The 447,696-nt window shown below is 72.8% G+C and carries 426 protein-coding genes, 7 tRNA genes, 1 other RNA gene and 1 pseudogene (2 of these 435 only partly in view); 268 read left to right on the plus strand and 167 right to left on the minus strand.

The window, feature by feature from the left end; all coding sequences use genetic code 11:
• From ABIB37_RS11245 to rnpB, 4 genes are all read left to right on the plus strand, one after another.
• Nucleotides 1–362: the 3' end of a Nif3-like dinuclear metal center hexameric protein gene (locus ABIB37_RS11245; RefSeq protein ID WP_354260429.1), read on the plus strand. The gene continues 475 nt to the left of window position 1, outside the view; only the last 362 of its 837 coding nucleotides appear in the window; the start codon falls outside the window, past its left edge; its stop codon occupies nucleotides 360–362.
• On the plus strand, nucleotides 353–1,093 hold the full coding sequence (locus ABIB37_RS11250; protein ID WP_354260431.1) for a zinc ribbon domain-containing protein: 741 nt from the start codon (nucleotides 353–355) through the stop codon (nucleotides 1,091–1,093). Before ABIB37_RS11245 ends, ABIB37_RS11250 begins: the two co-directional genes overlap by 10 nt.
• A gap of 55 nt (nucleotides 1,094–1,148) precedes the next feature.
• Nucleotides 1,149–2,246, plus strand: coding sequence for a GNAT family N-acetyltransferase (locus ABIB37_RS11255; protein ID WP_354260433.1), 1,098 nt, complete (start codon nucleotides 1,149–1,151; stop codon nucleotides 2,244–2,246).
• Nucleotides 2,247–2,275: 29 nt separating this feature from the next.
• Nucleotides 2,276–2,639, plus strand: an RNA gene (gene rnpB, locus ABIB37_RS11260) — RNase P RNA component class A.
• A gap of 82 nt (nucleotides 2,640–2,721) precedes the next feature.
• On the opposite strand, the gene ABIB37_RS11265 is transcribed toward rnpB, so the two are convergent.
• The 5 genes from ABIB37_RS11265 to map form a co-directional block, all read right to left on the minus strand.
• A complete protein-coding gene (locus ABIB37_RS11265) occupies nucleotides 2,722–4,695 on the minus strand; it encodes a PTS fructose transporter subunit IIABC (protein WP_354260435.1) in 1,974 nt (657 codons plus the stop codon).
• Nucleotides 4,695–5,693 carry a 1-phosphofructokinase family hexose kinase gene (locus ABIB37_RS11270; RefSeq protein ID WP_354260437.1) on the minus strand — a complete coding sequence of 333 codons (999 nt, stop codon included), beginning with the start codon at nucleotides 5,691–5,693 and terminating at the stop codon, nucleotides 4,695–4,697. The genes ABIB37_RS11265 and ABIB37_RS11270 overlap by 1 nt, the downstream gene beginning before the upstream one ends.
• Nucleotides 5,690–6,487 carry a DeoR/GlpR family DNA-binding transcription regulator gene (locus ABIB37_RS11275; protein ID WP_354260439.1) on the minus strand — a complete coding sequence of 266 codons (798 nt, stop codon included), beginning with the start codon at nucleotides 6,485–6,487 and terminating at the stop codon, nucleotides 5,690–5,692. The genes ABIB37_RS11270 and ABIB37_RS11275 overlap by 4 nt, the downstream gene beginning before the upstream one ends.
• A 243-nt stretch (nucleotides 6,488–6,730) precedes the next feature.
• Complete coding sequence (gene ppgK, locus ABIB37_RS11280; protein WP_354260440.1) at nucleotides 6,731–7,486, minus strand: polyphosphate--glucose phosphotransferase; 756 nt, start codon at nucleotides 7,484–7,486, stop codon at nucleotides 6,731–6,733.
• Between the two features lie 55 nt (nucleotides 7,487–7,541).
• Entirely contained in the window at nucleotides 7,542–8,411 is an 870-nt protein-coding gene (map, locus tag ABIB37_RS11285) for a type I methionyl aminopeptidase (RefSeq protein WP_354260442.1), read from the minus strand.
• A 101-nt stretch (nucleotides 8,412–8,512) separates the two neighbouring features.
• Between map and ABIB37_RS11290 the strand changes: the two genes are divergently transcribed.
• The 3 genes from ABIB37_RS11290 to ABIB37_RS11300 all read left to right on the plus strand — a co-directional run bounded on the left by ABIB37_RS11290 (nucleotide 8,513) and on the right by ABIB37_RS11300 (nucleotide 11,544).
• The gene (locus ABIB37_RS11290) at nucleotides 8,513–9,406 is read left to right on the plus strand and encodes an SDR family oxidoreductase (protein WP_354260444.1); all 894 of its coding nucleotides are present in this window, start codon (nucleotides 8,513–8,515) and stop codon (nucleotides 9,404–9,406) included.
• Complete coding sequence (locus tag ABIB37_RS11295; protein ID WP_502914047.1) at nucleotides 9,403–11,265, plus strand: glycoside hydrolase family 15 protein; 1,863 nt, start codon at nucleotides 9,403–9,405, stop codon at nucleotides 11,263–11,265. Before ABIB37_RS11290 ends, ABIB37_RS11295 begins: the two co-directional genes overlap by 4 nt.
• A gap of 63 nt (nucleotides 11,266–11,328) precedes the next feature.
• A complete protein-coding gene (locus tag ABIB37_RS11300) occupies nucleotides 11,329–11,544 on the plus strand; it encodes an SPOR domain-containing protein (RefSeq protein WP_123698061.1) in 216 nt (71 codons plus the stop codon).
• 24 nt (nucleotides 11,545–11,568) lie between these two features.
• Here ABIB37_RS11300 and ABIB37_RS11305 read toward each other — a convergent pair whose 3' ends face one another.
• Complete coding sequence (locus ABIB37_RS11305) at nucleotides 11,569–12,096, minus strand: DUF1697 domain-containing protein (protein WP_354260446.1); 528 nt, start codon at nucleotides 12,094–12,096, stop codon at nucleotides 11,569–11,571.
• Nucleotides 12,097–12,102: 6 nt separating this feature from the next.
• Nucleotides 12,103–13,023, minus strand: coding sequence for a 3-methyl-2-oxobutanoate hydroxymethyltransferase (gene panB / locus ABIB37_RS11310; protein WP_354260448.1), 921 nt, complete (start codon nucleotides 13,021–13,023; stop codon nucleotides 12,103–12,105).
• Between the two features lie 66 nt (nucleotides 13,024–13,089).
• Here panB and ABIB37_RS11315 point away from each other — a divergent pair, with 66 nt between their 5' ends.
• The 3 genes from ABIB37_RS11315 (at nucleotide 13,090) to ABIB37_RS11325 (ending at nucleotide 17,682) form a co-directional block, all read left to right on the plus strand.
• The gene (locus ABIB37_RS11315; protein ID WP_123698058.1) at nucleotides 13,090–14,421 is read left to right on the plus strand and encodes a glutamine synthetase family protein; all 1,332 of its coding nucleotides are present in this window, start codon (nucleotides 13,090–13,092) and stop codon (nucleotides 14,419–14,421) included.
• Between the two features lie 3 nt (nucleotides 14,422–14,424).
• Complete coding sequence (locus ABIB37_RS11320; RefSeq protein WP_354260450.1) at nucleotides 14,425–17,331, plus strand: bifunctional [glutamine synthetase] adenylyltransferase/[glutamine synthetase]-adenylyl-L-tyrosine phosphorylase; 2,907 nt, start codon at nucleotides 14,425–14,427, stop codon at nucleotides 17,329–17,331.
• 147 nt (nucleotides 17,332–17,478) lie between these two features.
• Entirely contained in the window at nucleotides 17,479–17,682 is a 204-nt protein-coding gene (locus ABIB37_RS11325) for a zinc-ribbon domain-containing protein (RefSeq protein WP_354260452.1), read from the plus strand.
• A 10-nt stretch (nucleotides 17,683–17,692) separates the two neighbouring features.
• Here the strand turns inward: ABIB37_RS11325 and ABIB37_RS11330 are convergent, their stop codons facing one another.
• The 3 genes from ABIB37_RS11330 to ABIB37_RS11340 form a co-directional block, all read right to left on the minus strand.
• The gene (locus ABIB37_RS11330) at nucleotides 17,693–18,106 is read right to left on the minus strand and encodes a nitroreductase/quinone reductase family protein (protein ID WP_354260454.1); all 414 of its coding nucleotides are present in this window, start codon (nucleotides 18,104–18,106) and stop codon (nucleotides 17,693–17,695) included.
• Between the two features lie 309 nt (nucleotides 18,107–18,415).
• Nucleotides 18,416–19,840 carry a type I glutamate--ammonia ligase gene (gene glnA / locus ABIB37_RS11335; RefSeq protein ID WP_354260456.1) on the minus strand — a complete coding sequence of 475 codons (1,425 nt, stop codon included), beginning with the start codon at nucleotides 19,838–19,840 and terminating at the stop codon, nucleotides 18,416–18,418.
• Between the two features lie 98 nt (nucleotides 19,841–19,938).
• Nucleotides 19,939–20,628, minus strand: a complete 690-nt coding sequence (locus ABIB37_RS11340; RefSeq protein ID WP_354260458.1) for a DUF4191 domain-containing protein — start codon at nucleotides 20,626–20,628, stop codon at nucleotides 19,939–19,941.
• Nucleotides 20,629–20,721: 93 nt separating this feature from the next.
• Here ABIB37_RS11340 and ABIB37_RS11345 point away from each other — a divergent pair, with 93 nt between their 5' ends.
• Nucleotides 20,722–22,080: a serine/threonine-protein kinase gene (locus ABIB37_RS11345; RefSeq protein WP_354260460.1), complete on the plus strand. Its 1,359-nt coding sequence runs from the start codon at nucleotides 20,722–20,724 to the stop codon at nucleotides 22,078–22,080.
• 3 nt (nucleotides 22,081–22,083) lie between these two features.
• Here the strand turns inward: ABIB37_RS11345 and sucB are convergent, their stop codons facing one another.
• The 3 genes from sucB to ABIB37_RS11360 all read right to left on the minus strand — a co-directional run bounded on the left by sucB (nucleotide 22,084) and on the right by ABIB37_RS11360 (nucleotide 27,059).
• Nucleotides 22,084–24,057, minus strand: a complete 1,974-nt coding sequence (gene sucB / locus ABIB37_RS11350; protein ID WP_354260462.1) for a 2-oxoglutarate dehydrogenase, E2 component, dihydrolipoamide succinyltransferase — start codon at nucleotides 24,055–24,057, stop codon at nucleotides 22,084–22,086.
• Nucleotides 24,058–24,082: 25 nt separating this feature from the next.
• Nucleotides 24,083–25,456, minus strand: a complete 1,374-nt coding sequence (lpdA, locus tag ABIB37_RS11355; RefSeq protein WP_354260464.1) for a dihydrolipoyl dehydrogenase — start codon at nucleotides 25,454–25,456, stop codon at nucleotides 24,083–24,085.
• A gap of 154 nt (nucleotides 25,457–25,610) precedes the next feature.
• Entirely contained in the window at nucleotides 25,611–27,059 is a 1,449-nt protein-coding gene (locus tag ABIB37_RS11360; RefSeq protein ID WP_354260466.1) for a leucyl aminopeptidase, read from the minus strand.
• A 59-nt stretch (nucleotides 27,060–27,118) separates the two neighbouring features.
• Here ABIB37_RS11360 and ABIB37_RS11365 point away from each other — a divergent pair, with 59 nt between their 5' ends.
• From ABIB37_RS11365 to ABIB37_RS11390, 6 genes are all read left to right on the plus strand, one after another.
• Nucleotides 27,119–28,039 carry a PAC2 family protein gene (locus ABIB37_RS11365; protein ID WP_354260468.1) on the plus strand — a complete coding sequence of 307 codons (921 nt, stop codon included), beginning with the start codon at nucleotides 27,119–27,121 and terminating at the stop codon, nucleotides 28,037–28,039.
• Nucleotides 28,036–29,364, plus strand: coding sequence for an MFS transporter (locus ABIB37_RS11370; protein WP_354260470.1), 1,329 nt, complete (start codon nucleotides 28,036–28,038; stop codon nucleotides 29,362–29,364). Before ABIB37_RS11365 ends, ABIB37_RS11370 begins: the two co-directional genes overlap by 4 nt.
• Before the next feature lie 161 nt (nucleotides 29,365–29,525).
• Complete coding sequence (locus tag ABIB37_RS11375; RefSeq protein ID WP_354260472.1) at nucleotides 29,526–30,920, plus strand: RNA polymerase sigma factor; 1,395 nt, start codon at nucleotides 29,526–29,528, stop codon at nucleotides 30,918–30,920.
• A 90-nt stretch (nucleotides 30,921–31,010) separates the two neighbouring features.
• Nucleotides 31,011–31,859, plus strand: a complete 849-nt coding sequence (locus tag ABIB37_RS11380) for an amino acid ABC transporter substrate-binding protein (protein WP_354260474.1) — start codon at nucleotides 31,011–31,013, stop codon at nucleotides 31,857–31,859.
• Between the two features lie 76 nt (nucleotides 31,860–31,935).
• Nucleotides 31,936–32,592, plus strand: coding sequence for an amino acid ABC transporter permease (locus ABIB37_RS11385; RefSeq protein WP_354260476.1), 657 nt, complete (start codon nucleotides 31,936–31,938; stop codon nucleotides 32,590–32,592).
• Nucleotides 32,582–33,385, plus strand: coding sequence for an amino acid ABC transporter ATP-binding protein (locus ABIB37_RS11390; protein ID WP_354260478.1), 804 nt, complete (start codon nucleotides 32,582–32,584; stop codon nucleotides 33,383–33,385). The genes ABIB37_RS11385 and ABIB37_RS11390 overlap by 11 nt, the downstream gene beginning before the upstream one ends.
• A 95-nt stretch (nucleotides 33,386–33,480) precedes the next feature.
• Here the strand turns inward: ABIB37_RS11390 and ABIB37_RS11395 are convergent, their stop codons facing one another.
• Nucleotides 33,481–33,717, minus strand: a complete 237-nt coding sequence (locus ABIB37_RS11395) for a DUF7455 domain-containing protein (protein ID WP_245989903.1) — start codon at nucleotides 33,715–33,717, stop codon at nucleotides 33,481–33,483.
• A 188-nt stretch (nucleotides 33,718–33,905) separates the two neighbouring features.
• Here ABIB37_RS11395 and ABIB37_RS11400 point away from each other — a divergent pair, with 188 nt between their 5' ends.
• Both ABIB37_RS11400 and ABIB37_RS11405 read left to right on the plus strand, forming a co-directional pair.
• Nucleotides 33,906–35,999 carry a DNA gyrase/topoisomerase IV subunit B gene (locus ABIB37_RS11400; RefSeq protein WP_502914048.1) on the plus strand — a complete coding sequence of 698 codons (2,094 nt, stop codon included), beginning with the start codon at nucleotides 33,906–33,908 and terminating at the stop codon, nucleotides 35,997–35,999.
• Nucleotides 36,000–36,423: 424 nt separating this feature from the next.
• A complete protein-coding gene (locus ABIB37_RS11405; RefSeq protein ID WP_354260482.1) occupies nucleotides 36,424–37,011 on the plus strand; it encodes a polysaccharide deacetylase family protein in 588 nt (195 codons plus the stop codon).
• Between the two features lie 126 nt (nucleotides 37,012–37,137).
• On the opposite strand, the gene ABIB37_RS11410 is transcribed toward ABIB37_RS11405, so the two are convergent.
• Nucleotides 37,138–39,585: a DNA gyrase/topoisomerase IV subunit A gene (locus ABIB37_RS11410; protein WP_354260484.1), complete on the minus strand. Its 2,448-nt coding sequence runs from the start codon at nucleotides 39,583–39,585 to the stop codon at nucleotides 37,138–37,140.
• 77 nt (nucleotides 39,586–39,662) lie between these two features.
• On the opposite strand from ABIB37_RS11410, the gene ABIB37_RS11415 reads away from it, so the two are divergent.
• Nucleotides 39,663–40,679, plus strand: coding sequence for an alkaline phosphatase family protein (locus ABIB37_RS11415; protein WP_354260486.1), 1,017 nt, complete (start codon nucleotides 39,663–39,665; stop codon nucleotides 40,677–40,679).
• 389 nt (nucleotides 40,680–41,068) lie between these two features.
• Here the strand turns inward: ABIB37_RS11415 and ABIB37_RS11420 are convergent, their stop codons facing one another.
• From ABIB37_RS11420 to sepH, 4 genes are all read right to left on the minus strand, one after another.
• Nucleotides 41,069–42,184: an alcohol dehydrogenase catalytic domain-containing protein gene (locus ABIB37_RS11420; RefSeq protein WP_354260488.1), complete on the minus strand. Its 1,116-nt coding sequence runs from the start codon at nucleotides 42,182–42,184 to the stop codon at nucleotides 41,069–41,071.
• A complete protein-coding gene (locus ABIB37_RS11425) occupies nucleotides 42,184–43,098 on the minus strand; it encodes an NAD(P)-dependent oxidoreductase (RefSeq protein WP_123698036.1) in 915 nt (304 codons plus the stop codon). The genes ABIB37_RS11420 and ABIB37_RS11425 overlap by 1 nt, the downstream gene beginning before the upstream one ends.
• Nucleotides 43,099–43,201: 103 nt before the next feature.
• Entirely contained in the window at nucleotides 43,202–44,569 is a 1,368-nt protein-coding gene (locus tag ABIB37_RS11430) for an MFS transporter (RefSeq protein WP_354260490.1), read from the minus strand.
• A gap of 140 nt (nucleotides 44,570–44,709) precedes the next feature.
• The gene (gene sepH / locus ABIB37_RS11435; RefSeq protein WP_354260492.1) at nucleotides 44,710–45,945 is read right to left on the minus strand and encodes a septation protein SepH; all 1,236 of its coding nucleotides are present in this window, start codon (nucleotides 45,943–45,945) and stop codon (nucleotides 44,710–44,712) included.
• A gap of 226 nt (nucleotides 45,946–46,171) precedes the next feature.
• Here sepH and ABIB37_RS11440 point away from each other — a divergent pair, with 226 nt between their 5' ends.
• Nucleotides 46,172–46,462, plus strand: coding sequence for a DUF4193 domain-containing protein (locus ABIB37_RS11440; protein ID WP_123698033.1), 291 nt, complete (start codon nucleotides 46,172–46,174; stop codon nucleotides 46,460–46,462).
• Between the two features lie 82 nt (nucleotides 46,463–46,544).
• Here ABIB37_RS11440 and ABIB37_RS11445 read toward each other — a convergent pair whose 3' ends face one another.
• Nucleotides 46,545–47,018: a DUF3093 domain-containing protein gene (locus ABIB37_RS11445; RefSeq protein ID WP_354260494.1), complete on the minus strand. Its 474-nt coding sequence runs from the start codon at nucleotides 47,016–47,018 to the stop codon at nucleotides 46,545–46,547.
• 68 nt (nucleotides 47,019–47,086) lie between these two features.
• Between ABIB37_RS11445 and dut the strand changes: the two genes are divergently transcribed.
• From dut to ABIB37_RS11485, 8 genes are all read left to right on the plus strand, one after another.
• Nucleotides 47,087–47,539 carry a dUTP diphosphatase gene (gene dut, locus ABIB37_RS11450; RefSeq protein WP_123698031.1) on the plus strand — a complete coding sequence of 151 codons (453 nt, stop codon included), beginning with the start codon at nucleotides 47,087–47,089 and terminating at the stop codon, nucleotides 47,537–47,539.
• A complete protein-coding gene (locus tag ABIB37_RS11455; protein WP_123698030.1) occupies nucleotides 47,536–48,135 on the plus strand; it encodes a DUF3710 domain-containing protein in 600 nt (199 codons plus the stop codon). Before dut ends, ABIB37_RS11455 begins: the two co-directional genes overlap by 4 nt.
• Nucleotides 48,135–48,911 carry a DUF3159 domain-containing protein gene (locus ABIB37_RS11460; protein ID WP_354260497.1) on the plus strand — a complete coding sequence of 259 codons (777 nt, stop codon included), beginning with the start codon at nucleotides 48,135–48,137 and terminating at the stop codon, nucleotides 48,909–48,911. The genes ABIB37_RS11455 and ABIB37_RS11460 overlap by 1 nt, the downstream gene beginning before the upstream one ends.
• 104 nt (nucleotides 48,912–49,015) lie before the next feature.
• Nucleotides 49,016–51,859 carry an aconitate hydratase gene (locus tag ABIB37_RS11465; protein ID WP_502914049.1) on the plus strand — a complete coding sequence of 948 codons (2,844 nt, stop codon included), beginning with the start codon at nucleotides 49,016–49,018 and terminating at the stop codon, nucleotides 51,857–51,859.
• 72 nt (nucleotides 51,860–51,931) lie between these two features.
• Entirely contained in the window at nucleotides 51,932–53,896 is a 1,965-nt protein-coding gene (gene dxs / locus ABIB37_RS11470; protein WP_354260501.1) for a 1-deoxy-D-xylulose-5-phosphate synthase, read from the plus strand.
• A gap of 64 nt (nucleotides 53,897–53,960) precedes the next feature.
• A complete protein-coding gene (locus tag ABIB37_RS11475; RefSeq protein ID WP_354260503.1) occupies nucleotides 53,961–54,431 on the plus strand; it encodes a hypothetical protein in 471 nt (156 codons plus the stop codon).
• Between the two features lie 63 nt (nucleotides 54,432–54,494).
• Nucleotides 54,495–54,947, plus strand: coding sequence for an alternative ribosome rescue aminoacyl-tRNA hydrolase ArfB (gene arfB / locus ABIB37_RS11480; RefSeq protein WP_502914050.1), 453 nt, complete (start codon nucleotides 54,495–54,497; stop codon nucleotides 54,945–54,947).
• Between the two features lie 75 nt (nucleotides 54,948–55,022).
• Nucleotides 55,023–55,847 carry an ADP-dependent NAD(P)H-hydrate dehydratase gene (locus tag ABIB37_RS11485; protein ID WP_354260505.1) on the plus strand — a complete coding sequence of 275 codons (825 nt, stop codon included), beginning with the start codon at nucleotides 55,023–55,025 and terminating at the stop codon, nucleotides 55,845–55,847.
• 29 nt (nucleotides 55,848–55,876) lie between these two features.
• Here the strand turns inward: ABIB37_RS11485 and ABIB37_RS11490 are convergent, their stop codons facing one another.
• From ABIB37_RS11490 to ABIB37_RS11510, 5 genes are all read right to left on the minus strand, one after another.
• Nucleotides 55,877–57,379: a DUF7059 domain-containing protein gene (locus ABIB37_RS11490; RefSeq protein ID WP_354260507.1), complete on the minus strand. Its 1,503-nt coding sequence runs from the start codon at nucleotides 57,377–57,379 to the stop codon at nucleotides 55,877–55,879.
• A gap of 26 nt (nucleotides 57,380–57,405) precedes the next feature.
• The gene (locus ABIB37_RS11495; RefSeq protein WP_354260509.1) at nucleotides 57,406–59,547 is read right to left on the minus strand and encodes a 3-hydroxyacyl-CoA dehydrogenase NAD-binding domain-containing protein; all 2,142 of its coding nucleotides are present in this window, start codon (nucleotides 59,545–59,547) and stop codon (nucleotides 57,406–57,408) included.
• Entirely contained in the window at nucleotides 59,547–60,752 is a 1,206-nt protein-coding gene (locus tag ABIB37_RS11500; protein WP_354261607.1) for a thiolase family protein, read from the minus strand. The genes ABIB37_RS11495 and ABIB37_RS11500 overlap by 1 nt, the downstream gene beginning before the upstream one ends.
• Nucleotides 60,753–60,826: 74 nt before the next feature.
• Nucleotides 60,827–62,047, minus strand: coding sequence for an HRDC domain-containing protein (locus tag ABIB37_RS11505; RefSeq protein WP_354260511.1), 1,221 nt, complete (start codon nucleotides 62,045–62,047; stop codon nucleotides 60,827–60,829).
• Nucleotides 62,040–62,636 (minus strand): DUF3000 domain-containing protein, encoded by a 597-nt coding sequence (locus ABIB37_RS11510; protein ID WP_123698020.1) that lies wholly within the window; start codon nucleotides 62,634–62,636, stop codon nucleotides 62,040–62,042. Before ABIB37_RS11510 ends, ABIB37_RS11505 begins: the two co-directional genes overlap by 8 nt.
• 22 nt (nucleotides 62,637–62,658) lie before the next feature.
• Here ABIB37_RS11510 and ABIB37_RS11515 point away from each other — a divergent pair, with 22 nt between their 5' ends.
• Entirely contained in the window at nucleotides 62,659–63,870 is a 1,212-nt protein-coding gene (locus ABIB37_RS11515; protein WP_354260513.1) for an alpha/beta hydrolase family protein, read from the plus strand.
• A gap of 9 nt (nucleotides 63,871–63,879) precedes the next feature.
• On the opposite strand, the gene ABIB37_RS11520 is transcribed toward ABIB37_RS11515, so the two are convergent.
• Entirely contained in the window at nucleotides 63,880–64,308 is a 429-nt protein-coding gene (locus ABIB37_RS11520) for a SufE family protein (RefSeq protein ID WP_354260515.1), read from the minus strand.
• Nucleotides 64,305–65,195 carry a sulfurtransferase gene (locus tag ABIB37_RS11525; RefSeq protein WP_354260517.1) on the minus strand — a complete coding sequence of 297 codons (891 nt, stop codon included), beginning with the start codon at nucleotides 65,193–65,195 and terminating at the stop codon, nucleotides 64,305–64,307. The genes ABIB37_RS11520 and ABIB37_RS11525 overlap by 4 nt, the downstream gene beginning before the upstream one ends.
• Before the next feature lie 125 nt (nucleotides 65,196–65,320).
• Here ABIB37_RS11525 and zapE point away from each other — a divergent pair, with 125 nt between their 5' ends.
• A complete protein-coding gene (gene zapE, locus ABIB37_RS11530; protein ID WP_354260519.1) occupies nucleotides 65,321–66,316 on the plus strand; it encodes a cell division protein ZapE in 996 nt (331 codons plus the stop codon).
• A 5-nt stretch (nucleotides 66,317–66,321) separates the two neighbouring features.
• On the opposite strand, the gene ABIB37_RS11535 is transcribed toward zapE, so the two are convergent.
• Nucleotides 66,322–67,521, minus strand: a complete 1,200-nt coding sequence (locus ABIB37_RS11535) for a Na+/H+ antiporter NhaA (RefSeq protein WP_354260522.1) — start codon at nucleotides 67,519–67,521, stop codon at nucleotides 66,322–66,324.
• Between the two features lie 167 nt (nucleotides 67,522–67,688).
• On the opposite strand from ABIB37_RS11535, the gene ABIB37_RS11540 reads away from it, so the two are divergent.
• Nucleotides 67,689–68,921: an ammonium transporter gene (locus tag ABIB37_RS11540; protein ID WP_123698014.1), complete on the plus strand. Its 1,233-nt coding sequence runs from the start codon at nucleotides 67,689–67,691 to the stop codon at nucleotides 68,919–68,921.
• 60 nt (nucleotides 68,922–68,981) lie between these two features.
• Here ABIB37_RS11540 and ABIB37_RS11545 read toward each other — a convergent pair whose 3' ends face one another.
• Nucleotides 68,982–69,659 carry an SDR family NAD(P)-dependent oxidoreductase gene (locus ABIB37_RS11545; protein ID WP_354260524.1) on the minus strand — a complete coding sequence of 226 codons (678 nt, stop codon included), beginning with the start codon at nucleotides 69,657–69,659 and terminating at the stop codon, nucleotides 68,982–68,984.
• 104 nt (nucleotides 69,660–69,763) lie between these two features.
• Between ABIB37_RS11545 and ABIB37_RS11550 the strand changes: the two genes are divergently transcribed.
• Entirely contained in the window at nucleotides 69,764–70,156 is a 393-nt protein-coding gene (locus tag ABIB37_RS11550; RefSeq protein WP_354260526.1) for a four-helix bundle copper-binding protein, read from the plus strand.
• 57 nt (nucleotides 70,157–70,213) lie between these two features.
• Here the strand turns inward: ABIB37_RS11550 and ABIB37_RS11555 are convergent.
• Nucleotides 70,214–70,289: transfer RNA gene (locus ABIB37_RS11555), tRNA-Val, on the minus strand.
• 145 nt (nucleotides 70,290–70,434) lie between these two features.
• Here ABIB37_RS11555 and ABIB37_RS11560 point away from each other — a divergent pair.
• From ABIB37_RS11560 to ABIB37_RS11570, 3 genes are all read left to right on the plus strand, one after another.
• Nucleotides 70,435–70,506: transfer RNA gene (locus ABIB37_RS11560), tRNA-Gly, on the plus strand.
• Between the two features lie 61 nt (nucleotides 70,507–70,567).
• Nucleotides 70,568–70,638 (plus strand) — tRNA-Cys (locus ABIB37_RS11565).
• Nucleotides 70,639–70,652: 14 nt separating this feature from the next.
• Nucleotides 70,653–70,727 (plus strand) — tRNA-Val (locus ABIB37_RS11570).
• A gap of 49 nt (nucleotides 70,728–70,776) precedes the next feature.
• Here the strand turns inward: ABIB37_RS11570 and ABIB37_RS11575 are convergent.
• A complete protein-coding gene (locus ABIB37_RS11575) occupies nucleotides 70,777–71,019 on the minus strand; it encodes a hypothetical protein (protein WP_354260528.1) in 243 nt (80 codons plus the stop codon).
• 105 nt (nucleotides 71,020–71,124) lie between these two features.
• Here ABIB37_RS11575 and ABIB37_RS11580 point away from each other — a divergent pair, with 105 nt between their 5' ends.
• The 9 genes from ABIB37_RS11580 to ruvC all read left to right on the plus strand — a co-directional run bounded on the left by ABIB37_RS11580 (nucleotide 71,125) and on the right by ruvC (nucleotide 79,808).
• Nucleotides 71,125–72,618, plus strand: coding sequence for a protein adenylyltransferase SelO (locus tag ABIB37_RS11580; protein WP_354260530.1), 1,494 nt, complete (start codon nucleotides 71,125–71,127; stop codon nucleotides 72,616–72,618).
• Nucleotides 72,619–72,691: 73 nt separating this feature from the next.
• Complete coding sequence (gene thrS, locus ABIB37_RS11585) at nucleotides 72,692–74,617, plus strand: threonine--tRNA ligase (RefSeq protein ID WP_354261609.1); 1,926 nt, start codon at nucleotides 72,692–72,694, stop codon at nucleotides 74,615–74,617.
• Nucleotides 74,618–74,745: 128 nt separating this feature from the next.
• Complete coding sequence (locus tag ABIB37_RS11590; protein WP_123698591.1) at nucleotides 74,746–75,264, plus strand: HIT family protein; 519 nt, start codon at nucleotides 74,746–74,748, stop codon at nucleotides 75,262–75,264.
• 40 nt (nucleotides 75,265–75,304) lie between these two features.
• The gene (pdxS, locus tag ABIB37_RS11595; protein WP_354260532.1) at nucleotides 75,305–76,195 is read left to right on the plus strand and encodes a pyridoxal 5'-phosphate synthase lyase subunit PdxS; all 891 of its coding nucleotides are present in this window, start codon (nucleotides 75,305–75,307) and stop codon (nucleotides 76,193–76,195) included.
• 2 nt (nucleotides 76,196–76,197) lie between these two features.
• Nucleotides 76,198–76,800, plus strand: coding sequence for a pyridoxal 5'-phosphate synthase glutaminase subunit PdxT (pdxT, locus tag ABIB37_RS11600; RefSeq protein ID WP_354260534.1), 603 nt, complete (start codon nucleotides 76,198–76,200; stop codon nucleotides 76,798–76,800).
• Between the two features lie 51 nt (nucleotides 76,801–76,851).
• On the plus strand, nucleotides 76,852–77,808 hold the full coding sequence (locus ABIB37_RS11605; RefSeq protein WP_354260536.1) for a DMT family transporter: 957 nt from the start codon (nucleotides 76,852–76,854) through the stop codon (nucleotides 77,806–77,808).
• Nucleotides 77,809–77,816: 8 nt separating this feature from the next.
• On the plus strand, nucleotides 77,817–78,431 hold the full coding sequence (locus ABIB37_RS11610; RefSeq protein ID WP_354260538.1) for a hypothetical protein: 615 nt from the start codon (nucleotides 77,817–77,819) through the stop codon (nucleotides 78,429–78,431).
• A 54-nt stretch (nucleotides 78,432–78,485) separates the two neighbouring features.
• Nucleotides 78,486–79,247, plus strand: a complete 762-nt coding sequence (locus tag ABIB37_RS11615) for a YebC/PmpR family DNA-binding transcriptional regulator (protein WP_354260540.1) — start codon at nucleotides 78,486–78,488, stop codon at nucleotides 79,245–79,247.
• Between the two features lie 3 nt (nucleotides 79,248–79,250).
• The gene (gene ruvC, locus ABIB37_RS11620) at nucleotides 79,251–79,808 is read left to right on the plus strand and encodes a crossover junction endodeoxyribonuclease RuvC (RefSeq protein WP_354260542.1); all 558 of its coding nucleotides are present in this window, start codon (nucleotides 79,251–79,253) and stop codon (nucleotides 79,806–79,808) included.
• A gap of 19 nt (nucleotides 79,809–79,827) precedes the next feature.
• Here ruvC and ABIB37_RS11625 read toward each other — a convergent pair whose 3' ends face one another.
• Entirely contained in the window at nucleotides 79,828–80,007 is a 180-nt protein-coding gene (locus ABIB37_RS11625; protein ID WP_123698002.1) for a hypothetical protein, read from the minus strand.
• 104 nt (nucleotides 80,008–80,111) lie between these two features.
• Here ABIB37_RS11625 and ruvA point away from each other — a divergent pair, with 104 nt between their 5' ends.
• The 6 genes from ruvA to ABIB37_RS11655 all read left to right on the plus strand — a co-directional run bounded on the left by ruvA (nucleotide 80,112) and on the right by ABIB37_RS11655 (nucleotide 87,116).
• Nucleotides 80,112–80,705, plus strand: a complete 594-nt coding sequence (gene ruvA, locus ABIB37_RS11630) for a Holliday junction branch migration protein RuvA (protein WP_354260544.1) — start codon at nucleotides 80,112–80,114, stop codon at nucleotides 80,703–80,705.
• Entirely contained in the window at nucleotides 80,702–81,715 is a 1,014-nt protein-coding gene (gene ruvB, locus ABIB37_RS11635) for a Holliday junction branch migration DNA helicase RuvB (protein WP_354260546.1), read from the plus strand. The genes ruvA and ruvB overlap by 4 nt, the downstream gene beginning before the upstream one ends.
• Nucleotides 81,716–81,776: 61 nt before the next feature.
• The gene (yajC, locus tag ABIB37_RS11640) at nucleotides 81,777–82,157 is read left to right on the plus strand and encodes a preprotein translocase subunit YajC (RefSeq protein WP_123697999.1); all 381 of its coding nucleotides are present in this window, start codon (nucleotides 81,777–81,779) and stop codon (nucleotides 82,155–82,157) included.
• 3 nt (nucleotides 82,158–82,160) lie between these two features.
• A complete protein-coding gene (gene secD / locus ABIB37_RS11645) occupies nucleotides 82,161–83,861 on the plus strand; it encodes a protein translocase subunit SecD (RefSeq protein ID WP_354260548.1) in 1,701 nt (566 codons plus the stop codon).
• The gene (gene secF, locus ABIB37_RS11650; protein ID WP_354260550.1) at nucleotides 83,861–84,832 is read left to right on the plus strand and encodes a protein translocase subunit SecF; all 972 of its coding nucleotides are present in this window, start codon (nucleotides 83,861–83,863) and stop codon (nucleotides 84,830–84,832) included. Before secD ends, secF begins: the two co-directional genes overlap by 1 nt.
• A gap of 55 nt (nucleotides 84,833–84,887) precedes the next feature.
• Nucleotides 84,888–87,116 carry a RelA/SpoT family protein gene (locus tag ABIB37_RS11655; protein WP_123697996.1) on the plus strand — a complete coding sequence of 743 codons (2,229 nt, stop codon included), beginning with the start codon at nucleotides 84,888–84,890 and terminating at the stop codon, nucleotides 87,114–87,116.
• A 74-nt stretch (nucleotides 87,117–87,190) separates the two neighbouring features.
• Here ABIB37_RS11655 and ABIB37_RS11660 read toward each other — a convergent pair whose 3' ends face one another.
• The gene (locus ABIB37_RS11660) at nucleotides 87,191–88,813 is read right to left on the minus strand and encodes a DUF349 domain-containing protein (protein ID WP_354260552.1); all 1,623 of its coding nucleotides are present in this window, start codon (nucleotides 88,811–88,813) and stop codon (nucleotides 87,191–87,193) included.
• Between the two features lie 67 nt (nucleotides 88,814–88,880).
• Complete coding sequence (locus ABIB37_RS11665) at nucleotides 88,881–89,636, minus strand: peptidylprolyl isomerase (RefSeq protein ID WP_354260554.1); 756 nt, start codon at nucleotides 89,634–89,636, stop codon at nucleotides 88,881–88,883.
• Between the two features lie 289 nt (nucleotides 89,637–89,925).
• On the opposite strand from ABIB37_RS11665, the gene ABIB37_RS11670 reads away from it, so the two are divergent.
• From ABIB37_RS11670 to pyk, 46 genes are all read left to right on the plus strand, one after another.
• Complete coding sequence (locus ABIB37_RS11670) at nucleotides 89,926–91,245, plus strand: replication-associated recombination protein A (protein ID WP_354260556.1); 1,320 nt, start codon at nucleotides 89,926–89,928, stop codon at nucleotides 91,243–91,245.
• A 125-nt stretch (nucleotides 91,246–91,370) separates the two neighbouring features.
• The gene (gene rpsD, locus ABIB37_RS11675; protein ID WP_123697993.1) at nucleotides 91,371–92,000 is read left to right on the plus strand and encodes a 30S ribosomal protein S4; all 630 of its coding nucleotides are present in this window, start codon (nucleotides 91,371–91,373) and stop codon (nucleotides 91,998–92,000) included.
• Nucleotides 92,001–92,112: 112 nt separating this feature from the next.
• Entirely contained in the window at nucleotides 92,113–92,292 is a 180-nt protein-coding gene (locus ABIB37_RS11680) for a hypothetical protein (RefSeq protein ID WP_123697992.1), read from the plus strand.
• Between the two features lie 121 nt (nucleotides 92,293–92,413).
• Nucleotides 92,414–95,071 (plus strand): alanine--tRNA ligase, encoded by a 2,658-nt coding sequence (gene alaS / locus ABIB37_RS11685; protein ID WP_354260559.1) that lies wholly within the window; start codon nucleotides 92,414–92,416, stop codon nucleotides 95,069–95,071.
• An 11-nt stretch (nucleotides 95,072–95,082) separates the two neighbouring features.
• On the plus strand, nucleotides 95,083–95,583 hold the full coding sequence (gene ruvX, locus ABIB37_RS11690; RefSeq protein ID WP_354260561.1) for a Holliday junction resolvase RuvX: 501 nt from the start codon (nucleotides 95,083–95,085) through the stop codon (nucleotides 95,581–95,583).
• A gap of 1 nt (nucleotide 95,584) precedes the next feature.
• Nucleotides 95,585–96,661, plus strand: coding sequence for an endolytic transglycosylase MltG (gene mltG / locus ABIB37_RS11695; protein WP_354260563.1), 1,077 nt, complete (start codon nucleotides 95,585–95,587; stop codon nucleotides 96,659–96,661).
• Between the two features lies 1 nt (nucleotide 96,662).
• Entirely contained in the window at nucleotides 96,663–97,541 is an 879-nt protein-coding gene (locus tag ABIB37_RS11700; protein WP_354260565.1) for a shikimate dehydrogenase, read from the plus strand.
• A 2-nt stretch (nucleotides 97,542–97,543) separates the two neighbouring features.
• The gene (gene aroC, locus ABIB37_RS11705; RefSeq protein WP_354260567.1) at nucleotides 97,544–98,731 is read left to right on the plus strand and encodes a chorismate synthase; all 1,188 of its coding nucleotides are present in this window, start codon (nucleotides 97,544–97,546) and stop codon (nucleotides 98,729–98,731) included.
• Nucleotides 98,728–99,288, plus strand: a complete 561-nt coding sequence (locus ABIB37_RS11710; RefSeq protein WP_354260569.1) for a shikimate kinase — start codon at nucleotides 98,728–98,730, stop codon at nucleotides 99,286–99,288. Before aroC ends, ABIB37_RS11710 begins: the two co-directional genes overlap by 4 nt.
• A 19-nt stretch (nucleotides 99,289–99,307) precedes the next feature.
• Nucleotides 99,308–100,369, plus strand: coding sequence for a 3-dehydroquinate synthase (gene aroB / locus ABIB37_RS11715; protein WP_354260571.1), 1,062 nt, complete (start codon nucleotides 99,308–99,310; stop codon nucleotides 100,367–100,369).
• Between the two features lie 570 nt (nucleotides 100,370–100,939).
• The gene (locus ABIB37_RS11720; RefSeq protein ID WP_354260573.1) at nucleotides 100,940–101,296 is read left to right on the plus strand and encodes a VOC family protein; all 357 of its coding nucleotides are present in this window, start codon (nucleotides 100,940–100,942) and stop codon (nucleotides 101,294–101,296) included.
• A gap of 48 nt (nucleotides 101,297–101,344) precedes the next feature.
• On the plus strand, nucleotides 101,345–101,779 hold the full coding sequence (gene aroQ / locus ABIB37_RS11725) for a type II 3-dehydroquinate dehydratase (protein WP_354260575.1): 435 nt from the start codon (nucleotides 101,345–101,347) through the stop codon (nucleotides 101,777–101,779).
• A gap of 51 nt (nucleotides 101,780–101,830) precedes the next feature.
• A complete protein-coding gene (efp, locus tag ABIB37_RS11730; RefSeq protein ID WP_123697983.1) occupies nucleotides 101,831–102,391 on the plus strand; it encodes an elongation factor P in 561 nt (186 codons plus the stop codon).
• A 1-nt stretch (nucleotide 102,392) separates the two neighbouring features.
• A complete protein-coding gene (nusB, locus tag ABIB37_RS11735) occupies nucleotides 102,393–102,812 on the plus strand; it encodes a transcription antitermination factor NusB (protein WP_354260577.1) in 420 nt (139 codons plus the stop codon).
• Between the two features lie 77 nt (nucleotides 102,813–102,889).
• The gene (locus ABIB37_RS11740) at nucleotides 102,890–104,116 is read left to right on the plus strand and encodes an FAD-dependent oxidoreductase (protein ID WP_354260579.1); all 1,227 of its coding nucleotides are present in this window, start codon (nucleotides 102,890–102,892) and stop codon (nucleotides 104,114–104,116) included.
• Between the two features lie 57 nt (nucleotides 104,117–104,173).
• Nucleotides 104,174–104,752, plus strand: a complete 579-nt coding sequence (pyrR, locus tag ABIB37_RS11745; RefSeq protein WP_354260581.1) for a bifunctional pyr operon transcriptional regulator/uracil phosphoribosyltransferase PyrR — start codon at nucleotides 104,174–104,176, stop codon at nucleotides 104,750–104,752.
• Nucleotides 104,749–105,741 (plus strand): aspartate carbamoyltransferase catalytic subunit, encoded by a 993-nt coding sequence (locus ABIB37_RS11750; RefSeq protein ID WP_354260583.1) that lies wholly within the window; start codon nucleotides 104,749–104,751, stop codon nucleotides 105,739–105,741. Before pyrR ends, ABIB37_RS11750 begins: the two co-directional genes overlap by 4 nt.
• A complete protein-coding gene (locus tag ABIB37_RS11755; protein ID WP_354260585.1) occupies nucleotides 105,738–107,042 on the plus strand; it encodes a dihydroorotase in 1,305 nt (434 codons plus the stop codon). Before ABIB37_RS11750 ends, ABIB37_RS11755 begins: the two co-directional genes overlap by 4 nt.
• Nucleotides 107,039–107,542 carry a PH-like domain-containing protein gene (locus tag ABIB37_RS11760; protein ID WP_354260587.1) on the plus strand — a complete coding sequence of 168 codons (504 nt, stop codon included), beginning with the start codon at nucleotides 107,039–107,041 and terminating at the stop codon, nucleotides 107,540–107,542. Before ABIB37_RS11755 ends, ABIB37_RS11760 begins: the two co-directional genes overlap by 4 nt.
• Nucleotides 107,539–108,765 (plus strand): glutamine-hydrolyzing carbamoyl-phosphate synthase small subunit, encoded by a 1,227-nt coding sequence (gene carA, locus ABIB37_RS11765; protein WP_354260589.1) that lies wholly within the window; start codon nucleotides 107,539–107,541, stop codon nucleotides 108,763–108,765. The genes ABIB37_RS11760 and carA overlap by 4 nt, the downstream gene beginning before the upstream one ends.
• Nucleotides 108,766–112,050 carry a carbamoyl-phosphate synthase large subunit gene (carB, locus tag ABIB37_RS11770; RefSeq protein ID WP_354260591.1) on the plus strand — a complete coding sequence of 1,095 codons (3,285 nt, stop codon included), beginning with the start codon at nucleotides 108,766–108,768 and terminating at the stop codon, nucleotides 112,048–112,050.
• Nucleotides 112,047–112,856 (plus strand): orotidine-5'-phosphate decarboxylase, encoded by an 810-nt coding sequence (gene pyrF, locus ABIB37_RS11775; RefSeq protein WP_354260593.1) that lies wholly within the window; start codon nucleotides 112,047–112,049, stop codon nucleotides 112,854–112,856. The genes carB and pyrF overlap by 4 nt, the downstream gene beginning before the upstream one ends.
• On the plus strand, nucleotides 112,853–113,773 hold the full coding sequence (gmk, locus tag ABIB37_RS11780) for a guanylate kinase (protein ID WP_354260595.1): 921 nt from the start codon (nucleotides 112,853–112,855) through the stop codon (nucleotides 113,771–113,773). Before pyrF ends, gmk begins: the two co-directional genes overlap by 4 nt.
• A 155-nt stretch (nucleotides 113,774–113,928) precedes the next feature.
• A complete protein-coding gene (locus ABIB37_RS11785; protein ID WP_354260597.1) occupies nucleotides 113,929–114,108 on the plus strand; it encodes a hypothetical protein in 180 nt (59 codons plus the stop codon).
• A 3-nt stretch (nucleotides 114,109–114,111) separates the two neighbouring features.
• A complete protein-coding gene (locus ABIB37_RS11790; RefSeq protein ID WP_354260599.1) occupies nucleotides 114,112–114,297 on the plus strand; it encodes a hypothetical protein in 186 nt (61 codons plus the stop codon).
• A 122-nt stretch (nucleotides 114,298–114,419) separates the two neighbouring features.
• Nucleotides 114,420–114,677: a DNA-directed RNA polymerase subunit omega gene (gene rpoZ / locus ABIB37_RS11795; RefSeq protein WP_123697970.1), complete on the plus strand. Its 258-nt coding sequence runs from the start codon at nucleotides 114,420–114,422 to the stop codon at nucleotides 114,675–114,677.
• Nucleotides 114,677–115,915 (plus strand): bifunctional phosphopantothenoylcysteine decarboxylase/phosphopantothenate--cysteine ligase CoaBC, encoded by a 1,239-nt coding sequence (gene coaBC / locus ABIB37_RS11800; protein ID WP_354260601.1) that lies wholly within the window; start codon nucleotides 114,677–114,679, stop codon nucleotides 115,913–115,915. Before rpoZ ends, coaBC begins: the two co-directional genes overlap by 1 nt.
• A complete protein-coding gene (gene metK, locus ABIB37_RS11805; protein ID WP_123697968.1) occupies nucleotides 115,912–117,099 on the plus strand; it encodes a methionine adenosyltransferase in 1,188 nt (395 codons plus the stop codon). The genes coaBC and metK overlap by 4 nt, the downstream gene beginning before the upstream one ends.
• Before the next feature lie 5 nt (nucleotides 117,100–117,104).
• Nucleotides 117,105–119,072: a primosomal protein N' family DNA-binding protein gene (locus ABIB37_RS11810; RefSeq protein ID WP_354260604.1), complete on the plus strand. Its 1,968-nt coding sequence runs from the start codon at nucleotides 117,105–117,107 to the stop codon at nucleotides 119,070–119,072.
• A 25-nt stretch (nucleotides 119,073–119,097) separates the two neighbouring features.
• Entirely contained in the window at nucleotides 119,098–120,036 is a 939-nt protein-coding gene (locus ABIB37_RS11815; RefSeq protein ID WP_354260606.1) for a methionyl-tRNA formyltransferase, read from the plus strand.
• On the plus strand, nucleotides 120,033–121,373 hold the full coding sequence (locus tag ABIB37_RS11820; protein WP_354260608.1) for an RsmB/NOP family class I SAM-dependent RNA methyltransferase: 1,341 nt from the start codon (nucleotides 120,033–120,035) through the stop codon (nucleotides 121,371–121,373). The genes ABIB37_RS11815 and ABIB37_RS11820 overlap by 4 nt, the downstream gene beginning before the upstream one ends.
• A gap of 574 nt (nucleotides 121,374–121,947) precedes the next feature.
• Nucleotides 121,948–122,619: a ribulose-phosphate 3-epimerase gene (rpe, locus tag ABIB37_RS11825; RefSeq protein ID WP_123697964.1), complete on the plus strand. Its 672-nt coding sequence runs from the start codon at nucleotides 121,948–121,950 to the stop codon at nucleotides 122,617–122,619.
• Complete coding sequence (locus tag ABIB37_RS11830; RefSeq protein WP_123697963.1) at nucleotides 122,616–122,879, plus strand: phosphoribosyl-ATP diphosphatase; 264 nt, start codon at nucleotides 122,616–122,618, stop codon at nucleotides 122,877–122,879. Before rpe ends, ABIB37_RS11830 begins: the two co-directional genes overlap by 4 nt.
• A gap of 37 nt (nucleotides 122,880–122,916) precedes the next feature.
• Nucleotides 122,917–123,756 carry an ATP phosphoribosyltransferase gene (hisG, locus tag ABIB37_RS11835; protein ID WP_354260610.1) on the plus strand — a complete coding sequence of 280 codons (840 nt, stop codon included), beginning with the start codon at nucleotides 122,917–122,919 and terminating at the stop codon, nucleotides 123,754–123,756.
• A 14-nt stretch (nucleotides 123,757–123,770) separates the two neighbouring features.
• On the plus strand, nucleotides 123,771–124,544 hold the full coding sequence (gene hisF, locus ABIB37_RS11840; RefSeq protein ID WP_354260612.1) for an imidazole glycerol phosphate synthase subunit HisF: 774 nt from the start codon (nucleotides 123,771–123,773) through the stop codon (nucleotides 124,542–124,544).
• The gene (gene hisI / locus ABIB37_RS11845) at nucleotides 124,541–124,957 is read left to right on the plus strand and encodes a phosphoribosyl-AMP cyclohydrolase (protein WP_354260614.1); all 417 of its coding nucleotides are present in this window, start codon (nucleotides 124,541–124,543) and stop codon (nucleotides 124,955–124,957) included. Before hisF ends, hisI begins: the two co-directional genes overlap by 4 nt.
• Nucleotides 124,954–126,468, plus strand: coding sequence for a chorismate-binding protein (locus ABIB37_RS11850; protein WP_354260616.1), 1,515 nt, complete (start codon nucleotides 124,954–124,956; stop codon nucleotides 126,466–126,468). The genes hisI and ABIB37_RS11850 overlap by 4 nt, the downstream gene beginning before the upstream one ends.
• Nucleotides 126,465–127,010 (plus strand): Trp biosynthesis-associated membrane protein, encoded by a 546-nt coding sequence (locus ABIB37_RS11855; RefSeq protein WP_354260618.1) that lies wholly within the window; start codon nucleotides 126,465–126,467, stop codon nucleotides 127,008–127,010. The genes ABIB37_RS11850 and ABIB37_RS11855 overlap by 4 nt, the downstream gene beginning before the upstream one ends.
• A 98-nt stretch (nucleotides 127,011–127,108) precedes the next feature.
• Nucleotides 127,109–127,327 carry a DUF6704 family protein gene (locus ABIB37_RS11860; RefSeq protein ID WP_354261611.1) on the plus strand — a complete coding sequence of 73 codons (219 nt, stop codon included), beginning with the start codon at nucleotides 127,109–127,111 and terminating at the stop codon, nucleotides 127,325–127,327.
• Between the two features lie 3 nt (nucleotides 127,328–127,330).
• Entirely contained in the window at nucleotides 127,331–128,119 is a 789-nt protein-coding gene (gene trpC / locus ABIB37_RS11865) for an indole-3-glycerol phosphate synthase TrpC (protein WP_123697958.1), read from the plus strand.
• Nucleotides 128,116–129,339, plus strand: coding sequence for a tryptophan synthase subunit beta (gene trpB / locus ABIB37_RS11870; protein WP_354260620.1), 1,224 nt, complete (start codon nucleotides 128,116–128,118; stop codon nucleotides 129,337–129,339). The genes trpC and trpB overlap by 4 nt, the downstream gene beginning before the upstream one ends.
• On the plus strand, nucleotides 129,336–130,208 hold the full coding sequence (gene trpA, locus ABIB37_RS11875) for a tryptophan synthase subunit alpha (protein ID WP_354260622.1): 873 nt from the start codon (nucleotides 129,336–129,338) through the stop codon (nucleotides 130,206–130,208). Before trpB ends, trpA begins: the two co-directional genes overlap by 4 nt.
• A 251-nt stretch (nucleotides 130,209–130,459) precedes the next feature.
• On the plus strand, nucleotides 130,460–131,377 hold the full coding sequence (gene lgt, locus ABIB37_RS11880) for a prolipoprotein diacylglyceryl transferase (RefSeq protein ID WP_354261613.1): 918 nt from the start codon (nucleotides 130,460–130,462) through the stop codon (nucleotides 131,375–131,377).
• Nucleotides 131,378–131,444: 67 nt separating this feature from the next.
• Entirely contained in the window at nucleotides 131,445–136,007 is a 4,563-nt protein-coding gene (gene gltB / locus ABIB37_RS11885; RefSeq protein ID WP_502914051.1) for a glutamate synthase large subunit, read from the plus strand.
• Complete coding sequence (locus ABIB37_RS11890) at nucleotides 136,000–137,454, plus strand: glutamate synthase subunit beta (protein ID WP_354260624.1); 1,455 nt, start codon at nucleotides 136,000–136,002, stop codon at nucleotides 137,452–137,454. The genes gltB and ABIB37_RS11890 overlap by 8 nt, the downstream gene beginning before the upstream one ends.
• A 112-nt stretch (nucleotides 137,455–137,566) precedes the next feature.
• Nucleotides 137,567–139,060, plus strand: a complete 1,494-nt coding sequence (pyk, locus tag ABIB37_RS11895) for a pyruvate kinase (protein ID WP_354260626.1) — start codon at nucleotides 137,567–137,569, stop codon at nucleotides 139,058–139,060.
• 83 nt (nucleotides 139,061–139,143) lie between these two features.
• Here the strand turns inward: pyk and ABIB37_RS11900 are convergent.
• Nucleotides 139,144–139,225, minus strand: a tRNA-Leu gene (locus ABIB37_RS11900).
• 47 nt (nucleotides 139,226–139,272) lie between these two features.
• Here ABIB37_RS11900 and ABIB37_RS11905 point away from each other — a divergent pair.
• Together ABIB37_RS11905 and ABIB37_RS11910 are read left to right on the plus strand one after the other, a co-directional pair.
• Nucleotides 139,273–139,914 (plus strand): ANTAR domain-containing response regulator, encoded by a 642-nt coding sequence (locus ABIB37_RS11905; protein ID WP_123697953.1) that lies wholly within the window; start codon nucleotides 139,273–139,275, stop codon nucleotides 139,912–139,914.
• Nucleotides 139,915–140,352: 438 nt separating this feature from the next.
• Entirely contained in the window at nucleotides 140,353–141,234 is an 882-nt protein-coding gene (locus tag ABIB37_RS11910; RefSeq protein ID WP_354260628.1) for a hypothetical protein, read from the plus strand.
• A 244-nt stretch (nucleotides 141,235–141,478) separates the two neighbouring features.
• Here the strand turns inward: ABIB37_RS11910 and ABIB37_RS11915 are convergent, their stop codons facing one another.
• Complete coding sequence (locus ABIB37_RS11915; protein WP_123698583.1) at nucleotides 141,479–141,832, minus strand: PaaI family thioesterase; 354 nt, start codon at nucleotides 141,830–141,832, stop codon at nucleotides 141,479–141,481.
• A gap of 149 nt (nucleotides 141,833–141,981) precedes the next feature.
• Here ABIB37_RS11915 and polA point away from each other — a divergent pair, with 149 nt between their 5' ends.
• On the plus strand, nucleotides 141,982–144,603 hold the full coding sequence (gene polA / locus ABIB37_RS11920; protein WP_354260630.1) for a DNA polymerase I: 2,622 nt from the start codon (nucleotides 141,982–141,984) through the stop codon (nucleotides 144,601–144,603).
• A 100-nt stretch (nucleotides 144,604–144,703) separates the two neighbouring features.
• Here the strand turns inward: polA and ABIB37_RS11925 are convergent, their stop codons facing one another.
• Nucleotides 144,704–145,303: a hypothetical protein gene (locus ABIB37_RS11925; RefSeq protein WP_354260632.1), complete on the minus strand. Its 600-nt coding sequence runs from the start codon at nucleotides 145,301–145,303 to the stop codon at nucleotides 144,704–144,706.
• Nucleotides 145,304–145,413: 110 nt separating this feature from the next.
• Nucleotides 145,414–146,064, minus strand: a complete 651-nt coding sequence (locus ABIB37_RS11930; RefSeq protein WP_354260634.1) for a hypothetical protein — start codon at nucleotides 146,062–146,064, stop codon at nucleotides 145,414–145,416.
• Between the two features lie 60 nt (nucleotides 146,065–146,124).
• Between ABIB37_RS11930 and ABIB37_RS11935 the strand changes: the two genes are divergently transcribed.
• The 5 genes from ABIB37_RS11935 to ABIB37_RS11955 all read left to right on the plus strand — a co-directional run bounded on the left by ABIB37_RS11935 (nucleotide 146,125) and on the right by ABIB37_RS11955 (nucleotide 152,385).
• Nucleotides 146,125–147,135, plus strand: a complete 1,011-nt coding sequence (locus ABIB37_RS11935) for an LLM class F420-dependent oxidoreductase (protein WP_354260636.1) — start codon at nucleotides 146,125–146,127, stop codon at nucleotides 147,133–147,135.
• Between the two features lie 30 nt (nucleotides 147,136–147,165).
• Nucleotides 147,166–148,860, plus strand: a complete 1,695-nt coding sequence (locus ABIB37_RS11940) for a DUF885 domain-containing protein (RefSeq protein ID WP_354260638.1) — start codon at nucleotides 147,166–147,168, stop codon at nucleotides 148,858–148,860.
• Nucleotides 148,857–149,312 carry a hypothetical protein gene (locus ABIB37_RS11945; RefSeq protein ID WP_354260640.1) on the plus strand — a complete coding sequence of 152 codons (456 nt, stop codon included), beginning with the start codon at nucleotides 148,857–148,859 and terminating at the stop codon, nucleotides 149,310–149,312. The genes ABIB37_RS11940 and ABIB37_RS11945 overlap by 4 nt, the downstream gene beginning before the upstream one ends.
• Nucleotides 149,313–149,467: 155 nt before the next feature.
• Nucleotides 149,468–150,928 (plus strand): 30S ribosomal protein S1, encoded by a 1,461-nt coding sequence (rpsA, locus tag ABIB37_RS11950; protein WP_123697946.1) that lies wholly within the window; start codon nucleotides 149,468–149,470, stop codon nucleotides 150,926–150,928.
• Nucleotides 150,929–151,005: 77 nt separating this feature from the next.
• Nucleotides 151,006–152,385: a serine hydrolase domain-containing protein gene (locus ABIB37_RS11955; protein ID WP_354260642.1), complete on the plus strand. Its 1,380-nt coding sequence runs from the start codon at nucleotides 151,006–151,008 to the stop codon at nucleotides 152,383–152,385.
• On the opposite strand, the gene ABIB37_RS11960 is transcribed toward ABIB37_RS11955, so the two are convergent.
• Complete coding sequence (locus tag ABIB37_RS11960; RefSeq protein ID WP_354260644.1) at nucleotides 152,382–153,005, minus strand: DUF4126 domain-containing protein; 624 nt, start codon at nucleotides 153,003–153,005, stop codon at nucleotides 152,382–152,384. The two genes, ABIB37_RS11955 and ABIB37_RS11960, sit on opposite strands and share 4 nt — an antisense overlap.
• A 100-nt stretch (nucleotides 153,006–153,105) precedes the next feature.
• On the opposite strand from ABIB37_RS11960, the gene ABIB37_RS11965 reads away from it, so the two are divergent.
• Together ABIB37_RS11965 and ABIB37_RS11970 are read left to right on the plus strand one after the other, a co-directional pair.
• On the plus strand, nucleotides 153,106–154,728 hold the full coding sequence (locus ABIB37_RS11965; protein ID WP_354260646.1) for a sensor histidine kinase: 1,623 nt from the start codon (nucleotides 153,106–153,108) through the stop codon (nucleotides 154,726–154,728).
• Nucleotides 154,725–155,933 (plus strand): diguanylate cyclase domain-containing protein, encoded by a 1,209-nt coding sequence (locus ABIB37_RS11970; RefSeq protein WP_354260648.1) that lies wholly within the window; start codon nucleotides 154,725–154,727, stop codon nucleotides 155,931–155,933. The genes ABIB37_RS11965 and ABIB37_RS11970 overlap by 4 nt, the downstream gene beginning before the upstream one ends.
• Here ABIB37_RS11970 and ABIB37_RS11975 read toward each other — a convergent pair.
• Both ABIB37_RS11975 and ABIB37_RS11980 read right to left on the minus strand, forming a co-directional pair.
• Nucleotides 155,915–156,760, minus strand: a complete 846-nt coding sequence (locus ABIB37_RS11975; RefSeq protein ID WP_354260650.1) for a response regulator transcription factor — start codon at nucleotides 156,758–156,760, stop codon at nucleotides 155,915–155,917. The two genes, ABIB37_RS11970 and ABIB37_RS11975, sit on opposite strands and share 19 nt — an antisense overlap.
• A 94-nt stretch (nucleotides 156,761–156,854) precedes the next feature.
• Nucleotides 156,855–157,355, minus strand: coding sequence for a S24/S26 family peptidase (locus tag ABIB37_RS11980; RefSeq protein ID WP_354260652.1), 501 nt, complete (start codon nucleotides 157,353–157,355; stop codon nucleotides 156,855–156,857).
• A 149-nt stretch (nucleotides 157,356–157,504) separates the two neighbouring features.
• Between ABIB37_RS11980 and coaE the strand changes: the two genes are divergently transcribed.
• Nucleotides 157,505–158,122: a dephospho-CoA kinase gene (coaE, locus tag ABIB37_RS11985; RefSeq protein WP_123697941.1), complete on the plus strand. Its 618-nt coding sequence runs from the start codon at nucleotides 157,505–157,507 to the stop codon at nucleotides 158,120–158,122.
• 9 nt (nucleotides 158,123–158,131) lie between these two features.
• Nucleotides 158,132–160,183: an excinuclease ABC subunit UvrB gene (uvrB, locus tag ABIB37_RS11990; RefSeq protein ID WP_354260655.1), complete on the plus strand. Its 2,052-nt coding sequence runs from the start codon at nucleotides 158,132–158,134 to the stop codon at nucleotides 160,181–160,183.
• 4 nt (nucleotides 160,184–160,187) lie between these two features.
• Here uvrB and ABIB37_RS11995 read toward each other — a convergent pair whose 3' ends face one another.
• Nucleotides 160,188–160,829: a GntR family transcriptional regulator gene (locus ABIB37_RS11995; RefSeq protein WP_354260657.1), complete on the minus strand. Its 642-nt coding sequence runs from the start codon at nucleotides 160,827–160,829 to the stop codon at nucleotides 160,188–160,190.
• 146 nt (nucleotides 160,830–160,975) lie between these two features.
• Between ABIB37_RS11995 and ABIB37_RS12000 the strand changes: the two genes are divergently transcribed.
• The 15 genes from ABIB37_RS12000 to ABIB37_RS12070 all read left to right on the plus strand — a co-directional run bounded on the left by ABIB37_RS12000 (nucleotide 160,976) and on the right by ABIB37_RS12070 (nucleotide 178,369).
• Nucleotides 160,976–162,250, plus strand: coding sequence for an NRAMP family divalent metal transporter (locus ABIB37_RS12000; protein ID WP_354260659.1), 1,275 nt, complete (start codon nucleotides 160,976–160,978; stop codon nucleotides 162,248–162,250).
• 4 nt (nucleotides 162,251–162,254) lie between these two features.
• A complete protein-coding gene (locus tag ABIB37_RS12005) occupies nucleotides 162,255–163,022 on the plus strand; it encodes a LamB/YcsF family protein (protein WP_354260661.1) in 768 nt (255 codons plus the stop codon).
• Nucleotides 163,019–163,822, plus strand: coding sequence for a putative hydro-lyase (locus tag ABIB37_RS12010; protein WP_354260663.1), 804 nt, complete (start codon nucleotides 163,019–163,021; stop codon nucleotides 163,820–163,822). The genes ABIB37_RS12005 and ABIB37_RS12010 overlap by 4 nt, the downstream gene beginning before the upstream one ends.
• 10 nt (nucleotides 163,823–163,832) lie before the next feature.
• Nucleotides 163,833–165,428: a 5-oxoprolinase subunit B/C family protein gene (locus tag ABIB37_RS12015; RefSeq protein ID WP_354260665.1), complete on the plus strand. Its 1,596-nt coding sequence runs from the start codon at nucleotides 163,833–163,835 to the stop codon at nucleotides 165,426–165,428.
• Nucleotides 165,413–167,140 carry an acetyl/propionyl/methylcrotonyl-CoA carboxylase subunit alpha gene (locus ABIB37_RS12020; RefSeq protein ID WP_354260667.1) on the plus strand — a complete coding sequence of 576 codons (1,728 nt, stop codon included), beginning with the start codon at nucleotides 165,413–165,415 and terminating at the stop codon, nucleotides 167,138–167,140. The genes ABIB37_RS12015 and ABIB37_RS12020 overlap by 16 nt, the downstream gene beginning before the upstream one ends.
• A 52-nt stretch (nucleotides 167,141–167,192) precedes the next feature.
• Nucleotides 167,193–170,069: an excinuclease ABC subunit UvrA gene (uvrA, locus tag ABIB37_RS12025; RefSeq protein WP_354260669.1), complete on the plus strand. Its 2,877-nt coding sequence runs from the start codon at nucleotides 167,193–167,195 to the stop codon at nucleotides 170,067–170,069.
• Nucleotides 170,066–171,994: an excinuclease ABC subunit UvrC gene (gene uvrC / locus ABIB37_RS12030; RefSeq protein ID WP_354260671.1), complete on the plus strand. Its 1,929-nt coding sequence runs from the start codon at nucleotides 170,066–170,068 to the stop codon at nucleotides 171,992–171,994. The genes uvrA and uvrC overlap by 4 nt, the downstream gene beginning before the upstream one ends.
• A complete protein-coding gene (gene rapZ / locus ABIB37_RS12035) occupies nucleotides 171,991–172,854 on the plus strand; it encodes an RNase adapter RapZ (RefSeq protein ID WP_354260673.1) in 864 nt (287 codons plus the stop codon). The genes uvrC and rapZ overlap by 4 nt, the downstream gene beginning before the upstream one ends.
• 14 nt (nucleotides 172,855–172,868) lie before the next feature.
• Nucleotides 172,869–173,846, plus strand: coding sequence for a DNA-binding protein WhiA (gene whiA / locus ABIB37_RS12040; protein WP_354260675.1), 978 nt, complete (start codon nucleotides 172,869–172,871; stop codon nucleotides 173,844–173,846).
• A gap of 88 nt (nucleotides 173,847–173,934) precedes the next feature.
• Nucleotides 173,935–174,558, plus strand: coding sequence for a superoxide dismutase (locus tag ABIB37_RS12045; RefSeq protein ID WP_123697931.1), 624 nt, complete (start codon nucleotides 173,935–173,937; stop codon nucleotides 174,556–174,558).
• Between the two features lie 78 nt (nucleotides 174,559–174,636).
• A complete protein-coding gene (gene gap / locus ABIB37_RS12050) occupies nucleotides 174,637–175,644 on the plus strand; it encodes a type I glyceraldehyde-3-phosphate dehydrogenase (RefSeq protein ID WP_354260677.1) in 1,008 nt (335 codons plus the stop codon).
• A 5-nt stretch (nucleotides 175,645–175,649) separates the two neighbouring features.
• Entirely contained in the window at nucleotides 175,650–176,870 is a 1,221-nt protein-coding gene (locus ABIB37_RS12055; protein ID WP_354260679.1) for a phosphoglycerate kinase, read from the plus strand.
• Nucleotides 176,870–177,655 (plus strand): triose-phosphate isomerase, encoded by a 786-nt coding sequence (gene tpiA / locus ABIB37_RS12060; RefSeq protein WP_354260681.1) that lies wholly within the window; start codon nucleotides 176,870–176,872, stop codon nucleotides 177,653–177,655. Before ABIB37_RS12055 ends, tpiA begins: the two co-directional genes overlap by 1 nt.
• A 109-nt stretch (nucleotides 177,656–177,764) precedes the next feature.
• On the plus strand, nucleotides 177,765–178,013 hold the full coding sequence (gene secG, locus ABIB37_RS12065) for a preprotein translocase subunit SecG (protein WP_123697927.1): 249 nt from the start codon (nucleotides 177,765–177,767) through the stop codon (nucleotides 178,011–178,013).
• Nucleotides 178,013–178,369, plus strand: coding sequence for an RNA polymerase-binding protein RbpA (locus ABIB37_RS12070; RefSeq protein WP_123697926.1), 357 nt, complete (start codon nucleotides 178,013–178,015; stop codon nucleotides 178,367–178,369). The genes secG and ABIB37_RS12070 overlap by 1 nt, the downstream gene beginning before the upstream one ends.
• A gap of 573 nt (nucleotides 178,370–178,942) precedes the next feature.
• On the opposite strand, the gene pgl is transcribed toward ABIB37_RS12070, so the two are convergent.
• Genes pgl through tkt form a run of 6 tightly spaced genes read right to left on the minus strand, consistent with a single transcriptional unit; the run spans nucleotide 178,943 to nucleotide 186,992 of the window.
• Entirely contained in the window at nucleotides 178,943–179,638 is a 696-nt protein-coding gene (pgl, locus tag ABIB37_RS12075; RefSeq protein WP_354260684.1) for a 6-phosphogluconolactonase, read from the minus strand.
• Nucleotides 179,638–180,573 carry a glucose-6-phosphate dehydrogenase assembly protein OpcA gene (locus ABIB37_RS12080; RefSeq protein WP_354260686.1) on the minus strand — a complete coding sequence of 312 codons (936 nt, stop codon included), beginning with the start codon at nucleotides 180,571–180,573 and terminating at the stop codon, nucleotides 179,638–179,640. The genes pgl and ABIB37_RS12080 overlap by 1 nt, the downstream gene beginning before the upstream one ends.
• Nucleotides 180,570–182,099, minus strand: coding sequence for a glucose-6-phosphate dehydrogenase (gene zwf, locus ABIB37_RS12085; protein ID WP_354261618.1), 1,530 nt, complete (start codon nucleotides 182,097–182,099; stop codon nucleotides 180,570–180,572). The genes ABIB37_RS12080 and zwf overlap by 4 nt, the downstream gene beginning before the upstream one ends.
• A 53-nt stretch (nucleotides 182,100–182,152) precedes the next feature.
• Nucleotides 182,153–183,748, minus strand: coding sequence for a glucose-6-phosphate isomerase (locus ABIB37_RS12090; protein ID WP_354260688.1), 1,596 nt, complete (start codon nucleotides 183,746–183,748; stop codon nucleotides 182,153–182,155).
• A complete protein-coding gene (gene tal / locus ABIB37_RS12095; RefSeq protein WP_354260690.1) occupies nucleotides 183,745–184,860 on the minus strand; it encodes a transaldolase in 1,116 nt (371 codons plus the stop codon). Before tal ends, ABIB37_RS12090 begins: the two co-directional genes overlap by 4 nt.
• Nucleotides 184,861–184,877: 17 nt before the next feature.
• On the minus strand, nucleotides 184,878–186,992 hold the full coding sequence (gene tkt, locus ABIB37_RS12100; protein WP_354260692.1) for a transketolase: 2,115 nt from the start codon (nucleotides 186,990–186,992) through the stop codon (nucleotides 184,878–184,880).
• A gap of 178 nt (nucleotides 186,993–187,170) precedes the next feature.
• Between tkt and ABIB37_RS12105 the strand changes: the two genes are divergently transcribed.
• Nucleotides 187,171–188,115, plus strand: coding sequence for a heme o synthase (locus ABIB37_RS12105; protein WP_354260694.1), 945 nt, complete (start codon nucleotides 187,171–187,173; stop codon nucleotides 188,113–188,115).
• Nucleotides 188,116–188,285: 170 nt separating this feature from the next.
• On the plus strand, nucleotides 188,286–189,158 hold the full coding sequence (locus tag ABIB37_RS12110) for a hypothetical protein (RefSeq protein WP_354260696.1): 873 nt from the start codon (nucleotides 188,286–188,288) through the stop codon (nucleotides 189,156–189,158).
• On the opposite strand, the gene ABIB37_RS12115 is transcribed toward ABIB37_RS12110, so the two are convergent.
• Together ABIB37_RS12115 and ABIB37_RS12120 are read right to left on the minus strand one after the other, a co-directional pair.
• Nucleotides 189,155–190,129 (minus strand): Ppx/GppA phosphatase family protein, encoded by a 975-nt coding sequence (locus ABIB37_RS12115; RefSeq protein ID WP_354260698.1) that lies wholly within the window; start codon nucleotides 190,127–190,129, stop codon nucleotides 189,155–189,157. The two genes, ABIB37_RS12110 and ABIB37_RS12115, sit on opposite strands and share 4 nt — an antisense overlap.
• Nucleotides 190,130–190,145: 16 nt before the next feature.
• On the minus strand, nucleotides 190,146–191,066 hold the full coding sequence (locus ABIB37_RS12120; protein WP_354260700.1) for a COX15/CtaA family protein: 921 nt from the start codon (nucleotides 191,064–191,066) through the stop codon (nucleotides 190,146–190,148).
• A 183-nt stretch (nucleotides 191,067–191,249) separates the two neighbouring features.
• On the opposite strand from ABIB37_RS12120, the gene sufB reads away from it, so the two are divergent.
• Genes sufB through ABIB37_RS12145 form a run of 5 tightly spaced genes read left to right on the plus strand, consistent with a single transcriptional unit; the run spans nucleotide 191,250 to nucleotide 195,358 of the window.
• Nucleotides 191,250–192,668, plus strand: a complete 1,419-nt coding sequence (sufB, locus tag ABIB37_RS12125) for a Fe-S cluster assembly protein SufB (protein ID WP_123697916.1) — start codon at nucleotides 191,250–191,252, stop codon at nucleotides 192,666–192,668.
• Nucleotides 192,668–193,891, plus strand: a complete 1,224-nt coding sequence (gene sufD / locus ABIB37_RS12130) for a Fe-S cluster assembly protein SufD (RefSeq protein ID WP_354260702.1) — start codon at nucleotides 192,668–192,670, stop codon at nucleotides 193,889–193,891. Before sufB ends, sufD begins: the two co-directional genes overlap by 1 nt.
• Entirely contained in the window at nucleotides 193,888–194,217 is a 330-nt protein-coding gene (locus ABIB37_RS12135) for a non-heme iron oxygenase ferredoxin subunit (RefSeq protein WP_354260704.1), read from the plus strand. The genes sufD and ABIB37_RS12135 overlap by 4 nt, the downstream gene beginning before the upstream one ends.
• Nucleotides 194,218–194,267: 50 nt before the next feature.
• Nucleotides 194,268–195,026 carry a Fe-S cluster assembly ATPase SufC gene (gene sufC / locus ABIB37_RS12140; RefSeq protein WP_354260706.1) on the plus strand — a complete coding sequence of 253 codons (759 nt, stop codon included), beginning with the start codon at nucleotides 194,268–194,270 and terminating at the stop codon, nucleotides 195,024–195,026.
• Entirely contained in the window at nucleotides 195,026–195,358 is a 333-nt protein-coding gene (locus ABIB37_RS12145) for a metal-sulfur cluster assembly factor (protein ID WP_354260708.1), read from the plus strand. The genes sufC and ABIB37_RS12145 overlap by 1 nt, the downstream gene beginning before the upstream one ends.
• A 210-nt stretch (nucleotides 195,359–195,568) precedes the next feature.
• On the opposite strand, the gene ABIB37_RS12150 is transcribed toward ABIB37_RS12145, so the two are convergent.
• Both ABIB37_RS12150 and ABIB37_RS12155 read right to left on the minus strand, forming a co-directional pair.
• Nucleotides 195,569–195,922, minus strand: a complete 354-nt coding sequence (locus tag ABIB37_RS12150; RefSeq protein WP_354260710.1) for a tryptophan synthase subunit alpha — start codon at nucleotides 195,920–195,922, stop codon at nucleotides 195,569–195,571.
• Between the two features lie 7 nt (nucleotides 195,923–195,929).
• Complete coding sequence (locus ABIB37_RS12155) at nucleotides 195,930–197,705, minus strand: DEAD/DEAH box helicase (protein WP_354260712.1); 1,776 nt, start codon at nucleotides 197,703–197,705, stop codon at nucleotides 195,930–195,932.
• Nucleotides 197,706–197,775: 70 nt separating this feature from the next.
• Here ABIB37_RS12155 and ABIB37_RS12160 point away from each other — a divergent pair, with 70 nt between their 5' ends.
• The 6 genes from ABIB37_RS12160 to ABIB37_RS12185 all read left to right on the plus strand — a co-directional run bounded on the left by ABIB37_RS12160 (nucleotide 197,776) and on the right by ABIB37_RS12185 (nucleotide 204,952).
• Nucleotides 197,776–198,924 carry an ROK family transcriptional regulator gene (locus tag ABIB37_RS12160; RefSeq protein ID WP_354260714.1) on the plus strand — a complete coding sequence of 383 codons (1,149 nt, stop codon included), beginning with the start codon at nucleotides 197,776–197,778 and terminating at the stop codon, nucleotides 198,922–198,924.
• Nucleotides 198,925–199,035: 111 nt separating this feature from the next.
• Nucleotides 199,036–200,103 carry a substrate-binding domain-containing protein gene (locus ABIB37_RS12165; protein WP_354260716.1) on the plus strand — a complete coding sequence of 356 codons (1,068 nt, stop codon included), beginning with the start codon at nucleotides 199,036–199,038 and terminating at the stop codon, nucleotides 200,101–200,103.
• Between the two features lie 8 nt (nucleotides 200,104–200,111).
• The gene (locus ABIB37_RS12170) at nucleotides 200,112–201,704 is read left to right on the plus strand and encodes a sugar ABC transporter ATP-binding protein (RefSeq protein WP_354260718.1); all 1,593 of its coding nucleotides are present in this window, start codon (nucleotides 200,112–200,114) and stop codon (nucleotides 201,702–201,704) included.
• On the plus strand, nucleotides 201,701–202,690 hold the full coding sequence (locus ABIB37_RS12175; RefSeq protein ID WP_170165631.1) for an ABC transporter permease: 990 nt from the start codon (nucleotides 201,701–201,703) through the stop codon (nucleotides 202,688–202,690). Before ABIB37_RS12170 ends, ABIB37_RS12175 begins: the two co-directional genes overlap by 4 nt.
• Nucleotides 202,687–203,658, plus strand: coding sequence for an ABC transporter permease (locus tag ABIB37_RS12180; RefSeq protein WP_354260720.1), 972 nt, complete (start codon nucleotides 202,687–202,689; stop codon nucleotides 203,656–203,658). Before ABIB37_RS12175 ends, ABIB37_RS12180 begins: the two co-directional genes overlap by 4 nt.
• A 43-nt stretch (nucleotides 203,659–203,701) precedes the next feature.
• Nucleotides 203,702–204,952, plus strand: a complete 1,251-nt coding sequence (locus ABIB37_RS12185; protein WP_354260722.1) for a Gfo/Idh/MocA family protein — start codon at nucleotides 203,702–203,704, stop codon at nucleotides 204,950–204,952.
• Nucleotides 204,953–205,012: 60 nt separating this feature from the next.
• Here ABIB37_RS12185 and ABIB37_RS12190 read toward each other — a convergent pair whose 3' ends face one another.
• Entirely contained in the window at nucleotides 205,013–205,660 is a 648-nt protein-coding gene (locus tag ABIB37_RS12190; RefSeq protein WP_354260724.1) for a biotin transporter BioY, read from the minus strand.
• 78 nt (nucleotides 205,661–205,738) lie between these two features.
• Between ABIB37_RS12190 and ABIB37_RS12195 the strand changes: the two genes are divergently transcribed.
• The 5 genes from ABIB37_RS12195 (at nucleotide 205,739) to ABIB37_RS12215 (ending at nucleotide 210,623) form a co-directional block, all read left to right on the plus strand.
• Nucleotides 205,739–206,494, plus strand: a complete 756-nt coding sequence (locus tag ABIB37_RS12195; protein WP_354260726.1) for an isocitrate lyase/PEP mutase family protein — start codon at nucleotides 205,739–205,741, stop codon at nucleotides 206,492–206,494.
• 170 nt (nucleotides 206,495–206,664) lie between these two features.
• Entirely contained in the window at nucleotides 206,665–208,227 is a 1,563-nt protein-coding gene (locus ABIB37_RS12200; protein ID WP_456516031.1) for an ABC-F family ATP-binding cassette domain-containing protein, read from the plus strand.
• 21 nt (nucleotides 208,228–208,248) lie between these two features.
• Nucleotides 208,249–208,908 (plus strand): trimeric intracellular cation channel family protein, encoded by a 660-nt coding sequence (locus tag ABIB37_RS12205; protein ID WP_354260730.1) that lies wholly within the window; start codon nucleotides 208,249–208,251, stop codon nucleotides 208,906–208,908.
• A gap of 66 nt (nucleotides 208,909–208,974) precedes the next feature.
• On the plus strand, nucleotides 208,975–209,643 hold the full coding sequence (locus tag ABIB37_RS12210) for a MerR family transcriptional regulator (RefSeq protein ID WP_354260732.1): 669 nt from the start codon (nucleotides 208,975–208,977) through the stop codon (nucleotides 209,641–209,643).
• A complete protein-coding gene (locus ABIB37_RS12215) occupies nucleotides 209,640–210,623 on the plus strand; it encodes a hypothetical protein (RefSeq protein ID WP_354260734.1) in 984 nt (327 codons plus the stop codon). The genes ABIB37_RS12210 and ABIB37_RS12215 overlap by 4 nt, the downstream gene beginning before the upstream one ends.
• Here the strand turns inward: ABIB37_RS12215 and ABIB37_RS12220 are convergent, their stop codons facing one another.
• The 3 genes from ABIB37_RS12220 to ABIB37_RS12230 are packed head-to-tail and all read right to left on the minus strand — an operon-like array spanning nucleotide 210,624 to nucleotide 212,019.
• Complete coding sequence (locus ABIB37_RS12220; RefSeq protein WP_354260736.1) at nucleotides 210,624–211,424, minus strand: SURF1 family cytochrome oxidase biogenesis protein; 801 nt, start codon at nucleotides 211,422–211,424, stop codon at nucleotides 210,624–210,626. It lies immediately after the preceding gene.
• Entirely contained in the window at nucleotides 211,424–211,660 is a 237-nt protein-coding gene (locus tag ABIB37_RS12225; RefSeq protein WP_245989893.1) for a hypothetical protein, read from the minus strand. The genes ABIB37_RS12220 and ABIB37_RS12225 overlap by 1 nt, the downstream gene beginning before the upstream one ends.
• Nucleotides 211,657–212,019 (minus strand): DUF3099 domain-containing protein, encoded by a 363-nt coding sequence (locus ABIB37_RS12230; RefSeq protein ID WP_354260738.1) that lies wholly within the window; start codon nucleotides 212,017–212,019, stop codon nucleotides 211,657–211,659. Before ABIB37_RS12230 ends, ABIB37_RS12225 begins: the two co-directional genes overlap by 4 nt.
• Nucleotides 212,020–212,099: 80 nt before the next feature.
• On the opposite strand from ABIB37_RS12230, the gene fabG reads away from it, so the two are divergent.
• Both fabG and ABIB37_RS12240 read left to right on the plus strand, forming a co-directional pair.
• Entirely contained in the window at nucleotides 212,100–212,807 is a 708-nt protein-coding gene (gene fabG / locus ABIB37_RS12235) for a 3-oxoacyl-ACP reductase FabG (RefSeq protein WP_354260740.1), read from the plus strand.
• 34 nt (nucleotides 212,808–212,841) lie between these two features.
• Nucleotides 212,842–213,234 carry an SRPBCC family protein gene (locus ABIB37_RS12240; RefSeq protein ID WP_354260742.1) on the plus strand — a complete coding sequence of 131 codons (393 nt, stop codon included), beginning with the start codon at nucleotides 212,842–212,844 and terminating at the stop codon, nucleotides 213,232–213,234.
• An 11-nt stretch (nucleotides 213,235–213,245) separates the two neighbouring features.
• Here the strand turns inward: ABIB37_RS12240 and serB are convergent, their stop codons facing one another.
• Both serB and glgC read right to left on the minus strand, forming a co-directional pair.
• A complete protein-coding gene (gene serB, locus ABIB37_RS12245; RefSeq protein ID WP_354260744.1) occupies nucleotides 213,246–213,890 on the minus strand; it encodes a phosphoserine phosphatase SerB in 645 nt (214 codons plus the stop codon).
• Nucleotides 213,887–215,125: a glucose-1-phosphate adenylyltransferase gene (gene glgC / locus ABIB37_RS12250; RefSeq protein ID WP_123697894.1), complete on the minus strand. Its 1,239-nt coding sequence runs from the start codon at nucleotides 215,123–215,125 to the stop codon at nucleotides 213,887–213,889. Before glgC ends, serB begins: the two co-directional genes overlap by 4 nt.
• Before the next feature lie 80 nt (nucleotides 215,126–215,205).
• On the opposite strand from glgC, the gene glgA reads away from it, so the two are divergent.
• The 3 genes from glgA to ABIB37_RS12265 all read left to right on the plus strand — a co-directional run bounded on the left by glgA (nucleotide 215,206) and on the right by ABIB37_RS12265 (nucleotide 217,589).
• Nucleotides 215,206–216,417, plus strand: a complete 1,212-nt coding sequence (gene glgA, locus ABIB37_RS12255; RefSeq protein WP_354260746.1) for a glycogen synthase — start codon at nucleotides 215,206–215,208, stop codon at nucleotides 216,415–216,417.
• Between the two features lie 46 nt (nucleotides 216,418–216,463).
• Nucleotides 216,464–217,249 carry an ABC transporter ATP-binding protein gene (locus tag ABIB37_RS12260; protein WP_354260748.1) on the plus strand — a complete coding sequence of 262 codons (786 nt, stop codon included), beginning with the start codon at nucleotides 216,464–216,466 and terminating at the stop codon, nucleotides 217,247–217,249.
• Nucleotides 217,250–217,340: 91 nt separating this feature from the next.
• A complete protein-coding gene (locus tag ABIB37_RS12265; RefSeq protein ID WP_123697891.1) occupies nucleotides 217,341–217,589 on the plus strand; it encodes a type B 50S ribosomal protein L31 in 249 nt (82 codons plus the stop codon).
• A 929-nt stretch (nucleotides 217,590–218,518) separates the two neighbouring features.
• Here the strand turns inward: ABIB37_RS12265 and ABIB37_RS12270 are convergent.
• Complete coding sequence (locus tag ABIB37_RS12270; RefSeq protein WP_354260750.1) at nucleotides 218,519–219,376, minus strand: exonuclease domain-containing protein; 858 nt, start codon at nucleotides 219,374–219,376, stop codon at nucleotides 218,519–218,521.
• Nucleotides 219,377–219,424: 48 nt separating this feature from the next.
• Here ABIB37_RS12270 and ABIB37_RS12275 point away from each other — a divergent pair, with 48 nt between their 5' ends.
• Together ABIB37_RS12275 and ABIB37_RS12280 are read left to right on the plus strand one after the other, a co-directional pair.
• Nucleotides 219,425–220,360 carry an alpha/beta fold hydrolase gene (locus ABIB37_RS12275; protein WP_354260752.1) on the plus strand — a complete coding sequence of 312 codons (936 nt, stop codon included), beginning with the start codon at nucleotides 219,425–219,427 and terminating at the stop codon, nucleotides 220,358–220,360.
• Between the two features lie 4 nt (nucleotides 220,361–220,364).
• Nucleotides 220,365–221,441 (plus strand): glycosyltransferase family 4 protein, encoded by a 1,077-nt coding sequence (locus ABIB37_RS12280; protein ID WP_354260754.1) that lies wholly within the window; start codon nucleotides 220,365–220,367, stop codon nucleotides 221,439–221,441.
• Nucleotides 221,442–221,676: 235 nt separating this feature from the next.
• Here the strand turns inward: ABIB37_RS12280 and ABIB37_RS12285 are convergent, their stop codons facing one another.
• A complete protein-coding gene (locus ABIB37_RS12285) occupies nucleotides 221,677–222,489 on the minus strand; it encodes a Sir2 family NAD-dependent protein deacetylase (protein WP_354260756.1) in 813 nt (270 codons plus the stop codon).
• Nucleotides 222,490–222,543: 54 nt separating this feature from the next.
• On the opposite strand from ABIB37_RS12285, the gene ABIB37_RS12290 reads away from it, so the two are divergent.
• Complete coding sequence (locus ABIB37_RS12290) at nucleotides 222,544–223,368, plus strand: TrmH family RNA methyltransferase (RefSeq protein WP_354260758.1); 825 nt, start codon at nucleotides 222,544–222,546, stop codon at nucleotides 223,366–223,368.
• The gene (locus ABIB37_RS12295; RefSeq protein WP_354260760.1) at nucleotides 223,365–224,636 is read left to right on the plus strand and encodes a D-alanyl-D-alanine carboxypeptidase family protein; all 1,272 of its coding nucleotides are present in this window, start codon (nucleotides 223,365–223,367) and stop codon (nucleotides 224,634–224,636) included. The genes ABIB37_RS12290 and ABIB37_RS12295 overlap by 4 nt, the downstream gene beginning before the upstream one ends.
• Before the next feature lie 40 nt (nucleotides 224,637–224,676).
• Here ABIB37_RS12295 and ABIB37_RS12300 read toward each other — a convergent pair whose 3' ends face one another.
• Entirely contained in the window at nucleotides 224,677–225,480 is an 804-nt protein-coding gene (locus tag ABIB37_RS12300; protein WP_354260762.1) for an SGNH/GDSL hydrolase family protein, read from the minus strand.
• Nucleotides 225,481–225,584: 104 nt separating this feature from the next.
• Between ABIB37_RS12300 and dinB the strand changes: the two genes are divergently transcribed.
• Genes dinB through ABIB37_RS12315 form a run of 3 tightly spaced genes read left to right on the plus strand, consistent with a single transcriptional unit; the run spans nucleotide 225,585 to nucleotide 228,315 of the window.
• Nucleotides 225,585–226,844, plus strand: coding sequence for a DNA polymerase IV (gene dinB / locus ABIB37_RS12305; RefSeq protein ID WP_354260764.1), 1,260 nt, complete (start codon nucleotides 225,585–225,587; stop codon nucleotides 226,842–226,844).
• 47 nt (nucleotides 226,845–226,891) lie between these two features.
• The gene (locus tag ABIB37_RS12310; protein WP_354260766.1) at nucleotides 226,892–227,440 is read left to right on the plus strand and encodes a dihydrofolate reductase family protein; all 549 of its coding nucleotides are present in this window, start codon (nucleotides 226,892–226,894) and stop codon (nucleotides 227,438–227,440) included.
• Nucleotides 227,437–228,315, plus strand: a complete 879-nt coding sequence (locus ABIB37_RS12315) for an aminoglycoside phosphotransferase family protein (RefSeq protein ID WP_354260768.1) — start codon at nucleotides 227,437–227,439, stop codon at nucleotides 228,313–228,315. Before ABIB37_RS12310 ends, ABIB37_RS12315 begins: the two co-directional genes overlap by 4 nt.
• Nucleotides 228,316–228,330: 15 nt before the next feature.
• Here the strand turns inward: ABIB37_RS12315 and ABIB37_RS12320 are convergent, their stop codons facing one another.
• Together ABIB37_RS12320 and ABIB37_RS12325 are read right to left on the minus strand one after the other, a co-directional pair.
• Nucleotides 228,331–228,573 (minus strand): PspC domain-containing protein, encoded by a 243-nt coding sequence (locus ABIB37_RS12320; RefSeq protein WP_354260770.1) that lies wholly within the window; start codon nucleotides 228,571–228,573, stop codon nucleotides 228,331–228,333.
• A gap of 108 nt (nucleotides 228,574–228,681) precedes the next feature.
• Nucleotides 228,682–228,767: transfer RNA gene (locus ABIB37_RS12325), tRNA-Leu, on the minus strand.
• Nucleotides 228,768–228,919: 152 nt separating this feature from the next.
• Between ABIB37_RS12325 and ABIB37_RS12330 the strand changes: the two genes are divergently transcribed.
• From ABIB37_RS12330 to ABIB37_RS12340, 3 genes are read left to right on the plus strand one after another with little or no spacing between them, the layout of a single operon-like run.
• Entirely contained in the window at nucleotides 228,920–230,212 is a 1,293-nt protein-coding gene (locus tag ABIB37_RS12330) for a M20/M25/M40 family metallo-hydrolase (protein WP_354260772.1), read from the plus strand.
• A gap of 34 nt (nucleotides 230,213–230,246) precedes the next feature.
• Entirely contained in the window at nucleotides 230,247–231,080 is an 834-nt protein-coding gene (locus tag ABIB37_RS12335; RefSeq protein WP_354260774.1) for an undecaprenyl-diphosphate phosphatase, read from the plus strand.
• A 13-nt stretch (nucleotides 231,081–231,093) separates the two neighbouring features.
• Nucleotides 231,094–232,377: a cysteine--1-D-myo-inosityl 2-amino-2-deoxy-alpha-D-glucopyranoside ligase gene (locus ABIB37_RS12340; protein ID WP_354260776.1), complete on the plus strand. Its 1,284-nt coding sequence runs from the start codon at nucleotides 231,094–231,096 to the stop codon at nucleotides 232,375–232,377.
• A gap of 141 nt (nucleotides 232,378–232,518) precedes the next feature.
• Here ABIB37_RS12340 and ABIB37_RS12345 read toward each other — a convergent pair whose 3' ends face one another.
• Nucleotides 232,519–233,457, minus strand: coding sequence for a PAC2 family protein (locus ABIB37_RS12345; RefSeq protein WP_354260778.1), 939 nt, complete (start codon nucleotides 233,455–233,457; stop codon nucleotides 232,519–232,521).
• A 124-nt stretch (nucleotides 233,458–233,581) separates the two neighbouring features.
• Here ABIB37_RS12345 and ABIB37_RS12350 point away from each other — a divergent pair, with 124 nt between their 5' ends.
• The 10 genes from ABIB37_RS12350 (at nucleotide 233,582) to ABIB37_RS12395 (ending at nucleotide 244,153) form a co-directional block, all read left to right on the plus strand.
• Nucleotides 233,582–234,253, plus strand: coding sequence for an HAD family hydrolase (locus ABIB37_RS12350; RefSeq protein WP_354260780.1), 672 nt, complete (start codon nucleotides 233,582–233,584; stop codon nucleotides 234,251–234,253).
• Nucleotides 234,250–235,308 (plus strand): tRNA (adenine-N1)-methyltransferase, encoded by a 1,059-nt coding sequence (locus tag ABIB37_RS12355; protein WP_502914052.1) that lies wholly within the window; start codon nucleotides 234,250–234,252, stop codon nucleotides 235,306–235,308. Before ABIB37_RS12350 ends, ABIB37_RS12355 begins: the two co-directional genes overlap by 4 nt.
• Before the next feature lie 32 nt (nucleotides 235,309–235,340).
• Entirely contained in the window at nucleotides 235,341–236,321 is a 981-nt protein-coding gene (locus ABIB37_RS12360; RefSeq protein WP_354260782.1) for an FKBP-type peptidyl-prolyl cis-trans isomerase, read from the plus strand.
• 10 nt (nucleotides 236,322–236,331) lie between these two features.
• The gene (locus ABIB37_RS12365) at nucleotides 236,332–237,342 is read left to right on the plus strand and encodes a helix-turn-helix transcriptional regulator (RefSeq protein WP_354260784.1); all 1,011 of its coding nucleotides are present in this window, start codon (nucleotides 236,332–236,334) and stop codon (nucleotides 237,340–237,342) included.
• The gene (locus tag ABIB37_RS12370; RefSeq protein WP_354260786.1) at nucleotides 237,339–238,292 is read left to right on the plus strand and encodes a helix-turn-helix transcriptional regulator; all 954 of its coding nucleotides are present in this window, start codon (nucleotides 237,339–237,341) and stop codon (nucleotides 238,290–238,292) included. Before ABIB37_RS12365 ends, ABIB37_RS12370 begins: the two co-directional genes overlap by 4 nt.
• Nucleotides 238,293–238,363: 71 nt before the next feature.
• Nucleotides 238,364–238,576 carry a twin-arginine translocase TatA/TatE family subunit gene (gene tatA, locus ABIB37_RS12375; RefSeq protein WP_354260788.1) on the plus strand — a complete coding sequence of 71 codons (213 nt, stop codon included), beginning with the start codon at nucleotides 238,364–238,366 and terminating at the stop codon, nucleotides 238,574–238,576.
• A gap of 4 nt (nucleotides 238,577–238,580) precedes the next feature.
• Nucleotides 238,581–239,366, plus strand: a complete 786-nt coding sequence (gene tatC / locus ABIB37_RS12380; protein ID WP_354260790.1) for a twin-arginine translocase subunit TatC — start codon at nucleotides 238,581–238,583, stop codon at nucleotides 239,364–239,366.
• Nucleotides 239,363–241,792: a DEAD/DEAH box helicase gene (locus ABIB37_RS12385; RefSeq protein WP_354260791.1), complete on the plus strand. Its 2,430-nt coding sequence runs from the start codon at nucleotides 239,363–239,365 to the stop codon at nucleotides 241,790–241,792. The genes tatC and ABIB37_RS12385 overlap by 4 nt, the downstream gene beginning before the upstream one ends.
• Nucleotides 241,789–243,432 carry an apolipoprotein N-acyltransferase gene (lnt, locus tag ABIB37_RS12390; RefSeq protein ID WP_354260792.1) on the plus strand — a complete coding sequence of 548 codons (1,644 nt, stop codon included), beginning with the start codon at nucleotides 241,789–241,791 and terminating at the stop codon, nucleotides 243,430–243,432. Before ABIB37_RS12385 ends, lnt begins: the two co-directional genes overlap by 4 nt.
• Nucleotides 243,425–244,153 carry a polyprenol monophosphomannose synthase gene (locus tag ABIB37_RS12395; RefSeq protein ID WP_354260794.1) on the plus strand — a complete coding sequence of 243 codons (729 nt, stop codon included), beginning with the start codon at nucleotides 243,425–243,427 and terminating at the stop codon, nucleotides 244,151–244,153. Before lnt ends, ABIB37_RS12395 begins: the two co-directional genes overlap by 8 nt.
• Before the next feature lie 635 nt (nucleotides 244,154–244,788).
• Here the strand turns inward: ABIB37_RS12395 and ABIB37_RS12400 are convergent.
• Genes ABIB37_RS12400 through ABIB37_RS12410 form a run of 3 tightly spaced genes read right to left on the minus strand, consistent with a single transcriptional unit; the run spans nucleotide 244,789 to nucleotide 247,265 of the window.
• A complete protein-coding gene (locus ABIB37_RS12400; protein ID WP_354260796.1) occupies nucleotides 244,789–245,547 on the minus strand; it encodes a glycerophosphodiester phosphodiesterase family protein in 759 nt (252 codons plus the stop codon).
• The gene (locus ABIB37_RS12405; RefSeq protein WP_354260798.1) at nucleotides 245,544–246,791 is read right to left on the minus strand and encodes an SPFH domain-containing protein; all 1,248 of its coding nucleotides are present in this window, start codon (nucleotides 246,789–246,791) and stop codon (nucleotides 245,544–245,546) included. Before ABIB37_RS12405 ends, ABIB37_RS12400 begins: the two co-directional genes overlap by 4 nt.
• Nucleotides 246,792–246,806: 15 nt before the next feature.
• Nucleotides 246,807–247,265 (minus strand): NfeD family protein, encoded by a 459-nt coding sequence (locus tag ABIB37_RS12410; protein ID WP_245989878.1) that lies wholly within the window; start codon nucleotides 247,263–247,265, stop codon nucleotides 246,807–246,809.
• Between the two features lie 109 nt (nucleotides 247,266–247,374).
• Here ABIB37_RS12410 and ABIB37_RS12415 point away from each other — a divergent pair, with 109 nt between their 5' ends.
• Genes ABIB37_RS12415 through ABIB37_RS12425 form a run of 3 tightly spaced genes read left to right on the plus strand, consistent with a single transcriptional unit; the run spans nucleotide 247,375 to nucleotide 250,575 of the window.
• Entirely contained in the window at nucleotides 247,375–248,166 is a 792-nt protein-coding gene (locus tag ABIB37_RS12415; protein ID WP_354260800.1) for an SDR family oxidoreductase, read from the plus strand.
• Nucleotides 248,166–250,175 carry a S9 family peptidase gene (locus ABIB37_RS12420; RefSeq protein ID WP_354260802.1) on the plus strand — a complete coding sequence of 670 codons (2,010 nt, stop codon included), beginning with the start codon at nucleotides 248,166–248,168 and terminating at the stop codon, nucleotides 250,173–250,175. Before ABIB37_RS12415 ends, ABIB37_RS12420 begins: the two co-directional genes overlap by 1 nt.
• 7 nt (nucleotides 250,176–250,182) lie before the next feature.
• Nucleotides 250,183–250,575 (plus strand): VOC family protein, encoded by a 393-nt coding sequence (locus ABIB37_RS12425; RefSeq protein ID WP_354260804.1) that lies wholly within the window; start codon nucleotides 250,183–250,185, stop codon nucleotides 250,573–250,575.
• On the opposite strand, the gene ABIB37_RS12430 is transcribed toward ABIB37_RS12425, so the two are convergent.
• Genes ABIB37_RS12430 through ABIB37_RS12440 form a run of 3 tightly spaced genes read right to left on the minus strand, consistent with a single transcriptional unit; the run spans nucleotide 250,572 to nucleotide 253,690 of the window.
• Nucleotides 250,572–251,627 carry a phosphatase domain-containing protein gene (locus tag ABIB37_RS12430; protein ID WP_354260806.1) on the minus strand — a complete coding sequence of 352 codons (1,056 nt, stop codon included), beginning with the start codon at nucleotides 251,625–251,627 and terminating at the stop codon, nucleotides 250,572–250,574. The genes ABIB37_RS12425 and ABIB37_RS12430 overlap by 4 nt on opposite strands.
• A complete protein-coding gene (locus tag ABIB37_RS12435) occupies nucleotides 251,624–252,541 on the minus strand; it encodes a diacylglycerol/lipid kinase family protein (protein WP_354260808.1) in 918 nt (305 codons plus the stop codon). Before ABIB37_RS12435 ends, ABIB37_RS12430 begins: the two co-directional genes overlap by 4 nt.
• Before the next feature lie 9 nt (nucleotides 252,542–252,550).
• Nucleotides 252,551–253,690: a DNA glycosylase AlkZ-like family protein gene (locus ABIB37_RS12440; protein WP_354260810.1), complete on the minus strand. Its 1,140-nt coding sequence runs from the start codon at nucleotides 253,688–253,690 to the stop codon at nucleotides 252,551–252,553.
• A gap of 83 nt (nucleotides 253,691–253,773) precedes the next feature.
• Here ABIB37_RS12440 and ABIB37_RS12445 point away from each other — a divergent pair, with 83 nt between their 5' ends.
• Nucleotides 253,774–254,832, plus strand: a complete 1,059-nt coding sequence (locus ABIB37_RS12445) for a trans-sulfuration enzyme family protein (RefSeq protein ID WP_354260812.1) — start codon at nucleotides 253,774–253,776, stop codon at nucleotides 254,830–254,832.
• Nucleotides 254,833–254,865: 33 nt separating this feature from the next.
• Here the strand turns inward: ABIB37_RS12445 and ABIB37_RS12450 are convergent, their stop codons facing one another.
• On the minus strand, nucleotides 254,866–255,180 hold the full coding sequence (locus ABIB37_RS12450) for a hypothetical protein (RefSeq protein WP_354260814.1): 315 nt from the start codon (nucleotides 255,178–255,180) through the stop codon (nucleotides 254,866–254,868).
• Between the two features lie 88 nt (nucleotides 255,181–255,268).
• Between ABIB37_RS12450 and ABIB37_RS12455 the strand changes: the two genes are divergently transcribed.
• Entirely contained in the window at nucleotides 255,269–255,817 is a 549-nt protein-coding gene (locus tag ABIB37_RS12455; RefSeq protein WP_354260816.1) for a MarR family winged helix-turn-helix transcriptional regulator, read from the plus strand.
• 17 nt (nucleotides 255,818–255,834) lie between these two features.
• Here the strand turns inward: ABIB37_RS12455 and ABIB37_RS12460 are convergent, their stop codons facing one another.
• Nucleotides 255,835–257,223, minus strand: coding sequence for a M20/M25/M40 family metallo-hydrolase (locus ABIB37_RS12460; protein WP_354260818.1), 1,389 nt, complete (start codon nucleotides 257,221–257,223; stop codon nucleotides 255,835–255,837).
• A gap of 83 nt (nucleotides 257,224–257,306) precedes the next feature.
• Between ABIB37_RS12460 and ABIB37_RS12465 the strand changes: the two genes are divergently transcribed.
• From ABIB37_RS12465 to ABIB37_RS12480, 4 genes are all read left to right on the plus strand, one after another.
• The gene (locus tag ABIB37_RS12465) at nucleotides 257,307–257,807 is read left to right on the plus strand and encodes a GNAT family N-acetyltransferase (RefSeq protein ID WP_354260820.1); all 501 of its coding nucleotides are present in this window, start codon (nucleotides 257,307–257,309) and stop codon (nucleotides 257,805–257,807) included.
• A 265-nt stretch (nucleotides 257,808–258,072) separates the two neighbouring features.
• A complete protein-coding gene (locus ABIB37_RS12470) occupies nucleotides 258,073–258,822 on the plus strand; it encodes a leucine-rich repeat domain-containing protein (RefSeq protein ID WP_354260822.1) in 750 nt (249 codons plus the stop codon).
• Between the two features lie 466 nt (nucleotides 258,823–259,288).
• Nucleotides 259,289–260,098, plus strand: coding sequence for a UbiA family prenyltransferase (locus tag ABIB37_RS12475; protein WP_354260824.1), 810 nt, complete (start codon nucleotides 259,289–259,291; stop codon nucleotides 260,096–260,098).
• A complete protein-coding gene (locus tag ABIB37_RS12480) occupies nucleotides 260,095–261,507 on the plus strand; it encodes a phytoene desaturase family protein (protein ID WP_354260826.1) in 1,413 nt (470 codons plus the stop codon). Before ABIB37_RS12475 ends, ABIB37_RS12480 begins: the two co-directional genes overlap by 4 nt.
• 70 nt (nucleotides 261,508–261,577) lie before the next feature.
• Here the strand turns inward: ABIB37_RS12480 and ABIB37_RS12485 are convergent, their stop codons facing one another.
• Together ABIB37_RS12485 and ABIB37_RS12490 are read right to left on the minus strand one after the other, a co-directional pair.
• A complete protein-coding gene (locus ABIB37_RS12485; protein WP_354260828.1) occupies nucleotides 261,578–261,976 on the minus strand; it encodes a hypothetical protein in 399 nt (132 codons plus the stop codon).
• A 52-nt stretch (nucleotides 261,977–262,028) separates the two neighbouring features.
• Complete coding sequence (locus ABIB37_RS12490; protein ID WP_354260830.1) at nucleotides 262,029–262,997, minus strand: LysR family transcriptional regulator; 969 nt, start codon at nucleotides 262,995–262,997, stop codon at nucleotides 262,029–262,031.
• Between the two features lie 70 nt (nucleotides 262,998–263,067).
• On the opposite strand from ABIB37_RS12490, the gene ABIB37_RS12495 reads away from it, so the two are divergent.
• Nucleotides 263,068–264,816 carry an L-aspartate oxidase gene (locus ABIB37_RS12495; RefSeq protein WP_354260832.1) on the plus strand — a complete coding sequence of 583 codons (1,749 nt, stop codon included), beginning with the start codon at nucleotides 263,068–263,070 and terminating at the stop codon, nucleotides 264,814–264,816.
• Nucleotides 264,817–264,897: 81 nt separating this feature from the next.
• Entirely contained in the window at nucleotides 264,898–265,050 is a 153-nt protein-coding gene (locus tag ABIB37_RS12500; RefSeq protein ID WP_354260834.1) for a hypothetical protein, read from the plus strand.
• A 34-nt stretch (nucleotides 265,051–265,084) separates the two neighbouring features.
• Here the strand turns inward: ABIB37_RS12500 and ABIB37_RS12505 are convergent, their stop codons facing one another.
• The 4 genes from ABIB37_RS12505 to ABIB37_RS12520 form a co-directional block, all read right to left on the minus strand.
• Complete coding sequence (locus ABIB37_RS12505; protein ID WP_354260836.1) at nucleotides 265,085–265,792, minus strand: 4a-hydroxytetrahydrobiopterin dehydratase; 708 nt, start codon at nucleotides 265,790–265,792, stop codon at nucleotides 265,085–265,087.
• 83 nt (nucleotides 265,793–265,875) lie between these two features.
• Nucleotides 265,876–266,382: a COG4315 family predicted lipoprotein gene (locus ABIB37_RS12510; RefSeq protein WP_354260838.1), complete on the minus strand. Its 507-nt coding sequence runs from the start codon at nucleotides 266,380–266,382 to the stop codon at nucleotides 265,876–265,878.
• 67 nt (nucleotides 266,383–266,449) lie between these two features.
• Nucleotides 266,450–267,154, minus strand: coding sequence for a zf-HC2 domain-containing protein (locus ABIB37_RS12515; RefSeq protein WP_354260840.1), 705 nt, complete (start codon nucleotides 267,152–267,154; stop codon nucleotides 266,450–266,452).
• Nucleotides 267,151–267,654 carry a sigma-70 family RNA polymerase sigma factor gene (locus tag ABIB37_RS12520; RefSeq protein WP_354260842.1) on the minus strand — a complete coding sequence of 168 codons (504 nt, stop codon included), beginning with the start codon at nucleotides 267,652–267,654 and terminating at the stop codon, nucleotides 267,151–267,153. The genes ABIB37_RS12515 and ABIB37_RS12520 overlap by 4 nt, the downstream gene beginning before the upstream one ends.
• Nucleotides 267,655–267,742: 88 nt before the next feature.
• Here ABIB37_RS12520 and ABIB37_RS12525 point away from each other — a divergent pair, with 88 nt between their 5' ends.
• Nucleotides 267,743–268,252 (plus strand): DUF2231 domain-containing protein, encoded by a 510-nt coding sequence (locus ABIB37_RS12525; protein ID WP_354260844.1) that lies wholly within the window; start codon nucleotides 267,743–267,745, stop codon nucleotides 268,250–268,252.
• A gap of 7 nt (nucleotides 268,253–268,259) precedes the next feature.
• Here ABIB37_RS12525 and ABIB37_RS12530 read toward each other — a convergent pair whose 3' ends face one another.
• Nucleotides 268,260–268,646 carry a pyridoxamine 5'-phosphate oxidase family protein gene (locus ABIB37_RS12530; protein ID WP_354260846.1) on the minus strand — a complete coding sequence of 129 codons (387 nt, stop codon included), beginning with the start codon at nucleotides 268,644–268,646 and terminating at the stop codon, nucleotides 268,260–268,262.
• 145 nt (nucleotides 268,647–268,791) lie between these two features.
• Between ABIB37_RS12530 and ABIB37_RS12535 the strand changes: the two genes are divergently transcribed.
• The 6 genes from ABIB37_RS12535 to ABIB37_RS12560 all read left to right on the plus strand — a co-directional run bounded on the left by ABIB37_RS12535 (nucleotide 268,792) and on the right by ABIB37_RS12560 (nucleotide 274,559).
• Nucleotides 268,792–269,688 carry an AraC family transcriptional regulator gene (locus ABIB37_RS12535; protein WP_354260848.1) on the plus strand — a complete coding sequence of 299 codons (897 nt, stop codon included), beginning with the start codon at nucleotides 268,792–268,794 and terminating at the stop codon, nucleotides 269,686–269,688.
• 33 nt (nucleotides 269,689–269,721) lie between these two features.
• Nucleotides 269,722–270,627, plus strand: coding sequence for an oxygenase MpaB family protein (locus ABIB37_RS12540; protein WP_354260850.1), 906 nt, complete (start codon nucleotides 269,722–269,724; stop codon nucleotides 270,625–270,627).
• 83 nt (nucleotides 270,628–270,710) lie between these two features.
• Complete coding sequence (locus ABIB37_RS12545) at nucleotides 270,711–271,193, plus strand: cupredoxin domain-containing protein (protein ID WP_354260852.1); 483 nt, start codon at nucleotides 270,711–270,713, stop codon at nucleotides 271,191–271,193.
• A gap of 43 nt (nucleotides 271,194–271,236) precedes the next feature.
• Entirely contained in the window at nucleotides 271,237–271,755 is a 519-nt protein-coding gene (locus ABIB37_RS12550) for a metallophosphoesterase family protein (protein WP_354260854.1), read from the plus strand.
• Nucleotides 271,756–271,826: 71 nt separating this feature from the next.
• A complete protein-coding gene (locus ABIB37_RS12555) occupies nucleotides 271,827–273,242 on the plus strand; it encodes a serine/threonine-protein kinase (RefSeq protein ID WP_354260856.1) in 1,416 nt (471 codons plus the stop codon).
• 114 nt (nucleotides 273,243–273,356) lie between these two features.
• Nucleotides 273,357–274,559, plus strand: a complete 1,203-nt coding sequence (locus ABIB37_RS12560) for a cysteine desulfurase-like protein (RefSeq protein WP_354260858.1) — start codon at nucleotides 273,357–273,359, stop codon at nucleotides 274,557–274,559.
• Here the strand turns inward: ABIB37_RS12560 and ABIB37_RS12565 are convergent.
• From ABIB37_RS12565 to ABIB37_RS12575, 3 genes are all read right to left on the minus strand, one after another.
• Nucleotides 274,556–275,074 carry an ASCH domain-containing protein gene (locus ABIB37_RS12565; protein ID WP_354260860.1) on the minus strand — a complete coding sequence of 173 codons (519 nt, stop codon included), beginning with the start codon at nucleotides 275,072–275,074 and terminating at the stop codon, nucleotides 274,556–274,558. The genes ABIB37_RS12560 and ABIB37_RS12565 overlap by 4 nt on opposite strands.
• A gap of 32 nt (nucleotides 275,075–275,106) precedes the next feature.
• Nucleotides 275,107–275,862: an alpha/beta fold hydrolase gene (locus tag ABIB37_RS12570; RefSeq protein WP_354260862.1), complete on the minus strand. Its 756-nt coding sequence runs from the start codon at nucleotides 275,860–275,862 to the stop codon at nucleotides 275,107–275,109.
• Between the two features lie 91 nt (nucleotides 275,863–275,953).
• Nucleotides 275,954–276,910 carry a manganese catalase family protein gene (locus ABIB37_RS12575; protein ID WP_354260864.1) on the minus strand — a complete coding sequence of 319 codons (957 nt, stop codon included), beginning with the start codon at nucleotides 276,908–276,910 and terminating at the stop codon, nucleotides 275,954–275,956.
• A gap of 124 nt (nucleotides 276,911–277,034) precedes the next feature.
• On the opposite strand from ABIB37_RS12575, the gene ABIB37_RS12580 reads away from it, so the two are divergent.
• A complete protein-coding gene (locus ABIB37_RS12580; protein ID WP_354260866.1) occupies nucleotides 277,035–277,874 on the plus strand; it encodes an SDR family NAD(P)-dependent oxidoreductase in 840 nt (279 codons plus the stop codon).
• Here the strand turns inward: ABIB37_RS12580 and ABIB37_RS12585 are convergent.
• On the minus strand, nucleotides 277,858–278,268 hold the full coding sequence (locus tag ABIB37_RS12585; protein ID WP_354260868.1) for a GNAT family N-acetyltransferase: 411 nt from the start codon (nucleotides 278,266–278,268) through the stop codon (nucleotides 277,858–277,860). The genes ABIB37_RS12580 and ABIB37_RS12585 overlap by 17 nt on opposite strands.
• A gap of 79 nt (nucleotides 278,269–278,347) precedes the next feature.
• Between ABIB37_RS12585 and ABIB37_RS12590 the strand changes: the two genes are divergently transcribed.
• Entirely contained in the window at nucleotides 278,348–278,830 is a 483-nt protein-coding gene (locus ABIB37_RS12590; RefSeq protein WP_354260870.1) for a pyridoxamine 5'-phosphate oxidase family protein, read from the plus strand.
• Between the two features lie 27 nt (nucleotides 278,831–278,857).
• Here ABIB37_RS12590 and ABIB37_RS12595 read toward each other — a convergent pair whose 3' ends face one another.
• Both ABIB37_RS12595 and ABIB37_RS12600 read right to left on the minus strand, forming a co-directional pair.
• Nucleotides 278,858–280,084 carry a hypothetical protein gene (locus ABIB37_RS12595; RefSeq protein ID WP_354260872.1) on the minus strand — a complete coding sequence of 409 codons (1,227 nt, stop codon included), beginning with the start codon at nucleotides 280,082–280,084 and terminating at the stop codon, nucleotides 278,858–278,860.
• A gap of 43 nt (nucleotides 280,085–280,127) precedes the next feature.
• Nucleotides 280,128–281,351: a saccharopine dehydrogenase family protein gene (locus ABIB37_RS12600; RefSeq protein WP_354260874.1), complete on the minus strand. Its 1,224-nt coding sequence runs from the start codon at nucleotides 281,349–281,351 to the stop codon at nucleotides 280,128–280,130.
• 127 nt (nucleotides 281,352–281,478) lie between these two features.
• On the opposite strand from ABIB37_RS12600, the gene ABIB37_RS12605 reads away from it, so the two are divergent.
• Both ABIB37_RS12605 and ABIB37_RS12610 read left to right on the plus strand, forming a co-directional pair.
• On the plus strand, nucleotides 281,479–282,000 hold the full coding sequence (locus ABIB37_RS12605; protein WP_354260876.1) for a hypothetical protein: 522 nt from the start codon (nucleotides 281,479–281,481) through the stop codon (nucleotides 281,998–282,000).
• Entirely contained in the window at nucleotides 281,997–282,782 is a 786-nt protein-coding gene (locus tag ABIB37_RS12610; protein WP_354260878.1) for a thioesterase family protein, read from the plus strand. Before ABIB37_RS12605 ends, ABIB37_RS12610 begins: the two co-directional genes overlap by 4 nt.
• A 15-nt stretch (nucleotides 282,783–282,797) precedes the next feature.
• Here ABIB37_RS12610 and ABIB37_RS12615 read toward each other — a convergent pair whose 3' ends face one another.
• Nucleotides 282,798–283,976, minus strand: coding sequence for a hypothetical protein (locus ABIB37_RS12615; RefSeq protein ID WP_354260880.1), 1,179 nt, complete (start codon nucleotides 283,974–283,976; stop codon nucleotides 282,798–282,800).
• Nucleotides 283,977–284,077: 101 nt separating this feature from the next.
• On the minus strand, nucleotides 284,078–285,022 hold the full coding sequence (locus tag ABIB37_RS12620) for a hypothetical protein (protein ID WP_354260882.1): 945 nt from the start codon (nucleotides 285,020–285,022) through the stop codon (nucleotides 284,078–284,080).
• Nucleotides 285,023–285,099: 77 nt separating this feature from the next.
• Between ABIB37_RS12620 and ABIB37_RS12625 the strand changes: the two genes are divergently transcribed.
• Nucleotides 285,100–285,477 (plus strand): DUF2255 family protein, encoded by a 378-nt coding sequence (locus ABIB37_RS12625; RefSeq protein ID WP_354260884.1) that lies wholly within the window; start codon nucleotides 285,100–285,102, stop codon nucleotides 285,475–285,477.
• Between the two features lie 16 nt (nucleotides 285,478–285,493).
• On the opposite strand, the gene ABIB37_RS12630 is transcribed toward ABIB37_RS12625, so the two are convergent.
• Nucleotides 285,494–286,144: a DsbA family protein gene (locus tag ABIB37_RS12630; RefSeq protein WP_354260886.1), complete on the minus strand. Its 651-nt coding sequence runs from the start codon at nucleotides 286,142–286,144 to the stop codon at nucleotides 285,494–285,496.
• Nucleotides 286,145–286,210: 66 nt separating this feature from the next.
• Here ABIB37_RS12630 and ABIB37_RS12635 point away from each other — a divergent pair, with 66 nt between their 5' ends.
• Both ABIB37_RS12635 and ABIB37_RS12640 read left to right on the plus strand, forming a co-directional pair.
• The gene (locus ABIB37_RS12635) at nucleotides 286,211–286,498 is read left to right on the plus strand and encodes a DUF1905 domain-containing protein (protein ID WP_354260888.1); all 288 of its coding nucleotides are present in this window, start codon (nucleotides 286,211–286,213) and stop codon (nucleotides 286,496–286,498) included.
• Between the two features lie 110 nt (nucleotides 286,499–286,608).
• A complete protein-coding gene (locus ABIB37_RS12640; RefSeq protein WP_354260890.1) occupies nucleotides 286,609–288,768 on the plus strand; it encodes a protealysin inhibitor emfourin in 2,160 nt (719 codons plus the stop codon).
• A gap of 158 nt (nucleotides 288,769–288,926) precedes the next feature.
• Here the strand turns inward: ABIB37_RS12640 and ABIB37_RS12645 are convergent, their stop codons facing one another.
• Nucleotides 288,927–290,621: a thiamine pyrophosphate-binding protein gene (locus ABIB37_RS12645; RefSeq protein ID WP_354260892.1), complete on the minus strand. Its 1,695-nt coding sequence runs from the start codon at nucleotides 290,619–290,621 to the stop codon at nucleotides 288,927–288,929.
• A 133-nt stretch (nucleotides 290,622–290,754) separates the two neighbouring features.
• Nucleotides 290,755–291,963 carry an ATP-binding protein gene (locus tag ABIB37_RS12650; protein WP_354260894.1) on the minus strand — a complete coding sequence of 403 codons (1,209 nt, stop codon included), beginning with the start codon at nucleotides 291,961–291,963 and terminating at the stop codon, nucleotides 290,755–290,757.
• An 89-nt stretch (nucleotides 291,964–292,052) separates the two neighbouring features.
• On the opposite strand from ABIB37_RS12650, the gene ABIB37_RS12655 reads away from it, so the two are divergent.
• Nucleotides 292,053–292,754 (plus strand): lysoplasmalogenase family protein, encoded by a 702-nt coding sequence (locus ABIB37_RS12655; RefSeq protein WP_354260896.1) that lies wholly within the window; start codon nucleotides 292,053–292,055, stop codon nucleotides 292,752–292,754.
• A gap of 69 nt (nucleotides 292,755–292,823) precedes the next feature.
• Nucleotides 292,824–293,591 (plus strand): aspartate/glutamate racemase family protein, encoded by a 768-nt coding sequence (locus tag ABIB37_RS12660; protein ID WP_354260898.1) that lies wholly within the window; start codon nucleotides 292,824–292,826, stop codon nucleotides 293,589–293,591.
• On the opposite strand, the gene ABIB37_RS12665 is transcribed toward ABIB37_RS12660, so the two are convergent.
• Nucleotides 293,575–294,540, minus strand: a complete 966-nt coding sequence (locus tag ABIB37_RS12665; RefSeq protein ID WP_354260900.1) for an AraC family transcriptional regulator — start codon at nucleotides 294,538–294,540, stop codon at nucleotides 293,575–293,577. The genes ABIB37_RS12660 and ABIB37_RS12665 overlap by 17 nt on opposite strands.
• A 344-nt stretch (nucleotides 294,541–294,884) precedes the next feature.
• Here ABIB37_RS12665 and ABIB37_RS12670 point away from each other — a divergent pair, with 344 nt between their 5' ends.
• The gene (locus ABIB37_RS12670) at nucleotides 294,885–295,757 is read left to right on the plus strand and encodes a sensor histidine kinase (protein ID WP_354260902.1); all 873 of its coding nucleotides are present in this window, start codon (nucleotides 294,885–294,887) and stop codon (nucleotides 295,755–295,757) included.
• On the opposite strand, the gene ABIB37_RS12675 is transcribed toward ABIB37_RS12670, so the two are convergent.
• The gene (locus ABIB37_RS12675) at nucleotides 295,650–296,546 is read right to left on the minus strand and encodes a LysR family transcriptional regulator (protein WP_354260904.1); all 897 of its coding nucleotides are present in this window, start codon (nucleotides 296,544–296,546) and stop codon (nucleotides 295,650–295,652) included. The genes ABIB37_RS12670 and ABIB37_RS12675 overlap by 108 nt on opposite strands.
• A 61-nt stretch (nucleotides 296,547–296,607) precedes the next feature.
• Here ABIB37_RS12675 and ABIB37_RS12680 point away from each other — a divergent pair, with 61 nt between their 5' ends.
• Nucleotides 296,608–296,892 (plus strand): GNAT family N-acetyltransferase, encoded by a 285-nt coding sequence (locus tag ABIB37_RS12680; RefSeq protein WP_123697823.1) that lies wholly within the window; start codon nucleotides 296,608–296,610, stop codon nucleotides 296,890–296,892.
• Here the strand turns inward: ABIB37_RS12680 and dhaM are convergent, their stop codons facing one another.
• Genes dhaM through dhaK form a run of 3 tightly spaced genes read right to left on the minus strand, consistent with a single transcriptional unit; the run spans nucleotide 296,893 to nucleotide 299,211 of the window.
• The gene (gene dhaM, locus ABIB37_RS12685) at nucleotides 296,893–297,579 is read right to left on the minus strand and encodes a dihydroxyacetone kinase phosphoryl donor subunit DhaM (RefSeq protein ID WP_354260906.1); all 687 of its coding nucleotides are present in this window, start codon (nucleotides 297,577–297,579) and stop codon (nucleotides 296,893–296,895) included.
• Nucleotides 297,576–298,199 carry a dihydroxyacetone kinase subunit DhaL gene (dhaL, locus tag ABIB37_RS12690; RefSeq protein WP_354260908.1) on the minus strand — a complete coding sequence of 208 codons (624 nt, stop codon included), beginning with the start codon at nucleotides 298,197–298,199 and terminating at the stop codon, nucleotides 297,576–297,578. Before dhaL ends, dhaM begins: the two co-directional genes overlap by 4 nt.
• A gap of 7 nt (nucleotides 298,200–298,206) precedes the next feature.
• Nucleotides 298,207–299,211, minus strand: coding sequence for a dihydroxyacetone kinase subunit DhaK (gene dhaK / locus ABIB37_RS12695; RefSeq protein WP_354260910.1), 1,005 nt, complete (start codon nucleotides 299,209–299,211; stop codon nucleotides 298,207–298,209).
• A gap of 175 nt (nucleotides 299,212–299,386) precedes the next feature.
• Between dhaK and ABIB37_RS12700 the strand changes: the two genes are divergently transcribed.
• Together ABIB37_RS12700 and glpK are read left to right on the plus strand one after the other, a co-directional pair.
• Nucleotides 299,387–300,166 carry an MIP/aquaporin family protein gene (locus ABIB37_RS12700; protein ID WP_354260912.1) on the plus strand — a complete coding sequence of 260 codons (780 nt, stop codon included), beginning with the start codon at nucleotides 299,387–299,389 and terminating at the stop codon, nucleotides 300,164–300,166.
• A gap of 96 nt (nucleotides 300,167–300,262) precedes the next feature.
• Nucleotides 300,263–301,774, plus strand: a complete 1,512-nt coding sequence (gene glpK / locus ABIB37_RS12705; protein ID WP_354260914.1) for a glycerol kinase GlpK — start codon at nucleotides 300,263–300,265, stop codon at nucleotides 301,772–301,774.
• A gap of 93 nt (nucleotides 301,775–301,867) precedes the next feature.
• Here the strand turns inward: glpK and ABIB37_RS12710 are convergent, their stop codons facing one another.
• Together ABIB37_RS12710 and trpD are read right to left on the minus strand one after the other, a co-directional pair.
• Nucleotides 301,868–302,821, minus strand: coding sequence for a hypothetical protein (locus ABIB37_RS12710; RefSeq protein WP_354260916.1), 954 nt, complete (start codon nucleotides 302,819–302,821; stop codon nucleotides 301,868–301,870).
• A 4-nt stretch (nucleotides 302,822–302,825) separates the two neighbouring features.
• The gene (gene trpD / locus ABIB37_RS12715) at nucleotides 302,826–303,878 is read right to left on the minus strand and encodes an anthranilate phosphoribosyltransferase (RefSeq protein ID WP_354260918.1); all 1,053 of its coding nucleotides are present in this window, start codon (nucleotides 303,876–303,878) and stop codon (nucleotides 302,826–302,828) included.
• 78 nt (nucleotides 303,879–303,956) lie between these two features.
• Here trpD and ctaE point away from each other — a divergent pair, with 78 nt between their 5' ends.
• Genes ctaE through ABIB37_RS12740 form a run of 5 tightly spaced genes read left to right on the plus strand, consistent with a single transcriptional unit; the run spans nucleotide 303,957 to nucleotide 309,248 of the window.
• Nucleotides 303,957–304,592 (plus strand): aa3-type cytochrome oxidase subunit III, encoded by a 636-nt coding sequence (gene ctaE, locus ABIB37_RS12720; RefSeq protein WP_502914053.1) that lies wholly within the window; start codon nucleotides 303,957–303,959, stop codon nucleotides 304,590–304,592.
• 13 nt (nucleotides 304,593–304,605) lie between these two features.
• Entirely contained in the window at nucleotides 304,606–305,421 is an 816-nt protein-coding gene (qcrC, locus tag ABIB37_RS12725) for a cytochrome bc1 complex diheme cytochrome c subunit (RefSeq protein WP_123698561.1), read from the plus strand.
• A gap of 32 nt (nucleotides 305,422–305,453) precedes the next feature.
• Entirely contained in the window at nucleotides 305,454–306,569 is a 1,116-nt protein-coding gene (gene qcrA, locus ABIB37_RS12730) for a cytochrome bc1 complex Rieske iron-sulfur subunit (RefSeq protein ID WP_354260920.1), read from the plus strand.
• Nucleotides 306,566–308,155 carry a cytochrome bc1 complex cytochrome b subunit gene (qcrB, locus tag ABIB37_RS12735; protein ID WP_354260922.1) on the plus strand — a complete coding sequence of 530 codons (1,590 nt, stop codon included), beginning with the start codon at nucleotides 306,566–306,568 and terminating at the stop codon, nucleotides 308,153–308,155. Before qcrA ends, qcrB begins: the two co-directional genes overlap by 4 nt.
• A 55-nt stretch (nucleotides 308,156–308,210) precedes the next feature.
• The gene (locus ABIB37_RS12740; RefSeq protein ID WP_354260924.1) at nucleotides 308,211–309,248 is read left to right on the plus strand and encodes an LLM class flavin-dependent oxidoreductase; all 1,038 of its coding nucleotides are present in this window, start codon (nucleotides 308,211–308,213) and stop codon (nucleotides 309,246–309,248) included.
• Between the two features lie 34 nt (nucleotides 309,249–309,282).
• Here ABIB37_RS12740 and ABIB37_RS12745 read toward each other — a convergent pair whose 3' ends face one another.
• The gene (locus tag ABIB37_RS12745; RefSeq protein ID WP_354260926.1) at nucleotides 309,283–310,446 is read right to left on the minus strand and encodes a phosphotransferase family protein; all 1,164 of its coding nucleotides are present in this window, start codon (nucleotides 310,444–310,446) and stop codon (nucleotides 309,283–309,285) included.
• Between the two features lie 60 nt (nucleotides 310,447–310,506).
• Here ABIB37_RS12745 and ABIB37_RS12750 point away from each other — a divergent pair, with 60 nt between their 5' ends.
• Nucleotides 310,507–311,559, plus strand: a complete 1,053-nt coding sequence (locus tag ABIB37_RS12750) for an FUSC family protein (RefSeq protein WP_354260928.1) — start codon at nucleotides 310,507–310,509, stop codon at nucleotides 311,557–311,559.
• Here ABIB37_RS12750 and ABIB37_RS12755 read toward each other — a convergent pair.
• Nucleotides 311,517–312,032 (minus strand): hypothetical protein, encoded by a 516-nt coding sequence (locus ABIB37_RS12755; protein WP_354260930.1) that lies wholly within the window; start codon nucleotides 312,030–312,032, stop codon nucleotides 311,517–311,519. The genes ABIB37_RS12750 and ABIB37_RS12755 overlap by 43 nt on opposite strands.
• A gap of 33 nt (nucleotides 312,033–312,065) precedes the next feature.
• Between ABIB37_RS12755 and ABIB37_RS12760 the strand changes: the two genes are divergently transcribed.
• Nucleotides 312,066–312,527, plus strand: a complete 462-nt coding sequence (locus ABIB37_RS12760) for a phosphohydrolase (RefSeq protein ID WP_354260932.1) — start codon at nucleotides 312,066–312,068, stop codon at nucleotides 312,525–312,527.
• 289 nt (nucleotides 312,528–312,816) lie between these two features.
• On the opposite strand, the gene ABIB37_RS12765 is transcribed toward ABIB37_RS12760, so the two are convergent.
• From ABIB37_RS12765 to ABIB37_RS12780, 4 genes are all read right to left on the minus strand, one after another.
• Nucleotides 312,817–313,884 (minus strand): lipid II:glycine glycyltransferase FemX, encoded by a 1,068-nt coding sequence (locus tag ABIB37_RS12765; protein ID WP_354260934.1) that lies wholly within the window; start codon nucleotides 313,882–313,884, stop codon nucleotides 312,817–312,819.
• Between the two features lie 66 nt (nucleotides 313,885–313,950).
• Entirely contained in the window at nucleotides 313,951–315,003 is a 1,053-nt protein-coding gene (locus ABIB37_RS12770) for a lipid II:glycine glycyltransferase FemX (protein ID WP_354260936.1), read from the minus strand.
• The gene (locus ABIB37_RS12775; RefSeq protein ID WP_354260938.1) at nucleotides 315,000–316,070 is read right to left on the minus strand and encodes a lipid II:glycine glycyltransferase FemX; all 1,071 of its coding nucleotides are present in this window, start codon (nucleotides 316,068–316,070) and stop codon (nucleotides 315,000–315,002) included. The genes ABIB37_RS12770 and ABIB37_RS12775 overlap by 4 nt, the downstream gene beginning before the upstream one ends.
• A gap of 32 nt (nucleotides 316,071–316,102) precedes the next feature.
• Nucleotides 316,103–316,879, minus strand: coding sequence for an EI24 domain-containing protein (locus ABIB37_RS12780; protein WP_354260940.1), 777 nt, complete (start codon nucleotides 316,877–316,879; stop codon nucleotides 316,103–316,105).
• A gap of 66 nt (nucleotides 316,880–316,945) precedes the next feature.
• Here ABIB37_RS12780 and ABIB37_RS12785 point away from each other — a divergent pair, with 66 nt between their 5' ends.
• From ABIB37_RS12785 to metE, 8 genes are all read left to right on the plus strand, one after another.
• Nucleotides 316,946–317,977, plus strand: coding sequence for a DMT family transporter (locus tag ABIB37_RS12785; RefSeq protein ID WP_354260942.1), 1,032 nt, complete (start codon nucleotides 316,946–316,948; stop codon nucleotides 317,975–317,977).
• The gene (locus tag ABIB37_RS12790) at nucleotides 317,940–318,821 is read left to right on the plus strand and encodes an SDR family oxidoreductase (protein WP_354260944.1); all 882 of its coding nucleotides are present in this window, start codon (nucleotides 317,940–317,942) and stop codon (nucleotides 318,819–318,821) included. The genes ABIB37_RS12785 and ABIB37_RS12790 overlap by 38 nt, the downstream gene beginning before the upstream one ends.
• The gene (locus ABIB37_RS12795) at nucleotides 318,821–319,078 is read left to right on the plus strand and encodes a DUF7218 family protein (protein WP_354260946.1); all 258 of its coding nucleotides are present in this window, start codon (nucleotides 318,821–318,823) and stop codon (nucleotides 319,076–319,078) included. The genes ABIB37_RS12790 and ABIB37_RS12795 overlap by 1 nt, the downstream gene beginning before the upstream one ends.
• A gap of 22 nt (nucleotides 319,079–319,100) precedes the next feature.
• Complete coding sequence (locus tag ABIB37_RS12800) at nucleotides 319,101–319,616, plus strand: DUF6328 family protein (protein WP_354260948.1); 516 nt, start codon at nucleotides 319,101–319,103, stop codon at nucleotides 319,614–319,616.
• An 88-nt stretch (nucleotides 319,617–319,704) separates the two neighbouring features.
• The gene (locus tag ABIB37_RS12805) at nucleotides 319,705–320,904 is read left to right on the plus strand and encodes a MalY/PatB family protein (protein ID WP_354260950.1); all 1,200 of its coding nucleotides are present in this window, start codon (nucleotides 319,705–319,707) and stop codon (nucleotides 320,902–320,904) included.
• Nucleotides 320,901–322,244: an O-acetylhomoserine aminocarboxypropyltransferase/cysteine synthase family protein gene (locus ABIB37_RS12810; protein WP_354260952.1), complete on the plus strand. Its 1,344-nt coding sequence runs from the start codon at nucleotides 320,901–320,903 to the stop codon at nucleotides 322,242–322,244. The genes ABIB37_RS12805 and ABIB37_RS12810 overlap by 4 nt, the downstream gene beginning before the upstream one ends.
• Nucleotides 322,241–323,197 carry a methylenetetrahydrofolate reductase gene (locus ABIB37_RS12815; protein ID WP_354260954.1) on the plus strand — a complete coding sequence of 319 codons (957 nt, stop codon included), beginning with the start codon at nucleotides 322,241–322,243 and terminating at the stop codon, nucleotides 323,195–323,197. Before ABIB37_RS12810 ends, ABIB37_RS12815 begins: the two co-directional genes overlap by 4 nt.
• Nucleotides 323,194–325,464: a 5-methyltetrahydropteroyltriglutamate--homocysteine S-methyltransferase gene (gene metE / locus ABIB37_RS12820; RefSeq protein ID WP_354260956.1), complete on the plus strand. Its 2,271-nt coding sequence runs from the start codon at nucleotides 323,194–323,196 to the stop codon at nucleotides 325,462–325,464. The genes ABIB37_RS12815 and metE overlap by 4 nt, the downstream gene beginning before the upstream one ends.
• Nucleotides 325,465–325,548: 84 nt before the next feature.
• Here metE and ABIB37_RS12825 read toward each other — a convergent pair whose 3' ends face one another.
• Nucleotides 325,549–326,442 carry a DUF808 domain-containing protein gene (locus ABIB37_RS12825; RefSeq protein ID WP_354260958.1) on the minus strand — a complete coding sequence of 298 codons (894 nt, stop codon included), beginning with the start codon at nucleotides 326,440–326,442 and terminating at the stop codon, nucleotides 325,549–325,551.
• 184 nt (nucleotides 326,443–326,626) lie between these two features.
• Between ABIB37_RS12825 and ABIB37_RS12830 the strand changes: the two genes are divergently transcribed.
• From ABIB37_RS12830 to ABIB37_RS12875, 10 genes are all read left to right on the plus strand, one after another.
• Nucleotides 326,627–326,839, plus strand: coding sequence for a KTSC domain-containing protein (locus tag ABIB37_RS12830; protein WP_354260960.1), 213 nt, complete (start codon nucleotides 326,627–326,629; stop codon nucleotides 326,837–326,839).
• A 16-nt stretch (nucleotides 326,840–326,855) separates the two neighbouring features.
• Nucleotides 326,856–327,236: a hypothetical protein gene (locus ABIB37_RS12835; RefSeq protein WP_354260962.1), complete on the plus strand. Its 381-nt coding sequence runs from the start codon at nucleotides 326,856–326,858 to the stop codon at nucleotides 327,234–327,236.
• Nucleotides 327,237–327,463: 227 nt separating this feature from the next.
• Complete coding sequence (locus tag ABIB37_RS12840; protein WP_354261624.1) at nucleotides 327,464–329,062, plus strand: TIGR04028 family ABC transporter substrate-binding protein; 1,599 nt, start codon at nucleotides 327,464–327,466, stop codon at nucleotides 329,060–329,062.
• A 5-nt stretch (nucleotides 329,063–329,067) separates the two neighbouring features.
• Nucleotides 329,068–330,000, plus strand: a complete 933-nt coding sequence (locus tag ABIB37_RS12845) for an ABC transporter permease (protein WP_354260964.1) — start codon at nucleotides 329,068–329,070, stop codon at nucleotides 329,998–330,000.
• The gene (locus tag ABIB37_RS12850; RefSeq protein WP_354260966.1) at nucleotides 329,997–330,845 is read left to right on the plus strand and encodes an ABC transporter permease; all 849 of its coding nucleotides are present in this window, start codon (nucleotides 329,997–329,999) and stop codon (nucleotides 330,843–330,845) included. Before ABIB37_RS12845 ends, ABIB37_RS12850 begins: the two co-directional genes overlap by 4 nt.
• Nucleotides 330,842–332,512, plus strand: coding sequence for a dipeptide ABC transporter ATP-binding protein (locus ABIB37_RS12855; protein ID WP_354260968.1), 1,671 nt, complete (start codon nucleotides 330,842–330,844; stop codon nucleotides 332,510–332,512). The genes ABIB37_RS12850 and ABIB37_RS12855 overlap by 4 nt, the downstream gene beginning before the upstream one ends.
• Nucleotides 332,512–333,540, plus strand: coding sequence for an LLM class flavin-dependent oxidoreductase (locus ABIB37_RS12860; protein ID WP_354260970.1), 1,029 nt, complete (start codon nucleotides 332,512–332,514; stop codon nucleotides 333,538–333,540). Before ABIB37_RS12855 ends, ABIB37_RS12860 begins: the two co-directional genes overlap by 1 nt.
• Nucleotides 333,530–334,171, plus strand: coding sequence for a CMD domain protein (locus tag ABIB37_RS12865; RefSeq protein WP_354260972.1), 642 nt, complete (start codon nucleotides 333,530–333,532; stop codon nucleotides 334,169–334,171). Before ABIB37_RS12860 ends, ABIB37_RS12865 begins: the two co-directional genes overlap by 11 nt.
• Nucleotides 334,168–334,782 (plus strand): alkylhydroperoxidase domain protein, encoded by a 615-nt coding sequence (locus tag ABIB37_RS12870; RefSeq protein ID WP_354260974.1) that lies wholly within the window; start codon nucleotides 334,168–334,170, stop codon nucleotides 334,780–334,782. The genes ABIB37_RS12865 and ABIB37_RS12870 overlap by 4 nt, the downstream gene beginning before the upstream one ends.
• Nucleotides 334,782–335,441: a VOC family protein gene (locus ABIB37_RS12875; RefSeq protein WP_354260976.1), complete on the plus strand. Its 660-nt coding sequence runs from the start codon at nucleotides 334,782–334,784 to the stop codon at nucleotides 335,439–335,441. The genes ABIB37_RS12870 and ABIB37_RS12875 overlap by 1 nt, the downstream gene beginning before the upstream one ends.
• 36 nt (nucleotides 335,442–335,477) lie before the next feature.
• Here the strand turns inward: ABIB37_RS12875 and ABIB37_RS12880 are convergent, their stop codons facing one another.
• The 4 genes from ABIB37_RS12880 to ABIB37_RS12895 are packed head-to-tail and all read right to left on the minus strand — an operon-like array spanning nucleotide 335,478 to nucleotide 340,631.
• Nucleotides 335,478–336,323 (minus strand): ATP-binding cassette domain-containing protein, encoded by an 846-nt coding sequence (locus ABIB37_RS12880; RefSeq protein ID WP_354260978.1) that lies wholly within the window; start codon nucleotides 336,321–336,323, stop codon nucleotides 335,478–335,480.
• Nucleotides 336,320–338,110: an ATP-binding cassette domain-containing protein gene (locus ABIB37_RS12885; protein ID WP_354260980.1), complete on the minus strand. Its 1,791-nt coding sequence runs from the start codon at nucleotides 338,108–338,110 to the stop codon at nucleotides 336,320–336,322. The genes ABIB37_RS12880 and ABIB37_RS12885 overlap by 4 nt, the downstream gene beginning before the upstream one ends.
• Nucleotides 338,107–339,048 (minus strand): ABC transporter permease, encoded by a 942-nt coding sequence (locus ABIB37_RS12890; RefSeq protein ID WP_354260982.1) that lies wholly within the window; start codon nucleotides 339,046–339,048, stop codon nucleotides 338,107–338,109. The genes ABIB37_RS12885 and ABIB37_RS12890 overlap by 4 nt, the downstream gene beginning before the upstream one ends.
• Nucleotides 339,049–339,107: 59 nt before the next feature.
• Nucleotides 339,108–340,631, minus strand: a complete 1,524-nt coding sequence (locus ABIB37_RS12895; RefSeq protein WP_354260983.1) for an ABC transporter substrate-binding protein — start codon at nucleotides 340,629–340,631, stop codon at nucleotides 339,108–339,110.
• A gap of 324 nt (nucleotides 340,632–340,955) precedes the next feature.
• Here ABIB37_RS12895 and ABIB37_RS12900 point away from each other — a divergent pair, with 324 nt between their 5' ends.
• Nucleotides 340,956–341,192 (plus strand): dodecin family protein, encoded by a 237-nt coding sequence (locus ABIB37_RS12900; protein ID WP_354260985.1) that lies wholly within the window; start codon nucleotides 340,956–340,958, stop codon nucleotides 341,190–341,192.
• Nucleotides 341,193–341,270: 78 nt separating this feature from the next.
• On the opposite strand, the gene ABIB37_RS12905 is transcribed toward ABIB37_RS12900, so the two are convergent.
• On the minus strand, nucleotides 341,271–342,500 hold the full coding sequence (locus ABIB37_RS12905) for a cobalamin-independent methionine synthase II family protein (RefSeq protein WP_354260987.1): 1,230 nt from the start codon (nucleotides 342,498–342,500) through the stop codon (nucleotides 341,271–341,273).
• Nucleotides 342,501–342,613: 113 nt separating this feature from the next.
• Nucleotides 342,614–343,015, minus strand: a complete 402-nt coding sequence (locus ABIB37_RS12910; RefSeq protein ID WP_354260989.1) for a (R)-mandelonitrile lyase — start codon at nucleotides 343,013–343,015, stop codon at nucleotides 342,614–342,616.
• A 148-nt stretch (nucleotides 343,016–343,163) separates the two neighbouring features.
• Between ABIB37_RS12910 and putP the strand changes: the two genes are divergently transcribed.
• Entirely contained in the window at nucleotides 343,164–344,720 is a 1,557-nt protein-coding gene (gene putP, locus ABIB37_RS12915; RefSeq protein ID WP_354260991.1) for a sodium/proline symporter PutP, read from the plus strand.
• Between the two features lie 100 nt (nucleotides 344,721–344,820).
• On the opposite strand, the gene ABIB37_RS12920 is transcribed toward putP, so the two are convergent.
• From ABIB37_RS12920 to ABIB37_RS12945, 6 genes are read right to left on the minus strand one after another with little or no spacing between them, the layout of a single operon-like run.
• Nucleotides 344,821–345,891, minus strand: a complete 1,071-nt coding sequence (locus ABIB37_RS12920; RefSeq protein ID WP_354260993.1) for an oxidoreductase — start codon at nucleotides 345,889–345,891, stop codon at nucleotides 344,821–344,823.
• Nucleotides 345,888–347,069, minus strand: a complete 1,182-nt coding sequence (locus tag ABIB37_RS12925) for a M20 family metallopeptidase (protein WP_354260995.1) — start codon at nucleotides 347,067–347,069, stop codon at nucleotides 345,888–345,890. Before ABIB37_RS12925 ends, ABIB37_RS12920 begins: the two co-directional genes overlap by 4 nt.
• Nucleotides 347,066–348,073 (minus strand): ketopantoate reductase family protein, encoded by a 1,008-nt coding sequence (locus ABIB37_RS12930; protein ID WP_354260997.1) that lies wholly within the window; start codon nucleotides 348,071–348,073, stop codon nucleotides 347,066–347,068. Before ABIB37_RS12930 ends, ABIB37_RS12925 begins: the two co-directional genes overlap by 4 nt.
• The gene (locus ABIB37_RS12935) at nucleotides 348,070–348,858 is read right to left on the minus strand and encodes an SDR family NAD(P)-dependent oxidoreductase (protein WP_354260999.1); all 789 of its coding nucleotides are present in this window, start codon (nucleotides 348,856–348,858) and stop codon (nucleotides 348,070–348,072) included. Before ABIB37_RS12935 ends, ABIB37_RS12930 begins: the two co-directional genes overlap by 4 nt.
• On the minus strand, nucleotides 348,858–350,171 hold the full coding sequence (locus ABIB37_RS12940; protein WP_354261001.1) for an MFS transporter: 1,314 nt from the start codon (nucleotides 350,169–350,171) through the stop codon (nucleotides 348,858–348,860). The genes ABIB37_RS12935 and ABIB37_RS12940 overlap by 1 nt, the downstream gene beginning before the upstream one ends.
• 26 nt (nucleotides 350,172–350,197) lie before the next feature.
• Entirely contained in the window at nucleotides 350,198–351,097 is a 900-nt protein-coding gene (locus ABIB37_RS12945) for a polysaccharide deacetylase family protein (RefSeq protein ID WP_123697780.1), read from the minus strand.
• A 174-nt stretch (nucleotides 351,098–351,271) separates the two neighbouring features.
• Between ABIB37_RS12945 and ABIB37_RS12950 the strand changes: the two genes are divergently transcribed.
• Nucleotides 351,272–352,312 carry an Lrp/AsnC family transcriptional regulator gene (locus ABIB37_RS12950; protein ID WP_354261003.1) on the plus strand — a complete coding sequence of 347 codons (1,041 nt, stop codon included), beginning with the start codon at nucleotides 351,272–351,274 and terminating at the stop codon, nucleotides 352,310–352,312.
• A 16-nt stretch (nucleotides 352,313–352,328) separates the two neighbouring features.
• Here the strand turns inward: ABIB37_RS12950 and ABIB37_RS12955 are convergent, their stop codons facing one another.
• Entirely contained in the window at nucleotides 352,329–353,639 is a 1,311-nt protein-coding gene (locus ABIB37_RS12955) for an alpha-amylase family glycosyl hydrolase (RefSeq protein ID WP_354261005.1), read from the minus strand.
• Nucleotides 353,640–353,684: 45 nt separating this feature from the next.
• Complete coding sequence (locus tag ABIB37_RS12960) at nucleotides 353,685–354,137, minus strand: nitroreductase/quinone reductase family protein (protein WP_354261007.1); 453 nt, start codon at nucleotides 354,135–354,137, stop codon at nucleotides 353,685–353,687.
• Between the two features lie 147 nt (nucleotides 354,138–354,284).
• On the opposite strand from ABIB37_RS12960, the gene ABIB37_RS12965 reads away from it, so the two are divergent.
• Entirely contained in the window at nucleotides 354,285–354,920 is a 636-nt protein-coding gene (locus tag ABIB37_RS12965; RefSeq protein WP_354261009.1) for a class I SAM-dependent methyltransferase, read from the plus strand.
• A 21-nt stretch (nucleotides 354,921–354,941) separates the two neighbouring features.
• On the opposite strand, the gene ABIB37_RS12970 is transcribed toward ABIB37_RS12965, so the two are convergent.
• Nucleotides 354,942–355,994 carry a zinc-binding dehydrogenase gene (locus ABIB37_RS12970; RefSeq protein ID WP_354261011.1) on the minus strand — a complete coding sequence of 351 codons (1,053 nt, stop codon included), beginning with the start codon at nucleotides 355,992–355,994 and terminating at the stop codon, nucleotides 354,942–354,944.
• Here ABIB37_RS12970 and treS point away from each other — a divergent pair.
• Entirely contained in the window at nucleotides 355,993–358,323 is a 2,331-nt protein-coding gene (gene treS, locus ABIB37_RS12975; protein WP_502914054.1) for a maltose alpha-D-glucosyltransferase, read from the plus strand. The genes ABIB37_RS12970 and treS overlap by 2 nt on opposite strands.
• A 20-nt stretch (nucleotides 358,324–358,343) precedes the next feature.
• Entirely contained in the window at nucleotides 358,344–359,045 is a 702-nt protein-coding gene (locus ABIB37_RS12980) for an RraA family protein (RefSeq protein WP_354261015.1), read from the plus strand.
• A gap of 14 nt (nucleotides 359,046–359,059) precedes the next feature.
• On the opposite strand, the gene ABIB37_RS12985 is transcribed toward ABIB37_RS12980, so the two are convergent.
• Nucleotides 359,060–359,260 (minus strand): hypothetical protein, encoded by a 201-nt coding sequence (locus ABIB37_RS12985; RefSeq protein WP_354261017.1) that lies wholly within the window; start codon nucleotides 359,258–359,260, stop codon nucleotides 359,060–359,062.
• A gap of 70 nt (nucleotides 359,261–359,330) precedes the next feature.
• Complete coding sequence (locus ABIB37_RS12990) at nucleotides 359,331–359,606, minus strand: hypothetical protein (RefSeq protein WP_354261019.1); 276 nt, start codon at nucleotides 359,604–359,606, stop codon at nucleotides 359,331–359,333.
• Between the two features lie 91 nt (nucleotides 359,607–359,697).
• On the opposite strand from ABIB37_RS12990, the gene ABIB37_RS12995 reads away from it, so the two are divergent.
• Complete coding sequence (locus tag ABIB37_RS12995) at nucleotides 359,698–361,113, plus strand: dihydrolipoyl dehydrogenase family protein (protein ID WP_354261021.1); 1,416 nt, start codon at nucleotides 359,698–359,700, stop codon at nucleotides 361,111–361,113.
• A gap of 3 nt (nucleotides 361,114–361,116) precedes the next feature.
• On the opposite strand, the gene ABIB37_RS13000 is transcribed toward ABIB37_RS12995, so the two are convergent.
• The gene (locus tag ABIB37_RS13000; protein WP_354261023.1) at nucleotides 361,117–362,100 is read right to left on the minus strand and encodes an aldo/keto reductase; all 984 of its coding nucleotides are present in this window, start codon (nucleotides 362,098–362,100) and stop codon (nucleotides 361,117–361,119) included.
• A gap of 162 nt (nucleotides 362,101–362,262) precedes the next feature.
• On the opposite strand from ABIB37_RS13000, the gene ABIB37_RS13005 reads away from it, so the two are divergent.
• From ABIB37_RS13005 to ABIB37_RS13025, 5 genes are all read left to right on the plus strand, one after another.
• Complete coding sequence (locus ABIB37_RS13005) at nucleotides 362,263–362,712, plus strand: YciI family protein (RefSeq protein ID WP_354261025.1); 450 nt, start codon at nucleotides 362,263–362,265, stop codon at nucleotides 362,710–362,712.
• 7 nt (nucleotides 362,713–362,719) lie between these two features.
• Entirely contained in the window at nucleotides 362,720–363,991 is a 1,272-nt protein-coding gene (locus ABIB37_RS13010; RefSeq protein WP_354261027.1) for an RNA polymerase sigma factor, read from the plus strand.
• Nucleotides 363,988–364,833, plus strand: coding sequence for an alpha/beta fold hydrolase (locus ABIB37_RS13015; protein ID WP_354261029.1), 846 nt, complete (start codon nucleotides 363,988–363,990; stop codon nucleotides 364,831–364,833). The genes ABIB37_RS13010 and ABIB37_RS13015 overlap by 4 nt, the downstream gene beginning before the upstream one ends.
• A 227-nt stretch (nucleotides 364,834–365,060) precedes the next feature.
• Nucleotides 365,061–365,303, plus strand: coding sequence for a hypothetical protein (locus ABIB37_RS13020; RefSeq protein WP_354261031.1), 243 nt, complete (start codon nucleotides 365,061–365,063; stop codon nucleotides 365,301–365,303).
• A 129-nt stretch (nucleotides 365,304–365,432) separates the two neighbouring features.
• Nucleotides 365,433–365,663 (plus strand): hypothetical protein, encoded by a 231-nt coding sequence (locus tag ABIB37_RS13025; protein WP_354261033.1) that lies wholly within the window; start codon nucleotides 365,433–365,435, stop codon nucleotides 365,661–365,663.
• A gap of 4 nt (nucleotides 365,664–365,667) precedes the next feature.
• Here the strand turns inward: ABIB37_RS13025 and ABIB37_RS13030 are convergent, their stop codons facing one another.
• Nucleotides 365,668–365,838 carry a three-helix bundle dimerization domain-containing protein gene (locus tag ABIB37_RS13030; protein WP_354261035.1) on the minus strand — a complete coding sequence of 57 codons (171 nt, stop codon included), beginning with the start codon at nucleotides 365,836–365,838 and terminating at the stop codon, nucleotides 365,668–365,670.
• A gap of 108 nt (nucleotides 365,839–365,946) precedes the next feature.
• Between ABIB37_RS13030 and ABIB37_RS13035 the strand changes: the two genes are divergently transcribed.
• Nucleotides 365,947–366,132, plus strand: a complete 186-nt coding sequence (locus ABIB37_RS13035) for a hypothetical protein (RefSeq protein ID WP_354261037.1) — start codon at nucleotides 365,947–365,949, stop codon at nucleotides 366,130–366,132.
• On the opposite strand, the gene ABIB37_RS13040 is transcribed toward ABIB37_RS13035, so the two are convergent.
• The 7 genes from ABIB37_RS13040 to ABIB37_RS13070 form a co-directional block, all read right to left on the minus strand.
• Nucleotides 366,125–367,417, minus strand: coding sequence for a D-alanyl-D-alanine carboxypeptidase family protein (locus ABIB37_RS13040; protein WP_354261039.1), 1,293 nt, complete (start codon nucleotides 367,415–367,417; stop codon nucleotides 366,125–366,127). The two genes, ABIB37_RS13035 and ABIB37_RS13040, sit on opposite strands and share 8 nt — an antisense overlap.
• 114 nt (nucleotides 367,418–367,531) lie before the next feature.
• The gene (locus ABIB37_RS13045) at nucleotides 367,532–368,548 is read right to left on the minus strand and encodes a LacI family DNA-binding transcriptional regulator (RefSeq protein WP_354261041.1); all 1,017 of its coding nucleotides are present in this window, start codon (nucleotides 368,546–368,548) and stop codon (nucleotides 367,532–367,534) included.
• 1 nt (nucleotide 368,549) lies between these two features.
• Nucleotides 368,550–370,055, minus strand: a complete 1,506-nt coding sequence (locus ABIB37_RS13050; protein ID WP_354261043.1) for a sugar ABC transporter ATP-binding protein — start codon at nucleotides 370,053–370,055, stop codon at nucleotides 368,550–368,552.
• An 82-nt stretch (nucleotides 370,056–370,137) separates the two neighbouring features.
• Nucleotides 370,138–371,157: an ABC transporter permease subunit gene (locus ABIB37_RS13055; RefSeq protein WP_354261045.1), complete on the minus strand. Its 1,020-nt coding sequence runs from the start codon at nucleotides 371,155–371,157 to the stop codon at nucleotides 370,138–370,140.
• The gene (locus tag ABIB37_RS13060; protein WP_354261047.1) at nucleotides 371,154–372,194 is read right to left on the minus strand and encodes an ABC transporter permease; all 1,041 of its coding nucleotides are present in this window, start codon (nucleotides 372,192–372,194) and stop codon (nucleotides 371,154–371,156) included. Before ABIB37_RS13060 ends, ABIB37_RS13055 begins: the two co-directional genes overlap by 4 nt.
• On the minus strand, nucleotides 372,191–373,726 hold the full coding sequence (locus tag ABIB37_RS13065; protein WP_354261050.1) for a sugar ABC transporter ATP-binding protein: 1,536 nt from the start codon (nucleotides 373,724–373,726) through the stop codon (nucleotides 372,191–372,193). Before ABIB37_RS13065 ends, ABIB37_RS13060 begins: the two co-directional genes overlap by 4 nt.
• 181 nt (nucleotides 373,727–373,907) lie before the next feature.
• A complete protein-coding gene (locus ABIB37_RS13070; RefSeq protein ID WP_354261052.1) occupies nucleotides 373,908–374,897 on the minus strand; it encodes an ABC transporter substrate-binding protein in 990 nt (329 codons plus the stop codon).
• Between the two features lie 241 nt (nucleotides 374,898–375,138).
• Here ABIB37_RS13070 and ABIB37_RS13075 point away from each other — a divergent pair, with 241 nt between their 5' ends.
• Together ABIB37_RS13075 and ABIB37_RS13080 are read left to right on the plus strand one after the other, a co-directional pair.
• Entirely contained in the window at nucleotides 375,139–376,113 is a 975-nt protein-coding gene (locus ABIB37_RS13075; protein ID WP_354261054.1) for an aldose 1-epimerase family protein, read from the plus strand.
• Nucleotides 376,114–376,163: 50 nt separating this feature from the next.
• Entirely contained in the window at nucleotides 376,164–377,768 is a 1,605-nt protein-coding gene (locus tag ABIB37_RS13080) for an FGGY-family carbohydrate kinase (RefSeq protein ID WP_354261056.1), read from the plus strand.
• Nucleotides 377,769–377,793: 25 nt separating this feature from the next.
• Here ABIB37_RS13080 and ABIB37_RS13085 read toward each other — a convergent pair whose 3' ends face one another.
• Nucleotides 377,794–379,206, minus strand: coding sequence for a dihydrolipoyl dehydrogenase family protein (locus tag ABIB37_RS13085; protein WP_354261058.1), 1,413 nt, complete (start codon nucleotides 379,204–379,206; stop codon nucleotides 377,794–377,796).
• Nucleotides 379,207–379,223: 17 nt separating this feature from the next.
• On the minus strand, nucleotides 379,224–379,478 hold the full coding sequence (locus ABIB37_RS13090) for a DUF1272 domain-containing protein (RefSeq protein WP_354261060.1): 255 nt from the start codon (nucleotides 379,476–379,478) through the stop codon (nucleotides 379,224–379,226).
• Between the two features lie 105 nt (nucleotides 379,479–379,583).
• Here ABIB37_RS13090 and ABIB37_RS13095 point away from each other — a divergent pair, with 105 nt between their 5' ends.
• Nucleotides 379,584–379,937, plus strand: a complete 354-nt coding sequence (locus tag ABIB37_RS13095; RefSeq protein ID WP_354261062.1) for a hypothetical protein — start codon at nucleotides 379,584–379,586, stop codon at nucleotides 379,935–379,937.
• 32 nt (nucleotides 379,938–379,969) lie between these two features.
• Here ABIB37_RS13095 and ABIB37_RS13100 read toward each other — a convergent pair whose 3' ends face one another.
• On the minus strand, nucleotides 379,970–380,989 hold the full coding sequence (locus ABIB37_RS13100) for an aldo/keto reductase (RefSeq protein WP_354261064.1): 1,020 nt from the start codon (nucleotides 380,987–380,989) through the stop codon (nucleotides 379,970–379,972).
• Nucleotides 380,990–381,125: 136 nt separating this feature from the next.
• Between ABIB37_RS13100 and ABIB37_RS13105 the strand changes: the two genes are divergently transcribed.
• Together ABIB37_RS13105 and ABIB37_RS13110 are read left to right on the plus strand one after the other, a co-directional pair.
• Entirely contained in the window at nucleotides 381,126–382,016 is an 891-nt protein-coding gene (locus ABIB37_RS13105; protein WP_354261066.1) for a dihydrodipicolinate synthase family protein, read from the plus strand.
• Nucleotides 382,017–382,100: 84 nt separating this feature from the next.
• Nucleotides 382,101–382,289 carry a hypothetical protein gene (locus ABIB37_RS13110; protein ID WP_354261068.1) on the plus strand — a complete coding sequence of 63 codons (189 nt, stop codon included), beginning with the start codon at nucleotides 382,101–382,103 and terminating at the stop codon, nucleotides 382,287–382,289.
• 17 nt (nucleotides 382,290–382,306) lie between these two features.
• On the opposite strand, the gene ABIB37_RS13115 is transcribed toward ABIB37_RS13110, so the two are convergent.
• Nucleotides 382,307–382,768, minus strand: a complete 462-nt coding sequence (locus tag ABIB37_RS13115) for a MarR family winged helix-turn-helix transcriptional regulator (RefSeq protein WP_354261070.1) — start codon at nucleotides 382,766–382,768, stop codon at nucleotides 382,307–382,309.
• Nucleotides 382,769–382,849: 81 nt separating this feature from the next.
• Here ABIB37_RS13115 and ABIB37_RS13120 point away from each other — a divergent pair, with 81 nt between their 5' ends.
• From ABIB37_RS13120 to ABIB37_RS13140, 5 genes are all read left to right on the plus strand, one after another.
• Nucleotides 382,850–383,590: an NYN domain-containing protein gene (locus ABIB37_RS13120; protein ID WP_354261072.1), complete on the plus strand. Its 741-nt coding sequence runs from the start codon at nucleotides 382,850–382,852 to the stop codon at nucleotides 383,588–383,590.
• Nucleotides 383,591–383,598: 8 nt separating this feature from the next.
• Complete coding sequence (locus tag ABIB37_RS13125) at nucleotides 383,599–384,024, plus strand: hypothetical protein (protein WP_354261074.1); 426 nt, start codon at nucleotides 383,599–383,601, stop codon at nucleotides 384,022–384,024.
• A gap of 47 nt (nucleotides 384,025–384,071) precedes the next feature.
• Nucleotides 384,072–384,713, plus strand: coding sequence for an HAD family hydrolase (locus tag ABIB37_RS13130; RefSeq protein WP_354261076.1), 642 nt, complete (start codon nucleotides 384,072–384,074; stop codon nucleotides 384,711–384,713).
• Nucleotides 384,714–384,793: 80 nt separating this feature from the next.
• On the plus strand, nucleotides 384,794–385,615 hold the full coding sequence (gene ppk2, locus ABIB37_RS13135; RefSeq protein ID WP_354261078.1) for a polyphosphate kinase 2: 822 nt from the start codon (nucleotides 384,794–384,796) through the stop codon (nucleotides 385,613–385,615).
• Between the two features lie 106 nt (nucleotides 385,616–385,721).
• Nucleotides 385,722–386,600 (plus strand): helix-turn-helix transcriptional regulator, encoded by an 879-nt coding sequence (locus tag ABIB37_RS13140; protein WP_354261080.1) that lies wholly within the window; start codon nucleotides 385,722–385,724, stop codon nucleotides 386,598–386,600.
• 221 nt (nucleotides 386,601–386,821) lie between these two features.
• On the opposite strand, the gene ABIB37_RS13145 is transcribed toward ABIB37_RS13140, so the two are convergent.
• The 4 genes from ABIB37_RS13145 to ABIB37_RS13160 form a co-directional block, all read right to left on the minus strand.
• Nucleotides 386,822–389,308 carry an alpha-L-rhamnosidase gene (locus ABIB37_RS13145; RefSeq protein WP_354261082.1) on the minus strand — a complete coding sequence of 829 codons (2,487 nt, stop codon included), beginning with the start codon at nucleotides 389,306–389,308 and terminating at the stop codon, nucleotides 386,822–386,824.
• A 214-nt stretch (nucleotides 389,309–389,522) separates the two neighbouring features.
• Nucleotides 389,523–390,530, minus strand: a complete 1,008-nt coding sequence (locus ABIB37_RS13150; RefSeq protein WP_354261084.1) for an SDR family NAD(P)-dependent oxidoreductase — start codon at nucleotides 390,528–390,530, stop codon at nucleotides 389,523–389,525.
• The gene (locus tag ABIB37_RS13155; RefSeq protein ID WP_354261086.1) at nucleotides 390,527–391,870 is read right to left on the minus strand and encodes an MFS transporter; all 1,344 of its coding nucleotides are present in this window, start codon (nucleotides 391,868–391,870) and stop codon (nucleotides 390,527–390,529) included. Before ABIB37_RS13155 ends, ABIB37_RS13150 begins: the two co-directional genes overlap by 4 nt.
• A 42-nt stretch (nucleotides 391,871–391,912) precedes the next feature.
• Nucleotides 391,913–394,453: a glycoside hydrolase family 2 TIM barrel-domain containing protein gene (locus ABIB37_RS13160; protein WP_354261088.1), complete on the minus strand. Its 2,541-nt coding sequence runs from the start codon at nucleotides 394,451–394,453 to the stop codon at nucleotides 391,913–391,915.
• Between the two features lie 115 nt (nucleotides 394,454–394,568).
• Here ABIB37_RS13160 and ABIB37_RS13165 point away from each other — a divergent pair.
• Both ABIB37_RS13165 and ABIB37_RS13170 read left to right on the plus strand, forming a co-directional pair.
• Nucleotides 394,569–394,658 (plus strand): annotated as a pseudogene (locus ABIB37_RS13165) (helix-turn-helix domain-containing protein); the annotation flags it as partial.
• Nucleotides 394,659–394,877: 219 nt separating this feature from the next.
• On the plus strand, nucleotides 394,878–395,531 hold the full coding sequence (locus ABIB37_RS13170; protein ID WP_354261626.1) for a substrate-binding domain-containing protein: 654 nt from the start codon (nucleotides 394,878–394,880) through the stop codon (nucleotides 395,529–395,531).
• A gap of 271 nt (nucleotides 395,532–395,802) precedes the next feature.
• Here the strand turns inward: ABIB37_RS13170 and ABIB37_RS13175 are convergent, their stop codons facing one another.
• Together ABIB37_RS13175 and ABIB37_RS13180 are read right to left on the minus strand one after the other, a co-directional pair.
• On the minus strand, nucleotides 395,803–396,996 hold the full coding sequence (locus tag ABIB37_RS13175; protein WP_354261090.1) for an MFS transporter: 1,194 nt from the start codon (nucleotides 396,994–396,996) through the stop codon (nucleotides 395,803–395,805).
• A 13-nt stretch (nucleotides 396,997–397,009) separates the two neighbouring features.
• Nucleotides 397,010–397,357, minus strand: coding sequence for an ArsR/SmtB family transcription factor (locus ABIB37_RS13180; protein ID WP_354261092.1), 348 nt, complete (start codon nucleotides 397,355–397,357; stop codon nucleotides 397,010–397,012).
• Nucleotides 397,358–397,442: 85 nt separating this feature from the next.
• Here ABIB37_RS13180 and ABIB37_RS13185 point away from each other — a divergent pair, with 85 nt between their 5' ends.
• From ABIB37_RS13185 to ABIB37_RS13215, 7 genes are all read left to right on the plus strand, one after another.
• Nucleotides 397,443–398,741: an NAD(P)-binding domain-containing protein gene (locus ABIB37_RS13185; RefSeq protein ID WP_354261094.1), complete on the plus strand. Its 1,299-nt coding sequence runs from the start codon at nucleotides 397,443–397,445 to the stop codon at nucleotides 398,739–398,741.
• 177 nt (nucleotides 398,742–398,918) lie between these two features.
• Nucleotides 398,919–399,227, plus strand: coding sequence for a hypothetical protein (locus tag ABIB37_RS13190; RefSeq protein WP_354261096.1), 309 nt, complete (start codon nucleotides 398,919–398,921; stop codon nucleotides 399,225–399,227).
• Between the two features lie 232 nt (nucleotides 399,228–399,459).
• Complete coding sequence (gene trxB, locus ABIB37_RS13195) at nucleotides 399,460–400,434, plus strand: thioredoxin-disulfide reductase (protein WP_354261098.1); 975 nt, start codon at nucleotides 399,460–399,462, stop codon at nucleotides 400,432–400,434.
• Complete coding sequence (gene arsB / locus ABIB37_RS13200; protein ID WP_354261100.1) at nucleotides 400,431–401,567, plus strand: ACR3 family arsenite efflux transporter; 1,137 nt, start codon at nucleotides 400,431–400,433, stop codon at nucleotides 401,565–401,567. Before trxB ends, arsB begins: the two co-directional genes overlap by 4 nt.
• A complete protein-coding gene (locus ABIB37_RS13205) occupies nucleotides 401,561–402,544 on the plus strand; it encodes a metalloregulator ArsR/SmtB family transcription factor (RefSeq protein ID WP_502914070.1) in 984 nt (327 codons plus the stop codon). The genes arsB and ABIB37_RS13205 overlap by 7 nt, the downstream gene beginning before the upstream one ends.
• A 108-nt stretch (nucleotides 402,545–402,652) precedes the next feature.
• The gene (locus tag ABIB37_RS13210; protein WP_354261104.1) at nucleotides 402,653–403,063 is read left to right on the plus strand and encodes an arsenate reductase ArsC; all 411 of its coding nucleotides are present in this window, start codon (nucleotides 402,653–402,655) and stop codon (nucleotides 403,061–403,063) included.
• Between the two features lie 2 nt (nucleotides 403,064–403,065).
• Nucleotides 403,066–403,731 carry an arsenate reductase/protein-tyrosine-phosphatase family protein gene (locus ABIB37_RS13215; protein ID WP_354261106.1) on the plus strand — a complete coding sequence of 222 codons (666 nt, stop codon included), beginning with the start codon at nucleotides 403,066–403,068 and terminating at the stop codon, nucleotides 403,729–403,731.
• Between the two features lie 6 nt (nucleotides 403,732–403,737).
• Here the strand turns inward: ABIB37_RS13215 and ABIB37_RS13220 are convergent, their stop codons facing one another.
• The gene (locus ABIB37_RS13220) at nucleotides 403,738–404,121 is read right to left on the minus strand and encodes a hypothetical protein (RefSeq protein ID WP_354261108.1); all 384 of its coding nucleotides are present in this window, start codon (nucleotides 404,119–404,121) and stop codon (nucleotides 403,738–403,740) included.
• A gap of 381 nt (nucleotides 404,122–404,502) precedes the next feature.
• Between ABIB37_RS13220 and ABIB37_RS13225 the strand changes: the two genes are divergently transcribed.
• Complete coding sequence (locus ABIB37_RS13225; protein ID WP_211333856.1) at nucleotides 404,503–406,134, plus strand: ribonuclease J; 1,632 nt, start codon at nucleotides 404,503–404,505, stop codon at nucleotides 406,132–406,134.
• A 41-nt stretch (nucleotides 406,135–406,175) separates the two neighbouring features.
• Here ABIB37_RS13225 and ABIB37_RS13230 read toward each other — a convergent pair whose 3' ends face one another.
• From ABIB37_RS13230 to ABIB37_RS13245, 4 genes are all read right to left on the minus strand, one after another.
• Complete coding sequence (locus ABIB37_RS13230; RefSeq protein WP_354261110.1) at nucleotides 406,176–406,769, minus strand: GNAT family N-acetyltransferase; 594 nt, start codon at nucleotides 406,767–406,769, stop codon at nucleotides 406,176–406,178.
• A 71-nt stretch (nucleotides 406,770–406,840) separates the two neighbouring features.
• A complete protein-coding gene (locus ABIB37_RS13235) occupies nucleotides 406,841–408,814 on the minus strand; it encodes an AfsR/SARP family transcriptional regulator (protein WP_354261112.1) in 1,974 nt (657 codons plus the stop codon).
• A 69-nt stretch (nucleotides 408,815–408,883) separates the two neighbouring features.
• Nucleotides 408,884–410,122, minus strand: a complete 1,239-nt coding sequence (locus ABIB37_RS13240; protein WP_502914071.1) for a vanadium-dependent haloperoxidase — start codon at nucleotides 410,120–410,122, stop codon at nucleotides 408,884–408,886.
• 153 nt (nucleotides 410,123–410,275) lie between these two features.
• On the minus strand, nucleotides 410,276–410,635 hold the full coding sequence (locus tag ABIB37_RS13245; RefSeq protein WP_354261116.1) for a hypothetical protein: 360 nt from the start codon (nucleotides 410,633–410,635) through the stop codon (nucleotides 410,276–410,278).
• A 452-nt stretch (nucleotides 410,636–411,087) separates the two neighbouring features.
• Between ABIB37_RS13245 and ABIB37_RS13250 the strand changes: the two genes are divergently transcribed.
• The 6 genes from ABIB37_RS13250 (at nucleotide 411,088) to ABIB37_RS13275 (ending at nucleotide 418,084) form a co-directional block, all read left to right on the plus strand.
• Nucleotides 411,088–411,756, plus strand: coding sequence for an AfsR/SARP family transcriptional regulator (locus ABIB37_RS13250; RefSeq protein WP_354261118.1), 669 nt, complete (start codon nucleotides 411,088–411,090; stop codon nucleotides 411,754–411,756).
• 228 nt (nucleotides 411,757–411,984) lie between these two features.
• Nucleotides 411,985–414,402 (plus strand): hypothetical protein, encoded by a 2,418-nt coding sequence (locus ABIB37_RS13255; protein WP_354261120.1) that lies wholly within the window; start codon nucleotides 411,985–411,987, stop codon nucleotides 414,400–414,402.
• Nucleotides 414,399–415,664 carry a hypothetical protein gene (locus ABIB37_RS13260; RefSeq protein ID WP_354261122.1) on the plus strand — a complete coding sequence of 422 codons (1,266 nt, stop codon included), beginning with the start codon at nucleotides 414,399–414,401 and terminating at the stop codon, nucleotides 415,662–415,664. The genes ABIB37_RS13255 and ABIB37_RS13260 overlap by 4 nt, the downstream gene beginning before the upstream one ends.
• A gap of 16 nt (nucleotides 415,665–415,680) precedes the next feature.
• On the plus strand, nucleotides 415,681–416,157 hold the full coding sequence (locus ABIB37_RS13265) for a hypothetical protein (RefSeq protein WP_354261124.1): 477 nt from the start codon (nucleotides 415,681–415,683) through the stop codon (nucleotides 416,155–416,157).
• Between the two features lie 10 nt (nucleotides 416,158–416,167).
• Nucleotides 416,168–417,358: a hypothetical protein gene (locus tag ABIB37_RS13270; RefSeq protein ID WP_354261126.1), complete on the plus strand. Its 1,191-nt coding sequence runs from the start codon at nucleotides 416,168–416,170 to the stop codon at nucleotides 417,356–417,358.
• 114 nt (nucleotides 417,359–417,472) lie between these two features.
• Nucleotides 417,473–418,084, plus strand: coding sequence for a hypothetical protein (locus ABIB37_RS13275; protein ID WP_354261128.1), 612 nt, complete (start codon nucleotides 417,473–417,475; stop codon nucleotides 418,082–418,084).
• 464 nt (nucleotides 418,085–418,548) lie between these two features.
• Here the strand turns inward: ABIB37_RS13275 and ABIB37_RS13280 are convergent, their stop codons facing one another.
• A complete protein-coding gene (locus tag ABIB37_RS13280) occupies nucleotides 418,549–418,986 on the minus strand; it encodes a diguanylate cyclase (RefSeq protein WP_354261130.1) in 438 nt (145 codons plus the stop codon).
• A 67-nt stretch (nucleotides 418,987–419,053) separates the two neighbouring features.
• Complete coding sequence (locus ABIB37_RS13285; protein WP_354261132.1) at nucleotides 419,054–420,391, minus strand: hypothetical protein; 1,338 nt, start codon at nucleotides 420,389–420,391, stop codon at nucleotides 419,054–419,056.
• Nucleotides 420,392–420,969: 578 nt separating this feature from the next.
• On the opposite strand from ABIB37_RS13285, the gene ABIB37_RS13290 reads away from it, so the two are divergent.
• A complete protein-coding gene (locus ABIB37_RS13290) occupies nucleotides 420,970–421,197 on the plus strand; it encodes a hypothetical protein (RefSeq protein ID WP_354261134.1) in 228 nt (75 codons plus the stop codon).
• Nucleotides 421,198–421,292: 95 nt separating this feature from the next.
• Here ABIB37_RS13290 and ABIB37_RS13295 read toward each other — a convergent pair.
• Nucleotides 421,293–421,368: transfer RNA gene (locus ABIB37_RS13295), tRNA-Ala, on the minus strand.
• Between the two features lie 81 nt (nucleotides 421,369–421,449).
• Between ABIB37_RS13295 and ABIB37_RS13300 the strand changes: the two genes are divergently transcribed.
• On the plus strand, nucleotides 421,450–422,814 hold the full coding sequence (locus ABIB37_RS13300; RefSeq protein WP_354261136.1) for a TrkH family potassium uptake protein: 1,365 nt from the start codon (nucleotides 421,450–421,452) through the stop codon (nucleotides 422,812–422,814).
• A complete protein-coding gene (locus ABIB37_RS13305; RefSeq protein WP_354261138.1) occupies nucleotides 422,807–423,517 on the plus strand; it encodes a potassium channel family protein in 711 nt (236 codons plus the stop codon). The genes ABIB37_RS13300 and ABIB37_RS13305 overlap by 8 nt, the downstream gene beginning before the upstream one ends.
• A gap of 25 nt (nucleotides 423,518–423,542) precedes the next feature.
• Here the strand turns inward: ABIB37_RS13305 and ABIB37_RS13310 are convergent, their stop codons facing one another.
• The 10 genes from ABIB37_RS13310 to pdhA all read right to left on the minus strand — a co-directional run bounded on the left by ABIB37_RS13310 (nucleotide 423,543) and on the right by pdhA (nucleotide 435,579).
• Nucleotides 423,543–424,193, minus strand: coding sequence for a DUF6226 family protein (locus ABIB37_RS13310; protein ID WP_354261140.1), 651 nt, complete (start codon nucleotides 424,191–424,193; stop codon nucleotides 423,543–423,545).
• A gap of 43 nt (nucleotides 424,194–424,236) precedes the next feature.
• Complete coding sequence (locus ABIB37_RS13315; RefSeq protein WP_354261142.1) at nucleotides 424,237–425,655, minus strand: YibE/F family protein; 1,419 nt, start codon at nucleotides 425,653–425,655, stop codon at nucleotides 424,237–424,239.
• 137 nt (nucleotides 425,656–425,792) lie between these two features.
• Complete coding sequence (locus ABIB37_RS13320) at nucleotides 425,793–426,962, minus strand: acyl-CoA dehydrogenase family protein (RefSeq protein WP_502914072.1); 1,170 nt, start codon at nucleotides 426,960–426,962, stop codon at nucleotides 425,793–425,795.
• Nucleotides 426,963–427,015: 53 nt separating this feature from the next.
• Entirely contained in the window at nucleotides 427,016–427,876 is an 861-nt protein-coding gene (locus tag ABIB37_RS13325; protein ID WP_354261628.1) for an HpcH/HpaI aldolase/citrate lyase family protein, read from the minus strand.
• A gap of 2 nt (nucleotides 427,877–427,878) precedes the next feature.
• On the minus strand, nucleotides 427,879–428,400 hold the full coding sequence (locus tag ABIB37_RS13330) for a MaoC family dehydratase (RefSeq protein ID WP_354261146.1): 522 nt from the start codon (nucleotides 428,398–428,400) through the stop codon (nucleotides 427,879–427,881).
• On the minus strand, nucleotides 428,397–430,409 hold the full coding sequence (locus ABIB37_RS13335) for an acetyl/propionyl/methylcrotonyl-CoA carboxylase subunit alpha (protein ID WP_354261148.1): 2,013 nt from the start codon (nucleotides 430,407–430,409) through the stop codon (nucleotides 428,397–428,399). The genes ABIB37_RS13330 and ABIB37_RS13335 overlap by 4 nt, the downstream gene beginning before the upstream one ends.
• 5 nt (nucleotides 430,410–430,414) lie before the next feature.
• Complete coding sequence (locus ABIB37_RS13340; RefSeq protein WP_502914055.1) at nucleotides 430,415–432,115, minus strand: carboxyl transferase domain-containing protein; 1,701 nt, start codon at nucleotides 432,113–432,115, stop codon at nucleotides 430,415–430,417.
• 4 nt (nucleotides 432,116–432,119) lie between these two features.
• Entirely contained in the window at nucleotides 432,120–433,430 is a 1,311-nt protein-coding gene (locus ABIB37_RS13345) for a dihydrolipoamide acetyltransferase family protein (RefSeq protein ID WP_354261150.1), read from the minus strand.
• Nucleotides 433,427–434,464: an alpha-ketoacid dehydrogenase subunit beta gene (locus tag ABIB37_RS13350; protein WP_354261152.1), complete on the minus strand. Its 1,038-nt coding sequence runs from the start codon at nucleotides 434,462–434,464 to the stop codon at nucleotides 433,427–433,429. Before ABIB37_RS13350 ends, ABIB37_RS13345 begins: the two co-directional genes overlap by 4 nt.
• Nucleotides 434,461–435,579: a pyruvate dehydrogenase (acetyl-transferring) E1 component subunit alpha gene (pdhA, locus tag ABIB37_RS13355; protein ID WP_123697719.1), complete on the minus strand. Its 1,119-nt coding sequence runs from the start codon at nucleotides 435,577–435,579 to the stop codon at nucleotides 434,461–434,463. Before pdhA ends, ABIB37_RS13350 begins: the two co-directional genes overlap by 4 nt.
• Nucleotides 435,580–435,754: 175 nt before the next feature.
• Here pdhA and ABIB37_RS13360 point away from each other — a divergent pair, with 175 nt between their 5' ends.
• Nucleotides 435,755–436,228, plus strand: coding sequence for an Lrp/AsnC family transcriptional regulator (locus ABIB37_RS13360; RefSeq protein ID WP_123697718.1), 474 nt, complete (start codon nucleotides 435,755–435,757; stop codon nucleotides 436,226–436,228).
• 29 nt (nucleotides 436,229–436,257) lie between these two features.
• Here the strand turns inward: ABIB37_RS13360 and ABIB37_RS13365 are convergent, their stop codons facing one another.
• Nucleotides 436,258–436,824, minus strand: coding sequence for a cyclodeaminase/cyclohydrolase family protein (locus ABIB37_RS13365; protein ID WP_354261155.1), 567 nt, complete (start codon nucleotides 436,822–436,824; stop codon nucleotides 436,258–436,260).
• Nucleotides 436,825–436,905: 81 nt separating this feature from the next.
• Here ABIB37_RS13365 and ABIB37_RS13370 point away from each other — a divergent pair, with 81 nt between their 5' ends.
• Both ABIB37_RS13370 and ABIB37_RS13375 read left to right on the plus strand, forming a co-directional pair.
• Nucleotides 436,906–437,787 carry a VOC family protein gene (locus ABIB37_RS13370; protein WP_354261157.1) on the plus strand — a complete coding sequence of 294 codons (882 nt, stop codon included), beginning with the start codon at nucleotides 436,906–436,908 and terminating at the stop codon, nucleotides 437,785–437,787.
• A 575-nt stretch (nucleotides 437,788–438,362) separates the two neighbouring features.
• Complete coding sequence (locus ABIB37_RS13375; protein ID WP_354261159.1) at nucleotides 438,363–438,776, plus strand: hypothetical protein; 414 nt, start codon at nucleotides 438,363–438,365, stop codon at nucleotides 438,774–438,776.
• A gap of 9 nt (nucleotides 438,777–438,785) precedes the next feature.
• Here ABIB37_RS13375 and ABIB37_RS13380 read toward each other — a convergent pair whose 3' ends face one another.
• The 8 genes from ABIB37_RS13380 to ABIB37_RS13415 form a co-directional block, all read right to left on the minus strand.
• Entirely contained in the window at nucleotides 438,786–439,565 is a 780-nt protein-coding gene (locus ABIB37_RS13380; protein ID WP_354261161.1) for an HpcH/HpaI aldolase/citrate lyase family protein, read from the minus strand.
• On the minus strand, nucleotides 439,562–440,749 hold the full coding sequence (locus ABIB37_RS13385) for a CaiB/BaiF CoA transferase family protein (protein WP_354261163.1): 1,188 nt from the start codon (nucleotides 440,747–440,749) through the stop codon (nucleotides 439,562–439,564). Before ABIB37_RS13385 ends, ABIB37_RS13380 begins: the two co-directional genes overlap by 4 nt.
• On the minus strand, nucleotides 440,746–442,755 hold the full coding sequence (locus tag ABIB37_RS13390) for an SUMF1/EgtB/PvdO family nonheme iron enzyme (RefSeq protein ID WP_354261165.1): 2,010 nt from the start codon (nucleotides 442,753–442,755) through the stop codon (nucleotides 440,746–440,748). The genes ABIB37_RS13385 and ABIB37_RS13390 overlap by 4 nt, the downstream gene beginning before the upstream one ends.
• Nucleotides 442,752–444,098, minus strand: a complete 1,347-nt coding sequence (locus tag ABIB37_RS13395; RefSeq protein ID WP_354261167.1) for an ADP-ribosylglycohydrolase family protein — start codon at nucleotides 444,096–444,098, stop codon at nucleotides 442,752–442,754. Before ABIB37_RS13395 ends, ABIB37_RS13390 begins: the two co-directional genes overlap by 4 nt.
• A gap of 11 nt (nucleotides 444,099–444,109) precedes the next feature.
• Entirely contained in the window at nucleotides 444,110–445,261 is a 1,152-nt protein-coding gene (locus ABIB37_RS13400; RefSeq protein ID WP_354261169.1) for an ADP-ribosylglycohydrolase family protein, read from the minus strand.
• Between the two features lie 79 nt (nucleotides 445,262–445,340).
• Nucleotides 445,341–446,639, minus strand: a complete 1,299-nt coding sequence (locus ABIB37_RS13405; protein ID WP_354261171.1) for an ABC transporter substrate-binding protein — start codon at nucleotides 446,637–446,639, stop codon at nucleotides 445,341–445,343.
• Nucleotides 446,640–446,688: 49 nt separating this feature from the next.
• Nucleotides 446,689–447,528, minus strand: coding sequence for a carbohydrate ABC transporter permease (locus ABIB37_RS13410; protein ID WP_354261173.1), 840 nt, complete (start codon nucleotides 447,526–447,528; stop codon nucleotides 446,689–446,691).
• On the minus strand, nucleotides 447,525–447,696 hold the end of the coding sequence (locus ABIB37_RS13415) for a carbohydrate ABC transporter permease (protein WP_354261175.1). Its footprint extends 746 nt past the window's final position; 172 of the gene's 918 nt are visible here — the last part of the coding sequence; the start codon falls outside the window, past its right edge — the gene reads right to left on this strand; it ends in the stop codon at nucleotides 447,525–447,527. The genes ABIB37_RS13410 and ABIB37_RS13415 overlap by 4 nt, the downstream gene beginning before the upstream one ends.

Below are 447,696 nucleotides of genomic sequence, written 5' to 3' on the forward strand. Positions count from 1 at the left end.
TGCTGCCTGCCGTCGCCGGCGGCCTCCGCGCCGTCGGCGACCCCGCCCGGCAGGTGCAGCGCATCGCGATCTGCGGCGGCGCCGGCGACTCGCTGCTGCGCGAGCGCGCCGTCGCGGGTGCCGACGTCTACATCACGAGCGACCTGCGCCACCACCCCGCATCGGATGCGCGCGAGCGCCACGCCGCGGGCGATGGCCCCGCGCTCATCGACGTGTCGCACTGGGCGAGCGAGTCGCTGTGGCTGCGGCCCGCGGCCGAGCAGCTGCGCGCGGCGCTGCCGGGCGTCGAGGTGCTCGTGAGCGACATCAGGACGGACCCATGGGACTTCGCGGTCCCGCAGGAGGAGCACGCATGGCACTGAAGGCGACGAACGGCGATCAGCGGCGGCTGCTGGCGCTGCAGGACGTGGACACCCGCATCGTGCGGCTGCAGGCGAAGGCGAAGGCGCTGCCGCAGACGAAGCGGATCGACGAGCTCGACGCGCTGCTCGCGCGGCTCGACCGCGCCGTGCTCGACCGGCTCGGCGCCCACGACGACGCCACCGCAGAGGTCGCGCGCATCGAGAGCGACGTGCAGCTCGTCGAGGCGCGGCTCAAGCGCGACCAGGAGCGGCTGCAGGTCGTGAAGGACGCGAAGACCGCGACCGCGACCGAGCACGAGATCGCGACGCTCGAGCGGCGCCGCTCGACCCTCGAGGACCTCGAGCTCGAGGCCATGCAGGCGCAGGAGGACGCGGCCGCCGCGCTCGCCGCGGCCCGCGCCGAGGCGGGCGAGGCGCGCGCGGAGCGCGACCGCCTCGCGGCCGAGCGCGCCGAGGTCGCTGCCGGACTCGAGCGCGAGCTCGCCGAGGCGCGCGCCGAGCGCGCCGACCGCACGGTCTCCGTGCCCGCGGACCTCCTCGCCCTCTACGACCGCCAGCGCGAGCGCTACGGCATCGGCGCGACGCTGCTGCAGCACCGCACGTCGGCCGCCTCGGGCGTCGAGCTCAACGCATCCGAGCTGCACCAGATCCGCCAGGCGCCAGACGACGAGGTCATCCTCGACCCGAACTCGTCGGCGATCCTCGTGCGCACGGAGGAGAGCGGGCTGTAGCCCGCCGTCCCGGCCGCCGTAGCATTCCAGCGGGAGCCGCGGAGGGGGTGGCGCGATGCGGGTCGTGGAGGTCGCCGACGACGCGGGGCTCGACGCCTTCGTGCGGCTCGGCCAGGACACCCACGGCGGCATGGCGGTGCCGCTGGCCGAGCGCACGGTGCGCGCGTGGCATCGCGGGAGGCATCCGCACCCGCATCCGATCACGCTGCTGCTCGCGCTCGACGGCGACAGCCCCGTCGGTCGCGCCATCGTGCACCGCGACGATCGGCTCGACGCTCGCCTCGGCACCCGCGCGCTCGTGTTCGGCGCGCTCGAGGCAGCCGGTCCCGCCGTCGTCGACGCCCTGCTCGACGACGTCGAGGGGCGGGCGGCCGCGGCCGGCGCGCACGAGCTGTTCGGCCCGGCGCAGCTGCTGCCGAACCAGTCGGGCGGCGTCATCACCGCGGGCTTCGACGAGCGCGGCTTCCTCGACGCCGCCTGGAACCCGCCGTGGCTGCCCGAGGCGCTGGAAGCGCGCGGCATGCAGCGCTGGTACGAGGCCGACACCTGGATCGTCGACGTCGTCGACGAGGACGGCCCGAGCGTCGCCGAGCTCGACGCCGCCGGCATCCGCATCGACGAGGTGACGCGCTTCGGCCTCGACCGCGGCCTGCGCGCACTGCTGCCGCTGCTCAACGACTCGTTCGCGCTGCTGCCCTACTTCACGCCCTTCTCGCGCGGCGAGCTGCGCACCCAGACGGCTGGCCTGTGGCTGCTGCACGAGCCGGGCCTCTTCCTCATCGCTCGCGACGAGGACGACCATCCCCTCGCCTTCGTCGTCGCGGTGCTCGATGCCTCGCCCGTGCTGCAGCGCTCGGGCGGTCGGATGGGGCCGAGGGAGGCGTGGTCGGTCGCGGCGCGGCGGGCCGAGCTGCGACGGGAGGCGGTGCTCGTCATCCAGGGCGCGCGCCCCGACTCGCAGGGCAAGGGCATCGTCTCGCTGCTCAGCCGCCGGCTGCACGCGAACCTCGCCGAGCTCGGCTGCCGCACCCTGCGCTCGACGCCGGTCGGCCGGCAGAACCCCGGCTCCGCCCGGCAGTTCTCGCGGTTCGGCGGCCGCCCGCTGCACGCGACGACCTACTACCGCAAGCCGCTCGCGCCCGCAGCGCCGTAGCGGCGGCCGCGATATCCTGGGGGCGCGGATCGGTCGGCTAGGCGGTCGCGTCGCGGCACCTCCGGGTGCTGCGCCGAGGAACGTCCGGGCTCCGCAGAGCAGGGCGGTGGATAACGTCCACCCGGGGCAACCCGCGAGAAAGTGCAACAGAGAACAGGTCCACCCGCCTGGGCGCGAGCCCGAGCGGGCCAGGAGTGAAACGGTGGGGCAAGAGCCCACCAGCGTCGCGTGCGAGCGCGGCGGCTAGGCAAACCTCGCCCGGAGCAAGACCAGACAGCGGATCACGGGGCTGCTCGTCCCATCCGCGGGTAGGTCGCTAGAGGGCTGCAGCAATGCATCCCGTAGAGAGATGACCGTCCACGACAGAACCCGGCGTATCGGCCGGCCGGTCCGCCCACAGCACGACCCCCGAGGCCGCGAGGCCTCGGGGGTCGCTGTGCCTGACGAGTGCGTCAGGCGGGTGCAGGCGGATGCGTCAGGCGGCCACGAGCGCGGGCTCGGCCTCCTGCACCGCCGGCGCGCGGCGCGCCCAGCGCTTGAGCGCGATCACCGCGAGCGCCGTGATGACGGTGCCGACCGCGATGGCGATCGTGAACATCAGCAGGTTGCCGATCGCGAAGAACACGAAGAACCCGCCGTGCGGTGCCTGGCTCGTGACGCCGGCGGCCATCGAGATCGCGCCGGTCGCCGCCGAGCCCAGGATCGCCGCGGGGATGACGCGCAGCGGGTCGGTCGCGGCGAACGGGATCGCGCCCTCCGAGATGAACGACGCACCGAGCAGCCACGCGGCCTTGCCGTTCTCCCGCTCGACGGGCGTGAAGAGCCTGCGGTCGAGCGTGCTCGCGAGCGCCATGCCGAGCGGCGGCACCATGCCCGCGGCCATGACCGCCGCCATGATGAGCCACGGCGAGGGGTTCTCGGGGGAGCCGGCACCGAGCCCGGCGACCGCGAAGCCGTAGGCGACCTTGTTGATCGGGCCGCCGAGGTCGAAGGCCATCATCGTGCCGAGCAGCAGCCCGAGCAGCACGGCGCCCGTGCCGGTCAGCGAGCTGAGCCAGGCCGTGAGGCCCGCCATGAGGGCCGCGATGGGGCCGCCGAGCAGCATGACCATGAGTCCGGAGGCGAAGATCGACGCGAGCAGCGGGATGATCACGACCGGCATGAGGCCGCGGAGCCACGAGGGCACCCGCCAGGTGCCGATCCACCAGGCCGCGAGGCCGGCGAGCAGACCGCCGACGAGGCCGCCGATGAAGCCGGCGTCCATGGTGCCGGCAACCGCACCCGCGACGAAGCCGGGTGCGATGCCGGGCCGGTCGGCGATCGCGTAGGCGATGTAGCCGGCGAGCGCCGGCACGAGGAAGCCCATCGAGGCCGCGCCGATCGAGAAGAGCACGGCGCCGAGGTACTGCCCGAGCCCGCCGTCGGGCAGGTTCCACAGCGTGTTCTGGATGATCACGTCGCCCGCGACCTCGGTGATGCGGAAGCCGCCGAGCAGGAAGCCGAGCGCGATGAGCAGACCGCCGCCCGCGACGAACGGGATCATGTAGCTGACGCCGGTGAGGAGCGCGCGCTTCACGGTGCCGCCGAGGTTGCCGGCGGACGGCGCGGGCGTCGCCTCGGCGGAGGTGCTGCCCGCGATGCGCGGCCCGTTCGGGTCGTCGGCGTGGCCGAGGGCCTCCTGGATGAGCGCGTCGGCGGCGTCGATGCCGCGCTTCACGGGCACCTGCACGAACGGCTTGCCGGCGAAGCGGCCCCGCTCGCGCACGTCCACGTCGACCGCGAACACGACCGCGTCCGCGGCCGCGATGACCGCGGGGTCCAGCCGCTTCGTGCCGGCCGATCCCTGCGTCTCGACAGCGATGCGCACGCCGGCGCGCTCGGCGGCGGCCTTGAGCGCATCTGCCGCCATGTAGGTGTGCGCGATGCCGGTCGGGCACGCGGTGACGGCGACGATGCTGCGGGCACCCTCGGCGACCGGCGCGGCGTCCGCCTCGTCGCGGTCGGCGACGACGTCCTCGACGAGCGCGACGACCTCTGCTGGGCTCGAGGCGGAGCGCAGGGCATCGGTGAACCGCTCGTCGATGAGCGACCCCGCGAGCCGCGACAGCACCGCGAGGTGCGTCTCGGCGGCGCCGTCGGGCGCCATGATCATGAAGACGAGGTCGGCGGGGCCGTCGGGTGCGCCGAAGTCGACGGGCGGCTGGAGCCGGGCGAAGGCGAGGCTCGGCTCGCGCACCGCCGCGGACTTGCAGTGGGGGATCGCGATGCCGGCGCCCATGCCGGTGGGCGTGAGCGCTTCGCGGTCGAGCACGGCGGCGGCGAGGCCGTCGCCGTCGACGACGCGGTCGGTGCCCGCGGCACGGGCCGCGAGCGCACGGATCACGGCCTCCTTGTCGGCGCCGAGGTCGGCGTCGAGCACCACGAGCTCGGGGGTGAGGATCTGGGGCATCAGTGCTCCTGTGTGTCAGCGGCGGAGGCCGCGGGGGTGGCGGCGGCGGATGCCGCGGTCGTGGGGGTGCTGATGCCGACGCGTGTCGCGTCGGCGTCGGCAGGCGTGGGGAAGCCGGTGCCCGGCATCGCGGCGGCGGCGGAGCCGTGCGCGACCGCCTGGCGCAGCCGCCCGGCGGCGTCGTCGCCGCGTCGCTCGGCGATGAGCCAGCCGGCGAGGCTCGCGTCGCCGGCGCCGACGGTCGATCGGACGGTCGTGGGCGGCGGGGTCGCGCGCAGCACGTCGTGCGCGTCGGCGAGGATCGCGCCGTCGCCGCCGAGCGTGAGCAGCACGGCGCCGACGCCGCGCCCGACGAGCGCGGCAGCGGCGGTCGCGGCGGCGGCAGGGCCGTCGATCGCGCCGTGCGCGAGGCCGAGCAGCTCCTCGAGCTCCTCGTCGTTGGGCTTGACGAGGTCGATGCCGCCCGCGGTGACCGCCGCGGCGAGCGGCGCGCCCGACGTGTCGACGGCGATGCGGATGCCGGGGCGCGCCTCGCGGGCGGCGAGCACGACGTCGGCGACGAGGCTCGGCGCCGCACCGGTCGGCAGCGAGCCGGCGACGACGAGCCAGTCCGCGTCGACCGCGTGCGTGCGCACGGCGGCCAGCACGGCTGCGATCGCACGTGCGTCGAGGGCGGCGCCCGGCTCGTTGACCTTCGTGGTCGTGCCGTCGGGCTCGGTGAGCGCGAGGTTCGTGCGCACGGGGGCCTCGACGGGCACGTGCACCGCGTCGACGCCGTCGGCTGCGAGCAGCGCGGCGAACGGGTCGTCCTCGCGCGACACGACGATCGCGCGGGACGGCACGCGGGCCGCGGCGAGCACGCGCGTGACGTTGACGCCCTTGCCGGCGGCGACCTCCGAGGCGGCGGCGCTCGTGCGCTGCACGGCACCGCGCTCGAGCCGGGCGCCGAGCTCGACGGTGCGGTCGATGGAGGGGTTGAGCGTGAGCGTGAGGATCATGCGACCTGCACCTCGCAGCCTGCGTCGTCGAGCGCGGCGGCGAGCGCCGCATCCGGGGCTCCGTCGGTGAGCAGCACGTCGAGCTGCTCGAGCGCCGCGAAGCGGCACAGCGACGCCTCACCGAGCTTCGTCGCGTGGGCGAGCACCGCCACCCGGCGGCCCGCCGAGACGATCGCGGTCTTCACGGCAGCCTCGTCCGGGTCGGGGGTGGTCGCGCCGGAGGCGTCGAGCCCGTTCGTGCCCAGCACGACCACGTCGGGCCGGAGCGCCGCGATCGCGAGGACGGTCTGGGCGCCGACCGCGGCGCCGGTGACGGCGCGGATCCGGCCGCCGATCGCGTGCACCTCGATCGACGGATGGGCGGCGAGCAGCTGCGCGATCGCGGGGGAGTGGGTGGCGACGACGAGCCGGGGGCCGCCCGCGCCAGGCCATGTCTCGACCAGCTCGGCGGCGAGCGCGGCGGTGGTCGTGCCGGCGTCGAGCAGCAGGCTCGTGGCGCCGGAAGCGAGCAGCCGCTCGCACGCGAGCCTCGCGATGCGGCGCTTGCCGTCGGTGTTCGTGCTCTGCCGCTCGGCCACCGCGGTCTCGACCAGGCTCGATCGGCTGGCGCTGACGGCTCCGCCGTGCACGCGCCGGGCGACGCCGGCGAGCTCGAGGGCGTCGAGGTCGCGGCGCACGGTCTCGGGCGTGATGCCGAGCTCGCGAGCGAGTCCGGCGACGAGCACGCGGCCGTCGAGCTGGATCCGCGCGGCGATCTGATCGCGGCGCTGGGTTGCGAGCATCGGTGCTTCCACGCCTTCACCGTAGCGCCGCAACGCAGACAAAGCAAGAGATCCAAACACAAACGCAGATCGGACGGCGAGCGCGGCCAGCCAGCCAGTCGCGGTGCGGGCAGCCAGCCGCGGCGCGGCGAAGCGCGAGCGGTCACGCCGAACTTCCCCGAACTCCGGGTTTGCGCCGCCGGAACCCGCAGTTCAGGGAAGTTCGACGGTGAGCGGCCGCTCGAGGCGGAGGGCGGCGGCGAGCGCCGCCCGGGGCTAGACGCCGCGGGCGAGCGCCGCGGCGCCGATGATGCCGGCGTTGTTGCGCAGCTTCGCGGGCACGATGGGCGTGTCGAGCGTGAGGAGCGGCAGGAAGAGCTCCGACGACTTCGAGACGCCGCCGCCGACGACGAAGAGGTCGGGCGAGAAGAGGAACTCGAGGTGCGTGTAGTAGCGCTGCAGGCGCTCGGCCCACGCCTCCCAGCTGAGTTCCTCGCGCTCGCGCGCACGGTTCGAGGCGCGCGACTCCGCGTCGTGGCCGTCGATCTCGAGGTGCCCGAGCTCGGCGTTGGGGATGAGCACCCCGTCGTAGATGAACGCGCCGCCGATGCCCGTGCCGAGCGTCGTCATGATGACAAGGCCGGCCGCGTCCTTCGCGGCGCCGTAGTGGTCCTCGGCGAAGCCGGCCGCATCCGCGTCGTTGACGAAGTGGATGTCGCGGCCGAGCGCCTGCTCGAACAGCCGCTCCGCCTCGAGCCCGATCCACGCCTTCGAGACGTTCGCGGCGCTCATCGTGCGGCCGTGGCGCACGATCGCGGGGAACGTCACCCCGATCGGCGTCCCCTCCGGCGCCTCGAGCCGGTCCACGAGCTCGACGACCGCATCGCGGATCGCGTCGGGCTCGCCGCCCTCGGGCGTCGGCAGCTTGACGCGGTCGCTGAGGAGCTCGCCCGTCTTCACATCGACGAGGGCGGCCTTGACGCCCGTCCCGCCGATGTCGACGCCGACGGCCTGGTGCTTCGACTTGGTCACGGCTCGCATCCTGCCACGGATCCCGCCGTGGAGCGGTCGTCCACGCGCGAGCCGGTCAGGCGGACGGCAGGGTCAGGATCTCGGCGCCGGACTCGCGCACGACGATGGTGTGCTCGAACTGCGCGGTGATGGATCGATCGCGCGTGACGACCGTCCAGTCGTCGTCCCAGCCCTCCCACTCGTGGGTGCCCAACGTCAGCATCGGCTCGATCGTGAACACCATGCCCGGCACGATCTCGGTGTCGTAGCGGTCGGTGTCGTAGTGGGGGATGATCAGCCCGGAGTGGAACGACGTGCCGACGCCGTGGCCCGTGAAGTCGCGCACGACCCCGTAGCCGAAGCGCTTCGCGTACATCTCGATCGCCCGGCCGATGACGTTGACGCGGCGACCCGGCATGGCGGCCCGGATGCCGCGCCGCAGCGCTTCCTCGGTGCGCTCGACGAGCTGCGCGACCTCGGGCGTGGCCTCGCCGACGATGAACGTGCGGTTGGAGTCACCATGCACGCCGTCGAGGTAGGCGGTGATGTCGATGTTCACGATGTCGCCCGGCTCGAGCTCGGTGTCGTCCGGGATCCCGTGGCAGATCACCTCGTTCACGCTCGAGCAGATCGACTTGCGGTAGTCGCGGTAGCCGAGCGTCGAGGGGTAGGCGCCGTGGCCGGTGACGAACTCGTGGCCGATCCGGTCGAGCTCGTCGGTCGTCACCCCCGCCTGCGCGGCGGCGCCGACAGCGGCGATCGCGTCGGCCGCGATCGTGCCGGCGCGGCGGATGCGCTCGATCGTCTCGTCGTCGTACGCGTCGCCGCCGACGTGCTTCGCCGGTGCCGGGCGCCCGACGTACTCGGGCCGTGCGATCGCGGGGTCGACCCGCCGCTCCGGGCCGATGCGGCCGGGGATGAGGTGACCACTCGCGTCCTTCGGCATGCGCTCCATCCTAGGAGGGCGGTGCTCATGCACCTCGCGGGCCGGGTCGACCCTGGACGCGCGCTCAGGGTGCGGATGGGGGACATCCGTAGCCTCGACGCATGGCTGATCAGTACACGTTCACCGACCCGACCGCCCGCTACGCCGACATCGACACGAAGCCCGTCTCGCAGGACGGCCCCGGCCTCGACTCCGGGCTGCGCGACCGCGCCGACCTCGGCGAGGAGAGCTACCGCGGCAGCGGCCGCCTCGAGGGGCGCAAGGCGCTCATCACCGGCGGCGACTCCGGCATCGGCGCCGCCACCGCGATCGCCTTCGCGCGCGAGGGCGCCGACGTCGCGATCTCGTACCTGCCGGAGGAGGAGAGCGACGCGCAGCGCATCGTCGCGCTCATCGAGGAGGCCGGCAGGACCGCCGTCGCGATCCCCGGCGACCTCACCGACCGCGCGTACTGCGCGCAGCTCGTCGCCACGACCGTCGAGCGGCTCGGCGGCCTCGACATCCTCGTCTCGAACGGCGGCAAGCAGCAGTACGTCGACCGCCTCGAGGACCTCACCGACGAGGCGTTCGACGAGACGTTTAAGACCAACGTCTACGCCTTCTTCTGGCTCGCGAAGGATGCCGTGCCGCACATGCCGCCGGGCTCGACGATCATCGCGACCTCGTCCATCCAGGCGTACCAGCCCTCCGAGAACCTCGTCGACTACGCGACGACGAAGGCGGCGATGAACACGATGAGCAAGGCGCTCTCGCAGCAGCTCGCGCCGCGCGGCATCCGCGTCAACGTGGTCGCGCCCGGACCGGTGTGGACGCCGCTGCAGACGGCCGGCGGCCAGCCGACCGACGTGCTGCCGGAGTTCGGCCAGCAGACGCCGCTCGGCCGCGCCGGGCAGCCCGCGGAGCTCGCGCCCGCCTTCGTGTTCCTCGCCTCGGGCGAGTCGAGCTACGTCGTCGGCGAGACGCTCCACGTCAACGGCGGGATGCCCACGCCGTGATCGGGCCGGCCGGGATCGGCACCGCCCTGCGCTGGCGGGGCGGTGCGCCGGTCCCGGCGCCGCTCGACGAGCGCGACGCCGACGGCTACGCCGACCTGCGCACGTATGCGTCGATCGGCGACGGCCGCACGATCGCGCTCGTCGCGCGCGACGGCAGCATCGACTGGCTGCCGCTGCCGGCGGTCGACGCGATGCCCGCCTTCGCCGCGCTGCTCGACGCCGAGCGGGGCGGCAGGGTCGCGCTCGCGCCGCTCGACCCGCACCGCGTCGAGCGGCGCTATCTCGAGGGCGGCAACGTGCTCGAGACCACCTTCACGACCGACGCCGGCGTCGTGCGCATCACCGACTCCCTCAACACCGGCATGGCGGGGCGATTGCCGTGGTGCGAGCTCGCCCGCCGCATCGACGGCGTCGAGGGCGAGGTCGAGCTGCGCGGCGAGATCGCGCCGGGCACGATGCTCGGCACCGCGTCGCCGTGGGCCAGCGAGACCGTGCACGGCACCGTGCTGCGGGTCGGCGGGCTGACGCTCGCCCCGCGCACCCTGCACGCCGCCGACGTCGAGGTCGGCGCGCGCGGCATGGTCGCGCGCTTCCGCACGTCGCCCGGGTCACGGCACCTGCTCGGCTTCGTCGCGACCGACTCCGAGCCGCTGCTGCTGCCGGATCCCGCCGCGATGGACGCGGGCATCGACCGCACGATCGACGCGTGGCGGCGCTGGACGGCGTCGTGCACGTACGACGGGCCGTGGCCCGAGGCGGTGCACCGCAGCGCGCTCGTGCTCAAGCAGCTCATCTACGCGCCGACCGGCGGCATCGCCGCCGCCGCGACCACCTCGCTCCCGGAGTCGCTGACCGTGCGGAAGGGCTGGGACTACCGGTACTCGTGGATCCGCGACACCGCCTACTCGCTCGGCGTGCTGCTGCAGCTCGGCGTCAGCGAGGAGGTCCACGGCGCGATGACCTGGATGCTGCGGCTGCTCAAGGACCACAGCGAGACCGCCGTGCTCCACGGGCTCGACGGCCGTGTGCCGGGCGACGACGTCGACGAGCACGACGTGCACGGCTGGCGCGGCGCGCAGCCGGTCGTGACCGGCAACCGAGCCGCCGGCCAGCTGCAGCTCGGCGTCTACGGCGACATCTTCAGCATCGTCGCGATGTACGTCGACGCCGGGAACGTGCTCGACGCACCCACCGGCCGGCTCCTGACCGAGATCGCCGACCTCGCGGCCGACCGCTGGCGGCGCGTCGACGCCGGCATGTGGGAGCTGCCCGACCACCGGCACTACACGACGTCGAAGCTCGGCTGCTGGCACGCGCTCCAGCAGGCCGCGCACCTCGCCGACATCGGCCAGATCCCCGGCGATGCAGCCCGCTGGCGGTTCGAGGCCGACGCGATCCGCGCGTGGGTCGAGGAGCACTGCTGGTCGGAGGAGCGCGGGGCGTACGTCTGGCACCCGGACACCGACGAGCTCGACGCCTCGATCCTGCTGCACGCGATCAGCGGCTTCGACCGCGGCGACCGGATGCGGCGCACCCTCGACGCGCTCGACGCGGAGCTCGGGCGCGGCCCGCACCTCGTGCGCTGGTCGAGCGCCGAGCGCGAGGAGTCGTCGTTCGTCGCCTGCTCGTTCTGGATGGTCGCCGCCCGAGCGCTGTGCGGACAGGTCGACGAGGCTCGGCAGCGCATGGAGGCGCTGCTCGCTGAGGCACCGAACGACGTCGGCCTGCTCTCGGAGATGCTCGAGCCCGAGACGGGCGCCTTCCTCGGCAACCTCCCGCAGGCGCTCAGCCACCTCGCGCTCGCGCAGGCGGCGATCACGGTGCAGGCCGCGGAGCGCGACGCGGGCGACGGCGGCTGACGCCGAGCGGCCTCCCGACCGGCTCCCTGGAGTCGCAGAGCCGACGTGGCTACGCTCGGCCCCATGAACGCCGCGGAGTACTGGTACAACCTCGAGACGGGCGTCGTCGAGGAGGGCATGGTCTCGCCGGGCTACGACCGGGCAGGGCCGTTCACGTCGCGCGAGGAGGCAGCGCGCGCGCCGGAGATCATCAAGCAGCGCTCGCAGCAGTGGGCGGCGGAGGAGGCAGCCGCCGACTCGTGGGGCAGCGGCGCGAAGCCCCGCGACGACGAGGGGTAGCGCGCCGCCCTGCCGTTGGCCGCTTCAGGCCGCGGCGAGCACCTTGCGGAGCGTGCGCACGTTGCGCGTCGTGGTGGCGTCCTTCCCGGAGCCCTGCGAACGCCCGGCTCGCTCCGACGCCTTCGCGAAGCCGCTCGTGAGCGTGGTGCCCTTGGGGTTCGACCAGTAGAGCACCCCGTCGCCTGCGGCGATGGCCTCGCCGTCGGCGGTCTCGAGCTGCGCGAGCGCATCGATCACGCCGGGCTCGAGCTCGAAGATGACGTACGGCGTGTGCTCGTCGTCCTCGCCGTGCGGGTATGCGTCGACGATCCGCTGCAGCGCGTCGATCCCGATGCCGAGCACGCGGATCCGACGCCCGTAGCGCGCCTCGAGGGCCTCCTCGGCCGTCGTGGCCGCTGCGGCGGCGCTCCCGGCGGTCACGACCGCATTGCCGCTCGCGAGCACGGTCGCGACATCGTCGAGTCCCGCCTCCGCGAGCAGCGCGCGGAGGTCTGCGGAGCGCACGGTGACGCCGCCGACGTTGACGCCGCGGAGCAGCAGGGCGACGCGCACGGCTGGCTACTCGTACTCGTGCTCGCGCGCCGGGTAGGCGCCGGACGACACGTCCTCGCGGAACGACACCGCGGCCTCCTCGAGCGTCTGGGCGAGCTGCGCGTACTGCTTGACGAACTTGGGGATGCGGCCGCTCGTGAAGCCGGCCCAGTCGCTCCAGACCAGCAGCTGCCCGTCGCAGTGCGGGCCGGCGCCGACCGAGATCGTGGGGATCGACAGCGTCTCGGTCACCCGTCGCGCCGACTCCGACGGCACCATCTCGAGCACGACCGCGAAGGCGCCCGCGTCCTCGACCGCGCGCGCGTCGCGCAGCAGCTGCTCGATGCCGGCGTCGCCTCGCGCCTGGATCACGTGCCCGCCGAGCCCGTGCTCCGACTGCGGCGTGTAGCCGATGTGCGCCATGACCGGGATGCCGGCCTCGACGATCCGCCGGATCTGCTCGGCCGAGCGCTCGCCGCCCTCGAGCTTCACGGCGTGCGCGCCCGTCTCCTTCATGAAGCGGATCGCGGTGTGCACAGCCTCTCGCGGGTTCGTCTCGTACGAGCCGAACGGCAGGTCGGCGATGACGAGCGCCCGCTTCGCGGCGCGCGCGACGGCGCGGGTGAGGGGGATGAGCTCGTCGACGGTGACGGGGAGGGTCGTGTCGTAGCCGAAGACCGTGTTGCCGGCCGAGTCGCCGACGAGCAGGAAGTCGATGCCCGCGCGGTCGAAGATGCCCGCCGAGAGGTAGTCGTAGCTCGTGAGCCCGACGATCTTGACGCCGTCGCGCTTCGCCTGCGAGAAGTGGCGCGTGCGCACGCGCTTCGGTCCCGCGGAGCCGCCGCCGTACGGGGCCGCCGCCTCCTGCGCACCCTCGGTCGGCGACTGCGCCGCCGGGGCCTGATCGTCCTGTCCGGAGCCGCGCTGCTGTGAACCACCCTGTGCCATGCCCCGAGCCTAACCTCACGCATCTGCGCGACCACTAGCCTGAAGGGAGGCAGAGAGAGGTACGGGATGGACAAGCAGCGAGACTTCGTGCTGCGCACGATCGAGGAGCGCGGCGTGAAGTTCGTGCGCCTGTGGTTCACGGATGTGCTGGGCACGCTGAAGTCGGTGGCGATCGCCCCGGCCGAGGTGGAGGGCGCCTTCACCGAGGGGCTCGGCATCGACGGCTCGTCGATCGAGGGGCTCTCGCGCTCGTCCGAGGCCGACGTCATCGCGAAGGCCGACCCGTCGACCTTCCAGATCCTCCCGTGGCGCGGCGAGGTCGACCCGACCGCCCGCATGTTCTGCGACATCTCCACCCCGGACGGCCAGCCCGCCGCCGCCGACCCGCGCCACGTGCTCAAGCGCACGCTCGCGAAGGCGGCTGATCGCGGCTTCAGCTTCTACACGCACCCCGAGTGCGAGTTCTACCTGCTCAAGTCGGCCGACGTCGCCAACCCCGAGCCCGTCGACCACGCGGGCTACTTCGACAACGTGCCCGGCGGCACCGCGCACGACTTCCGCCGCGCGAGCGTGCGCATGCTCGAGGACATCGGCATCTCGGTGGAGTTCAGCCACCACGAGGCAGGGCCCGGCCAGAACGAGATCGACCTGCGGTACGCGGATGCGCTCTCCACGGCCGACAACATCATGACCTTCCGCACGGTGGTCAAGGAGGTCGCCCAGTCCGAGGGCGTCTACGCCACCTTCATGCCGAAGCCGTTCGAGGGCCACCCAGGCAGCGGCATGCACACGCACCTCTCGCTCTTCGAGGGCGAGCGCAACGCGTTCTACGACGCATCCGGGCAGTACCGGCTGTCGAAGATCGGCCGGCAGTTCATGGCCGGGCTGCTGCACCACGCGCCCGAGTTCACGGCCGTGACGAACCAGTACGTCAACTCCTACAAGCGCATGTGGTCCGGCGACGAGGCGCCCAGCTTCGTGAGCTGGGGCCACAACAACCGCTCCGCGCTCGTGCGCGTGCCGCTCTCGAAGCCCAACAAGGCGCAGTCGGCCCGCATCGAGTACCGCGGCCTCGACTCGGCGGCGAACCCGTACCTCGCGTTCTCGGTGCTGCTCGCCGCTGGCCTGAAGGGCATCGAGGAGGGCTACGAGCTGCCCGACGAGGCGGTCGACGACATCTGGCAGCTCTCCGACAAGGAGCGCAAGGCGCTCGGCTTCAAGCCGCTGCCCGCGAGCCTCGACCGCGCCATCGGCGCGATGGAGGAGTCGGAGCTCGTCGCCGAGACGCTCGGCGAGCAGGTGTTCTCGTACTTCGTCCGCAACAAGCGCGAGGACTGGCAGCGCTACCGCGCGCAGGTGACGCGCGTCGAGCTCGAGTCGAACCTGCTCACGCTGTAGCCCATGCGCGTCCCGTCTCCCCGGGTGCGGCTCGCCCAGCTCGGCTTCCGGGAGCCGAGCAAGGCGGAGGCGTGCCTGGCGGAGCTGCCGGAGGCGCTGCACGGGCTCGTCGACGAGTGCGCGCGCTCCGCCGACCCCGACACCGCGCTGCAGATGCTCGTGCGGCTCGAGCGCGCCGGCATCGACCTGGGCGACGTGCTCGACGACGCCGAGGCGCGCGCGTCGCTCGTGCGCGTGCTCGGCGGCTCGCTCGGGATCGGGGAGCACCTCGAGCGGCACGCCGAGGACCTCGACGTCGCCGCGCGGCCCGCGGCGCCCGCCGAAGCCGCGACCTACCGCGCGAGCATGCTCGAGGCCGTCGCGGCCGAGGACGGCGCCACGACGATGCCGCGCGACCGCGCGGTCTCAGCGATGCGCGGCCGCTACCGGCGCCACCTCACCGAGCTGGTCGCCTGGGACCTCCGCCTCGACGACCCGGCCGACTTCGTGCACGTCGTCTCCGCGGCGCTCGCCGACCTCGCCGCGGCCGCCCTCGAGGCCGGGCTCGCGATCGCCCGCTCGGCGGCGCGGGAGCGCTTCGGCGCGGACGCCGACCGCGTGCGGCTCGCGATCATCGGCATGGGCAAGGCGGGCGCGCGCGAGCTGAACTACATCAGCGACGTCGACGTCATCTGGGTGCACGAGGCCGACGACCTCGAGGACCCGCGCGCCACGCAGGTCGCGACGCTGCTCGCGCGCGAGACGGCCGCCGCGTGCTCGCAGTTCCAGGCCGCGCCGCCGCTGTGGGAGGTCGACAGCAACCTGCGGCCGGAGGGCAAGGACGGCGCGCTCACCCGCACGCTCGCATCCCACGTCGCCTACTACGACCGCTGGGCGAAGTCGTGGGAGTTCCAGGCGCTGCTCAAGGCGCGGTTCCTCGCCGGCGACGAGGCGCTCGGCGCGGCCTACGAGGCGTCGGTGCGGTCGAAGGTGTGGGAGTCGTCGAGTCGCGAGGGCTTCGTGGAGTCGGTGCAGCGGATGCGCGAGCGCGTCACCGAGCACATCCCCGCCGACGAGGTCGGCCGGCAGCTCAAGCTCGGGCCCGGCGGCCTGCGCGACGTCGAGTTCACGGTGCAGCTGCTGCAGCTCGTCCACGGCGCCGACGACGCGTCGCTGCGGCAGCGCGGCACGCTCGAGGCGCTCGACGCCCTCGCCGCGCGCGGCACGATCGGCCGCGCGGACCGGCTCGAGTTCGGCGCCCACTACCGGTTCCTGCGCGTGCTCGAGCACCGCATCCAGTTCTGGCGCATGCGCCGCACGCACCTCATGCCGCTCGGCGAGGACGACCTGCGCCGGCTCGCGCGCGCCGCGCGGCTCGCCGACGCCGAGGTGCTCGAGCGGCAGTGGCAGGCGACGCGCCGCGCGGTGCGCTCGCTGCACGAGCGGCTCTTCTACCGCCCGCTGCTCGGCGCGATGGCGTCGCTCGGCCACGAGGACGTGCGGCTGAGCCCCGAGCACGCCATGCGGCGCCTGCAGGCGTCCGGCTACGTCGACGGCAAGGGCGCGCTCGCGCACATCGGTGAGCTCACCGCGGGCGTCAGCCGCCGCGCGCAGATCCAGCGCCTGCTGCTGCCGGTGCTGCTCGGCTGGTTCGCCGAGGGCGCCGATCCCGACATGGGCCTGCTCGCCTTCCGCCGGCTGAGCGAGGCGCTGGGGGAGAGCCCCTGGTTCCTGCGGATGCTCCGCGACTCACCCGTCGCAGCGCAGCGCCTCAGCCACCTGCTCTCCTCGTCGCGGCTGATCGCCTCGCTCATGGAGCGCATCCCGGAGGCCGCCTCGTGGCTCGACAGCGACGAGCAGCTGCGGCCCCGCAGCGAGGCGGCGCTGCGCGACGAGACGGCCGCCGTGCTCGCTCGGCACCACGACCCGGATGCCGTGCGGCAGGCGCTGCGCTCGCTGCGCCGCCGCGAGCACCTGCGCATCGCGATGGCGAGTGCGCTGCAGCGCATCGACGAGAGCGCCGTCGGCGCCGCCCTGAGCGGCATGGCCGCTGCGCTCGTCGACGCGGCGATCCGCCTGCACCGGCCGGAGGGGCTCGAGCTCGCGACCATCACGATGGGCCGCACGGGCGGTCGCGAGATCGGCTTCGGCAGCGACATCGACGTGCTGCACGTCGCGCGCGGCGAGGGCGACGCGATCGCGGCGGCGACCGCCGTCATCCGCCGCGTGCAGGAGACGCTCGCCGACCCGACGCTGCCGTTCGAGCTGGATGCGGGGCTGCGGCCCGAGGGCAGGCAGGGTCCGCTCGTGCGGACCATCGAGAGCTACCGCGCCTACTACGAGCGCTGGTCGGAGCCGTGGGAGGCGCAGGCGCTGCTGCGCGCGCGGCCGTTCGCGGGCGACGAGGGGCTCGCGGCGGAGCTCATGGCGGTCATCGACGAGCGCCGGTACCCGCGCGACTTCCCCGCGTCGTCGGTGCGCGAGGTGCGTCGCATCAAGGCGCGCGTCGAGACCGAGCGGCTGCCGCAGAACGCGGATCGCCGGCGCCACCTGAAGCTCGGCGACGGTGCGCTCAGCGACGTCGAGTGGCTCGTGCAGCTGCTGCAGCTGCGCCACGCGGGACGGCTGCCGAGCCTCCGGACGCCGTCGACGCTCGAGGCGCTCGCCGCCGCCGCGCGCGAGGAGCTGCTCTCCGACCGGGATGTCGAGGTGCTGCGGGAGGCGTGGCAGCTCGCGACCCGCATCCGCAACGGGCTCGCGCTCGCCCGCGCGCGCACGATCGACCTGCTGCCGGTCGACCGCGGCGAGCTCGAGGCGGTCGCGCGGCTCGTGGGGATGCCGTCGGGGTCAGCGCGCGACCTCGAGGAGCACTACCTCGCGGCGACCCGGCGCGCACGCCGCGTCTTCGAGCGCCGCTTCTACGAGGACTGACCGCCACGCTCGTCGAGTAGCACCGAAGGCGCGTATCGAGACGACCCACCCCGGCGCTCGTCGAGCACCCCTGTCTTGCCCGTCGAGCAGCACCGAAGGCGCGCATCGAGACGACCCGTTCCCAGCCACCCCGCCTACGCTGGCCCGATGTTCTTCATCTTCGGCTTCGGCGCCAAGCAGCAGGACCTCGGCCCCGGCGAGACCCGCACGTGCATGCGCTGCCACAACACGACGGTCTGGGGCCGCACGCGCGAGTCGAAGCAGTTCACGCTCTTCTTCATCCCCATCGCCCGCTGGGGCCGCCGCGAGTACGAGGTCTGCGGCATCTGCGGCAACGCCGTCGCGATCTGAGCGATCGGCCTCAGGCAGCGGGCTCGTCGGTCAGCGGGTCGAGGCGGAAGACCGCGCATCGCGGAGCAGCCTCGGCGAAGTCGTCCGCGCTCGCGTCAGGGCCGGCTTCGAAGATCTGCGCCGCGATCTTGCGACCCTGGCTGTGCTGGTGCCAGTAGGCCCGCAGCACCGGCCCGCGCTCGTGCGGCTCCATCTCGGTGAAGCGCACCGGCTCGAGGCGCCGGCCGCGCTGGATCGACCCGGCTCCCGCAGCCCGCACGTTCTTCACCCATGACATCCGCCGGCCCGCGACGACGTAGCGATCGCCGTCGAGCGAGACGATCGAGACGGGTGTCGGCCGCGGTTCGCCGCTCGTCCGCCCGGGCACGATCAGGATGTGCGGCGGTCCGATCGCGACACCCGCGTTGTGCAGGAGCAGCATCATGCGGTTGGCGTGCTTGAGCCATGGGGGGAGCTTCGTGTCCTGCGGCACCCGGGTGCGGACCTCTCTCTGCGCCGTGCGACGCGGGTGCAGTCGCGGTCGTCTCATCGGCATCCAGTATGCCGGGCGGACGCCGGCACGACCGACGACCGCGAGCTCGATCGGGCTGAGCGCGGCACCGCGCCCGACTGGCGGCCGGCGCGGCGCTCAGACCGATCGAGCGCACACCCTCTCGGTCGCAGCGCGCACGCAGAGGGGCCGGGTCCCCCCAAGGAACCCGGCCCCCGTCTCTGTGCGCGGTGGCGTCAGACGTCAGACCCCGTAGTAGAGCTCGAACTCGAAGGGGTGCGGACGGAGCGCCATCGGCAGGATCTCGGACTCGCGCTTCATCGCGACCCAGGTGTCGATGAGGTCCTTCGTGAACACGTTGCCCTCGAGCAGGAACTCGTGGTCCTGCTCCAGCGCGACGAGCGCCTCCTCGAGCGTGCCGGGCACCTGGGGGATGTCCTTGGCCTCCTCGGGAGGCAGCTCGTAGAGGTCCTTGTCGACGGGCTCGTGCGGCTCGATGCGGTTCTTGATGCCGTCGAGGCCGGCCATCATCTGCGCCGCGAAGGCGAGGTACGGGTTCGAGGCGCCGTCGGGAGCGCGGAACTCGATGCGCTTCGCCTTGGGGTTCGAGCCCGTGATCGGGATGCGGACGGCCGCGGAGCGGTTGCCGGCCGAGTAGACCAGGTTGACCGGCGCCTCGAAGCCCTTCACGAGGCGGCGGTACGAGTTGATCGACGGGTTCGTGAACGCGAGCACCGCGGGGGCGTGCGCGAGCAGGCCGCCGATGTACCAGCGAGCGAGGTCGGAGAGGTTGCCGTAGCCGTTCTCGTCGAAGAAGAGCGGCTTGCCGTCGAGCCACAGCGACTGGTGCGTGTGCATGCCCGAGCCGTTGTCGCCGAAGAGCGGCTTCGGCATGAACGTGGCCGTCTTGCCCCACTGCTCGGCCGTGTTCTTCACGATGTACTTGAAGGCGAGGATCTCGTCGGCCGCCTTGACCATCGTGTTGAAGCGGTAGTTGATCTCGGCCTGGCCGCCGGTGCCCACCTCGTGGTGGCTGCGCTCGACCTGCAGGCCGATGCCCTCGAGCTTGAGCACGATGTCGTCGCGGAGGTCGGCCTGCTTGTCGACCGGCGAGACGGGGAAGTAGCCGCCCTTGTAGGGCGTCTTGTTGGCAAGGTTGCCGCCCTCCTCGACGCGACCCGAGTTCCAGGCGCCCTCCTCGGAGTCGACCGAGTGGAACGACTGGTTCTGCGTGACCGAGTAGCGCACGTCGTCGAAGACGTAGAACTCCGCCTCGGGGGCGAAGAAGGCGGTGTCGGCGATGCCGGTCGAGGCCAGGTACTGCTCGGCCTTGTGCGCGACCTGCCGCGGGTCGCGGTGGTAGATCTCACCGGTGCGCGGGTTGTAGATGTCGAAGATCATCACGAGCGTCTTGTGCTCGCGGAAGGGGTCGACGTAGGCCGTCGTCACATCCGGGATGAGCTGCATGTCGGACTCGTGGATGTTCGCGAAGCCGCGGATCGACGAGCCGTCGAACAGCTGGCCGACGGTGAAGAACTCCTCGTCGACCGTGGACGCGGGGATGTTGAAGTGCTGCTGCACACCCGGCAGGTCCGTGAAGCGGATGTCGAGGAAGCGCACCTCCTCTGCCTTGATGTAGGCGAGGACCTCGGACGAATCCTTGAACATGGTGCTCCTTGACTTTGGGGGTAGGGCGGATGCCTTGGCATCGACGCTACGCAGGAGCCGTTGCCCGCCCGTGACGCCGATGTTTCGGCGGTGTTACGTCAGCGGGGGCGACCGGGCCGCACGCGGCGCGGATCGATGCCCTTCGGGATGGGCAGGCTCGCCTGGCCGAGGGAGGTGAGGCGGTTCGCGACGGCCATCACCTCGGCGCGGCTGAGCGTGCGCTTGAGGCGCCGCATGGAGCGCGTGAGCTTGCGCAGCTCGAGCTCGGAGTCGGGGCCGATCTCGATGACGTGGATCGGCACGTTCGGCACGATGCGCTTGACCTTGCGCTTCTCCTCGCCGAGCAGGCGCGACAGCCGCTCGCGCGGGCCCTCAGCGATGAGCACGACGCCGGGCTTGCCCACGGCGCGGTAGACGGCGTCCTGCGTGCGCGGGTTGACGCCCACCGGCATCTCGCTCGTCGTCCAGTTGCCGCGCAGGCCGTTCTTCAGCACCGCGCCGACCGCACCGGGGCGACCCTCGATCTGCGCGAACGCGATCTTCTCGGCGCGCCACGTGAGCGTCATCATCATGAGCATCAGGCCGATGAGCACGCCGCTGATGATCCAGAGGATCAGGAAGAGCGTGTCCTGTCGGAAGACGATCGCGAGCACCGTGATGATCACGATGGGGCCGAAGAACGCCGCCAGCAGCAGCGGCAGCGCGAGCCGGTCGTTCCTGCGGGTCATCTGGAAGATGGACCACATCGTCTTGAGCCTGCCGGGCTCCTTCTCGCTGTCGCGTGCCATGACGACAGGATACCGGCGTGCGGGCGCCTCGCTCTCCACAGGCATCGGCCCGAGGCCCGCGCGGACGCGGCCCGCACTGGCAGGGTCCGGGACGTGGACCAGGTGGACGAGACGGCTGCGGCGGATGAGGCGGTCTCCGTCGACGCGGGAGTCTCCGTGGACGGGGCCGAGGAGGAGGACCGACCGACGATCGCCGGCCACCCGCTCGTGCGCCTGCTGCGCCGCACCGCCGAGCGCGAGGTGTGGGTCGCGGCGGATGCGTCGGGCGCGGGTGTCGAGCTGCAGCGCAGCATGCCGGGGGAGGAGGCGCTCCTCGCCCGCGAGGTCGAGGCGCTGCTCCTCGCCGATCACGCGCACCTCGAGCCGATCCTCGACGTCGCCACGGACGCGGGAGTGGTCGTCGTGCGGCCGCTGCTGCCGCGCGACCTGGCCGACTGGCTGCGCGACCGAGGGGCACCCGACCCGGGCGAGGCGGTGACCGCGCTCGCGCCGATCGCGGCGGCCCTCGGTGCGCTGCACGCGGTCGGGGCGACGGCGGGCGCCGTCAGCGCGCACCACGTACGGCTCGACGCCGACGGCGCGCCGCTCCTCACCGGCGAGGGCGCGCGCGTCGAGGCGGCGAAGCCGTCGATCGCCTGGCGCGAGGGCAGCGCCGGGGTCGCGGCGGATGCCGATGCGTGGCGCTCGCTCGCCGAGGCGGTGCTCGCCGGGTGCGGTGAGGCGCTGCCCGACGCCGTCGAGCGTGCGATCGCCGCGCGGGACCTCGCAGCCGCCGGCGCGGCGCTGCTCGAGGCCTGGCCGGCGCTGCCCCTCGCGCTCCAGCCGGACGTCGGCGCAGCGGTCGCCACGACGCAGCGTCGCAGACGCATCCGTGCAGAGGGGCTCGAAGCAGTGTGGGCGCGCGCGGCGGTGCTGCTCGAGCGGGTCGCGGGGCGGATGCGGTGGCCCGGGGGCGGTGTCGTCGGGAGGAGCCTCGCGGCCGTGCGCCCGAGGTTCTGGGCTGTCGCCGTCGGCGGCGTCGCGGCGGTCGCGCTCGCGCTGCTGCTGCCCGCACCGGGCGCGGCGGACGAGGGGAGCCGGGCGGCCGAGCGCAGCGACGCCTCGGCCCGGCCGACCGCCTCGTCGCCCGTCTCGCCGCGGCCGCAGGCGCAGCCGCACGAGCCGGCGATGACGGACGACCCGGTCGCGGGCGCGGCGCTGCTGCTCGCCGAGCGCGAGGCCTGCCTCGCCGTGGGCGACGCGGCATGCCTCGTCGGCCTCCACGAGCCCGACAGCCCGCAGCTCACGGCCGCATCGCCCTGGCGCATGCCTGACGACGGGCGGCTCGAGCTCGTGCAGCGCCTCGGCGACGCGTGGCTGCTGCGGGTCGTCTCGGAACGAGCACCGGCCTCGGTGCTCGTGATGAGCACCGAGGCCGGTTGGACCCTGCGTGACGCCTGGTCGGCGCCCTAGCGGCTAGACCTCGAAGGCGCCCGACTCGAGGCGCGCCTTGACCTGTCCCAGGTAGCGGGCTGCGTCGGCACCGTCGATGATGCGGTGGTCGTACGACAGGGCCAGGTACACCATCGAGCGGATGGCGATCGAGTCCTGCCCGTCGACCGACACGACGACCGGGCGCTTCACGACCGTGCCGACGCCGAGGATGGCGCGCTGCGGCTGGAAGACCACGGGCGTGTCGAACAGCGCGCCGCGCGAGCCCGTGTTCGTCAGCGTGAAGGTGCCGCCGGCGAGCTCGTCCGGGCTCAGCTTGTTGTCGCGGGTCCGCTGCGCGAGGTCTGCGATCTCGGCCGTCAGCTCGCGGATGCTCTTCGAGCTCGCGTCACGGATGACCGGGGTCAGCAGGCCGCGCTCAGTGTCGACCGCCATCGCCAGGTTCTCGGTGGCCGGGTAGGTGATCTCCGCACCGTCGTCCGTCGAGTTGATGAGCGGGTGCGACTTGAGCGCCTGCACGGCGGCCTGCGTGAAGAACGGCAGGAAGGTGAGCTTGCTGCCCGTCTCCTGCTGGAACGCCGCCTTCTTGGCCTCGCGGAGCTGCGCGACCTTCGTCACGTCGACCTCGACGACCGTCGTGAGCTGGGCGAGCGTCTGCATCGACTCGACCGCGCGCTTCGCGACCACCTTGCGGAGGCGAGACATCGGCGCGGTCGTGCCGCGCAGCGGCGAGACCTCGACCTCTGCGGGCGCCTGCGAGGGCGCCGCCTCGGCGGCCGGAGCCTGCGCTGCCGACTCGGCCGCGGCGAGCACGTCCTCCTTGCGGATGCGGCCGCCCACGCCCGTGCCGGTCAGGGACGCCAGGTCGACGCCCTTCTCGTTCGCGAGCTTGCGCACGATCGGCGTGACGTACGGCGAGCCGCCCGTCGGTGCCGCGGGCGCTGCCGGAGCGGCGGCCTGCGCGGGCGCTGCCGGAGCGGCGGCCTGCGCGGGCGCTGCCGGAGCGGCCTTCGGCGCGGGGGCCGCGGGGGCCTTCGGCTGCGAGGGCGCGGCAGGTGCCTGCTTCGGCGCCTCCTGCTTGGGGGCCTCCTGCTTCGGGGCCTCCTCGGCGATGGCCTCCTTGGCGATCTCCTCCTGCTCGACGCCCACCTCTTCGGTGCCGGCACCCGGGATCACGTCGTCCTCGGCGGGGACCGGCTGCGCGCCGGACGCCTGCGCGGGCTGCTGCTCGGAGGGCTCGTCGGCGGCCGGCGCGGGGGCCGACTCGCTGCCGGCGTCGCCGATGCGGGCGATCACGGCGCCGACGTCGACGGTGTCGTCCTCGTTCGCCAGGATCTCGGTGATCGTGCCGGCGACCGGCGACGGCACCTCGGTGTCGACCTTGTCGGTCGACACCTCGACGATGGGCTCGTCGACCTCGACGGTGTCGCCGACGGCCTTGAGCCAGCGCGTGATCGTGCCCTCGGTGACGCTCTCACCGAGCGCGGGGAGCGTGATCTCGGCGCCGCCGCCGGACGGCTTCGTGCCCGCCTCCTGTGTCTCGGTCGGGGAGATCTCGCTCTGGTCGGTGTCCTCCGCCTGCGCGACGGGGTCGGCCTGCCGCTGCGACGCCTGCGCGGCGTCTGCCTGCTGCGACGGCGAGTCCTGCGCCTCGGCGGCCGACTCGTCGTCGGCCTCCTGGTCGGCCTCGCTGTCGGTGCCGGCGGTCGCGGCCTCGGCGGCCGGGGCCTCCTCGGCGGGCGCGTCCTGGGCCGGTGCGTCGCCCGCGTCGCCGATGCGCGCGATGACGGCGCCGACGTCGACGGTGTCGTCCTCGTCGGCGAGGATCTCGGTGAGCGTGCCGGCGACCGGCGACGGCACCTCGGTGTCGACCTTGTCGGTCGAGACCTCGACGATGGGCTCGTCGACGGCGACCTCGTCGCCCACCGCCTTGAGCCAGCGGGTGATCGTGCCCTCGGTGACGCTCTCGCCCAGTGCGGGGAGCTGGATGTCAGTCATGCTTCGTGTCTCCTGTGGCTGTCGATCAGATGGCGTGCAGGGGCGTGCCCGCGAGCTTGAGCATGGTCTCGCCCAGGGCCTCGTGCTGCGTCGGGTGGGCGTGGATCAGCTGCGAGACGTCCTCGGGGTACGCCTCCCAGTTCACGATGAGCTGCGCCTCGCCGATGAGCTCGCCGACGCGGCGGCCGATCATGTGCACGCCGACGACGGGGCCGTCCTTCACGCGCACGGCCTTCACCGAGCCGGTCGTGCCGACGATCTCGCTCTTCGCGTTGCCGCCGAGCGAGTACTCGTAGGTCTCGATCTGATCGTCGCCGTACTGCTCCTTGGCCTTCGCCTCGGTGTAGCCCACGGATGCGACCTCGGGGTCGGAGTAGGTCACCTTCGGGATGTTGACGTCGGCGACCGGGCGCGGCTCGAGGCCGGCGATCTGCTCGGCGGCGAAGATGCCCTGCTGGTAGCCGCGGTGCGCGAGCTGCAGGCCGGGGACGATGTCGCCGACCGCGTAGACGCCCGGCACGGAGGTCTGGAGGCGCTCGTCGACCGTGACGTAGCCGCGGTCGAGCTGCACGCCGGCCTCCTCGTAGCCGAGGTTGGCCGTCACCGGGCCGCGGCCGACGGCCACGAGCAGCAGGTCGGCGTCGATCGTCTCGCCGTTCTCGAGCGACACGTGCACGCCGCTGTCGTCCTGCGTCACGCCCGAGAAGCGGGCGCCGAGCTTGAACTGGATGCCGCGCTTCTTGTAGGCGCGCTCGAACTGCTTCGAGATCGACTCCTCCTCGTTGGGCACGAGGTGGGGGAGGCCCTCGATGATCGTCACCTCGACGCCGAACGAGCGCCAGACGCTCGCGAACTCGACGCCGATGACGCCGCCGCCGAGGATCGCGACGCGCTGCGGGATCCAGTCGAGCTGCAGCGCCTGCTCGCTCGTGATGACGTTGCCGGTGATCTCGAGGCCGGGGAGCGACTTCGGGTACGAGCCCGTCGCGAGCACGATGCTCTTGCCCGTGAGCGTCTCGTCGCCGACCTGCACGGTCGTGGGCGACGCCAGGCGGCCCTCGCCGGCGAAGACCTTGATGCCCTTGGCGCTGATGAGGCCCTGCAGGCCCTTGAACTTCTTGGCGACGATGCCCTCGCGGAACGCGGTCACGCGCTCGATGTCGATGCCCTGCAGCTCCGCCTGCACGCCGGCCTCGCCGGACTCGCGCACGACGTCGGCGACCTCCGCCGAGTGCAGCATCGCCTTCGTGGGGACGCAGCCCTTGTGGAGGCACGTGCCACCCAGCTTGTCCTTCTCGACGATCGCAACGGTCTTGCCGAGCTGCACGGCGCGCAGCGCGACGGCGTAGCCCGCGCTGCCTCCACCCAGGACGACGATGTCAAAGCTCTGATCGGACACGCACTAGCTCCTTATGAGTCTTCGTTGCCGCGCCGGTGGACGTGGCGGTGCAGGGCAGGTCTTGCCCGTCCCAGCCTAGTCGGATGCATCTGCGTGGCGCGGTGCGCGCGGGGCGAGCCCCGTGCGCCCTCGGCGATCACCGGTCGGTGCGCGCCTACTCGGCCTCGCGGGCCATCGTCGCGAGCGTGCGGATGAGGCCGCGCACGGTCACGCCCGTCGCCCCCGACGGCGTGTGGCCGAAGGGCGAGCCGTTGTTCGTGGAGGGGCCGGCGATGTCGAGGTGCGCCCACGGGATGGGCGAGCCGTCGCGCTCGCCGACGAACTCCGCCAGGAAGGCGGCGGCGACGAGCATGCCGCCCGCGCGGTTGCCGACCTTGGCGTTCGCGAGGTCGGCGACCTCCGAGTCGAGCATCCCGAGCATCTCCTCCGGGATCGGCATCGGCCAGACGAGCTCGCCGGCGGCTCGCGACGCAGTGACGACCGCGTCCACGAAGGCGCCGTCGTTGCCCATGATGCCGCTCACCCGGTCGCCGAGCGCGACCTGCTGCGCGCCCGTGAGGGTCGCGACGTCGATGATCGCGTCGGGCTGCGCCTCGCTCGCGAGCACGAGGCCGTCGGCCATGACGAGCCGGCCCTCCGCGTCGGTGTTCGTCACCTCGACCGTCGTGCCGCCGCGCATCGTGATGACGTCGTCGGGGCGGATGGAGGTCGACGAGACGAGGTTCTCGGCGAGGCACAGGTGCGCGGTGACGCGGATCGGCAGGTGGAGCGCGGCCGCGGCAACGGTCACCGCGTAGACCGTCGCGGCACCCGTCATGTCGTACTTCATGTGCTGCATCGAGGCGGCGGGCTTGAGCGAGAGGCCGCCGGAGTCGAACGTGATGCCCTTGCCGACGAGCACGACGTGGCGGGTCGCGCTCTCGGGCGCGTGCTCGACCGTGACGAGGCGGGGCGGGCGGCTCGAGCCCTGCCCGACGCCCAGGATGCCGCCGAAGCCCTCGCGGCGGAGGCGCTCCTCGTCGCGCACGACGACGGTGAGCCCGGCTGCGGGCGCCTCGGCGGCGACGCGGTCGGCGAACTCCACCGGGCTCAGCAGGTTGGGCGGGGTGTTCGCGAGGTCGCGCGTGGTCCAGACGGCCTGCGCGGCGATCGTCGCGTCGGTGACGACCGAGGCGGCCACGTCGGCGGCGCCCGCGACCACGGCGATCTCGCACACCTTGGGCGCCTCGGCGCGCTTGAGGCCCGAGAAGCGGTAGGCGCCGAGCGCGGCCCCCTCGAGCACCGCGAGCACGTCGTCGCTCGAGGTCACCGGCAGGGACAGCGCGATCGACGGCACGTCGCGCAGCGAGCGCACCGCGGCACCCGCGACCTCGCGGAGCCTGATGGGCGACACGTCGTCGCCGAGCCCGGCGAACGCGACCCGGCGGCCGTCGACCACCGCGCGGACGATCTGCTCGCGCTTGCCCGTCACGCCCAGCGCGGCGAGCAGCTCGGCGTCGAAGCCTGGGACCTCTGGTGCGTCGCCGGCGAGCACGCCGTGCACGACGAGCTCGGCGGTCGCGTCGTCGGCGCTGGCGATGATGGAGAGTGCGGGGATCGGCATGGGTCACGAGGATACCGGCGCCCGGCGGGTGCGGCGCCCGGCGTCGCTAGGCTGGACGGGTGTTCGATCCGCGCGACCTCACCCTGGCCCTCGAGGACCTCGAGACGGTGCCGCACGGCCTCGACCTCGTGATCGCGATCCACGGATTCGTGGACGCGGGCGCCGCCGCGGAGGCCGCGGCCGCCGCGATCCTCGACACGCTGCCGCACCGCAGCATCGTCGAGTTCGAGACCGACATCCTCATCGACCACCGGTCGCGCCGTCCGCGCATCCTCTTCAACGAGGACAAGATCGAGGAGTACCTGCCGCACTCGCTCACGCTGCTCGTGGTCGAGGACGACGCGGGCGCCCCCTTCCTGCTGCTCACCGGCCCGGAGCCCGACTGGATGTGGGAGCGGTTCACGGATGCGCTGCTCGAGCTGATGGAGCGGCTCGACGTGGCGTCGACGACGATCATCACCTCGATCGGCATGCCGGTGCCGCACACCCGCCCGCTCGTCTCGACCGTCTCCGGCAACCGCGCGGAGCTCATCGAGCAGTACTCGGCCTGGCGCCCGGTCTCGCAGGTGCCCGCCTCCGTGATCCACCGCATCGAGCACCGGCTGCACGGCGTCGCACCCGTGACGACCTTCACGGTGCTCGTGCCGCACTACGTGGGGGAGTCGGGGTCGGCCGGGCCCGCGCTCGCAGCCCTCGAGGGCGTGACGAGCGCGACGTCGCTCGCGTTCCGCACCGAGGAGCTGCGGCAGGCCGACCGCGAGTTCCAGCAGCTCGTCGCGCAGCAGATGGAGACGAACGAGGAGCTGCAGCGCATCGTCCACTCGCTCGAGGCGCGCTACGACGCCTTCATGGCCCAGTCGTCGGTGCGGTCGCCGCTCACCGACGAGGACGGCTCGCTGCCGAGCGCCGACGAGATCGCCGAGGAGCTCGAGCGCTACCTGCAGCAGCGGCGGCGCCCCGGGGCGGACCCGCTCGGATGAACAGCGCCCGCTCCTGGATCGTCTGGGGGGTCGGCGCGATCGCCTACATGGTCGCGATCCTGCACCGCTCCTCGCTGGGCGTCGCGGGTCCGGCAGCCGCGGAGCGGTTCGAGGTGCAGGCCACGCTGCTGTCGACGCTCGGCGCGGTGCAGGTCGGCGTGTACGCCGCGATGCAGATCCCGGTCGGCGTGCTCGTCGACCGCTACGGCCCGCGCGTCCTGATCGCGAGCGGCGCCGCCGTCATGGTGGGCGGCCAGACGATGGTCGCGCTCGCCGAGGAGCTGCCGCTCGCGATCGCCGGCCGCATCCTGCTCGGCATCGGCGACGCCGCGACCTTCATCTCGGTCATCCGATTGCAATCGGGCTGGTTCCGTGGGCCGATCGTGGCGCAGATGTCCCAGTGGACGGCGACCACGGGCCAGCTGGGACAGCTGCTGTCGGTCGTGCCGTTCGCCTGGCTGCTCCACCAGGTGGGCTGGACGCTCTCGTTCGGCTCGCTCGCGATCGTCGGCGCCGTCGCGCTCGTGCTCGTGCTGCTCATCGTCTTCGACGCCCCGAAGGGCGGGGCACCCGCGACCGGCTCGATCGACGTGCCGGTGGGCTGGTGGCCGCGGCTGCGGAGCGCCATGCGGCAGCCCGGCACGCGGCTCGGCTTCTGGACCCACTTCTCGCTGCTCGGCTCGACGAACGTCTTCCTGCTGCTGTGGGGCTACCCGATGCTCGTCGAGGGGCTCGGCTATGAGCGCGGCCAGGCGGCGGGCCTCATGGCGACGGTCGTCGGCACGGGCATGGTGGTCGGCCCGATCGTCGGGATCGCGACCGCGCGCTTCCCGCTCCGGCGCTCGACGCTCGTGCTCGCGATCGTCGGGCTCGTCGTCGCGACCTGGACCACCGTGCTCGTGTGGCCGGGGCATCCGCCCACCTGGCTCGTGATCGTGCTCGTGGTCGTGCTCGGCATCGCCGGGCCCGGCTCGACGGTCGGCTTCGACTTCGCCCGCACGTTCAACCCGCTGCGCGTGCTCGGCTCGGCGAACGGGGTCGTGAACATCGGCGGCTTCATGGCGTCGTTCGCGCTCATGCCCGCCATCGGCATCATCCTCGACGCCGTGCACTCCGCCCGCGCCGCCGGTGGTGAGGCGGTCGGCGTCTACGACTGGGAGGGCTTCCGCATCGCGCTCGCCTCGCAGCTCGTCGTGCTCGCGATCGGCCTGGTCATGATCGTGCGGACGCGCCGCATCACCCGCTCGCGGATGCGCGAGGAGGGCATCGAGGTCGGCCCGGTGTGGACCGCCATCGCGCGGCGGATGCGGCGTCGCGGCCGCTGATCGCGCCGTCGCCGCGCCCGACCGGCAACCTGGGAATGCGTATGCCATACCCGGCGCTATACTGTCAAGACCGACCCAGTCGAGGTTGTGCTGCCGCACGGACTTGACATGGGTCATTCGACTGCCCCGAAGCCTGGGTGCCTGAGACCTGCGGAGGACGCATGCCAGCCAAGGAAACGACCACGACGACGCGTCGTACCTCGACGAAGGCCGCTGCCGCGACTGACGCCGAGCAGGCCGCCGCGCCCGCGGCGGACGCGACGCCCGCCACGACCCCCGCCAAGAAGGCGCCGGCCGCCAAGACGACCGCGGCGAAGACCACGGCGGCGAAGACCGCTGCGGCCAAGACCACTGCAGCCAAGACCACTGCGGCAAAGGCGCCTGCAGCGGCGAAGGCCACGACCGCGAAGACCGCCGCCGCCAAGACCGCCGCGGCCAAGAAGGCCGCTCCGGCCGCCGCTGCTCCCGCTGCCCGCGGGGGACGCCGCAAGGCCGCCGCCACGACCGAGGAGCCGGAGACCGAGGAGGTCACCGAGGAGGTCGAGGAGGCCGAGGAGGAGGAGGCGGTCCACGTCGAGAAGCTCCCGACCGGCGCCATGCGCCTCTCGGGCGACGACGACGAGCCCGCCGCCACGCAGATCACCGGCGCGACGGCCGACCCGGTCAAGGACTACCTCAAGCAGATCGGCAAGGTCGCGCTGCTGAACGCCGAGCAGGAGGTCGACCTCGCCATGCGCATCGAGGCCGGGCTCTTCGCCGAGGAGAAGCTCTCGATGGAGCCGAACCTCGACTGGCAGATGAAGCGCGACCTCACGCGCATCGCCCGCGACGGCCAGCGCGCCAAGAGCCACCTGCTGGGCGCGAACCTGCGCCTCGTGGTCTCGCTCGCGAAGCGCTACACCGGTCGCGGCATGCAGTTCCTCGACCTCATCCAGGAGGGCAACCTGGGCCTCATCCGTGCCGTCGAGAAGTTCGACTACACGAAGGGCTTCAAGTTCTCGACCTACGCGACGTGGTGGATCCGGCAGGCCATCACCCGCGCCATGGCCGACCAGGCCCGCACCATCCGCATCCCGGTGCACATGGTCGAGGTCATCAACAAGCTCGCCCGCGTGCAGCGCCAGATGCTGCAGGACCTCGGCCGCGAGCCGAGCCCCGAGGAGCTGGCGCGCGAGCTCGACATGACCCCCGAGAAGGTCATCGAGGTGCAGAAGTACGGCCGCGAGCCCATCTCGCTGCACACGCCCCTCGGTGAGGACGGCGACAGCGAGTTCGGCGACCTCATCGAGGACACCGAGGCGGTCGTCCCGGCCGACGCGGTCGGCTTCACGATGCTGCAGCGCCAGCTCGAGTCGCTGCTCGACTCCCTCTCGGAGCGCGAGGCGGGCGTCATCCGCATGCGCTTCGGCCTGGGCGACGGCATGCCGAAGACGCTCGACCAGATCGGTGACACGTTCGGCGTGACGCGCGAGCGCATCCGCCAGATCGAGTCGAAGACGATGGCGAAGCTGCGCCACCCGTCGCGGTCGCAGCAGCTCCGCGACTACCTGGAGTGATCCGTCGCGGATCGTCACGAGGCCGCCCGGGAACACCCGGGCGGCCTCGCTCGTTCTAGGATGGGTCGATACCCCCAAGAAGGAGCGCTCATGCCTCGCCCCCGCACGATCCTGTCCCGGCTCGCCCCCGTCGCGGCCATCGCCGCCGCCTCCGTCGCCCTCGCGGGCTGCTCGACCGGCCAGCCCGCCGCGAGCGGAGAGCCCGCCGCGAGCGGTGAGGCATCGACCGGCCTGACGATCGAGCAGGTGCAGGAGGCCGGCACGCTCGTCGTCGGCACCGAGGGCACGTACTCGCCGTTCTCGTTCCATGAGGGCGGCGCCGGCGAGCTCACCGGCTACGACGTCGAGATCATCACCGCGGTCGCCGAGGAGCTCGGCGTCGAGGTGGAGTTCGTCGAGACGCCGTGGGACGCCATCTTCGCGGCGCTCGACGCGGGCCGAGTCGACGTGATCGCCAACCAGGTCTCGATCACGCCCCAGCGCCTCGAGCGCTACGTCTTCAGCGAGCCCTACACGTACTCGCCGGGCGTGCTCATCGTCGCCGAGGGCAGCGACATCGCGTCGTTCGACGACCTCGCCGGCCGCACGAGCGCGCAGTCGCTCACGAGCAACTGGGCCGAGATCGCCACCGAGGCGGGCGCCGACGTCGAGGAGGTCGAGGGCTTCGCGCAGGCCGCAGAGCTGCTGCGCTCCGGCCGCGTCGACGCGACCATCAACGACCGGCTCACCTACCTCGACTACGTGCAGTCGCAGGGCGGCGAGACCGGCCTCGTCGACATCGCCGAGACCGAGGAGACGAGCGAGAACGCCCTCGCCTTCCGCGCCGGCAGCGAGTCGCTCGTGACGGCCGTCGACGAGGCGCTCGCCACGCTCGCCGAGGACGGCACGCTCGCCGAGATCTCCGAGCGCTACTTCGGCGAGGACGTCTCCCAGCCGTGACGCCCGCACACCGCTCGCGGCCCCGGCGCTCGCCGGGGCCGCGTCGGCGTCCGGCCCGACGCCGTAGGCTCGCGGCGTGAACTGGCAGCTGATCCTCGAGTCGCTCGGGCCGATCGCGATCGGTGCCGTGACGGGCACGATCCCGCTCACGCTCGCCTCGTTCGCGCTCGGCCTCGTGATCGCCGTCGCCCTCGCGCTCGCGCGCATCTCGGGCATCCGCTGGCTCTCCGGGCTCGCGCGCGCCTACATCTCGGCCATCCGCGGCACCCCGCTGCTCGTGCAGCTGTTCGTGATCTTCTACGGCATGCCGCAGATCGGCATCACGCTCGACCCGTGGCCGAGCGCGATCATCGCGCTCTCGATGAACGTCGGCGGGTACGCGGCCGAGATCATCCGCGCCTCGATCCTGTCGATCCCGCGCGGGCAGTGGGAGGCCGCGTCGATGATCGGCATGTCCCGCGGCCAGTCGCTCTGGCGCATCGTGCTGCCGCAGGCGGCGCGCGTGTCGGTGCCGCCGCTGTCGAACACGTTCATCTCGCTCGTGAAGGACACCTCGCTCTGCTCGGTGATCCTCTTCACCGAGCTCTTCCGCGTCGCGCAGCGCATCGCCGCGCCGAGCGGCGAGTTCCTCACGATCTACATCGTCGCCGCCGCCGTCTACTGGGTCATCTGCCTGGTGCTCGCGGCCGGCCAGGACCGACTCGAGAAGAAGCTGGACCGCTATGCCGTCTGACGCGTCCGCCTCGCTGCCCTCCGCCTCGCTGCCCTCTGGCCCGCTGCTCTCGGCGCGCGGCCTCCAGAAGTCGTTCGGCGACAACCACGTGCTGCGCGGCGTCGACCTCGACATCGAGGCCGGCACGGTGCACGCGCTCATCGGCCCCTCGGGCTCCGGCAAGACGACGGTGCTGCGCTCCCTCAACGGGCTCGAGGAGCCGGAGGCAGGGACGCTGCGGATCGGCGAGCTCGAGATCGACCTGTCGCGGCCGCGGTCGCGGCGGGAGCGCGCCGCCCTGCACCGCACCTCCGCGATGGTCTTCCAGCAGCACCACCTGTTCCCGCACCTGACGGTGCTCGGCAACGTGACGATCGGGCCGATCCGCGTGCAGGGGCGCGATCGCGACACGGTGATGGCGGAGGCGCTCGGACTGCTCGAGCGCGTCGGGCTGCGCGAGAAGGCCGACGCGTACCCGTCATCGCTCTCCGGCGGCCAGCAGCAGCGCGTCGGCATCGTGCGGGCGCTCGCGCTGCAGCCGTCGATGCTGCTGTTCGACGAGCCGACGTCGTCGCTCGATCCTGAGCTCGTCGGCGAGGTGCTCGCCGTCATGACCGAGCTCGCGGGCGAGGGCTGGACGATGGCCGTCGTCACGCACGAGCTCGGGTTCGCGCGGGAGGTCGCCGATCAGGTGTCGTTCTTCGACGAGGGCGTCGTGGTCGAGCGCGGGACACCGGACCAGGTGTTCGGCGCGCCCGAGCACGAGCGCACCCGCCGCTTCCTGCAGCGCCTGCAGGGGCCGTTCGGCCGCTGAGACGGCCTGACGCCCGGCGCACGCGGAAGCGGCCCGCCCCTCGTGGGGTCGGGCCGCTTCGCTCGTCTGGGACCGTGCGCGGGCGCGCGCGCCGGTCAGCGCTCCTGGAGCTTGGCCGTCTCGTCGTGCCACACCTTCGCGAGCGGCTGCAGCGCATCGCGGTGCTTCGCTGCGTGGTGCGCGCAGAAGAGCAGCGTGCCGCTCTCCATCGTCGCGCGGACGTACGCCTGGGCTCCGCAGCTGTCGCAGCGATCGAGCCCGCTCAGCGGTGCGCTTGCCTCATCGGCCTCGAGCGTCGTGGTCTGGATGTCGTTCACGGTGCCCTCCCTCATTCGTCCGTCCTCCATCGTGGCATGGACGACCTGCGCACCGGCGTCATTTCGCGGGCGGTTCGCCAGCGGCGCAACCGGGAGCGCGCCGCGTGGCAGCGCGGCCGTCGTGGGACCGCGGACGTAGGCTGGCAGGCGCGGCAGCCATCGGCGGGCCGCGCACGGCTCGATCGTGCGGAGCGCACGCAGGAATGGGGGATCGGTTGGCAGCCGCGGCATCCGACTACTCGGCACGGCACCTGACGGTCCTCGAGGGGCTCGAGGCGGTGCGCAAGCGTCCGGGCATGTACATCGGCTCGACCGACTCGCGCGGCCTCATGCACTGCCTGTGGGAGATCATCGACAACTCGGTCGACGAGGCGCTCGGCGGCCACGGCGACGACATCACGGTCGTGCTGCACGCCGACGGCTCCGTCGAGGTGCGCGACCGCGCGCGCGGCCTGCCGATCGACGTCGAGCCCCGCACCGGCCTCACCGGCGTCGAGGTGATCTTCACGAAGCTGCACGCGGGCGGCAAGTTCGGCGGCGGCGCCTACAAGTCGTCCGGCGGCCTCCACGGCGTCGGCGCATCCGTCGTCAACGCCCTCTCGGAGCGCCTCGACGTCGAGGTGGATCGCGACGGCGCCACCTGGGCGATGTCCTTCCACCGCGGTGAGCCCGGCGAGTTCCTCGACGAGGGCGAGCCGTCGCCCGGCGCGACGTTCCTGCCGTTCACGGATGCGTCGCGGCTGCGCAAGGTGCGCAAGGTCGCGAAGGGCGTCACCGGCACCCGCGTGCGCTACTGGGCCGACCCGCAGGTGTTCACGAAGGGCGCGGAGTTCCTCGCGGACGAGCTGGCCCGCCGCGCGCGCCAGACCGCGTTCCTCGTGCCGGGGCTCGCGATCCAGATCATCGACGACCGCGCCGACGAGCGCGTCGTGCACGACTTCAAGTACGACGGCGGGCTCAGCGAGTTCGCCGAGTACCTCGCGCCCGACCCGGCGCTCACCGCCACCTGGCGGCTCACCGGCGAGGGCGACTTCCAGGAGACCATCCCGGTGCTCGACGAGGAGACCGGTCACATGGTGACCCGCGAGGTCGACCGCACGTGCGAGGTCGACATCGCGCTGCGCTGGGGCACCGGCTACGACACGGTCGTGCAGACCTACGTCAACATCATCTCCACGCCGAAGGGCGGCTCGCACCTCGCGGGCTTCGAGCAGTCGCTGCTCAAGCTGATCCGCGACCAGGTCGCCGCGAACGCGCGCAAGCTGAAGGCCGGCAACGACAGGATCGAGAAGGACGACGCCCTCGCCGGACTCACTGCCGTCGTGACGGTGCGGCTGCCCGAGCCGCAGTTCGAGGGGCAGACGAAGGAGGTGCTCGGCACGCCCGCCGTGCGCCAGATCGTCGCGCAGGTGGTCGCCCGCGAGCTCGGCGCGATCCTGACGTCGTCGAGGCGCGACGAGAAGGCGCAGGCCGGCGCGCTGCTCGAGAAGGTCGTCAACGAGATGAAGGCGCGCATCTCGGCGCGCTCGCTCAAGGAGACCGCGCGCCGCAAGACGGCGCTCGAGTCGTCCTCGCTGCCGGTGAAGCTCGTCGACTGCCGCTCGAACGACGTCGCGCAGACCGAGCTGTTCATCGTCGAGGGCGACAGCGCGCTCGGCACGGCCAAGCCTGCGCGCGACAGCGAGTTCCAGGCGATCCTGCCCATCCGCGGCAAGATCCTCAACGTGCAGAAGGCGTCGATCGCCGACATGCTCTCGAACGCCGAGTGCGCGGCGATCATCCAGTCGATCGGCGCCGGCTCCGGCCGCTCGTTCGACCTCTCGGCCGCCCGCTACGGCAAGATCATCATGCTGTCGGACGCCGACGTCGACGGCGCGCACATCCGCACGCTGCTGCTCACGCTCATCCACCGCTACATGCGCCCGCTCATCGAGGAGGGTCGCGTCTACGCGGCCGTGCCGCCGCTGCACCGCGTGCTCGTCAAGCACCGCGGCAAGCCCGACGAGGCCGTCTACACCTACTCCGACGCCGAGCTGCATCGCACGCTCACGCGGCTGAAGAAGGCCGGCAAGAGCTGGCACGAGCCGCCGCAGCGCTACAAGGGCCTCGGCGAGATGGACGCCGACCAGCTCGCCGAGACGACGATGGACCGCAGCCGTCGCACGCTGCGCCGCGTCACCATCAACGACGCCGAGCGAGCGCTCGAGATCTTCGAGCTGCTCATGGGCAACGAGGTCGCCCCGCGCCGCGAGCTCATCGTCACCTCCCAGGTCGACCGCGAGCGCATCGACGCCTGATCGTGACCCGGCGGGGGTTCCGACGCACGGCGGTCGCGCGCATACTGGCGACATGCGAGCGGCGCGTCGCGTCCTGGCCGGGCTCGCGCTGATCGCGAGCCTGGCGCTCCTCGCCTGCGGCGCCCCGGGGCCGGGCGACGCGACCTCCGCCCCGCCCTCCGCCAGCCCGACATCCTCCGCCGAGCCGCTCCCTGGCCCGACGGGGGCGCCGTCGCCGGATCCCGCGTCCGTCCCGCCGACGACGGGACCGCCGGCCACGGCGGCGCCGCCGGCCGATCCGCCGCCGTCGCCGAACGCCCCGCCGACGCCGCCACCCACGGAGCAGCCGCGTCCCACGCCGGCGCCATCCACGCCGAGCCCGCAGACGGGGCTTCCGACGGCGTGGCGCGGCGTCGATCTCGAGCGGATCCCCGACGGCCGCGCCGTGGTCGCGCTCACCTTCGACGCCGGCAGCTCCGACCGCGGCGTCAGCGCGATCCTCGAGACGCTCGATGAGCAGGACGTGCCTGCCACCTTTTTCGTGACGGGGGCGATCGCCCGCATGTACCCGGAGCGCGTCCGCGAGATCGCCGATGCGGGTCACGCGGTCGGCAACCACAGCGATCGCCACCTCGCGTACGAGAGCCTGCCTGACGACCGCATCCGGGCCGACCTCGCCGCCGCCGAGGCGTCGATCGTCGCCGCGACCGGCGTGCACGCGATGCCGCTCTTCCGCTTCCCCTTCGGCGCCCGCACGGAGCACGACATCCGAGTCGTCAACGACGCGGGCTACCTGCCGATCCGCTGGAGCGTCGACTCGCTGGGGTGGAAGGGCACGAGCGGCGGGCTGAGCGTCGACGAGGTCGTCGACCGCGTCGTCCGCACCGCGGTGCCCGGCCACATCGTGCTCATGCACGTGGGCGCGAACCCCGACGACGGGTCGACGCTCGATGCGAACGCGCTTCCGCGGATCATCCGGGAGCTGCGCGCGCTCGGCTACGGCTTCGTCGGGCTCGGCGACCTCGTCGGCTGACTGCCGCCGACCGCCTCGAGCCGCGACCCCGTTCGCCGAACTTCCCCGAACCGCGGGTTTCAGGCGCGGAAACCCGCAGTTGGGGGAAGTTCGCGCTCGAGGGTCGCGTACTCGCGGCCGGGGCGGTCAGTCGCCGAGGCGGGAGCCGATCGCGCCGATCGCGCCGTCGACCGAGACGCCAGAGCCCGCCCGGGCCGCGCCGCCCGGCGGCAGCTGGCGCTGCGAGCCGTCGGTGCCGACCGCGAGCGGTGACGGGCCGGCCCACGCGAGGGCGAGCCCTGCCTCGCCCTTCAGCAGCCGGTGCGCCTGCACGCCGCCCGTGCCGCGCCCCTTGGGCGGGAACTCGGCGAGGTCGGACACCTTCGCGCGCGGCTCGTCGAGGCCCGCGAGCGTCTCGGCCGGCTCGGTGACCGTCACGACCTCTGCGTCGTCGGCGACGACGCCGGCGAAGCGCACGGCGGCGCCGGCCTTGAGGCCGATGCCCTTCATGCCAGCGGCACCCGGCCCCTGCGGGTTCACCTGGCCCGCGGGGAAGCGCAGCAGCTGCGCGTCGCTCGTGATGAGCACGATCCAGTCGTCGTCGGGCGCCGGCGCGACGCCGATGACGCGGTCGCCGGCCTTGAGCGCGATGACCGGCTCGCGGTCGCGGTCCCGCAGCTCGGTGGGGCGGATGCGCTTCACGGTGCCCTGGGCGGTGGCGACGAGCCAGGGCGCCTCGCTCGCGAGGTCGATGAGCGCGACCGCGTCCTCGCCGCGCTCGAAGGCGCCGAGGTCGCGCACCTTGATGCCGGCGGTCAGGCCGATGGATGCGGGCGGCACCGACGGCAGGTCGGCCGGCGTGAGCCGCAGCACGGCGCCCGAGGAGGTGACGAGCCCGAACGTGCCGCGGGTCGTCGTCGGGACGCTCGAGCGGATCGCGTCGTGGCGGCTGCGGCGCGCGGGCGCGGGGATCGGCTCCTCGCCGTCGACGCGCACGACGCGGCCGGTCGCCGAGAGCAGCACGCGCGTCGGCGCATCCGCGATCTCGAGGCTCGCCGCGACCTTCGCGGCCGACGCGCGGCCGGAGGTGGGCTGGCCGTTCGCCTCGGTCAGCAGCGACCGGCGTGGCGTGCCGAAGCGCTCGGCGACCTCGTCGAGCTCGCGCGCGACGAGCTCGTGCAGGGCGGCCTCCGTGCCGAGGATGCGCTCGAGCTCGGCGATCTGCGCGAGCAGCTCGTCGCGCTCGGCCTCGAGCTCGATGCGGCTGAACTTCGTGAGCCGCCGCAGCCGCAGCTCGAGGATGTACTCGGCCTGCGGCTCCGAGAGGTCGAAGACGTCCTGCAGCCGCGCCCGCGCCTGCTCGCCGTCGTCCGACGAGCGGATGACCTGGATGACCTCGTCGATGTCGAGGATCGCGATGAGCAGGCCCTCGACGAGGTGCAGCCGCTCGCGGCGCTTCCGCAGCCGGAACTCGCTGCGCCGGCGCACGACGCCGACCCGGTGGTCGAGGTAGACGCGCAGCAGGTCCTTGAGGCCGAGCGTCTCTGGCACGCCCTTCACGAGCGCGACGTTGTTGATCGAGAAGCCGTCCTCGAGCGGCGTCTGCCGGTAGAGCTGCTGCAGCACCGCATCCGGGTCGAAGCCGGTCTTGACGCCCACGACGAGGCGGAGGCCGTGCTTGCGGTCGGTGAGGTCCTGCACGTCGGAGAGGCCCTGGAGCTTCTTCGCGAGCACGCCGGCCTTGATCTTGTCGATGACGCGCTCGGGGCCGACGAGGTACGGGAGCTCGGTGAAGACGATCTGCGTCTTGCGGCCGTGCCGCTCGATCGACGCGCGAGCGCGTGTGCGGAAGCTGCCCCTGCCGCTCTCGTACGCCTCGCGCACGCCGTCGAGCCCGACGATGATGCCGCCGCCGGGCAGGTCAGGCCCTGGCACGTGCCGCATGAGGTCGGCGGTGGTCGCCTGCGGGTGGGCGAGCAGGTGCTTCGCCGCCTGGACGACCTCGACGAGGTTGTGGGGCGCCATGTTCGTCGCCATGCCCACCGCGATGCCGCTCGCGCCGTTGACGAGCAGGTTCGGGTAGGAGGCCGGCAGCACGTCGGGCTGCTGGTAGGAGTTGTCGTAGTTGGGGATGAAGTCGACGACGTCCTCGTCGAGCCCCTCGGTGAGCGAGAGACCGGCGGCCGCGAGCCGCGCCTCGGTGTAGCGGGCGGCGGCGGGGCCGTCGTCGAGCGAGCCGAAGTTGCCGTGGCCGTCGACGAGCGGCAGGCGCAGGCTGAAGTCCTGGGCGAGCCGCACGAGCGCGTCGTAGATGGCCGAGTCGCCGTGCGGGTGCAGCTTGCCCATCACGTCGCCGACGACGCGCGCGCACTTGACGTGACCGCGCTCGGGGCGCAGGCCCATCTCCGACATCTGGAACAGGATGCGCCGCTGCACCGGCTTCAGGCCGTCGCGTGCGTCCGGGAGGGCTCGGGCGTAGATGACCGAGTAGGCGTACTCGAGGAACGAGTCCTGCATCTCCGCGGCGACATCGATGTCATCGATGCGCTCGGCGACGGGGATGTCCGAGGGCGGGGGAGGAGGCGAGGCAGTCATAGGCTGACGGAATGCTACCGACGCGAGTGCCCGGATCCCGGAGCCTTGCCGACGTTCTGGCGAGCTCGTCGCTCGCGATGCGCGGCGAGCAGAACCCGCTCGGCCTGCCGAAGGTCGCCGGGGCGGTCGTGCTGCTCGTCGACGGGCTCGGCGCATCGCAGCTCGGGCAGCGCGCCGGCCACGCGCGCACGCTCGCGGGCGCGCCCGGCGGCTCGCTCGACGCCGGCTTCCCCTCCACCACCGCGGTGGCGCTCGCGTCGCTCACGACCGGAGCGCTCGCGGGCGAGCACGGGATCGTCGGCTACGACGCGCTCGTGCCGGGGGCCGGCGTGCGCAACCAGCTGCGCGACTGGGGCGGCCCGATGGACCCGGCGCGCTGGCAGCGACGCCCGACGCTCTTCGAGTCGACACCGTCGATCGCGATCGGCGAGCCGAGGCATGCAGCCGGCGGCTTCACGAACGCCGTGCTGCGCGGTGCCGAGTACCGCGGCGGCCGCACGATGGCCGAGCGCTTCGCGCTCGCCGAGCAGGCGGCGCGGGAGCGGGCGCTCGTCTACCTCTACGTGCCCGAGCTCGACCGGGCCGGCCACGACCGCGGCTGGCAGAGCCCGGCCTGGACCGACGCGCTCGAGGAGGTCGACGGGCTCACGGCGCAGCTCGCCGCCTCGCTGCGGCGCGACGTCGGCCTCATCGTCACGGCCGATCACGGCATGGTCGACGTCGACGCATCCGGGCAGCGGATCGCGCCGCCGGAGCTGCTCGCTGGGCTCGCGCACGTCGCGGGGGAGCCGCGCTGCCTGCAGCTGCACGTCGACGACGACACCGACGCGGATGCGGTGGCCGACGCCTGGCGGGCCTGGCTCGGCGACGGCGCGTGGGTGGCGACCCGGCAGCAGGTCGTCGACGCCGGCTGGCTCGGCGAGGTGCACCCGGAGGTGGCGCCTCGGCTCGGCGACGTGTTCGTCGCGGTGCGGGGCCGCACGGCGATCTACCTCGACGCCGACGACCCGGGCCGGGGCATGGTCGGCCAGCACGGCTCGCTCACGCCCGACGAGCTGCGCGTGCCGCTGCGCCGCTTCGGCGCCTTCGCCTGATCGCTCGGCCCCGGCCGTTGATCCGACGTCCAGGGGCGGGGTACAGGATTGCCCTGCATCCGGGTTCAACGGCCCGGGTCGACCAGCCGGGCTCTGAGCCCGGACAGCTCTGAGGAGAGGAACCCACCATGCGCAGGTGGATCATCACGACCGTCGCCACCGCCCTCGTCGGGTTCATCGCCCGCAAGATCGGCGAGCGCCGCGACCGGAACAGCGGACGGGGCACGTCGCGCCGCCGCTGACCGCACACTGCTCGTGCGGGCGCGCCGGGTGGTCACGACGCGCCGTGCGGCTCGGCCTGCCGCGGCGTGTCGTGACCACCCGGCGGCCCAACTGCGGCGCGTCGTGACCACCTGGCGCACGCCGCGCGCGCCTGGGGCCGCTTCGGGTCAGAAGCGCACGACCTGGCGGATCGCCTTGCCGTCCGCGAGCGTGTCGAGCGCCTCGTTGAGCTCGTCGAGGCCGATCTCGTTCGTCACGAGCGCCTCGACGGGCAGCCTGCCCTCGCGCCACAGCTGTTCGTAGCGGGGGATGTCGCGCGCCGGCACGGCGGAGCCGAGGTACGAGCCGATCACGGTGCGCGCCTCCGCGGTGAACGTCAGCGGCGACAACGACGACCGCGCATCGGCGCGCGGGAGCCCGACGGTCACCGTCGTGCCGCCGGCGGCGGTGAGCGCGAAGGCCGTCTCGAACGCCTTGGGGTGGCCCGCCGCCTCGACCACGACGGCCGCGCGCAGCCCCTGGGCGATGGCGTCGTCGGGGGAGAGCGCGACGTCGGCGCCCAGCTCGAGCGCCGTGTCGAGCTTCGCCGGCACGGCGTCGACGCCGATCACGCGGCCGACCCCGAGCGAGGCCGCCGCGAGCAGCGCCGCCATGCCGACCCCGCCGAGCCCGACGATGACGATGTCGTCGCCCTCGCGCGGCTTCCCCGCGTTGATGACCGCGCCGCCGCCGGTCAGCATGGCGCAGCCGAGCACCGCGGCGACCGCGGGCGGCACATCGGCGCCCACGGGCACGACCGAGCGCCGGTCGAGCACCGCGTGCGTCGCGAAGGCCGAGACACCGAGGTGGTGATGCACGTCCGAGGCCGAGGCGCCCGTGCCCTCGTGCAGCCGTCGCCCGCCGCCGAGCAGCTCGCCGGCGCCGTTCGACGCCGAGCCGCGCTCGCACGGCAGCCTGCCGTCCCTCGCGCACGCGGCGCACTCGCCGCAGCGCGGCAGGAAGGTCGTGACGACGCGGTCGCCGACCGCGACGTCGTCGACGCCGGGGCCGATCGCCTCGACGATGCCCGCGGCCTCGTGGCCGAGCAGCATCGGCACCGGCCGCGGCCGGGCGCCGTCGACGACCGAGAGGTCGCTGTGGCACAGCCCGGCCGCCTCGATGCGGACGAGCAGCTCGCCGGGGCCTGGCGCGTCGAGCTCGAGGTCGACGAGCTCGAGCGGTCGGGACGCGGCGAACGGCCGCTCGGCGCCGATCGAGCGCAGCACCGCGCCGCGGATCCGCATCAGTTGCCGTCCCAGCCCTGCACCGTGCCGTCGGGGCTCGCCTCGCGCACGACGAGCGTGCAGTCCTTGCCGCCGAGCCCGTCGTCGAGCAGCCGCTGCAGCTGATCGCGGATGAGCGTCGCGGCCGGCACGTGCACGCCCGTCTGCTCGGCGCCCGCGACGGCCAGCGTGACGTCCTTGTGGCAGAGCATCGCCGAGAACGACGCGTCGAAGTTGTCGTTGGATGCGGCGCCCGGCACGATCCCGGGCACGGGGTACCAGGTGCGCAGCGCCCAGGAGTCGCCGGACGAGACCCGGGCGACGTCGAAGAACGCCTGCGGGTCGAGCCCGAGCTGCTGGGCGAGCTGCGAGCCCTCCGACATCGCGAGGATCGAGATGCCGAGCATCATGTTGTTCACGAGCTTCGCGGCGATGCCGTGCGTCGCCTCGCCGACCGCGAAGACGTTCCCCGCCATCGGCGTGACGATCTCCTTCGCGTCGGCGACGTCGTCCTCGATGCCGCCGAGCATGAAGGTGAGCGTGCCGGCCTGCGCGCCCTGCGTGCCGCCCGACACCGGTGCGTCGACGAAGCGGAAGCCGCGCGAGCCCGCCTGGCCGTGGCACCACTGAGAGGTCTCGATGTCGACGGTCGACGTGTCGAGGATGAGCGTGCCGGGCGCGGCGTGCGCGAAGACGCCGCCGTCGCTCTCGAGCACCTGCCGCACGTGCTCGCCCTTCGGGAGGCTGAGGATGACGACCTCGGCGCCCTCCACCGCCTCGGCGATCGAGCCGACCGGCGTGATGCCGTGCTCCGCCGCGCCGTCGCGCAGCGCGTCCACGACGTCGTAGCCGCGCACGTCGTGACCCGCGGTGACCAGGTGGGAGGACATCCGGCTGCCCATGTTGCCGAGTCCGATCCAGGCGATTGACGTCATCGTCGATTCCTTCCGTAGGTGTGCTGCAACGCTATCTGCTGGGATGCGGACGGGCGGCGAGGATGCCCCCGCCGCCCGCCCGATCACCGATCGAGATCGATGATCAGAGGGTGCCCTTCTCGGCGAGCAGTCGCTCGCGGTCGATGTCGTCGACGTCGTGGAGCGAGATGCCCTTCGTCTCCTTGAGCGCGAGCACCGCCACGAGGGTGATGACGCACGCGATGACGATGTAGATCGCGACCGGGATGTAGCTGTCGAACTGGCTGAGCAGCGCGGTGGCGATGATCGGGGCGAGCGAGCCCGCGACGATCGAGGTCACCTGGTAGCCGAGCGAGACGCCCGAGTAGCGCATGCGCGTCGGGAACAGCTCGGCCATGATGGCGGGCTGGCCCGCGTACATGAGCGCGTGGAAGAGCAGGCCGAGGATGATCGCCGACAGGATGACGATGTCGCTGCCCGTCTCGAACATCGGGAAGGCGATGAAGCCCCACGTCGCGCCGAGCAGGACGCCGGCGAGGTACATCGGCTTGCGCCCGACCCGGTCGGTGAACCTGCCCACGATCGGCACGAAGATGAAGTGCGCGATGTGCGCGATCGCCATGAGCCCGAGGATGCGGGAGACGTCGTACTCGAGGTAGGTCCGCAGGTAGACGATCGAGAACGTCACCACCAGGTAGTAGAGGACGTTCTCGGCGAAGCGCAGGCCCATGGCCGTCAGCACGCCCTTGGGGTAGCGCTTGAGCACCTCGAGCACGCCGTAGGACTGCGCCTGCGACTGCGCGACCTCGTCGCGGACGGCCTGGTAGATCGGCGCGTCGGTGACCCGCGTGCGGATGTAGTAGCCCACCGCGACGATGACGACGGAGAGCCAGAACGCGACGCGCCAGCCCCAGCCGAGGAACTGGTCGTCGTCGAGCAGCAGCTGCAGCAGGAGCAGCACGACGGTGGCGATGAGGTTGCCGGCAGGCACGGCGGCCTGCGGGAACGACGACCAGAAGCCGCGCTCCTTGTTGGGCGAGTGCTCCGCGACGAGCAGCACGCCGCCGCCCCACTCGCCGCCGACCGCGAAGCCCTGCGCGAAGCGCAGCAGCACGAGCAGTGCGGGTGCCCAGTAGCCGATCTGGTCGAACGTGGGCAGGCAGCCCATGAGGAACGTCGCGACGCCGACCAGGATGATGGCGAACTGCAGCATCTTCTTGCGGCCGTATTTGTCGCCGAAGTGGCCGAAGACGATGCCGCCGAGCGGGCGTGCGATGAAGCCGACCGCGTAGGTCAGGAACGCGCTGATGATGGGGAAGTACGGATCGTCGTTCGCGGGGAACATGATCAGGTTGAAGACGATCGTGGACGCCGTGGCGTACAGGAAGAACTCGTACCACTCGACGACCGTGCCGGCCATGGCGGCGGTGACGACCCGGCCGAGGCCCTTGCGGTCGTTGTCGCGCGTGGTGTCGTGCGCGGATGCTGTCATGCCTACCTCCTTGTAGGTGCACGGGACTGTGCGCGGTGAATCTAACATGACGAATCGTTCAGGTGGCGCGCGGCCCCCGCGACACGCCAGAGGGAGGGCGCCCTGTCGGGCGGCCCTCCCTCTGCGCTGCTGCGGTGCGGCTAGCGGTCGTCGTCCGTGCGGCTGCCGAACACGATCTCGTCCCAGCTCGGCATCGAGGCGCGCGAGCCGCGCTTGCGGCCCCCGACGGGTCCGGTCGCCGCGGCGCGCTGCGGGCGCTGCGCCTCGGGCTCGGACTCTGCCGCCTGCTCGACCTGGGTCGGCTCGGGCTCGAAGCGCACGGGCTCGCTCTCGGCCGTGCGCAGCGCGGCCTCGCGCTCGCTCCGGCGCCGGCGCAGCGCATCGAGCAGCTCCGCCGTGTGGTTGGGCTGCGTCGCGGCTGCCGGTCGGTTGATGGCGGCGGCCTGCACGTTCTCGGGCTGGCTGCCGACCTCGCCGCCGCGACGGCGCAGCCACGGGTTGTCGGCCTTCGTCGGCTCGCGGCGCTCGTCGACCGAGCTCTCGACCGCGGCGGAGGAGGCGACGGCGTCCTCGAGGCCGACGCCGGGCTCGACCGGTGCGGGCGCCGACCGCGTCGCGCCGCGCTGGATGCGGAAGGCATCCGAGTCGAAGCGGCCCGTGTCGGTCGCCGCGCGCTGCGAGATCGGGGGAGCGGGCTCGTCGGCCGGCGACGGCGCGGAGGGTGCTGCCGGTGCCGCCTCGGCCGGCGCGGGTGCGCCCGCCGGGGCGGACGGACGGGACTGCCGGTCGATCGCGCGCAGCCGCGGCACGAGCACGCTCGACGCGTCGCCGGACTGGCTCAGCGAGATCGCCTCCTTGCTGCGCGGGGTGAGCGTGGCCTTCTTCGACTCGTAGCCCCACAGCGCCTCGTGCTGGATGCCCTCGGTCGTGAAGCGCAGGCGCACGGTCCAGGCGCCGCCCTCGGCGTCCTTCCACGACGCCCACGAGCGGTCGGAGGCGCGCAGGTCGTCGAGCCGCTCCTCGATCGCCGCGCCGAAGGTCGTCTCCTGCGCGAGCGGGTCGATGTCGCCCGAGGCGACCGGGATCGACAGCGCGGAGTCGAGCACGTGCGCGCGCTCGGCGAGCACCGGACCCTCGAACCGCTCGATGTAGGCGAGCTCCTCGCCGGTCGACGAGGCGACCTGCTCGGCCGTCATGCCGCCTCGGATGAGGGACTGGATGTCGCGGGGGGTGGCCTTGCGCTCCCGGTGGGGGATCGCGCTCGGCTGCTTCCTGCGCTCGGGCAGTGCTTCGACGGGCACGCTGAAGCGCTCGCCGGAGTCGGACTCGAGGATGAGCACGTCGTCCTCGACGCCGATGACGCTCAGCTGCTGCATGATTCGTCGGTCCTTCCTGGCGGTGTCGGTATCGAGCCAGCATCCCACGCTGCGGGGGCGCCGCGCGGGAATGGAGCGGGCGCGCCGCGTGTTCTGAGTGGGGCACGGACGCATGACGGCGCTGATCGTCCGCGCGCCTCGGAACGGGATATCTGATTTGCCATGCGGTCCCGTTTCGTGCAGACTGTGCGCCGACGCCGCTCCAACCCCAAGCAAGGACACCTTCATGGCCACCGATTACGACGCCCCGCGCAAGACCGACGACACCGAGAACGAGTCGATCGAGGCGCTCAAGGAGCGCGTCCCCGCGAAGAGCGTCTCGACCGACGAGGATGCCGACAACCCGGGCAGCTTCGACCTCTCGGCGGCCGACCTCGCCGACGTCGAGCTCGACGTCGTGGTGCTGCCGGCGCAGGAGGACGAGTTCACCTGCGTCAACTGCTTCCTCGTCAAGCACCGCCTGCAGTTCGACCACGAGACGAAGCTCGGCCCGATCTGCCGCGAGTGCGCCCACTGACCTGACCCGATCGTCGCAACGCCCGTCGCCTGCTGGCGGCGGGCGTCGCTGCGTCCGGGGGCGTGCTGCGCAGGGCTCGGCGCTACGCGGCCGCGGTGCCGCGAGGCGTGCTGCGCGCCGCCTCGATCGCCGCCGCGAGGCGCTGCGGATGCCGCGAGCTCACGACCCACGCGCCGGTCGGATCGCTCGGGTCCTCCACGCTCGCCCGCACGACCGAGCGCGTCCACGGCGAGATGACGTGGTGGTCGGTCGGGTCCCAGCCGCCGCGCATCGCGGCCGTCGCGTCCGCGCCCTCGAGCGCATCCGCCGCGCCCAGGTGCACGACGTCGATCCGCGCCCTTCCTGCGCGCAGCACGCCGCCCTGCACCTCGACGACGGGCGCCGCGAACCACAGGATGCCCAGCACGGCGACGTAGAGCCCGATCGCGACGGCGATCCCGACGTTGATGTCGACCGGCAGGAACACCAGCAGCGCGGCGGGCACGATGAGCAGCAGGAGCAGGGGCATCCACCACGGCGGCCCGAGCCGCTCGCGGTACGAGGGGGCGGAGGTCATGCCTCCATCATCCCGTGCTCGCGGTGCGCGTTTCCGCCCGGCGTCCCGCTCGGCTAGCCTCGACAGCGATGGAGCAGGTAGAAGTCCTCGTCACCGGATCGCCGGTGCCGTCCTACGCGCACCCTGGCGATGCCGGTGCCGACATCCACGCCGCCGAGGCGGTCACGCTCGAGCCCGGCCAGCGGGCGCTCGTCGGCACGGGCGTCGCGATCGCGCTGCCGGACGGCTACGCCGCGTTCGTGCACCCGCGCAGCGGCCTCGCCGCCAAGCACGGCATCACGATCGTGAACGCGCCGGGCACGGTCGACGCGGGGTACCGCGGTGAGATCAAGGTGAACCTGCTCAACACCGGCACCGAACCGCACCGCATCGAGCCCGGGGACCGCATCGCCCAGATCGTCGTGCAGCGCGTCGAGCGCGTGCGCTTCATCGAGGTCGAGCGGCTGCCGGGCTCCGACCGGGGCGAGCGCGGGCACGGATCGACCGGCCGAGGCGCCGTCCAAGAGGGGATCGCACGATGACCGACACCACCGAGGGCCAGGAGCAGCTGCCCGACGACGAGGCGCTCGTCGAGAAGAGCGCGCCGGATGACCGCGCCGAGATCGGCCCGCTCGACGAGTCCGAGGCGCCCGTGCGCCCCTACGTCGACCTCGGCGGGCTGCGCATCGTGCCCCGACCGGGCATGCAGATGCGCCTCGAGGTCGAGGAGAAGTCGAAGCGGATCGTCGCCGTCACGCTCGAGCACGAGGGCTCCACGGTGCAGCTGCAGCCGTTCGCGGCGCCCCGCAGCGAGGGCATCTGGGCGCCCGTGCGCGAGGTGCTGCGCGCGCAGCTCGAGCGCCAGGGCGCGACGGTCGAGGACGCCGACGGCCAGCTCGGCCCCGAGCTGCTCGCGCGCCTGCAGTCCGGCCCCGACGGCGCGCCGCGCGCGGTGCGCATCATCGGCGTCGACGGCCCGCGCTGGATGCTCCAGGGCCTCATCGGCGGCAAGGCAGCGCTCGACGACGACGAGGCCGCGAAGGCGATCGAGCTGTTCCGCTCGACCGTCGTCTGCCGCGGCGTGCAGCCCATGCCGCCGCGCGAGCTCATCCCGCTCTCCGCGCCGAAGACCGTCTGATGGCGGACGAGCCCGGCCGGCCGGCATCGTCCGAGCCGGCGCGCGACGCCGCGAGCGAGCCGGAGCCCTCGTTCTCCGAGCAGGTCGGCGCCGCCATCCGCGGCTCGGCGCTCGGGCACCTCGACCCGAGCGCGCCCCCGTCCGGGAACGCGATGCTCGCCGCGATGGGCGGCGTCCGCGGCCTCGTCGAGTCGCTGCTGCCGGGCATCCTCTTCCTCGTGCTCTACGCCACGACGAAGGACGTCTGGCTCGCCGTGCTCGTGCCGCTCGCCGTCTCTGTCGGCTTCGTCGCCTGGCGCGTGCTGCAGAAGGGCCAGCCGGTGCTCGCGTTCGCGGGGCTCATCGGCGTCGGCATCTCCGCCGCGGTGGCGCTGCTCACCGGTCAGGGCGAGGACAACTTCCTCTGGGGCTTCGCCGTCAACGGCATGCTCATCGCCGTGCTGGTCGTGAGCATGCTGCTGCGCCGCCCGCTCGTCGGCGTCATCGCGGGCTCGCTCACGGGCACGCCCCACGCGTGGCGCACCCAGAGCGCGAAGCGCGCGGTGGCGTGGCGGGCGACCATCCTGTGGCTCGCCGTCATCGCGCTGCGCCTCGTCGTCCAGGTGCCGATGTACTTCGCGGCCGACGCCGGCACACCGGGCGCGGTCGAGCTGCTCGCCGCGACGAAGCTCGCGATGGGGATGCCGCTCTACCTCGCGGCGCTCTGGGTCTCGTGGCTCATGGTGCGCGCCGTCCTGGACACGCCCGCGGATGCGGCGGAGGCCGACGCGCGATAAGATATCTTGACGTCAAGATATCTCGCCCTCAGGCCGACCGGAACGCCGGCACGAGGCATACACTCGAGGCGCAGTCAGCGCATCCCAGAGACCCCTGAGGAGTCATGATGGCGAACCCGAACAGCTTCGGCAGCAAGGACACGCTGTCGGTCGGCGGCACCGATTACACGGTGTACCGGATCGACACGGTGGAGGGCCACGAGCGGCTGCCGTTCAGCCTCAAGGTGCTGCTCGAGAACCTGCTCCGCACCGAGGACGGCGCGAACGTCACGCGCGAGCAGATCCAGGCGCTCGGCTCGTGGGACGCCGACGCCGACCCGAGCGTCGAGATCCAGTTCTCGCCGGCGCGCGTCGTCATGCAGGACTTCACCGGCGTGCCCTGCATCGTCGACCTCGCCACCATGCGCGAGGCCGTCGCCGAGCTGGGCGGCGACCCCAAGAAGATCAACCCGCTCGCGCCCGCGGAGCTCGTCATCGACCACTCGGTGATCGCCGACCTCTTCGGCACGCCCGACGCGTTCGAGCGCAACGTCGAGATCGAGTACCAGCGCAACGGCGAGCGCTACCAGTTCCTCCGCTGGGGCCAGACGGCGTTCGACGACTTCAAGGTCGTCCCGCCGGGCACCGGCATCGTGCACCAGGTGAACATCGAGAACCTCGCCAAGGTCACCTACTCGCGCACCTTCGGCGGCGAGCTCACCGCCTACCCCGACACCGTCGTCGGCACCGACTCGCACACCACGATGGTCAACGGCCTCGGCGTGCTCGGCTGGGGCGTCGGCGGCATCGAGGCAGAGGCGGCCATGCTCGGCCAGCCCGTCTCGATGCTCATCCCGCGGGTCGTCGGCTTCAAGCTCACCGGCGCGATCCCCCCGGCCGTCACGGCGACGGATGTCGTCCTCACGATCACCGACATGCTCCGCAAGCACGGCGTGGTCGGCAAGTTCGTCGAGTTCTACGGCACGGGCGTCGCGTCGGTGCCGCTCGCGAACCGCGCGACGATCGGCAACATGAGCCCGGAGTTCGGCTCCACCGCCGCGATCTTCCCGGTCGACGACGTCACGCTCGACTACCTCCGCTTCACCGGCCGCACCGAGGAGCAGATCGCGCTCGTCGAGGCCTACTCGAAGCAGCAGGGCCTCTGGCACGACCCCGCGGTCGAGCCGACGTTCTCGGAGTACATGGAGCTCGACCTCTCGACGGTCGTGCCGTCGATCGCCGGCCCGAAGCGCCCGCAGGACCGCATCGAGCTGACGAACGCGAAGCAGCAGTTCTCGGCCGACCTCGTGAACTACGCCACGGCGCCCGAGCAGGCACCGGTGCCCGAGAAGGACGTCGTCGACGAGGCCGTGGAGGACACCTTCCCGGCATCCGACCCCGCCTCGTTCTCGGCCGACACCGACGAGGAGCTCGTCGCACCGACGCCCGCCGTGCCGGTGGGCGCGCCGACGCCGTCGCGCATCTCGCAGCCCGTCCAGGTCGAGGTCGACGGCGAGTCGTTCGAGCTCGACCACGGCCACGTGGCGATCGCCGCGATCACGTCGTGCACGAACACGTCGAACCCGTCGGTCATGCTCGCCGCCGGCCTGCTGGCGCGCAACGCCGTCGAGCGGGGCCTGAGCTCGAAGCCGTGGGTCAAGACGACGATGGCGCCCGGTTCCAAGGTCGTCACCGACTACTACGAGAAGGCCGGGCTCTGGGGCGACCTCGAGTCGCTCGGCTTCTACCTCGTCGGCTACGGCTGCACGACGTGCATCGGCAACTCGGGCCCGCTGAAGGAGGAGATCTCGGCGTCGGTGAACGACAACGACCTCGCCGTCACCGCCGTGCTCTCGGGCAACCGCAACTTCGAGGGCCGCATCAACCCCGACGTGAAGATGAACTACCTCGCGTCGCCGCCGCTCGTGATCGCCTACGCGCTCGCCGGCACGATGGACTTCGACTTCGACCACCAGCCGCTCGGCAAGGGCAAGGACGGCCAGGACGTGTTCCTCGCCGACATCTGGCCCTCCGCCGAGGAGGTGCAGGCGACGATCGACTCGTCGATCGACACCGAGATGTTCACGACCCAGTACGCCGCGGTCTTCGACGGCGACGAGCGGTGGCAGAACCTGCCGACGCCCGCGGGCGACGTGTTCGAGTGGGATGCGTCGTCGACGTACGTGCGGAAGCCCCCGTACTTCGACGGCATGACGATGGAGACGACCCCGGTCGCCGACATCACGGGCGCCCGCGTGCTCGCGAAGCTCGGCGACTCGGTCACGACCGACCACATCTCGCCGGCCGGCAGCATCAAGGCCGACAGCCCCGCGGGTCGGTACCTCACGGAGCACGGCGTCGCGCGTCCGGACTTCAACTCCTACGGCTCGCGCCGCGGCAACCACGAGGTCATGATCCGCGGCACGTTCGCGAACATTCGGCTGAAGAACCTGCTGCTCGACGGCGTGGAGGGCGGCTACACGCGCGACTTCACGACCGACGACGGCGCGCAGTCGTTCATCTACGACGCATCCGCGAACTACCAGGCGCAGGGCACCCCGCTCGTCGTGCTCGGCGGCAAGGAGTACGGCTCGGGCTCGAGCCGCGACTGGGCCGCGAAGGGCACGAGCCTGCTGGGCGTCAAGGCGGTCATCGTCGAGTCGTTCGAGCGCATCCACCGCTCCAACCTCATCGGCATGGGCGTCGTCCCGCTGCAGTTCCCCGCCGGTGAGACGTGGGAGTCGCTCGGCCTCGACGGCACCGAGGAGATCTCGATCACGGGCCTGACGCAGCTGAACGAGGGCGTCACCCCGAAGACCGTGCACGTCGTCGCGACCCCGACGGCGCACAGCCCGGAGGGCAAGCAGCCGATCGAGTTCGACGCGGTCGTCCGCATCGACACGCCCGGAGAGGCGGACTACTACCGCAACGGCGGCATCCTCCAGTACGTGCTGCGCTCGCTCGTCTGATCCGACGCGCACAGGAAGGCCCCCTCCCACGGAGGGGGCCTTCCTGGTTGCGGCGACTACGATGGTGGGCCTATGGCGATCCTCGAGCAGATCACGGGTCCGCGCGACCTCGACGGCCTCACCCGCGAGCAGCTGGTCGAGCTCGCGGCGGAGATCCGCGCGTTCCTCATCCGCGAGGTCTCGCGGACCGGCGGGCACCTGGGGCCGAACCTCGGCGTCGTCGAGCTGACGCTCGCGATGCACCGCGTCTTCGACTCGCCCCGCGACGCCTTCGTCTTCGACACCGGGCACCAGTCGTACGTGCACAAGCTGCTCACCGGCCGCCAGGACTTCTCGCGGCTGCGCCAGAAGGGCGGCCTCGCCGGCTACCCCCAGCGCGCCGAGAGCGAGCACGACATCGTCGAGTCGAGCCACGCCTCCTCGTCGCTGTCCTGGGCCGACGGCATCAGCCGCGCCTTCGACATCACCGGCCAGCACGACCGCACGGTCGTCGCGGTGGTCGGCGACGGCGCCCTCACGGGCGGCATGACGTGGGAGGCGCTCAACAACATCTCCGACGACAACCGGCGCCGCCTCGTGATCGTCGTGAACGACAACGGCCGCTCCTACGCGCCGACCATCGGCGGCATGGCGCGCTTCCTCAACGGCGTGCGCACGCAGCGCTCGTACACGAGCCTCCGCGGGACGTCGGAGCGGCTGTTCTCGCGCTTCGGGCACCCGGGCAGGGCCGTCTACCGCGGCGTCCGCGGCGCCACCCACGGCTTCCTCACCCGCTTCGTGAACAACGAGGTGCTCTACTCCAACCTCGACATCAAGTACCTCGGCCCCATCGACGGGCACGACCAGGAGGCGCTCGAGGAGGCGATGCAGCAGGCGCGCGACTTCGGCGCGCCGGTCATCGTGCACGTCATCACGCAGAAGGGGCAGGGCTTCGACCCCGCCATCAACGACGAGGCCGACCAGTTCCACGCGGTCGGGCAGATCGACCCCGAGACGGGGGAGTCGATCGCGAGCGCCGGCCGGCCGTCCTGGACCAGCGTGTTCGCCGACGAGCTCGTCTCGATCGCGCGCGAGGACGACCGGGTGGTCGGCATCACCGCGGCGATGCTGCGCCCGACGGGCCTCGACCGGCTCGCGGCGCTCGACGCCTCGCGCGTGCTCGACGTCGGCATCGCCGAGCAGCACGCCGTGACCACGGCGGCAGGGCTCGCGTTCGGCGGCCTGCACCCGGTGGTCGCGATCTACGCGACCTTCGTGAACCGCGCCTTCGACCAGGTGCTCATGGACGTGGCGCTCCACAAGGCGGGCGTGACGTTCGTGCTCGACCGCGCCGGCGTGACCGGCCCGGACGGCCCGAGCCACCACGGCATGTGGGACCTGGCGCTGCTGCAGTTCGTGCCCGGGATCCGCCTCGCCGCACCGCGCGACGCGCCCCGGCTCGAGGAGGCGCTGCGCGAGGCGGTCGCCGTCGACGACGCGCCCACCGTCATCCGCTACCCGAAGGGCTCGGTGCCCAACCAGCTCGACGCGGTGCGCCGCACCGACGACGGCGTCGACGTGCTGCTCGAGGCGCCGCACCGCGACGTGCTGCTCATCGCCATCGGCGCGTTCGCGCACCTCGCGATGGACGTCGCGCAGCGCGTGCAGGCGCAGGGCATCGGCGTCACCGTCGTCGACCCGCGCTGGGTCGTGCCGGTGCCGGCGTCGATCGTCGAGCTCTCGCGTGACCACCGCATCGTCATCACGCTCGAGGACGGCGTGCGCGTCGGCGGCATCGGCACCCGCGTGCGCCAGGACCTGCGCGCCGCCGGCGTCGACACCCCGGTCGACGAGCTCGGCCTGCCGGATGCGTTCATCGACCACGCCGAGCGCGGCGAGATCCTCGAGGACGCGGGGCTCTCGGCGCAGGCGATCGCGCGCAACATCATCCAGCAGGTGCTCGGCACGGGCCGCGTGCCGATCGCCCGGCCGCTGCCCGGCGAGCAGGAGCTGCGGCTCGAGTCGGATGCCGACATGCAGGAGCCCGCCGCCGACTGACGTCCTCCACAGCCGCGCAGTCCGCTGGAGCGGCCGCGGTGCCGGATGCGGTTCCATGCCGGGCATGGACGAGACGACCGGATCCCAGACCACCGGATCCGAGGCCGCGCGATCGCGGCTCACCGTCGAGCGGCTCCTCGAGCTGGGCGACCTCCCGATCGACGACGACGCCTCGCTGCTCGAGCGTGCGAGGAGCGTGGTCCGCGAGGGCCTCGTGCGGCGGCTGTGGCTGCTGCTGCTCGACGGCGACGGGCTGCTGGTGCCGCGCCTCACGCTCATCGACGACACCCCGATCACCCCGGAGGCCGAGGCGCCCGCGGCGCTCGGCAGGATCCTCGGCGGCATCGCCGAGGCCGGCTGCTCCGTCGCCGTCGTCCTCGAGCGGCCCGGGCCGCCGTGGGCGTCGCCCGACGACTGGGCGTGGCACGACGCGCTGTGCCGCGCCGGGGCGGCCCACGCCGGCACGCTCCGGGCGGTGCTGCTCGCGCACAGCGGCGGTGTCGACCTGCTCGCCGACAGGATCGCCGACGGGTGACCGCGGCATCGGCAGTGCGGCGCTGGCCGTGCGGCCACGGCGGCGCCGTGCGACGCTGGAGGCATGCGCGCTCCGGGATCCGACGACGTGGGCTCCGACCTCGTCGTGACGCCGACGCTGTCGATCCCCGCGTCCGAGCTGCGCTGGCGCTTCTCGCGCTCGTCGGGGCCGGGTGGGCAGCACGTCAACACCTCCGACAGTCGGGTGCAGCTCTCGTGGAGCGTCGCGGGCTCGGCGGCGGTCTCCGAGGAGCAGCGGGCGACGCTCCTCGCCCGCCTCGCCGCCCGGCTCGTCGACGGCGCCGTGACGGTGACGGCGTCGACCGAGCGGTCGCAGCTGCGCAACCGGGCGATCGCGTCGGGCAGGCTCGCGGCGCTGCTGGCCGCGGCGCTCGCGCCCGAGGGGCCTCGGCGCCGCGCCACGACGGCGACCCGGGGCGCGCACCGCCGCAGGCTCGCCGCGAAGCAGCAGCGGTCGGCGACGAAGCAGCAGCGGCGCCGCCCGGACGCGGACTAGCCCAGCCGCCGAGTAGCCCAGCCGCCGATGAGCGCGGCCTCCGACGAGCCCGGCTCGGCTCGGTATCGTGGCGGCATGCTGTGGACCGAGGCCGACACCGCCGCGCGCATCGCGGTGCCCGACGCCTTCGCCGACAAGCACCGTCGCGGTGTGCTGGGGGCGATCGTCGGATCGGAGCGCTACCCGGGTGCGGCCGTGCTCGGCGTCGAGGCCGCGCACCGCACGGGGCTCGGCATGGTGCGGCTCATCGCCCCGCGCCGCGTGGAGGACCTCGTGCTCGCGCGCAGGCCCGAGGTGGTCACGGGCGAGGGCCGCGTCGAGGCGTGGCTGGTCGGGAGCGGCCAGGATGCGCGGCTGCGGTCGCCGTCGCTCGCCGCGACGCTCCACGCCGCGCTCGGCAGCGGCGCACCGATCGTGCTCGACGCGGGCGCCCTCGACCTCGCCGCGCAGGCCGCCGGCGCCGCGGTCGTCACCCCGCACCACGGGGAGCTCGTCCGCATGCTCGCGCATGTCGGCATCGAGACGCACGCCGATGCCGTCCGACGCGCCCCCGCAGAGTGGGCGGGCCGCGCCGCCGAGGCCTACGACGCGGTCGTGCTGCTCAAGGGCGCCGAGAGCCTCGTCGCCGCCCCGGACGGCAGCGTCATCCGGCTGCCGCCCGCCACCCACTGGCTCGCGACCGCCGGCTCCGGCGACGTGCTGGCCGGCATCCTCGGCGCGCTCGTCGCGACGCACGCGGGCGAGGTGCACGCCGACGCCGCGCGGCTCGCCGAGCTCGCGGCCTCCGCGGCCGTCGTGCACGGCCTCGCGGCCGCACGCGCGAGCGGCGGCGGACCGCTCGTCGCCCTCGACGTCGCCGAGGCCGTGCCCGCGACGATCGCGGCGCTGCTCGCCGCCTGACGGGCGCTGCACCGTCCGGCGCCGAGCCGTCAGGCCGCGCGCAGGAAGCCCGTCACCACGAGCTCGCGGACGCGCGGCAGCAGGTCGGCCGCGAGGATCGGCTCGTCGACCTCCAGCAGGCCGGCGATCGCGCCGATGAGCACGCCGAGCGGCAGCTCGCCGTCGCACGCGCCCACGAGTGCGGCGAGCGCGGTGTCGACCGAGAGGGTGCGCCCGAGCGCGCCGCCCTGGCGCAGCTCGATGACGTTCGGGCCCGCGGCGCCCGGCAGCTGGTGGCGCGCCTCCGTCACGTCGGGCGCGCGCTCGAGGCGCTCGAGGGCGAGGGCGCCGTCGTCGAGCCCGGCGAGCCAGGCGGCGGTGTCGAACGCCGCCGCGAGGTGCGCGCCCGCGTGCTCGAGCGTGATCGCCTGCGGCAGCCGCTCGAAGCGGGCGAGGCTCGCGTCGCCGGTCACGGGCAGGCGCAGCGCGAGCCAGCCCATCCCGACGGCCGAGACCCCGCGCGCCTCGAAGTCGTCCAGCCAGGCGTCGAGCAGCGCGTCGTGCGCCTCGTCACGGGGGAGCGTGCCGCCGTCGCGCAGCCACAGCTCGGCGTAGCGCACCGGGTCGAGCGACTCGCGCTCGATGGCCCAGGCGTCGAGCCCGGCCGCCCACCCTCGCACGCGCTCGATGCCCGCGGCGCCTGCGACCGTCTCCCAGTTGCCGAGCAGACGTCCGCCACCGCCCGGCGCGAGGTGCGCTGCGAGGCCGCCGACGACGGCAGCCATGAGCCCGTCGCCGGTCGCGCCGCCGTCGCGGTACTCGTACGCCGGCACGCCCTCGGCGCGCGGGGTGATGACGAAGGGCGGGTTGGAGGCGATCAGGTCGAAGCGCTCGCCCGCCACCGGTGCGAAGAGCGACCCGAGCCGGGTCTCGATGCCGTCGACGCCGTTCAGCCGCGCGTTGAGGCCGGTGAACCAGAGCGCGCGCTCCGAGATGTCGGTCGCCACGACGTGCGGTGCGAGCCGCCGCAGGTGCAGCGCGATGACGCCGCAGCCGGTGCCGAGGTCGAGCGCGCGGTCGACCGGGAGGGGCGGCAGCAGCGACGCGAGCGTGCGGGCGGCGCCGCCGACGCCGAGCACGTGGTCGGGGCGCAGCGGTGCAACGCCCGCGAGCTCGTCGAGGTCGCTCGCGATCCACCACTCGCCCTCGCCGAGCGCGTCGCGGAACGCGTACGGCCGGATGGCGACGAGCGGCGCGACGAGCGGCACCTGCCCGGCGCGGCGCTCGGCGATGCCGAGCGCGACGGCACCGTCGACGCCCATCGCCGGCAGCGCCTCCGCCAACGCGGCCTCCGGCACGGCGTCGCCGAGCACGAACGCGCGCAGCAGGGTCGAGCACGCACCGGGTCGGCGCAGCGCCGCCCGGCGCGCCGGCTCGGCGACCATGCGGGCGAGCGCCGCGTCGGCCTCGTCGCCGACGAGCGCACGGACGCCCCCGCTCGTGAACCCCGCTGCAGCGAGGTCACGGGCGAGGGCGTCGATGGCGGGGTGCATCCCGCCAGTCTGCTGGATCCGGCCGGTCAGGCCTTCGGCCCGGCCACGCGCGGCTCGTGGAACGTGCCGCCGAAGACCCGCTCGGACGCGCCGACCCGGTCGAGGTACGGCGTGATGCCGCCCATGTGGAAGGGCCAGCCGGCGCCGAGGATCATGCAGAGGTCGATGTCCTCCGCGGCCTCGACCACCCCGTCGTCGAGCATCCGCTTGATCTCGTCGGCGAGGCCGTCCTCGATCCGCAGCCGCAGCTCGTCGACCGAGAGCGCCACCGCGCCCGCGGGCGTGTGCTTCGCGACGATCTTGCGGGCCCGCTTGTCGATGCCCTTCGGCTCGCCCTTGCCGTCCTTCTCGAGCAGCACGCCCTCGGCGGCGAGCTCGTGCAGCGCCGGCGACTCGAAGAAGCGATCGGGGAAGGCGCCGTGGTGGGTGTCGAGCACGTGGGCGCCGACCTTGAGCCCGACGAGGTCGAGCAGCACGAACGGGTCCATCGGGAAGCCGAACGCGCGCTGCGCGGCGACGACGTCCTCGAACGACGAGCCCTGCTCGACGGCGTGCATCGCCTCGCCGAGCAGCTTCGCGAGCACCCGGTTCACGACGAAGCCGGGGGTGTCGCGCGTGATGACCGCGTTCTTCTTCAGGTCCTTCGCGACCCGCATCGCGGTCGCGAGGGTCGCGTCATCGGTGGCCGGCGTGTTGACGACCTCGATGAGCGGCATGACGGCGACCGGGTTGAAGAAGTGGAAGCCGACCAGGCGCTCCGGGTGGGCGAGCTTGGCACCGATCTGCTCCACCGAGAGGCTCGACGTGTTCGTCGCCATGACGGCCGTCTCGGAGAGGTGCGGCTCGACCTCGGCGAAGACCTGCTGCTTGACGCCGAGCTCCTCGAAGACGGCCTCGATGACCCAGTCGCAGTCGGCGAAGTCGGCCTTGTCGACCGTGCCGGAGATGAGCGCGGTGAGGCGCTTGCCCTCGTCGTCGGAGATCCGGCCCTTGCCGACGAGCGTGGTGATCTCGGCGCGGATGCCGGCGACGGCCGTGTCGACGCGGGCCTGGTCGAGGTCGGTGATGACGACCGGCACCTGCAGTCGGCGCACGAAGAGCAGCGCGAACTGGCTGGCCATGAGGCCCGCGCCGATGATGCCGACCTTCGTCACCGGCTTCGCGAGCGCCTTGTCGGGCGCGCCCGCCGGGCGCTTCGCCCGCTTCTGCACGAGGTTGAACGCGTAGATCGATGCCGCGAACTGGTCGCCGCCGCTCAGCTCGGCGATCGCGTCGTCCTCGGCGGCGAAGCCGAGCGAGCGGTCGTTCTTCTTCGCCAGCTCGAGCAGGTCGAGGGCGCGGTAGGGCGACTGCGGGACCGTGCCGAGCTTCTTCTCGACCGTCTCGCGCGCGATGCGCAGCGCGATCGGCCACTTGACCGCGCGCTCGATGGTGCCGGGCACGTGCGGGCGGTCGACCTTCTTGCCCCCCAGCACCTCGTCGGCCCAGCGGATCGACGACTCGAGGAACGTGGCAGGGGAGAACATCGCGTCGGCGATGCCGAGCTCGAGCGCCTCGGCCGGCTTCAGCACGCGGTTCTGCTTGAGCGGGTTCTCGATCACGACCTTGAGCGCGCGCTCGATGCCGATGAGGTTCGGCAGGATCGTCGCCCCGCCCCAGCCGGGGACGAGCCCGAGGAAGACCTCGGGCAGGCCCACCGCGGGCGCGGCGGCGTTGATCGTGCGGTAGTCGGCGTTCAGCCCGATCTCGAGCCCGCCGCCGAGCGCGAGGCCGTTGATGAAGACGAACGTCGGCACGGGCGCCTGGTGCAGCAGGCCGAGCACGCGGTGGCCGAGGCGCGGCAGCTCGGCCGCCGTCGCGCGGTCGGGGATGTCGGCCACGTTGCTGAGGTCGACGCCGGCCGCGAGGAAGTAGGGCTTGCCGGTGACCGCGATGGCGTCGATCTCGCCCTTCGCGGCGCGGTCGCGCTGCGCCTCGAGGGTGTCGCCCAGCTCGAAGAGCGTGGCGGGGCCGAGCGTCGACGGGCGCGTGTGGTCGCGGCCGTTGTCGAGCGTGATGAGGGCCATCGTGCGCCCCGAGGGCAGCGCGATGTCGCGCACGTGGCTGTGCGTGATGACCTCGTCGAACTCGGCGGCGGCCAGCAGGGGGAACTCGTCGCGGACGGCCATCAGATGCCCTTCCCGTAGCGCTTGTGGTTGGGGTTCTCCCAGATGACGGTGCCGCCCTGGCCGAGGCCCACGCACATGGCGGTGATGCCGAAGCGCACATCGGGGCGCTGCTCGAACTGGCGCGCGAGCTGCAGCATGAGGCGCACGCCGGACGAGGCGAGCGGGTGGCCGATCGCGATGGCGCCGCCCCACGGGTTGATGCGCGGGTCGTCGTCGTCGATGCCGAAGTGGTCGGTGAAGGCGAGCACCTGCACCGCGAACGCCTCGTTGAGCTCGAAGAGGCCGATGTCCGAGATGTCGAGGCCGGCCTTGCGCAGCGCCTTCTCGGTCGACGGCACCGGGCCGATGCCCATGATGTCGGGGTCGACGCCGGCGAACGCGAACGAGACCATCCGCATCCGGGTCGACAGGCCGAGCTCCTTCGCCGCGGACGATGAGGCGACGATCGACATCGTCGCGCCGTCGTTGAGCCCGGATGCGTTGCCGGCCGTCACGCGGCCGTGGTCGCGGAACGGCGTCTTGAGGGCCGCGAGGCCGTCCATCGTCGTGCCGGGGCGCGGCGCCTCGTCCGCGGTGGCGAGCCCCCAGCCCTCTGCCGTCTGCGTGGCGACCGGCACGAGGTCATGCTGGATGTGCCCGGCCTCGAGCGCGGCGGCGTACTTGTGCTGCGACGCCATCGCGTAGCGGTCGGAGCGCTCCTTCGTCAGGTGCGGGTAGCGGTCGTGGATGCGCTCTGCCGTCTTGCCCATGTTGAGCGCGTCCATCGAGACGAGCTTCTCGGCGACGAAGCGGGGGTTCGGGTCGGCGTCGAGGCCCATCGGGTGGCGGCCCATGTGCTCCACGCCACCGGCGATCGCGACGTCGTAGGCGCCGAAGGCGATGCCGCCCGCGACGGTCGTGACCGCCGTCATGGCGCCGGCGCACATGCGGTCGAGCGCGTAGCCCGGCACAGTGACGGGGAGGCCCGCGAGCATGCCGACGGTGCGGCCGAGCGTGAGGCCCTGGTCGCCCGTCTGCGTCGTCGCGGCGATCGCGACGTCGTCGATGCGGTCGAGCGGCAGGCTCGGGTTCCGCTCGAGCAGACCGGTGAGCGCCTTGACCGCGAGGTCGTCCGCTCGGGTCTGCCAGTACATGCCCTTCTCGCCCGCGCGCCCGAATGGGGTGCGGACGCCGTCCACGAACACGACGTCGTCGTCAGCCACGATGCCTCCTGATTGGGGGTGATTGCGGCATCAGTGTAGGAATGCGCGCCGAGGGCGCGCTCCGCGGTTGCCGCTTCCTACGAGGGGGCGTCGACGGGCTCGGGACCGGCTTGGTCGGCCTCTACAAATGCAGCAGCGATCCTCTGTGCAGTCGCGGCAACCTGCCACGGCCGCGCATCGCGCTCCCGGAGCGCCTCGGCGACCGCCTCGGGCGTCGACTCGACGCGCTCCCACGCGAGCCGGCGGATGGTGTCGGGCGCCAGCAGGTTCTCGGCCGGCATCGACAGCTCCTCCGCCGCGGCCTGCACGGCGGCGCGCGCGTGCTTGAGCCGCACGTCGGCCTCGGGCTTCCGCGAGCGCCAGAAGCGCGGTGGCGGCGGCTCGTCGGACCTCGCCCGCAGCGCGGGAGGATCGTCCGTGGCGCGGCCGGCCTCGATCGCCGCCCACCAGCGGTCGAGCTCGCTGCGGCTCGCGCGGCCGGTGAAGTCCTTGCGCGCCGCGAGCCGGCCCTTCGCGTCGACGTCGGCGAGCGCCGCCGCCAGCAGCGACCGGTCGGGCACGAGCCGGCCGGGCGCGGTGTCGGTCGAGCGTGCGAGCTCGTCGCGGGCGAGCCACAGCTCGCGCGCCACGGCCAGCTGCCGACGGTCGCGGATCGCCTGGATGCCCGAGAGCCGGCGCCACGGCTCGGCGGCCGGCGGCTTGGGCCGGCGCTCGAGCGCGTAGGCGAACTCCTGCGCGGCGAGCTCCTCCTTGCCCTGCCGGGCGAGCTCCTCGGCGAGCGCGTCGCGCGCATCCGGCAGCACCTCGACGTCGAGCGCGGCGTACTCGAGCCAGGAGCGGGGGATCGGCCGGGTCGACCAGTCGGCCGCGCCGTGCTCCTTGCGAAGGCTCAGCCCGACGAGCCGCTCGGTGACCGCGGCGAGGCCGACGCGCTCGAAGCCGGCGAGGCGGGCGCCGAGCTCCGTGTCGAAGAGGGTCGCGGGCTCGAGGCCCACCTCGCGCAGGCACGGCAGGTCCTGGCTCGCGGCGTGGATGATCCACTCCTCGCCGCCGATCGCGTCCTGGAGCGGTGAGAGGTCGTCGATCGTCGTGGGGTCGACGAGCACGGTGCCCGCGCCGCGGCGGTGCAGCTGCACGAGGTACGCCCGCTGCGAATAGCGGAAGCCGCTCGCGCGCTCGGCGTCGACGGCGACCGGCCCGGTGCCGGCCGCGAGCCGGTCGGCTACCTCCCGGAGGGCATCCGCGTCGGCGATGACGTCGAACGGACCCTCCGCGACGGCCTCGCGCAGCTCAGCCACGCGTGCGCCTGTGCGCGTCGAGGCCGGTGGCGCCGGGCTGCACCGGGAGGCCCGCGATGGCGCAGAGCAGATCGGTCCAGGCGGTGAGGTGGGCGCCGAAGTCGTGACCGGTGGGCGTCCAGGATGCGCGCAGCTCGATCTGCGCGCCATCGCCCTGCGCGGCGAGCTCGCCGAAGCCGCTCGAGAGGATCTTCGTCGCGGTGCCCGACTCCGAGTGGTGCTCGGCGCCGCGCTGCTCGAGCGCCTCGAGCAGGTAGGTCCAGGTGACCTCGGCGAGGAACGGGTCGACGCCGATCTCCGGATCCTGCGACGCCTGCGTGAAGCTCACGATGCGGAAGTCGCCGCCCCACGCCTCGGGCTCCTCGGGGTCGTGCATGAGGATGAAGCGGCCGGTGCCGAGGTCGGAGTCGTGCCCGTGGCTCGTCACGCCGACGTCGGCAGCGATCGCGAAGGAGTGCGGCGCGATGCGCCCCGGCGCCGGGATCTCGCGCACCGACAGCTCGGAGCGGAGCTCTGCGCGCCGCAGCTGGTCGACGGCAGCGCGGAACGCCTCGGGTTCGGGGGCGGGGGCTCCACTGCTCGTGTCCACCCGGCAAGACTACGATTCCCCCGTGACCACCCGAGCGAGGCGCGCCGCCACCGCCCCCGCGCCCGCCGCCCGTCGTGCCACCCCCGCCTCCCGTCGCGCCGGCGCGATCGCGCTCGCCGGGGCCGGCGTGCTCGTCGCAGGCGCGGGCCTCGCGATCACGGGCGCCTCGGCGGTGCTCGCCTCGATGCTCGTCACGCCGCCGCGCACGCAGCCCGACGACATCCGGATCCTCGGTGTCGACGCGCGCGGCGTGCGGCTCGGCCGCACCCCGGACACCGGGCTGCCGGGCACCTACGCGCTGTGGGTGGGGGAGCGGCACGCGGTGCTCGGCCCCGTGGTCGCGGAGGACGCGCACAGCGTGACCCGCGCGATCGACGAGCCGGCGCGCGAGCTGCTCGCCGGGGCGACGAGCGCCCGCTGGTCCGGGTACGTGCTGCACCTGCCGCAGGAGGTGACCGACGACGTCGAGCGCGTCGACGTGCCGACCGAGCTGGGGCCCGCGCCGGCCTGGATCATGGGCGACCAGGAGGCGCACACCTGGTGCATCCAGGTGCACGGCCGCGGGGTCACGCGCCGCGAGACCATCCGTGCCGTCCCGGCGTTCCTCGAGCGCGGCATCCCCTGCATGGCCGTCTCGTACCGCAACGACACCGAGGCGCCGCCGAGCCGCGACGGCAAGTTCCGGCTCGGGCTCGACGAGTGGCGCGACGTCGACGACGCGATCGGCGTCGCGGTCGCCCGTGGCGCCCGCCACATCGTGCTCATGGGATGGTCGATGGGCGGGCAGATCGCGCTGCAGGTCGCGCGGCGCTCCCGCCACCGCCGGCGCATCGTGGCGATCGTGCTCGACTCGCCGGTGGTCCGGTGGCAGCCGACCCTGCGCCTGCAGGTCGCGCTGGTGCGGAAGCCGGCATGGCTCGTCGACACCGCGATCGGCCTGCTCGAGTCGCCCGCGGCGCTGCTCTCCGGCAGCCGCAGCCTCGACTTCGACGAGCTCGACAACGTGCTGCACGCGGATGCGCTGACGCAGCCGATCCTGCTGCTCCACTCCGCGGACGACGGCTTCGTGCCGCCGGACGCCTCGCGAGCGCTCGCCGAGGCGCGTCCCGACATCGTCGACTACCACGAGTGGCGCACGGCGCGGCACACGAAGCTCTGGAACCTCGACCGGGCGCGCTACCTGCGCGAGCTGGGCGGCTGGCTCGACGAGCGGGGCGTCGCCGCGTTCGACTGACCGGCGGGCCTAGCGCTCCTGCGCGCGCTCCCGCACCTGGCGCTGGATGCGGCCGAGCATCCCGGCCATGCCCCGCAGCCGCAGCGGCGAGACGACGCGGTCGAGCCCGAGCAGCCGCGGCATGTCGGTCGGCACCGCGAGCGCCTCGTCGGCGCTCGCCCCCTCGAGGCCCTGCGCGAGGATCGACGCGAACCCGCGGGTGGTCGGCGACTCCGCCGGAGCCGTCGCGTGCACGTGCACGCGCTCGTCGACCTCGACGAAGAGGAACACCGGCGACTGGCACTCGGCGACGCGCTCGAGCAGGTCGGGGTGGTCGGCGTAGCGCTGCGGCAGCTCGGGCAGCTCGTCGGCGAACTCGAGCAGCAGCTGCAGCCGGTCGCCCTCCTCCATGGCCTGGAAGTCGTCGACCGTCCGCTGCAGGGCGGGGGTGAGCGTCATCGAGCCGGCACCTCGCCGGGCTCGGCGCCGACGGCGATGGGCACGCCGACGAGCGAGCCCCACTCCGTCCACGAGCCGTCGTAGTTGCGCACGCCCGGCAGGCCGAGCAGGTGGGTGAGCACGAACCAGGTGTGGCTCGAGCGCTCGCCGATGCGGCAGTAGGCGATGACGTCGTCGGCGCCGCGGAGCCCCGCGCCGTCGAGGTAGATCGCCTCGAGCTCGGCGCGCGAGCGGAAGGTGCCGTCCTCGTTCACGGCGCGGCCCCACGGCACGCTCGCCGCTGTGGGGATGTGCCCCGCCCGCAGCGCGCCCTCCTCGGGGTAGGCCGGCGCGGTCGTGCGCTCGCCGGAGTACTCCTCGGGGCTGCGCACGTCGACGAGCGGCCGGCCGAGGTGCGCGAGCACGTCGTCGCGGAACGCGCGCAGCGTGCGGTCGTCGCGCTCGACGACCGGCACGTCGACGGCGGGACGCCTCGCGGGCTCGCGGGTGAGCTCCCGGCCCTCGGCGATCCAGGCGTCCCGGCCGCCGTCCATGATGCGTGTGTGGTCGTGGCCGTACAGGGCGAAGACCCAGAGCGCGTAGGTGGCCCACCAGTTCGCCTTGTCGCCGTAGAAGACGACGGTCGAGTCGCGGCCGATGCCCTTGCGGCGCAGCAGGTCGGCGAACGCCTCCGCCGAGACGTAGTCGCGCTGCACCGGGTCGTTGAGCTCGGTGTGCCAGTCGACCTTGACGGCGCCCGGGATGTGGCCGACCTCGTAGAGCAGCACGTCCTCGTCGGACTCGACGATGACGACGTCCGGATCGTCGAGGTGCGCCGCGACCCACGCCGTGGAGACCAGGCGGTCGGGTGCTGCGTACTCGGCGAAGCGGGGCTCGGACTCGGTCACGGCGTCTCCTTCTCCTGGCTCTCGGCCCAGGGGGTTCGTGTGCCTGACTAGGCTCGGTGAGGGGGAACGCCATCCTCCCACCGAATCTTCCCGCCGGCCCTCCCGGCGCCGCCGAAGGAGCGCCCATGCCAGCACCGATCTCGCTCGTCGAGCGCCGACCGCAGGTGGGCGCGGAGCAGATCGTCGCGAGCCTCGTGCCGCCGCCGCAGTTCGACGGCGCGACGTTCGCGTCGTATCGGCCCGACCCCGCGCATCCGTCGCAGGGTGAGGCGCTGCAGCGGATGCAGGAGCTCGTCGAGGCGTGGACGAAGCCGAAGCGCGGCCTGTTCCGGAAGGCGCCGGAGGTGAAGCCGGGCATCTACCTCGACGGCGGCTTCGGCGTCGGCAAGACGCACCTGCTCGCGTCGCTCTGGAAGGCGATGCCCGGTCCGAAGGTGTTCGGCACGTTCATCGAGTACACCGCGCTCGTCGGCGCGCTCGGCTACGCCGAGACCGTGCAGCAGCTGCAGGGCTCGCGGATCGTCTGCATCGACGAGTTCGAGCTCGACGACCCCGGCGACACGATGGTGATGACGCGCCTGCTCGGCGAGCTCGTCGCGAGCGGCACGAAGCTCGCCGCCACGAGCAACACGCCCCCGAACGCCCTCGGCGACGGCCGCTTCGCCGCTGCCGACTTCCTGCGCGAGATCACCGCGATCGCCGACCGCTTCCAGATCATGCGGATCGACGGCGACGACTACCGCCACCGCGACATCACCGGCCACGCCCCGGTCGTCGCCGACGAGGCCGTCGAGACCGAGCTCGCCACGATCGCGGGGGAGACGGCGCTCGACGACTTCGACGCGCTCATCGCGCACCTCGCCCACGTGCACCCGTCGCGCTACATCGGGCTCGTCGAGGGACTGCGAGGGCTGGGCCTCCGCGGCGTGCGCGTGCTCACCGACCAGAACGACGCGCTGCGCTTCGTCGCGCTCGTCGACCGGCTGTACGACGCGCAGGTCGCCCTGCGGGCGAGCGGCACGAGCCTCGACCAGGTCTTCAGCGAGGAGATGCTGGGCGGCGGCTACCGGAAGAAGTACCTGCGAGCGATCTCGCGGCTCGTCGCGCTCGCGAACGAGTAGCGCGTTCAGACGCCGTCGGTGCGGTGCAGCTGCTCCTCGGCGTTCAGCGCCCGGATCGCGGCCGTCTCCACCGGCGGGTACCTGCGGTTCAGCACCGTGAGGTAGATCGCGCCGAGCACGGCCGCGATGAGCGAGCCGGTGAGCACGCCGAGCGTGCCCTCGACGATGAGCTCCTCCGCAGTGCGGTGCGCGAGCTCGTTCATGAGCAGCGAGACCGTGAAGCCGATGCCGCCGAGCAGGCTGATGCCGATGAGCTCCGTGAAGCGCACCCGCTCGAGTCGCGGCACGCGCAGCGCGGCCTGGCCGAGGAGCCCCGCGGCCGTGATGCCGACGAGCTTGCCGACCGGGAGGGCGACGACGATCGCCCAGAAGACGGGGCTGAGCTCGCTGATCGGCACCTGCGGGATCGCGACCGAGGCCGACGTGAAGGCGAACAGCGGCAGCACGATGCCGTTCGAGAGCGGCTCGAGCTTCTCGCGCGCCGACTCCGCGGGCGCGGGGGAGAGCACGAGGCCGAGGGCGACGCCGGCGATCGTGGCGTGGATGCCGCTCGAGGCGACGAGCCACCAGGTGATGACGCCGACGACGAGCAGCAGGATGCGCAGCAGCCAGCTGCCACGGCGGGTGCGGTAGGCGCGGCCCAGCAGCCAGAAGCCGACGACGCCCACCGCGGCGAGCCCGAGGTGCCCGAGCGAGAGCGACTCGGTGAAGAAGACGGCGATGAAGAGGATGCCGATGAGGTCGTCGATGACCGCGAGCGCGAGCAGCAGCGCCCGGACGTTCGACGGCAGCCGCTTGCCCACGAGCGCGAGCACGCCGAGCGCGAAGGCGATGTCGGTCGCGGTCGGGATGGGCCAGCCCTGGGCGCCGTCGGCGCCGGCGAGGTTGAAGTAGAGGATCGCGGGCACGGCGACGCCGCCGAGCGCGGCGATCGTGGGGACGGCGGCCTTCGACACGCTCGAGAGGTCGCCCTGCGTGAACTCGTAGCGCAGCTCGATCGCGACGACGAAGAAGAAGACGACCAGCAGGCCGTCGGTGACCCAGTGGGCGGCCGAGAGGTCGAGCCCGAAGAAGGTGAAGGGCAGGTGCGCGTGCTTGAGCGCGTCGAGGCCCGGCCCGAGCCCGGTGTTCGCGATCACGAGCCCGAGGATCGCCGCCCCGAGGAGGAGCATCGCCGACACCTGGGGGTTCCGGATCCACGTCATGCCGTCATCCTCCCACCCGGCCAGCACCGCGCCGCGCGGCGAAACGCGCCCGAAACACGGGTGCGCATCCGTAACCGTCGCGAAACGTGAGGACGAGGGCTGGCGAAACGGGCCTGGTGCAACCTCAGCAGTAGTCCCACTTCGGATACCCCCAAGGAGCACCTCTCATGGATGCAGGCAGCATCGCCTTCGGTGTCATCGCGACAGCCCTCGTGCTGTTCATGACGCCCGGGCTCGCGTTCTTCTACGGCGGCCTCGTGCGCGCCAAGAGCGTCATCAGCATGATGATGATGTCGTTCGGCGCCATCGGTCTCGTCGGCACCCTCTGGATCCTCTACGGGTTCAACATGGCTGCGGTCGACTCGCCCTTCGCGTTCTCCGGCAACCCGTTCAGCGACTTCGGCCTCGCGGCGCTCGCCGCCGGTGAGAGCGCGAACACCGACCTCGTCGGCGTCGCCTACGGCTCCACCTTCGCGATCATCACGGTCGCCCTCATCTCCGGCGCCATCGCCGACCGCGCCAAGTTCGGCGCCTGGATGCTCTTCGCCGGCGCCTTCGCCACGCTCGGCTACTTCCCGATCGCCGCGTGGGTCTGGGGCGGCGGCTGGGTGTTCTCGCTCGGCGAGCTGCTCGGCCTCCCGGCCGTCATCGACTACGCGGGCGGCACCGCGGTGCACATCAACGCCGGTGCGGCAGCGCTCGCGCTGACCTTCGTGCTCGGCAAGCGCATCGGCTTCACGAAGGGCGCCCACAAGCCGCACAACGTGCCGTTCGTCATCCTCGGCGCGAGCATCCTCTGGTTCGGCTGGTTCGGCTTCAACGTCGGTGCGGAGTGGCTGAACGGCCTCGGCAACGCCGGCCTCATCACGCTCAACACGCTCGGCGCCACCGCTGCCGCGATCTGCGCCTGGCTGCTCGTCGAGAAGTTCAAGGACGGCAAGCCCACGTCGGTCGGCGCAGCCTCCGGCGCTGTCGCGGGCCTCGTCGCCATCACCCCCGCCTGCGCCAACCTGACGCCCGGCTGGGCGCTGCTGCTCGGCGCCATCGCCGGTGCGGTCTGCGCGCTCGCCGTGGAGCTCAAGTGGAAGCTCGGCTTCGACGACTCGCTCGACGTCGTGGGCATCCACCTCGTCGGCGGCCTCATCGGCACGATCTACCTCGGCTTCTTCGCCACCGACACCGGCCTCTTCCTGGGCGGCGGCGCCGGCCAGCTGGCCGTGCAGGTCATCGCCGCGGTGGGCGTGATGGTCTACGCCTTCGTGATCGCCTTCGTCATCGGCTTCGCGATCGAGAAGACGATCGGCTTCCGCGTCAAGAACGAGGACGAGCTGGCCGGTGTCGACCAGACCGTGCACGGCGAGGACGCGTACGGCTACGAGCTCGAGCGCGAGCGCGTCTGACACGCAGCATGCAGCGAAGGGGGCCGGCGTGAGCCGGCCCCCTTCCGCGTGCGCGGTCGGTCAGAGCGCGACGGCGCCCCGCACCTTGTGGCCGACCGCGATCGACTCGGACGAGATCGCCGAGCGGGGCGAGAGCAGCGGGAGCACCGCGAACGCGACCTGATGGGGTGAGGAGTCGCCCGGCTTGCCCTGGGCCACCTCGGCCTTCGGCGACTCGGTCACCGGGCCGGGGTTCACGACGTTGACGGAGACGCCGGTGCCGGCGAGCTCGTCGGCGAGGCTCTCCGCCGCGATGATGAGGGCGGCGTTCCGCACCGCGCCGGTGATGTTGCCGGTGATGAGCGCGTTCTGGCCGCTCAGGCCGACGATGCGTCCGTAGCCCGCGGCCCGCATGGCCGGGATGACGGCATTCGCGATCCGCAGGAACGTCATCGCCTTGCCCTCGACGGCGGCGGCCACCTGCGCCGGGTCGCCCTGCTTCGCGGGATCGAGCGACTGCGCCGGCGGTGCGGCCGCGATCACGAGCGCGTCGATCCGCCCGTGCTGCTCGAGCACCGCAGCGACGGCGGCGTCGACGGACGCGTCGTCCGCCCCGTCGAGGCGGATCTCGGCGCCGTCGCCGCGCGCCGCGGTGACGACGGTCGCGCCCTCGGCGCGCGCCGCGTCCGCGACCGCGCTGCCGATGAGGCCGGTGCCGCCGACGACGAGGACGACATGGTCGGAGATCTGGAGGTCCATGCCGGCCACGCTAGCGGCGGCACCTCACGGTCGGCGCCGAGGTTTCCGGCGTACGGTCGCCGGCACGATGCGCGGGCAGCCCCGCCCGCCGAGAGGAGGCACGGATGCACGAGGGACACGAGCACGGAGCTCACGAGGACGGCGCCCACGACCACGGAGCCCGAGAGGACGGCGGGCCGCACGTCGGGACGTTCGGCGCGCACGTGGCCGAGCTCGAGGCGTGCGCGGCGGCATGCCGCGACTGCGCGCGCGCCGACCGCGAGGAGGGCATGGACGACTGCGCCGTCATGTGCGAGGCGTGCGCCGACCTCTGCGAGGCGGCAGGGCGCATCCTCGCCCGGGCGACGCTGCCGCAGGAGGCGAGTGCGGCGCTGCTCGCCGCGTGCGCCGCGATGTGCCGCGCCTGCGCGGCCGAGTGCCGGCGGCACGACGCGGAGCACTGCCGTGCGTGTGCCGAGGCGTGCGAGCGCTGCGCCGAGATGTGCGAGGCGGCCTGAGCGGCGGACGGCCGTGGCACACGACGAAGGCCCCGGCAGCTGCCGGGGCCTTCTGGGTGGTGGGCGATACCAGACTCGAACTGATGACCTCTTCGGTGTGAACGAAGCGCGCTACCAACTGCGCCAATCGCCCGTGCCCGCCAGGCGGGACGCATCGATTCTGCCACAGACTGTGCACGGGTGATGACCACGCACGTCTCGATCCGGGCGCCAGGCGGTCGATTTGGAATCACCCTGCGAAGCGGGTTATAGTCATCAGGTGCTCAGCGATGAGCCCCGCGGATGTGGCGCAGTGGTAGCGCATCACCTTGCCAAGGTGAGGGTCGCGAGTTCGAATCTCGTCATCCGCTCGACAGGAATGTCACGACAGCAACGTCATGACAGATGTCACGTGTGAATCTCACACCACCTGGTGGGGTGGCCGAGTGGTGAGGCAGCGGCCTGCAAAGCCGTCTACGCGGGTTCGAATCCCGTCTCCACCTCGAGCATCACCGAAGGGCGATTGGCGCAGCGGTAGCGCGCTTCCCTGACACGGAAGAGGTCACTGGTTCGAACCCAGTATCGCCCACCACGAAGCCCCCGGCACAGCCGGGGGCTTTCTTCGTGCCCGGAGCGGCTCGCTAGCGGGTGCGCGTCCAGGCGCCTTCGACGAGCGCGAACTCGACCCAGCCGCCGCCGGGAGTCCTCCCCGGCAGGCGCACGGAGCTGAGCGCCTTGCTCGCGCGCACCATCGCGGTGTGCACCTCGCGGCGGCCCGCCCAGCGGCGCAGGACGAGCGGATCGGTGCCGCAGGCCGTCAGCTCCGTCAGCACTGCAGCGATGTCGGCGGGGGAGTAGACGGGGTGCTGCGTGGGATGGTCCATCTTCTGAGGGTACGCCTGGGAGCACCGCTCGAGCGGCTCGACTTGCGCCCCCGCGCCGCCTCCCCGCCTGAGGCGACGTCCGGGGTACAGGAGTAGCCTCCCGCCGTGACCACGATCCCGTCCGCGACCGTCGCGCTCGGCGGCAGGTTCGCCGCCGAGCTGCCAGAGCTCGCCGTGCCGTGGCGCGGTGCCGAGGCCGCCGATCCGCGGCTGCTCGTGCTCAACGAGCCGCTCGCCGCCGAGCTCGGCCTCGACCCGGCTGCGCTGCGCACCGAGGACGGACTGCGGCTGCTCACGGGCAGCGCGGTGCCGGACGGCGCGACGCCGGTCGCGCAGGCGTACGCGGGCCACCAGTTCGGCGCGTACTCGCCGCGCCTCGGCGACGGCCGGGCGCTGCTGCTCGGCGAGCTCGAGGGCGACGGCGGCACGCTGCGCGACCTGCACCTCAAGGGCTCCGGGCGCACGCCCTTCGCGCGCGGCGGCGACGGCCTCGCCGCGGTCGGGCCGATGCTGCGCGAGCACGTGATCAGCGAGGCGATGCACGCGCTCGGCATCCCGACCACCCGCTCGCTCGCGGTGGTGGCGACCGGGCGCTTCGTGCGCCGCGACGAGTGGCTGCCGGGCGCGGTGCTCGCCAGGGTCGCGAGCAGCCACCTGCGCGTCGGCACGTTCCAGTACGCCCGGGCGACGGGCGACCTGGGCCTGCTGCGGCGGCTCGCCGACCACGCGATCGCCCGCCACGCTCCCGATGCCGCTGCCGCCGAGCATCCGCACCTCGCGCTGCTGCGCGCCGTGATCGCCGCGCAGGCGTCGCTCGTCGCGCGATGGATGCTCGTGGGCTTCGTGCACGGCGTCATGAACACCGACAACATGACGATCTCGGGCGAGACGATCGACTACGGCCCGTGCGCCTTCATGGAGGGGTACGACCCCGAGACCGTCTTCAGCTCGATCGACGAGCGCGGCCGCTACGCCTACGGCAACCAGCCGGCGATCGCCGAGTGGAACCTCACCCGTCTCGCCGAGGCGATGCTGCCGCTGCTCGACGAGCAGGAGGACCGGGCGGTCGCGATGGCAGTGGAGGCGCTCGACGGGTTCGCGCCGCGCTACCGCGCCGCGTGGTCGAGCGGCATGCGGGCGAAGCTCGGGCTCCCGGCGGGTGTGCACGACGACGCGGCGTCGCTCGTCGTCGACGAGCTGCTCGCGCTCATGGAGTCGGGCAGGGTCGACCTCACGTCGTGCTTCCGCGCGCTCGGGACACTCGCCCGCGGCGGCGTGCCGACCGCTCCCTTCGCCGCTGACATCGTGCCGCTCCGCGACCTCTTCGTGCACCGGGAGGCGTTCGACGCGTGGGCGCAGCGCTGGCTCGCGCTCGGCCCCGACGCCGACGCGATGGACCGCACGAACCCCGTCTACGTGCCGCGCAACCACCTCGTCGAGGAGGCCCTCGCCGCCGCCACCGACGGCGACCTCGCCCCGCTCGAGCGGCTGCTCGACGCGGTGCAGCGGCCCTTCGACGAGCGGCCCGGCCTCGAGCGCTACGCGGCACCGAGCCCGGAGCGGAGCTTCCGCGCCTACCGCACCTACTGCGGCACGTGAGGCACGTCGCCGCGCCTACGATGGAGCAGTGACCACAGGATTCGACCTCTTCACCGACCGTGCCGTCGTCGCCATGCGCGTCGACGGTGAGCTGCAGGATCTCGCGCGCGAGCTGACCGAGACGCAGACGGTCGAGTCGGGGTCGGTCGAGCCGGTCACGATCGACAGCCCCGACGGCCTCGACATCCTGCGCCACTCCGCCGCGCACGTGCTCGCCCAGGCGGTGCAGCGCGTGAACCCGGAGGCGCGGCTGGGCATCGGCCCGCCCGTGCAGGACGGCTTCTACTACGACTTCGACGTCGCCGAGCCCTTCTCGAGCGACGACCTGAAGGCGCTGCAGAAGGAGATGGAGCGGATCGTCAAGGCCGGGCAGCGCTTCGTGCGCCGCGTCGTCACCGACGACGAGGCACGCACCGAGCTCGCCGACGAGCCCTACAAGCTCGAGCTCATCGGGCTCAAGGGCGGCGCGGACAAGGCCGCCGAGGGCGCATCCGTCGAGGTCGGTGCCGGCGAGCTGACGATCTACGACAACGTCGACCCGAAGACCGGCGAGGTCGCCTGGAAGGACCTCTGCCGGGGACCGCACCTGCCCTCGACGCGGCTCATCGGCAACGGCTTCTCCCTCATGCGCGTGGCCGGCGCCTACTGGCGCGGCAAGACCGACCTGCCGCAGCTGCAGCGCATCTACGGCACCGCGTGGCCGTCGAAGGACGAGCTGCGCGCATACCAGCAGCGCCTCGAGGAGGCCGCGAAGCGCGACCACCGCAAGCTCGGGCGCGAGCTCGACCTCTTCTCGTTCCCCGACGAGGTCGGCTCCGGCCTCTCGGTGTGGCACCCGCGCGGCGCGATCGCGCGCGGCGAGATGGAGCAGCACGCGCGCACGCGGCACATCGAGCAGGGCTACAGCTACGTCTACACGCCGCACATCACGAAGCAGGACCTCTTCGCGACCTCCGGGCACCTCGCGACCTACGCCGAGGGCATCTGGCCGCCCATCCACATGGACGAGGAGCGCGACGAGGCGGGCAACGTCACGAAGCAGGGCGTCGACTACTACCTGAAGCCCATGAACTGCCCGATGCACATCCTCATCTACAAGGATCGTGCGCGCAGCTACCGCGACCTGCCGCTGCGGCTCGCCGAGAACGGCACCGTCTACCGCAACGAGCTCTCGGGCGCGCTGCACGGCCTCACCCGCGTGCGCGGCTTCACGCAGGACGACGCGCACCTGTTCGTCACGCCCGAGCAGCTCGAGGAGGAGACCACGAAGGTCCTCGAGTTCGTGCTCTCGCTGCTCAAGGACTTCGGGCTCACCGACTTCCGCCTCGAGCTGTCGATGCGCGACGACGAGAAGGCGAAGTGGATCGGCGACGAGGCGGTCTGGGCGACGGCGACGGATGCGCTCCGCCGCGTCGCGCGCGCGTCCGGCCTCGAGGTCGTCGAGGAGCCCGGCGAGGCCGCGTTCTACGGGCCGAAGATCGACCTCAAGGTGACCGACGCGATCGGCCGCTCCTGGCAGCTCTCGACGGTGCAGCTCGACTTCAACCTGCCCGAGCGCTTCGACCTCGAGTACACCGCCGCCGACGGCTCGAAGCAGCGGCCCATCATGATCCACCGGGCGCTCTTCGGCTCGATCGAGCGGTTCTTCGCGATCCTGCTCGAGCACTACGCCGGCGCGTTCCCGGTCTGGCTCGCGCCCGTGCAGGTCGTCGGCGTGCCGGTCGCGGCCGACTACGCCGACTACCTCGACGACATCGCCGCGCAGCTGCGGTCGAAGGGCGTGCGCGTCGAGATCGACCGCAGCGACGAGCGGATGCAGAAGAAGATCCGCACGCACACGCTCATGAAGGTGCCGTTCCAGCTCATCGCCGGCGGCCAGGACCGCGACGCAGGCAGCGTCTCGTTCCGCTTCCGCGACGGCACCCAGGACAACGGGGTGCCGGTCGACGAGGCCATCCGCCGCATCGTCGAGGCCATCGACACGAAGGCCCACGTGTGACCGACCACGCGCACGACGAGGCGGCGGAGCGCGCTGCGGCGCAGCGCGACACCATGCCGCCGTTCGACCCCGCGGAGGCGCAGGAGCCGCCGCTCGTCGGCGAGCACGCGTGGGGCGCGCCCACGCAGATGTCGAGCGAGCTGCCGGGCGTGCCCGACCACTTCCAGCGGCTCTGGACGCCCTACCGGATGGTCTACATCCAGCAGGGGCAGATGCCCGACGAGGAGGCCTGCCCGTTCTGCCGCGCCCCGGAGCTCACCGATGACCAGGGCCTCATCGTGCACCGCGGCGAGACGTGCTTCGTGCTGCTCAACCTGTTCCCGTACAACACCGGGCACATCATGGTCTGCCCCTACCGGCACGTCGGCATGTACGACCAGGCGACCACCGAGGAGGTCGCCGAGATGGCCGTGCTCACGCAGACGGCCATGCGCGTGCTGTCGCAGGTGACGCGCTGCCAGGGCTTCAACATCGGCCTGAACCAGGGCCGCATCGCCGGCGCCGGGATCGCCGACCACCTCCACCAGCACATCGTGCCGCGCTGGAGCCTCGACTCGAACTTCTTCCCGATCATCGCGAAGACGAAGGCGCTGCCCATCCTGCTGGAGGACATGCGCCGGGACATCCAGGCAGCCTGGCCGGCCTGATGCCCCTCACCACCACCGGCCGGCGATCAGAGAGCACATCATGAGCGAGTCCACCACCGGCTCGGCCCGCGTCAAGCGCGGCCTGGCCGAGATGCTGAAGGGCGGCGTCATCATGGACGTCGTCACCCCCGACCAGGCGCGCATCGCCGAGGATGCCGGCGCCGTCGCCGTCATGGCGCTCGAGCGCGTGCCGGCCGACATCCGCGCGCAGGGCGGCGTCGCCCGCATGTCGGACCCCGACCTCATCGACGCCATCAAGGCAGAGGTCTCGATCCCCGTGATGGCGAAGGCCCGCATCGGCCACTTCGTCGAGGCGCAGGTGCTCGAGGCGCTCGAGGTCGACTACATCGACGAGTCCGAGGTGCTGAGCCCGGCCGACTACGTCAACCACATCGACAAGTGGCCCTTCACGGTGCCGTTCGTGTGCGGCGCGACGAACCTCGGGGAGGCGCTCCGTCGCATCACCGAGGGCGCAGCCATGATCCGCTCGAAGGGCGAGGCCGGCACCGGCGACGTCTCTGAGGCGACGAAGCACATCCGCACGATCACCGGCGAGATCCGGCGGCTGCGCGGGCTCTCGAAGGACGAGCTCTACGTCGCCGCCAAGGAGCTGCAGGCACCGTACGAGCTCGTCGCCGAGGTGGCGGAGCGCGGCGCGCTCCCGGTCGTGCTGTTCACGGCCGGCGGCGTCGCGACCCCCGCGGACGCGGCGCTCATGATGCAGCTCGGCGCCGACGGCGTCTTCGTCGGCTCCGGCATCTTCAAGTCGGGCCAGCCCGAGCGCCGCGCGGCCGCGATCGTGAAGGCGACCGCGGCGTTCGACGACCCGAAGGCGATCGCGGCAGCATCGCGCGGCCTCGGCGAGGCGATGGTCGGCATCAACGTGTCCGACCTCCCCGCGCCGCACCGCCTCGCCGAGCGCGGCTGGTAGCGGTGGTTCGGCCGGCGCCCCGCGTCGGCGTCCTCGCCCTGCAGGGCGACGTGCGCGAGCACGTCGCCGTGCTCGAGGCGCTCGGCGCGGACGTGTCGCTCGTGCGCACGCCGGAGCAGCTCGATGCCGTGGACGGCCTCGTGCTGCCCGGCGGCGAGTCGAGCGTCATCGACAAGCTCTCGCGGCTCTTCGAGGTGCGCGAGCCGATCGTGGCACGGATCGCCGACGGCATGCCTGTCTTCGGCACGTGCGCCGGGCTCATCCTGCTCGCGGACCGCATCCTCGACGGGCTGCCCTCGCAGCTGCCGTTCGGCGGCCTCGACGTCGACGTGCGCCGCAACGCGTTCGGCAGCCAGGTCGACTCGTTCGAGGCGGAGCTCGCCGTGCCGGCGCTGGGGGAGGAGCCCGTGCGGGCGACCTTCATCCGCGCGCCCGCCGTCGAGCGCGTGGGCGACGGCGTCGAGGTGCTCGCGCATGTCGACGGCCGCGTCATCGCCGTCGAGCAGGGCAACCTGCTCGGCACCGCCTTCCACCCGGAGGTGAACGGCGAGCTGCGCTTCCATCGACGGTTCCTCGCGACCGTCGAGCGCGTCAGCGGTGCGTGATCGGATGCCGCATGATCGGATGCTGCGGCGCAGCGGAGAGGGAGCGACGAGATGACCGACGGCACACGCTCGGCGGGCCGCATGGGCCGGATGCCGTGGCAGGTCCTGTGGATCGGGCTCGCCGTCATCTGGGGCTCGTCGTTCCTGCTCATGAAGCTCGGGCTCGAGGCGCTGCACCCCATGCAGATCGCGACGCTCCGCATCGGGATCGCGGCCATCACGCTGCTCGCGCTCGCCGCCGCCACCCGCACCCGACTGCCCCGTGACGGCGGCACCTGGGGCCTCCTCGCGATCTGCTCGTTCTTCCTCACCGCCCTGCCCTTCACGGCGTTCGTGGTGGCGGAGACCCGCATCTCCTCGGGCCTCACGGGCCTCGCGAACGCGTTCTCGCCGGTCGCGACCGTGCTCTTCGCGCTGCTGCTGCTGCCGAGCGACCGGCTGACGCCGCGCAAGCTCCTCTCGGTGCTGCTCGGCTTCGTCGGCGTCGTGCTCATCGCGCAGCCGTGGACGTCGGGGCAGGGGCCCGACCTGCTCGGCATCGCGATCGCGGTGCTCGGCGCGACCTCGTACGGCGTGGGGTGGACGCTCAACCGCCGGCTGCTCGGGCAGCGCGAGGTGCCCGGCCTCGCGCATCCGACCGCGCTCATGGTGACGGGGCTGCCCATGACGCTCGTGGCGCTGCTCGTCTGGGCCGGCGCCGAGGGCTGGTCGCCGGTCGCGACGCACGGCGCGCCCGACGCGCTGCCGCTCGCGCTCGTCGCGGTCGTCCTGCTCGGGGTGATCGGCACGGGCGTCGCCTACGTGCTGCAGTTCGAGGTGGTGCGGGCGGTGGGCCCGACGGTCGCGGCGACCGTCACCTACCTCATCCCGATCGTCGCGGTCTCGCTCGGCGTCGTCGTGCTCGGCGAGGAGGTCGGCCCGTGGCAGCTCGCCGGTGCCGCGATCGTGATCGGCGCGGGCGTGCTCGTGCAGTCGAAGCCGCGGTCCCGCGCCCTGCAGCCTGCTTGAATCGAGCCGTGCAGCTCTACTCCAGCCGTCCAGGGCAGGCCGTCTGGCAGGCCGTCGGCGACCTCGTCGCGATCGGCACGGTCATCGCCGCCGTCTGGCTCTCGCAGCAGGTCGGTGCGGCCATCGCCTCGCTCGGCGGCTTCGGCCAGCAGGTCGCGGCGGCCGGCAGCGGCTTCTCGACGACGCTCGCCGACGCGGGGGAGGCGCTCGCGCAGGTGCCGCTCGTCGGCGAGGGCGTCGCGCAGCCCTTCCGCGACGCCGCCGGCTCGGCGACCGAGCTGGAGGCGGCCGGCTCGGCGCTCACGGATGCCGTCGACATGCTCGCCGGCGCCGTCGCGACCGCGCTCTGGCTGCTGCCGCTGCTGCTCGTGGTGCTCGTCTGGATCGTGCCGCGGCTCCGCTTCGCGACCCGAGCGGGCGCCAGCCGCGCGCTCGCGCAGAGCCGCGAGGGACGCGACCTGCTCGCGATGCGCGCGATCGTCGGGCAGCCGATGGCCGCGGTGCTGCGGGCGGTGCCCGACCCGGTCGCCGCGCTCCGCACCGGCGACGCGGACGCCCTCCGCGCGCTCGCGGCGCTCGAGCTGCGCAGCGCCGGCGTGCGGGAACCCAGCCTCCGTCCGTAGCCCCGGCGCGCACGCGTAGGATGGGACCCTCCCGTCTCGCGATCAGGAAGCAGCATGTCCGGACATTCCAAGTGGGCCACGACGAAGCACAAGAAGGCCGTCATCGACGCCCGCCGCGCCAAGTCGTTCGCGAAGCTCATCAAGAACATCGAGGTCGCCGCGAAGATCGGCGGCGCCGACCTCTCGGGCAACCCGACCCTCGTCGACGCCGTGCAGAAGGCGAAGAAGACGAGCGTCCCGAACGACAACATCGACCGCGCCATCAAGCGTGGCGCCGGGCTCACGGGCGAGTCGATCGACTACACGACGATCATGTACGAGGGCTACGCGCAGAACGGTGTCGCGCTCATGGTCGAGTGCCTGACCGACAACAAGAACCGCGCTGCCGCAGAGGTCCGCACGGCCATGACCCGCAACGGCGGCACGATGGCCGACCCGGGCTCGGTCGCCTACAACTTCAGCCGCAAGGGCGTCGTCTCGGTGACGAAGACCGACGACGTCACCGAGGACGACATCCTGCTCGCCGTGCTCGACGCAGGCGCCGAGGAGGTCACCGATCAGGGCGGCGGCTTCGAGATCCTCTCCGAGCCGAGCGACCTCGTCGCGGTGCGCACCTCGCTGCAGGACGCGGGCATCGACTACGACGCCGCCGACGTCGAGTTCGTGCCGAACCTCAAGGTCGAGGTCGACGCCGAGACCGCCCGCAAGGTCATGCGCCTCATCGATGCGCTCGAGGACAGCGAGGACGTGCAGAACGTCTACGCGAACTACGACCTCACCCCCGAGGTGCAGGCGCAGCTCGACGAGGACGAGTAGCCCGTGCCGGCGTCGGTGCGCGTGCTCGGCGTCGACCCCGGCCTCACGCGCTGCGGCGTCGGCGTCATCGACGTCGAGCGCCGCACCCCGACGCTCGTGCACGTCGAGGTAGTGCGCTCCGAGCCCGACGAGGCGATCGAGCAGCGGCTGCTGCGCATCGGCCGCGGCGTCGAGGCCGCGATCGACGAGCACCGGCCCGACGCGATCGCGCTGGAGCGCGTCTTCGCCCAGGCCAACCTGCGCAGCGTCATGGGCGTCGCGCAGATCTCGGGCATCGTGCTGCGCGCCGCCGCGGAGCGCGGCATCCCGGTGGCGATGCTCACGCCGAGCGAGGTGAAGGCCGCCGTCACCGGCTACGGCGCGGCCGACAAGCAGCAGGTCGCCGAGATGGTGCGACGGCTGCTGCGGCTCGACGCGGCGCCGAGGCCTGCCGACGCGGCGGATGCGCTGGCGATCGCGATCGCAGAGGGCTGGCGCACGCGCGTGCCGCGCGCGAGCACGTCGACGCCCGCGCAGCAGGCGTGGGCGGCAGCCGAGGCGGCTGCCAGGTCGCGGCGCTGAGCGCGCCGCGCGGCGACGATCAGCGGTGGCGGAGTCCGCGACGCCCGATCTCGATCGACACGACGAACGACAGCGTGAACATCAGCAGGCCAGCGATGAAGATGAACGCCTCGATGCCCGGGAAGGCGAACGCATAGCCCATGACGAAGAACGAGGCGACGAGCATCAGGAACAGGACGAGGAACTGGACGTAGCGCATGCGATCTCCGAGTCGGTCGGCGGGCCGGACCAGGCTATCAGCGCGACGCCCGGCCGACGGCGTGCCAGCGGCCCGAGCGCGCCGCCGCCGCCTAGGCTGACGAGGTGATCTCGAGGCTCGACGGAACGGTGCTGTCCGCACGCGGACAGCGGCTCGTCGTCGGCGTCGGCGGCGTCGGCCTCGCCGTGCACGTGACGCCGCAGTGCTCGCTCGCCGCGCGCCCTGGCGCGGGCGTCGCCCTCCACACGCACCTCGTCGTGCGCGAGGACGACCTCGCGCTCTACGGCTTCGAGACCGAGGCGGAGCTCGAGGCGTTCGAGCTGCTCATCGGCGTCACCGGCGTGGGGCCGAAGTCGGCGCTCGGGGTGCTCGCGCACCTCACGCCGGCCGAGCTCGCGCGCGCCATCGACAGCGGTGACGAGCGCGCGTTCAAGGCCGTGAGCGGCATCGGGCCGAAGACGGCGAAGCTGCTCATCCTGCAGCTGAGCGGCAAGCTCGTCGCGCCCGCGGTCGCCCGCGCCGCGACGCCGGATGCGCGCGCGGACGTGCTGACGGCGCTCACCGGCCTCGGCTGGCCCGAGCGCACGGCCGCCGACGCGATCGAGCGCGCCGCGATCGCGGCGCCCGACGCCGCGGGCTCGAGCGGCGCGCTGCTGCGCGCATCGCTCGCGATCCTCGGCCCGGCGGCGCGCCCGTGAACGACCCGCTCATCGACCCCGCGTCGACGCCGGACGAGCTCGCCTTCGAGGGCGCCCTGCGGCCCACGACGCTCACCGACTTCGTCGGGCAGCCGAAGGTGCGCGGGCAGCTCGAGGTGCTGCTGCAGGCCGCGCGCATGCAGGAGCGCGCGCCCGACCACATCCTGCTCGCCGGTCCGCCGGGGCTCGGCAAGACGACGCTCGCGATGATCATCGGGCACGAGACGGGCAGGCCCATCCGCTTCTCGTCCGGCCCCGCGATCCAGCACGCGGGCGACCTCGCGGCGGTGCTGTCGGCGCTCGTGCCCGGCGAGGTGCTGTTCGTCGACGAGATCCACCGCATGGCGCGATCCGCCGAGGAGATGCTCTACCTCGCGATGGAGGACTTCCGGATCGACATCATGGTCGGCAAGGGCGCGGGGGCCGCCTCGATCCCGCTCGAGCTCGCCCCCTTCACGCTCGTCGGCGCGACGACGCGCTCGGGCATGCTGCCCGCGCCGCTGCGCGACCGGTTCGGCTTCACCGCGCACCTGGAGTTCTACGAGACGGCCGACCTCGAGCGGGTGCTGGCCCGGTCGTCGCGCCTCATGGACCTCGACCTCGAGGGCGCGGCCCTCGCAGAGCTCGCCAGCAGGTCGCGCGGCACGCCCCGCATCGCGAACCGGCTGCTGCGTCGCGTGCGCGACTGGCTGCTCGTGCACGCCGGCTCGAGCGACATCGACGGCGTCCGCGCGGCGCTCGAGCTCTACGACGTCGACGAGGCGGGCCTCGACCGCATCGACCGCGCCGTGCTGCACGCGATCGCGCACCGGTTCGGCGGGGGACCGGTGGGGCTGTCGACGCTCGCCGCCGCCGTGGGCGAGGAGGCCGACACGATCGAGTCGGTCGTCGAGCCGTTCCTCGTGCGCGAGGGCCTCATCGGCCGCACGCCGCGCGGCCGGATCGCCACGGCCTCCGGGATGCGCCACGCGCGCGCGCTCGCGCCGGACGACACGCTCGACGGGGTATGATCAGTCCTTGGTCCCGCGCGCAGCCGCGCAGGACGGACACCCCCCGAGAGGCTCCTTCCGAATGCTGTTCCTGCAGACGACGACCACCGCCCAGCAAGGGTTCGCGCTCGACCCGCTGACGATCATCATGCTCGTCGTGCTCGCGGCGATGATCTTCTTCATGTTCCGCAGCAACAAGAAGCGGAAGGCGCAGGCCGAGGACCTCCAGACGAAGATGGTCCCGGGTGCCGAGGTCATGACGAACTTCGGCGTGTTCGGCGAGCTCGTCGCGATCGACGAGGAGCGCAACGAGGCGCACATCGAGATCGCACCGGGCACCGTGATCCGCGTGCACCGCCAGACCCTCGCGCGCGTGGTCGACGACCACGCCGAGGTGACCGAGGCCGCCGACGACCGCACGGACGACCTCGGCGACGCGGACGAGCCGCGCGACCGCGCCTGATCCGTGGCGAAGGCTCGCGCGCGGGGCGGCCGCGCCCTCATCTGGCTGGCGGTGCTGATCGCCGGCCTCATCGGCGTCAACTTCTCGGCGGTCCAGTGGGGTGACGGCGCCTGGACGCCGCAGCTCGCCCTCGACCTGGAGGGCGGCACGCAGATCGTGCTCGAGCCCCAGGTCGCCGAGGGCACCTCGGTCACCCAGGAGCAGCTCGACCAGGCGGTGGCGATCATCCGCCAGCGCGTCGACGCCTCCGGCGTCGCCGAGCCCGAGATCACGACCCAGGGCGGCCGCAACATCGTCGTCGCCCTCGCGGGCGAGCCCGACCAGGCGACCCTGCAGCGCATCCAGGCGAGCGCCAAGATGGAGTTCCGCCCGGTGCTGCAGTCGGCCCCCGCGAACGCGCCCGGCGCGACCCCGACGGCCGAGCCGTCGGAGGAGAGCGAGCCCGCCACGACGCCCGCGAACGCGTGGGACCAGGCGTGGATCACGCCCGCGCTGCAGTCGGAGTTCGACGCCTTCCAGTGCGCCGATGTCGACACGACGGTGCAGGCGCCCGGCGACCAGCCCTACATCACGTGCTCGACCGACGGCAGCGCGCGCTTCATCCTCGGGCCGGTGTCGGTCGAGGGTGCCGACATCGCCGACGCGCAGGTGAGCGCCGCGACGAACAGCCAGGGTCAGGCGACCGGCGGCTGGGGCGTCAACCTCGAGCTCGACGGCGAGGGCCCCGCGGCGTTCGAGGCCGTCACCCGCGCGATCACGCAGCTGCCCGAGCCGCAGAACCAGTTCGCGGTCGTGCTCGACTCGACCGTGCTCATGCCGATCACGTCGAACGCCGTCATCACCGACGGCAACGCGCAGATCACCGGCGGCTTCACGCAGGAGGGCGCGCAGAGCCTCGCCGACCAGCTGCGCTTCGGTGCGCTGCCCATCGGCTTCCAGGTGCAGTCGAACGAGACGATCTCGCCCACGCTCGGCGCGAGCCAGCTGCAGGCGGGCCTGCTCGCCGGCCTCATCGGCCTCATCCTCGTCGTGCTCTACTCGGTGCTGCAGTACCGCGCGCTCGGCCTCGTGGTGATCCTCTCGCTCGCCGTCGCCGGCGTGCTGACGTACCTCGTGGTGACGTTCCTGTCGAGCACCGAGGGCTACCGCCTGTCGCTCGCCGGCATCGCGGGCCTCGTGATCGCGATCGGCATCACGGCCGACTCGTTCATCGTCTACTTCGAGCGCATCCGCGACGAGCTGCGCGAGGGCAAGCACCTGTCGTCCGCGCTCGAGACGGGCTGGAAGCGCGCCTTCCGCACGATCCTGATCTCGGATGCGGTCAGCTTCCTCGCGGCCGTGATCCTCTACCTGCTGTCGGTCGGCAACGTCCGCGGCTTCGCGTTCACGCTCGGCATCACGACCTTCATCGACATCGTCGTGGTCGCGCTCTTCACCCACCCGCTGCTGCGCGTGCTCTCGCGCACGTCGTTCTTCTCGTCGGGGCACCGCTTCAGCGGCCTCGACCCGAACGCGCTCGGCGCGGTCTACCGGGGGCGCGCGAAGTTCCGCGAGCCGGTCGCCGCCGGTCGTGCGGCGCGGTCGTCGAAGGAGGCGCAGAAGCGCCAGACCATCGCCGAGCGCAAGGCATCCGTCGGCGCAGGCGTGGGCGCGGGCACTGGCGCGAGCGTCGCTCCCCGCCCCGGCACCGGCAAGGAGAACTGATGGCATCGCTCACCACGATCGGCAACGAGCTCTACACCGGCGAGCGGTCGATCCCGGTCGTCGCGAAGCGCCGCCTGTGGCTCTCGATCGCCGCCGGGTTCCTGATCCTGCTCGCGCTCGGCACCGTGCTGCGCGGCGGCTTCGTGTTCGGCATCGAGTTCACCGGCGGCAGCGAGTTCCGCGTCACCGGACTCAGCCAGTCGAGCGTCGAGGGTGCTGCGGAGGCCGTCGAGTCGATCGTGCCCGAGTCCGAGGCCCGCGTCGCGACGGTCGGCGCCGACGCCGTGCGCGTCCAGACCGACGTCGTCACCGAGCAGCAGGCGGCCGACATCCGCGCCGCCCTCGCCGAGGCGTACGGCGTCGAGACGGGCGAGGTCGCGTTCTCGTTCGTCGGCCCGTCGTGGGGGCAGGACGTCACGCAGCAGGCGCTGCAGGCGCTCGTGACCTTCCTCGTGCTGGTCTCGATCGTGCTCGCCATCTACTTCCGCACCTGGAAGATGGCGGTCGCTGCGCTCGCGTCGCTCGCCTTCGACCTGCTCGTGACCGCGGGCGTCTACGGCATCATCGGGTTCGAGGTGACGCCCGCCGCGGTGATCGGCTTCCTGACGATCCTCGGCTACTCGCTGTACGACACCGTCGTGGTGTTCGACAAGGTGCGCGAGAACACCGCGCCCGGCGTGAGCGGCGACCTGCTCGACAACATCAACCTCGCCGTCAACCAGACGCTCGTGCGCTCGATCAACACGTCGATCGTGGCCACCCTGCCGATCGCGTCGATCCTCTTCATCGGCGCGCTGCTGCTCGGCGCCGGCACGCTCCGCGACATCTCGCTCGCGCTCTTCATCGGCACGATCGTCGGCACCTGGTCGTCGATCTTCGTCGCCGCGCCCGTGTACGCGTGGCTCCGCCAGGGCGACACCATCGCCCCGGAGGCCGTGAAGCCGCGGACCGAGCGCGGGGCGGTCGTGTGATCGCCGCAGCGTCCTGACCGACCCGGCCTGACCGACCCGAGCGAGAGGAGGCGGCATGAGCGAGACCCAGCCATCCGGTGGCTTCCGCACGCTCCTGCCCTTCCTCTTCTCGCGTTCGCACCGCGCCGGCGCGGTGGACGAGCTCATCCGCACGGTGAAGTCGCAGCATCCGAAGGCCGACACCGGGCTCATCCAGCGCGCGTACATCGTCGCCGAGGAGGCCCACAAGGGCCAGTACCGCAAGTCGGGCGAGCCCTACATCACCCACCCGGTCGCGGTCGCGCAGATCCTCGCCGACCTCGGCATCGGCGCGATCACGGTCGCGGCGGCGCTGCTGCACGACACGGTCGAGGACACGACCTACACGCTCGAGCAGTGCCGGGCCGACTTCGGCGACGAGATCGCGATGCTCGTCGACGGCGTCACGAAGCTCGACAAGCTCAAGTACGGCCAGAGCGCGCAGGCCGAGACGGTGCGCAAGATGGTGGTCGCGATGTCGCAGGACATCCGCGTGCTCGTCATCAAGCTCGCCGACCGGCTGCACAACGCGCGCACCTGGGGCTTCGTGTCGGACGAGTCGGCGCAGCGCAAGGCGCGCGAGACGATCGAGATCTACGCGCCGCTCGCGCACCGGCTCGGTATCCAGACGATCAAGGTCGAGCTCGAGGACCTCTCGTTCGCGGTGCTGCAGCCGAAGGTCTACCTCGAGATCAAGAACCTCGTCGAGGCGCGCGCGCCCGAGCGCGAGCGCTACCTCGACGACGTCGTGGCCGGCCTCACCGAGGACATGAAGGCCGCGAAGATCCGCGGCCGCATCGCCGGTCGGCCGAAGCAGTACTACTCCATCTACAACAAGATGCAGCTGCGCGGCCACGACTTCGCCGACATCTACGACCTCGTCGGCGTGCGCGTCATCGTGCCGAGCGTGCGCGACTGCTACGCGGTGCTCGGCGCGATCCACGCGCGCTGGCAGCCGATGCCCGGTCGCCTCAAGGACTACATCGCGACCCCGAAGTTCAACCTCTACCAGTCGCTGCACACGACGGTGATCGGCCCGCGCGGCCACCACGTCGAGATCCAGATCCGCACCGAGGAGATGCACCGTCGCGCCGAGTACGGCGTCGCGGCGCACTGGAAGTACAAGCAGGGCGGCGGCGCGATGTCGTCGACCGACATGGCGTGGCTCGCGCACATCAACGACTGGCAGGAGGAGACGACCGACCCGGGCGAGTTCCTCGACTCCCTGCGCTTCGAGATCGGCGCGAAGGAGCTCTACGTCTTCACGCCCAAGGGCAAGGTCATCGGCCTGCCCGCAGGCGCGACGCCCGTCGACTTCGCCTACGCGGTGCACACCGAGGTCGGCCACCGCACGATGGGCGCGAAGGTCAACGGCCGGCTCGTGCCGCTCGACACGAGGCTCACCACGGGCGACATCGTCGAGGTGCTGACGTCGAAGAACCCGGATGCCGGGCCCAGCCAGGACTGGCAGGGCTTCGTCACGTCGCCCCGCGCGCGCAGCAAGATCCGCCAGTGGTTCCAGCGCGAGCGCCGCGACGAGGCGGTCGAGGTCGGCAAGGAGGCGATCGCCAAGGCGATGCGCCGACATGACCTGCCGCTGCAGAAGCTCATGGGGCGGGATGCGTTCGCGCAGGTCGCCGCGCAGCTGAAGTACGACGACGTCACCGGCCTCTACGCGGCGGTGGGCGAGGGCCACGTCTCCACGCAGTCGGTGCTCGAGAAGGTCGTCGCCGCGATCCGCGCCGACGAGGGCGGGGCCGACGACGAGCCGCAGGCCGCGCTGCCCACCCGCACGGCCACGCGCGTGTCGACGAGCTCGTCGGGCGTGCTCGTGCGCGGCGCCGACGACATCCTCGTCAAGCTCTCGAAGTGCTGCACGCCCGTGCCCGGCGACGAGATCGTCGGGTTCGTCACGCGCGGCCAGGGCGTGAGCGTGCACCAGCGCTCGTGCCCGAACGTGCAGGGGCTCCTCGCCGAGCCCGAGCGCATGATCGAGGTCGAGTGGGCGCCGACGTCGAAGGGCCTCTTCCTCGTCAACATCCAGGTCGAGGCGCTCGACCGCTCGGGCCTGCTGAGCGACATCACCCGGGTGCTCACCGAGCACCACGTCAACATCCTCTCGGCGAGCGTGCACACCGGCACCGACCGGCTCGCGCTCAGCCGCTTCGCCTTCGAGATGGGCGACGTGACGCACCTCGACCACGTGCTGAACGCGGTCCGCCGCATCGACGGCGTCTACGACGTCTACCGGATCACCACCGGCTGATCCCAGCGGACGACCGACCCACCGACGACGAAGGGGCCCGCGCATCGCGCGGGCCCCTTCGTCGTGGGAGCGGGTCAGCCTGCGGCTGCCACGACCTCGAGCCAGGAGCGCTTCGTCGCGAGCTCGACCTCGAGCTCGGCGCGCTGCTTCGGGTCGGTGGCCGCGGCGATCTCACCCTCGAGCTTCTCGATGGCGTCCTCGAGCTGCCCGGCGAGCCCCTCGGAGCGCGCCTTGCGCTCGGGGTTCGACGACTTCCAGTGCTGCTCGTCGAGCTCGCGCACGTGCGTCTCGATGGCGCGCATGCGGTCCTCGACCTCGCGCAGCGCCTCGCGTGGCACGCGGCCGAGCTCGTCCCAGCGGCGCTGGATGGGCAGCAGCGCCTCGCGGGCGGCGGCGCGGTCCTTGATCTGCAGGATCGGAGCGGCCTCCTCGAGGAGCGCGCGCTTCGCCTCCAGGTTGGCGGTGTACTCCTCGTTCTCGACGGACGACTGCTCGGCCTTCGCCGCGAAGAGGACGTCGCCGGCCTCCTTGAACTGCGCCCAGAGCGCGTCGTCGATCTTGCGGCCGGCGCGGCCGGCGCCCTTCCACTCGTCGAGCAGCGACCGGTAGGCGGGGATGCCGTCGACGCCCTTGGGCGCGAGCGCCTGCGCACGCTCGACGAGCGCCTGCTTGCGGGCGCGGACGTCCTTGTGCGAGGCGTCCAGGTCGGCGAAGAAGCGGCGGCGCGCGCCCTCGAGCGTCGCACGGGCGTCGCGGAAGCGCTTCCAGAGCGCATCCGCCTGGCCCTTCGAGAGGCGGGGGCCGTCCTTCTGCAGGCGCTGCCACTCGGCGAAGAGCTCGTCGACGCGCTGCATCGTCTGCTTCCACTGCACGTTCTCGAGGTCGGCCGAGGCGAGCTGCTCGATCGACTCGACGACGCGCGTGCGCTCGGCGATCGCCGCGTCGACCTCGGCGCGGCTCGCGGCCTGCTGCTTGGCCTCGAGCTGGCCGAGCTCGCCGCGCAGCGCGTCGAGGCGGGTGAGCAGCGACGGGACGTCGCCGACGGCGTTCGCCTCCTGCACGGTCGTGTGCAGGTGCGACGCGGCCTTCGCCACGTCGCGCGCGCTGGCGCCGCCGCGGATGCGCTGCTCGAGCAGGCGCACCTGGCCCTCGAGGTCGGCGAACTTGCGCTCGAAGTACGCGAGCGCCTCCGTGGCCTCGACGTCGGGGAACTGGCCGACCACGCGCCAGCGCTCGCCCTCCTTGACCGCGACGGTGCCGGTCGCGTCGACCCGGCCGAGGCCTCGCTCGATGACGGGCTCGCCCATCTCGGGCTCGGGAGCGGGTGCCGGCTCGGCCTCCGGCGCTGCCTGCTCCGACGTCGCCTCGCCGGGCTGCTCGGACGGCTGCTCGGACAGCTCGACGGGCGCCTCGTCAGCAGCGAGCTCTGCGACGGCCTGCTCGACGGGGATGCCGGTGGCGGCGTCGGCGGCAGCGGTCAGCTCGGCTGCGGAGAGCTCGGCGTCATCGGCCGGGACGTCAGCCTCGGCGGGCTGCGCTGCGGCATCCGGCTCGGCGGGAGCCTCGTCTGCGGGGGCCTCGGGCGCAGCGTCGGCGCTGGCCTCGGCGACCTCGGACGCGCTGGCATCCTCGATCGGGGCGTCCTGCACGGACTCCTCCGAGTTCTCGGAGTCGGTGGGCTGGATGGGCTCGGGCATGGAGGAGTCTCTCGTACGAGGGAACGGGCAGGGAGAGCCTAGCGCGGTGGAGCCGGCGCCGGACCCGCTACTGCAGGACGAAGTCGTCGATCGCGACGGGCTCCGCGGGCGGTCCGTCGGTGACGCCGCCCTCGGTGCCGAGCGAGATCACGTCGGCGGTCAGCTGGTCGAGACCGGAGGTGACGCGGCCGATCACGCTGTACCCGCCGGCGCTGTCGGAGGGGATCGTGGTGTCGCCGTAGACGATGAAGAACTGGTGGCCGTTCGACTCGGCGTTGTTGCCCTGGCGCGCCATGGCGATGGTGCCCTCGGCGTAGACGTCGTCGGCCGGGGCGTTCTCGATCGGGCCGTACATGTAGGAGGGGTCGCCGCCGCCCTGGCCGTCGGTCGAGCCGCACTGCAGCACGCTGAAGCCCTCGCTCGTCGTGAGCCGGTGGCACGTCTTGCCGTCGTAGTAGTCGCCCTGCGTGTCGGCGAGCACCGCGGAGACCGCCTGCGGCGCGGCGGCGCCGTCGAGCTCGACACCGAGCTCGATGCCGTTGATCGTCAGCGCGCCCGTCCACGTGCGGCCCTCGGCGAGCGAGGGGTCGGGCACGGTCGACTCGGCGGCCGTCGTCTCGGTGGGCGAGGGCGGCGCGGTCGCCGCGGGGTCGGCCGGCGGCTGCACGGTCGAGAGCAGCGCGGTGCCGCCCGCGAGCACGACGAGCGCGAGCGCGCCACCGATGATGGAGTCGCGGCGCTGGCGGCGCTGCCGGCGCTGGTGCACCGTCTGCCGTGCGCGATAGTCGCGCACGCGGCGCTCCTGCTCCTGCTTCGTGACCACGGATTCTCCTCGCATGTCTGCCGCGCGCTGCGTGCCACATCCGGGCTGTCGCGCGACCGCGGATCAGGCTACCGCCTCGCGTCGGCGCCTCCGGGCAGCGTGCGCCTCAGTGCGCGGCCCGGTGCGCGCCGAGCGCGAAGCACCCGGACGCGGCCCCGTGCCGCGGACGGCGGCAGGTGGGCGTGCCCGCGCAAGGGGGCCCGGCCGCGCCACCTGTCGAGGGCGGCACCACCCATCGCGGGCAGGACCACCCGCCGGGCCTGTGGGCGGCGCCGCCTAGCATGGAGGCATGGCCAGGGGGACGACAGCGCCGCTCGCGGTGCGCATGCGCCCCACGAGCCTCGACGAGGTCGTCGGGCAGCGGCACCTGCTCGGCCCCGGCTCGCCGCTGCGCCGCCTGGCCGGATCGAGCTCCGCCGCGAGCGGACAGAGCGTCATCCTGTGGGGACCGCCCGGCACCGGCAAGACCACGCTCGCCCAGTCGATCGCGCACTCGTCCGACCGCCGCTTCGTCGAGCTGAGCGCCGTGACCGCCGGCGTGAAGGACGTGCGGCAGGTGATGGAGGAGTCGCTCGCGGAGCGCGACCTCTTCGCACGCTCGACCGTGCTGTTCCTCGACGAGATCCACCGCTTCACCAAGGCGCAGCAGGACGCGCTGCTGCCGGGCGTCGAGCAGGGGTGGGTCACGCTCATCGCCGCGACGACCGAGAACCCGTCGTTCAGCGTCGTGAGCCCGCTGCTGTCGCGCTCGCTGCTGCTCACGCTCGAGCCCCTGGGCGACGACGACATCGCCGAGCTCATCGCGCGCGCCATAGCCGACCCGCGCGGCTTCGACGGGCGCGTCGAGCTCGACGACGACGCCCGGGCGCAGCTCATCCGGCTCTCCTCCGGCGACGCGCGACGAGCGCTCACCGCGCTGGAGGCAGCAGGCGAGCACGCGCTCGAGGCGGCGGGCGATGCCGACGGGCCAGCCCTGATCACGGCGGATGCGGTGGCGAGCGCCGTCGATCGCGCGCTGCTGCGCTACGACCGGCAGGGCGACGAGCACTACGACGTCATCTCGGCGTTCATCAAGTCGGTGCGCGGCTCCGACCCCGACGCGGCGCTCCACTACCTCGCGCGCATGATCGAGGCGGGGGAGGACCCGCGCTTCATCGCCCGCCGCATCATCGTGCTCGCGAGCGAGGACATCGGCATGGCCGATCCGCAGGGGCTCGTCATCGCCACGGCCGCGGCGACCGCGGTGCAGATGATCGGCATGCCGGAGGGGCGCATCCCGCTCGCCGAGGCCGTCGTCTACCTCGCGACGGCACCGAAGTCGAACCGCTCCTACGTCGGCATCGACCGGGCGATCGCCGATGTGCTCGGCGGCGACTTCGGCCGCGTGCCCAACCACCTGCGCGACGCGCACTACGCCGGCGCCAAGCGGCTCGGCCACGGCAAGGGCTACCGCTACGCCCACGACGCGCCGCACGGCGTCGCCACGCAGCAGCACCTGCCCGACCCGCTCATCGGACGCCGCTACTACGAGCCGAGCCAGCACGGGTTCGAGCGCGACATCGCGGCGCGGCTCGAGCGCATCCGCCGGATCCTGGCAGGCGACGCCTGATCTGGTAGCCTGGTCGCTGGTCCACCGGCCGGCATCGCCGCGCCACCCGGGCCCGCCCCCCTCCTTAAGTCCTGGCACTGTGCCGGGACAGCCGCTCGCGCGGCAGCGACTCAGCGAAGGAAGTCATGTCCACGAAGTCCCGTACCCGTTCGAAGACGCGCCTCTCGCGCGCCCTCGGCATCGCCCTCACCCCGAAGGCGGCGCGCTACCTCGAGAAGCGCCCCTACGGCCCCGGCCAGCACGGCCGCACCAAGCGCAAGGCTGACAGCGACTACGCCGTCCGCCTCCGCGAGAAGCAGCGCCTGCGCGCCCAGTACGGCATCCGCGAGGCGCAGCTGCGCACCACGTTCAACGAGGCCCGTCGCCAGTCCGGCCTGACGGGTGAGAACCTCGTCGAGCTGCTCGAGATGCGCCTCGACGCCCTCGTGCTCCGCTCGGGCTTCGCCCGCACGATGTCGCAGGCCCGCCAGATGGTCGTGCACCGCCACATCATGGTCGACGGCCAGCGCGTCGACCGCCCCTCCTTCCGCGTCAAGGAGGGCCAGACGATCCACGTCCACGAGCGCTCGTCCGGCATGGAGCCCTTCCAGGTCGCGGCCGCCGGCGGTCACGCCGGTGTGCTCCCGCCCGTCCCGCCGTACCTCGACGTGCAGCTCGACCGCCTGCAGGCGCGCCTCGTGCGCCGCCCGAAGCGCGCAGAGGTGCCCGTCGTCGCCGAGGTCCAGCTCGTCGTCGAGTACTACGCCGCGCGCTGATCCCAGCGTCGCACGAGAGGGGTCGCCGGAAGGCGACCCCTCTCGTCGTTAGACTGTCGAAGCCCCGGAGCCGACCGGTCCGGGGGAGAGCGTGACACGAGGAGACCCCGCTGTGAAGAAGCTCCTGTTCCTGGCCATCGGCGTCGTCATCGGCGTCTTCGCCGCCCGCCGCATCGAGGAGACCGAGAAGGGCAAGGCGCTGCTCGACAACGTCGACGCCCGCAGCCGCGAGTTCACCGACGCGGTCAAGGACGGCTACCAGGCTCGCGACCGCGAGCTGCGAGGCGAGTGACGAGACCCGTCCCGAGCCCGGGCGCGATGCGCCCGGGCTCGTCATGCCGCCACCCGGCACGCCCCCATCCGTTCCGCCCCCTTCCGTCAGGCCCACAGCGGGCTGGAGAGACCTGACCCCCATGCAGACCGCAGACATCCACAGCCGCTTCCTGAGCTACTTCGAGCGCCGCGACCACCAGATCGTGCCCTCGGCATCGCTCGTGAGCGACGACCCGGCGATCATGTTCACGATCGCCGGCATGGTGCCGTTCATCCCGTACCTCTCGGGCCGGGTGCCCGCGCCGTGGCCGCGCGCCGCGGACGTGCAGAAGTGCATCCGCACGAACGACATCGAGGAGGTCGGCCGCACGCCGCGCCACGGCACGTTCTTCCAGATGGCGGGCAACTGGTCGTTCGGCGACTACTTCAAGCGCGAGGCGATCGGGTACGCGTGGGAGCTGCTCACCGGCTCCGAGGCCGACGGCCACTTCGGGTTCGACCCGCAGCGGCTCTGGGTCACCGTCTTCACGACCGATGACGAGGCAGAGCGCCTCTGGCTCGAGACGACCGACATCTCGGCCTCGCGCATCCAGCGCCTCGGCCTCGAGGACAACTACTGGATGACCGGGCAGCCCGGCCCCGCCGGCCCCGACTCCGAGATCTTCTACGACCTCGGCGCCGAGTACGGCCCCGAGGGCGGTCCGGCGACCGGCAGCGACCGCTACGTCGAGATCTGGAACCTCGTCTTCATGCAGGACGAGATCGCCGACGTGCGCTCGAAGACCGAGTTCACGATCGTGCGCGAGCTGCCGAGCAAGAACATCGACACCGGCATGGGGCTCGAGCGCATCGCCTTCCTCAAGCAGGGCGTGCAGAACATGTACGAGATCGACCAGGTGCGCCCGGTGCTCGACCTCGCGAGCGAGCTCTCCGGCCGCCGCTACGGCGCCGTCCACGAGGACGACGTGCGCATGCGCGTCATCGCCGACCACATCCGCTCATCGCTCATGCTCATGGGCGACGGCGTCACGCCCGGCAACGACGGCCGCGGGTACATCCTGCGCCGGCTCATGCGCCGCTCGATCCGCTCCATGCGGCTGCTCGGCGTGCAGGACGCGACGTTCCCGACGCTGTTCCGCGCGAGCCGCGACGCGATGGTCGCCGCCTACCCCGACCTCGAGCAGTCGTACCCGCGCATCGAGCGGATGGCCGTGGCCGAGGAGGAGACGTTCCGGTCGACCCTCGAGTCCGGCTCGACCGTGCTCGACGTCGCGATCGCCGACGTGCGGAAGGACGCCGGCAACGTCGTGCCCGGCAGGACCGCGTTCCTGCTGCACGACACCTACGGCTTCCCGATCGACCTGACGATGGAGATCGCGGAGGAGGCCGGCCTGCAGGTCGATCGCCCGACGTTCGAGACGCTCATGAGCGAGCAGCGCACGCGCGCCAAGGCCGACGCGAAGTCGCGCCGCCGCCAGCTCGCCGACCTCTCGGTCTACGCCGACCTGCGCGCGAAGGGCGAGACCGCGTTCCTCGGCTACGACGAGCTCGAGGCCGACGGCGAGGTGATCGGCATCATCGTCGACGGCGCGCAGGTGCAGACCGCGGGCGTGGGCCACGAGGCCGAGGTCGTGCTGACCGCCACCTCGCTCTACGCCGAGTCCGGCGGGCAGGACAGCGACCAGGGCCGCCTCGTCGGCCCCGGCTTCGAGGCCGACGTGCTCGACGTGCAGCGCCCCATCTCGGGGCTCGTGAGCCACACCGTGCGCGTCACCTCCGGCGAGATCGCCGTCGGCGACCTCGCGCACGCGGTCGTCGACCCGCTCTACCGCCGCTCCGCGAACCAGGCCCACTCGGCGACGCACGTCGTGCACGCGGCGCTGCGCCAGCTGCTCGGCCCGGATGCGCACCAGTCCGGCTCGTACAACAAGGCCGGCTACATGCGGCTCGACTTCTCCTGGTCCAGCGCGCTCTCGAGCGACATGCGCCAGGAGCTCGAGGGCATCGCCAACACCGCGATCCGCGACGACCTGCCGGTCGAGACGCGCGTCATGCCGATCGACGAGGCGCGCGCGCTCGGCGCGATGGCGCTGTTCGGCGAGAAGTACGGCGACCAGGTGCGCATGGTCGACATCGGCGGCCCCTGGTCGCGCGAGCTGTGCGGCGGCACGCACGTGGCCGCGTCGAGCCAGATCGGGCTCATCTCGATCACGAGCGAGTCGAGCGTCGGCTCGACCAACCGTCGCGTCGAGGCCGCGGTCGGTCCGGACGCGTTCCGGCAGCTCGTCGCGGAGCGCTCGCTCGTCAGCGAGCTCACGTCGATGCTGAAGACGCCCAAGGAGCAGCTGCCCGGCCGCATCCAGGAGCTCGTCGCGTCGCTCAAGACGGCCGAGAAGCGGATCGCGGAGTTCGAGTCGCAGCAGCTCGCCGGCCGCGTGCAGCCGATCGCCGACGCCGCAGAGCGGGTCGGGGCGGTGCGGTTCGCCGCGGTCGACCTCGGCGTGGTCGGGTCGGCCGACGACCTGCGGTCGCTCGCCGCGCAGGTGCGCGAGCGCCTCGGCAGCGAGGCGGCGGTCGTCGCGATCGGCGGCGCGGTCGACGGCAAGCCGGCGATCGTCGTGGCCACGAACCAGGCCGCGCGCGACGGCGGCGTCGTCGCGGGCCCGCTCGCGAAGGCGGCGGCCGGCGCGCTCGGTGGCGGCGGTGGCGGCAAGCCGGACATGGCGCAGGGCGGCGGCCAGGACGCGAGCGCGATGCCCGCGGCGATCGGCGCCGTGCGAGCAGGGCTCGACCGCTGAGCGGCACCGGCATGCGTCGCGGGGTGCGGATCGGCGTCGACGTCGGGCGCGCCCGCGTCGGCGTCGCGCGCTGCGACCGCGACGGCCTGCTCGCGACCCCGGTCGAGACGATCCAGCGCGCATCGACGGACGTCGTCGCACGCCTGCGCGAGATCGCCGAGGAGCTCAACGCGATCGAGGCGGTCGTGGGGCTGCCGATCTCGCTCTCCGGCGGCGACACCCCGAGCACCCAGGATGCGCGCGACATGGCCGCGCTGCTCGCCGCCGCGCTGCCCGTGCGGCTCGTGGACGAGCGGCTCTCGACCGTGACGGCCTCGGCCGGCATGCGCGCGGCCGGCAGGTCGAGCCGGCAGCAGCGCTCGAGCATCGACCAGGCGGCTGCGGTCGTCATCCTGCAGCACGCGCTCGACAGCGAGCGCACCGCCGGGCGGGCGCCCGGCGAGCTGCTGCCCAGCCGCGACGACGCGCAGGGCCACGACGACCGCGGCGAGGCCGCGACCCAGGAGGACTGAGATGGCTGGACGTCGCGCGCGAGAGCGCAAGCAGCGGGTCCGCAGGCGGCTGATCGGCGGCATCATCGCCCTCGTCGTGCTGGTGGGCGTCGGCATCGCGGCGGCGTGGGGCATCCCGCGCATCGCCGACCGCTTCAGCGGCCCCGAGGACTACCCGGGCCCCGGCACCGGCGAGGTCGTCGTGCAGGTGCAGTCGGGCGACAACGGCTACGACGTGGCCGCCACGCTGCTCGAGCAGGACGTCATCGCGAGCGCCGAGGCGTTCACCGACATCCTGGTCGCCGACTCGTCGATCCAGCTGCAGCCGGGCGCGTACCGGCTCATGCAGCAGATGTCGGCGCAGGGCGCGGTCGACGCCCTCATCGACCCCGCGAACAAGGTGGAGCTGCGCGTCACGGTGCCCGAGGGCTACACGCTGCCGCAGGTCTACGAGCGGCTCGAGCGCGACATCGGCATCCCGCAGGCCGAGTTCCTGCAGGCGGCCGGCGACCTCACGCAGTTCGCCCTGCCCGAGAACGCCATCTCGCTCGAGGGCTGGCTGTTCCCCGCGACCTACACGTTCGACGAGGGCGTCACCGCGGTCGACGTGCTGACGACGATGGTCGAGCGGCAGCGGGAGGCGCTCGAGTCCGCGGGCGTCGCGGAGGCCGACCAGGAGCGCGTGCTCATCATGGCGTCGCTCGTGCAGCGCGAGGCGCGGCTGCCGGACGACTTCGGCCGGGTCGCGCGGGTGTTCCAGAACCGCCTCGACGTGAACATGCCGCTGCAGTCCGACGCGACCGTCGCCTACGGCACCGGCAACCTCCACGTCGTCACCACGACGGCCGAGGAGCGCGCGGACGCGAGCAACCCGTACAACACGTACGCGAACCCGGGCCTGCCGGTCGGGCCGATCGGTGCCCCCGGCGACGCGGCCATCCAGGCGGCGCTCGCGCCGACCGAGGGCGCGTGGCTCTACTTCGTGACCGTGAACCCCGAGACCGGCGAGACCGTCTTCTCGGAGACGCTCGCCGAGCACGAGGTCGGCGTCGCGCAGTTCCAGCAGTTCCTGCGCGACAACCCGGGCTGGGGCGGCTGACGTGACGGCGGCCGGTGCGCGCCGGCTCGCCGTCGTCGGCTGGCCGGTCGAGCACTCGCTGTCGCCCGCGCTGCACGGCGCCGCGGCCCGCGAGCTCGGCCTCGACTGGGACTACGGCCGCAGCGCGGTCGAGCCCGGCGGGCTCCCGGCCTTCGTCGGCGCGCTCGGTCCCGAGTGGCTCGGCCTGTCGGTGACGGCGCCGCACAAGGACGCCGCCGCCGAGCTCGCGGACGAGCTCGATCCGCTCGCCCGCGCGACCGGCACGGTCAACACGCTGCTGCTCGGTGCGCCGACCCGCGGCCGGCGCGCGCTGCGGGGGTGGAGCACCGACGTCGGTGGCATCGTGCGGGCGTTCGCGGATGCGGGGCTCGCCCGGGCGGGCTCCGCCGCGATCGTGGGCGCGGGCGCCACGGCCCAGACCGCGCTCGTCGCGCTCGTCTTTATGGGCGTCGAGCGCGTGACCGTCGCGCTCCGCACCCCGGCGAAGGCGCAGCGGCTCCGCGAGCTCGCGGCGTCGCTCGGGGTCGCGCTCGAGGTGCAGGCGCTCGACGCGCCGCTGCCCGTCGTCGACGCGGGCGTCTCGACGCTGCCGGCCGCCGCCGACGCCGTGCCGACCTTCGCCGCACCCCCGACGCGCCTGCTCGACGCCGACTACGCGCGCCCGGCTGGCTCGCGGTACCTCGCGTCGCTGCCGCGCCTGCACGTGATCGACGGGCGCGAGATGCTGCTCGGCCAGGCGGTGCTGCAGGCGCGCATCTTCGCGCAGGGCGACGTCGACGCGCCGCTGCCCGACGAGCCGCGCGTGGTCGCGGCCATGCGCCGGGCGCTCGGTGCGAGCGCGACCGGTCCTCGGGCATCCGGGACTCTGGAAGAATCATGAGCATGCTGCGCTGGCTCACCGCTGGGGAATCCCACGGCCCCGAACTGCTCGCCCTCCTCGAGGGGCTGCCCGCGGGCGTGCCCATCACCGCGGAGCAGATCCAGGCCGACCTGCAGCGCCGCAAGCTCGGCGCCGGTCGCGGCGCCCGGATGAAGTTCGAGCAGGACGCGCTGTCGATCTCCGGCGGCGTGCGCCACGGCAGCACCCAGGGCGGCCCGATCGCGCTGCGCATCGGCAACACCGAGTGGCCGAAGTGGACCGAGGTCATGGGCGCGGCACCGCTCGAGGAGGAGCTCACCGGTGCGCGCGCCGCGAAGCTCACCCGCCCGCGTCCCGGCCACGCCGACCTCGTCGGCATGCAGAAGCACGGCTTCGACGAGGCGCGCCCGGTGCTCGAGCGCGCGAGCGCCCGCGAGACCGCGGCCCGCGTCGCGCTCGGTGCCGTCGCCCGGGCCTTCCTCGGCGAGCTGGGCGTGCGGCTCGTGAGCCACACCCTCTCGATCGGGCCGGTGCGCGTGCCCGACGGTGCCGCGCTGCCCGCGCCCGACGACGTCGACCTCCTCGACGCCGACGAGCTGCGCTGCTTCGACGCCGCGACGAGCGCCGCGATGCTCGCGGAGGTCGAGGATGCCCGCCGCGCCGGCGACACGCTTGGCGGCATCGTCGAGGTGCTCGCCTACGGCCTGCCGCCGGGGCTCGGCTCCTACGTGCACTGGGACCGCAGGCTCGACGGCCGGCTCGCCCAGGCGCTCATGAGCATCCAGGCCATCAAGGGCGTCGAGGTCGGCGACGGCTTCGAGACCACGCGACGCCGGGGGAGCGTCGCGCACGACGAGCTCATCGTCGGCAAGGGCGGCGTGCACCGCGAGACCGGCAGGGCGGGCGGCATCGAGGGCGGCATGACCACCGGCGACCCGCTGCGGGTGCGCGCCGGCATGAAGCCGATCGCGACGGTGCCGCGCGCGCTGCGCACCGTCGACGTGTCCACCGGCGAGGCCGCCCAGGCGCACCACCAGCGCAGCGACGTGTGCGCCGTGCCCGCCGCCGGCGTCGTCGCCGAGGCGATGGTCGCGCTCGTGCTCGCCGACGCGATGGTCGAGAAGTTCGGCGGCGACTCGGTCGCCGAGACGCGCAGGAACCTCGACGCCTATCTCGCCGCGATCCCCGAGCAGCTGCGCACCACCTCGTGACCGCCGACCGGGCGGGCGAGGCCGGCGCCGGTCCGCGCCCGGGCGACGAGGCGGGCACGGTGCCGCCGATCGCGCTCATCGGGCCGATGGCGGCGGGCAAGTCGTCGCTCGGCCGCAAGCTCGCCGCCCGGCTGGGGCGCACCTTCGCCGACACCGACCGGCTCGTCGTGCTCGAGCACGGGCCGATCCCCGAGCTGTTCGCCGCGCACGGCGAGCCCGCCTTCCGTCGCTGGGAGGCGGATGCCGTGCGGCGCGCGCTCGTGCCCGGTTCGGTCGTCGCCCTCGGCGGCGGCGCCGTGCTCGACGAGCACACCCGGGCGCTCCTCGCGCACGCGACGGTCGTGCTCGTCACCGTCGACGAGCAGACCGCCGAGCGGCGCATCAGCGGCGGTGGCCGGCCGCTCGTCGCCGACGGCATCGCGTCGTGGCGGCGCATCGCCGCCGAGCGGGACCCGATCTACCGCGAGCTCGCGGACACCGTCGTCGACTCGTCGAGGACGCCGATGGCCCAGCTGGTCGATCGGCTCGAGGCCTGGCTCGCGGAGCGCGGGCTGTGACACTCCAGAGGGGGAGCGCATGACCACCATCCGCGTCGAGACCGAGGCGCCCTACGACGTCCACGTCGGCAGGGGCATCCTGGTCGACCGCATCCGCGAGTCGCTCGGCGACGCGACGCGGCTGCTCGTCGTGCACCAGCCGGCGATGAGCCGCATCGCGGAGCACCTCAAGGCCGAGCTCGACGTCGAGGTGCTGCTCGCGGAGGTGCCCGATGCGGAGGCGGCGAAGCGCATCGAGGTCGCGCAGTTCCTCTGGCAGATCATGGGGCAGGCGGAGTTCACCCGCACCGACGCGGTGGTCGGGCTCGGCGGCGGCGCGGTCACCGACCTCGCCGGCTTCGTCGCCGCGACGTGGCTGCGCGGCGTGCGCGTGATCCAGGCGCCGACGAGCGTGCTCGGCATCGTCGACGCCGCCGTCGGCGGCAAGACCGGCATCAACACCGAGCAGGGCAAGAACCTCGTCGGGGCGTTCCACCACCCGGCGACGGTCGTCGCCGACCTCGAGCTCGTCGACTCGCTGCCGCGCAACGAGCTGCTGACGGGCTTCGCGGAGGTCGTGAAGGCCGGGTTCATCGCCGACCCGCGGATCCTCGAGCTGCTCGAGGGCTCGCTCGACGCGACGACCGACCCGTCGACGCCGGAGTTCCAGGAGGCGATCGCGCGCGCGATCGAGGTCAAGGCGCGCGTCGTGGCGAACGACTTCCGCGAGCACGGCGAGCGCGAGTTCCTCAACTACGGGCACACGCTCGGCCACGCGATCGAGCACACCGAGCGCTACCGCTGGCGCCACGGCGCGGCCGTCGCGATCGGCATGGTCTTCGCTGCTGAGCTGTCGCGCCTCGCGGGGCGCCTGCCCGAGTCGGTCGTCGATCGGCACCGGGCGGTGCTCGAGTCGCTCGAGCTGCCGACGACATACCCTGTCGGCCGGTGGCAGACGGTGCTCGGCACGATGCGCAAGGACAAGAAGACGCGCGGCTCGATGCTGCGCTTCGTCGTGCTCGACGACGTCGCGCGGCCGCGCATCCTCGAGGGCCCGGACGACAGCCTGCTCTTCATGGCGTATCAGTCGCTCGCCGACTGACCCGCGCCCCGACCGCCGCCTTCCCCGCACGCGGAGTGGTCGCTCCCACGTGTGAGTGGTCACTCCGGCGTGTGAGTGGTCACTCCGACGCGTGAGTGGTCACTCCGACGCGTGAGTGGTCACTCCAGCGCGTGAGGGGTCAGGGACACGCGTGAACGGTCACTTCCGCGCGCCAGTGGTCACTTCCGCGTATGGATGCCCGGTGCCGCATCTGCGATTCCGGTGCGCGGGCGAGCGCGCATCCCGACTGACCACTCAGCGGCGGCAGTGACCAGTCAGCGAAGGAGGTGACCACTCAGGCGCGGGATTGACCACGCAACGGCTGGAGTGACCACTCAACGGCTGGAGTGACCACTCAGCGGTGGGAGTGACCAATCAGGCGCGGGAGTGACCACTCAGCGGTGGGATTGACCACTCAGGGGCGGGAGTGACCGCTCGGCGGCGGGAGTGACCGCTCGGCGGCGGGAGCGACCACTCGGGGGCGGGAGTGACCGCTCAGCGGCGGGGCGGGGGCGAGCGCTGCCACGGGAGGGCTGGCGGCGCGGGCGCGGGCGGTGCAGAATCCCTGCCATGGCACATGGCGACATCACCCATCTCGAGATCCCGGTCACCGACATGGCGCAGGCGACGCGCTTCTACGGCTCCGTGTTCGGCTGGCAGATCACCGAGTCGGAGGGCTACGAGGGCTACCCGATGTGGCAGGCGCCCAACGGCGTCTCCGGCGGCGCGCTCACGGCACGCGAGGACGGCTTCACGCAGCCGCGCTCGGTGATCGAGGTCGACTCGATCGACGAGGCCCTCGCCAAGGTCGAGGAGCTCGGCGGCACCGTCACGCTCCCGAAGGGCGAGGTCTCGCCGACGAGCTGGTGGGCGGTGTTCACCGACCCCGACGGCAACAGCATCGGCCTGTTCGAGGGCGAGATGTAGCGAGCCGCGCGGCACTGCGCGCCGGCGCCCATGCGGCAGGATGGCGGCATGCGCATCCTCGTCCTCAACGGACCCAACCTCGGCCGCCTCGGCACGCGAGAGCCCGACGTCTACGGCACCGCGACGCTCGCCGACATCGCGCCGCTCGTCGCGTCCGCCGGCACCGCGGACGCGCCGATCGAGGCCGACGTGCGGCAGACGGACGACGAGGCCGAGCTCGTCGGCTGGATCCACGAGGCCGTCGACGCGCGCACCCCGGTGATCCTCAACCCGGCGGCCTTCACGCACTACTCCTACGCGCTGCGGGATGCATGCGCGCAGCTGCAGGGCGTGGCGCCGCTCGTCGAGGTGCACATCTCGAACCCGCACGCGCGCGAGGTCTTCCGGCACACGTCCGTCGTCTCCGCCGTCGCGACCGGGGTCATCGCCGGGTTCGGGCTCGACGGCTACCGCCTGGCCGCGTCGGCGATCGCCGCCCGGTAGGATCATCTGTCGGTCCGATGAGGGCCGCGACGATCACGGAACGGAACACGCATGGCAACGACCAACGACATCAAGAACGGCGCGGTGCTCAACCTCGACGGCCAGCTCTGGAGCGTCGTCGAGTTCCAGCACGTCAAGCCCGGCAAGGGCGGCGCCTTCGTGCGCACGAAGCTCCGCAACGCGCGCAGCCAGAAGCTCGTCGACAAGACCTTCAACGCCGGCACGAAGGTGGAGTTCGCCACCGTCGACCGCCGCGACTACCAGTTCCTCTACAACGACGGCACCGACTTCGTGTTCATGGACAACGACACGTACGAGCAGCTGCCCGTCCCGGCCGACATCGTCGGCGACGGCGCGAAGTACCTGCTCGAGAACGGCACCGCCACCATCTCGATGCACGAGGGCGAGGCGCTGCAGGTCGAGCTGCCCGCATCCGTCGTGCTCGAGATCACCTACACCGAGCCGGGCCTGCAGGGCGACCGCTCGAGCGCAGGCACCAAGGCCGCCACGGTCGAGACCGGCGCCGAGATCCAGGTGCCGCTGTTCGTCGAGCAGGGCACGCGGGTCAAGGTCGACACGCGCGACGGCAGCTACCTCGGCCGCATCAGCTGACGTGGGCGAGGAGACTTACCCCGCCCGGCGGAAGGCGCGCAAGCACGCCGTCGAGGTGCTCTACTCCGCGCAGGCGAGGGGCGAGGCACCCGAGACGGTGCTCCGCGACACCGCCGACCGCCTCGGCTGGGCGACCCACGGATGGTTCCCCTTCGCCCGCGAGATCGTCGCGGGCGTCTCGGACGAGCTCGAGGGCGTCGACGAGCTGATCGCCTCGTCGAGCGCGAACTGGCCGATCGACCGCATGCCGCGCACGGATCTGGCGATCCTCCGCGTCGGCGTCTGGGAGCTCGAGCACGAGACCGCGCCCGCGAGCGTCGTGATCTCGGAGGCCGTGCACATCGCCAACGAGCTCTCGACCGAGCGCTCCGGCGCCTTCATCAACGGCGTGCTCGGCAAGATCGCGGCCTCGCGCGCCTAGCGCGCCGTCGTGGCCCGGGGCGGACCCCGCTCCGGGCGGCACTGGCGCGGCGCGCGGCGCGCGACCACGCTGGGGGCGTGAGCGAGCGCCTGGAGACGGACTGCGCCATCGTCGGCGGCGGCCCGGCCGGACTGATGCTGGCCCTGCTGCTCGCCCGGCGCGGCGTGCGCGTCGTCGTGCTCGAGCAGCACGGCGACTTCCTGCGCGACTTCCGCGGCGACACGATCCACCCCTCGACGCAGCAGGTGCTGCACGAGATCGGGCTGCTCGAGCGGTTCCTCGCCCTGCCGCACGCCGACATGCCACAGGTGTCGATGCGCTTCTCGGGACACCGGCTCGTGCTCGCCGACTTCACGCGGCTCCCGACCGCGCGGCGCTGCATCACGTTCATGCCGCAGTGGGACTTCCTCGACCTGCTCGCCGACGCCGGGCGCGCGCTGCCCGGCTTCGACGTGCGGATGCACCACACCGGCCGGGCGCTGCTGCGCGATGCCGGCCGCATCGCGGGTGTGCTCGCCGACGGCCCCGACGGCCCGGTCGAGGTGCGGGCGAGGCTCACGGTGCGCGCCGACGGCCGCGACTCCGCCCTCCGCGACGATGCGGGGCTCGTTCCGGTCGGTCCGCCCAGCGCGATCGACGTGCTCTGGTTCCGGCTGCCGCGGAGCGAGGGGGAGCGGGTGCCGTTCATGCAGATCGGCGACGGCGCGCTGCTCTCGATCGACCGCGGCCACTTCTTCCAGGCGGCGCACATCGTCCGGCGCGGCGCGTGGACGGGCGACGACGCGTCGCTCGTCGCGCTCCGCCGCCGGGTGGCGGCGCTCGAGCCCAGCTTCGCCGAGCGCGTCGCGCGGCTCGGAGCCTCGGACGTGCGCGTGCTGCAGGTGCGCATCGACCGGCTCGAGCGCTGGCATCGCGACGGGCTGCTCGCGATCGGCGACGCGGCGCACGCGATGTCGCCCGCGGGCGGGGTGGGCGTCAACCTCGCGATCCAGGACGCGGTCGCGGCGGCGAACGCGCTCGCACCGGGGCTCGCGAGCGGGCGGCCGACCGAGGCGCTGCTGCAGCGCATCCAGCGGCGGCGTGAGCCGCCCGCCCGCGCGACGCAGGCCTTCCAGCGGCGGCTCGAGACCGTGCTCGTGCGCATCGCGGAGCCGGGCGTGGAGGTGCCGGTGCCGCTGCCGCTCCGGGTCGTGCAGCGGCTGCCGGCGCTCCGGCACGCGATGGGCCGGTTCATCGGCATGGGCCTCCGCCCCGAGCACGTCGACGCCCCCTCGACCCCCGAGCGGCACCCGGCGACGCGGTAGGGTGGAGTCATCAGACAACCTTGAAGCCCGTCCTGTGAGGCGGAGAAGGGAGTCCCCGTGACTGCACCGCGCACCGTGCTCGGCCCCGACGAGATCGCCAGGGCCCTGACGCGCATCGCCCACGAGATCCTCGAGGCGAACCAGGGACCCGACGACCTCGTGCTGCTGGGCATCCCCACCCGCGGCGCCCACCTCGCGCAGCGGCTCGCCGATCGCCTCACCGGCATCACCGGCATCGACTTCTCGGCCCGCGTCGGCGCGCTCGACGTGACGATGCACCGCGACGACCTGCGCGGTCGCCCGACGCGCGCGTCGCAGCCCACGCGCATCCCGCTCGACGGCATCGACGACCGCGTCGTGGTGCTCGTCGACGACGTGCTCTACTCCGGCCGCACGATCCGGGCGGCCCTCGACGCGCTCGCCGACCTCGGCCGGCCGCGCGTCGTGCGGCTCGCGGTGCTCGTCGACCGCGGTCACCGCGAGCTGCCGATCCGCGCCGACTCGGTGGGCAAGAACCTGCCGAGCGCCCGCACCGAGCACGTCTCGATCCTGCTCGAGGAGGTCGACGGCCGCGACGGCGTGACGATCGAGTCCGCGACGGGGTCGATGTCGACCGGCGACGGGGGTGCCGCGTGAAGCACCTGCTGACGGCCGCGATGCCGCGCGAGGAGGCCATCGCGCTGCTCGACCTCGCCGAGGACATGCACCAGATCCAGGACCGCGAGCTCAAGAAGCTCCCGGCGCTGCGCGGCCGCACGGTCGTCAACCTGTTCTTCGAGGACTCCACCCGAACGCGCTCGTCGTTCGAGATCGCCGGCAAGTGGCTCTCGGCCGACGTCATCAACGTCTCGGGCAAGGGCTCGAGCGCGTCGAAGGGCGAGTCGCTCCGCGACACCGGCCTCACGATCGCTGCGATGGGCGTCGACGGCGTGGTCGTGCGCTCCGGCGCCTCCGGCGCGCCCGCGCTGCTCGCCGACTGGATCGGCAAGCCGGTCATCAACGCCGGCGACGGCACCCACGAGCACCCGACGCAGGCGCTCCTCGACGCCTTCGCGCTCCGCCGCCGGATCCACGGTGATGCGGCCCGCGGCAAGGGGCTCGACGGCGTGCGCATCGCGATCGTCGGCGACATCGCTCACTCCCGCGTCGCGCGCTCGAACGCGCTGCTGCTGCCGGCGCTCGGCGCCGAGGTCACGCTCGTCGGACCGGCGGCGTTCCTGCCGGTCCCGGCCGCCGACGGCACCCGGCTCGGGCTCCGCGCCGAGACGAGCCTCGACGCCGTCATCGACGAGCGGCCGGACGCGCTCATGCTGCTGCGCGTGCAGCTCGAGCGGCAGGCAGGGAAGGTGGCGCCGAGCGTCGGCGAGTACATCACCGGCTGGTCGCTCACCGACGAGCGCCTCGCGCGCCTGGGCGACGCCGCGATCATGCACCCCGGGCCCATGAACCGCGGCCTCGAGCTCTCGAGCCGCGCGGCCGACGGCGACGCCTCGACCGTGCTGGCGCAGGTCACCGCCGGCGTCTCGGTGCGGATGGCGGTGCTCTACTCGCTCCTCGCGTCGGACCATCCCGCTGACCACCGACCCGCCGACCACCGACCCGCGAACGACGGAGGCCTCCGATGACGACGCTGCTGCTGAACGCCGCCGTGCTGGGCGGCGAGCGCCGCGACCTCGCGATCGAGGGCGGCGTGCTCGTCGACCCCGCGACCGTCGACCGCGCCACCGCCGAGGTCGTCGACGCCACCGGCCTCGTCGCCCTCCCCGGCCTCGTCGACCTGCACACGCACCTGCGGCAGCCCGGCGGCGAGCAGGCGGAGACCGTCGCGAGCGGCGTGCGCGCGGCAGCAGCCGGCGGCTACACGTGCGTGTTCGCGATGGCGAACACGAACCCGGTCGCCGACACCCCCGCGGTCGTCGAGCAGGTGCACCGCCTCGGCCTGCAGGCCGGCCTCGCGACCGTGCGGCCCATCGGTGCGGTCACCGTCGGCCTCGCGGGCGAGCGGCTCGCCGACATGACGATGCTGGCACAGAGCGCCGCTCGGGTGACCGTCTTCAGCGACGACGGGAAGTGCGTCGCCGACGCCGAGCTCATGCGCCGCGCGCTCGAGCACGCTGCGTCGCTCGGCGGCGTCGTCGCGCAGCACGCGCAGGACCCGCACCTCACGCGCGGCTCGGTCATGCACGAGAGCCCGCTCGCCGCGGAGCTCGGCCTCACCGGCTGGCCCTCGGTCGCCGAGGCGTCGATCGTCGCGCGCGACGCGATGCTCGCCGAGGTCACCGGCGCGCGCCTGCACGTCTGCCACGTCTCGACGGTCGAGACCGTCGAGGTCGTGCGCGCCGCGAAGGCGCGCGGCATCGCGATCACCGCCGAGGTCACGCCGCACCACCTGCTGCTCACCGAGGAGCTCGTGCGCTCCTACGACGGCCGCTTCAAGGTCAACCCGCCGCTGCGGGCCGAGCGCGACGTGCTCGCGCTCCGCGAGGCGCTCGCCGACGGCACGATCGACATCGTCGCGACCGACCACGCACCGCACGCGCCCGAGGCGAAGCAGACGGCGTTCGCGGATGCCGCGTTCGGCATGGTCGGGCTCGAGACCGCGCTCGGCGTGGTGCAGCAGGCGATGGTCGAGACGGGCCTGCTCGACTGGGCCGGCGTCGCGCGCGTCATGTCGACGGCGCCCGCCGCGATCGGCAGCGAGCCCGGCTACGACGCGCCGCTCGAGGTCGGGTCGCCCGCGCACGTCGTGCTCGTCGACCCCGACGCCCGCAGCGTCATCGACGTCGACCGCCTGCACGGCCGCTCCACGAACTCGCCGTTCCTCGGCGTCGAGCTGCCCGGCCGCGTGCTGCACGTGTGGCACGGCGGCACGCGCACGGTCGCGGACGGCCGCGTGGGCGTCGCGACCGAGGGCGCAGACCGATGACCAAGGAGCTCTTCGCGCTGCTGTGCGCCGGGTTCGTGGCCCTGCTCGCCGCCCTCGCCGTGCTCGGCGTGCTCGCGCGCCGGCGCCGGCAGCGCGACATCGAGGCGCCGCAGCCGTGGATCCAGGCGGTCCCGACGCTCGTCGTCGAGGCGCTCTACGTCGCGACCACGCGCGCGGGCGACCCCTACGACCGCATCTTCGCCCACGGCCTCGGCTTCCGCGGCCGCACGCAGCTCGCCATCGACGCGGACGGCGTGCAGCTCGTCGCCGACCGCACCGAGGTGCGCATCCCGGCGGGCCGCATCCGCGCGGTCGAGCGCGCCACCTGGACCATCGACCGCGTGGTCGAGCCGGGCGGGATCATCGTGATCGCGCACCGGCTCGGCACCGACGTCGACACCTACCTCCGCATCATCGGGGACGACCGCGAGGCGTTCGACGCGCTCGCCGGCCTCGCCCCCATCCGCACGCAGACACCTGGGGAAGGAACCACCACATGAGCGCCCCGACGCCCGCAGCCCTCGTCCTCGAGGACGGCACCATCTACCGCGGCACCGCCTACGGCGCCGAGGGCACCGCCCTCGGCGAAGCGGTCTTCGCGACCGGCATGACCGGCTACCAGGAGACCCTCACCGACCCCTCCTACGCCGGGCAGATCGTCGTGCAGACGTCGCCGCACATCGGCAACACCGGCGTGAACGCCGAGGATGCGGAGTCGCGCCGCGCCTGGCCCGCCGGGTACGTCGTGCGCGCCGCCAGCCGCGTGGTGTCGAACTGGCGCTCCGAGGGCAGCCTCGGCGAGCAGCTCGAGCGCGACGGCATCGTCGGCATCGCCGGCGTCGACACGCGGGCGATCACCCGCCGCCTGCGCGACGCGGGCGCCATGCGCGCCGGCGTCTTCTCGGGCGCCGCGCTCGTCGACGACGCCGCGATGGTCGCGGCGGTGCGCGAGAGCCCGCAGATGGCGGGACGCAGCCTCGCGGAGCTCGTCTCGACGACGGAGGCGTACACGCTGCCCGCCGTCGGCGAGTCGCTCGGCACGCTCGCGGTGCTCGACCTCGGCGTGAAGGCGTCGACCCTGCGCTTCCTGCAGGAGGAGGGGTTCGACCTCGTCGTGCTGCCGCAGAGCGCGACCCTCGAGGAGGTGCTCGCGCACCGCCCGATCGCCGCGTTCTACTCGAACGGCCCCGGCGACCCGGCCGCGAGCGACCAGCAGGTCGCGCTCCTGCAGGGACTGCTGCGCGAGGACCTGCCGTTCTTCGGCATCTGCTTCGGCAACCAGCTGCTCGGCCGCGCGCTCGGCTTCGGCACCTACAAGCTGCCCTTCGGCCACCGCGGCATCAACCAGCCGGTGCTCGACACCGCGACGGGCAGGGTCGAGATCACGAGCCAGAACCACGGCTTCGCCGTCGACGCGCCGCTGCACGAGGAGCTCTCGAGCCCGGCGGGCTTCGGCCGCGTCGAGGTGAGCCACTACTCGCTCAACGACCAGGTGGTCGAGGGCCTGCGCGCGCTCGACATCCCCGCCTTCAGCGTCCAGTACCACCCCGAGGCCGCAGCCGGCCCGAACGACGCCCGCCACCTCTTCGCGCGGTTCCGCGAGCTGGTCGTCGCGCACCGCGCCGGTGCCCAGCCGACCGGCGCCGACACCACCACCGACGCCGTCGTGGAGGCCGCGACCGGCCGCACGACCGACGCCACCGACTCGCAGAAGGACGCCTGAATGCCCAAGCGCGACGACATCCGCTCCGTCCTCGTCATCGGCTCCGGGCCGATCGTCATCGGCCAGGCCGCCGAGTTCGACTACTCCGGCACCCAGGCGTGCCGCGTGCTGCGCGAGGAGGGCGTGCGCGTCATCCTGGTGAACTCGAACCCGGCGACGATCATGACCGACCCCGACTTCGCCGACGCCACCTACATCGAGCCCATCACGCCCGAGGTGATCGAGACGATCATCATGAAGGAGCGCCCCGACGCGATCCTGCCGACGCTCGGCGGGCAGACGGCGCTCAACGCGGCGATCGCGCTGCACGAGCAGGGCATCCTCGAGCGCCACGGCGTCGAGCTGATCGGCGCGAAGGTCGACGCCATCCAGCGCGGCGAGGACCGGATGCTGTTCAAGCAGCTCGTGCTCGACGCCGGTGCCGACGTGGCCTCGAGCGTCATCGCGAAGTCCGTCGACGACGCGCTCGCCTTCGCCGGCGAGTTCGGCTACCCGGTCGTCGTGCGCCCGTCCTTCACGATGGGCGGCCTCGGCTCCGGCTTCGCGCACGACGAGGCGGAGCTCCGCCGGTTCGTGGGCGACGGCATCCACTCGTCCACGATCGGCGAGGTGCTGCTCGAGGAGTCGATCCTCGGGTGGAAGGAGTACGAGCTCGAGCTCATGCGCGACACGGCCGACAACACGGTCGTCGTCTGCTCGATCGAGAACGTCGACGCGGTCGGCGTGCACACCGGCGACTCGATCACCGTCGCGCCGGCGCTCACGCTCACGGACCGCGAGTACCAGCGGCTGCGCGACATCGGCATCGACATCATCCGGCGCGTGGGCGTCGATACCGGCGGCTGCAACATCCAGTTCGCCGTCGACCCCGCGACCGGCCGCATCATCGTCATCGAGATGAACCCGCGCGTCTCGCGCTCGTCGGCGCTCGCCTCGAAGGCCACGGGCTTCCCGATCGCCAAGATCGCGGCGAAGCTCGCGCTCGGCTACCGGCTCGACGAGATCCCCAACGACATCACGAAGGTGACGCCCGCGTCGTTCGAGCCCGCGCTCGACTACGTCGTGGTGAAGGTGCCGCGCTTCAACTTCGAGAAGTTCCCGGCGGCGGATGCGACGCTCACGACCACCATGAAGTCGGTCGGCGAGGCCATGGCCATGGGCCGCACCTACGCGCAGGCGCTGCAGAAGGCGCTCCGCTCGCTCGAGAAGCGCGGCTCCTCGTTCCACTGGGAGGGCGAGCCGGGCGACGCCGCGGCGCTCCTCGAGCTGGCGAGCGTGCCGACCGACGGCCGCATCGTGACGCTGCAGCAGGCGCTCCGCGCCGGTGCGACGATCGAGCAGGCGCACGCGGCGACCGGCATCGACCCGTGGTTCCTCGACCAGATGGTGCTCATCAACGAGGTCGCCGACGAGGTGCGCGCCGGGAACGACGCCGGCGAGCTCGACGAGCCGCTGCTGCGGCGCGCGAAGGAGCACGGCTTCTCGGACGCGCAGATCGCGCAGCTGCGCGGCACGACCGAGGCCGAGGTGCGCGAGGCGCGCTGGGCCGCCGACGTGCGGCCGGTCTTCAAGACCGTCGACACGTGCGCGGGGGAGTTCCCCGCCGTGACGCCGTACCACTACTCGAGCTACGACCTCGAGACCGAGGTCGTGCCGTCCGACCGCCGCAAGGTGATCATCCTCGGCTCCGGCCCGAACCGCATCGGTCAGGGGATCGAGTTCGACTACTCGTGCGTGCACGCGTCGTTCGCGCTCGCCGACGCCGGCTTCGAGACGATCATGGTCAACTGCAACCCCGAGACGGTCTCGACCGACTACGACACGAGCGACCGGCTCTACTTCGAGCCGCTCACGCTCGAGGACGTGCTCGAGATCGTGCACGCGGAGCGCGGTGCCGGCGAGCTCGTCGGCGTGATCGTGCAGCTCGGCGGGCAGACGCCGCTCGGGCTCGCGCGCGGCCTCGAGGCCGCGGGTGTGCCGATCCTCGGCACGACTCCGGATGCGATCGACGCGGCCGAGGAGCGCGGGCTGTTCCAGCGCATCCTCGACGACGCCGGCCTCGTCGCGCCGCGCAACGGCACGGCGACGACCGAGGACCAGGCGGTCGCGATCGCCGAGGGCATCGGCTACCCGGTGCTCGTGCGCCCGTCGTTCGTGCTCGGCGGCCGTGGCATGGAGATCATCTACGACACCGCGAGCCTGCACGGGTACTTCGACCGCATCGCCTCGCACGGGATCGTGGGCCCGGACCGGCCGCTGCTCGTCGACCACTTCCTCGACGACGCCGTGGAGATCGACGTCGACGCGATCTACGACGGCGAGGAGCTCTACGTCGGCGGCATCCTCGAGCACATCGAGGAGGCGGGCATCCACTCCGGCGACTCGTCGTGCACGATGCCGCCCGTCGGCCTCGGTCGCGCGCAGCTGCTCGAGATCCGCGACGCCACCCTGCGCATCGCGCAGGGGCTCGACGTGCGCGGACCGATCAACGTGCAGTTCGCGTACGCCGCGGGCGTGCTCCACGTCATCGAGGCGAACCCGCGCGCGAGCCGCACGGTGCCGTTCGTGGCCAAGGCGCTCGGCACCCCGATCGCGAAGGCGAACGCCCGCGTGCTCGCCGGCGCCACGATCGCCGAGCTGCGCGCCGAGGGCATGCTGCCCGAGCAGGACGGCACGATCCTGCCGATCGACGCGCCCGTCGCCGTCAAGGAGGCCGTGCTGCCGTTCCGGCGCTTCCGCACGGCCGAGGGCCACGTCGTCGACTCGCTGCTCGGGCCGGAGATGCGCTCGACCGGCGAGGTGATGGGCATCGACCGCGACTTCCCGACCGCGTTCGCGAAGAGCCAGTCCGCCGCCTACGGCGGGCTGCCGACCTCGGGCACCGTCTTCGTCTCGCTGTCCGACCGCGACAAGCGGCAGGCCGTGCTCCCGGTGCACCGCCTCCAGCAGCTCGGCTTCCGGATCGTCGCGACGATCGGCACCGCCGAGGTGCTCGCGCGCAACGGCATCCGCGTCGAGACGGTGCGCAAGCACTCGGAGGCCGGCGACGAGCCCTCGATCGTCGACCTCATCGATGCCGGCGAGATCGACATCATCATCAACACCCCGACGGGCGGCATCGCCCGCGCCGACGGCTACGAGATCCGCGCGGCGACGGTGGCGGCCGACAAGGCGCTCTTCACGACCGTCTCGCAGCTCGGCGCCGCGGTCGCTGCGATCGAGGCGTCGCGCGAGCCCTACGAGGTGACGAGCCTGCAGGAGTACCACGCGCGGCGGGCCGGATGACGTTCCTCGCGCGCCTGACGGCGTCCGTCGCCGCGCACGGTCCGCTGTGCGTGGGCATCGACCCGCATCCCGGCCTCCTCGACGCGTGGGGCGGGGGAGCGCCGGTCGCGCAGGCCGAGCGCCTCGGCCGCGCGGTCGTCGCCGCTGCCGCGGGCCGGGCGGGCGTCGTCAAGCCGCAGGTCGCGCTCTTCGAGGCGCTCGGGTCGCCCGGCATCGCGGCGCTCGAGCGCGTGCTCGCCGACGCCCGCGACGCGGGGCTCGTGGTGATCGCCGACGCGAAGCGCGGCGACATCGGGTCGACGAACCTCGGCTACGGGGCCGCGTGGCTCGCGCCCGGGTCGCCGCTCGAGGCCGACGCGCTCACCGTCAGCCCGTACCTCGGCGTCGGCGCGCTCGACGGCCTCTTCGACGCCGCGGAGCGCGCGGACAAGGCGCTCATCGTGCTCGCCGCGACCTCGAACCCGGAGGCGGCCGCCGTCCAGCTCGCCCGCCTGCCGGACGGCCGCACGATCGCCGCGGCCGTCGCCGACGCGGTCGCCGAGCGCAGCGCGTCCAGCGGTGCGGGCCACGGCCTCGTGATCGGGGCGACCGTCGACCGCGCCGCCTTCGGGCTCGGTGCGATGGATGCGTCGACCCCGGTGCTCGCGCCCGGGTTCGGCGCGCAGGGCGCCCGGCTCGAGGACCTCCGCGCGCTGTTCCCCGACGACGCGCTCGTGCTCGCGAGCGCCTCCCGCAGCATCCTGCAGGCGGGCCCGGACGGCATCGCCGCCGCGATCGACGCGGCCGCCGCAGCCCTCCCGCGATGACCACGGGCGCCGCGCTGCCCGATCCGGCCGCCGCGGGCCGCGCCGCCATCGAGGCGCGCCGTGCCCGCGCGGCCGTGAAGCGCGCGCTCCGCGCGGGCCAGCGCGGCCCGCGCGACGTCGCGGAGCGCGCCTGGCAGGAGCCGGGCAGCCCCGAGGCGCTGCTGCGCTTCTCGGAGTACGCGTCGAGCCTGCGCGGGTTCGGCCCCGTTCGCGTCGAGCGGCTCATGGCGGGCCTCGGCATCGCGACGGGCAAGCGGCTCGGCGCGCTGGGCAATTTGCAGCGCGAGCGGGTTCGCGGTTGGCTTGACGACGTGGATCCCTCGCGTCGCCCCCGTCTCATCGTGCTCGCCGGGCCGACCGCCGTCGGCAAGGGCACGGTCGCCCAGTACGTGCGCGAGCACTTCCCGCAGATCCGCCAGTCGGTGAGCGCCACGACGCGCGCCGCCCGCCCGGGCGAGATCGACGGCGTGCACTACGCCTTCGTGTCCGACGCCGACTTCGACCGCATGATCGAGGAGCGCGAGTTCCTCGAGTGGGCGACGGTGCACAACCAGTCGCGCTACGGCACCCCGCGCTCGAGCGTGCAGGCCGCGCTCGACGAGGGCAGCTCGGTGCTGCTCGAGATCGACCTGCAGGGCGCCCGGCAGGTGCGCGAGTCGTTCCCGGATGCCGTGCTGCTGTTCCTCGCGCCGCCGTCGTGGGACGAGCTCGTGCGCAGGCTCGTCGGTCGCGGCACCGAGACGGAGTCCGAGCGCGAGCGCCGGCTCGAGACCGCCAAGGTCGAGCTCGCGAGCCAGCCAGAGTTCGACGCCACCATCGTGAACGCCGACGTCGCGGAGGCCGCGCACCAGGTCGTGGAGCGCATCCTCGCCGCCGAGGCCGACGACGGCGCAGCGCGCACCCGCTCCGGCCACTGAGCCCGCCGCGCGGCGGCGGTGACCCCGCGCCTCGTGTGCGCGAGTCGCCCTTGACTTCGCTCGTCTCCTGTGGACAATTGGGGTACAAGCAGTGCTCTCCAGACCTCGGAGCACGCGTCGCCGGCGGATGCCGGCTCGATGCGGAAGAGGACGCCATGGAGAGCTCCACCGTCACCATGTCGCGGCAGCGCGACGATCGGCCGCAGGAGCCGGCGCCGTCGGCGCCCGCGGTGTCGCAGCGCGGCGTGGGCAAGATGCTCGACGAGCGCGCGTACCTCGCCGCGTTCGGGCGCGGGGGAGCGCAGCGCATGGCGATCCCGCTGCACAGGAGCTGAGCCGTGGACTACGCGCTCGACATCCGCGTCCTGGCGATCGTGCTGACGGTCGTGCTGATCGTGCAGATGCTCGCGCTGGCGTGCTGGCTCGTCGGCAAGGGCTGCCGCAAGGCCTTCGCGACCACCCGCCGCGCGCGCGAGGCGCCCGAGCCGCAGCGGCCCGCGGTGCAGGCAGAGCCCATGGTCTGACGCGCATCCGGCGCCTCCCGCCGGAAGCCTCCGCCACGCGGTAGGATGGACTCTTGCGCCCACCGGCGCACGAGCTTCGCGGGCGCGAACCCGCACCCGCCAAGAGTCTGCAGGAGGCACCCATGGCCAAGGGCATCATCAACCCGCCGATCGACGAGCTGCTCGACAAGGTCGACTCGAAGTACCAGCTGGTCATCTTCGCGTCCAAGCGCGCGCGCCAGATCAACGACTACTACACCGACATCCACGAGGGCTCGATGTTCGACAACGTCGGCCCGCTCGTCGACGCGACGATCGAGGACAAGCCGCTCTCGGTCGCGCTCCACGAGATCCACGCCGACAAGCTGAGCCTCACCCACGACGAGGTCACCGAGGCCTGATGCGCGTCGTCGTCGGGATCTCCGGCGGTATCGCCGCATACAAGGCAGCGCTCGCCATCCGCGAGCTCGTGCAGGCTGGGCATGACGTGCACGTCGTGCCGACCGCGTCGGCCCTGCGCTTCATCGGGCGTCCCACGCTCGAGGCGCTGAGCCGGAATCCCGTCTCCGACGAGGTCTTCGACGACGTCGCCGCCGTGCGCCACGTGGCGCTCGGGCAGTCCGCCGACCTGATCGTGGTGCTGCCGGCGACCGCGAACACGCTCGCGAAGCTCGCCACCGGTCTCGCCGACGACCTGCTCGGCACCACCGTCCTCGCCTCGCGCGCGCCGCTCGTGCTCGCCCCGGCGATGCACACCGAGATGTGGGAGCAGCCTGCGACGCAGGCGAACGTGCGCACCCTCACCGAGCGCGGCGTCACGATCGTCGGCCCGGTCGCCGGCGAGCTGACCGGCGGCGACACCGGCCTCGGCCGCATGGCCGAGCCCTCCGAGGTCGTCGCGGCCGCGCTCGCGCGCGTCACAGGCTCCGGTGCCCTCGCCGGCCGCTCGCTCGTCGTCTCGGCCGGCGGCACCCGCGAGCCGATCGACCCCGTGCGCTTCCTCGGCAACCGCTCGAGCGGCGCCATGGGCGTCGCGATCGCCGAGGCCGCACGCGATGCGGGCGCCACCGTCACGCTCGTCGGCGCCAACCTCGACGTGCCGGCGCCTCGCGGCGTCGAGACCGTCGTCGTGGAGACGACCGCGCAGCTGCGCGAGCGGATGCTCGAGCGCGCCGACGCAGACATCGTCGTGATGGCGGCGGCGGTCGCCGACTACCGCGTCGACGATGTCTCCGACGCGAAGCGCACGAAGGAGTCGTGGGGCGAGCGCCCGACGCTGACCCTCGCGCTCAACCCCGACATCCTCGCCGAGCTCGCGCACCGCGAGCGCTCGAGCCTCGTCGTCGGCTTCGCCGCCGAGACCGAGGCCGACGACGACGCGCTCGTGCAGCGCGGCCGCGACAAGCTCGCCCGCAAGGGCGCCGACCTGCTCGTCGTCAACCGCGTCGGCCACGCCGAGGGCTTCGGCCACGTCGACACGCGCGTGCGCGTGCTCGATGGCTCTGGCGTCGTCGCCGACGCGAGAGGCAGCAAGGCGTCAGTGGCCCGCGCGATCATCGACACGGTCGCCGAGCGCATCGCCCAGCGACCCGCGACCGGCATCCCCGCCCCCGCATCCCCATCCGAGGAGCATCAGTGAGCCTGCGGCTGTTCACGTCCGAGTCCGTCACCGAGGGCCACCCCGACAAGATCTCCGACCAGATCTCCGACGCGGTGCTCGACGCCATGCTGACGCAGGACACCGAGGCGCGCGTCGCCGTCGAGACGCTCGTCACCACGGGACTCGTGCACGTTGCCGGTGAGGTGCGCACGACCGGCTACGTCGACATCGCGTCGGTCGCGCGCAAGGTCATCGTCGACATCGGGTACGACTCGAGCGAGGTGTCGTTCGACGGCAACTCGTGCGGCGTCACCGTCTCGATCGGCGAGCAGTCGCCCGAGATCGCCACGGGCGTCGACACGGCGGTCGAGGCGCGCGATGGCTCCGTCGACCCGCTCGACCGCGACGGCGCCGGCGACCAGGGCATCATGTTCGGCTTCGCGACCGACGAGACGCCCACGTACATGCCCGCGACCGCGTGGGCCGCGCACCGGCTCGCCGAGCGGCTCGCCGCCGTGCGCCGCAGCGGCGAGATCCCGTGGCTGCGCCCCGACGGCAAGACGCAGGTGACGATCGGCTACGACGGCTTCCGCCCCGTGAGCGTCGACACGGTGCTCGTCTCGACGCAGCACGCGCCCGGCGTCACCGACGCCGACATCCGCGCCGCCGTCATCGAGCACGTCATCGACCCGGTCGTCGCCCGGCTCGGCCTCGACGCGAGCGGCATGCGCGCGATCGTGAACCCCTCGGGCTCGTTTCTCACCGGCGGCCCGAAGGGCGACGCCGGCCTGACCGGCCGCAAGATCATCGTCGACACCTACGGCGGCGCCGCCCGCCACGGCGGCGGCGCGTTCAGCGGCAAGGACCCGTCGAAGGTCGACCGCTCGGCGGCCTACGCGCTCCGCTGGGTGGCGAAGAACGCCGTCGCCGCGGGCCTCGCGTCGCGCCTCGAGGTGCAGGCCGCGTACGCGATCGGCATGGCGCAGCCCGTGGGCCTCTACGTCGAGACGTTCGGCACCGGCACGGTGGACGACGCGACGATCCAGGCCGCGATCCAGGAGGTCTTCGACCTGCGCCCCGGCGCGATCGTGCGCGACCTCGACCTCCGCAAGCCCAAGTACCGCCAGACCGCTGCCTACGGCCACTTCGGCCGCGAGCTGCCCGACTTCACCTGGGAGCGGCTCGACCGCGTCGACGACCTGCGCGCCGCCGCGGGGCTCTGACCCCCTTGCCCGCGGCGCCGGTGGGCGAGCGGTTCGCCCGGGTCGTCGTCGACTCGCGCCTGCCGCAGCTCGACCGGCTGTTCGAGTACCGCGTGCCGCCGGGGCTCGAGGGCGTCGAGCCCGGCGTGCGGGTGCGCGTGCCGCTGCGCGGCGACCGGATGACCGCGGGCTACGTCGTCGAGGTGGCGGATGCGCGCGCATGGGAGGGCGAGGTCGCCGACATCGAGAAGCTCGTCTCGCCGGTGCCGGTGCTGCGCCCCGAGGTGTGGGCGCTCGCCCGCGCGGTCGCGGATCGCGCCGCGGGCGGCGCGGCCGACGTGCTGCGCGTCGCGATCCCCGGCCGGCAGGCGCGCATCGAGAAGGCCTGGATCGAGTCGCGCACGGGCGACGCCGCGCCGCCGCCTCCCATGCCCGAGCTGCCGGAGGCCGCCGCGGTGCTGCCCGGGCTCGTCGAGGCGCGCCGCCGCATCGCCCTCGAGTGCGCGGGCGGCGTCGCCGCGGTCGAGACCGCCGAGGGCACCGCCTGGATCGGGCGCTGGGCGATCGCGCTCGCGGCGCTCGCGCGGCAGGCGCTCGAGCGCGGCGAGCAGGCGATCCTCGTGGTGCCCGACCACCGCGAGCAGCGCCAGCTGCGGCTCGCGCTCGAGGCCGCGGTCGGCGTCGAGCGCGTCGTCGAGCTCGACGCCCGGCAGAAGAACCCGGAGCGCTACCGCGGCTTCCTGCGCTGCATCGACGGCGAGCCCGTGGCGATCATCGGTCCGCGATCGGCCGTCTACGCGCCGGCCGCGCGCCTCGGCCTGCTCGCGGTCTGGGAGGACGGCGACCCGCTGCTCGCCGAGCCGCTCTCGCCCTGGGTGCACGCGCGCGACGCCGCGCTCGTGCGGCAGGGGCAGTCGGGCTGCGCGCTCGTCATCGCCGGGCACGCGCGCTCGACCGACGCGGAGCGGCTCGTCGAGCTCGGCCACCTCGAGCACGAGCGGCTGGGCGCGCAGCGCGTGCGCGTGCTGCCGGCAGCCCTCGCCGACGACGGCAGGCGCGTGCCGGCCTCGGCCTTCGCCGCGGCGCGCGATGCGCTGACGTCGAAGCCGGTGCTCGTGCAGGTCGGCCGCCCGGGCCACGCGCCGGGCCTGCGCTGCGCGGACTGCGGCGCCCGCGGTCGCTGCACCGCCTGCGGCGGGCCGCTCGGCCAGCGCTCCCGCGGCGCCGCCCCCGCGTGCCGGCTCTGCGGGCGGCTCGCCGCGGGCTGGCGATGTCCCTCATGCGACGGCCAGCGGCTCGTGCCCGTCGGTCGCGGCTCCAGCCGCATCGCGGAGGAGCTCGGTCGCGCGTTCCCCGGCGTGCCGGTGGTCGTCGCAGACGGCGAGCACGAGCGGCTCACGGTCGACGCGCGTCCGCGCATCGTCGTCGCGACGCGCGGGGCCGAGCCGATCGCCGACGGCGGCTACGGCGCCGTCGTGCTGCTCGACGGCGACGCGCTCCTCGCGCACGAGGGCCTGCGGGTCGCGGAGGAGGCCGTGCGGCAGTGGGCCGCGGCACGCGCGCTCGCGGCGGAGGGCGCGACGGTCGTGCTCGCCGGTGTCGTCGGGCCCGCAGCCGCGGCGCTGACGGGCGACACGACCGTGCCCTTCGCGAAGGCCGAGCTCGCCGAGCGGCGGCAGCTGCGCTTCCCGCCCGCGGTGCGCACCGCATCCGTCGTCGGCACGCCCGACGCGGTCGCCGAGGCGCTCGAGGCGCTCGAGGGGAGCGAGCACCTCGATGTGCTCGGACCCGTCGCGGTCGCGAGCGACGACCGCGCACGGCCCGGCGACGAGGTGCAGCGCGCGATCGTGCGATTCGCCTACGGCGACGGCCCGCGCGTCGCGGGCATCGTGCGCGCTCGCGTGCTCACCGCGGCGTCGCGGCCGAGGCGACCGGGCGCGCCCGCGAGGCTCCGCATCCGGTTGGATGATCCTGAGCCCTTCGACGGGCTCTGAGCCCCCAGCACCTCCGAGAGGAACCATGCGCATCGTCTTCGCCGGCAGCCCCGCCGCCGCCGTCCCGAGCCTCGAGGCGCTCGCGCGCGCCCACGAGGTCGTCGCCGTCGTCACGAGGGCGGCCTCGCCGCAGGGGCGCAAGCGCATCCTCACGCCGACACCCGTCGCGGAGGCCGCGGCGGCGCTCGGCATCCCCGTGCTGGAGGCGAACCGGCTCGACGCCGATGCGACGGCGGCGATCACGGCGCTCGAGCCGGAGCTCGCCGTCGTGGTCGCCTACGGCGGCCTCGTGCGCGAGCCGCTGCTCTCGGCACCGCCGCACGGCTGGATCAACCTGCACTTCTCGCTGCTGCCCGACTACCGCGGCGCCGCGCCCGTGCAGCGCGCGCTCATCGACGGCCGCGGCACCACGGGCGTGAGCGTCTTCCGGCTCGTCGCCGAGCTCGACGCCGGCCCCGTCGTGCGGATGCGCGAGGCGGCGATCCCGGAGGGCGCGACCGCCGGGGCGCTGCTCGAGCAGCTCGCGGAGCTCGGGGCCCACGAGCTCGTCGCCGCGGTCGACGGGATCGCGGACGGCTCCGCGACGTTCGAGCCGCAGACCGGTGCGCCGACCTTCGCGCCCAAGCTCGCGCTCGCCGACGGGGCGCTCGACCTCACCGCGGCGGCGCCGGCCGTGCTCGCCCGCTGGCGGGGCGTGACGCCCGAGCCTGGCGCGCACGCGACCGTGCTCGACGAGCGCGGCGAGGGCGAGCGCGTGAAGCTGCTCGCGCTCGCCCGCTCGGGCACCGAGCCGATCGCGCCCGGGCACGCGCTCCTCGCCGGCCGCACGGCGGTCGTGGGGACCGGCAGCGCGCCGCTCGAGCTCATCGAGGTGCAGCCCGCCGGCAAGCGGCCCATGTCGGGCGCCGACTGGCTGCGCGGCCGTGGCGGCAGCGCCACCTTCGAGCTCGGAGCCGTGGCATGAGCGGCGCGAGCGCACGCGAGGTCGCGCGCGACGTGGTGCTCGCCGTCGCCCGCGACGACGCCTACGCCAACCTGCTGCTGCCCGCGCGCATCCGGGAGGCCGGGCTGACCCCCGCCGACGCCGGCTTCGCGACCGAGCTCGCCTACGGCACGCTGCGCTGGCAGGGGCAGCACGATGCGCTCATCGCCGATGCGGCCGGCCGGTCGCTCGATGCGATCGACCCGACGACGCTCGCGACCCTCCGCATCGGCTCGCACCAGCTGAGCCGCATGCGCACGCCCGTGCACGCGGCGGTGCACGAGACGGTCGCGCTGCTGGGATCGCACCGGGGGAGGGCCGGCTTCGCGAACGCGGTGCTGCGCCGGCTCTCGGAGGTGCCGGCCGAGGAGCGGCTCGCGCGCCTCACCGCGGACGCCTCGGACGACGACCGGCTCGCGCTCGAGACCGCGCACCCGGCATGGGTGCTGCGGGCCCTGCGACGCACGCTCGACCGCGAGGGCGCCGCCGACGAGCTGGGCGCGCTGCTCGCGGCCGACAACGACCCGCCCGCCGTGCAGCTCGTCGCGCTGCCGGGCATCGCCGACCCGGATGCCGTCGACGGCGCCGAGACGGCGAGCCCGATCGGCCGCGTCGCGCCTCCGGGAGACCCGGCACGGCTGCCGCAGGTGGCTGACGGCAGCTGGCGCGTGCAGGACGCGGGCTCGCAGCTCGCGGCGCTCGCCCTGACGCGCGCTCGGCCGGTGCAGGCGGGGGAGCGGTGGCTCGACCTCTGCGCGGGGCCTGGCGGCAAGGCGGCGCTCATGGCGGCAGAGGCCGCGGCGGCCGGCGCCACCCTCGAGGCGAACGAGCTGCTGCCGCACCGCGCGCGGCTCGTGCGCGAGGCCGTGCGCGGCATCCAGCCCCGTCCCGACGTCGTGACCGGCGACGGCCGGCGCTACGGGCGCGGCGAGACGGCGGGCGCGTTCGACCGCGTGCTGCTCGACGCACCCTGCACGGGGCTCGGCGCGCTGCGCCGCCGCCCGGAGGCGCGCTGGCGCAAGCAGCCGACCGACGTGCCGGAGCTCGCGGCGCTGCAGGTCGAGCTGCTCGAGGCCGCGGCGCGTGCCGTCGCGCCGGGCGGCCTCGTCGCCTACGTCACGTGCTCGCCGCACCTCGCCGAGACCCGCGCGGTCGTCGATCGCGCGGCGTCGCTCGGCCTCGTGCCCGTCGACACCCGTGCCGTCGTGCGCGAGCTGTCACCCGGCATCGAGCTCGGCGAGACCGGTGACGCGGTGCAGCTGTGGCCGCACCGGAATGGCACCGACGCGATGTTCGTGCAGCTGCTGACGACGGGGTAGGTGCCGCGGGGGTTCGAGGTCCTGCTGGCGGGGGTTGCAAGACGCAGGGATGACCGAGCGCGCCCAGCGATTCGCCCCGCTGGAGCGCGAGCGCCCAGAAGTTGCACGGATCTGCGGGTGCGGAAGGCCCGGACCCGCAGATCGGTACCACTTTCGGGTGCGCGCGGTACGCGAGCGTGCGCAGCGCACGCCTCGCGTGGATCAGGCCGAAATGGGCACCGATGTGTCGTTCGAACCCCGCCTGAAGCGGCACATCGGTACCCCCTCCACCGAACCGCCGCGGGGCGACCCAGAGATTGCACCGATCTGCGGTTCCGCCCCCTCCAGAGCAACACATCCGTGCAATCCGTCGACGGAACCGCCTGCGAGACGACCACCGAGCGCCCGACCCGGCCGCCCCGCTCCCGTCCCGGCCTTCCCACCCCGACTGAAGCACGACGACCACCGCAGCTCCCGACCATCCCGGAATCGCCACCGCACGCTCCGAGCACCCCGACAACGCCCACCAGCGTCCCCGACCACCCCCGCACGCCCCTCGACCGCCCCCGCCCGCCCCCGCGGCTAGGCTGGACCCATGGTCAGGATCCACCCCAGCATCCTGTCGGCCGACTTCGTGAACCTCGAGCGCGACCTCGAGAAGATCGCGACGGCCGACGGCGTGCACGTCGACATCATGGATGCGCACTTCGTCCCGAACCTCACGTTCGGGCTGCCGATGGTGCAGCGCATCGCCGAGGTCACGCGCCTGCCGCTCGACGTGCACCTGATGATCGACGACCCCGACACGTGGGCCCACCAGTACGCGATCGACGGCGTCGACTCCGTCACGTTCCACGCTGAGGCCACCCGCGACGCCGTCGCGATCGCGCGCGAGCTGCGCGCTCGCGGCACGCGCTCCGCGATCGCCGTCAAGCCCGGCACGCACATCGACCGGGTGCTCGAGCACCTGCCCGAGTTCGACATGGTGCTCGTCATGACCGTCGAGCCCGGCTTCGGCGGCCAGGCCTTCATGGCCGACATGATGCCCAAGCTGCGGCAGCTCCGCGACCGCGCCGACGAGCTCGGCATCGAGCTCGCGCTGCAGGTCGACGGCGGCATCACCGACGACACGCTGCCCATCGCTGCGGCCGCGGGCGCCGACGTCTTCGTCGCCGGTTCCGCGGTGTACGGCCACGCCGATCCGGCCGCGCGCATCGACGCGCTGCGGGAGGCGGGCATGCTCCAGCCCGGTAGCCTGGAGCGGTGAAGACCTTCGACGAGCTGTACGGGGAGCTCGAGCGCACCCTCGCCGAGCGCCGTGAGGGATCCGGCACCGTCGCGGCCGTCGACGCCGGCGTGCACGAGATCGGCAAGAAGATCGTCGAGGAGGCCGCCGAGGTCTGGATGGCGGCGGAGCACGAGACCGACGAGGACGCGGCGCTCGAGATCTCGCAGCTGCTGTACCACCTGCAGGTGCTCATGCTGGCGAAGGGCATCACCCTGCAGGACGTCTACCGACATCTCTGACGCGCATCCCCACACCCGTCAGAGACCTGAGGAAGCCATGCTGAAGATCGCCGTGCCCAACAAGGGCTCGCTCGCCGAGACGGCCGCCTGGATGCTCGAGGAGGCCGGCTACCGCGGCCGCCGCGACGCGAAGGAGCTCATCTCCGTCGACGCGCGCAACGAGGTCGAGTTCTTCTACCTCCGCCCCCGCGACATCGCCACCTACGTCGGCTCCGGTGCGCTCGACGTCGGCATCACCGGCCGCGACCTGCTGCTCGACTCGGGCTCGCCCGCGACCGAGGTGCAGGGGCTCGGCTTCGCGCGCTCGACGTTCCGCTTCGCCGGTCAGGCCGGCCGCTTCGGGTCGGTGCAGGACCTCGCCGGCGCCCGAGTGGCGTCGTCGTACACCGTGCTCGTCGAGCAGCACCTCGCGTCGCTCGGCGTCGAGGCGACGCTCGTGCGCCTCGACGGCGCCGTCGAGTCCGCGGTGCGGCTCGGTGTCGCGGATGCCGTCGCCGACGTCGTCGAGACCGGCGCAACGCTGCGCGCCCAGGGCCTCGAGGTCTTCGGCGACCCGATCCTGTCGAGCGAGGCGGTGCTCATCACGAGCGGCCGCGACGCGCCGGGCCTCGCGACCCTCAAGCGCAGGCTCGACGGCGTGATCGTCGCACGCGACTTCGTGCTCGTCGACTACGACATCGAGCGCTCGCGCCTCGACGCCGCGATCCGCGTCGCCTCCGGCTTCGAGAGCGCGACCGTGAGCCCCCTCCACGACCCCGAGTGGGCGGCCGTGCGCGTGATGGTGCGCCGCGCCGAGACGAACGCGATCATGGACGCGCTCGCCGACGTGGGCGCGCGCGCGATCATCGTGACGCGCATCCACGCCGCGCGCATCTGATGCCGGCGCAGCTGATGACCGCCACGTCGACGCTCGCCACCCGGGTCATCCCGTGCCTCGACGTGGCGCACGGCCGCGTCGTCAAGGGCGTGCAGTTCCAGGGCCTCACCGACCAGGGCGACCCGGTCGAGCTCGCCGCGCGGTACGCCGCGCAGGGGGCGGATGAGCTGACGTTCCTCGACGTGAAGGCGACGGTCGACGACGCGGGCACGATGCTCGACGTCGTCGAGCGCACCGCCGAGCAGATCTTCATCCCGCTCACAGTCGGCGGCGGCGTGCGCAGCCGCGACGACGTCGCGCGGCTGCTCGCGCACGGCGCCGACAAGGTGGGCGTCAACTCCGCCGCGATCCGCGACCCAGAGCTCATCGACCGCATCGTCGCCGACTTCGGTTCGCAGGTGCTCGTCCTGTCGCTCGACGTGCGCCGCTCGTCGTCGCAGCCCTCCGGCTTCGAGGTCACGACGCACGGCGGCAGCCGGGGTGCGGGCCTCGACGCGCTCGCGTGGGCGAGCGAGGGCGTCGCGCGCGGCGTCGGCGAGCTGCTCGTCAACTCGATCGACGCCGACGGCACGAAGGAGGGCTTCGACCTCGAGCTGCTCGCCGCGGTGCGCGCGGTCGCGACCACGCCGGTGATCGCCTCCGGCGGCGCCGGTGGCCCCGCGCACTTCGCCCCGGCCGTCGCCGCGGGCGCCGACGCGGTGCTCGCCGCGAGCATCTTCCACAGCGGCCAGTGCACGATCGGCGAGGTCAAGGCCGCGATGCGCGAGGCAGGGGTGACGGTCCGATGAGCGACGTCCCCACGACACCGGCGATCGCGGACGGCCGGCTGCCGGCCCTCAAGCTCGACGCCGACGGCCTCGTCGCCGCCGTCATCCAGGACGACGCCACCGGCGACGTGCTCATGGTCGGCTACATGGACGAGGAGGCGCTGCGGCGCACCGCGACCGAGGGGCGCGTCACGTTCTGGTCGCGGTCGCGCCAGGAGTACTGGCGCAAGGGCGACACCTCCGGCAACATTCAGGTGCCGCGCTCGATCGCGCTCGACTGCGACGGCGACGCGCTGCTCGTCCGCGTCGACCAGACCGGCCCCGCGTGCCACACCGGCGCGCGCTCGTGCTTCTTCACGCCGGTGCCGATGCAGACCGTGCCCACGCAGACCGGCCAGGCGGCCGCGCCGCGCACCGATCGGGACGACGCGTGACGACCACCGATCGCGCCGCCTTCGACGCGCTGCTGCCGCACCACCGCGTGGTGCCGGTGGTGCGCGAGGTGTTCCTCGACGCCGAGACGCCCGTCGGCGTCTACCGCCGCGTCGCCGCGGGCCGCGCGGGCACCTTCCTGCTCGAGTCTGCCCAGCAGGGCGTCTGGAGCCGCTACTCGTTCGTGGGCGTCGCATCCTTCGGGCAGCTCACCGCCGACCGCGGCGAGGTGCGCTGGCGCTCCGAGACGGTCACGACGGAGCGGCTGCTCGGCGACGACGCCCCGAGCACCGGGCTCGACACCATCGAGCACGTGCTGCACCGCTGGGCGACGCCGCGCATCGACGGCCTGCCGCGGCTCACGAGCGGCCTCGTCGGCCACATCGGCTGGGAGGCGGTGCGCGAGCTCGAGCGGCTCCCCGACGCGCCGCCGCGCGAGGTCGACGTGCCCGCGATCGCGATGTCGCTCGTGGCCACGCTCGTCGTGCTCGACCACCGCACTGGTGCCGCGCACCTCGTGGCGAACGTGCTGCACGACGGCGTCGACGACGCGGATGCGCTGTGGCACGACGCGCAGTCGCGGCTCGACGCGCTCGAGGCCGAGCTCGCCCGACCGGAGGTCGGCTCGCTCGCCGTGCTCGACCGCGATGCCGCGCCCGAGCCCAGCGCGCGTGTGAGCGCCGAGGAGTTCCGCGCGATGGTGGGCACCTCGAAGCAGCACATCGTCGACGGTGACGTCTTCCAGGTCGTGCTCTCGGCGCGCTTCGACCTCGAGACCGACGCCGACCCGCTCGAGGTCTACCGCGTGCTGCGCATGCTCAACCCCTCGCCGTACCTCTACCTGCTCTCGCTCGAGGACGCCGCGGGCGCCCCCTACGCAGTGGTCGGGTCGAGCCCCGAGGCGCTCGTGACGGTGCACGACGGCGCTGCCACGATGCATCCGATCGCCGGCAGCCGCCCGCGCGGCGCCGATGCGGTCGCCGACCGCGCGCTCTCCGACGAGCTGCTCGCCGATCCCAAGGAGCGCAGCGAGCACGTCATGCTCGTCGACCTCGCCCGCAACGACCTCGCGAAGGTGTGCGTGCCCGGCACGGTGGCCGTCACCGAGCTCATGGCGATCGAGCGCTTCAGCCACATCATGCACATCGTCTCGACCGTCGAGGGCCGGATGCGGGACGACGCGACCGCCGTCGACGCGTTCCGCGCGACCTTCCCGGCGGGCACGCTCTCGGGCGCGCCGAAGCCGCGCGCGCTCGCCATCATCGACGAGCTCGAGCCCGCGCAGCGCGGAGTGTACGGCGGCGTCGTCGGCTGGCTCGACCTCGCCGGCGACGCGGATCTCGCGATCGCCATCCGCACCGTGACGATGCGCGACGGCGTCGCGCACGTGCAGTCGGGCGCCGGGCTCGTCGCCGACAGCGACCCGGAGACCGAGCTGCAGGAGGTGCGCAGCAAGGCAGCTGCGCCGCTGCGCGCGGTCGCCGTCGCATCCTCGATGCGCCGAGGCGCATGAGCGCGCGCGTCGCGGCCGTGCTGGGGCTGCTGCTCGCCGGCGCGATGGGACTGCTCGCCGCCACGCAGACGTGGGGGAGCGCGACGCTGCTCGACGGCCGCGTGCTCGCGGTCGCCGGGCAGGACGTCGCGGGCGCGATGACGACGCTGTCGCTCGCGACCGTCGCGCTCGCGCTCGTGCTGCCGATCGCCGGGAAGGTGTGGCGGCTCGTGCTCGGCGCGCTCGCGCTGCTGCTCGGCGCGCTGCTCGCCGTCCACGCCGGCGGCGCGCAGGCCGGCGTCGCGGGCGCGCTCACCACGCTGGTCGCCGACGCGACCGGGCTCGCCGGCACCGCCCAGCAGGCGGAGCTCACGGCGACCGCGACGACGGCGTGGCCGCTCGTCGGCATCGCCGCAGGCATCGTCGCCGCCGCCGTCGGCGTCTGGGTCCTCATCACGGCGCGTCGCTGGCCCGCGCGCGCACGCCGAGCCGCCCGCTACGAGCGCAGCGGCTCCGGCCTCGCCTGGGATGTCATGGACGACGGCGACGACCCGACTCGGTAGACTGGGGAGGTGGCGCGCCAGCGCGCCGGAGGATCGACCCGAGGAGCATCGTGAGCGCACGCACCGGCATCACCGAGCAGCACGCAGCTGAGCTGAGCATGACCGAGCAGGACGAGTCGTTCGGCGACCCGGGCCACGGCCACTCGCGCGCAGCCTGGGCCAGCGTGCTCGTGATGATCGTCGCCTTCACGCTCGGCACCCTCTTCTTCTTCCTCGACATGCCGCTGCTCGTGTGGGCGAGCGCCGGCCTGCTCGTCGTCGGCATCATCCTCTGGCCGATCCTGAACCGCGCCGGCTTCGGCCCGCAGGGCCACTAGGCCGTGCTCGACGCGCTCACCGCGGGCGCGCTCGAGGACGCTGCGCGGCGCCGGGCCGCGCTGCCCGCCGACCGCCTGGAGTCGATCGCGCTCCAGACGCCGACGCCCCTCGATGCCGCCGCCATCCTCGGCACGCCCAAGCCCGACTCCGACGGCCCGCACATCATCGCCGAGGTGAAGCGCGCGAGCCCGTCGAAGGGCGCGCTCGCCGACATCCCCGAGCCCGCCTCGCTCGCTGCGCGCTACCAGGCGGGTGGCGCGACCGCCATCAGCGTGCTCACCGAGGAGCGCCGGTTCCTCGGCTCGCTCGACGACCTGCGCGCGGTGCGCGCCGCGGTGTCGGTGCCGGTGCTGCGCAAGGACTTCATCGCCGACGAGTACCAGCTGCTCGAGGCGAGGGCGTTCGGCGCCGACCTCGCGCTGCTCATCGTCGCCTCGCTCGAGCCCGCCCGGCTCGCCGAGCTGCACCGCTTCGCGACGCAGCTGGGCCTGTCCGTGCTCGTCGAGGTCCATGACGAGCACGAGATCGACGCGGCGCTCGAGGCCGGCGCCCGGATCCTCGGCGTCAACACGCGCGACCTCAAGACCTTCACCATGCACCCCGAGCGCTTCGCGGAGCTCCGCGCGCGCATCCCCGACGGCGTCGTCGCCGTGGCGGAGTCGGGTGTGCAGAGCGCGGCCGACGTCGCGCGGTACCGGCGCGACGGCGCCGACGCCGTGCTCGTCGGCGAAGCCCTCGTCACCGACGGCGACCCCGAGTCGCGCGTCGCAGAGTTCGGGAGAGCAGCATGACCGAAGCACCGGCAGCCTCGCTGCGCGACCACCACGGCCCCTGGTTCGGCGGGTACGGCGGCGTCTTCATGCCCGAGCCGCTCATGGCCGCGATCGACGAGCTCGCCGCGTGCTACGAGGCGTGCAAGGTCGACCCGGAGTTCCAGGCCGAGTTCGCGCGCCTCTCGCGCGACTACACCGGCCGGCCCTCGATGCTCACCGAGGCGAGCCGCCTCAGCGAGCAGGCGGGAGCGCGCATCCTGCTGAAGCGCGAGGACCTCAACCACACCGGCAGCCACAAGATCAACAACGTGCTCGGGCAGGCCCTCGTCGCGCAGCGGCTCGGCAAGACGCGCCTCATCGCCGAGACCGGCGCCGGCCAGCACGGCGTCGCGACCGCGACCGCGGCGGCGCTGTTCGGCATGGAGTGCGTCGTCTACATGGGCGAGGTCGACACCGAGCGCCAGGCGCTCAACGTCGCGAGGATGCGCCTGCTCGGCGCCGAGGTCGTGCCGGTCACGAGCGGCTCCCGCACCCTCAAGGACGCCATCAACGAGGGCCTCCGCGACTGGGTCGCGAACGTCGACTCGACCCACTACCTCATGGGCACCGTGGCGGGCCCGCACCCGTTCCCCGAGATGGTGCGCGACTTCCACCGCGCCATCGGTGAGGAGGCGCGCGAGCAGACCATCGCGATGACCGGCGGCCTGCCGGATGCCGTGCTCGCGTGCGTGGGCGGCGGCTCGAACGCGATGGGCATCTTCCACGCGTTCCTCGACGACGCCGACGTGCGGCTCATCGGCCTCGAGGCGGCCGGCGACGGCGCCGACACGGAGCGCCACGCGCTGTCGATCGAGCGCGGCGAGCCCGGGCTGCTGCACGGCATGCGCACGTACCTCCTGCAGGACGGCGAGGGCCAGACCCTCGAGTCGCACTCGATCTCCGCGGGCCTCGACTACCCGGGCGTCGGCCCGGAGCACGCGTGGCTGCACGACATCGGCCGCGCCGAGTACCAGCCGGTGAGCGACGCGGAGGCCATGGAGGCGTTCCTCGCGCTCACGCGCGCCGAGGGCATCATCCCCGCCATCGAGTCGGCGCACGCGATCGCGGGTGCGATGCGGCTCGCGCGCGAGCAGCCCGGCTCGACCCTGCTCGTCTCGCTCTCGGGCCGCGGCGACAAGGACGTGGCGACCGCGGGCCGCTGGTTCGACGTGCTCGACGAGGACGCGAGGCAGCAGTGACCGCGCGCATCACGACCGAGGACGCCATCCGCGCGAGCGGCGGGCGCGCCCTGATCGGCTACCTCCCGGTCGGCTTCCCCGACCTCGCCACCAGCATCGAGGCGGCCGTCGCGATCGCCGAGGCGGGCTGCACGGCGATCGAGCTCGGCGTGCCGTACTCCGATCCCGGCATGGACGGCCCCGTCATCCAGGCGGCGACCCAGTCGACGCTCGAGCGGGGCTTCCGGCTCGAGGAGGTCTTCGAGGCCGTCGCCGCCATCACCGCTCGCACGAGCGCGCCGGTGCTCGTCATGACCTACTGGAACCCGGTGCTGCGCTACGGCGTGGACCGGTTCGCCGAGCAGCTCGCCGCGGCAGGCGGCGCCGGACTCATCACCCCGGACCTCACGCCCGAGAACGCCGCCGAGTGGCTGGCCGCAGCCGAGCGCCACGACCTCGACCGGGTCTTCCTCGCCGCGCCGTCGTCGTCGGACGCGCGCATCGACCGGGCAGTCGAGGCCTCGCGCGGCTTCGTGTACACGGTCTCGACCATGGGCACGACCGGCGCCCGCACCGACGTCGACGACGCCGCGCGGGCGCTCGCCGACCGCATCGCCGCACGCGCGGCCGCGGCCGGCACCACGGCGCTGCGCTGCGTCGGCCTCGGCATCTCCACCGCCGACCAGGTGCGCGACGTGCTCACCTACGCCGACGGCGCGATCGTCGGCTCCGCGCTCGTCCGCGCGCTCGGCGCCGGGGGCGTGCCCGCCGTCCGCGAGCTCGCCGCGTCCCTCGCCGCCGGTACACTCGACGGCGGCCCGGCCGACGCCGCGGCCACCGCACCGTCGAGCACCGCCTCGTCCAGCCGACAGAAGGACGCCTCCGCGTGACCACCGTCTTCCAGAGCATCCCGAGCCCGAGCCCCGAGTGGCAGCAGGTGCCGCTCGGCGCGTGGCTCGACGCCATCGGCGTGCTGCCGCTCGTGCAGGGCTCGGTGCTCCGCGCCGTGCTCTTCGGCGTCGTGCTCGGCCTCGTCATCGCCGTCGTCGCGCTGCTCGTGCGCGCGCTCACCAGCGGCCTCTCGAAGCGCGATGCCGCGTGGACGCTCATCGGCGCGCTCGCGACCGGCATCATCCTCGCGATGTTCCTGCGCATCGTCGGTCCGACCTGGGGCATCCAGACCTACGCGCTCTGCATCCTCGCCGGCATCGTCGTCGCGACGCTGCTCACCGGATGGCGCCTGCGCCAGCGCGGCGTCGAGGCCGGCTACGTCGTCGACATCGCCGTCTGGGCCGTGGTGCTCGGCATCGTCGCCGCCCGCATCTTCCACGTCGCGACGCACCCGGACGACTACTTCGGCGCGGGCCGCGACCCGATGACCGCCCTGTACATCTGGGAGGGCGGCATCGCGATCTTCGGCGCCCTCATCGGCGGCGCGCTCGGCGTGTGGCTCGGCTGCCGGCAGACCGGCGTGCGCTTCACGACCTTCGCCGACGCGCTCGCCCCCGGCCTGCTGCTCGCCCAGGCATTCGGCCGGCTCGGCAACTGGTTCAACCACGAGCTCTTCGGTCAGCCGACCGGCCTGCCGTGGGGCCTCGAGATCGAGGCGTCGAACCAGGCGTTCCCGGTCGGACTGCCCGCCGACACGCTCTTCCACCCCACGTTCGCGTACGAGATCCTCTGGAACGTGCTCGGCGCCGCGGTGCTGCTGTGGCTCGACCGCAAGCGCGACGTGCAGTGGGGCCGCCTCGTCGCGCTCTACCTCGTCTGGTACGGCCTGGGCCGCTCCGTGTTCGAGACGATCCGCCTCGACCCGTCCGAGCTGTTCCTCGGCATCCGCACGAACGTGTGGATGGCGTTCCTCGCGATCGCGCTCGGCGTGGTCGTCTGGATCGTGCAGACCCGCCGCCACCCCGGCCTCGAGCCGTCGCCCTGGCAGCCCGGGCGCGAGCCCGGTGCCGAGGAGGGCGTAGACTCAGATGTCTACACCGAGCTCCCGGAGTCCCGCACCCAGGACGACGCCGAGCCCGCCGCTCATCCCGCGGCCGCCACGAGATAGTCACGCGCCTTCCGGCGCGCCGCGGGCCGACGGCGTCCCGCTCCCACAGCGAGAGCAGAGGAGCACGATGCGAGCATCCAGCGAGCGTCCGAACCCCGCCGCCCCCATCCGGGGCGCGGCGATGCCCCCCGCGACCGGCATGTACGACCCGCGTCACGAGCGGGACTCGTGCGGCCTCGCGATGGTGGCCACCACCCGCGGCACCGCGGGCCACGACATCGTCGCGCTCGCGCTCGACGCGCTGCGCAACCTCGAGCACCGCGGCGCGGTCGGCTCCGACGCCGGCACCGGCGACGGCGCCGGCATCCTCACGCAGATGCCCGACGCGTTCCTGCGCGCGGTGGTCGGCTTCGAGCTGCCCGCCGCCGGCGCCTACGCCGCGGGGCTCGCGTTCCTGCCGCTCGACGCCGCCGAGCGCGCCGCCGCGCGCGCCCGGATCGAGGAGATCGCCGGCCAGGAGCGCCTGCGCGTGCTCGGCTGGCGCGAGGTGCCGATCGCGCCCGACGCGCTCGGCAAGCTCGCGCGCGGCGCCATGCCCGCGATCGAGCAGCTCTTCGTCAGCGCCGCCGGCTCGCCGGTCGCCGGCATCGAGCTCGACCGGCTCGCCTGGCGGCTGCGCAAGCGCATCGAGCGCGAGGTCGGCGAGTACCTGCCGTCGCTGTCGAGCCGCACCATCACCTACAAGGGCATGGTGACGACGCTCCAGCTCGAGCCGTTCTACCCCGACCTCTCGGACCCGCGCTTCGAGACGAAGCTCGCGATCGTCCACTCGCGCTACTCCACGAACACGTTCCCGTCCTGGCCGCTCGCGCAGCCGATGCGCATGATCGCGCACAACGGCGAGATCAACACCGTCGAGGGCAACCGCAACTGGATGCGCGCCCGGGAGTCGCAGCTCGCGAGCGAGCTGCTCGGCGACCTGCGCCCGCTCAAGCCGATCGTCACGCCCGGCATGAGCGACTCCGCGTCGTTCGACGAGGTGCTCGAGCTGCTGACCCTCGCGGGCCGCTCGCTGCCTCACGCGATCATGATGATGGTCCCGCAGGCGTGGGAGAACCAGCCCGACATGCCGCAGGACCTGCGCGACTTCGCCGAGTACCACTCGCTGCTCATGGAGCCGTGGGACGGCCCGGCCGCGATCAGCTTCACCGACGGCTCGATCGTCGGCGCGACGCTCGACCGCAACGGCCTGCGCCCGGGGCGCTGGCTCGAGACCTCGGACGGCCTCGTCGTGCTCGCGAGCGAGACCGGCGTGCTGCCGATCGACCCGAGCCGCGTCGTCCGCCGCGGCCGCCTGCAGCCCGGCAGGCTCTTCCTCGTCGACACGGAGGCCGGCAGGCTCGTGCCCGACGAGGAGGTCAAGCGCGAGCTCGCCGCCATGGAGCCGTGGGGGGAGTGGCTCGAGTCGAGCCGCATCCACCTCGCCGACCTGCCGGACCGCGAGCACGTCGCGCACACCGCCGCGTCGGTCGTGCGCCGCCAGCGCACCTTCGGCTACACCGAGGAGGAGGTGCGGATCCTCATCGCCCCGATGGCGAAGACCGGCGCCGAGCCGCTCGGCGCGATGGGCTCCGACACTCCGATCGCGGCGCTGTCCGACCGCCCGCGACTGCTGTTCGACTACTTCAAGCAGGCGTTCGCCCAGGTGACGAACCCGCCGCTCGACTCGCTGCGCGAGTCGATCGTCACGAGCATGACGATGGGCATCGGCCCGGTGCGCAACCTGCTCACGGCCACGCCGTCGCACGCGAGCCAGATCATCGTCGACTTCCCGGTGATCGACAACGACCAGCTCGCGAAGATCCGCTCGATCGACCGCACGCCCGGCTCGCGCCGCACCGTCGTCGTCAAGGGGCTCTACCGGGTCGAGGACGGGCCGGAGGCCATGGAGCGACGCATCGACGCGATGTGCCGCGAGGTCGACGAGGCGATCGCCGAGGGCGCCCAGTTCGTCATCCTCTCCGACCGCGACTCGACCGACCAGCTCGCGCCCATCCCGACGCTGCTCATGACGAGCGCGGTGCACCACCACCTCATCAAGGCATCCACGCGGATGCGCGTCGGCATCGTCGTCGAGGCCGGCGACGTGCGCGAGGTGCACCACGTCGCGCTGCTCATCGGCTACGGCGCGAGCGCCGTGAACCCGTACCTCGCGATGGAGACGGCCGAGCAGCTCGCGCTCTCGGGCCAGCTGGGCGCCGACGTCGACACCGCCGTTCGCAACGTCATCAAGGGGCTCGGCAAGGGCGTCACGAAGATCATGTCGAAGATGGGCATCTCGACCGTCGGCGCCTACGGCGGCGCGCAGGCGTTCGAGGCCATCGGGCTCTCGCGCGACGTCGTCGACCGCTACTTCACGGGCACGCACTCGCCGCTCGGCGGCGTGGGCCTCGACGTGATCGCCGAGGAGAACCGCCTCCGCCACCGCTCCGCCTACCCGGACGAGCGGGCGCCGATCGCGCACGAGCGGCTCACGACCGGCGGCGAGTACCAGTGGCGCCGCGACGGCGCCCCGCACCTGTTCAACCCCGAGACCGTCTTCAAGCTGCAGCACTCGACGCGCACCGGTCGCTACGACGTGTTCCGCGAGTACACCCGCATGGTCGACGACCAGGCGGAGGAGCTCAAGACGCTCCGCGGCTTGCTGCGGCTGCGCGAGAGCGCGACGCCCGTGCCGCTCGACGAGGTCGAGTCGGTCGCGTCGATCGTCAAGCGCTTCTCGACCGGCGCGATGAGCTACGGCTCGATCTCGCAGGAGGCGCACGAGACGCTCGCGATCGCCATGAACCGGCTGGGCGCGAAGTCCAACACCGGTGAGGGCGGCGAGGACGTCGACCGGCTGCTCGACCCCGAGCGCCGCAGCGCGATCAAGCAGGTGGCGTCCGGCCGCTTCGGCGTGACGAGCATGTACCTCACGCACGCCGACGACATCCAGATCAAGATGGCGCAGGGCGCGAAGCCCGGTGAGGGCGGCCAGCTGCCGCCGCAGAAGGTGTACCCGTGGGTCGCTCGCACGCGGCACGCGACCGCCGGCGTCGGCCTCATCTCGCCGCCGCCGCACCACGACATCTACTCGATCGAGGACCTCAAGCAGCTGATCTTCGACCTCAAGCGGTCGAACCCGGCCGCGCGGGTGCACGTGAAGCTCGTCTCGCAGTCCGGCATCGGCGCGGTCGCCGCGGGCGTCGCGAAGGCGAAGGCCGACGTCGTGCTCGTCTCCGGCCACGACGGCGGCACGGGCGCGAGCCCGCTGAACTCGCTGAAGCACGCGGGCACGCCGTGGGAGATCGGCCTCGCCGAGACGCAGCACACGCTCATGGTCAACGGCCTGCGGGAGCGCGTGAGCGTGCAGGTCGACGGCCAGCTGAAGACCGGCCGCGACGTCATCGTCGGCGCGCTGCTCGGCGCGGAGGAGTTCGGCTTCGCCACGGCGCCGCTCGTCGTCTCCGGCTGCATCATGATGCGCGTCTGCCACCTCGACACCTGCCCGGTGGGCGTGGCGACGCAGAACCCCGTGCTGCGGCAGCGCTTCACCGGCAAGCCGGAGTTCGTCGTCCAGTTCTTCGAGTTCATCGCCCAGGAGGTGCGCGAGCTGCTCGCGTCGCTCGGCCTCCGCAGCCTCGACGAGGCGATCGGCCGCGGCGACCTGCTCGAGGTCGACCACGCCGTCGCGCACTGGAAGGCCGACGGGCTCGACCTCGCACCCGTGCTCGCGCAGCCGCAGGGCGCGCTCGGCGCGCCGCGCCGCACGACCGAGCAGGACCACGAGCTCGAGCAGCAACTCGACACCCGACTGCTCGAGCCGCTGCGACGCGCGCTCGAGGCGGGGGAGCGGCTCGTGCTCGACCTCGAGATCGCCAACACCGACCGCGCGGTCGGCACGATGCTCGGCAACGCGGTGACGCTGCACGCCGGTGCGGAGGGCCTCGAGCCCGGCACCGTCGACCTGACGCTCCGCGGCTCGGCGGGCCAGTCGCTCGGCGCCTTCGTGCCGCGCGGCATCGCGCTGCGCCTGCACGGCGACGCGAACGACTACGTCGGCAAGGGCCTCTCCGGCGGCCTCGTGACCGTGCAGCCCGCGGAGGGCGCGGCGCTCGTCGCCGAGGAGAACGTCATCGCCGGCAACGTCATCGGCTACGGCGCGACGAGCGGCGAGCTCTACCTGCGCGGCATCGTCGGCGAGCGCTTCCTCGTGCGCAACTCCGGCGCGACGGCGGTCTGCGAGGGCGTGGGCGACCACGCGCTCGAGTACATGACCGGCGGCATCGCCGTGATCCTCGGCTCGACCGGGCGCAACATCGGTGCCGGCATGTCGGGCGGCATCGCCTACGTGCTCGACCTCGACGAGCGCCTGCTCAACCAGGACGCGTGGCACCAGGGCGAGCTCCGCGTCGAGCAGCTCGACGAGGAGGACGAGATCGAGCTGCGCGCGATCCTGGCGCGCCACGTCGAGCTGACCGGCTCGACCGTCGCGGAGGCCCTGCTCGAGCGCGGCCTGCAGCGCGTCTCGAAGCTCGTGCCGCGCGACTGGGCGATGGTGCGATCCATCCGCCTCGACGCGGAGCGGCAGGGCGTCGACCCCGATTCGGACAACATCTGGCGGCAGATCCTGGAGGTGACCGGTGGCTGATCCTCGTGGATTCCTGAAGGTGACGGAGCGAGAGCTCCCGAAGAAGCGCCCGGTGCCCGTGCGCATCCTCGACTGGCGCGAGATCGGCGAGCCCGGCGACAAGGCCGTGCTCCGCCGGCAGGCGGGCCGCTGCATGGACTGCGGCGTGCCCTTCTGCCACCAGGGCTGCCCGCTCGGCAACCTGATCCCGGAGTGGAACGACCTCACCTGGCGCAGCGAGGGCAGGGCGGCGAGCGACCGCCTGCACGCGACGAACAACTTCCCGGAGCTGACCGGCAGGCTCTGCCCGGCGCCGTGCGAGTCGTCGTGCGTGCTCGGCATCAACCAGCCGGCCGTGACGATCAAGTCGATCGAGCAGTCGATCGCCGACGAGGCGTTCGCGAACGGCTGGACCGAGCCGCACCCCCCGGCCCGCCTCACCGGCAAGACGGTCGCCGTGGTCGGCTCCGGCCCCGCAGGGCTCGCGGCCGCCCAGCAGCTCACGCGCGCCGGCCACACGGTCGCCGTGTACGAGCGCGACGACCGCATCGGCGGCCTGCTGCGCTACGGCATCCCCGACTTCAAGCTCGAGAAGCGGCAGCTCGACGCCCGCCTCGCGCAGATGACCGCCGAGGGCACCCGCTTCCGCGCGGGCGTCGAGATCGGCCGCGACCTCACGTGGGAGCAGCTGCGCGCCCGCTTCGACGCCGTGGTGATCGCGACCGGCGCGCCCGTCGCGCGCGAGCTCGAGATCCCCGGCCGCTCGCTCGACGGCGTGCACCTCGCGATGGACTACCTCGTGCAGCAGAACCGCGCGGTCGCGGGCACGACGCCGGAGCACCAGATCACCGCGGCCGGCAAGCACGTCGTCGTCCTCGGCGGCGGCGACACCGGCGCCGACTGCATCGGCACCGCGCACCGCCAGGGCGCGGTCTCGGTCACGAACCTCGCGATCGGCGTGCAGCCGCCGTCGGAGCGCCCGGAGCACCAGCCCTGGCCCGTGCACCCGGCGATCTTCGAGGTGCAGTCGAGCCACGAGGAGGGCGGCGAGCGCAACTACCTCGTCTCGACCGTCGAGTTCCTCGCGAACAAGGCCGGCGAGGTGCGCGCGCTGCTCGTCGCCGACACCGAGATCGTCGACGGCGTGCGCCGCCCGAAGCCCGGCACCGAGCGCGAGATCCCTGCCGACCTCGTGCTGCTCGCGCTCGGCTTCACCGGCGCGGACGCCTCGATCGGCGAGGCGCTCGACGTCCCGTTCCAGCGCGGCGTGCCCGAGCGGCGCCCCGACTTCGCGACGGACGCGCCCGGCGTGTTCGTGGCGGGCGACGCCGGTCGCGGCGCCTCGCTCATCGTGTGGGCGATCGCCGAGGGCCGCGCCGCGGCCGCAGCGGTCGACGCCTACCTCGAGGGCTCGACCGAGCTGCCGGCCCCCGTGCGCGCCACGGACCGGCCCTTCGCCGCGGTCTGACGCCACGCCGCTCCTACCGAGCCGCGCACGTCGGCAGCGGACGCCTCCCTCTGGAAGGATGGGGGCGTCCGCGCCGAACACCCAGGCGGCGCGAAAACGGAAAGAGAACCCGATGAGACGAGCCAAGATCGTCGCGACGTGGGGGCCCGCCCTCGCCGGCTACGAGCACACGAAGGCCGCGATCGCGGCCGGCGTGAACGTCGCGCGCATGAACCTCAGCCATGGAGACCGCAGCGTGCACGAGGAGGTGTACGCGAACATCCGCCGCGCCTCTGACGAGCTGCACATGCCGGTCGGCATCCTGGTCGACCTGCAGGGCCCGAAGATCCGCCTCGGCAAGATCCCCGGAGGCCCGTTCGAGCTGGTCGAGGGCGAGCGCTTCACGATCACCACCGACGAGGTCGAGGGCGACGGCCAGCGCGCCGGCACGACCTTCAAGGGCCTGCCGGCCGATGTCAAGCCCGGCGACCCGCTGCTGATCGACGACGGCCGCATCACCCTGCGCGCGCTCGAGGTCACCGAGACCGACGTGATCACCGAGGTGGTCGTCGGCGGCCCGGTGAGCTCGAACAAGGGCATCAACCTGCCCGGCGTCGCCGTGAACGTGCCGGCGCTCAGCGAGAAGGACGAGTCCGACCTGCGGTGGGCGCTCGACCTCGGCGCCGACATCATCGCGCTCTCGTTCGTGCGCGACGCCTCCGACATCGTGCGCGTGCACGAGATCATGGCGGAGGAGGGCAGGAAGCTGCCCGTCGTCGCGAAGATCGAGAAGCCGCAGGCGGTCGACAACCTCGCCGACATCATCGACGCGTTCGACGCGATCATGGTCGCCCGCGGCGACCTCGGCGTCGAGCTGCCGCTCGAGCAGGTGCCGCTCGTGCAGAAGCGCGCGGTCGAGCTCGCCCGCCGCTGGGCGAAGCCCGTCATCGTCGCCACGCAGGTGCTCGAGTCGATGATCGAGAACTCGCGCCCCACCCGCGCCGAGGCGAGCGACTGCGCCAACGCGATCCTCGACGGCGCGGACGCCGTGATGCTCTCGGGCGAGACGAGCGTCGGCAAGCACGCGATCACGACAATCGAGACGATGGCGCGCATCGTCTCCGCAGCGGAGGAGATGGGCCTCGGCCGCATCCCGCCGCTCGGCACGAAGCCGCGCACCCAGGGCGGCGCCGTGACGCTCGCCGCGATGGAGGTCGCGAGCTTCGTCGAGGCGAAGGCGATCGTCGTCTTCACCGAGTCCGGTGACTCCGCGCGCCGCATGTCGCGGCTGCGGCCCGCGATCCCGATGTTCGGCTTCACGCCCGACCCCGAGATCGAGTGCCGGATGCAGATGATCTGGGGCATGAACACCCGGCTGGTCGACCGCGTCACGCACACCGACGAGATGATCGCCCAGGTCGACGACGTGCTCATCGGCGAGGGCCTCGTGGCCGTCGGCGAGAAGGTGGTCGTCATCTCCGGCATGCCCCCCGGCACGTCCGGCTCGACGAACGACCTGCGCATCCACCGCGTCGGCGACGTGCACGCCGAGGCCGTGCCGGCCTACCACGGCCTGCGCCGCATCCAGGTGCCGCACCCCTCGGCGCCGCACCCCGCCGAGGGGTAGCAGGCGGACCGTCGGGCTGCTGCTCGACCTCGCATCGAAGGGCTCGAGCCGGCTGACGCTGGCTTGAGCCCTTCGATGTCACGTGCCGGTGGTGGGACTCGAACCCACACTCCTCGCGGAAGCGCAGTTTGAGTGCGCCGCGTCTGCCGATTCCGCCACACCGGCTCTCGTCGAGGCGGAGCCCGCCTCGACCGAACACTAGGCTAGTGCTCATGACCGACGACCTCTTCGCCGAGCCCGAGCTCGGGTCCGCACCTGCTGAGACGCCCTCCACCTCGCGCACCGTGCTCGTCGCCGAGGACGAGTCGCTCATCCGCCTCGACATCGTCGAGACGCTCCAGGCCGCCGGCTTCGACGTGATCGGCGAGGCGGGCGACGGCGAGCGCGCGGTCGAGCTCGCGAAGGAGCTGAAGCCCGACCTCATCGTCATGGACGTGAAGATGCCGAAGATGGACGGCATCACCGCGGCCGAGCGCATCAGCGCCGAGAAGATCGCGCCCGTCGTGCTGCTCACGGCCTTCAGCCAGAAGGAGCTCGTCGAGCGCGCCGGCGAGGCCGGGGCGCTTGCCTACGTCGTGAAGCCGTTCACGCAGAACGACCTGCTGCCGGCGATCGAGATCGCGCTGGCCCGCTGGGACCAGATCCGCACGCTCGAGAGCGAGGTCGCCGACCTCGCCGACCGCTTCGAGACGCGCAAGCTCGTCGACCGCGCGAAGGGCCTGCTCAACCAGCGCATGGGCCTCGCGGAGCCCGAGGCGTTCCGCTGGATCCAGAAGGCGTCGATGGACCGCCGCCTCACGATGGCCGAGGTCGCGCAGGCCGTCATCGAGCAGCTCGGCGCCCCCAAGAAGTAGCCCGCCGCGTCCTCCCCGACCGCGAGTGGTCGCGCCCGCGCGTGAGTGGTCATTCCCGCGCGTGAGTGGTCATTCCCGCGCGTGAGTGGTCATTCCCGCCCGTGAGTGGTCATTCCCGTGCGTGAGTGGTCATTCCCCCGCGTGAGTGGTCATTCCCGCCCGTGAGCGGTCACTCCCGTCCGTGAGTGGTCATCCCCGCGCGTCAGTGGTCATCCCCGCGCATGAGTGGTCACTCCCACCCGTGAGCGGTCATCCCCGCCTGCGAGTGGTCACGCTCGCCGGTGAGGGTCGTCACCGTGCGCGAGCCGCTTGCGATCGGTCGTTCCCATGCCCGCGGTCATCAGCGCGCTGGGTGGGCATCCGCTGAGCACCGCGTCTCTCCACAGCCGGGACCGCAATCGCCCGCCGGGCTGCAGCGCTGCAGGCATCATCCTCCGCATGGAGAGTCCGCACGGCTTCACGATCCGGCAAGGCCTGGAGCGGGGCTACACCGCAGCCGAGCTGCGCTCGATGGCGTTCATGAGACCGGCCCGCGGCGCCCGCATCACCGCGGCCGTCGGCGACGAGGCGCGAGCCCTGCTCGAGGCAGTTCGCGTGCTCGCGCGGCAGGACAGCTTCTTCTGCCACACGACCGCTGCGCGCATCCATGGCATGCCGCTGCCGTCGCGGTTCGAGCGGGAGGCCAGAGTCCACCTCGCATCTCCGACTGGCGGCTCCCGCATGCGACGGCCCGGCGTCGTCGGCCACCGCCTCAAGTCTGCGGTGGAGGATGTCGACGGGCTGCGGGTGGAAGCGAGAGCCGACACGTTCGTGCACCTGGCCACAATGCTGAGCCTCGAGGAGCTGGTCGCGGTCGGGGACTGGCTGGTGTCGACGAAGCGGCGTGATCCGCTCACGGTCCAGGACTTGACGGATGCGCTGCGGCGCTACGAGGGAGCCCGTGGGCTCAACCTGGCTCGGCGAGCGCTGGCGCTCGTCTGCGTCGGGTCGGAATCGCCGCGCGAATCCCTGCTGCGCCTCCTGATCATCGGCGCGCTGCCCGCGCCGGTGCTCCAGCATGAGGTGTTCGACGCGACGGGCATGTTCGTCGCGCGGCTCGACCTCAGCTGGCCCCGCCTGAAGCTGGGCGTGGAGTACGACGGCGAGCATCACACGGATCCTGCCCAGCAGGAGCGCGATCGCATCCGCCGTGAGAAGCTGCGGGCGTTGGGCTGGCACATCATCGTGGTCACGAAGGACGATCTGCTCGACGGCGGACAGCAGCTCCTGCGGGGGATCGTGGCCGCGTACGCGCGCTCCTCCTCCTGGAGCGCTGCTTGAGCGATCTCCCTCAGGCCGCGTATGGACGCGTGAGGTCGTGACCTCTCGCGCTCGGCAGTGACCGCTCGCGCTCGGCAGTGACCGCTCGAGCTCCGGAGTGACCGCTCAGGCTCTGGTTTGACCGCTCAGGCTCCGGAGTGACCGCTCAGGCTCCGGAGTGACCGCTCAGGCTCCGGAGTGACCACTCAGATTCGGGAGTGAACACTCAGGCTCCGGAGTGACCGCTCGTACGGGAAGGAGCGGGCTAGGCGCTCGGGTGGCGCTTGATGAAGTTCGTGATGCGGAGGGTCGAGGCGCGGTTGCCGTCGTCGTCGGTGCAGACGATCTCGTGCACCGTCATCGAGCGCCCGAGGTGCACCGCCTTGCACTCCGCGTTGACCCAGCCGCTCGTGATCGAGCGCGTGTGGGTCGCGTTGATGTCGACGCCCACGGCGTAGCCGCCCTCGCCCGCGTGGATGTTCGCGCTGATCGAGCCGAGGCTCTCGGCGATGACGCAGTACGCGCCGCCGTGCACGAAGCCGGCCGGCTGCCGGTTGCCGTCGACCGGCATCCGCGCGATCGAGTGCTCGGCCGAGAGCTTCACGAACTCGATGCCCATCCGCGCCGAGAGCTCGCCGCCGGGCACCTCGCCCTGCGCATCGAGCACCGCTTGCGTCTGGGCGTCGAGCTGGGTCACGTGGGCTCCCGGAGGTGGTGTCGGATGCGGCGGCTAGGCTGGCCACCGTGTCGGACACGAAGCCTACCCTCATGGTCATCGATGGCCATTCCCTCGCGTTCCGGGCGTTCTTCGCCCTGCCGCTCGAGAACTTCGTCAACTCGGAGGGGCAGCACACCAACGCCATCCACGGGTTCCTGTCGATGCTCCTCAAGCTGCTGCTGGACCACAAGCCGACGCACCTCGCGGTCGCCTTCGACATCTCGCGCTTCTCGTTCCGCACCCGCGAGTACGCCGAGTACAAGGGCACCCGCGACGAGACGCCCAAGGAGTTCAAGGGCCAGGTGCCGCTCCTCGAGGAGGCGCTGCACGCGATGGGTGTGCGCACCATCTCGAAGGAGGACTACGAGGCCGACGACATCCTCGCGACCCTCTCGGTCGAGGGCCGCAAGGCGGGCATGGACGTCTTCGTCGTCTCCGGCGACCGCGACACGATCCAGCTCGTCAACGACGACGTCACGCTGCTCTACCCGTCGGTGCGGGGCGTCTCCGAGCTCAAGCACTACACGCCCGAGACGGTGCGCGAGCGCTACGGCATCGAGCCCGAGCAGTACCCCGAGATCGCCGCCCTGGTCGGCGAGACGAGCGACAACCTCACCGGCATCGACAAGGTCGGCGAGAAGACGGCCGTCAAGTGGATCACGCAGTACGGCACCGTCGAGAACCTGCTCGCGCACGCCGACGAGATCAAGGGCGTGGTCGGCAACAACCTGCGCGAGCAGCGCGAGCGCGCCGAGCGCAACCGCCGGCTCAACAAGCTGCTCACCGACGTCGAGCTCGGCGTGACGCCCGACGAGCTCACGCGCGGGCAGGTCGACGAGGCGAAGCTGCGCGAGGTCTTCCAGCGCCTGCAGTTCCGCACGCTGCTCGACCGCGTGCTCAAGCAGGAGGGCAGCGGCGAGGCCGTCGCCGCGCTCGAGCCGGAGGTGCAGGCGCCCGCCGTGCAGAAGCTCGTCGACGAGGAGCTCGACCTGTGGCTGTCGCGGGCGAAGGGGACGGTCGCCGTCTCGATCGCCCACGACGGCGTCGGCGGCATCGCCGGATTCGGCGTCGCGACCGAGGGCGCGAGCGCCTACGTGCCCTACAAGGCGGGCACCGGTGACTACGACGGATTCGCCGCCTGGCTCGCGTCCGACGCCCCGAAGGCGCTCCACGACGTCAAGGCGTCGAAGAAGGCGCTCGAGCGCGCCGGCCTCGCGCTCGGCGGCGCAGCGCACGACACGCGCGTCGCCGCATGGCTGCAGACGCCGACCGCGCCCCCGAAGACCTTCGAGCTCGACTGGCAGACCGAGGCGCTGCTCGGCGCGACGCTGCCGGCGCCCGACCCGAACCAGCTCGTGCCCGAGATCGAGCCCGAGGAGCTCGGCACGGTCGCGTGGCTCACCGGTGAGCTCGCCCGAGCCCAGCGGCCGCGGCTCGACCCCGGCACGCTCGGCGTGCTCGACGACATCGAGCTGCCGCTCATGCCCGCGCTCATCCGGATGGAGCAGCAGGGCGTGCACATGGACCGCGACGTGCTGCAGCGCATCCTCGACCAGATGCGCGAGCAGGCGGCCGGCCACGCCGAGGCCGCGTACGGCGTGATCGGGCGCGAGGTGAACCTCGGCAGCCCCAAGCAGCTGCAGAGCGTGCTCTTCGAAGAGCTCGACATGCCGAAGACGCGGGCGACGAAGACGGGCTACTCGACCGACGCGCAGTCGCTCGCCGACCTGCAGGAGACGAACCCGCACCCGTTCCTCGGGCTGCTGCTGCAGCACCGCGAGACGACGAAGCTCGCGCAGATCATCGAGTCGCTGCTCAAGGCGATCCACGACGACGGGCGCATCCGCACCCGCTACGACCAGACCGGCTCCGCGTCCGGCCGCCTCTCGTCGAACGACCCGAACCTGCAGAACATCCCGGTGCGCACCGAGGTGAGCCGCGAGATCCGCTCCGCGTTCGTGCACGGCCCCGAGTTCGAGACGATGCTCACCGCCGACTACTCGCAGATCGAGATGCGCATCATGGCGCACCTCTCGGGCGACGAGGGCCTCATCGAGGCGTTCCTCTCGGGCGAGGATCTGCACCGCTTCGTCGGCTCGCGCATCTTCGGCGTCGACCCGAGCGAGGTCACGGCGCTCCAGCGCGTGAAGGTCAAGGCGATGAGCTACGGCCTCGCGTACGGCTTGAGCGCGTTCGGGCTCTCGAAGCAGCTGCGCATCACGCAGGCCGAGGCGAAGCAGCTCATGCTCGACTACTTCCAGCGCTTCGGCGGCATCCGCGACTACCTGCGCGGCGTCGTGATGCAGGCGAAGGACGACGGCTACACGACGACCATCTTCGGCCGCCGCCGCCCGTTCCCCGACCTCACGTCGTCGAACCGCGTGCTGCGCGAGAACGCCGAGCGGCAGGCGCTGAACTCGCCGATCCAGGGCTCGGCGGCCGACATCATCAAGCGGGCGATGATCGCGATCGACCGGCGCATCATCGACGAGGGCCTCGGCTCGCGCATGCTCCTGCAGGTGCACGACGAGCTCGTGTTCGAGGTCGCGACAGGGGAGCGCGAGGCCCTCGAGGCGATCGTGCGCGCCGAGATGGGCGGCGCCGCCGACCTGTCGGTGCCGCTCGAGGTGCAGGTCGGGGTCGGCCCGAACTGGGACGCCGCCGCGCACTGAGCTGCGCCGCAGGCGCCCCTCGTGCACCCGGCGGCCCCTCGTCCACCCGGCGGCCCCTCGTGCACCCGGCGCGCGCCGCGGCGCTCGGACGCCTCGTGCGTCAGGCCCGCCGGTCGCGCCGGAACGCGAGCGCGGTGCCCAGCATCCCGGTCAGCAGCAGCCCAGCGGCGAGCAGGATCGCCCACGCGCCCCGCGCCGTCGTCGCAGCGACAGCGGGGCCATCCGCGAGCGGCACCGCGGCGGCGAAGCCGGCGGCGAGGAGCACCGCCAGCACGAGGCACGGGATGCGCGCCGCACGCGGGCCGATCGTGCCGAGACCGAACCCGCCCAGCACCAGCGCGGCCGGCACGGCGATCGCGCCCCCGCCGATCCCGGTCGTCACGAGCGCGGTGAGCGCGCCCGGCTCCAGCATCGTCAGCGCGGTGAACGCGAAGGGGGCGAAGCCGAGCAGCCACGCGCGCCCTCGCGCGCGGCGCGCGTGCGCGACGCCGATGCACGCGCCCGCGATCGCGCCCGGCAGCAGGATGGCGATGAGCGTCCACCACGTGAACGACGACCCCGGGCCCGCGATCGTCACCATGTACGCCCGCAGCGCGGCGGCCCACGTGAGACCGACCAGCGCGCCGATGGCCGCAGCCGCGGCGGGATGCGCGGCGTGCGGCGCGCTCGCCGGCATGGGCTCCACCACCGCATCGCGCATGTCGGCCTCCGCGAGCCGCCATCAGGGCGCCGCTCGGCGCCATCGTCCTCCCGGATCCGCGACCGGTCAACGGGGCAGCGCGGCTGCCGTCCTCGGCGTCGGCCGTCCGCTCAGCGCGGCAGGGCCACCGGCACGCCGCGGTGCTGCGCGTGCTCGGCGATCGCGAGCGCGACGGATGCGAAGCGCTCCGGCCCGACGGGGAGCGTGAGGTCGTGCCAGCGGTCGCTGCCGTCGTGCAGCAGCACGCGCACCGAGCGCCGGCCGTCGCGCAGCCCGGACGAGCGGCCGGCGGTGCGGTCGAGCCCGCCCCGCACCGCGACGGCCATCCTGTGGCCGGGGTCGAGCTGCGCGACGCGGTTCGTGGGCGGCGGCGTGGGGCCGTCCGCGCGCACCTCGATGCTCGCGACCTGCTGCCACGCGACCCGCTCGCCCTCGGCGCCCGCGATGCCGGCGTCGTCGAGCAGCAGCAGCGGTCGTGGCGATCGCGCCCATCGCCGGATCCGGCGGAGCACGCCGAGCGCGGTGAGCGCGACCGCGGCGCCGAGCAGCGCGAACAGCGCGCCGAACCCCGTGCCGAGCACCGCCTCCGGCCTGCCCGGGTACTGCTGCTGGCTCGCGACCACCGTCCAGACGCCGAACGCGGTCACCCCGACGAACAGCGCCCCGGCGACCGCGAGCCCGAGCTGCTGCCGACCGGCGCGCCCCTCCTCGTAGGCCACCGCAGCGGGCCGGAGCGGGGGGAGGGGGCGATCGGGCGGCATGCGCCGAGGATGCCGCATGCCGCTGGACGTCACCGGCGGGAGCCGCCGTAGGCTTGCGGGATGACCACAGACGCACTCCGATTCGGCCTCTTCGTCCCGCAGGGCTGGCGCCTCGACCTCGTCGGCATCGACCCCGCCGAGCAGTGGGGGCGGATGCTCGACGTCGCCCGGCGCGCCGACGCCGGCGCGTGGGACTCCATCTGGGTCTACGACCACTTCCACACGACACCGCAGCCGACCGATGAGGCGACGCACGAGGCGTGGACGCTCATGGCCGCGCTCGCCGCGAGCACGTCGCGCGTGCGACTCGGCCAGATGTGCACGTGCATGGGCTACCGCAACCCGGCGCTGCTCGCGAAGATCGCCGCGACCGTCGACCTCATCTCGGGCGGTCGGCTCGAGTTCGGCATCGGCGCCGGCTGGTACGAGCACGAGTGGCGCGCGTACGGCTACGGCTTCCCCGGCGTCGGCGACCGCATCTCGGCGCTCCGCGACGGCGTGCAGATCATCCAGCGGCTCTGGGCGGAGGGCGAGGCGACGCTCGAGTCGCAGACGTTCACGGTCGACGGCGCCATCTGCCGGCCGCAGCCGCTGCAGCGCGGCCGCGACGGCCGCCCCCGCATCCCCACCTGGATCGCCGGCGGCGGCGAGCAGCGCACGCTCCGCTACGCGGCGAAGTGGGCGGATGCCACCAACTTCGGCGGCAGCCCCGAGCAGTTCGCGCGCAAGCGCGACGTGCTGCTCGGCCACCTCGAGAAGGAGGGCCGCGACCCGGCGGAGGTGCGGCTGACGTCGAACCTCAACATCGTCGTGCGCGAGACCGAGGCCGAGGCGCGCCGCGTCGTCGACGAGGTGAACGCCCGGGCCGACTCGGCGATGCCGGCCGAGCACGCCGGCACCGGCTTCTCGACCCGCGGCGCCGTCGTCGGCACGCCGCAGCAGGTCGTCGACCACGTCGGCGCGCTGCGCGAGGCGGGGCTCGGCACGCTCATCGCCTACATGCCGGAGGTCGCGTTCGAGCAGGACGGCATCGAGCTGTTCGAGCGCGACGTGATGGCCGCGCTCGCGTAGATCCGGCCTCCGCGCCCCTAGGCTGTCGCCATGACTGACGCGAACGTCGGCGCCCCCTCGCGCCCGCAGACCGACATCGACCGCATCGCCGAGGACTACGTCCACCGGGCGGCGGCCCTCAACCCCGAGATCAACGTCTACGTCGGCCTCGAGGGCGACAAGGCCGGCTTCGGCGACTACTCCCCGGAGGGCCGCGCCGCCGGTGCAGCCCTCGCGCGCGAGACGCTCGCGAGCCTCGCGGCCGTCGAGCCCGCCGACGACATCGACTGGGTCACGAAGACCGACCTGTCGCGCGAGCTGCAGCTCGACCTCGACGTCGAGGCCTCCGGCTGGGGCGACCGCGACCTCAACAACCTCGCGAGCCCCGCCACAGGGATCCGCGACATCTTCGACCTCATGCCGACCGGCACCGAGGACGACTGGGCGACCGTCGCCGAGCGCATGCGCAACGTGCCGGCTGCGATCGACGGCTACATCGCGTCGCTGCGCAACGGCATCGCGACCGGCAGCACGCCCGCCGGCCGCCAGATCGAGAACGTCCTCGAGCAGTTCGCCGACTACCAGCCGGGCACGGGCTTCTTCCACGAGCTCGCCCAGTCGGCGAAGGCGGGCGACGGCGAGCTGCCCGAGTCGCTGCGCGGCGACCTCGCCGACGCGGCCGCCGTCGCCACCGAGGCGCACGACCGGCTCGCGACCTTCCTGCGCGGCGAGCTCGCCGCCTCCGCGAACCCGGTCGACGCGGTCGGCCGCGAGTTCTACTCGCTCATGTCGCGCCGCTTCCTGGGCGCCGACGTCGACCTCGACGAGACCTACGCGTGGGGCATCGAGGAGCTCGAGCGGATGCGCGACGAGCAGGAGGCGATCGCCCGCGAGATCAAGCCCGGCGCCACCGTGCAGGAGGCCATCGCCCACCTCGACGGCGACGCCAGCCGCAAGCTGCACGGCACCGACGCGCTCAAGGCGTGGATGCAGGAGACGAGCGACCGCGCGATCGAGGAGCTCGGCCGCACGCACTTCGACATCGCCGAGCCGATCCGCGCCCTCGAGTGCATGATCGCGCCGACGCAGACCGGCGGCATCTACTACACCGGCCCGGCCGACGACTTCTCGCGACCCGGCCGCATGTGGTGGTCGGTGCCCGAGGGCGTCACCGAGTTCGACACCTGGCGCGAGCTGACGACCGTCTACCACGAGGGCGTCCCCGGCCACCACCTGCAGATCGCCCAGGCGACCTACAACCGCGGGCAGCTCAACCTCTGGCGCCGCGCGTTCGCCGGCACGTCGGGGCACGCCGAGGGCTGGGCGCTCTACGCCGAGCGCCTCATGCAGTCGCTCGGCTACCTCGACGACCCGGCCGACCGCCTCGGCATGCTCGACGGCCAGCGGATGCGGGCGGCGCGCGTCGTGCTCGACATCGGCGTGCACCTTGGCAAGCCGCGCCTCGACGGCACGGGGGAGTGGGACTTCGACTACGCGTTCGACTTCATGAAGTCGAACGTGAACATGAACGAGCCCTTCGTGCGCTTCGAGGTGAACCGCTACTTCGGCTGGCCGGGGCAGGCGCCGTCCTACAAGATCGGTCAGCGCATCTTCGAGCAGATCCGGGATGCGGCGAAGGAGGCGGAGGGCGACGCGTTCGACCTGAAGTCGTTCCACTCCCGCGTGCTGAACATCGGCGGCGTCGGCCTCGACACGCTGCGCGGCGCCGTGCTCCGCGGGGCGTGACCGCGCTCGAGGTCGCCTCGGGCATGCGCGAGCCGGTCGAGCACTTCGACCAGCTCGCGCTGCTCGAGCGGGCGGCGCTCGGCGCCCACGCCGGCGAGCCGATCGCGGTGTGCGACCGCGCCCATGCCGAATCGCTGCGGCTGCGCGCGGAGGAGCCGGGACCGGCGCCCCGCGTGGGCCTCTGGCGGCGCCGGGCGGCCGAGCGCGAGCACGAGGCGAGCGTCGACGCGTGGCACGAGGCGCTCGATGCCCTCGAGGCCGAGACCGAGGCGGCGCTGGCCCGCTGGCGGTCGAGCTGCGCGCCCGGGCTCGTCGAGGCAGCGACCGCCGATCGCGACGCCGCCATCCGGTCGCTCGCCGAGCGAGACCTGTTCGACCGCACGCTCGCGGAGGGCTCGTGCGCCGAGCCGCTCGGCACGATGATGGTGCGCTCGGCGCTCGCGCACGACTGACGCGTCCCGGCGAGCCGGGGCCTCGCTTGTCGACCTGTGCGAACGCCGTGTAGAGTTGCCGGGTCACTCGTGTGGTGACGATCCCAATCCGAAGCGCTGGATGGGCATCCGCATGCCCATCGGCCCGAGACCACCAACAAGGCACCTTGAACTCTATGACCACTGCAACGACCACGGCTCCCAAGCAGGTCGCTGTGAACGACATCGGCTCGGCCGATGACTTCATGGCCGCCGTTGAGAAGACCCTGAAGTTCTTCAACGACGGCGACCTCATCGAGGGCACCGTCGTCAAGATCGACCGCGATGAGGTCCTTCTCGACGTCGGCTACAAGACCGAGGGCGTCATCCCCTCGCGCGAGCTCTCCATCAAGCACGACGTCGACCCGACGGAGGTCGTCGAGGTCGGCGACACCGTCGAGGCGCTCGTCCTCCAGAAGGAGGACAAGGAGGGTCGTCTGATCCTCTCCAAGAAGCGCGCGCAGTACGAGCGCGCCTGGGGCGACGTCGAGCGCATCAAGGACGAGGACGGCGTCGTCACCGGCACGGTCATCGAGGTGGTCAAGGGCGGTCTCATCGTCGACATCGGCCTCCGCGGCTTCCTGCCGGCCTCGCTCATCGAGCTGCGTCGCGTCCGCGACCTCACGCCGTACCTCGGCCAGGAGATCGAGGCGAAGATCCTCGAGCTCGACAAGAACCGCAACAACGTCGTGCTCTCGCGCCGTGCGCTGCTCGAGGAGACCCAGTCGGCCTCGCGCGGCCAGTTCCTGCAGTCGCTCCAGAAGGGCCAGGTCCGCAAGGGCGTCGTCTCGTCGATCGTCAACTTCGGTGCGTTCGTCGACCTGGGCGGCGTGGACGGCCTCGTGCACGTCTCCGAGCTCTCGTGGAAGCACATCGAGCACGCGTCGGAGGTCGTCGAGGTCGGCCAGGAGGTCACCGTCGAGATCCTCACGGTCGAGCTCGACCGCGAGCGCGTCTCGCTGTCGCTCAAGGCGACGCAGGAGGACCCGTGGCAGATCTTCGCGCGCACCCACGCCATCGGCCAGGTCGCGCCGGGCAAGGTCACGAAGCTCGTCACGTTCGGTGCCTTCGTCCGCGTCGCGGACGGCATCGAGGGCCTCGTGCACATCTCGGAGCTGTCGTCGAAGCACGTCGAGACGGCTGACCAGGTCGTCGCGGTCAACGACGAGGTCTTCGTCAAGATCATCGACATCGACCTCGAGCGCCGCCGCATCTCGCTCTCGCTCAAGCAGGCGAACGAGGGCGTCGACCCCGACGGCACCGACTTCGACCCCGCGCTCTACGGCATGCTCGCCGAGTACGACGAGCAGGGCAACTACAAGTTCCCGGAGGGCTTCGACCCCGAGACGAACGAGTGGAAGGAAGGCTTCGACGAGCAGCGCGAGGCCTGGGAGGCCGAGTACGCCGCAGCGCAGACGCGCTGGGAGGCGCACAAGGCGCAGGTCGCCGCGGCCCGCGACGCCGACGTGCACTCGAACGACGTGCCCTCGGGCGCATCGTCGTTCGGCGGCTCCTCCGAGGAGTCCGGCGCCGGCACGCTCGCCGACGACGAGGCCCTCGCCGCCCTCCGCGAGAAGCTCACCGGCTCGGCCGAGTAAGCACCGCACCACGACAGCGGGCCGCACCTCCGGGTGCGGCCCGCTTCGCGTTGCGGTGAGCATGGCAGGATCGGAGCATGCCTGCGTCTCCGTCGCTCCTGCACGCCCTCGACTACGCGGACCGCTGGCTCGCCTACCGCCGCTGGCGGCTGCGGATCCCCGGCGTGCAGGTCGCGGTGCGGATCGGCGGCGAGCTCGTGCTGGAGCGCGCGCACGGCGTCGCCGACGCGTCGACGGGGGAGGCCCTCACGCCCGCGCACCGGTTCCGCATCGCCTCGCACTCGAAGGCGCTCGCCGCGATCGCCACGATGCGGCTGGTCGACGACGGCAGGCTCCGGCTCGACGACGAGGCGCAGCTGCACGTGCCGGCGCTGCGCGGCACCGACGCCGGCGCGCTGCTGCTGCGCGAGCTGCTCTCGCACGGCGGCGGCGCGGTCCGCGACGGCGACGACGTCGCCTTCTGGCACCTCGAGGGCGACTTCCCCGACGCCGACCGTCTGCTCGGGATCGCCCGCGCCGGCGTCTCACGCGTGCCGGCGTCCACCGAGTTCAAGTACTCGAACATCGGCTTCGGGCTGCTCGGCCTCGTGATCGAGGCCGTCACCGGCCTGTCGTACGCCGATGCGATCCAGGCGCTGCTCGTCGAGCCGCTCGCGCTCGGCGCCACGAGCGCCGACCTCGGCACGGGCAGCGGACCGCTCGTCGCGGGCCACTCCGCGCTGCACTCGCACGAGGGCCGGGCCGTGCTCGGCAGCCCCTCGACCGGGGCGCTCGCCGCCGCGACCGGCGCCGTCGCGACCGCGGCGGAGCTCACCGACCTGCTCCGCACCGTCGCCGACGACGACGACCGGCTGCTGGACGCCGCGAGCCGGCGGCGGATGCGGCAGCAGCTCTGGACGACCACCGGACGCGACGGCGGCAGCGCGGGCTACGGCCTCGGGATGATGCTGCGCACGATCGACGGCCGCACGTGGGCGGGCCACGGCGGCGCCTGGACCGGGCAGGCGACGCGCACGCTCGTCGACGCCGAGCGCGACGTGGTGGTGACCGTGCTGACGAACGCGATCGATGGCCCCGCCGAGGAGCTGGCCGTCGGCGTCGCGCGCATCGTCGGGACGGCGCTCGACGCATCCTCGGCCTCCGACGGCGAGCTCGAGCTCGCCCGCTCGTTCGAGGGCGCGTTCGCGAGCATCTGGGGCCGCGTCGACGTCGTCGAGCTCGGCGGCCGGCTGCTCGCGATCGCGCCGACCGCGCCGGACCCGCTGCAGGCGGTGGACGTGCTCACGCCCGAGGGCGACGACCGCGTCCGCATCGCGGCCGCGACGGGCATGGGCTCGGGTCACGAGCACGCGATCGCCGAGCGCGACGACGCCGGCCGCGTCGTCCGCTGGCGCGGCGCGTGGCGCATCGATGCCGTCGCGCCCGTGCCCGCGGACGCGACGGCCGGTCCCGCCTAGGGCTCCGCCGGCAGCTCGGTCGCCGGTCGCAGCTCCGCGCTGCGACGGCGCCTCGCCCTGCGCCAGAGCGACCACCCGAGCACGCCGAGCAGCGCGAGCGCGACGAGCACGAGCACCGGCGCCACGATCGCGAGCAGCGAGAGCCCGATCGCGCCGACGTCCTCGATCGTCGAGACCACCGGCGCCGCCGTGCCAGCGGTCGCCACGTTCGCGGCCGGGCGCGTGAGCGACTTCACCGTGTGCACGCCGAGCGCGATCACCGCGCCGACCACGATCGGCACCCACTGGTTCGAGGCGAAGAACGCGGCCGGATCGGTGACGGCGACGGTGGAGGCCGTCGACGACGAGCCGAAGGCGAGGCCGCCCGCGGTCGGGCGCACGATCGACTGCAGCAGGTCGTTCACGCTGTCGACGGCGGGGATCTTGTCGGCCACCACCTCGACCACGAGCAGCACCGCGACGATGCCGAGCACCCAGCCGTTCGACAGCCATGCCCAGCCGTCGGGCAGCTGCATGGCATCCGGGAAGAAGCGGTTCGCGAGGCCGACGACGAGCAGCGGGATGTACGCGTTCATGCCCGCGGCCGCGGCGAGGCCCGTGCCTGTCAGGAACTCCAGCACGACGCCTCCCGTCCGCGGCCGTCGTGGCCGCCTGCGGCGATCGTAGCCGCGCGTGCCGAGCGTGCGCCGCGAACGGCCGCGCGCGCGGTACCGTCGTCCCATGGACGCGGCCGTGACGGTGAGTCGCACCGACGCGGTGCGCCCAGACCGCACTCGAGAGCGCGTCACCGCGGTCAACCAGCTGCTGCTGGCCGCCGCGTGCCTCGTGGCCTGCGGGCTCGTCGTCGTCGTGGGCGAGCTCGCCGCAGGCGACGTGCTCTTCGTCGGCATGCTGCTGCTGTTCGGCCTGACGGTGCTCGCCCTCGTCGTGCCGTGGAACCGCGTGCATCCGATCTGGGTCGGCGTCGTGCCGACCGGCGACCTGCTCGCCATCTTCCTGCTGCAGATCGGCGACCCGGACTCCGAGCTGTGGCTGCTGTGGATGGTGCCCGCGACGTGGCTCGCGACCGTCGGCGGCTGGCGCGGCCTCGTCGTCGGCGCGGGCGGCTCGTCGCTGCTGTTCTGGGCCGCGAGCATCATGCTCGAGCAGGAGGTCGACCCGGTGCACACGTACCTCGGGCCGCTCGTGCTCACAGCCGGGTCGATCGTGGCGTTCGTCGCCGCCCGGCGCGCGGCGGCGCAGCGCACGCTGCTCGACGAGCAGGCGACGTACCTCGACCACGCGGTCGAGCGCGCCAGGCGCCAGGAGGACGCGGTGAGCGAGGTGCTCGACGCCGTCGACTTCGGCGTCGTGCGGATCGGCGCGGACGGCTCCGTCTCGGTCGAGAACGACGCCCACCTGCGCCTCAACGCGTTCGACGACACGGCGGAGCTGTACGACGCCGACGGCGTGACGCCCGTCGAGCCCGGGCAGTCGCCCGCGGCACGAGCCCGGCGCGGCGAGGTGTTCGAGAACGTGCTGTGCTGGCAGGGGCCTCCCGGCGACAGCCGCCGTGCGCTGCAGTCGACCGTCCGTCGGCTCGTCGACGTCGACGGCGCCGACGTCGGCGCGATCCTCATCACGCGCGACGTCACCGCCGAGCAGCTCGCTGGCCAGATGCGCGACGAGCTCGTCGCCTCGGTCTCGCACGAGCTGCGCACGCCGCTCACGAGCGTGCTCGGGCACCTCGACCTCGCGCTCGACGGCGGCGACGTCGGCCCGCACGCCCGCCGCAGCCTCGAGATCGCCGAGCGCAACGCCTCCCGGCTGCTCGTCATCATCGGCGACGTGCTCGCGGCGACCGGCGACGGCCCTGGACGCTTCGACGTCCGCCTCGTCCGGGAGGACATCGCCCGCGTCGTGCAGGCGTCCGCCGAGGCGATGGAGCCGCGCGCGGCAGCGCGCAACATCCGCATCGACACGACCGGGATCGAGTCGGTCGAGGCCGACATCGACCCGATCCGCATCCGCCAGGTCGTCGACAACCTCGTCGGCAACGCGGTCAACTACCACACGGGTGACGGCCTCATCGAGGTCGGCGTGACCTCCGACGACAAGCACGCGTGGCTCGTCGTGCGTGACGACGGGCCCGGCATCGCCGAGGAGGCGCTGCCGCGGCTGTTCGAGCGCCGCTACCGCGCCGCGCCTGCTGGCAACATGGCCCCCGGGAACGGGCTCGGGCTCGCCATCAGCCGCGACCTCGTGCGCGCGCACGGCGGCGAGATCACCGTCCAGAGCGAGCCGGGCGGCGGGGCGACGTTCGTCGTCCGACTGCCGCTCATCCGGCGAGGAGCCGCAGCATGACCCTCGACGTCCCCACGATCCAGTTCCTCACCGCCATCGTCATGCATGTCGCCGGCGGCGTGTTCGTGCTCGAGACGATGCTGCGGAAGGACGACCGCGCCGGCCGGGTGTGGGCGCTCGGCTTCATCGGCGGCATGATCGCGACGGAGGCCTACATCGTGCGCGCGGTGAGCACCGACGCGTGGTGGCTCGTGGCGATCGGCAACGCCGCGTGGGTGGCCGCGCTCGGCCTGCTGTGGCTCGGCTGCCGGGTGTTCAACGGGCATCGCCTGCGACGGTCGGCGGTGGCCGTCATCGCCGCCTCAGCCGCGACCGTGGTCGTGGTGCTGCTCGAGACGCCGACCGAGGGCTGGTCGGCCTCGCCGCTCGTCTTCGGGGCGAACGCGCTGTTCTCGGCGCTGACGGCCTCCGAGGCCACGCGTGGCGCGATGCGCCGCACGCGCACGGCGCTCGGGCTCAGCGTGACGCTCGGGCTGGCCGCCGCCTTCCAGCTCACGCGGAGCCTCACCGCGCTCGCGCTCGGCACCGAGCACCCGGTGTTCCAGACCTGGCTCTCGGACGGCCTGGTCGGCATCGTCACCATCTCGCTCATCGTGATCGTGGTCGTGCTCACCTCGGTGCTGCGCGCCGAGCAGGTGCGCCTGCGCGGGACCGAGGACTCCACGCTCATGGCGATCGCGCCCGACGGGGTGCTGCTCGAGCCGTCGTTCGTCCGCGTGCTCGGCGGCCGGCTCATGCGCGCCAACCGACGGGCCGAGCTCTTCGCGGTGCTCGTGGTGAAGATCGACGCGCTGTCGCGCATCTCGACGGCGTTCGGCGCCGACGAGGCGGAGCACGTGCGCCAGGCCGCCAGGGCGGCCGTGCGGCGGCTGTCGCCGACGACGGCGGCGATGGGCACCGACGACGAGGGCAAGCTGCTGCTCGCGTTCCAGCCCAAGTCGCCCGCCGAGGCGCGGCAGCTCGCCGCGCGCATGCACCGCGCGATGCTCGACCAGCTGCGCACCGCCGGCGTGCCCGTCATCCCGCCGATCGGCATGGGGCTCAGCGTGACGAGCACGAGCGGGTACGACCGCGAGACGCTCCTCGACGCCGCGAGGGCGGCGGCGCGGCGCGCCATCGCGAGCGACGACGTGACGGTGGTGGTCGCCGGTGAGGACGACGACGCCGACAGCGCGGCGCGCGGCGATCAGGCGGTGCGGCGGTAGCCCACTCCGCGCACGGTCTCGATCCAGCGCGGCTCGGAGGGCGACTCGCCCAGCTTGCGGCGCAGGTTGGCGACGTGCACCTCGATGGCGCGCGCGTCGTGCTCGCTCAGGTAGTGGTCGGGCTCGCCGCGCTCCCCGCGCAGCATGCCGGCGAGCTGCAGCTTGCTCACGACGCGCCGGCCGGAGCCCAGCAGCATCCGCAGGATGTCGAACTCGCTGCGCGTCAGCTCGACCTCGGCGCCCTCGAGCTCCACGACGCGAGCGCCGGGCTCGAGGCGCAGGCCGCGGTGCTCGAGCGGGGCGGCGTCGGAGTCCTCGTCGAGCCACGGCGTCGAGCCGGGGGCCGTCGTGCTGGGGGCCGCCGTGCTGACCGGCGCGGTCGACAGCGAGACGGACTCGGGCGCGGATGCCGGCACGGCGGCCTGCTGGTGCGCGGCGGAGGGGTGCGAGGAGGCGAGCGAGCGCGGTCGCCGCATCATCGCCTCGATCCTGGCGCGCAGCTCGCGCGGCCGGAACGGCTTGACGATGTAGTCGTCGGCACCGGTCTGCAGGCCGACGAGCGTGTCGATCTCGTCGCCGCGCGCCGTGATCATCACGAGGTACGCGGTGCTGATGCTGCGGATCTGCCGAGCGGTCTCGAAGCCGTCGATCCCGGGCATGTTGACGTCGACGGTCACCACGATCGGGTCGTGCTCGCGCACGAGCTCGACGCCGGTCGCGCCGTCGGCTGCCGTGTAGACGGCGAAGCCGCCCTGCGTCAGGACCTGCGCCAGCAGCTCCCGGATGTCCTCGCCATCCTCGATGACGACCGCGACGTCCTCGTGCATCACAACCCCACGTTCCCCACCGCGTGACACGGCGTATTGGGGGAGATCGTACCGTCGTCCGGCGACGTCGAGCGCATCTGCGGCCGCGCGGGCCTCACGCGGCCTTCGTCGAGCGCGCCCGCGGGGCGCCCCAGAGCAGCGCGGCGACGACGAGCAGGCCGAACGCGGAGAGCAGCGGCAGCCCCAGTCGCGGCTCGAGCACGGCCCTCGCGACACCGCCGACGACCGGCACCCGGAGGGTCGGCTCCCACACCTGGGCGCCGACGATGTGCTCCGCGGCGATGCCCGGGCCACCGTCGGTGCGCGCGAGGATCGACCACTGCCCGTCGGGCAGCCGCGTGATCTCGAGCACGCGCTCGGTGACGAGCTGCGGCGCGCCCTCGGTGGGCAGGCTGATCACGTCGCCCGCCCGCAGCCCCTCGGTCGCGACGGGCGTCGAGATGACGAGGTCCCCGGTCAGGAAGGCGGGCCGCATGGCGTCGGAGCCGATCACCGAGGTGTGCGCGACGCCCGCGAGCGCAGCGCCCCACAGCGCGGCGGTCACGCCGGCGGCGATGCCGCTCAGCAGGAGCAGGGCGATGGCGATGCGTCGCATGGCGACCACGGCCCCTCCCATCCATCGGCGCGCGCCGCGGCGTCGAAGCGCGCTGCGGCGAGGCTACGACCGGCGCCTCAGCGCCCGGGGATGCCGCGCCCAAGGGGCGCGCGGGACTCGCTCAGGACATGCCGTGCAAGACTCGACGCATGCCCCTCGTCGCGCTCACCGGCGGCATCGCGTCCGGCAAGTCCACCATCTCCGCTCGCCTCGCAGAGCGAGGCGCCGTCGTCATCGACGCCGACGCGGTGGTGCGCGAGCTGCAGCAGCCGGGCATGCCCGTGCTGCGAGCGATCGCGGCCGAGTTCGGCGACCACCTGCTGCTGCCCGACGGCTCGCTCGACCGCGCGGCCCTCGGCGCCGTCGTGTTCGCCGACGACCGCGCCCGGCGCCGCCTCAACGCCATCGTGCATCCCGCGGTCTCCGCCGAGTCCGGCCGCCGGTTCGCGGCAGCGCTCGCGGCGGACCCCGGCGCGGTCGTGGTCTACGACGTGCCGCTGCTCGTCGAGGCGCGGCCCGACGACCCGTGGGACCTCGTGGTCGTCGCGCACGCCCCCGAGGATGTGCGCGTGCGGCGGCTCGTCGAGCTGCGGGGGATGACCGAGCAGGATGCCCGCGCGCGCGTCGCGTCGCAGGCGAGCGACGAGCGCAGGCTCGCGATCGCCGACGTCGTCATCGAGACGGACGGCGAGCTCTCGGCGACGCTCGCGCAGGCGGACGCGCTGTGGGAGCGGCTCTCGAGCGGCCGTGTGGGTGGGCGCTCGTAGGCTGGACCCATGGAACCGACCCGTGCCGTCCGGCCGTTCGAGGTCATCAGCGAGTACACCCCCTCTGGCGACCAGCCGAAGGCGATCCGCGAGCTGACCGAGGCGCTCGGCCGTGGTGAGACCGACGTGGTGCTGCTCGGCGCGACCGGCACGGGCAAGAGCGCGACGACCGCCTGGCTCGTCGAGCAGGTGCAGCGGCCCACGCTCGTGCTCGCCCACAACAAGACGCTCGCCGCGCAGCTCGCGAACGAGTTCCGCGAGCTGCTGCCCAACAACGCCGTCGAGTACTTCGTCTCGTACTACGACTACTACCAGCCAGAGGCGTACATCCCGCAGACCGACACCTTCATCGAGAAGGACTCGTCGCTCAACGCCGAGGTCGAGCGGCTGCGGCACTCGGCGACGAACGCGCTGCTCTCGCGCCGAGACGTCATCGTCGTCTCGACCGTCTCGTGCATCTACGGCCTCGGCACCCCAGAGGAGTACCTCGAGGCGATGGTCGCGCTCCAGGTCGGCATGCGGATCGACCGCCAGGCGCTGCTCCGCCGCTTCGTCGCGATGCAGTACCAGCGCAACGACGTGGCCTTCACGCGCGGCACGTTCCGCGTGCGCGGCGACACGATCGAGATCATCCCGATGTACGAGGAGCACGCGATCCGGATCGAGCTCTTCGGCGACGAGATCGAGGCGCTGTCCACGCTGCACCCGCTCACCGGCGAGATCATCGAGACACACGAGTCGGTCTCGATCTTCCCCGGCAGCCACTACGTGGCGGGCAACGAGCGCATGCAGAAGGCGATGGACCGCATCCGCGACGAGCTCGACGAGCGGCTCAAGGTGCTCGAGCGGGAGAGCCGGCTGCTCGAGGCGCAGCGGCTGCGCATGCGCACCACCTTCGACCTCGAGATGATGGAGCAGATCGGCTTCTGCTCCGGCATCGAGAACTACTCGCGCCACATCGATGGGCGCGAGGCAGGTGAGCCGCCGCACTGCCTGCTCGACTACTTCGCCGACGACTTCCTCGTCGTCATCGACGAGTCGCACGTCACCGTGCCGCAGATCGGCGCGATGTACGAGGGCGACGCGAGCCGCAAGCGCTCGCTGGTCGAGCACGGCTTCCGGCTGCCGAGCGCGCTCGACAACCGGCCGCTGAAGTTCGACGAGTTCCTCGAGCGGACGCCGCAGAAGGTCTACCTCTCGGCGACGCCGGGCAAGTACGAGATGGGGCTCGCCGACACGGTGGTCGAGCAGATCATCCGCCCGACCGGCCTCGTCGATCCGAAGCTCGTCGTGAAGCCGACGAAGGGGCAGATCGACGACCTGCTCGAGGAGATCCGGGTGCGCGCGGAGCGCGACGAGCGCGTGCTCGTCACCACGCTCACGAAGAAGATGGCCGAGGAGCTGACGGAGTACTTCACCGAGGCGGGCGTGCGGGTGCGCTACCTGCACTCCGACGTCGACACGCTCCGCCGCGTCGAGCTGCTGACGCAGCTGCGCCAGGGGCTGTTCGACGTGCTCGTCGGCATCAACCTGCTGCGCGAGGGCCTCGACCTGCCAGAGGTGTCGCTCGTGTCGATCCTCGACGCCGACAAGGAGGGCTTCCTGCGCTCCTCGACGTCGCTCATCCAGACGATCGGCCGCGCGGCCCGCAACGTCTCGGGCGAGGTGCACATGTACGCCGACCGGATCACCGACTCGATGCGCCTGGCGATCGACGAGACCGACCGGCGACGCGCGGTGCAGGTCGCCTACAACCTCGAGCACGGCATCGACCCGACGCCGCTCCGCCGCCGCATCGCCGACATCACCGACGTGCTCAACCGCGAGCAGGCCGACACCGACGACCTGCTGCAGGGCACGCGCCGCGGGGCTCCCACGCCCCGGCTCGCTCGGGACCGCTCGGCGATGGACGGGCCCACGCAGCTCGAGTCGATCATCGCCGACCTGTCGGCGCAGATGACCGAGGCGGCGGGCGAGCTGAAGTTCGAGCTCGCGGCGCGCATCCGCGACGAGCTGCACGACCTCAAGCGCGACCTGCGGCAGATGCGCGCGGCCAGCTAGCGGGCTACGCGCGCCCCATCCGCGCGTACGCGCCCAGCACGCGGCGCTCGGACTCCGTGAGGTAGCGCTCGAGCTCGTCCGCGGCTGCCTCCGGGCCGTCGCCGACGAGCGCCTCGAGCACCGCGCGGTTGCGCGCGACGAACGGGCGGTGCAGCGACTCCGGGTCGTCGATGGCGAGGAACGCGAGCCGCAGCTCGGCCGCGAGGTGCCCGTGCGACCGCTCGAGCCGAGGGCTGTCCGAGAGCGCCATGAGGGCGCGGTGGAAGGCCATGTTCGCGGTGCCGACGGTCGCCCAGTCGCCCAGCTCGAGCGCCGCCTCGGCGCGCTCGAGCGCGGCGCGCATGTCGGCGACGCCCGGGTGCAGGGCTGAGGCGCCGCGCAGCACGCCGCACTCGAGGAGGCGCCGGGCGCGGTAGATGTCGACGACGTCGGCGGTGCTGGGGGAGGCAACGGAGACGCCGCGATGCGGCACGTGCTCGACGAGCCCGTGCTGCGCGAGCACGCGGAAGGCCTCGCGGAGGGTGTTGCGCGAGACGTCGAGCCGGGCGGCGACCGAGGCCTCCGACAGCCGCGCGCCGGGCGCGAACTCGCCGGCGATGATCTGCTCGCGCAGGGCATCCGCCAGCGTCGTCGAGGGCTCGGTCATGCCTCGAGCGTAGGGCCGAGCGCAACACGACCGAAACACGGCGGACGCACATTGTTCAACAATCGATGCGATTCTGCTCTACAGTGATGGGACTCCAGGTCGCGCGGCCCGCGCACCGGAGCCCACCGATGGAGATGGGGACGGCGATGCCCGACGCACAGCACACCACCGAGCCGGACGCCGGCGCGAAGGCGAAGGCGTTCGCCAAGAGCCGCAGGGGACCGATCCTCGGCGCGATCTTCCTCATGGCCACGTCCGCGATCGGGCCGGGCTTCATCACCCAGACCGCGACCTTCACGGCGTCGCTCGGCGCCGCGTTCGCGTTCGCGATCCTCATCTCGGTGCTCATCGACTTCGCCGTGCAGATGAACATCTGGCGCATGATCACGGTCTCGGGCAAGCGCGCCGGCGACCTCGCGAACGACGCCGTGCCGTACTCGGGCCACGTGCTCGCCGTGCTCATCGTCATCGGCGGCCTCGCCTTCAACATCGGCAACATCGCGGGCGGCGGCCTCGGCCTCAACGCCCTGCTCGGCATCGACCCGAAGCTCGGCGGCCTGCTCACGGGCCTCCTCGCGATCGGCATCTTCCTGTTCAAGAAGGCCGGACGCGCGGTCGACATCGTCGTCATGGTGCTCGGCGTCGCGATGATCCTCATGACGGTGTTCGTCGCGATCGCATCGCAGCCGCCGGTCGGCGACGCGCTCCGCCAGACGTTCCTGCCCGACACCCTCAACTTCGCGAGCATCACCACGATCGTCGGCGGCACGGTCGGCGGCTACATCACCTACGCCGGCGCGCACCGCTACCTGGAGTCGGGCCTCGTCGGCCCCGACCACATCAAGGGCGTGCACCGCGCGTCGATGCAGGGCATCCTCGTCACCGGCATCATGCGCTACGTGCTGTTCCTGGCGATCCTCGGCGTCGTCGCCTCTGGTGTCGTGCTCGACGTCTCCGGCCAGGCGGCGAACCCCGCAGCGCAGGCGTTCGGCGTCGTGCTCGGCGACGCGGGCATCCGCATCTTCGGCTTCATCTTCTGGGCCGCGGCGCTCACGTCGGTGATCGGCGCCGCCTACACGTCGGCGACCTTCCTGTCGGTGTTCGCGAAGCGGCTCGCGGGCGGCTGGCCGCTGCAGCTCGCGACCGTCGCGTTCATCCTCGTGTCGCTCGCCGTCTACGCCTTCATCGGCACCGCCCCCGCTGCGCTGCTCGTCTTCGTCGGCGGCTTCAACGGCCTGATCCTGCCGATCGGCCTCGCGATCTTCATGTACATCGGCTGGTTCCGCCAGCACGACGTGCTCGGCGGCTACCGCTACCCGCGCTGGCTGCTCATCGTCGGCACGCTCGCGACGCTGCTGAGCCTCTACATGGGCGCCGTCTCGATCGGACCGATCTTCGCCCTCCTCGGCGTGGGAGCCTGACCGCATGAGCACCATCGACCTGAACTCCGACCTCGGCGAGAACGTGCCGGACCGCATCGTCGGCGACGACGAGGCGATGCTGCGGGTGGTGACGAGCGCGAACGTGTCGTGCGGCTTCCACGCCGGCAGCCCCGAGGGGATCCGGGCCACGCTCGAGGCCGCCGTCGCGAACGGCGTGACGATCGGCGCGCATCCCGGCTACCGCGACTACGAGGGGTTCGGGAGGCTCGCGATGGACGTCGACTCCGCGACGCTGCAGGCGCACGTCGAGTACCAGCTCGGCGCCCTGCAGGCGCTCGCCGGCGCTGTCGGCGGCACCGTGGCCTACGTCAAGCCCCACGGCGCGCTCTACAACACGATCGCCCGCGACGAGCGGCAGGCGAAGGACGTCGTCGCGGCCATCCGCGCCGTCGACCCGTCGCTCGTGCTGCTCGGCCTCGCGGGGGGCGTCGTGCTCGAGGTCGCCGAGCGCGCGGGCCTCCGCACCGCAGCCGAGGCGTTCGCCGACCGCGCCTACACCCCCGAGGGGCTGCTCGTCTCGCGCACGGAGCCCGGCTCGGTGCTGCACGATCCGGCCCTCGTCGCGGCCAGGATGGTGCGGCTCGCGCAGGAGGGCGTGCTCGAGGCGGTCGACGGCAGCGACGTCGCGGTGCGCGCCGAGTCGATCTGCGTGCACGGCGACAGCGCCGGCGCCATCGCGATGGCCGAGGCGACGCGCGCTGCGCTCGAGGACGCCGGCGTGACGATCGCGCCGTTCGCGGTGGCTCGATGAGCGCCGCCGCCGCGACCGCCGCGCAGCTCGCGCAGGCGCGCGAGGCGCGCGCCGCCTACCGGGCGGGAGCCGTCGCGCCGACGAGCGGGATCGCGCACGGGCTCGTGCAGGCCAACCTCATCGCCGTGCCCGCGGACTGGGCGTTCGAGACGCTGCTGTTCGCGCAGCGCAACCCGAAGCCGATGCCGGTGCTCGAGGTGCTCGAGGCGGGACGCGTCGAGTCGCGGCTCGCCCCCGGCAGCGACGTGCGCACCGACATCCCCGCCTACCGGGTGTGGCGCGACGGCCAGCTCGCGGACGAGACGACGGATGCGTCCGCCGCGTGGGAGGAGCACCCGGACCTCGTCGCGTTCCTGATCGGCTGCTCGTTCACGTTCGAGGCGGGGCTCGTCGACGACGGCATCCCCATCCGCCATCGCGAGCACGACCGCAACGTGCCGATGTACCGCACGAGCACGGCCTGCGCACCGGCCGGCCGGCTGCACGGGGAGCTCGTGGTCTCGATGCGGCCGATCCCCGCGAGCCGCGTCGCCGACGCCGTCACGATCTCCGGCAGGTTCCCCGCCGTCCACGGCGCGCCCGTGCACATCGGCGACCCAGGATCGCTCGGCATCGCCGACCTCGGCGCTCCGGAGTTCGGCGACCCGCCCGTCATGCAGGAGGGCGACGTCCCGGTGTTCTGGGCGTGCGGCGTGACCCCGCAGGCCGCGATCATGGCGTCGCGGCCGCCCTTCGCGGTCACGCACGCGCCCGGCCACATGTTCGTCACCGACGTGCCGGACGCGGCGTACGCCCTATGAGGGAGCTCCCGTGACCGCCCACGCACGGCGGGTGCTGCCCGCCGCCGACACCGCGCTGCTGCTCGAGGCGGCCGACCTCGACGAGGCGATGCGGCTGCTGCCCGCGCTCCAGGACGCCGAGCTGCCGGGCGTCACCGAGCTCGTCCCGGCGGCGCGCACGGTGCTCGTGCGCTTCGACCCGTCGCTCGTCGCCGCCGACGCCCTCGCGGCGCTCCTCCTCGCGGTCGAGCCGGCGGGCGCGGCCGCCGCGAACGGCGACGCCGTGACGATCCCCGTGCGGTACGACGGGCAGGACCTCGCCGAGGTCGCGCAGCTGCTCGGGATCGGCGCCGACGAGGTCGTCGCCCGGCACCAGGCGGCGACCTGGACCGTCGCCTTCACGGGCTACGCGCCGGGCTTCGGCTACCTCGTGGGCGACGACCCGCTGTTCGACGTGCCGCGGCGCGCATCGCCGCGCACCCGCATCCCTGCCGGCTCCGTGGGGCTCGCCGGCCGCTTCTCGGGCGTCTACCCGCGCGAGAGCCCCGGGGGCTGGCAGCTCATCGGGCGCACCGACGCCCCGATGTGGGACCTCTCGCGGCCGCAGCCGGCGCTGCTCGCGCCCGGCGCGACCGTGCGCTTCGAGCGCGTCGAGCGCGAGCTCGTCACCGCGGCGCCCGTGGCGCGCGAGCCGGTCACCGCCGCCCACGCCGTCGAGGTCGTGCGCCCCGGGCTGCAGCTGCTCGTGCAGGACCTCGGCAGGCCAGGCCTCGCGGCGCAGGGCGTCGCCGCCTCGGGCACCGCCGACCGCCGCGCGCTCCGCGAGGCGAATCGCGCCGTCGGGAATGCCGCCGACGAGGCGGGGCTCGAGCTGGCCGGCGGCGGCGCGACCCTGCGCTTCCGCGGCCCGGCGGTCGTCGCCCTCACCGGCGCCCTCGTGGACGCCGCCGTGCACGGCGAGGCGGGCACGCAGCCGGTCGAGCCCGGCCGCCCCGTGGCGCTGGACGACGGCGACGAGCTGCGCGTCGGCGCCGTCCGCGACGGGCTGCGGTCGCTCGTCGCGGTGCGCGGCGGCATCGGGCTCGAGCCGGTGCTCGGCAGCCTCGCGACCGACACGCTCGCGCACCTCGGCCCCGCACCGCTCGCCGCCGGCGACGTGCTGCCGCTCCGCGGCCCGGCCGCCGCCACCCGGGCCGTCGAGCGCACCCGCGCGCCGCGCCTGCCGCTGCCGACCGCGGGGGAGGAGGTCGAGCTCCGCATCGTGCTCGGCCCGCGCACCGAGTGGTTCACCGACGCCGCGCTCGACGCGCTCGTCGGGCAGCCGTGGACCGTGACGCCGCGCTCCGACCGCGTCGGCGTGCGGCTCGACGGCGCGACCCCGCTCGAGCGCGCGAGGGAGGGCGAGCTCGACAGCGAGGGCGCCGTGACCGGTGCCATCCAGGTGCCGCCCGACGGGCAGCCCGTGCTCTTCCTGCCCGACCACCCGCTCACCGGCGGCTATCCGATCATCGGCGCGGTCGTCGACCGCGACCTCGACCTGGCAGGCCAGCTGCCGCCGGGCGCCCGCATCCGCTTCCGCATCGCGGAGCCGACCCCCACCAGGAGGACGTCGTGGACAAGATCCTGATCGCCAACCGCGGCGAGATCGCCGTGCGCATCGCCCGCGCGTGCGCCGAGGGCGGCTACCGCTCCGTCGCCGTGTACGCCGACCAGGACATCGACGCGATGCACGTGCGGCACGCCGACGAGGCTGTCGCGCTCGGCGGCACGACCGCTGCGGAGACGTACCTGAGCGCGGACGCGCTGCTCGCGGCAGCGCGCGCGACCGGAGCCGACGCGGTCCACCCGGGCTACGGCTTCCTCTCAGAGAGCGCCGCCTTCGCGCGCGCCGTCGAGGAGGCCGGCCTGACCTGGATCGGCCCCACCCCCGCGAGCATCGAGGCGCTCGGCGACAAGGTCACGGCACGGCGCATCGCGCAGGAGGCGGGCGCACCGCTCGCGGCGGGCACCGACCGGCCGCTCGCCGACGCCGACGAGGCCGTCGCGTTCGCCCGCGAGCACGGGCTGCCGGTCGTCGTGAAGGCCGCGTTCGGCGGCGGCGGCCGCGGGCTCAAGGTCGCCCGCACGATCGAGGAGGTGCCCGACGCGTTCGACTCCGCCACCCGTGAGGCCGTCGCGGCGTTCGGGCGCGGCGAGTGCTTCATCGAGCGCTTCCTCGAGCGCCCCCGCCACGTCGAGGCGCAGGTGCTCGGCGACGGCCGGGGCGGCGTCGTGGTCGTCGGCGATCGCGACTGCTCGCTGCAGCGCCGCAGCCAGAAGCTCGTCGAGGAGGCGCCCGCGCCCGGCCTGACCGACGAGCAGCGCGCGCGCATCCACGAGTCGTCGCGCGCGATCTGCGCGGCCGTCGACTACCGCGGGGCCGGCACGGTCGAGTTCCTGCTCGGCGCCGACGGCACGATCTCGTTCCTCGAGGTCAACACGCGGCTGCAGGTCGAGCACCCCGTCACGGAGGCGGTCACCGGCATCGACCTCGTGCGCGAGCAGCTCCGGATCGCCGAGGGGCACGGCCCCTCGATCACCGAGACGCCCGCGCCCTCGGGGCACGCGGTCGAGCTGCGGCTGAACGCCGAGGACCCGGGCAGGGGCTTCCTCCCGAGCCCAGGCCGCATCACGGCGCTGCGCGTGCCCGCAGGACCGGGCGTGCGGTGGGACGCCGGCGTCGAGGCGGGCGACGCGGTCGAGGCCGCGTTCGACTCGCTCGCCGCGAAGCTCATCGTGCACGCGGCCGACCGGGATGCGGCGCTCGTCCGCATGCGGCGCGCGCTCGGCGAGCTCGAGGTCACCGGGATCGCGACCGTCGCGCCGTTCGCGCGCGCGGTGCTCGACGAGCCCGACTTCTCGACCGACGGCTTCGCCGTCTCGACGCAGTGGATCGAGGCGGAGCTCATGCCGCGGCTCGAGCCGCAGCTGCGCCCCGCGCCCGCCGCCGGCGCCGCGCTCCGGCGCGTGCCGATCGAGGTCGACGGCCGCCGCGTCGTGCTCGGCCTGCCGGACGCGCTGCTCGCGGCCGCCGCCGGAGCGACCGTCGGCGCACCCGCCGCGGCGCCGGTCGACGACGAGGCGCTGCCGTCGCCCGTGCCGGGCACGGTCGTCACCTGGCTCGTCGACGACGGCGCCACGGTCACCGAAGGCGAGGAGGTCGTCGTGCTCGACGCGATGAAGATGGAGACGCGGGTCGCCGCCCACCGCGCCGGCACGCTCGAGCACGTCGTCGCGCAGGGCGCGAGCGTCGCCGTCGACGAGCCGCTCGCGCGGGTCGTCGAGCGGTCGATCCGCTGAGCCGATGGCGAACGCGGGCCCGCGTGTCAGTGGCCGCTCGTAGACTCGACAGGTGACATCCACGATCTCGAACAGCGCAGAGCTGCACGTCCGCGGCGCCCGCGAGCACAACCTCAAGGACGTCGACCTGCGCATCCCGCGCGACTCCCTCGTGGTGTTCACGGGCCTGTCCGGATCGGGCAAGTCGTCGCTCGCGTTCGACACGATCTTCGCCGAGGGCCAGCGCCGCTACGTCGAGTCGCTCTCCGCCTACGCGCGCCAGTTCCTCGGCCAGGTCGACCGACCCGACGTCGACTTCATCGAGGGCCTGAGCCCCGCCGTCTCGATCGACCAGAAGTCGACGAACCGCAACCCGCGCTCGACGGTCGGCACCATCACCGAGGTGCACGACTACATGCGCCTGCTGTGGGCGCGCATCGGCGTGCCCCACTGCCCGGTGTGCGGCGAGCGCATCCAGCGCCAGACGGTGCAGCAGATCGCCGACGAGCTCATGGAGCTGCCCGAGCGCACGCGCTTCCAGATCCTCGCGCCCGTCGTGCAGCAGAAGAAGGGCGAGTTCGCCGACCTGCTGCGCAACCTCGTGGCGACCGGCTACTCGCGCGCCATCATCGACGGCGAGCTCGTGCAGCTCGCTGAGGCGCCGGCGCTCAAGAAGCAGCTCAAGCACGACATCTCCGTCGTCGTCGACCGCCTGGTCGCCGAGCCCGGCATGCTCTCGCGCCTCACCGACTCGCTCGAGACCGCCCTGCGGCTCGCCGACGGGCTCGTGACGATCGACTACGTCGACCTCGACGACGACGCCGAGGACCGCCGCCGCATCTTCAGCGAGAAGCTCTCCTGCCCGAACCGGCACCCCGTCGCGCTCACCGAGATCGAGCCGCGCACGTTCTCGTTCAACGCCCCGTTCGGCGCGTGCCCCGAGTGCAACGGCATCGGCACCCGCATGGCGGCCGACCCCGACCTCGTGATCGCCGACGAGGCGCTCTCGATCCGCGAGGGGGCGCTGCTGCCCTGGACGCAGTCGGGCAAGGGCCTCTACACCTACTTCGAGCGGCTGCTCACGGGCCTCGCGAGCGAGCTGCAGTTCTCGCTCGACACCCCGTGGCAGGACCTCGACCCGGATGCGCGCAAGGTCGTGCTGTACGGCACCGACGGCAACGTCATGGTGCAGTGGCGCAACCGCTACGGCCGCCAGCTGAAGTACGCGTCCGGCTACGAGGGCGTCATGCCCTACATCCAGCGCAAGCACGCGGAGGCCGACAGCGACTGGGTGCGCTCGAAGCACGGCGAGTTCCTGCGCGAGGTGCCGTGCCCCGAGTGCGGCGGCGCGCGCCTGCGCCCCGAGGTGCTCAGCGTGCTCGTGCACGGCAGCTCGATCGCCCACGTCTCCGACCTGAGCCTCGACGCCGCGCACGCCTTCATGCGCGACCTGGAGCTCGACGAGCGCGAGTCGACGATCGCCGCCGCCGTGCTGCGCGAGATCCGCGCCCGGCTCGACTTCCTCATCCGCGTCGGCCTCGGCTACCTGTCGCTCTCGCGCGCGGCCGCGACGCTCTCGGGCGGCGAGGCGCAGCGCATCCGGCTCGCGACGCAGATCGGCGCGGGCCTCACCGGCGTGCTCTACGTGCTCGACGAGCCGTCGATCGGCCTCCACCAGCGCGACAACCGCAAGCTCATCGGCACCCTCGAGGCGCTCCGCGACCTCGGCAACACGCTCATCGTCGTCGAGCATGACGAGGACACCATCCGCACCGCCGACTGGGTCGTCGACATCGGCCCGGGCGCGGGGGAGCGCGGCGGCGAGGTCGTGCACTCCGGCAGCTACGAGTCGCTGCTCGAGCACCCGACGTCGCTCACCGGCGCCTACCTCTCGGGCCGCGAGACGATCCCGACGCCGTCGCAGCGCCGGCCGATCGACCCCGAGCGGATGCTGCGGGTCGAGGGCGCGCGCGCCAACAACCTGCAGAACGTGACCGTCGACTTCCCGCTCGGCGTCTTCGTCGCGGTGACCGGCGTCTCGGGCTCCGGCAAGTCGACGCTCGTCAACGACATCCTGCACAAGGTGCTCGCCAACGCGCTCAACGGCGCCCGGCAGGTGCCGGCGAAGCACACGCGCGTCACCGGGCTCCACCACCTCGACAAGGTCATCCACGTCGACCAGGGGCCGATCGGGCGCACCCCGCGCTCGAACCCGGCCACCTACACCGGCGTGTTCGACAAGATCCGCAACCTGTTCGCCGACACGGCCGAGGCGAAGGCGCGCGGCTACCTCGCGGGGCGCTTCTCGTTCAACGTCAAGGGCGGCCGCTGCGAGGCGTGCCAGGGCGACGGCACGCTCAAGATCGAGATGAACTTCCTGCCCGACGTCTACGTCGAGTGCGAGGTGTGCCACGGCGCGCGCTACAACCGCGACACGCTCTCGGTGCACTACAAGGGCAAGTCGATCGCCGAGGTGCTGCAGATGCCGATCGAGGAGGCCGCGGAGTTCTTCGCGCCCATCTCGTCGATCCACCGCTACCTCAAGACGCTCGTCGACGTCGGCCTCGGCTACGTGCGGCTCGGGCAGTCCGCCACGACGCTCTCGGGCGGCGAGGCGCAGCGCGTGAAGCTCGCGACCGAGCTCCAGCGCCGCACGTCGGGCCGCGCGATCTACGTGCTCGACGAGCCCACCACGGGTCTGCACTTCGACGACGTGCGCAAGCTGCTCGAGGTGCTCGACGGGCTCGTCGAGAAGGGCAACACCGTGCTGACGATCGAGCACTCGCTCGACGTCATCAAGTCGGCCGACTGGGTGATCGACCTCGGCCCCGAGGGCGGCTCCGGCGGCGGCACGATCGTCGCGACCGGCACGCCCGAGGAGCTCGCGGAGGTGCCAGAGAGCTACACCGGCAGCTTCCTCAAGGAGATGCTGGGCGCGGGAGTCCGATGAGCGCGGGGCGCACCTCGCGCACGGTGCCGTACAAGCCCGCGCCGGGCACCATCCCGACCGCGCCGGGCGTGTACCGCTTCCGCGACGAGCACGAGCGCGTGCTCTACGTCGGCAAGGCGAAGAACCTGCGCCAGCGGCTCTCGAACTACTTCCAGCCGCTCGAGGCGCTGCACGAGCGCACCCGCAGGATGGTGCTCACCGCGGTGCGCGTCGAGTGGACGATCGTCGCGAGCGAGTTCGAGGCGCTGCAGCTCGAGTTCACCTGGATCAAGGAGTACGAGCCGCCGTTCAACGTGCAGTTCCGGGACGACAAGTCGTACCCGTACCTGGCGGTGACGATGGGCGACGACGTGCCCCGCGCGCTCATCACGCGCAATCGCGGCATCCGCGGCGCGCGCTACTTCGGCCCGTACACGAAGGTCTGGGCCATCCGCGAGACGCTCGACCTGCTGCTCAAGGCGTTCCCGATGCGCTCGTGCAGCCAGTCGATCTACGACCGCGCCGAGCGCACCGGCAGGCCGTGCCTGCTCGGCGACATCGGCAAGTGCTCGGCGCCGTGCGTCGGCCGGGTCACGCTCGCCGAGCACCGCGCGACCGCGAACGACCTCGTCGGCTTCATGAACGGCGGCGACCAGGACTTCGTCGACCGCGTGCGCGACGAGATGCAGCGCGCGAGCGCCCGGCTCGAGTTCGAGCGCGCCGCGCGCCTGCGCGACCAGCTCGTCGCGCTCGAGTCGGTGCTCGAGCGCACGAGCGTCGTGCTGTCGGACCGCGTCGACGCCGACGTGCTCGGGCTCGTGCACGACGAGCTGAGCGCGGCCGTGCACCTGTTCGTCGTGCGCGGCGGCCGCATCCGCGGCACGAAGTCGTGGGTCGTCGACACCGAGATCGACCTGACCGAGGGCGAGCTCGCGACCCAGGTGCTGCGCATCGCCTACGACGGCGGCGACCCGCCCGCGCGGGAGGTGCTGCTGCCCAAGCAGCCCGACAGCGTCGCCGAGGTGGAGGCGTGGCTGACCGACCGGCGCGCCGACCACGGCCTGAGCGGTCGCGTCGCGGTGCGGGTGCCGCAGCGGGGCGAGAAGCGGCGCCTCGCCGACTCCGCCGCGGTGAACGCCGCGCACGCGCTGCAGGTCTCGCGCACGAAGCGCACGAGCGACTACGTCACCCGCTCGCAGGCGCTCGCCGACCTGCAGGAGGCGCTCGGCATGGCGGAGGCGCCGCTGCGCATCGAGTGCTTCGACGTCTCGCACCTCGGCGGCACCGGCGTGGTCGCCTCGATGGTCGTGTTCGAGGACGGGCTGCCGCGCAAGGACCAGTACCGGCGCTTCGCGATCGCGCAGACGACCGACGACACCGACTCGATCTACCAGGTGATGACGCGCAGGGCGCGCTACCTCGTCGACGGCGACCCCGACGACACCGGCTCGCGCTTCGCGTACGCGCCGCAGCTGCTGCTCGTCGACGGCGGCCGGCCGCAGGTGCAGGCCGCGAAGCGCGCGCTCGACGAGGCGGGGGTGCGCGGCGTCGCGCTCGCCGGCATCGCGAAGCGGCTCGAGGAGCTGTGGCTGCCCGGCGAGGAGTTCCCGGTCATCCTGCCGCGCTCGAGCGAGGCGCTCTACCTCGTGCAGCGGCTGCGCGACGAGGCCCACCGGGTGGCGATCGGCTACCAGCGGCAGAAGCGCTCGAGCGCGATCGAGTCGCAGCTGAGCGGCATCCCGGGCCTCGGCCCGAACCGCGTGCGCGCGCTGCTCAAGCACTTCGGGTCCGCGAAGCGCGTGCGCGAGGCGAGCCCGGAGCAGCTGCGCGAGGTCGCCGGCGTCGGCCCGGCGCTCGCCCTGACCATCGCACGGGCCCTGGCTGGCGACGCGAGCGGTGCCGATACGATGGAGGGAGCAGCCCAGCGACAGGAACCGGAAGCGTGAACGCCAGAGAGATCGTCATCATCACCGGCATGTCCGGCGCAGGGCGGACGACCGTCGCGAACGCGCTCGAGGACCTCGGCTGGTTCGTGGTCGACAACCTCCCGCCCACCATGCTGAAGGCGCTCGTGCGCACCGCCGCGACCGGCGCCTCGACCGAGCCGAAGCTCGCGATCGTCGTCGACGTGCGCGGTGGCGCCCTCTTCGACGACGCGAAGCGCTTCGTCGAGATGCTGCGCGCCGAGCAGACCGTGCGCGTGCTGTTCCTCGAGGCGAGCGACGCCGAGCTCGTGCGCCGCTACGAGCAGGTGCGCAGGCCGCACCCGCTGCAGGGCGACGGCACGATCCTCGACGGCATCCGCACCGAGCGCACGCGCCTCGAGCCGCTGCGCGGCATGGCCGACGAGCTGCTCGACACGACCGGCCTCAACCCGCACCAGCTGACGCGGCGCGTGGGTGAGCGCTTCGCGCCCGGCGGCGAGCTCGAGGTGACCCTCACCGTGATGAGCTTCGGCTTCAAGTACGGGCTGCCCGTCGACGCCGACCTGATCGCCGACATGCGCTTCCTGCCGAACCCGTTCTGGATGCCCGAGCTGCGCGGCCACGACGGCACCGAGTCGGTCGTCTCCGAGTACGTGCTGCACCAGCAGGGGGCGACGGAGTTCGCGGACCGCTACCTCGAGGCGCTCGCGCCCGTGCTCGAGGGGTTCGCGCGCGAGAACAAGCTGCACGCCGTGCTCGGCGTGGGCTGCACCGGCGGCAAGCACCGCTCGGTCGCGATGGCCGAGCACCTGGCGAAGCGCCTCTCCGGCCGGCCGGGGCTGCGGGTCGCCGTGAAGCATCGAGACCTGGGGCGCGAATGACGAGAGGAGCCGGCGTGACACTGACCGACGACGTCAAGGAGGAGCTCGCGCGCGTGCGCGTGACGCGACCCCAGACGAAGGCGGCGGAGGTCGCGACGCTGCTGCGCTTCGCCGGCGGGCTGCACGTGATCTCGAGCCGCGTGGCCGTCGAGAGCGAGCTCGACTCCGCCGCGGTCGCGCGCCGGCTCGCCAAGAGCATCCTCGAGCTGTACGGCGTGCGCGCGGAGATCGCGAAGATCTCGTCGTCGTCGAACCGCACGTCGGGCGCCTACCTCGTGCGCGTGATCGCCGAGGGCGAGACGCTCGCCCGCCAGACCGGTCTCATGGACGCGCGACGCCGCCCGGTGCGCGGGCTGCCGAACAAGGTGACCACCGGCTCGCTCGAGGACCTCGCCGGCATCTGGCGCGGCGCGTTCCTCGCGCAGGGCACGCTCTCCGACCCGGGTCGCTCCGCCGCGCTCGAGGTCGCCTGCCCCGGCAACGAGGCCGCGATGGCGCTCGTGGGTGCGGCCGGCCGCCTCGGCGTGCCCGCGAAGTCGCGCGAGGTGCGCGGCGCGCACCGCGTGGTGATCCGCGAGGGCGAGCCGATCTCGCGCATGCTCACGACGATGGGCGCGCACGAGACGGTGCAGGCGTGGGCGGAGCTGCGCCAGCGCCGCGAGGTGCGCGCGACGGCGAACCGGCTCGTCAACTTCGACGACGCGAACCTGCGCCGCAGCGCGCAGGCGGCCGTCGCGGCGTGCGCGCGCATCGAGCGCGCGCTCGAGATCCTCGGCGACGAGGTGCCGGACCACCTGTCCTACGCGGGCAGGCTGCGGCTCGAGCACCGCGATGCGAGCCTCGACGAGCTCGGCCACCTCGCGAGCCCGACGATGACGAAGGACGCGGTCGCGGGGCGCATCCGCCGCCTGCTCGCGATGGCCGACCGCGCCGCCCAGGATCGCGGCATCCCCGACACCGAGGCAGCAGTCCCCGACGACATCGACGACTGACTCCGCGCCCAGCCCGCGGCATCGCGGCGGTGGCTAGGATCGGAACGACCCACCGGTGCGCCCGGCGCGCCAGAGAGGAGAGCCAGCCATGGCCGTCTACACCCTTCCGGAGCTGCCGTACGACTACGCGGCGCTCGAGCCCCACATCTCCGCGAAGATCATGGAGCTCCACCACGACAAGCACCACAAGACGTACGTCGACGGCGCGAACACCGCGCTCGAGAAGCTCGAGGCCGCGCGCGACGCGGACGACTTCGGCGCCGTCAACAAGCTCGAGAAGGACCTCGCGTTCCACCTCGGCGGGCACACGAACCACACCGTCTTCTGGAACAACCTGTCGGGCGACGGCGGCGGTGAGCCCGAGGGCGAGCTGCAGGCCGCGATCGGCGAGTTCTTCGGCGGCTTCGGCAAGTTCCAGAGCCACTTCAGCCAGAACGCCACGGCCATCCAGGGCTCCGGCTGGTCCGTGCTCGCCTGGGACTCGGTCGGCTCGCGGCTGAACATCTTCCAGCTGTTCGACCAGCAGGGCAACATCCCGGTCGGCACGCACCCCATCCTCATGCTCGACATGTGGGAGCACGCCTTCTACCTCGACTACCTCAACGTCAAGGCGGACTACGTCAAGGCGTTCTGGAACATCGTCAACTGGCAGGATGCGCAGGCCCGCTTCGACGCGGCCAAGGCCCAGACCTCCGGCCTCATCCTCCGCTGACCCCCATCGTCACCACGTGACCGGGGCCCCGGGCACCGCCCGGGGCCCTTCCCACCCCGACAGTCAGGAACCCCTCCCATGACTCTGAAGGTCGCCATCAACGGCTTCGGCCGCATCGGCCGCAACTTCGTCCGCGCAGCGCTTGCCCAGGGCGCTGACATCGACGTCGTCGCGGTCAACGATCTCACCGACAACAAGACCCTCGCCCACCTGCTCAAGTACGACTCGGTCGCCGGCGTCCTCGGCGCCGAGGTGGTCGCCGACGAGGGCTCGATCCGGGTCGGCGACGACCAGTTCCGCGGCTTCGCCGAGCGCGACCCCTCGAAGCTCCCGTGGGGCGACCTCGACGTCGACGTCGTGATCGAGTCGACCGGCCGCTTCACGAAGGTGGAGGACGCCTCGGCGCACCTCACCGCCGGCGCGAAGAAGGTCATCCTCTCGGCACCCGCGAAGGGCCCGGCCCCCACGTTCGTGATGGGCGTGAACCACGACCAGTACGACCCCGAGAACGACCACGTCATCTCGAACGCGTCGTGCACGACGAACTGCCTCGCGCCGCTCGCCAAGGTCTTCCACGAGTCGTTCGGCATCGAGCGCGGCCTCATGACCACGATCCACGCCTACACGGCCGACCAGAACCTCCAGGACGGCCCGCACGAGGACCTGCGCCGCGCCCGCGCTGCCGCGCTGTCGATCATCCCGACCTCGACCGGCGCCGCGAAGGCCATCGGCCTCGTGCTCCCGGAGCTCAACGGCCTGCTCGACGGCTACGCGCTGCGCGTGCCGGTCCCGACCGGCTCGATCACCGACCTGACGGTGCAGACGCGCGACGGCCTCACGGTCGACGAGATCAACGCGGCCTACCGCGCCGCGGCAGAGTCGGGTCCGCTCAAGGGCTACCTGCAGTACACCGACGAGCCGATCGTCTCGTCGGACATCGTCGGCAACCCGTTCTCGTCGATCTACGACTCCGGCCTCACCAAGGTGATGGGCGACCAGGTCAAGATCTCGAGCTGGTACGACAACGAGTGGGGCTACTCCTGCCGCCTGGTCGACCTCGCGGCACTCGTGGGCTCGAAGCTCTGATCCCCATGGCGATCCGCACGCTCGACTCCCTCGGCGACCTCTCGGGCCGCACCGTCCTGATCCGCTGCGACTTCAACGTGCCGCTGCAGGACGGCGAGATCACCGACGAGGGCCGCATCGTCGCGTCGCTGCCCACCCTTCGTGCCCTGCTCCAGCAGGGCGCGAAGGTGGTGGCGATGTCGCACCTCGGCCGCCCCAAGGGCGCGCCGGAGGCGAAGTACTCGCTCGCCCCCGTCGCCCGACGGCTCGGCGAGCTGCTCGACGCGGAGGTCGCGTTCGCGGCCGACACGGTGGGGGAGGACGCTCACCGCGTGCGGATCGCCCTGCAGGACGGGCAGCTCGCGCTGCTCGAGAACCTGCGCTTCGACCCCCGCGAGACGAGCGACGACGCAGCGGAGCGCGCCTCGTTCGCCGCGGAGCTCGCCGCGGGGGCTGACGCGTTCGTCTCGGACGGCTTCGGCGTCGTCCACCGAGCCCAGGCGAGCGTCGTCGAGATCGCCCAGGTGCTCCCGAGCGCCGCCGGCCTGCTCGTCGAGCGAGAGCTCACGGTGCTGTCGCGGCTCACCGAGACCCCGGAGCGCCCGTACGCGGTCGTGCTCGGCGGCTCGAAGGTGAGCGACAAGCTCGGCGTCATCGAGCACCTGCTGCCGCGCGTCGACCGGCTGCTCATCGGCGGCGGCATGCTCTTCACGTTCCTCAAGGCGCAGGGGCACGAGGTCGCCTCGAGCCTGCTCGAGGCCGACCAGCTCGATCGCGTGCGGGGCTACCTCGCGCAGGCCGAGGAGCTGGGCGTCGAGCTGCTGCTGCCGACCGACGTGGTCGTCGCGGCCGCGTTCGCCGCGGATGCCGAGCACGAGACGGTCGCGGCCGACGCGATCGCGGGCTCGCGCTTCGGCGACGCCGGCATCGGCCTCGACATCGGTCCCGACTCGGCCGCCGCCTTCGCGGAGGCCATCCGAGGTGCGCGCACGGTCTTCTGGAACGGCCCGATGGGCGTGTTCGAGATGGAGGCCTTCGCGGCCGGTACCAAGGCCATCGCGCAGGCGCTCACCGAGGTCGACGGCCTGGCCGTCGTCGGCGGTGGCGACTCCGCCGCGGCCGTGCGCCAGCTCGGCTTCGACGACAGCGCGTTCGGGCACATCTCGACCGGCGGCGGCGCGAGCCTCGAGTTCCTCGAGGGCGCGGCGCTGCCGGGACTGGAAGCACTGGGTTGGGAAGGACGATGATGGCGAACCGCATCCCGCTGATCGCGGGCAACTGGAAGCTGCACCAGGACCACCTGCAGGCGATCGCGCTCGTGCAGAAGCTCGCGTGGACGCTGCAGGACGCGAAGCACGACCACGCGGCGGTCGAGGTCGCGGTGTTCCCGCCGTTCACCGACCTCCGCAGCGTGCAGACGCTCATCTCCGCGGAGCGCTTCGAGCTCCGCTTCGGCGCGCAGGACGTGTCGGAGCACGACTCGGGCGCGCACACCGGCGAGGTGTCGGCCGCGATGCTCGCGAAGCTCGAGTGCTCGTACGCGATCGTCGGCCACTCCGAGCGCCGGCAGCACCACGGCGAGACCGACGCGATCGTGGGCCGCAAGGCCGCCGCCGCGCTCCGCCACGGCGTGACCCCGGTCATCTGCGTCGGCGAGACTGCGGAGGACCTCGAGCAGCACGGCGCCTCGGCGGTGCCCGTCCAGCAGCTGCGCGACGTGCTCGCCGAGCTGCCCGCGACCGGCGACATCGTCGTCGCGTACGAGCCCGTCTGGGCGATCGGCTCCGGCCAGGCCGCCACGGCCGAGCAGGCGCAGCAGGTGTGCCAGGCGCTCCGGCAGGCGATCGCGGAGGTCCGCGGCGACGAGGCGGCAGCCGCGACCCGCATCCTCTACGGCGGCAGCGTGAAGTCGGGCAACATCGCCGGCTTCATGCGCGAGCCCGACGTCGACGGCGCGCTCGTCGGCGGCGCGAGCCTCGACGCGGCGGAGTTCGCCGCGATCAGCCGGTTCCAGCAGCACGTCGGCACCTGATCGGCTCGCGCCGGAATCGGGCGGCCGGGCATCGCTGCGGTAGGATGCTCGTTGGACTTCTCGTGGACCCGCAGCCGATGCGGGTGCCGCGCATCCGGAAAGAGGGCTAGTGGAGATTCTCCAGATCATCATGCAGGTGATCCTCGGCGTCACATCCGTGCTGCTGACGCTGTTCATCCTGCTGCACAAGGGGCGCGGCGGCGGCCTGTCCGACATGTTCGGCGGCGGCGTCGGCTCGTCGCTCGGCTCGTCGGGCGTCGCTGAGCGCAACCTCAACACGATCACGGTCGTCGTGAGCCTCGCGTGGCTCTCGTCGATCGTCGTGCTCGGCCTCATCACCAAGTTCGCGGGCATCTGATGGCGTCCGGCGGCAGTGCGATCCGTGGCTCCCGCGTCGGCGCGGGCCCCATGGGCGAGCAGGACCGAGGCTTCCACGCCGAGCGCGTGGCCATCTCCTACTGGGACGCGATGGGCAACGAGACGGTGCGCTACTTCGCGGCCGACCTCCCCGAGGACGAGATCCCCGAGGTGATCGACTCCCCGTCGACCGGCCTGCCCGCCGGTCGCGACAAGGAGAACCCGCCCCAGGTGGCGAAGAACGAGCCGTACAAGACGCACCTCGCGTACGTGAAGGAGCGCCGCACCCCCGAGGAGGCGGTCTCGCTCCTCGACGAGGCGCTGCAGAAGCTGCGCTCGTCGGAAGGCCGTGGCTGACGCACGACCCGAACGCCGAAGCGGCCGCCCTCTCACGAGGGCGGCCGCTTCGCGTCTGTCGGGGCACGGCGCAGGCGAGTGGTCAGTCCCGCGCGTGAGTGGTCAGTCCCGCGCGTGAGTGGTCGATCCCGCGCGTGAGTGGTCGATCCCGCGTGTGAGTGGTCGATCCCGCGTGTGAGTGGTCGATCCCGCGTGTGAGTGGTCGATCCCGCGTGTGAGTGGTCACCGACGTTGCCGGCTTGCCTTGGATGCTGTGCGTGCATCCCGTATCCGGGACGTCAGCGGCAGGTGCGGAAGGTGGGTGCGTCACGGCATCCTGTGAACCCGTTCCTGCTCGGATGTGCGACTGATGTACGGAGTGACCACTCACCTGCGGGAGTGAGCACTCAGCTGCGGGAGTGACCACTCACCCGCGGGAGTGACCACTCACCCGCGGGAGTGACCACTCACCTGCGGGAGTGACCACTCACCTGCGGGAGTGACCACTCACCCGCGGGAGTGACCACTCACCTGCGGGAGTGACCACTCACCTGCGGGAGTGACCACTCATCCGCAGAGGAGCGCCCTGGGCCGCTACAGGCGGGCGGCCGCGTCCTCGTCGAGCAGCATGAGCGTCTCGAGCCGGCCGTGCACGGCGCCGGCCGGCGCCTCGTCGGCGCTCGCGCCGCTCGAGGCGAGCGCGACGGCGTCGGCCTTGTCGGCGCCGGCGACGATGAGCCAGACCCGGTCGGAGGCGTTGATCGCCTCGAGCGTGAAGCTGAGCCGCTCGGGCGGCGGCTTGGGGGAGTCGCGCACCGCGATCACCCGGCTGCCGGTGTCGCGCACGCCCGGCAGCCCGGGGAAGAGCGACGCGACGTGCGCGTCGGGCCCCATGCCGAGCAGCGTCAGGTCGATGGCGCCCACGCCGGCGAGCAGCTCGGTGGCCGCCGCGGCCGCGGCGTCGAGCGACGCGCCGTCGGCAGCCGGCAGCTCGAGCACGCTGCCCGCGGGGATCGGCACCCGGTCGAGCAGCGCCTCCCGCGCCTGGCGCGCGTTGCGGTCGGGCGAGCCTGCCTCGACGAAGCGCTCGTCGCTCCAGGTGACGACGACGTGCTCCCAGTCGATGTCGCGGTCGGCGAGCGCGCTGAGCAGCTCGATGCCGACGCTGCCGCCGGTGAGCGCGATGACGGCGCCGCCGCGCTCGGCGATCAGCTCGGCGATCAGCGCCGTCAGGCGATCGGCCGTCGCGGCGACGAGCGCCGCGCGGTCGCCCTCGACGATGGCGCGCATCAGCGGCCCTCGAGGGTCGAGACGAGCACCTGGCGGTACATGTCGTCGGCGTCGAGCTTGCGCAGCTCCTCCGCGAGCTGATCCTCGAGCCCCCGCGTCGAGAGCGCGACGTGGTGCGACGGCTGCCCCGGCTGCTCGAGCACGCCGACGGAGTCGCGCACGCGCGTGAGCGACGAGTCGCCGGTCTCGCGGCGCAGCTCGACCGCGTGCAGGCCGCTCGAGCCCACCGGGGTGTCGCCCGCCTCCACCTTCTCGACCTCGATGCCGAGCCGCAGCTCGAGCCACGCGGCCATGAGGTGCACGCTCGGGTTCGAGAGGTCGCCCGAGACGAGCCCGGAGCGCACCGCCTCGTACGGCGGCTGGTCGAGCAGCGCGGCCAGGTGACCCCGCCAGTTCGTCAGGCGCGTCCACGCGAGGTCGGTGTCGCCGGGTGCGTAGCAGGCGGCGAGCGACAGGATCGCGCCGCGCGGATCCTTCTGCTTGCCGGAGTCGGTGATGCGCCGCTGGGCGATCTGCCCCAGCTGCGCGCCCGAGGGGCGGTCGGGCATGAACGACGGCCACCAGGCGACGACCGGCGCATCCGGCAGCAGCAGGCCCTGCACGATGCCGAGCAGGTGCGAGCCGAGCTCGCCGTAGCACTGCAGCAGCACGACCTCGCTCGCGCCCGCGTCGGCGCCGACCCGCAGCTCCGCGTCGAGGCGCGGCTCCTCCTTGGCGCTCACCCGGTCGGGGTTGCGCGAGACGACGATGACGCGCATCGGGTGCTCGCGCGAGGCCGCGTTCGCGGCGCGGATCGCCTCCTCCTCGGCGCCGATCTGCGTGTGCACGACGAGCGTGAGCACGCGTCCGAGGGCGACCACGCCGCCCTCGTCGCGGATCTCGAGCATGCGCCGCTGCACCTCGGCGGTGGTGGTGCGAGAGAGTCGGATGATCACGGTCGCCTCCAGTGCCTGCCGTCGTGCCCGAGCAGCGCATTCGCGCTCTGCGGCCCCCAGGAGCCGGGCTGGTACTGCTCGATCGGGCCGCCCTCCGCCTCCCAGTGCTCCTCGATCGGGTCGAGGATCTTCCAGGAGAGCTCGACCTCCTCGTGGCGCGGGAAGAGCGGCGGGTCGCCGAGCAGCACGTCGAGGATGAGGCGCTCGTAGGCCTCCGGGCTCTCCTCGGTGAACGCGTGGCCGTAGCCGAAGTCCATCGTCACGTCGCGCACGTGCATCCCCGGGCCCGGCACCTTCGAGCCGAACCGCATCGACACGCCCTCGTCGGGCTGCACGCGGATCACGAGCGCGTTCTCGCCCATCGTGCGCATGTCGGAGGCGTCGAAGAGGTACTGCGAGGCGCGCTTGAAGACGATCGCGATCTCGGTCACCCTGCGGCCGAGGCGCTTGCCCGCGCGCAGGTAGAAGGGCACGCCCGCCCAGCGGCGCGTGTCGACCTCGAGCTTGATCGCCGCATACGTCTCGGTGGCGGAGTCGGGACGCATGCCCTCCTCCTGCAGGAAGCCCTTGACGTGCGCGCCGCCGTGCCAACCGGCGTCGTACTGCCCGCGGGCCGTCGACGCCTCGAGGGGGAGGGGCACGCGCGCGGCGCGCAGCACCTTCTCCTTCTCGACGCGCAGGTCGCGCGCGTCGAACGAGACCGGCTCCTCCATCGCGGTGAGCGCGAAGAGCTGCAGCAGGTGGTTCTGGATGACGTCGCGCGCGGCGCCGATGCCGTCGTAGTACCCGGCGCGGCCGCCGACGCCGATGTCCTCGGCCATCGTGATCTGCACGTGGTCGATGTGGTTGGCGTTCCAGATCGGCTCCCACAGCGCGTTGGCGAACCGCAGCGCGAGGATGTTCTGGACCGTCTCCTTGCCGAGGTAGTGGTCGATGCGGAAGACGCTGTCGGCGGGGAACACCGACTCGACGACCGCGTTGAGCTCGCGGGCGGAGGCGAGGTCGTGGCCGAAGGGCTTCTCGATCACGACGCGGCGCCAGCGGCCGTCCTCCGACTCGGCGAGCCCCGAGCGCTTCAGCTGCTGGGTCACGAGCGGGAAGGCGTTGGGCGGGATCGAGAGGTAGAAGGCGTGGTTGCCCATCGTGCCGCGCGTCTCGTCGAGCTCGGCGAGCACGTCGGCCAGCCGGTCGAAGGCGTCGTCGTCGTCGAAGTCGCCCTCGACGAAGCGGATGCCCTCGGCGAGCTGCCGCCAGGCGGCCTCGCGGAAGGGCGTGCGGGCGTGCTGCTGCACGGCCTCGCGCACGACCTCGGCGAACTGCTCGTGCGTCCAGTCGCGGCGGCCGAAGCCGACGAGCCCGAAGCCGGGCGGCAGGAGGCCGCGGTTCGACAGGTCGTAGACGGCCGGCAGCAGCTTCTTGCGCGCGAGGTCGCCGGTGACGCCGAAGAACGTCATGGCGTTCGGGCCGGGGATGCGCGTGAGGCGGTGGTCGGAGGCGTCGCGCAGCGGGTTGCGGCCCGCGGCGATGCTCGCGCCGGGAGCGACCGGGGCCGCCACGGCGGCCCCGGTCGTCACGTCGGTCATCGTCCGGTGAGGGCGAGGAGCCGGTCGAGGCCCTCGTCGAGGTCGTCGAGCGTCAGCGTCAGCACGGGCCGGCCGTGCTCGGCGAGCACGCTCGCGTCGCCGGAGGCCTGCGCCTGGATGAGCTGCCCGAAGGTGAACGGCCGGCCGGGGATCTCGAGGTCCTCGTGCGGCTGGCCGAGCAGCTGCAGGAAGACGCCGTTCGGCGTGCCGCCCTTGTGGTACTGCCCGGTCGAGTGCAGGAAGCGCGGGCCCCAGCCGAACGTCACCGGGCGACCGGTGCGGGCGGCGAACGCCGCGCGCAGCCGCTCGAAGCGGGGCTGGCCGATGCGGTCGAGGTAGGCGTGCACCGCGAGGTATCCGCCGTCGCCGAGCTGCGCGAGCAGCGCGTCGACGGATGCCTCGAGCGAGTCGAGCGCGACGTCCTGCGTGCCGCGGATCTCGATGCCGGCGTCCACGGCCACGGGCTCCGCGGCGGGGGCGAGGTCGTCGAGCAGGCCGCGCGCCGCGATCTTCGCCGACTCGACGTCGGGCTGGTCGAACGGGTTGATGCCGAGCAGGCGGCCCGCGACGGCGGTCGCGAACTCCCACACGAGCAGCTGCGCGCCGAGCGTGCCGGCCACCTCCACCTCGCCGTGCGCGACCTCGCGGGCCTCGCGCGCGGAGCCGACGAGCCGCACGATTTGGAGGTCGGGGACGTCCGCCGCGAGCTCCGGGGCATCCTTCTCGAGCACGACCGGCAGCACGCCGACCCCGTCCTTGCCGGTCGACTCGGCGATGAGCTGCTCGGCCCATTCCCCGAGGCCGACGATGTGCGTGCCGTCGGTGACGATGCCGAGCTTGTCGCGCAGCGGCCGGGTGCCGGCGATCGCGGCCGCGAGCATGAGCCCGGGGTTGTCGTCGGCGTCCTCGCTGATCTCGGGCAGGGCGGCGATCGCCTCGTCGAGCAGCTCGCGCACGTCGACGCCCGCGAGCCCGGAGGGCACGATGCCGAAGGCGGTGAGCGCCGAGTAGCGGCCGCCCACGTTGGGGTCGGCGTTGAAGACCCGGTAGCCGGCGGCGCGTGCGTCGCCGTCGAGCGGCGAGCCCGGGTCGGTGACGACGATGATGCGCTCGACGGGGTCGATGCCCGCCTCGCGGTAGGCGGCCTCGAACGCGCGGCGCTGGCTGTCGGTCTCGAGCGTCGAGCCCGACTTCGACGAGACGACGAGCGCCGTCCGCTGCAGGCCGTCGCGCAGCGCGCGGCGCACCTGGTCGGGCTCGGTCGAGTCGAGCACCGTGAGGTTCACGCCCTCGGTGCGCGTGATGACCTCGGGCGCGAGCGACGAGCCGCCCATGCCGGCGAGCGCGATGCGGTCGACGCCGCGGAGGCGCAGCTGCTTGCGCAGCGCCTCGATGTCGTCGACGAGCCCGCGGGTCTCGGTGGCGGCCTCGACCCAGCCGAGCCGGATCGACGCCTCGGCCTCCGCGGCCTCGCCCCAGAGGGTGGCGTCGCCCGCGACCAGGCGGCCAGCGACGCCGTCGGCGACGAGCTGCGGCACGACCCGCTCGATCGCCTCGTGCGCGGCACCGGACGCGGTGATCGTGAAGGTCATCGCTCCGCTCCCGCCTGGTCGAGGTGGCCCTGCACGGTCTCGACGAGCTCGGCCCACGAGGCGTCGAACTTGTCGAGCCCCTCGGTCTCGAGCAGCTCGACGACCTCGACGTACGAGACGCCGAGCGCGTCGAGCGCGTCGAGCACCGCGTTGGACTCGTCGGCGGTGCCGGTGACGGTGTCGCCGGTGACGCGGCCGTGGTCGGCGAGCGCCTCGAGCGTCTTCTCGGGCATCGTGTTGACCGTCTGCGGCGCGACGAGCTCGGTGACGTAGAGCGTGTCGGGCAGCGACGGGTCCTTGACGCCGGTCGACGCCCACAGCGGCCGCTGCGTGTTGGCGCCGGCCTCGAGCAGCGTCAGCGCGCGCTCGGTCGCGAAGGTCTCCTGCCACGCGCGGTACGCGAGGCGGGCGTTCGCGAGCCCGGCCTTGCCCTTGAGCGCGGTCGCCTCGTCGGTGCCGATCGCGTCGAGCCGCTTGTCGATCTCGGCGTCGACGCGCGACACGAAGAAGGATGCGACGGAGTGGATCTTCGACAGGTCGAGACCCGCCTGCTGCGCGCGCTCGAGACCCGTGAGGTAGGCGTTCATCACGTCGCGGTAGCGGTCGAGCGAGAAGATCAGCGTGACGTTGACGCTGATGCCCGCGCCGATCGTCGCGGCGATCGCCTCGAGGCCCTGCTGGGTCGCGGGGATCTTGATGAGCACGTTCTCGCGGCCGACCCGCTCGTGGAGCATCGCGGCCTGCGCGATCGTGCCATCGGTGTCACGCGCGAGGCCGGGCTCGACCTCGATCGAGACGCGGCCGTCGCGGCCGTTCGTCGCCCGGTAGACGGGCTCGAACAGGTCGCACGCGTCGGCGACGTCCTTCGTCGTGAGCGCGGTGATGACCTGGTCGACGGTCGCGCCCTCGCCGGCGAGCTCGACGACCGCGGCCTCGTACGAGTCGCCGGCGGCGATCGCGTTGGCGAAGATCGTCGGGTTCGTCGTGACGCCCACGACGTTGCGCTCCTCGATGAGGGCGGCGAGCGAGCCGCTCGTGAGCCGCTCGCTCGAGAGGTCGTCGAGCCAGATGCTGACGCCGGCGTCGCTGAGTGCCTTCGTGTTCTCGTTCATGGTGCCTCCTCGCCCGCTCAGCGGGCAGCTTCGATGGATGCGCGAGCAGCCTCGACCACGGCCTCGACCGTGAAGCCGAACTCGCGGAAGAGCGTCTGCCAGTCGGCGCTCGCGCCGAAGTGGTCGATGCCGATGGTGCGGCCGGCGTCGCCGACGATGCCGTGCCAGGTGAGCGCGGATCCCGCCTCGACCGAGACGCGAGCGCGCACGGCCGCGGGCAGCACCGACTCGCGGTACTCGGCCGGCTGCTCGGCGAACCACTCGAGCGAGGGCGCCGCGACGACGCGGGCGGCGACGCCGTCCGCCTGCAGCTGCTCGCGGGCGGCGAGGGCGAGCTGCACCTCGGAGCCGGTCGCGATGAGCAGCACCTCGGGGGTGCCGCCGGTCGCCTCGGCCAGCACGTAGGCGCCCTTGGCGACGTTCGACGCGTGCGCGAGGGTGTCGCCCTCGGCCGCGCCGTCGCCGCGCTCGAGCACCGGCAGGTTCTGGCGCGTGAGCGCGATGCCGACCGGCTGGTCGCGGCGCTCGAGGATCGTCTTCCACGCCCAGGCGGTCTCGTTCGCGTCCGACGGGCGGACGACCTCGAAGCCGGGGATGGCGCGGAGCGTCGCGAGCTGCTCGATCGGCTGGTGCGTCGGGCCGTCCTCGCCGAGCGCGACGGAGTCGTGCGTCCAGACGTGGATCGGGTGCACGCCCATCAGCGCGGCGAGGCGCAGCGCGGGGCGCTGGTAGTCGCTGAAGATGAGGAAGGTGCCGCCGTAGGGGCGGGTCGGGCCGTGCAGCACGATGCCGTTGAGGATCGATGCCATCGCGTGCTCGCGGATGCCGAAGTGCAGCGTGCGGCCGGCGGCGGAGGCGTTCGGCCAGGCCTTCGTCGCGTGCTGCGAGGGCGCGAAGGAGCCCTTGCCCTCGAGCGTCGTGTTGTTCGACTCGGCGAGGTCGGCGGAGCCGCCCCACAGCTCGGGGATGACGTCGGCGAGCGCGTTGAGCACCTTGCCGGACGCCGCGCGGGTCGACACCTCGGTGCCGGCCTCGAAGACCGGGAGCGCGTCCTCGACGCCCTCGGGCAGCGCGCCCGAGAGCAGGCGGTCGAGCAGCGCCTTCTTGTCGGCGTTGGCCTCGGCCCACGCGTCGAAGCGCTGCTGCCACGCGCTGCGGGCAGCCGCGGCGCGCTCGGCGGCGTTGCCGCGCGTGTACTCGAGCACGGCGTCGTCGACCTGGAACGACTGCTCGGGGTCGAAGCCGAGCACCTCCTTGAGCGCCGCGACCTCCTCGCCGCCGAGCTTCGAGCCGTGGATCTTGCCGGTGCCCTGCTTCTTGGGGGCGGGCCAGCCGATGATGGTCTTGAGGATGATGAGGCTCGGCTTCGCGGTCTCGGCCTGCGCCTGCGCGATCGCGTCGTGCAGCGCCTCGACGTCCTCGACGTACTCGGGGGAGGTGGGGTCGTCGCCCTGGCGCCACGACACCTCGAGCACCTGCCAGCCGTAGGCCTCGTAGCGGCCCTTGACGTCCTCGGTGAAGGCGATGTTGACGTCGTCCTCGATCGAGATGGCGTTGGAGTCGTAGATCGCGATGAGGCGGCCGAGCTCCTGGTGGCCCGCGAGGGAGCCCGCCTCGCTCGTGACGCCCTCCTGCAGGTCGCCGTCGCCGGCGATGACGTAGGTGTAGTGGTCGAACGGGCTCTCGCCGTCGGGCGTCGACGGGTCGAGGAGCTCGCGCTCGAAGCGCTGCGCGTAGGCGAAGCCGACGGCGGACGCGAGGCCCTGGCCGAGCGGGCCGGTCGTGATCTCGACACCCTTGGTGTGGCCGTACTCCGGGTGGCCGGGGGTGAGCGAGCCCCAGGTGCGGAGCGACTCGAGGTCACCCTTCTCGAGGCCCGAGCCGGTCAGGTAGAGCTGGATGTACTGCGTCAGCGACGAGTGGCCGACGGAGAGGATGAAGCGGTCGCGGCCCAGCCAGCGGTCGTCGGCCGGGTCGCGGTCCATCACCTTCTGGAACAGCAGGTGCGCGACCGGCGCGAGGCTCATCGCCGTACCGGGGTGTCCGTTGCCGACCTTCTCGACGGCGTCCGCCGCGAGGACTCGGGCCGTGTCGACGGCCTGCTGGTCGGTGGTGGTCCATTCGAATGCCAAGGAGGCTCCTTCATCTGGCGGCACGGAGCCGCTTGCGGGGCGGACGATTGCGACGCCCCCAGCATAGTGAGGGAGCGCATCCCGCCCCGGCGCGAATCCCGCAGTGTGACGCTGCGCGTCCGATAGGATGGAGGGGCCTCCGGGCCCCCCACACGCTCAGTCGAACGGATACCGCTGCATGTCGAACGCCACCTCGCACGGCGTCGAGAGGCCGCAGGTCGCGGGGGAGCGGGAGCGCTCGCGCGTCGCGGTGAAGGCCGAGGCGTACGTCGCCCTGACGAAGCCGCGGGTCATCGAGCTGCTGCTCGTCACCGCGCTGCCGACGATGTTCCTCGCGGCGGGCGGCGTGCCCCCGATCGGCGCGCTGCTCGCGACGCTGCTCGGCGGCTTCCTGAGCGCCGGCAGCGCGAACGCGTTCAACATGATCCTCGACCGCGACATCGACCGCGTCATGCACCGCACGCAGCGCCGGCCGCTCGTCACCGGCACCCTGTCGGTGACCGAGGCGCGCGTGTTCGCGTGGACGCTCGCAGTCGTCTCGACGCTCGTGCTCGGCCTCTTCGCCAACTGGCTCGCCGCAGCGCTGTCGGTCGCCGCGATCGCCTTCTACGTGCTCATCTACACGATGCTGCTGAAGCGCCGCACCGAGCAGAACATCGTCTGGGGCGGCATCGCCGGATGCTTCCCGGTCGTGATCGGCTGGGCAGGCGTCACCGGCTCGCTCGACTGGCCCGCGTGGATCCTCTTCACGCTCGTCTTCCTCTGGACGCCCGCGCACTACTGGCCGCTGTCGATGAAGTACCGCGACGACTACCAGGCGGCCGACGTGCCGATGCTCGCGGTCGTGCGCGGCAAGCCGATGGTCGGCATCCAGGTGATCCTCTACGCGTGGGCGTCGCTCGCCTGCACGCTGCTGCTGATCCCGGTCGCGGGCATGGGCCTGCTCTACTCCGGCATCGCGGTGGTGGCGGGCGCGTGGTTCGTCGCCGAGGCGCACGGGCTCTACAGCCGCGCGATCCGCGGCGAGCGCGAGGTGCGCGCGATGCGCGTCTTCCACGCCTCGAACACGTACCTGACGCTCATCTTCCTCGCGGTCGGCATCGACCCGCTGCTGCCCTTCTAGCGTCCGGACCGCGCCCGATGGCGTGACGCCGATCGGCCTGAGCGCCGAGGCGGGCGACATGCGGCGTCGGCGTCTGGCTCAGCCCGATCGGGCTCGCGCCGATGCAGCGGCTGGCGGCGCATCGCGAGGCGGCGTACCGTGCCAGCTGACCGATACCGGATCGAGCAGCCATGGCGCTGATGCTGGTGTGCGGCGCACTGCTCGCCGTCGGCGTCGCCTTCACCCTGCTGTGGAGCGACGAGCGCCTCCTCGCGCCCGACGGCCGGCTGGCGCCCACGGCACCGGGTGTCGGGCCGGCAGGGGCGTCGGCACGGGTGGCGGCCCTCCGTCTGTACGCCTGGTGGGCGTCGGTCCTGACGGTGGCGGGGGTGGCGACCGGCATCCTGATCGCTGGGGCGGGCGGGCGCCTCGCGATGCGGCTGCTGGCCGTCACCTCGCCGCAGTCGACCGGCCGGCTGACCGAGGGCGACGCGACCATCGGCCGGATCACGCTGGAGGGCACGGTCGCGCTGCTCGTCTTCGGCGCGCTGCCGCTCGCCCTCGGCTCCGCCGCGCTCTACCTGCTGGTGGCGCCATGGCTCCCGGCAGGACGAGCGGCCGGCCCCGTCTTCGGCGGGCTGCTGCTCGTGACGATCGCGCCGTTCGCAGACCCGCTGCGAGCGGACAACATCGACTTCGGCCGGCTCGGTCCCGGCTGGCTGTCGGTGCTCGTGCTCGGGGGCCTGACGGTGCTCCAGGGCGCCGCGGTCGCCGCGTGCGCGGGCCGGCTGAGCCGGAGCCTGCCGCTGCTGTCGCGGAGCAGCCTGCCGGCAGCGGTCCCACCGATCGTGCTCGCGCTCCTGCTCGTGCCGCTCGGCCTCCTGCTCGCCGCCGCCGCCGCGGTCGTCGCGCTGCTCCCACGCCTCCTGCCGTGGCTGCTGACGATGCGCGCGTCGCGGCCGGCCGTCGTCGTCGGCCGCGCCCTGCTCGCGGTCGCGGTGCTCGTGGCGCTGCCGAGCTGCATCGCGGCGGTCACGTCGATCGTCACCGCTTCGCCGCGCTAGACGCGGTCGAGCATCTGCAGCAGGCGGCCCTCGCGGAGCGCCCAGGGGCTCACGTCGAGCTCGCGCACGCCGAACGCGCGCATCGCCTCCGAGAGCACGATGCCGCCGGCGACGATCTGGAACGTGCGGTCGGGCGTGATGCCCGGCAGCGCGGCGCGCGACTTCGCGTCCATGCGTGCGAGCCGCGGCACCCAGTCGTCGAGCTGCGCGCGCGTGAGCACGGCGCGATCGGCGTCGCCGACGCCCGGCAGCAGGTTGCCCGCGAGCCGGGCGAGCGAGCGGATGGTCTTCGACGAGCCGATCACGTGGTCGGGCCGCCCGAAGGGCTTGACCTGCGCGACGGCGTCGTCGAGCACCGCCTTCGCGTAGATGCGCAGCGCGCGCTGGTCGGCGGCGCTCGGCGGATCGGCGTGGAAGAAGCCGACGGTGCTGCGGCCTGCGCCGAGCGGCACCGAGATCGCCACGTCGGGCTCCTCGTCGATGCCCGAGGCGATCTCGAGCGAGCCGCCGCCGATGTCGAGCAGCAGGATGCGGCCGGCCGACCAGCCGAACCAGCGCCGGACGGCGAGGAACGTGAGCCGCGCCTCGTCGGCGCCCGAGAGGATGTCGAGCGTCACCTGCGCCTCGCGCTCGATGCGCGCGACGACCTCCTCGCCGTTCGCCGCCTCGCGCAGGGCGCTCGTCGCCATCACGACGAAGTCGTCGAGCTGCTCGCTGCGCGCGATCGCGGTGCACTCGCCGATCGCGGCCAGCAGCGCCGCGACGCCCTCGTCGCTGATCGAGCCGTCGTCCTGCAGGTAGCGCATGAGCCGCAGCGTGAGCTTGTGCGAGCGCTGCGGGATGGGCCTGCCACCCAGGCGCACGTCGACGATGAGCAGGTGCACGGTGTTCGAGCCGATGTCGAGCACGCCGAGGCGCGCGCCGTGCCGGGCGGCGCCGATAGCGCCGTCGATCGGGCGGGTGGAGGTCATGCGCCCGATCCTGCCATCACGCGTCGACGCGGCCCTGCACGGCGGCGGCGTCCCGTGCCGCGGGCACGGCGGCATCCGTCGTGGCACGCAGCGACAGCACCGTCGCGACGGCGATCGCGGTCGTCACGACCGAGAGCACCATGTGGATGCCGACGAGGCCGATCGGCAGGCCGATGCGCGACTGCACGACGCCCACCAGGATCTGGACGAGCACCGCGCCGAGCAGCGCGAGCGCCCAGCCGAGGTGCCGGCGCGGGCCGCGCGCGGCAGCGGCGACGACGACGGCCACGACCAGCGCGAGCAGCAGGTACCCGGGCCACGAGTGCACGTGCTGCATGATCGCCGGGTCGAGGCCGTTGCGCGCCGCGCCGCCGTCGCCCGCATGCGGGCCGGAGCCCGTCGTGAGCACGCCCACGAAGACGACGACCGCGAGCACGGCCGTCATCGCGTGGACGAGCGCCGACTGCCAGCGCGGCGCCGTGCGAGCTCCGGGCGTGCCCACCACGATGCGCCACGCGAGCACGGCGGAGACGGCGACGAGCAGGACCGAGATGATGAAGTGGATCCCGACCGTGTCGGGACGCAGGGACATCCACACGACGACCGCGCCGATGAGCGCTTGCGCGATCGTGAGGCCGAGCACGATCGCCGCGAGCACGAGGTTCGTGCGACCGGCGGCCTTGCGGATCACGAGCACGAGCATGACGAGCGCGATCGCGACGACGATCCCGCCCCACACGCGGTTGCCGAACTCGATGATGCCGTGGATGCCCTGCTCCGGGACCGGCGTGAAGGAGCCAGGCACGCAGTTCGGCCACTCGGAGCAGCCGAGGCCCGATCCCGTCAGGCGGACGGCACCGCCCGTGCCGACGATGATGATCTGGGACACGAGCGTGGCCCATGCCGCGATGATGAGGCTCCGCGAGCGCTCGAGCAAGATGCACCTCTCATGCCGTTCGCGGTAGGATGTGGGAGAGCCCATCGGCTCCGAACCCCCATGCCGCTGACAGCGGCGAGGCATGTGCGAAGGCCCTACAAGTATGGCTGAGCGCGGCGGTTCGGATTCGCGCGGAATGCCGAGGAGCACCGCCGGGTTGCACACGATGTGGAAGGGGGAGCGATGTCTGACGTCCTGATCGACCGGCCAGAGCTCGAGAGCCTGGGGCAGTACGAGTTCGGGTGGCATGACTCCGACGAGGCTGGAGCCGTCGCCAAGCGAGGGCTGAGCGAAGCGGTGGTCCGCAACATCTCGGAGCTGAAGAGCGAGACCGACTGGATGCTCGAGCGGCGCCTGAAGGGCCTGCAGCTCTTCGAGCGCAAGCCGATGCCCACGTGGGGTGCCGACATCTCCGGCATCGACTTCGACAACATCAAGTACTTCGTGCGGTCGACCGAGCGCCAGGCCCAGACCTGGGAGGACCTGCCCGAGGACATCCGCAGCACGTACGACCGCCTCGGCATCCCCGAGGCGGAGCGCTCGCGCCTCGTCTCCGGCGTCGCCGCGCAGTACGAGTCGGAGGTCGTGTACCACCAGATCCAGGAGGACCTGGAGGCGCAGGGCGTCATCTTCATGGACACCGACACGGCGCTCCGCGAGCACCCGGAGTTCTTCGAGGAGTACTTCGGCACCGTGATCCCGGCGGGCGACAACAAGTTCGCCGCGCTCAACACCGCGGTGTGGTCGGGCGGCTCGTTCGTCTACGTGCCGAAGGGCGTGCACGTCGAGATCCCGCTGCAGGCCTACTTCCGGATCAACACCGAGAACATGGGCCAGTTCGAGCGCACGCTCATCATCGCCGACGAGGGCTCGTACGTGCACTACATCGAGGGCTGCACCGCCCCGATCTACTCGTCCGACTCGCTGCACTCCGCGGTCGTCGAGATCATCGTGAAGAAGAACGCCCGCGTGCGCTACACGACGATCCAGAACTGGTCGAACAACGTCTACAACCTCGTCACGAAGCGCGCCATCGCCGAGGAGGGCGCGACGATGGAGTGGATCGACGGCAACATCGGCTCCAAGGTGACGATGAAGTACCCGTCGATCTACCTCGTGGGCGAGCGCGCCAAGGGCGAGACGCTGTCGGTCGCGTTCGCTGGCCCCGGCCAGCACCAGGATGCCGGCGCGAAGATGATCCACATGGCGCCGTACACGACGTCGTCGATCGTCTCGAAGTCGATCGCGCGTGGCGGCGGCCGAGCCGGCTACCGCGGCGAGGTGCGCGTCGATGCGAACGCGCATCACTCGGCGAACAGCGTCGTCTGCGACGCCCTGCTCGTCGACACGATGTCGCGCTCCGACACCTACCCGGCCATCGACATCCGGGTCGACGACGTGGTGCTCGGCCACGAGGCGACCGTGTCGAAGGTGAGCGAGGAGCAGCTGTTCTACCTCATGTCGCGCGGCCTGGCCGAGACCGAGGCGATGGCGATGATCGTGCGCGGCTTCATCGAGCCGATCGCCCGCGAGCTGCCCATGGAGTACGCGCTCGAGCTCAACAAGCTCATCGAGATGAGCATGGAAGGATCCGTCGGTTGATGACTGCGACAGACACGACCCCCGCACCCCTGGGCGCCGTGCCCGCGCCGGCTGAGCGCTTCGTCCCGATCCAGACTCGCTCGGAGCGCCCGACGTCGTTCGAGCCCGCCGACTTCGGCGTGCCGACCGGCCGTGAGGTCAACTGGAAGCTCTCCGACGTGCGACGCCTCGCGCCGCTGTTCGTCGACGAGGAGACCGAGACCGGCACGGCCGGGATCGAGTACGACGTCGAGGCGCTCGTCGAGCGCGGCCTGCTCGTCGAGTCGACCGGCCTCGACGCCCCGGTGCGCGGCGAGATCTTCCGTCCCGAGGACGTCGTGAGCGCGATCGCGTGGAAGCGCGGCGTGAACGCGCTGCACGTGCGGCTGCCGGAGGGGCGCGAGCAGACCGAGCCGGTCATCGCGCGCCTGCACGGCACGGGTGCCGACCGCCACGCGAACGCGCACATCGTCATCGAGGCCATGCCCGGCTCGATCGGCACCGTCGTGCTGCACCACTCGGGCTCGGCGCGCTACGCGCAGAACGTCGAGATCCTCGTCCGCGACGGCGCGCGCCTCACGGTCATCTCGGTGCAGGACTGGGAGGACGACACCGTCCACGCCTCGACGCACCAGGCGGTCGTGGGCGAGGGCGCGTTCCTCAAGCACATGGTCGTCTCGTTCGGCGGCGGCGTCGTGCGGGTCAACCCGTCGATGCGCCTCGCGGGCCACCGCGCCGAGGGCGAGATGTACGGCCTGTCGTTCGCCGACGCCGGCCAGCACATCGAGAGCCAGGTGTTCATGTTCCACGAGGGCACCGAGACGCGCGGCAACGTGCTCTACAAGGGCGCCCTCCAGGGCATCGGCGCGCGCTCGGTGTGGGTGGGCGACGTGCTCATCGGCCGCGACGCGACCGGCACCGACAGCTACGAGAAGAACCAGAACCTCGTGCTCACCGACGGCGCCCGCGCCGACAGCATCCCGAACCTCGAGATCCAGACGGGCGACATCGCCGGCGCCGGCCACGCATCCGCGACCGGCCGCTTCGACGACGAGCAGCTGTTCTACCTCGAGTCGCGCGGCATCGACGAGGAGCAGGCTCGCCGGCTCGTCGTGATCGGCTTCCTCATGGAGATCGTGCAGAAGATCGGCGTGCCCGAGATCGAGCAGCGCCTCGCCGAGGCGATCGAGGAGGAGCTGCGACGCGGCGCCGGCCTCGCCCCCGCGTCGAAGGCTGGGGCATGACGGCACAGCGAGCCTGCGGTGTGGGCGACGTCGCGGTGAGCGCGGCCATGAAGGTCGAGCTCGACGGCATCGCGATCGCGATCGTGAAGGACTCGTCCGGCGCGATCCACGCGATCGGCGACACCTGCACGCACGGTGAGATCTCGCTGTCGGAGGGCTTCGTCGAGGACGAGGCGATCGAGTGCTGGGCGCACGGCTCGCAGTTCGCGCTCCGCACCGGCAAGCCCATGAACCTCCCGGCCTACGAGCCGGTGCCGGTGTTCCCGGTGATCATCGACGGCGACGACGTGCTCGTCGACGTGCAGAACCCATTGACCCTGCAGTAGCTGCAGCCGAGACTGTTCGTGCGGCTGCGGCCGCCGAGGAAGGAAGCGCCATGAGCGTGCTGGACATCAAGGACCTGCAGGTCTCCATCGAGACCGAGCAGGGCAAGAAGGAGATCCTGCGGGGCGTGGACCTGCGGATCGCGTCGGGCGAGATCCACGCGGTGATGGGGCCGAACGGCTCCGGCAAGTCGACCCTCGCCTACACGATCGCGGGTCACCCGCGGTATTCCGTCGACGGTGGCTCGATCACCCTCGACGGCGAGGACGTGCTCGAGATGAGCGTCGACGAGCGCGCTCGCGCCGGCCTGTTCCTCGCGATGCAGTACCCGGTCGAGATCCCCGGCGTGACGGTGTCGAACTTCCTGCGCACCGCGAAGACCGCGGTCTCGGGCGAGGCCCCCCGCGTGCGCCAGTGGATCGGCGACGTGCGCGCGGCCATGGAGCAGCTGCGCATGGACCCGTCATTCGGCGAGCGGAACGTGAACGAGGGCTTCTCGGGCGGCGAGAAGAAGCGCCACGAGATCCTGCAGATGGAGCTCCTGCGCCCGCAGTTCGCCGTGCTCGACGAGACCGACTCGGGCCTCGACGTCGACGCGCTGCGCATCGTCTCGGAGGGCGTGAACCGCATCAAGGGCGAGACCGGCCTCGGTGTGCTGCTCATCACGCACTACACGCGCATCCTGCGCTACATCCAGCCCGACTTCGTGCACGTGTTCGTCAACGGGCGCATCGCCGAGCAGGGCGGCCGCGAGCTGGCCGACCGCCTCGAGGACGAGGGCTACGACCGCTACCTCAAGGCCGGCGTCTGATGGCCCTCGTCGAGATCGACGCGACGAAGTTCGACGAGGTCACCGAGGCGCTCAAGGATGTCGTCGACCCCGAGCTCGACGTGAACATCGTCGACCTGGGCCTGGTCTACGACCTCGCCTGGGACGACGAGCAGCACGCGCTCGTGATCTCGATGACGCTCACCTCGGCGGGCTGCCCGCTGACCGACGTGATCGAGACCGAGATCGCCGAGAAGCTCGACGGCGTCGTGGAGCAGTTCCGCATCAACTGGGTGTGGATGCCGCCGTGGGGTCCCGAGCGGATCACCGAGGACGGCCGCGAGATGATGAGGGCGTTAGGGTTCACGATCTAGAAGACCGCTCCGGCTCGGGGTGAGCTTGAGGAGCAGGACCCGGACGATCCAGTGGATCGTCCGCCCTGACGCCGTCGCGAGCGCAAGCGAGCGATCTGGGCTTCACGGTCTCGGCGAGCACCCGGTGTGATCGGTCGCTCGCACCGACCGCCCGACACACGCAGGAGGGGACGACCCAAGGTCGTCCCCTTCGTCGCATCCACAGCGATCTCACCCCGCCCGACTCACTCGCGGCGCCCACGCCCGCTCCGGCTCGACGACCGACAGCATCGACCAGACAGTGGTCGCGAGCGGCGGGTAGTCCTCGACGATGCGGCGCAGCACGCGGTCGCTCGTCTCGTGGTCCGGGCGCACCGCGGCGGGCAGGAGGATCCGCTCGGCGCGCAGCAGCAGCACGACGATCTCGTCGACGCTCGGCAGCTCGGTCATGAACTCCCATGGGTCCTCGCCGGCGCGCAGCCGCTCCTCGACGAGCACCGAGCGCTCGTCCGCGGCCTCGGCGCGCAGCACCTCGAGGCTCGCGCGCCTGCGCGGCTCGGGGACGTGGGCTTCCGTGTGCGGCACCGAGCGGTCAGCGCTCCCGACCCTGCCGCGGCTTCCGCGGCGGACGCTCGTCGGACCCGCGCCCACCGCGGTCGCCGCGCGACGGCCGCGCCCCGGTGTCGACCTGGATGTCGATCGGCACGCCCATGATGCGGGTCTTCGAGAGCTGCTCGAGCTGGGAGCGGTCGAGCTCGGGGAGCTCGACGAGCGTGTGGTCGAAGCGGATCTGGATGCGTCCGAAGTCGTCGCGGCCCAGGCCGCCCTCGTTCGCGAGCGCGCCGACGATCTGCCGCGGCTCGACGCCCTTGCGGCTGCCGACGGCGAGGCGGTAAGTCGTCGCATCCGAGGGTCCGCGACGCGAGCGTCGCTCGCCGTCGCCGTCGGCGCGGGCGGGACGATCCGCGCGCTCGGGGCGGTCGGCCCGCGACGCCTGCAGCGCGCGGTCGGCGCGCTCGTCGAGCAGCAGCGGCGTCTCGCCCTGCGCGACGACGGCGAGCGCGGCGGCGACGTCCTCCTGCGGCACGTCGTGGTGCTCGACGTAGTGGGCGACGATCTCGCGGAACCGCTCGATGCGGTCGCTCTGCGCGAGGGCGGCGGTGATGGCGTCGTCGAAGCGCGTCAGGCGCGTCGAGTTCACCTCGTCGGCGCTCGGCATCGGCATGATCGCGACCGTGCCGCGGGTCGCCTTCTCGATCTGGCTGAGCATGCGCCGCTCGCGCGCGGTGACGAAGCTGATCGCGTCGCCCGTGCGCCCGGCGCGGCCGGTGCGGCCGATGCGGTGCACGTACGACTCGGTGTCGATCGGCAGGTCGTAGTTGATGACGTGGCTGATGCGCTCGACGTCGAGGCCGCGCGCCGCGACATCGGTCGCCACGAGCACGTCGAGGTCGCCGGAGCGCAGCTGCTCGATCATCTTCTCGCGCTGCGGCTGCGCGACGTCGCCCGAGATGCCGGCGGCGGCGTAGCCGCGCGCCCGCAGGCGCTCCGCGACCGTCTCGGTCTCGTTGCGCGTGCGGGTGAAGACGATCGCCGCCTCGAAGGGCTCGACCTCGAGCACGCGCGTGAGCGCCTCGAGCTTCTGCTGGTACGAGACCATCAGCGCGCGCTGGGTGATGCTCGGCGACGTCGACGCGCTGCCGCGCACGGTGATCTCGACGGGCTCGCGGAGGTGCTGCTGCGAGATCGCGCGGATCTGCCGCGGCATGGTCGCCGAGAAGAGGGCGACCTGCTTCTCGGGCGGCGTCGACTGCAGGATCTGGTCGACGTCCTCGGCGAAGCCCATCCGCAGCATCTCGTCCGCCTCGTCGAGCACGACGTGCGTGAGGCCCGAGAGGTCGAGCGTGCCCTTCGCGAGATGATCCATGATGCGGCCGGGGGTGCCGACGATGACGTGCACGCCGCGGCGCAGAGCCGACAGCTGCACGCCGTAGCCCTGGCCGCCGTAGATCGGCAGCACGTGCACGCCGCCGAGGTGGGCCGCGTAGCGCTCGAACGCCTCGCACACCTGCACGGCGAGCTCGCGCGTGGGCGTCAGCACGAGCGCCTGCGGGCTGCGGCGCGCGACGTCGATCGCGGCGAGCACGGGGAGCGCGAACGCGGCCGTCTTGCCGGTGCCGGTCGACGCGAGGCCGATGAGGTCGCGGCCGCCGAGCAGCGGCGGGATGGTCTCGGCCTGGATCGCCGACGGCGTCTCGTAGCCGACGTCGTCGAGGGCCTTCAGGATGGCGAGCGGGAGGCCGAGGCTGGCGAACGTGGTGCGCTCGCCATCGGGCTCGGAGGCTTGGGTGGGCTGCGCGTCGTTCACGTGTGCAAGGGTACGCGGTGCCCCGCGCGCCCGGCGCGCCTCCCGAAGCCGCTGGGTGCAGGATGAGCGGGTGAGCTCGCAGTCGACGACCAGGCGCAACCGCGCATCGGTGCTCGCGGCCGCCCGCACGGCCGGCGACGCGTCGCGCGCGGAGCTCGCCTCGGCGACCGGCCTCAGCGTCGCGACGGTGTCGCGCGCGGTCGTCGCGCTCATCGACGCCGGGCTGCTCGTCGAGCAGAGCGCCGTCGGACCCGCCGGCGGGAGGCCGCTCGGGCGGGTGCGGGTCGACGAGTCGGCCGCCACCGTGCTCGCCGTCGACGTCGCGGACCGCCACACGACGCTCGCGCTCGTCGACCTCGGCGGCACCGTGCGCTGGAGCGAGCGGCTGGATGCACCTCCGGGCGCTGACGAGCGCCTCGCGCACACGCTGCACGCGATCGAGGCCGCGTGGCACGCGCCGCACGGCCGACGGCGCCCGGTCGCGATCGGCGTCGCGATCCCCGGCCCCGTGCAGGCGGACGGCACGATCGACTTCGCGCCCGCGCTGCACTGGCACGGCATCCACCTCGGCGACCTGCTGCGCCAGCGCCTCGACGCGCCGGTCGCCGTCGGCAACGATGCCAACCTCATCGCCGTGGCGGAGTCCCGCTGGGGCGAGCACCGCGAGGCGACGAGCCTCATGGCGCTCGCCGTCTTCGAGGGTGTCGGCGCCGGCATCGTCGAGCACGGCAGGATCCTCGAGGGGAGCCGCGGCTTCGCCGGGCAGATCGGTCGCATGCTCGTCGGGCCCGACTCGATCGACCGCCTCTACGTCGACTTCGGCGACCTGGAGTCGCAGCTCGGCTCCGCCGGGCTCGTGCGGCGCGCGGCCGCCGACGGCATCGAGCTGCCCGCCGGCGTCGAGCCCTTCGCGGCGGTGTTCGCGCGAGCGGGGGAGCGGTCGCCCGCCGGCGCGTTCGCCCGACGCGTCCTCGACGAGTTCGCGGTCGCGCTCGCCAACGTGTGCGCGCTGCTCGACCCGGAGGTGATCGTGCTCGCCGGCCGCTTCGCTCCGATCGCGGAGACGGTCGTGCCCGAGCTGGAGCGCCGGCTCACGGGCCGGGTGCTGCACATCCCGAGGCTCGTGCCCGCCTCGGCGGACGGCGAGGGCGCGCTGCTCGGCGCGGCGGCGATCGCCGTCGACGCCTTCGGGTCGCTGGAGCGCCTGCTCGACGCGTAGGTCACGATTCGGACACGGTGCTAGGCGTCGCCGCACGGTCGTGCAACACTGGCCTCAACATTTTTCGCAGTCTGCACGAAAGTGCGGACACGGATGCAAGGAGGCATCGACATGCGACAGCGCGCACTCGGATTCGCGGCTCTGGCGACGGCAACCCTCGTCGTCGCAGGCTGCTCGACCGTCTCGAACGAGCCGGCCCCCAGCGGATCGGACGCAGCAGCGGCCGGCCCCTTCACCATCGGCATCAGCAACGGCTTCGTCGGCTCCGAGTACCGGACGCAGATGGTCGCCGACATCGAGGAGGCGGCCTCGGAGTACCAGGAGGCCGGCACGCTCGAGGATCTCGTGCTCGAGAACGCCGACACCGACGTCAACGGCCAGATCCAGCAGGTCCGCAACCTCATCAACGCCGGCGTCGACGCGATCATCGCCGACCCCAACTCGGGCTCCGCGCTCGACCAGGTGTTCCAGGAGGCGACCGACCAGGGCATCCTCGTCTTCGCGATCGACCAGGCCGTGACCGCCGAGAGCGTCATCAACGTCGGCATCGACCAGGAGCTGTGGGCCGAGACGAGCGCCGAGTGGCTCGCCGAGAAGGTCGGCGACGGCGGCAGCATCGTCGCGGTCAACGGCATCTCGGGCCACCCGGCCAACGAGGCCCGCTGGGGCGCGGCGCAGGCCGTGTTCGAGGAGGCCGGCGTCGAGGTGCTCACCACCGCTGACGGCGGCTGGGACCAGGCGACGGGTCAGCAGGAGATGGGCAACCTGCTCGCGACCTACCCGGACATCGACGGCGTCTGGACGCAGGACGGCATGGCCCTCGGCGTGCTGCAGGCGCTCATCGCTGCCGACAAGCAGGACGAGATCGTGATGTCGGGCGAGGCCCGCAACGGCTTCCTCCGGCTCTGGAGCGAGCAGGCCGACGGCTTCGAGTCGATCGGCGTCGTGAACCCCCCGGGAACGGGCGCGACCGCGCTGCACATCGCCATGGCGATGCTGCAGGGCGCCGAGCTCGACGAGTCGCAGCTGCAGGACGGCCACAACATCGTGCTCGAGCTCGAGGAGGCCGTCACGGCCGAGAACTTCGACGAGATCTGGGGCGAGGTCGAGAGCCAGCCCGACACCTACGTGCTCGACTCGGTGCTCTCCGCCGAGGACGTCCAGCAGTTCCTGCAGTAGGACCGACGATGACCGAGACCTCGCCGCTCGTGCGCCTCAGCGGCGTGCACAAGCGCTATGGCGGCGTCCGCGCGCTGCGGGGCGCGAGCCTCACCGCAGCGGGCGGCGAGGTCCACGGCCTGCTGGGCCCGAACGGCTCCGGCAAGTCCACCCTCGGCAAGGTGCTGGCCGGATCCGTCCGGCCCGACGAGGCCGAGATCGAGCTCGCGGGGCAGCCGGTGCGCATCGGCTCCCCGCGGGCCGCGGCACGCCTCGGCGTCGCCGCCGTCTACCAGCAGCTCAGCCTCGTGCCGGAGCTCACCGTCGGCGAGAACCTCGTGCTCGGCAGCGAGCCCGCGACCGCGGGCTTCCTGTCGGGGCGCGCAGCCCGCAAGCGGGCGCGGCCCGTGCTCGAGCGGCTCGCGCCGGCGCTCGGCGCCGTGCACGCGGACCAGCCCGTGCGGGAGCTCACGCCCGGCCAGCAGCAGCTCGTCGAGATCGGCAAGGCGCTGCTGCGGGAGCCGCGCATCCTCATCCTCGACGAGGCGACCGCCTCGCTCCACCGCGACCAGGTCGCGGTCGTGTTCGAGATCGTGCGCGAGCTGCGCGACCGCGGCGCCGCCGTGCTCTTCGTCTCGCACCGGCTCGACGAGATCACCGAGCTGTGCGACCGCGCGACGATCCTCCGCTCCGGCGAGACGGTCGCCGAGACCGCGATGGCCGGCACCACGCCCGACGGGCTCGTGCAGCTCATGGTCGGCGACGTGCAGGCGGTCGAGCGCGAGCACGGCGAGCGGCCGAGCGGCCGCGTGCGCCTCACCGCGCGCGGCCTCGCCGGCGGCGCGCTGCGCGGCGTCGACCTCGAGGCCCGTGCGGGCGAGGTCGTCGGCCTCGGCGGCCTGCAGGGCCAGGGCCAGTCCGAGCTGCTGCTCGCGCTCTTCGGCGCGACCGCCGCCACCGGCGACGTCGAGGTCGACGGCGAGCCCGTCCGGCTCGCGTCGCCGCGCTCCGCGGCGGCGCGCGGCATCGCGCTCGTGCCCGGCGACCGCGGCACGCAGGGCACCCTGCCGCCCCGGCCCATCCAGGAGAACCTGGCGATCGCGAGCCTCGGGCGCCGCACCCGCGCGGGCGTGATCTCCGCGCGGCGCGAGCGCACCGCCGCCGAGTCGATGGTCGAGGCGCTCGCCATCAAGATCGGCGGCCTCGGCGACCCGATCTCGAGCCTCTCCGGCGGCAACGCCCAGAAGGTCGTGTTCGGCAAGTGGCTGCTCACGGAGCCGGGGGTCGTGCTGCTCGACGACCCGACGAAGGGCGTCGACGTCGGCGCGAAGGCCGAGATCTACCGCATCATCCGCCGCATGGCCGACGACGGCGCGACCGTCATCATCAACTCGAGCGAGGACCGCGAGCTCGTGACCGTGTGCGACCGGGTGCTCGTGCTGTTCGAGGGCGCCGTGCGCGCCGAGCTCGTCGGTGACGAGATCACCGAGGAGCGGCTCGTGCAGGCGGCGCTCGTGATCGGCGAGGGCCAGCAGGCGCCGGGCCAGCAGACCCAGGCCCAGCAGCCAGCCCGCGCACACGGCGAGACCGCACCGGACGACACCCACGAGGGAACCCCGTGACCCAGACACCCACCGTCGCAGCCATCGAGGAGCGCCGGCCGCTGACCGAGCGGCTCGGCCGCGTGCGCGTCGCCTCGTGGGCGACCGCTGCGCTGCTGATCGTCGCCGTGGTCGCGGCCGTCGCGCTGCAGCCCAACCTCCTCAGCCCGTACGGCGTCGCCTCGACATTCGCGACCTTCCTGCCGCTCGTGCTCGTCGCGGTCGCGCAGGCGATCGTCGTGATCGGCGGAGGCCTCGACCTCTCGGCCGGCGCGATCGTGGCGCTCTCGAGCGTCGTCGCCGTGCAGGTGATGCAGGGCGAGGCGGGCAGCGTGCCGCTCGGCTTCCTCACCGCGATCGGCGTCGGCCTCGCGTGCGGCATCGTCAACGGCCTCGTCGTCAGCCGGCTGCGCCTGCAGCCGCTCATCGCGACGTTCGCGACCGCATCCGTCTTCTCCGGGCTCGCGCTGCTCGTGCTGCCCTCGCCGGGTGGCACGGTGCCCGCCATCATCACCGGCACCTTCCGCCAGGCCGTCGGAGGCGTGCCCGTCTCGGTGCTGCTCGTCGTCGCGGTCGCGGCCGGCTGGCTCGTCGTGCGGCACCTGCGCATCATGCGGCACATCCGCGCCACCGGCGGCGGCCCCGCGGCCGCGTTCGCGTCGCTCGTGCCCGTCGCGGGCGCGCAGCTCGCGTCCTACGCGATCTGCGGCGTCATCTGCGGCCTCGCCGGCCTCGCCGTGCTCGGCAACTCCGGCTCGGGCGACCCCTTCATCGGCGGCGACCTCGCACTCAACAGCGTCGCGGCCGTCGTCGTCGGCGGCATCGCGCTGCGGGGTGGCATCGGCTCACCCATCGGCGCGATCGCGGGCGCGATCACGCTCTCGCTCGCCTCGACGATCCTCTTCGCGCTGAGCCTGCCCACCTCGTGGCGCGCGCTCGCCGCGGGCCTCGTCGTCATCCTCGCGCTCGCGCTGAGCGCGCTCGGCGCACCTAGGCGGCAGCGATGAAGCCCACGACCGCGACCCGCGCGCGCACCCTGCTGCGCGACCCCGTCGTCATCGCTGCGATCATCGCGATCCTGCTCGTCGTCGTCGGCGGCATCCTCAAGCCGGGCTTCGCCTCGCCCGACCAGATCGTGAACATGCTCCGGGTGGCGTCGTTCCTCGGCATCATCGCGATCGGCCAGACCATCGTCGTGCTCTCCGGCGGCGAGGGCATCGACCTCTCGGTCGGCACCGTCGCGACGCTCGGCGCGATCCTCGCGAGCCGCACCATGAACGGGTCGGATGCGCTGCTCGTCCCCGGCATCCTGCTCGCGGTCGGCGTCGCCGCCCTCATCGGCCTCGCGAACGGCCTCGGCATCGTGCTGCTGCGCATCCCGCCGTTCGTCATGACGCTCGGGATGCTCGGCGTGGTCGGCGGGCTCATCCTCGTCGTCACCGGCGGCGTCGCCGACGGCCGCGCAGCCCCTTCGCTCGTGCAGCTCGTGAACGGCCGCGACGTGCTCGGCATCCCCGGCATCCTGCTCGTCTGGGCGCTGCTCGCCGTCGTCGTGACGCTCGTGCTGCGGCGCACCACGTTCGGCATGCAGCTCTACGCGACCGGCTCTGGCCGCGAGGCCGCCAGGCTCTCGGGCGTGCCCGTCGGCCGGGTGACCGTGACCGCCTACGTGCTCAGCTCCATCTTCGCCGCGCTCGGCGGCATCGCGATGGTCGGCTACTCGCAGCAGGTCTTCCTGAACCTCGCGAACGACCTGACCCTGCCGTCGATCGCCGCCGTCGTGATCGGCGGGACGCTCGTCGCCGGCGGCGTCGGCGGCTACCTCGGCAGCGCGATCGGCGCGATCGTGCTGACCGTGCTCACCAGCCTCCTGACGACGCTCAGCATGCCCGAATGGGCGCGCATCGTCGTGCAGGGCGTCGTGCTCATCGCGCTGCTGGCGGTCTACGGCCGCCAGCGCAAGCTGCGCACCTGATCCGCAGCCCCTGCTGCACCCCGTGATCGAGAGGATCCCCACCATGGCTCAGCGCTCCGTGCTCGGCGTCGGCATCATCGGCGCCGGCTTCATCGGCGAGTTCCACGTGCGCTCGTGGACCGGCGTGCGCGACGCCGACGTCGTCGCCGTCGCCTCCCGCACCCGCGAGAGCGCCTCGCGGCTCGCGACCATCGCCGAGGAGATCGGCGTCGGCACCGACGTGACCGCGCACGACGACGTGCGCTCGCTCGTCCGCGACGACCAGGTCGACGCCGTCTGGGTGCTCACCCCGAACGACTCCCGCCTCGAGGTCATCCGCGCGATCGTCGAGGAGGTGCGGGGAGGTGCGGCGCTCACCGGCATCGCGATCGAGAAGCCGCTCGGCCGCACCGTGGCCGAGGCGAGGGAGATCCTCGAGCTCGTCGAGTCGGCGGGCCTGCTGCACGCCTACCTCGAGAACCAGGTCTACTCGCCGGCGATCACGCGCGCGCACGAGCTCGTCTGGCGCCGCGGCGCGAGCGAGGCCGGCACGCCCTACCTCGCGCGCTGCGCCGAGGAGCACTCGGGCCCGCACAAGGCGTGGTTCTGGGACGGCGCCAAGCAGGGCGGCGGCGTGCTGAGCGACATGATGTGCCACTCGGTCGAGGCGGGCAGGTACCTGCTGACCCCGCCCGGCGTCGATCCGGCCGACTGGCTGACGCCCGTCTCGGTGACCGCGAGCATCCAGTCGCTCAAGTGGGGCCGACCGGCGTACGCCGAGCAGCTGCTCGAGCTCTACCCGGGCGCCCCCGACTACCGCGAGCGTCCGAGCGAGGACTACGCCCGCGCGGCGTGGGAGTTCGTGAACGGCGACGGCGAGACCGTCATCGCCGAGGGGACCACCTCGTGGAGCTACGTCGGTGCGGGGCTGCGGCTCTCGTTCGAGCTGCTCGGCCCGGAGTACTCGATGCACTCCGACACGTCGTCGACCGAGTCGAAGGTGTTCCTGTCGCGCGCCATCGGCCAGGGCGTCGGCGAGGACATGCTCGAGAAGCAGAACGCCGAGCAGGGACTCATGCCGGTCGTGGCAGACGAGGCGGCCACCTACGGCTACACCGGCGAGAACCGGCACGTCGCGGCGTGCTTCCTGCGCGGGGAGCAGCCGATGGAGTCGCTGCGGAACGGCGTGGCCGTGGCCGAGCTGCTCATGGCCGCCTACCAGTCGGCGCAGACGGGGCAGACGGTGCGCTGGCCGGTCGACCTCACCGACTTCGTGCCGGACGTCGCGCAGGGCACCTGGAACCCGCGCCGCTGATCGCAGCCGGGAGCACGACGAAGGCCCGCGCGCGAGCGCGGGCCTTCGTCGTGGATCGGGTCAGCCGACGCGGCGGTCCATCGCGCGGACGCCCGCCCACGCGGCGGGCATGAGGGCAGCGGCGAGCGCCCACTTCACGACGCCGCCGACGATGAACGGCAGGAAGCCGAGGGCGAGCGCGCCGGCGAGGTCGACGGGCGCGCCCATCGCGGCGAGGACGGCGGCCATGTAGGGGATGCCGAACGCGAACGGGATGAGGCTCGCGGCACCGAAGAGCGCGACGGCGAGCAGCGGGCGGCGGTCCCAGCGGCGCTCCGCGAGCCAGCCGACCACCGCGGCGGTCGCGACGAAGCCGATGATGAAGCCGAAGCTCGGCTTGCCGATCGCAGCGATGCCGCCGGTGAAGGTGGCGAAGATCGGGGCGCCCGCGACGCCCAGCACGAGGTATCCGACCATCGCGGCGACGCCGCGGCGGAACCCGAGGGTCGCGGCCACGAGCATGACGCCGAGCGTCTGGCCCGTGATCGGGACGGGCCACATCGGGACCTCGACCTGCGCGAGCGCGGCGACGACGGCGATGCCGGCGGCGACGAGCAGCACGTCCTTGACGAGCGTGCGCTGACCGACGAGCACGTCGGCGAGCACCGGCTTCGCGAGCACGGCGGCGGCGGATGAGGAGCGGCGGGGGAGCGGGCGCGGCGCAGTCATGCCGCCAGCCTAGGGGTGCGGCGGTCCCGCGCACCGCATCCACAGGCCCGCGCTGCCGACGGCCCATACGATCGGCCCATGAGCGATCTCTCCACCAAGGCCACCGCACTGCTGACGATGCACGACGAGTTCGTCGTGCTCCCCACCGCGTGGGACGCGTGGTCGGCGCGCACCCTCGTCGACGCGGGCTTCGCCGCCATCACGATCGGCAGCCACCCGCTCGCCGAGTCGCGCGGCCAGGAGGACGGCGAGGGCATGACCCTCGACGACGCGATGGAGGGCATCGCCCGCATCGTCGCATCCGTCGACGTGCCGGTCTCGGCCGACCTCGAGTCGGGCTACGGCGCCGAGCCCGCGGAGCTCATCGAGCGGCTGCTCGAGGCGGGCGCGGTTGGCCTCAACGTCGAGGACACCGTGCACGGCGAGGGCCGGATGCGCGAGGCGCAGGAGCACGCGGACTACGTCGCGGGCCTCCGCGCCGCGGCCGACGCCGCAGGCGTCGACGTCGTGATCAACGCCCGCACCGACGCCTTCGCGCGACCGGAGCTGCACGGCGGCGACCCGCTCGAGCAGGCGATCCTGCGCATGGAGCTCGCCGAGCAGGCCGGCGCGCGGTCGCTCTACCCGGTCAAGCCGCCGACCCCCGAGGCGCTCGCCGCGATCCTCGCGCGGGTGTCGCTGCCCGTCAACGTCACGGCGCACCCCGTCAAGGGCTCGGTCGTCGGCCAGCTCGACGAGATCCGCGCGAGCGGCGCCCGGCGCGTGACGTTCGGGCCGCTGCTGCAGGCGGCGCTCACGGAGTCGATCCAGGAGCTCGTGCAGCCGTGGCGCTGACGGTGTTGCGCTGACCGGCGCTGGGGAGCGGGTGCGGGGCCGCTCGACCCGCTGGTAGGCTGGACGGCTGGCTCGCTCAACGCGAGCCGGCCCCCCACCCACTTCGAGAGAGGCTCCCGCGCGTGATCGCCGTGTCCGGATTCGAGCTCTCCGTCGGCCCGCGGACGCTCATGACCGACGTCTCCTTCCGCATCGAGCGGGGCGACAAGATCGGCCTCGTCGGGCGCAACGGCGCCGGCAAGACGACGATGACGAAGGTGCTCGCCGGCATCAGCGACGACCGCGACGGCCACACCTTCTCCGGCAAGGTCGAGCGCAGCGGCGAGATCGGGTACCTGCCTCAGGACCCGCGCTCGGGCGACCCCAAGCAGACGGCCCGCCGACGCATCCTCGACGCCCGCGGCCTCGGCGAGCTCGTCGAGGGCATGCGGCTCGCGACCGAGCAGATGGGCGAGGGCGGCACCGTCGCCGACGAGGCGATGCGCCGCTACAGCCGGCTCGAGGACCGCTTCCTCGCGCTCGGCGGCTACGCGGCCGAGGCCGAGGGCGCAGCGATCGCGTCGAACCTGCAGCTGCCCGACCGCATCCTCGACCAGCAGCTCGAGACGCTCTCCGGCGGTCAGCGCCGCCGCATCGAGCTCGCGCGCATCCTCTTCTCCGGCGCCGACACGATGCTGCTCGACGAGCCGACGAACCACCTCGACGCCGACTCCGTCACGTGGCTCCGCGAGTTCCTCAAGGGCTACCAGGGCGGCCTGCTCATCATCAGCCACGACGTGCAGCTCGTCGAGGAGACCGTCAACCGCGTCTTCTACCTCGACGCCAACCGGCAGGTCATCGACATCTACAACATGTCGTGGAAGCTCTACCTGCGGCAGCGCGAGGCCGACGCGGAGCGCCGCAAGCGCGAGCGCGCCAACGTCGAGAAGGCGGCGAGCCAGCTCGAGATGCAGGCCGCGAAGATGGGCGCGAAGGCGTCGAAGGCCGTCGCGTCGAAGCAGATGGCGAAGCGCGCCGAGCGGATGCGCTCCGGGCTCGAGGACGAGCGCGCCGTCGACCGCGTCGCGAAGCTGCGCTTCCCGAAGCCCGCGCCGGTCGGCAAGACGCCGATCATGGCGCGCGACCTCTCGAAGTCGTACGGCTCGCTCGAGATCTTCACCGCCGTCGACCTCGCCGTCGACCGCGGCTCGCGCGTCGTGATCCTGGGGCTCAACGGCGCAGGCAAGACGACGCTGCTGCGCATCCTGGCCGGCGTCTCGCAGAGCGACACCGGCGAGATCGACCGCGGGCACGGCCTCAAGGTCGGCTACTACGCGCAGGAGCACGAGACCCTCGACGTCGAGCGCTCGGTGCTGTCGAACATGCTGTCGGCCTCGCCCGAGATCACGTCGACCGAGGCGCGCCGCGTGCTCGGCTCCTTCCTGTTCACCGGGGACGACGCCGACAAGCCCGCGCGCGTGCTCTCGGGCGGCGAGAAGACGCGCCTCTCGCTCGCGATGCTCGTCGTCTCGAGCGCCAACCTGCTGCTGCTCGACGAGCCGACGAACAACCTCGACCCCGCGAGCCGCGAGGAGATCCTCGGCGCGCTCGGCGCGTACGAGGGCGCCGTCATCCTCGTCAGCCACGACGAGGGCGCGGTCGAGGCGCTCGACCCCGAGCGCGTGCTCATCATGCCCGACGGCACCGAGGACCTCTGGAGCCCGGAGTACCTGGACCTCATCGGCCTGGCCTGACGCGAGAGACGAGGAGCTGCGATGGAGGAGCCCACCGGCTGGCTCGCCGTGGTCCGCGACGCGTTCTCGGCGATCGGCATCCTCGCCTTCGCGATCTCGGGCGCGCTGCTCGCGGTGCAGAAGCGCATGGACGTCGTCGGCATGGCGGGGCTCGCGGTCGTGACGGCGACGGGCGGCGGCATGCTGCGCGACGTGCTCATCGGCGCGACGCCGGTCGCGGCCCTCGTGGACTGGTGGATGCTCGCGGTCGCCCTGGGCGGCGCGCTCGTCGTGCTCGCCCTGCACCGCTGGATGGAGCGACTCGATCGGCCCGTGCTCGTCTTCGACGCGATCGGACTCGGCATCTTCGCGGTGGAGGGGGCGCGGAAGGCGATCGAGCACGGCGTCGGTCCGGTCGGCGCCGCCTTCGTCGGCATGCTGACGGGCATCGGCGGCGGCATGCTGCGCGACGCGCTCGCCAACGACATCCCGGCCGTCTTCCGGCGCGACTCCCGGCTCTACCTGCTGCCCGCGCTCGTCGGCTCGAGCGGCGCTGCTGCCGCCGTCGCCCTCGGCTACGGCCACTGGCTCGTGCTCGCCATCATCGCCGCCGTCGTGACGGCGCTGCGCATCATGAGCGAGCTGCTGCGCTGGCACGTGCCAGCGCTCAAGACGGAGGCGATCCCGACGATCCGGGACTGAGGCGACGCGGCTCGGCCGACGCGATCCGCTATTGACAGCGGCGCTATCGACAGCGACACTATCGACATGCGGATCGGTGAGCTCAGCGAGCGGACAGAGGTCAGCAGCGCCTCCATCAAGTTCTACGTGCGCGAGGGACTGCTGCCGCCGCCGGAGCGCGTCGGCTACAACCGCTCCGAATACGACGACAGCCACGCGGCCCGCCTGCGGCTCATCCGGGCGCTGCTCGAGACCGGCGGCCTGAGCGTGCAGGCCGCGCAGCGGGTGCTCGCGGCCGCTGACGACGAGTCGGTGCCGATCCTCGACCTCATGCGCACGGCGCAGGCCGCCATCCCGGTCCCCGAGGCCGCGGCCTCGCCAGAGTCGATCGCGGCGGTGCGCGCGGTCGCCGACCGGATGGGCTGGTCCACCCACGACGAGAACCCGGGGATGCTGCAGTCCGCGCGCGTGCTCGACGCCTACCGCGCACTCGACCTGCCCGAGCTGGCCGGCCTGCTCGAGCCCTACGCGCGCGCCGCCGACGAGGCGGCCCGCGCGGAGCTCGCCGTGACCGTCGCCGCCCCGGACCGCTCGCGCATGGCGGCGATCGTCGCCGTCGGCACCGTGCTCGGCGACGCGCTCATCGCCGGGCTGCGCCGCATCGCCCAGGAGGCCGCGGCGCACGCGGCCATGCGCGACTCCGCTCCGCAGGCCGCCGAGCTGCGCGACGGCCAGCTCGACCGGGAGCGGTCATGACGCAGCGCCCGATCGTCCAGCGCCTGACCACCCAGCGCGTGCTGCGCCACCGCCTGCACCGCCCGCTGATCGCCCTCACCGCCCTCATGGGCATCACCGGGGTCGCGAGCATGGTGCTCGCCATCGTCGCGCCGGTCGAGATCCTGGGCGCGAACGGGTGGCTGAAGCCGGTGAAGTTCTCGATCTCGATCGCCATCTTCGCGGCCACGATCGCGCTCATCCTCGACACGCTGCCGCGGCGGCGCTGGCTGTGGTGGCTCGGCACGGCGATCGCGCTGCTGCTGCTCGCCGAGCAGGTCGTCATCGTGGCGGCCGTCGCGCAGGGGAGCACGAGCCACTTCAACGTCGCGACGGCCGTCGCGAGCACGCTCTACTCACTCATGGGCGCCTCGATCGCCGCGGTCTGGGTGCTCACGCTCGTGCTCGGCGTGCTCGTCTGGCGCCGTCGCGACGGGGACCCGGCCCGCCGCGCAGCGCTGCGGGCGGGCATCGTGGTGGGGCTCGCCGGGATGGGGCTCGCGTTCCTCATGACCGGCCCCACGAGCGCCCAGCTGAGCGACTTCCAGGGCGTCGCCGGTGCCCACGCGGTCGGCATCGCCGACGGGGGAGCCGGTCTGCCGCTGCTCGGCTGGTCGGTCGAGGGCGGCGACCTGCGCGCGCCCCACTTCATGGGGATGCACGCGCTGCAGGGCCTGCCGCTGCTCGTGTGGGGGCTCGAGGCCCTCGCGCGGCGCGTGCCGTTGCTCGCGAGCGTCAGGACGCGCACGCGGCTCGCGTGGATCGCGGGCACGGCCTGGGCGGGCGCCACCGCGATCACCCTCTGGCAGGCGCTCCGCGGGGAGTCGATCATCGCCCCGAGCGCGCCGGTCGCGACGGCGACCGCGCTGCTCGCGGTCGGCATCCTCATCGCGACGGCTTCCGTGCTCCGGTCGCCGCGCGTGCCCGAGGCCGGACGCCGCGCGCCGCAGCCCGTCGCCTGATCAGCGACGGTCGAGGATGTCGTCCTCGATGTCGGCGTCGCTGCGGCGCCGCCGCACCGGCGCGTCGACGGGCGTCGCCTCTGCGCGGCGCGCGTCGCGCAGCGCCCACCAGAGCGCGGCGAAGCCGCCGAGGGCGAACACGTACCACTGCAGCGAGTACGAGAGGTGCGGCCCCTCGTCGAGCACGGGGCGGGTCGCGACCGCGACGTCGGTCGGCACGTCGTCGCCCTCGGTGACGAGCAGTCCGTAGGCGCCGGTGTAGACGGGTGCGCCGAGCGCTGCGGCGAGCGACGGCAGGTCGACCGAGGCGATCTGCCCGACGGGCGCGCCGCGCCCCGCGATCGTGCCCTCGTTCGGTCGCAGCCGAGCGACCACCGTCGTCCGGCCCGCGGGCGTCGCGGGGGCCGAGACCGGCTGCTCCGCGCCCTCGGCCTGGTCGATCCATCCGCGGTCGACGACGAAGACGGTGCCGTCGGTGGTGCGGAACGGCGTGATCACGTCGAAGCCGACCTCGCCGTCGCGCCAGCGGCCGCGCAGCAGCAGCTGCTCCTCGACGAGGTACTCGCCCTCGACGACCACCGGGGTCCACTGCTGGTCGATGTCGAACGCGTCGATGGCGGGCAGGACATCCGCGACCGCCGCGGGTGCGCGGTCGTAGTTCGACTCCAGCCGGTCGATCGCTGCGAGTGCCTGCTCGCGGCGCTGCCACTGCCAGACGCCCAGCGCGCAGCAGACGATCGCGAAGACCACGGCCATCGCGAGGTAGCCGAGCCAGCGCGGCTCGCGGAGGAGGCGCAGCATCAGGCGACCCGCTCGACCGTCTCGCCGAAGGCGGTGATCGTGACGGGGAACGCGCGCGACCGCAGCCAGGCGGCGAGCGACTCGCGATGGGCATCGCACGCGGCCCAGGTCTTCACCCGGTCGACGTCGTGGATGCGCGGATTGCGCCAGTGCACCGCGTGCACGGCCGGCGCCGTGCAGCCCGCGGCGGAGCAGCGCGTGCCCGTGTCGCCATCGAGCATCGAGAGCAGGCTCACGCCGTGGGCTCCGTCCTCGGCGATCCGTCGCTCGGCTGCGCGGGACCGCCTCGATGAGCCGCGTCGTCCGGATCGGCGAGTCCGTCATGGTGCGTCGGTGCGGCGGGCAGAGCGTTCGGCGAGATCCGACCCTGGTCTGCAGGCCCGCGCGTCGTGGCGTTGGCGATCACCACCGCGAAGTAGGGCAGGAACACCGCGAAGAAGGCGGGAATGAGCTTCCACCAGTCCGGCACCACGAAGAAGACGCCGAGGGCCGCGACGCGCACGAGCATCAGGATCAGGTACAGCCGGAATCGCCTCTGACGTTCCTCGTCAGGGGAGATCGGGAGGTCGGTGATCGACGCGGATCGCTGTCGCATGGCTCTTGCCACTCTACGCGCGCGCATGCGGCGGCGTCTGTGCTGTGGGCGGAATCCGGCCGAGCCATAGGCTGGCGGGCATGACCTCTCGCACCGTGCTCGTCACCGGCGGCAACCGCGGCATCGGCCGCGCCATCGCCCAGTCCTTCCTCGATGCCGGCCACCGCGTCGCGATCACCTCGCGCGACGGGTCCGGCCCGGAGGGCGCCCTCGCGGTCGCCGCGGACGTCACTGACGCCGCATCCATCGACGCCGCGTTCACGCAGATCGAGGCCGAGCTCGGGCCGATCGAGGTCGTCGTCGCCAACGCGGGCATCACCCGCGACACGCTGCTCATGCGCATGAGCGAGCAGGACTTCACCGACGTCGTCGACACGAACCTCGGCGGCGCATTCCGCGTGGTGCAGCGCGCGTCGAAGGGGATGCTGCGCAAGAAGTGGGGACGCATCGTGCTCATCTCGAGCGTCGTCGGCCTCTACGGCGGGCCCGGTCAGGTCAACTACGCGGCCTCGAAGGCCGGACTCGTCGGCATCGCCCGCTCGATCACGCGCGAGCTCGGCTCCCGCGGCATCACGGCCAACGTCGTCGCGCCGGGCTTCATCGAGACCGACATGACCGCGGCCCTCGACGACGCCACCCAGGCCGAGTACAAGCGGGCCATCCCGGCCGGCCGCTACGGCAGCCCCGAAGAGATCGCCGGCGTCGTCCGCTGGATCGCGAGCGACGAGGCCGCCTACATCTCGGGTGCCGTCATCCCGGTCGACGGCGGCCTCGGCATGGGCCACTGAGGCCCCCTCGGGAACCGACGGATCGGAGCCGATCGTGGAGAGCCGCCACCTGAGCGTCGTCATCCGGCGCGATCCGCACGCAGTCGCGGCGTTCGCGGGCGACCCGCAGCGGCTGCCCGACTGGGCCGCAGGCCTCGCCGCGGGCGAGCCGCGCGTCGATGGCGATGTGCTCGTCGTCAACTCGCCGATGGGGGAGGTGCGGGTGCGGTTCGCGCCGCCCAACGACCTCGGCGTGCTCGACCACGAGGTGACGCTGCCCGACGGCACGGCCGTGCACAACCCGCTGCGCGTGCTCCCGCATCCGCTCGGCGCGGAGGTCGTCTTCACGCTGCGGCGCCTCGACGGCGTGACGGCGGATGCCTTCGAGGCCGATGCGACGGCCGTCGCGGCCGACCTCGAGCGGCTGCGGGCGCTGCTCGAGGGGTAGGCCCGGCAGCGTCAGTCGGGCAGCAGCGCGAGCAGCTCGCGGAAGTCGGGCACGTCGACGACGTGCGTGGCCTGCGCCCGCACCGCGGGCTTCGCGCAGAACGCGACCGAGATGCCGGCGACCGCCATCATGAGCAGGTCGTTGGCGCCGTCGCCGACCGCCATGATCCGCTCGCGCGGCACCTGGAGGTTCAGGCGCAGCGACTCGAGCGTGTCGCGCTTCGCCGCGCCGTCGATCACGGGGCCGATCGAGCGGCCGGTCAGTCGGCCGTCCGCGACCTCGAGCCGGTTGGCGCGCGTGTGCTCGACGCCCAGCTCGGCGGCGAGCGGGTCGAGCACCTCGTGGAAGCCGCCGGAGACCGCGGCGATCGCGCCGCCGCGCTCGTGGACGGCGGCGATGAGCTCCGGCACGCCGGGCGTGACGGTGATCTGCGCGCGGGCTTCGTCGACGATCGACGCGGGCAGCCCCTCGAGCACGAGCAGCCGCTCGGCGAGCGACGCGGCGAAGTCGATCTCGCCGCGCATCGCGCGCTCGGTCACCGCGCCGACGTGGCGCTCGGCATCCGGGCCGACGGCGCGCGCGAGCAGCTCGATGACCTCGTCGCGGATGAGCGTCGAGTCGACATCGGTGACGACCAGCAGGCTGGCCGTCGTCACCGCATGATCTTCTGGCCCTTGCCGACCGTCACGATGCCGGAGGTCGAGATCGCGAAGCCGCGCGCCCGATCCGCCTCGTGGTCGACGCCGATCTGGACCCCGGGGCCGATCTCGACGGCCTTGTCGATGATCGCGCGGCGCACGACCGCGCCGGCGCCCACGTGCACCTGGTCGAAGAGCACCGCGTCGGAGACCGTCGCGCCCGCATCGATCGTGCACCAGGGCGAGACGACGCTGCGGACGATCGAGGCGCCCTGCACGACGGAGCCCGCGCCCACGATGGCCTCGTTGACGTCGGCCGCGCGACCCCACGCGTCGCGGGTGAACTTCGCGGGCGGCGCGTTGACCGTCTGCGTGTAGATCGGCCACTCGCGGTTGTAGAGGTTGAAGATCGGCAGCGCCGAGATGAGGTCCATGTGCGCGTCGAAGAACGACTCGATCGTCCCGACGTCGCGCCAGTAGTACTTGTCGCGCTCGGTCGCACCCGGCACGGTGTTGTTCTTGAGGTCGTACATCGCGGCCTCGCCGCGCTCGACGAACCAGGGCACGATGTCGCCGCCCATGTCGTGGCCGGAGCCCTCGAGCTCGTTGTCGACGGTGACGGCCTCGACGAGCGCATCCGCGTCGAAGACGTAGTTGCCCATCGACGCGAGCACCTCGCCGGGTCCGACCGCGTAGGCGGTCGCGTCGGCCGGCTTCTCGTGGAAGGCCTTGATGAAGCCGTCGCGCTCCTCGTCCTCCTCGATCACGCCGAACTGGTTGGCGAGCTCGATGGGCTGGCGGATGCCGGCGACCGTCGCGCGCGCCCCGGAGGCGATGTGCGCGTCGATCATGTCCCGGAAGTCCATCCGGTAGACGTGGTCGGCGCCGACCACGACGACGATGTCGGGCTTCTCGTCGGCGATCAGGTTGAGCGACTGGAAGATCGCGTCGCCGGAGCCGGCGAACCAGTGCTTGCCGGTGCGCTGCTGCGCGGGCACCGACGTGACGTAGGCGTTCAGCATCGACGACATCCGCCACACCTGCGAGATGTGGCGGTCGAGCGAGTGCGACTTGTACTGCGTGAGCACGACGATCTGGCGCAGGCTCGAGTTGATGAGGTTCGAGATGGCGAAGTCGATCAATCGGTAGGCACCGCCGAACGGCACGGCGGGCTTGGCCCGATCCGCGGTCAGCGGCATCAGCCGCTTGCCCTCGCCACCGGCCAGCACGATCCCGAAGACCTTCTTGTCCATAGGCGCCACCCTATGTGCCCCGTCTGAGGATGACTAGACAATGCCCGCCGGGCTGCGCGCCGCACGGGTAGCGTGTGGCCATGCGCATCGACCTGCTCACCAAGGAGTACCCGCCGGCCGTCTACGGCGGCGCCGGCGTCCATGCCGCCGAGCTCGTGAAGGCGCTGCGGCGCTCGATCGAGGTGCAGGTGCGCTGCTTCGGCGCCGCCCGCGACGAGGCCGATGTCACCGCCTACGACGTGCCGGCGGAGCTCGCGTCCGCGAACGGCGCGCTGCAGACCCTCGCGGTCGACCTGCAGATCGCCGACGCCGTCGCCGGCAGCGACCTCGTGCACTCGCACACCTGGTACGCCAACGAGGCCGGCAGGCTCGCGCAGGAGCTGCACGGCATCCCGCACGTCGTCACCGCGCACTCGCTCGAGCCGCTGCGCCCCTGGAAGTCGGAGCAGCTCGGTGGCGGCTACCGCATCTCGAGCGACATCGAGCGCCGCGCCTACGAGGCGGCCGACCGCGTCATCGCCGTGTCGGACGGCATGCGCGCCGACATCCTGCGCTCGTACCCGGCGCTCGACCCCGAGCGGGTCATCACGATCTACAACGGCATCGACCTCGAGGACTGGGCGCCCAACCCGGATGCCGACCGCGCCCGCGAGCTGGGCCTCGACCCGGCCCGCCCGTCGGTCGTCTTCGTCGGCCGCATCACGCGCCAGAAGGGGCTGCCGCACCTGCTGCGCGCGGCGAGCGCGCTGCCCGACGACGTGCAGCTCATCCTCTGCGCCGGCGCACCCGACACCCCCGAGATCCTCGCCGAGGTCAAGGCGCTCGTCGCCGAGCTGCAGACGACCCGCGAGGGCGTGGTGTGGATCGACGAGGTGCTCCCGCGCACCGACCTGCGGGCGCTCCTCACCCACGCGACCACGTTCGTCTGCCCGAGCGTCTACGAGCCGCTCGGCATCGTCAACCTCGAGGCGATGGCATGCGGCGCGCCTGTCGTCGGCAGCGCGACCGGCGGCATCCCCGAGGTCATCGACGACGGCGTGACGGGATTCCTCGTGCCGATCGACCAGGTGCAGGACGGCACGGGCACGCCCACCGACCCCGACCGCTACGTCGCCGACCTCGCCGACGCGCTGACGCGGATGGTCGCCGACCCCGAGGCCGCACGGCGGATGGGCGAGGCCGGCCGGGAGCGCGCCCGGGAGCGCTTCGACTGGGGCCGGATCGCCGACCAGACCCGCGAGGTCTACGAGACGGTGATCGCCGAGCGGGCGGCAGGCACGGCGCGGCGCTGACCGTCGCGGCGAGGAAGAGCCCCGGGCGATCGGTAGGCTCGCAGGCATGGCCAGCGTCCTCGAGCTCACCGACGTCTCGTTCGTCCGGAACGGCAACCGCATCCTCGACAACGTCTCCTGGACGGTCGACGAGGCCGACCGCTGGGTGATCCTCGGCCCGAACGGCGCCGGCAAGTCGACGATCCTGCAGCTCGCCGCGGCGAACCAGCACCCGACGTCCGGCACGGTCGACCTGCTGGGGGAGCGGATCGGCAAGGTCGACGTCTTCGAGCTCCGCACCCGCATCGGGCTCGCCGCCACCGGGCTCGCGCGGCGCATCCCCGCGACCGAGCGGGTCGGCGATGTCGTGCTCACCGCCGCCTACGCCGTCACCGGCCGGTGGCAGGAGCGCTACGAGTCGTTCGACCTCGAGCGCGCCGCCGAGGTGATGGATGCGTGGGACCTCAGCGCGCTCTCGACCCGCACGTTCGGCACGCTGTCCGACGGCGAGCGCAAGCGCGTGCAGATCGCGCGTGCCGTGATGACGGATCCCGAGCTCATGCTGCTCGACGAGCCCGCCGGCAGCCTCGACCTCGGCGCGCGCGAGTCGCTGCTGCAGTCGCTCGAGGACTACGCGTCGAGCAGCCTCGCGCCGGCGATCGTGATGGTCACGCACCACGTCGAGGAGATCCCGCCCGGCTTCACCCACGGCATGCTGCTGCGCGACGGCGGCATCGTCGCCGCCGGGCCGCTCGACGAGGTGCTGACGGACGCGCGGCTCACCGAGACCTTCGGGCTGCCGCTCGAGGTGCGGCACGAGAACGGCCGCTGGTCGGCGCGCGCGCCGCGCTGAGAGTCGCCCACCGCCCGCATCTTTGATACCATCGTCTGTCGGCCCGCAGTTTGGCCGAAGACTTCCCGCGCTCGAGCGACCAAGGACTGACATGAAGACCGAGATCCACCCCGACTACAAGCCGATCGTGTTCCGCGACCTCGCCTCGGGCGAGACGTTCCTCACGCGCTCGACCGTGACCAGCAACAAGACGATCGAGCTGGACGGCGAGACCTACCCGGTCATCGACGTCGAGATCTCGAGCGCCTCGCACCCGTTCTACACGGGCAAGCAGCGCATCATGGACTCGGCCGGCCGCGTCGAGAAGTTCAAGAACCGCTACAAGGGCTTCGGCGGCTGATCCCACCCCCACACGTCCAGAGGGCGACGAGCTTCGGCTCGTCGCCCTCTGTCGTGTTCCGGCCCTCGCTGATCGAGCAGCACGCGGGCGTCGTCTCGATACGCGCGGCGGCAAGCCGCCGTGCTACTCGACGAGCGTGGCAGTGGCGGCTGCTCCACCCCCTGCTGATCGAGTAGCACGCGGCCGCCAGGCCGCGCGCGTATCGAGATCACCCGCTCGAGCGGCGGCCGCACCTGCGAGTTCAATCGCCCCGAGCCGGTCGGTAGCCCGCCATGGCGCGCGGCGCCGCGCTCAGCCCGATCGAGCACACCCCTCCGTCGTCTCGATACGCGCGGCGGCAAGCCGCCGTGCTACTCGACGAGCGGACGGAGCCCATCCCCGCTGATCGAGTAGCACGCGGCCGCCAGGCCGCGCGCGTATCGAGATCACGTCCTGGACGACGGCGCGGGGCGTGAGATCGATCGGCCTGAGCCAGTCGGCAGCGCCCCATAGCGGTCGGCGCCGCGCTCAGCCCGATCGAGCACACCCCTCCGTCGTCTCGATACGCGCGGCGGCAAGCCGCCGTGCTACTCGACGAGCGGGGGGAGGCCACCCCCGCTGATCGAGTAGCTCGCGGCCGCCAGGGCGCGCGCGTATCGAGATCACGTCCTGGACGGCGGCGCGGGGTGTGAGATCGATCGGCCTGAGCCAGTCGGCAGCGGCCCAGAGCGGTCGGCACCGCCTTCAGCCCGATCGAGCGCGCGCGGGTGTCGTCTCGATACGCGCGGTGGCAAGCCGCCGTGCTACTCGACGAGCGTGGGGAGGGCCGGGCTGCTCCACCACCCCGCTGATCCAGTAGCACGCGGCCCCCGGGCCGCGCGCGTATCGAGATCACGCCGGCGTTGTCGTCTCGGAACGCCGTGCTCCTCGACGAGCGTGTGGAGGTGCGGCTAGCGGCGCAGCGGCCAGCCGCGGCCCGCACTGAACGACGGGTCGCTGCGGCGGCGGAACGCCTCGAAGTCGGCCGCCTGCTCCTCGGCCCATGCCTCGGTGAGCTCGTGCAGCGAGATCGGGTCGATGCGGAGCTCGGGGAAGCGGGCCGTCATCGCCTGCGCGACCCGGCCGGCCGCGATCGCGTCGGCGCTCGCGTCGTGCGCGTCGAGCAGCTCGACGCCGTAGACCTCGGTCGCGACGGTCAGGGTGCGCTTGCCGCGCCGGAAGCGGTCGACGCGGCGATCGATCACCATCGGGTCGATGACCGGCCGCGCGACGATCGTGTCGAGGCCGTACCGGCGGCACTCGGCGTCGAGCAGCGAGAAGTCGTAGGCGGCGTTGAACGCGCAGACGGCGAGCCCCTTGGCGAGGTGCGCCGCGATCGTGTCGCGGATCTCGCGCACCGCGCCCGCGGGCTCCGCACCCTCGGCCCGAGCACGCTCGGTCGTCACGCCGTGCACGGCGATCGACCCCTCGGGGATCTCGATCCCCGGGTCGACGATCCAGGACCGCTCCTCGACGACCTCGCCGGATGCGTCGAGCACCCCGACGTAGGCCGTCACGATGCGGGCCTCTGTCGGGTCGACGCCGGTCGTCTCGAGGTCGAAGACGACGAGCCGGTCGATCCAGCGATCCGGGGCGTCGGCGCTCACCTCGAGGATCGGACGCACGAGCGGCTGCGCGGCGGCGGCGGGCGTGCTCGACGCCGTCGCACCGGGCATCGCGTCGACCCCCGCGTCGGCGACCGCGGCGTCCTCACGGCCCACCATCGGGTCGCTCAGCGTCTCGGTGCTGCGGAGCTGGACGTCTGTCATGCGCTCACGCTAGCCGCCGCCGCCCACACCCGCCGGTAGGCTCGGCGCGTGCCGATCGACTCCCCGTACCGGGCGCTCCTGGACGCCCTCCCGCAGCGCGGGCGGACGGTCGACATCGACGGCGTCGCGACCGCCGTCTTCGAGTACGGCCCCGACGACGCGCCTCCGATCGTCTTCGTGCACGGCTTCCGCGGCGACCACCACGGCCTCGAGCCGGTCGCCGCGCACCTGCCCGGCCTGCGCGTCATCGCCCCCGACCTGCCCGGCTTCGGGGCGTCGGATGCGCTGCCGCACGCGACGATCGACGCCTACGCCGTGTGGCTGCGCGCCTTCGTCGCCGCCGAGGCGGCGGCCGCGGGCAGCCCGCCCGTCGTGCTCGGGCACTCCTTCGGGTCGATCGTGGTCGCGCACGCCGCCGCCGGCGGCCTCGAGGCATCCCGCATCGTGCTCGTGAACCCGATCGCGACGCCGGCGCTCTCCGGGGCGAACCGCATCGGCTCGCTGCTCGCGCTCGGCTACTACCGCGCCGCCGCGGCGCTGCCCGAGCGCGCGGGGCTCGCCGTGCTCGGTGCTCCGCCCATCGTGCGCGGCATGAGCGCGTTCATGGCGAAGACCCGCGATCGCAAGCTCCGCGCCTGGATCCACGACCAGCACGACCGCTACTTCTCGCGCTACGCGTCGCGCCAGGCGGTGCTCGAGGCCTTCGACGCGTCGATCCGGCACACGGTCGGCGAGGTCGCGGGCCGCATCCGTCTGCCCGTGCAGCTCATCGCGGCCGACCTCGACGACATCACGCCGCTCGCGCAGCAGCACCGCCTGCGCGGCCTGCTGCCCGACGCGCGCCTCTCGGTGCTGCGCGGCGTCGGCCACCTCGTGCACTACGAGCAGCCGCGCGAGGCGGCCGCGATCATCCGCCGCTTCCTCGCGGAGCCGATCGAGCAGCCGGACGAGCCCGCCGCGCGCCACGACGAGCAGGGCCAGTAGGCGCGTGCGCATCCTCTTCGACTGCCGCTACGTGCGGCTCGAGCGGCACGACGGCATCTCGCGCTTCTCCGCCGAGCTCGTCGGCGAGCTCGCCCGCGACCACGAGGTGACGATGCTCGTGAGCGACGAGCGGCAGCTGACGATGCTGCCGCAGCTCCCGCACGTGCTCGGACCCTCGCCGACCGGACCGCTCGAGCCGCTCACGGCGTGGCGGCTGCGCCACGTCGAGGCCGACATCGCCTACTCGCCGATGCAGACGATCGGATCCGTCGGTCGCGCGTGGCCCCTCGTCACGACCGTGCACGACCTCATCTACTACCGCCACCCGACGCCGCCGCGGAACCTGCCCGCCCCCGTCCGCGGCCTCTGGCGGCTCTATCACCTCTCCTACGCTCCGCAGCGGCTGCTGCTCGACGGCGCCGACGGGGTCGTCACCATCTCGGAGGCGACCCGCGCGCTCATCGAGCGGCACCGGCTCACCCGCCGCCCGGTCGCGATCGTGCCGAACGCCGCCGCGCCGCTCGGCGCGCCCGTGACGCACACCGCGCCGCCCACGACCCGGCTCGTCTACATGGGCTCGTTCATGCCCTACAAGGACGTCGAGACGCTCGTGCGCGCCGCCGCACTGCTGCCCGGGCACGAGCTGCACCTCTGCAGCCGCATCGACGCGGCCACCCGCGCGCGCCTCGAGCGGGTGGCGCCGGGCGCATCCCTCGTCTTCCACGACGGCATCTCGGACGACGCCTACGCCGAGCTGCTGCGCAGCGCGACCGCGCTCGTGCACGCCTCGCGCGACGAGGGCTTCGGCATCCCGCTGCTCGAGGCCATGAGCCTCGGCGTGCCCGTCGTGGTGGCCGACACCGCGATCTTCCGCGAGGTCGGGGGCGAGGCGGCTAGCTTCTTCCCCGTGGGCGACGCGGATGCGCTCGCGCGCGCCGTGCGGACGCTCGAGGGGGTGTGGGCGGCCCGGTCGCGCGCGTCGCTCGAGCAGGCCGCGAGGTTCAGCTGGCGCGAGTCGGCGGCGCGGCTGGCGGCGTTCCTGGAGCGGGTGGCGGGGGAGGCGCGGGGGCGGAGGCGCTGACGGGCGAGGGCTGACGCCGCGCGTTCAACCTCGCGCAGTGTCGACCTGATGCGGAAGTGTCGCGACACTGCAGCAGGAGCTCGACACTCGCGCGCTGAGGTCAGGGGTGAGGGCTACGGCCTGGTCTCGATACGCGCGGCTCCTTCGTCGCCGTGCTACTCGACCAGCGGGTGGGGGCGCCGTGCTGCTCGACCGGCAGGTGGGGGCGGCGTGCTGCTCGACCGGCAGGCAGCGGTCAGAAGGGGGCGACGAGGGCGTCGGCGATCGCCGTGAGCGACTCGCTCGTGCCGCCCTCCACGCGGATCGCGGCGCGCGCATCCCAGCGCGTCTCCCCGCGGTTCACGATCACGATCGGGACCGCCGCTCGCCGCGCGACCTCGAGCAGCCGCGTGCCGGAGTTCACGACGAGCGACGAGCCCGCGACGAGCACGGCGCTACCGGCGGCGATGATGTCGCGCGCCTCGGCGAAGACCTTCGGCGGCACGGTCTCGCCGAAGAACACGACGTCGGGCTTCAGCACGCCGCCGCACACCGGGCACGGCGGCACCTGGAACTCGTGCGACGCGTCGATCTCGACATCGCCGTCCGGCTGCAGCCGCACCTGGTCGGGGATGACGATCCAGGGGTTGAGCCGCTCGATCTCGTCGGCGATCCGGTGCCGGTCGAAGGTCGTGCCGCACTGCAGGCACGAGACGGTGTGCATCTGGCCGTGCACGTGCGTGACGTTCGACGACCCGGCGCGCTCGTGCAGGTCGTCGACGTTCTGCGTGGCGATGCCGGTGATGAGCCCCGCCTCCTCGAGCAGCGCGAGCGCGCGATGCCCGTCGTTGGGGTGCACCGACGTGAAGCGCCGCCAGCCGAGGTGGCTGCCGGCCCAGTAGCGGCGACGCGCCGCCTCGCTCGATCGGAACGTCTCGAAGACCATCGGCGTGCGGGCCGGCGCGCCCTCGCCGCGGTAGTCGGGGATGCCCGAGTCGGTCGAGATCCCCGCGCCCGTGAGCACGGCGATCCGCTTGCCGCGGAGGAGGTCGATCGCTGCGTCGAGCACCCGGCCACACTACTCGCCGGTAGGCTGTGCCACCGGGGACCCGGGGGAGGGCGCATGCCGATCATCACGATCGACTCCCTCGACGACGCCCGTCTCGAGGACTACGTCGGGCTCACGGACGTCGCGCTACGGCGCCGCACGGAGCCCGAGCGCGGGCTCTACATCGCCGAGTCGCAGACGGTGCTCGAGCGCGCGCTCGGCGCCGGCCACGAGCCGCGGTCCGTGCTCGTCGCGCCGCGCTGGCTGCCGCAGGTCGAGGCGCTGCTCGGCGACCGCGACGTGCCGGTCTTCGTCGGCGAGGAGCCGGTGCTCGAGCAGATCACCGGCTTCCACCTGCACCGCGGCGCGCTCGCGGCGATGCAGCGCCCGGTGCTCCCGGATGTCGCGGCGCTGCTCGCGCACGCCCGCCGCGTCGTGGTGCTCGACGGCCTCGTCGACCACACCAACGTGGGCGCGGCGTTCCGCTCGGTCGCGGGCATCGGCGCCGACGCCGTGCTCGTCACCACCGCGTGCGCCGACCCGCTCTACCGCCGCAGCGTCCGGGTCTCGATGGGCACGGTGCTGCAGGTGCCGTGGACGCGCATCGACTCCCTCCCCGCGGCGATGCCCGCCTTCCACGACGCCGGGTTCGAGGTCGCCGCGATGGCGCTGCGCGATGACGCGGTCGACCTCGACGCCTACGCGGCGGAGGCGCCGGAGCGCGTGGCGCTCGTCTTCGGCTCGGAGGGTCCCGGCCTCGGCGCCCGCGCGATCCACGCGGCCGACCGGGTCGTGCGCATCCCCATGCACCACGGCGTCGACTCGCTCAACGTGGCCGCGTCGGCTGCCGTCGCGATGTGGGCGCTCCGCGCGCCGTCGACGACCGCGGAGCGACCGTGACGGCCGCTGCCGCGCGGCGGCGCACGCGCCGCACGCATCCGCTCGTCGTGCTGCTGCGCATCCTCGTCGCGATGGTGCTCGTCGTCGCCGTGCTGCTCGGCGTCGCGGTGCTCCTCGCGCCGACGCCGGTCGTGGCGGCGACCCCCGTTGAGACGACCGCCGAGCCGCTGCCGGAGCCCGCGATCGACTGGCCCGCGGCGGCCCGTGCCGCCGGCTACGGCGTCGTCGGCATCGACGGCGCGCCCGACACCTGGAACGCCACCGGCAGCACCGAATCGCATCCGATGGCGAGCGTCACGAAGCTCGTGACGGTGCTCATCGTGCTCGACGCGCATCCGATCACGGGGGACGACCGCGGCGCGACCATCACGCTCGACGGCGACGACGTGGCCGCGCAGTACCGCGCGCTCGCCGAGAATGCGCCGATCGCGCCCGTGTACGACGGGCTGCAGCTGACGCAGCGCGACCTCATCGAGTGGTCGCTCGTCGACTCGGCCGGCAACGCCATCTGGTCGCTCGCGAACTGGGCGTTCGGCGACATCGACGGCTTCCTCGCCGCCGCCGACGACTGGGCGGCGCGGCACGGCCTCGAGCACACCGACCTCGCAGATCCCGCGGGCCTCGAGGCCGGCAGCGTCTCGAGCGCGATCGACCTCACGCGCATCGCCCTGATGGCGGTCGAAGATCCGGTCGTGCTCTCGACCATCCAGCTCGAGTCGGTGCGCATCCCCGGGATCGGCATCGCGCCGAACACGAACCGCATCCTCGGCCAGCACGACATCGACGGCGGCAAGACCGGCACGCTCAAGGTGTGGGGGCGCAACCTGTTCGTCACCGCCGTGCGCGAGGTCGACGGCGTGGAGCGGCGCATCGTCGGCATCGTCATGGGCACGATCGCCGCCGACGAGACCGACGCGGCGATGATCCAGCTGCTCGAGAGCGTCTGGCCGAACTTCGCCGCGCGCACGATCCTCCCGGAGGGCACCGTGGTCGCCGAGTACCGCGCGCCGTGGGGTGCGGCGACGGATGCGGTCACGACGGGCGCGCTCGAGGCGCACGTCTTCGCCGACGACGCACCCGGCTGGTCGGCGACCGCCGAGCCCATCGACGCGGGCTCGCCGCCGAGCGCGGTGGGCGAGGTGCGGCTCGAGGTCGGCGACGTCGCCGCGCCGGTGCGCACGACCGAGCTGCTGCTCGCGCCCGACGGCTGGTGGCGGATCGCGAACGCCCCGCAGGTGCTGGGCTGGTACGGCGACTCGGAGCGGTAGGACTCAGCGCGCTCGGAGTGGCGCGATAGGGCTCGGAGCGCTAGTCGTCGAGGTGCTGGAACGGCAGCACGGGGCCGGGCGTCGGACGCTTCGGATGGATGGTGTCGCCGGACGACTGACCACGCAGGCGGCGCACGACCCACGGCGCGAGGTGCTCGCGCGCCCAGTGCAGGTCGTCGAGCCGCACCCGCTGCCAGCTGCGCGCGGGCAGCGGCTCGGGCTCCATGGGCGTCAGCTGGTGCTGCACGCCGAGCGCGTCGAGCACGAGGATGGCGATCGCGTGGTGCCCGTAGGCCGAGAAGTGCAGCCGGTCGGGCGCCCACATGCGGGGCTGCTGCAGCTGCCGTGCCGACCACATGTCGGCGACGATCGCGCCGTGCTTCGCGGCGAGGCCGTGCAGGTTGGCGTTGTAGATGCCGACCTTGCCGCGGATGCCGCGCAGCACCGGCGTCATGGCGATGTCGGGGCCGTTGAAGAGCACGACCTGCGCGCCCGTCGCGGTGAGCGCCTCGAGCACCACGTCCATGCGCGCCGCGAGCGCGTCGGGGTCGCCGCCGGGGCGGATGAGGTCGTTGCCGCCCGCCGAGATGGTGATGAGGTCTGGCTCCAGCGCGACGGCCGGCTCGAGCTGCTCGTCGACGATCTGCTGCAGCAGCCGGCCGCGGATCGCGAGGTTCGCGTAGCCGAGCCCCGGGCTCGTGCGGGCGAGCTCCTCGGCCACGCGGTCGGCCCAGCCGCGCACGCCGTTCGGCAGGTCCGGCTCCTCGTCGCCGACCCCCTCCGTGAAGCTGTCGCCCAGTGCGACGTAGCGGGTGTACGGATGCTCCATGCCGGCGTGCTGCATGCCTCCATCCTGCACCGCGAGCAGGCCGGCCTGCACCGGGCAACCGTGCACGCGCGCAGGCATGCGGCGGGCCGCGTGTCTGCGGCCCGTGGGACGATGACGGTGTGAGCAAGCAGGACGGGTCCGATCGCCTCGTCTCGGGGCCCGACGTCGACGACACGACGGCGACCATCCTGCACGTCGACCTCGACGCCTTCTTCGCCTCGGCGTCGCTGCTGAGCCGGCCCGACCTCGTCGGCCTGCCTGTCGTGATCGGCCACGACTCGACCCGCTCGGTCGTCACCGCCGCGACCTACGAGGCGCGCAGGTACGGCGTGCACTCCGCGATGCCGATGGGGCGCGCGCTGCGGCTGTGCCCGAGCGCGGTCATCCTCGAGCCCGACTTCGGCCTCTACCAGCGGCTCTCGAAGCAGGTGATGGGCATCCTCGACGACGTCTCGCCCGACGTCGAGCGGCTCGGCATCGACGAGGCGTTCGTCGGCATCGCCGGCCTGCGACGGCTCTCCGGCGGCGCGAACCGCATCGGACCGGCGCTGCGGGCGCGCATCCGCGCCGAGACCGGCCTCGTCGCCTCGGTCGGCGCGGCGGGCACGAAGTACGTCGCCAAGCTCGCGTCGTCGCGTGCGAAGCCCGACGGGATGCTCGTCGTGCCCGACGACGCGGTCGTCGGCTTCCTGCATCCGCAGCCCGTCTCGGCCCTCTGGGGCGTCGGCCCGAAGCAGCAGGAGCGGCTCGAGCGCTACGGCCTCAACACCGTCGGCGACGTCGCCCGCACCCCGCCAGAGCGCCTGGCGGCATGGTTCGGCCCGGCGACCGGCGCCCACCTCGCCGCGCTCGCGTGGGGGCGCGACTCGCGCACCGTGCAGGAGCGGGCGGAGCAGGAGCGCGGCCACGAGCAGTCGTTCGGTCACAACCACACGTTCCACCACGACATCACCGACCGCGCCGAGCAGCAGGGCGAGATCCTGCGGCTCGCCACCGGCGTCGGGCGGCGGCTCCGCGACGCGGGCGTGCAGGCGCGCACGGTGACGCTCACCGTACGCTTCCACGACTTCCGCACGATCACGCGGTCGCGCACGCTGCCGGAGCCCACCGACGTGACGCGCGTGCTCGTCGAGACGGCGTGGTCGCTGCTCGAGGCGCTCGGGCCCATCCCGCCCGTGCGGCTGCTGGGCGTGCGCGCGAGCGGCGTGCAGGACGCCGCCGACCTCGGGCTGCTGTGGGACGACACCGCCACGTGGGGGAGCGCGGAGCGCGCGATGGACGCGGTGCACGACCGCTTCGGCGCCGCCGCTGTGGCGCCCGCGAGCATGCTGCGGCGCGAGCGCAAGCGAGCCGACCTGGGGCCCTCGGGCGGCGACTGAGGCCGAAGGGCGTGCGCGTGCGCATCCGGCGGCCGTAGCCTCGCCGTGTGAGCCGGAGAGACGTCGTGGTGTGCCACCTGCTGTCGCTCGACGGCGTCGCCGAGGCGCCCGAGGAGTTCTTCGACGCATGGGGCGACGAGGCGGACGCCGCGGCCGCCGAGTGGTGCACGACGCAGGACGCCGTCGTGCTCGGCCGCCGCAGCTATGACGAGTGGGTGCGGTTCTGGCCGGGCAGCGACCTGGAGCCGTTCGCGTCGTTCATCGGCGCCGTCGAGAAGCACGTCGCCACCTCGGCGCAGCTGGACCCGCCGTGGTCGAACGCGCGGGCGATCGACGGCGACCTCGTCGAGGGCATCCGCGAGCTGCGCAGCCGGCCCGGGGGAGAGATCGGCGTGCACGCGAGCATCTCGGTCGCGCAGGCACTCCTGGCCGCAGGCGTCGTCGACCGGCTGCGACTGCTCGTCGCGCCGACGATCGTCGGCTCCGGGCGTCGGCTGCTCGACGGCCTGCCGCCGATGCGCCTCACACCGATGCGCAGCGAGGTGACGCCGGGCGGCTGCCTGCTGCTCGACCACCGGGTCGCGCTCGCACGATGAGCGAGGCGATCGACGCTGCGACGATCGACGCAGCGCTCGTGCGCGGGCTGCTCGCCGAGCAGTTCCCCGCGTGGGCTGCGCTGCCGCTCCGCCCCGTCGACGCCGGCGGCAACGACCACCGGATGTTCCGGCTCGGCGACGCGCTGAGCGTGCGGCTGCCGAGCGCCCCGGGCTACGTGCCGCAGGTCGAGAAGGAGCAGTCGTGGCTGCCGCGGCTCGCGTCGGCGGTACCGCTGCCCATCCCCGCCGTCGTGGGCGCCGGACGAGCCTCGGCGCGCTTCCCCGCCCCGTGGTCGGTCTACGGCTGGCTCGAGGGCGAGCCGGCATCGAGCGCCGCGATCGACGACCCCGAGCGCTTCGCGGCCGACCTCGCGCGCTTCCTGGTCGCGCTGCGCGGCGCCGACACCGCCGGCGCGCCGGCCCCCGGCGCGCACAGCGCCTTCCGCGGCGGCCCGCTCGAGCACTGGGACGACGAGATGCGCGACCTGCTGCTGCGCGTCGAGGGCAGCGAGCGCGACGCCGCGGCCGGCATCTGGCGCGACGCGCTGGCCGCGCCGCACACCGGGCCCGACAGGTGGTTCCACGGCGACGTCTCGACGCACAACCTGCTCGTGCGAGACGGCGCGCTGTCGGCCGTCATCGACTTCGGCTGCTCGGGGGTCGGCGACACCGCGTGCGACACGGTGATCGTCTGGACCCACCTGCACGGCGCTGCGCGCGGCGTCTACCGCCGCGAGCTCGGGGTCGACGACGCGACGTGGGCGCGCGGGCGGGGCTGGGCGATCTGGAAGGCCCTCATCATGCTCGACAGCCGATGGCCGGCGCAGGTCGCGCTCGCGCGCCGCGTGCTCGAGCGGCTGCTCGACGAGCGGTGAGCTGGCGCTGCGCCGTCAGCGGCGGCCGAGCCAGCGCTCGACGGGGATCGAGCCGGACTCGTTCGGCGTGAGCACCCAGATCACGAGGTAGAGGCCCCAGCCGACGACCGGCAGGGCGAAGAGCAGCAGCGTCAGGACGCGCACGATCCAGACGTTGATGTGCAGCTTGGCGGCGATGCCGCCGCAGATGCCGGCGAGCAGTCGCTGCGGGCCGCGGCGGAAGCCGGCGGAGCGGATGGTGTCGAAGACGGAGGCCATGGCGCGAGCGTAGCCGCGCCGGCCGAGCGTCGGCAGGGAGCGTTCTGCCGCGCAGCCGCGCCCGGGAACGGGAAGAGGCCCGGAGCATCTGCTCCGGGCCTCTCTCTGTGCGCGAGGGGGGACTTGAACCCCCACGCCCTAATACGGGCACTAGCACCTCAAGCTAGCGCGTCTGCCATTTCCGCCACCCGCGCATGGTGTCGGATGCGTGTCTCCACGCATGTCTTCACCAGGTGTCGATCGGCAGTCCATCGCTGTACTGCACGACCGAGAGACGACTCTAGCACGGTGCTCGAGGTGTCGACGACCACCCGGGCGGCACCGTTCGGGCGGCTACCCTGGACGAGTGACCGACGGCCTCTCCCGCACCGCCCAGCTCGCCAGGGACCTCATCCGGTTCGACACCCAGAACTGGGGCGGCGGTCGCTCGTCGGGCGAGGCGGATGCCGCGGCGTACGTGGCCGAGGTGCTCGCGTCGATGGGCGTCGAGAGCCAGACGCTCGAGTCGGCGCCGGGTCGCGCGAGCGTCATCGCGCGCATCGAGGGCACCGACCCGTCGCTGCCGCTGCTCGTCGTGCACGGCCACCTCGACGTCGTGCCGGCCGACGCATCCGAGTGGAGCGTCGACCCGTTCGCGGGCGAGATCCGCGACGGATGCCTGTGGGGCCGCGGCGCCGTCGACATGAAGCAGATGGACGCGATGATCCTCGCGGCCCTCGAGCGCATCCTCGCCGCCGGCCGACGCCCGCGCCGCGGCCTCGTGATCGCGTTCTTCGCCGACGAGGAGGCGGGCGGCGAGTACGGCGCCCACTGGCTCGTGCGCGAGCACCCCGAGCTCTTCGCGGGCGCGACCGAGGCGATCAGCGAGGTCGGCGGGTACTCCGTCGAGATCGCCGGCACCCGGGCCTACCTGCTGCAGACCGCCGAGAAGGCGCTGCAGTGGATCCTGCTGCGCGCCCGGGGCACCGCCGCCCACGGCTCGCAGCACATGCGCGACAACGCCGTGACGAAGCTCGCGCGCGCGGTCGCCGACGTCGGGGCGCACGAGTTCCCCGTCGAGCTGACCGAGACGACGCGCGCCCTCATCGCGGGCGTCGCCGAGCTGCTCGGCGTCGAGGACGACGACCCGGATGCGGTCGCAGAGCGCACCGGCACGATCTCGCGCTTCCTGCGCTCGAGCCTGCGCCACACCGCCAACCCGACGATGCTCGAGGCCGGCTACAAGCACAACGTCATCCCCTCGGTCGCGGAGGCGCGCATCGACGTGCGCCCGCTGCCGGGACGCGAGACGGAGGCGATCGACGCGATCAAGGCGATCGTCGGCGACGACATCGAGGTCGAGCTCGTGCACGGCGACGTCGGCATCGAGCACCCCTACAGCGGCGAGCTCGTCGAGGCGATGGCTGCGGCGCTCACCCGGCACGACCCCGAGGCACGCGTGCTGCCGTACATGCTCTCCGGCGGCACCGACAACAAGTCGCTCTCGGAGCTCGGCATCGCCGGCTACGGCTTCGCCCCCCTCAAGCTCACGCCCGACCTCGACTTCGCCGCGATGTTCCACGGCGTCGACGAGCGCGTGCCGCTCACAGCGCTCGACTTCGGCACCGACGTGCTCGAAGACCTGCTGCTGACGTACTGAGCCTCCGACCGACCGAACGACTGACCTGGGGACCATGGACTGGCTGATCGCGATTCTGCTCGGAGTGCTCCAGGGCGCCACCGAGTTCCTGCCCATCTCATCGAGCGCGCACCTGCGCATCGCCGGAGAGCTGCTGCCTGGGGCGGAGGACCCTGGCGCGACGTTCACCGCGATCACGCAGATCGGCACCGAGATCGCGGTCGTGGTGTTCTTCTGGCGCGACATCTCGCGCATCATCGCGAAGTGGTTCGGGTCGCTGCGCGGGCGGGTGGCGAAGGACGACCCCGACGTGAAGATGGGCTGGCTCGTCATCATCGGCACGATCCCGATCGTGCTCGCGGGCGTGCTCTTCCAGGACCTCATCCGCGACCAGTGGCGGAGCCTGTGGATCACCGCCACGGTGCTGATCGTCTTCGGCGTCATCCTCGGCCTGTGCGACATGCTCGGCAACCGCGTGAAGACGCTCGAGACGACCACCTACCGCGACGGCCTGCTCATCGGCCTCGCGCAGGTGCTCGCGCTCGTGCCGGGCGTCTCGCGCTCCGGAGCGACGACGAGCATGGGCCGCGCGCTCGGCTACGAGCGCCCCGCGGCCGCGAAGTACGCGTTCTTCCTCGCCGTGCCCGCCGTCTTCGGCGCAGGCCTGTACGAGACGGCGCAGGCGATCACCGAGCCGTCGTCGGTCGGCCTCGGCTGGGGTCCCACGATCGTCGCCACGATCGTCGCGTTCCTCGTCGGCATCGCGGTCATCAAGTGGCTCATGGCCTTCATCTCGCGCGGCAGCTTCCTGCCGTTCGTCATCTACCGCATCGCGCTCGGCGTGGTGCTGCTGGTCGCGCTGAGCGCCGGCTGGATCGACGCCCAGTGATCGGGGGCGTGCAGTGAGGTCCTGGCAGCGCGCGGAGGTGCCGTCGCTCGACGCGCTCGGGCACGGCACGGGGGAGCGTCCGAGCGTGCACGACGTGCGGCGAGACGGCCGCGCGGTGATCCCCGCCGGCGGTCCGGAGGGCCGGCCGGTGGCATCCATGTACACGTGCGGCATCACGCCCTACGACGCGACCCACCTGGGCCACGCGTTCACCTACCTCGCGTTCGACACGCTCACGCGCGTGTGGCTCGACGCCGGGCTCGAGGTGCGCACGGCGATGAACTCGACCGACGTCGACGACCCGCTGCTCGAGCGCGCCGCGCGCGACGGCGTGGACTGGCGCGAGCTCGCCGATCGCCAGCAGCAGCTGTTCCGCGGCGACATGGAGGCGCTGCGCGTCCTGCCGCCCGACTCCTGGGTCGCGGTGACCGAGCGCATCCAGCCCATCGCCGAGGCGGTGCAGCGGATGCTCGACACCGGTGACGCCTACACGCTCCCGGCCGAGGGCGCTGTCGACGCGAACGGTGTCGACGTGCTGTTCGACTCGACGAAGCGGCGCCAGTTCCCGATGGGCACGGGCAGCCGCACCGGTACCGACGAGATGCTCGAGCTGACCCGCGAGTTCGGCGGCGATCCCGATCGCCCCGGCAAGCGCTCGCCGCTCGACCCGCTGCTCTGGCGCGCCGAGCGCCCGGGGGAGCCCGCGTGGGACTCGCCGGTCGGCCGCGGGCGTCCCGGCTGGCACGTCGAGTGCACCGCGATCGCGATGGAGGAGCTCGGCGCGCCGTTCACGGTGGCGGCGGGCGGCCGCGACCTGCGCTTCCCGCACCAGGAGATGCAGGGGCACCACGCGCTCGCGCTCGGCGCGCCGATGTTCAGCGACGTGCGCCTCAACGCCGGGCTCGTCGCGTTCGAGGGCGAGAAGATGTCGAAGTCGCTCGGCAACCTCGTGCTCGTCTCGCGGCTGCTGCAGGAGGGCGCACGGCCCGCCGCAGTGCGGCTCGCGCTGCTCGACCACCACTGGCGCGAGGACTGGGAGTGGTTCCCGGAGATGCTCGAGGCTGCGGAGCAGCGGCTCGACCGCTGGCTCGCGTGGTCGACGACGCCCGACGACGACCCGTCGCTCGCGGAGTCGATCGTGCCGTGGCTCCGCGTGACGCTCGCCGACGACCTGCACACGCCGGCGGCGCTGCAGGCGGTGGATGCATTCATCCTGCGTGCGCCCGCCGACGAGGGCAGCCTCGCCGCGATCGATGCGCTGCTGGGGATCGACCTGCGGAGCGTCGAGCCGCGCTGACCCGGCTGCCGGCTGCCGGTCAGCCGGGCCCGCGGTGAGCGGCTCTCGCCGCGACGGGTGGGCTCACCCGCGAGGGGCGGTGCTGCAGCCCCACCTGCCGCGGGCCGGGCCACCGGTCGGCGAGCGGACCCGCCGGGAGGGTCAGACCGGCGGCGCCGGCGGGGCGTCGTCGTCGTCGGCCGCTGCCGGCCCGTCCGTCGGCTTCTTGCTCTCGTCGCGCAGGAATCGCTCGAACTCGTGCGCGATCGCCTCGCCCGACGCCTCCGGGCTCTCGACCGCATCGCGCTGCTCCTCGAGCTTGCCGATGTAGGCGCGCATGTCGTCGTCGCGCTCGGTGAGCTCGTCGATCCCGCGCTCCCACTCGCCCGACTGCTCGACGAGGTCGCCGAGCGGGATCGTGACGTCGACCATCTCGGACAGCTGGTCGACGAGCGCGATGACGGCCTTGGGCGCGGGCGCGTTGTGCACGTAGTGCGGCACGGATGCCCACAGCGACGCGGTGCGGACGCCCGCCTCCTGCGCCGCGAGCGACAGCACCGTCATGATGCCCGTCGGCCCCTCGTACTCGCTCTGCAGCACCCCGAGGCGCGCCTGCAGCTCGCGGCTGTCGCTCGTGATCGACGTCGAGATGGGCCGGGTGTGCGGCACGTCGGCGAGCATCGCGCCGACGAACACGATCGCGTCGACCTCGCAGCCGCGCACGATCTCGAGGAACTCCGAGGCGTACGCAGTCCAGTTGCGGCTCGGCTCCGCACCGACGAGCGCGAAGATCTCGCCCTCGTTGCCGCTCGAGACGTCGAGCCCCGCGTCCTCGGCGAGCGCCTCGCGGCTCGACGGCTTGGTCGGCGCATAGGCGATCGTCGACGGCCACTGCAGCGCGCGCGTGCCGTCCTCGAGCGTGCGCACCACCGGGCGGTGCATCGCGAAGTCGACGAACTCATCCGGTTCGATCTCGTCGAACGCCTCGAGCTCGCACGCCTCGATGAGCCGGCGCACCGCGCCGCTCGCCGCGTCGCCGGCATCCGTCCAGCCCTCGAACGCGACCACCATGATGCGGCCCTCGATCGGTCCTCGTGCCACGCCTGGCACCTCCTCCACGTCAAGCGCCGAGTCTACGCGCGCGCGGTGGCGCTGAGAGCGCGGAGCCCGACGCCGCAGCCACGGCCCGTCGGAGCCGCCGACCCCGCGCGACTAGGCTGGCTCGGTGATCTCGCCTGCCGCCGTGCTGTTCGACATGGACGGCACCCTCATCGACTCGGAGCCGTCGTGGATGGCCGCCGAGGCCCGCCTCGCCGCCGAGTTCGGCATCCCCTGGACCGCCGACGACGCGGAGTCGCTCGTCGGCATCGACCTCTGGGACGGCGCCCGCGCGTTCATCGCCCGCGGCGTGCCGCTCGAGGCCGACGCCATCGTCGAGCGCCTCGTCAGCGAGGTGATCGCCGACCTCGGCGACACCCTGCCCGCCCGCCCCGGCGCGCTCGAGCTGCTGCGCCAGCTGCGCGAGCAGGGCGTCCCCGTCGCGCTCGTCACGATGTCGACCCGCGCGCTCGTCGACCGCATCGAGGCCGCCTTCGCCGCGGCGCTCGGCACCGCGCCCTTCGACGCGACCGTCGCGGGCGACGAGTGCGAGCGCGGCAAGCCGCACCCCGAGCCCTACCTGCGCGGCGCGTCGCTGCTCGGCGTCGACCCGGCGGATGCGGTCGCGATCGAGGACTCGTTCACCGGCGTCGCGAGCGCGCTCGCCGCGGGCATCACCACGATCGGCGTGCCGCACGCCGTCGACGTCTCGCGCGTGCCCGGCGTCATCCACTGGCCCACCCTCGCCGGGCGCACCCCGGCAGACCTCGCGGCCGCGATCAGAGAGGCCCGCGCATGATGGGCAGGACCGGTCCCTTCCAGTGGGGCGACGTGGTGCAGGTCACCGGCCCGAAGCAGCGGATGAACACGATCGTGCTCACCGAGGGCAAGCACCTCCACACCCAGCACGGCTCCGTGCCGCACGAGGGCTTCGTCGGCGCCGACGACGGCTCGCTCGTCATGGTGGGGGAGGCCCCGCACCTCGCGATCCGCCCGCTGCTGCACGACTACGTCATGTCGATGCCGCGCGGCGCCGCGATCATCTACCCGAAGGACGCGGCGCACATCGTCGGCTTCGCCGACATCCACCCCGACCTCACGGTCGTCGAGGCGGGCGTGGGCTCCGGCGCGCTCTCGCTGTTCCTGCTGCGCGCGCTGCACGGCACCGGCCGGCTCGTCTCGTTCGAGCGGCGCGAGGAGTTCCGCGCGGTCGCCGAGTCGAACGTCACCGGCTTCTTCGGCGGCCGCCCCGACAACTGGCAGACGGTGCTCGGCGACCTCGCCGAGGAGCTGCCGGCGCACGTGGCCGACGGCGAGGCCGACCGCGTGCTGCTCGACATGCTCGCGCCCTGGGAGTGCGTCGAGGCGACCGCTCGGGCGCTGCGGCCCGGCGGGCTCGTGCTCTGCTACGTCGCGACCGTCACCCAGCTCTCGCGCACCGTCGAGGCGATCCGCGCCGACGGCCGCTTCACGGCGCCGAAGTCGTCGGAGACGCTCGTGCGCGGCTGGCACGTCGAGGGGCTCGCGGTGCGGCCCGACCACCGGATGGTCGCGCACACCGGCTTCCTCATGACGGCCCGGCGCGTCGCCGACGGCGTCGACCTGCCGTCGTTCCGCCGCCGCGCCGCGAAGGCCGACTTCGCCGACGCCGACATCGAGGCGTGGACCCCTGGCGCGGTCGGCGACCGCACGCCGAGCGACAAGCGCGCCCGTCGGGCGGCGCGCGACGCGCGCATCCAGGCGGAGGCGATCACGAGCGGCGGGCGCCCTGCGGCCGCTGCCACGACGGCCCCGTCGACGCCTGCCGACCCGACCCCGCCGGACGCGGCCGAGTCGGCCGCGCAGGTAGACTGACCCGAGCCTCCCCGACCCCGAAAGGCACCGCCGTGCGCACACGCCCCCTCTCGATCGCCGCGCTGCTCGTCGCAGCAGCCGGCCTCACCGCGTGCCAGGCGCCTGCGGGCAGCATCGACGGCTGCGGGCCACTCCTGCAGCCGGGGGCCGCGACGAGCCAGGTGAGCGTCGAGCAGGCGGAGGGCGCACCGACCGTCGAGTTCGAGATCCCGCTCGTCTCCGACGGCGACCAGGCGCAGGTGCTCGGCGGCGAGGGCAAGCGCGCGAGCGAGGGCGACATCGTCGACGCCGACTACGTCGTCTACTCCGGCAAGACCGGCGCCCTCATCTCCAGCTCCTACGAGGCATCGGCCGAGGGCCAGCCGCCCGCGACCCCGCTGCGCCTCACGGCCGGCGGCGAATCGGTGCTCGCCGACGCCGTCGCGTGCGGCGCTCCGGGCGCGAGCATCGTCGTGACGACCACCATCTCGAGCCTCTTCGGCCCGACGGCGGAGTCGCCGGAGCTCGACATCACGCCGGCCGACACCGCCGTCGTCGTGCTCGGCGTCAGCGACGTGCGCGCGGGCCGCGCCGAGGGCAGCGCACGCCCCGGCCAGCAGGGCATGCCCGCGATCGCGCTCGCCCCCGACGGCCGCCCCGGCGTCACCTTCCCCGGCAGCCCCGCCCCCGCGGACCTCACCGTGATGCAGAGCATCCGCGGCACGGGCGAGGAGGTCGCCGAGGGCGACCGCCTGCTGCTGCACTACACCGGCATCGTCTGGGAGACCGAGGAGGTGTTCGACTCGTCGTGGGAGACGGGCGCGCCCGCGGTCTTCACGATCGACGACGCCAGCCTCATCCCCGGATTCGTGGATGCCGTGGTCGGCCAGCCGATCGGCAGCCAGGTCGTGGTCTCGATCCCGCAGGAGCTCGGCTACGACGACCCGGCGACGCGCCCCGCGTCGATCGGCGAGGGCGAGCACCTCCTGTTCGTGATCGACATCCTCGACCGTCTCGAGCCCGCCGCCGAATGACCGCGAGCTGATGGCACGCATCGAGGCCGAGGAGCGGCAGTTCTCGCTCCTGCTCGCGCTCGTCGACACGCGCGGCGGCGTCACGAAGCACGAGCTCTTCGAGCGCGTCGCCGGCTACCAGGGGCAGCGGCCGGGTGACGCGCTCGAGCGCATGTTCGAGCGCGACAAGGATGCGCTGCGCGAGCTGGGCATCGTCATCGACGTCGTGCAGCCCCCGGGCGACGACAGCAACCACGACGCCCGCTACCGCGTGCTCGACGGCGTGCTCGGCGACCCCGCGGAGCTGCAGTTCGACGCCGAGGAGCGCGAGCTGCTCGACCTCGCGCTGCGCGTCTGGCACGAGGGCGGCCTCACCGAGGAGGCGCAGCGCGCCGCGCTCAAGCTGCGCGCCGACCCGGAGTTCCGCGGCGGCCTGCCGCTCGAGCGCACCCCCGGCCGCAGCGAGGCGGCCGACGTGCTGCAGCCGCGCCAGCGTCCGCGCGAGAGCGCGTTCCAGGCGCTGAAGCGCGCCGCCGATCGCGGCCGCGAGGTGGTCTTCGACTACCTGAAGCCGGGCGAGCGCACGCCGCGCACCCGCACGGTGCAGCCCTGGGCGACCGTGCTGTTCCGGGGGCGGTGGATGCTCGTCGGCCACGACCTCGGCGCGGAGGACACCCGCACGTTCCTCATGCAGCGCATCGTCTCACCGGTGCGCGACCGCGCGCCGAAGCGGCCGTTCGAGGCTCCGGCCGACGCCGCGTCGGCGGCGATCGAGAAGCTCGAGGAGATCTGGCGCAGCGCAACGGTGCGCGTGCTCGCGGTGCCCGGCAGCGACGCCGACATCCGCCTGCGCCACCGGCCCGACACCGCCGAGGAGGGCCGTCTGCTCGTGATCCACCACGCCGACCGGCACGTCGTCGCCGACGAGCTGGCAGGCTTCGGCGCGGACATCGCCGTCGTCTGGCCCGACGAGCAGCGCGAGCTCGTGCGCCAGCGGCTCGAGCGCATCCGCGACGCGCACGCCGACGGGAACGGTTCGTGAGCGCCGGTCGAGTCGAGCGCGGCCTCGGGCTGCTGCTGTCGCTCATCCAGTACGTCAGCGCATCGGGCTCCGCATCCGTCGAGGAGGCGGCACGCCACTTCGGCGTCGACCAGGAGCGCATCCGCGAGGCGGTGCAGCGGGTGTTCATGTCAGGCGTGCCCGACGGCGCCGGCGACTTCGTGCGCTTCGACATCGACGTCGACGCGTTCGAGGAGCAGGACATCATCGCCGTGACGATGCGGCCCGCCTTCGAGGACGAGACGCTGCGGCTCTCGCCGCGCGAGGCGAGCGCGCTCATCGCGGGGCTTGCGCTCGTCGCCGGCTACACCGACGCATCGCCCGAGCGCGTCGAGGCGCTGCGCGCCAAGCTCCGCCGCGCCGCGTCGACGGGCGCCGACACCGTCGCCGTCGACGCCCGCGCCGTGCCGCGCACCGCGCAGGTCGTGCGCGACGCCATCCGCGACCGCCGGGTGCTCGCGATCGACTACCGCAAGCCCGGCGAGGGCAGCTCGCGTCGCCGCGTCGCCCCCGTGCGCCTGCAGCTGCGCGAGGGGCAGGTCTTCGTCGAGGGCGTCGACCTCGACCGGCAGGGGATGCGCACGTTCCGCCTCGACCGGATCGAGTCGATCGAGCCGGTCGGCGACGCGTGGCCCGAGCAGCTGCCCCCGCATGAGCGGGTGGTCGCCGGCACGGCGCAGGTCGTGGCGACGCGCGCGGCCGCGGCGATGCTCGCCGACTACGCCACGAGCGAGCCCGTCTCGATCGACGGCGAGCGCGTGCGGCTCGACATCGAGGTGTGGAGCGAGCCGAGCGTGCTGCGCGCGGTCGCCGCGTGCGGCGGCGACGCCGAGATCGTCGCGCCCGCGAGCCTGCGCCGCGCGATGCACCGCTTCGCGGTCGAGGCGCTGCGCGGCGCCGATGGCGGCGCCGACGGCGCGCAGCCCGCCTGAGCGCGGAAGCATCGCCCGCGCACGCGGGCCGGTAGGATGGGTGCGTAGGGCAGACGACAGGGGAAACGATCATGGGCGGCTTCTTCAACAACGCGGCATCGCATTGGTGGATCATCCTGATCATCGTCGTGCTCATCTTCGGCGCGACGAAGCTCCCGGCACTTGCGCGGAGCATCGGTCAGTCCGTGAACATCCTGAAGAAGGAGGTCAAGGGCGACGACGCCACGGCCCCCTCCTCGAGCCCGGAGACCGACGACACCGCGTCCAGCACCGACCGGAAGTAGGCGGATGGCCCGCAGAGGCCGCATCGAGAACCGCCAGGGCCGGATGCCGCTAGCCGGGCATCTGCGCGAGTTCAAGCGGCGCTTCCTCATCGCAGGCATCGCCTTCGGGGTGTGCGCGATCGTCGGCTTCTTCCTCGCCGCCCCGGTGCTGCAGCTGCTGAGCGCACCGCTCGACGACCTGCGCGCTCAGGGCCTCGCCGTCGACCTCAACATCACGAACGTCACGCAGGCGTTCGACGTGCAGATGCGCATCGCGTTCATGCTCGGCATCATCCTGTCGAGCCCGATCTGGCTGTGGCAGCTGCTCGCATTCATCGTGCCGGGCCTGCGCAGCGTCGAGCGGCGCTACGTCTTCGGCTTCGTCGGCGCCGCCGTGCCGCTCTTCATCGGCGGCTGCCTGACGGGCTGGTACGTGCTGCCCCGCATCATCAGCCTGTTCGTGGGCTTCACGCCCGCGGGGTTCAGCGCCTACCTCGGTGCGCAGGACTACTGGGACTTCTCGTTCAAGCTCGTCTTCGCCGTCGGCGTCGCCTACGTGCTGCCGGTCATCGTCGTCTTCCTCAACCTCGCCGGCGTCTACGAGGGGACGACCATCCTCAAGGGCTGGCGCTGGGCCGTGCTCGCCGCGACCCTCTTCGGCGCCTTCGTCACCCCCGCGGGGGAGGTGCTCAGCATGTTCATCATCGCCGTGCCGATGATCGTGCTGTACTTCGCCGCCGCCGGGTTCGCCCTCATCGTCGATCGCCGGCGCGCGAAGCGCGCGCTGGCCGAGGAGAGCCGAGTCGCATGAGCCACGCCACCGACGCCTTCGCCCGGGCCATGCCCTTCGGCCTCGACCCCTTCCAGCGGGAGGCGTGCGAGGCGATCGAGGCGGGCTCGAGCGTGCTCGTCGCCGCGCCGACCGGTGCCGGCAAGACCGTCGTGGCGGAGTTCGCGATCCACATGACGATGGAGGCGCCGACCGGCCGGGTCTTCTACACGACGCCGATGAAGGCGCTGTCGAACCAGAAGCACCGCGAGCTCACCGAGGTCTACGGCCCCGCATCCGTCGGCCTCCTCACCGGCGACACCTCGATCAACGGCGACGCCCGGATCGTGGTCATGACCACCGAGGTGCTGCGCAACATGCTCTACGAGGGCCGCGACCTCACCGAGCTCGAGTACGTCGTGATGGACGAGGTGCACTACCTCGCCGACCGCTTCCGCGGCGCCGTCTGGGAGGAGGTCATCATCCACCTCCCGCGGCACGTGCGGATGGTGTCGCTCTCAGCGACCGTCTCGAACGCGGAGGAGTTCGGCGCCTGGCTCGACGCGGTGCGCGGCGACACGCGCGTGATCGTCAGCGAGCACCGGCCGGTGCCGCTCGACGCGCACGTGCACATCCGCGGCCGGCTCGTCGACCTCTTCGACTCGAAGGCGGGCGAGGAGTCGCACAGGCCAGGCCGCGAGCTCGTCGAGCTCGCCCGCGGCAGCGACATCGCCGACTCGGCGTCGCACGGCCATCGCGACCGGGGCGGCCACAACCGCTACCGCTCGCGGCGCCCGGCGAAGGGCGGCCACCGCCCCGGGCCCGGACCCGGCAGGGGCCGTGGCGGCTTCGGCGGCCGGGTCGACCGCGTCGAGCTCATCGCGATGCTCGACGACCGGCAGATGCTGCCGGCGATCGACTTCATCTTCTCGCGCGCCGGATGCGACGCCGCCGTGCGGCAGGTCGTCCAGGGCGGCGTGCGGCTCACGACCCCCGAGGACCGCGCCGAGATCCGCGCGATCGTCGACGAGCGCTGCCGGCTGCTCGACGACGCCGACCTCGGCGTGCTGGGCTACTTCGAGTGGCTCGACGGGCTGGAGCGCGGCGTCGCCGCGCACCACGCGGGGCTGCTGCCGGTGTTCAAGGAGGTCGTCGAGGAGCTCTTTCGCGCGCGGCTCGTCAAGGTCGTCTTCGCGACCGAGACGCTCGCGCTCGGCATCAACATGCCGGCGCGCACGGTCGTGCTCGAGCAGCTCGAGAAGTTCAACGGCGAGGCCCGCGTGCGCATCACGCCGGGGGAGTACACGCAGCTCACTGGCCGCGCCGGTCGCCGAGGCATCGACACCGAGGGCCATGGCGTGGTCGTCTGGAACGGCGCCCTCCAGCCCGCGGAGGTGGCAGGGCTCGCCTCCCGCCGCACCTACCCGCTGCACTCGAGCTTCCGCCCGACCTACAACATGGCGGTCAACCTCGTCGACCGGCTCGGCGTCGTCGGCACCCGCGAGGTGCTCGAGACGTCGTTCGCGCAGTTCCAGGCCGACCGCTCGGTCGTGCAGCTCGCCCGCCGCGTCGTCGACCAGCGCGCGAGCCTCGCCGGCTACGAGGAGTCGATGACGTGCCACCTCGGCGACTTCCGCGAGTACGCGCAGCTGCGGCGCGAGGTGACCGACCTCGAGCGGGACGACCAGCGGCAGGGCCTCAGCCACGGAGACCACGAGCGGCTGCAGCGCGAGCTGAAGCGCGTGCGGGCCGCGATGCGCGCGCATCCGTGCCACGCGTGCCCGGATCGCGAGCAGCACGCCCGCTGGGGCGAGCGCTACTGGCGGCTGCGCCGCGACATCGAGAAGGCGGAGCGGCAGATCGACCGCCGCACCGGCCAGGTCGCGGAGCGCTTCGACCGCATCACCGAGATCCTCCGCGAGCTCGGCTACCTCGAGCAGACCGCTGACGGCGAGCGGGTCTCCGCCGCGGGCGACGTGCTGCGCCGCATCTACGGCGAGCGCGACCTGCTGACCGCCGAGAGCCTCCGCCAGGGCCTGTGGACCGGGCTCGACGCGCCCGCGCTCGCCGCGATCGCCTGCGCGCTCGTCTACGAGGGCAGGCGCGACGACGGCATGCTGCCGGAGCGGATGCTGCCGAAGGGGCCGTTCCTCGACGCGCTCGACGCGACGCAGCGGCTCTGGGCGCAGCTCGACGACCTCGAGCAGGGCCACCGGCTGCCCGGGACCCTGCCGCTGCAGACGGGGCTCACCCTCGCGATGCATCGCTGGTCGCGCGGCTACCAGCTCGAGGCGGTGCTGCAGGACACCGAGCTCGCCGCCGGCGACTTCGTGCGCTGGACGAAGCAGACGATCGACGTGCTCGAGCAGCTCGAGCAGGTGGCGCCGAAGCGCCTCTCGCGCACGGCGGGCGAGGCCGTCGACCGCATCCGCCGCGGCGTCGTCGAGGCGTCCGGATCCGCGCTGTGAGCGCGTCTCGCACTGGCGCGGAGCCGAGCGCCGCGGCCCCCGCGGCGCGGCCGAGCCCCGCGCGCGCAGCGGCGACGCTCCGCCTCCGCGCCCGCCAGCCCCTGCCGCTCGCCTACGCGTGGGCCGCGGCCATCCTCGGTGGCGCGCTGCTGCCGTTCGCCTTCCAGCCGTTCGACTGGTGGTTCCTCGTGGTGCCGGCCGTCGCGCTCGCGCTGGCGTCGCTGCGCGGCCGCACGCTGCCCTCCGCGTTCTGGCTCGGGTTCACCACCGGCGCCATCTTCTTCCTGCTCCACATCCAGTGGATCACCGTCTACCTCGGCGCCGTGCCGCTCGTCGCGCTCACCGCCTGGATGGCGGTCTGGTGGGGACTGGGCGGCATGGCCCTCGCGCTCGCGTGGCGCTGGGGCGAGCCGCGCCTGCAGCGGCCGCTCGGCGCCTTCCTCGGCATGCCGGCGCTGCTCAGCGCCGTCTGGACGCTGCGCGAGTCGCTGTCGTCGAGCGTGCCGTGGGGCGGCTTCGCATGGGGCAGGCTCGCGCACACCCAGGCGTCGAGCCCGCTCGCCGACACGACGAGCTGGGTCGGCTTCGCCGGCCTGACGTTCGTGCTCGCAGCGCTCTCGGCGTTGCTGCTGCAGCTCGTCCTCCACCACCGCACGATCCTACGCCGGCGGCTGACGATCGCGGCGGCAGCGCTCATCGCGGTCGTCGCGATCCCGGCGTTCCCGGTGGAGACGACCGGCACCATCCGCGTCGGTGCGGTCCAGGGTGCGAGTGAGGCCGGCCTGCTGGCGCCGTACACGCGCGGCGAGATCCTGCAGGAGCACGTCGACGCGACCGGGCTGCTCGCCGGTGAGGACCTCGACCTGCTCGTCTGGCCCGAGAACGCGGCCGAGTTCTACGCCGACGAGGATCCCGCGACGCTCGCCGCGCTCGACCGGGTGGCGACGGCGTTCGCCGCGCCGCTCGTCGTCGGCTCGGTGACCCGAGACGGCGACGACACCTACAACGCGCTGCTCCAGGTGGAGCCGGGGGAGGGCGCGGTCGCGGAGTACCGCAAGCGCCACCCGGTACCGTTCGCCGAGTACCTGCCGGAGCGTTGGCTCTTCGAGCCCATCCTCGACGCGCTCGGCTTCCTCGACCTCATCCCGCGCGACTTCTCGGTCGACCCCTCGAGCGCCAACGCCTTCGACGTGGCCGGCGTCTCAGCCGGGCTCGCGATCTGCTTCGACATCATCGACGACCAGCTCGCCAGGGAGATGGTCGCGACGCACGGCGCCGAGATCATCCTGGCGCCGACGAACAACGCCGACTTCGGCCGCGGGTCTGCCGAGAACGTGCAGCAGCTCGCGATCGCGCAGCTGCGCGCCGTCGAGGCGGGCCGCGCGCTCGTGAACATCTCGACGGTGGGCACGAGCGCGATGATCGCGCCCGACGGCACCGTCATCGACCGGCTGCAGCAGTACGAGCCGGGAGCCATGCTCGAGGACCTGCCGCTCTCGACGACCGTCACTCCCGGCATCCGTCTGGGAGCATGGGTCGACGCGGCGCTGTGCATCGGTGCCGCGCTCGCACTGGCCGGGCTCGCGATCGCGAGCCGCGGGCCCCGGCGCAGCACCGACCGAAGGAGCGCGGATGCCTGACGTGATGATCGTCGTCCCGACCTACAACGAGATCGAGACGCTCGAGCGCACGGTCGGCAGGCTCCGCCAGTCGGTGCCGCACGCCGAGCTCGTGATCATCGACGACGGCAGCCCCGACGGCACGGGCGAGCTCGCCGACCGGCTCGCGAAGGGCGACGCGGGCACGCTCGTGATCCACCGCGAGGAGCGCGGCTACCGCTCCGCCGTGATCGAGGGCATGCGCTTCGCCATGGCGCGCGGCGCGACGAAGGTCGTCATCACCGACGCCGACGGCTCCTACGACGCCGACGACCTGCCGGAGCTGCTCGCGGTCTCCGCAGGGGGCGTCGACCTCGTGATCGGCTCGCGGTTCGTCGAGGGCAGCGACGTGCGCAACATGGGCCTGCGCCGGCGCGTGCTGTCGCGCATCGGCAACGCCTATGCGCGCGGGATGCTCGCCACCGGCGTGCAGGACCTCACGAGCTCGCTGCGCGTGTACCGCACGCGCGTGCTCGAGCACGTCGACCTCGACGCCATCCAGGTCGACGCCTACGCCTTCCAGATCGCCATGGCCGTGCGGGTCGCGCAGGCGGGCGGCACGATCGCGGAGGTACCGATCGGCTTCATAGAGCGGGCGGTCGGGGCCTCGAAGATGCGCCTCGCCGAGGAGCTCGCCACCCTCGGCGCGGTCACGAAGTGGTCGCTCGCCGGCGTGCGCGCGCTCCCGAAGGCGCCCCGCTAGCTCGACTCCGCCCGGGAGCCGCCCGGCTCGCGTCGAGTGGTCACTCACGCACCTGAGTGGTCACTCCCGCGGGTGAGTGGTCACTGCCTCGGGTGAGTGGTCACTCCCTCGGGTGAGTGGTCACTCCCGCGGGTGAGTGGTCACTCCCGCGGGTGAGCGGTCACTCCCGCAGGTGAGTGGTCACTACCGCGGGTGAGCGGTCACTCCCGCAGGTGAGTGGTCACTCCCGCAGGTGAGTGGTCACTCCCGCGGGTGAGTGGTCACTCCCGCGGGTGAGTGGTCACTCCCTTCGTGGAGCGCGAACCATGCGTCGGGATGGCTCGGCAGGGATGACCGCGATTCACCCACCGGGTGCATCGGTCACCTTCGATGACCCTTCACGGCCGGCAGCAGCGACTCACATCCCGGAGTGGCCACTCATCCCGGAGTGATCACTCACATGCCGGAGTGATCACTCACATGCCGGAGTGACCACTCACATCCCGGAGTGACCACTCACATCCCGGAGCGACCACTCGCGCGCCGGAATGACCACTCACATCCCGGAATGACCACTCACATCCCGGAGTGACCACTCACGCGCCGGAATGACCACTCACATCCCCGAGTGACCACTCGCGCGCCGGAGTGACCGCTCAGGCGCCGGAGTGACCTCTCACGAGGGGGAGGGCGAGGTCGCAGCGGTCGGTCACGATGCCGTCGACGCCGAGCGCGAGCAGCTCGCGCATCTCGGCCTCGTCGTTGATCGTCCACACGTGCACCTCGACGCCGGCCTGCTGGAAGGCCGCGACGCTCCGCTCAGTGATGATCTCGACGCCCTTCGCGCGGCGCGGCACCTGCAGCGCGACCACCGGCGCGAGGATGCCACGCAGCCGCGAGCGCAGGCCCAGCCGCTGCGCCGCAACCGCCTGCAGCACGATCGACCTCGACGCGCTCGTGGCGACCTCCGGCAGCAGCTGCTGCGCCTGCCGGCGGCGCCGCTCCGAGAACGAGGTGAGCAGCACGCGGTCGACGGCCTTCGCCTCGACGACCGCGCGGACAGCGGGCACGACGGAGGCATCCGACTTCAGGTCGATGTTCCAGCGCGCGTCGGGCAGCGCGAGCAGCGCCTCGCGGAGCCCCGGCACGCCCTCGCCCTGACCGAGGTCGATCTGCTGCAGGTCGCGCCAGAGGGTGCGCTCGATCACGACGTCGGTGCCTGCGACGCGATCGAGCCCGGGATCGTGCGCGAGCACGGCGACGCCGTCGGCGGTCGCGTGCACGTCAGTCTCGAGGAACCTCGCGCCCGCGTCGACGGCCGCGATGAAGGCCATCATCGTGTTCTCCGGCGCGCCGAGGGCGAGCCCGCGATGCGCGAGCACCCTCGGCGGGGCCGGGGTCAGGTACGGGCTCACGCCCGCGGCGAGCCGCCGTCGTCGACGCCCTGGTCGGCGTCCGTGGCGCGCGGCGCCTCAGCGGCGGCCTCGCGCGCGGTCTCGATCGCCTCGCTGTAGTCGGTGTCGGGCGTCTCGTCGGCGAGCGACGTGCTCGACGACACGGTGTCGGTGCGGCCGGCGTCCTGAGGGTCGATGCCGCTCGCCTGCAGCGTCTCGGCGATCGACGGAACCTCGACGTCGCTCACCGAGTCGGCCTGGAAGGTCTCGTCGAGGATCGACGGCTCCGCCGCATCCGAGCGCTTGCCCTTCGGCTTCTGGAACGGCACGTCGGCACGCCCCTCGAGGAAGCCGCGGCCGACGCTCTGCAGCGCCTCCGTGAGCTCGGACGGGATGATCCAGAGCTTGTTCGCGTCGCCCTCGGCGAGCTTCGGCAGCGTCTGCAGGTACTGGTAGGACAGCAGCTTGTCGTCGGCGTCGCCCTCGTGGATGGCGGCGAAGACGCGCTCGATGGCCTCCGACTCACCCTTCGCGAGCAGCACCTGCGCCTCGGCGTCACCCTTCGCGCGGAGCACCTGGGCCTTGGCCTGGCCCTCGGCGCGCAGGATCTCGGACTGGCGGAGACCCTCGGCCTCGAGGATCTGCGACTGCTTCGAGCCCTCGGCGGTGAGGATGGCGGCGCGACGGTCGCGCTCGGCGCGCATCTGCTTCTCCATCGAGTCCTGGATCGAGTGGGGCGGGTCGATCGCCTTGAGCTCGACGCGGCCGACGCGCAGGCCCCACTTGCCGGTGGCCTGGTCGAGCACGTTGCGCAGCTGCCCGTTGATCGTGTCGCGGCTCGTGAGCGCCTCTTCGAGGTTCATGCCACCGACGACGTTGCGGAGCGTGGTGGTCGTGAGCTGCTCGACGGCCGAGAGGTAGTCGGCGATCTCGTAGGTCGCCGCGCGCGCATCCGTCACCTGGAAGTAGACGACGGTGTCGATCGAGACCACGAGGTTGTCCTCGGTGATCACCGGCTGCGGCGGGAAGGATCGCACCTGCTCGCGCATGTCGACGTGGTACGAGACGCGGTCGATGAACGGCACGAGGAAGTTGAGGCCCGGCTGGAGCACGCGGTGGAAGCGGCCGAGCCGCTCGACGACTCCGGTGAAGCCCTGCTTGATGATCCGGATCGACCTGAACAGCGTGACGAGCACGAACAGGACGACGAGGATCACCACGACGAGCAGGAATCCTCCGAGGATGAATTGTCCGTCGATCGGCATGGATGCTCCTTGTGGTTAGCGCTGCGCGGGGACGACGATGGCCGTCGCCCCCTCGATGGCGGTGACGACGATGCGCTCGCCGACGTCGGGATCGCGCTGCTGCGCGGCGGGGGAGAGGCGGGACGTCCAGACATCGCCGTTCGCGAGGGTCACCTCGCCGGCACCGCGCTCGAAGGAGCGCGTCACCTCGCCGGCCATGCCGAGCAGCGCCTCGATGCCCTGCTTGTTGACCTCGCCCGACTCCTGCAGCCGCTCGAGCAGCTTCGGACGGACAAGGAACAGCAGCAGGAGCGCCGCGGCGGCGGCGATGAGGATCTGCACCCACCACGGCAGTCCGGTGATGCTCGAGACGAGGCCGACGGTCGACGCGAGGCCGATCATGAGGAAGGTGAACTCGAGCGTGACCATCTCGATGATGAAGCACACGAGTGCCACCACGAGCCACACGACCCACGCGTACTGGACGAGATCCACCCCTTCAGCATAGGGAGCGGAGCCTGGGATGCGGCCCGGCACGCAGGCGGTCGCGCCAGCGCCCTCGCCGCGGCGTGGCAGTAGGGTCGACGGGAACGAAGGAGCTCCCGTGCCGAACACCGCACCCGCCCATCTCGAGCCAGGCTCGCTCACCGGCCGCACGGCCCTCGTCACCGGCTCGAGCCGCGGCATCGGCGCCGCGACCGTCGCGCTGCTGGCGGCCGCCGGAGCCGATGTCGTCGTCAACTACCGGGCGAAGGCACCGCGGGCCGAGAAGGTCGTCGCAGCCGCCGAGCAGCAGGGCGTGCGAGCGATCGCGGTGCAGGCCGACCTCACCGACGCCGACAGCGTCGCCGCGATGTTCGAGGCGGCGCGGGCGAGCTTCGGCGGCCTCGACATCCTCGTGATGAACGCCTCCGGCGGCATGGAGAGCGGCATGGGCGAGGACTACGCCATGCGCCTCAACCGCGACGCCCAGGTCGCGCTCCTCGACGCGGCGCTGCCGGTGCTGCGCGACGGCGCGCGGGTCGTCTTCGTGACGAGCCACCAGGCGCACTTCATCCTGACCACCCCGACGATGCCCGAGTACGAGGCGGTCGCCCGCTCGAAGCGCGCCGGCGAGGATGCCCTCCGCGAGCGCATCCCGGGGCTTCGGGAGCGCGGCATCGAGCTCGTCGTCGTCTCCGGCGACATGATCGAGGGCACCATCACGGCGACCTTGCTCGAGCGCGCGAACCCCGGCGCGATCGCGAGCCGCCGGGAGGACGCCGGCAAGCTGTACAACGTCGAGGAGTTCGCGCACGAGGTGGCGCTCGCCGCCGTCGAGCCGGTCCCCGATGACAGCACGCGCATCGTGGGCGACGTCTCCGGGTTCGGCGCGGCCGAGGGAGCGCAGGCCTGATGCGCGCCGAGGACATCGAGCAGCTCGTCTCGCTCTCGCGCCCCGCCGTCCACCCGAGCGGCACCTGGGCGGTCGTCGCGACCAGCCGGCCGAGCCTGCGCGCCAACCGCAACGTCGGCCAGCTGTGGCGCGTCTCGCTCACCGACGGCACCCGCCGCCGCATCACCGGCGGCGTCGCCGACCGCGCGCCGCAGCTGTCCGCCGACGGCGAGGCGCTGCTGTTCCTGCGCGCCGACGCGAAGGGCAAGCAGCAGGTGTGGGCGATGCGCGCCGAGGGCGGCGAGCCCGTGCAGGCGACCTCGCTCGACGGCGGCGTCGACGCGTTCGCGATCTCGCCCGAGGGCGACCGGATCGCGTGCACGGGCGCGGTCATCGAGCCCGGCCGCTACGGCTCCGTCGAGGGCCTCGACGCCGCGCACGAGTCGCCGCGCCTCATCACCCGCAACCGCAACCTCGCGAACGGCACCGGCAGCCTCGTCGGCCGCCGGACGCACGTGTTCGTCGCGCCGATGCCCGACCTCGACGCCGAGCCGTTCTACGAGCGCGCACCGCACCCGCACGACCTGCCGTCGACGAGCGACGACCTGCCGCGCACCGCGCCGGCGATCCAGCTGAGCCACGGCGACTTCGATCACGCCGCGCCGGTCTTCTCGAGCGACGGCCGGCGCGTGCTGTGCGTCACCGCTCGCCACGCCACCCGCGACGACGACCTCGTCAACGCGGTCGTCGAGTTCGACGCGCACGTGCCGCAGGGCGAGCCGCACACGATCCTGTCGTCGCGCGCCGGGCTCTCGGTCGACCAGGTGCAGCCCACGCCCGACGGCGGCTTCGTGCTGCTCGCCCAGCGGATGGGCGACTCCGGCCGCGACTTCGTCGCCCGGCACACGCAGCTGCTCGTGCTCGAGCAGCCGGGCGCGCACCCCGAGGAGGTCACCGACGAGAGCGGCGCCGACCTCGGCGAGGGCGGCAGCCACGCGACCGTCGTGGAGGACGGCGTGCTCGTGCAGGAGCGCAACCGCGGCCGCGTGCGGCTGCTCCACGTCACGGGCGGCGGCATCAAGGAGCTCATCGGCGGCGACCTCGAGGTGCTCGGGCACGGCGTGGGCGCGGGCGTCACCGTCGCCACCGTCGCGACCCCGACCTCCGCCGGCGAGGTCGCGGTGCTCGACGACCGCGGCGTCACCGTGGTCACCGACTTCGGCGCGGGTCTGCAGCGCACCGGGATCGTCGAGCCCGTCGAGCACGAGCTCCCCGGTCGCGACGGCGGCTCGGTGCACGGCTGGGTCTGGCTGCCCGAGGGTCCAGGCCCGCACCCGGTGCTGCTCAACATCCACGGCGGCCCGTTCGCGCAGTACAGCATCGGCGTGTTCGACGAGGCCCAGGTCGCGGTCGCGGCCGGCTACGCGGTGGTGCAGTGCAACCCGCGCGGCTCGGCGGGCTACGGGCGCGAGCACGGGCTCGCGATCCGCCAGTCGATGGGCACCGTCGACATGCACGACGTGCTCGACTTCCTCGACGGCGCGATCGCCGCGCATCCCGAGCTCGACGGCCAGCGCCTCGGCGTCATGGGCGGCTCCTACGGCGGCTACCTGACGGCCTGGATCATCGCGAACGACCAGCGCTTCACGGCGGCCATCGTCGAGCGCGGCTTCCTCGACCCGGAGACCTTCGTCGGCACGAGCGACATCGGCTGGTTCTTCGGCGGCGAGTACACCGGCACCGACGCCGAGGCGGTGCGCGCGCAGAGCCCGATGGCGCGCGTGGGCGACGTGCGCACGCCGACGCTCGTCGTGCACTCCGAGGAGGACTGGCGCTGCCCGCCCGAGCAGGCGCAGCGCTACTGGGCGGCGCTCAAGCGCCAGGGCGTCGAGACGGCGCTGCTGCTCTTCCCCGGCGAGAACCACGAGCTGACGCGCTCCGGCCAGCCGCGGCACCGGGTGGAGCGCTTCGAGCACGTGCTGCGCTGGTGGGCGAAGCACCTGCCGACGGCGCAGAACCACGGCGCCTGACGCGACCATGATCGGGGACAGCCCGCTCGTGCAGGTGGCGCAGCGCGCCCAGGACATCGAGCGGGCTGCCGCCTTCTACGCGCACCTGCTCGGCGCGCCCGTCGCGGCGACGTTCGATCCGCCGGGCCTCGCGTTCCTCGCGCTCGGCGACACCCGGCTGCTGCTGGAGCGCGGCGCGCCCTCGGCGCTGCTCTACTTCGCCGTCGACGACCTCGACGCGCGCGTCGAGCGGCTGCGCGCATCCGGTGTCTCGATCGTCACGGAGCCGCACACGATCTTCGGCCACGCCGACGCGACGCTCGGTCCCGCCGGCACGGAGGAGCGGATGGCCTTCATCCTCGACAGCGAGGGCAACACGGTGGCGCTCGTCGAGCACCGGAGGGGCGCGGAGGACGCCTAGGTCATCGTCCCCGTCTCGGCGTCGACCGCCTTGAAGACGCGGTCGCGGGCGACGGTGTCGATGAGGCCGAGGCGGTGGACGATCCTGGCCGCGTCGTCGTAGCTGGTGTGGAAGCGGATGCCCGCGGCCTCGAACGCGGCGCGCGCGGCGCCCGTGACCGGCACGACCTCGTGGATGAGCACCGCCACGACGAAGTCGGGGCCGCGCCGCAGCATCTCGGCACCGACGTGCGCATCCGCCTGGCCGCTGTCGCCGAGGAACATGAAGCGGCACTCCGGGAACAGCGCACGCTCGCGATCGAAGTTCTGGAGCTTGCGCTCCTTGATCGACGCCTTCGTGAACAGGTTGAGGAACGAGCCCCCGAGCACCGCGTGGGGCGGCAGGCCGAGCCCCGCGAGCCCGTTGCGCGTGTACTGCTCGATGAGCCCGCGAGGGCCCTCGGGGCGCGCGGTGACGAAGGTCAGGTCGCCAGGCCGGGACGGCTCCGCCGCGCGTCCCTGGTCGAGGGCGATGAGCAGCTCGATGACGCCGGGGTAGACCTTCCCCCGTGGGTAGCGACTGTCGTGGAGCATCGCCTTGACCGTGTCGTCGATGTCGCACAGGATGCGCAGGTCGTGCGACGGCGCGTCCGCGGCCTCGCGCGCGATGTGCGCGAGCACGGCGGCGCGGTCAGCCTCGGTGAGCCGCTCGTAGACGACGTGCTCCAGGTCGTGGCGGTCGCCGGTGGCGTTGAGCGAGTACTTCATGTCGCGGAACGCGGCGCCGCTGAGCGACTCGAGCATCGACCGGATGCCCGCGGACACGACAGGGCTCGGCGCGAGCCGGCGGAGCGCATGCACGACGCGCGCACGCATCGCCGGGCTGAGCTCGGCCACGCGCTCCTCGCACAGCAGCCGCACGAGCGCGCGGCGCTCGTCGCCCCGGAGCAAGCCCGTGATCCGGTTGCCCGCGATCGCGGCCACCGTGCGATCGAGATCGCTCAGGGCGAGCAGCGCTTCGAGCGACCCCTCGGGGGCCGCGCGCAGCTCGGCGAGGGAGGGCGTGGGCTTCACACCTCCGATCCTGTCACCCGGATGCTGAGCGCGCCGGAATCGATGCGCGCGTCGAGCCGCTCGACGCGGCCCGCGGCATCGCCGTCGAGCTGCACGGGCATGGGCTCGTCGACCGCGCCGAGCGTCACCCGCAGGGCTCGGCGATGCCGCAGCACCCCCTCGGCGCGCGCGATGCCGGCACCGGCCGCGGCGATGCGGCCCCAGTGCGCGAGGTGGCGCGGGCTCACCACCGCGACGTGCAGCAGCCCGTCGTCGAGCCGCGTGCCGGGGAGCACCTGCAGGCCCGCCGGGATGCGCGCGGCGTTGTGCACGAGCACGCTCCACGCGTGCGCCGACTCGACGGGTCCCCCGTCGAAGCGGCCGCGCACGGCGAAGCTCGGGTGGCCGAGCCTGCGGGCGCCCGCGGCGATGTAGGCGGCCCAGCCGACCCGGCGCTTCGCGCGCAGCGACGATGCGGCGACGGCGAGGGCGTCGTTGCCGACGCCGACCACGACGAGGAACGGCTGCTCCGGCTCTCGCGTGCCGTCGGCGCGGGTGAGCACGACCCGGCCGAGGTCGACCGACGCCGTGGCGCCCGAGACGGCGATGCGGGCGGCCGCCTCGGCATCGCGGAGCGGCAGGTCGAGGTTGCGCGCGAAGAGGTTGGCGGTGCCGACCGGCACGATGCCGAGCGGGATCCCGGTGCCGGCGAGCACGGCCGCGACCTCGCGGACCGTGCCGTCGCCGCCGATCGCCACCACGGCATCCGCCCCGCTCGCGACGGCGTCGCGGGCCTGCCCGGCGCCCGCGTCGGTCGGCGTCGTCGGTACGACCCGTGCATCGCTGCCGGTGCGCGCGGCCTCGCGCAGCACGGCGTCGACGGCGCCCTCGAACCGCCGCGCGGTGGGGTTGCCGATGACGACGAGCGTGGGCACGCGCTCAGGCTAGCGAGCGGGGGAGCGGGCCTCGTCGATCACGAGGCGCACCCCGAGCCACGCCGCCATCGACTCGAGCTCGTCGTCGACGGCGCGGCGGAGGCGCGCGGCGTCGACGTCGGGGTCGGCGTCCCAGTGGATGCGCGCGACGCGCAGCGCGCCGAGCTCGCGGTCGGTGCGCGCGTCGACCTTGCCGACGAGCCGGTCGCCGTCGAGGATCGGCAGCGCGTGCACGCCCCAGCGCCGCTTCGCGGGCGGCGTGTACTGCTCGAGCGCGTACTCGAAGTCCCACAGGCCGACCATCCGGCGGCGGTCGGCGATGAGGCGGTCGAGCGGCGAGAGCAGTGCGACGCGCCCGGTGAAGTCCGCGGCGCTCGCGTGCGGGTCGAGCCTCCAGGTGCCGCGCATCCCCTCGATCCGCACAGGCTCCCCGACGTCGCCGAGATGGGTGGGGCGCTCGAGACCGCACGCGCGAAGCCAGCGCTCGCTCCAGGTCGCCCATGCGGTGCCGAGCGCCGCGGCGTCGACCGTCGGCAGCACGCGCTCGGCGAGGTCCCAGATGCGGGACTGCCCGACGCGCTCGGCGACGACGACCTCGCCGCGCACCTGGAGCAGCTCGAGCAGCATCGCCACGTCGCGCCCGGTGTTCCAGCCGCTGGAGCGGAAGGGCGCGTCGACCGTGTCGGCGATGTCGGCCTGGGGGAGCGGGCCGTCGAGTCGCAGCTGCTCGAGCACCCGCTCGCGGAATCCCGCGTTCGCCTCGAGCCACGCGCGGCTGCCCTCGCCGATCGCGGTCGGCTCGCGCCCGATCGCCAGCAGCCACGGCAGGTCGCGCATCGCGCGCAGTCCGATCGCCCACGCCGGCATCGGGTGGCGATGCGGACCCAGGTGCTCGAACAGCGTCTGCTCGACCTCGACCGCCCGTCGCACGTCGTCGAACGCGATGTCCGGGATGCGCGTCCACGCGATGTGCTCGGCCGACGGGGCGACGATGTCGGTCGGGTTGAGCGGCAGGACGGTGAGCTGCGCCACGACGTCGGCGAGATCGTCGGAGCCTGCCACCGCCGCGCGGTCGGCGTCGAGCAGCTGTGCGCGCACGGCGATCCGGCGCGCGTCCTGGCGCGAGATGGTGCGCACGGCTGCGGGCATGGCGCCGATCGTACGTCGCCGCGCCCACACTGACCGTGTTGCCGGCGCCGCTCGCGGCATCGGCACGGTGCGAGGATGGGGGCATGTCTGATCGCACCGCGCTGCGCCCCGAGACCATCGCCGTGAGCGCGGGACGCCCGCCGCGCACCCCGGACGCGCCCACGAGCACGCCGGTCACGTTCGCGAGCGCGTTCGTCGCCGGCGGCGAGATCGAGTACGCGCGCTACGGCAACCCCAGCTGGACGGCGCTCGAGGATGCGCTCGGCGCGCTCGAGGGCGGCACGTGCGTGTCGTTCTCGAGCGGCATGGCCGCCGTGAGCGCCGTGCTCAGCCTCGTGCCGCACGGCGGCGCCGTCGTGGTGCCGCGGCACGCCTACCAGGGCACCCTCGCTCTGCTCGACACCGAGGCGGGCTCCGGCCGCTTCGAGGTGCGCCGCGTCGACATCGTCGATGCCGACGCGGTCGAGGCCGCGATCCCCGGCGCGGCGCTCGTGTGGCTCGAGTCGCCGACGAACCCCGCCCTGGAGATCGCCGACATCGCGCGGCTCGCCGCCGCCGCCCGCGCGGCCGGTGTGCTGAGCGTCGTCGACAGCACGTTCGCGTCACCGCTCCTGCAGCGCCCGCTCGAGCTCGGCGCCGACCTCGTCGTCCACTCCGCCACGAAGCTGATCGCCGGCCACAGCGACGTCGTGCTCGGCGCGGTGGTCGCCGGCGACGACGCGCTCGCCGACCGCATCCGCCAGCACCGCAGCCTGCACGGCGCCATCCCGGGCCCGATGGAGGCGTTCCTGACGCTGCGCGGCCTCCGGACGCTGTCGGTGCGGCTCGAGCGCGCCGAGTCGAACGCGCGCGAGCTCGCGCGCCGGCTCGCGGATGCGCCGGGCGTCGTCGAGGTGCGCGATCCCGGCTTCGGCACGGTGCTCGGCATCGTGCTCGAGGATGCCGCGGCCGCCGACCGCGTCGTCGACCGCGTGCAGCTGTGGATCCCCGCGACGAGCCTCGGGGGAGTGGAGTCGACGCTCGAGCGTCGTCGCCGCTGGGCGACCGAGGCTCCCACCATCCCGGAGGGGCTCATCCGCCTCTCGGTCGGGATCGAGCACATCGAGGACCTCGCAGACGACCTGCTCGGCGCGCTGCGCTGAGCAGCCGCTCGCCCGTAGCGGCTCGAGCGCCGCTCAGCGCGAGCGCAGCTCCCTGACCGTCAGGATCGGCGCACCGGTCTCGCTCCAGTGGCGCGCCGTCGTGGGAGCCGACGCGCCATCGACCGCCCGCTTGGCGGACTCCAGGTCTGCATACCGGCCCTTCGAGGCGCCCGAGCCGTCGACCGCGAGGTAGTCGTCCAGGCTGCGCTCGACGAACCCGAGGAAGCGCACGCCATCGGTGTCGATGACGGAGGCCACCCAGAGGTCGCTGCTCGGCGACGCCCACGTGACCGGGCGGATCGCCGCGCCATCGAAGGAGCTCGTGCTGGGCACCAAAGTCTGCGACATGCGCCGTGCTCCTTCGTTCGTTAGTTCGACGATCGAAATGTATCACGGTCGAACGCTATGCTCGGACCGGAAGAGATCGGGGAGTGGCGTGGAGACGACCGCAGCGTCGAGCGGGTACTGGTACCCGCAGCACGCGGTGCCGTCGAGCGTCGACGTGCTGAACCTGCTGCGTCGCTACCGCGCGGCGGAGGGCGCGATGCGCGCTCGGACCCGCTCGTCGATGGGCATGGGGGAGACCGACCTGCTCGCGCTCCGCACGCTGCTGCAGGCGCAGCGCCGTGGCGACACCATGCGGCAGCGGGATCTCGCGGCGGCCCTGCAGCTCGCCTCACCCTCGGTGACCGCACTCGTCGACCGGCTCGTGAAGAGCGGGCACGTGCGCCGCGAGCCGCATCCCGACGACCGCCGGGCCACCATCGTGGTACCGACGACGGACACCGACACCGAGGTCCGCGCCACCCTCGGCGCGATGCACCGGCGGATGATCGGCGTCATCGACGAGATGGGGGAGGCGGAGCGGCACGCGGTCGCCGCCTTCCTCGCACGCATGTCCGACGCCATCGAGCACCTCGACGAGCACGACGCGCACGACCGACAGGACGAAGCGCCGGACGAAGCGCCGATCCTCCCGGCCTGAGCCGCTCGCGCCGCCGATCAGCCGGTCGTGCCGAACGCATCCCAGAGGTGGGCGAGCGTCGCCGCGCCCGAGCGCAGCATCGCGAGCGAGACGCTCTCATCGCTGTCGTGCCAGTTGTCCTCGACGAGGCCCGTGCCGAAGAACACCACGGGCGCGCCGATCGCCGTCGCGAGCAGGTCGGCCGGACCTCCGCCCGCATTGCCCATGCGGCCGACCTCGTCCACCCCGAACCCCTCGGCCATCGCCCGAGCCAGCGCGTCGACGAACGGGGAGTCAGGCGTGCGGTAAGGCTGCTGGGCGTTCAGCGCCTCCACCTCGACGCTGTGATCGAAGCCGTCGGCGATGCGCTCGTCGACCCATCGCTGCAGCTGCTCGGCGACGACCTCGACGCGCTGGCCGGAAACCAGCCGGATGCTGAGGTCGGCCGCCGCCATCGACGGCACCGCTGCCCGCTTCACACCGACCGGATCGCCGGCGGCCAGCGCGATCACCTCGAGCGCCGGTCGCTCCCACAGCCGCTCGAGCACGGTGAAGCCCGTCTCGCCGCGGATGCTGCGGGTGTGCGATCGCGTGAGCCAGTCCTCGTCGGAGTACGGCAGCGCGGCGAGCTCGGCACGCCTGCGGTCCGACATCGGCTCGACGTCGTCGTAGAAGCCGGGCAGCGTGATCCTGCGCTCGCCGTCGTGCAGCTCGCCGAGCAGCCGGCCGAGCTCGATCGCCGGGTTCGGCGCGGATCCCGAGACGGCTCCGCTGTGGATGTCGGTGAGCGGCCCGTAGACCTCGAGGTGCGCGCCGATCATGCCGCGGATGCTGGTGCAGAGGGCGGGGTGGTCGGCGCGCCAGAGCAGCGTGTCCGAGAAGAGGATCACGTCTGCGTCGAGGCGCGCGCGCTGCTCGTCGAGCATGCCGGCGAGGCTGGGGGAGCCGGCCTCCTCCTCGCCCTCGACGAGCACCTTCAGGTTGACCGCCGGCGCCGATCTGCCGCCGGCCAAGTGCGCGCGGACCGCCCACAGGTGCGCGAGCACCTGGCCCTTCGCATCCGAGCTGCCGCGGCCGTAGAGGCGGCCGCCGCGCACCACGGGCTCGAACGGCGCGGTCTCGTCCCAGTTCTCGTCCTTCACGGCGCGCACGTCGTGGTGGCTGTACACGAGCACGGTCGGCGCCCCCGGTGCCTCGCACCATTCCGCGTACACCGCGGGTCCGGTCTCGCCCGGCCAGATCTCGGTGATCGGGAAGCCGAGGTCACGGAGGGCGCCCGCGAGCCACGACGCCGACCTGCGCAGATGCCGCTCCCGCTCCGGCACGCCTGCGACCGAGGCGATGCGCACCCACGCCGACAGCTCGGCGACCATGTCGTCCTCGTGCGCGTCCACGAACGCCCGGATCCTGCCATCGCGCCTCGGCATCGTCGCCTCCTCTGGCCGCACATCGTAATGCGCGCAGCCGGAAGGCCGCGAGGTGCGCGGACGCCGAGCCGTAGGATCCCGGGGTGACCTCCCGAACCCTGCCCGACGGCGCCGTGCTGCGCACCGCGGCCCCCGGCGACGAGCCGGGCATCCTGGCCCTGATCCACGAGCTCGCGATCTACGAGCGCGAGCCGGATGCCGTCGAGAACACGGCCGAGCTGCTCACGCAGACGCTCTTCGGCGACGAGCCGCGCGCCTTCGCGCACGTCGTCGAGCGCGACGGCACGCTCGTCGGCATCGCGATCTGGTTCCTCACGTACTCGACCTGGACCGGCACGCACGGCGTCTGGCTCGAGGACCTGTACGTCGACGAGTCGCAGCGCGGCCGCGGCTACGGGCGCGCGCTGATGGCGGCGCTGGCCGCGGTGTGCGTCGAGCGCGGCTATCGGCGCTTCGAGTGGACGGTGCTCGACTGGAACGAGCCGTCGATCGGCTTCTACCGCGCGATCGGCGCTGCACCGCTCGACGAGTGGACGACGCAGCGGCTCACTGGCGACGCGCTCGAGCAACTCGCCGCGGGCTGAGACCAGCCGAGCGCGCTGAGCACTCCGATCCGGCTCGTTGCGTAGCGCCGATAATGCACATTATGTCGGTTCAGGTGGCCGGCACCTCCTCTCGCACGATCGATATCCGAGACCTCCGCTGCGCTCCGCCACATAAGCCTGGCATCTGACCTGACCCATCTCTCCTGGTTGCGGGTGGGTGGTGGTGCTTCTGACGCATCGTCCGATCAGCCTGTCGACCGGTAGCTCTCGTTTCGGCCGATGCATCATTGGAGCAGATCTCCGGATGGAGGTCATCGAGATCGGAGCGCGCACCATGCCTGAGTTCATGCATAGCGCTGTCGCCGGGGTGCTGTTGGAAGACCCGTCGGATTATCGCGGAGAGTCGGCCATCGCGGTCCCTCTCACTGGCCGGTGGGCCCACTTCTTCGAGGTTCCGCAGCCGGTGATCTCCCTCACGGTGTTGAGCATCCTGTCTCCGGCGGCTGTTGGAGTGCTTGAGCAGCAGCCAGACCTCCGGGAGTTGCAGCTTGGGGGCCGGCATCTCACGACGCTCGACGCCTTGAGCGGCCTGTCGCAGATCCAGTCTCTGAACGTTACGGGCGCCCACGAGCTTGCGGACGTCAGCGCCCTCGCCTCGCTGCCCAACGTGGAGCGCCTGGCACTTCATGGGGTGACCGGGGCGCTGCAGTACCGACCGTTGGGGGGTGCGACCTCGCTGCGCGAACTGTGGCTCACGGCCGGTCCTCGCGATCTGAGCTGGATCGACGTCGAGGACTTGGATTGGGTCTCCCCTTTGCAGGCGCTCGAGAGCGTCCTGTTCATCGGCGTCCGCGTGCGAAACAAGGACCTCTCGCCGTTGGCTCAACTCCCCGCGCTGACCCGCCTGCACCTCCCGCAACGCCGCGAGTACCGGGCGCAGATCGAGCGGCTCGCCTCGAGCAGCCCGGCATTCCGGACCGAAGCGGCTCGGTTCGCTGAGAACGTTGCGGCCCTGCGCGCGTTGAAGGAGCAGCAAGCGACCTCGCCTGCGTGATGGCACTGGCGCACCCGCCGTTCGGCAGCCCGCGAGGTCAGCAGCCGGGAGCTCACGACCTAGGTCGAGGTCCCCGATATCCAGCCAGGTTTCCCGGGACGGCTCCGAGGGTCCATGGACCACACCCCCGCCGCCCAGTCGGAGCGCATTGGCCCGCGCCGACACATCGCTCAGCGAGCTCGACGCTCCGGCGGTCGCCCGTGGCGCGTCGATCGGCACGCTGTAGCTCGACGGAGCGGCGACGCGACCTGCGCAGGCGTTGCGCCCGGACGGCGGCGCTACGATCGCCGCAGACGGGAGCAGCTCGCGCCCTCGTCCCGTCCGAGGAGCCCTCCCATCGACGATCACCGCGCTGCGGCAGCCCGCACTCGCCTCGAGCGCCGCCATCGCTGAGCAGGCTCGGCCCCGGACGGGCGCGTCCGAGGAGCGCTCGAGGCTCGGCCGCCTCGTCCAGATCTCGCGGCCCGTGCTGTGGATCAACACCGTCGGCGGCGGCCTGCTCGGCATGTGGCTCACGGGGCAGCTGCTCGACATCGCGGCGATCCCGCTCATCCTGTGGCTGACGCTTCCCTTCAACCTGCTGATCTACGGCGTCAACGACATCTTCGACCAGGACACCGACGCCCTGAACCCGCGCAAGGGATCGATCGAGGGCGCTCGCATCGAACCGCGCGAGGTGCGCCTCATCGCGTGGGGCGTCGTGGTGTCGAACGTGCCCTTCCTCGCCTACTTCGCGGTCGCGCTGCCGCCCGCCGCCATCGCGGTGATCGCGCTCTACGCCGGCGTCTTCGTCTGCTACTCCGCTCCCCCGCTGCGATTCAAGCAGCGGCCGTTCCTCGACTCGCTCAGCAACGCCGCCTACGGGCTGCCGCTGCTGTTCATGCCGCTCGCGCTCGGCGCGCAGCCCGTGTGGCCCGCGGTCGCTGGCCTGCTCGCGTGGAGCGTCGCCAAGCACGCGTTCGACGCCGTGCAGGACATCGAGGAGGACCGCCAGGTCGGGATCACGACCACTGCCGTGCTGCTCGGGGCGCGCGGCACCGCCGTGTGGAGCGGAGCGTGGTGGCTCGCCTCCACCGCGCTCTTCGCGGTCGTGAGCCTGCCCGTCGCCGCCGTCAACCTCGTCATCGCCGGCGCGCTCGTCGTCCTGCTGCTGCGGCGGCCGACGCCAGCGACCGGGCACCGCCTCTACCCGCTGTCGGTCGCGTTCCCGTACATCGCGGGCTCCGTCGCCAGCGGCATCCTGCTCGCCGCCATGTTCTTCGGGGTGTATCCGTGAGCCGCGTCGTCGTGGTCGGAGCCGGGCTCGGAGGTCTCACCGCGGCCGCGCTGCTCGCGCACGCCGGGCACCGGGTGACGCTGCTGGAGTCCGCCGAGGCGGTCGGCGGCAAGAGCCGACGCATCGAGATCGACGGCGAGCGCATCGACACCGGCCCGTCGCTCGTCACCTTCCCGGGTGTCTGGGAGCGGCTGCTCCGCCGACTGGACTCGGGACCGCGAGCGATCGCCGACGCCGGTGAGCTCGAGCTGCTGCGACTGCCCGAGGTGGGTCGCTACTACTACGACGGCCAGACGACGACGCTGCCGGTCGAGCCCGACCATCCGTGGTTCCCCGCGTGGCAGCGCTTCAGCGAGGTCCACGCGCCGCTCACCGATGACGTCACCGCCCTGCTCGTCGCCGATCCCCTCGACCGCGCGTCGCTGCCGGCGCTGCGGCGGCTGCTCGGCGTCTACGGCACGCGGCTGAGCACACGCGCCTACCTCGACAGCCTGCCCTGGCTGCCGGACGGGCTGCGGGAGATCATCGCCATCCACACCCTGAACGCAGGTGTCTCCCCCGCGCGCACGCCGGCTCTGTATGCGAGCATGCCGGCGGTCATGGCAGCGTCGGGCGTCTGGGTGCCCCGCGGCGGCGTCTTCGAGATCGCGCTCGCGCTGCGACGGCTGGCGGAGGCCGCGGGCGTGGAGGTGCGCACGGGCGAGACCGTCACCCGCATCCGACGAGGCTGGGTCAGCACCACCGTGTCGGAGCATCGCGCCGACATCGTGGTCAGCGCGCTCGACGCGGAGCGGGTCGACGCGCTGCTGGGTCGCGACCGGGCGTGGAGCCGGCCCCGCACGCTCTCGTGCTCTGCTGTCGCGATCTACGGCGTGCTTCGCGAGCCGCTGCCGCAGGGGCTCGCCGCGCACAGCGTCGTCCTGCCCCGGGAGCCGGCCGCGCTGCATCGCAGCCTGGCTGCCGGCGATGAGCCGGCCGACACCATGGCGTTCGTCAACCACTACCGCGCGGGCGAGGTGTACCCGAACGGCCGCAGCACGCTCGCCGTCCTGCTCACCGCTCCTGCGGACGGGCGGGAGTACACGGCGGAGCATCCGTTCGTGAGCCGCGAGGTCGAGCGCATCTCGGCGGCGATGGGCCTCGATGCGCCGCTGACAGACGGGATGGTCGACAGCACCGTGCTCGATCCGAGGTACTTCGGCTCGTTCGGCGAGCCCCACGGCGCGCTCTACGGCGCGGCCCGACCGCTCTGGATGAGCGGGCCGCTGCACCGACCGCCGCACCACGACGTGCGCACCCCGTGGCTCTGGCGGGTGGGCGCATCCGTGCATCCCGGCGGTGGGATCCCGGCGGTGCTCGGCGGCGCGATGATCGCGGTCTCGAAGCTCTTGGCGCGCCATCCCGCGTGAACGATCAGCACCGGTCACGGCAGCATCGCGGTGGACGGCACGGTCCGGGTCGACCGAGGCAGCACCCGCCTCACGCGCCGGGCGGCTCGCGATCGCCGTCGTGCTGGTCGAGCGCGTCGCGCTCGTAGGCGCGCACCGCTGCCCGATACCGCACGAGGTAGAGGAGCACGACGGCCACCATGCTCACGCTCAGCGCCGTCGTCGCCCAGAAGACCGGGTAGACGGTGGCTGCGAGCGCGGCCGCGAGGGTGAGGACGGTCAGCGCCCCGAGCAGCAGCCAGGCCAGCACGAGGATCGACCCGGGCTTGGAGAGCAGGTAGTGCTCGCGGAGCAGCGCCGGCGTCATCTGCCTCGACGCCACCACCGGTAGCGCCACCGCGACCACCACGCTCAGCACGACGAGCGCGACCGAGCCGGGCAGGTCGGGCTGCACGACCAGGCGCTCCCCCACCATCGCTGCCGTGCGCATGCGTCGATGATGTCAGCGACCGCCGGCAATGCGCGCGGTCGGCGACGGATGCCTACGTGCGTGACGCCACCGTCACTCGCTCCGCCAGCTCGGTGCCGGGCGCCGCGACGCGGGCGACCGTCTCGTAGATGACGTCCTGCATCGCGGCGGCAGCCGCGGACGGGCCGACGCCCGTGCGGCGGGCGAGGTTGACGGTGCGCGACAGCTGTGGGCGGAGGAGTCTCGTGCTCCGCAGCCCCGGACGATCGATGACGACCATCGCGGGCACGACCGCCACCCCGATCCCGCGCTCGACGAAGCGCAGCACCGCATCCATCTCGGCGCCCTCCACCGCGATCGTCGGCGTCAGCCCGGCTGCCGCGAACGCGGCGTCGGTGGCGACCCGGAGGTCGTAGCTGCGGTTGAACGCCACCTGCGGCATCGTCGCGAGCTGCGCCAGCGTCACCCCGCGCCGCGCCGGCAGCAGCCCCTCCCCTGCGCTCCCTCGCGCGCCGGCCGACGAGATCACCACGAGCTCCTCCGACAGCAGCGGCACGAGCTCCGTAGCCGGCGCGGTCGCTCCCGCACCGCGGGTCACCACGAGCGCGAGGTCGAGCGCTCCCTCGTCCATCGCCTGCACGAGCGAGCGGGAGCCGCCTTCGGTGATGTGCAGCTCGATGTCGGGATGCGCTGCGCGGTACGCCGCGAGCACGTCGGCCACGAGCGACACGCACAGCGTCGGCGGGGCGCCGAGGCGGACGCTGCCGCGGCGGAGCCCGGCGAGCTCGTCGAGCTGCTCACGAGCAGCGCTCGCGTCGGCGAGCATGCGGCGCGCGATCGGCAGCAGCACCTCCCCCGCCGGCGTGAGCGTCACGCCTGCGGGCGCGCGCCGGAGCAGCGGGGTGCCGGCCTCGTCCTCCAGCGCGGCGATCTGCCGGCTCAGCGACGGCTGCGCCAGGAAGAGCTCCTCGGCCGCCCTCGTGAAGCTGCCGATGCGGGCGACGGCCTCGAAGGAACGGAGCTGCTCGATCTTCACGGGCATAGCGTAACCGCATGACGGCGCGATGAACTATGCATTGGACGCATGCGCTGCGGCTTCATACGGTGGAGGCATGACCGCACCGCACACCTCCGAGCGCATCCTCTCGACCTCCGTCCTCGTCATCGGCACCGGCGGCGCCGGGCTGCGCGCATCGATCGAGCTCGCGCAGCAGGGCGTCCAGGTGCTCGCCGTCGGCAAGCGACGCAAGCACGACGCCCACACGACCCTCGCCGCAGGCGGGATGAACGCGGCCCTCGCGACGATGGATCACGAGGACACGTGGCAGCAGCATGCCGCCGACACGCTGCGCGAGTCCTACTTCCTCGCCGACCCGGCCATCGTCGAGACCGTCGCGCAGGGCGCCGCTCGCGCGATCGAGGAGCTCGAGGCGTGGGGCATGCCGTTCGCGCGCGAGGAGGACGGCCGCATCTCGCAGCGCTTCTTCGGCGCCCACACGTACCGCCGGACGGCCTATGCCGGCGACTACACCGGCCTCGAGCTGCAGCGCACGCTGATGCGCCGTGCCGCGGCCCTGCAGGTGCAGATCATCGACACGATCTACATCACACGCCTCCTGGTCGCCGACGGCACGATCTTCGGCGCCTACGGCTTCGACATCGTGGACGGCACGCCCGTGCAGATCCACGCCGATGCCGTGATCCTCGCCGCCGGCGGGCACACCCGCATCTGGCGGCACACGTCGTCGCGCCGTGACGAGAACACCGGCGACACCTTCCGGCTCGCCGCGCTGGCCGGCGCGCGGATCCGCGACGCCGAGCTCGTGCAGTTCCACCCGTCCGGCCTGCTCGAGCCCGATGACGCCGCGGGGACCCTGGTGTCGGAGGCCGCGCGCGGCGAGGGCGGGATCCTCACCAACGCGCTCGGGGAGCGCTACATGGAGCGCTACGACCCCGAGCGGATGGAGCTGTCGACCCGCGATCGAGTGGCCCTCGCCAGCTTCACGGAGATCGCGGAGGGGCGCGGCACCGAGAAGGGCGGCGTCTACCTCGACGTGTCGCACCTGCCGCGCGAGCGCATCCTGCAGCAGCTGCCGAGGGTGTACCGCACGCTCATCGACCTGCAGATGCTCGACATCACGACCACGAAGATGGAGATCGCGCCGACCGCGCACTACTCGATGGGCGGTGTGTGGGTCGCAGCCGACGACCACAGCACCGGCGTCGACGGGCTCTACGCGATCGGCGAGGCATCGTCGGGGCTGCACGGCGCGAACCGCCTCGGCGGCAACTCGCTCATCGAGCTGCTCGTCTACGGGCGCATCACCGGCGAGCACGCTGCGGCCTACGTCGCCGCGCGCACCGAGGTGCGTCGCGATCCCGCAGCGGTCGACCGCGCGCGCGAGGAGATGGCGGCGCTGCTGCGCGACGGCGGTGACGAGTCCGCGCGCCGGCTGCAGCGCGCCGTGCGCGACCTCATGTCCGAGCACGCGGGTGTCGTGCGCACCGAGCAGGGCCTGCGCGCCGGCCTGGAGTCGCTCGCGGTGCTCGAGGAGCGTGCCCAGCACGTCACCGCGCATCCCGACATCGCCGGCTTCGACGACCTCGCGCACGCCTTCGACCTGCTCGGCTCACTGCTCGCGGCTCGCGCCACGCTCGAGTGCGCGCTCGAGCGGCGCGAGACGCGCGGCTGCCACAACCGCGCCGACTTCCCCGAGACGGATGCGACCCTGCAGGGCAACTTCGTGTGGTCCCCGAGCGCGGGCGTCAGCTTCGAGCCCCTCGCGCCGGCCCCGGAGAGCTTCCGGGCCCTCGCGGAGGCAGGGGTCGACGACTCGGTGGCGGGCAAGCTCGTCGAGTAGGTCCCGGTGCCCGGTCGCTGGCAGGCTGAGCACATGGCGCGGTCCACCTGCCGTGCCGACGGAACCTCTGGAGGGCAGACCATGCACACCATCGCCACCGCCGCGCACGACACGGGCGTCGCGCTCGACAACCCGTTCATGCTGGCGATCATCGTCGCGGCCGTCGGCGTGACGGGGTCGGTCCTGGCGCTGCTCGGAGCCTTCGCGCTCGTCGCGACCGGGCGCGACGACTGACGCCACGCCGCCCGCGGCCGCGCCGCGAGCGCTGTCAGCCCTGCTGCGCCGCCGACGCGTCGACGCAGAGGACGCCCGTGTTGCCGTCCTGATCGGCGATCACGGTGAGCGAGGGCGCCTGACTGTCGTCGACGACCGTCCCGCCCGCGGCGACGGCCGCGGCGATCCGCTGCTCGGCCACCTCGGGAGCGACGTAGACCTCGACGTGGAAGCGCTGGCGGGAGGTCGAGCCCTGGTCCGCGTCGCCGAACCACAGGTTCGGCACCCGTCCGGTGGCATCACGGATCTCGTCGCTGGGTGACCCCCGACCCTGCGAGTCGGCGCTCCCGGTGAGCAGCGCCGCCCACACCGGCGCGATGGTCGCGGAGCCGGCCGTGTCGAGGCCGAGCTCGATGTGGCTGACCGACGCCGGATCGGCCTCGAGCCCGTGGTCGGCGGCGACCTCCGAGATGCTGCGCGCGAGGTCGATGTCCTGCTGGGTGACCCATCCGACGACGTGCTCGGTGCCATCACCGTCGCGGTAGATCGCATCGTCACTGATCAGCTTGAGGTCGACGTACCCGCTGCCGATCGACACGATCGGGTGGTGGCCGATCGCGTCGCCCGCCTCCCCCACCGCCGTGACGAAGCGCGCGCCCGCCGCGAAGTCGTCGATCAGGTAGCGGGCGTGCAGGCCCTGCGCGAGCTTGCGCCAATCGATGAGTCCGGCCGCGGCGATCTGTCCGCCTCCCAGCATGTCCATGGGCCGGAGTCTATGGCCGCGGGCCCCCGGCGCCGCCCGTGCATCGATCGGCGGCGCCGGTGCGGATGCGCGACCCGACGCGGTCACTCCGCCATGCGCTCCCCTGCCGGCGACAGCACCCACCAGACGCCGCCGACGCCCTGGCCCGCGACGTCGCCCGCGGCGCTGTCGCCTGCGAAGTAGTAAAGCGGCCAGCCGTTCAGCGTCACCTGGGTGGCGCCGTCGACGCCCTCGATCGTGCCCACCTCGCCTGTGACGCCCTCGACCTCAGGGGCCTCCGACTCGGTGGTGACCGCGGGCCAGTTGGTCGCGCAGTCCCCTTCGCACACGCTCGCACCGGCGCCCTGGGTGTCGTTGTCGAACATGTAGACGGTCATGCCGTCGCCGTCGACGACGATCTCGCCGAGGTCGGAGTCGGCGACCATGAGCATCGCCGAGGTGGTGGGCTCCTCGGAGGAGCTCGACGGCGCCTCCTCGGAGGGCGACACGGCCGGCGGCGAGCTGGCGTCGGTCGACGGGCTCGCGCAGCCGGCGAGCGCGATGACGAGCAGTCCGGCGGCCAGTGCCGCCGTGGTGGTCCTCGAAGTCATGAGAGCGTCCCTTCGTGAGCGGCCGCGGATGCGGTCATGGGGAACACGCTGCAGCGGCCCCGCAGGTTCACCCGTCCCCGAGCTCGGCCCGCATGAGCACCTCGCCGCTCTCCTCGAGGCGGATCTCGATGGCCGCGATCCGGTCGACGTCGAGCGCCGACGCAGCGGTCAGCCGCGCCGTCGCGCCGGGCTCGGCCCGCCAGCTCGAGACCTCGCTCGTGTTGCCGTCGACGTCCTCCACGACGAGCGCGTACGGCACGCCGTACGCGTCGTCCACGCGCTCGCCGCCGTAGCTGCACTCGAGCTCCATGCGCGTGCCCCATCCGACCGAGACGAGGTCGACGCTCGCTGCCAGCGGCGCGTCGACCACCGCCACGAGCTCCACCGCCAGTGCCTCGCGCGGCGCCGGCGCGAGCAGGGCGCTGACCGACACCACCACCGCGGCGAGGATCGCCGCCGCGGCCGCCGCTCCCCCGGTCCACCGCAGTCGGGTGCGCCACCGCTCGCGCGCGGCGCGGGCGAGCAGCTCCGCGCGGCCGCCCATCGCGGGGCTGAGCGGGGGCTCGACGTGCTCGCGCTCGAGCAGCGACGCCGCGCGCGCCGGATCGACCCGCGCCAGCAGCCCCAGCGTCGGCGCGATCTCGGCGACGGCGCGCGCGCAGCGCTCGCACGACTCCAGGTGCTCCTCGAAGGCGCGGCGATCCGGCAGGCTCAGCGCCCCGAGCAGGTAGGCGGCATCCCAGTCCGCGAACTCGGCGTGGTCGCGGCTCATCGGGTGACCCCCTTCTCCTGCAGCGCCAGGCGCAGCGCGCGCAGGCCGTAGTGGAGGCGCGACTTGACGGTGCCCTCCGGGATGCCGAGCTCATCGGCGATGACGGCGATCGAGCGGCCGCCGTAGTAGGCGCGGACGATGACGCTGCGGTGCTCGAGGCTCAGCAGCGCGAGCGCCTCCTCGATCAGCATGGCCTCGAACAGCGCGTCCGTCGCGTCGGGCGACTCGCGCTCCGGCGTCTCCGGCAGCAGCACCTCGTGCCGCCGCCGAGCGCTGCGGGTCTCGTCGATCACGAGGTGGCGCGCGACCGTCAGCATCCATGAGCGCGCGGTCGCCGGGTCCTCGAGGATCTTCGGGGTGCGCCACGCGCGCAGCAGCGTCTCCTGCACGACGTCGTCCGCGCCCGCCCGATCGCCGGTCAGGTGGACGACGTACCGCCACACCGGCGCGGCGTGCGCGTCGTACAGCGCACCGAGCCGGCTCGCGTCATCGGGTGGCACCGCGTGCACCTCCTCCCCCATGACACGAGGGCGGACCCTCGCAGGTTCATCGATGAACCTCACGGGCCCGCGCGTCGTGTCACAGAGTATGGACCTGCTTCCCGCCACCGGCGCCTTCGAGATCACCGGCCTCCCGCTGCACCCGCTCCTCGTCCACGCCGTCGTGGTCCTCGTGCCGCTGACGGCGCTCGCGATGGTCCTGGGCAGCCTCTGGCCCGCCGCGCGCCGGCGGCTCGGCATCGTCACACCGCTCGCGGCGCTCCTGCTCGTGGCGCTCGTGCCGGTCACCGTCGCCGCCGGTGAGGCGCTCGCGGTGCTCGTCGGCGCCCCTCCCGCTGTGCAGGCGCATGAGGGGTACGGGCGGATGCTGCTGCCGTGGGTGATCGGGATGTTCGTCATCGCCGCCGCGCAGTGGGCGTGGTTCCGCTGGGGCGCGACGGAGCGTCCGGTCCCGCCTCACCGCGGTGCTCGGGCGATCCCCGCGGTGCTCGCCGTGCTGGCGATCGGGGTCGCGGCGGGCAGCGTCGGCATGGTCGCGCTGATCGGCGACTCGGGTGCCCGCGCCGTCTGGGGCGGACTCGTCGGCGTCGGCGGCTGACAGCGGGTCAGCTCGGCTGCACGTTGCCGAGCAGCCGGTCGATCGCGATCTCGATCACCACGCGCTCGGGGTTCGGTCGCGGCTCGCGGTAGCGCTCGGCGTACCGGCGCACCGCCTCGGCGACGCGCTCGGGCTCCGCGGAGACGGTGGCGCGGCCCTCGACCGTGCTCCACCAGCGACCCTCCACCTGCGAGACCGCGACCCGGCTGCCGGGATGCCTGCGCAGGTTGCGGGCCTTGTAGCTCGAGCCCGACGTGATGACCCGCACGAGCTGCCGCTCGGCGTCGAACGTCGCGCCGACGGGCACCTGGTGGATCGTGCCGTCCGGGCGCGGCGACGCCAGCATGCACAGCCGGCGCTCCTGCCAGAACTGCGCGAAGTCGATCTGCTCCATGAGCCCTCCCATGCCAGCGTAGGCGGCGAGCCGAGCGACCCGGACGCCGCTCCCCGGTGAGACCGGTCGCCGCCGATCGGATCGGACCGCGATGATCGGGTGCGCAGCCGCGCAGTCGCAGAGACTCGATGTCGAAGGGGGAACCGTGATCGCAGCGCTCAACCGGCTCGTCGAGCTCGTCGAGGAGCACCTCGCGGGCGAGGTCGACGTCGCCGCGCTCGCGCGCGAGCGCGGCACGACGGAGTACCACCTGCGTCGGATGTTCTCGTCGCTCGCCGGGATGCCGCTGTCGGAGTACGTGCGGCGCCGCCGCATGACGCTCGCCGCCGCCGAGCTGCTCGGGGACGACGACCTGCTCGGGATCGCGGTGCGCTTCGGGTACGGCTCGACCGAGGCGTTCGGCCGCGCGTTCCGAGCGGTGCACGGCGTGAGCACGGCCGCCGTGCGCCGCGACGGCGGCCCCCTTCGCACACAACCGCAGCTCAGGTTCCGCCTGAGCGTCGAAGGGAGCACCACCATGGACACCCGCATCGCAGAGCGTCCGGCATTCCGGCTGGTCGGCCACGCCGCCCGCGTGCCGCTCATCCACCGAGGCGTCAACCCGCACATCCAGGCGCACATCGCGGCGCTGCCGGCCGATGAGCACGCTCGGCTGAAGGCGCTCAGCAGCGAGGAGCCGGCCGGACTGCTGCAGGTGAGCGCCGACGTCGACCCCGACTACGCCGAGGGCAGCGAGCTCACCTACCTCCACGGCGTCGCCGTCGGTGAGGCGACGCCGGTCGCCGACGACCTGGACGTGATCGACGTGCCGGCGGGCACGTGGGCGGTCTTCCGCACCGAGGGTCCGCATCCGGCGGCGCTCCAGTCGGTCTGGGCGGCGACGGCGAGCGACTGGTTCCCCTCGAACCCGTGGCGGCTGCGACCCGGTCCGTCGATCGTGGCGGTCCTCGACCGTGCCCCCGACTTCAGCACGGCGACGTGCGAGCTGTGGCTCCCGGTCGAGCGCAGCGGCATCGAGCCGTCTCCGACGGCGGATGCGTGACGCATCCAGGCGGGTCCTGACAGGCTGGACCCCATGGTGCAGACGCTCCGGGCACGACTGCTGACGGCGCTGTCGGGCGATCCCGGCGGGTCGCCGGCATGGATCCGCGAGCTCGCCGAGGGCGACGACGCCGGTCACTTCGCCGCGGGCGGCGCCGCGTGGACCGTGCACGGCAGCATGGCGACGCTCGTCGCCGGCATCCGGGCACTGCTCCTCCAGGCGCTCCACCCGGGCGCGATGGCCGGCGTCCACGACTGGTCGACGTATCGGCAGGATCCGCTCGGGCGCCTGGCGGGCACCGTGCGCTGGGTCGTCTGCGTGACCTACGGCTCGACGGCGCAAGCCGACCGGGAGACCGCGCGGGTCGCGCGGTTCCACCGCCGCGTCGAGGGCGCGTACGTCGACGGGACGGGCGCGGAGCGCAGCTACAGCGCCGGCGATCCGGCCCTCGCGGAGTGGGTCCACCTCGCCTTCGCGGATGCGTTCCTCACCTGCCAGCAGATGTGGGGCGAGCCCATCCCCGGCGGCCCGGACGCCTATGTCGACGAGTGGTCGCGCGCGGGCAGGCTCATGCGCGTCGCCGACCCGCCGACGACCGAGGCCGACCTGCGCCGACGGCTGCGCGGCTACCTCGAGCGCGGCGAGCTGCGCGGCGACGAGCGCGTGCGCGAGGTGGTCTCGTTCCTCCGACGCCCGATGCTCCCCGGCGCCGCCGGCATCGGCTACCGGCTGCTGTTCGAGGGCGCGGTGGCGACGATCCCGCGCCCCTACCGGCGCCTGCTCGGCCTGCGCCGCTCGCCGCTCCCCGTCGTGACGGGCACGCGCATCGTGCTCGCGATCGCCGGCCGAGCGCTCGCGTCGGGCGAGGGCAAGCGCGCCCAGGACTGGGCGCGCGAGCGGCTCGTGCGGCTGCAGGAGGCGGACGCCCCCTCCTCGTGAGCCGGATGCCGGGCGCATCGCACAGACGACCCATAACGGGCGACGCTACGCTCGGCGCCACGGCTCGACCGATGGAGATCACGATGACACGCAGACGCACGACCGCAGCAGCACTGATCGCCGCGATGGGCCTGGCGCTGGCCGCATGCAGCGGCGGTACCGGCGCCGCCCCCTCGTCCGAGCCCGTCGAGCCCAGCGCGTCCACCGCGCCGAGCGCGTCGTCCGGCGGGAGCGAGACGGCCGCCCCGAGCGAGGGCACGACGGCCACCGCGCTCATCGGCATGGTCGGCACCGCCGACGACCCGGACGCGTACGAGATCGCGCTGACCGACGAGAGCGGCGCCCCGGTCACCACGCTGCCGGCCGGCGACTACACGCTGACCTTCGCGGACCGCTCCGCCGCGCACAACTTCCACCTCACCGGACCTGGCGGTGTCGACATCGCCACCGACCTCGCGGGCGTCGACGAGTCGACCGTCGAGATCACGCTCGAGCCGGGCACCTACCTCTTCGTGTGCGACCCGCACGTGTCGAGCATGAGCGGCCAGGTCGAGGTCACCGCCTGAGCCCGCTCGCGGGTGCTCCGCTCCCTCGCGGCAGGCTGAGGGCATGACCACGCGACTGCTGCTCCTGAGCGACACACACGTGCCGAAGCGGGCGAAGGCCATGCAGGGGCAGGTCTGGCAGCTCGTCGACGAGGCCGACGCCGTCATCCACGCCGGCGACTGGGTCGACGTCTGGTTGCTCGACGAGCTCGAGCGGCGCGCGAGCCGGCTGATCGGCGTCGCGGGGAACAACGACGGCGCGGCGCTCTGGGATCGCCTCGGCGAGGTCGCGCGGGTCGACGTCGACGGCGTGCGCATCGCGGTCATCCACGAGACCGGTCCGGCCGCGGGCAGGGATCGACGCTGCGACGAGCGCTTCGGGCCCAGCTCCGACGACCCGTGCGACGTGCTCGTCTTCGGGCACTCCCACATCCCGTGGGACTCGACCACCCCCGGCGGCCTGCGATTGCTGAACCCCGGCTCCCCCACCGATCGGCGCCGCCAGCCGGTCGGCACGGTGATGACGGCCGTCGTCGACGACGGTCGGCTGCACGCCGTCACGCTGGTCCCGACACCGCGCTGACGCGACGACGCCCATCACTGGGGTACATCCCAGCGCTCCGCGGGTACGATTGCGCCGACGGTGGAGGCACCATGCAGGCAGTGGATCCGCTCCAGCCAGGGAGCGTGCTCGTCGGGCGGTATCGCCTCGGCGCGCTGCTCGGCTCCGGCGGGATGGCGTTCGTCCATCGCGCCACCGACGAGGTGCTGCGCCGCGACGTGGCGCTCAAGGTGCTCGCGCCCGCGACCTCGGACTCGACCGAGCTGCAGCGCGTCCGGTCCGAGATCGACCTGCTCGCCACGCTGAGCCATCGAGCGCTCGTCACGCTCTATGACGCGGGCAGCACGGCGCTCGACGGCCGAGAGGTCACCTACCTGGTGATGGAGCTCGTCGACGGGCCGACGCTCGCCGCGCGGCTCGCCCTCGGGCCGCCACCCGAGCCCGACGTCACCCGGATGGCGCACGACCTCGCCGAGGCGCTCGTCGTCGTCCACGCGAACGGCGTCGTGCATCGCGACCTGAAGCCCGCGAACATTCTGCTCGCGCCCTCGCCGCTGCCGGGACGGGAGTTCGACGCCAAGCTCGCGGACTTCGGCATCGCCTCGCTCATCGACGCCGCCCGGCTCACCGCCACGGGCATGGTGCTCGGCACCGCGGCCTACCTCAGCCCGGAGCAGGCCACCGGCGCCCGTGTCGGACCCTCCTCGGACATCTACTCGCTGGGCCTCGTGCTGCTCGAATCGCTCACCGGCCGGCGCGAGTTCCCGGGCACCATGATCGAGTCGCTGAGCGCCAGGCTCGCTCGCGACCCGGTGATCCCCGGGTCCGTCGGCTATGCGTGGAAGTCGCTGCTCACCGCCATGACCGCGCGCGACCCGGCAGCCCGCCCCACCGCGACGGAGGTGCTCGACCGGCTCACGGACGTGGCCCGCGGGATGCCGCTGCTCGTCGGAGCCGCGACTGCGACGGCTGCCGCGATGGCACCGAGCTCGGCCCCGACCGCAGCGATGCCCGATCGCGCCGGGGCCACCGCATCGGCGGTCACCACCGCCGACACCGCGCCCGCGCAGGCGAGGCGCAGGCCGCGCCGACGCCCGTGGGCGCTCGTGGGCGGCGTGGCCGCGGCCTGCGCGATCCTCGCCGCGGCGATCGCGTTCACGCTGCAGGGCCTCCCGACGACCCCAGCCACCGTGGCGCCGACGGACTCGTCCGTGCCGGCCGTCGCCGTGACACCGCCGCCCGCGACCTCCGAGCCAGCGGTCGCCGACCCGGTCGTCGAGCAGCCGGTCGTCGAGCAGCCCGTCGTCGAGCAGCCGGTGGTGCAGCAGCCGGTCGAGGAGCCCGTCGTGAACGAGCCAGCCACCAACACGGGCAACAACGGCAACGGGAACGGGAACGGCAACGGCGGTGCGGGGAACGGCGGCGGGAACGGGAACGGGAACGGCGGCGGCAACGGCGGCGGCAACGGGAACGGCGGCGGGAACGGGAACGGGAACGGGAACGGTTGAGCGCATGGGGTGCCGCTGAGGCGCGCCCGAGCGCCTTCCACCGGCGCTGGAGGAGCGTCCCGCCGCTCGTCCCATAGCCTGGCCGCGGTCCACCGCCCCACCCCGAGGAGTCCCATGCCCTTCGACGTCGCCGCGCTCCGCGCGCAGTTCCCCTCGCTCGCATCCGGGATCGCCCACTTCGACGGCCCGGGCGGCACGCAGACGCCCGCCGTCGTCGGCGAGGCGATCGCGCGCACGCTGACCGCACCGCTGTCGAACCGCGGCACCGTGACCGCGAGCGAGCGGAATGCCGACGATGCCGTCGCCGCCTTCCGCGCGGCGATCGGCGACCTGCTCGCCGCCGACCCCGCGGGCGTGGTCTACGGACGCAGCGCGACCCAGCTGACCTACGACTTCTCGCGCCACCTGGCGAAGACCTGGGGCCCGGGTGACGAGGTCGTCGTCTCGCGGCTCGACCACGATGCCAACGTGCGTCCGTGGATCCAGGCGGCGGAGGCCGTGGGCGCGACGGTGCGCTGGCTCGAGCTCGACCCGGCGAGCGCCGACCTCGACCTGGATGCGCTCGACGACGTCGTCACCGAGCGCACGCGCCTCGTCGCCGTCACCGGCGCCTCGAACCTGCTGGGCACGAAGCCCGACGTCGCTCGCATCGCGCGTCGCGCGCACGACGTCGGCGCGCTCGTCCACGTCGACGGCGTGCACCTCGCCGCGCACGCCGCCGTCGACGTGGCGGCGCTCGGCGCGGACCTCTTCGTGTGCTCGCCGTACAAGTTCTTCGGTCCGCACTGCGCCGCGCTCGTGGCGTCGCCCGCGCTGCTCGAGACGCTCGCGCCCGACAAGCTGCTGCCGTCGACGAACGCGGTGCCGGAGCGCTTCGAGCTCGGCACGCTGCCCTACGAGCTGATGGCAGGCGCGACGGCCGCGGTCGACTTCATCGCGGGCCTCGCGCCCGACGCAGGCTCCCGGCGCGAGCGGATCCTCGCCGCGCACCACGCGATCGACGAGCACGAGCGCCGGCTCCGCGGACGGATCGAGGACGGCCTCGCAGCGCTCGGGGATCGCGTCACGCTGCACTCGGTCGCGGCCGAGCGCACGCCCACGCTCTTCGTCACCTTCCGCGACCGCGACGCGGCCGACGCCTACCGCACCCTCGCGACCCGTCACATCCTCGCGCCCGCCGGCTCGTTCTACGCCTACGAGCCCTTCCGGGCGCTGGGCCTCGAGGTCGACGGCGGCCTGCGCGTCGGGCTCGCCGCCTACAACGACGACCACGAGGTCGACCGGCTGGTGGAGGCGCTCACCGACTTCGTCGGCTAGGCGTCGGCGTGCTCCGGCGGCCAGACCACGCGGAACCGCTCGAACACGATCTCGTCGTCCTCAGACCACTCGGCGCCGCGGGCGGCAGCGGTGCGCTGCCAGTAGCGGCGGTGCTCGCGTCGCCAGCTCTCGAGCGAGCCGTCGTCCTCGCCCTCGTCGGCAGCGAACGCGGCGTCCGCGCTCCCGAACGTTCCGATGCGCAGCTCGACGCTGCGGATGATGATGGTCGGCACGCCGCGGCCGTTGCACGCGATCCAGTGGGATCCGATCCGCGGCACGTCGTCACCGCGGGCCAGGAAGTCGGCGACGAGCTCTGCCGTCGCCCGCTTGCGGCCGCCCAGCACGATCTCGAGCAGTGCGTCGGCGAGCCGCTCCGAGTCGCCGAAGTGCTCGACCGTGTGCTCGGGCGACGCCGCGACCGCCTCCGGCCGAGCGGCGGCGTAGGCCCGCCAGAGCTCGGCGGCTGCCTCGAGATCGGGCGGGGCGACGGGCTGGGACGATGCGGAGGCGCTCACTCGATCGATCGTGCCAGACGCGAGTCTCGCGATCAGCCGTGGGCGAGGATCGCCGCCGCGACCGCCCGGGGCGCGGAGCGCTGCGCGTTGTGCGGCCCGAGCGGGATGTGCACGAGCGACGCGACGGGGGCGCTGTCGCGCAGCAGCCGGCACCACCGCGTGCTGGCGATGGGGTCGTGCTCGCCGCGGATGACGAGCAGCGGCATCGTCAGCTCCCGCACCCGCTCCTCGATCGGGTACGTCAGCATCGGCTGCAGCTGCGCGACGTACCAGGGCACGCCGCAGCGGAGGTAGTCGGTCGACACGATCCAGTTGGTCGCGGGCGACTCGAGGAAGGTGTCGACCGCGAGGGCGCGCGCCTGCGCGGCGGCGGAGCGGTGCGCCACATCGGCGACCGGGCCGATCGCGATCACGCGCGACACCAGGTCCGGCCGCTGGCGGCCGAGCTCCACCACCCACTGGGTGCCCATCGAGTGCCCGACGAGCACGGCCGGTCCGGCGTCGAGCGACGCGATGACCTCGGCGAGCGCGGTCGCCATCGTCTCGACGTCGACAGCACGAGCAGGCCGGGGCATCGCGCCGAACCCCGGCAGGTCGAGCGAGACGACCCGGCTGTGCGGCAGCAGCGCGTCGTGCAGTCGCGCGAAGTACCGGCTCGACATCCCGATCCCGTGGACCAGCACGATCGTCGGCAGGTCGGCCGCATCGGCACGGACGTCGGTGGCGACCCGGAACGCGAGGTCGCCGACGTCGATCCGGCGCGCGAGGCGGGTGCGGGTGCGCCTCACGCGCGCTCTGCTGCGGCGCGTGACATGCGCTCACGCTAGTGGCGGGACGCACGACGGCCGCGGCGCGCCACGCCGCGGCCGTCCGCGAGCGTCAGGACGACTTCATCGGGCCGAAGTCCATGTCGATCTGCGCCATCTCCATCGCCGCCGTCGCCTCGATGAGCGCGCGCAGCTCCTTGTCGGCACCCGGCGCGAACTCCTCGAGCCGCTCCGGCGCGATGTCGAGGGGCGCGCCCTGCGGCGCCTGCTGCGACGCGTCGAGCTCGGTGCCGTCGTTCGAGGGCGACATGCCCTGGAAGATCTTGCCGGCCTCCGACTGGTCGCCGAGGTCGAAGGAGTACTGCTTGCTCTGCAGCCCGAGGTCGAGCAGCCGCTTGACCTCCGGGAACTGCTCCGCGTTGGTCTTCGGGATGGGCAGCGAGGTGCGCCAGTTGACCCCGAGCGTCTCGAGCGCCTTCGCGTAGGCGTTCTCGTGCGCCTGGTCGCGCACGATCAGGTACGAGATCGTCGAGCGCGCGGTCTTGTTCGCCGTCATCTCGTACAGCCGGCACTTCTGCAGCCGACCCGTCGACTCGAGCATGAGGTTGTAGAGCAGGTCGAGCACGAGGTTGCCCGAGTTGTAGACGTAGCTGCCGAGCCAGGGGTTGCCGGCCGCGTCGACCGGCAGCGCGCCCTGCGCCCCGACGAGGTAGTGGTGGATGTTGCTGTGGTCGACGGCGATGCTGAGCGGCGTCGCTCCGCGCTTGCCGGGCTCGTCGACCGGATCCGTGGGCTTGCCCTGGTAGCGCGGCGAGCCGTCGAGCAGCCGGGAGATGGTCGTGCCGATGAGCTCGACGTGCGAGATCTCCTCGGTGCCGATGCCCTGGATGAGGTCCTTGTACGGCTTGCCGGAGGGGCCGCGGAAGTTGATGCTCTGGAAGAGGTACTGCATCATCGTGCGCATCTCGCCGAACTGCCCGCCCAGGCCCTCCTGGAGGGCGTTCGCGGCGGCGGGATCCGGCTCGTCCTGCTCGATGGGGTTGATCAGCTGCTGCAGGTGGAAGTACATGTCGTCTCCGATCGATGGGGAGTCGCGACGCTACTCCTTGTACCCCAACCGCTCTAGCGAGCCGTCGCGACGCACACCGGACGCTCAGCCAAGCGCCCCAGCCGAGCGCCGTAGGGTGACCGCCATGCCCTCCCGCACGATCGTCCTCACCGGTGCCTCCGACGGCATCGGCGCAGCCGCCGCCCGACAGCTCGCGGAGCGCGGGCACCGCCTGCTGCTCGTCGGACGCTCCGCCGAGAAGACGGCAGCGGTCGCGCAGGGGCTCGGGGCCGAGCACTTCGTCGCCGACTTCGCGAAGCTCGACGACGTGCGCGCGCTCGCCCGCGACCTCCTCACGACGACCGACAGCGTCGACGTGCTCGCCAACAACGCCGGCGCGATCCTCGGCCGACGCGCCCTCACGGTCGACGGCCACGAGCAGACCTTCCAGGTCAACCACCTCGCGCCCTTCCTCCTCACGCAGCTGCTGCTGCCCGCGCTGCAGTCCGGCGAGGGCATCGTCGTGAACACCGCCAGCTCGGCGGCGCGTCGACTCGCGCGCTTCGACATCGACGACCTCGAGGGCGAGCGCTCGTTCGGCCCCAATCGCGCGTACGGCAACGCCAAGCTCGCCAACATCCTGCACGCGCGCGGGCTGCAGGCGAGGTACGGGGATGCGGGCATCAGCGCGGTCGCCTTCGACCCCGGCAACGTGCGCACGAGCTTCGCCACCGGCAGCACGAGCATCCTGCGCTTCGTCTACCGCACGCCGCTCGCGCGCCTGCTGCTCATCTCGCCGGAACAGGGCGGCGAGAACCTGACGTTCTTCGCCGACGGGAGGCCCGGCACGACGTGGGAGCCCGGCACCTTCTACACCGAGCGGTACCCCGCGACGCCGGACCAGACGAATCCGCTCGTGCACGCCGACATGCTCGTCGACCTGCTGTGGGAGCGCAGCGAGGCGATGCTCAGCCGCGCACGCTGAGCGTCATGCCGAGGGGGTCGCCGTCCGCCGCCCGGAAGCCGAGCCCCTCGTAGACCGAGACCGCCTCCGGGCTCGCGAAGAGCCCCACGACCGCCTCCGCCGGCGCCGCGGCGCGCACCCAGTCGAGCAGACGCTCGACGATCTGGGTCGCAATCCCCTGCTCCGACGCGGCCGGGTCGACCATGACGTCCTGCACGTAGCAGTAGCGCACCCCGTCGCCCACGAGCCTGCCGACGCCCACGACGGCGTCGCCCTGCCGCGCGACCACGCCGTGCAGCGAGCGGTCGAGCGAGCCGCCGATCGTCGCCCAGTCGAAGTGGTCGAGCCAGCCGACCGCCTCGGCGACCGCGCGCTGCTCCTCGACGGTGGGCACGCGGTCCTCGAAGGTCGTCATGCGGAGCACCCTAGCCGCGGCTCGCTCGGAGCCGGGTGGGCACGGCGTTCGCCCAGCCGGTCGTGACAGGTTGAGCCCCATGACCGCATACGACGAGCAGCTCAAGACCATCGCCGACATCATGCGCTCGACGCGCATCGCCTCCCTCGCCTACCTCTCGATGGACGGCGGGCTCGTGTCGACGCCGATGGGCACGCAGGACTTCACCGAACCCGGCACCGTCTGGTTCATCACCGAGCGCAGCACCTCGAAGGTGGCCGCGATCGAGGCCGACCCGCGCGTCAACGTGCACTACGCCGGCAAGAGCGGCTGGGTGTCGCTCGCGGGCACCGCCCGCTACGTCGACGACCGCGAGAAGCTCAAGGAGCTGTGGGATGCGTCGGCCGGCATCTTCATGTCGGGCACGCCCGACGACCCCGACAACGGCCTGCTCGAGGTGACCGCGTCGACCGCCGAGTACTGGGACTCCCCCGGCAAGGTCGCGACCGCCGTCAACCTCGTCAAGGGGCTCGTCACCGACGGGGAGCCCGACCTCGGCGACACCGGCATCGTCCCGCTGTAGGCGGACGCCTGGCTCGCGCATCGGCGGTCAGCGTGCGAGGCTCACCGCCACGACCGCGGAGAGCCCGACCCCGGCCGCCGTGAGGCCGAGCATCGCACGCCGGGAGATCTGACCGTCCCCGGCGAGTGCGCAGACCAGCGATGCCGAGAGCAGCGTCGGCACCGCCACGAGCGCGGCACGCGCGGCCACCGCGGCGACCGGGTCGTCGACGAGGGCTCCCACTACGACGGCGACCAGCGGCAGCGCGACGGCAGCGATCGCGAGCGGCGCGCTGCACCGGCCGAGCCAGCGGATGCGCACGTGCGGAGCGTCGACGGTGTGGAACGCGGCGACGCGCGCGTCATCCGCGCCAGCCCGTCGCAGCACGTCGAGCTCGTCCCGCGAGAAGGGCAGATCCCAAGGCCTGCGGCTCAGCCGCGCCAGCGCCTCGACGGGGTCGTCGCCGCGGCGCAGCACGGCGACGAGCGCATCCCGCTCGGGACCGGTCGACAGGCCCTCCACGAGGAGCCCCCACCGGGCGGCTCCGGCCCGGTCGCCCCAGCGGCGCGCCTCGTCGACGAGCCACTGCCGGGATCGAGCCGAGTCGCCGAGCGGACTGCCCGCCCACATCGCGGTGCCGACCGCGGCACGCTCCGCGGTCCTGCGCTCCCGCCCCTGCAGTCGCTCGATCGCCGCCCGATCGGCGTCCGAGATCGCGGCGTCGCGTGCCGTCGTGAAGCGGGTCTCCGCGCGCGCGATGCCCCACACCGCGAGCGCGCAGCAGGCGGCCGCCACCAGCCCGCTCACCAGCATCCACGTCTGCGGACGATCGCCGCGCGCGATGTCGAGCAGCGCCATGAGGAGGCTGCCGAGCGCCCAGGCGCCCGCGATGAGCGCGATCACGAGCGACAGGCACCCGTCAGCGTCACTGCGGTCGGCATCCTGCGGCGGCAGCGCGAGGTCCGCGACCGCCGGAGGCACGGGGTCGTCCCTGCGCAGGCCCAGATAGTCGCGGACCGCGGAGGGTCCTTCCGCGATCAGCGTCAGGCGCAGCGCTCGCAGCTCGCTCGCCCTCGCCCAGCCGGTCTCGACGATCCCCCACCGAGCTGCCTGGTCGAGGGCACCGAGCGCTCGGTAGTGCTCCGCCAACTCGCGGCGCAGCGCCGGGTCGCCCTGCCACCGCACGCGCTGGACGAGCGCTCGACGCGCAGCGCGCAGCGCCGCGTCCGGCTCGACGAGCAGCTGCGCGAGCACGTCGTCCAGGCGGTCCTCCACCAGCGCAGACTAGAGGCATCAGGCCCTGCTGACGGATCGCCGCTCACGCGGCGCGCACCTCGAGGGTGAACCCCTGCGCGCGCAGCCGCTCGACGAGCACGTCGCCCATCGCGACCGCCGGGGTGAGGATGCCGCCCTCCGCGCTGCATCGCTCGCCGTCGACCGCGAGCGCGAGGCCGGCCTCGCCGAGCATCACCGACGTCGCGGCGTAGCCCGGATCGCCCTGCGCCGCGACCGTGGCAGTCAGTCGTCGTCCGCCCTCGGTGCGCGTCGTCGTCTCGATCGCGAAGGATCCGGAGCGGCGGCGCTCCTCGGACGGCCCGTCGCCGGGCGACGGCAGCGCTCGGTCGATGAGGCTGCGCACACCCGGCGTCGCCATGCCGACGACGAGCGCCCCCATCCCGGCCGCGATCGCCGTCGCCCGGGCGCGGCCGCCGAGCCCACGACCCGTCGGCAGCACCTCGCGGTAGCGGAAGCGCTCGCCGTACGCGCCGCCGAGCAGGGCGTCGGAGCGGCGCACGAGCCGGGTGTTGTAGCCGGCCATCACGAACGGCGCATCCCACTCCCCCGTCGCGGCGTCGAGGAATGGCACGTGCACGTCGGGCTGACCCGAGGCGACCCGCGCACCGGCGCTCAGCGCAGCGGGATCCGCGAGCACCCGGCGGAGCGCGGCGTCGTCCCGGGCGCGCGCGAGCTGCAGCCGCATCGAGTCGATCGTGCCGCCGCTGATCCCGCCCGAGAGCCGTCGCACCCGCAGCGTCGTGTCCGTGAGGCCGCTCGCGCCGTCCGCCGTCGCGCGCCGGTGCAGCAGATGCACCGCGAGGTCGGACGGCACCGAGTCGAACCCGCACGACACGACGATCCGGGCGCCGCTCGCGCGTGCCGGCTCGTGCCAGCGCTCGATGAGCTCACGCACGAAGAGCACCTCGCCGGTGAGGTCGGCGTAGTCGGTGCCCGCGGCCACGCACGCCTCGACGAGCGGCAGCCCGTGCCGCTGATAGGGACCGACGGTGCTGACGACGACGCGCGTGCGCCGCGCCAGCTCCCGGAGGCTCTCCGGGTCCGCGCTGTTCGCCTCGAGGAGCGGCCAGTCCGTGGCGGCCGGCCCGAGCCCGTCGCGCACGGCCGCGAGCCGCGCTCGCGAGCGCCCGGCGAGCGCGATCCGCGTGCCTCCGGGTGCCGCGCCCGCGAGGTGCTCCGCCACGAGCCGGCCGACGAAGCCGGTCGCGCCGAAGAGGGTCAGGTCGAGCTCGCGCTCCCGGCTCATGTCGACGCGTCCCGTCGTCCCACCATCGGGATCCCCCTCCTCGCGCCGGCCCGGCGGCGCACGGAGCACGCTAGCCCACCGCGGGGGTGTGGAGGCCCGGCTCGAGCGCTCGCCGTACGATGCGACGGTGGCAGTGCACCCCGACGACGCGGCGGCGATCGAGCTCGCGCGCACGGCGCTGCGGTCGATCGCGGAGCGGCTCGCGGCGGCGGGCGCGCGCGACGAGGCGCTGGCCGAGCACGTCGAGCCGAAGCCGGTGCTCGGCATCCCCCGACGACCGCGGATGCGGTCGCTCGGCCGCGCATGGCGGCTCGGCGCGCTGCTCGTGCAGGCGGTCGGCTCGGTCTGGCGGACGGGCGTCTCGACCCGCGTGACCGAGCCCGGCCGCCCGCAGCACCACACCGCATCCGTCGAGCAGCGCCGCGCCTGGCGTGCCGCGGCGATCCAGGGCGGCTTCCCGATGGGCGAGACCGTGAACCACGGCATCGAGTCGATCACGCTCGACGCGTCGCTCGTCGACGGCGCCGGGCCGCTCGTCGTGCGCGACGGCCGGGCGTGGGTGCGCTGGGGGTCGGATGCTCCGGTCCCCCTCGAGCGCTACCTCGACGACCTCGCCGACCTGCTGCTGCATCCCCCTGAGGGCGCATGACCGCCTACCTCACCGCCCTCGGCGGCGACCGCTACCTGCCGAGCGAGCACGCCGGCGGCGCATGGCAGCCGGGCGAGCTGCACTTCGCGCCGCTCGGCGGGCTGCTGACGCACGCCATCGAGCAGCATCGCTCCTCCTCGGGCGGAGCGCCGCTCGTGCTGAGCCGGATCGCGTTCGACATCCTCGGCTTCCTCGCACTCGACGAGATCGCGGTGCGCGTCGAGACCCGCCGGCCCGGCCGCACGATCGAGCTCACGGAGGCCACCGCATCGATCGCCGGCCGCGACGTGGCGGTCGCGCGGGCGTGGCACAGCGTCGCCGGGGACACGGGCGCGGTCGAGGGCGGGGCGGCTGCGCAGCTGCCGCCGCCGGAGCTGGCGCGTCCTGCCACGTTCGATCCCGCCTGGGGCGGCGGATTCGTGCGGTCGCTCGACCTGCGGCAGTCGGGCGACGCGGTGCCGGGTAGGAGCACCGCGTGGGTGTCGAGCCCGCTCGAGCTCCTCGACGGCGAGGCGGCGAGCCAGCTCGCGCGCTGGCTCGGCCTCGTCGACGTCGTCAACGGCGTCGCCGTGCGCGCGACCCCGGATGCGTGGATGTTCCCCAACCTCGACCTCACCGTGCACCTGCTGCGGCAGCCGGAGGGCCGCTGGGTGGGCCTCGACACCACCGTCGCCTTCGGGCCGAGCGGCCAGGGCATCACCGCCGCCGACCTGCACGACGAGCGCGGGCACGTGGGCCACGCGATGCAGACCCTCACCGTGCGGCCCAGCCCGCGCGCTTGAGCCGCGGCAGCGCCCTCAGCTGTCGCCGTCGAACGCGGCACCCAGCAGCATCTGCGCCCATCGCGCGGGTCCCGCGCCCTCGCCGCGCACGCAGCACCAGTACGCGCACGCACCGTCGTCGTCGACGACCGCGATGATGTCGCCGGCTGCGCCCCGCTTGGGCAGGTGCAGCTCGCCCTCGCGCTCGGCCAGGAACTCGCGGGGCGACGACGCGGTCGTCGGCCCGAAGACGCGGCCCGCCTGGTGTGGCAGGAGCCGCAGCTGGGCCGCCCGTGCCGACTCGAACACCCCGCCGCGGCTGTCGGACGACGTGCCGCGCACGCCCGGGCCGTCGGCGCTCCGCCCCAGCACGCCGATCGAGCGCTCGCCCGCCCCGCTCGCGCCCTGGCCCACCACGCCGACGTCGCCGGTCGCCGAGATCGGCGGCACCGGCGACGCACCCGACACCCCGACGACCCCTGCCGCCGCGGGCATCCTCGGCTCGTCGCTGACCCCGCCGCGGCCGACGACGCCGGCGCCGGGCACCGCCGGGCCGCTCGCCACGACGGGCCCGGCAGTGCCGGTCTCGTCGAAGGTCTGCACCTGCACGACCGTCGCGTCTGCACCCTTGCCGTAGACGCCGATGCCGCCCGTCTCTGCCAGTGGATGCGCGGGCAGGTCGTCGTGCGCCGGTCCGGTGCCGCCGCCCAGGCCGACGACGCCTGCCGCGTGCAGCGACCGCGCGGTGTTCTCGCGCTCCGACTGCCTGCCGCCCTGGCCGACGACGCCCGCGCCCGGCGAGGTGTCCGGGTCGGGGAAGACGACCGCCTGCGACCCGCCGAGCCCGTGCACGCCGATGCCGCCCTCACCCGCCGAATCCGGCTCGGGCACGCCGCCGCCGAGCCCCACGACACCGGAGCCCGACTTGCGACCGCCGCGGCCGATGACGCCGTGCGCCGGCGGCGAACCGGCGAAGCCCGAGGCGCTCTTGCCGGTCGCCATCAGGCCGTGGAACGCGTTCGACGGGATGAAGCTCGCGCCGTCCTCGTAGTCGTCCGGGTCCTCCGCGTCGCCTGCGACCTCCGCGATGAGGATCGCGGGTCCATCGAAGTCGGCCACGTCCGGCTCGACCTGCGCCCACACGATCGTGCGCCCCTCGGCGCGGTTCACGCGGCCCGTCTGCATCTCCTCGCCGCTGCCGGATGCTCCAGCCATGGTCGCCCCCACTCTCGCGCGCATGAGCTCGAGCCGCTCAGCCGTGCGCGCTCCACCCCGGACGGTACGCCGGGGCACTCGCGCGCGACAGGCCCCTGTCGTCAGCCGGCGCAGCGCGCGACGACCCACCCGAGCAGCGCGTCGCGCTGCTCGTCGGGCACGGGCACCAGGAGGTCGACGGGCTCGCCGGCGGCGGTCGCGCGGATCCGGAAGATCGTGCCCTGCTTGTCCTCCGCCACGGCGTGCAGGTCGCAGCGGCCGGGCGCGAGCGGCACCTCGATCACCGTCGGTGCGGCGCCCGCGACGATCTCGAGCGCGACCGGCTGCGCCTCGAGGCGACCGCCCTCCGCATCCGTCGGCGTGAGCAGCACCGTCGCGGCCACCTCGTCGATGCTGCCGAGCCGCTCGCCGGCGCCCGGTGCGGGCGACACCTCGAGCCGCAGCAGTGCCTCGCGCGAGCCGTCGGCGGGGATGTCCGGGGCGAGCCAGGCGAGGCGGGCGACGTCGCGCGCGAACGCCCGCACGTCGCACACGCGGTCGTCGAGCGCGTCGAGCTGCCCGAGCGGGTCCTGGGGCTCGCCCTCGACGACGCTGCCGTCGGCGAGCTCGAGCGTCGCGCGGTGCTCGACCGGGCCCGCCTCGCACGTGGGCTCGGGCAGCAGCAGGCGCAGGTTGCGACGCGCCCCGGCCGGGATGCGCGCCTCGTCGACGCGGGTCATCGGCGTGCTCCACGCGCTCGAGTCGTAGGCGGCGCGATCGATGACGAGCTCGTCCGTCCCCTCGTTCGTGACCCGCAGCTCGACGAAGCCGCCCGCGACGTCGCCGCGCAGCTGCACGATCTCGAGCAGCACCGGCACGGTCGCGGCGGGCACCGGGGTCTCAGGCACCGCGGTCCCGGGCGCGGCGGACTCGGGCACCGGATCCGGCTCGGCGGGCGCGGTCGCGCAGCCGGCGACCCCCAGCACTGCGCACAGCACGACGCTCAGGGCGACGCGCACCGACGACCGCGCCGCGCGCGTCCTCGGCCCACTCGCACGACGTCGCACGCCGCCATCCTGGCACCGGCGCGCGAGGGGCGCGATCGCCCCTGTCGTGCGCGACCGCGCGGGGCCATGATGTGGCCATGAGCGCGCCCTGGGACCCCGACGACCTCGCGGCGATCGCCGCCGCCGACGAGCTCCGCATCGCCTCCCGCCGCTCGGACGGCACGCTGAGCCCGCCGATCACCATCTGGTCGGTCGCGCTGCACGGCGTGGTGCTGGTGCGCTCGGCCTACGGCGCCGACAACGGATGGTACCGGCGGGCGCTGCGGCGAGGCCGCGGTCGGATCAGTGCGGGCGGCGTCGACCACGATGCCGTGTTCCAGCCCGGCGACCACTTCGACCAGGAGCTCGTCGACGCCGAGTACCGGCGCAAGTACGCCCGGTTCCCCGACGCCGTGCTGCGCACCGTGGTCGGCGAGCGCGCGCACGAGCTGTCGCTCATCGTCACGCCCGGGTGAGCGAGCGACGCGGCGGCTACCCCTCGAGCGCCGCCTGCAGTGCCAGCTCGACGTCCTCGTAGCGCTGCAGCTCGAGCATCTCGCCGTCGACGAAGAAGGTCGGCGTCGACGGTGCGCCGAGCGCCGCGGCGGCGTCCGCGTCGAGCTGCACGCGCTCGAGCGTCTCGGGATCGGCGATCGCCGCGTCGTACGCCTCGAGGTCGAGGCCGAGCTCCTCGGCGTAGCCGCGGAACCCGGCAGCGGCCCCGTCGGTGCCCGCCCACTCCTGCTGCCGGTCGAAGAGCATCGTGTGCATGGCCTCGAACGATCCCTGCTGCGCGGCCGCCTCCGCGGCGAGGGCAGCCGGCACGGCGTTCGGGTGCATCGCGAGCGGGAAGTACCGCACCGCGAAGGTGACCTCGCCGGCGTAGCGCTCGCGCAGGTCCTCCACGATCGGGTGGAACTGACCGCAGGACGGGCACTCGTGGTCGAGGAACTCGACCAGCACGGGCGCGCCCTCCCCCGCGTCGTCGAGGATGTGCGTGCTCTCGTCGACCACGGCCACGTTCGCGGCCTCAGCGGCGGGCTCGGGACGCTCCCACGGACGCACGACCGCGAGGGCGACCGCGACGATGAGGAGGAGCGCGCCGACGACGGTCGCGATGCTGATGACGGCCTGCTTCTGCATCCGACCAGGCTATCGGCGCCGACGGCGGCCCGATCTGGCGCGGACCGCAGGCGGTAGCGTGCGGGCATGGAGCTCGACTTCTCCGCCGTCGCGATCGAGTGGCGCGGCCCCGCGCCCTTCGTCTTCGTGCCGGTGCCGCCCGATGAGTCCGAGCTGATCCACGGCAGCGCGAGCGAGCTCACCTACGGCTGGGGCGTCATCCCGGTGGAGGCCACGATCGGCACCACGACGTTCACCACCTCGCTCTTCCCGCGCGAGGGCGGCTACCTGCTGCCGCTCAAGGTCGCGGTCCAGCGGGCCGAGGGCATCGGCGTCGGCGACGCGATGGACGTGCGGATGCGGCTCGGCCGCTGACGCGCATCGGCTGCGGTCAGCGGCCGCGAGTACGATCGGCCACCACGCTCCGGCGCCCCGGCACCGGGCGCGACGGGGCACGACAGGCATCGCACGAGCGGAGGTCGCTGATGGGCATCGCAGCATGGATCGGGGCGACCGCGGCCTCGGCGTCGAGGCGCGCCGAGCGCACCATCCACCGACTCGCGCGCCCCGCGGCCTTCGCGCTCGCGCCCGTGCTGCTGCGGCAGGGGAAGGCGCTGCAGTCGGAGCTCGTCTGGCTCCCGGAGCCGCAGGGCACGCGCTCTGGCGTCGTCGGCGAGGGCGACGGCGATCCGCTGCGGCTGCTCGCGATCGGCGACTCCACCGCGACGGGGGTCGGCGCCGAGCAGCTCGACGAGACGCTCGCGGTGCAGACCGCGCGCCGCCTCGCCGGCCGCCGCGGGCAGCGCGTCGAGTGGCGCATCGAGGGCCTCGAGGGCTCGAACGCCGCGCAGGTGCTCGAGCGGCACCTGCCAGCGGTCGACGACGGCCCCTGGGACGTCGTGCTGCTGCTCGTCGGCGCGAACGACGCGCTGCAGCTCGTGGGGCGCGGCGCCTTCCAGCGGAGCGTGCGCGCCATCGTCGCAGGGCTCGAGCAGCAGGTCGCCCCGGGCGGCGTCATCGGGCTCGCCGGCGCCCCGCAGATCGACACGTTCGAGTGGCTGCCGCAGCCCATCCGCGCACTGATCGGCGGCCACGCCCGCAGCCTCGACGACGCCCTGCAGCGCGTGGCCGCCGACGTGCCGCGCACGATCCACCTGCCGACGCCGGCCATCCTCGAGCCCTCTCTGCACGCCGCCGACGGCTTCCACCCCTCCGCCGCCGGCTACTTCGTCTGGTCGAGCCTCATCGCGCCGGTCATCGACGACGCGATCGCCGCACCGCGCGTGCGGCACGGCATCGTGCCGCCGTTCCTGCTCGAGCGGATCGCCGCGACGCCGAGCGCCGCCGCCGCGGTCGCAGAGCGCACCCTGCGGCTCGACGGCGGCATCCGCGTCGAGCGAGGCGTGCGCGCCGAACGCGCGGCGACCGCGCGACCTGCCAGGGCCGAGCAGCGCCCGACGCTCGTGCCGGACGGGGCGGTGCCGAATCGAACGGTGAGCGACGCGAAGGGCACGACGACGCTCCCTGGCACGGCCGTGCGGGGCGAGGGCGACGCGCCGACCGGCGATGCCGCCGCCGACGAGGCCTTCGACGGGCTGGGGCTCGCCTGGCGGATGCTGCACGACGCGTTCGGCCGCGACTCGCTCGACGACGCCGGCATGCCGCTGCTCGCGACGGTGCACTACGGCACCCGCTACGACAACGCCTTCTGGGACGGCGAGCGGATGGTCTTCGGCGACGGCGACGGCGAGGTGTTCGCCGGCTTCACGCAGGCCGTCGACGTCATCGGCCACGAGCTGGGCCACGGCGTGATCTCGTCGACCGCCGACCTCGTCTACCGCGACCAGCCCGGCGCGCTCAACGAGTCGATCGCCGACGTGCTCGGCGCGCTCGTGAAGCAGCACGCGCTGGGCCAGACGGCCGACGAGGCCGACTGGCTCATCGGCGCCGGCGTCTTCACCGAGCAGGTGCAGGGCGTCGCGCTCCGCTCGATGGCCGAGCCCGGCACCGCCTACGACGACCCGGTGCTCGGCAAGGATCCGCAGCCCGGCCACATGCGCGACTTCGTCGTGACGACCGACGACCTCGGCGGCGTCCACATCAACTCCGGCATCCCCAACAAGGCGTTCCACCTCGTCGCGACCGCGATCGGCGGGCACGCGTGGGAGGCGCCGGGCCGGATCTGGATGGACGCGCTCACCGGCGGGCTCTCGGCGACGGCCGACTTCGCGGCCTTCGCGACCGCGACCGTCGACGCGGCCGTCGCCCGCTACGGCGACGACGCGGCCGAGACGCGCGCGGTCCGCGATGCGTGGGCCGCCGTGGGCGTTGGCGACGCGCCGGCCGACGCGCCATCGCCCGACGAGGCGATCCGGGTCGCCCGCACCGGCGGCATGCTCGGGCGGACGCGCGCGGCGGTGCTCGAGCTCGAGGTGATCCCCGGCGACGACCGCGACCACCTCGACACGCTCGTCGCCTCCGGACGGCTCGCCGAGCTCGACGGCCAGGCGCTGCCGGATGCGCCGACCTGGCGCGTCACCGTCGAGACGCGCTGCGACGTGACGGTCGCCGAGCCGCTGCTGCCCGACGAGGTGCTGTCGCTCTTCCGCAGGTTGCTCGAGCTGGGCGACGCGCCCGAGCGCTGAGTCGCGACGTTCGAGCCCGCCCCCGACGCTCTGCCGGCTGACCGCCCCGGCACCGCCGACGAGTGTCGACTCGCTGCGGGAGTGTCGCGACCATCGCGCACGAACCCGACACTCTGCCGGCGAAGGCGGCACGGGAGCCACGCGCTGGGCGCCCGGCCTCAGCGGGCGGCTGCCCGCATCGCCGCCTCGCGCACCTCGATGATGTAGGGCGCGACGACCCGCTGGCTGATCCGGCAGTCGGCGACGAAGACGCCGTCGGCGCCGATCGCGAGCCACGCCTCGAGCTGCGCGAGGTCCTCGAGCCGCTCGATGACCGCCGCCTCCGCGCCGAGCGCGCGGCCGAGCGCGGCGAAGTCGACCTGCTCGATGAGCATCGGCTCCTCGGCGACGCCGCGCACGGCGTACTGGTGCACCTCGGCGCCATAGGCCGCGTCGTTGCAGACGATCACGATGCCGCGCCGCACGGTGCGCACGACCGAGTCGAGGTCGGCGAGCCCCATGAGGGCGCCGCCATCGCCGGTCACGAGCACGATCGTCGACTCCGGCCGCGCGGCGCCGGCACCGACGGCGCTCGGCAGCCCCAGCCCGATCGTCTGGAAGGCGGTGCCGACCATGAGCAGGCGCTCGGGGTCGGCGACCGAGAGGTGCGTCGGCGCCCAGCCGATGAAGTGGCCGCCGTCCTGCACGATCACGCGATCCTCCGGCAGCACCCGCTCGAGCGCGTGGAACAGGCTGCGCGGGTCGAGGCGGCCGTCCGCGGCCAGGTCGTCACCCGGCTCGCGCTCCGCGCCGATCCCGGCGACCTCCGCGAAGCCCGCCTCGCCCCAGCCGGCGTCGCCAGCGGCGGCGCTCTCGTCGCCGGTCTCCCCCGCGCCGATGAGCGCGAGCAGCGCCTGCGCCACGAGCCGGGCGTCGCCGCGCACGAGCTCGTCGACGCGGGGGTTGGACGGCGCGTCGAGGATGTCGACCTGCATCACGTGCGCGTCGGGGGCGAATGCGTCGCCGAAGCGCGTCTGGAAGGCATTGAGGCTCGCACCGACGACGAGCACCGCGTCGGCGTGCTCGATCGCCTCGGCCGCGCGCTCCGAGGCGAAGCCGCCGCAGATGCCGAGGTGCCGGGATGCGTCGGCGAAGATGCCGCTCCCGAGCGCGCTCGTCGCCGTGCGTGCGCCGAGCCGCGCGGCGAGCGCGCGCAGCGCCTCCTCGGCGCCGGCGAGGTGGGCGCCGCGGCCGGCGAGCAGCAGCGGGCGCCGGGCCGCGACGAGCCGCTCGGCAACGCCCGCGAGCTGCTCGGCGTCGAGCGCGACGAACGGCGTCACCGACGCGTGCTCCGTCGCCGCCTCCCCGTCGCCCTCGAGGTCGGCGTGGCTCAGGTCGTACGGGATCGCCAGGACGACGGGGCGCCGCTCGGCGAGCGCCGTCTCGACGGCCCGCCGGGCTGCTGCCCGCGCGTCGCCGCGTCCCACGACGATGGTCGGCGCGCCGACCGCTGTCGCGATGCCGGCCTGGTCGACGTCGAACGGGCGCGCGCCCCCGGTCGGCCGGTCCCCGACCACCACGACGAGCGGGATGCGGGCGAGCGCCGCCTCGGCGAGCGGCGTGATGGCGTTCGTGTAGCCGGGGCCGTAGGTGACCGAGGCGACCGCGAGCCTGCCGCTCGCGCGGTGATAGGCGTCGGCCGCGGCGATCGTCGCGGCCTCGTGCCGCACCGCGGTGAGCGTCATGGCCCCTCGGCGCACGACGGCGTCGAGGAACCACGCGTTGCCGTTGCCCATGAGGGCGAAGACATCGGCGGCGTGCAGCTCGAGCTCGGCCGCGATCGCGGCGGAGACGGAGGCAGTGGCGTCAGGCATGGGGTGCTCCAGAGGAGACGGGAGGCTCGGCGGCACTGCACGGAACCTCGTCGATGGGGTCCATGTGTGTCGCGCGCTGCCGCGTGGCCCCATTTCTCGAGACCCGGCGCGCATGGCGCCTGACGAAGCGATGCTAGCCGACGGCCGGTCGCCCGCGCTCGCCGCCCGGCTCCTCGGTGGCGCCGGAGTGGTCGCGGAACGTCTCGCGTGCTGCGGTCGGCAGCCCCAGCTGCGCGTCGCGCGGATGCGCGCGCAGGTGCTCGCGCATGCGCGGGATGGCGAAGTCGACGCGTCCGCGCTCCGGCGCCACGATGATGCCGGCGTCGAGCAGCCTCGCCCGCTGTCGCCCGGCGTTGCCGGCCGTCGCACCCATCCGCTCGGCGACGCCGATCGTGGAGGCCGGTCCGTCGTCCTCCGCCATGGCGATGAGGTAGTCGCGGTCGCGGCCCGAGAGGCCGCGCAGCGCCGGCACGATCACGCTCTCGCCCATCGCGGCGTGCGCGACCTGCACCGCGTGCTGCACGGCATCCGTCACGATCTCGGTGACGCTCGGCTGGTACTCCCACGCGCGCGCCCCGATCGACTGGACGAGGAACGGGTACCCCTCGCTCGCGCGCGCCGCCATGTCGAGGGCTGCCTCGCTGATCGTGCGGCCCCGTTCGCGCACCGGCACCCCGATCGCGGCGCGGGCCTCGGCGAGCGTGAGGGTGTCCAGGCGCACCTGCTGCGCCCGACGGAAGAAGGTGAGCCCGTCGGCGTCGAGCGCGGCGGCGATCGAGGCAGGCACCCCGGCGGCGACGATCGCGACCCGGCGGTCCTGGCGCTGCAGGTGCTGGACCGCGATGGCGATCCGGCGCAGCTCGTCGAGCGACGACGCGGCCACCTCGTCGAGCGAGATCAGCAGCCCAGCGCCGCGCGCCTCGGCGAGCTCGACGAGCCGCTCGAGCATGCTCTCGAGCCGCGGCTCGCGCGGGTAGTGCGGCACGATCTGCGTGGTGGCGCCGCCGATCTGCGGCAGCGTCAGCCCGGTCCACTCGCGCGAGAACGCCTCCGGATCCTGCTCCTCGAGCAGCGCAGGCAGCCGGTCGTGCTCGAGCACCTCGATGAGGCCGACGTGCAGCGTGCCATGCACGACGGTCCAGTCGCGGGCGCGCGCCTCGTCCTCGAGCGCGTTGAGCAGCACGGTCTTGCCGACGCCGCGCATGCCGGTGACGAGCGCTGCGCGGAACGGCGACCAGGCGCCGAGCCCGAGCACCTCGCGCCACTCGTCGAGCAGCGCGTCGCGCCCCGCGAGCATCGGCGGGGAGATGCCGAAGCCGGGCCGGAACGGGTTGTCGTGCACGTCGCCCACTCTGGCACCGACCGCCGACGTCGCGGCGACACGGCCCGGCGCGCCCGCGGCGGCCGGCGCTTCGTGGAACGATGATGCCCATGTCCGCTATGCCGCTGCCCAGGCCGCTGCGGCTGGGCTTCTGGATCGCGGGCGCGCTGCTCGCCGTGAACCTCGCCGCCGCCACGCTGCTCGCGCTCGGCCTCGGCGACGCCGGGCTGCTCGAGCAGCTGCGGCTCGTGCTCATGTGGGCGATGCTGCCGCCCATCTGGCTGGCGCTCATCGCGGTGGGCGCGCTGCGCCATGCGGTCGGCCGCTGGCACGTGGCCGCGGCGGTGCTCTGCGGGCTCGGCGACGGGCTCGGCGCCACCACCGACCTCACGATCGTGCTGCTCGGGATGTTCCTGCTCGGACACGTCGCGTACCTCGTCGCGCTGTGGCCCACCCGGCGCCGCTCGCTCGCGTGGGGGCCGGCCGGCATCGCCTACGCGATCGTCGGCCTCATCGCCGGCGCGATCATCGCGATCGGCGCAGGCCCGCTCGCGCTGCCGGTCGTCCTGTACGCGCTCGTGATCGCCGCGGTCGCGGCGTTCGCCGCGATCGACGTGCCGGGGCTCTTCGGCGGGCTGCTCTTCATGGTGAGCGACCTCGTGCTCGGCCTCGGGCTCTTCGTGCTTGAGATCCCCGATCCCCTGCGGTCGATCGTGGTGCTCTCGACCTACGTCGGCGCCCAGGCGCTGCTGGCGGTCAGCCTGCAGCAGCGCCTCGCGCTCGGTGTCGCCGCGCAGGACGACTCGACATAAGCACAACCTGTGGGAGCGAAAGCGAACACAGGCTGGACTACTGGCAGACTCGCCTGCTGAGATCGTCGCATGGACTCGCGCGACCGGACCCTCGGCATCCTCGGCGGCATGAGCTGGCACTCGACCGCCGCGTACTACCGGGCCATCAACGAGCACGTCGCGGCGGCCCGAGGCGGGCACGCGTCAGCGCGCATGCTGCTCGCGAGCGTCGACTTCGCCGAGGTCCGCGACTGCCAGGTGCGCGGCGACTGGGCCGCCGCCGGGGCGATGCTGGCCCGCGAGGCCGCCGCGCTCGAGCGGGCGGGGGCCGGCTCGATCGCGATCGCCACGAACCTCATGCACCGGGTCGCCGACGACGTCGCGGCCGCCGTGGGCATCCCGCTCGTGCACATCGCCGATGCCGTCGCGCACGCTGCCGGCGCGCTCGGCGCCCGCACGGTCGGCGTCGTGGGCACGCGGTGGGTGATGTCGGAGCGGTTCTACGCCGACCGGCTCGCCGAGCACGGCATCGCCGTCGTCGTGCCGCCGGCCGACGTGCAGGCCGAGCTCGACCGGATCGTGTTCGACGAGCTCACGCAGGGCGTCGTGACGGATGCGTCGCGCGCCGCCTTCCGCGACGCCTTCGCCGCGCTCACCGCCGCGGGCGCCGACGCGATCGTGCTCGCGTGCACCGAGATCATGCTGCTCGTCGACGCGGAGGACGCCGCCGTGCCCCTCATCGACTCGTGCGCGGCGCACGCCGACGCGCTCGCGCGCATCGCGCTCGGCGAGCGGTCAGCGGGCGCGCTCGCCCCACAGCCGCACGAGAAGCGCGCGAGGATCACACCGGTCGGTTGAGCGTGTCCGAGGGGGCCTCGCCGAAGGCATCGCGGTAGGCCGCGGCGAAGCGCCCCGTGTGGAGGATGCCGAGACCGAGCGCGACGGCACCCACCGTGGTGGCGTCGCGCTCGGCCGCGCGGAGTGCTTCGCGCGCCAGGCGCAGCCGCGTCTGGCGCAGGTAGGTCATCGGCGGCGTGGCGAGGTCGCGCCGGAACCCCTCCTGGAGCGCCCGCACGCTCAGATGGACCTCGGTCGCCAGGCGGACCGTCGTCCACGGCTCGGACGGCCGCTCCTCGATGAGCTCGACCGCGCGCTTGATGGCCGAGCCCAGCCTGACCGGCCGGTCGCGTGCGAGGGCATCGCTGTGGTTGTGCCGCTGGCCGAGCAGCAGGCCGTCGAGCACGAGGCCCTCGATGTGCCTGTCCATGCGCGCGTCCCGGGTCGCGGCCGTCGGATGCTCCAGCTCGTCGTCCAGGAGGTCCAGCACCGTGCGCCACCGCCGTCCGAAGGGGCTGAGCAGGTCGGCCCTGAAGTCGAAGGCGAGTCGGCCCCGCAGCGATCGACCGAGCAGCGCTTCGAGCCCCGACTCCAGTCGAGCCCTCGGGATCATCAGGCACAGGTGCTCGGCGTCGGCGGACCACTCCATCTCCGCGGGCGCTCCGGGCGAGTACACGAGCCCCTCACCCGCGACCGTCGTGACCGGCTCGCCGGTGCCGGCCCTCGCGCGCGCCCGGCCGCGCACGGTGATGTTGGCGTGGAAGTTCTCGGCGTCGGCGGTGCGCAGCTGCGCGCGCCGTCCGTACGCGATCCGGCCTACCGTCAGCGCGCCGACACCCATGCCCGCGACCTCCATCGCGAGCGCACCGGGGCCGCCGGAGAGGCTCAGCCTGTGCGGGAGGTACAGCTGCGTGACGATGCGCTCAGCCTCGTCGCGGTCGTGGGTCCTGCGCCGGGTGTGCGTCGTCATGCGTGGCAGATGCTCATCCCGGCTGCGCTCGTGATCCCCGCTGTCGCGACGTCCATCGCACTCCTCTTCGCGGCTGCCAGCCACCGTCCGGTCGCGCTACCCACGACATCCCACCCGGCGGCGGAACCGGATGCGGGGGCTGCGGTGGCGCGCGTCGCGCGTCCCGCCCATCCTACCGGGTTTGTACCCCGGTCGACCGTCCAGCCAGGGTGCGCCGGACCGTAGCCGGATCGCGCACATCGGCGCCGATCGAGCCAGCGTCCCCGCTGCAGATGCGAGCCTCGAACCTGCCCGACCGCCCCGGCCGAGGGGTGCGTCGCACATCCGTCCCAGGAGGTCATCAGGTGCCCGACCCCGCGCAGCCGCCGACCGACGAGCGCTCCCCCGATGGCGCGGCGGCCGCTGCCCAGCCCGCCGCGGCGGAGCAGGAGTTCCTGCGCGGGCTCGGGGAGACGGTGAACCACCACGTGCGGACCGCGCTGACACCGCTGCTCGGTCACACCGAGCTGCTGCTCGCGCACGAGCAGCAGCTCCCCGCGGAGGTGCACCGGTCGCTGCACGCCGTGGCGCGAGCCGGCCGGCGGCTCAGCGACGTGGTGCTCGGCATCTGCGAGCTGATCGGGATCGCGTGCGCGGACGGCGACGCCGACGAGCCGATCGACGTCTCCGCGCTGCTCGCCGATGAGGACGCGGCGCACCGCATCCGGGCCTCGCGGAAGGGGGTCCTGCTCGAGGTCGGCGGCGACCGGGTCCGCGCCCACGGGGTGGACCCGACGCGCCTGTGGCGCGCGCTCGAGGCGCTGCTCGACAACGCGGTGCGCCACGCCCCAGCAGGGTCGACGGTCCGGGTCACCACGACGACTGCGATCGGGAGGGTGCGGATCACGGTGAGCGACGAGGGCCGCGGCATCGATCCCGCAGACAGCGAACGGCTGGTCCTGCCGTTCGAGCGGGGCTGCCACCCACCGGGAGCCGTCGCGGGCCGCGGCATGGGGCTCGCGCTGGCATCCGCGTTCGCGACGTCGAACGGCGGCCGGCTCGTCCTCTCCGAGAGCGCCAGCGGTGGCCTCGAGGTCGCCCTCGACCTGCCGGCCGTGAACGGCCAGCGGTCAGCGGGTGCGCTCGCCCCACAGCTGCTGCATCGCGCCGAGGACGGTGCTGATGGCGGGCACCCGCTCGGCGCCGTGCCGGTGGCGGAGCGAGACGGTCCGGCCTGAGCCGTCCGCGAGCGGCGCGACCACGACGTCGTCGCGCGTGAGCACGCGCAGCGCCATCGTCGGCAGCAGCGTCACCGAGCCGGTCGCGGCCACGAACGACTGGGCGGCCACGAAGTCGTCGGTCTCGAACTGGATCGTCGGGGCGAACCCGGCCTCGGCCGCGAGCGACTCGAGGTGCCGGCGGCAGCGCTCGCACCCGCCCACCCAGTCGGCGCCGGCGAGCGCGGCGAGCTCGATCGGGGACCCGTCGGCCAGCTCGTGATCGAGCGGCAGCACGATGCACGACGGGTCCTCGCCCAGCTCGATGCGGGCGAGCTGCACGTCGTCGTGGAGCTCGTCGTACTCGAACGCCACCGCGACGTCGGCGTCGCCCGCGAGCACCGCCTCGATCGCCTCCGGCGGCTCGAGCTCGATGACGCGCGCGGTGAGACCCGGCACCGCGAGCCGGGCCGCCGCGATCGCGCGAGGCACGAAGTCGGCGAGCGCCGAGGGGAACGCCGCGATCGTGACCGTGCCGGCGCCCTCGGCGAGCGAGCGCAGCTCCGCCTCCGCCGAGCCGAGCAGCCCGGCGATGCCGTCGGCGTGCCGCAGCAGCCGCGCGCCCGCCTCGGTGAGCGTCACGCCCGTCGACGAGCGCAGCAGCAGCGCCTGACCGACCTCCTCCTCGAGCAGGCGGATGTGCTGGCTCACCGCGGGCTGCGTCCAGCCGAGGGCGCGGGCGCCGCCGGAGACCGATCCCTCGCGCGCGACGGTGCGGAAGATCAGGATGCGACGCGGGTCCAGCTGCATGGCCCCAAGCATGCCGCATCCTCGGCGGGCGACGTCCAGGCTCGAGGCGTAGCGTGGAGCCATGAGCGAGCAGATCGAGATCGTCGACAACCCGAAGGCCCAGCGCTTCGAGGCGCGCGTCGATGGCGCGCTCGCCGGCTTCGCCGACTACCGCGACGGCGAGGGCGTGCGGGGCTTCCCCCACACCGAGGTCGACCCGGCCTTCGGCGGCCGCGGCATCGGCTCCACCCTCGTCGACGAGGCGCTCCGCGCGACGATCGCCGAGGGCAGGCGGATCATCCCGCAGTGCTCGTTCGTCGCCGCGCGGGTGACGGCGGACGAGTTCGCCGCGCACGTCGCGCGCTAGCTACTCCCCGAACCGCTCGCGCACGAGCGCGCCGACCGCGTCGATCGCCTCGGCCGCCTGCGGACCGGTCGCCTCGAAGACGACCGTCGAGCCGCGATCCAGGCCGAGCGCGAGCACGCGCAGCATGCTCTTCGCGTCGACCCCGTTCACCGCCACCGCGGCGTCGAAGCCGCTCACCGTGCGCACGAGCTCGGACGCCGGCCGCGCGTGCAGCCCGTGCTCGTTCTCGAGCACGATCTCGAGGCGGGCGGGCTCCGCCGCCGACGCGGCGTCGTCACCAGGGGCGGTGTCCGGATCCGCGCGCCGCTCGGGCTCGCGGGCGATCGGCTCCGCGGCCGCGACGACCTCGTCCATCGAGCCGCCCGCCTCGGCGGCGACCGCCGCGGCGACGGCGCCCTCGACGATGGGCGCGTCGGCGATGCGGATGCGCTCGGGCTCCGCGGCGAAGTCGATGGCCGTCTCGGTCGTGAGGACGGCGGACCCCAGATCGCACAGCACGACGACGCCGTCGCCCGAGTCCGCCTCGCCGAGCGCCGCCTGGACCCGGTCGAAGCTCGTGCCGATGCCGCCGTCGTCGGTGCCACCGGCCGCGACGATCGTCACGGTCGGCGCCATCTGCGCGGCGAGCTCGACCACCCCCTCGGCGATGCGGGCGGAGTGCGAGACGATGACGAGCCCGACGCTCACCTGGTCTCCGCCGCGGCGCGCAGCATGAGCGAGGTGGACTCGCTGCCCGGGTCGCGGTGGCCGATGGCGCGCTCCCCCAAATAGGACGCGCGCCCCTTGTGGGCGACGAGCGGCTCGGTCGCTGCGGCGCCCTCCGCCGCGGCCGCGGCAGCCGCCTCGAGCGCGGCGCGCACGTCGTCGCCCGCAGCCGCGGCCGCCTCGACGGCCGGCGTCCACGCGTCCACCATCGTCTTGTCGCCGGGCTCGGCCTTGCCCCGCGCCACGATGCCGTCGCGCGCGGCCGTCAGCACCTCGACGAGCGCCGCGGCGTCGAGCTCGGCGCGGTCGCCCGCCGCCATCGAGCCCTTGAGGAACGCGGTGCCGTAGAGCGGCCCGGCGGCGCCGCCCACCGTCGAGATGAGCGTGGTCGCGACGAGCTTGAGCACGGCGCCGGGCGTCGCGTCGTCGTCGAGCGCCTCGAGCCTGCCGAGCACGGCCTGGAACCCGCGGTCGAGGTTCTCGCCGTGGTCGGCATCGCCGATCGCCCGGTCGAGCGCCGTGAGCTCGAGCTTGCGCCGCGCGACCTCCGCGGCGACGGCCTCGATCCAGCGCCTGGTCCAGCGGCCGTCGAGCCCGCTCATCCGCTCGCTACCTTCCCCACCGCAGCGCGGCGGTCTGCACGGGCGCGTCGTAGAGGCCGAGCATCTCGTCGTCGACCTGCAGCAGCGTGATCGACACCCCCTGCATCTCGAGGCTCGTCACGTACGAGCCGACGAGCGAGCGCGCGAGCTCGATGCCGCGCTCGGCGAGCACCTCCGCAGCGCGACGGAAGACGATGTAGAGCTCCGACTGGGGCGTGCCGCCCATGCCGTTGACGAGCAGCACGACGCGGTCGCCCTTCGAGAACGGCAGGTCCTCGAGGATCGGCTCCATCAGCCGGTCGACGATGCGGTCGGCGGGCTCGAGCGCGATGCGCTCGCGCCCGGGCTCGCCGTGGATGCCGATGCCGATCTCGATCTCGTCGTCGGCGAGCGTGAAGCTCGGCTCGGTCGCGTGCGGCACCGTGCAGGGCGACAGCGCCATGCCCATCGTGCGCACCTTGCGGTTGACGGTGCGCGCGACCTCCGCCACCTGGTCGAGCGAGTCGCCGCGCTGGGCGGCAGCGCCCGCGAGCTTCTCGACGAGCATGGTGCCCGCGACGCCACGACGGCCGGCGGTGTAGAGCGAGTCCTTGACCGCGACGTCGTCGTCGACGATGACGGTCTGCACCTCGATGCCCTCCGCGAGGGCGAGGTCGGCGGCGGTCTCGAAGTTGAGCACGTCCCCGGTGTAGTTCTTGACGATGTGCAGCACGCCGGCCCCGGCGTCCACCTGCTTCGTCGCCTCGAGGATCGGGTCGGGCGTCGGCGAGGTGAACATCGCGCCGGGCACCGCGGCGTCGAGCATGCCGAAGCCGACGAAGCCGGCGTGCAGCGGCTCGTGGCCCGACCCGCCGCCGGAGACGAGGCCGACCTTGCCCTGCACCGGCGCGTCCGCGCGGACGACGACGAAGGGCGGGTCGACGACCACGCGCACGATGTCGGCATGCGCGGCGGCGAAGCCTGCGACGCCTTCGTCGACCGTCTTGGTGGGGTCGTTGATGAGCTTCTTCACGGTGCGCCTCTCGTTCAGCCTGGCCGGTTGGGCTCACGCTACGCCTCGCCGCCTGGAATCTCGATGGCGTCGATCGAAGATCTCTCGGATTTCGGCCCGGCCCCGGCTATCGTGTGCCGTACCACCCGAGTGGGCGGTACGGGCGATGCGGCCCGTAGACGAGAAGGCAGGGACCATGGAACCCAATCTCGGACTGGTATTCCTCTCAGAGCTGGTGGGCACCGCGATGCTCGTGCTGCTCGGCTGCGGCGTCGTGGCCAACGTCGTGCTGAAGGGCAACAAGGGCTACGGCGGCGGCTTCCTGATGATCAACTTCGGCTGGGGCCTCGCGGTCTTCGCCGGCGTGATCGTCTCGGCGTACTCGGGCGCGCACCTGAACCCCGCCGTCACCTTCGGCCTGCTCGCGCGCGACCTCGCGACCGGCGTCGACTACAACTGGGCGATGCTGCCCGTCTACCTCGCGGCGCAGTTCATCGGCGCCTTCATCGGCGCCGTGGTGTGCTGGCTCGCCTACAAGCAGCACTTCGACATCGAGGAGGACCCGGGCGCGAAGCTCGGCACGTTCTCGACCGGCCCCGGCATCCGCAACAACGGCTGGAACCTCGTCACCGAGATCATCGGCACCTTCGTGCTCGTCTTCGTCGTGATCGGCTTCAGCGCGCAGAACGGCGTCGAGGCCGACGTGCCCGCGGGGCTCGCCTCGCTCGGCGCGCTGCCCGTCGCGCTCCTCGTCGTCGGGATCGGCGCCTCGCTCGGCGGACCGACCGGCTACGCCATCAACCCCGCCCGCGACCTGGGCCCGCGCATCGCCCACGCGCTCCTGCCCATCAAGGGCAAGGGCTCGAGCGACTGGAGCTACGCCTGGATCCCGGTGGCCGGCCCCATCATCGGCGGCATCCTCGCCGGGCTCCTCGCGCCGACGGCCATCGCCGGCATCACGGGCTTCGCGGCCTGACGCACCGCGGAGGGGCCCATCCGGGCCCCTCCGCCGTCGCGGCTCCGCGGCGCATCCACACCAGCACGGCATCCATCACAGAACGAAGGAGTTCCGGTGAACGACTACGTCATCGCGATCGACCAGGGCACGACCTCGACTCGCGCCATCCTCTTCGACCACTCGGGGAGCATCGTCTCCACGGGCCAGCTCGAGCACGAGCAGATCTTCCCGCAGGCGGGGTGGGTGGAGCACGACCCGAAGGAGATCTGGAACAACACCCGCGAGGTCATCGGCCAGGCGCTCTCCAAGGCCAACGTCACGCGCCACAACGTGAAGGCGATCGGCATCACGAACCAGCGCGAGACGGCGGTGGTGTGGAACAAGCAGACCGGCGAGCCCGTCTACAACGCCATCGTCTGGCAGGACACCCGCACGCAGAAGATCGTCGACCGGCTCGCAGACGGCGACACCGACCGCTACAAGCAGAAGGTGGGCCTGCCGCTCGCGACCTACTTCTCGGGCACGAAGATCGTCTGGATCCTCGAGAACGTCGAGGGTGCGCGCGAGGCTGCGGAGGCGGGCGACCTGCTCTTCGGCACCACCGACTGCTGGGTGCTGTGGAACCTCACGGGCGGCGTCAACGGCGGCGTGCACGCGACCGACGTGACGAACGCGTCGCGCACGCTGTTCATGGACCTCGAGTCGCTCGAGTGGGACGACGGGATCCTCGCCGACTTCGGCGTGCCGCGCTCGATGCTGCCCGAGATCAAGTCGTCGTCGGGCGAGTTCGGCGTCGCGGCCTCCGAGTCGCTGCTGCGCGAGACGCCCATCACGGGCATCCTCGGCGACCAGCAGGCGGCGACGTTCGGCCAGGCGGCGTTCGACAAGGGCGAGGCGAAGAACACCTACGGCACCGGCAACTTCCTCATCTTCAACACGGGCGAGGAGATCGTCCACTCGAAGAACGGGCTGCTGACCACCGTCGGCTACAAGATCGGCGACGAGCCCACGCACTACGCGCTCGAGGGGTCGATCGCCGTCACGGGCTCGCTCATCCAGTGGCTGCGCGACAACCTGGGCCTCATCCCCGATGCCCCGGCGGTCGAGCAGCTCGCGAAGTCGGTCGACGACAACGGCGGCGCGTACTTCGTGCCGGCGTTCTCGGGCCTCTTCGCGCCCTACTGGCGACCGGATGCACGAGGCGCGCTCGTCGGCCTCACGCGCTACGTCAACAAGGGCCACATCGCGCGGGCCGCGCTCGAGGCGACCGCGTTCCAGACCGCCGAGGTCGTCGACGCGGTGAACGCCGACTCCGGCGTCGACCTCACCGAGCTCAAGGTCGACGGCGGCATGATCGCGAACGACACGCTCATGCAGTTCCAGGCCGACATGCTGCGGGTGCCGGTCATCCGCCCGGTCGTCGCGGAGACGACGGCGCTCGGCGCCGCGTACGCGGCCGGCCTCGCCGTCGGCTTCTGGACGTCGCTCGACGAGCTGCGCCAGCAGTGGCAGGAGGACCGCCGCTGGGAGCCGCAGATGGAGCAGGACGCGCGCGACCGCACCTACCGCAACTGGAAGAAGGCCGTGCAGAAGACCCTCGACTGGGTCGACGACGACGTGGCCTGACACGCCAGGGCCTCGCAGGACGGGCGGAGGGGGCGGCTGCGGCCGCCCCCTCCGTGCTGCCCGGGGCCCGCGGGACCAGAGACACGGCGCAGGTCAGAGCTGTGCTCGGTACACCGGGTCGCTGAGCCAGATCACCGCGGCCGCGATGACGACGACCACCATCGTCATGCGCGCCGTCGAGACGGCGAGCACGATCGACGCCCACCAGTCGTCGTCGGCTGAGAGCCGGCCGCGCGCGATGGGCTGCTTCGCCGAGATGGCGACGGTGATCGCGATCGGATCGAGCCCGACGAGCATCGTGATGACCGCCGAGCGCAGCCGCTGCGCCTCCCCCGTGCGCGACGCGCGGCCGGAGCCGTGCGGCTCCGCGACGTTCGCGATCGGCAGCAGCGCGCGCATCCAGCCGTCGAGCCACCACGCGAGCAGCACGAGGCCGAGCACGAGCACGAGCAGCACGGCGCGGACGACGAGCTCGTCGTACGCCGTCAGCGCCTCCTGCCACGGGTCGCTCGCGAGCCGCGCCCGGAGCGCAGGCATCGCCCGTGCGAAGAAGGCGGCGCCCGCCGTCGCGTAGCCGAGCGCCACGATGAGGATCGTGAGCGGGTGCCGCATGCGCACGAGCATCCACGCGACGATGAGCGCGGCGCCGGCGCAGAACTCGACGGCGTCGAGCGCACCGTAGGTCGTCGCGCCGAGCAGCGGCGTGGACTGCATGAGCAGGATCGCGGTCTGCGCCGCCGCGAACAGCACGAGGCAGTAGAGCGCCCCGACGCGGTAGCCGCGCGACGCCGGCGCGACGAGCGCGGCGAGCAGCAGCAGCAGCACGCCGATGATGCGCAGCGTCACCGACGGCGTGAGCGACGGCGGGCGGTGCAGCAGCAGCGTGAGGCCGTAGCAGGCGAGCAGCCCGCCGAGCGCGAGGGCGACGAGCAGCAGCGAGCGCGAGGCGCGGTCAGCCCACGAGAGCCGCCAGCTGCGCCACACCTCGTCGCGCGACCACGTCGACTGCCGCTGCGCCCTCGGGTGCTCGGCGACCTGCGCGCTCACGCGATCAGCGGACGGCGGCGCGCCACGCGTCGAGCGTGCGCGTCGCTGCCCCCGAGTCGATGGCCGTGCGCGCGACCTCCAGCTCCTCCGCCAGCCGCTCGACGAGCGGACGGTCCTTCTGCCGCACGTCGCCGTCGAGCCGCCAGGCGACGAGCGCGGCGGCGGCGTTCAGCAGCACGATGTCGCGCACCGCGCCCTGCTCCCCCGCGAGCGTGCGCCGCAGCACGTCGGCGTTGTGCTCCGCGGAGCCGCCGCGGAGGTCGTCGAGCCGGGCGCGCGGGATGCCGAGCTCGCGCGGGTCGATGTCGTGCTCGACGACGTCGCCGCGCGCGACCTCCCAGAGCTCCGAGTGGCCGGTCGTCGTGAGCTCGTCGAGCCCGTCCTCGCCGCGCACGACGAGCGCCGTCGCGCCGCGCGTCGCGAAGACGCCGACGAACTGCTCGATGACGCGCTTGTCGGCGACGCCCACGAGCGTCACCTCCGGCCGCGCCGGGTTGACGAGCGGGCCGAGCACGTTGAAGACGGTCGGGACGCCGAGCTGCGCGCGCACCGGGCCCGCGTGGCGGAAGCCGGGGTGGAAGCGGGTCGCCCAGGCGAAGGAGATGCCGGCCTCCTCGAGGATGCGGCGCACGGCGGCGGGGTCCTCGTCGGCGGGCACGAGCCCGAGCGCCTCGAGCACGTCGGAGGCGCCCGACGACGACGACACGGCCCGGTTGCCGTGCTTGAGCACGGGCACCCCAGCGGCCGCCACGACGATGCTCGCGGTGGTCGAGATGTTCACGGTGTGCTGCCGGTCGCCGCCGGTGCCGACGATGTCGACCATGCGGGTGTCGCCGGGCAGCGGCACGGCCGCCTCGAGCACGGCGTCGCGGAAGCCGACCAGCTCCTCGGCCACCACGCCCTTGCTGCGCAGCGCGATGAGGAAGCCGCCCATCTGGGCCTCGGTCGCACGGCCGGAGACGATCTCGGCCATGGCCCACTCGGCCTGTCGGATCGCGAGATCCTCGCCTTCGAGCAGCGTCTCCAGCACGACTGGCCAGGTCAAGAGGCGATCCATAGGTCCAGCCTAGGTGTTGGCGGCACGCGGGCCCGCCGGGTCGTCCCCCTCGGGGTGAACTGTCACTAGGATGGGAACGTGTCCACTACTGCGCTCTCCCCGTCGCCGTCGGCGCCGATGATCAGGCGGCCGAACACCGTTGCGGTCGGCACCATCGTCTGGCTCGGCAGCGAGGTCATGTTCTTCGCCGGCCTGTTCGCGATCTACTTCACGCTGCGCTCGATGTCCGGAGATCTCTTCGCGACCGAGGCCGAGAAGCTGAACGTGCTCTTCGCCACGATCAACACGGTCATCCTGCTGGCCTCGAGCTTCACGTGCCAGGCGGGCGCGAACGCCGCGGAGCACCACCAGGCGTTCCGGTCGGGCGGCAGGTTCCAGCTCTCCAAGTGGGGCATGGTCGAGTGGTTCTACCTCACCTACGCCATGGGCGCGGTCTTCATCATCCTGCAGGTGTTCGAGTACATCGTGCTCATCAGCCACGGGGTGACGCTGTCGTCGAGCTCCTACGGCTCGGCCTTCTACCTCACGACCGGCTTCCACGGCCTCCACGTGACCGGCGGGCTGTTCGCCTTCCTGTTCGTGATCGGCCGCGCGTACGCCGTCAAGCGCTTCGCACACAAGGAGGCGACGAGCGCTCACGTCATCTCCTACTACTGGCACTTCGTCGACGTGGTCTGGATCGGCCTGTACCTCGTCATCTACTGGCTCAAGTAAGCAACGGTTGGGACTGAGAACGTTGGCATCACGCAAGAAGACCGGTCGCAGGCACCCGCTCGCCAGCGCGGCGCTGCTCATCATCGGACTCGTCGCCGCAGGCGGCGCGTCGGTCGCGGTGGGCTCCGTGGCGAACGCCGAGCCGGCCACGACCCCGCACTCCCAGCAGCTCACGGCCGCCGACGGCGAGGCGCTCTTCCGCGCCAACTGCGCGTCGTGCCACGGCCTCAACGCCGAGGGCACCGAGAACGGCACGAGCCTCATCGGCGTCGGCGCAGCATCGGTCGACTTCCAGGTCATGACCGGCCGCATGCCGATGGCGATGTCCGGCCCGCAGGCGCTGCAGCGCGAGCCGCAGTTCTCGCAGGAGGACACCGACGCGATGGCTGCGTACATCGCCTCGCTCGCGCCGGGCCCCGACGTGCCCTCCGAGGAGCTGCTCGACACCTCCGTGGTCGACGCCGAGGGCATCGCCGCCGGCGGCGAGCTCTTCCGCATCAACTGCGCCATGTGCCACAACGTGGCCGGCGCCGGCGGCGCGCTCACCGAGGGCAAGTTCGCCCCGCCGCTCAAGGGCGTCGCGGCCAACCACATCTACGAGGCCATGCTCACCGGCCCGCAGAACATGCCGGTGTTCAACGACTCGAACATCAGCCCCGAGGAGAAGCGCGAGATCATCGCGTACCTGAACTACCTCGACGAGAACCCGTCGGTCGGCGGCTTCGACCTGGGCGCGCTCGGACCGGTGTCCGAGGGCCTGTTCATCTGGATCTTCGGTCTCGGCGGCATCGTCGCGATCACGGTCTGGCTGACCTCGAGGCCGAACTGACCATGGCGCAGGACACAGGAAGGACCGACAGCATGTCGGCTGAAGGCCAGTCCGCTCCGGCGGAGCAGCACGAGGTCGCGGTCTACGACCGCGGCGCAGCGGTCGTGCAGGCCGACGCGTTCGAGAACCCGGGCCTGCCCCCGCACCGCCCGCGCCAGACCGACCTCCACCCCGTCAAGGAGCGTCGCGCCGAGCGCCAGGTCGTGTGGTGGTTCCTGCTCTCGATGGTCGGCTCGGTGCTCGCGATCATCGCGTACGTCGCCGTGCCGATCGAGTCGGGCGACATGGGGACGGTCCGCTTCAACAACCTGTTCCTCGGCCTCGGCATCGCGCTCGCGCTGCTCGGCGTCGGCTTCGGCGGCATGCACTGGGCCCGTCAGCTCATGAGCTCGCACGAGGTCGTCGAGGAGCGCCACCTGTCGCGCGGCTCGGAGAAGACCCGCGCGCGCGCCGTCGAGATCTTCCAGCTCGGCGACGAGGAGTCCGGCTTCTCGCGCCGCTCGCTCATCCGCAACACGCTCATCGGCGCGATCGCCCTCGTGCCGCTGCCCGCAGTCGTCCTCTTCCGCGACCTCGCCCCGGCGCAGGACGCGGTGGAGGCCATCTCGAACACGATGTGGAAGGCGGGCTCCCGGCTCGCGCTCGACCCCACCGGCACGCCCATCCGGGCGACCGACGTCACGATCGGGTCGGCCTTCCACGTCATCCCGGAGGAGCTCAAGGACCTCGGTCACGATGAGGGCTACCTCGATCAGAAGGCCCTGGCGTCCGTGCTGCTCGTCCGCGTGCCGCTCGACCGCCTCAACGAGCAGCCGGCACGCGCCGGATGGTCGTACGACGGCATCGTCGCCTACTCGAAGATCTGCACGCACGTCGGCTGCCCCGTGGCGCTGTACGAGCAGCAGACCCACCACCTGCTCTGCCCCTGCCACCAGTCGACCTTCGACGTGACCAACCACGCCAAGGTGATCTTCGGTCCTGCCAAGCGCCCGCTGCCGCAGCTGCCGATCACGGTCGACGACGAGGGCTTCCTCATCGCGCAGAGCGACTTCACCGAGCCCATCGGCCCCTCGTTCTTCGAGCGCCTCGGGCATGTCGACCCTGAGCACGTGCCGCTCTCGGCCGCTGAGCTGGAGAACCGAGCATGACTTCCACCGCACCGCGCCCCACCCTCACCGCGCAGGCGTCGAACTACCTCGACGAGCGCACGAGCATCTCGACCATGGTCGCGACGCTCGGCCGCAAGGTCTTCCCCGACCACTGGTCGTTCATGCTGGGCGAGGTCATCCTGTACTCGTTCGTCGCGATCCTGCTCTCGGGCACGTTCCTGACGTTCTTCTTCGACCCGTCGATGACCGAGGTCCACTACGAGGGCTCCTACGTGCCCCTCAAGGGCATCGCGATGTCGGCGGCCTACGCGTCGTCGCTCGACATCTCGTTCGACATCCGCGGCGGCCTGCTCATGCGCCAGGTGCACCACTGGGCGGCGCTGCTGTTCGTGGCGGCCATCGGCCTGCACATGCTGCGCGTCTTCTTCACCGGTGCGTTCCGCAAGCCGCGCGAGATCAACTGGGTCGTCGGCTTCATCCTCTTCATCCTCGCGATGGCGGAGGGCTTCACGGGCTACTCGCTCCCCGACGACCTGCTCTCGGGCAACGGCCTCGCGATCATCAACGGCATGGTCAAGGGCATCCCGATCGTGGGCACCTGGATCTCGTACCTGTTCTTCGGCGGGCTGTTCCCGGGCGACGACATCGTGTCGAGGCTCTTCGTGCTGCACATCATGCTGCTGCCCGCGATCGTGATCGCGCTCATCGGCGTGCACATGGTGCTGCTCATCGTGAACAAGCACACCCAGTTCGCCGGCCCCGGCAAGACCAACGACAACGTCGTCGGCGCGCCGATCATGCCGCTCTTCGCGGCCAAGGCTGGCTCGTTCTTCTTCATCGTCTTCGGCGTCATCGTGCTGATCGCGTCGACGTTCACGATCAACCCGATCTGGGCCTACGGGCCGTACGACCCGTCCCCCGTCTCGGCCGGCACGCAGCCCGACTGGTACATCGGCTTCGCCGACGGCGCGCTGCGGCTCGCCCCGGGCCTGGAGTCGGAGATCTTCGGCCTGACGCTGTCGTGGAACATCCTGATCCCGATGGCGGTGCTCGGCGCCTTCATCGTGCTCGTCATGTTCTACCCGTTCATCGAGCAGTGGATCACGGGCGACAAGCGCGAGCACCACATCGCCGAGCGCCCGCGCAACAACCCGACGCGCACGGCCATCGGCGCCGCGGGCATCCTGTTCTACGCCGTGCTGTGGGCTGCTGCATCGTCCGACCTGATCGCGACGCACTTCCAGCTCAACGTGTTCCAGGTCACCTGGGCGCTGCAGGCGACGCTCATCCTCGGCCCGATCGTCACGTTCTGGCTCACCCGCCGGATCGCGCTCGGCCTGCAGAAGAAGGATCGCGAGATCCTGCTGCACGGCTACGAGTCGGGCAACATCCGCCGGCTCCCGGGCGGCGAGTACGTCGAGGTGCACCAGCAGCTCGACGAGTACGAGTCGTGGAAGCTCAAGGCCTTCGACTCCTACGAGCCGGTCATGGTGCGCCCGAACGCCAAGGGCAAGATCACGCCCGCGACGCACGCGCGCGCCGCGCTCACGCGCTGGTTCTTCGAGGACCGCATCGCCCCGGTCAGCCGCGGCGAGCTCGAGGCGGCGAAGCACGACCACCACTGACGCATGACGCGGAGGGCCCGGGATGATTCCCGGGCCCTCCGCTGTTGGCTCGGGCATGCCCCTCGAATTCGGTGTCCACACGTTCGCAGCCGTCCCCGTCGTCGACGGCGCACCGCTCAGCCCCGCGCAGGTGCTGCGCGACGTCGTGCAGGAGGGGATCGCCGCAGAGCGCGCCGGCCTCGCCTTCTTCGGCGCCGGCGAGCACCACCGCGAGGACTTCGCGATCAGCGCGCCCGAGATCGTGCTCGGCGCGCTCGCGACCGTCACCGAGCGCATCCGCCTCGGCACCGCCGTCACCGTGCTGTCGTCGAACGACCCGGTGCGGGTGTTCGAGCAGTTCTCCACCCTCGACGGCATCTCGAGCGGTCGTGCGGAGCTCATCGTGGGCCGTGGCTCGTTCACCGAGTCGTTCCCGCTCTTCGGGTACCGACTCGAGGACTACCAGGCGCTCTTCGAGGAGCGCCTCGAGCTGCTCGCGGCGCTCGTGCGCGAGGAGCCGGTCACGTGGTCGGGCGAGCTGCGCTCCCCGCTCGTCGAGCAGTCGGTGCACCCGCGGTCGCACGCGGCCGAGCACGGCGGCCGGATGCCGGTCTGGGTCGGCGTGGGCGGATCGCCCGAGTCGGTCATCCGCACGGCGCGGCACGGCTTCGACATGATGCTCGCCATCATCGGCGGCAGCCCCGCGCAGTTCGCGCCCTTCTCCGGCCTCTACCGGAAGGCGATGGAGCAGTTCGGCCACACCGGCGGCCGTGTGGGGATGCACTCCCCCGGCCTGATCGCCGAGACGGACGCGGAGGCGAAGCGCATCCTCATGCCGCAGTGGCTCGTCTTCCGCAACCGGCTGGGACGCGAGCGCGGCTGGGGCGAGGCGTCCGAGCGCGAGTTCGACGCGAACGCCGCCGAGCAGGGCGCGCTCTTCGTCGGCAGCCCCGAGACGGTCGCGCAGAAGATCGTCTGGGCGCACGAGACGCTCGGGATCGAGCGCTTCGACCTGAAGTACGACTCGGGCACCCTGCACGAGGACAACCTGCGCACGATCGAGCTCTTCGGCACCGAGGTCGTGCCCCGGGTGCGCGCGCTGCTCGGCGAGTGAGCGCCGTGCGCTGAGGCCGCGCCGCGGGCCGCGCTCAGGCCAGCAGCGCCTCAGCCCGCTCGAGCAGCCGCTGGGCCGCTGCGCTGCTGCGGTCGTCGCCGCGCCCGGCGTTCGCGAGGGCGTGCCCCATGAGGTGCGTGGCGGCGATCGCGGCGACGCGCACGTCGCCGGCCCAGCCGGACTGCAGCTCGTCGGCGAAGGCGGCGAGCGCTGCCCCTGCCTCGGTTGCGGGCGTCCGCTCGATCGCCGAGACGACGACGTGGCCGAAGAGCGCGCCGCGGTCGTCGGCGGGGTCGCCGAGCCCCGCGGTGTCGATGTCGAGGATGCCGGTGATCGTCGAGGGCGCTGCCTCGTCGACGAAGATCTGCCCGAGGTGCAGGTCGCCGTGGATGGTCACCGGGCGCGGCAGCACCGTCGCGGCGTAGCGCTCCGCGACCAGCTGTGCGAGCCGCGCCGTCTGGCGGCCGAACAGCGGCGCCGTCTCCTGCATCCGCTCGGCGTACCAGTCGACGCGGCGCGCGAGCGACTCGCGCGCGCCGATCGCGACGGGCACCGACGCGATGTGCTGGGTGAGCTCGTCGAGCCCGCGGGCGAACCGCGCGCGGTCGATCCGCTCGAAGACGTCGATCGCGGGCACGCCCGGCAGCTCGCCCAGCAGCACGAGCCCGGCGTCCGAGAAGCCGAGCGAGCGCGGCACCGGCACCCCGGCGGCACGGAAGCGCTCGTGCAGGTCGTGGATCGACGAGGCGAGCGAGGGGTGCACGACCTTCGCGAACCAGCGATCGGTCGCGGTCTCGACGCGCAGCACCGCCCGCTTGCCGGGACGGTACGCCTCCATCCGGAGCTTCGCGCCCTCGGCCGCGATGCCGAACTTCGCGAGCACGACGCCGGCCGCCTCCGGGTAGGAGACGGCGGGCAGCGACGGGAGCGCCGGGTCCTGCGGGTACGCCCACGCCGTGAGCCGCCGGCCGGACGCGTCGACGAGCTCGACCGTGTGCTCGTCCATCGGCGCGCTCGGCGAGGTGTTGACGTAGATCGTGACGCGCTCGATGCTGTCGTCGCGCGTGCGGACGCCGCACGAGAAGCCGACGATGAAGCCCTCGTTCACGGGCTCGACGTCCTTCTGCGCGAAGTCGACCAGCTCGCGCCCGCTCTCCGCCACGAGTCGCATGAGGACAGCGGCAGCGTTGTCGAGCATGGCTCCCATCCAACACCGCCGCAGCCGGGAAGCCGCCCAGGCGCGCGATACCGTTGGGCCATGCGGTGGCTGGGACGGCTCATGGTCGAGCAGCAGGCGCCGTGGCTCCAGGTCGTGAAGATGCTCGTCGCGATCGTGGTCTCGTGGGTCGCGAGCTCGCTGCTGCTCGGCACCGAGCTGCCGATCTTCGCCGCGATCGCCGCGCTGCTCGTCGTCGCGCCGAGCGTGCACCAGTCGATCGGCAAGGGGCTCGAGCGGTCGGCCGGCGTGCTCGGCGGCGTCGTGCTCGCGTGGCTCGCGAGCCTCGCGCTGCCGTCCGGGCCGCTCGTCGTGCTCGCGGTCACGCTCGTCGCGGTGCTCGTCGCCCGGCTGCTGCGGCTCGCGCCGATGGCGGCGAACCAGCTGCCGATCAGCGCGATGATCCTGCTCGCGCTCGGCGCGGGCGCGGGGCCGCTGTTCGGCTTCGAGCGGGTGGTCGAGACGCTCATCGGCGCGGCGTGCGCGCTGCTCATCAACCTCGTCGTCGTGCCGCCGGTGCAGCACGAGCCGGCCGAGCGGGCGATGCGCGAGACGGCGTACGCGGTCGCCGACGCCTACGACCGCGTCGCCGGCGCGCTCGCCTCCCACGACGCCGTCGACGGCGAGCGGCTGCTTGCGGACGCGCGAGCGCTGCGCGCGCACGTGCAGCGCACCCGGTCGGCGATGGACGCGCTCGAGGAGTCCACGCGGCTCAACCTGCGTGCGCGGTCGCTGCGCGAGCGGATCGACCGCGACGAGCGCCTGCTGCTCACGCTCACGGTGCTCGTGAACCGCGTCATCGGCATGTCGCGCACCGTCGCCGACCGGTTCGACGCATCCGTCGCCGACGACCCGATCGTGCACCGGGTCGGCACCGAGTCGCGGCGCATCGCGCACGGCGTGCGCATGCTCGTCGACCGCCACGCGCTCGAGGACGGCCGCACGACCACGATGCCCGCGGTCGACGGGCCGGCGCTCACGACGCCCATCGCGGTGCCGCAGCCGCACCCCACGCACTGGGTGCTCATCGGCGCCCTGCTCGAGGACGTGCGTCAGGCGCGCGAGTCGCTCGAGGCCGACGGGGCGGGCGAGTAGGGCGTCAGCCACTGCAGCCGCCAGAACTCGTCGGCCGAGAGCTCGAAGGAGTGCGTGTCGATCGCGACGGCGCGGCGCACCGCGTCGGGGTCGAGGTGGGGACGCGCGAGGATCGACACCGCGCTCTGCCGCAGCACCGCCGACCGCCCGTAGTGGATCGCCAGGATGTCGGCGGTCGCAGGGGTGTCGGAGACCACGTACGCGCTCGAGAGCAGGCGCGAGCGGCCGAGCATGCGCCACGAGAAGTGCCGGCCGGCCCACGCCGCCTCGGCGATCACCTCGCGGTCACCCTTGTCGGGACGGTGGTACTCGTACACCTCGCGCAGCTGCAGCGGCGAGCTGCGCACGAGCTCGAACGTCAGCCGCGGGTTCTTGCGCTCCGGGTGCGTCCAGTACGGGAACGTGGTCGCGCGGATCGCCCACGTGCCGCGCAGCAGGCGCGCCAGCTCTGCGGGATCAGCGACGCGTGACATGGCCCCAGGATAACCACCGGATACGCTCGCGTCATGGCGAGTGAGGACCTGGAGCGCGCGATCGCGGTCGCGGCGCGGGCGTTCGACGGCCGCGTCGACCGGCAGGGGCAGCCCTACGTCGCCCACGCGATCCGCGTGATGCTCGACGTCGACACCGACGACGAGCGGGCCGTCGCGATGCTGCACGACGTGTTCGAGTGGGGCACCGTGACGCTGCGGCAGTTCCACGCCGCGAAGTTCCCGAAGCGCATCGTCGACGCCGTCGACGCGCTCACGAAGCGGCACGGCGAGTCGACGGCCGAGCACGTCGATCGCGTGCGCGGCAGCGAGCTCGCGGCCACCGTCAAGGTCGCCGACCTGCGCGACAACGCCCTCGAGTGGCGCCTCGACGCGCTCGACGGCGCGACGCGCGACCGCCTCGTGGCGATGTACCGCGAGACCGCGACGCTGCTCGGCACGAGCCTCGACGAGATCTGCGGCCGCGCCGTCAGCTGAGCCGGCGTTCTCCGCCCGCGCCGTACGCACAACGCAAGCCCGAGCCGCTGATCCAGCGGCCGCGGCGCACGGCAGCCTCCACAGCGGCGGAACCCAGCGCGCGGGCTTGCATTGTGCGGTATCTCGGCGCGCGTCATGCGCCCCTGAGCCAAGCACCGCCGGCACAACGCAAGCCTGGGGTGCTGATCCAGCGGTCCGCGGTGCACAGCAGCCTCGACAGCGGCGGAAGCCGGTCGGGGGGCTTGCGTTGTGCGCCCGCCGCGAGGCGAGGGGGGGGGTGGAGGGGCGGCTACCAGATGCCGAAGGGGCGGCGCCGCACGCGGCGCTCGATCGGCAGCAGCAGGCGCAGGAACAGCCGGTAGCGGCGCGCGTCGAGCACGAGGTCGTGGCTCGGCAGGTGGTCGACGATCGGGCCGAAGACGCGCTTGAAGACGCCCGGCCCGTGCAGCCGGTGCGAGGGGTCGTCGGCGAGCCACGACGGCGGCGTCGCGTAGGCGTCGTACACCTCGGCGCCCTGCTCCTTGAACCACTGCATCGCGCGCCAGCGGATGAGGTGCGCGCCGCCGCGGATGGCGCGGTCGGGCACCGAGCCGCCGTCCTTCGCCAGCGCGTAGCGGCCGAACCGGATCATGAAGGCGGATGCCTGCGGCCCGTCGTGCGCGCCGTCGTACCCGAACCAGAAGTGGCCGCTCCCCTGCGCGACGGCGGCGCTCCAGAGCGTGCGGTAGTACTCGTAGGGCTTCATGCCCTCGACGCCCTTGCCGCCCGAGACCGTCTGCATGAGCTGGTGCATCGTGCGGTAGGTGTCCTCGCCGGGCTCGACCTTCTCGACGCGGTAGCCGTTGCGCTCCGCGTAGCGGATGTGGTTGCGCAGGCTCTTCTTGAAGCCCGCGAAGATCGTCTCGACGTCGGGCGTGAGGTCGACGAGCACCGTGTGCGTGTTCTGCTGGATCGCGTTCGCGGCGCGATAGCCCGCCGTCTCGAGCACCGCGCGGTGCTCGGGCGTGTCGACGACGAACGGCTCGACCTTGACGGCGAAGACGCCCTTCGCGGCGCCGTCCCTGGCGGCGCGGAAGGCGTCGGCGATGCCGCCGAGCTGCTCGAACGACGCGCCCGGCCCGGTCGCGAAGTACCAGAAGCGCCCGGCGAGCGAGCGGTGCTCGAGCGCGAGCGCGTGCACCGTCTCGGGGCCCTCGAGCACGAGGTGGCGCGGGTGCAGGCGCTCGGTGCGCTTGAGCGTCGCGTAGGCGGCGCTCTGCGTCCACTGGCCGCCGTCCGGGTTCTGCAGCACCAGCGCATCCCAGTCCGCGATCTCCGCCGCGGTCGCGTCCCGCAGCGTCCAGCGCGTGCTCGCCATGCTCACCGCTCCCCCATCTCCATCCATCGTCATCACCGCAGACCCGTCGTCACCACAGGCCCGTCATCACCACAGGCCCGTGTAGCGGCGCTTCACGCGCCACTCGACCGGCCGCACGGCCTTGCGCCAGACCTGCTGGGCACGAGGCCGCAGCAGCACGTCGTGGCTCGGCGCGAAGTCGCTGATCTCGCCGAACTGCTGCTTGAAGCGCGCGAGCCCAGCCATCCAGTGGTCGGGGTCGTCCTTCGCCCACGTCGGCGGCGCGCCCATCATGTCGAGGCCGCTGAAGCCGCGCTCGCGGTAGTGCCGCACGCGCGTCCAGCGGCCGAGGTGCGCACCGCCCTCGATGAGGCGGTCCGGGCGCGAGCCCTCGTCCTTGTCGATCACGGTGCGGCCGAACGGGATCGTGAAGGTCACCGTCTGCGGTCCGTCGCCGCCGTCGTGGCCCAGCCACCAGTCGGCCTGGCCGCGGCTCGTGAACGCGCGCCAGATCGTCTTGTAGTAGTCCTCGTCGCGCATGCCGGCGAGGCCCTTGCCGCCGCGGATGGTCTGCATCCGCTCCCACGCGAGGTCGAACAGCGCCTCGTCGCCCTCGACGCGCTCGATCGTGAAGCCGTCGCGCTCGGCGCGGCGGATGAGCTTGCGCGCCGTCTTCGAGAACGACCCGAAGATCTCCTCCTCGGTGCGCTCGAGGTCGATGACGACCGTGTGCGCGTGGAGCTGCACGTCCTCGGCCTGCGTGAGGCCGGCATCCGCGAGCGTCGCGAGCGCCTCGGGCGTGCGGGGCAGCCGCGGCTCGACCTTGACCGAGATCAGGGTGGGGTGCTCGCGGCGCACGAAGGCGCGGATCGCGTCGACGACGGCGCGCATGTCGGGGTGCAGCGGCGCGCACGGGAAGTACCAGAACCGGCCGATCCAGCCGTTCCGCTCGAGCGCGAGCGCGTAGACGGGGATCTCGGCGTCGAACACGAGGTGGTGCGTGCGGAAGCCGTCCCAGCGCTTCAGCTCGGCGAACGCGAGCGTCTGGGTGAACTGCCCGCCATCCGGGTTGGTGAGCACCAGCGCGTCCCAGTCGCGCAGCTCCGCGGGCGTGGCGGGGCGCAGTCGCATCTCGGTCATCGCAGCGTGTCCGGACCCTTGCGGATGCGCCACTCGACGCGGCGCACGACGCGCTCCCAGAGCCGGTGCCGCAGCGGGTGCAGCACGAGGTCGAACGACGGCAGGAAGTCGGTGATCGGCCCGAAGCGCAGCTTGAACTGGGCGAGCCCGTAGAACGGGTGCGTCTCGTCGTCGGCGCGCTCCGACGGCGGCGTGCCCGCGAGGTCGAAGGCGAGCGCACCCTCCTCGATGCAGTCCTGCATCGCCGTCCACAGCAGCAGCGCCGAGCCGCCGTTGATCTTGCGGTCCGGGCGCGAGCCGCCGTCCTTGTAGACGGCGGTGCGGCCGGCGGTCGTCACGAAGATGCCGGCCTGCGGCTCGTCGCCGTCGTCGTCGTAGCCGAAGTAGAAGCGGCCGGTGCCGGCCTCGGCGAACGCGCTCCAGAAGCGGTCGTAGTAGGCGCGCTCGCGCATGCCCGCCATGCCCTTGCCGCCCTGGACGGTGAGCATCATCGCGTGCATGCGATCGAACGTCTCCTGCGTCGCCTCGGGGCGCTCGACCCGGTAGCCCCTCTTCACGGCGCCGCGCACCTGGCGCCGGATCATCTGCGAGAACGAGGCGAACAGCGCCTCCTCGCCCTGCGCGAGGTCGAGCACGACCGTGTGCGTCATCACCTGCATGTCGCGGCTCTGCTCGAGCCCGAGCGCGCGCAGCTCTGCGATGCGCGCGTCGCTCCGCTCGAGGTGCGGCTCGATCTTCACGACGAGCAGCCCGGGCTGCTGGCGCGCGAACGCGCGCAGCCCCTCGACGACGGCGCCCATCTCGGTGGCGGTCGGGCCCATCGGCATGTACCAGTAGCGGCCGAGCGACACCCTGCCCTCGAGCGCGAGCGCGTGGATGCGCTCGGTGCCCTCGGCGGTCGGCGCGTCGATGACGAGGAAGACGGGCTCGAGGCCGTCGATGCGCTTCGTCTCGGCGAACGCCGACGACTGCACCATGTGCCCGCCGTCGGGGTTGGCCAGGATGCGCGCGTCCCAATCGGCGATCTCGGCTGGGGACGCGCGTCGGACGGCAGCTGGAGCTGGCATGGAACCTCTCGGTCGGACGGGCGGGGTCCAGCCTACGGCGCGGGCTCGGGGGCGGCCGTCGGCTCGCCGCGCAGGTCGCGGACCAGCAGCGTGCCGCCGACGATCGCCGCGGGCGTCGCGACGACCGCCAGGCCCGGCACGAGCAGCAGCAGGTAGGCGACCATGCCGAAGCCGAGCGAGCGCCAGCGATGGGCGGCCAGCAGCGCTCGACGGTCCGCGAGCGTCATGCCGCGCGCGTCGCCGGCGATGCCCGTGAGCTCGCGCGCGAGCGCCCTGCCGCCGAGCACGGCGCCGACCACGAGGCCGAGCACGCTGCCGATGAGCGGCACGAGGCCGACGAGGAAGACGACGAGCGCCGTGCCGATGGCCATGCCGATGAGCACGACGGCGTCGCGCAGCCCCTTGCCGACCGAGGGCCAGAAGCCCAGGTCGGGCGCCTCGTGCGCGGTGCCGAGCCGCGCGTCGACCGATCGCGAGATGCGCTCGTAGAAGGGCTCGCCCACCGCGAGCGTGATCGCCGCGAAGGTCAGCACGCACAGCACGACGGCGCCGGCGAGCAGGCCGAGCGCGAGGGCCGTGCGCAGCACGTCGGACCAGAGCCGATCCCAGCCGTCGGCGAACGGGGTGAGCGCCGTCGCCCATCCGCCCACCTGGAAGGCGAGCAGGATGAGCACGCCGAGCATCACGAGCCCGACGAGCAGCGCGGGCACGGCGCCGAGCAGCATGAGGCGGGGATCGCGCGACCAGGTGGCGAAGCCGCGCAGCAGGATGCCCGCGCCGGCGAGCAGCTCCGAGAGGGGTTGACGCATGCGGCCATGCTGGCATGCGCCCCTGCCGCTGTCCGCCGGCTCGACCGCTGTTCGTAGGATCGAGCCATGCCGACCCGGACCGACACGAGCTCGGGCGCAGCGCGCCCGGCGCACGCGATCGCCGTGCTGCTCGCCGCCGTGCTGTGGGGCACGACCGGCACCGTCGCGCACTTCGCGCCGGCCGGCGCCTCGCCGCTCGCGATCGGCCTCGCCACCTTCGGCATCGGCGGCCTCGTGCTCGCGGCCATCTCGCTGCGGCGGGTGCTCGCGGTGCTGCGCCGCCGCGCGCACCTCGGCTGGCTGCTCGCGGGTGCGGTCGGCGTGGTGCTGTACCCATCGGCGTACTACCCGTCGATGACGCTCGCCGGCGTCGCCGTCGGCAACGTCGTCGCGCTCGGCTCCGGCCCGATCTTCGCCGCGCTGCTCGAGTGGGCGGTCGACCGCCGTCGCCCCGACGAGCGCTGGGCGATCGCGACGGGCGTCGCCGTCGTCGGCATCGTGCTGCTGTCGCTCGGCGGGCACGGCGGCGCCGCGGCGGATGCATCCGCCGGCCCCGCCGGGGTCGGCCTCGCGCTCCTGGCCGGCTTCGGCTACGCCCTCTACGCCTTCGCGGGCGCGCGGCTCATCGCCGGCGGTGCGACCGCGACCGGCGCGATGGGCGCGCTCTTCCTCACCGGCGGGCTCGCGTGCCTCGCGTGGCTCGCCGTCGTCGGGCTCGGCCCGCTCGTCTCGCTCCAGGGCGGCGCGACGATCGCCTACCTCGCGCTCGTGCCGATGGCGCTCGCCTACCTCCTGTTCGGCTACGCGCTGCGCGCGCTCACGTCGTCGAGCGCGACGACCCTGGCGCTCGCGGAGCCCGTGGTGGCGACCCTGCTCGCAGTGCTCGTGGTCGGTGAGCGGCCAACGGCAGTCGGCTGGGCCGGGCTCGCGGTCGTGGCGGTCGGCATCGCGCTGCTCGCCGTTCCCGCACCCAGCCGGGAGGTGACGCTCAGCCGACCGCGCGTAGGTTCGGGGTACAACCAGGCACGACCCGAACCCACTCACGGAGGAGCGTCAGAGCATGACCGACCAGGACCCCCGCACGAAGCACCACGCTGACGAGTTCCCGACGCAGCAGCAGCCCGAGCAGCCGGGCCTGACCGAGCCGATGGACCCTGCCCCCGACCACGGCGAGTCGAGCTGGACCGGCCGCGGGCGCCTGCAGGGTCGCCGCGCGCTCATCACCGGCGGCGACAGCGGCATCGGCCGCGCCGTCGCGGTCGCCTTCGCCCGCGAGGGCGCCGACGTCGCCATCGTCCACCTGCCGGAGGAGGCGGAGGACGCCGCCGAGACGGGCAGGCTCGTCGAGGAGGCCGGCCGCCGCTTCCACGCGATGGCGCTCGACCTCACCGAGGAGCAGTCCTGCATCGACGCCGTCGCCGGCGCCGTCGAGCAGCTCGGCGGGATCGACGTGCTCGTGAACAACGCCGCCTACCAGCGCCAGCGCGACGGCATCGAGCACATGCAGGTCGCCGAGGTCGACCGCGTCTTCCGCACGAACCTCGTCGCCGCGATCGTGCTGGCCCGCGAGGCCGTCCCGCACATGGGGCCGGGCGCATCCATCATCTCGACGACGTCGATCCAGGCGCAGGAGCCCTCCCCCGGGCTGCTCGACTACGCGATGACGAAGGCCGCGCTCGTCGCGTACACCGAGGCGCTCGCGCAGGAGCTGGGCGAGCGCGGCATCCGCGTGAACGCGGTCGCGCCGGGCCCGATCTGGACGCCGCTCATCCCCGCCACCGACTTCCCCGACGAGAAGGTCGAGCAGTTCGGCCAGGACACGCCGCTCGGCCGAGCCGGGCAGCCCGTCGAGCTCGCCGGCGCCTACGTCTACCTCGCGAGCGAGGAGGCCTCGTACGTCTCCGGCGCCGTCGTGCCGGTGACCGGCGGTCGGGGCTTCTGATGCCGAACCCGAGCATCAAGGACGAGGAGCTGTACGAGAAGCTGAAGAGCGAGGGCAACTCGTCGGAGAAGGCGGCGCGCATCGCCAACGCCGCGGCCAGGGACGGCCGGTCGAAGGTCGGCGAGCGCGGCGGCGACGCCGAGCGGTACGAGGACCGCACCGTGCCCGAGCTGCGCGACCGCGCGAAGGAGCTCGGCATCGAGGGCACCTCGAAGCTGAAGAAGGCGGAGCTCATCGAGCGCCTGCGCGACCACTGACGGCCATGACAGGATGCCGGATGTGAGCGAGGGTGCGAGGCACGAAGCCACCAGCGGAGCGTCGGCCGCTGCGAGCGGCCGCAACGAGACGCCCGAGGAGCGCGCCGACCGCAACTTCTCCGACATCCTGCAGGAGCTGCGGGTCGTGCTCACCGGCACGCAGCTCATCTCGGGCTTCCTGCTCGCCGTCGCCTTCCAGTCGCGGTTCGAGGACCTCGACGCGGATGAGATCCAGCACTACCTCGTGCTCGTCGCGATCGCGGCGCTCGCGACCCTGCTCGGGCTCACGCCCGTGCTCGTGCACCGCCTGCACTTCCAGCGCAGCATGAAGCAGCAGATCGTGCGCTTCTGCAACGTGCTGCTCATCGCCACGCTCGCGGTCGTGTCGATCCTCGTGATCGGCGTGACGAGCTTCATCTTCGAGGTCGTCGTCTCGGCAACGGCCGGGCTGTGGGCGAGCATCGCGTGCGCCGCGGCCGTCGTCGGGCTGTGGATCATCGCGTGGGCTGCCCGCCGGGGGGCGAGCCGCGGGGACTGACCCCGCATGTCGCCGTGTTACCGGCGTGCTGGGCTTCGCCCCCGCGCCCCTGCTTATCTGGCTCCGTCAGCACGACGGAGGGAGCAGCATGGACGGGCACGGTCGCGACGAGCACGCGTGGGACGCGATCCGCAGGGTCGACCTCGAGCGGCCGTCGAGCCGCAAGTGGAGCCTGCACCCCGGCACGATCGGCGCCTGGGTCGCCGAGATGGACTTCGGCACGGCCCCGGCGGTGCGCGAGGCGCTCGGCCGCGCCATCGCCGATGACGTGCTGGGCTACCTCTCCCCCTCGACGGCCGCGGAGCTCGGCGAGGCCGCCGCGGCGTGGCAGGCCAGGGAGCACGGCTGGCTCGTCGACCCGGAGCGCGTGCACGCGGTCTCCGACGTCATGGCCGCGCTCGGCGTCGCCGTCGAGGAGTACTCCCCCGCTGGCTCCGCCGTGATCGTGCCGACGCCCGCCTACATGCCGTTCCTCACCTACCTCGAGCGCCTGGGCCGCCGGGTGGTGGAGGTGCCCGGCGTCGTCGTGGACGGCCGCTGGCAGCACGACCTCGACGGGATCGACCGCGCGTTCGCCGCGGGCGCCGGCACGCTCGTGCTCTGCAACCCGCACAACCCCACCGGCACGGTGCTGCCGCGCGAGGAGCTCGAGGCGATCGCCCTGCTCGTCGAGCGCCACGGCGGGCGCGTCTTCGCCGACGAGATCCACGCCCCGATCCGCTTCGACGGTCGCGGGCACGTGCCCTACGCCTCCGTCTCCGAGGCCGCCGCCGCGCACACCATCACCGGCACGAGCGCCTCGAAGGCCTGGAACGTGCCCGGCCTCAAGGCCGCGCAGCTCATCACCTCGAACGACGCGGACGAAGCTGTCTACCGCCGCTTCGGCTTCGCGGTCGTGCACGGCGCGTCCACCCTCGGCGTCATCGCCGCGACCGCCGCCTACCGCGACGGCGGCGCGTGGCTCGAGGGCGCGATCGCCTACCTGCAGCGCAGCCGCGACCTGCTCGCCGCGCTCGTCGCCGATCGGCTGCCGGCCGTGCGGTGGCGGCCACCGGAGGCCACCTACCTCGCCTGGCTCGACCTCGGCGCGCTCGACCTCGACCGCGGCGCCGGCTCGCCGGCGTCGCTGGTGCTCGAGCGCGCGGGCGTGGCGCTCACCGACGGATCGCTCTGCGGGACGGGCTTCGACGACCACGTGCGGCTCGTCTTCGCGACGCCCGCCCCCGTGCTCGAGGAGGCGGTCGACCGCATCGCGACGGCGCTCGTGCCCGCGGGGGTGGCACGATGAGCGGGCTCGGCTTCGAGACCCGGCAGGTGCACGCCGGCGCGATCGTCGACGCCGAGGCCGGCGCGCGGGTCACGCCGATCTACCAGAGCGCCGGCTACGTCTTCGACAGCTTCGACGACGGGGTCGAGCGCTTCGCCGGCCGCAGCGCCCGCCGCGCCTACTCGCGCAACGACAACCCCACGAACGTCGTTGCGGCGCGGCGCATCGCCGACCTGGAGGGCGGGGTCGACGGCGTGCTCGTCGCGAGCGGCCAGGCCGCGATCGCGATGGCGCTCAGCGCGCTCGCGCAGGCGGGCGACCACATCCTCACCACCGACCGCCTCTACGAGGGCACGCGCGAGATGATCCGCGGCGCGCTGCGCCGGCAGGGCCTCGAGTTCGAGGCGCTGCCGATCGATGCCGACGAGGACGCCTGGGTCGCCGCCGTGCGGCCGAGCACCCGCGCGATCTACGCCGAGTCGATCGCGAACCCGCTCGGCGAGGTCGTCGACCTCGCGCTGCTCGGCCGCGTGTCGGCGCGCACCGGCGTGCCGCTCGTGGTCGACAACACGGTGGCGACCCCGTACCTGTGCCGGCCCATCGAGCACGGCGCGGCCGTGGTCATCCACTCGACCTCCAAGTGGCTCGGCGGCCACGGCTCGGTCATCGGCGGCGCGATCGTCGACGGCGGCGGCTTCGACTGGACGGCCGCGGCCGCCCGCTTCCCGCACCTGCACGAGCCCCGCCCGCACGGCGCCCCGTCGTTCGCCGAGCGCTTCGGCGGCGCGGCCTACAGCGCCTACCTGCGCTCGGTCGTCGTGCTCGAGCACGGCCCGACCGTGCCGCCCTCGAGCGCGTTCCTGCTGCTGCACGGCATCGAGACGCTGTCGCTGCGGATGGAGCGGCACGTCGCGAACGCGGTGGCCGTGGCCGACGCGCTGCAGGGCCACCCCGCCGTCGCGCGCGTGCACTACCCCGGCCGCGCCGACGGCCAGTCGGAGCGCGTCGCCCGGCTGCTTCCCGACGGCGCGGGCTCGATCGTCTCGATCGACCTCGCGGGGGGCAGGGACGCGGCGCGCACGTTCCTCGACGGCCTGCGGCTCGTCAGCCAGATGACCCACATCGGCGACGTGCGCACGCTCGCGATCCACACCGGCAGCACCATCCACGGCAAGCTCGACGACGCGGAGCGCGCCGAGCTCGGCATCACGGAGGGGCTCGTGCGCATCTCGGTGGGCATCGAGCTCGTCGACGACATCGTGGCGGACCTCGAGCAGGCGCTGGACGCGGTGCTCGCGGCAGGCGAGCGCACCGGGACGCGGCGCTCGGCCGCCGCGCAGCTCGAGGCGGTGTACCCGTGAGCCGGCTGCGCTACTCGTTCGAGCTCTACCCGCCGCGCGACGAGGCCGCGAGGCTGCGCGTCGAGGCCGCCGTCGACGCCTTCGCCGCGCTCGAGCCGGAGTTCGTCTCGGTCACGTTCGGTGCCGCCGGCACCTCGACCTCGCACTCGCTCGACGTGCTGCAGCGCCTGCTCGACGGGGGCGCCAGCCCCATGGCGCACCTGACGTGCGCGGGCCTCGAGGTCGACGAGACCGGCAGGCTCGTGCGGCAGTTCCTCGACGCCGGCATCACGAAGTTCCTCGCGCTGCGGGGCGACCCGCTGCAGGGCGGCGCCGTCCGCCCCAGGCGCACGCTCGCCTCCGCCGCCGAGCTCGTGCAGCTCATCGGCCGCGTCGAGGCCGAGCGGATGCCGTACGCCGAGACGCCGCTGCCAGGGCTCCGCGCCCCGATCCTCGGCGAGCGGCGGGGCGCCGCCCTCGGTGCTCGCCGTGCGGCGACCGAGATCGCCGTCGCGGCGTTCCCCAACGGCCACCCGGGCGCGGGCACCCGGCGCAGCGACGTCGACGCGCTGCTCGCGAAGCAGTCGGCCGGGGCGACGATGGCCATCACGCAGCTGTTCTTCGACCCCTACGACTACGCGCGCTTCGTCGAGCTCGCCCGCTCCCGCGGCGTGACGATCCCGATCGTGCCCGGCGTCGTCGTGCCGACGACGGTCCGGCGGCTCATCCGCTCGGCCGAGCTCGCGGGCGAGGGCGTGCCCCGCGTGCTCGCGGAGCGGCTCGAGGCCGCGAGCCCCGAGGACGCGCGCCGGCTCGGCGTCGACGCCGCGGTCGCCCTCATCGGCGCGCTCGCCGAGCACGACCCGGGCGCCGTGCACCTCTACACGTTCAACGACCACCGCCCGGCGATCGACGTCCTCGCCGGCGTCGGCGCCCTCCCCCTCACCGCCCCCACCCCGACCGGAGCACCATGACCACCACCACCCCCGCCTTCCCCGGCGGCACGATCCTCGGCTACCCGCGCATCGGCCGCCGTCGCGAGCTGAAGCGCGCGCTCGAGTCGCACTGGCGCGGCGCGATCGACGACGCCGCCTTCCACGAGGCGGCCCGCGCCAACCGGGTCGCTGACCTGCAGCGGCTCGTCGCGCTCGGCCTGCTCGCCGACGACGCCTCGATCCCGGTCGAGGGGGCGCACTACGACCACGTGCTGGATGCGACCCTGACCTTCGGCGCGGTGCCCGCCCGCCTGCGCGGGCGGCTGCCGTCCGGCCTCGCCGGCGAGTGGCTGCTCGCGCGCGGCGCCGGCGACGACGTGCCGCTCGAGATGACGAAGTGGCTCGACTCGAACTACCACTACCTCGTGCCGGAGCTCGACGCCGCGTCGACCTTCTCGCTCGCGGACACGCGCATCGTCGATCGCTTCGTCGAGGCCGGCGAGGCCGGCGTGCACGCGCGGCCGGTCGTCGTCGGCCCCGCGACCTACCTCGCGCTCGCCAAGGGCACCGGAGTCCGCCCGCTCGACCTCGCCGACCGGCTCGTGCCCGCCTACGCGGCGCTCGCCGCCGCGCTCGCCGCCGCGGGCGCCACCTGGATCCAGTTCGACGAGCCGGCGCTCGTCGCCGACCACGAGGACGCGACGCTCGCCGAGCTGCAGGCCATCGCGCGCGCCGGCATCGAGGCCGCGCGGGCGGCCGGACTGCGCGTACTGCTGCACGTCGGCCACGGCGACGCGGCCGGCCGGGTCGAGCCGCTCGCCGACGCGGTCGACGCGCTCGCCGTCGACCTCGTGCGCGGCACCGCCCCCGCGACCGACGGCGTGCAGCTCGTCGCCGGCGTCGTGCACGGCCGCAACGTCTGGCGCACCGACCTCGACGCCGCGCGCGAGGCGCTGCGCGCGCTCGCCGAGCGCGGTCCCGTCTCGGTCGGCACGAGCACGACGCTGCTGCACGTGCCCCACGACCTCGACGCCGAGGAGGCGCTCGAGCCGCGGCTGCGGTCGTGGCTCGCCTTCGCCGACCAGAAGGTCGCGGAGGTCGCGGCGCTCGCCGCCGCGCTCGCGGGCGACGTCGACGAGGCCGCGTTCGCCGCCTCGCGCGCGGCCATCGACGACCGGCACGCGGCGCCTGGCGTGCGCGACGGCACGGTGCGCGAGCGCCTGGCCGCGCTGCCCGCCGACGCCCGCACGCGCAGCCCCTACGCCGATCGGGCCGCGCAGCAGCGGGTCGCGCTCGACCTGCCGCCGCTGCCGACGACCACGATCGGCTCCTTCCCGCAGACGGGCGACATCCGCACCGCCCGGGCGCGCAACGCGCGCGGCGAGCTCGACGACGCCGGCTACACCGAGGTGCTGCGCGACGAGGTGCGCCGCGTCGTCGCGCTGCAGGAGGAGCTCGGCCTCGACGTGCTCGTGCACGGCGAGCCGGAGCGCAACGACATGGTGCAGTACTTCGCCGAGCACTTCGACGGCTTCGCGCCGACGCAGCACGGCTGGGTGCAGTCCTACGGCTCGCGCGCGACGCGGCCGTCGATCCTGTGGGGCGACGTGGCGCGGCCGGAGGCGTTCACGGTCGAGTGGATCGCCTTCGCGCAGTCGCTCACCGACCGGCCCGTGAAGGGCATGCTCACGGGACCCGTGACGATCCTCGCGTGGTCGTTCGTGCGCGACGACCAGCCGCTCGGCGAGACGGCCGACCAGGTGGCGCTCGCGCTCGCCGACGAGATCGCCGACCTCGAGGCGGCCGGCATCCGGATCGTGCAGGTCGACGAGCCGGCCCTGCGCGAGCTGCTGCCGCTGCGGCGCGAGGCGCGGCCCGCCTACCTGGACTGGTCCGTCGGCGCGTTCCGGCTCGCGACCGCCGCGGCCGCGCCCGCCACGCAGATCCACACGCACCTCTGCTACTCGGAGTTCAACACCGTCGTCGACGCGATCGACGGCCTCGACGCCGACGTCACGAGCATCGAGGCGGCCCGCTCGAAGATGGAGGTCGTCGACGCGCTCGCCGAGCACGGCTTCGGTCGCGGCATCGGTCCGGGCGTCTACGACATCCACTCCCCCCGCGTCCCGGCGGCCGCAGAGCTCGACGAGCTGCTGGAGACCGCGACTCGGGCGATCCCGGACCGGCTGCTGTGGGTCAACCCCGACTGCGGGCTCAAGACGCGCGGCTACGCCGAGACGGTCGAGAGCCTCGGCAACCTCGTCGAGGCGGCCCGCCGCGCCCGCGCGGCAGTCGCCGTGCGATGAGCGGCGTGCGGCTCGCGGTCCTCGACGCCCTCCTCGACGCCGACTCGATCGGCCGGATCGTGGACGAGCGCCGCGAGCCGCACGTCAGTGCGCGGTGCCGACCGGCGCCTTCCGCTTGAGGAGGCGGGCGACACCGAGCACGATCCCGACGACGACGATGCCGAGCACGAACCCGAGCACGGCGGACACGGCGGTGTCGGCGAGCCAGACGATGACCGGGCCTGCTGCGTCGACCGCGTCCGTCACCGCGTGGAGCAGGTCGTAGGGGGCGTGCCAGATCGTCTCGGCGAGGTTGGCGATCACGAGGTGCCCGCCGACCCACAGCATGGCGACCGTTCCGACGACGCTGATGACCTTGAACACGACCGGCATGGACCGGACGATGCGTGCACCCAGGGCGCGCGCCGCCGGCGCCTCCTTGACCATGAGGTGCAGCCCGACGTCGTCGATCTTGACCAGCAGGGCGACGGCGCCATAGACGATCGCGGTCATCCCGAGGCCGATCACCACGAGTGCCGCGAGGGTCATCCAGATGCCGAGGTCCGGGTCGAGGCTCGCGAGCGAGATGAGCATGATCTCGGTGGAGAGGATGAGGTCGGTGCGGACGGCGCCCGACACCAGCTTCTTCTCGTCGCGCACCTCGGTCTCCTCGGCGGCGTGATGGAAGCCGAACCACTCCATGACCTTCTCGGCGCCCTCGAAGCACAGGTACGTCCCACCCACGATGAGCAGGTACGGCAGCACCCAGGGTGCGAACGCCGAGAGGAGGAGCGCGAGCGGGATGATGATGAGGAACTTGTTGAGCAGGCTTCCTCGCGCGATCCGCCAGACCACCGGCAGCTCGCGTGCCGGGCTGAGCCCCTGCACGTACTGCGGGGTGACGGCGGCGTCGTCGATGACGACGCCGGCGGTCTTCGCGCTCGCCTTGAGGGCGGCAGAGAGTATGTCATCGACGACGGCGAGCAGGCCGACCGACATGGGAGCTCCTCAGGGGTTGTTGCACCAGGTGCAGCGGTGGCGACGGGGTGAAGCATGCGCTTCGCCTCCGCCATTCTCCCTTGCCGAGATGGACGAAGGCCTCGCCGGCGTCGTGGAGGCGGCCCGCCGCGCTCGCGTGACGGCTGCCGTGCGCCGAGGCGGCCGACAGGGCTACCGTTGGCGCATGCCGCGGATGCAGCACGTGGAGTCGTCGAGCGTCGACGCGGTCGGCTTCGATCCCGCGCGCAACGAGCTCACCGTCCGGTTCGTGAGCGGCGACACCTACGTCTACGGCATGGTGCCGCGCGCCGTGTTCGAGGCGCTGCTCACCGCCGACTCGATCGGGCGGTTCGTGAACGAGCGCATCAAGCCGCGCCACCCGGTGCGAGCCTCGTGATGCTGCGGGACGCCTGATGCTCACCCTCGCGCTCGCCCGCCGCGTCCGCGATGCCGGCGTGCTGTGGGAGCCCGCGCCCGGCGACCGCTTCACGATCGACCGCGAGAGCGTGGCCGGCGACGTGTTCTGGATCAGCCACCTCACGATCGACGTCCACGTCATCCAGGGGCAGCCCGTGCTCGGCTTCAACGGCACCACGGAGTGGGCGCTCGACTCCGTGAGCCTCGACGACGCGCTGTGGCTGCCGCGCGAGGACCAGCTGCGCGAGCTGGTCGGCGACCGCCTGCTCGCGCTCGAGGCCGGCGACGGTTGGGTCGTGCGGACGGTCGACGGGCGCTTCCGCGACCCCGACGTCGAGGTCGCCTACGCGCTCGCGCTCCTCGCCGCCTTGGAGTGACCCTCCCAGCCTGCGTGACCCGCTCCCAGCCTGTGTGACCCGCTCCCAGCCTGTGTGACGTCATGTTGCGCCGCGAGGTGCGACCGGCCTCCGTGATCGGCTTTGCTTGTGCCAGCACCAAGCACCGCTTATGGAGGTCCATCGTGATCCACACCACCCCCCAGCGCACACCGCTCCGCCGACGGCCGTCCGTCCGACTCGCCGTCGCAGCCGGCGTCGCCTCGACGATGGCCCTGACGGCGTGCGCCGCGGGCGAGGCGGCGGCACCGGGCGCCGCGAGCGATGGCCCCGTCACCGGCGGCACGCTCACCTACCTCGAGCACCAGGCCTACACGACGCTCTACCCGCCGGCCGCGGGCTTCTACCCCAACGGCGCGCTCGTGAACAACCTCACCGCACGGCTGCTGCACCAGGACCCCGAGACGCTCGAGCTCGAGCCCTGGATCGCCACCGCGCTCCCGGAGGTCAACGACGACGCGACGGAGTACACCTTCGACATCCGCACCGACGTGACGTACTCCGACGGCACGCCGCTGACCGCCGAGAACGTCGTCGCCAACCTCGACCTGTTCGGGCTCGGCGACCAGGACCGCGCGCTCATCGTCTCGGAGGCCGTCAACAACTACGAGCGCGGCGAGGTCGTCGACGACGACACCGTCCGCTTCCACTTCCGCGCCCCGGCGCCCGGGTTCGCGCAGGCGGTGTCGACCATCAACTCCGGCCTGCTCGCCGACGCGACGCTCGAGCGCGACTCCGAGGGCTTCGGCCCGGGCAACGCCGCCGACATCATCGGCGCCGGCCCCTTCACGGTCGAGTCCGAGGAGGTGGGCACGAGCATCCGCCTGGCCGCCCGCGAGGACTACGCGTGGGCGCCGCCGTCGGCCGAGAACCAGGGCCGTCCCTACGTCGATGCCGTCGACATCGTCATCGCTCCTGAGGACAGCGTGCGCATCGGCTCGCTCGCCTCGGGCCAGGCGCACATCGCGCGCCAGGTCGAGCCGCAGCACGAGGAGCAGGTCACGAGCGCAGGGCTCTCGCTGCACGCCGCACAGACGAACGGCGTCAACAACGGGCTCAGCTTCCGCTTCGACCACCCGCTGCTGCAGGACATCGACGTGCGGCGGGCGCTCATCGCCGGCATCGACCGCGAGGAGGTCGTCTCGTCGATCTTCTCGGACGCCTACCCGCTCGCGACCTCGTCGCTCTCGAGCAGCGCGCTCGGCTACAGCGAGCAGGAGGACGCCTACGCCTACGACCCCGACCTCGCCGAGCAGCTGCTCGACGACGCCGGCTGGGTCGTCGGCGCCGACGGCATCCGCGTCCGCGACGGGCAGCGGCTGCACCTCGTCGTCAACGAGGCGCTCCCCCAGCCCCGCTCCCGCGACGTCATCACCCTCGTCGCGCAGCAGCTGCGCGAGATCGGCGTCGAGCTCGAGCTCTTCCAGGGCGACCAGGCCGCCCAGACCGCCGCGTCGACCGACATCGACCAGATCCAGATCTACCACTCGATGGTCGGCCGGGCGGACTTCGACGTCATCAAGAGCCAGTTCTCGATCGACAACCGCAACACGCTGCTGAACGAGGGCGCGGACGGCCAGCCCATCGACGCCGAGCTCGAGGCGCTGCTCCAGCAGGTCGCCTCCGAGCCCGACACCGAGGCCCGCGCCGCCGCATCCGCCGCCGTCCAGGCCCACCTCACCGAGCAGGCCTACGTGCTGCCGTTCTTCGAGGAGCCGCAGGTCTACGGCGTGCAGCCGCAGGTGCACGGCTTCGAGACCGAGTCGGTCGGCCGCCCCACGCTCTCGGGCGTGTGGCTCGAGGGGTGAGCCGGATGCGCTTCGCACTCCGTCGCACCGGTCAGGCCGCGCTCGTCGTCGTCGCGACCTTCGTGCTCGCCTTCCTGCTGCTGCAGGCGCTGCCGGGCGACGCGATCGTCGCCCGGTACGCGAGCCCGGAGCTCGGCCTCACCGCGGCGCAGCTCGACGAGCTGCGCGCCGTCTACGGCACCGACCAGCCGATCTGGGTGCAGCTGTGGCAGTCGGCCGCCGGCTTCCTGACCGGCGACCTCGGCACCTCGCTGCAGAGCGGCGCGAGCGTCGAGACGCTGCTCGCCGCCGCCCTGCCGTCGACGCTGCTGCTCGCGTCGCTCGGCTTCGTCGTCGCGGTGCTGCTCGCCGTCGGCATCGCGGTGGCCGCGACGAACGGCCGCGGATGGCTGCGTCGCGGCTTCCGCTCGCTCCCGCCGCTGTTCGTCTCGATCCCGGTGTTCTGGCTCGGCATCGTGCTGCTGCAGGTGCTCTCGTTCCGGCTCGGCCTCGTGCCCGTCATCAACGCGAGCCCTGCCGAGGCGCTCATCCTGCCCGTCCTCACGATCGCGGTGCCGATCGCGGCCCCGCTCGCCCAGGTGCTCATCCGCAGCATCGACGACACCGTCGCCGAGCCGTTCATCGCGGTCGCCCGATCGCGCGGCGCCGGCCCCGGCTGGGTGCTGTCGCGCGAGGTGGCGCGCAACGCGCTGCTGCCGACCCTCACGATCGCGGGCGTCCTGTTCGGCGAGCTCGTCGCCGGTGCGGTCGTCACCGAGACGGTGTTCGCCCGCTCCGGGCTCGGCCGGCTGACGCAGGAGGCGGTCGCGAACCGCGACATCCCCGTGCTGCAGGCGATCGTCGTCATCTCGGCGGTCGGCTTCGTCGTCATCAACCTCGTCGTCGACCTCGTCTCCCCCGCGATCGACCCGCGCCTCCGCCGGGCGGTGCACGCATGAGCGCGATCACCGCCGCGCTCGGCGAGCGCACCGCGCGGCCGTCGGCCCGGCCGCGACCGACCGCGACGCTCGTGGTCGCCGTCGTGGTGCTCGCGGTCGCGCTCGCCTGGGCCGTGCTGCCCTGGCTGTTCACCGCGCAGGACCCCATCGCGGGCGTCGCCGCGGATGCGCTGCAGGCGCCGAGCGCCGCGCATCCGTTCGGCACCGACGCGACCGGCCGCGACCTGCTCGCGCGCGTCATCTTCGGCGCCGGCAACTCGCTCTCCGGCGCGGCGATCGCCGTCCTCGTGGGGCTCGTCGTCGGCACCGCCATCGGCGTGCTCGCCGGCTCGCTCGGCGGTCTGCTCGAGGAGGCGCTCATGCGCGTCGTCGACGTGCTGCTGGCCATCCCCGGGCTGCTCCTCGCGCTGAGCGTCATCGTGCTGCTCGGCTTCGGCGTCGCGAACGCGGCGATCGCCGTGGGCGTCACCTCCATCGCCGTCTTCGCCCGGCTCGCCCGCTCGCAGGTCGTGCGCGTGCGCCGCAGCGACTACGTCGAGGCGGCGTTCGGCTCCGGCGGCACGTTCCTCGGCGTGCTCGGCCGCCATGTGCTGCCGAACTCGCTCGGGGCGGTGCTCGCGCTCGCGGCGCTGCAGTTCGGCAGCGCCATCCTGCAGATCTCGACGCTCGGCTTCCTCGGCTACGGCGCACCGCCGCCGATCCCGGAGTGGGGCCTGCTCATCGCCGAGAGCCGCGACTACGTCGCCACCGCCTGGTGGCTCACCACCCTGCCCGGCGTCGTCGTCGCCGGCGTCGTCCTCTCGGCGAACCGCGTCGCCGCCGCCATCAGGGAGAGAAGCGCATGACCGATCCACTGCTCCGCATCACCGACCTCGCCGTCTCGTACCGCGCGGGGCACGCCCACCGGGAGCACGGCCGCCGGACCGCGGTCGACGGCGTCGGCCTTGAGCTCGGCCGCGGCGAGGTGCTCGCGCTCGTCGGCGAGTCCGGTTCCGGCAAGACCACCATCGGCCAGTCCGTCATCGGCCTGCTCGCCCCCGGCGGACGCGTCGACCGCGGCGCGATCGAGCTGCAGCTCGCCGGCGGTCCGCTCGACCTGACGCGACTGCCCGCGCGTGCGGTGCAGGAGCTGCGCGGGCGCCGCATCGCGCTCGTCCCGCAGGACCCAGGCACCTCGCTCAACCCCGTGCGCACGATCGGGGCCTCCATCGCCGCGCCGCTGCGCATCCACCGCTGGGGCACGCCCGACCGCATCCGCCGCCGCGTCGTCGAGCTGCTCGACCGCGTCGGCCTCGACGACCCCGAGCGGCGTGCCGGGCAGTACCCGCACGAGCTCTCCGGCGGCATGCGGCAGCGCGCCCTCATCGCCGCCGCGATCGCGCTCGAGCCCGAGCTGATCATCGCCGACGAGCCGACGAGCGCGCTCGACGTCACGGTCCAGCGACGCATCCTCGACCTGCTCGACGACCTGCGCGACGAGCTCGGCTCGAGCGTGCTGCTCATCACCCACGACCTCGCGGTCGCGGCCGAGCGCGCCGACCGCATCGCGGTGCTCCGCGCCGGTGCCGTCGAGGAGGCCGGTGCGACGAGGGAGGTGCTGCGCGAGCCGGCGAGCGCCTACACGGCCGAGCTGCTCGCCGACGCGCCCGCGCTCGACCACGAGTCTCCGAGGCCGCCGCGGCTGCCCGGCGATCCGTTCCTCGTCGTCGACCGCCTCGTGCACGAGTACGGGCGCGGCCGGGATGCGTTCCGCGCCGTCGACGATGTCTCGTTCGCGGTGGAGCGAGGCACGACGCACGCCCTCGTCGGCGAGTCCGGCTCGGGCAAGACGACGATCGGGCGCGCGGTGGCGGGCTTCCACGGCCCGTCGAGCGGCGACATCCGGATCGGCGCGCACGACGTGCCGGCCGAGCGCCGGGACCGTCGGCTCCGCCGCGTCGTGCAGCTCGTCTCGCAGAACCCGTACGCCTCGCTCGACCCGCGCCGCACCGTCGGCCAGACGATCGGCGAGCCGCTGCGCAACTGGCGGCCGGCCGACGGCGGCGTGCGCGACCGCCGGGCGCTCGCCCGCCGCGTCGCGACCGCCCTCGACCGGGTCGCGCTGCCCGCCGACGTCGGCGACCGGCTGCCTGCCGAGCTCTCGGGCGGACAGCGGCAGCGGGTCGCGATCGCCCGCGCGCTCATCATCGAGCCGGAGCTCGTGGTGCTCGACGAGGCGGTCTCGGCGCTCGACGTCACCGTGCAGTCGCAGATCCTCGAGCTGCTCGAGCAGCTCCAGCGCGAGCTCGGCCTCACCTACCTCTTCATCACCCACGACCTCGCGGTCGTGCGTCGCATCGCCGACACCGTCACGGTGCTGCAGCGCGGCCGGGCGGTCGAGACGGGCACCGCGCACCAGGTGCTCGGCCAGCCGCAGCACGAGTACACGAGGGCGCTGCTCGACGCGGTGCCCGCACCCGACTGGCTGCGGGACCTCCGCGGCCCGCGACGACCCCAGCTGGAGGTGGCGTGATGGCGCCCTCGATCGGATTCTTCACCCGCGTGCTCGACGACGCCTCGGCGCCGGAGCGGTACCGCATCGCGCTCGACCAGGTAGCGCTCGCCGAGCAGCTCGGCTACCGCACCGCCTGGGTCGCCCAGCACCACCTCGACGGCGCCGAGGGCGGCCTGCCCTCCCCGTTCGTGCTGCTCGCCGCGGCCGCGGCCCGCACGTCGCGCATCCGCCTCGGCACGGCGATCCTCACGCTCGCGCACGAGCAGGCCGCGCGCGCAGCCGAGGACGCCGCGGTGCTCGACGCGATCGCCGACGGCCGCGTCGAGCTGGGCCTCGGCACCGGCGGCAGCCCGCGCACGCTCAGCGCGTTCGGCGAGGACGCCGCGCACCGTCGCGCCATCTACGACGCGAAGCTCGTGCGGCTGCGCTCGCTGCTCGACGGCTCCGCCGACGTCGAGCTCTACCCGCGCGCCCGCGGGCTCGCGGACCGCATCTGGCAGGCCACGTTCTCGGCCGAGGGCGCGCGCACCATCGGCGCGCACGGCGACGGGCTCATGCTCTCGCGCGTGCAGCCGCCACCCGCCGACCTGCCCGCCGGCGCCTCGCCGCCACGAGTCTGGGATGTGCAGCGGCCGCTCGTCGACGCCTATCTGGAGGCGCTGCCCGCGGGCGTCGCGCCGCGCGTGCTCGCCTCGCGCAGCGTCGTCGTCGTCGACCCGGCGGAGCGCCGGTCGGTGCGGGCGCTCGCCGAGCAGGGCATCGGGCGGCAACTCGCGCAGCTGCAGGGCGTGACGCCCGGCTCGCTCTCGATCGACGAGCTGCTCGAGCGCAGCGAGACCCACCTCGGCACCCCCGCGGAGGTCATCGACTCGCTCGCCGCCGACGTCGTCGCCGCCGGTGCCACCGAGGTGTCGGTCCAGGTCCACTCGGTCGATCCGCACCCCGCCATCGCGGCGCGGTCGATCGAGCTGTTCGCGCGAGAGGTCGCGCCCGCGCTCGGCTGGAAGGTCGCGCACGCACTGCAGGAGGAGCGCCATGTCGCATGACGTCATCGACCACCTCGCCGAGATCCCCGCAGGATCCCGGCTCGACGAGATCCGCCGGGCGAGGCCCGACGCGCGCGAGCACGCGCAGCAGAGCTTCCTCGCGCTGCTCGAGCCCGCCGATCCCGGCCGGCTGTCGCTTGCCGACCGCTACGCGGTCGCGGCCTACGTCGCGCTGCTGCACGACGGCTCTGCGACGCCCACGCGGGCGGCCGCCTTCTACCTCGAGCTGCTTGGCGACGAGGCGGATGCCGACCTCGTGCGTGCCGTGCGGCGCGCGGCCGACGAGGGACGGGCATCCGGCCCCTACGGCGACTACCGCGAGCCCGGCCTCGCCGACGAGGCACGGCCCGGCCCGGCCGCCGTCGTCGACCGCTCGGCGATCCCCGCGCGGCTCGCCGCCGCGCTCGAGCACGCGCACCTGCTCGTGCTGCACCCGCGCGACGCGAGGCCCGCATCGCTCCGCGCGCTCGTCGACGCCGGCTGGGAGGCCGACGCGATCGTCTCGCTGAGCCAGCTCGTCGCGTTCCTCGCGTTCCAGCTGCGCCTCGTGCACGGCCTGCGGACGCTCGCCGCCACGCCGGCCGCGGGCGACACCCCCACCCACCACGAGCTCCAGGAGGCACGCGCATGAGCGGCACGCACGACCGCACCCCGATCCTCGACCACCCCGAGCTGCGACGGCCAGAGGCCTTCACGCAGCGCGGTCTCAGCTGGGCGCCGTGGGCGCCGCCCATCCCGGAGGACGAGCTCACCGACGTGCAGCGGCACGCGCTCGTCGAGGCCTCGCGCTCGTCGAGCCCCTACTTCCGGCTGCTCGCGCGCGACCCCGAGGCGCTCCGCGCCCGCACGCTCACCGACCTCGACATCTTCGGCAACGAGGCGGGCGGGCTGCCACGCTGGGAGCGCGAGCTCTCGGCCGCCGCGGCGTCGCGCGTCAACGGCTGCGTCTTCTGCGCCTCCGTCCACGCGCGGGCCGCGTCGCGGCTCTCGGACGGCACCGACGACGTGCAGCGCCTGCTCGACGAGGGCGTGGGCGCGCGCGTCGACGACCGGTGGGACGCGATCGTCGACGCCTCCGCGGCGCTGACCGCGACCCCGGCCGCCTTCGGTCCCGAGACCGTCGAGCGGCTGCGCGCCGCAGGCATCGACGACGCCGGCATCGTCGACCAGATCGCCGGTGCGGCGTTCTTCAACTGGGCGAACCGGCTGATGCTGTCGCTCGGCGAGCCGGAGGTCGTCTGATGGGCGCGCCCGCGATCCTCGACCACGTGGTGCTGGCCGGCCCCGACCTCGCCGCGACGATCGACGAGGTCGAGCGGCGCACCGGCGTGCGCGCCCCGCTCGGCGGCCGCCACCCGGGCGGCACGGCGAACGCGCTCATCGCGTTCACCCGCGGCGGCCGGCGCGTCAAGCAGTACCTCGAGCTGATCGGGCCCGACGCCGAGGGCGGCTGGACGGCATCCGAGGTCGGCCGGTTCGGCATCGCCGCGCTGCCGGCGCCCGCTGTGGTGAGCTTCGCCATCGCACCCCATGACCTCGACGCGACGGTCGAGCGCGCGACCGCCGCGGGCGCCGGCATCGGCGCGGTGGTGCCGCTGTCCCGACGCACGCCCGACGGCCGCGAGCTCGCGTGGCGGCTCGGGCTGCCGGAGGACGAGCGGCAGCCGCCGTTCCTCATCGACTGGGGCGACACGGCGCATCCGGCGCTCGACGACATCCCTGCGCTCGAGCTGCTGGCGGTCCGGCGGCTCGCGACCGACGTCGCCGCGGAGAGCGCGCGCCTCAGCGCGCTGGGCGTCGATGTCGGCGACGGACGCGATGCGCTCCAGGTCGTCGCGGCCGACGCCGACGGCATCGAGATCGAGGTCGAGGTCGACGGCCTGCCGGTCGTGCTGCGCTGAGGCGGCCTCGCGCGGCATGGCTCGCGCGAGGCCGCCTCAGCTGAGCCGCAGGTACTCCCCGCGTCGCGCGGCCTGGCGATCAGGGTCCGGGACCGGCGACGCCAGCAGCAGCCTCTGCGTGTAGGGATGCGACGGCGTGGAGGTGACGGTCTCGCCGCTGCCCGTCTCGATGATCTCGCCGCCGAGCATGACCGCGACGTCGTGACTGATGTACCGCACCACAGCGAGGTCGTGCGTGACGAACAGGTACGAGACACCGGTCCGGTCCTGGATGTCGATGAAGAGGTCGAGGATCTTCGACTGGGTCGAGAGGTCGAGGGCGCTCACGGGCTCGTCGCACACGATGAGCTTCGGTTCGAGGGCGAGCGCGCGGGCGATCGCGATCCTCTGGCGTTGGCCGCCAGAGAACTCCCGGGGCAGGCGCCGCCCCGAGTCCGTCGCGAGCTGCACGCTGTCGAGGAGGGCACCGACCCGCCTCGACGCATCCCTGCGGCTCATCCCGTGGGCCGTCAGCGGCTCCGTGAGGATGGCCTCGATCGGCATCGCGGGGTTGAGCGAGGAGTACGGGTCCTGGAACACCACGCCGATGTCGCGGCTCAGCCGCCGTCGCCGTCGTGTCGAGAGCGCGGAGATCTCGTCGCCCTCGAACCGGATGCTGCCGGACTCGACCGGGACGAGGCCGACGATCGCGCGACCCAGTGTCGTCTTGCCAGACCCCGATTCCCCGACCAGCCCGAGCGTCCTGCCGCGGTCGATGGAGATCGACACGTCGGTGAGCGCGCGGAACGGTGCGCGCCGGAGGCCCCTCGCCTGATAGACGACGTCGAGGTGCGAGACGTCGAGGAGCGGCTGCGCAGCGCCGTGCGTCGCGTCGGTGCTCACAGCGCCTCCGTCCCGGCCGGGCGCTCGGAGCGGGGCGGGGCGTCCTCGAGCGTGGCATCGAGCAGCATGCGGGTGTACGGATGCTGGGGTGCAGCGAAGAGCTCACGCACGCCGCGCTGCTCGACGATCACGCCGTCCTGCATGACCGCGACGCGATCGCAAATGTCTGCGACGACACCGAGGTTGTGCGTGACGAGGATCATGCCCATGTTGCGCTCCCGCTGCAGGTCGCGCAGCAGCTCCAGCACCTCGGCCTGCACCGTCACATCGAGTGCCGTCGTCGGTTCGTCGGCGATGAGGAGCTCCGGATCGCACGACACGGCTCCGGCGATCAGCACGCGCTGCGCCATGCCGCCGCTGAGCTGGTGGGGGTAGGCCGCCATGGTGCGGGGCGGGTCGGGGATGCCGACGCGGTCGAGGAGCTCGAGCGCTCGCTTCGTCGCCTCGGCCTTGCCGATGCCGAGCTTGTGGCGCATCGGCTTCGTCAGCTGCGTGCCGATCGTGAACGACGGGTCGAGGTTCGACATCGGCTCCTGCGGCACGTAGGCCATGCGCGTGCCGCGCAGACCCTGCAGCTGCGTGTCCGTGGCACCGATGAGGGTCACGTCGCCGAGCGCCATGCGCGCGGCGGAGACTCGCGCCTCCGGTGGCAGCAGTCCCAGGATGCCGAACGACGTCTGCGACTTGCCAGAACCCGACTCGCCCACGAGGCCGAGCACCTCGCCCCGGTCGACGTGCAGCGAGATGCCTCGCACGACCGGCTTCTCGGCGTCGCCGACTCCGGGATAGGCCACCCGGAGGTGCTCGACCCGCAGCAGCGCATCCTCGGGCGAGACGGCTGCGCCGTCCGCCGCCGAGGCATCGAGCACCAGCTGGGCGCGCCCGGCAGCCGAGGCGCGCGGCTGCTTCGCCTTCGCGGCGCGGTCCCCGCGGTCGGCGCCCAGTGCATCCGCGAGCGCAGCGCCCAGGACGACGAGCGCCATCACGGTCAGGCCGATCGCCGCACCGGGGGCGAGGACGAGCTCGGGCGCGCGATAGATCGTCTGGAACGCCTCGCTGAGCATGCCGCCCCAGCTGGGTCGCGACGGGTCGCCGAAGCCGAGGAACTCGAGCCCGGACTGCACGATGATCGCGAGGCCGAAGACGAAGGATGCGCGCACGAGCAGCGGCCCGAGCACCACCGAGAGGATGTGCCGGAAGATGATGCGCATGCTGCCGAGACCTGCGACTCGGGCGGCGTCGACGTAGAGCTCGTCCCGCACGTTCACCACGACGCTGCGCGTGAGGCGGAACAGGTCGGGCGACGCCAGCACCCCGAGCGTCACCATCGTCGGCGTCAGTCCGCTGCCGAGCGAGGTGATGACGACGATGATGACGAGGATCTCCGGCAGCGACATCAGCAGGTTCGAGCACCAGCTCGCGACGCCGTCGAACCACCGGGAGGAGTACCCCGCTATGAGCCCCGTCGGGACGCCGCAGAGGATGGCGGTGCCGATCATGATCGCGCCGGCCTGCAGGCTGACCTGAGCGCCCCAGAGCAGCCGGCTGAGCACGTCGCGTCCGCTGGCATCCGTGCCCAGCAGGTGCGCACCGCTCGGCGGCAGCAGGGTCTCGGAGAGCTGGATGAGGTTCGGGTCGTACGGCGCCAGCTGCCTCGCGAACACCGCGAGCAGCAGGATGCTCAGGAGCACCGCGGCGGCCGCCATCCCGATGGGATTGCGAGCGAACCGCTTGATCCTCCTCAACCGGATGCCGTCGATCGGCGCGGCCTGCGCAGCTGCCGTCATGCGTTCCGCACCTTCGGGTTGAGCGCGCCGTACGCGACATCCACGGCGAGGTTGACGACCACGACGAGGCCCACGGTGAAGAGCAGGACGCCCATGATCACCTGGATGTCGCTGTTGCCGCTGGCATTGATCGCCACGGATCCGATGCCCTGCAGGCCGAACACCCGCTCGATGATCGCGGCGCCGCTCATCGCGGCGATGAACTGCAGCGAGAGCATGGTGAGGGCGGGCGGAGCGGCGTTGCGAAGGACATGGGTCAGGAGGATGTTCCGCGACGGGAGCCCTCTGCTGCGCAGGGTCCGGATGTAGTCCTGGCTGTAGACGTCGATCACCGAGTTGCGCAGCTGCTGCGCGATCGCGGCGATCGACCCGATGGCGAGCGCGACCACCGGCAGGGTGATGCTGAGGAGCCAGCCGCCCGGCGAGTCGACGATGTGGATGTACCCGGTGGCGGGGAACCATCCGAGGTTCACCGCGAACACGATCGCCAGGATGATCGCCACCCAGAAGTTGGGGAGCGCGAACCCGAGCACCATGACCACCTGGAGGAGGCGATCGATGCGACCTGGCTTGATGGCGGCGACGAGGCCGAGGAGCACGCCGACCGTCGCGGCGACGACGATCGCGCCGAGCGCGAGGGACACGGTGACGGGCAGCCTCGTGACGAGCAGGTCGATGACCGGCGTGCTCTGGGCCGACGACATCCCGAGATCCCCCCGGAGCGCGTGACCCAGCCAGTCGAGGTACTGCTCGACGACGGGACGGTCGAGGCCGAGCTGCTGCCTGCGGGTCTCGACCTGCGCCTCGGTGGCGTAGAGGCCCAGCGCGCCCCTCGCGGGGTCGGTCCCGGTGAGATGGAGGAAGAAGAACATCCCGGTCACCACGGCGAAGGCCAGGCCCAGTCCCGCAGCCGCGCGGCGCGCGATGAACCGGAACATGGTGGCTCCTCGGTCAGGGGTGCGGCAGGGCGGATCGGTGGTCCGCCCCGCCGCCCGGATCAGCTGGCAGGTGCGAAGAAGCGGAGGCTCGGGACGAGCTGCGCCTGCTGCATCGTCACGGCGATGTCCTCGGACGACAGGTAGACGTTCTCCTGCGTCACGATCGGCGCGAACCAGGCCTCCTCCACGAGGTGGGTGTTGAGCTCGCGGTAGAGCTGCGCCTGCGCATCGCCGCTCGCGCGCGGGATCTCCTCGAGCAGACGCGTCACGGTCTCGTCCGTGTAGCTGAAGCTGTTCCACAGCGCCGTCGGGGTGAGCTTGTTCAGCACATCGGTCCAGGCGGGGATGTTCGTCGAGAACGACAGCATGAACGCGGGCTGCGCGATGAGGGTCTCGAGACCACCATCCGAGAAGCCGTTGATCGGCACCTGCTCGACCTGCACGCCGATGTCGCCGAGGTACTGCGCGACGATCGGCACCAGCGGCGACATGAAGCCCTCCGAGTACGAGATCGGGATCGAGAAGCCATCGGGGTAGCCGGCCTCGGCGAGCAGCTCGCGTGCCCGCTCGGGGTCGTACGGATAGGCATCGTTCAGCTCATCGACCCAGGCCTCGCTCGCAGGGTTGAAGGTCTGCGTCGAGATCTGGCCGAATCCGCTGTAGTAGCTCTCGAGGATGGCCTCGCGATCGAGCGCGTAGTTGAACGCCTGCCGCACCCGGACGTCGCCCAGCGCCGGGAGCACGGAGCCCCCGCGGTCCTGCATGATGATGCCCTGCCACTCCCCGGGCACCGTCTGCACGGTGAAGCCGGCCGACTCGGCCTGCGCCACCATGTCGGAGGTGCCGTACATGAACTGGATCTGGCCGGTCGCGAGTGCGTTGTAGCGGGCCGAGAAGTCCTCGTACGGGCGGATCTCGATCGTCTCGAACGGGTACGCCTCAGCGTTCCAGTAGTCCGGGTCGGCGTCGAAGACGTAGCGCACAGCCGACTCCGACTCGCTCGCGTCGAGCGTGTAGGGCCCGCTGCCGACAGGCTCGCTGCCGAGCGTCCCTGCCGCGATGGCGGCGGGGCTGGCCATGAAGCCGAGGTAGGTGGCCAGCGCCGAGAGCAGTCCCGGATTCGGCGCCTCGAGGTTGAGCTGCACGGTGAAGTCGTCGACCACGACGACCTCGGTGATGGTCTTGGCCGCCTCCGAAGCGCTCCCGGCCCCGGCTCTGCGCGCATCGATGTTGGCGACGACCGCATCGGCGTCGAAGGGGGTGCCGTCGCTGAACACCACGTCCTCGCGCAGCTCGAGCGTGAGCTCGGTGAGCTCGTCGTTGTAGGTGAACGCCGTGGCGAGGTTGCCTTCGATGGTCGAGTCCGCCGTCTTCCTCAGCAGCGGGTCGTAGACGGCTTCCGCGTACTGGATGATCGCGCCCTCCTTCATCTCGGCGGGGTCCCAGGTGATCGCGTCGCCGTTGTTGCCGATGACGAGGCTGGTCGGGGCGGCATCTCCATCCGGGGTCGCACCCGTGGCGCACCCGGTCAGCAGGAGCGCGCCGGCGACAGCCAGCGCACCGAGCTTGGTTGACGATCGCACGATTCGTTCTCCTCTACGGTCTGATCGACGCTGACGTGGGCATGAGGGATGTGCGCCCGCCGAGGCACCGCGCGGCCGGCCGATCAGCGGGCTCGAGCATGCGGGAGCGGTGGTGGGTGCACGCGCGCGTCGGCAGCTGCGTCACCTTCGAGCGGAGCACAGGACCCGCCATGAGCTCCATGGTCATGGATGGTATGCCACATGACCCGCGAGGAGGGACGACGGCGAGCCGACCCCGTCGGAGTCCTGCCTTCCCTCCGCATCCGATCCGCGCTTGGCTGTCGGTGCGGGGGCTTCCCCGCATCGCGGTCAAGGAGGACGGCAATGGCATCTGTGGCACGCATCACGACGATCAGCGCTCGCTCGGAGCAGAGCTTCGAGGACGCGATCACGCAGGGCATCGCCCGGGCGGGGCAGACGCTCCGAGGGATCGAGGGCGCCTGGGTCAAGGACCACGTCGTCAACATCAAGGACGGCAGCATCACGTCGTGGCAGGTCAACCTCGAGGTGACGTTCGTCCTCGACGACGCCGGCGCCGCGGTCGACGCATCATCCGACTGACGACGGGTCCGACGGACCCGGCCTGAGCGCGGCGACGGTGCACGCCGCCGCCGCGCTCCGGCGCGCCTGACCGGCGGGTCAGACGATCGAGACCGAGGCGCCCAGGCGCTGCTCCGCGAGCAGCGCGCCACGACCGAGCGACTCGAGCTTGGCGACGGCGATGGACGGGTGGATGCGTCCCCCCAGCCCGCAGTCGGTCGACGCGATGACGCGCTCCGGGCCGACGATGCGCGCGAACCGCTCGATGCGGTCGGCGACGAGCTCTGGATGCTCGACCACGTTCGTCGCGTGGCCGATGACGCCCGGCGCGATGCGCTTGCCGTCGGGCAGGGCGACCTGCTCCCAGACGCGCCACTCGTGCTCGTGGCGCGCGTTCGCCGCCTCGAACGAGTAGCTGCCCGCGTTGACCTCGAGCACGAGGTCGACGATCTCGGCGAGGCCGATGTCGGTCGTGTGCGGGCCGTGCCACGAGCCCCAGCAGAGGTGCAGGCGCACCTGCTCCTCGGGGAGCCCACGGATCGCGTGGTTGAGCGCCTCGACGCGGATGCGCGTGAAGTCGAGGTAGTCCTCGATCGACGGCTCGGGGTTGATCTGGTCGAAGTTCTCGGCGAGCGAGGGGTCGTCGATCTGCACGATGAGGCCGGCGTCGACGATGGCCCGGTACTCCTCGCGCAGCACCTCGGCCCACGCCCAGATGTGCTCCTCCTCGCTGCCGTAGTGGCGGTTGGCGATGCGCGACGCCGAGCCCGGAGACAGGGCCGTGAGGAAGCCCTGCTCGGCGCCCGATCCGGCGAGGCCCGCCTGCAGGTTCGCGATGTCGGCGGCGATGGCGTCCTGGCCGATGTAGCGGAGCGCCCCGGTGGTGGCCGGGAACGCCGTCGCTGGCGTCGACTCGAGCAGCGGGTGCTCCGGGTCGAGGTAGGCGTCGGCGAACCGCACCCAGTCGCGACGGTCGGGGAACGACGTCAGGCGGATGTCGCCGGGCGCCGAGCGCTGCGGCGCCTCGGTGAAGATGTCCTCGCCGGTGACCTCGAGGCCCGCGACGCGCTGGAAGACGTAGCTCCACCAGGCGCCGTAGTCCTGCGCGCTCGACATCGCCTTGCCGTACTCGCCGTCGCCGACGATCGTCACGCCCAGCTCGCGCTGGCGGCGCACGAGGTCGGCGACCGCGGCGGTGAGCAGCGACTCGAGCTCAGGGGTGCGCTCGAGGGTGAGGCCGTCGGCCGCGAGCGTGCGGGCGGCGTTGGCCGCGAGCAGCTCGGGCGTGCGGGGCAGGCTGCCGGCGTGCGAGACGTCGATGCGGGGCATGGTGACCTTCCGGTGACGGGGACGAGTGGTCGCGACGCTACCGACGCTCGGCGCGTGCATCGACTCCCCCGGTCACGCTTCGTCACACATCCGTCGCGCCGCACCCGACGCTGTCAGCGCGGCGCGCGGTACTCCTCATCCGAGACGTGGTCGCCCCAGATCGCGCTCGGCTCGCCGTCGGGCGTCTCCCACAGCGCGAGGTGGGTCATGAAGCTGTCGGGTGCCGCGCCGTGCCAGTGCTCCTCGCCGGGCGGGGTGACGACGGTCTGGCCCGCGCGCACCTCGACGACTTCGCCGCCGCGCGCCTGCATCGAGGCGACGCCCTCGACGACGCGGAGCGTCTGCCCGCCCGGATGCGAGTGCCATGCGGTGCCCGCGCAGGGCGCGAAGCGCACGAGGCCCGCGCTCATGCGCTGACCCTCCTGCTGTGGGCTGGCGACGGGGTCGAGCCAGACGTCGCCGGTGAACCACTCGGGCGGGTTCTTGACGGTGGGCTGCTGTGGCTGGATCTGCATGGCATCCACTCCACCGCACGTCGGCTGCTGCAGGGAGGCCCTGCTGGGACCGGGTCCAGCAGCGCCTGCATCCACTAGCGGCGACCTGTGCCATGTGTTGCTGTGTCCCCACCCTGCGTAGGCTGGGTCTTGACCTGAGGAGACGACGATGTCGGACATGACCTTCCAGCTGCTCGCGATCGCGCTGTACTTCGCCGCCATGATCGGCATCGGTGTCTACGCCGCTCGCAAGACGAAGAGCCACGAGGACTACATGCTCGCCGGACGCGAGCTGAGCCCGTTCACCGCCGCGCTGTCCGCGGGCGCGTCCGACATGTCGGGCTGGCTGCTGCTCGGCCTGCCAGGAGCGATCTACGCCGCCGGCCTGATCGAGGCGTGGATCGCGATCGGTCTCACGATCGGCGCCTACCTCAACTGGAAGCTGGTCGCGCCGCGGCTGCGCGCCTACACCGAGGTCGCTCGCAACTCGATCACGATCCCGAGCTTCTTCGAGAACCGGCTGCGCGACCGCTCCCGGGCGCTGCGCATCGTCTCGGGTCTCATCATCCTGATCTTCTTCACCTTCTACGTCTCGTCCGGGATGGTCGCAGGCGGCGTCTTCTTCGAGTCGACCTTCGGCGCGAACTACATCTGGGGCATGCTGCTCGTGAGCGGCGTCACGCTGCTCTACACGCTCTTCGGCGGCTTCCTCGGGGCATCCCTCACCGACGTGGTGCAGGGCGTGATGATGTTCCTCGCGCTCATCATCATCCCCGTCATCGCCTTCGTCACGGTGGGCGGCCTGCAGGGCGTGCAGGAGGGCATCACGGCCTCGGGCGCGGAGCTGTCGGGCCTGATCCCGGCCGACGTCGACGGCATGGTGATCCTCGGGATCATCTCGTCGCTCGCGTGGGGCCTCGGCTACGTCGGCCAGCCGCACATCATCGTGCGCTTCATGGCGCTCAAGTCGGTCGCCGCTGCCCGGCCCGCGCGCCGCATCGGCCTGAGCTGGATGATCATCTCGCTCGTGGGCGCGGTGGTCTCGGGCTTCGTCGGCATCGCCTACATCCAGCAGTCCGGCACGGAGCTCGCGAACCCCGAGACGGTCGTGCTCGCGATGTCGCAGGCGCTGCTGCACCCCTTCGTCGCCGGTCTCGTGCTCGCCGCGGTGCTCGCGGCCATCATGTCGACGCTCTCGAGCCAGCTCATCGTCTGCTCGTCGGCGCTCGTCGAGGACCTCTTCCAGGTCTTCGTGAAGCGGCAGCCGTCGCAGAAGGTGCTCGTGCTCCTCGGCCGGGCGTGCGTGCTCGGCGTCGCCGCGGTCGCCGCGGTCCTGGCGATCACCCCGTCCGACACGATCCTCGGCCTCGTCGGCTTCGCCTGGGCCGGGTTCGGCGCCGCCTTCGGCCCGATCGTGCTGCTGAGCCTCTTCTGGCGGAGGCTCTCGAACTGGGGCGCGCTCGCCGGCATGATCGTCGGCGCCGCGACCGTGTTCATCTGGGACGCGATCGAGCAGGCGACCGACATCGGCTTCTTCACGCTCTACGAGATCGTGCCGGGCTTCGTGCTCAACCTGCTGGTCGCGATCGTCATCAGCCTCATCGTGCACCGCCACGACGAGGAGGTCGACGAGGAGTTCACCCGCACGGGCCAGATCGTGGCGCTCAAGCCCGGGGAGTCCCGGGTGAGCGCGGCGGCTGCGGCCGACCGCAACGCCCTGCCCTGATCGGCGGCGGCCCCCCGCGAGAGGTGGGCCTGCGGGCGAGGGGTGGGCTTGCGGGCCCACCCCTCGCGCGTGCGACCACCCGTCGGTGACGGGGCGTCGCTCAGTACGCGCGCCGGTACTGCTGCGGATGCCAGTCGACGTCGACGCCGAGCTCCCCCGCCCAGCGGATCGGCAGGTTCGGGTCGCGGAGCGCCGCTCGCCCGACGCGCACCGCCGCAACGCCGCCGCGCAGCACGGCGTTCGCCTGCTCCGCGGTCTCGATGAGGCCGACGGCCGACACCGGCACGCCCTCCGCCGCGATGCGCTCGGCGAGGTGCACCTGGTAGCCGGGGCCGACCGGGATCTCGGCGAGCACGACCCCGCCGGAGGACGCGTCGACGAAGTCTGCGCCCGCCTCGAGCGCCCAGGCCGCGACCTGCGCCGCCTGCTGCTCGTCGAGCCCGCCGTCGGTCCAGTCGGTCGCCGAGAGGCGCACGAGCACCGGCAGCGCCGGCAGCTCGGCACGGATGGCCCGCACGACGTCGAGGAGGAGCCTCGCGCGCCCGGCGAGGTCGCCGCCGTACCCGTCGGTGCGGCGGTTGGTCAGCGGCGAGAGGAACTGGTGCAGCAGGTAGCCGTGCGCGCCGTGCACCTCGACGACGTCGAAGCCGGCCTCGACCGCGCGGTGGGCCGCCGCGACGAAGGCGGCGACGATCCCGTCCAGCTCGCTCGTGGCGAGCGCCCGCGGCGCCGCGAGGCCGAGGATCGCCTCGTCGGAGGCGGAGACCGTCTGCCAACCGCCGTCGCCGATCGGCACGGAGCCGCGGCGATCACCGTCCCTGCCGAACCCGGCGAAGGTGCTGGCCTTGGCGCCGGCGTGGCTGAGCTGCACCCCGATCGCGGCACCCGCCTGGCGCGCGAAGTCGACGATCGGCCGCCAGGCGTCGCGCTGCTCGTCGTTCCACAGACCGGTGTCCTGCCGGGTGATCCGCCCGTCCGGCACGACAGCGGTGGCCTCGACCACGAGCATCCCGGTGCCGCCGGAGGCCAGCGCGCCGTAGTGCACCCGGTGCCATGCGGTCGGGACGCCGTCGTAGGCCATCACCGAGTACTGGCACATCGGTGCGATCCAGATGCGGTTGCGCACGCGCAGGCCGCGCACCTCGATGGGATCGGTGATCGACACGCTCACCGCGACGCCGCCGACGCCGCCTCGACCACGGGCTCGGCGCTCCCGAGCCGCCCCAGGACGAGCGCCGCGATGGCGCTGCGCTCGAGCATCCCGTCGATGCTGATCCACTCGTGCCGCGCGTGCGCGCCGTCGCCGACCGCGCCGAGGCCGTCGAGGACGGGCAGCCCGAGCGCTGCGGCGAAGTTGCCGTCGCTCGCGCCGCCGACCGAGATCTCGCGCACCGCGGTGCCGAGCTCCTCCGCCGCCGACTCGGCGAGCGCGAACAGCCGTGCGGTGCCGTCGGACCGCGGCATCACCGGGCGGTTCCAGCCGCCGGCGACCTCGACGGAGGCGCCGTCGCGGTGCGGGGCGAGCTCCGCGAGCAGCGCGTCGATCCTGGCCCGCTCCGCGTCGTCCGACACGCGCACGTCGACGAGCGCCGTCGCCGTGCCCGCCGTGACGTTGGATCGCGAGCCGCCGTGCAGCGTGCCGACGTTGACGCTCGTGCCCGCGGCGAGGTCGCTCGCGCCGTGCAGCGCGAGCACCACGCGCGCGATCTCGTCGATCGCGCTCACGCCGCGCTCGGGATCGAGGCCCGCGTGGCCCTCGATGCCCCGCGCCGTCACCTCGAAGATGCCGACGCCCTTCCGCGCGGTCTTGAGCGCGCCCTCCGCGCTCGCCTCGAAGACGAGCACCGCGTCGCAGTCGACGACCTCCGCCTCGATCACGGGGCGGGAGGCGGGCGACCCGATCTCCTCGTCGCCGTTGAGCACGAGGCGGATGGCGGGCAGGGGCAGCCCGGCGGCGCGGGCGGCGCGGATGGCCCAGACCGCCTGCACGAGCCCCGACTTCATGTCGAACGCGCCGGGACCGGTCAGCCGGTCGCCCTCGATGCTGACGGGCCAGCCGGCGAGCGTGCCGAGCGGCCAGACCGTGTCGTAGTGGCAGAGGATCGCGACCTGCCCGGCGCCGCCGCTCGCGGCGATGTCGAGGATCGCGATGTCGCCGTGCGGGCCGCCGTCGACGATCCGCTCGGCATCGGGGGCGCCCAGGCGCTCGGCGACCCAGCCGCGCACCCAGTCGAGCCCCGCGTCGAGCGCGGCGCGGTCGTCCGAGGGCGTCTCCTGCTCGAGGTACGCGACGAGGTCGGCGACCATCGCGTCGCGCGCATCCTCGATGTACGTGCGGACCGCGCTCATGCTGCCGCCATCCCGTCGAGCTCTGCGAGGTGCGCCTCGTCCATCGCGATCGCGCCCGTCTCGAGCCGCACGATCGCGTCCACGAGCCAGGCGGTGAGCGGCGTCGGGATGCCGTGCCGCTCCCCCGCGGCCACGACCGGTCCGTACTGCGTCGGCACCTCGGTGCGACGACCGCGCACGGCGATGTCGCGCCAGATCCCGGACCGCTTCTTCGTCTGCGTGGCGAGCCACGCGACGAGGCCGTCGGTCGCGGCGTCGGCCTCGGCGTCGCCGGCGAGGTAGTCGCCCGGCACGAAGGCGTCGAACCCCTCGAGGGCGATGCCCTCCGCCGTCGCGACGGACAGCACCTCGCGCACGAGCGCGTGCATGCCCGTGCGGTGCCGGTCGATGAGGTCGCCCATGTCGGCGTCGGCGAGCGCGGTCGCGACGAGCATCGCGCCGAAGCCGAGCTTCGACCAGAGGAAGCCGTCGACGTTGTCGGTGACGATCGGCTCGCCCCAGTGCCGGAGGTCGTGGGCGAGGGTGCGCACGCGGTCGCTCACCGGGCCGGCGTGCTCGCCGAGCGCGATCGCGCCGATGCCGCCGTCCTGCACGACCCCGGGGCCGATCACGTCGGCGAAGAGGTCGACGAACGCGGCCACGGTCCGTTCGGCGCCGACGTGCGACGCGATCGTCGCCTCGTTGAGGCCGTTCTGCATCGACGCGACCCAGCCGTCGTCGGCGAGCCGCGGCGCGATCCAGGCGGCGACGCCGTCGGTCGCCTGCGCCTTCACCGCGAGCAGGACGGCGCCGAGCTGCTCTGGCGCCTCCTCCGGGGTCCTGATCGGCAGCTGTGCGAGCAGCGCGCCGCTCGGCTGCTCGATGCGCAGGCCGTGCTCGCGCACGGCCGCGACGTGCGCGGCGTCGGCGTCGATGAGCTGCACGTCGGCTCCCGCGAGGTGCAGGTGCACCGCGAGGGTGCCCCCGATGGCGCCCGCGCCGACGATCGTGTACTGCGAGGTCATGCGAGACCCTCCTCCTGGCCGATGGCCGTCCAATGCTGCGGCAGGTGCCATGCGCCGGTGGACGATCCGCCGTCCACGCGCAGCACCTCGCCGGTGATCCACTCCGCCTCGTCGCCGGCGATCCACACGACCGCGCGTGCGATGTCGGCGGGCTTCCCGCGCCGGCCGAGCGGCGTGCCACCGACGGCGTCGGCGTACTCCTCTGTGACGGGATTGACGTCGCTGCCGACCTCGACGAACCCGGGCGCGACCGCGTTCACGCGGATGCCGTGCTGGCCGAGCTCGAGCGCCGAGGCGCGCGTCGCCGCCTCGAGTGCCGCCTTCGACGTCGAGTACGGCGCCGCCCCCGGCCGGGCGCGCAGTGCCGCGCCCGACGAGATGTTCACGACGCTCGCCTGCCTGCCCGCCGCGATCGCCCGCGTGGCGAGGGCGACGGTGAGCAGCACCGGTGCTCGGCTGTTCACGTCGAGCACGAAGTCCCACGTGCGCGCGTCGAGCTCGAGGAAGGGCGTCGCCGGGTAGACGCCGGCGCTCGAGACGAGCACGTCGACGGGCGCGTGCGCCCAGGCGGCGTCCATCACCTCGACATGCGCGTGCTCGCCGCGCAGGTCGGCCGCGATCGTGGTGCACGAGGCGCCCCCGGCGGTGCGCACAGCCTGCGCGGTCTCCTCGAGCGGTGCCGCGTGCAGGTCGACGAGCGTCAGGGCGTCGCCGCCGCGCGCGAACGCGATGGCGACCTCCCTGCCGATCCCGCTGCCGGCGCCGGTGACGAGCACGTGGCGCATCAATCGAGCTCCTTGCCCTTGGTCTCGGGCATCGTCAGGTAGACGACGAGGCCGATGGCGGCAGCGGCGGACGCGTACGCCCACACCCAGTCGCCGAATCCGCTCGTGTTCATCCAGGTGGTGATGTAGGGCGCGGTGCCGCCGAAGATCGCGACGGCGAGCGCGTAGGGCAGGCCGATGCCGGTGGCGCGGACCTCCGGCGGGAACTGCTCGGCCATGATGACCGCGCAGTTCGCGGAGTAGCCGACGAGCAGGACGACGCCGATGAGCTCGATGGCGAGCAGGGTCCAGAAGTCACCGTTGAGCAGCGTGAAGGCGGGCCAGGCGAAGATCAGGAAGCCGCCGGCGAACATCGCCATCGTGGGCTTGCGCCCGATCTTGTCGGACAGCAGGCCGCCGAACGGCAGCAGCACGATGAAGACGATCATGGCGATGACGTTGGCGAGCAGGGCGAGGTTCAGCGGGATGCCCGTGGTCACCGACGCGTACGTCGGCATGAAGTTGACCCACATGTAGTAGAGCAGCGTGCCGGCGATGGTGATGCCGAAGACGCGCAGGCTCGCACCCGGGTGGTCGACGATCATGCGGACGAAGGCGTTGTGGCGACGCGGCGACGCGGCCTGCTGCACGCGCTGCTTGCCCGTCGCGAACGAGTCGGTCTCCTCGACCGAGCGGCGCAGCCACAGCCCGACGAAGCCGAGCGACGCGGCGAAGATGAAGGCGATGCGCCAGCCGTAGCTGTCGATCGCGTCGTCCGGCAGCGTCGTGGTGATGACGGTGCCGACGCCGGAGGCGATGAGCACGCCGGCGGCCACCGAGACCTGCTGCCACGAGCCGGCGAAGGCCCGGCGCTTGGGCGCGGCCGACTCGACCAGGAAGGCGGAGGCCGAGCCGAACTCGCCGCCCGCGGCGAAGCCCTGCGCGAGGCGCGCGAGCACCAGCAGCAGCGGCGCCGCGATGCCGACCTGCTCGTAGGTGGGCGCGAGGCCGATCGCGAGGGTGGCGACGGCCATCAGGGTGATCGTGAAGAGCAGCCCTCGCTTGCGACCGTGGCGATCGGCGTACGAGCCCATGACGGCCGCGCCGACAGGGCGCATGATGAAGCCGACGGCGAAGATCGCGAGGGTCGAGAGCAGGGCGGCGATGTCGTCGCCGGGCGGGAAGAAGTGGTGGGCGAAGATCGACGAGAAGGTCGAGTAGATCGCCCAGTCGACGAACTCGACGGCGTTGCCGATGCTGCCGGCGACGATGGCCTTGCGGCCCTTCTTGCTGAGCTTCGTCTGGTGGACGGTCTCGCTGATGGTGGTGGTCATGGCTGCTTCTCTCGAGGTGCTGCGGGTCAGAGGAGGGTGCGGACGTGCGATGCGAGGTCGGCGTGCGTGCCGATCCAGACGTCGTCGAAGGAGCGGATGTGGGCCAGGAGGTCGTCCAGGATCCGGATCCGCGAGCGGTGCCCGATGATGTGCGGGTGCATCGTGAGCTGGAAGAGGCCGCCCTCCGCGCGCGCTGCATCGAACTCGTCGATCCAGATCTGCGTCAGCTGGCGGGGCGGCATGTGGGGGCGGAGGCCGCCGAAGCGGTCCATCATCAGGTACGGCGCGTCGTCGCGGATCCACTCGACGGGGATCTCGACGACGCCTGTCCGCTCGCCGCGCTCGAGCAGCTCGTAGGGCTCCGAGTCGGCCATGAGCGACGAGTCGTACGCGAAGCCGAGCTCGCGGATGACGCGCAGCGTGCTCGCGGAGAAGTCCCACGACGGGGTGCGGATGCCGGTGGGGCGCACACCGGTCTGCGACTCGAGCACGTCGAGGCTGCGACCGACGAGGTCGAGCTCGTCCTCGTACGTGAGCGCCGTGTTGCGCTCGTGGATCCAGCCGTGCACCGCGAGCTCGTGGCCCGCGGCGACGTAGCCGGGCGCCTCGTCGGGGCGCAGCAGGGCGCAGACGGCGGGCATGTAGAACGAGGCGGGCGCCTCGTGGCGGCGCAGCAGCTCGAGGATGCGCGGCACCGCGACGCGCGCGCCGTACTCCCCCTGGGCCATCCGGCCGGGTGACGTCTCGCCGTCGCGCAGCGACGGCGTCTCGTGGTCGGAGTCGAACGACAGGGCGACCGCGACGCGCGCACCCCCGGGCCATCGGGCTGCGGGGTCGTCGCTCACGAGCGATGCGCCGGCGCGCACGTGCTCGACGTGCGAGCGCCACTCCGCTTCGGTCCACTGCCACGGCTGCTGCGATTCCATGTGCTCTCCCTTGAGGCGATCGATGCCGCTTCCGCGTCACCATCTCCGCCGACTATAGGCAGAACCGTAGCGCGGCGCAAGCGTCATGGGCATTCCGATCAGGTTTCGAGCGCGTAACGGCAATCTTCGCCAATTGCGCCGATGGCGACGCCGCGCCCTCGGTATCGTGAGGCCATGCAGCGCTTCCCGCCCGGCGAGCTTCCGGCCCTCCTCGACGCGACCGACCTCGACATCGTCGCCGCGCTGCACATCGCGCCGCGCGTGCCGACGGCAGTGCTCGCCGACGTCCTCGGCATGCCCACGAGCACCGCCAACCGTCGGCTGGCGCGCATGCAGCAGGACCACCTGCTCCGCACTGTCGGCCGCTACGCGTGGCAGCTCATCACCTCGAGCAACCCCTTCGAGCTCTGGATCACCTCGGCCCCGGGCGAGTCGCGCGCGGTGCTCGAGCAGCTGCTGCGCATCCCGGATGTCCAGTTCGCGATGCACGCGAGCGGACCGGCCGACATCTACGCCAACCTCTACCCGCTGCGCGGCTCCGATCCGGAGGAGCTGCTCACCGAGCGCATCCCGTCCATCCCCGGCGTGCGCGCGATCGACAGCCGCATGATCCTCGAGTCGGCCAAGGTCGGCCAGTCGTGGCGGTTCCAGCGGCTGGCCGACGAGCAGGTCGCGACGCTCGAGCAGCACCGCACCCCCGTCTCGGAGCCGCCGCTGCGGAGCCTCGACGACCTGTCGGAGCTGGAGTTCCAGACGATGCGGGCGCTCGGCGCGAACGCGCGCGTCTCGGCGGCCGAGGTGGCGCGGCAGGTCGGCACCTCCCCGTCGACGGCGTCACGGGCCATCCGGATGCTGCTCGCGACCGGTGCCGTCTCGCCGCGGGTCGAGATCCAGCCGGAGCTCGTCGGCTACCCGCTCAACGCGGTCGTCTCGATCGACGTGCGGCCTCGAGCGGTGCAGTCGCTGCTCGACTCGCTCGTCGACCACCCCAGCGTGCGGCTGCTGAGCACCGTCACGGGCGACGCGCCGGTGAGCCTCTACGCCGTGTTCGCAGGTCCCGCCGACCTCTCGCGCTTCGTGCTCGACGACCTCGGCAGCCGGCGCGACGTGCGCTCCACCTCGAGCGTCGTCGCCCTGCGCCTGCAGCGCCGCTACTGGATCGACCGCGACGGCCACCACCTCGGGGCGCAGGTCGAGGGCGTGCTGCGGCGGTAGTCGGCGTCGTTGCGCGTCAGCTGCTGAGCACCGCCCAGCCACGCGGCGGGAGCACCACGCGATCGCCCGCGAGCTCACCGTCGCCGGCGAGCACCTGCGTCGCGTCGGCGACCGGGAGGCGCACAGCCGCGTCGGTGACGTTCAGCGCCGTGACGATCGCCGCATCCGCGGTCGCCGTGCGCAGCACGATCGTGCCGTTCTCGACGACGACGACGTCGGTGTGCGCGCGCGTGAGCCACGGGTGCCGGCGGCGGACCGCGATCAGCGTGCGGTGCAGGTCGAGCACGCCGCGCGTCGCGTCGTCGAGCTCGTCGGCGGGCGTCGGTCGCTCGGGGAACTCCGGTCGGATGGCGTCGTCGCCGCCCCAGCGCTCCTCCTTCAGCCCCTCGAGGCCCAGCTCGTCGCCCGCGTACACCGACGGCGTGCCCGCGACCGTGCACAGCACCGCGAGCGCGTGCGGCACGAGGTCGGGGCCGACCGAGGTCGCGATGCGCGTCACGTCGTGGTTGCCGAGGAAGGTGTAGGGCACGAACGTCGCGAGCAGCGCGTTGTGGCGGCCGATCGCGTGCTCGAGCTCGAAGAGGTTGCGCTCGGCGAGGCTGTGCCAGATGCCCTGCCACAGCTCGTACTGCGTGACCGCGTCCATCGTCGACGACTCGACGATCTCGGCGTACTCGCCGTGGATGACCTCGCCGAGGAACCACGCGTCCGGGTGCTGCTCGCGCACCGCGGGCAGCACGCGCGCCCAGAACGCGCTCGGCACGCTGTAAGCGGCGTCGAGCCGCCAGCCGTCGATGCCGCGGTCGAGCCAGTGCACCATGGCGCGCGTCACGAGCTCGGCGGCGGCATCGCCCGCGTGGTCGAGCGCGACGAGCGCCTCGTGGCCCTCGAAGACCTCGGCGTCGCCGCCCGCACCGAGCTGGAAGAGCGCCGCCTCATCGCTGCCGGGATCCGCGAGCGCCGCCCGGAACGCAGGGTGCTCGCGCCCGACGTGGTTGAAGACGCCGTCGAGCAGCACGCGGATGCCGCGCTCGTGCGCCGCCGCGACCAGGCTGTCGAAGTCGGCGTCGTCGCCGAGCCGCGGGTCGATGCGGAAGTGGTCGGTCGTGTCGTAGCCGTGCGTCGTGCTCGCGAACACCGGACCGAGCGCGATGCCGTTCAGCCCGAGCTCGACGACGTGGTCGAGCCACGCCTCGAGGCGGGGCAGCCGGTGCACGATCGGCTCGCCCTCGGGATCATCCCGGTCGCGGATCTGCGCGCCCGTGAATCCGAGCGGGTAGACGTGCCACCACATCGCCGACAGGGACCAGTGCTCGGGATCGCGCATCCGTCCATTCTGGTGCGTCTGCCGCTCGCGTCCCTGCGAGGTGCGTCAGAGGCGCTCGAGCACCACGACCGCGGTGTGCGGCCGCAGCTGCGCGGCTGCAGCGATGTCTCCCCAGCCCTCGAGGCGCGCGATCGCCGCCCACAGCTGCGCGCGCTCGTCGCCGAGCGCCTCACGGGCGCGCACCCGCACGACGCCGTCGACCGTGTCGGCCCACGCGTCCGGGTGCGCCTGCAGGTTGAGCCACCAGGCCGGGTCGGCCGCCGCCCAGCCGTTCATGGCGAGCGTCACGAAGGCGCCGGCGTGGTCCATGTAGCCGATGATCGCGATGCGCTCCTCGCCGGAGCGCCGACCCGTCGTGCGCAGCCGCAGCATGCCCATGACGCCGGGGCGCGCGCGCCGCAGCCCGCGCCTGGTCGTGCGATAGAGCAGTCGATGGGCGACCCATGCGCCGCGGATGAACCAGCGCGGCGGGAGCGCGGGCGTCCGCGTCGTGGCCATGGGGCACCTCCGGATCAGCGCACTGCCTCCCCGCGATGGCCGCGGCGGGCGTACGGTGCCAGCGTAGGTCGCCCCCTCGCTCGACGCCATCGCGGAGGCGGCTGCACGGCGGCCCCCGAAGAAGGCGAGAACGCGGAGGAGGACGGCATGGCGCATCGCGGCGACGACGACGACGCAGCCCTCCAGCGGCGGGTCTGGGACCGCGCGGCGCCGGACTACGACGCGAGCATGGCGCGGCTCGAGCGCGTCTGGTTCACCGGCGGCCGCGAGTGGCTCGGCGCGCGGGCCCGCGGCCGGGTGCTCGAGGTGGGGGTCGGCACCGGCACGAACGTGCCGCACTACCCCGCCGACGCGGTCGTCACCGGCGTCGACATCAGCCCAGGGATGCTCGCCGAGGCGCGCTCGCGCATGGCGGCGCTCGGCCGCCCGGTGACGCTGCTCGAGGCCGATGCGCAGGGGCTGCCCTTCGACGACGCCGCCTTCGACACGGTCGTCTGCGCGCTCGCGCTCTGCAGCATCCCGCAGCCTGCCGCCGCGATCCGCGAGATGCACCGCGTGCTCGTGCCGGGCGGCCGGTTGCTGCTGCTCGACCACGTGGCGAGCAGCGCGTGGCCGCTGCGCGCCGCTCAGCGCCTCGTCGAGCTCGTGAGCGTGCGGGTCGCGGGCGAGCACTTCACGCGTCGGCAGCTCCCGCTCGTCGAGGCGGCCGGGTTCACGATCGACGAGGACGAGCGGCTGAAGCTCGGCACGATCGAGCGCATCCGCGCCACGAAGCCCGGGTGACGCGAGCCGGGCTGGGTCGTCCTACGCGTCCGGTCCGCCCAGGCGGGGGTCCACCATCGTGATGCCCGCCGCCGTCGCGCGATCGAACCCGGGCAGCAGCGTCACGAGCTCGTCGAGCCCCACCGTCCGCTCGACGAGCCGCTGCGGCGCGAGCACGCCGCGCTCGATGAGCGCGAGCATGCCCGGGTAGTCCCGCGCCGCCATCCCGTGGCTGCCGAGCACGTCGAGCTCCCACGCGATGACGCGCGACATCGGCACGCGCGGGTGCCCATCGACGGGCGGCAGCAGGCCGATCTGCACGTGCCGGCCGCGCCGGCGCAGGCTCAGCAGGGCATCCGCGCTCGTCTGCTCGCTGCCGACGGCGTCGACCGCGACGTGGCTGCCGCCGCCGGTGATCGCTGCGACCGCGGCGGGCACGTCGGTGCCGTCGGCGAGCACGGCGTGCTCGGCGCCCAGCTGCAGCGCGAGCTCGAGCGCTGCCGGGTTGCGGTCGACCGCGATGGGCCGGGCGCCGAGCGCCCGGGCGATCATCACGGCGCTGAGCCCGACGCCGCCCGCGCCCACGACGGTCACCCACTCCCCCGCCTCCACGCGCGCCCGGCTGACGAGGGCGCGGTACGCGGTCGCGAAGCGGCAGCCGAGGCTCGCGGCGGTCGCGAAGTCGACGCCGTCGGGGATGCGCACGAGGTTCGCGTCCGCGGCGTGCAGCGCCACCTGCTCGGCGAACGAGCCCCAGTGGGTGAAGCCGGGCTGCTCCTGCTGCGGGCACACCTGCGCCTCGCCCGCGAGGCACCACGCGCACCGGCCGCAGCCGCACACGAAGGGCACCGTCACGCGGTCGCCCACCCGCCAGGCGACCACGTCGTCGGCCACCGCGGCCACGACGCCGGCGAGCTCGTGCCCCGGCACATGCGGGAAGTCGATGTCGTCGTGACCCGCCCACGCGTGCCAGTCGCTGCGGCACAGCCCGGTCGCCATCACCCGCACCACGACGCCGCCGGGCGGCGGCACAGGCGTCGGCACGTCGCGGACCGCGGGCGTGCCGCGGACGGCGTCGAGGATGAGGGCGCGCATGCCACGATCCTCGCAGGCGCGACGAGCGGCGGCACGCCGCGCGCGCATCCGCCCCGACCGCGTCGCACACGAGTCCCGCCCGAGCTGTCGTGATAGGACTGCACACGTGGATGAGCCCGACGAGCACGGCACCGAGATCACCTACGACGAGCAGCGCTACCCCGCTCGTCCCCGACGGCTGCGCCCGCGCGACCAGTTCCGCGGCGGCAGCGTGCGGCGGTTCAGCACCGACCCGCGCACGGCCAACGCCTCGAACCCCTCGTACGTCGAGTGGCTCGTGCGGCAGTCGATGCTCAAGGACTCCGACGTCCTGAGCCGCCAGCTGTCGGGGCAGCCCTCGATGTGGCGCAACCCCTACGCGCGACCGGATGCGCGCCGCGCGATCGGCACGAGCGACGTCTGGTTCACGGCCTACCCGATCTCGCTCATCACGCGGCCCGGGCAGTCGTTCCTGGAGGCGCTCGGCGACGACGCGCTCTGGGCCGCGTTCGAGCACGTCGGCATCAACGGCCTCCACACCGGCCCGGTGAAGCGCGCCGGCGGCATCACCGACTGGCGCGAGACGCCGAGCGTCGACGGCCACTTCGACCGCATCAGCACCCAGATCGACCCGGCCTTCGGCAGCGAGGAGGCGTTCCGCCGCCTCTCCGACGTCGCCGACTCGCACAACGGCAGCATCATCGACGACATCGTGCCCGGCCACACGGGCAAGGGCGCCGACTTCCGGCTCGCCGAGATGGCGTTCAAGGACTACCCCGGCATCTACCACATGGTCGAGATCCCGCCGGAGGACTGGCACCTGCTGCCCGACGTGCCGGAGGGCCGCGACGCGGTGAACCTCGACGCGGCGTGCGAGCGCGAGCTCGCCGAGCGCGGCTACATCATCGGCGAGCTGCAGCGCGTGATCTTCTACACGCCGGGCGTGAAGGAGACGAACTGGAGCGCGACCGCGCCGGTGCTGGGCGTCGACGGCAACGAGCGCCGCTGGGTGTACCTGCACTACTTCAAGGAGGGCCAGCCGTCGATCAACTGGCTCGACCCCACCTTCGCCGGCATGCGCCTCGTCATCGGTGATGCCCTGCACTCGCTCGGTGACCTCGGCACGAGCGCCCTGCGCCTCGACGCGAACGGGTTCCTCGGCGTCGAGAAGAGCGCGGAGGGCCTGCCGGCGTGGTCGGAGGGGCACCCGCTCTCGCACGCGGCGAATCACATCATCTCGGGCATGGTGCGCAAGGTGGGCGGCTTCACGTTCCAGGAGCTCAACCTGACCATCGAGGACATCCGCGACACCGGTGCCGTCGGCGCCGACCTGTCGTACGACTTCGTCAGCCGCCCGGGCTACCACCACGCGCTCGCGACCGGCCACACGGAGTTCCTGCGGCTGACGCTCATGACGTCGCTCGACCTCGGCGTCGAGCCGGTCGGGCTCGTGCACGGGCTGCAGAACCACGACGAGCTCACCTACGAGCTCGTGCACTGGGCGACGCGCCACCGCGACGACACGTACGTCTTCCGGCACGAGGAGATCTCCGGCGGCTCGCTCGCCGAGCTCATCCGCGCAGAGCTCACCGAGGCGCTCACCGGCAGCGCCGACTACAACCGGGTGTTCACGCAGAACGGCATCGCCTGCACCACGGCGTCGCTCATCGCGGCGACGCAGGGGTTCGCGACGCTCGACGAGATCACCGACGACGCGATCCCCGCGATCCGCGACGCCCACCTGCTGCTCGCGAAGTACAACGCGTGGCAGCCGGGCGTCTTCGCGCTCTCGGGCTGGGACCTCACCGGCATGCTCACCGTGCCGGCCGACCAGGTGCAGGACCTCATCGCGACCGGCGACACCCGCTGGATCGAGCGCGGCGCCCACGACCTCATGGATGCGGCGCCCGACGCCGCGGGATCGGCGGCCGGGATGCCGCGCGGCCGCGCGCTCTACGGCTCGCTGCCGTCGCAGATCGAGCAGCCGGACTCGTTCCTCAACGGCCTCGCCGACGTGCTCACGATCCGCCGCGAGGGCGGCATCGCGACCGCCACGCAGCTCGACGTGCCGCACGTCGCGCACCCGGCCATGCTCGTGCTCGTGCACCGGCTCGACGACGGCGACCACACCGACGAGGATGCGCGCATCCAGGTGACGGTGCTCAACTTCTCGGGCGAGGCGATCGAGGGCACCGTGCACTCGGAGGCGCTCCAGACCCAGTGCGACGTCATCGACGCCGCGACCGGCGACAGCATCGGCCACGTCGACGACCTGCAGAGCTTCAGCGTGAGCCTGCCGCCCTACGGCGGGCTGTTCCTGACGCTCGAGCCGCTCGCCGACGAGGGCTGACGCCCGAGGCTCGGAGCATCGTGACCGCCGAGCTCCTCGCCCCGTTCGCAGCGCTGTCCACGCCGCACGTCGCCGACGCGTGCATGCGCCTCGGGCTGCCCGTGCGGTGCGCGCCGAGCGGCATGCGCGCCGTGCAGAGCGGTGTGCACGTCGTCGGGCGAGCGCTGCCGGCGCAGCACACCGGCAGCGTCGACGTGTTCCTCGAGGCGATGGAGCACGCAGAGCCCGGCGACGTGCTCGTCGTCGACGACGGCGGCCGCACGGATCGGGCCTGCGTCGGCGACCTCGTCGCGCTCGAGGCGGTCGGCGCCGGGATCGCCGGGGTCGTCATCTGGGGCCTCCACCGCGACACCCCGGAGCTGCGCGAGATCGGCCTCCCGATCGTGAGCCTCGGGACGTCGCCGACCGGACCGGCGTCGGCCGAGCCGCAGCCCGTGGACGCGCTCGAGCGCGCCAACTGCGGCGAGCATGAGGCGACCCGCGACGACCTCGTGCTCATCGACGACGACGGCGTCATCCTCGTGGGGCTCGAGCACGCGGGCGCCGTGGCCGATGCCGCCGCGGCCATCCGCGACACCGAGCGCCGGCAGGCGGCCGCCATGGCGTCGGGCACGTCGCTGCGCGAGCAGCTGCGCTTCACGGCGTACCTCGCGGCGCGCAGCGAGCGCGGCATCGGCTTCCGCGAGCACCTGCGGGGCCTCGGCGGCGCGATCGAGGAGTGAGCGCCGCGGCGGGCTCAGTCCAGCCCCGCCGCCCACGCGAGCAGCACGAAGCAGGCCCCGGTCACGGCGACCGGGATCGCGACGACCGTCGCGACGCGAGCGATCGAGCTGCCGTCCGGCCGGTCGGGCGCGCGCAGCTCGAAGACGATGAAGCCGCCGACGACGAGGATGCCCGCCGCCCATGCCAGGCCGATGAGCAGCGAGGGATCGAGCACGAGTCCATCATCGTGGCCCGCGCGACCCGTGTCGAGGCTGGTCCGCGTGCCGGGCGCGGCCTGAGGCCGCTCAGGTGTGCGAGGCCGCGAACATGATCGCGACGACGCAGAGCACGAGCGTGCCCAGCACGACGCCGAGGATCGCGGGCGCGACGCGCCGGTCGCGACCCGCCTGGTGGCGGCGCACGCCGACGAGCCCCAGCACGATCGCGACCGCGCCGAGGGGGCCGGCGATGAGGTCGCTGACCACGGGCACGAGCGCGCAGACGAGCGCGACGACGCCGAGCACGAGCGCGTACTCACCCGCCCAGCCGCCGCCGCGATGACCCGGTGGCTCGTCGCGCATGGGTCGATTCTGACGCACGCGAGGCTCGGTCCGGCTGGACCCGCGACGCGCGCCGCTCGACGGACGTCGGACGTGCGCGAGAGGATGCAGCATGACCACCTCGGAGCACGGCTCGCACGACTACGACCTCATCGTCATCGGCGCGGGCGCCGTCGGGGAGAACGTGGCCGACTACGCCGCGCGGCGCGGGGCTCGGGTCGCGCTGGTGGAGTCCGAGCTCGTCGGCGGCGAGTGCTCGTACTGGGCCTGCATGCCGTCGAAGGCCCTGCTGCGCTCGGGTCACGCGCTCCGCGCCGCCCGCCGCGTCGCGGGCGCGCACGAGGCCGTCACCGGCGGGATCGACGCTCCCGCCGTCCTCGCGCGGCGCACGTCGTTCACGAGCGACTGGGACGACTCGGGGCAGGCCGACTGGGTCGCGTCCGCCGGGATCGACCTGATCAGAGGGCGAGCGCGCCTCGTCGGCCAGGGCCTCGTGCAGGTGGGCGACCGCACGTGCTCGGCGCGCGCGATCGCGCTCGCGACCGGCTCGGTGCCGACGATGCCCGACATCCCCGGCCTCGCGGATGCAGCCCCGTGGGGAACGCGCGAGGCGACCTCCGCCGATCAGATGCCCGACCGCCTCGTCGTCATCGGCGGCGGCGTGTCCGGCGTCGAGCTGGCCTTCGCGTTCTCGTCCTTGGGCGCTCGCGTCACGCTGCTCGCCCGCGGCGGCCTGCTCCGCCGCGAGGAGCCGTTCGTCGGCGACCTCGTCGCCGACGCGCTCCGCGACGAGGGCGTGGACGTGCGCGATGGCGCCACCCCTACCCGCGTCGACCGAGGCGACGACGGGATCGTCACGATCGAGCTCGAGGACGGCGGCCGGCTCGAGGCGGAGGAGCTCCTCGTCGCGACAGGCCGTCGCCCGGCCCTCGACGACCTCGGACTGGACGACGTCGGTCTCGGCACCGACCTCGCCGTCGACGACACCATGCTCGTCGTCGGCACCGACTGGCTCTACCTGGTCGGCGACGCGAACGGACGAGCGCTGCTGACGCACCAGGGCAAGTACCAGGCGCGGGCGGCCGGTGAGGCCATCGCGGCGCGCCTCGACGGCTCCCCCGTCGCCGACGACCCCTGGGGGCAGCACGTCGCGACCGCCGACCACGGCGCGGTGCCGCGGGTGGTGTTCTCGGACCCAGAGGTGGCCGCCGTCGGGCTCACCGAGGCGCAGGCGCGCGAGGCCGGCATGGAGGTCCGGGCGGTCGAGCACGACCTCGGCCAGGTGGCGGGCGCGAGCCTCCAGGCCGACGGCTACACAGGCAGGGCGAAGCTCGTCGTCGACGAGCAGCGGCAGGTCGTCATCGGCGCGACGTTCGTGGGCCAGGACGTCGCCGAGCTGCTCCACGCCGCGACGATCGCCATCGTGGGCGAGGTGCCGATCGACCGGCTGTGGCATGCCGTGCCCGCGTACCCGACGATCAGCGAGGTGTGGCTGCGGCTCCTGGACGCGTACGGCCGACCCCGCTGAGCATCACCAGCGGCCGGCGACGTGCGGGGCGATGACCTCGTCGTAGACCTGCTCGACGCCCGCGAGCGCCTCTTCCGACAGCGGCGGCAGCTCCGCGGCGGCAGCGTTGCTCCGCGCCTGCTCGACGCTCCGCGCGCCGGGGATCACCGTGCTGACGCCCGGCTGGTCGATGATCCAACGGAGCGCGAACTGCGCCATGGTCGCCTCCGCGGGCACGAGCGGCGCGAGCCTCCTGACCGCCTCGAGGCCCGTCTCGAACGGCACGCCCGAGAAGGTCTCGCCGATGTCGAACGCCTGCCCCTCCCGGTTGTAGGTGCGGTGGTCGTCCTCTGCGAAGGTCGTGCGCTCGTCGTACTTCCCCGACAGCAGGCCGCTCGCGAGCGGCACCCGCACGATGATGCCGACGTTCGCGTCGGCGGCGGCGGGCAGCACCGCCTCGAGCGGCGCGAGCCGCAGCATGTTGAGGATCAGCTGCACGGATGCGACGCCCGGCCGGGCGATCGCGGCGAGCGCCTCCGCGCGGGTCTCGACGCTCACGCCGTAGGCCGCGATGCGCTCCTCGGCGACGAGCACGTCGAGCGCGTCGAACACCCCGTCCTGGCTGTAGACGGCGGTCGGCGGGCAGTGGAGCTGCACGAGGTCGAGGCGCTCGACGCCCAGGTTCTCGCGCGACCGGTCCACCCACGACCGCAGGTGCTCGAGGGTGTAGTGCTCGGGCAGCTGCTCCACCCGGCGCCCGGCCTTCGTCGCGACGACCACGTCGTGGTCGCCCAGCTCGCGCAGGAACGCGCCGATGATCCGCTCGCTCCGGCCATCGCCGTAGACGTCGGCCGTGTCGAAGAAGCGGACCCCGCTGTCGTGCGCCGCGCGCAGCACAGCGATGGCGTCCTGCTCGCTGACGTCGCCCCAGTCGGCGCCGAGCTGCCAGGTGCCGAGGCCGATCACCGAGACACTGCGCCCCGTCCGTCCGAGCGTCCGCTGCTCCATCGCATCCCCATCCCGTCGAGTCCGTGTGGTCGGTCCCAGTATGGGCGCCACCTGCTCCGGGACGGCTCCACGTGCGGATCCGGCGCGACCTGTCGATTCGCGGGCCGCTCGATCGTCATCCCCTCGACGGCCGCACCGGCCGCCACGACGAAGGGACCTCCCATGACCACCATCCCCACCACCACGACCCCGGCCTCTACGCTGTCGCGTGAGACCGGCTCGAGGAGGACCACCATGCGCTACACGCTGCTGCTGCACTACCCCGAGGCCACCGCGGAGGCGCTCGGCGCCGAGGCGCTCGCCGAGGGCCAGCGCGCCTTCGCGAGCTACGCCGCGACGCTCCACGCGGCGGGCGTGCTCATCGCCGGCGAGGTGCTGCAGCCGTCGGTCGCGAGCACCACGGTGCGGATGCGCGACGGCGCCCTGCAGGTGCAGGACGGCCCGTTCGCCGACTCCAAGGATCAGCTCGGCGGCACCATCGTGATCGACGTGCCCGACCTCGACGCCGCGATCGAGTGGGCGCGCCAGGCGCCGCCCGTGCACTGGGGCGCCGTCGAGATCCGCCCCGGCGCCGTCCACACGGTCGACGGCGCCTGGACCCCGAGCGCCTGAGGTCCGCATGAGCACCCAGGAGGCGCGGGCGGCAGCCGAGCACGCCGCCCGCACCTCCTACGGCCGGCTCATCGCGCTGCTCGCCGCCCCCACCGGCGACCTCGCGCTCGCCGAGGACGCGCTCGCCGCCGCCTTCGAGGAGGCGCTGCGGCGGTGGCCGGCAGCGGGCGTGCCCGCGAACCCCGACGGCTGGCTGCTGACCGTGGCGCGCAACCGGCAGCGGGATGCGTGGCGCTCGGCCGCCGCGCGCACCTCCGCACCGCTCGACGACGACAGTGCGGTCTGGGATCCGCTCGCCCGGCACGACCCGGACGCGATCGGCGATCGACGGCTCGAGCTGCTGTTCGCGTGCGGGCACCCGGCGATCGACCCCGCGGCACGGGCGCCGCTCATGCTGCAGGCGGTGCTCGGCTTCGAGGCCGCCCAGATCGCGCGGGCGTTCGCGCTGCCGCCCGCGACCATGGCTCAGCGGCTCGTGCGGGCGAAGCGGCGGATCAAGGATGCCCGCATCCCGTTCGCGATCCCCGATCGGCGCGCGATGCCCGAGCGGCTGCCCGCCGTGCTCGAGGCGATCTACGGCTGCGCGGCCATCGCGTGGCGCGGCGACGCGGCCTCGCTCGCCGGCGAGGCCCGCTACCTGGCGGTCACGCTCGCGACGCTGCTCGAGCACGAGGCCGAGGCCTGGGGGCTCGCAGCGCTCACCACCTTCTCGCTCGCGCGCCGGCAGACCGGCGCGTTCGTCCCGCTCGAGGAGCAGGATCCTCGCGACTGGGATGCCGCCCTCCTCGACGAGGCCGAGCGGCACCTCCGCCGCGCGCGCCCCGACGGCCCACCGGGACGGTTCCAGCTCGAGGCTGCGATCGACGCCGTGCACTGCGACCGCCGGCGCACCGGCTCCACCGACTGGCGTGCGCTCGAGGTGCTCTACTCGGCGATGCTCGCGAGCGCTCCGAGCCTCGGCGCGCGCGTCGCCGCCGCGGCCGTGACCGCGCGGCTGCACGGGCCGGCCGCGGGGCTCGACGCGCTGCCGGACGACGCCGACGGCTTCCAGCCGTACTGGGCGACGCGGGCGCACCTCCTCGCGGCCGCGGGTCTCGACGCGACCGCGGCCTTCGAGCGGGCCGCGGCGCTCGCCGATGACGAGGCCGTCGCCGACCACCTGCGCGAGCGCGGCCGGGCCGCTCGCGCGCTCCGCGACCGTCCAAACCCGGCGTCCGGCCGCTCCGAACGCCCTGAGCCAGCACCCACCACGCAGCAGCGACGAGGAGGACATCCATGACCGACATCTCCGTGAACACCCGCATGCTGGGCCTGAAGGACGTGCGCGTGCACGTCGAGGACCACGGCGAAGGACGACCCGTGGTGCTGATCCACGGCTGGCCGCTCTCGAGCGCCTCGTGGGCGCCGCAGCGCCAGGCGCTCGTCGACGCCGGCTACCGCGTCATCGCCTACGACCGCCGCGGATTCGGCCGCAGCGACAAGCCCAAGACGGGCTACGGCTACGACACCCTCGCCGACGACCTCGCCGGCCTGCTGGAGCAGCTCGACCTGCGCGACGTCACCCTCGTCGGCTTCTCGATGGGCGGCGGCGAGGTCGCGCGCTACATCGCGCGGCACGGGCAGGAGCGCCTGCGCAGCGTCGTCTTCGCCGCGGCGGTGCCGCCGCGCATGATGCAGACCCCGGACAACCCGGATGGCCCCCTCACCGTCGCCAAGGCGACGGCGATGACGGCGCAATTGACGGCCGACCGCGAGGCGTTCTTCGACGGGTTCACGAAGGACTTCTTCTCGGCGAACGCCGACGGCGAGGTGCTCGTGACCGAGGCGGAGCGCCAGCAGGCGATCGCGCTGTGCCTGCAGGCCGACAAGCTCGCGGCGCTCGAGGCGATGCAGTCGTTCGGCATCACCGACTTCCGCGACGACCTCGAGCTCGTGACCGTGCCGACCCTCGTGGTGCACGGCGACGCCGACGGCATCGTGCCCTTCGAGGGATCCGGCAAGCGCACCCACGAGGCGATCGCGGGCAGCGAGCTCGTGCTCGTCCCGGGTGCCCCGCACGGGCTGAACGCGAGCCACCCCGTCGAGTTCAACGCGGCGCTGCTCGCCTTCCTCGAGCGCTGACACCGGCTCCGCGGCCGCCTCGCCATCACGGGGCGGCCGCTCGGTGTCGGGGCGACGCGCCGGGGACTGCCCCTCGCGCTTGTCCCCCAGGCGCGATAGCGTCGGAGCACTGGCCATCGACCTGATGGCAGCCAGCGCAAGCCTCATCCGCAGGTGCGTCCCATTCCCTCTCAGCGCACGTAGCGACTCCGCTGTCTGGCTTCCACAGAAGGGCCCCGGTGGCCGTCATGTTGGATCTGTCCCTGTTCTTCCCGCTCATCCTGGCCGCCGCGCTCTTCGTCCTGGTCGTCATCGGCATCGTGGTCGTGCTGCGCGTGAGCCTGGCGCGGAGCATCGCCCGCTCGCGCACCGTCGGCCCGGCCCCGATCTCTGCGCCGGCGCCGGACGACACCGCCGCGATGCGCGCGGACGACGCCACTGCGATCCGCCCCGGCGACACCGGTGCGATGCGCGCCGCCGAGTCGATCTGATCCGTCGGCCGGAGGCCGGCCCGCGTGGCCGGCGTGTTTCGGCTCGGTGAACGTCTGGTGCACGCCGTTGTGCACCGCACGCCCACCCCGTCATGCTGGTGGCATGAGCCCCAACGACGGAGCGCGAGCGTGACCATCCATCGCCCGAGCGCGACCGCGTCGCGCCACAGCTCGCGCGACGAGGCGGTCGATCGGCTCTACTGGATCCTCACCGAGCTGGACGCCGAGCGCACCGTGTCGTGGGCCGAGGTCGAGCGGCGCGCCGTCGCCTTCGAGCCCGCCGCGCGCGACGAGGCGTGGAGCGTCGCGGAGGGCTCGGCGCTCGAGGCCATCGTCCGGGCGTCGCGGCGCCGGGCGTGACCGGCTAGTCGCGCTTCGCGCCGCGCTTGAGGCGCTTCTTCGCCGCGCGCTCCGTGAGCACGAGCAGGAAGTCCTGCACCGGGCTGTGCTCGATCGCCGAGAGCTCCTCCTCGACGATCCGGTCGACCTCGTCGCGGTCGTACTCCGGATGCGTCGCGATGAGCTTGGCAGTCACCTGCGAAGCGATCTCGTCTCGGTCCACGATGCCTGCCACGACGCAAGAATTGCACAGGTTCTGCTTGCACGCCAAGCCGCCCGACGAGCCGTGGATACGCTCGGCGGGATGCAAGAGACGACCACTGCGCACGACCTCGCCCACGAGCTCGGCCACACCGACGCGGGCCGCGCGATCCGCGTCTTCCTGCGCAACCCGGACGACGGTCGTGGCCTGTTCGACGGGCATCGCATCTGGGCCCCCTGGCGGTTGACGCAGGAGCAGGCGGAGCGGGTGCGAGAGCGCTTCAGCTGAGCAATGCCTCGGTCCGCGGTCCCGCGCGATCCTCCTCGAACCGCCAGCCGAGCACCTCGCCGATGTGCTCGAGCCGCCACCCGAGGGTCGGCGGGCGCGGCGCACCGGCGGTGTCGAGCCACGCCAGCTCCTGCTCGACGCTGCTCGTCACCGTGAGCGCCACGCTCGCCTGCGCGCCCACGGCGAGCTCGTCCGGGATGTCGAGGTCCGCGGTCGCACCGTGCTCCCGCCACACGACGATGCGCAGCGCCGTCCGCGATCGCAGCTCGATGCGCTCGCCCCACGACGCGTCGTAGGTGGCGATCACGTCGCCGGCACCGACGACCTCGCGCTCGGCCAGGTTGCGCGCGACGCTCTCGACCAGCTGCACGATCGCCGCGTCGCGGTCGGCGGATCGGCCGATGCCGAGCAGCGCCGCGTGGATGCGGAAGGTCCGATCGCCGACCTCGACGGATGCGCCCACGACGACGGTCCGGCCCGACCGGTTGAGGCTCCCCGTCTTCCCGCTGTCGATCCCGGCGGCGCCGAGCGCTCCGTTCGTGCTCGCGACGGGGCCGAGCCCCGGCAGCCACGCCGCGCGCTGACCCGAGATGGCGCGGAGCGTCGGAGCGCCGTCCACGAGCGCCATGAGCCGCGCGACGTCGACCGCGCTCGCGGTGTTGTCCGCGCTGAGGCCCGTCGCGTCGACGATCCGCATGCCGCCCAGGTCGTTGGCCTCGAGCCATCGCCGCGCCTCCCCGAGGTACTCGCGCGTGGTCCCGAACGCCCAGGTCGTGAGCGTCGTCGAGGCGTTGGCCGCGCTCCGGAGCATCGACGCGTCGAGCAGCTGGCGCTGGGTCAGCTGCTGCCCGACCGCCACGGGCAGCACGGATGCGCCCTCGCGCGTCACCGCGCGCAGGTCGTCGACGTCGCCCTGGCCGATCGTGATCGTGGGCGCCTGCTCGTCGGAGCCGAGCGGGTGCCGCTCGAGCACCACGAGCGCGGCGACGAGCTTCGCGATGCTGGCGATCGGCATCGGCTCCGCTGCGCCGAACGATCCCTCGGCGCCGTCGACGCCCACCACCCGGAACGCGCCGGCGGCCGACGAGCCCGGCCAGTCGATCTCGGCCGGTGCAGCGGCCACGCCGAGGTCCGCCTCGACGGCCGCCCCCGCGAGCGGTGGCGCGGGCTCGAGCGCCGTCACGGTCAGCGCCGTGCCGCCGGTGACGAGCACCGCGGTCGCGAGCAGCGCAGCGACCGCACGACCGAGCCACGGCCGCCTCGCGCGCTCCCGCGCCGGGCTCATCACGTCGCCCTCGGCATGTGCATGCGTCCAGCATGCGCCCATCGGCCCGTCCGTGGGAGGCCCTGCCGAACCCTCCTCCCGCCGCGCGGCGACGCGCGTGCCACCGCGCCCCGATCAGGGACGCGCGCGGGTCGATCCGCGGACGATCAGCCGCGTCGGCAGCGGCGCGTCCTGGCTCGCGCTGTCCGGCTCCTCGATCGCGATGAGCACCTTCTGCATCATCAGCTCGCCGAGCCGGTCGAAGTCCTGTCGCACGGTGGTGAGCGGCGGATCGAGGTAGGCCGCCTCCGGCACGTCGTCGAACCCGACCACGCTCACGTCGTCGGGCACGCGCAGTCCCCGCTCGCGGAGCGCCGCGAGCAGGCCGATGGCCATCTGGTCGTTTGCGACGAAGACGCCGTCGCCCGGGCGCAGCTCGAGCGTCGAGCCGATGCGGTAGCCGCTCTCGGCGCTCCAGTCGCCGGCGGCCGGGTCGCTCGCCACGAGCCCGTGCGCGGCGAGCTCGTCGCGCCAGCCGCGCACGCGCTCGACCGCGTCGGGCATGCTCGCCGGACCCGCGATGTGCAGGATGCGCTCGTGCCCGAGCTCGGCGAGGTGCCGCACCGCGGATCTCGCGCCGCGGTACTGGTCGATCGAGATCGTGGTCGACGACGCGCGCGGCGTCGCGGCGACCGCGACGAGCGGCACGCCGAGCTCGATGGCGCGGATCGCTTCGAGCACCGCGACGTCGATGACGATGAGCACGATCGCGTCGACGCGCTGTCGCAGCAGCTCGTCGACGGCGGCGCGCACGTCCGTCACCTCGTGCGTGAGCGCGTGCACCGCGTGCACGCTGTAGCGCGCCTGCCGGGCCGCGAGGTTGAACCGCAGCGCGATCGACGTCGGGCCGTAGTCGGGCACGCCGGGCGTCACCAGGCCGATCGTGCGCGTCCGGCGCGTGACGAGTGCGCGAGCCGCCGGGGACGGGCTGTAGCGCAGCTGCGCGATGGCGTGCTCGACGCGCTGCCGCGTCGCGGGGCGCACGTTCGGGAGGTCGTTGAGCACGCGGGAGACCGTCTGGTGCGAGACGCCCGCGAGCCGCGCCACGTCGAAGATGTTCGCGGCCTTCGGCGCCGCCTCCTCGTTCGTCATCTCAGTCGTCGCCGCTCTCCGCCACCGCCGCGAGCAGCGACTCGACGGTGAGACCGTCGGCGTCGAACGACCCGACCGCGAGTCCGTCGCGCAGCGCGACGACCCTGGTCGCGAGCCCGACGACCTCCTCCGGCTCCGCCGAGATGAACAGCACCGCGACCCCGTTGGCGGCGAGGTCCTCGACGAGGTGCTGCACCTCCGACTTCGCGCCCGCGTCGATGCCGCGCGTCGGCTCATCGAGGATGAGCACCCGCGGCGACAGGCACAGCAGGCGTGCGAGCAGCACCTTCTGCTGGTTGCCGCTCGACAGCGTGCCCGCCGGCCGCGAGGGGTCGGCCGGCTTGATCGCGAGCGCCTCGATCCAGCTCTCGGCGAGCTCGTCGCGCTGCGCGCGCGAGAGCGGCCGGAGCGTGCCGCGCTCCGCCTGCAGCGCGAGCACGATGTTGTCGGCCACGCTCATCCGGTCGACGATGCCCTCCGCTCGCCGGTCCTCGGATGCGTAGACGACCCCGAGCGCGATCGCGTCGCGCGGGTGCGCGAGGTCGCGGCGGACGCCCGCGATCTGGACGGTGCCCGACACCGGGCGCTCGACGCCGGAGATCCGGCGCGCGAGGGCGGTGCGTCCGGAGCCGACGGCACCGACGAGCCCGACGATCTCGCCCTCGGCGAGCTCGAGGTCGATCCCGGCCGCGCGGCCTCCGACGATGGCGCGCGCGACGACGTGCGGCACGCCGGCGCCCGGCTCGCCGGTGCCGACCGCGTCCGGTCGAGGCGCGGCCGGCGCGCTGCCCGTCATCTGCTCGAGCAGCTCGACGCGCAGCACCTCGCGGGTGCGATGCTCCCCCACCCAGCGACCCTCGCGCAGCACCGTCACCCGGTCGCAGACCTCGTAGACCTGGTCGAGGAAGTGCGAGACGAACAGGATGGCCACGCCGCGGTCCCGGAGCTCGAGCACGACGCGGAAGAGCTCGGCGATCGCGTCCTGCTCGAGCCGGGCCGTCGGCTCGTCGAGCACGAGCACGCGCGCATCGGCCGCGACCGCCCGGGCGATCGCGACGAGCTGCTGCGCCGATCGCGGGTGCGCGCCCAGCAGGGAGGCCGGGTCGATCCGGATGCCGAGGTCGTCGAGCGCCGCGGCGGCGGATCGGCGTGCGCGGCGCCAGTCGATGCGCCCGCCGCGCCGCGGCTCGTGCCCGATGCTGAGGTTCTCGGCGACCGAGAGGTTGGGCAGCAGCTCGAGCTCCTGGTGGACGACGCTGATGCCCGCAGCCTGCCCGTCGCGCGGCGATCGATGCCGCACCGGCACGCCGTCGAGCAGCATCGCGCCCGCCGTGAGCGGGATCGAGCCCGTGATCGCCTTGATGAGCGTTGACTTGCCAGCGCCGTTCTCGCCGAGCAGCGCGTGCACCTCGCCCGGCAGCAGCCGCAGGTCCACGTCGTCGAGCACGGTCTGCGCCCCGAAGCGCACCGTCGCGCCGCGCAGCTCGAGCACGGGGGCGGCGGTCATGGCTCCAGTATCGCGCCGCCCCGGTGGCGAGACGTGCGCCCTCGCGGCGGACACGTGCTCCGGCGCTCCCCGACCGGCGGCCTCAGCGCCGGTCGGCGCGAGCGACGATGAGCCGCTGCACGATGATGAACAGCAGCAGCAGCCCGCCGATGATGATGCGCGTCCACGACTGGTCCGCGCCGGTGAAGCTGATGACCGACTTGATGCCGCCGTAGACGAGCACGCCCACGAGCGAGCCGAGCACGTAGCCCTGACCGCCCGCGAGGAGCGTGCCGCCGATGACCACCGCGGCGATCGCGTCGAGCTCGGTGCCCACGCCGTTGAGCGGGTAGCCCGCCCCCGAGTATGCGGTGAGCATGAGCCCGGCGAGGCCGCCGCACACGCCACTGATGAGGTAGACGATCACCTTCGTGCGACCGACCGCCAGGCCCATGAGCCGCGCCGACTGCTCGCTGCCGCCGATCGCGTAGACCGTGCGGCCGAAGCGCGTCCAGCGCAGCACCGCGGCCGCGATCGCCACGACGAGCAGCGCGATGATGCCGGTCGGCGTGAGGTACCAGTCACCGATCCGCAGCCGCGTCGACTGCAGCCACAGCACCACCGGATCCTCGACCCGGATCGACGACAGGCTCACCACGAAGGCGAAGCCGCGGGCGAGGAAGAGCCCGGCGAGCGACGCGATGAAGGGCTGCACGTCGAAGTACTGCACGAGCGCCCCGATGAGCGCGCCGATCGCGGCGCCGCCGAGGATCATCGCGGGCAGCACGACGAGCACCGGGATGCCGTCGGCGAGCATCTTCGCGCCGAGGATGCCCGTGAACGCCATCACCGAACCCACCGACAGGTCGATGCCCCCGGTGAGGATCACGAACGTGAGGCCCACCGCGAGCATGATGAGGTACGCGTTGTCGAGCAGCAGCGCCGACAGGTTGCGCGGCGTGATGAAGTTGCCGAAGGTCAGCTCGGCCCCCACGAACAGCACGACGAGGATCACGACGGCGGCGAGCGTCGGCGAGAGCGGCGCGAAGCGCCGGAGCCGGTCGCCGAGCGCCGGGCGCGCGGGCGGGGCGTCGGCGGCGGGCGGCGGTGCGATGGCGGTCATGCGGTCACCTCGGTGCGGTCGGACGTGCGACGCGCTCGGAGGCGCGCGGCAGCAGCGGAGGTCCACCCGTGCACGCGAGGGGACTGGATGAGGACGACGATGATGACGGCCGCCGCCATGAAGACGGGGCTCACGGCCGGCGGCACGCCCAGGAAGGTGATGGTCGACAGCAGCGTCTGGATGGTGAGCACGCCGACGACCGTGCCTGCGATGCTGAAGCGGCCGCCCATGAGCGACGTGCCGCCGAGCACGACGGCGAGGATCGCGTACAGCTCGATGTAGAGGCCGGCGGCGTTCGCGTCGGCGGCCATGATGTTCGAGCTGTAGAGGATGCCGGCGACGCCCGAGAGCACGCCGCTCGCGATGTAGGCGCCCCAGACGATGCCGCGCGAGCGCACGCCCGCGAGGCGGCTCGCGCTCGGGTTGATGCCGACCGCCTCGGTGAGCATGCCGAGCGCCGTGCGGCGCTCCAGCAGCACGATGACGGCGATCGCGACGAGCGACACGTAGAGCGCGAAGGGCAGCCCCACGAGGTAGCCCTGCGCCATGAACCGGTAGGGGGCGCTCGTGACGGTCGTGATGAAGCCGTCGGTGATGAGCAGCGCGACGCCGCGCCCCGCGAGCATGAGCACGAGCGTCGCGATGATCGGCTGGATGCCGAGCACGGCGACGAGGAACCCGTTCCAGACGCCGAGCAGGAGCGCGAGGGCGACGCCCATCGCGATCGCGATCATGACGGTGCCGACGCCGTCGGGGTCGGACGACGAGTCGATGAAGGTGAGCGACACCGAGCCGGAGACGGCCATGATCGCCCCGACCGACAGGTCGATGCCTCGCGTGGCGATCACGATCGTCATGCCGAGCGCGACGAGCATGAGCGGCGCGGAGTTGCGCAGGATGTCGATGAGTGAGCCGTAGAGCTCGCCGTCGCGCACCGTGATGCCGAGGAACGACGGCCGGGCGACCGTGTTCACGACGACGAGGGCGACGAGCGCGAGGACGGGCCAGAGCAGCCGGCTGCGGAGGACGGCCCTCATGCTGCTGCCCTCACGCCCTCGTTGGCGATGTAGCCGATGAGTCCGTCGATGTCGACGTCCTTCGAGTCGAGCTCGCCGATCTTCCGGCGGTCGCGCATGACCACGACGCGCTGCGCGAGGCGCAGCACCTCCTCGAGCTCCGACGAGATGAAGATCACCGAGAGGCCCTCGGCCGACAGCTCGGCGACCTTGCGCTGGATGTCGGCCTTCGCGCCCACGTCGATGCCCCTCGTCGGCTCGTCGAGGATGAGCAGGTCGGGCTGGAGCGCGAGCCAGCGCGCCAGCAGCACCTTCTGCTGGTTGCCGCCAGAGAGGTTGCGGATGGGCGTGTCGGGGTTGGCGGGGCGCACGCCGAGCGCCTCGATCGCCTCGCGGGCGATGCGGTCGCGCTCCTCCTTGCCGACCACCCGCATCCACCCCCTGCGCGCCTGGATGCCGAGCACGATGTTGTCGGCGACGCTGAGGTCGCCGATGATGCCCTCGCCGCGGCGGTCCTCGGACGAGAACGCGATGCGCTCCCCGATCGCGTGCCGCGGCGTGGGGATGCGCACCTCGCGGCCGTCGATCGCGATCGTGCCGACGTCGGCGCGGTCGGCGCCGCACAGCAGCCGCACGAGCTCGGTCCGGCCGGAGCCGAGCAGGCCGGCGAGGCCCACGACCTCGCCGCGGTGCACCTCGATGTCGCTCGGCTCGATCGAGCCGCGCCTGCCGACGCCGCTCGCGCGCAGCACCGGCGTCGCATCGCGGTCGATCGTGCGCTCGGCCGTCGTCGCGACCGCCTCGAGCTCCGCGACGGCGCGCCCGATCATCTGCGAGACGAGCTCGTCGCGCGGCAGGTCCCTGGCCAGGTGCTCGCCGATGAGGCGGCCGTTGCGGAGCACCGTGATGCGGTCGGAGATCTCGTAGACCTGGTCGAGGAAGTGGCTGACGAACAGGATCGCGACGCCGCGGTCGCGGAGGTCGCGCATGACGCCGAAGAGCTGCTCGACCTCGCTGCGGTCGAGGCTCGAGGTCGGCTCGTCGAGCACGAGCACCGACGCGCTCGTCACCATCGAGCGCGCGATGGCGACGAGCTGCTGCAGCGCGATCGAGTGGCTCGAGAGCGTCGAGCGGGTGTCGAGCGAGAGCCCGAGGCTCGCGAGGTGCCGCGCAGCCTCGCGGTGGGTGGCGCGCCAGTCGATGCCCCACGCCCGGCGCACCTCGTTGCCGAGCATGACGTTCTCGCCGACGGAGAGGTTCGGGCAGAGGTTGACCTCCTGGAAGACCGTCGAGATGCCGGCGGCCTGCGCGTCGGCGGTGCCGTGGAAGTCCCGCTCGGCGCCGTCGACGACGATCGACCCGGCGTCGATCCGGTAGACGCCCGTGAGCGCCTTGATGAGCGTCGACTTGCCGGCGCCGTTCTCGCCCATGAGCGAGTGGACCTCGCCCCGGCGGAGCGTGAAGTCGACGCCGTCCAGGGCGAGCACGCCCGGGAAGGCGATGGTGATGTCGCGCATCCGGACGACGGCGTCCGTCGCGGTGGGCTGCAGCATGGTGTGCCTCTCGATGGAGGGGCCGTGGGCCGGGGGGGGGGGGGCCGGGGCCCCCCCCCCCGGGGGGGGGGGGGGGGGGGGGGGGCCCGCGGGGGGGGGGGCCGGGGGGGGGGGGGGCGGGGCGGGGGCGGGGCGCCCCCCGCCCACGACCAGGCGGATGCGTCCGCCGGTTCCGATGGGATCAGTACGGCCGGGTGTCGATGACCTCGGCGGCCTGCTCGCTCGTGAAGCTCTGGTCCTCCACGAAGTAGGCGGGCTCGACCTCCTCGCCGTCGAGCACCTGGCGCACGAGGTCGGCGACCTGCTCGCCGAGCATCGGGTTGCACTCGACGATGAAGTTGATCTTGCCGTCGACGAGCGCCTGCATGCCGTCGCGCACCGCGTCGATCGAGACGATCTGGATGTCCTCGCCGGGCGTCAGGCCCGCGGCCTCGATCGCGTCGATCGCGCCGAGCGCCATGTCGTCGTTGTGTGCGTAGAGCAGGTCGATCTCACCGGCGTGCGCCTGCAGGAAGCCCTCCATCACGGTCTTGCCCTCGGCACGCGTGAAGTTGCCGGTCTGCGAGGCGAGCGTCGTGATGCCCGAGCCCTCGATGGCCTCCAGGAAGCCCTCCGCGCGGTCGTTGGCCGGCGCCGACCCGGTCGTGCCCTCGAGCACGACCATGTTGGTCTCCTCGTCGCCGAACGTCTCGACCGCCCACTCGCCGGCGGTCTGGCCCTCCTTGCGGAAGTCGAGGCCGACCCAGGTCGCGTACAGGTCCTCCGAGGCGCTCACCGTGCGATCCTCGAGGATCACCGGGATCTCCGCGTCGGCGGCCTCCTGCAGCACGTCGTCCCAGCCGTCCTCGACGATCGGCGCGATGACGATGGCGTCGACGCCCTGGTTGATGAAGCTGCGGACGGCGGCGATCTGCGCCGCGGGGTCGTTGTCGGCTGCGTTGAAGACCAGCTCGAAGCCGTTCTCCTCGGAGAACGCCGCGCGCATCGACTCGGTGTTGGCGCTGCGCCAGCCGCTCTCCGCACCCGTCTGCGCGAAGCCGACGGTGATGACGTCGCCGTCGGCGCCGTCGCTGCCCGCGGGTGCTCCCGCGTTGGAGCCGGCGCAGCCCGTCACCAGCAGCGCGACCGCGCCGAGCGCCAGTGCGCCCTTGATCGTGGATCTCTTGACCATGTTCGGACCTCCTCGTCCTGTGCCCGGCATCGTTGCCGGATCGTGCGCTGGCCGGAGGCTGTCGCACTGCGGTGATGTTAACCCTCACATTTCGGTGTCGGGGGAGTTCCAGAGGTAACGGTTGGATAACGATGATCCGACGGCGCGGCGGCGTCATGGGCCGCGTCCCACCGCTGCGCGCGGCGAACGTGAGCGATCACATGGAGTGGCGACAGGGTCTGCGGGCACGCATACTGGTGCCATGGAGCGACGAGGCCCGACCGCAGCAGCAGCGCGCGAGCGCGCCCGCCCCCGATCCGGCGACCAGTACGAGCTGCGGCACGGCGCCGCCTCCGCGGTGATCGCGAGCGTCGGCGCGTCGCTCCGCGAGTACCGCGACGACGACCGCGACCTCGTGGTGCCCTACCCCGCCGACGCCGTCCGGCCCGCCTACCGCGGCGCGACCCTCGTGCCGTGGCCGAACCGCGTCATCGGCGGCGAGTACGCGTTCGGTGGCGTCGTCCGGCGGCTCGACCTCTCCGAGCCGGAGCGGGGGCACGCGCTGCACGGCCTCGGCGCCTGGCGCTCGTGGGAGCTCGTCGAGGCCGACGCGGAGGCGGTCTCGCTGCGCCTGCTGCTCGACCCGACGCTCGGCTACCCCTGGCGCCTCGAGATCACGACGACCTTCGCGCTCGGCGCGGACGGGCTGACGCAGCAGGTGCGCGCCGTCAACCTCGACGACGCGCCCGCCCCCTACGGCACCGCGCCGCATCCCTACCTGCTCGCGGGCCCCGGGCCGCTCGAGTCGTGGTCGCTCGAGGTGCCCGCCGAGCGCGTGCAGCTCGTCGAGCCGGAGTCGCTGACCCCGATCGGCATCGCCAGGGTCGACGGCGAGCTCGACTTCCGCACCGCCCGCAGCATCGGCTCGACGAGCATCGACCACGCGTACACCGACCTCCGCCGCGACGAGCGCGGCGTCGCGAGCGTCGTCATCACCGACCCGCAGGCCGGGACCGGCGTGCGGATGTCGTGGGACGAGCAGTGCCCGTGGGTGCAGGTGCACACCGCCGACCTGCCGTCCGGCGACCGCGCGCTCGGCCACCGGATCGGCCTCGCGGTCGAGCCGATGACGTGCGCGCCCGGCGCGATGGACGAGCGGCGCAAGCACGTCGGCACGATCACCGTGCTCGCCCCCGGCGACGACCACACCGCATCCTGGACCCTGGCGCCGGCGTGACCGAACGCCGCACCCAGCACGACGACCCACCCCCGCCCTCGAGGAGCAGCATGCAGACCGAACCGACGACCACGCTCGACGCGCTCCGCGACGGCACCACCAGCCTCGGGATCGAGCTCGGCTCGACCCGCATCAAGGCCGTGCTGGTCGACGACGACGGTACGCCGATCGCATCCGGCAACGCCGCCTGGGAGAACGAGCTGCGCGACGGCTTCTGGACCTACAGCCTCGACGCGGTGCACGAGGGGCTCCAGCGCGCGTACGCCTCGCTCGCCGACGACTGCGAGCGCCAATGGGGTGCCCGCCCCGAGCGCATCGGCGCCATCGGCGTCTCGGGCATGATGCACGGCTACCTCGCCTTCGACGCCGACGGCGAGCTGCTCGTGCCCTTCCGCACGTGGCGCAACGCGACGACCGCGCGCGCGGCCGAGCTGCTCACCGCCGAGCTCGGCGTGCGGATGCCGCTGCGCTGGTCGGCGTCGCACCTGCTGCAGGCGGTGCTCGACGACGAGGAGCACGTCGGCCGGCTCGCCGCCATCACGACGCTCGCGGGCTACGTGCACCGGCTGCTCGGCGGCGCGCCCGTGCTCGGGCCGGACGACGCATCCGGCATGTTCCCGCTCGCCCCCTCCGGCACCGAGTACGACGCCGAGCTGCTCACCGCCTTCGACGCGCTGGCGGCTCGCCACGGCGCGCAGGGCCTGCGCATCGCAGACCTGCTCCCCCGGGTCCGCACCGCAGGCGACGACGCCGGCAGCCTCTCGGAGGCCGGCGCTCGGCTGCTCGACGCCACCGGCGGTCTGCAGGCGGGCGCCGCGCTCTGCCCGCCCGAGGGTGACGCGGGCACCGGCATGGTCGCCACCGGCGCGCTCGCGCCGGGCACCGGCAACGTGAGCGTCGGCACGAGCATCTTCGCGATGGTCGTGCTCGACGCCGTGCCGACCGGCGAGCCGCTCGATGCCGACATCGTCGCGACGCCCGGGGGCAAGCCGAGCGCGATGGTGCACTGCGACAACGGCACGGCCGAGCTCGGCGCATGGGCCGGGCTCTTCGGCCAGTTCGCGGTAGCGGCCGGCGTGACGCTCGCGCCCGACGAGGTGTTCGCGGCGATGCTCGGCGGCAGCGCGGGCGGCAGCGCCGACGAGCTCGTCGCGTACGGCTTCATCTCGGGCGAGCACGCCATCCACCTGCCGCAGGGCAGGCCGCTGGTCGCGCGGCGGGCGGGCGCCGACCTGACGCTCGCCGGCTTCGCGAAGGCGCAGCTGCTCGGTGCGTTCGGCGCGCTGCGCCTCGGCATGCAGCAGCTGACCGACACCGGCGTGCGGCTCGACGAGCTCGTCGCCCACGGCGGCGTCTTCCGCACCCCGGGCGCCGCGCAGCCGCTGCTCGCGGCGACGCTCGACACGCCGGTCCGCGTGACGCCGAGCGCCGGCGAGGGCGGCGCGTGGGGCATGGCGCTCCTCGCGCGCTACCGGCTCGACCGCATCCGCGGCGACGAGCGCGCGCTCGAGGACTGGCTGCTCGATCGCGGCGGCATCGACCCGGGCACCGTCGAGCAGCCGGATGCCCGGCTCGTCGAGGAGTGCGCGGCCTACCACGAGCGGTGGCAGGCGGCGCTGCCGCTCGCGCGGCTCGCGCCGGACGTGCTCGCCTGAGCTGGCCCGCCGCGCGCGCCCACCCCTAGTGCAGCTCGCTCCCCCGCGCCGGCTCGGCGAGCACGGCGCGCGCGGCGAGGCCGACGATCGCCGTGTACGTCGGGTAGGCGAAGCGCACGTTCGCGAGCGCCGCGACGTCGATGCCGGCCGCCATCGCCGTCGTCACCGACTGGATGACCTCCACCGCGTTCTCGCCGACCGCGTGCGCGCCGAGGATGAGCGACCGGCGCCGGTCGGCGATGAGCTTGAGGAAGCCGGTGCCGCGATCGTCGATCACCGCCCGGTCGAGCTGGTCGTACCGCACCGTCGCGACCACGCACTGCTCGTCGCGTGCGCGCGCCTGCTCCTCGGTGAGCCCGACGCCGGCGTAGTCGGGGTCGGTGAAGCCGCCCGCGGGCAGCAGCAGGTGCGACGTGCGCCGGTTGGCGCCGACGACCGCGTTCTCGGCCGCGGCCTCCCCCTCGAACTGGGCCGCCTGCACGAGCATGTCGCGACCGTTCGCGTCGCCCACCGCGTAGATGTGCGGCACGGCGCTCCGGAAGTACTCGTCGACCGGAATGGCGGAGCGCTCGGGCCGGATGCCCGCGCGCTCGAGCCCGAGGTCGTCGACGTCGGCGGGCCAGCCCGCGGCCATCACGACCGCGTCGAAGCGCTCGGTCTGCGCCTCGCCCGCGTCGGTCCAGCGCAGCTCGATCCGGTCGCCGTCCACCCGGCGCAGCTCGTCGATCGACGCGATGCCCGCGCGCACGGTCACCCCGACCCGGCGGAACGCGGCGCTCACCTCCTCGGCGATCGCGGCATCCGAAGGCATGAGGATGCGCGGCGCGATGTCGAGCAGCGTCACATCGGCGCCGAACGCGTTCAGCACGGTCACGAGCTGCGCACCCGTGTTGCCGCCGCCGATCACCGCGACCCGGGACGGCAGCGCGGCGAGGTGCAGCACCTCCTCGGGCATCGTCGCGAGCTCGGCGCCGGGGATGGGCAGCCGCCGCGAGTGCCCGCCGACGCAGACGAGGATCGATGCCGCGCGCACCCGCCGCCCGCTGTCGAGCACGAGCGTGTGCGCATCCTCGAAGCGCGCCCGTCCCTCCTCGATGAGGTCGACGCCGGCGTCGGCGAAGCGCTGCGCCTCGCGCTTCATCGCCCGCACCTCGTCGACGCGGCCGTGCACGCGCTCGACGAGCGTCGGCCAGTCGATGCCCACGCCCGACACGTCGACGCCGTGCTCGTGCGCCGTGCGGGCGTCGCGGATCAGCCGCGCCGCCTTGGCCAGCACGCGGGTCGGCACGCAGCCGCTGTTGACGCAGGTGCCGCCGAGGTGCTTGGCCTCGAGCACCACCACCGTCGCGCCGAGCTCTCGCGCTCGGAGCGCCGCGGCGGTGCCGGCGGGGCCCGCGCCGATCACCGCGATGTCGTAGTCGTCCGTCGCCTCGTCCACCGTGGCTCCCTCTCCCGTCATGCCCGCGACTCCGCCGGCTCGCGGCAGCTCGCCGACACGACCCTCGTCGTGCTCGCCGGATGCCGCAGCAGCGCAGCGGGCGGTCGCACCGGCCGCAGCTCGAGCGTGCCGCCGCAGTTGGGGCACGCGCGGCCGGGGAAGGCCTCGACGCACGCCGGGCACCACGTGCACTCGAACGTGCAGATGTAGGCCACGTCGCTGGGCGCCAGATCCCGGTCGCAGCATTCGCAGTTCGGGCGCAGCTCGAGCATGGCCGCAAGCGTAGGCCACGCCATCGCGGCGCGCCCCGGACGACCGCCAGATGAACAGTGGCGCAGGCGCTTGCGCACGGGCGCGCCTGCCTGCATGCTCACACCATGAGCGCACTCTCTCCGGCCGCAGGCGGTCTCCGTGGCCGCGTCCGGGCCGGCACGCAGCACGACGCCTGGCCGCTCGCCATCATCTCGATCGTGGTCGCCGCCGCTGCCGCCGCCGTGCTGCAGCTCGCCGCGTGGGTGAACACCCTCGACGGCCCCGTCGAGCTGTTCTTCATCGTGGGGATGGTGCTGCTCGTGTGGGCGGCGATCGCCTGCCTCGCCACCGTCATCGTGCTGCTCCGCACGGCCCGAGGCGGTGGCGCGAGCGCCGTCGTGACGGCGGTCGCCGTCGCGATCGTCGCCGTCACCGCGATCCTGCATCCGCTGCTCGGCTCCGGCGGCGCAACGGGCTGACGCCCCGGGCCGCTCCCTGAGCGGAGCCGCCGTCAGGCGCGACCGGCGTCAGCCCGCGCGAGCACCGCATCGATCTCGGCGAGCACGGCGTCGTCGAGCGGTGCCGCCTCGAGCGCGGCGACGTTCGACTCGAGCTGCGCGACGCTGCTGGCCCCCACGATCGCCGACGTCACGCGCTCGTCGCGCAGCACCCACTGCAGGGCGAGCTGCGCGAGCGTCTGGCCCCGCCGACGCGCGATTGCGTCGAGGTCGCGCGCGATCGCGACCTTCGCATCCGTGATGTCGGCGGAGCGGAGGTAGCGCGAGTGCGTCGCGCGCGAGCCCGAGGGCACCCCGTCGAGGTACCGGTCGGTGAGCAGCCCCTGCGCGAGCGGCGAGAAGACGACCATCCCCATGCCGAGGCGGCCGACCACGTCGAGCAGGCCGTCCTCGACGCGCCGGTCGAGCATCGAGTACCGCGGCTGGTGCAGCAGCAGGCTGCTGCCCAGACCGGCGATCGTCGCGGCGGCCGCCGCCGTCTGCTCCGGCGAGTAGTTCGAGATCGCGGCGTAGCGGGCGCGACCGGAGCGCACGATGTCCGCGAGCGCGCCCATCGTCTCGTCGAGCGGCGTCTCCGGGTCGGGCCGGTGGTGGTAGAACACGTCGACGTGGTCGAGCCCCATCCGCCGCAGGCTCTGGTCGAGCGATGCGAAGAGGTACTTGCGCGAGCCACCGTCGCCGTAGGGCCCGGGCCACATGTCGTAGCCCGCCTTCGTCGAGATCACGAGCTCGTCGCGGTACGGCATGAGGTCACGCTCCAGGTGCCGGCCGAAGCCGTCCTCCGCGGCGCCGTAGGGCGGACCGTAGTTGTTGGCGAGGTCGAAGTGGGTGATCCCGAGGTCGAGGGCACGAGTGAGGATCGCCCGCTGCGTCTCGAACGGCGTGGTCGCGCCGAAGTTCTGCCAGAGCCCCAGCGACAGCGCGGGCAGCCGGAGGCCGCTCGAGCCGGCCTTCCGGTAGACGGCGCCGCCGGCCTCGTAGCGGTCGTCGGCGGGGGTGTAGCGATCGGTCATGGCGTCCTCCGATGGTTCGTCGCGGCGACCCGCACGATCCTGGACCGTAGCAGCGCTCCGCTGCGCGACGATGGACCGCGGGCGCGGCGTCGTGCACCCGGCTCGACCCGCAGCATCCCGACCGCAGAGGAGACCCGTGTTCACCGGACTGAGCGCCTTCCCCCTGACCCCGCTGCGCGACGACGCGGTCGACCACGACGCGCTCGCCGCGATCGTGCGCCGACTCGTCGCCGCCGGGGTCGACAGCGTCACCGTGCTCGGCTCGACCGGGTCCTACGCCTACCTCGACCGCGCGGAGCGCCAGGCGGCCATCGCGACCGCCGTCGAGCACGCGGGCGGCGTCCCGGTGTTCGCCGGGGTCGGTGCGCTCCGCACCAAGGACGTGCTCGAGCATGCGAGCGACGCGCAGGACGCGGGCGCGCGAGCCCTCCTCGTGGCACCGGTCAGCTATCAGCCCCTCACCGCGGCCGACGTCCTGGGCCTCTTCACCGACGTCGTCGAGCACGCCGACCTGCCGGTGATCGTCTACGACAACCCCGGCACGACCAGGTTCGCCTTCGACGATGCGCTCTACGCGCGGCTGGCCGACCTCCCTGGCATCGCGTCGATCAAGATCCCCGGCATCGCCGACGCGGCGGCCGCGCACGAACGGCTGCGCGAGCTCCGTGCGCTCCTGCCCGAGCGCATCACGATCGGGATCTCCGGTGACGCGCACGCCGCACGAGGGCTCGCGGCCGGCTGCGACGCCTGGTACTCGGTGATCGCCGGCACGATCGCGCCGCCGATGGTCGCGCTGACGCGGGCGGCGCTCGCGGGCGACCACGACGCTGCCGCAGCCGCATCCGCGCGGCTGCAGCCGCTGTGGGACCTGTTCGCCGAGCACGGCAGCCTGCGCGTCACCGCTGCGATCGCCGAGCACCTCGGCATGGCGACGCGCAGCTGCCTCCCCCGCCCCATCCTCGGCCTCGACGACGAGCAGCGCCGCCGCGTCCACGCGGTCGTCGCCGAGCTCGAGCTGGAGCCCTGAGCACCCCACCGCGAGCGGCACGGCTGGTACGATTAGTGCACGAAGGTTCGGTGCCGGGAGCGGCTCGGGCCGAGCCTCGCACTGATGGAGCCAGCCATGGACGCGCAGCAGCAGCCCACCCCCGTCACGCTCGACGCTCAGCGCCGCCGCGACCCGCAGAGCTTCACGCGCGGCGACGTGCTGGCGATCAAGCTGGCGATCTCCGGCGGCATCGTGCTGTCGCTCGCGGCGACCGCGGCCTTCGTCGCGGTGGTGGTGCTCCCCGGGCTCTGACGGCCTGAGCGCGTCGATCAGTCTCTCGGCGAGCGGTCGGCGGCGTCCATGAGCCGCCCCATCAGCGAGCGCAGCTGCTCCAGCTCGTCGAGCTCGAGCCCCAGGCGCTCCACCATCGTGCCGGGCACCGCCGACGCCTTCTCGCGCAGGCGACGGCCCTCCTCCGTCAGCGCGATGTCGAGCGTGCGCTCGTCGCCGGGCCGGCGCGTGCGGGACACGAGCCCAGCCGCCTCGAGGCGCTTCACCAGCGGCGAGGCGGTGGCGGGCTCGAGCCGCAGCATCTCGCTCAGCGTCCGGAGCGAGAGCGGCGAGGAGCCCCACAGCGCGAGCATCACCAGGTACTGGGGGTGCGACAGGCCGAGCGGCTGCAGCACCGGCCGATACGCGTTGACGATGCTGCGCGACGCGGCCGCGAGGGCGAAGCAGATCTGACGCTCGAGCGCGAGCGGATCGTCTGCGATCTGCTGCTCCTGCTCCATGCCGCTCCTCCGCTCGATCGTCCGTCCTCTCAGCCTAAGCGCCCGCGCGGAGGCCGAGCGTGCCACTGCCATGCTGGACCCATGGCGAAGCCCCACGACCTCCTGGCCGTCCTCGTCGACGCCGACAACGTCTCGCCGGCGAAGATCGGCGCGGTGCTCACCGAGATCGCGCGCTTCGGCACCGCCTCCGTGAAGCGCGTCTACGGCGACTGGACGCGGCCGGAGCTGAGCTCGTGGAAGCTCGCCGCCAGCGAGCACGTCATCCAGCCGATGCAGCAGTTCGCGAACACGACGGGCAAGAACGCGACGGACAGCGCACTCATCATCGATGCGATGGACCTGCTGTACACGCGTCGCTTCCAGGGCTTCTGCATCGTGTCGTCCGACAGCGACTTCACCCGTCTCGCGTCTCGCATCCGCGAGGAGGGCGTCACGGTCTACGGCTTTGGCGAGCGGAAGACGCCCGAGGCCTTCCGCAACGCGTGCGACCAGTTCACGTACCTCGAGGTGCTCGATGCGCCCGCTGCCGAGAGCACGGCGACCGCGCCCGTGCCGACGCGCACGCCGACGGCGAAGCTGCGCGCGGACAGCAAGCTCGTCTCAGGGTTGCGCTCGAGTGTCACCGCCGCTTCCGGCGAGGACGGCTGGGCCCACCTCTCGACAGTGGGCCAGCTCATGCGCAAGCAGCACCCTGACTTCGACCCGCGCAACTGGGGCTACGCGAAGCTCTCGGACCTGGTTCGCGCGAGCGAGCTCTTCGTCGTCGAGGTGCTCCCGACCGGAGTCCTGCGGATGCAGGCACGGAAGCGCAACGGGGACTGAGGATCACGATGGCGAAGCAGCGTACGAAGCGACCGAAGCCGTCCGCGCCGCCGGAGGAGCTCACCATCGTCGTCTGCCGCGGCGGCGACTGCGGGAGCCGTCGCAAGCATCCGGACGTCGACCACGGCGCGCAGCTCGCGGCGTTCCGCGATGGCACCGTCGGATCGGCGAAGGTCATCCCGAGCAAGTGCCTCGACGCGTGCGAGCACTCGAACGTCGTGGTGGTGCTGCCGAGCGAAGCCGGCAGCGTGGCCGGTGCCACGCCGGTCTGGATCGGCGAGGTGAACGACACCGCGGTGACGGACGACATCGTCGAGTGGGTCAACGCAGGCGGCCCCGGCGTCGCGCCCGACCCGACGCTCGTGAGCATCCAGGAGTTCCGCCCGACGCGCCTGAGCCGAGGCGAGCTGCAGCCCGGCCACGCCCTGCCCTGACGCGGGGCGCCAGCCACCGACAGGCTGGCACTGGCAGGCTGACGATCATGACCGACGCCGTGCTCGACCTCGACGGCGTGCTCTCGACGCGCGACACCTTCGCCACGCTGCTGGTCGAGGCGGCTCGCCGCTCCCCCGTCATGGGCGCGCGCAGCGCTCCCGCGCTCGCGCGCTGGCTGCGCGCCGGCCACGACGTGCCGCGGCACGCGGCCGCCTCGCGCGAGGTGGCGCGCGGCCTCCTGCGCGGCATGCCCGAGCCGATGTACGACGCGCTCGCGCGGGATGTCGGCGAGCGGCTCGGCAGGATCGCGAGCCGTCGCTCGATGCTCGAGGTGGCCGCGGGGCTGCGGCGCGAGGGTGCGCACATCGTCGTCGCCACCGGCTCCGAGCAGCGCCTGGCATCGGCGTTCCTCGCCGCCGCCGGGGTCGAGCACGACGTGCTGCTGGCGTCCACGCTCCGCTGGACGCCGACCGGCCCTGTCTTCGAGCGCCACATCCGCGGCGCCAGCAAGCTCACGGCGATCCGCGAGGCCGGCATCCCGATCGAGCAGCGGCGCTTCTGGACCGACTCGTTCGACGACTACCCGACGGCCGAGGCGGCCGCATCCGTCGTGCTGGTCGCGCCGTCGCGACACTCCGCAGCGCGCTACCGCGCGAGCCCCGTGCCGTTCGAGTTGCTGCTGCGGTGACCTTCCGGGCGTGCCTGCCATGATGACCGAGCGGCCGAACGCCAACCGGCGGATCCGCTCCCCGATCGAGAGCACACGCCATGGCGAGCAAGAAGCAGGGCAAGAAGCACAAGACCCGACGCGTCGACAAGCAGAAGTACGAGCAGGAGCTCAAGCGCCTGCAGGTCGAGCTCGTCAGCATGCAGCAGTGGGTCATCGCGGCCGACGCCCGCATCCTCGTCCTCTTCGAAGGCCGCGACGCCGCCGGCAAGGGCGGTGCGATCAAGCGGGTGATGCAGTACCTCAACCCGCGCCACGCCCGCGTGGTCGCGCTGCCGCAGCCCACCGAGCGCGAGAAGGGCCAGTGGTACTTCCAGCGGTACATCGAGCGGCTGCCCACCAAGGGCGAGATCGTGCTGATGGACCGCTCCTGGTACAACCGCGCCGGCGTCGAGCGCGTGATGGGCTACTGCACCGAGGAGGAGTACGACCGCTTCCTCGCGCAGGCCCCCGTCGTGGAGCAGATGCTCGTCGACGACGACATCATCCTCGTGAAGTACTGGTACTCCGTCTCCGACACCGAGCAGGAGAAGCGATTCCGGTCCCGGCTCAACGACCCCATGCGGCGCTGGAAGCTCTCGGAGACCGACCTGCTGTCGATCACCAAGTGGGAGGACTACTCCCAGGCCAAGGACGCGATGTTCGACGTCACCGACCGGGCGCACGCGCCGTGGTGGTCGATCAACAGCGATGACAAGCGCGCCGCTCGGCTGAACACCATCAAGCACCTCCTCAGCCAGGTCCCGTACGACCGGCTCGACCCGGACGAGGTGGAGTTCCCCGAGCGTCCCGCCCCCGCCGGGACCGCCCGGCCGCCGCTCGAGGAGCTCCGGTTCGTCCCGGACCACGCCGCGACGCTCTGATCGCAGAGCCAGGACGCTCGTCCGAGCCGAGACCTGCGGGCCGCCACCGGTGAGGGGTAGTGACCGTGCCTCCCGGCCTACCAGCGCCGCGCGTAGCGTGGTCGGCATGGGAGACGTCAGGAACGAGGTGCGCGAGTTCCTCAGCTCGCGCCGCGCACGCATCACGCCGCAGGAGGCTGGCCTGCCTGCCTACGGCGGCAACCGGCGCGTGCCGGGCCTGCGCCGCGAGGAGGTCGCGATGCTCGCAGGCGTCTCGGTCGACTACTACGTCCGCCTCGAGCGGGGCAACCTCGCGGGAGCGTCCGAGAGCGTCCTCGACGCGCTCGCCTCGACGCTCAAGCTCGACGACGCCGAGCGACAGCACCTGTTCGACCTCGCCCGCGCGAGCGGGCCGACGAGACCCCGTCGCGCCCGCGCGACCAGCGCCGTGCGCCCCGCCGTCCAGCAGGTGCTCGACGCGATCGACAGCCCGGCGTGGGTGCGCAACGGACGGCACGACATCCTGGCGACCAACCGGATGGGCCGGGCCCTGTACGCCCCCGTCTTCGACGACCCGCGACGACCCGTGAACACCACGCGCTTCGCCTACCTGAACCCCGCGGCGCGCGTCTTCTGGCGCGACTACGACCAGATCGCGAACGACGCCGCCGCGATGCTGCGCATGGAGGTCGGCAGCAACCCGCACGATCCGGAGCTCATCGCCCTGGTAGGCGAGCTGTCGACGCAGAGCGAGCTCTTCCGGCAGCGCTGGGCATCGCGCGACGTGATGTTCCATCGCAGCGGACGCAAGCGCCTCCACCACCCCGTCGTCGGCGACCTCGACCTCGACTACGAGTCGATGGAGCTCCCGAGCGAGCCCGGGCTGGTGCTCAATGTCTACACCGCGCCCGCCGGATCCCCGACCGCCGACGCGCTGCGGATGCTGGCCTCATGGGCGGCGACGCAGGAGGCGGCGCCCGCCGCCGAGGCGATCTCCGAGCGCTGAGGCGCGCTGCTGCGCGCGCTACGGGAACGGCTCGCCGACGCAGGCGCTCAACCGTCAGCCGGCGCGCGGGACGACGCTGCGCATCGACCCCCGCTAGCCGCTCGCCGTACCAATAGAAGACGCCGCTTTCGATGTACATCGATCCGCCGTGGGCCTGGATGCGTTCGCCCTTGATGTCCATCCGCACCTGGCCGGGGCGGAAGGCGGTCCGCGGGGTGATGTCAGGCCTGGGTGGCCTCTCGTGGGGTGATGGCGGCTTCCAGGTCCCGGGCGAGATCCGAGACGGCCGCGCCTGGCATCCGCTCCAGGACGGCGCTGAGCGGCATCGCCGCCATGTGCGCGCCCGCGGCATCGATCGGGACGCCGGGGAAGTAGGTCTTCAAGACCTCGACGACCGCCGCCCAGACGACGGGGTCGGTGGAGATCTCCTTGATGGGGGTGTCCATCGTGAACGCCGCCGTGACGCCGTAGCCCTCGGGCGCGGGGTAGCGCCACGAGTGGCGTCCGGCGCCGACGTCCGCCGTGGCGCCGTCGGGATGCAGCGGCAGCACGACGGAGGCATCTGTCCCTTCGGGCACGGTCACGTCGAGCACGACGTCACCGGCCTCGATCCGCCAGCTCACCTCGGCGAGCCCCGCAGGGGTCCGGTGGGCAGTGCGTGCGGACGTGAGTCCTCCGCCAGGCTGCGGCGCGATGACCACGCGCTCCCACCCCGCTGCGGCTCGCGTGAGCCCGCCGACGACGCGGTGCAGCCAGCTCGAGACCGCTCCGAGCGCGTAGTGGTTCAGAGACGTCATGCCGGTCGAGTTCAGCGTGCCATCCGGCAGCACGGAGTCCCACCGCTCCCAGATCGTCGTCGCACCCATCGTGACCGGGTACAGGAACGACGGGCACTGCTGCTCGAGGAGGAGCTTGTAGGCCTCGTCGATGTGCCCGGTGCTGCTCAGCGCATCGAGGACCAGCGGCGTGCCTGCGAATCCCGTCGAGATCGTGTAGCCGGCGGCCTCGACGATCTCGGCCAGCCGGTCCCCCGCCTTCTCCAGCTGATCGGCGCGGAGGATGTCGAACATGATGCTCAGCGCGTAGGCGGTCGCGGACTCGTTGACGACGCGCCCGGACTCCGTGACGAACTCGCGGCGGAACGCAACCAGGACCCGCTCGTGGAGCGCGAGGAAGTGCTCGGCGTCGGCGACGTTGCCGAGCAGCTCCGCTGTCCGCGCCATCTCTCGCGTGGTCTTGCAGAGGTACGCGTTCGCGACCAGGTATCGGTCCGTCTTGCCCCCGGCGGGGTTGCTGGCGGGGGCGTCCGGGTCGAGCCAGTCGCCGAACTGGAATCCCTCGCTCCAGAGGCCCTCGGCATCCAGCAGACCCTCCACCTCCCGGATGAACGCGGTCATCGACTCGTAGCTGTCGCGGAGGATGTCGAGGTCGCCGTGCTCCTGATACAGCTCCCAGGGCAGGCTCACCGCGACGTCGCTCCACACCGCGGTCGGCGAGGACGAGGTGGGCAGCACGTCCGGGACCACCCACGGGACGGTGCCGGCGGCGCGCTGCTCGGCTGCGAGGTCCTTGAGCCAGGACTGCAGGATCGCCCGAGTGTCGTAGAGGTAGGTGGCGGTGGGCGCGAAGGCGTTCAGGTCGCCGGTCCAGCCCAGCCGCTCATCGCGCTGCGGGCAGTCGGTGGGGACGCTGACGAAGTTGCCGCGCATCGCCCAGACGGTGTTCTCGTGCAGCTTGGTCACCAGCGGATCGGAGGTCTCGAACCACCCGGCGCGCTCCATGTCGGTGTGGACCACCACCGCGGTGAACGCGGCGGGGTCGACCTGAGCGGGACATCCGTCGACCTCCACGTACCGGAAGCCGTGGAAGGTGAACTCCGGCTCCCATGTCTCGTCGCCCGAGCCGGCGAGCGTGTAGCGATCCGTGGCGGCCGCCTGTCGCAGCGTCTCGACCTCGAGCTCCCCCTCCGGTGTGAGGAGCTCGGCGTGACGGAGGGTGACCGTGCTCCCGGCGGGCCCGTTGACGGTGAATCGCACCCAGCCGGACAGGATCTGCCCGAAGTCCAGGATGGTGGCTCCGGAGGGGGACGTGGTGATCTCGACGGGCGCGAGCTGCTGCGTGCGGCGGATGGGTGGGGCGGCGTCGAGCTCGAGCACGGCAGGCGACCATTCGAAGATCGCCGCGGCAGGCCATGCAGAGCCGTCGAATCCCGGTGTGTCCCATCCCGTCTGCTCGAGTCGGGCGTCGTAGCTCTCGCCCTCGTAGATCCCGTTCTGACGGACGGCTCCCTCGCCGACCTGGAAGGTCTCGTCAGACCCGACCACCTCTTCGCGGTCGCCGTAGTGCAGGGTGAGCTCTGCCCACAGCGCCGGCCGCTCCGCGTAGTTGCTCCTGTTCAGCTCCCACGTGAGCGGGCCGACCGCCCACCCCTCACCGACGACCGCGCCGAGGACGTTCTCTCCCGCTGCGATGAGTTCGGTGACGTCATGCTCGCTGACGTGCAACCGGTGCGTGTACGACGTCCATCCCGGGGCGAGCACCTCGTCACCGATGCGTCGACCGTTCATGCGCGGCACCACGATGCCCAGAGCGGTGATCCTCAGCGTCGCCCGCTCCGGGGCCGTCGCGACCGAGAACTCCCGCCGGAAGTACACGGCCGGTCCGCCCGCGGTGTACTCGGGCGCGCTGATGAAGGAGGCAGTGGTCATCGGTTCGTTCGTCTCTCTCGTAGGACTTGGCACGGTCGTCAGGATGTGACGGTCACGCGGGCACGCGCGAGGTTCCAGCCGAAGCGGTCGTCGGCATCGTCGGGCTGCCAGACGATCGCTCTCAGCGGTGGGAGCGCAGCGGCGGCGGTCATCAGTGCGGGTCCTCTCGTGCGGTGCGGACGGACATGTCCGCACCGTTGGGTCGAGCCATGGATCAGAAGACGGACTCTCCGCCGTCGGCAGGGAGCACCGCGCCGTTGACGTTGATCGCGTCATGGCTGAGCAGATAGGTGATGGGCGCGGCGACCGCCTCGGGCACCGCGATCGGGAGGCTGGACGCATGGCTCTGCACCCGCGTCTGTCCGAACTCGTTCGCGCGGGTCGGCCGCATGCCGGTCAGCGTGCCTCCAGGCGCGACCGCGTTGACGCGGATCCCCGCCGGTTCGTACATGAACGCTGCGCTCCGGGTGACGCCGATGACCGCGTGCTTCGACGCGGTGTAGGCGGCACCCGCTGAGGATCCCCGCAGGGCAGCCTCGGATGCGACGTTCACGATCGAGCCACGACCAGCGGCCAGCATGAGCGGAAGGCACGCGCGGGACAGGCGCATGAGACCGAAGACGTTGACCTCGAAGACGCGCTGCATCACCGCGTCCTCCATCTCGTGCAGCGGGCTGAAGTCATCGAGCACGCCGGCGACATTGGCGAGCCCGTGCACCGCGCCATCTGCGGCGTCCACGATGCGCTGCACGTCGCGCTCCGTGGTGATGTCGGCGCGCACCGCCCGCACGTTCGGGAGCCCCTCCGCGAGCTCCAGCAGGCGATCTTCCGCGAGGTCGACCGCGACGACCGTCCCGCCCTCACGAGCGATGCGCGAGGCGACGGCTCGGCCGATGCCCGACGCTGCGCCCGTGACGACGACCGTCTCACCGTCGAAGCGACTCACGGAGATCCGCTCGCTCCAGGCGGGGTCCGCAACCTCAGCCCCGGACGGTCCCCTCGCATCGCGCACCCGCGCGACGAGCTGGGCGACGATCTCCTGGGCGTCAGGGCGACCGCTCAGCTCGACGAGCCGTTGCAACGACACCCTGCGCAGCATCGCGAGCGCGCGCGCATCCATCCCCGAGCGAGTGGCGATCTCCTCGACCAGCGGCGCACCGGCCGGGTCCTGCAACCACGCGCCGAGCGTGCTCGCTCCAGACAGTGCGAAGTCACGCGTCATCGGACGGCCTTGACCTTCAGGATCACCAGGCCGCCAGCGACGGTGAACACCGCGGCGGCGGCGTAGATGATCGCGTAGCGGTCCTCGACGGTGAGCAGCGCCAGCGCCACCGCAGCGACGAGCGGCGCCACCGCCTGGGCGGAGATGTTGGCGAGCTGCGTCAAGTTGATGAAGCGGCCAGCCTCGGTATCGCGCTCCGGCAGCACGTCGAGGAACAGCGCCTGGTCGACCGCAGAGAAGACACCGATGCTGAGGTTGCACAGGAGGGAGCCGACGAGCAGCAGCTCGAAGCCCGGTGCGACGACCATGAGCAGGGCGCCCAGGCCGAAGGCGACACCCGCGCCGAGCACGAACGGCTTGCGGCGGCGGAGCTTGTCCGACAGGAAGCCACCCGCGAAGACGCCCACGATCGTGCCGATGATGCCGAGACCACCAACGGTCGCGATGGTCCCACCGATCTGGTCGACGGGGATGTCGAGGCGCTCGGAGAAGAAGAACGCGGTGTAGCTGGTGTTGAGGGTGAGGCCGAAGAAGAACAGGAACCGGCCGAGCCAGTTCCACGAGTAGTCGGGGTAGCGACGCGGGTTGAAGACGTACTTCGAGATCAGCAGGCGAGCGGTGAGCGGCTCATCGAAGGTGAGGCCCCGGCTGTCGGCGTCCTTGTAGTAGCCGATGAACACCAGCACGAAGAGCATCGCGACCGCCCCGGGGGCGAGGAACAGCAGGAACGGCTGATCCGCGACCATCCCACCGACGACGGAGCCGACGACGGGCGCCACCATCGTCGCGAAGCCGGTGATCGCTCCGACCTTGCCTCGCTGGTGCTCCGGGAGCTTGTCTGCCTGGACGGTCCCCAGGGTGTTGACCGCCTGGTTCAGCCCGACCTGCGCGATGATCCAGCCGATCGCGAGGCCGGAGACGGCGGGCGATACAGCCATGACGAGCAGCCCCACCAGGCCGACGAGCGTGCCGCCGAAGATCCAGGGGCGCCGTCGACCGAAGCGCGATCGGGTGCGGTCGCTCAGCTGGCCGCCGAGCGGGCTCAGCATCAGGGCCGCGAGCGAGCCAAGGCCGAGCAGGAGGCCGAGGTACTCCGGGTTCTCGGGGGCGAGCGCGTTCACGCGGATCGCGAGCGAGATCGCGATGGGCGTCACGAAGGCGAGGTAGATGCCGAACACGCCGAGTGCGAGGAGCGTGATGAACGTCTTGGAGACGTTCGGACGGTCGGGCTCCGCAGTCGCGGCAGCCGCGAGCTGCTCGGTGTCCTCTGCGGGCGTCGCGCTGGGCAGGGGGAAGGCCCCTCCAGAGGGCACGGGCGGCCGCTGGTCATCGGTGATCATGGGTGACTCCTTTGTCGGGTGTAGCAGTCTGAGCGCGTTCGCTCAGGTCTCGGCGAGCACCGCTGGTGCGGTCTCGTGATCGGGGGCTCCGGTGTCCCGGGCGTCGGCGGTTCCGCCGGTCACGCTGAGCTCGAGCCGGACGGGCTCGCAGCCGCGCGCGCTGACCGTCACGCGGACGGGCCCGGGTGCCGTCGGGCGGATGATCGCGAGCGCCCGACCGTCGAACGTCCTGCAGCGCGCGTCGGTGAAGCGATCCTCGCTCTCCGGGTTGGCGCTCGCGAGGCCCTGGAGCACCGCGCTGCCGTCGACCTCGACGTGGACCGTCCGGTCCCATCCGCGGTGCTCGACGCCTCGGTCGTCGGTGATCGCGATGTCCACGAAGGCGAGGTCTTGCGTGTCGGCGCTCAGTCGCGAGCGATCGCTCGTCACCTGCAAGCGCGTGCTGGAGCCCGCGCTGCGCAGCGAGGTCCGCCCGATCTCGACGCCCTTGTCGAAGGCGACGGCGGTGAGCTCACCGGGCTCGTACTCCACCTCGAAGTCGGCGCGGAATGCGAGCTCGGCACCCACGGCCCTTCGAGCGATCGGGCGCCCGTCGAGCTGCAGCTCGACCTGATCGGCACGGGCGTATACCTCGACGCGCAGCGGTTGCCCCTCGAATCCGTCCCAGGACCAGCTGTCGATCGCGTCGCTCCACGACCATGGCGTCGCGAGCAGTGCCTTCCCCCGGTGCTGGGGACGGTGGACGGCGATGAAAGGGTCCGACCGGAGTCCGAAGACGACCTCGCGGTAGAAGGAGATGGGGCGTCGACGCCCGGTGATGTCGATGTCACCCGTCCACGCCGTCAGCCAGGGATAGGGCTTCGCGGTCGTCGGTGTGGCGCCGTCGGTGCCGTCGGAATAGGCGACACCGCCGATGCCGGCTTCGCCGAGGTAGTCCCACCCGGTCCAGGTGAAGTCGCCGATCACGTGCGAGTGCTCGGAGACGAGCGCCCAGTTGTGCGCGATGTTCCCGGGGAAGGTCTCGGTACCCACCACGATGCGGTTCGGGAAGAGCTCGCGCTCGAGCGCGTATCGACCGTCGCCGTAGTTGAGCCCGGCGATGTCGAGCGCGGCGAAGGACTCCGCCGTGCGCTCGCTCACCATCGGTGACGCCGCGATCGCGTTCATCATCCCCCCGACTTCAGCCATCATCGCGTTGACGCCTCCTCCCGCGGCCGGCTGCCCGGCGTCGCCCGCTTGCGCGGCCGCGTCGCGGCGCTGGCGCATGCCCGCCACGACGGCGTCGAGCACGGAGACGAACCCATTGATGCCGTTGGTCACGAAGCGGGTCTCGTCGAGCGAGCGCACCTTCTCTGCGAGACGCCGGCTCCAGACGCCGCCGTCGGGCGATCCCGTCTCCGGGATCTCGTTGCCGATCGAGTACATGATCACGCTCGGGTGGTTGAACGCCCGCGCCACCATCGACTCGAGGTCGCGCTCCCACCACTGGGGGAAGTCGAAGGCGAAGTCGAAGTCGGACTTGCTGGAGGTCCAGACATCGAACGCTTCGTCCATCACCAGCATGCCGAGGCGGTCGCACGCCTCGAGCAGCGCTTCGCTCGCCGGGTTGTGCGAGCTGCGGATCGCGTTGAAGCCGGCCTGCTTGAGCAGCTGCACCCGGCGCTCCTCGGCGCGGGCGATGGCGGCTGCGCCAAGAGGGCCATTGTCGTGATGGATGCAGGCGCCGCGCAGCTTCACCTCGCGGCCGTTGATCCGCAGGCCCTTGCGCGGGTCGACCTGGATCGATCGGATGCCGAAGCGCACGAGCTCCATGTCGACCCGCTCACCCTCGAGCTCCAGTGCCACTTCGACCTCGTAGCGCTCGGGCTCCTCCACGCTCCACAGGCGCGGCGCGTCGACGTAGAGCCGGTGCCGCACGACGGTGGAGGTGCCCGGCAGAAGGGTCACGGGTGAGCGGTCGCCCGGGGAGCGCACCCCGTCCACGTGGCCGAGCTCGCTCGTCATGCTGACGGTGGCGGTGGTGGCGCCGGTGTTCTCCACGGTCGCCGCGATCTCGACGACCGCGCGGTCGGCGTCGATGTCGGGCGTCGTCACGCGCACGCCATCGATGGCGAAGTGCACCGGCTTCTTGACGATCAGATGGACGTCCCGGTGGATGCCGGCGCCGCTGTACCAGCGGCTGTCCTCGTGCGAGCGGCACTCGACCCGCACGGAGTCCTGGCCGTCGAAGCGGAGGAACGGGTCGAGCCGTACGGCGAACCGCGAGTAGCCGAACGCGCGCTGACCGGCGAGGTTGCCGTTGACGAACACCGCCGCGTCCCGGTAGACGCCGTCGAACTGCAGCGCGACGAAGCTGCCGCGTGCATCCGGATCGAGCGCCAGACCGGTGCGGTACTCGAACGCCCCGCCGCGGAAGTAGCCGGTGGCGGCGCCGTTCGGCAGCTCAGGATCGCGCTGCGTGCCGATGAGGGCATCGTGCGGGATTGTCACGTCGGACCAGTCCCGCGTCGCACCGCCGAGCTCCGTGAAGGCGCTCACCTTCGGGCGGAATTCCCATCCGGTGTTCAGCAACGTGCTCGTCATCGAGGTGTCTCCAGCGCTGGTCGCGACGTCGGTATCGCGCGTTACCGATCGACTGTAGCGTCGGAGGTAACGCGCGTCAACCCTCACCGCTAGGCTGAGAGGAAGGAGGCCGATGATGGCGACGACGAGCGCGGATGTAGCGAGGCGCGCGGGTGTATCCCGTGGGGCCGTGAGCCAGATCCTGAACGGTCGGGGGGAGCGCTTCACGGAGGCCACGCGCGAGAAGGTGCATGAGGCGGCCCGCGCCCTGCAGTACCAGCCGTCGATCGCCGGACGTGCCCTCGCTCGTGGATCGAGCGACGTCGTCATCGCGCTCATTCCCAACACGACATTCGGCGGCAACCTGCAGGATGTCTTCGAAGCGCTCACCGACGAGCTCGCGAAGCGCGGTCTCACGCTGGTGCTCCGTCTCGCCACGCCTTCGATGGAGACCCTGGACCGCGTCGTGACCGGCATGCAGCCGCGAGCGGTGCTCTCGCTCACGCCCTTCTCGACGCAAGAACGCGAGCTGCTCGCGCATCGGGACATCATGGCCATCGATCCTTCGACCACGGCGCGATCCGACCTCAATCACGAGATCGGCGCGCTGCAGGCTCAGCATCTCGCCGAGCGCGGACACCGCCGGCTCGCGTACGCGCATCTGCGGGATGCCCGGCAGGACCCATTCGGGCGTGGCCGAGAGCAGGGTTTCCGAGAGGCGTGCGCCGCGCTCCCGGTGGAGCTCATCGGTGTGGTCGGCCTGGATGTGGACCCCGTCGCGGCGCGCGCTGCTCTGGAGGAGCTCGGGCAGCCCGGCATCGGCGTCGCCTGCTACAACGACGACGTCGCGACCGCGCTGCTCTACGCGGCCGCGGCCGCTGGCTGGCGCGTCCCTGAGGATCTCGCGGTGATCGGCATGGACCACACGCCGCTCTCGGCGGTCACCACTCCCCCGCTGACCACGATCGACTACGACACCGCAAGCTCCGCGCAGGCCGCCATCGACAGCATCCTCGTGCAGTTGGGCATCACGGAGCGCGACGCGACCGACGACGTGCCGGAGGTCGGCCTGCGGCTGATCGCCCGGGCTACCACGTAGCCGGGCCCGCTCTGCGACTGCGCGTCACGCCTCGGTCGTGCCGAGGCGTCAGGCACCGGAAGGGCCTCCTCGCGCCCGGGCCTCCACGACCGCGGCGCTCCAGGCGACGACGTGCAGGCTTCGCCGCATCCCGGGCGCGGCTGCGGCGGCGCTGCGTCATGGAGGCCCGGGCAGCTCAGCAGTGCAAGACGGGTTGCAGTGATCGAGGCGTGCAGTGCGCGTAGACGTCGACGACGAGCCCGTCATGGGCTTCGTGTGGCCGAAGGCTCCGTCACGTGAGGCGCGCCAGCGCGAGGCCGACGAGCGCGAGCGCCGCGGCGAGGAGCCCCATCATGGCGTAGGAGCCCGTCGCGACGGCGAGCACGGGGCCGAGCGCGGGCCCGATCGCGGTGACCGCGGTGATCGGTGCGGCGAACGCCCCGTTGATCGCCCCGTAGTCCCGGGTCCCCCACCGATCCGCGACCGCAGATCCCTGCACGAGCGTCTGCGCGCCGCGCACGGCGCCCGCCCCCACGCCGATCAGGATCAGCAGCCATGGCGGGCCGGGCACGAGGGCCAGCAGTGCCAGGGTGAGCGCGCTCGCCGCAGCCGTCAGGGCCAGCGGCACCCACGGCGACGCGGCGTGCGGCAGCGCGACGTACACGATCCGCCCGAGCACCTGGCCCGCGCCCAGCAGCCCGAGTCCCCACGCCGCGAGCTCGTAGGTCATGCCCCGCTCGGTGTAGAGCGGGATGATCGCGAGGGTCACGCTGTACAGCGACGCCGCGACGGCGATCATCGACAGCTCCAGCGCCCAGAACCGCCGCGTCCGCAGCACCGTCGAGACGGTGTGCCGCGGCTCATCGGTGAGACTCGGAGGGCGTGGCGGCCAGACGCGCTCGAGGCTCCACCAGTGGAGCGGCGTGGTCGTCACGACGAGGACGGCAGCCAGCGCGAGCATGGTCGCGCGCCAGTCGAGCACGCCGAGCATGCCCGCGACCACGGGCGCGAAGACCGTCGACGCGAGGCCGCCCGCGAGCGTGACGACGGTCATCGCACGGCGTCGGTCGGCCGCGTGCCTGCGCGTGATGACGGTGAACGCCGCCTGGTACAGCACGGCCGACTGCCCCGATCCGACCACGATCCAGCCCAGCACGAACCAGGGCACGTCCTGGGCGGCGCTGACGATCACGAGGCCGAGCGCCCCGACGACGCTGCCACCGGTCATGATGAGCCGCGGGCTGCCGCGGTCGAGCCATCGCCCGACGAGCACCCCGGCGATCGCCGACGTCACGAGCCCGGCCGAGAAGGCCAGCATCACCGTGGTCAGGGCCAACCCCGTGTCGGTGGCGATGACCGGCGCAGCGACGATCAGGGCGTAGTAGAGGATGCCCCAGCTGATGACCTGACCACCGGAGAGTGCGGTGAGCCGCCAGCGGTCGGCTCGGGCCGCGAGCGCGACCCCGGCCGAAGCGTCGGCGGTCACCCAGCCGCTCCCGTCAGAAGGCGCGGAGCGCGGAGGCCGCGGCGTCGAGCGCCGGCCGGACCAGGGAGTAGAACGCCCACTTGCCGCGCTGCTCGCGCTCGACCAGCCCGGCCTCCGTGAGGATCCGCATGTGGTGCGACACCGTGCCCTGCGAGAGCCCGACCGGGTCGGTGAGGTCGCAGATGCACGCCTCGCCCTGCTCACCGGCAGCGATGAGCGACAGCAGTCGGACGCGCGTGGGATCGGCCATGGCCTTGAAGGTCCTCGCGATCCGCGCGGCCTCGTCGGCGGTCACGGCCGGCTCCGCGGGGGTGCAGCACGTCTCCGACGCGTCGGCGACGATCGTCGTGGTTGCGGTCATGGCGGCAGTCTGCCACACGCATTGACAAACGTCGATACGTTGTTGCACGATCGACGCATCGACAGCCTTCGATACGAGGAGCACCATGTCCGACCTTCCTGTCATCGTCATCGGCGCCGGCCCGCAGGGCCTCGCCGCAGCGGCGCACCTGCTCGAGCGCGGCTTCGAGCCGATCGTCCTCGAGCGAGGCGCGGCGGCGGGCGCTGCGGTCTCGGAGTGGGGCCACGTGCGGCTCTTCTCGGCATGGGACGAGCTCGTCGACTCGGCGAGTCGACGGCTGCTGCAGGCGGCGGGGCACGCCATCCCGAGGTCGGGCTATCCGAAGGGCGAGGCGTGGGTGCGCGACTACCTGGGGCCGCTCGCAGAGGTGCTCGGCGACCGCATCCGCTTCGGCCTCGAGGTGACCTCGGTCACGCGGCTGGGCCGCGACAAGGTCGTCGACGGCGCCCGCGGCGAGCAGCCGTTCGCCGTGCGCGTCGTCGACCGCGAGGGTCGCGAGCAGCGCCTGCTCGCACAGGCGGTGCTCGACGCATCCGGCACCTGGAGCCAGCCCGGGCCGGCGGGGGGCGACGGCACCCCCGCGCTCGGCGAGCGGGCGGCCGCGGCGCACATCGGGTACCGCATCCCGGCCGACGTGAGCGCCTTGGCCGGCGCGCACGTCGCGGTCGTCGGCGCGGGCCACTCCGCGGTGCACGCGGTGCTGCGCCTCGCCGAGCTCGCGGAGCGCCACCCCGGCACCCTCGTCACGTGGCTCGTGCGGCGCCCCTCGGTCGAGGGCGCGCTCGGCGGCGGCGAGGCGGACGCCCTCCCCCAGCGCGCGTCGCTCGGCGTGCGCGCTCGCCGCGCGATCGAGCGCGGCTCGGTCGAGCTCGTGACGGGCTTCCGGGTGGACGCGGTCCGTCCGGCCGGCGACGGCATCGTGCTCGTCGCCGAGGACGGCCGCGAGCTCGGACCGGTCGCTCGGCTGTACGCGCTCACCGGGTTCCGACCCGACCTGTCGATCCTCTCGGAGGTGCGGCTCGCGATCGATCCCGCGCTCGACTCGGTCGCGGGCCTCGCCGCGGAGATCGACCCGAACATTCACTCCTGCGGCACGGTCGCGGCGACCGGCGCTGCCGAGCTCGCGCAGCCCGAGCGCGGACTGTACGTGATCGGGGCGAAGAGCTACGGCCGTGCGCCGACCTTCCTCGCGCTCACCGGCTACGAGCAGGTGCGCAGCGTCGTCGCCGAGCTCGCGGGCGACCACGAGGCGGCCGCGCGCAATGAGCTCGTGCTGCCCGAGACGGGGGTCTGCGGCGGCAGCGGTGACTTCGGCGGGAGCAGTTGCTGCGCCGCGCCGGTCTCTGCGAGCGTCGGCCGGCTCAGCGAGGAGCTCCGGGTCTAGCGTTCGGTACGGCGACACGATCCGACGTCGAAGCCAGAGTCGACGTCGACGATAGCCCGGTCGAGCGACGGTCAACACCGCTAGATTGGCCCGAGAGCCTCGTTTCCGGCCCCGCGCGAAGACACGGTGCCGGCACGTCGCTCTCGGAAGCCGAACGGCATCGCAGGGAGCATAGCCATGGAAGTGCAGGTCCTGCACATCGAAGGGTGCCCGAGCTCGCAGGCAGTCGTGCGGCGGCTCCGTGCCGCCATGGACGCCGTCGGTCTGCGGGACGCCCCGATCACCCTTCGGCAGCTCGGATCTCCCGCGGAGATCGAAGGCTCGCAGTTCGCGGGCTCGCCCACGATCGTGGTCGACGGTCGCGACCTCTTCCCGACCGACGGCAAGACGACTGCCCTTGCCTGCCGCGTCTATCCGACGCCGACCGGACTCGCGGGCAGCCCGACCCGAGCTCAGCTCGAGGACGCTCTGCGCAGCCATGGCTGAGGACGAGCGCGTGCCGTGCGCCTGCTGCGGCCGCATCCTCCTTCGACGGCGCCTGCATGCGCTGGGCTCCGGCGACGTGCACATCTGTCGGCGTTGCGGTCTCTGGGTCGCGCTCCGCCTCCCGCGGAACACGAAGCGCTGACGCGCGCCCGATTGCCACTCCGACGAGGCAGACCCCCCGGGGCCTTGCGCCGAGCTTGCGCAGTGCATCGATCCGCGTCAATATAGAAGTGTGTCAATACAGCAGACAGAGTTAGTCATCGTCGGATCGGGACCCGCGGGCTACACCGCGGCGATCTACGCAGCGCGCGCCGGGCTGGCACCCGTCGTGATCGCCGGGTCCGTGACGGCGGGCGGGGCTCTCATGACCACGACCGAGGTCGAGAACTTCCCCGGCTTCGTCGACGGCGTCCAGGGCCCCGAGCTCATGGAGTCGCTGCGGGCGCAGGCAGAGCGCTTCGGTGCCCGCATCGTGCTCGACGACGCCATCGAGCTCCACCTCGAGGGACCGGTGAAGCGCATCCGCACCGGCTCCGGCGTCGAGTACGCCGCGACGGCCGTGATCCTCACGATGGGTTCCGCCTACCGGAGGCTCGGCCTGCCGGCCGAGGACCGCCTCAGCGGCCACGGCGTCTCGTGGTGCGCAACGTGCGACGGCTTCTTCTTCCGCGATCGGGAGATCGCCGTCATCGGCGGCGGGGACTCGGCGATGGAGGAGGCGCTCTTCCTCACCAGGTTCGCGTCCAAGGTAACCATCGTGCACCGTCGCGACGCCTTCCGGGCCTCGCGCATCATGGCCGAGCGCGCCCTCACTCACCCCCGGATCGAGGTGGCGTGGAACAGCGAGGTCGTCGATCTCATCGGCGAGCAGCAGCTCGAGTCCATCTCCCTGCGCGACATCGTGACCGGTGCCGAGCGCTCGCTCCCCGTGAGCGGCGCGTTCATCGCCATCGGCCACGACCCCAGGTCGGAGCTGGTGGTGGGGCAGGTCGCGACCGACCGGGACGGGTATGTCGTGGTGGAGCACCCGTCGACCCGCACGAGCATCGAGGGCGTCTTCGCCGCCGGCGACCTCGTCGACCACACGTATCGGCAGGCGATCACCGCGGCCGGCACTGGCTGCGCGGCGGCGCAGGACGCACAGCACCACCTCGCAGCGCTCGAGCTCGCAGCGCCGGCGAACCGCGTCGAGAGCCTCGTCGCGTGAGCGTCGCCACCAGCGCCGACCGCGCGCCGATCACCGCAGCCGCCCCTGCGCGGCTCTCGGCCCTGGATCGCTGGCTGCCGCTGTGGATCGCGCTGGCGATGGGTGCCGGCCTGCTGCTCGGCAGCGCGGTGCCCGCTGTCGGGGCCGTCCTCGGACGGCTCGAGATCGGCGGGATCTCGCTGCCGATCGCGCTGGGGCTGCTGGTGATGATGTACCCGGTGCTCGCGAAGGTCCGCTACGACCGCGTCGCCGCGATCACCGGCGACCGGCGGCTGCTGGTCTCGTCCCTCGTGCTCAACTGGCTCGTCGGACCCGCGCTGATGTTCGCCCTCGCCTGGCTCCTCCTGCCCGACCTCCCGGAGTACCGCACCGGCCTCATCATCGTCGGGCTCGCGCGCTGCATCGCCATGGTGGTCATCTGGAACGACCTCGCCTGCGGCGATCGCGAGGCGGCCGCCGTGCTCGTCGCCATCAACTCGGTCTTCCAGGTCGTCGCCTTCGCGCTGCTCGGCTGGTTCTACCTCAGCGTGCTGCCCGCCTGGCTCCGTCTCGAGACGCAGGGGCTCGACATCTCCATGGGTGCGATCGCGCTCAACGTGCTGATCTTCCTGGGCATCCCGCTCGCCGCGGGGTTCGCGTCGCGCTGGATCGGTGAGCGCACACGAGGACGGGACTGGTACGAGCACAGCTACCTGCCTGCAGTCGGACCGTGGGCGCTCTACGGCCTGCTGTTCACCATCGTGCTGCTGTTCGCTCTGCAGGGCGAGGACGTCGTCCAGCGACCCCTCGACGTCGCACGGATCGCGCTGCCGCTGCTCGCCTACTTCGCCCTCATGTGGTCGACCGGCCTCGTCACCGGTAAGCTGCTCGGGCTCAGCTACGCGCGGTCCACGACGCTCGCGTTCACCGCCGCCGGCAACAACTTCGAGCTCGCGATCGCCGTCGCGATCGGCACCTTCGGAGCCACCTCGGGCCAGGCGCTCGCGGGGGTCGTCGGACCCCTCATCGAGGTGCCCGTGCTCGTCGGCCTCGTCTACGTATCGCTCTGGGCGGGCCGCACGTGGTTCCGCACCAGCCCGGTGCCGTCGGGCGTCGACCCCTCCCACCCCATCCAGGATGGGAGTGCATCGTGAGCACCACCGCGACCAGCGCACCGTGCTCACCGACCGCATCCCACGCCATCAGCGAGCAGGCCGCCTCGACCGTCGCCGCGGCGCTGAAGTCGCTCGCCGACCCGCTGCGGCTGCGCATGCTCTCGGCCATCGCCTCGGACCCTCGAGGGGAGTCCTGCGTGTGCGACCTCGCCGAGCTCGCCGACGTCTCGCAGCCCACCGTCTCCCATCACCTGAAGGTCCTCAAGGATGCGGGTGTGCTCGTCTCCGAGCGCCGAGGCACGTGGGTCTGGTACTCGATCGACGCCGCCGCCCGGCCCGCGATCACCACCCTGCTCGAGAGCTTCGCTCCGGCGGCGCTCACACCCCCTCGCGATGCAGCACTGCACCTCGGGCTCGATGACGTCGACGAGGCACTCACGCATCTCGCGTCCTCGCTGAGGTCGCGGTTCCCCGGGGTGAGCCCCGACGCGGTCACCGGCGTCGTGCGCGAGTCCTACGCCGGACTCGCGCGCACCGCGCGGATCACCGCGCACCTGGTGCCGCTGACGGAGCGCTTCGCCCGGCAGCGCCTCGCCGACCTGACACGCGATCGCGCCGCGGGGCCGCCGCAGGTGCTGTTCGTCTGCGTGGCCAACGCGGGTCGCTCGCAGCTCGCCGCAGCGCTCGTCGAGCAGCTCTCGCAGGGACGCGTCGTGGCACGCTCCGCCGGCTCCTCCCCTGCCGCTGCGGTCCACCCGACCGTGCGCCCGCTGCTCGCGTCGATCGACGACGCCGCCGAGTCCGAGGCGTTCCCCAAGCCGCTCACCGACGATGCCGTCCGTGCCGCCGACGTCGTCGTCACCATGGGATGCGGCGACGTCTGCCCGATCATCCCGGGTGTCCGGTACGAGGACTGGGCGGTCGGCGACCCCGCGCTCGCATCGGCCGAGGGCGTCGCTGCGATCCGCGATGACATCGCGCAGCGCGTCGAGCGACTCGTTGCCCAGCTCGTCTGAGCAGCCAGTCATCCGCCGCACCATCTCCGTTCATCCGCAGGCCACCTCCGACCCCTACCAATGCAGTGGCGCCGATCACGACCGGCACCTGACCGAGAGAGAGTCACCATGTCTGAGCACCCCACCGTCCTCTTCGTCTGCGTGCACAACGCCGGCCGCTCCCAGATGGCCGCCGGCTTCGCGACGGCACTCTCGAACGGCGCCGTCGAGGTGCTGTCCGCCGGGAGCGCCCCGAAGGACCAGATCAACCCGGTCGCCATCGAGGCGATGGCCGAGGTCGGCATCGACATCGCCGGCAACACCCCGAAGGTGCTGACGGTCGACGCGGTCCGCGAGTCCGACGCCGTCATCACCATGGGCTGCGGCGACGCCTGCCCGATCTTCCCCGGCAAGCGCTACGAGGACTGGGAGCTCGAGGACCCGGCCGGCAAGGACATCGAGACGGTCCGTCGCGTCCGCGACGACATCCGCGGTCGCGTCGAGCGCCTGCTCGCCGAGCTCGTGCCCAGCGCGAGCTGATCATGGATCAGCTCGACGTCGGCACGCGACGCGGCCTCCCCGGGATCACCTATCCCGAGCGCTTCCTGCACGCGCTCACCGACGAGCTGAGCGCCGACTTCCACGGCATCTTCGCGGCCGAGACCATCGAGCGCTATGTCCTGGAGTCCTACGCGGCACTCCTCCGCACCTCCGTCGTGAAGGCGCACCTCGTCACCCGCGTGACGCGCTTCGCGAAGGACCGGCTGCACGCCCTGGCCGAGGCGAAGGGCGCGATCCCGCAGGACCGGCCGAGCGTGCTGTTCGTGTGCGTGCAGAACGCCGGCCGCTCGCAGATGGCCGCCGCGATCGCGGCGGAGCGCTCGGGAGGCCGCCTGCTCGTGCGCTCAGCGGGGTCGATGCCTGCCGCCGCCCTCAACCCGGCCGTCGTCTCGTCGATGGCCGAGATCGGTCTCGACCTCACCGAGGAGTTCCCGAAGCCGCTGACCGACGACGTCGTGCGCGCCGCGGATGTCGTGGTGACGATGGGATGCGGCGACGCATGCCCCATCTACCCCGGCAAGCACTACGAGGACTGGCAGCTCGACGATCCGGAGCACGCGAGCGCCGACGACGTGCGTCGCGTCCGGGACGAGATCACCACCCACGTCGACCGCATGCTGCTCCAGCTCGGCATCCCTGCCGCCTGACACGGACTAGGCCGCGCGCACCCCGTCCTGCGTCGCCGACGTGCTGCTGACGACCAGCTCGGTGAGCGAGAAGCGCACCGCGACCTCCGCCGTGCCATGCACGTGCGGGTCGTCGGCGATGAAGCGGCCGCGCACCAGCTCACCGTGGATGGCGTCGAGCCGACGCAGCCGAGCGACGACGTAGAGCAGCTCGCTCTCGAGGACCGCCGACTTGTGCAGGAGCACCTCTCGCTCGACCCAGTTGCGCGCATGCTGCAGCGCCTCCGCGTGGGCGGCGCGGTGCTGCTCGAGGCTCCGCGCAGCGGCCCTGGTGTCGAGGCCCGGTGCGATGTCGCCGCGCAGCAGCTCGATGGGCAGGGTCCGGTTGTCGTTGAAGGTTCCGAGGCTCACCGAGAGTCTTCGGAGCCATCGCGTCGGCGGACGGGAATCGTGATCCCGGACCGCGCCGGCCGCCGGGCTCCAGGCCCGGCGGGCGGATGCACCTAGACTGATCCACGGAGACGGCAGCACGGCCTCGCCCTGTTCAGCGCTTCGACCGTCGTCCTCCGTGGCCGCGAGCGGCTGCCCCAAGCGCTCCGCACCACCGGGCCCGGCGATCCTGGCTCATCCAGCATCCGCCCGTCCGAAGCATCACGGGCCCTGAGCGCACCGCGCTCCCCCTCAACGCACCACGAACTTCCAAGGAACGATCCCATGCGAAACGCCAGAACCGCCAAGCCCGCGCGACACCATCTCGAGCTCCCCGCTCCCGCATCCCTGAAGAAGGGGGCGATGCGGATCACGCCCCTGGGCGGGCTCGGCGAGATCGGCCGCAACATGACCGTCTTCGAGCACGAGGGCAAGCTGCTCATCGTCGACTGCGGCGTGCTCTTCCCCGAGGAGCACCAGCCGGGCATCGACGTGATCCTGCCCGACTTCTCGGCCATCCGGTCGCGGTTGGCCGATGTCGTCGGGATCGTGCTCACGCACGGCCACGAGGACCACATCGGCGGCGTGCCCTACCTGCTGCGCGAGCGCGCCGACATCCCCATCATCGCCTCGAAGCTGACGCTCGCCTTCATCACCGCGAAGCTCGAGGAGCACCGCATCAAGCCGCAGACGCGCCAGGTGCGGGAGGGCGATCGGATCGATGCGGGCCCGTTCGACCTCGAGTTCCTCGCCGTCAGCCACTCGATCCCCGACGGGCTCGCCGTCGCGATCCGCACGGCGGCCGGCCTCGTGCTGCACACCGGCGACTTCAAGATGGACCAGTTCCCCCTCGACGGGCGCACGACCGACCTGCCCGGATTCGCGCGGCTGGGCGACGAGGGCGTGGACCTGTTCCTGGTCGACTCGACGAACGCCGACGTGCCCGGCTTCATGATCCCGGAGGAGGACCTGGCTCCGGCGATCGACCAGGTGTTCCGCACCGCTCCGCGTCGCATCGTCGTGTCGAGCTTCGCCAGCCACGTGCACCGCATCCAGCAGATCCTCGACGCCGCGGAGCGCCATGGCCGCAAGGTCGGGTTCGTCGGCAGGTCGATGGTGCGCAACATGGGCATCGCCGCCGATCTCGGCTACCTCCGCATCCCTGACGGCCTCGTCGTCGAGATGAAGGCCCTCGAGAAGCTGCCCGCGACCGACATCGTGCTCATCTGCACCGGATCCCAGGGCGAGCCGATGGCGGCGCTGTCGCGCATGGCCAACAAGGACCACGTCATCGACATCGGCGAGGGCGACACCGTCCTGCTCGCCAGCTCGCTCATCCCCGGCAACGAGAACGCGATCTACCGGATCATCAACGCGTTCACGCGGTGGGGCGCCAACGTCGTGCACAAGGGCAACGCGAAGGTGCACGTCTCCGGGCACGCCAGCGCCGGAGAGCTCGCGTACTGCTACAACATCCTCCGACCGACCGCGGTGCTGCCCGTGCACGGCGAGTGGCGACACCTCACGGCCAACGCCGCGATCGCGATGCGGACCGGCATCGACGAGAAGCAGGTCTTCGTCGTCGAGGACGGCGTCTCGATCGATCTGGTCGCCGGCAGCGCCCGCATCAGCGGCCGCGTCGCCGCCGATCACATCCTCGTCGATGGCACCACGATGGGTGTCGCCACCGAGGCCGCCCTCACCGACCGGCGCGTGCTCGCCGAGGAAGGCACCATCACGGTGCTCGCCATCATGGAGCACGCCTCTGGCCGCCTGACGGAGCCCCTGGAGTTCTTCAGCCGCGGCTTCGTCGAGGAGGCCGGCTGGGAGAAGACGGCCGCGAAGACGATCGAGGATGCGCTGCGGAGCGCTGCCGAGTCGACGTCGCGCAACCGCGAGGACGTCGAGACGCTCATCACCCGCACGCTGGGGCGATGGCTGTCGCGTCGGCACCGCCGCAACCCGGTGATCACGACGATCGTCGTGGAGGAGTGAGCGGCCGCCGCTGACGGACGGCAGCAGCCCGCCCGCGCGCGTCAGCCGCCGGCGGGCTGCACCGTCTTCCGCATCACCGTCTTGCTCTTGCCGATGTGCCGCTCGAAGGTGAACCCGGCCTGCTCGAACATCGCCCGGGTGCCGTTGTGGAGGAACGACGACGACGTCCGCTTGCCGGCGACGAGCTCGTTGGGGAACGAGACGACCTCGCCCCCTCCCGCCTGCGCGATCAGCGCGAGCGCGCCATCCAGCGCCTCCCGAGCGACGCCGGAGCGTCGGTGGTCCCGGTCGACGAAGAAGCAGGTGATGCGCCACGGCGCCGGCCTCGTCTCCCCCGCGTCGTACTGCTTGCGGTGATAGATGCCCGGCAGCTCGGCCGGGCTGCCGTACTGGCACCAGGCGATCGCGTCGTCGCCGTCGAAGACGAGGGCGGCGTGGGCGACGCCCTCCGCGACCAGTCGCTGCTTGAACGTCGGCCCGTCGTGCTCGCGCTTCACGGTGAGGTCGGTGTCGCCGTGGAAGTACGAGCAGAAGCACCCGCCCCAGACGCCGTTGTGCTTCTGCGCGAGCGCGAGCCATGCCGGATACGTCTCCGGCGTGAGCGGCCTGATCACGTGCGCCGTCGTCATGGCCATCGATGCCTGCCCGTCTGCCGGTCACCAGACCGTGCGCGGACCTCACCGTACTCGGGCGGCTCGACGCGGGGCTACCTCGAGATGCGCCGCAGCAACTGGAGATCGGGCAGCGACGTCCGCACGGCCACGAGTCCCTCGGTCTCATGCGCCGTCGAGGCGTCGAGGAAGGCTCGCTCGACCGCGCTGAGCGCCGGATGGACCTCGGCTCGCCAGCGCCGGACGCTCGTCAGCCTGCTACCGCGGTAGATCTCGCTGTCGGGTCGGCCCATCGCTTCCCAGGCGGCTGCGGTGGAGCCCAGGTGGCGCATGATCCGCTGCCCCTCGACATCGTCCGCGAGCCAGTCTCCGAGCCGCGGCCAGGCGCGAGCGAGCCCGTCGTGCGACAGCTGCACCGCCTCCTCATCGGTCGTGAGCAGGCGCACATCCACGAGCCGATCGACGATCCGCGCATGGGCGTCGTCGATCGCGATGCGCGAGCGCTCGATCCGACGGGCGAGCATCGTGCCGTCGGGCGTGACCTCGACCAGGCGCAGCAGGATGTCGCGCAGCAGCCGCGCCTCGTCCGTCGACAGCGCGGCGAGGACCCCTTCTGCCGTCGTCGCGACCGCAGCGTCGATCTCACCGGACGCCCGGTACCCGTCGACGGTCAGCACGCGCCCCTCGCGGCGCGCCCAGACCTCGCGCAGGGCACGGGAGAGCAGCGGGAGCGCCCGCCCCGTGGCGTCGCGGAGGAGGATCTCGACGAGCCCCGGCTCGAGGATGAGCCCGGCCTGCTCGGCGGGCTGCTCGATCACGCGCCGGAGCCGGGCTACGTCCAGCGGGGCGAGCATCAGCAGGTGCGACCGGACGGTCTGCGCGAACCCCTCGCGGCGGGCCAGGCTCCCGAGGTGATCGGCACGGATCGCGACGACCAGCATCCCCGCCAGCGCGATGCGCGAGAGCAGGGCGAAGAACTCGTCGAGCTCGCCGGGATCCTCTGCCGCGAACGCCCGCTCGCACTGGTCGACGATGACGAGCGATGACCCGACCGGGAGTCGGACGTCGCGAAGCGCGTCGATCGGATGCTCCCCCGGCGTCACGACGGCGACCTCCACGCCGCGCGCCAGGAGCTGGGCGCCAACACCCGCCCTGACGAACGACGAGGTGCCAACGCCCGATGGCCCGGCGACCAGCAGCATGCCGTGCTCATCGAGCGTCCGCAGGGCTGCGGCCAGCTCCTGCTCGCGACCGAAGTAGCGCTCCGCGTCGCCGGTCCCCGCAGGCTCCGCGCCGAAGTACGGGCACTCCGGGCTCGCGATCCGGAGCACATGCTCGGAGAGGAGGCGGGGATCCTGGCGGAGGATGGCGGCCTCCAGGTCGGCGAGCTCCGTGCACGGTTCCAGCCCGAGCTCCGCGACGAGCAGCCGCCGAGCCCTGCGCACACTGGCCAGCGCATCCGCCTGCCGACCCTGGCGGTACTGCGCCACGGCGAGGATCACCCAGCGGCGCTCGCGGAGCGGCGCTTCGGCCACGCGGGCGCACGCCGCCGCGGCGACCCCCTGCACCTCCCCCGCCTGCAGCTCCGCATCGAGGAGCAGCTCTTCGACGCTGAGGCGCATCTCGTCGAGGCGACCGGACGCGATCTGCGCCGGCTGCCAGTCGAGGAGCTCGACGAACGGCTCCCCCCGCCACAGGGCGAGCGCATCCGCGAAGGTGTGCGCCGCGCGCTCCGGCTCCCCGATCTCCAGCTGCTCGCTGCCCCGCGCCGCGAGCAGCTCGAACCGCGCGGCGTCGACCTCGAGGTGCTCCGGCAGCAATCGGTACCCGCGCGCGGTGGTCTCGATGCGCGCGGGCTCGATGCGTCGCCGCAGCCGCATGATGCACCCGGCGATCACGTGCGTCCACGACGCGGGCCGGTGATCGCCCCAGAGCGCCGCCGCGAGCGACTCGACCGAGGCAGAGGCCCCCAGCCGGACGGCGAGCGCACCCATCACCGCCCGATCCCGCCGGGCCAGCGTGACGCGGCCGCCGTCGAGGGTCAGCGCTCCGAGGACGCGCACCTCCATGGCGCCACTGTGACCCCGGCGAGCGCGCCCGTCAAGACGGCGGATGCCGCCTGGAGAGCGCTCGTGCCGTCAGCCGCGCGTCGGGTGGAAGTGGTGGATCATCACCCAGAGCGCGACCCGGTGGCTGATGCCGACGCCGTCCTCGACGGCAGAGCGGAAGTGGATGCCGCCCCAGATGCGCGCGTTGCTGACCTCGTTCGTCAGATCGCCCGGGCGTGCGAAGGTGCGATCGCCGAGCCCCGTGAGGCTGGGGATCGTGAAGTCGATCCGCGACGTGTGCAGGAACCTGGCGATCACCCACCCGGCGGCCGGTGTGATGCAGCCGTGTGCGCTCGGATACTCCGGGTGGTTCGGCGCGCCCGCGAGGAGCGACGACCACGTCGGATCGCCCGCCGTCCTGCGATTGCCGTCGGTGTCGCCGGCTCGGATCGCCGTGACCGGTCGCCAGAACGTGTAGTGGTACTTGGCGTCGAAGCAGGCGATGAGCGCGTCGGCGTAGGTGACCGAGATCATCGCCATGAACCGTGCCGCACCGACGATGTCGAGCTCACGCTCGAGCACGAAGGCGCGGAACGCGCCACGTGCCTGCTGGACCGGTGCTTCCGCCCAGAACCGCGCCGCCAGGGTCTGCTCGGGCGTGCGCGTGGTGCTCGTGCTCGACCCGATCTCCCGCACCTCGTTGTACTCGCGCGCCCACGCCCTGCTGCCGAGCGCGGGTGGACCGGCCGGTCGGAACTGGTCGGCAGCGGCGAGCGAGAACGGCGCCACGTCGCCGAGGTAGACGCCGATCGGCGGCGTCGGCGCGGTGGGCAGCCAGACACCGGGCATCGGCGGGTTCGGCGGCGTGTACGTGGCCGGCGCCCGGAAGCCGTCACCCGCGCGCAGCGCGATCAGCTGGCGAGCCACCTCCGCGCCGATCGCCACGCCGTCGGTCTCGGCCGCTCCGTCCGGGATCGCTGCGAGCGCTGCGGCGTAGGCAGGTTCCACGATCGAGGCGGACTGAGCCGGCAGGTAGTGGTTCAGCACGCTCCGCGCGGCAGCGGCGACCGCCGCCTCCGCAGAGGCACCGTCGGCCGCATCCGCGTCCACCAGGAACGGCTCGTACCCGCCCTCGACGGCCATCACCGAGTCGTAGACGGCGATGGCGACGTACCCGAAGATCGTGTGCCCTTCGGCGGGCGAGAGCGCGGCGGCCGTGAACGCCTGGGTGCCGACGGCATCCCAGCTCGCGACGGATGCATCCGGTGGGCCGGACTCGTCGTGCCCGTGGCCGCCGGTGGTCGGGCCCGCCATCCCGACGACCGACATCGTCACGAGGAGGGTGCGAGCAGCACCGCCATCCGCGAAGTCTTGGATCGCATGTCATCTCCTGGGGCGTCGGGCTGCTGCCCGTCAGATGGGATGACCGTTCTGTCACGAGCCGGTATCAGGGCGGTATCAGCCCAGGCGTTCCTCGCCCGATCAGGAGGCGGGCGTCTCCCCCGGCTCCGTCGCGGTGAACCAGGCGAGCCAGCCCCCGTCCGTCTCGTGCACCTCGTAGGGGCCGCACTGCAGCACCTCGTCGGGCAGCTCGCTGCCCTCCTCGAAGCCCCCGTAGCGTCCGTCGAACGGCAACGAGGAGCGCTCGCCGACCGTGCATCCGCTCGGCTCGCTGCCGGTGAACGCGATGACCGCGTTCGTCTCGTCGATCGTCGCGGTCGTGCGGACGTTCGCAGCATCGCCGGGCAGCCACTCCGGCATGGGCACCCCGACCCAACCGCTCGCGGCATCCGCGCGGGTGTCGAAGGACTCGCTGTGCACGTTCTCGAACAGGTCGGTCATGTTCGAGCACCCGGTGAGTCCGGCGACGGCGAGGGTGGCGGCCGCAACTGCGGCAAGGGAAGCGTGGCGTCTTGTCATGCCTCCATTCGACCCGCGGCACCGATTAGTCGCGTCGGACGAGCGGCGGATCGGTGTCGTCCGCGGGGATGATCAGATGCTGGCGGAGGCGCCCTCACCGAGGTGCTGGACGAACAGCGGTCGCCGTGCGACCGGACGTCGCTGATCCCCGCGCGCGATGCCAGCGTCGGGCCGGTTCGGCGGGTCGTGCCCATGCTCGCGATCCTCGGGGCGCTCCTCGGCCTAGCGTGCCGCCCGGAACTCCGGTGCATGTCTGCCATTAACGCAACCCGCTCTGCCGTGTACCGTCTGCAACGAGGGGGCTGGACTGTTCGTACGCGCAGCCGGCCGCGCCGCGATGCGGGAACGGGGGCGTCGACATGGACGGAAGCTCTTTGTCCGTCCACGTCCTCGGGAGGTTCACTGTCGAGCCGGAGAGTCGGCTCGCCAGCGGGGCGGCTCGCACCGTCGCGTATCTGGCGCTGGCCGACGGCCGCGCCAGCCGTGATGAGGTCGCGGAAGCGCTCTGGCCGTTCGCGGGTCGGCAGCAGAGCAGGGCCAACCTCCGGAAGTCCGTCTGGCAGATCCCAGACGGGCTCGTGGATGCTTCGAACGGTGAGCTGCGGCTCCGTGCGGACATCGACATCATCCATGCACACGCTGCGGCGGCCTCGGCGCTCTCCGGGGACGCCATCGAGTTCGCCGATGTGCAGCTGCTCTCGTACGACGTGCTGACCGGCTGGTACGACGAGTGGATCGACGGCTTCCGCGACGCCTTCGCGTCCCTCAGGGTGGCTGCGCTCGAAACGGCGTGCCGGACGCTCATCGAGCGTGGTCGGGCGCTCCTCGCCGTCCGGGCGGGCGAGGCTGCGCTCGCCGCCGACCCCTTTCGCGAGAGCGCTGCACTAGCGCTCATCGGCGCGCACCTCGCTCAGGGCAACCGGCACGCCGCGGCTTCGCTGGGCGAGACGTTCGCCGCCAGGTTGCAGAACGAGCTCGGGCTGCGGCCTGCCGCGCAGTTCACGGCGGCGATCCGTCGAGCAGGTGGCGTGACCGGCAACTGAGCCACCTTCGCCGCGCGAGCTTCCGCGGCCCGTGGGTGCGAGGAACGTCCGTGGAACGAACGCGGAACGCGGAGAGCCTCGGCTGGGCCGCTGACCGAGGACGGCGCGGGAGCAGCCGGCGGGCGTCCTCGGTCGCATCCCCGCAACCGGTGCTGCACATCCCGTTCCTCTCTGTGGAACCGGTCCTGGTGTGGGCTGATCGCACCAGCGACGAATGAGGTGGCGGACATGTCGATGATCGATCAACCGACCCGGTTCGGGACAGAGAGCTTCGACGAGCTCGAGAACCCGTTTGCGGAGCGCGAGTTCGAAGCCGAGGCGGAGCACCAGGCGGCCGATGAGGGGTTCACACCCTGGACGGAGGGCTTCGACCCGTTCGCTGAGTCCTTCGAGGGCGAGCGCGACGTCTCCCACGGGTCTGAGGCGCAGGCGGGGTTCGGGGAAGCCTATGCCGAGCTCCGAGACGAGGCCTTCGACGAGGCGCTCGAACAGCTCGCGGACGAGACGGCCGAGGCCATCGGCGGTGCCGGCTTCGCGTTCGAGGGAGCGGATGGGATGCGGAGCGGCGAGGCCTATCTCGCTCCGATCCAGGCTGCTGGTGAGACGTACATCGATCGGCTCCGCGAATCGCTGGAGCAGCTCGACCTCGCTTCGCTCAGCGAGGTGCAGCTCGCCGAGCAATTGGACCGAGTCGATGCGGAAGCGTACCGGCTGACCCCTGCTGGTGAGGAGTTCATCGGCGGCATCGTCCGCAAGGCGAAGCGGGCGGCCTCGTTCGTGGTCAGCAAGGCCAAGGCGGTGGGGCGCACCGTCATCGCGCCGGCCCTGCGCGCAGTGTTCAGCCGGCTGAAGACCCTCATCCGGCCGCTGCTCATCACCGGCGAGTCGGAGGACGAGTTCGAGTTCGAGATCGAATCGCTCGACGAAGGGGTCGTGCTCACCGTGCCGTCGCTCGCCGTCGACCCCGAGCAGATCGCCGAGGGCTTCGACGCGGCACTCGCCGAGGCCGCGGTGCTCGGAGCCGAATCCGAGCAGCCGGAGGCGGAGTACCTCGATGGCTCGGAGTCCGAAGGGGGGCAGTACGAGTCGGTCACCGACGGGCGCGAGCTCGAGGCACTCGCCGAAGCGCGCGCGGCTCTCCTCGATCGACTCGCCGCCGCGGACGAATCGGAAGACCTCGCGCCGGCGATCGAGCAGTTCATCCCTGCGGTGCTGGCGGCGCTGCGCATCGGCGTTCGGGTGGTCGGCCGGCCGAAAGTCGTCCGGTTCCTCGCCAAGTACCTCGCCAACTACATCGGCAAGTGGACGGGACCGAAGCTGGCCGGACCGCTGTCCGTGGCGATCGTGGACATCGGAATGCGCCTCGCCACGCTCGAGGCCGGGTCCGAGGCGGCTTCGGCTGGCGAGACAGAGAGCGAGCGTGACCTGTCCGCGGCCCTCCTCATGAACACTGTCGAAGACACAGCGCGCCGTCTCGCGGAGCTCGAGGACTTCCAGCTCGAAGACGAGGACCTGCTTCGGCTCGCGCTCTCGGAGTCGTTCGAAGAGGCGGTCGCCGCGAACTTCCCCGCCTCGGTCGTGCGCGAGGAGCTCCAGCTCGCGCCGAGCATGCAGGCCTCCTTCATCCCGCGCGGGCCGCGATCGCGCTCGCCGTACCGGGTGCTGAACCGACGACCGGAGCTCTCCATCACGCCGCAGCTCGGCGGAGCCATCCGAACGTTCGGGGGGCTGACATTGACCGCGTCGCTCAAGTCCCGCGGGATCGCGCTGCCGTCCCGATTCCGCGTGCACGTCGTGCAGGTCGCCGTGGGTGGAAGCCTCCGCACCGTGGCCTCGGACCTGCGGAAGCGCTTCACCACATTCCGCCCCTCCCCGGGCATGTTCCACCCGCTGACACCGGGCGCGGCAGCCGCACTGTTCCGCGAACCGCGCCTCGGCGTGCGCGTCGCACCGCAGTTCCTGCGCTCCCGTCGCCGCATCGCGGCGGGTCAGCGCTTCTACATCCTCGAGCCGATCGGCGCCGGCGGCGCACTCGGCGGCGGGCGTGCGGGCGGCCTCGGCAAGGCGGCCGGCTCGGCGGCGCCAGCGACGAGGGGTGTGCCGTCGCAAGGCTGGTGCGTCATCGACCTCCGGCAGGCCATCGTGCGGGTCGCCCTGCACCTCACCGAGAACGATGCTCAGCGCATCGCGGCCGACATCCGCGGCGGTGTCGCTCCCGCGGCCGCGCTGCGGGCGCTCGCATCGGTGTACGAGGGCGTCGCGCGATCGTTCGCGAATCCCGACGGACGCGTGCGCGTCGTCCGGGAAGCGGAGTCGGAAGACGAGCAGTTCATCGGCGGCGCGCTGCGCGCCGCCTCGCAGAAGGTGATCGGCGCCCTGGCGCGGGTCCTGCGATCGTGGGTGCTGCCGGCGATCGCCGGATGGCTCCGCACAAAGTCCGCCGAGTTCGCGCGGGCGGCGGCCAACCCGGCCAACGGCGTGACCCTGGTCGTGACGCTCCGCGGAGTCCCCGGGTTGCGGGCCATCGGCGACGTGCTCGCGGGCCGGAACGTCATCGCCAACACGCGGGCAATCCTCAACGGAAGCGCGTTCCGGGGCGCGCCGAGCATCGACATGGTGGTCCGCCCTGGGCTGGTGCGTCCATGAGCGCGACCCTTGCCGTCGCCGCCCACCGAGTGGTCGTCGATGACCTCGAACGGCAGCTCGCGCACTGGCTCGCGGCCGCGAGCTCGTTCGCCGACGCCGAGGAGTTCGCCTCACCGTCCGCATGGCGGAGCGTGGAGGACGAAGCAGGGCTGCCGTTGCGGCGGATGCTCGGCCAGCTCGTTGACGAGCTCGTGCGCCAGGCTGGCCTGGCACGCGCGGTCATCCGGTCCGCCCGGTCCGACCCGGCGTTGGTGCAGGCCGCCGCCGCGGCGGTTCAGCAGCTCCGGCGCAGCTACACCCAGGTCGAGACCACCCTGGAGTTCTTCGGTGACGCAGTCAACAGCCGTACGTCGGTACCGCTCGGGAACGCGCTGCGTACGCTCGACCGGCTCGCCACAGCGAGCATGCGCTCGGTGCTCGCGCCCGTGGGGCTCCGCGTTCCCCCGACGCTCACGTACGTGGACAAGGGACTCGGAGCGTCGATCCTGCGAGCGGGCATTCGCCTCTGGTCGCCGGGGAGCGTCAACCCGGTCGCCGCCATTAAGGTCGTTCGGCACAACCTGTACAGGCCCACGTCGTTGTTCCACGAGACCGGCCACCAGGTCGCCGCGATGACTGGCTGGGTGCCAGCGCTACGGGATGCTCTGTCGTCGGAGCTCGTCGACGCCCCGCAGCTCGCCTCGGTCTGGAGCGGCTGGGCATCCGAGATCGCGGCTGACGTCTTCGCCTTCGCGCACACCGGCTACGCCTCGATCTCCGCCCTGTACGACGTGGTGGGCGACGAGCGCGCCATCTTCCGCTGGCCTATCGGCGACCCGCACCCCATCGGCTGGTTGCGCACTCGCCTCGGCGTCGAGCTGTGCCGTGATGCCTGGGGTCCGGGGCCTTGGGATGCTTTGGACGCGGCCGTCGTCGAGTCGTATCCGGTCGCGAGTGCCGGCGGAGCGCTCACGGAGGTCCTGCAGGGCTCGGCCGCCCGGCTGCCGCGGATCGCACGCGCGTGCCAGAGCACGCGCATTCCTGGGCTGGGAGGCAGGCCGATCGGAAGCCTGCTGCCGGCCGCTCGCGTATCGCCATCCGCACTCGCCGATCTCGAGCGAGAAGCCGGTCCGGCGCTCTGGTCGTCCGCATCGCTCCGCGAACGCGAGGGCATACGGATCGTCGCGCTCGCGGGGCTGAGGGAAGCAGAGCAGCCGCAGTTCGCCGCCGATTGGGCGGCGCGTGCCCGGAACTGGTTCCACGGCGTGGCCGTGGCGGGATGAGGAGAGGACAGGAGCGATGTCGGAGGACCGGAACCCCGAGGACGAACTGCTCGAGCAGCAGATCGCGGAGCAGTGGAAGCAGATCACCGCCCAGCAGGAGCAGATCACGGCGCAGCAGCAGCAGATGGCGAAGAGCAACGCCGATCTCGTCGAGCTGCTGAAGGCCAGCATCCAGTATCCCGCCGGGGCGCAGGCGCTCCCTGACGGCGTGACGCAGCACCTGAAGCGCATCGAGGAGAACCTCGGGGGGCTGGTGTTCCGACGCCCCGATCTCGACGACGATCAGTGGCTCAAGCTCGCGAGCGTGCTCGTGCCAATGGCAGGTGCAGATCTCAGGTCGGCCATGCGCATCGAACCCTGGACGTACGTGCCCGCCACCGATCGGGCAGCCATGACGATGGAAGCGTGGCTGCTCGCCGAACGGGCTGCCCTGATCGAGGGCGTGCAAGAGCAGAAGGAACGCGAGCGCCTCGGGCGCCCGGTCGGGAACTAGGGAGTGCAGCATGTTCAGACAACTCATCGAGCGCATGATTAGTGCGGGGAACACGACTCCGGTCAGCGTCGCTGCGGTCCTGCAAGCGGATCCGAACGACATCCTCCTCGCCGTCGATCAGGCCTGGGAAGCGGCGAACGTGCTCGGCGTCCAGCCACCACCGGCGCTTGCCGTCCTTCCGACGTCCCCGACACAACCGGCGGTTCCGGCGCGAGGGCTGCGGCACGCGGAGGGGTACTTCGCGCAATGGCCCCCGTTGGCGGCCCCTGGGCTGCCGATGGGGCGTGCGTGGGACCACCTCATCTACGCCTACATGATCGAGAACACGCGGGCGCTGCAGATTTTCGGTCGGCTCGTGCGCGAGTTCCGCACGGGCGAGGCCCTCGGCTCGGCGTCGCCGCTCACCCAGCGCTGGCTGGACATCACCGAGGCGTTGCTCTTCGGCGCAGAGGCACCGTTCCCTTCCTTCCGTGCGACGAGTCAGCTGCGGCCCGAGGCCGAAGCCGTGCGTCGCAATTCGTACGCCCGGCTGTTCAAGCTGGAGCTGGCGTTCGGAACTGAGGTCAACGGACCGGCGGAATACCCGAAGGCGCTCGCGGCCAACAGCTCCTTCGTGAGCCTGCTGGAGGAGCTGCTGTACGAGTCCTGGCGAGCCGTGACGAACATCCGCAACCAGGTCGGCATGAACGAGACCGACGACGACCGCATCTACCGCATCGCAGAGGAACTCGCATTCATGCTCGACGAGCGCACGCAGAACGGGAACCTCGCGCGGGAAGAGCTCGCCGCCGTCTCCGCCGCCTCATGGATCGAACTCGTGCTGAGCTCGAACAACGACGTGATCCGCGACCTCCGCGCCGAGGCGGTGAGCGCGGACGGCAGGCTCAAGCTGATCGGTGAGAAGCTGCGAATGGCGCCGCACAGCAGATCGGATGCTCTGTTCGGTCTCGCCGTACCGCTCTCCGATGTCCTGCGCACGGTGCAGCGTCGGATACTCCGGGACGGCCGGGACGCCTGGCTGCTGTACGCGACGAACGTGCCGAACGGCGTGACGCAACCCACGAACGCTCCTGCCCCGCTCGGCCCCCAGGTGCAGCGCATCATCACCGAGTGGAGCGCAGCGACTGGGCGCGACCTCAAGGCACGCAAGGCGCCAGTCGCGATCACAGGTCCCAAGCAGGTCGCAGTGAGGCCCGGCTGAGCGAGATGGTCGAAGTCCCCGCGCCCGCTCGAACCGAGCGGGTCGTCGCGGGCGTTCTTGCTCTGGATCGACCGTGACCGCAGCCAGCCACCGCGCCGCTACTTGGAGTCGACGATGACGACGACGGAAGTCCTCAGCTTGACGACGCTCATCATCGCCGGCCTCGTTGCTGTCGGAGGGTATGTCCGGTTCGTACTCGTCCGGGCGAACGTCGGGGCGCAGTTCGACATCGAATTCACTCCTCTGGGGATCGTCAACGGTCGACCCGCCGGCGACCTGGCGCTGGTCATCACAAACCTCGGCTCGAATCTGCTGGTCGTCACCCGCGTGAGTTGCAGGGTGAAGTACTCGACACCCGTCGACGCTGGTGCCGGCGCTCACGATGATGAACCGACGATGAGCGCATCTCCCGGTGGCCGCAGCGCCGAAGGAAGTGCGGCTCTCATCCACGTGTTCGGTGGTCCCGATCGGAGCGCTCCACATGCGCGGAGACCGACGTCGGTCATCTCTCAGGGCGGCACCCAGGCGTACCGGAAGCCGCTGACCTTCCCCGATGGCACGGGCGCTGTAGCGATCTGGGCGTCCTGCGACTACCACGTGGGCATCGGCGCCCTCGAGCGGCTCATCGTCCGCGTCGTGCTGCGACCGCGTGCAGACCTCGACTACACCCGGGGGCTGGATAATCATCTGGTGCGCAGGACGTTTCGCCTTGACACTGGCGCATGAGTCAAGAAGCCGCAATCGCGTCAGGTCACACTGCCCCGCCTCACTCAGGAACGCTCGACCTCGACCGCTCGCCCGGAATCCGATCGGACGGACCACGGCGCCAGTAAGTCGGCGACAATAGCGGCTAGACATTCCATCTACCTTGAGAGCCGTTTAGACGGCGTGGAAGCTTCGACCGCCCTGCGCATCCGGCGCTACCCTCACGAGGCCAGCCTGCAGACTTTGCGTACGCCCAGCGGACGACCGGGTCGGGTTGCCGCGGCCCTCCACGGGAAGCCGACGGAAGGCGGCACCCGCAACCTGATACCTCGCATCCGAAAGTGCTGGACAACGCAGGCGCCGATCTTGTGAGGCTGCGGCACGGCGGAAGATCACAAGCATCCGGCCTTTGTGCAATGGCGACTTCGTTCGAACGACGGTACGCGGAGCTTGATCTGGCTGAGCGCGAAGGTAAGCCTCGATTTCTAAACCTGTCGCGGGCCCGTTGCTCGACCCGATGCGGCCTGCCTTTTCGCGTTGGCGAGGCGCTTCGCCGCTACCCAGAAGGCTTGATCGGCCGAAAGGGGCGCCTCTGCGGCCGACGTCACACCCCAAGCCGCTGAGCCGGGCAGCGCGCTTGAGCGCACGACCTCGCCGCGACGACCCCGCACGCCTGCGCGTCTCGCGGCTTCGACGACCTCGGCCTCCGCGTCGACCTGCCCGGCAACGGTGGGGAGGACCACTGCGAATTGATCGCCTGGAAGGCGCGTCACCGTCGCGGCCGCGAGCCGCTTTCGGACTGAACGCTGGATCGCCCGCAACAGGCGGTCACCGACCCGCCGCCCGTGGCGACGATCAATGACTCCCATGTCGACGATATCGATCAAGACGACCGTTCCCTGAGGTGACGCTGCCATCGCCATAGGAATGCTTCGCGCCGCACGCTGCAGGCTTCGCAACGCGCTGTTATGTCGCTGACGATGGAGCCGATCAACCACTCTTGCGCGGCGCATCAACGTCCGTATCAGGTTCTTCTACGCCGTCAAGGCAGGCATCGACCGGTTTCGCGTGGGTCGCCCGCTCTTGCCCTCGTCGTACCGGTGCGCGAGATCTCAACTCGTCCTCCTCCGCGAGGTGCTTCACCAGGTCCCGCATCTCGGTCACCCACTCGTCGCGCGCGATGCGCGCTCGCTGGACCACTCTGTTGTTCCGTTCGACGAGCTCACGTAGTTCCTCGAGTGCGGAACCGACCTCCTGGCCAGCATGAGCATCGAAGAAGGCGCGCGAGTCGTCAAAGACTCGGGTCAACGGAGCGATCACGCCATCGACACTCTGGTGGAGAGCGACACCACCGGGGATCAGTCGAGCTAGCAACTTCGCGAGTCGCTCTCCCGCTCCGCGCGCCGCATCAGAGGTTCTCACCGCCTCAGTTTTCCCAGCAAGAAAGCCCGAGTCGATCAGCCAGTCGACGTGCCGGAGGTACTCGTCCACGGCTGTCGCGAAGGCATCCACCTCTACGAGACATTGACGAAGTAGTCGGGCTGCCTCTTCGCCGTTTCGACGAAGAACTCTATCTGGCCTCTGATCGGCGAACCGGGTAGCGAGCGTCACCGCTCGGTTGATCGAGGGCGACATCGCGCGGTTATGTTCAAGCAGCGTCAGGATCAGAGCGTTCGCGTCGCGCCGCCGTCGCGCGGCGTCGAGCAGCAAGGCAATGACGACAAGCGCGCCGATCCCGATCGTAACGATCGACCAAGCAGGCGTTGCCACGAGGGCCGCGACAGACACGCACAACCCGAACAGCGCCGGGACGAGGGCGAGCCGGAACTCGACCTCCGTCTCGCTCCGGTCGACAGCGGAGAACGCTTCAGGGTCCTTTCCGAGTAACTGCGACTCTGCGATTACCGGAAGGTCCCGGAGCACACGCGCTGCGATCTCCCCCAACTGCTCTCGACGTTCGATTGCAATGACATCGAGCGACCCACGAGGTCCGTCGAACACTGCAAGGCGCTGGCGATCACGGGCGCGAAGCACCGTTGCCTCGTGCGGAAGCAATGCTGCGATTCGACCTCCAGCGTCTGCCCGCTCACCCGACCCGTTGAGGACTTCGGCAACATCCACGCCAGTGAGCGCAAGTTCGTCCTCTATGAGCTCGCGTCCATCCCTCACGACCTGGTCGAGGGACCGGATGGCGTCCTTCGAGAGCGAGCTCAGCGCCGTGAGCAGCCCCTCTCTCGGTTGCCTGATCACTCGCGCAAGCAGGCCGGAGAACAAGAAGACCGAGATGGATCCGGTTAGATACGCCGCGAACGAGAGGATGACTGTCAACCCGATCAGGCTGGCGAAGCCGAGAAGCCGACTTACTGATCCGATTACGCCTGCGTTCGCACTTTCCGGCCAGATCGGTTCGATCAGCAGCCACAGCGCGGCTACCCACAAGAAGCCCGCAGCGAGCGGCGCCCGCAGTTGCCGGAGCCCTGGAAGCAGCGAGGTCAGCACGGTTCCGCGCACTTCCGCGCTTGAGCAGTGCCCGACTCCCGTCGCGACGAACTCACTGCGTCAACTTTCTCGATGACCGACCCCAAGACCGCCCTCGCGCGGAGGCTATCGGAGATCGCCTGCAGGAGACACCCATTCGTTCTGAGGCTGGCGATCCCTCATTTCGCGAGCATGGTTTGAGACAGCATCTACGGCACAGCGTCGTGGCATTCGCCCGAGGCACAAACCCGGCGGGTTGATCGCGGCTCATCAGTCCGGCGATGCGCTTGCGCCCAACGCGGACGCCGAGCCCGGGCCAGCGTTGCTCGCGCGCACGAAGGGCACCGTACATTCCTCGCGAGCAGCCAGACTTCGTGCACACGGCACTTGGCGGATCCGATTCCCTCCGCGTCGATGGCTCGGATCGGGTGGCCGCCCGCGAACCCGGCCACTTCCGGCTCCGCTACGACCGCGTCGACAACCAGGGCCGCGTCGGCCTCCGCAGAGCCGGCCGCAGCCACCACCTAGCCATGGGCAACCAGTGCCGCGGCAGACGCGTCCTCACCGCCATCGACGACCACACCGTCACCGTCGTCGACCTCGAGACCGGCGAAGTCATCGCCACCGACGACATCGACCCAGACCGTAGCTACTAGCGCAACACGAGAAGAGCCCCGGCCGTTGGCCAGGGGCTCTCTCTTCGTGACCTATGTCGCGACTCAGGTAAGACCTATGTCGCGACTCATCACATTGGTGGATCTGGGGGGACTCGAACCCCCGACCCCCTGCATGCCATGCAGGTGCGCTACCAGCTGCGCCACAGACCCTCTGCTGCTCTCGGAGCAACCAGATAACTCTACAACACGTTGGGACGGGAAGTCACATCGGCGGGCGTATAGTCGTCGCTCGTGCACGCCACGCGCCCCCAACGGGGGCTCACCCACTTCTGGCAACGCCAGCATCCCGCTCGTCGAATCTTCACCGGCTTCGTCGTGCTCAACCTCACCGGTTGGGCACTGCTCATGCTGCCGATGTCGAAGCAGGGTCCAGGCGGCGCCAGCTGGATCGAGGCGCTGTTCACCGCGGTCTCCGCGGCGTGCGTCACCGGCCTGACGGTCGTCGACACGGCGCTCTACTGGACGCCCTTCGGCCAGGTGGTCATCCTGCTGCTCATCCAGCTCGGCGGCCTCGGCGTGATGGTGTTCGCGAGCCTCGTCGGCATCGCCATCGTGAAGCGCCTGAGCCTCGGCTCGCGGCTGACGACCGCGCAGGAGGCGCACGCGACCGGCATCGGCGGGCTGCGCCAGCTGGTCGTGAACATCCTGGGCATCGCGCTCGTGGTCGAGGGCACCGTCGCCATCATCCTCTGGCTTCGGTTCTGGCTCGGTCGCGGCGAGGACCCGCTGCACGCGCTGTGGCTCGGGGTGTTCCACGCGGTCTCGAGCTACAACAACGCCGGCTTCGCGCTCTTCAGCGACAACCTCATGGGATTCGTCGACGACCCCTGGATCCTGCTGCCGCTCGCCGGCGCGACCATCGTCGGCGGCCTCGGCTTCCCGGTCATCATGCAGGTCCTCAAGCACGCGCCGCACCCGCGCCGGTTCTCGATGCACACGTGGCTCGTGCTGGTCGGCACCGCCGCCCTGCTCACCCTCGGCACGGTCGCGATCGCGGTGCTCGAGTGGGCCAATCCTGCGTCGCTCGGCGCGCACCCGACGGGCGTCCGCATCCTCGAGGCGTTCTTCCACTCCGTGCAGACCCGCACCGCGGGCTTCAACGCGCTCGACATCGGCACGTTCCACCCCGAGACGCTGCTCGTGATGGATGTGCTGATGTTCATCGGCGGCGGACCGGCCGGCACCGCCGGCGGCATCAAGATCACCACCTTCGGCGTGCTCGCGGCGATCATCATCGCCGAGGTCCGCGGCGATCCAACGGTGACGCTCTTCGGCAAGCGACTCTCGCGCGCCGTGCACCGTGAAGCGATCACGATCGCGCTGCTCTCGGTCGGACTCTGCTTCGTCGCGACGCTCGCGATCATGCACCTCACCGACATCGACCACGACCGCGTGCTGTTCGAGGTCATCTCCGCGTTCGGCACCGTCGGCCTCTCGACCGGCATCACGGCATCCGTCGGCACGCCGAGCCAGCTGATCCTCGTCCTGCTCATGTTCATCGGCCGCGTCGGGCCCATCACGGTCGCCACGACGCTCGCCCTCCGACCCCGCAGGCTCGCGTTCGAGCTGCCGAAGGAAAGGCCCATCATTGGCTAGGCTCCGCAACCCCTTCGATCCGAGCACCATCGGATCCGCCTCCTCGGTCGCCGTCGTCGGCCTCGGCCGCTTCGGCACGTCGCTCTCGCTCGAGCTCATGGCGCACGGCACCGAGGTGCTCGGCATCGACGCCGACGAGGAGGTCGTCCAGGCGCTCAACGGTCGGCTCACGGCCGCGGTCACGGGCGACGCCACCAAGCCGGAGCTGCTCGAGCAGCTGGGCGTGGCCGACTTCGACCGCGTCGTCGTGGCGATCGGCACCGACGTCACCGCCAACATCCTGGTCACGAGCCAGCTGCTGCGCCTGGGCGTGCGCGAGGTGTGGGCGAAGGCGCTCGACGAGCGCCACGCGCTGATCCTCGACCAGCTGGGCGTGAAGCACGTCGTGCGCCCCGAGGCCGACATGGGCCGTCGCGTTGCGCACATGGTGCGGGGCGCGCTCGAGGACTTCATCGAGGTCGAGGCCGGCTACGCCGCGGTGCTGCTCGAGGCGCCACTGCCGCTGCTGGGCGTGCCCCTGCGCGAGCTGGGACTGCAGGCGAAGCACGGCGTCGGCATCGGCGCCGTGAAGCGCGAGGGCTCGTGGATCCTCTCGACGGTCGAGATCCGCTTCGAGCGCGGCGACATCCTGCTCGTGCATGGGCCGACCTCCAAGGTGGAGGCGTTCGCGGCCGCCGCGGCGAAGCTGCGCGCGAAGGCCTAGCGGCCGCTCCCGTCGTCCAGCAGGATCAGGAGTCGGGCTGCTTGGGAGGCCACGGCGCCCACCCATCGGGGAGGCGCCGCAGCACGGGGGCGGCCGCGCGCACGCGATCAGCAGGCAGCTCCTGCGCCGGCGACTGTCCGGAGGCCGAGCCGTCGGGGAAGGTGAGCGAGTGCTCGACCCAGGGTCGGAACCCGCGCCCGACGCGCTCGCGGTAGCGCCCGCCGACGACCGCGAGCACAAGCCGCTCCAGCTCGTCGGCCTCCGCCTCCCAGGTGGAGTCGCACGCGTCGCAGCCGCAGACCGGATAGTGGAAGTCGTGCAGCAGGCCGGCATGCACGAAGATGCCCGGGTAGTCGGTGAAGACGACGGTGAGCGGCGCGCTCGCCGGATCGCGAGGACGGATCCGGACCGCGCGCTGCACGTCTCGGGCAGGGTGCAGGAGGTCCGCCACCACCTCGTCACCCTCGTCCAGGTCGACGTCGTAGGCGGCCAGCAGGTGGGCGATGAGGGCGTCGGCCACGGCGTGGATGGGTGCGAAGCGCTCCGGATGCGTGTCGACCGAGTAGGTGTCCTCCGGCGGCATCCCGCCTCCCCACCGATCGCCGTAGTCGATGACCTCGCCCGCGGCGTCGCGGAAGAGGGTCGCGTCGATCGAGGGTCGCTCGTAGCAGGTCACCGGCTCATCCTCCAGCAATCCGGACGCGCGAAGACGGCTCCGCCTACGCCGACCGCGCCGCGCTCGTCGCGGCCGAGCGCGAGATCGTCTCGGCGCCGGGCACGACGAGCGCGGCGATGGCCGTCGTCGCGGGGATCGCAAGCACCAGGCCGATCGATCCGACGAGCGTGCGGACGATCTCCTCGACCACCTCGCCCGTCGTGAGCTGCAGGTCGAGCGGCGCATCCGTCAGCGACAGCACGAGCAGCAGCGGCAGCGCGGCCCCGACGTAGGCGAAGGCGATCGTGTAGACGGTCGACGCGATGTGGTCGCGGCCGATGCGCATCGCCCGCGAGAAGAGCTCACGCCTCGAAGCGCCCGGCGCGACGGCGCGCAGCTCCCAGACGGCCGACGCCTGCGTGATCGTCACGTCGTTGAGCACGCCCATCCCGGCCAGGATCAGCCCGCAGACGAAGACGTCCGAGAGGTCGACCGTGGTCTGGGTGAACAGCAGCCGCGACTCCTCGGTGCTCGTGCCGAGGATGCGCGACGAGCCGGTCGCGATCCAGGCGAGCGTCGCCGTGAGCCCGAGGCCGAACATCGTGCCGAGCAGCGCCGTCGTCGTGCGCGTGGTGAAGCCGTGCGCGACGTAGAGCACGATGAACATCACGATCGACGCGGTGACGAGCGCGACCGGCAGCGCCGGCCGTCCGGAGAGCAGCGCGGGCAGCGCGAAGCCCCAGATGGTCGCGAAGGCGCCGGCGAGCCCGACGATCGCCGCGAGGCCGCGCCACCGGGCCACGAGCAGCACGACGAGCACGAACGCGGCGGCGAGCAGCAGCAGCGGCACCTCCCGGGCGAAGTCGACGAACACGTAGGAGGTGCCGAAGCCCTCGGCCTCCGGGATGTCGAAGACGCGCATCCGGTCGCCGGGGCCGACCTCGGCGACCGCCTCGGGCGACATCACGACCTCGACGAGCGAGCCGTCGTCCAGCTGCGCAGCGACGAGCGAGGTCTCGGGGTTCGCGGCGCCGATCGCCGTCGCCTGCAGCACGCTCGCGCCCTCGCCCAGGTACGCCATCCGCTCGGGCATCGCGTCGGCTTGCGGCCAGAGAGCGACCAGGCCGCCGAGCGTCGCGAGCAGCAGCGGCGCGAGGATGAGCCAGAGCACCATGCGCGACCGGCGGCTGGGCGGCTGCGCCGTGCCGCCGCCGTGGCCGTGCCCGTGACCGTGAACGCCGGCGCCGGCGCCGGCGCCGGCGTCGGCGCGCAGGATGCCGTGGCTAGTCGCCGCCTCCTCGCGCGCGGCGACACTGCGCGAGCGACGCTCGGCGCCCCAGGCGTGGATCGGCTCGTCGTCGTCGTCGGCGTGCCAGTCCGGCGAGTCGAGCGGGCCGCGGCTTCCCCGAGCACGGTGCCGCTCGCTGCGGTACCCGTCGCCGTCGCGTCGCTCGTCGTCCCCGTCAGTGCGCTCTCGCCCCACGCCGTCTCCCCCGCTGTCCGCTCGGCGCGGGCAGGCTATCAACGGCGCGTCGGCCGGGCGGCGAGCTGGCCCGCGCGTTGAGGGTTCGCGTCCGAGTTGCTCTCACCTCGGACGCGAACCCTCAACAGGCGCGCGGGTCAGGCGCCGAACGACTTCTCGAAGCCGAGCGAGCGGGCGATGATCGCGAGCTGCACCTCGGTCGAGCCCTCACCGAGCGTGAGGATGCGGCAGTCGCGCAGGTGCCGCGCCACCACGTTCTCGTTCATGAAGCCGGCGCCGCCCCAAATCTGCGTCGCGTCGTTCGCGTTCGCGACCGCCGCCTCGGAGCCGATGAGCTTGGCGAGCGACGCCTGCTCGGTGAAGGGCAGACCCTGGTCGATGCGGCGTGCCGCGTCGTGCATGACGGCACGCGCTGCGTGCACGCGCGACCGCATCCGCGCGATCGTGAAGGCGATGTGCTGGTTGTCGCCGATCGGCCGGCCGAAGACGACGCGCGTCTTGGCCCGCTCGATCGCCTGCTCGAGGCACCCCTGCGCGGCGCCGACGCACAGCGCCGCGAACGCGACGCGGCCCTCGTCGAGCACCGACAGGAAGTTCGAGAACCCCTTGCCGCGCGCGCCGAGCAGGTTGCCCTCGGGCACGCGCACGTTGTCGAAGCCGAGCGGATGCGTGTCGGAGGTGTTCCAGCCGATCTTGTCGTAGGCAGGCAGCGCGGTGAAGCCGTCGATCGGCGTCGGCACGATGATCGTCGACAGCTCGGGCTTCTCCTGGCCGTCCTTGCCGACCTTGCGGCCGGTGACGCACGTGACCGTCACCACGGAGGTGATCGGCGTGCCGGAGTTGGTGATGTACTGCTTCGTGCCGTCGATGCGCCACCAGCCGTCCTCGAGCACGGCGGTCGTCTGCGTCGCGCCGGCGTCGCTGCCGGCCTGCGCCTCGGTGAGGCCGAAGGCGGCGAGCGCCTCGCCGCGAGCGAGCGCCGGCAGGTAGGTGCGCTTCTGCTCCTCGGTACCGAACCGGTAGATCGGCATCGCGCCGAGCCCCAGGCCCGCCTCGAGCGTCACCGCGATCGACTGGTCGACCCGGCCGAGCTGCTCGACGGCGACGCACAGCGACATGTAGTCCTTGCCCTGCCCGCCGTACTCGACCGGGATCGGCAGGCCGAAGAGGCCCATCTTGCCCATCTGAGCGATGATCTCCATCGGCAGGCGGCGCGCGGTGTCGTACTCGTAGCTCGCGGGCGCGACGACCTCGTCGGCGAAGCGGCGGACGGTGCGGGCGAGCTCCTGGTGCTCGGGGCTCAGCATCTCGGTGCCGTCGACGACCTCGTCGGCGGCGGGGCGGTTCAGTGCCGTGGTGGTCATGGCGTGCTCCCATTCGTGGTGGTGGCTGCAGCCGATCCCCGGGCGACGACGCTTCTGGCGTGTCGGAGGATCGGTTCGTCGACCATGCGTCCCTCGAAGGAGAAGACGCCTGGCGTGGTCTCGGCGGCAGCGAGGATGCGCTGCGCCTCGTCGAGCTGCTCGGCCGTCGGCGCGAAGGCGCGGCGGTAGGGCTCGACGTGGTTCGGGTGGATGGCGGCCTTCGCGCCGAAGCCGGATGCCGCGGCATCCACCGCCTCGGCGTGCGCGCCGTCGAGGTCGGCGATGTCGGTGCGGATGGCGTCGATCGCGGTGGCGCCGAAGGCCCCCGCGGCGAGCAGGATGCGGCTGCGCGCGTGCGCGGCGACGTCGCGGTAGGCGCCGGCGTCGTCGCGGCTCGACGTGCCGCCGAGCGAGGCGACGAGGTCCTCCGCCCCCCACATCATGCCGACCACCGAGGGGTGGGCGGCGAGCCCTTCGGCGGCGAGCACGCCGCGCGCCGTCTCGCACAGCGCGACCACGCGCACGCCGGGCAGCGCCGCGACGACCCGGTCGACCTCCTCGGCCGACTCGGCCTTGGCGAGCATCACGGTGCGGAACGGCGAGTCGGCGACGGCGGTCAGGTCGTCGTCGAAGCCGTGGGCGGTGGCGGCGCTCACCCTGACGATGGTGCGGTCGACGTCGAGCCGGGCAGCGACGATCGCCTCACGGGCGGCGGCCTTCGCGTCGCCGCCGACCGCATCCTCGAGGTCGAGGATCACCGCGTCGGCGCGATCGGCCGCCTTCTGGAAGCGGTCGGGCCGGTCGCCGGGGCAGAACAGCAGCGCCGGGCCCATGCCCAGCTGCTTCGGGGAGAGCATGCTCACGACGCCGCCTCCGGGTCAGCCTGCATGAGCACCTGCCGCACGGCCTTCGCGACGACCTCCCCGTGCTGGTTGCGCGCGCGGTGCTCGAAGGTGGCGATGCCCTGCCCCGGCCGCGACCTGGACGCGCGCTTCTCGAGCACCCGCGTCTCGCAGTAGATCGTGTCGCCGTGGCGCACCGGCGCCGGGAACGTCACCTCGCTGAACCCGAGATTGGCGACGATGGTGCCCTGCGTGAGCTGCCCCACCGACAGGCCCACCATGGTCGCGAGCGTGTGCATCGAGTTGACGAGCGGCTCGCCGAACTCGGTCGTCGCGCTGTACGCGCGGTCGAGGTGCAGCGGCTGCGTGTTCATCGTCAGCGTCGTGAAGAGCACGTTGTCGGTCTCGGTCATCGTGCGGCCGGGACGGTGCTCGTAGACCACGCCCTCCTCGAGCTCGTCGAACCAGAGCCCCCGCTGCGTGATGCGCCGCGCTGCGGGCTCGCCCGCGGGCGCCGCCGCGGTCGTCTCGTCGGTCATGCCGCTGCCTCCTCGGGGGTCACGGTCGCGAGCTCCTGCCCGCGCGTCACCTGCTCGCCGACGGCGGCGTGCAGGCGCACGGTGCCGGCGACGGGTGCGCGCAGCACGTGCTCCATCTTCATGGCCTCGACGCTCACGATCGCCTGCCCCTCCGCGACGGTGTCGCCGTCGGCGGCATGCGCGGCCACGACGGTGCCCGGCATCGGGGATGCGAGGGTCGGCTGCGCGGGACCGCGGCCGCGGCGGATGCGCGGGGGCGCCTCGACGAGCCAGTCGCCGTCCCGCGTCCACACCCAAGTGCCTTCGGGTGTCTCGAGTGTCGGGCGCTCAAGCTGGAGGCCCTGGTAGCGCTCACGCGCGCCGTCGGCACGGCGCACCTCGATGTCGACGTCGCGCACCTCGCTCGCGCCGAATGCGGCAGCGCGGTGCTCGCGCGGCTCGCCGATGCGGCGCACCCGAACGGTGGCGATGCCGTCGCCGTCCGCGAACTTGGCCACGCGCCCGACCGCTCCACCGATGCGCCAGCCGTCGCTCGCCCACGGGCCCACCGCGCCGGGCGCGCGCAGCGCTCGTGTGGCGGCGGCGACCGCGAACACCTCGCCGTCCGGGAGGTTGGCTCGCGCGATCCGCTCACCCTCGCGGTCGATGAAGCCCGTATCGAGGTCACCAGCATGCACGCTCGGCTCGTGCAACAGCGCTCGCAGGAAGCCGCGGTTGGTGACGACGCCGAACAGGTGCATCCGCCGCAGCGCGTTGCGGAGCCCCTCGATCGCCTCTGTCCGAGTGTCGGCGTGCGCGATCACTTTCGCGATCATCGGATCGTAGCTCGAGCCGACGACCGTGCCCGGGGCGACGCCCGCGTCGACGCGCACGGTGGCGCCGCCCATGCCGTCGGTGGCGGGCTCGTCCCACGGCCATTGCACTTCGAGCACTGCGCCGCCCGTCGGCAGGAAGCCTGCCGCCGGGTCCTCGGCGTAGATGCGCGCCTCGATCGCATGCCCCGAGAGCGTCACGTCGTCCTGCGCGATCGCGAGCGGCTCCCCCGCCGCGACGCGCAGCTGCTGCTCGACGAGGTCGACGCCGGTGACCATCTCGGTCACCGGGTGCTCGACCTGCAGGCGCGTGTTCATCTCCATGAAGAACGGCTCGTCCGGCCGGTCGGCGGCGACGATGAACTCGACCGTGCCGGCGCCGACGTAGCCGACGGAGCGGGCGGTCTCGACGGCGGCCGCGCCGATGGACGCGCGCTGCGCCTCGGTGAGGAGCGGACTCGGCGCCTCCTCGATGACCTTCTGGTGGCGGCGCTGGAGCGAGCACTCGCGCTCACCCAGGTGGATGACGGTGCCGTGCGCGTCGGCGAGCACCTGCACCTCGATGTGGCGCGGGTTCGTCACGAAGCGCTCGATGAAGAGCGTGTCGTCGCCGAACGACGACGCGGCCTCGCGCCGGGCGGCGGCGAGCGCCGACGGCAGGCCGGCGGCCTCGTCGACGCGGTACATGCCCTTGCCGCCGCCGCCGGCCGCCGGCTTGATGAGCACGGGGAAGCCGACGCGCTCGGCGCCGGCGATGAGCGCCGCGTCGTCGAGGCCGGGCTCGGCGATGCCCGGCACGGTCGCGACGCCGCGCGACTCGACCGCGTGCCGCGCCGAGATCTTGTCGCCCATCGTCTCGATCGCCGAGGCGGGCGGTCCGATGAAGACGACGCCGGCATCCGCGCACGCCTGCGCGAACGCCGCGTTCTCGGAGAGGAAGCCGTACCCGGGGTGGATCGCCTGCGCGCCGGCGCTGCGGGCGGCCTCGATGATCTTGGACGCCGACAGGTAGGTGTCGCGGAGGGGCCCGGTGCCGAGCGAGACCACCTCGTCGAAGTGGTCCGCGTGGGGCGACGGGTCGTCCTCGGCGCGCACGGCGACCGAGCGGATCCCCAGCGTGCGGAGCGTCTGCGCGACGCGGATGGCGATCTCGCCGCGGTTGGCGACGAGGACGGTGTCGAACATCTGCGATGCCATGGCGCTCACATCCTGAAGACGCCGAAGCGCGGCTCGGGCAGCGGCACCGCGGTGACGACGTCGAGCGCCATCCCGAGGATCCGGCGCGTGTCTGCGGGGTCGATGACGCCGTCGTCCCAGAGCCGGGCGGAGGCGTAGTAGGGGTTGCCCTGCGTCTCGTACTGCTCGCGCACCGGGCGCTCGAAGTCGGCCTGCGCCTCGGCTGACCACTCGTCGCCCGCGCCCTCGATCTGCTCGCGCTTGACGGTGGAGAGCACGGATGCGGCCTGCGGCCCGCCCATGACGCTCACGCGCGCGTTCGGCCACAGCCACAGGAAGCGGGGGTCGTAGGCGCGGCCGCACATCGAGTAGGTGCCGGCGCCGAACGAGCCGCCGACGACGACCGTGAGCTTCGGCACGCGCGTGGTCGCCACCGCGGTGACCATCTTGGCGCCGTGCTTGGCGATGCCGCCGCGCTCGGCCTCCGAGCCGACCATGAAGCCGGTGATGTTCTGCAGGAAGACGAGCGGCACGCCGCGCTGGTCGCACAGCTCGATGAAGTGCGCGCCCTTCATCGCCGACTCCGAGAAGAGCACGCCGTTGTTGGCGATGATGCCGACGGTGTGCCCGTGCAGCTCGGCGAAGCCGGTGACGAGCGTCTCGCCGTAGCCGGCCTTGAACTCGTGGAACTCGGAGCGGTCGACGATGCGCGCGATGATCTCGCGCGCGTCGTAGGGCGTCTGCAGGTCGGGCGGGATGGCGTCGTAGAGCGTCGACGCGTCGATGGCGGGCTCGTCGCTGCCGTCGCCGAACGCCGAACCGCTCAGCGGCGCGTAGGCGAACCATCCGGCCGAGTCCGAGCGCTGGGGCACCGTGCCCTGCGGACGGGCGCGGTCGGCATCCGGCAGCGCCTCCACCATGTCGCGCACGATCTCGAGCGCGTGCTCGTCGTCGTCGGCGAGGTGGTCGACGACGCCGGAGACCTCGGCGTGCAGCACGCCGCCGCCGAGCGACTCGGCGTCGATCACCTCGCCGGTCGCCGCCTTCACGAGCGGCGGACCGCCGAGGAAGATCGTGCCCTGGTCGCGCACGATCACCGTCTCGTCGCTCATCGCCGGCACGTACGCGCCGCCCGCGGTCGACGAGCCCATCACGGCCGCGAGCTGCGGGATGCCGAGCGCCGACATCTGCGCCTGGTTGAAGAAGATGCGGCCGAAGTGCTCGCGGTCGGGGAAGACCTCGTCCTGCATCGGCAGGAACGCGCCGCCCGAGTCGACGAGCGCGATGCACGGCAGCCGGTTCTCGCGCGCGATCTGCTGCGCGCGCAGGTGCTTCTTCACCGTGAGCGGGAAGTAGGTGCCGCCCTTCACGGTCGCGTCGTTCGCGATCACCATCACATGCCGGCCGTGCACGAGCCCGATGCCGGCGACCACGCCCGCCGACGGCGCGTCCTGGCCGCCGGTGCCGTCGACGTCCTTGCCGTAGACGCCCCACGCCGCGAGCGGCGCCACCTCGAGGAACGGGCTGCCCGGGTCGAGCAGCGCGTCGATGCGGTCGCGCGCGAGCAGCTTGCCGCGCGCGACGTGCCGCTCGCGCGACGCCTCGGGTCCGCCGAGCGCTACGCGGTCGAGCCGCTCGCGCAGCTCGGCGACGAGCGCCTCCATCGCGGCGCGATTCGTGCGGGCGGCGTCGCCGCCGGGATCGACGTGGGTGGGGAGCCGGTGCATGCCCCTACCGTGCCAGTGCGAGGCTGGGACGCTCGAGCACCGCGGCGACATCGGCGAGGAAGCCGGCCGCCTCGCGCCCGTCGAGCACTCGGTGGTCGAACGAGACGGTGACCGTGCAGACGTCGCGCAGCACGATCTCGCCGTCGTGGGCCCACGGCATCTTCCGCACCGCGCCGAGCGCGAGGATGACCGACTCCCCCGGGTTGAGGATCGGGATGCCGCCGTCGACGCCGAAGACGCCGACGTTCGAGACCGTGATGTTCGACGACGTCAGCTCGGCCATCGACAGCGCGTTGTCGCGGGCGCGCGTGGCGCGATCCTTGATCGCAGCGGTGAGCGTGAGGGCGTCCATCGCCTCCGCCTCGTCGATCGACGCGACCACGAGCCCGCGGTCGGTCGAGACGGCGATGCCGAGGTTGACGTGCGCGAAGCGCTCGAGCTCGTTCGTGTCGGCGTGGAACGACGACGTGACGTCGGGCCAGCGCTTCGCGGCGAGCAGGATCGCGCGGCACGCGAGCGCGAGGAACGACGCGTCGCCCGAGCGGGCGAGCGCGAGCGTCTCGGTGACGTCGACCTGGTGGAAGGTCGCCGCGTGCGGCACCGTGAGCGCCGACTGCGACATCGCGGCCGCGGTGTGCTTGCGGAGCCCCGTCACCTTCTCCCGCGTCGATGCAGGCGCGGCGGCTGCTGCCGGTGCTGCGGATGCGCTGCCGTGCGACTCGAGGTCGGCGCGCGTGACGAGACCGTCGGTGCCCGACGGCCGCACCGACTGCAGGTCGATGCCGCGCTCCTTCGCGAGCTTCCGCACCGGCGGCATGGCGCGGTTCGCGCGCCGCTCGGCGGGGCGCTCGGTGCGCGAGAAGGGCTCGACGTCCCAGGTGCGCTTCGCGCGCACGGGCTTGCCGCCGTGCACCGTGATGGAGCCGACGAGCACCGACACCTTTTCAGGCTTCGCCTCCGGCTCGATCGCCGCGGGCGTCTCCTCAATCGTCTCGTCGGGGGTTGCGACCGGACCGGCCTCGGGCGACGGGACGTCTTCATCGACCACCGGCGCATCCGCTGCCGGTGCACCGCCCGCACCGTCGACGTCGAACTCGATGAGCGGCGCGCCGACGGCGACCGTCTCGCCCTCGGCGGCGTGCAGCTTGGTGATGACGCCCTCGTAGGGGCTCGGCAGCTCGACGACGGCCTTGGCCGTCTCGATGTCGGCGAGCGGCTGGTTGAGCTCGACGGAGTCGCCCTCGGCGACGCGCCAGGAGACGACCTCGCTCTCGGTGAGGCCCTCACCGAGGTCGGGCAGCAGGAACGTCTTCATCGGGCGGCTCCTGCCGTGACGAGTGCGGATGCCGAGTCGAGCTCGTCGCGCGAACTGCGGCGGCCGAGCGTGCGGTCGACGGCGTCGAGGATGCGGTCGAGGCTCGGCAGGTAGTCGTGCTCGATCGCCGACGGCGGGTAGGGCGTGTCGTAGCCGGTGACGCGCTCGGGCGCCGCCTCGAGGCTCGAGAAGGCGCGCTCGACGACGGAGGTGATGAGCTCGCTCGAGACGGAGACCTCGCCGGGCGCCTCGTGCGCGACGACGAGCCGGCCGGTGCGGCGCACCGACTCGACGACGGTGTCGACGTCGAGCGGCGAGATCGAGCGCAGATCGATGACCTCGATCTCGATGCCCTCGTCGGCGGCGGCGATCGCGGCGCGGAGCGCGGTCTCGACCGTCGGGCCGTAGGCGGCGACCGTCACGTCGCGGCCGGCGGCGACGATGTTGGCGGTGTCGAGGTCGCGGACGATCGAGCGGTCGACCTCGCCCTTCGTGTAGTACTTGCCCTTCGGCTCGAAGAAGAGCACCGGGTCATCGCTCGCGATCGCGGCGCGCAGCGTGGAGTACGCCTCCTGCGGCGTCGACGCGGTCACCACGCGGAGGCCCGCGGTGTGCGCGAAGTACGCCTCGGGCGACTCGGAGTGGTGCTCGACCGAGCCGATCGCGCCGCCGAACGGCACGCGGATCGTGAGCGGCACCTTCACGCGGCCCTTCGAGCGGAAGTGCAGCTTCGCCACCTGGGCGACGATCTGGTCGAAGGCGGGGTAGATGAAGCCGTCGAACTGGATCTCGGCGACGACGCGGAAGCCGCGGTAGCCCATGCCGATCGCGGTGCCGATGATCGCCGACTCGGCGAGCGGCGCGTCGATCACGCGGTCCTCGCCGAAGCGCGCCTGCAGGCCGTCGGTGACGCGGAAGACGCCGCCGAGCTTGCCGATGTCCTCGCCCATGAGCAGCACGCGGTCGTCGCCCTCGAGCGAGTCGGCGAGCGCCGCGTTGACGGCCTTCGCGAGCGTGAGCGTCTCGGTGGTCATCGGTTCCCCTCGATGGATGCGGCGAACGCGCGGCGCTCGGCCTGCTGGCGCTGGATGCGCTTCGTCGGCTGGTCGTAGACGTGCTCGAACATCGCGTCGGCGTGCGGCGCGACGGCGTGCTCGGCGGCGGCGCGGAGCTCCTTGGCGAGCTCGTCGGCGCGGATCTTCGCCTCGGCCCGGACGGCCTCCATGTTGGCGCCCATCCGCTCGAGCGCGCGCTCGACGCGGTCGATCGGGTCCTTCGCGGTCCACTCCTCGAGCTCGGCCTCGTCGCGGTAGCGCTTGGGGTCGTCGGTCGTGGTGTGCGGGCCGCGGCGGTAGGTGACGGCCTCGATGAAGGTCGGGCCGCCGCCAGAGCGGGCGCGCTCGAAGGCGATGCGCGCGGCCGCGTGCATCGCGAGCACGTCGTTGCCGTCGACGCGCATCGACGGGATGCCGAAGCCGGTCGGGCGCAGGGCGAGCGGCGTGCCCGACTGCACGCGCACGGGCTCGGAGATCGCGTACTGGTTGTTCTGGCAGAGGAAGACGACGGGCGCCTGGAAGGCGGATGCCCACACGAGCGCCTCGTTGACGTCGCCCTCGCTCGTCGCGCCGTCGCCGAAGCAGGCGAGCGCGACGTCGTCGGAGCGGTCGAGCTTCGAGGCCATGGCGAAGCCGGTCGCGTGGAGGCTCTGCGCGCCGATGATGATCTGCGCCGGCGCCATGCGGATCTCCTGCGGGTCCCAGCCGCCGTGCGCATAGGCCTTCCAGACGTTGGCGAACTCGGCGAGGTCGACGCCCTTGAGCAGTGCGAACGCGTGCTCGCGGTAGGAGCCGAAGACCCAGTCCTCGGTGCGCAGCGCGCGGGCCGGGCCGACCTGCGCCGCCTCCTGGCCGAGCAGCGGCGGCCAGAGCACGAGGTGACCCTGGCGGGTGAGGGCGAACGCCTCGGTGTCGAGCCGGCGCACGCGCACCATGTCGACGTAGAGGTTCGTGAGGGCCGACTCGTCGATGTCGGTCAGGTGCGGGTCGAGCAGCGCATCCGGCAAGCGGGAGCCGTCGAGGTCGAGCACGCGCAGCGGACAGTCGAGGCCGACGGCGAGCGCGGGGTCAGGTGCTGGCACGGTGATCGACACGGTCGAACCTCCTCGTTCGAAGCGCCTCTTGAGCGCCTGTCGGCTGCGCCGGACGGGTGCATCCGGTGAGCGTGGCTCGACGCTACCTCGGGGGCGCACTTCGCGCAATCAGCGACACACGCCCTGCGCTTCTCGCCCATTCCGGTGCACCACAGGCTGCGCTAGATTGCGCACCATGCGCATTGTCGATGACACCGACCGCAGGATCCTGCTCGAGCTGACGCGGCATCCCCGGATCACGAACGCCGCGATCGCCGAGCAGCTCGGCCTCGCGCGCAACACCGTGCAGTCGCGCGTCGCCGCGCTCGAGGCGTCGGATGCGCTGCAGGGCTTCGACCGCCGCTTCCACGCGGCGGCGCTCGGCTACCCGCTCACCGTCTTCATGGCGACGCACGTCGACCAGCCGCGCATCGACGCGGTGGTCGAGCAGCTGCGCGAGATCCCGGAGGTCGTGCAGGCGTTCGGGCTCTCCGGGCAGGCGGACGTGCTCGTGCGCGCCGTGTGCCGCGACGCCGAGGACCTCTACCGGGTGAACAAGCTCGTGCTCGCGTGCGACGGCGTCGTGCGCACCGAGACGTGGCTGTCGATGGGCGAGCTCATCCCCTTCCGGCTCGCGCCGGTGCTGGAGCGCGACCTCGGCCGCCGCTGACGCAGACGCCGACGCCGACGCCGGCGACGTCAGGCGCGCGCGCCGAGCGCGTCGTCGAGCGCCGAGACGAGCGTCTCGCGCCGCTCCCGCAGGGCGGCGGACGCGTCGGACCCGTCGCGCTCGAGCGTCGCGAGGTTGAGGTCGGCCGCACGGATCGCGGCACGGGCGGCGCCGGCGATGAGGTCGCCGCCCGACAGCACGTCGCTGACGAGCGCGTGCTTGACGACCGGCTCGGCCTCCGCGGCGAGCGCGAGCGCGTCGACGAGCGCCGCCAGCAGCTCGAGCGGCCGCTCGGTCGCCGCGACCGTCGCCGACTCGAGCGCCGCGTCGTCCCCGCCCCCGCCGCTCGCGTCGATGACGGCGCCGAACGCGGCGACGTCCGCGTCGGCGGCCGGCGTGACGCGCTCGAGGATCGCCTCGCCCCGCTCGCGCAAGCTCGCGGGCGCATCCTCGGTGATCGTGAGCGCCATGAGCACGAGCGCGATGCCGAACGCACCCGCGACCGCCGCGATCGAGCCGTTGCCGGGCGTCGGCTCCGACGACGCGGTGCGCCGCAGCAGCTCGTCGGCACGCAGGGACCACACGCTGTCGCTCACGACCGTGGAGCCTAGCCGGGCGGTCCGGGCGCCCGCCCGGAATGCCCGCCCGCCGCGGGCGTTGCCTCCTGTGGAGGAACCATGACCACGATCGACCTGCTGCCCGACGCCACCGCGATGGGCCCCGTGATGCTGAAGACCGCGAAGCTCGCGCGGCTCGTGCACTGGTACACCACCGGTGTCGGCCTGCAGCACATCGCCGAGCGGCCGGGCGCTGTCGAGCTGGGCGTCGACGGCCGCACGATCCTCGTGCTCGAGGAGGCGCCCGACCTGCGCGGACCGAACCCGTCCGACGCGGGGCTCTTCCACACGGCGATCCTCTACCCGACCCAGGCGGCCCTCGCTGCTGCGGTCGTGCGGATGTCGCAGATCCCGGGCATCCAGTTCGCCGGCACCGGCGACCACCACGTCTCAGAGGCGTTCTACTTCGCCGATCCCGACGGCAACGGCGTCGAGCTCTACGCCGACCGGCCACGCGACCAGTGGGAGTGGGCCAACGGGCACGTGCACATGACGACGGAGTTCATCGACCCGAACCGCTTCGTCGACGAGCACCTCGACCGCGGCGCGTTCGGCACCTCGCAGATCGCGCCGGCCGACGCGAAGGTCGGGCACGTGCACCTGCAGGTCGGCGACGTGCCGACCGCTCGGGCCTTCTACGTCGACGCGCTCGGGTTCGCCGAGACCGCGTCGCTCGGGGGCACCGCGCTGTTCGTGAGCGCGGGCGGCTACCACCACCACATGGCGATGAACGTGTGGAACTCGCGGGGTGCCGGCCGTCGTGCCGACACGCTCGGGCTCGGCCGCGTCGAGATCACCGTGCCCGATGCGGATGCGCTGGGCGCCGCCCGCCAGCGACTGGCGGCACGCGGTGTGGCCGTCGCGGACGACGGCCGCAGCATCCGCTTCGACGACCCGTGGGCGAACGCGATCACCCTGACCCCCCTCGCCCCCGCCGAGTAGCAGCCGCCCATCCCCGCTCGTCGCCGAAGGCCGCGTATCGAGACGACCTCGCGCTCCCGTCGAGTAGCCGCCCCTCCCCGCTCGTCGAGTAGCAGCCGAAGGCCGCGTATCGAGACGACCCCTCGCCGCCCGCCGAGGGGCGGCCGACCTCGCGCCCCCGTCGAGCAGCAGCCCCTCCCCGCTCGTCGAGTAGCAGCCGAAGGCCGCGTATCGAGACGACCTCTCCCCGCCGGTCGAGTAGCAGCCGAAGGCCGCGTATCGAGACGAATCGAACCGTCACCTTGCACCGGTCTCGATACGGGCGGCTCCGCCGTCCTACTCGACCAGCGGTGGAGGCACCGACGAACTCTCAGCATCATCGCGAACACTGTTTGGAAACCGTGACGGGAGGGTGCGATGACCTCGGTGCAGAGGCGGAGGTCCGGGAGTCGGACCGTCGCTCCGGATGACATTCCGCCACGGAGCGCTATGCGAGCCCCGGGCAGGCGCTGGCCGCGCCTCGAACGATGAGCGGCCGGCACGCGCCCGACGAGCGCGCGCAGGCCGAGCGGCTCGTTCGCCATCGACGACGCGCCATGCGGTTCGTCGCCCTCGGCGTCGTCGTGACGGTGCTGGGGCTGGCGCTGCTCCCCCTCACCGAGCCCACCACGACCGCCAGGCTGGAGCAGCAGCCGCGCGCGTGGGCGGTCGGCGTCGTCGTGCTCGGTCTGTGCATGACCATCGCGTCGCTGCTCTCCCGCTCGGCGCCGTCGACGGAGCCGCGGTCGAGGCGACCGGGCCGACCCTCGTGGCTGCTGCTGGCGATCGGGGCGTGCGGGCTGATCACGCTGGCTGCGACCGTCAGCGCGGGCTACGAGCATCCATGGAGCTACGTCTCGCCCACCCTGCTGACCGTGTACCCGCTCGCGATGTACGCGCACCAGTCGTGGCGCTATCGGCGCTTCGTGAGCGCGCGAGCGGCCTCACCGCGGCGGCGCGCGGTGGGGTGATCTGCTCGATCACCCGTTCTGGCGGGCGAGGATGCGCTCCGCGCGCGCCCGCATCGCCTCGTCGACCATCTGGCCGTCCGTGAGCGTCGTGACGCCTCCGCCCTGGGCGAGCGCCTCGAGCACGCCCTCCGCCCAGGCGACGTCGTCCTCGCTCGGCGCGAACGCCCGGCGGATGACCTCGATCTGCTTCGGGTGCACCGCCGTGCGCCCCCCGAAGCCGAGCGCCGCGCCCGCCCGGCAGTCGGCCTCGAGCCCGTCGAGATCGGCGATCGCCGGGTACACCGACATGAGCGGCGCAGGCAGTCCCGCGCCCCTCGCGGCGAGCACGAGGAGGATGCGCAGGTGCTCGATCATCGCCGGGCTCGTCGCGCCGAGGTCGCTCCGCAGGTCGGACTCCCCCAGCGCCACGGAGGCGACGGCGGCGTGCGCCGCGATCTCGTCGAGCCGCGCGACGCCGACCGCGTCCTCGACGATCGCGTGCAGCCGTCGCGAATCCAGGTCGAGCCGGTCGACGACGGCGTCGAGGTCGGCCGCTCCGCGCACCTTCGGCACCCGCAGCTCCACCTCGTGCGCCGCGAGCATCTCCAGGTCGTCGAGCCCGCCGATCCGCACCTGCAGCCCGATCGGGCCGCGCTGCCGCAGGAACGCGTCGACCGCCTCCCGCGCGACCGCCTTGCGGTCGTGCGCCACCGCGTCCTCGAGGTCGAGGATGACGACATCCGCGCCCGACTCGACGGCCTTGCCGAAGCGGTCGGGCCGATCCCCCGGCACGTACAGCGCGACGGTCACACGATCCCCCGCTCGCGCAGCGCCCAAGCCTGCTCGGGCGTGATGCCGAGCTCGGCGAGCACCGCGTCGGTGTCCTCGCCGTGCCGCCTGCCGGTGTGGCGCACCTCGCCGGGCGTCGCCGACATCCGGAACAGCACGTTCTGCATGCGGATCTCCCCCAGCTCGGCGTCATGGATGGGCAGGATCGTACCGAGCGACGCGTACTGCGGGTTCGCCATCACGCCCGAGATGTCGTCGACGACGCCGATCGCCGCCTCGACCCGCCCGAACTCGCCGACGACCTCGGCGAGCGTGCGCTCGCCGATCCAGCCGCCGACCGCCGCGTCGAGCTCGTCGACGTGCTCGACGCGCGTGCGGCCGGAGGCGAACCACGGCTCGGCGATCACGTCGGACCGACCGACGAGCGCCATGACGCGCTCGGCGACCGACTGCGACGACGTCGACACCGCCACCCAGCGGCCGTCGGCGGTGCGGTAGACGTTGCGCGGCGCGTTGTTGACCGAGCGGTTGCCGACCCGCGGCTGCACGAGCCCCAGCTGGTCGAAGGCGGTGATCTGCCCGCCGAGCAGCATGAGGATGGGTTCGATGATCGCCATGTCGATCACCTGCCCCTCGCCCGTGCGCTCCGCGTGCCGCAGCGCGATCGCGCAGGCGTAGGCCGTGGCGAGCGCGGTGATGCCGTCGGCGAGGCCGAAGGGCGGCAGGATCGGCGGCCCGTCCGGCTCGCCCGTGATCGCAGCGAACCCGCTCATCGCCTCGGCGATCGAGCCGAAGCCGGGCTGGCGCGCCATCGGACCGGACTGCCCGAAGGCGGTGACGCGCGCGATCACGAGCGCGGGGTTCGCCTCGTGCAGCTGTGCCGGCTCGAGTCCCCACCGCTCGAGGGTGCCGGGCCGGAAGTTCTCGATCAGCACGTCGGCGCCGCGCGCCAGCTCGAGCAGCAGCGCCGCACCCTCCGCCTGCGAGAGGTCGAGCGTCGTCGTCCGCTTGCCGCGCCCGAGCGTCTTCCACCACAGGTTCACGCCGTCCTTCGCCGGGCCGTGCCCTCGCGACGCGTCCGGTCGCCGCGGATGCTCGACCTTGATCACGTCGGCGCCGAAGTCGCCCAGGAAGGTCGCGGCGAGCGGTCCGGCGAAGAGCGTCGAGACGTCGAGCACGCGCACGCCCTCGAGCGGGCCGGTCATCGCGCATCCCCCGTTGCGTGGTCGACGTCGGGCTCGAGGTCCCAGGCCAGCCGGAAGCCGATCGCGCTCGAGCGGTCGATGCCCGTGCGCAGCCATGCCAACGAGCGCTCCGGCGGCTGCGGGCCGCCGTCGGCGTACCAGTCCGAGCCGGTCACGGCGCGCTCGCTGCCGCCCTTGAGGATCGTCCTCCGCGTGATGCCGTCGGTCATCTCGCTCTCCGTCCAGTTCCACACCCGCGGGCTGCGCCGCTCCAGCTCGGCGCCCGCGACCTGCCACTCGTGGTCCGTCGGCAGCCGGGCGCCGACAGCGGCCGCGAACCGGCGCGCGTCGTCGAGGTCCACGTGCGTCACGGGCGCGTCGGGCGCGCCTTCGCGCGGCTCGAGCCCCGCATCGCGGGCGGCCGCGTTCCACTCGGCCACGCTCACCTCCCGGCGCGCGATCGCGACCGCGTCGAGCTCGGCGCGCACCTCGATCTCGCGCTCGTCGTGCAGCCGCGGCGGCAGCGGCTTCCACTCCTCGACGTACGGCGCCTCGCCGTAGAGGCCCGTCTCTCGCCGCCGCCACTGCACCCGCAGCTCGTGCACGCCGGCCGGCACGAGCACGGCATCCTCCGGCGGCGCGGCGCTCGACCTCGGCACGCGGATGCGCTCGGTCGCCCGGGCGGGGAACGCGGCATCCGCCCACGCCGGGTCGCCATGCGCAGGATCGGCGACCGCCGCCTCGAGCAGCCCCGGCAGCCAGGTAGGCGCCTCGCCGCGCACCGCGAGCACCCCGGCGATGCCGTGCGCGGGGATCGTCAGCTCGCCGTCGGTCGCAGCTCCCCGTACCAGGTCCCACAGCGCGCCCTCGACCGGCGCGAGGAAGCGCCCGGTGACCGGCTCGTCGCCGCGATGCACGAGCGTCACGAGGGTGATGTCGCCGAGCGTCCAGATCGTGCCGTGGACGCCGAGCTCCGCCGCCTCCGCCGTCGCGCCCGCGAGCGGTGCCCACTCCCCCTGCTCGAGCAGCTCGTGGCACGCGCGCTGCATTCGGGAGATGGCGCGCAGCGTCGCGCGATCGCGCGCGCTCCAGCCCACCCACACGCCGAAGACCGCATCCCAGACGAGCACGCCCGTGCCGTTCATCCACGCCGTCTGCAGTTCCTCGGCATGCGAGCGGTTCCAGCGCCGCACGCCGTGCAGCATGTGCCGGCGCTCCACGAGCCGCGCGCGCTGCACGCCCGGCGCGCGCGAGTCGGCGAACCACTGCGACCACGACAGCACGTGGTCGCGCAGGCGCTCGTTCGGCGCCCGCGACTCGCCCTCGAGCGCGAGCGGTCGGTCGCCGCCCACCGCCGCGAGGAACGCGGGATCGGCCTGCTTCAGCGTGTCGAGGAAGACGCCGTCGGCGCCGAGGTCGTCGGCGACGAGCCGCAGCGACTCGCCGTCCGAGCGCTCGCGGCCCGACGCATCCGTCTCGCGTCGCGTGCCGGTGTCCCACGGGTTGTAGTCGAGGAAGACGCGCACCCCGGCCGCGTGCAGGTCCGCGACGAGCGCGGCGAGCCCCGGCACGTCGCGGTACCAGTCGAACTGGTTGCGCTCGTCGATGCCGATGCACGGGTAGGCGTGCCAGAGCACGAGCCCGTCGAGGCCGCCGAGCTCGTCGTAGGCGGCGAGCAGCCGATCCGGCGTGAAGCGCCGCTCCCGCCAGTCCCACAGCCGCTCGTCCCAGAGCCAGATCTGCGCGGCGACGCGGCAGCGCGCGGCCCACGCGACGGCGTCGTAGGCGGCGGCGTCGTGCGCGAGCCTCGACCGTGCGTCGGCGGCGAGCGCGGCGAGCTCGTCGCGCCAGGCTGGCCACTGCGCGGGGTCGTCGGGCGCGCCGAGGATCTTGGCGATGTCGAAGGCCGCGGCGTCCAGCCGCTCGTCGCCGAGCGCGGGCAGCGGCACGGCGGTCGGCAGGTCGATCGGGCGCGGCACGAGCGGGTCGAACGCGTTGGTGGGCGCCTCGTCGGGGTCGATGGTCACGAGCCGGCCTCCGCGAGCGCGAGCGTGCGTGCGGCGAGGTCGTCGAAGCGCACGCCGTCGAAGCCGGCGAGGGTCGTGCGGTAGACGCCGCGGATGGGCGCGGCCAGGTCCGCGGGGATGGCGGCGGTGCCGGCGGCGCCGAGCAGCCCGCCGACGCTCGCACCGACGGAGTCGGTGTCCCAGCCGCCCGCGACCGCGAGCCCGACGCCGCGCGCGAAGTCGTCGCGGCCGCGGAGCGCCGCGAGCACGAGCAGCGCGGTGTTGCCCAGCACGTGCACCCAGTGGAGGTGGCCATAGGCGCGGTGCAGCTCGTCGAGGCATGCCTCGTCGTCGCGGTCGCTCGCGGCGAGCGACTGCCCGAGCCGCACGGCATCGGCGAGCCGCGAGCCGCTCGGCACGCAGCCGAGCCCTGCCTCGACCGCTGCCTCCACGCCTGCTCCGGCGACGGCCACCGCTGCGGCACCGGCCATGAACGCTGCCCCGTGGACGCCGGCGCGACGGTGCGTGAGCCGCGCATCCGTGACGGCGAGCTCGGCCGCCGCGGCCGGATCGCCCGGATGCGCCCAGCCGTAGGCGTCGGCGCGGATGAGCGCGCCGATCCAGTCGACGAACGGGTTGCCGCGCACCGCGGCGACGTCGGGCTCGTCGCCCGAGAGCAGGTTGCGGTAGGCGATGCGCTCGGCCGTGAAGACCCGGCCGGCGGGCAGCTGGTCGAGCCAGAGCTGCGCGATCGCGCTGGTGGTGAGCTCGCCTGCGGCGCGCTCCTGCGCCACGAGCGCGAGGATCGCGAAGTTGAGGTCGTCGTCCTCGGGCATGCCGTCGATGACGCCGTCGAGGCTCGTCGGCCGCGAGCGCCGGTTCCACGGCCAGCGCGCCGCGATCTCCGGGTCGAGGCCCTGCTCGGTGAAGTAGCCGCGCACCGGCCAGCGGCCGGTGGACTGGGCGATCGCGCGGATGCCGTCGCGCGGGATCTTCTCGACCGGCTTGCCCACGAGGCAGCCGATCGCGCGGCCGAGCCACGCGCCACGCAGGCGGTCGTCGAGGCCGTCGGCGACCGGCACCGTCGGCGGCTCGAGCGCCATCGAGGCCCAGGCGTCGGGCTCCCGCTCCAGCAGCGAGGCGGGGCGCGGCAGCGCGGTCGCCGCCTCGGTGACGCGGGCGGCGGTCGCGCGCAGCCCCTCGTCGGCACGGTCGCGGGTGGCGCCGCTCACCGGTGCGGTCAGCGAACCGCCGGCGGCGACGAGCTGGTCTTCGAGGGCCGAGACGTCGAGCCCGTCGAGCCGAGCGGCGACGAGGGCGTGCGCGGCGAGGTCCTCCGGCTGGGTCCAGCTCAGCCGCAGCATCGGGCCCGCGTTCACGCCTCGAGGCCCAGGGCGAGCGCCGCGCTCCGCCGCTCGCGGTGGCGCTCGTCGTCGGCGCGCCACACCTCGGAGGCCACCCCGGCCATCACCGCGCCGCTCGCGCGCAGGTCGAGGCGCGATGCCGCGCCGACCTCGTCGATCCACTCGGCGGGCACGCCGCCGAGGCCGCCGAGCGCGCCGGCGACGGAGCCGGCCATGACCGCGATGGAGTCGGAGTCGCGTCCGTAGTTGACGGCGCCGAGCACGGCCTCGCGGTAGTCCCCGTCGCACGCGGCGAGCAGGCCGAGCGCGATCGGCAGCTCCTCGATCGCCTTCGTGCGGCTCGGCAGCCGGGCGTCCATCGCCGGCTGCCGGTACACATCCCCGACGGTGTCGAACGGGCGCACCGCGTCCCGCAGCACCGCGAGGCCGCCGTCGCGCCAGCCGTCGAGCCGGTGCCCGGCGCCGACGACCGCCTCGAGCGCCGCCCGGGTGCCGTCGCGGGCGAGGCTGATCGCCGCGTCGAGCACGCCGTCGAGCGTGGCGCCGGGGGCGGATGCCGCGGCCACGGCGGCGGCGAAGACGCCCGCCGCCTCGCGGCCGTAGCTCGACTGGTGGGCGCCCGCGATGTCGATCGCCTCGGCGTAGGCGCCCCGCGCGTCGCCCGCGTTCACGAGCCCGACCGGGCCGACGTACATCGTGGCGCCGCAGTTGACGACGTTGCCGACCCCCGCCTCGCGCGGGTCGATGTGCCCGTAGTGCAAGCGGGCGACGAGCCACTTCTCAGCGAGGAAGACGCGCTGCAGCGGCAGCGCCTCGGCCTCGAGCTCCGGGATCCACTGCACCTGACCGATCATGCGCGGCACCAGGTGATCGGCGATGTCGTGCGCCGTCAGGTGCCGGCGCACCTCGGCGTAGACGTCGACGAGCAGGTTCGTCATGAGGGTGTCGTCCGTGACGTGGCCGTCGCCCTTGTGGTACGGCGCGATGGGGCGAGCGTGCCGCCAGTCGTCGAGGAAGGGCGGGACGATCCCCTCGATCGTGCCGCCGTAGCGCTGCTGGATCGTCTCGGGGGTGTTGCCCTCGGCCGCGCCGCCGAGGGCGTCGGCGACGGCCGCTCCCGCGAGCGACGCTGTCGCGATGTCGGCGAAGGATGCGTCGGTCATGTCGTCTCCGGATCGGTGCGGGGCGTGCGCGGTCGGTGCCGCGCAGGGGGCGGCGTGCGCCCCCTGCGCGGCGATGCGACTACTGGATGGAGTCCCAGCCCTGGGTCAGCTGCGTCGACAGCTGCTCGAGGGTGATGGCGTTCGAGAGGTACTGCTGGAACGCGGGCGTCGCGTACTGGTCCTTCCACTGCGGGTAGTTGACCGCGAGCTGGAAGGGCGCCGCCTCGAGCACCGCGCCGGAGGCGAGCATCTCGGCCCAGCCGGTCTGGCCCTCGGTGGCGGTCGCGAGCGCGTCGCGCGCCGCGCCGGTCGTCGGGATCAGGCAGTCTCCCTCGCCGACGGCCGCGAGGTTCTCGGCCTGCATGTAGTAGTCGATGAACGCCGCGGCGCGATCTACGTACTCCGAGTCGGCCGAGACCGAGAGGGTCTGCGGCGAGGTGCCCTGCGCGGCGCCAGCGCTGCCCGCGAGCGGCGGCAGCACCGTCCACTCGAAGCCCTCGGGCGCGGTGTCGGCGATCTGCTGCGCGAGGAACGAGCCGCCGATGTACATGCCGTACGACCCGCCGAGGAAGCCCGGCAGCACGTCGGCGCCGGTCTGCGTGAGCGTGACGGGGTCGAGCGACTGGTCCTCGTAGGCCATCGCGTGCACCGTCTCGGGGATCGCGAGCTCGCCCTCGCCGATCTCGATCGTCGCCTCGCCCTCGGGGTCGACCTCGAAGAAGGTGCCCTCCTCGCCGAGCGCGAGGTTCATGAACGGCGCGGTCGGCGACTTCAGGCCCCAGCCGAGGCCGAAGGAGCCGTCGGCCGTGAGCTCCTGCGCGATCGAGCGCAGGTCCTCCCAGGCGAGCGACTCGCCGGTCGGCACCTCGACGCCGGCCGCCTCGAACGCCGCCGTGTTGGCGAACGCCACGTACGACTGCATGATGGTCGGCGCGGCGAAGATCTGGTCGTTCGCGGTCACCGTCGACCACACGCCCTCCGAGACGTCGCCCCGCAGCTCCTCGCTGAGGAACGGCGTCAGGTCGGCGAGGTAGCCGTCATGGGCGAAGCCGGCCATGTCGGACGCCTCGTTGTGGATGATGTCGGGCGCGTCGCCGCCCTGGAACTGCGTGACGAGCTGGTCGTGCACGTTGTCCCAGGAGCCCTGGACGAGGTCGATCTGCGTCTCGGGGTGCTCCGAGTTCCAGGAGTCGACGATCGACTCGGTCGCCGCGATCGTGGCGTCCTGGAAGGCGAGCGACTGGAAGGTGAGCGTGACCTCCTCGGTGGGGTCGGTCGTCTCGGTGGCGGTCGGCGCCTGGCCGCCGCCGAAGGCGCAGCCGGTCAGCAGCAGAGCGCCCGCCGCGAGCGTCATCGCGGCGCGGGGTGTGCGGTGCATGGTGTCTCCTCGGGATGGGTGGGGTGGAGATGGGTGGATGGGTGGGTCGTCAGCCCTTGACGGCGCCCGAGAGCAGGCCCGACGTGAGGCGACGCTGGATGAGCGCGAAGAACAGCAGGCTCGGGATGGCGGCGAGCAGCGATGCCGCGGCGAGCTGGCCGAGCTGCACCTGGCCCTCCGCGCCCACGAAGAGCGCGAGCCGCTGCGGCAGCGTCTGCAGCGCCTCGTCCTTGATGAGCACGAGGGCGAAGAAGAACTCGTTCCACGAGCCGATGAAGGCGAACAGGCTGGTCGCGACGAGCCCGGGGGCGAGCAGCGGCAGCACGATCGAGACGAGCACGCGCCACTTCGGCGCCCCGTCCATCGCGCCGGCCTCCTCGAGGTCGACGGGGATGGACGCGACGTAGCCCTGCAGCATCCAGAGCGCGAAGGGCAGCGACCAGACGACGTAGACGACCACGAGCCCGCCGAGCGAGTTGCCGAGCCCGAGCGGCTGCAGCATCAGGTAGAGCGGGACGATGATGAGGATGAACGGGAAGACCTGCGACAGCAGGATCCAGCCGGTCGCGAGCTTGCGGAGCCGGGTGCGGAAGCGCGCGAGCGCGTAGGCGGCCGGCAGCGAGACGGCGACGACGATGAGCGTCGTGACGAGCGCCACGATGAGGCTGTTGCCCGCCGCCTGGATGAGGTTCGCCCGGTCGATCGCGGCCGTGAAGTTGTCGAGGTTCCACTGCGCCGGCAGCAGCTGCGGATCGGGCGACTGCAGCTCGCGCTGGCTCTTGAAGGCCGTCGTGAACAGGAACAGCAGCGGGAACGCCAGGAAGATCATGAACAGCACGATCGCGACGTACTGGAGCATCCGTCCGATGCGGAAGCGGCGTCGTCTCATGCCTCTCGCCCCCTCGCCTGCGAGCGCAGGTAGAAGAACAGGAAGATCGCGATCACGATGACGATGACGTTGCCCATCGCGCTGGCGAGCCCGAAGTTGCCGTAGCGGAACGCCTCGTTGTAGGCGAAGAGCATCGGCAGCATCGTGCCCCACGCCCCCGCCGTCAGC

The sequence above is a fragment of the Agrococcus sp. UYP10 genome, assembly GCF_040547205.1.
Taxonomy (GTDB): Bacteria; Actinomycetota; Actinomycetes; order Actinomycetales; family Microbacteriaceae; genus Agrococcus; species Agrococcus jenensis.

Bases quoted from the DNA above. Each gene is read 5' to 3' on its own strand.
- ABIB37_RS12835 (WP_354260962.1), top strand. From the start codon at position 326,856: ATGCTCACCCTCGCGCTCGCCCGCCGCGTCCGCGATGCCGGCGTGCTG.
- ABIB37_RS11325 (WP_354260452.1), top strand. From the start codon at position 17,479: ATGTTCTTCATCTTCGGCTTCGGCGCCAAGCAGCAGGACCTCGGCCCC.
- ABIB37_RS12205 (WP_354260730.1), top strand. From the start codon at position 208,249: ATGGAGGAGCCCACCGGCTGGCTCGCCGTGGTCCGCGACGCGTTCTCG.
- ABIB37_RS11375 (WP_354260472.1), top strand. From the start codon at position 29,526: ATGCCAGCCAAGGAAACGACCACGACGACGCGTCGTACCTCGACGAAG.
- ABIB37_RS12530 (WP_354260846.1), bottom strand. From the start codon at position 268,646: ATGGAGCAGATCGACTTCGCGCAGTTCTGGCAGGAGCGCCGGCTGTGC.
- ppk2 (WP_354261078.1), top strand. From the start codon at position 384,794: ATGGCGAGCAAGAAGCAGGGCAAGAAGCACAAGACCCGACGCGTCGAC.
- ABIB37_RS12260 (WP_354260748.1), top strand. From the start codon at position 216,464: ATGGCCAGCGTCCTCGAGCTCACCGACGTCTCGTTCGTCCGGAACGGC.
- thrS (WP_354261609.1), top strand. From the start codon at position 72,692: ATGCGCGTCGACGGTGAGCTGCAGGATCTCGCGCGCGAGCTGACCGAG.
- ABIB37_RS12765 (WP_354260934.1), bottom strand. From the start codon at position 313,884: ATGGCGAGCACGCGCTGGACGCTGCGGGACGCGACCGCGGCGGAGATC.
- ABIB37_RS12420 (WP_354260802.1), top strand. From the start codon at position 248,166: ATGCGCGCCGAGGACATCGAGCAGCTCGTCTCGCTCTCGCGCCCCGCC.
- ABIB37_RS12890 (WP_354260982.1), bottom strand. From the start codon at position 339,048: ATGTTCCGGTTCATCGCGCGCCGCGCGGCTGCGGGACTGGGCCTGGCC.
- sufB (WP_123697916.1), top strand. From the start codon at position 191,250: ATGTCTGACGTCCTGATCGACCGGCCAGAGCTCGAGAGCCTGGGGCAG.
- pgl (WP_354260684.1), bottom strand. From the start codon at position 179,638: ATGCGCGCCATCGTCGAGGGCGACCGCGCGGCGCTCGTCGCCGCGACG.
- ABIB37_RS13370 (WP_354261157.1), top strand. From the start codon at position 436,906: ATGACCACGATCGACCTGCTGCCCGACGCCACCGCGATGGGCCCCGTG.
- ABIB37_RS12210 (WP_354260732.1), top strand. From the start codon at position 208,975: ATGCGGATCGGTGAGCTCAGCGAGCGGACAGAGGTCAGCAGCGCCTCC.
- ABIB37_RS13150 (WP_354261084.1), bottom strand. From the start codon at position 390,530: ATGACGCGTGACTTCGCACTGTCTGGAGCGAGCACGCTCGGCGCGTGG.
- glgA (WP_354260746.1), top strand. From the start codon at position 215,206: ATGCGCATCGACCTGCTCACCAAGGAGTACCCGCCGGCCGTCTACGGC.
- ABIB37_RS13070 (WP_354261052.1), bottom strand. From the start codon at position 374,897: ATGGTCAAGAGATCCACGATCAAGGGCGCACTGGCGCTCGGCGCGGTC.
- ABIB37_RS11400 (WP_502914048.1), top strand. From the start codon at position 33,906: ATGGGGGATCGGTTGGCAGCCGCGGCATCCGACTACTCGGCACGGCAC.
- ABIB37_RS12790 (WP_354260944.1), top strand. From the start codon at position 317,940: ATGACCGACCAGGACCCCCGCACGAAGCACCACGCTGACGAGTTCCCG.
- ABIB37_RS12525 (WP_354260844.1), top strand. From the start codon at position 267,743: ATGGACCTGCTTCCCGCCACCGGCGCCTTCGAGATCACCGGCCTCCCG.
- ABIB37_RS11475 (WP_354260503.1), top strand. From the start codon at position 53,961: ATGGACGAGACGACCGGATCCCAGACCACCGGATCCGAGGCCGCGCGA.
- ABIB37_RS12945 (WP_123697780.1), bottom strand. From the start codon at position 351,097: ATGGAATCGCAGCAGCCGTGGCAGTGGACCGAAGCGGAGTGGCGCTCG.
- ABIB37_RS13375 (WP_354261159.1), top strand. From the start codon at position 438,363: ATGCGGTTCGTCGCCCTCGGCGTCGTCGTGACGGTGCTGGGGCTGGCG.
- ABIB37_RS12495 (WP_354260832.1), top strand. From the start codon at position 263,068: ATGACCGCACCGCACACCTCCGAGCGCATCCTCTCGACCTCCGTCCTC.
- ABIB37_RS12860 (WP_354260970.1), top strand. From the start codon at position 332,512: ATGGCGCCCTCGATCGGATTCTTCACCCGCGTGCTCGACGACGCCTCG.
- ABIB37_RS13000 (WP_354261023.1), bottom strand. From the start codon at position 362,100: ATGGAGCAGCGGACGCTCGGACGGACGGGGCGCAGTGTCTCGGTGATC.
- secF (WP_354260550.1), top strand. From the start codon at position 83,861: ATGGCATCGCTCACCACGATCGGCAACGAGCTCTACACCGGCGAGCGG.
- ABIB37_RS12970 (WP_354261011.1), bottom strand. From the start codon at position 355,994: ATGCGCGCCCTCATCCTCGACGCCGTCCGCGGCACGCCCGCGGTCCGC.
- ABIB37_RS12200 (WP_456516031.1), top strand. From the start codon at position 206,665: ATGACCGACGTCTCCTTCCGCATCGAGCGGGGCGACAAGATCGGCCTC.
- ABIB37_RS12010 (WP_354260663.1), top strand. From the start codon at position 163,019: ATGAGCGCCGCCGCCGCGACCGCCGCGCAGCTCGCGCAGGCGCGCGAG.
- ABIB37_RS13035 (WP_354261037.1), top strand. From the start codon at position 365,947: ATGCAAGAGACGACCACTGCGCACGACCTCGCCCACGAGCTCGGCCAC.
- trpB (WP_354260620.1), top strand. From the start codon at position 128,116: ATGACCGAAGCACCGGCAGCCTCGCTGCGCGACCACCACGGCCCCTGG.
- ABIB37_RS11955 (WP_354260642.1), top strand. From the start codon at position 151,006: ATGCCTGCGTCTCCGTCGCTCCTGCACGCCCTCGACTACGCGGACCGC.
- ABIB37_RS13185 (WP_354261094.1), top strand. From the start codon at position 397,443: ATGTCCGACCTTCCTGTCATCGTCATCGGCGCCGGCCCGCAGGGCCTC.
- ABIB37_RS11255 (WP_354260433.1), top strand. From the start codon at position 1,149: ATGCGGGTCGTGGAGGTCGCCGACGACGCGGGGCTCGACGCCTTCGTG.
- ABIB37_RS11785 (WP_354260597.1), top strand. From the start codon at position 113,929: ATGGAGAGCTCCACCGTCACCATGTCGCGGCAGCGCGACGATCGGCCG.
- ABIB37_RS13345 (WP_354261150.1), bottom strand. From the start codon at position 433,430: ATGAAGACGTTCCTGCTGCCCGACCTCGGTGAGGGCCTCACCGAGAGC.
- ABIB37_RS13065 (WP_354261050.1), bottom strand. From the start codon at position 373,726: ATGCTGCAGCCCACCGCGACGGACGCCGTCGTCCGGATGCGCGACATC.
- ABIB37_RS12220 (WP_354260736.1), bottom strand. From the start codon at position 211,424: ATGCTGCGCCTCCTCCGCGAGCCGCGCTGGCTCGGCTACCTCGCGATG.
- qcrB (WP_354260922.1), top strand. From the start codon at position 306,566: ATGACTTCCACCGCACCGCGCCCCACCCTCACCGCGCAGGCGTCGAAC.
- sucB (WP_354260462.1), bottom strand. From the start codon at position 24,057: ATGACTGACATCCAGCTCCCCGCACTGGGCGAGAGCGTCACCGAGGGC.
- ABIB37_RS11330 (WP_354260454.1), bottom strand. From the start codon at position 18,106: ATGATGCTGCTCCTGCACAACGCGGGTGTCGCGATCGGACCGCCGCAC.
- aroB (WP_354260571.1), top strand. From the start codon at position 99,308: ATGACCACCATCCGCGTCGAGACCGAGGCGCCCTACGACGTCCACGTC.
- ABIB37_RS13170 (WP_354261626.1), top strand. From the start codon at position 394,878: ATGGAGACCCTGGACCGCGTCGTGACCGGCATGCAGCCGCGAGCGGTG.
- ABIB37_RS12745 (WP_354260926.1), bottom strand. From the start codon at position 310,446: ATGCTCGACAACGCTGCCGCTGTCCTCATGCGACTCGTGGCGGAGAGC.
- ABIB37_RS13235 (WP_354261112.1), bottom strand. From the start codon at position 408,814: ATGGAGGTGCGCGTCCTCGGAGCGCTGACCCTCGACGGCGGCCGCGTC.
- ABIB37_RS12900 (WP_354260985.1), top strand. From the start codon at position 340,956: ATGGCATCTGTGGCACGCATCACGACGATCAGCGCTCGCTCGGAGCAG.
- ABIB37_RS13280 (WP_354261130.1), bottom strand. From the start codon at position 418,986: ATGGCGATGGCAGCGTCACCTCAGGGAACGGTCGTCTTGATCGATATC.
- ABIB37_RS12515 (WP_354260840.1), bottom strand. From the start codon at position 267,154: ATGAGCCGCGACCACGCCGAGTTCGCGGACTGGGATGCCGCCTACCTG.
- map (WP_354260442.1), bottom strand. From the start codon at position 8,411: ATGCCGAAGGACGCGAGTGGTCACCTCATCCCCGGCCGCATCGGCCCG.
- ABIB37_RS11490 (WP_354260507.1), bottom strand. From the start codon at position 57,379: ATGCACCCCGCCATCGACGCCCTCGCCCGTGACCTCGCTGCAGCGGGG.
- ABIB37_RS12560 (WP_354260858.1), top strand. From the start codon at position 273,357: ATGCCCTTCGACGTCGCCGCGCTCCGCGCGCAGTTCCCCTCGCTCGCA.
- ABIB37_RS12840 (WP_354261624.1), top strand. From the start codon at position 327,464: ATGGCCCTGACGGCGTGCGCCGCGGGCGAGGCGGCGGCACCGGGCGCC.
- ABIB37_RS11575 (WP_354260528.1), bottom strand. From the start codon at position 71,019: ATGGACCATCCCACGCAGCACCCCGTCTACTCCCCCGCCGACATCGCT.
- aroC (WP_354260567.1), top strand. From the start codon at position 97,544: ATGCTGCGCTGGCTCACCGCTGGGGAATCCCACGGCCCCGAACTGCTC.
- ABIB37_RS12110 (WP_354260696.1), top strand. From the start codon at position 188,286: ATGGCGCTGATGCTGGTGTGCGGCGCACTGCTCGCCGTCGGCGTCGCC.
- pdxS (WP_354260532.1), top strand. From the start codon at position 75,305: ATGAGCGAGTCCACCACCGGCTCGGCCCGCGTCAAGCGCGGCCTGGCC.
- tal (WP_354260690.1), bottom strand. From the start codon at position 184,860: ATGAACGAGAACACGAAGGCACTCAGCGACGCCGGCGTCAGCATCTGG.
- ABIB37_RS11290 (WP_354260444.1), top strand. From the start codon at position 8,513: ATGGCTGATCAGTACACGTTCACCGACCCGACCGCCCGCTACGCCGAC.
- hisF (WP_354260612.1), top strand. From the start codon at position 123,771: ATGACCGCCACGTCGACGCTCGCCACCCGGGTCATCCCGTGCCTCGAC.
- ABIB37_RS12460 (WP_354260818.1), bottom strand. From the start codon at position 257,223: ATGCCGAGGCGCGATGGCAGGATCCGGGCGTTCGTGGACGCGCACGAG.
- gltB (WP_502914051.1), top strand. From the start codon at position 131,445: ATGCGAGCATCCAGCGAGCGTCCGAACCCCGCCGCCCCCATCCGGGGC.
- ABIB37_RS12300 (WP_354260762.1), bottom strand. From the start codon at position 225,480: ATGCAGCACGCCGGCATGGAGCATCCGTACACCCGCTACGTCGCACTG.
- ABIB37_RS12590 (WP_354260870.1), top strand. From the start codon at position 278,348: ATGACCGCATACGACGAGCAGCTCAAGACCATCGCCGACATCATGCGC.
- ABIB37_RS11760 (WP_354260587.1), top strand. From the start codon at position 107,039: ATGACCAAGGAGCTCTTCGCGCTGCTGTGCGCCGGGTTCGTGGCCCTG.
- ABIB37_RS12045 (WP_123697931.1), top strand. From the start codon at position 173,935: ATGGCCGTCTACACCCTTCCGGAGCTGCCGTACGACTACGCGGCGCTC.
- ABIB37_RS11975 (WP_354260650.1), bottom strand. From the start codon at position 156,760: ATGCACGAGGACGTCGCGGTCGTCATCGAGGATGGCGAGGACATCCGG.
- ABIB37_RS11670 (WP_354260556.1), top strand. From the start codon at position 89,926: ATGGCCAGGGGGACGACAGCGCCGCTCGCGGTGCGCATGCGCCCCACG.
- mltG (WP_354260563.1), top strand. From the start codon at position 95,585: ATGGCTGGACGTCGCGCGCGAGAGCGCAAGCAGCGGGTCCGCAGGCGG.
- ABIB37_RS11420 (WP_354260488.1), bottom strand. From the start codon at position 42,184: ATGCGGATCCGCGGCGCGGTGCTGCGCTCGATCGGCGCCGAGCGGCCG.
- ABIB37_RS12450 (WP_354260814.1), bottom strand. From the start codon at position 255,180: ATGTCGCAGACTTTGGTGCCCAGCACGAGCTCCTTCGATGGCGCGGCG.
- hisI (WP_354260614.1), top strand. From the start codon at position 124,541: ATGAGCGACGTCCCCACGACACCGGCGATCGCGGACGGCCGGCTGCCG.
- ABIB37_RS11520 (WP_354260515.1), bottom strand. From the start codon at position 64,308: ATGACGCTCACCCCCGCCCTGCAGCGGACGGTCGACGACTTCCAGGCC.
- carA (WP_354260589.1), top strand. From the start codon at position 107,539: ATGAGCGCCCCGACGCCCGCAGCCCTCGTCCTCGAGGACGGCACCATC.
- ABIB37_RS11380 (WP_354260474.1), top strand. From the start codon at position 31,011: ATGCCTCGCCCCCGCACGATCCTGTCCCGGCTCGCCCCCGTCGCGGCC.
- tpiA (WP_354260681.1), top strand. From the start codon at position 176,870: ATGGCGAACCGCATCCCGCTGATCGCGGGCAACTGGAAGCTGCACCAG.
- ABIB37_RS12265 (WP_123697891.1), top strand. From the start codon at position 217,341: ATGAAGACCGAGATCCACCCCGACTACAAGCCGATCGTGTTCCGCGAC.
- ABIB37_RS12665 (WP_354260900.1), bottom strand. From the start codon at position 294,540: ATGACGACGCACACCCGGCGCAGGACCCACGACCGCGACGAGGCTGAG.
- ABIB37_RS11495 (WP_354260509.1), bottom strand. From the start codon at position 59,547: ATGGCCGTCCGCGACGAGTTCCCCCTGCTGGCCGCCGCCGAGTTCGAC.
- ABIB37_RS12365 (WP_354260784.1), top strand. From the start codon at position 236,332: ATGGCACGCATCGAGGCCGAGGAGCGGCAGTTCTCGCTCCTGCTCGCG.
- ABIB37_RS12115 (WP_354260698.1), bottom strand. From the start codon at position 190,129: ATGACCTCCACCCGCCCGATCGACGGCGCTATCGGCGCCGCCCGGCAC.
- sufC (WP_354260706.1), top strand. From the start codon at position 194,268: ATGAGCGTGCTGGACATCAAGGACCTGCAGGTCTCCATCGAGACCGAG.
- ABIB37_RS13115 (WP_354261070.1), bottom strand. From the start codon at position 382,768: ATGGAGCAGGAGCAGCAGATCGCAGACGATCCGCTCGCGCTCGAGCGT.
- ABIB37_RS13400 (WP_354261169.1), bottom strand. From the start codon at position 445,261: ATGACCGACGCATCCTTCGCCGACATCGCGACAGCGTCGCTCGCGGGA.
- ABIB37_RS12510 (WP_354260838.1), bottom strand. From the start codon at position 266,382: ATGACTTCGAGGACCACCACGGCGGCACTGGCCGCCGGACTGCTCGTC.
- ABIB37_RS12230 (WP_354260738.1), bottom strand. From the start codon at position 212,019: ATGCGACAGCGATCCGCGTCGATCACCGACCTCCCGATCTCCCCTGAC.
- tatA (WP_354260788.1), top strand. From the start codon at position 238,364: ATGGGCGGCTTCTTCAACAACGCGGCATCGCATTGGTGGATCATCCTG.
- ABIB37_RS13010 (WP_354261027.1), top strand. From the start codon at position 362,720: ATGAGCACCCAGGAGGCGCGGGCGGCAGCCGAGCACGCCGCCCGCACC.
- ABIB37_RS11440 (WP_123698033.1), top strand. From the start codon at position 46,172: ATGGCCACCGATTACGACGCCCCGCGCAAGACCGACGACACCGAGAAC.
- ABIB37_RS13410 (WP_354261173.1), bottom strand. From the start codon at position 447,528: ATGAGACGACGCCGCTTCCGCATCGGACGGATGCTCCAGTACGTCGCG.
- aroQ (WP_354260575.1), top strand. From the start codon at position 101,345: ATGCGCATCCTCGTCCTCAACGGACCCAACCTCGGCCGCCTCGGCACG.
- ABIB37_RS13095 (WP_354261062.1), top strand. From the start codon at position 379,584: ATGAGCGCACTCTCTCCGGCCGCAGGCGGTCTCCGTGGCCGCGTCCGG.
- glnA (WP_354260456.1), bottom strand. From the start codon at position 19,840: ATGTTCAAGGATTCGTCCGAGGTCCTCGCCTACATCAAGGCAGAGGAG.
- rpe (WP_123697964.1), top strand. From the start codon at position 121,948: ATGGTCAGGATCCACCCCAGCATCCTGTCGGCCGACTTCGTGAACCTC.
- putP (WP_354260991.1), top strand. From the start codon at position 343,164: ATGTCGGACATGACCTTCCAGCTGCTCGCGATCGCGCTGTACTTCGCC.
- ABIB37_RS12750 (WP_354260928.1), top strand. From the start codon at position 310,507: ATGCGGTGGCTGGGACGGCTCATGGTCGAGCAGCAGGCGCCGTGGCTC.
- ABIB37_RS13335 (WP_354261148.1), bottom strand. From the start codon at position 430,409: ATGGCATCGCAGATGTTCGACACCGTCCTCGTCGCCAACCGCGGCGAG.
- panB (WP_354260448.1), bottom strand. From the start codon at position 13,023: ATGGCACAGGGTGGTTCACAGCAGCGCGGCTCCGGACAGGACGATCAG.
- ABIB37_RS12470 (WP_354260822.1), top strand. From the start codon at position 258,073: ATGGAGGTCATCGAGATCGGAGCGCGCACCATGCCTGAGTTCATGCAT.
- ABIB37_RS11265 (WP_354260435.1), bottom strand. From the start codon at position 4,695: ATGCCCCAGATCCTCACCCCCGAGCTCGTGGTGCTCGACGCCGACCTC.
- ABIB37_RS12955 (WP_354261005.1), bottom strand. From the start codon at position 353,639: ATGCGCGATCCCGAGCACTGGTCCCTGTCGGCGATGTGGTGGCACGTC.
- ABIB37_RS12215 (WP_354260734.1), top strand. From the start codon at position 209,640: ATGACGCAGCGCCCGATCGTCCAGCGCCTGACCACCCAGCGCGTGCTG.
- ABIB37_RS12445 (WP_354260812.1), top strand. From the start codon at position 253,774: ATGTCTGATCGCACCGCGCTGCGCCCCGAGACCATCGCCGTGAGCGCG.
- trpD (WP_354260918.1), bottom strand. From the start codon at position 303,878: ATGGATCGCCTCTTGACCTGGCCAGTCGTGCTGGAGACGCTGCTCGAA.
- ABIB37_RS12700 (WP_354260912.1), top strand. From the start codon at position 299,387: ATGGAACCCAATCTCGGACTGGTATTCCTCTCAGAGCTGGTGGGCACC.
- treS (WP_502914054.1), top strand. From the start codon at position 355,993: ATGCCACGATCCTCGCAGGCGCGACGAGCGGCGGCACGCCGCGCGCGC.
- ABIB37_RS12335 (WP_354260774.1), top strand. From the start codon at position 230,247: ATGGACTGGCTGATCGCGATTCTGCTCGGAGTGCTCCAGGGCGCCACC.
- ABIB37_RS12005 (WP_354260661.1), top strand. From the start codon at position 162,255: ATGAGCACCATCGACCTGAACTCCGACCTCGGCGAGAACGTGCCGGAC.
- ABIB37_RS12105 (WP_354260694.1), top strand. From the start codon at position 187,171: ATGTCGAACGCCACCTCGCACGGCGTCGAGAGGCCGCAGGTCGCGGGG.
- ABIB37_RS11250 (WP_354260431.1), top strand. From the start codon at position 353: ATGGCACTGAAGGCGACGAACGGCGATCAGCGGCGGCTGCTGGCGCTG.
- ABIB37_RS12165 (WP_354260716.1), top strand. From the start codon at position 199,036: ATGCGACAGCGCGCACTCGGATTCGCGGCTCTGGCGACGGCAACCCTC.
- ABIB37_RS13125 (WP_354261074.1), top strand. From the start codon at position 383,599: ATGGCGAAGCAGCGTACGAAGCGACCGAAGCCGTCCGCGCCGCCGGAG.
- pyrF (WP_354260593.1), top strand. From the start codon at position 112,047: ATGACGTTCCTCGCGCGCCTGACGGCGTCCGTCGCCGCGCACGGTCCG.
- ABIB37_RS11360 (WP_354260466.1), bottom strand. From the start codon at position 27,059: ATGCCGATCCCCGCACTCTCCATCATCGCCAGCGCCGACGACGCGACC.
- ABIB37_RS12910 (WP_354260989.1), bottom strand. From the start codon at position 343,015: ATGCAGATCCAGCCACAGCAGCCCACCGTCAAGAACCCGCCCGAGTGG.
- ABIB37_RS13180 (WP_354261092.1), bottom strand. From the start codon at position 397,357: ATGACCGCAACCACGACGATCGTCGCCGACGCGTCGGAGACGTGCTGC.
- ABIB37_RS11930 (WP_354260634.1), bottom strand. From the start codon at position 146,064: ATGCCGCCCGATCGCCCCCTCCCCCCGCTCCGGCCCGCTGCGGTGGCC.
- ABIB37_RS11995 (WP_354260657.1), bottom strand. From the start codon at position 160,829: ATGACCGAGCCCTCGACGACGCTGGCGGATGCCCTGCGCGAGCAGATC.
- ABIB37_RS11615 (WP_354260540.1), top strand. From the start codon at position 78,486: ATGTCCGGACATTCCAAGTGGGCCACGACGAAGCACAAGAAGGCCGTC.
- ABIB37_RS11660 (WP_354260552.1), bottom strand. From the start codon at position 88,813: ATGCCCGAGCCCATCCAGCCCACCGACTCCGAGAACTCGGAGGAGTCC.
- ABIB37_RS12630 (WP_354260886.1), bottom strand. From the start codon at position 286,144: ATGCAGAAGCAGGCCGTCATCAGCATCGCGACCGTCGTCGGCGCGCTC.
- ABIB37_RS13050 (WP_354261043.1), bottom strand. From the start codon at position 370,055: ATGACCGCCGCCCCCGTGCTCGAGCTGCGCGGCGCGACGGTGCGCTTC.
- ABIB37_RS11625 (WP_123698002.1), bottom strand. From the start codon at position 80,007: ATGCGCTACGTCCAGTTCCTCGTCCTGTTCCTGATGCTCGTCGCCTCG.
- qcrA (WP_354260920.1), top strand. From the start codon at position 305,454: ATGTCGGCTGAAGGCCAGTCCGCTCCGGCGGAGCAGCACGAGGTCGCG.
- ABIB37_RS12940 (WP_354261001.1), bottom strand. From the start codon at position 350,171: ATGACCACCACCATCAGCGAGACCGTCCACCAGACGAAGCTCAGCAAG.
- ABIB37_RS13055 (WP_354261045.1), bottom strand. From the start codon at position 371,157: ATGACCGCCATCGCACCGCCGCCCGCCGCCGACGCCCCGCCCGCGCGC.
- ABIB37_RS12405 (WP_354260798.1), bottom strand. From the start codon at position 246,791: ATGCCGATCGACGGACAATTCATCCTCGGAGGATTCCTGCTCGTCGTG.
- ABIB37_RS11315 (WP_123698058.1), top strand. From the start codon at position 13,090: ATGGACAAGCAGCGAGACTTCGTGCTGCGCACGATCGAGGAGCGCGGC.
- ABIB37_RS11455 (WP_123698030.1), top strand. From the start codon at position 47,536: ATGACCGACACCACCGAGGGCCAGGAGCAGCTGCCCGACGACGAGGCG.
- ABIB37_RS13100 (WP_354261064.1), bottom strand. From the start codon at position 380,989: ATGACCGATCGCTACACCCCCGCCGACGACCGCTACGAGGCCGGCGGC.
- ABIB37_RS11860 (WP_354261611.1), top strand. From the start codon at position 127,109: ATGACCGAGCAGGACGAGTCGTTCGGCGACCCGGGCCACGGCCACTCG.
- ABIB37_RS13320 (WP_502914072.1), bottom strand. From the start codon at position 426,962: ATGCTGAGCCCCGAGCACCAGGAGCTCGCCCGCACCGTCCGCCGCTTC.
- pyk (WP_354260626.1), top strand. From the start codon at position 137,567: ATGAGACGAGCCAAGATCGTCGCGACGTGGGGGCCCGCCCTCGCCGGC.
- ABIB37_RS13080 (WP_354261056.1), top strand. From the start codon at position 376,164: ATGCAGACCGAACCGACGACCACGCTCGACGCGCTCCGCGACGGCACC.
- ABIB37_RS12965 (WP_354261009.1), top strand. From the start codon at position 354,285: ATGGCGCATCGCGGCGACGACGACGACGCAGCCCTCCAGCGGCGGGTC.
- ABIB37_RS11720 (WP_354260573.1), top strand. From the start codon at position 100,940: ATGGCACATGGCGACATCACCCATCTCGAGATCCCGGTCACCGACATG.
- ABIB37_RS13110 (WP_354261068.1), top strand. From the start codon at position 382,101: ATGGAGCCAGCCATGGACGCGCAGCAGCAGCCCACCCCCGTCACGCTC.
- ABIB37_RS12395 (WP_354260794.1), top strand. From the start codon at position 243,425: ATGCCTGACGTGATGATCGTCGTCCCGACCTACAACGAGATCGAGACG.
- ABIB37_RS11300 (WP_123698061.1), top strand. From the start codon at position 11,329: ATGAACGCCGCGGAGTACTGGTACAACCTCGAGACGGGCGTCGTCGAG.
- ABIB37_RS13145 (WP_354261082.1), bottom strand. From the start codon at position 389,308: ATGACCACTGCCTCCTTCATCAGCGCGCCCGAGTACACCGCGGGCGGA.
- ABIB37_RS11270 (WP_354260437.1), bottom strand. From the start codon at position 5,693: ATGATCCTCACGCTCACGCTCAACCCCTCCATCGACCGCACCGTCGAG.
- ABIB37_RS11935 (WP_354260636.1), top strand. From the start codon at position 146,125: ATGACCACAGACGCACTCCGATTCGGCCTCTTCGTCCCGCAGGGCTGG.
- ABIB37_RS11970 (WP_354260648.1), top strand. From the start codon at position 154,725: ATGACCCTCGACGTCCCCACGATCCAGTTCCTCACCGCCATCGTCATG.
- ABIB37_RS11395 (WP_245989903.1), bottom strand. From the start codon at position 33,717: ATGAGGGAGGGCACCGTGAACGACATCCAGACCACGACGCTCGAGGCC.
- ABIB37_RS12805 (WP_354260950.1), top strand. From the start codon at position 319,705: ATGGACGGGCACGGTCGCGACGAGCACGCGTGGGACGCGATCCGCAGG.
- carB (WP_354260591.1), top strand. From the start codon at position 108,766: ATGCCCAAGCGCGACGACATCCGCTCCGTCCTCGTCATCGGCTCCGGG.
- ABIB37_RS13155 (WP_354261086.1), bottom strand. From the start codon at position 391,870: ATGATCACCGATGACCAGCGGCCGCCCGTGCCCTCTGGAGGGGCCTTC.
- ABIB37_RS12625 (WP_354260884.1), top strand. From the start codon at position 285,100: ATGAGCGCGCCCTGGGACCCCGACGACCTCGCGGCGATCGCCGCCGCC.
- ABIB37_RS12830 (WP_354260960.1), top strand. From the start codon at position 326,627: ATGCCGCGGATGCAGCACGTGGAGTCGTCGAGCGTCGACGCGGTCGGC.
- ABIB37_RS12795 (WP_354260946.1), top strand. From the start codon at position 318,821: ATGCCGAACCCGAGCATCAAGGACGAGGAGCTGTACGAGAAGCTGAAG.
- ABIB37_RS12680 (WP_123697823.1), top strand. From the start codon at position 296,608: ATGAGCGAGCAGATCGAGATCGTCGACAACCCGAAGGCCCAGCGCTTC.
- ABIB37_RS12070 (WP_123697926.1), top strand. From the start codon at position 178,013: ATGGCGTCCGGCGGCAGTGCGATCCGTGGCTCCCGCGTCGGCGCGGGC.
- dxs (WP_354260501.1), top strand. From the start codon at position 51,932: ATGGCGATCCTCGAGCAGATCACGGGTCCGCGCGACCTCGACGGCCTC.
- ABIB37_RS12135 (WP_354260704.1), top strand. From the start codon at position 193,888: ATGACGGCACAGCGAGCCTGCGGTGTGGGCGACGTCGCGGTGAGCGCG.
- ABIB37_RS13005 (WP_354261025.1), top strand. From the start codon at position 362,263: ATGACCACCATCCCCACCACCACGACCCCGGCCTCTACGCTGTCGCGT.
- ABIB37_RS12640 (WP_354260890.1), top strand. From the start codon at position 286,609: ATGGGCATCGCAGCATGGATCGGGGCGACCGCGGCCTCGGCGTCGAGG.
- ABIB37_RS12990 (WP_354261019.1), bottom strand. From the start codon at position 359,606: ATGCGCGACGAGCCACCGGGTCATCGCGGCGGCGGCTGGGCGGGTGAG.
- ABIB37_RS13350 (WP_354261152.1), bottom strand. From the start codon at position 434,464: ATGACCACCGAGACGCTCACGCTCGCGAAGGCCGTCAACGCGGCGCTC.
- ABIB37_RS12635 (WP_354260888.1), top strand. From the start codon at position 286,211: ATGGAGCTCGACTTCTCCGCCGTCGCGATCGAGTGGCGCGGCCCCGCG.
- ABIB37_RS12810 (WP_354260952.1), top strand. From the start codon at position 320,901: ATGAGCGGGCTCGGCTTCGAGACCCGGCAGGTGCACGCCGGCGCGATC.
- ABIB37_RS12930 (WP_354260997.1), bottom strand. From the start codon at position 348,073: ATGACCTCGCAGTACACGATCGTCGGCGCGGGCGCCATCGGGGGCACC.
- gap (WP_354260677.1), top strand. From the start codon at position 174,637: ATGACTCTGAAGGTCGCCATCAACGGCTTCGGCCGCATCGGCCGCAAC.
- ABIB37_RS13330 (WP_354261146.1), bottom strand. From the start codon at position 428,400: ATGACCGACGAGACGACCGCGGCGGCGCCCGCGGGCGAGCCCGCAGCG.
- coaE (WP_123697941.1), top strand. From the start codon at position 157,505: ATGCCCCTCGTCGCGCTCACCGGCGGCATCGCGTCCGGCAAGTCCACC.
- ABIB37_RS11965 (WP_354260646.1), top strand. From the start codon at position 153,106: ATGGACGCGGCCGTGACGGTGAGTCGCACCGACGCGGTGCGCCCAGAC.
- ABIB37_RS13015 (WP_354261029.1), top strand. From the start codon at position 363,988: ATGACCGACATCTCCGTGAACACCCGCATGCTGGGCCTGAAGGACGTG.
- ABIB37_RS12770 (WP_354260936.1), bottom strand. From the start codon at position 315,003: ATGACCGAGATGCGACTGCGCCCCGCCACGCCCGCGGAGCTGCGCGAC.
- rpsA (WP_123697946.1), top strand. From the start codon at position 149,468: ATGACCACTGCAACGACCACGGCTCCCAAGCAGGTCGCTGTGAACGAC.
- ABIB37_RS12500 (WP_354260834.1), top strand. From the start codon at position 264,898: ATGCACACCATCGCCACCGCCGCGCACGACACGGGCGTCGCGCTCGAC.
- ABIB37_RS12950 (WP_354261003.1), top strand. From the start codon at position 351,272: ATGCAGCGCTTCCCGCCCGGCGAGCTTCCGGCCCTCCTCGACGCGACC.
- dut (WP_123698031.1), top strand. From the start codon at position 47,087: ATGGAGCAGGTAGAAGTCCTCGTCACCGGATCGCCGGTGCCGTCCTAC.
- ABIB37_RS12485 (WP_354260828.1), bottom strand. From the start codon at position 261,976: ATGCGCACGGCAGCGATGGTGGGGGAGCGCCTGGTCGTGCAGCCCGAC.
- ABIB37_RS13020 (WP_354261031.1), top strand. From the start codon at position 365,061: ATGTTGGATCTGTCCCTGTTCTTCCCGCTCATCCTGGCCGCCGCGCTC.
- ABIB37_RS12655 (WP_354260896.1), top strand. From the start codon at position 292,053: ATGTCCGCTATGCCGCTGCCCAGGCCGCTGCGGCTGGGCTTCTGGATC.
- ABIB37_RS11820 (WP_354260608.1), top strand. From the start codon at position 120,033: ATGAGCGGCGCGAGCGCACGCGAGGTCGCGCGCGACGTGGTGCTCGCC.
- ABIB37_RS12170 (WP_354260718.1), top strand. From the start codon at position 200,112: ATGACCGAGACCTCGCCGCTCGTGCGCCTCAGCGGCGTGCACAAGCGC.
- ABIB37_RS11550 (WP_354260526.1), top strand. From the start codon at position 69,764: ATGCACGAGGGACACGAGCACGGAGCTCACGAGGACGGCGCCCACGAC.
- ABIB37_RS12185 (WP_354260722.1), top strand. From the start codon at position 203,702: ATGGCTCAGCGCTCCGTGCTCGGCGTCGGCATCATCGGCGCCGGCTTC.
- ABIB37_RS11320 (WP_354260450.1), top strand. From the start codon at position 14,425: ATGCGCGTCCCGTCTCCCCGGGTGCGGCTCGCCCAGCTCGGCTTCCGG.
- coaBC (WP_354260601.1), top strand. From the start codon at position 114,677: ATGCGCGTCGTCGTCGGGATCTCCGGCGGTATCGCCGCATACAAGGCA.
- ABIB37_RS11545 (WP_354260524.1), bottom strand. From the start codon at position 69,659: ATGGACCTCCAGATCTCCGACCATGTCGTCCTCGTCGTCGGCGGCACC.
- yajC (WP_123697999.1), top strand. From the start codon at position 81,777: ATGCTGTTCCTGCAGACGACGACCACCGCCCAGCAAGGGTTCGCGCTC.
- ABIB37_RS12610 (WP_354260878.1), top strand. From the start codon at position 281,997: ATGACCGCCTACCTCACCGCCCTCGGCGGCGACCGCTACCTGCCGAGC.
- fabG (WP_354260740.1), top strand. From the start codon at position 212,100: ATGACCTCTCGCACCGTGCTCGTCACCGGCGGCAACCGCGGCATCGGC.
- ABIB37_RS13090 (WP_354261060.1), bottom strand. From the start codon at position 379,478: ATGCTCGAGCTGCGCCCGAACTGCGAATGCTGCGACCGGGATCTGGCG.
- ABIB37_RS12270 (WP_354260750.1), bottom strand. From the start codon at position 219,376: ATGACAGACGTCCAGCTCCGCAGCACCGAGACGCTGAGCGACCCGATG.
- ABIB37_RS13340 (WP_502914055.1), bottom strand. From the start codon at position 432,115: ATGCACCGGCTCCCCACCCACGTCGATCCCGGCGGCGACGCCGCCCGC.
- ABIB37_RS11485 (WP_354260505.1), top strand. From the start codon at position 55,023: ATGCTGTGGACCGAGGCCGACACCGCCGCGCGCATCGCGGTGCCCGAC.
- ABIB37_RS13215 (WP_354261106.1), top strand. From the start codon at position 403,066: ATGGATCAGCTCGACGTCGGCACGCGACGCGGCCTCCCCGGGATCACC.
- ABIB37_RS13240 (WP_502914071.1), bottom strand. From the start codon at position 410,122: ATGTCGGTCGTCGGGATGGCGGGCCCGACCACCGGCGGCCACGGGCAC.
- ABIB37_RS12490 (WP_354260830.1), bottom strand. From the start codon at position 262,997: ATGCCCGTGAAGATCGAGCAGCTCCGTTCCTTCGAGGCCGTCGCCCGC.
- ABIB37_RS12550 (WP_354260854.1), top strand. From the start codon at position 271,237: ATGACCACGCGACTGCTGCTCCTGAGCGACACACACGTGCCGAAGCGG.
- ABIB37_RS12505 (WP_354260836.1), bottom strand. From the start codon at position 265,792: ATGGACATGCTGGGAGGCGGACAGATCGCCGCGGCCGGACTCATCGAT.
- ABIB37_RS12850 (WP_354260966.1), top strand. From the start codon at position 329,997: ATGAGCGCGATCACCGCCGCGCTCGGCGAGCGCACCGCGCGGCCGTCG.
- ABIB37_RS13265 (WP_354261124.1), top strand. From the start codon at position 415,681: ATGTCGGAGGACCGGAACCCCGAGGACGAACTGCTCGAGCAGCAGATC.
- ABIB37_RS11460 (WP_354260497.1), top strand. From the start codon at position 48,135: ATGGCGGACGAGCCCGGCCGGCCGGCATCGTCCGAGCCGGCGCGCGAC.
- ABIB37_RS12825 (WP_354260958.1), bottom strand. From the start codon at position 326,442: ATGTCGGTCGGCCTGCTCGCCGTCGTCGATGACATACTCTCTGCCGCC.
- ABIB37_RS11855 (WP_354260618.1), top strand. From the start codon at position 126,465: ATGAGCGCGCGCGTCGCGGCCGTGCTGGGGCTGCTGCTCGCCGGCGCG.
- ABIB37_RS12760 (WP_354260932.1), top strand. From the start codon at position 312,066: ATGGCGAGTGAGGACCTGGAGCGCGCGATCGCGGTCGCGGCGCGGGCG.
- ABIB37_RS13395 (WP_354261167.1), bottom strand. From the start codon at position 444,098: ATGCTGCGGCTGAGCTGGACCCAGCCGGAGGACCTCGCCGCGCACGCC.
- zapE (WP_354260519.1), top strand. From the start codon at position 65,321: ATGCCAGCACCGATCTCGCTCGTCGAGCGCCGACCGCAGGTGGGCGCG.
- ABIB37_RS12785 (WP_354260942.1), top strand. From the start codon at position 316,946: ATGCCGACCCGGACCGACACGAGCTCGGGCGCAGCGCGCCCGGCGCAC.
- arfB (WP_502914050.1), top strand. From the start codon at position 54,495: ATGCGCGCTCCGGGATCCGACGACGTGGGCTCCGACCTCGTCGTGACG.
- ABIB37_RS12875 (WP_354260976.1), top strand. From the start codon at position 334,782: ATGGGCGCGCCCGCGATCCTCGACCACGTGGTGCTGGCCGGCCCCGAC.
- ABIB37_RS12995 (WP_354261021.1), top strand. From the start codon at position 359,698: ATGACCACCTCGGAGCACGGCTCGCACGACTACGACCTCATCGTCATC.
- ABIB37_RS13270 (WP_354261126.1), top strand. From the start codon at position 416,168: ATGTTCAGACAACTCATCGAGCGCATGATTAGTGCGGGGAACACGACT.
- ABIB37_RS12935 (WP_354260999.1), bottom strand. From the start codon at position 348,858: ATGCGCCACGTGCTCGTCACCGGCGCCGGCAGCGGGATCGGCAGGGAG.
- uvrB (WP_354260655.1), top strand. From the start codon at position 158,132: ATGGAACCGACCCGTGCCGTCCGGCCGTTCGAGGTCATCAGCGAGTAC.
- ABIB37_RS12660 (WP_354260898.1), top strand. From the start codon at position 292,824: ATGGACTCGCGCGACCGGACCCTCGGCATCCTCGGCGGCATGAGCTGG.
- alaS (WP_354260559.1), top strand. From the start codon at position 92,414: ATGCAGACCGCAGACATCCACAGCCGCTTCCTGAGCTACTTCGAGCGC.
- ABIB37_RS12905 (WP_354260987.1), bottom strand. From the start codon at position 342,500: ATGCCCCGCATCGACGTCTCGCACGCCGGCAGCCTGCCCCGCACGCCC.
- ABIB37_RS12615 (WP_354260880.1), bottom strand. From the start codon at position 283,976: ATGGCTGGAGCATCCGGCAGCGGCGAGGAGATGCAGACGGGCCGCGTG.
- ABIB37_RS11905 (WP_123697953.1), top strand. From the start codon at position 139,273: ATGACCGACGACCTCTTCGCCGAGCCCGAGCTCGGGTCCGCACCTGCT.
- ABIB37_RS12740 (WP_354260924.1), top strand. From the start codon at position 308,211: ATGCCCCTCGAATTCGGTGTCCACACGTTCGCAGCCGTCCCCGTCGTC.
- rpoZ (WP_123697970.1), top strand. From the start codon at position 114,420: ATGGCCAAGGGCATCATCAACCCGCCGATCGACGAGCTGCTCGACAAG.
- ABIB37_RS12090 (WP_354260688.1), bottom strand. From the start codon at position 183,748: ATGACCTTCACGATCACCGCGTCCGGTGCCGCGCACGAGGCGATCGAG.
- ABIB37_RS13140 (WP_354261080.1), top strand. From the start codon at position 385,722: ATGGGAGACGTCAGGAACGAGGTGCGCGAGTTCCTCAGCTCGCGCCGC.
- ABIB37_RS12775 (WP_354260938.1), bottom strand. From the start codon at position 316,070: ATGCCAGCTCCAGCTGCCGTCCGACGCGCGTCCCCAGCCGAGATCGCC.
- gmk (WP_354260595.1), top strand. From the start codon at position 112,853: ATGACCACGGGCGCCGCGCTGCCCGATCCGGCCGCCGCGGGCCGCGCC.
- ABIB37_RS13245 (WP_354261116.1), bottom strand. From the start codon at position 410,635: ATGACCGACCTGTTCGAGAACGTGCACAGCGAGTCCTTCGACACCCGC.
- sufD (WP_354260702.1), top strand. From the start codon at position 192,668: ATGACTGCGACAGACACGACCCCCGCACCCCTGGGCGCCGTGCCCGCG.
- dhaL (WP_354260908.1), bottom strand. From the start codon at position 298,199: ATGAGCGGGCTCGACGGCCGCTGGACCAGGCGCTGGATCGAGGCCGTC.
- ABIB37_RS12385 (WP_354260791.1), top strand. From the start codon at position 239,363: ATGAGCCACGCCACCGACGCCTTCGCCCGGGCCATGCCCTTCGGCCTC.
- ABIB37_RS13230 (WP_354261110.1), bottom strand. From the start codon at position 406,769: ATGGCCATGACGACGGCGCACGTGATCAGGCCGCTCACGCCGGAGACG.
- ABIB37_RS12190 (WP_354260724.1), bottom strand. From the start codon at position 205,660: ATGACTGCGCCGCGCCCGCTCCCCCGCCGCTCCTCATCCGCCGCCGCC.
- ABIB37_RS12055 (WP_354260679.1), top strand. From the start codon at position 175,650: ATGGCGATCCGCACGCTCGACTCCCTCGGCGACCTCTCGGGCCGCACC.
- ABIB37_RS11915 (WP_123698583.1), bottom strand. From the start codon at position 141,832: ATGGGCATCGAGTTCGTGAAGCTCTCGGCCGAGCACTCGATCGCGCGG.
- ABIB37_RS12645 (WP_354260892.1), bottom strand. From the start codon at position 290,621: ATGCCTGACGCCACTGCCTCCGTCTCCGCCGCGATCGCGGCCGAGCTC.
- ABIB37_RS12545 (WP_354260852.1), top strand. From the start codon at position 270,711: ATGACACGCAGACGCACGACCGCAGCAGCACTGATCGCCGCGATGGGC.
- ABIB37_RS12355 (WP_502914052.1), top strand. From the start codon at position 234,250: ATGATGGGCAGGACCGGTCCCTTCCAGTGGGGCGACGTGGTGCAGGTC.
- ABIB37_RS11655 (WP_123697996.1), top strand. From the start codon at position 84,888: ATGAGCGAGACCCAGCCATCCGGTGGCTTCCGCACGCTCCTGCCCTTC.
- ABIB37_RS12960 (WP_354261007.1), bottom strand. From the start codon at position 354,137: ATGGCCACGACGCGGACGCCCGCGCTCCCGCCGCGCTGGTTCATCCGC.
- glgC (WP_123697894.1), bottom strand. From the start codon at position 215,125: ATGGACAAGAAGGTCTTCGGGATCGTGCTGGCCGGTGGCGAGGGCAAG.
- ABIB37_RS12315 (WP_354260768.1), top strand. From the start codon at position 227,437: ATGAGCGAGGCGATCGACGCTGCGACGATCGACGCAGCGCTCGTGCGC.
- ABIB37_RS12580 (WP_354260866.1), top strand. From the start codon at position 277,035: ATGCCCTCCCGCACGATCGTCCTCACCGGTGCCTCCGACGGCATCGGC.
- ABIB37_RS11430 (WP_354260490.1), bottom strand. From the start codon at position 44,569: ATGACAGCATCCGCGCACGACACCACGCGCGACAACGACCGCAAGGGC.
- uvrC (WP_354260671.1), top strand. From the start codon at position 170,066: ATGAGCGCGGGGCGCACCTCGCGCACGGTGCCGTACAAGCCCGCGCCG.
- ABIB37_RS12885 (WP_354260980.1), bottom strand. From the start codon at position 338,110: ATGACGGCAGCTGCGCAGGCCGCGCCGATCGACGGCATCCGGTTGAGG.
- ABIB37_RS12755 (WP_354260930.1), bottom strand. From the start codon at position 312,032: ATGTCACGCGTCGCTGATCCCGCAGAGCTGGCGCGCCTGCTGCGCGGC.
- ABIB37_RS12180 (WP_354260720.1), top strand. From the start codon at position 202,687: ATGAAGCCCACGACCGCGACCCGCGCGCGCACCCTGCTGCGCGACCCC.
- ABIB37_RS13360 (WP_123697718.1), top strand. From the start codon at position 435,755: ATGCGCATTGTCGATGACACCGACCGCAGGATCCTGCTCGAGCTGACG.
- ABIB37_RS12425 (WP_354260804.1), top strand. From the start codon at position 250,183: ATGATCGGGGACAGCCCGCTCGTGCAGGTGGCGCAGCGCGCCCAGGAC.
- ABIB37_RS11605 (WP_354260536.1), top strand. From the start codon at position 76,852: ATGACCGACGGCACACGCTCGGCGGGCCGCATGGGCCGGATGCCGTGG.
- hisG (WP_354260610.1), top strand. From the start codon at position 122,917: ATGCTGAAGATCGCCGTGCCCAACAAGGGCTCGCTCGCCGAGACGGCC.
- ABIB37_RS11390 (WP_354260478.1), top strand. From the start codon at position 32,582: ATGCCGTCTGACGCGTCCGCCTCGCTGCCCTCCGCCTCGCTGCCCTCT.
- ABIB37_RS13160 (WP_354261088.1), bottom strand. From the start codon at position 394,453: ATGACGAGCACGTTGCTGAACACCGGATGGGAATTCCGCCCGAAGGTG.
- ABIB37_RS11925 (WP_354260632.1), bottom strand. From the start codon at position 145,303: ATGCGCGATGCGGTGGTGGAGCCCATGCCGGCGAGCGCGCCGCACGCC.
- efp (WP_123697983.1), top strand. From the start codon at position 101,831: ATGGCAACGACCAACGACATCAAGAACGGCGCGGTGCTCAACCTCGAC.
- ABIB37_RS13130 (WP_354261076.1), top strand. From the start codon at position 384,072: ATGACCGACGCCGTGCTCGACCTCGACGGCGTGCTCTCGACGCGCGAC.
- ABIB37_RS13075 (WP_354261054.1), top strand. From the start codon at position 375,139: ATGGAGCGACGAGGCCCGACCGCAGCAGCAGCGCGCGAGCGCGCCCGC.
- ABIB37_RS13060 (WP_354261047.1), bottom strand. From the start codon at position 372,194: ATGAGGGCCGTCCTCCGCAGCCGGCTGCTCTGGCCCGTCCTCGCGCTC.
- ABIB37_RS13225 (WP_211333856.1), top strand. From the start codon at position 404,503: ATGCGGATCACGCCCCTGGGCGGGCTCGGCGAGATCGGCCGCAACATG.
- ABIB37_RS12585 (WP_354260868.1), bottom strand. From the start codon at position 278,268: ATGACGACCTTCGAGGACCGCGTGCCCACCGTCGAGGAGCAGCGCGCG.
- ABIB37_RS12000 (WP_354260659.1), top strand. From the start codon at position 160,976: ATGCCCGACGCACAGCACACCACCGAGCCGGACGCCGGCGCGAAGGCG.
- ABIB37_RS13260 (WP_354261122.1), top strand. From the start codon at position 414,399: ATGAGCGCGACCCTTGCCGTCGCCGCCCACCGAGTGGTCGTCGATGAC.
- ABIB37_RS12600 (WP_354260874.1), bottom strand. From the start codon at position 281,351: ATGAGCCGGGAGCGCGAGCTCGACCTGACCCTCTTCGGCGCGACCGGC.
- ABIB37_RS12925 (WP_354260995.1), bottom strand. From the start codon at position 347,069: ATGAGCGCGGTCCGCACGTACATCGAGGATGCGCGCGACGCGATGGTC.
- ABIB37_RS12195 (WP_354260726.1), top strand. From the start codon at position 205,739: ATGAGCGATCTCTCCACCAAGGCCACCGCACTGCTGACGATGCACGAC.
- ABIB37_RS12290 (WP_354260758.1), top strand. From the start codon at position 222,544: ATGCCGATCATCACGATCGACTCCCTCGACGACGCCCGTCTCGAGGAC.
- ABIB37_RS13325 (WP_354261628.1), bottom strand. From the start codon at position 427,876: ATGCTCTCCCCGAAGCAGCTGGGCATGGGCCCGGCGCTGCTGTTCTGC.
- ABIB37_RS12540 (WP_354260850.1), top strand. From the start codon at position 269,722: ATGGTGCAGACGCTCCGGGCACGACTGCTGACGGCGCTGTCGGGCGAT.
- ABIB37_RS11340 (WP_354260458.1), bottom strand. From the start codon at position 20,628: ATGGCACGCGACAGCGAGAAGGAGCCCGGCAGGCTCAAGACGATGTGG.
- ABIB37_RS13210 (WP_354261104.1), top strand. From the start codon at position 402,653: ATGTCTGAGCACCCCACCGTCCTCTTCGTCTGCGTGCACAACGCCGGC.
- sepH (WP_354260492.1), bottom strand. From the start codon at position 45,945: ATGCAGCAGCTGAGCGTCATCGGCGTCGAGGACGACGTGCTCATCCTC.
- ABIB37_RS13120 (WP_354261072.1), top strand. From the start codon at position 382,850: ATGGCGAAGCCCCACGACCTCCTGGCCGTCCTCGTCGACGCCGACAAC.
- rpsD (WP_123697993.1), top strand. From the start codon at position 91,371: ATGTCCACGAAGTCCCGTACCCGTTCGAAGACGCGCCTCTCGCGCGCC.
- ABIB37_RS13385 (WP_354261163.1), bottom strand. From the start codon at position 440,749: ATGACCGGCCCGCTCGAGGGCGTGCGCGTGCTCGACGTCTCGACGCTC.
- ABIB37_RS12440 (WP_354260810.1), bottom strand. From the start codon at position 253,690: ATGCCCGCAGCCGTGCGCACCATCTCGCGCCAGGACGCGCGCCGGATC.
- lgt (WP_354261613.1), top strand. From the start codon at position 130,460: ATGTTCCTGCGCATCGTCGGTCCGACCTGGGGCATCCAGACCTACGCG.
- ABIB37_RS11535 (WP_354260522.1), bottom strand. From the start codon at position 67,521: ATGACGTGGATCCGGAACCCCCAGGTGTCGGCGATGCTCCTCCTCGGG.
- tatC (WP_354260790.1), top strand. From the start codon at position 238,581: ATGGCCCGCAGAGGCCGCATCGAGAACCGCCAGGGCCGGATGCCGCTA.
- ABIB37_RS11410 (WP_354260484.1), bottom strand. From the start codon at position 39,585: ATGACTGCCTCGCCTCCTCCCCCGCCCTCGGACATCCCCGTCGCCGAG.
- ABIB37_RS12555 (WP_354260856.1), top strand. From the start codon at position 271,827: ATGCAGGCAGTGGATCCGCTCCAGCCAGGGAGCGTGCTCGTCGGGCGG.
- ABIB37_RS11370 (WP_354260470.1), top strand. From the start codon at position 28,036: ATGAACAGCGCCCGCTCCTGGATCGTCTGGGGGGTCGGCGCGATCGCC.
- ABIB37_RS11815 (WP_354260606.1), top strand. From the start codon at position 119,098: ATGCGCATCGTCTTCGCCGGCAGCCCCGCCGCCGCCGTCCCGAGCCTC.
- polA (WP_354260630.1), top strand. From the start codon at position 141,982: ATGGTCATCGATGGCCATTCCCTCGCGTTCCGGGCGTTCTTCGCCCTG.
- ABIB37_RS13190 (WP_354261096.1), top strand. From the start codon at position 398,919: ATGGAAGTGCAGGTCCTGCACATCGAAGGGTGCCCGAGCTCGCAGGCA.
- ABIB37_RS11755 (WP_354260585.1), top strand. From the start codon at position 105,738: ATGACGACGCTGCTGCTGAACGCCGCCGTGCTGGGCGGCGAGCGCCGC.
- ABIB37_RS13255 (WP_354261120.1), top strand. From the start codon at position 411,985: ATGTCGATGATCGATCAACCGACCCGGTTCGGGACAGAGAGCTTCGAC.
- ABIB37_RS12870 (WP_354260974.1), top strand. From the start codon at position 334,168: ATGAGCGGCACGCACGACCGCACCCCGATCCTCGACCACCCCGAGCTG.
- ABIB37_RS13275 (WP_354261128.1), top strand. From the start codon at position 417,473: ATGACGACGACGGAAGTCCTCAGCTTGACGACGCTCATCATCGCCGGC.
- metE (WP_354260956.1), top strand. From the start codon at position 323,194: ATGACCACCACCACCCCCGCCTTCCCCGGCGGCACGATCCTCGGCTAC.
- ABIB37_RS11425 (WP_123698036.1), bottom strand. From the start codon at position 43,098: ATGACGTCAATCGCCTGGATCGGACTCGGCAACATGGGCAGCCGGATG.
- ABIB37_RS11465 (WP_502914049.1), top strand. From the start codon at position 49,016: ATGATGGCGAACCCGAACAGCTTCGGCAGCAAGGACACGCTGTCGGTC.
- ABIB37_RS12855 (WP_354260968.1), top strand. From the start codon at position 330,842: ATGACCGATCCACTGCTCCGCATCACCGACCTCGCCGTCTCGTACCGC.
- ABIB37_RS12320 (WP_354260770.1), bottom strand. From the start codon at position 228,573: ATGGCCTCCGTCTTCGACACCATCCGCTCCGCCGGCTTCCGCCGCGGC.
- ABIB37_RS11415 (WP_354260486.1), top strand. From the start codon at position 39,663: ATGCGCGGCGAGCAGAACCCGCTCGGCCTGCCGAAGGTCGCCGGGGCG.
- ABIB37_RS11445 (WP_354260494.1), bottom strand. From the start codon at position 47,018: ATGACCTCCGCCCCCTCGTACCGCGAGCGGCTCGGGCCGCCGTGGTGG.
- ABIB37_RS11940 (WP_354260638.1), top strand. From the start codon at position 147,166: ATGACTGACGCGAACGTCGGCGCCCCCTCGCGCCCGCAGACCGACATC.
- ABIB37_RS12675 (WP_354260904.1), bottom strand. From the start codon at position 296,546: ATGCAGCTGGACCCGCGTCGCATCCTGATCTTCCGCACCGTCGCGCGC.
- ABIB37_RS11980 (WP_354260652.1), bottom strand. From the start codon at position 157,355: ATGCGACGCATCGCCATCGCCCTGCTCCTGCTGAGCGGCATCGCCGCC.
- ABIB37_RS11910 (WP_354260628.1), top strand. From the start codon at position 140,353: ATGGAGAGTCCGCACGGCTTCACGATCCGGCAAGGCCTGGAGCGGGGC.
- ABIB37_RS11590 (WP_123698591.1), top strand. From the start codon at position 74,746: ATGTCGAGCGAGCTGCCGGGCGTGCCCGACCACTTCCAGCGGCTCTGG.
- ABIB37_RS13405 (WP_354261171.1), bottom strand. From the start codon at position 446,639: ATGCACCGCACACCCCGCGCCGCGATGACGCTCGCGGCGGGCGCTCTG.
- ABIB37_RS12865 (WP_354260972.1), top strand. From the start codon at position 333,530: ATGTCGCATGACGTCATCGACCACCTCGCCGAGATCCCCGCAGGATCC.
- ABIB37_RS12845 (WP_354260964.1), top strand. From the start codon at position 329,068: ATGCGCTTCGCACTCCGTCGCACCGGTCAGGCCGCGCTCGTCGTCGTC.
- ABIB37_RS12780 (WP_354260940.1), bottom strand. From the start codon at position 316,879: ATGCGTCAACCCCTCTCGGAGCTGCTCGCCGGCGCGGGCATCCTGCTG.
- ABIB37_RS13045 (WP_354261041.1), bottom strand. From the start codon at position 368,548: ATGACGAACGAGGAGGCGGCGCCGAAGGCCGCGAACATCTTCGACGTG.
- ruvX (WP_354260561.1), top strand. From the start codon at position 95,083: ATGCGTCGCGGGGTGCGGATCGGCGTCGACGTCGGGCGCGCCCGCGTC.
- ABIB37_RS12575 (WP_354260864.1), bottom strand. From the start codon at position 276,910: ATGTACTTCCACCTGCAGCAGCTGATCAACCCCATCGAGCAGGACGAG.
- ABIB37_RS13040 (WP_354261039.1), bottom strand. From the start codon at position 367,417: ATGAGCCCGGCGCGGGAGCGCGCGAGGCGGCCGTGGCTCGGTCGTGCG.
- ABIB37_RS12145 (WP_354260708.1), top strand. From the start codon at position 195,026: ATGGCCCTCGTCGAGATCGACGCGACGAAGTTCGACGAGGTCACCGAG.
- ABIB37_RS11540 (WP_123698014.1), top strand. From the start codon at position 67,689: ATGGATGCAGGCAGCATCGCCTTCGGTGTCATCGCGACAGCCCTCGTG.